Source organism: Paenibacillus sp. JT31N17 (genome assembly GCF_056269255.1).
In genome coordinates this window covers 1-461,373 of record NZ_JBWDNP010000004.1, presented here as the reverse complement: position 1 = coordinate 461,373, position 461,373 = coordinate 1, and the positions used below count along the sequence as shown (strand labels likewise).

The window sequence follows — 461,373 nt, the reverse complement described above, 5'->3', positions numbered from 1 at the left end:
GAGAAGCCCCAGCCTGATCAATCGGGGTCTGTACGATAGTCTGGTCGTTATCGGCTATTGAAAATAAGCACCCTTGAGGACGGGCCTTACTAAGTCTGGAGACAGAGCATAAAATCATACCGGAGACCGCATGGATTTCATCCTTACGCCTATCACGTCAAGACCACCCCTCCTTATAAGATAAGAGTAACAATTTTATAAGAAGGAAGGGTGTTTAAGGAGTGAAACTAACAATGGCAAGAACGGGTACGGGAGCAAGATTTTTTGAAGGAGAGAAATGGCTGGTGCTTACCGGGCTGCTGGGTTTTGTGCTTGCAGGGGTATGCGCAGTATGGGTTCTGCTGTACGGAGGTCCTGTAGCCCCGAATGGGGATGTCTCCAAAGCCATTTCCTTCGATGCGGCGCTGGGATTATTCTTGCTGTCGACAGCCGCTATCAGTCCGTTATCCGGGATGGGGACGCGAGGGAGAGCTTTCTTCCGTTGGTTTTATATCGCGCTTGGGCTTTATTCATACGGGGCGGAAACGATCCAAAACTTCCGCGGCGTCAATCCGAGATTCGTAGATGGCGGTTCGAGCTTTGATGTCGCGGTCGGTTCCGGCTTTGCTTTCGTTGCCCTGCTGCTTGTTTTGTTCTATCTGTTCCTGGGCATTCAATATTTCCGCAGGAAAGCCTCCGGACTTCGTCCTGAGCTGGTGCTGGGAATCCGCTATGCGATGATTGCCGTCCTGCTCTCTTTTACGGCAGGTATCTGGATTTCAGTCAATCAAAGCCGATTCGTCGGGATGAGCGGCAATATTATCTGGCTGCACGGCCTCGGCTTCCATGCGCTGCAGGCTGTACCCCTGGTTGCATGGTTGACGGAACGCTCATCCCTTAACAGCCAGAAACGCAGAAGATTGATCCATATCACGGGTATCGGCTTTATCCTCGGGTTAGGCGCCATCGGTTGGCAGACCGTTAACGGAGCTTCCATTATGGAGTTTTCGGTCCTTCCGGTTCTTGCGTGCTGCTTCTTTCTTATCTCACTGGTGCCGCTTGCTCTGCTTGTCCGCAAGCAGGGAATCAATGTCCCCAGTGGCAGATCACATGTTCATTAGGTTAGTACTGCCGCCAAGGATGAATGGAGCTCATTGTACCGTCATGGCCGGATAATCTGTACAGTTAAAAAAGCTCTCGTCCGCTTTGGCGGCTTGCACAAGTCGCTCCACATTTTATAGAGGTCAGGGACTGGCTGGCCCCGGACCGGCCACGCAGCAAGGTTTTTCCCGCCTACAGCGCCGGAAATCGAGGCTGGCCTGCAGGTAAGCAGGTCTTTCCTCACTGGTACCGTCATTAGGGCTCTGGCTGGCACGAACCGACCACACAGTAAGGTTTTTCCCGCCTACAGCGCCGGAAATCGAGGCTGGCCTGCAGGTAAGCAGGTCTTTCCTCACTGGAGCCACCGTTGGGGCTTTGGCTGGCCCCGGACCAGCCACGCAGTAAGGTTTTTTCCGCCTACAGCGCCGGAAATCGAGGCTGGCCTGCAGGTAAGCAGGTTTTTCCTCACTGGAGCCGTCATTTGGCTTTGCTTGCGCCGGATCCCACTCCATTATTACCGGCACAAATAGTTTGCAAAATAGAAAATGCCGCATTGCCCTAACCGGCAATACGGCATTTCTTAACCAACTCATATAAACTTCGCACCTGGCATTCCTGCCTGTACCGGTTAAAGGCTTTGCGCCGCTTCCAGCACCTGCTGCACATGCCCTTTAACCCGAATATTGCGCCATTCACGGACCAGTTTGCCCTTTTCGTCAATCAGGAAGGTCGACCGGACCAAACCCATATATTCTTTGCCATACAGCTTCTTCAGCTGCCAGACACCGTACAGCTCGCAGACCTCATGCTCGGTATCGGCAAGCAGCTCGAAAGGCAGCTCGTATTTGGAGGCGAAGCGCTCATGCCGCTCTGCCGTATCCAGACTGATCCCGAGCACAGCCGTCCCGCTCTCGCCAAATCCGGTATAATTATCGCGAAAATCGCAGGATTCCTGTGTACACGCCGGAGTCATATCCTTCGGATAAAAGAATAGCACCACCTTCTGACCGAGATAATCGCTCAGCCTCACCCGGCGCCCGCCAACGGTCTCCAGAGAGAAATCCGGTGCCGGTTTTCCAATGCGCGCCTTTGCTTTTTTTGCCGGCATTGTTCGCTCCTCTCCCTTCCTCGTTTGATTTCCATATAACATCCGGGCCAGGCTCAGCCTAAGAGCCCGCCCCGCGGTAGCGCTTGACTCCGTAGTTCCAGACCATGAGTCCGATTGTCAGTACGACAATTCCCATCACCGGCGTCAGCAGCGACAGCGTGGACAGCCCGTCTTCCTTGCGGTCGAGAAAATAAGAAGCCGGGATGACGCCGACGAAGGCAAAAGGCAGCAGCCACGTCAGGAGAAAACGGATGGTTTTATTATAAATGTTGACGGGATACCGTCCATAGTTCTGGATATTGTACATAAGCGGCAAAATACCCGTCGGCGCATCCGAGAAGAAGGAAATAGCTGTCAGCGCAATATATAGACCGGCGTAAATAAATACAGCGCCCAGAGTGAAGACCACCAGCATGAGCGCATCGAGCAGCTCGAACGGAAGGCCCAGCTGCGACCAGCTAATTGCCATAATGACCGCGCCGACAATGGAGCCGAACAGGGATGGCGGGTCCATATTTTCCAGCAGCACCTGATACAGGTTATGGGCTGGACGCGTCAATATGCGGTCCATCTCGCCCTTGACTATATAACGCTCGCTGAAGCCCCAAAGATTAAAGAAAATCCCGAAAATGCCCGATGGCACCATGAAGAAGCCATAGACGAACACCACCTCGGCTTCCGACCAGCCGCCCAGCGACGCGGTATGCTGAAACACGACGAGAATGAAGATCAGGTTCACGCCCTGGAATAATAAATCTGAAAGCACCTCGACCCAGAAGTCCATCCGGTAAGTCAGCCTGGTCTTGACATAATTCTTCATGTATTCCGCACATAATGACCAATAGAATCGCATTGCGCCTTAACCTCCTTGAACGAACAGCCGGTAACGCGCCTGCCGCCATACCCATGCGATCGGGATGATCAGCACGAGAAACCAGATTATTTGGACGCCCAGCACCCGGATCGCCTCGAAGCCCGCAACCCTGCCGGTAAATACCGAGCTCGGCAGGTAGGTAATCGCCTGGAAGGGCAGCCATTTCATCGTCACGGCAAGCCATCCGGGAAAGAACGAGATCGGTACAACAACGCCTGAGAACAGGTCAACCAGGACGCGCTTCATCCGCAGCATCCCTTGATTATTTTCCACAAAAAAAGCAAACAGCCCCGTCAGCATATTAATCTGGGTGTTGATCAGAAAGCTGAGCACCAGCATGACAAAGTAAAGCGCCCATACGCCGGGATCCGTAGGCAGCTTGACCGGGAACAGCAGGCAGGCTATCGCAAGCCCCGGAACCATGAACAGCAGCAGGCGGAAAATCCCTTCCCCGAAGCCCTGCATCAGCTTTACGATCAAATAATTATAAGGCCGGATAAACTGGATCGCCACGCTGCCGTCCCGGATTTCGTTGGCTATCTCCGTATCCAGATTATTGAAGTAGAACGCTCTGGCCATCCAGGAGACGGCCACATAGGTGGTCATCTGGCCAAGCGTAAATCCGCCAAGCACCTTCTGGTCGCCAAAGATCGCTTCCCAGAGAAAATAATAAGCTCCGATATTAATGGCATAAATAACAATACCGCTGTAATAGTTAACGCGATAAGCGAGCATCATCAGGAAACGGATCCGGATCAGATCCAGATATGCGCTACCCATGATGTACCGGCTCCTTCTCGCTGCTGCTGTCCTTTGTTATGGGAACGGCTGTCCCGTCAGAGCTTTCCGGTGTCCGTTCCCCCATATATTGGCTGAGCTTATCCGCCGTCTCCTGCGAAGCCGAACCGGATTTATAAATTTCACGGACAATCTCGTCTGTATTGGTCTCCATGATTTTGATATCGCGGATGTCCGCGACACCCCCGACAACACGCGAGAGCGCATCGGAAACATTGATTTCATGAGGCAGGAACATTGTCGCCGTTACTTCATTGTCGATGGACCAGCTCACTCCGCTTAAGCCTTCCGTTTGCTGCTTCAGCACACGGATATCCGGCTGTTCGCCGAACTGGAATTGTATTTCACGCCCTTTGCTCCAGCGCGACTTCAGCTCATCCAGGCCGCCATCGTAGATGATTCTGCCATCATCCAGCATAATAACCCTTGTGCAGAGCGCTTCGATATCCTGAAGGTCATGCGTCGTGAGGAGAATGGTCGTCCCCTGCTCCCGGTTGATTTTCTTCAGGAAATCCCGGATTTCAGTTTTTACGACAATATCCAGCCCGATAGTGGGCTCGTCCAGGAATAGAATGGAAGGATTATGAAGCAGCGATGCAACCAGCTCGCAGCGCATCCGCTGACCGAGACTGAGCTTGCGTACGGGACGGTTCAGCAGATCCCCGAGCTGCAGCCGCTCCACCAGTTCATTCAGGCGCTTGCGGAATTCCTCCTCCGGAACACGGTATACCTTGCGCAGCAGCTGGAAGGACTCAATAACTCCGATATCCCACCACAGCTGGCTTCTTTGACCGAACACGACTCCGATTCCATTCACAAATTTCTCACGGTCTTTGAACGGGACGAAGCCGTTAACCTGAATATGTCCGGAGGTAGGAACGAGGATGCCGGTCAGCATCTTGATGGTTGTTGATTTGCCGGCCCCATTCTCTCCAATATAACCGCATATTTCACCTTGAGGTATTTGGAAGGAAATATCCTTTACAGCTGTAATTTCATTATATTCGCGCTTAAACAGATCCTTCAGGGCCCCGCTGAGTCCTTCGCGGTTTTTCTGGACACTGAACTGCTTGCGCAAATCTTTGACATCAATCGCTAACATTGCGGAAGCTTCCTCTTTTCTCTTCGACATTTCCTGGGAAATGTTCGGTTTTTTTCGATTTCTCTATCTATTTATACGCCGTCAGCCAGGCGAGTTCAAGCAGGAAAGTCCTCCTTTTTTCTCCATTGCGGCGTTTTTCACGCGGTTTTTCGGGGTCCTTTACAAAGATTTCTTAAACAAAGCCAATCTTTGGTTTCTATAATTTTCCTTTATGAGTACTGAAACCGTATAGTAAAATTTTCATTCCATCTCACAAGGCTTGCCGAAATGAGCCGTTTCAGCTTTATTTTCGACATTTTATTGTATTAAGAGGGTTTTTTAACGACCAATACACACCAAATACAAGATAAAACTTGCTTCTGCATGTCAAAACATTTTATAATTTTATGATGAAGAACAGCTTCACGGAAGTTCTTCTTTCAATCAAGAAGAAATCACCAGTACCTTTCATCATTCGTTAAATCCATGCAGACAATTCCAAAAACAAACGTGAATCATACCAAGGAGGGGAACAAAAAAGGATGCCGCGGGTGAAATCAAACAAGAAAAGACCATGGCTAAAACCGCTTATTATCGTCTTGTCCATCCTGTTTGTTGTCGTGGGAGGCGTTGGCGCCTACGCAGCATATCAAGGATATGGTATATATAATCAACTGGACACCCTGCAAAAACCAAAAGAAGAATCCCGTTTCGGACAGTTTGAAGTGAAAGAAGAAGAAAAACCTGTTGAATGGGAAGGAACGGAGCGCGTCAACATTCTGCTCATGGGCGGCGACAACCGCGGGCTGGAGAAGAATGAAGCGGCACGGTCCGATTCCATGCTGGTGGCATCTATCGATCCGGTAACGAAGAAAGCTCATTTGTTCTCCGTTTTGCGCGATACGTATGTGCCGATTGAAGGTCATGGCGAGGGCCGGATCAATACCGCGCTAGCGCTCGGAGGACCGAATCTGGCCATGAAGACGATCGGCGGTATGCTCGGACTTGATATTCAATATTATGTGTATACGGATTTCGAAGGCTTCAAATCGTTGATCGACGCCATCGGCGGAATTGATTTTGACGTTGAGAAAAACATGAACTATGTCGACAATGCCGACGGCAACCGCTACGACATCCATCTCAAAAAAGGATTTCAGCATCTGGACGGCGAGCACGCGCTCATGTATGTGCGCTTCCGCCATGATGCGATGAGCGATTTCACACGGACTGAGCGGCAGCGCAATTTTCTGGATACTGTTGCAGACAAGCTCAAGAACGGTTGGAATTTGTTGAAAATGAAACAAATTCTCGAGAGCGTCAATCCTTATATCGAAACGAATCTGGATATTTCCGATATGCTCAAGCTTGCCCAGCTCGGAGTGAAGACGCAGCTGGCCGGCCAAGCGCAGGTTCCCCCGATGGATAACATCGGTGACCGCAAGGTCTCCGGCGCTTCGGTGCTCTCTATCCGCGATGATGAAGAGCTCCTGACATACGTGCAGGAAATCCTAACGGAGGATTCAACAGCACCGGATACAACAACTACCGGTACCGGCAATGCAGGCGGAGCAAGCGCAACTACTTCCGGTTCAGGCAATACCGGTTCAAGCACGAATACAGGCAGTACAAATTCAAGCTCCAATACCGACTCAAGCACCAAAACGAACGAATAACCGGTAACATCATAAACAAAAGGGTGAATTCGCGAGCGGATCGCCCTTTTGTTTTGTTATCCGGCGGATAAGCGAAGCCGTTTCCGGAGGAGTACATAATAAGGTAAATTCGACAGGAGGCAACAACATGTCTTTGAATCATACCCGTTCGGAGGCGCTCTACACCGAGGCGCTGGAGCATATTGTCGGAGGTGTGAACAGCCCTTCGCGCTCGTTCAAGGCGGTCGGCGGCGGTGCCCCTGTTTTTATGGAACGCGCACAAGGCGCTTATTTCTGGGATGTTGACGGCAATCGGTATATTGATTATCTTTGCGCTTACGGCCCCATTATTACCGGCCACGCCCATCCTCATATTACGGATGCCATTATCCGTGCGGCGAAGAACGGGACCCTGTACGGCACGCCGACTGAGCTGGAAATTCAGCTTGCCAGGATGCTGAAGACCGCCATTCCCTCGATGGACAAGGTTCGTTTTGTCAATTCGGGCACAGAAGCGGTGATGACGACAATCCGCGTTGCCCGCGCTTATACAAAGCGCAATAAAATAATCAAATTTGCGGGCTGCTATCATGGCCATTCCGATCTGGTGCTTGTGGCTGCCGGCTCCGGTCCCTCCACGCTCGGGATTCCCGACAGCGCCGGCATTCCGCCCAGCATTGCCGGCGAAGTTATCACGGTGCCTTTCAACGATCCGGATGGCCTTCACCAGGCTCTGGAGCGTTGGGGTGAGGATGTGGCCGCTGTGATGGTAGAACCTATCGTCGGCAATTTCGGCATGGTCATGCCCGCTCCCGGCTTCCTGGAGCAATTATGCCGGATGACGCGCGAAGCAGGCGCTCTGGTTATCTACGATGAGGTCATCAGCGCCTTCCGTTTCCACTACGGCAGCGCCCAGACCTATGAGGCTTTTCCCGATCGGCAGGCGATTGAGCCCGACCTTACCGCACTGGGCAAAATCATCGGCGGAGGTCTGCCAATCGGCGCTTACGGCGGGCGCAAGGACGTGATGGCCCAGGTTGCGCCGCTCGGGCCTGCCTATCAAGCGGGCACGATGGCTGGCAACCCGGCCTCGATCTCGGCAGGTATCGCCTGTCTGGAAGTGCTTCAGACTCCCGGCGTTTACGATCAAATGAGCAATCTTGCCCTCAAGCTCAGCGCAGGACTGCAGCGGTTGGCGGATGATCAGGGTATTCCCCTTACGATCAACCGCATCCGCGGCTCATTTTCGACTCATTTCTGCACAAATCCCGTGACGAATTACGAACAGGCCCAGCTTGCCGACGGCGAGCGGTTCGCACGGTTCTTCCGGCTGATGCTGGAGCAGGGAATATGTCTGGCGCCTTCCAAATATGAAGCCTGGTTCCTCACTACTGCGCATACCGAAGCGGATATTGACCAGACCCTGGCTGCTGCCCGGGTCGCGTTCCAGACGATGAGCCAGGATTAATTACCGGCGCAGCGGTTTACCGTTATCTTACTCCTGTTTCATCATCCTATGCATAGAAACCGCGTAAGAGGCCGTCCACAGCTGGACGGCCTCTTACGCGGTTTCTCATATAATGCTGCTGCTGTTCTGAATCCCTCTAAAGCTTCATGTCAACAAGAATGCTGGGAGCTTTGACTACTGATACATCTGCAGGCATAGCATGCTCACATCTCCAGTACCATCAAGTCAAGTGTCCAATATGGAAGTGATCAGCACGATAACAAGCAGAATCAGCAGTATACCTCCAAGAACAACCCAACTGACCGGATGCGCCATGTTGAACGTCCAACCCATCCCGTACCGCTTATTCACGATAAAGGAGGGATCCTCCGGATTATGATAAAAGAAGCCGCCCTTCCAATGACTGTCGTCGCTTACCCCGGCAGCTACGACCTGATCGATGCCTTTACTCCTCAAATAAATGATTAATCCAATGGAACATCCGATCAGAATAAGAGGCAGAAACAGCGATGTCAGCATGAGCAGATCAGCGGACCAGCCATAGAGTATCGTCGCCTGAATATAACTGAACAATGCCGCAATGAACAGGGAGAGAAAATAAAGAAATATCGAGTTGATGCGGCGAAATTTCTGCTGCTTGATCATGGATTCATCCGGTTTTGCGGGATCTAGCTGTTGTTTGGCCGCACGGATGACAAAATTCGCAAATAGAAATATTCCGATCAGAAGGAGTTGGGTAATATTCAACATAAACACGGAGCTGAAGCTTTTCTCAGAGAAGCCGTCCTCTTCAAAGCTGGCATTATAATGAGTGGTTAAGGTATCGGGAATGCTGTCCCATTGAACAACGGCGCCAATCACTGAAATGATGATGAGCAGCAGATGAACGAGATACCAGCGATCACGGATCGTTAGAGGTCCTTTCCGAAAATTCAAATTGGCGACCCGCTTGGTGCTCTGCGGCGGTTCCCATTCCTTTTCCAGCTTGATGCGAAGCGCCCTGCGATGACTGGCCGCGAGAGACAGGACGAATCCGATGACTTGAACCAGCGTGGCGCTGAGCAATACGGCTTCGGACATCCCCTTCATCCACCAGCCCACCAAGCCGCCTGCAGCTGCAGCGCATACCATAATGAACACAGACATTCGGATGTAGCTTTTGCGCACAGCTGTTACGGCCTCATCATCCCGCATAGGCTCGGGAACAAAAACACCGAACAACAAAACACGTGTGCTTATCAACGGCACCAGCAAAAACACAATCCCCATCATGACGTACATTACAATCGAAAAAAGCCAAATCCCCCATGTCGGATCCATACGCCCCTACTCCCCTTCCTTCGTATTCTTCCGGTTGAAAGCATCCTGGCAGAGCCTCAGAAATTCCTCCTCAGCCATGCCCCTGACGATTCCTTCAGCTGACAAAGCGCGGAGCTGTCTCTGCACTTTATCCTTGAACCCGGCGGTCACGCCAGGCATTTCACCAGGCTGTACGACGACCCCCTTTTTGCGGTGGACCTGGAGAAAGCCCTCCTGCTTCAAGGTCTGGTAAGCTTTATTAACGGTATGCAAATTAATGTCCAGGTCTGCTGCCAGACTGCGGACTGACGGGAGCGCATCTCCCGGCCTCAAATCCCCCTTGGCGATACCCTCAATAAGCTGCTCGGCAATTTGCGTGTAAATCGGCGACTCCGACTGCAAATCCAACTCCATAAACATGTTGACTCACCTGCCTCTCCTGACACTGCCTCAATCTGTTGATGACTGTATTGTTACGAATGTCTGTTATACACCGAATATAACAGATAATCAAATTTCATGCAAGGAGCATTTCCAAAAGCGCTAGAAAAAAGGCGTATTCCCCAAGTCATCTTGACCATGGCTGGAATACGCCTTTTATAATTTCATTATGCCGTTTCAAATCCAATTCTCGCGGTAAGGCTGCATAACCGTTCAGAGAAGCCCTGCTGCTCTGCAAATCAGCAGACACATGCCAGCTTCACTTCCTGATCTAACCTGCAGCTTCCACTTTCTTAAGCTCGTCTACAAGCTGCCCATGAATCGCTCCATTAGTCGCGACAACATTACGCACTCCCAGTTCATAGGGGCTGCCCAACATGTCGGTGACCTGCCCTCCGGATTCCGAGACAAGGAGCGAACCCGCCGCCAGATCCCAGGAATTCAAACCGATTTCCCAAAAGCCGCTGAGCCGTCCGCATGCCACATACGCCATATGCAGTGCCGCCGAGCCGCCGGAGCGGATATTGCGCACTTGCGGCGCAAGCGCCTGCAGCCCCTTCATATTGAGCGGCAGCGCATACTGCTGATCGGCCGGGAAACCTGTAGCGAGGAGGCTCTCGCCAAGCTGGCTTTCCGTGCCTACCTGCATAGGCTTGCCATGCACATAGGCGCCTTTGCCTTTCTCCGCTACGAATAATTCATCCCGCATGGGATCATACACGACGCCTACAATGACCTCCCCCTTGTGCGCCAGAGCGATCGAAACAGAGAAGAAAGGGAAGCCGTGCACGAAGTTCGTCGTCCCGTCGATCGGATCGACCACCCATAAATACTCGGCCTCACGCACATTATTGAGCGCTTTCGCAGAGGCCTCCGGCCCCGGCTCCACGCCTTCTTCACCAAGAAAGGAATGATGTGGAAAATGCGTCTGCACCAGGTTGCGGATCATCATCTCAGAACCCTTATCCACTTCGGTTACTAGATCGGTAGGGGAGTATTTTAAAGACAAGCTTGTATAATTACCAAGTTTGGTTTTGATCCATTCACCCGCTTTAGCCGCACAATTGATTGCCACTACGGTAAAGTTTTTTCCCCCTATTGCAGGTGTATTGTTGCTCTCGTCACTCACGGTTCTATCACACTACTTTCCTATGAGTTGCTATATGCTTATTAGTATACGTTACCATATCTTCAAAGTTTCGCCCAGTTCTTGCAGGAAACCGTCTATAATTTCGCTGCTCCTTCAATAATTAATTCAACAGCCAGAAGGCCCAGTGTAATGCGAAGGAGCCACATCAGCCCTTTGCCGCTCATCCGGCTTGCGACATAAGCGCCGAACTTGCCGCCGATCCATGCCCCGGGAACAAGCGCCAGCACAATGCGCCAGTCTACTTCGCCTAGCCATATATGTACGCTGCTGCCCAATGCAGACGAGAGGAAGATCACGAACATCGAGGTAGCCGTGGCAAGATGGGGCGGAAACCGGAACAGGAGCACCATCACCGGAACAAATAACGAACCTCCGCCAATGCCGAACAAGCCTGAGATGAGCCCGACAAAAAATCCGATGACCAGGGCAGGCCCTACGGCATAACCATAGACATGCCCGACCCCGTCCTGATCGGTATAGAGCCGCTCCACTGGCCACTTTCGCGTGATCGGCCTGATATAATCCCTGGCAACCAGCAAAGCGGCCATTAACAGCATAAAGATTCCAAATACGAGCTGGAAGCTGCCATCCTTCAGATAACCGGTCAGAGCCGAGCCGACCATAGCGGCAGGCCCGCTCGTCACGAACAGCAGCCACGCGCTGCGGAAATCCACTCTTTTCTTCTTGGCGTATGAAAGTGTGGAAGCAAGCGCTGTCACAATTAACGCGCACAGCGAGGTGCCCACAGCCGTTGTATGGCCGATTGGAGACCCGGTCAGCTGCGGCCCAAGAAGAACCAGGGTTGGAACGATGATAATTCCCCCGCCCAAACCGACAATGCTTCCGAACATTGCGGCGATCAGACCCAGAAGGAGAAGAAGGACAATCTCAAGCACGCCCGTCACCTCACCCGATTCTTAATGACATCTATATTTTACCCCGATTCCGCGCATGCAAGACCCCCTTGCCCCCCCATAAGGCAATAAAGCCCCCCGGGCTTTGTCCGGAGAGCTTATGCTATATTCAGCGGCAATACCGGACTGCAGTTGAATCAGTTCACTTCAATCCTTGCTCCATCGATGATCCGTATGCCCTGTTCGTCCTGTGCCAGCTGGCGCAAATCCTCCATCAGCCTGAACAAGGCCAGGTCCTTGCCCTTGGCCTCCAGCATCACATCCAATTTATCAGTCGAACCAGCCGTTTCCTGCAAAAACCGCAGAAGCGGAGCCGGATCCACATAGTCGGCATGACCCCGCGGGTCCCGCTCGCTCTTGGGACTGGAAACGTGGAGCTTCGGCGGAAGCGGTCTTGAAGGCTGACCGCCAGGTATAAGCATGGCTCCTTCTGCGGCAGAGACTCCTTCAGGTTCAGAGTCCCCATCAGGAAGAGCGCCGTCCCATGTCCGCAAAATGCGCGGCCACAGCTCGCCGGCAAGCGATGCGTTGCTCTCGTTCCCGTCATTGACAGCGTGATGATGAATATCAAGCACCATCGGGACGCCCACAGCTTCGGCCGCGTCCAGGGTCTCCCGGACGGTAAACGTCTTGTCGTCATTCTCAAGCGTGATCCGGTTCCTGATCCTCCAAGGCAGCTGCCCGAACTGGCGGACAAAACGCTCAGCTGATGAAGGCTTGTCCCCGTATGCTCCGCCTACGTGAATATTGCATTTTACCCTCTCGTCCAGTCCCATCGCTTCCAGCATATGCACGTGGTAGCGCAAGTCCTCTTCGGACTTTACAAGCACCTCGGGACGCGGCGTGCTCAGGACGCAGAAATGGTCGGGATGGAAGGATACGCGCATCCCCTTGTCCTTCACGAACGCGCCAACAGCGGCGAAGGCTTCTGCAAGCGCCGGCCATGGCGACCAGTCCTGAAGCTCCTCGTGCGTAGCCAGCGGAATGAGCTTGGAGGACATGCGGTAAACCTTGATATCATGGGCATGGCAATGGCGCAGCAAACGCAGCGTATTATGCAGATTTTCTTCGGCGATGCGCTCCAGTCTGCGCAGAGCTGCTTCACGATCCGGCAGCTTTGAGAAGCTGGTGTAGGTCATGGTGCGGGACGGCGAAGCATTCTCAAGCTGCAGACTCATCGCGACAAAGCCAAAGCGGACAATCATGCATGCTCTCCGAAGAACATTTCATAGGCAAGGGCGGTTTGCACGCGCGCCTCCTCCTCTGTCAGCTTTCGGATAAGCTCCATTTCGACCTGCGTAATCTCCTCGCCTTGAAAATTAATCTCCGCGATCGACACCAGAATGCGGACAATCGCAATCGCTTCATTATTGGGCGTATATGCAATAACCTTCTGTCCGGTAGGATAAACGCGAAATCCGTTCTTGACTATTTTGCTGCGGCCGTATTCAAGCAGCTCGTTCAGCTCATTGTCATTCTTGAACTTGCAGACCGAGTTAAACTCCGTTTCGAACCCCATATGATTTCCTCCAGCAATTATATTGTGGCGTATTTCTTGTCCTCAGAGAGCAAGGCTGACAACAATCAACCAAGTCTTGACAACAATCATCGAAGAAACAGACTCCGGTCCTGTATCAGACCGGGTCTCCTCCCCCATAATCGATACGCTGCTTCTCCGTGTGGCGGGCAACCGCAAGTCCAATCAACGTGTCCAGCAGATCCGTGTAGGAGACTCCGCTTTCCTTCCACATCAGAGGATACATGCTGTAGGGCGTAAAGCCCGGCATGGTATTGACCTCGTTGATGAAAAGCTTGCCGTCGCTTTTGCGCAGGAAGAAATCGGCGCGCGCAAGGCCCGAGCCGTCAATCGACAAGAAAGCGCGGACGGCCATTTCGCGGACGGCTTCCGCTGTTTCCGCCGGAATATTGGCCGGAATATGCATCATCGATTTGCCGTCGATATATTTGGCTTTATAATCATAAAATTCACTGGAAGACGTGATTTCGCCCACCACGGAAGCACGCGGCTCGTCATTGCCGATCACACTGACCTCTATCTCCCGGGCGTCGACAAATTCCTCCACAATCACTTTCCGGTCAAACCTCAGCGCATAATTGATCGCCGTGATCAATTCCTCCCGGTTGCGGGCCTTGGAGATGCCTACGCTCGATCCCAGGTTAGCCGGCTTGATGAAGCAGGGATAGCCCAGCGCAACCTCGATCTCCATAATAAAAAAGCCGTGATCCTTCTCCCACTGGGTACGGTTAAAATACCGGTACACGCACTGCGGCAGGCCGTCCTGGGCAAAAATTTTCTTCATCGTGATCTTGTCCATGCCGACTGCCGAAGCCAATACGCCCGCTCCCACATAGGGGATACCCGCCATTTCCAGGAGGCCCTGTATCGTACCGTCCTCTCCGAAGGTGCCGTGCAGCAAAGGAAAAACAACATCGAGAGCCGGACCAGCCTCAGCAGCAGGAACAGTCAGGGCAGCGGCGGTTTCCGCCGACAAAGCGTTGAAAACCGGCATGAGCGCGTCCGTTCCGGAGGCAGCTTGAGCGCCAACAAGACGGAGCGGCTCCAGTTCATCAGGCGGCGCCAGAAGCGCCTGTCCTGCGCGCCACTTGCCTTCTTTTGTAATATAGAAAGGAATAATTTCGTAACGGCTGTAATCAAAAGCTTTCATGACTGCAAGCGCAGTCTGCAGCGACACCTCATGTTCGCCCGATCGGCCCCCGTAAACGAGTCCGACGCGCACTTTCTTCCCCATGGCTAATCCTCCGGTTACGAATAATTTCCCACATCAGGATATAATCATGCATCTGACATGCATCCTTACAGGAATAATGCTTAAAATTCATCGGCAATATGAAAAAAGCGATACTTGGTACGTTCGGTCCACGCATAAGAATCTTTATAATCCCAGTAGCGGTGGCGGCTTGGCACAGTGTTAGCATTGACTAGCGGCATGCCCGCCGCGTCGAAAGCGGTCACGATAGTGCTGTGCTGAAAGCGGTTGTCTCCGCTCCAATCATAAATAATGACATCGCCCAGATCCAGCTGATCGGCTGAATCCACGACCGTCGCCCGGAGGCCGCTTTGGCGGGAGCCCGACAGGAACAGCTGCAGCGCACCGGCAACAGCCCAGCTGTAGCTCCACATTTCGCGCCCTGCGCTTCTCTCCCGATACCACCAGCCCGAATCCCTTTTACCAGTATAGTTCATAGGCGCGTGGCCTGCAAAGAGGCATTGGGATACATAATTCGTACAATTGACATCGAAGGTTTCATAAGCCGGATTGCCTTCATTCCACCACCGGTCCGCATAGGCGGCGGCCAAGTCCCGGCGGTAACGAATTCCAGCGCGGCCATGTTTGAAACGCGATAAAACATCATAATTTATAAAAGGTATGGATGTCGGCTTATCTTCCATTTCAACTTGCTGCTCGGCAGACAGCTGTGAAGCGAAGGAATCGGACATACTATATCTGGGACGCCGTTCCATGACGAGCGGCTCCACACGGTTAATCCGGTAGCTCTCGCCGTCCAGCGACAGCCACAGGCGCTCCCGCTCCCGCCTGTCCTCCGTATAGGTGCGGCCAAGCTGCTGCATCGTCCGCTTGATCTTCAGCTCGATCAGGGCCGTCGCCTCTGCCAGAGATTCCGATTCACTGATCCGCAGCAGCTCCGCGCTCGTCTCGCTGCGCAGAGGCAGAACGCCGCGCAGCAGCTCCTGCTCGCGAAGTCGTGAAAGCTTGCGCTGATAGCGGGACAGATGGTCCACATCGGTCACGATACCTTCCGGTTCCGGCGTAAAGCGGTCAATCTCGGCCTGGTTAACCAATTGAACATAATGGTGCACGCAAGCTTTCCATCCGCTTGGCTCCGGATCCTTGAGGCCGGTCGCCTCCTTCGCCCTGGCGGTCCCCCGGCTGCTGCGCACTGCGGGCCTGCTTGACGTTTGCACCCCTTTGCGTTTTCTAACTCCGGTCCGCGTTCTCGCTTGAGGCATCACTATTCCCTCCCTGCAGTTTTTGTGCCTGACAAAGTTGGTTCATTATATGAGACCAACGGCAAATTCATGTGAGGAAGAGAAAACAACCTGATGCAGAAAACGCTCAGCAGATCAATTCCGACTGATTGAAGGGACGGTAAATTCCAAATGGATAAGAGGAAATGACGGATACCGCCTGTTGGATGCACAGTTAGTTTCTTCCTTTTTGAGATATAAGCAAAGTATAGGGCGAATTTATACTTTCTTATATTTACGAAAAACGTTATACTTAAGAAAAGCAGCGATTTTTGAAATCGTGTTTTACAGAGTGAAACAAGAAAACCATTTTCAAAATATCACATGGTTATCTTCATGCCATTTTTCTTTGATATTTTTGAGGGGGAAATACCTTGCTGCACTCCACAAACAGCATCGAACCATTTATTTTTTTACCCAATTGTACAAGGAGGCGTCAAACGTAAATGACATCAAAGAACGATTACTCTGTCCGCGAGTCGCTTGAAGTCGGAGGTAAACCTTATGTTTATTACCGCCTGCAAGGTCTTGAGGACCAAGGATTAGGCAATATTTCCAAACTGCCTTTCTCCATTAAAGTACTGCTGGAAGCAGCGGTTCGGCAGTTTGACGGCCGCGCCATCACGTCTGAGCATGTCAAGCAATTGGCAAACTGGGCCGACGGCCGCGAGGACAAAGAGATTCCTTTCATTCCTGCCCGTATCGTGCTCCAGGATTTCACCGGCGTTCCGGTTGTCGTTGACCTTGCCGCCATGCGCGACACCGTCAAGAAATCAGGCGGCGATCCAAAGCAAATCAACCCGCTCGTGCCGGTCGATCTCGTTATTGACCACTCCGTTATGGTTGACGCATTCGGCAGTCCCGAGTCGCTTGAGTACAATATGAACATTGAGTTTGAGCGCAACGAAGAGCGTTACCGTTTCCTCCGCTGGGCGCAAACCGCATTCGATAATTTCCGCGCCGTACCGCCGGGAACGGGTATCGTTCACCAGGTAAACCTGGAGTATCTGGCATCGGTTGCCGCAACCAAAACAAAAGACGGCGAAACCGTTGTCTACCCGGATTCATTGGTTGGAACGGATTCCCATACGACGATGATCAACGGACTTGGCGTTGTTGGCTGGGGCGTAGGCGGCATCGAGGCGGAAGCCGGCATGCTGGGACAACCGCTTTATTTTGTAATGCCTGAGGTTATCGGCTTCCGCTTGACGGGCAGCCTGTCGGAAGGCGCTACGGCGACTGATCTGGCGCTGACCGTTACGCAGGTTCTCCGCAAGAAGGGCGTTGTCGGCAAATTTGTCGAATTCTTCGGTCCCGGCCTGTCCAACATCGGACTGGAAGACCGTGCGACTGTTGCCAACATGGCTCCCGAGTACGGCGCAACCATCGGCTTCTTCCCGGTCGACTCCGAAACGCTACGCTTCCTGCGCAACACCGGACGTACAGAAGAACAGATCGCTCTTGTCGAAGCTTACTATAAAGCACAAAACATGTTCCGCACCGACGATACGCCGGAGCCGGTTTTCTCCGATATCGTGGAGCTGGACTTGTCAACGATCGTACCATCGCTTGCAGGTCCGAAGCGTCCTCAGGACCGCGTCGAGCTGACAGCGATGAAAGAAGAATTCAATGGCATTATCCGCACTCCGATCGACAAGGGCGGCTATGGCCTGTCCGACAACAAGATTGAAGAAATGATTGAAGTGAAGCATGCGAACGGTTCTGTCAGCAAAATGGGAACAGGCGCTGTCGTTATCGCCGCCATCACCAGCTGTACAAACACGTCCAATCCAAGCGTTATGATGGCCGCCGGACTTGTGGCCAAAAAAGCGGTTGAGCTTGGCCTCAAACGTCCTGCTTACGTCAAGACTTCTCTTACGCCGGGCTCGCTGGTCGTTACCGATTATCTGGAGAAGGCCAACCTGCTCAAGCCGCTTGAAAAGCTGGGCTTCTACGTTGCAGGCTACGGCTGCGCAACCTGTATCGGCAACTCCGGCCCGCTGCCTGATGAAGTAAGTTCGGCAATCACGGATAACGACATGACCGTAGCTGCCGTACTTTCCGGTAACCGTAACTTTGAAGGCCGCGTTCATGCCCAGGTCAAAGCCAACTACCTGGCATCTCCGCCGCTTGTTGTGGCGTACGCGATTGCCGGTACGGTCAATATCGATCTGGCTAACGATCCAATCGGTTATGACGGCAAGAACCAGCCTGTATATCTCAAGGATATCTGGCCATCATCCAAAGAAATCTCCGACGCGATCGGTGTTGCGATGAGCCCTGAATCCTTCCGTGAGAAATATGCCAATGTCTTCACGCAAAACGAACGCTGGAACCAAATCGATGTGCCACAGGGCGAGAGCTACGAGTGGGACGACAAGTCCACTTATATTCAAAACCCGCCGTTCTTCGAGAACCTGGGTCCCGATATCGACGATATCAGCGACATCAAGGGCGCAAGCGTGCTTGCTCTGCTCGGCGATTCGGTAACGACCGACCACATCTCGCCAGCCGGCAATATTAAAGCCGACAGCCCTGCAGGCGAATATCTGATCAAGCACGGCGTCGACAAAATCGACTTCAACTCGTACGGCTCGCGCCGCGGCAACCATGAAGTCATGATGCGCGGTACGTTCGCCAACATCCGGATCCGCAACCAGGTTGCTCCGGGCACTGAGGGCGGCGTGACCACTTACCTGCCGACAGACGAGGTTATGTCGATCTATGACGCTTCGATGCTGTATCAGAAGAAAAATAAAAACCTGGTCGTTATCGCCGGTAAAGAGTATGGAACAGGCAGCTCGCGCGACTGGGCAGCCAAAGGCACCATGCTGCTTGGCGTAAAAGCCGTTATCGCCGAGAGCTTCGAGCGGATTCACCGTTCCAACCTCGTCGGAATGGGCGTGCTGCCGCTGCAGTTCCAGGCAGGACACGGCTGGAGCACGCTTGGGATTACAGGCCGCGAAACCTTCGACATTATCGGGCTGGACAATGACGTGAAGCCCGGTCAGGAAGCTCATGTCGTCGTCACCCGCGAAGACGGCACCACATTCGAATTCCCGGCGATCGTTCGTCTGGATTCCATGGTGGATGTGGATTACTACCGCAACGGCGGCATTCTGCAAGCCGTTCTGCGCCAAATGATTGCCAATCAATAATATCGAGCCGGATATTGGCTGATGTCTGCAGACTGACGGTCCCCTCCTGTATGGAGCGGGACCGTTTTTTTTTGAAATATCGGCAAGCAAGCGGCTCAAACACGGATCTAAAGTCAAAAAAAAACAGCGGGGCCGTTTTCGACACATAGTCGGGCTGCACCGCTGTTTTACATGGCTAAACATTAACCTGCATTCATATTGCCGCCAAGGCACTACTTCAGCATGGCTCCAATATGGTTGGCCGCTTCAATAACAGCCGAAGCCTGTTCGCGCATCTTCTCCGGCGTCAGCCGGTTCGCGGGGCCGGAGACGGACAAGGCGGCAACCAGCTTTCCCGCCCGGTTGAAGATCGGGGAAGAGACAGCCGCAGCGCCCTGTTCCCGCTCCTCAACACTTGTAGCGTAGCCCAGCCCTCTTATCTCCTCAATCTGCTTGCGGAATTGCGCCTTGTCGAAATAGGCAGGCCATGATTCGTCGTGGAGCAGCTCCTCCTGTTTTTGCGGCTCCTCGAAGGCAATAAGCACCTTGCTGGACGCTCCCACATACAGTGGCAGACGGACGCCTACAGGAGCGACTCTGCGCACGGCCTGGCTGCTCTGAACGGCTTGTATGCGGATCCGCTCATTCCCGTCGCGCAAATAAAGGCTGATGGTCTCGCCAAGCATATCGCGCAGACGTTCCATCTCAGCCAGTCCAAGCACAGCCGGATCGTCCGTGCCGGACATATTGGCGGAAAGCTCCCAGATGCGCAGCCCCAGCCTGTAGCGCTCGGAAGCGGGATCGCGAATGACAAATCCTTTGTCCTCCAGCGTCGCAAGCATCCGGTGGACCGTGCTTTTATGCAGGCCGACACTGTCCGCGATCTCCGTCATCGGCCATTCACTCTTGGTGGTGAAGCACAGCAATATATCGAGCGCGCGCTCAACAGCGCGAACGGTTGATTTTCCATCCTCGGACATGTGATCCCACCTTCTCCATCAGTTTCATTCAATGAAACTAAGTTACAACCAGTATAACTCATGACCCGGCATTAGTAAAAGCGGATGGACATAATTTCATTTCAGTTTACAGGTAGATTACAAGTTGATAACAATACGCGTATATCCATTGACAGGCCGTTGTCCCCACATCTATCATAGGAATATAGGACTATAAAGCGTTTTCATATTTTTCCATCCTAAGGGGGATTCCATCATGAGCACATCCGTCACTCCGATGCTGCCTGCAGGCTTTACGCCGCAAGGCTTTCTCCCTTCCCCCGGGCATTCTCTCGAGCCTCCCGGCAGGACGATCGGTAGGACGCGCCGCAGACATGCCGCGATTGCTGTCGTTTCCGCATTTATGGCGCTGCTGTTTGTCACGCTTATTGCTTTTCACGGCTATGTGGCCTGGATCGTCGCTCATCCTTATGTCGCACCTCTGACCTCTAATCCCAAAATCGCCAAAGGCCTTGATTATACAGATGCCGTCTTTCCCAGCAAAAGCGGCCGCACCACCGTTCATGGCTGGTATATTGCTGCTGACGCAGCCGCTTTGCTGCCAGCTAAAACAATCGCCGCAGCAGCAGGCGGAGATGATCAAGCCGCGCTAGCTGCAGCCGCTCCTGCTGCCTCTGACCGGACCGTTGTATTCAGCCACGGTTACGGGGCTAATCGCGAAGAGACCTGGGTCCCGATGTATGATCTCGCCGCCCTGCTGCACCGATTGCATTACAACGTTCTGATGTTCGATTACGGTTATGCGTCCGAAGCTGACCGCTCTCCGGCCACGGGCGGAGTCGAAGAAGCGCAGCAGCTGCTCGCAGCTGTCCAATATGCCCGCAGCCAGGGGGCAGAGCAGGTGGTCGTTTGGGGCTTCTCCATGGGAGCCGGTACCGCCCTTCAGGCAGCGCTGCAAACAGACGCATCCGATGATATCGACGCCCTGATTCTCGACAGTCTGTTTCTGCCGAGTCCGGAATCCTTGTTCAACAATGTCCGGCAGTATCTGGATCTGCCGCGTTTTCCATCCCTGCCGCTTGTTCAGCTGATGCTGCCATTCTGGACGGGAACCAGCTTTAATCAGATCCCTTCCCAGCAGGTTATGCAAACCTCTTATACGATTCCGACCTTTATAATGCACGGCACCGACGACGTCAAAGCGCCGATTGCCACCGCCGAGCATATCGCATCCAGCCAGTTGAACCCGTTATCCAGGGAGTGGGTCGTCCAAGGGGGCAAGCATGAGCTGTTATTCCAGACACGTCCGAAAGAATATATCCAGCGCGCCGCCTTGTTTCTCAGCCAGGTGGATGCGGACTGGAAGAGCAATCAGCCGACCTTGACGGCGAGTGCGACATAGGAAAAGCCTGATCCGAATACATCTAGATTATGGATGCCATCGGATGTAAGAGGATAAAGAGCCGTCCGGATTGCCGGGCGGCTCTTCTTTTATGCCGCAAAGCATGCAGCGAGGCCTCAGCGCAGACCCACTCCTGCCGGAAGCGGGTTGATGACCGCATCATACGACCCTACACCGCCTCTGGCTGCCACCGTCACGCGACAGCCACACCACACGATGGCTGTCACCGTCACGCGACGCCACACCATACGGTGTTTGCCACCGTCATGCGACGCCACACCGTGCGCTGGCAGCCACCGTCATGCCGCTCGCTGGACGCGCCAGGAGAGACAGGTTTTTGTGCGAAAAATAAGCGGCATTTTTGCTTTTTGTAATTCGTGAAGAAGAGGGAGGCTGAAGTCTGTGCTGTTTGTTTATAGAGGCTATATGCCCTTGAGAGTGCTGGAGGAGATTCAATTCTGGAAGACGCAGGAGAAGGAGCACACCGCCGTTATCCGGGAGATTATTCCTCACCTGGAACCGGCCTATGTCCAGCTGCTTCAGGCGTGGGAGCCCATATTTGCCCGTACGGAGCAAATGGCGGAGAAGCTGCTCATGGCCGCGCTGGCAAACCCAGAGGACATTCCGCCTGATCTGGTCAAGAGCAGCGAGGAATTGCTGAAGGTATCCGCCCTGCAGTCGCGGAAATTCGTCGCGCAGCTGACCAAGATGCTGGAGGACAGCTCGGCAGCAGCTTCAAGCCCGTTCGCAGGGATCGTCATCCGCCATATTATCCGCGAGTCGGACTATTTTCTATGTGTTCTGGAGTCGCTGCTTCATCCCCGCGAGGAGCAAACCGAGGAGCGGCAGCCCGGTCCCTCCAGTGAGACGGCAGGGAATAACGGGATAGAAGAGATCGTCAAGCTCTCCGGGCATGAAGAAAAGCAACCCGAGGACGCGTCCGGCGGCTCCGCGCCCAAGCAGCATACTGGCGGGGAACGGGAGCCCGGGCAGGCGCATTTGCCCGAATTCGGCAGCCGCCGCGCCGCTTCGTCTGTCCCTATCGGCGGCCATACGCTTCCCCCGCTTCCTTATGCGTATGATGCGCTGGAGCCGCATATCGATACGGCTACGATGCGGATTCATCACGATATCCATCACAAGAGCTATGTGGATGGGCTTAATCAAGCGGAAAAGGAACTGGAGACAGCCAGGAAAACGAATAACTTTGACTTGGTTAAGCATTGGGAGCGGGAGCTCGCCTTTCATGGGGCGGGACACTATCTTCATACTTTATTCTGGCCCGTCATGTCGCCCAGAGGAGGAGGGGAGCCTACCGGTACGCTGGCTCAGCAAATCCAGAAGGACTTCGGCAGCCATGACGCCTTCAAGAGACAATTCAGCGCAGCAGCGGAGAAGGTTGAAGGCGGTGGATGGGCGATTCTGGTATGGAGTCCGCGCAGCCGGAGACTGGAAATTCTGACCGCCGAGAAGCATCAAAATTTATCCCAATGGGATGTCGTGCCCCTGCTGTCCCTTGATGTTTGGGAGCATGCCTATTATCTCAAGCATCAGAACAAGCGGCCGGATTATATCCGGAACTGGTGGAAGGTCGTCAATTGGCCCTACGTCAGCGGCCGTTTCTCCGAGGCCAGGAAGCTGGTCTGGGAGCCGTACTAAGCATGCCAATGCTGTGGAGTTCCAAAAGCTGAAAAAAGATTGCCGGTTCCCTGTTTTGAATGAGAGGGAATGGCAATCTTTTCTCAAGAATCAAAAAGCTTCACTGCGTACGGTACGATCAGCAGCCTCGTCTTATGACTGCTTCAGCAGCGACAGGAACTCCGAACGCAGTGCTGCGCTCGTACGGAATTCACCCCGCACGGCCGAGGTTACCGTGTTGCTGCCGGTCTTCTTGACCCCGCGCGCGCACATGCACAGATGCTCGCCCTCCACGACCACCATAACGCCATGGGGCTGCAGAACTTCCTCCATGATGTTGGCGATCTGCGAGGTAATGCGCTCCTGCACCTGCAGGCGCCGCGTGACGGCATCGACCAGCCGCGCTAGCTTGCTCAGACCGGCAATCTTCCCGCTCGGGATATAGCCGATATGGGCTTTTCCGAAGAACGGAGCCATATGATGCTCGCACTGGCTGTAATATACGATATCTTTTACAATTACCAGCTCTTCGTGCTGCTCATCGAAGGTGACCCCGAGCACTTCCCGCGGATCAACCTCGTAGCCTGCGAAAATTTCCTCGTACATGCGGGTTACGCGCGCAGGCGTTTCCAGCAGTCCCTCGCGGTCGACATCCTCACCGATGAGACTTAATATTTGCTTGATATGATATTCAATCTGTTCACGGTTATCCGAAACGACAGAATTGACGTAGTCTTTCTTGCCCGCCATCCTTGTTCGTCCCCCTTCCCTGCAAGCGACGCGCTGATTATCTGCGTCCGCCGCCCGGACGTTGATTTTTCATCATGCTCTGTGCTTTTTGCAGCTGCGATTTGTTCATATTGTAACCCATTTGCTTCGCCATCTTCTGCAGCATTTCCGGATCGTTCTGCATCTTCTCAAGCTGCTTGCGCAAATAGAAGACACCGATAAAGAATCCGCCAACCGCTCCCAAGAGGAGCGTAACAATCGGAATAATAATATTCCACATGCCCGTCTCTCACCCAACCTTTATCTGATCGTTATGAATGTACATATTGCAACCTATCATAGCATGTACGGGTGCCTACCGCAAACCCCGGATTCGACAATAAAATCAACCCATTACCTGCTCAATGAACACCGTGTTTTCCTTCGCCAAATCGATCTCCCGGCTGCCGATGGAATCATCGCCCTCGCGCTCCAGCAGCCGCACAACCGGCCGCCCCGGCAGTCCGCGATGCTGGCCGACCACCACCCCCGCTTCCCTGGTGGACAGCCGCACCGATACCCCGTTGGGATAGATCGAGACCACGCGCATGAACTGCACGACGACCGCATGGTCGAGCTCTTTTCCCGACATCGCCAGCAGCCGCTCGCAGGCTACGTGCGGGAGCATCCTTTTGCCGTTATCAAACTCCTGCAGCAGGTTGTCGTAGGCATTGGCCACGGCAACAATCCGCGAATAGAGATGAATCTGCTCGCCGGCAAGGCCTCTCGGCTCTCCGCTGCCGTCGATATGCTCATGGTGCTGCAGCGCAACATGGGCAATCAGCAGGCTGAACTCACGTCTGGCCTTGAGCAGCTGGAAGCCTCTCCATGTGTGATGCATGGCCATCTTCTTATTCTTCGCGGCTTCATCATCTGCGGGCTCAAACTCGAACTCGGACTCTTCGAGCGGTTTGCCAAGATCATGCAGTAGCGCGCCGATGGCGAGCTCCTTCTGCTGGATCTGGTTCAGGTTCATATGAATGCCGAGCAAAGCGGAGATCATGCAGACATTCATCGCATGGACGAAGGCAGCATTATCACGCGTGCGGATATCATTGAGATGGATGAGCACATCTTTGTTACGCAGCACATCCTCGAGCATATCCTCCACCGAGAGGCTGATCGAACGCGAGTTGAAGTCCTTGCCTGAACGGATCGAATCCATCGTTTCCGACATGGTGCGGATCAGCGTCCGCTTGGTCTCCTCCGAGAGCAGCTCTTCCTCGATCTCAATATCCTGCAGCCTCGGATCCGTAATATATAAATTCGTAACCCCGATTCGTTTCAACGTGCTGATCATAAATACCGTAATCTGGACTCCTGCCGACAGCAGAATCGTTCCATTCGTCGCATAAATCGTCTTTCCCAGCAGATGGCCTGGCTCAACGGATTCCATATCAATGTATCTCATGAGGCTCCCCCGCCTTCCTTCTGCCGTTCAAGCGCAAGCAGGTAGGTTTTCGTATCCAGTCCGCCTCCATAGCCTACCAGGGCCCCGCCTGCCCCTATAATACGGTGACAGGGGACGATCAGCGGAACGGGATTGCGATTGTTGGCCCCTCCGACTGCCCGGACCGCCTTCGGTTGTCCAATGGCTTCAGCGATGTGCTTGTACGACCGGCTTTCCCCGTAAGGAACATCCAGCAGCGCCTGCCACACCTTCGTTTGAAAAGGAGTCCCCCGCATGTCCAGCTTGACGGTGAACGCTTCCAGCCCGCCTGCAAAATAACGCTCCAGCTGCCCGGCAGCCTCGCTGATCATGATGTGTTCATTCGGCTTCACCTGCACCCACTGCGCGTCGCCCGTGAACCAGGTCCGCGTCCAATTGCGCAGCTTTTCTTCCCGCAGGGCAAAATCGCCGAATTCAATGCGGCACAGCCCTGCATCGGTTGCCAGCAGCACAAGCGGCCCTACAGGCGACTTCAATTCGGTCCAATAGATGGTCTCGCTCATCCTCTAAAGTCCCTCCTTATGTTTTGTTGCCGTTATGGATTTGCAGACTTTGGCCATGCCGGGTATGGCTTATGGCGTTCCTTCTGCAATCAAAGCATATATCGGTTGACAGCCGCTTCCTGTTTATATTTAAGCAAAATCGCGCAAATTCCAGCATACAGTACTAAGCGGTGCCTGGAATATCCGAACCGCCTTTGGGTTCTCCATCCTGCTACAAGCCCTTAGACGCCCCTCTGAAGCCTCGAAACCATGTAAAGCGTTATTTAACGCTTGTCCAATCCGTCATTCTCTCCAGGCGCTCCTGACGCTTCCTGGGCGGCATCCCCATTGCCGGGGCTGCTGGCTGCCAGTGCGGCGGATATCGCTTCCAACACGGCTTCCTCCCGCTCAAGCTTCAACGCCTGCTCAAGCGCATCACGGGCCGCCGCGCCGCCAATTCGGCCCAGCGACCAGGCGGCAGTCGCCCGCAGCTCGAACCGCGGATCGCTCCGCAGCACATTCGCCAAGGGCTGCACCCCGCTCGGGTCCTTGAAATTGCCCAGCGCGATTACCGCGTTGCGCTGGATCGGTTTTCTGCCACGCCAGGCCGAGGACGTCTGGCCGTAAGCTTCCTTGAATTCGCGGTTGCCCATCGTCAGCATCGGGACAAGCAAGGGCTTTGCCTTCTCAAGATCCGGCTGCAGCTCCGGCTGATGGGTCCAGTTTTTGCCCCTGTTTTTGGGACAAACCGTCTGGCAGGTATCGCAGCCATAGAGACGATTGCCGATCTTGCGCATGAGCTCATCCGTGACAAGCCCCTTGGTCTGCGTTACAAATGAAATACACCGCTGTGCATTCAGCTGCCCGGGCGCCACCAGCGCGTCCGTCGGGCATGCATCCATGCAGGCGGTGCAGTCGCCGCAGCTCTCCGCAACGGGTTCGTCCGGCGGCAGCGGCAAATTCGTGATCATTTCGCCCAGGTACACCCATGAGCCCCATTCCGGTGTAATAACAGAGCAGTTCTTGGCGCTCCAGCCGATGCCGGCACGCTCGGCAACCGCCCGATCCGAGAGCGCGCCGGTATCGACCATGCTCTCCGCCCGCAAGGAAGGAACGCGCTCCCGCAGCCAATCCTCCAGCTTGCGCATTCTGTCGCGCAGCACCTTATGATAATCCTCGCCCCAGGCGGAACGCGACATGATTCCGCGCCGCGCTCCCGGCTCGGATTTCGGGGGATTCTTCAGCTTCGACGGGTAGGCCACCGCGATTGCAATAATCGACTGCGGATTCTCGAGCAGCAGCGAGGGCTGCGTTCTTTTGTCCAGATCCGGCTCCTCGAAGCCCGACTCGTATCCCAGCTCACGGTGGCGGACCAGCCGCTGCTTCAATTCCACGAAGGGATCCGCTGAAGCGATCCCGATTTTATCAATTCCAAGGCCGGCCGCCGCAGCTTTCAATTCATGCTTCAGCTTCTCCCAGGATGTCACATTGTCCACTGCGATAGCCTCCTTCCAGCTTGCACTATTTTTCAAACAGCAGCTTCTTACAGCGTATTCAGCTTGGTAATCGGCCACAGAATATAATCCGCCCGTCCGCGAATCATCGAAGCAGGCACGGTACCGAATGAGCGGCTGTCTCTGCTTGCACGCGCATGACGATTATCTCCCATGACAAAATAACGGTCATTCTCCACCACGAAGGGTCCATAATCGATATCCTCAATCGCCGTGTCCGTAAACCGCTCCACCACCAGCTCCCCGTTGCGGTACAGCTGACCTGAGCGAATTTCGATCTTATCTCCCGGCACTCCCACAATCCGCTTGACCAGAAACTCTTTCTTGTCCGCTCCCGCGGAAGGATCCTTCAAAATGATCACATCTCCCAGATGAGGAGATCCGAAGCGGTAGGAATACTTGTTCACGAACAGCCATTCCTTCTCGTAGAGCGTCGGCTCCATTGAATGACCTTCTACCGTGGACAGGTTGAACACAAAGAAATGAAACAGCAGTACGATCGCGACCGCAACGATCAGCGTACGGGCCCAATCCCATAATTCCTTGCCCCAGCTCGTATGTTCTCTGGAGGGTTTCTCCGGTTTGTCAGGCTTCCCTGACTGCGCCTTGTTCCTCGATGTGGAATGGGAGCGTTTGCGGGGACCGATAGAGCCAGGCTCTGTCTCTTGCATTGAATCCGAAAAATTGTCCATACTGCTGCTACACCTCGCCCGTCTGTTTATTCCATGTCTCGAAATAAGCGGCGACTTGATTGTTGTTGAACGGTTCCTTCCCGGATTCCACCCGGGCCAGCAGACCATGAAGCCCCTCTTGTACTTTTCGGTCAACTTCCTTCGAATAATAATACATCGCCTTATGAAGTTCATATTCCTCGACATCCACAACATGGACCGATCCATCCTGCGCGACAATCACATCCAGGTCATAATCAATATAGGTCAGCACATCATCCTGAAAATAAGGCGGCGAGGCTACATTGCAATAATAACGAATCCCGTCGTTCTCCAAGAGAGCAACAATATTATACCACTGTCCGGGGATAAAGAACGAAACAGCCGGCACGCGGCTTGTCCACATCCCGCCATCCGCCTCCTGAATAGGCGTCTGCCGGTTAATCAGAATATACATGGATTCCGCTGCATGTTCAGGTGCCGTCAGCTGATCCGGAAGCAGGGAATTTTCCAGCCACATCCGATGCAGCCGGCCGTTATGCTTGAAGCTTTTGATCACACTTGGGCGATAATTGTCCATATGCGAGCTCTCCCGTGGTAGTCTGAATGAATCGCTGCCTGAACTGCTTAATAAGTTAAGAAAAGCATATCCCGCCGCCAAAATCAATGACGTTCAAGATATGCTTGTCCATGATGACAATGTATTCAAATAGGGCGTAAGAGTTATCCTGCGACGATGCTAAGCTTCTGAAACGACCGGAAGAAATCCGATGCCGCATAGCCCAGCGACTCATAAAGCGACAAAATCGGCTCGTTATGCTCGTCCGCCGATATTAAGATCTTAGTTACATTCTTCTTCTCAAAACGCTGCTGAAGCCCGCGAATCAACGATTTGCCAATACCTTGACGCTGGTAATCCGGATGAACGGCGATACGGTAGTAATAACCCTTATTATTATCGATTGTGCCAATTACAATACCCGCAACAACATCGTTCACCAAAGCTACAAGGACAAGCTCGCTGTCCCACGACAGCTGCCGGCCAAAAGCCTCCATGGTCAATTCGTAGCATTCTGCCGATAAAACCGTTTCGAGCAATTGGGTGACAGGTCGATAGTCTGACAATTGGAAAGTACGAACGTCCATAACTAAAACCCCTCTATACGCAGTATAAAAAAATTTAGGTAAAGTTAATAATACGACAAAATCATGCGAATTCCTTCTAAAAAGTTAAAAAAACCTTAAAAAGTTCATAAAATCTTTGTTTTACTCATGTAAGCGCTTTATAGTAAGCGTTTTCATTAAAATATGCATATTTCTGCGTGTTTTCGTGTCGAAGATATTTTAATACTTGTTCTGTATATAATTTGATGTATTTTAGATAATTCTTGCTGCCCAAAATGTCTTGGACACAAGCAAAAAGCTCCAGATTGTATCCAGAGCCTGACGATTATTGAAGGATTAGAGCTTTACCTATACGCTTGCCTCTGATTACACGGACATCCCTTTGCCCTTGACTCCGCCTTCGGCGTTCAGCTTGCCCCATATTTTGCGGTGCATGCTGAACCTGACGCAAAGTCCGTTTGGCAGGCTGCGGTAACGCTTGCCCAGCTGGTAGCCCAGGAGCTTGGCTGCCGATTCAGCGAACAAGCGCGGGATCCAGTGCCATTTGCGCTGCCGGTGCAGCTCGCTCAGCTGCGTGCGTACGAGACGCGAGCCCTCTTTGCCCACGGCCGAGTACTGGAAGACCCAGTCATTATTGCGCATGGATACGCCATTGTCGAAGAAACGCCTGAACTGCTGAGTGAGCGTATAATCATGGGAATGCACGACCCGGGCCTCAGCTGCGTAAGCGACTGTATAGCCCTGGAGAATGCATGTTGCCGCGAAGAAAAGATCCTCGTTAAAAATAACAGGCTCCGGAAAGCGGCCAACCTCCATGAATACATCCTTGCGGATGGCTGCGCACACATTGGAGCAGAAGAAGGTCTTGATTCCCATGCGGGGGATATCCCTCTTATCCTTGGTGGATGACTGCTCCGGATAATTAAATCCGCGGGACAGCCGTTCCAGCACATTCGCATCCGGCCTTGCCAGCTGCCTTGCATAGACACAGGATATCTTCTCATTCTGAAATGGTCTCACAAGCTCCTGCAGCAAGAACTCATTATCCGGAAGCGCGTCCTGTGTCATGAACACATATATATCGCCTGCCGCCAGACTCACTGCGTAGTTTCGGGTTCCTCCATGGTCGAATTCGCTTTGGAGGATGGTAAATACACGCGCCCCTGCCCGTCTCGCCCTCTCAGCCGTCCCGTCAGACGACGAGGAATCAACCACGATAATTTCATGGGGTTTGAGCGTCTGGCTCTGCAGCAGGCCAAGGAGCCCGTCAAAAGCGGGTCCGGCGTTGTAGGTTGGAATAATAACGGACACACGGGGTCCGCCTGATGTCATCACTGCTGTGTCAGTATGCATTTTTATTAACAAGACCTTTCGTTATCGTCTTCACGATGATTTTGAGGTCGAAGAAAAAGGTCCAGTTCTCGATGTAGAACAGATCATGCATAATGCGGTCCTGTATGGATGTATCGCCGCGCAGCCCGTTGGTTTGCGCCCAGCCGGTAATGCCGGGACGAATATGGTGCTTCACCATATATTTCGGAATTTCCTCTTTGAACTGCTCTACGAAGAAAGGGCGTTCCGGCCTTGGACCGACGACGCTCATATGTCCCACAAGCACATTGAAGAACTGCGGAAGCTCGTCCAGACTCGTTCTGCGGATAAAGCTGCCGAAGCGTGTCCGGCGCGGATCATTTTCCACCGTCCACTGCGTATCCGAGGTGCCGGGATCCGAGATATGCATGGAGCGGAACTTGTACATATTGAATGTGCGCCGATCCAGCCCCATCCGCTCCTGCTTGAACAGGACAGGCCCGGGCGATGTCAGCTTAATGCCGATATATACCATGAGCATGATCGGTGAGACAATCGTGATGGCAAACAGGGAAAACACAATATCGAACGCCCGCTTCAGAAGCCGGTTGCTCAGCTCATCGAGCGGAATGTCGCGAACATTAATCAGCGGGATACCCGCAAAATTGTCGAAGAAGGGACGCGCCGGGAGCATATCGAAGAAATCGGGAATAATGAGCGTCTTGACGCCCGTTTTCTCGCATTGATCGATAATCGTCGCATATTTCTTATGGGCCTTGAGCGGAAGCGCAATGATGACCTCATCGATCATAAACTTATTCAACATTTCATCCAGCTGGTCTGTAGTCCCGATAATGGGCTTCAGCCCGTTGTGCTCGGCTGCATGCTCAGTCTGGAAATCATCCAGGAAGCCGATCGCCTCATAGCCGAGCTCGGGATGCTGCTTCAGACTGTCGTAGAAGCTGCGCCCCACCGAGCCTGCGCCGAGAATGAGCACATAACGTCTGTTGAACCCTTTGCGGCGGAGACGTGTCAGAATGCTCTTCACGGCATAGCGGTAAATGATCATGCCCATAATATTGGCAGCTATGAAGATGGCCAGAAACTCACGCGATATATGAACTTCTTTGGCAATAAACAGCAAGCTGAGCAGGCCAAGGAAGCTTAAGCCATGTACCTGGAAGATTTTGAGAATATCGTAGGAGAAGCTCTTGCGGCGCCGCGGCGCGTAGAAACGCACGTAAAAGCCAACAAGAATGGCGGCGAATGAATAGATGGTGCCCCAGAGGAGATAGCTTTTGAGTGGGAGATTATTATAATGCGACAGGAGCCCGCTGTTGAACTTCAGCCAGTACGCGGCCAAGAACATAATCAGGGTGCACAAGAGATCCGCGAGTACATATATTTGAGTCAGAAATCGTTGGTTCTGTCGGATCATAAGTCTCTCAGTCCTTACTATCTAGTATTCGAATGACGAATCTACCAGTATTGTATCAAAAAAACGAGAGGGAACCAACCTTGAAATTTGTTAGGTTTTACCTTTTTCTTTCAGCAATCCGGCGCCAGAGAGCGCTCCGCTGCCTGAGAAGCTCCGGCATGCGGCGGAGAATTGTCGCCCAGCACCGCAATAAGCCCTGCTCCAACAGTAATATATACCCGACTTGAACGAATTCAAGACCGATTAATCGCGGAATCGACAGAAACATTTTCCAGCCCGCAGGCTCATTCTTAATGATGGTAAATATCCGGTTCTGATACGAATGGCGTCTGAGAAATAGCGGGATCTGCATGCGGCTGCGGCGTCCCTCGTACTTCCAGCCCCGCTCATGAAGCGCTTTGGCTTCCGCGAGATAATACGACTTCCAGCCCAGCAGCTGGGCCCGCCATGCCACGTCAACGTCTTCTTTGTAAGCAAAATAGGACTCGTCATAGAACTGCCCGTCCATGCTGATATCCTCCACCATCCGACGCCGGTAAACCGATGCCGCACCGGATACCCCAAAAATATACCGGGACTCCTCCCACTGCGCAGCCGGTTCCCCGCCGCCGAGGTCCCAGGCTCTGCGCGTGCCGCCCATGTCGATACCGGCGCTGTCCATGATGTCCGGACGGGCCGCCAGCACCAGCTGGCCTGTCACGCTGCCGACCTCAGGATGCTGATCCATAAATTTCACAATGCAGGCTATGTAGTCCGTTCCGAGCTCCACATCAGGATTCAGCACAAGCACATAGTCGGAATCCGTCTGCTTAATGGCCTGGTTCTGTCCGGCTGCGAATCCGACATTATCACGGTTGGCGACAAGCCTGACTGTCGATTCCTGGAAACCGCGAACAATGTCGCAGGTATTGTCGGTTGAGGCATTATCCACCACGACAATTCCTGCGACCGGATGCGACTGCTGCAGGACAGCTTGAATGCATCGCTGGATATCGGAAGCACTGTTATAGGTTACGATGCATACACTGGCGGTCGCCGCAGCTGGGCTCATTACTGATCATCCTTTAGAAAATGAATTAACGCCTCCCGCCAGGGCCGAAGGTCACTCAGACCGTTTACCCGAATGGATGAATGGTCCATCACGGAGTAGGCAGGTCTGGGTGCGGGACGCGGGAAATCTTCTGTCGTGCAGGGCTCAAGCTTGATGGCGGAGCCGCTCTCCTCGAAGATCGCCGCGGCGAAATCGAACCAGGAGCATACGCCTGTATTGGAGGCATGATAAATGCCGTAGCATTCCGTCCGGACAAGCTCCAGCAGAAAATGCGCCAAATCCAGCGTATAAGTAGGCGAGCCGATCTGGTCGTGCACCACCTTCAGCTGGTCCTTCTCGCTGCCAAGCTTGAGCATTGTTTTCACAAAATTATTGCCGTATTTGCCGTACACCCATGAGGTACGGACGATAAAATAGCGGTCATGCAAAGACGTGACCGCCTGCTCACCGGCAAGCTTCGACTTGCCGTACACGGTACGGGGGTTCGTGTTGTCGATTTCGTTGTAAGGAATCACGCTTGTGCCGTCGAACACATAGTCGGTGCTGATGTAGCACAGCTTGGCTCCGATTTCTCTGGACGCAATGGCCAAATTCCGTGTTCCGGCCGCATTCACGCGAAAGGCCTCGTCCGGTTCGGACTCGGCCTTGTCAACGGCGGTATAGGCGGCGCAGTGGATAACAGCATCCGGTTGGAGTCGGGCCAGCACCTCCCGGCACTGCGCAAGGCTCGTGATGTCAAGCACATCACGGCCATAGCCTTGAATGGTGAAGCCTTCTGCAGAGAGATGAACGAGCTCCGCGCCCAATTGACCATTAGCGCCGGTGACAAGAATCTTCAGGTTCGGCGCTGTTGTCATGACTTTGTCCCCAGGCGGTCGCCGTACTGCGTTTTGAAATAATCCTGGTAGGCACCGGAGAGAATTTGCTCCATCCAGTCGCTGTGATTCAAATACCAGCGAACCGTTTCCTTGATGCCGTTCTCGTAGTCGTATTTCGGCTTCCAGCCCAGCTCATTGCGGATTTTGTCGGCATCGATCGCATAACGCCGGTCGTGGCCAAGACGGTCCGTAACATAAGTGATAAGCGATTCCGGCTTGCCCAGCTCGGCCAGAATCGTTCTGACCACCTGTAGATTATTGCGCTCATTATTGCCGCCGACATTATAGACCTCTCCTGGACGTCCATTATGCAGCACCAGGTCAATCGCGCTGCAGTGGTCCTCCACATACAGCCAGTCACGGACATTCAGACCATCGCCGTACACGGGGAGCGGTTTGTCATTGAGGGCATTCTGAATCATCAGCGGAATAAGCTTCTCCGGGAATTGATACGGTCCGTAATTGTTGGAGCAGCGCGTAATATTGACATTCATGCCGAATGTTTCGTGATACGCGCGAACAAGGAGATCCGCGCCTGCTTTGCTGGCGGAATATGGGCTGTTCGCAGCAAGAGGCGTCTCCTCCGTGAAGAGACCTGTGTCACCGAGTGTGCCGTACACCTCATCGGTGGACACCTGAACGAATTTGGTGATGTTATACTTCTTCGCCAGGTCGAGCAAGGTCTGGGTTCCCATAATATTCGTGCGGACGAAAATCTCCGGCTCCAGAATACTGCGGTCCACATGCGATTCCGCGGCAAAATTCACGACAACATCGACGCCCTCTGCGAACAAAGGCTCCAGCGCCGCACGGTCCGCGATATCCGCTTTGACGAAGCGGTAGTTCGGGTGCTGCTCGACCGAACGAAGATTTTCCAGGTTACCCGCATAAGTCAGGGCATCAACATTAATGATCGTATAGCCGGGATAATTCTTGGCCATATAAAGCACAAAGTTGCTTCCAATAAAGCCGGCACCGCCGGTGATTAACAGTTTCATTGAATATCCTCCAAAGCTAAAAATTCACTTCTGCATCCTTTAAGCAGGGATGTTTTTCGTCTTTATTGGACAGTATTGGATCTGTAACAGGCCAATCAATAGCAAGGCCCGGGTCATTCCATAATATTCCACGATCATGTTCTAATGAATAAAAGTCATCGACTTTATATAAAACTTCTGTATTGGGCTCCAGTGTACAAAAACCATGAGCAAAACCTTTCGGAACTAGAATTTGACGCTTATTACTTGCGCTTAGCACAACTCCTACCCATTGTCCAAAGGTATCAGAGCCCTTCCGAATATCCACAACAACATCATATATGGACCCAGCTATCACTCTGACTAACTTAGTTTGTGCTTTAGGATTCAGTTGATAATGCAGGCCTCTCAATAACCCCGTCTCCACTGATAACGAATGATTATCTTGAACAAATTGAATATGGATGTCATTTTCTTTAAATTTGTGTTCATTATAACTTTCCATAAAAAAACCGCGATGATCTACAATGACATTAGGTTCAATAAGCAAAACTTCATGAATATGGGTCGGTATAATTTTCATTGATACACCCACTGACTAGATTTTTATTTTTCCAAACTCTTCTCCAAACGAAATCCCCTCTGCGAGGTGGTTTGCCTTGGCTAACGATGCATGAGTTCCTGCATCGGTCCACCAACCTGGAAGGATATCATACGTGAGTTGATCCTTTGAAATATATGCATTGTTCACATCTGTTATTTCAAGTTCCCCGCGTCCTGAAGGCTTTAAAATCTTAATAATATCAAATACTTGCTTGTCGTACATATATATTCCGGTTACAGCAAAATTATTCTTAGGCTCTTTAGGTTTTTCTTCAATTGAAATGATTTTATCCCCTAAGAGCTCCGGTACTCCATAACGATTAGGATCATGAACTTCTTGTATAAGAATTTTGGCTCCGATACCCTGGACTTTAAAATTCTCGACATAGAAGCTTATACTATCAGAAAATACATTATCGCCTAAAATGACAACCATTTGATCATCATTCACAAACGGTTCCGCCAAGCCAAGTGCCTGGGCTATTCCTCCCGCCTCATCTTGGACTCTATATGTAAAGGACATATTAAAATCCTTACCACTACCACACAAATTAACAACATCGCCCATATGGTCTTTTCCTGTTACAATTAATACATCATTAATATTTGATTCTTTTAATTTTGCTATTGAATGAAAAATCATCGGATATTTACCAACAGGCAATAAGTGCTTATTAGTCACCTTTGTGAGAGGGAATAGTCGTGACCCAGTTCCTCCAGCGAGTATAATACCTTTCACAACTTCACCTCCTAATTATGTTCATAAAAGTTAATAATATTTTTGATGACATACTCGATATCCTCTAAAGCCAAACCATAATAAAGCGGCAAACGCACAAGGCGCTCGCTTTCAACACTTGTATATCTATCTTCTCCAGACATTCTTCCAAACATCCCACCGGCTTCCGAACTATGAAGCGGTATATAATGAAAGACTGAGTATATTTCATTTTTTTTCAAATATTCTATTAGTTTTGTTCTTTCTTGTATATTAGCTGTTTTGATATAAAACATGTGGGCATTGTGCTCGTAATTATCCGGTATAGTCGGCAAAGCAATACGACCACTTTTCATCAATTCTTGTAAACCCTTATAATATGTTATCCAACAATCTAGACGATAAGAATTTATTTCTTCGGCTTGTTCAAGTTGAGCATACAAAAATGCAGCGTTTATTTCACTGGGCAGATAGGATGAACCAAGATCAACCCATGAATATTTATCGATTTGGCCTCTAAAAAAACGTGAACGATTAGTCCCTTTTTCACGTATTATTTCCGCTCGATCAATAAATCGATCGTCATTAATGATTAATGCTCCACCTTCGCCACAATTATAATTCTTTGTTTCATGAAAACTGTAGCATCCAATATGACCAATAGTACCTAAATAGCGCCCCTTGTAAGTACTCATCATACCTTGAGCAGCATCTTCTACTACAAACAGATTATATTTCTCTGCTAAAGCCATAATCCTATCCATATCACAAGCAACACCTGCGTAATGAACCGGGACTATAGCCCTGGTTTTTTCAGTAATAGCTTGCTCAATTAATTCGGCATCCATATTCATGGTATCAGGGCTAACATCAATAAACACAATCTTCGCACCACGAAGAACAAAAGCGTTTGCTGTCGATACGAAGGTATATGATGGCATAATTACTTCATCGCCCTGTTCGATACCTAGCAAAATTGCAGCCATCTCTAGTGCATGAGTGCAAGATGTAGTCAACAATGCCTTTCGTGCAGAAAAATGAGACTCAAACCACTCATGGCATTTCTTTGTATATACACCATCACCCGACAACTTTCCTTTAGTAATCGCATCTTGTATATATACCGTTTCTTTACCTGTCACAGCAGGTATATTAAATGGAATCATGTCATCGACCTACTCGATATTATTATTCCGATCACCACAAAGGATAACCCAACAAGCTTATATGCGGTGACCGGTTCTTTGAATAAGAATATAGAAAAGATAAAAACAAGTACAAAGGATAAACTCATAAAAGGATAAGCAAAACTAATATTGAATTTAGTCATAGCCGCCATCCAAAAGATAGAAGCAACAAAAGCTGAGACAAACCCAGTAAGTATTAACGGGTCTAAGAGTACTTTAACTAAAAATAACAATTTCTCAGTCGTACCATCAGGTAGACTTCCGAATTTTGATATCCGCCATTTTAACATTAATTGCCCGTATACCGTAAAGATAATTGTTCCAAATATATATAGATATCCCATAATTTATCTTCCAGTTCAACTCCTCTGTATTTATCTATAAATGCCCTCTTCTCAACATAACACAATCACGCGAGTTGGTCGATTCGTAATTATTGGCGACAGAAGTATACTATTATAGTATGAGTGAAGAACTTCTATGGTAAATGTCGACTGGGTTACGAAAGGAAAATCCCAGTGTACTATAAACGTTTAGTATAGCTAAATTCGCAGCAGATATTGAACTTTCTAGGCTAGTGTAACCAGAATCATAAAGTGCTCCGCATGCCGCACTCCAGAAATACTTTGCCAGGCCCTTTCCCCTATATTTTTGTGATAATGCATGTAAGAGAATTTTATCATTTTTTGTTGCAAAAAATCCCGCTGTTTCTCCATCATATACTAGTAAATAAACTAAACCTTCACAATAAATATCCTCCAGCCAATTCACATATCGCTGATCTGCTTTAGTATCTTGAATAATAAAATCACGATGGAAACGATCGTAGGAGAAAGTGTCATAACACATCTCTAATATGCCACTTAGATCTGTACATTCATTTATAGAGATCAAAGAATTATAAACAGGTCTGAATGATTCTTTGTAACAAAATGGCTCGATCAAAGTGTCACAGTAATAAAAACCGTACTTATGCAATATCTCCTTTGATTCTGTAGGATTTATTTTAACTGTAAAATGACCATTTATATCTTGCAAAGAAGAAAAAAGTTCCTCTGATATTTTTTTTATCTCATAAGTTTTAAATCCAAAGGCACGCTCGTCCCATGGAGTCTCAATAATTTCGTACATTTGTTTAATCACTCCAATTAATCGCTATGTTATTTTAAAACTTATCATTTAGTAAGACTCATCTCGATCAACATCAAAAGAAGACTCTCTTATAGAATATTGTCTAAAATGGGACGCTTCCCCAATAATGCGGATCAAGTACTCTCCTACCACTCCGAATGAAATAAGAATAAGTCCTGAAAATACACTGATTAATGCGATTATACTTGCCCATCCCACCTCCTGGATCCAACCGAATAATTTTGCAAACACAACATAAACAGCAATAAGCAGTCCAATAATAGCAAAAATAAAACCATTAATACTTATAAATTGAAGAGGAATAGTAGAATAATTTACAAGTAAGTTTAAAGCAAGTTTATAGCTTTTCTTAAATGAATAATTTGAAATCCCATGTTTCCTTATATCATGTTGAACATTTAGATTTATTATATTTGTAGTATTACTTAAGATTAATGCGTCAATCATTGGATTGGGGCCTTTAGAAGCTATAATGGACTCAACTAATGATTTAGTCAGAATCCTGAAACTAGACATTGCTAAATCAGAGGGTTTTTTAAAGATAATTTCGTAGCACTTTCCTATCATATGGCTTCCAAGATTCCTATACTTTGCATGTTTTTTCTCTATCGGTCTACCAATTACGGCATCATAACCTTTTTCGATTTCTCTAAGAAGTCTAGGAATTTCTTCTGGGGGATTTTGCAAATCGTCATCCATAGTAAGAATATATTTACCAGATGCATGATTGAAACCGCACATAATTGCGTTATGCTGACCGAAGTTTCTCATTAATTGAATCACTTTAAATCGATGATCTTTATCATGAATTCTTTTCAAAACCTCATAACTTCCGTCTTTGCTATGATCATCAATCAAAATAACCTCAAACGTCAAAGCCTCTTTATCAAGAATTTCACTTAGTCTTTGATAAAGTTCCTCCAAACCATCCTTACTATTGTAGACCGGTATAATAATAGATAAAATAGTAATCATCGTATTCCCCCTTCATTACCCCAATTATCCAAATGCTTCTCCTGTAATAATTTTCAACGTATAATACAATCCAGAAATCACATGGAGCGACAATAGAACACTCACAACTGTAAAACGATAATGTTTCCCTTCATCTTGAATTTCGGAACTCCACTTAAAGAATTCGATAATTGAAAATATGAATAACATAGGTAAAATACTTTGCATGCCCCAAGAGAAATTAGCATCTGCAAATCTTTCACCACCCTCTGCAAGAAAGGCGTACTGTAATACCCCAAAAATTAGACCAAACCAAGAAACTAATAAAAAATTATTTTCCTTTACTTTTTTATACCGAAATAATAATACTCCTAATGGAAATCCTATAGTCAGTAACACGGATACAAGAGGATGAGGAGAGTATAGTTTCCAAACAACCAAATATTTCACCTGCACCGCTGCATCAGAATCATCACCGTACGAACTTAAATATTGTATAAGTAGAATTATCACTACAGGGATGAATAACCAAAGTGATTTCCAAAATTGTGAAAGTTTTAATTCAGAACGTTTAATCACAAAAAAAATAACAAGTGCTGGTAAGAAAACAAGAATGAAATTTGGCTTTATTAATACACTTAAACATAATAAAAACCCTACAAGAATAATATTACGCAACCTGTTATTTTGATTTTGTATAAGATCAATACACAACAAAAAGGCGAGCAATATAACAGGTTTTAACATGATAATCGTTGGATTATGCCATATATTCATAGTACCTTGCCCTAGATATATATATTTGCTGAACATCGGTAACCAGATTGCAGATATAAGAAAAAGTCCGGTTAAAATATAAAGCAAAGTTTTTTCAGAATGTAACTTACCAAGATAACGTCGGAGGATCTTAAGCATAATAAATTGACTAAATATAACCATGAATGCCAATAACAATGGAGCAACATCAATCATTTTCAAAAAAAGAATTTTTGAAAGTAGAAAAATTGTAATATGAAAAATGGGGTGAGGAATATTCACATCTCCTCGAATCCATTCCTCCGCTAATACAATATGAGTTGGTAAATCAGATGGATATTTAGTGATATCAACAGAGTGGGTTTGATTATAAAATATATAAAAAGAAACAAAGAAAAATAGTGAAAATAATATGATTCTTATAAATTTCATCTCGCCAGTATTCAAAACTTCCCCTACTTTTCACTATTAGATTATTTATGGAAATTTCCCCTATAATACTCATATGTTTCCTTCAAACCATCTTCAAGAGTGTAAATAGGTTTCCAATTAAGTTCTCTTAAGGCCTTATTATTTTCTAAGCAGCTATCCACAATTTCCCCTCCTCGAGCGGGAAGGTACGAAACTGAGAAAGGTTTTCCACATATATCACTCACTCGGTACAATAATTCTTTAATAGTTGTTTGTTTATTGGAACTCACATTGTATATATTCCGAAAACCTTTATTTAAAGCATATATATTAGCTCGAACAACATCTTTGACATATATAAAATCACGAGTTTGCTGGCCATTGCCGAATATGACAGGAGTTCGTCCATTCAATAAATTATCTATAAAAACGGATATGACTCCTCCTTCTCCTCTATAATCTTGTCTAGTGCCAAACACATTAGCATATCTAAGGATTGTATAGTCCAGGTCATATAGGTTAGCATAAACCTCTATGTAATGCTCAGGTGTATGTTTAGATATTCCATAATAAGATATTGGCTTTATTAAATGACTCTCGTCTATAGGCAAGTAAGATGGAACGCCGTAGACAGCAGCTGAAGAGGCATAGATAATCTTTCTAACGCCTGCTTTTATAGAAGCTTCTAAAACATTGATAGTCCCATTAATATTAATATTTGCATCTTTGATCGGATTCTTTATAGAATGTTGGATATCTATCTGTGCAGCATGATGAATTATTACCTCGGCAGATTCTTTAACAAAAAATTCCACTAATTGATGATCCAAAATATCCATAGTATATACTTTTGCTTTAGGATTAATATACTCAGAATTACCTGTTGAAAAATTATCAAAAATGACAACTTGATGCCCTAGCTCTATAAGCTGATCGACAATGTGAGAGGCTATAAATCCAGCACCGCCGGTCACAAGTACCTTCATTACATTCCCCTCCATATTCTTAAATTTAATCAAAACAGTATTATTTTAATGGAATATCAATCATTATTATATTGTCCTGTTGCATCAGCACAAATCTTTCAGCTGAAACCTTTTGAAAAGTATCACCATCATAAATATAACAGTAGAGACCTCCTTTTTTGACACTTTCTTTAAATAAATTAATATCAATACTACCATCATTTATAACTACTGCATTCTTATTTTCCATTTTTATATTGCTAACAATGTGTAAACTAGAAACATTAGTTGGAACCAAGCCGGATTTTTGCATACCTTCGGGTACCCACGGTGCTTTCAAAGTATATACAGCCCCTCCACCAAATAAATATTGAGGTGTAAGATAACTAGGTTGAGAAATGCTGACTACGACGGTAGACAATGGAGGTAAAACATTGAATTTCTGTTGGTTTAGTAAGAAACGGTTTATATAATTGGATATGCCTTCGATCGGTTTTAAAGTTAGCCGATTGTATTCTGCAAGTGACTGAAATGTGACACTAATTAAAAAAAGTGTCATAGCAATCAAAAACGCCTTTTTAAATATATCTTTATTAGTATACCCTTGTAAATCCGAAAAAATAAATCCTAATAGTACTATAATCCCTACCATAAATAATTCTCCAGGAATATATAAAAATCTGAACTCCAACCATCCTCCTAGCAAAGAAAACGGACCCATAAGAAAAAGAACAAATAATCCTAGCAAAGCTAAATTTAGAAGTTGAGAGGAAGTAACAATGAAAATCTTTCCTTCCTTCTTTCTAATTAAAAATAAAAGGAGAATTAATATAATCATAGAAAAAATCGCAATCAATATATTGCTAATAGGAAAAGAATAAGCAAAATCCTTGATCATCAACATATAACTTTTTAAAATGATAATAGGATCATAATTACGTTCATATGGTTGCGTTGCTGCGGTAGTTCCGAAAAAAATAAACAAAAATAGTCGATATGCGATATAGGGAGAAATCCACAGGAATGTCACTTTTAAGAAAAGATAAACACCCTGCTTAGGATTTTTTCGGCTAAAGAGGTTAGATTGTTTTATAAATATAACCAACAAATATAAAGGCAACATCAATAAGCCTTGTTCATTACTGAAATATGCAAGAGATGAAAAAATCACAAACAATATGCTATATCTTCTTTCACTCCTATTTAACATTGTCAGCAAATAATGGGCTGAAAGAAGCGCCATGAGTAGAGTAACTACTGGGTATCCCGCTAGAATCCATAACAAATTGTCTGAAAGAATCGGATTTCCTACAAAAAACAAAAAAATTACAGGAGCAAATATTTGATGTAGTGTATGACCCCATAGTCGATATACCAACCAAACTACCAACAAACCATTTAATACATGTAATAACCCAATAATTAGATGGGCAACAGCTAAAGGTATGGTATAGAGATAATGTGAAAAAAACACCCACAACAATCCACGGGCAATTCTTGGACTGCTAAGGTCAATGGATTCATGTATTGCGCTGAAATCATCCAACATATTAGGAGCTAATGTAATCCGTTGCAAAAAATATATGACAAATAAAAATACGAATGTGATAACAATCCAATATACAGCATTTTTAGATTTAATTTGTTCCTTGATCATAATTATTCACCCACTTCACTCTATTCCGAGCCGAATTTCTCCTTAATAACCTACAAGAATACATTAAAAATCTGTTTTGTTTATATACATCACATTATTTTCTAATAATTAAATCCCTTACTTTCCCTAAATATTTTCCTGCTGAGCCATCCATAAACTTACGATATTTCTCCAAAATCCTCCACGTTCTCATGTTATAAATTCGCTGAAGTTCTTGTATTGCAAAATCATTTGCCAATGGCTCATTTTGAAGATCTGGAAAGTTGGATTCTTTGGTAAGAAACATTTCCTGAAATTGAAGCCTTGAGCGCCATAGCTCATCTGCTTCTAGTTCCTTTTTCATATATTCTTGATAAATTGTACTGTAATCATCAATAAGTCTAGGTACCTTACTAAGGACTATTGATATATCTCTCCTCTTCTCTTCCCCTTTACCATTCTTCCATGCTCGAAACTCCCCTTCTATACGCTTCACCATCTGTTTTTTGGTAAAGCTCTGTTCAATTCTTTGCCTGCATACTTGATGAAGCTTCTGTTGTTCTTCATCGGTTAATTTCAACAAATAATAAAGAGCAGTAACGTATTGTTCCAATTCCTCTTTCGGAAAATCACGGCTATCCAAGTCTTTTGATTCGTCTTGGAGTAGTGGCAGAATTTTCCCTACTTCATGATTAATTAATTCTTTTTGACCACCTACATCGGAACTTACAACAGGTACACCCATCGATAGAGATTCATATGATGTTAAACTTAATCCTTCTTTAAGTGAACAGATTAACGTTACTGCACTGTCTTTATAATATATCCTTACATCTTTTTGGCGCCCTGCACAGTATATCGTATCTTCTAGTCCCTCTTTACGTATTGTCTCCTGAAGTTCTTCCAATTGTGGACCGTCACCAACAACGATAAAAGCAACTTGAGGCACCTTACTACGTAAAGCCTTGGCGATTTCCACCATTAGGAAAGGGCGCTTTTGGGGGTGAACTCTACATGGAAATAATACAATAGGTCTATTATCTTCTATCCCGAGACTTCGACGAGCTTGTCCAGGTCCGATATGTTGAGGATTATATTCTTCTTCATCAACCCCAATATACATTGTCTCAACGTCCTCGGGGACTTTATCAAAGGATTGGATCAGCACCTGCCTTAGATGCTCATTGCATACATACGTCTTTTCAATAATATCTCCTGCCGCTCCAGATGTCCTCGCATATCCCCCTGCCCGCCAATACCATTCTTCCATATGAACATAATCAATAATCGTCAGACTCGGATATTCTTTCCGTAACCAAGGTATTAAGTAATATCCATAATAACTATTCGATACTAATAGTACATCAATATTCCGGGACTTTATAAAATAATGAATAAAGGCTGCCCAATGATCGACATCCAAAAACGTTGTAAGATCAAAAAGATCCGTTATATGCTCTTCAAAGCGTTGCCGCCATGTCGATTCCGCAGGACTCGTAGTAATGACAGACATTTCGAACTCTTCTTTATTGATTCGAGAAATAATATCCAAATTAAATAAATCTGCCCCTCCCATAACCATGTGAGGGAGCAACAGCAACACTTTTGTCTTTTCCTTGCTCGAAACAGGACTGTAGTCCCATTCCCATGTAAACGGCTTTGAGAAACTTGACTGAACTTTAGAGTGAGGATATTCAATTGCTTCCAAGCTTTCATCTACATGAACCGCTGCTTGGGAAATGAGATTCTTCGAACGCTTCCGGGCATTGTCGTTAGAACTGACATAACCACGTACCCCCTGTGTGGTACGCCGATACCAAAAACCGTACCATCCCATATGCACGGGTCGCTTCCGCAGTCCAAGAAGTTTCAGCCAAAGATGCCAATCCTCGTCATAATGCCCTTCTGTTTCGGTGTACAGTCCTACTTCAAGTAGATCCTTCTTCCGTATTCCTGCTGTACAAGTTAGAAAGTTCTCTGTTTTCATTTGTTTCACGTTAAAAGGTTTTTTCCATAGATATTCTTGTTCGAAAAACCCTACACTATCCGTGTAACTCCAACTAGCATCAGGATTTGTGAATAATGACCAGTAAATACATTCACAATACGTAGAATCTAAAAGATCGTCAGCATCCAATGGAATAATAATTTCTGTTTGTGATTGAGTGATACCATAATTTCGGGCAGCAGCAGGCCCACCATTTAATTTATGATATACATTTATCCTTTTGTCTAATTTCTTTACCTCAGAAAGTAATTTAATATCAACCTCACTCGTGCTACCATCATCTACAATTATCCACTCAAAATAGGGAAACGTTTGATTCAATACACTATTAACAGTTTCGATAAAATATTTTCCAGAATTGTAGAACGGAGTGATAATGCTAATCAATGGATCTCCGTTAAAGTCGCGTTTTGGGTTTACGATTTCTCTCCCTGGTGTTTTCATGTAATTTAGTTCAATCAATCTTATTAACCTCCTGTAAAATTAAGCGAGTTATTATATTTTCACTTTCGTTTTCTATGATATTTTATCCAACCACCTAAGGAGGTAATATCTATAAAACGATCATTTAATTCAACGTATTGTTGTTGTAGAGCTTTAAGATTATTTTGTAATATCGAATTATTTTCTTGGAGCTCTATTACTTCTATTTTGTTTTTGTTATATTGTTGCTCTAGCCAGCTTTTCCCTTGTTCCAACTCCATCACATAACTTTTGGCCTTCTTCATCTCTTCTTCTAGAAGCTTTGCATGATTCTTTAAGCCTTCAACCTCTGTTTGATAATTACTAAGTTGTTGCTCCAGCCAATTTTTCCCTTTTTCAATTTCCAGTATATATGTTCGAAAGTTGAGTACGATATCTTTAAGTTCAAGGAATTGGTCATATTGCTTATTCGATAGTTTATCAATTAATCCTTGCTGCCATAATTCGGTTGAGATTATTTGAGATTCAGAAACCATCTTGAAATACCATTGCATATTCTGCAAAATGTTAAGAAGTTCCTGTTTGGATAGATTGTTCACTTGCACAAGTTTATTCGTAACATACTCCAATGTGCTTCTAATAATATGTTCGTATAAGTAAGGCTTTCTATAATGAATGCATAAATTTCTTGCATATTTATAAGCTTCATTTAAACCATTAAAATAGTTGTATGTTAATACATTGGAGATAGATTCATCCCAAACTCTATAGTTACAGATTATATAATTATAAAAAGAAATTTTCTGTGCTGCCAAGCAGCTGTGAACATAAAAAACTAAATCTTGCGCCACTATTTTTTCAGGAAAAGAAATATTATTTTCCTTTATAAAGGAGCTTCTAAATATTTTAGTCCATATTGTTGGTGATAACTCTAATATTTCTGGGTGATGATCAATATTCTCAACAATTAAATCATTTTCTTCCTTAAGCCATTTTCCCAGCATGCTTGAATTAACATATCGATATCTTCCAACGACTAAATCTGACTGGTCTCTTTCAATTGCATTAAACAACAATTGACATGCATTTTCTTCATAATAGTCATCTGGATCCAAGAACATGATGTAGTTTCCTGTGGCTCGTTCGATTCCTACGTTTCTCGGTTTTCCTGATGCTCCGCTTCTCTCTGTTAAATGAACTGAAATACAATTGGAGTATCTATTAGAATACTCATTCATTATTTCACCACTGTCATCTGTGGAACAATCATTCACCATCACTACTTCTATATCCTCAAAGCTTAGACTTTGGCGTTCTATAGAAGTTAATGCTTCCCTTATATAAATCCCCACATTATAAACGGGAATAATAATGCTTATTTTGTAATTCATTGGTACTCACCTCCAATTCAATATGGATAAGCTCAAATTCAAATTATTTCTTGGTTAATTGTTCTTCTAACCAAATCTTCGCCTGCTCAAGATCATGTGTCCACTGCTTTAAATCATTAATTATATCTTGTTGCTTTGTGACCTCTTCTTGATAATTTCTCAGCTGTTGCTCTAACCAATTTCTTGAGTTTTCTAATTCACCACACCAATTCCTTAATTCTTTCCAGTCTTTTCTTAAAGTATATTCATATCTCAGCTCTTGTTTAAATATATATTCATCCTGAGTCATATCTTTAAAATTTGTTGACTCAATACCTAATACCTCCATTGCCAATTGGAGCTGTTTCCCATCTAATTGATTAATGTACGATTTAAATGCAGAATACGCTCTTGTTAATTCAATCGGATCTTTAATCAATAACAATGATTTATTAATAGGATTTAAGTGGAGAATATAGAATTCCCACATTCCTTCCCAGGATTTTTCTTTACAGAATTCATGAATCAGACGATTTCCTTCGACCCGATCAATAATTGATTTAGAGTTATGTCGCTGAGTTGTTGATTTATTGTTAAAATCAAGTCTTTCCGTACGAAGATAAACAACTTCATCAATTAATTTTATATTTTTCGCGAAATAAAAAGTAAAAAAGGAAAATGGGACATCCTCACCAATAATTTTCGGGAATAATATATTATGGTTAACTAATAAGGAAGTTAAATATAATTTACCGGTTGCAATCACATGCTCAGCACAATATGATAAATCTTCTTTAAAATTCCAACTTAGATCTTTCCTGAACCATTTTTCATAATAATCGACAGGCTCTATTTTCCCATTTTCTCGTAACCATACAGATTTCCCAGTAACTATTTCACATTTTTGTTCTTCAGCTGTAGTATATAGTTTCATACAGGCGTTCGGATCAAAGGCATCGTCTGAATCCAAAAAAGTTATATATTTACCTTTAGAGTATCTAATGCCAAAATTACGCGCTTCGCCTCCCCCCCCGTTTGCTTTATGATATAAATGAATATTATTATGAGTTCTGGTATATTTTTCAGCGATAAGAGCACTACGATCCGTTGAACCATCATTAACAATGATGATTTCAATATCCTTAAGTGTCTGGTTAACTAATGAATCCAAGCACATCTCTAGATAATTTTCAACGTTATACACAGGTACCACTATGCTTACTTTAGGAATCATAACTCAACCCCCTCCCATTAGCGAATTGCCATCCTCACCTTACGAAATAACCGTCCAAGTGCAGTTGCCTTAAATCTCGCAATAATCTGCTGCATGAAATAACGATTACTCATTCTTCTGAAATCTTTCAAAATAGCAATTGGTGATTTCTCAAAATTAATAATAGCTTTAATATACTCCAATAAAAGAACCGCTCTGTTGCTATGGATCGAATAAACTTCAAATTCTGAATATAAAGCCATATAATCTTCAACTAAATTAGGAAACAACTCTATAGCAGTGCTAATAGCTAATCTTTTTTCCTGTCCCCTACCTGCCTTCCAGGAACGAAGCTCACTTTCAAGGCGCTCGATCATTTGCTTTTTTGAAAATCCTTGCTGAATTCGTTGTCGGCATGCTATATGAAGCTTAATTTGCTCATCTTTTGTCAGATTCAAAAAATAATAAAGGGACAGCACATACTGTTCCAGTTCCTCTTCAGCAAAATTACGGTTATCGAGATCATTCGTTTCATCCTGGTAGAGGGGGAGAATTCGACCCACCTCATCATTTATTAGTTCCTTTTGTCCACCAACGTCAGAACTTACCACAGGTACCCCCATCGAGAGAGATTCATATGAGGTCAAACTGAGCCCTTCTTTGAGTGAGCAAATTAAAGTCACCGCACTGTCTCTGTAATACGCTCTAACATCTCTTTGTCTACCGACACAATAGACGGTTCGTTCCAACCCTTCTTTTCTTATCATCTCCTGTAATTCTTCCAATTGCGGGCCATCCCCTACAACTACGAAAGCTACTTTAGGAATTCTATCTCGTAATGCCTTTGCAATCTTTAACATCATAAATGGACGTTTCTGAGGGTGAACCCGACAAGGGAATAATACAATTGGACGTTCTTCTTCAATTTTTAAACTTTTCCTAATTTGACCGTTTTCTATAAGGTCCGGGTTAAACTCATCTTCATCTACTCCGATATACAAGGTTTCAACATCGTTAGGTTGTTTACCAAACGATTCAATTAATACCTGCCGCAAATGCTCATTGCATACATAGGTTTTTTCAAGGATATCTCCAGCAGCTCCCGAGGTTCTTGCATAGCCTCCGGCGCGCCAATACCATTCTTCCATATGAACATAATCAATAATGATCAATTTAGGGAACTCTTTACGCAACCAAGGTACCAAGTAATATCCGAAGTAGCTGTTTGAAACAAAAAGAATGTCTATACTCCGAGAATGTATAAAATAATGAATAAATGCAGACCACTGATCGATATCCAGAAAAGTAGTAAGATCAAAAAGATCTACCACCTGTTCTTCAAATCGTTGTCGCCATGTCGAGTCTGTTGGATTTGTGGTAATTATAGACATTTCAAATTCATTTTTGTTAATTCGAGATACGACGTCCAAATTAAATAAGTCTGCTCCTCCCATTTCCATATGAGGAAGAAGGAGAAGTACTTTTGTTTTATTGTCACCCAATATTGAATTTCGGTTCCAATCCCATTTATAAGGTTTCGAGAAATTAGCTGCTAATTTAAAACGAGGATATTCGACTGCCCTTAGTTTTTTATCGACTTGTTTCGCGGTTTTATCAATAATTTGATGTGATCGTTTCTGAGCCTCCTTATTTTGGCTCAGATATCCCCTTACACCTCCAGTAGTGCGCCGATACCAAAAACCATACCAATCCATATGAACAGGATATTTTCTGCTTGCCAAGAGCTTAAGCCATAACAACCAATCTTCATCATAATAATCCTCTGACTCTGTGTAGAGTCCCAATTCGATCATATCCTTCTTGCGAATACCAGCTGTACACACAAGTAAGTTCTCGGTTTTCATTTGATTTGCAATAAAGGGTTTTTTCCATAAGTATTCTTGTTCAAAAAAACCAACACTATTCGTATAACTCCAACTTGCATCTGGATTAGTGTACAATGACCAGTAAATACATTCACAAAAAGTCGGCTCAATAAGATCATCGGCATCCAAAGGAATAATGATTTCTGTTTGCGATTGAAGAATGCCATAATTTCTTGCCGCGGCAGGGCCGCCATTTACCTTGTGATAGACAACTATGCGCGAATCTAATTGTTCCACTTGCGCTAATATTTCCAGGTCGTTTTCCTTTGTACTACCATCATTGACAATGATCCACTCAAAATAAGGAAACGTTTGATTTAGCACACAGTTTGCGGTTTCCATAAAAAATTGTCCCGCATTATAGAACGGAGTAATAAAGCTCACTAAAGGACTTCCCTCGTTTACCAAGTTACGTTCCAGTCGTGCGATTCCGGGAGTTTTTGTAAAATCAAATTCGCGCATGTTCTCACCTCACTTTCAATACCCTTTTGATTAATCTCTTTAAATGATTCACATAGGAATAACCATATATCAGTGTCCCAAAATAAAAAGGAATTTCTCTGCGAAACCCTTTCAATAAATACTCATTACGAATTTTTTTGTCAAACAACAGATGATCCTTCAATTGAGTATTGCTGTATGTGACTTCTTGGTTGATCTGAATTCTTTTATGATAATAGGCTAACGGTTCCGGTATGACATAGATTTTGTTGTGCAGAGCAAACCTCAGATTAAATTCCCAGTCCCCTAAGACAGGTAAATCTTCCCGATATCCCCCGCACTTCCTTAGTGCTTCCTTCTTATACATAAATGCATTTGTTGTAAATAAATTGCGCCTCGCAAGCTTGACTAGTGTAACATTGCTGAACTTGGGGTTGAATGGCTGAGCTTCTCTTTGCTGCACAGCGCCATCTTCCATAGATTCATAGATGAGAGTACTCTGAGTAGCAACTGAATCTACTTGCTGAGTCTGCAGTATTGAAATACATTTTAGAAGGAATGAATTATCCCACGTATCATCATCATCTAATAAAGTTATATAGGCACCAGTGCTGTTCGTAATCCCAGCGTTTGTTGCCACCTCCATGAAACTCGATTGATTTAAATGAACCACTTTAATTTTATCATTTAATAGAGCTATATATCGTCTGATTGCGGCTTCCAATTCTTCCAGACTTCCTCCATTATTAACAATAATGATTTCCCAATCTGTGAAAGTCTGATTTACAACAGATTGGATGGCACGCTCGAGCAGCAAGTTCCTATCCTTTGTTCGAACAATGATTGATACTGTACACAAGATTATCCCTCTTTATATTGATTCGTATTTGTCCATTACATTTGCCGTGTCATCAATTAGTACAACCTTGCCCTTTTCAAGTAAAAGAGCCCTATTACAAATTCTCTTCACTTCAGAAGTGGAATGTGAAACAAATATCACTGTTGTTCCCTTATCGATCAGGGACATGATGTGCGCCTCGCTTTTTTCTCTAAATTTATAATCTCCAACTGATAAAACTTCATCGACAATTAAAATATCCGGATCTACAACCGTAGCTATAGCAAACCCAAGTCGTGATAGCATACCAGAGGAGTAATTTTTCAACGGAACATCAATAAACTCATCTAATTCGGCAAAGTCTATTATCTCTTGTATACGTTCATTCATGAATCTTTTCGAATGGCCGAGTATAGCACCATTAAGAAAGATATTTTCCCTACCCGTCAAATTCAAGTTAAAGCCAGCTCCAAGTTCGATCAATGGAACCATGCTGCCATTGACCTGGACTGTGCCTCGTGTCGGCTTCAGCACTCCTGCAATTACTTTTAGAAGTGTACTTTTACCAGCACCATTCAATCCGACCAACCCAAAAACTTCCCCTTTTTTCACTTGAAACGAGACATCCGTCAATGCATGAAACTCTTGAAACAGCAATTGACCTTTTACCAGCTTGAGTACATATTCTTTAAGACTATCTACTTTTTCCTGACTTAAGTTAAAGAGCATGGAGACATTATTCACTTCAATAGCAATATCACTGGCAGTATTGGACTCGGGCTGCATGGGTACCTCCAATTAAACATATAAAATAAATTGTTCTTGTCTTTTACGAAATACAAGAAGACCAATAATTAAACTGACAATTCCTATAGACAAGCATATTAAATGCTGTTCCAAGGTGGGAAATCTACCATTAATGATGACATCACGGAACATGGATAATGTCCAATAAATCGGATTCAACTCCACAAGAAACTTCAGATTATCCGGTACAATGCTGACCGGGTAAAACAGTGGGGTAAAGTACATCCATGCGGTCAATAGCACTTCATACAAATGCTGTAAATCTCTGAAGAAGACGGTATACGCGGCAAGAATGAAACTTATGCCGACGGCAAACAAAAAAGTATATATGAGTGGAAAAGGAAGCATGAGCAAAGCTGCGCTTATCTTTACTCCTCCGCTGAAAATGGCAACAATCACAAGCGCAATCAAAGAGAAGGCGGTATTCACAAAAGAAAAACAACATTTTGCCAGAGGAAATATATATTTAGGAACATATACTTTCTTAATTAGAGCCTCATTTCCCACAATAGATTGCATGGCCAAGGCTGTTGCTTGAGAATACAAATCCCAAATAATACGCCCAGTTAAAACATAAACTGCGAAATGGGGAATATCGCTTTTGAATAATGCGGAAAAGATAAGGGTAAAAACAATCATCATCAATAAGGGATTTAAAATACTCCAGATTACTCCGAGAATGGAACGACGGTATTTAATCTTAATATCGTTTGCCACCAGCTGATACAATAAAAAGCGGTACTTTTTAAAATTTTCTAAATATCTCATGGAATCGATATGCTCCTTATAAGCCCTGCTTGGCAATTATATCGGGTCTTCCTATTGAAAAATAATTAAAGCCTACTTGTTGAAGCTGGTCTACTGGCAGACAATTGCGCCCGTCAAATATAACCGGTTCTCTGAGCAATTGTTTTACTTCGAGCAGATCCATCTGTTTAAATTGATTCCATTCCGTCACGATCATGATGAAATCGGCATCTTTAATGGCTTCTTGATACGATGCTGTATAAGCAATATTAAAATCAGGATACTGGTTCTGAAAATTACTCATTGCAGCTGGATCATAAACGCGAATTTCACATTCCTGCTGAAGCAGCTTTTGAATAATTTTTATTGAAGCTGCATCCCTAATATCACTCGTATTAGGTTTATAGGCTAAACCCAATATTGCCGCCCGCTTGCCACGTAGTTCCTTACCATAATACAATGACGCCTTGTCAATAAGCTTATTCTGCTGCTTATTATTGACTGAAATCACACTCTGCAACAAATCAAATTCATGATCAACATTTCCAGCAATCTGAACAAGGGCTTTTGTATCCTTTGGAAAACAAGATCCTCCATAACCAATCCCAGCTTGCAGAAATTTGGGCCCTATTCTGGAATCCATCCCCATCCCCGATGCAACACTTTCAATATTAGCGCCAACCTTTTCACAAATATTAGCGATTTCATTAATAAAACTAATTTTTGTGCTCAAAAATGCATTCGAGGCATATTTTATCATCTCTGCACTTCTTATATCCGTATGCATAATTGGAATTTTCATTGGTTCATACATTTGTTCCACAACATTCGCCGAACGCTTATTTTCGGATCCGATAATTGTTCTTTCACTATTAAAAGTATCTTGTATCGCAGTACCTTCCCGAAGAAACTCAGGAGCAGAAACAACATCAAATTCACAAGCCGACAATAGATGGTCGGCGATTATTTTTCGGATTGACTCATTCGTACCCACTGGAACAGTACTTTTCGTGACGATAACCGTATATTCAGAGATGTTATGAGCAATTTTAATCGCTGCATCTTCGACATACTGGAGATCTGCTTGCCCCGATTCTAAGGAAGGAGTACCTACCGCGATGATAATAACATTTTGATCTTCGAGTCCTGTATGAAAATCCGTTGTAAATCGCAGGCGCCTGGAGGCAAGGTTTTTAACTAGCAGCTCTTCAAGTCCCTCTTCATATATAGTTGGTTCTCCTTTTTGCAACTTATTGATTTTAAATTCATCAATATCGATGCATGTGACATCATGACCAACCTCAGCAAAACAAACCCCGCTAATAAGACCTACATAACCGGTACCTACGACAGCTATCCTCATGATCTTCCTCCCTTCCATTATGTTTTACAGCGCTCTAGGAATTCATTACATTGAGATTAATTTTATTTTTTTGAACCAGAGCACTCATATATTGAATTAATTCAGTTCGAAGATCTTCTCTTCGCAATGCAAATTCAAGCGTTGTTTGGATGAATCCCATCTTCTCACCAACATCATATCTGATTCCTTCAAAATGATAGGCAAATACTTGCTCCTCAAGGTTTAGATTCCTGATTGCATCAGTCAGTTGAATTTCACCGCAAGCTCCAGCTTGTTGGACAGACAGCACTTCAAATATTTTTGGAGTCAGAATATACCGTCCCATAATTGCTAAGTTGGATGGAGCATTCTCGGGGGTAGGTTTCTCTACCAATGAACGAACATTGAACAACCGATTACCCATGCCATTCGCATCGACGATGCCGTACCGTGATACCTCACCATCTGCAACCGGTTGGACAGCAATTATGGATGTTTGGTGCTTCTCATAAAGATTAATCATTTGTTTAAGGCAGGGAACTTCCGCCTGCACAATATCGTCCCCTAATAAAACAGCAAAAGGCTCATTACCAATAAATTTCCTTGCACACCAAATGGCATGACCCAAACCATTAGGTTCCTTTTGTCTTATATAATGAATATCGGCCATCCTGGAAGACTTTTGAACCTCATCCAGTAATGCTAATTTCCCTTTGTCTTTCAGATTTTTCTCAAGTTCAAAACTATTATCAAAATGATCTTCAATAGCACGTTTTCCTTTTCCAGTGACAATGATTATATCTTCAATGCCGGAAGAGACCGCTTCTTCAACTATGTACTGAATAGTTGGTTTGTCAACGATCGGAAGCATCTCCTTCGGCATAGCTTTGGTAGCAGGTAAAAACCGAGTACCAAGACCTGCTGCAGGGATAATCGCTTTTCGTATTTTCATTATGTCGTATTATCCTCCATAATTTTGTTAAATTTCTACATGCTATCTTACCAAACATTCATCAGAATTGTAATAAGCATACACTAACCAAAAGCAACAGCTTATGGAATATAATTTCACTATCTAAATCAGTTAGAAATCTATTAATATAGACTTCAATAAAACAAAAAAGTTCTTATACATATGAATTATTCCATTCATTTACTGCCTCATGTAGATTTACATAATGCGATTTGCTAAAATAAAATCTGCATTAGCTAAGAATCCAGCATGTCAATACAAAGGAGCAGCACAATGGAAAAGAAAGGTTCGTCAAGATCAAACAAAAATCTTAACTCCAACATTTCACTACTTCAATGGGCAATACTTGCCGGCACATGTTTATTTTTCTTCATCTTTCCCTTTCAAGTGGCCTTATTTAACGGATTTGCGTTCGATTTTGAAGCGGCTCTACTCGAATCCATGTTGTATGCATTCATACTCTTATTGATCGTTGGCATCCGTTTCTTTCAAACCTGGAAAATAATTGACTACAGATCCATTTTGTCAGTTCTTGTGCTCCTCCTTCCTCTTATGTATATATTGTCTTCAATAAATGCCGTCTCCTCGCATAATGCCAAAACGATGATTCAGCTTGAATTTATGGTTGCAGCTTTTTTTATCGTCGGTCTGTATGTGGCTGAGAATAAATTACACCGCAAGTTTATTGAACTATCCATTCAATTGTCCGGTTATGCCATTGTTATATTTGGATTCATGAACCTGTTTGGACAGGCTTATTTCAATAATGCTCTTTGGTTGGCCGACACGAACTATCGATTGACATCTGTCTTCCAATACTCCAACTCGTACGCAGCACTTCTTACAGCCTTATTCCTGGGAGCATTGTTCTCCGCCATTCATGTCAAGCAATGGTACTGGCGGGCCTTGCACAGCTTTATGCTGGTCCCCATCTGGATCTCTCTGATGCTTACATATTCACGGGCAGCGCTTGTATTCATCCCAATACTGGTCCTCATTATTCTGCCCTTCCTAAAAATAAGCAAACAATTATCTTATTTAATATACATGTTTCTTGCTGTTGTTTCATCTTTCGCCATTTTGAGTAAGTTAACAGTAGCTGCGGATAAAATCTCCAAAATCACGGACCCAGTCTCCCAGTCGGGTAAAACAATATCTCTTTGGAGTTCCGTTCCTCTGACTGGATGGGGTCTGCTTCTAGGTGCATCCATTGTTGTCACATTATTAATTTCCCTCCTTCATGGCAAACTTTCAAAATGGCTAAATATCCGAACAACGAGAATCCAAGCATCCAAATGGTCTTTCATTGCAGTTCCTATTCTTTTTATAGTAGTGGGAGCACTAGCGGCTATTCTAATCTTTTCTAGCAGTAGTGTAAGGGGCCTTCTGCCCCAAAGTATTGCGGATCGTATAGAAAGCATCAACCTTGAACAACACAGCGTTCTAGAACGCGAAACCTTCTATAGGGATGCATTTAAAGTATCAGCAGATTATCCTTTGATCGGTGCAGGTGGCGGCGCTTGGTCGGTACTATATGAGAAGTACCAAAGCAACCCTTATACCAGCAATCAGGCGCACAGCTACTATTTGCAGACACTGATCGAGATCGGTTGGATCGGAATTATTATATTAATTGGCTTTATTGTTCTGGTCTACTATTTATTCATTAGGGAGTACATTAGAAATCCGGAATTACGAGGCAGCCAATTTTTGTTTTTCATTATCTCCATCTCACTGCTGGCCCATAGTGCTCTGGATTTCGATATGAGTTATGGTTATCTATCGATTCTCGTCTTTCTCTCATTAGGTGCTATGCTTGCCCCTTTCCACAAGACGCTGATAATTCCGGCTATGGAGGCGTACAGAAATATCAAGTGGCGAATGGTATACCCAGCAGCCTTATCGTTCCTGGCCGTATTTCTCTTCATTTGGGTATACAGGGCATACGATGCCAATCTCAGCTATCGTCAAGCTTTGGATCTCGCTATCGTGCAGAAAAAACCGCTAAATGAGCTGCTGCCGTCTATTGACCATGCCATCAACGTGTCCCCTGACCATCCTGATTACACTTTAAGAAAATTGGACTGGATGGATCAAGCATTTAATTCTACTCACGATGTACAATACAGACAAGAATATAAAAGATTACTTGACCAACTGAAACCTTTTGCTCCTTATAATCGTCCATTACTTTTGGATGAGTACCGCTACTACAAAGCCGAGAACGATTATAGCCATGTATTACCTGTCCTGGACGAGGCGGTTTCTAAATTCCCTTGGGATATGAATTTTTACGAGGCAGCTATTATGGAATATTTTCTTGCCGGCCAGAATGAGGGAGAAACGGATTCCAAAGGACCTGACTCCAAGTGGAATAACTCTCTGGAGCTGTATAAAGAAGTGCTCGCCAAGGAGGAACAACTCAAGTTATTACCAGCAGGACAGCTTCAAGGAAGAGAATTTAATGTCACTCCTATTATGAGACAGGCAATTGGACAAATTTTATACCGCAACAAAAGCTACGAAGATGCGTATAACCTTTTGAAGCAAGACATTACTGGCGATTTGAGCAATGAAAGTGTCCGAATTAATGTTAGATATTACCTCGCTGCTCTTGATGCAGTGGGACAAAAAGATGTAGATTTATTGAATAAATTAATCGGATCCGACCCAAGTGAGAAAACATTGCTGCAACAGCTTATTGACAGCAATAAAATATCTTGATATCCTTTTCCAGTATTTCTCTAACATTATTATACTATTTCCCAAAATTGTTTCTATCTTTCCTGATGGTGATGATATATAATAGTTTCTCGATGGGTTTAAAAACAGATTTACGATTCTTTAATGAAAGGAGGTGAAAACTAAAAATGAAAAAGATTTTTGCAAGCAAAATTTCAGGACTTATCGCTTCATTGATGATTATGTCGATGCTTGTTCCAATTCTTGCTTTTGCTGCTAGCTCGAATGGCTATAAAGATGTAGTATATTCGAGTGGTAATGGAACTGTAACGGGTTCTGTTTATGTAACCGACGATGTGTATACAGCCTTTAATGGAGAAGACGTCGCAATCTATGTTTATGATGATCAGGCAACTACAGCTTATGATGTAGTTTATGGTACTTATAAATCAGATGGCACTTACGGTTTCTCGATTGATGTCTCTAGTGCAACGTACTCTACATACTTCCCGTTGCGTCTTGAGTACTTCACTCCAGGTAGCTCAAAACCAGTTACTGAGTGGGTGTACGACAATAATTCCGGTGGTGGTGGTTTCCCAGGTGGATTCTTCCCCGGCGCAGGTATTATTGACAACAACGGCAATGTAGATGGAACGCAATTGACTAATCTCTTTGCAACCGATAAGAACCCTACTATTACATCAACTTCCGATGTAGTAACAATTCCTGCTGATGCATTGATCAAAGGTGAAACTCTTACGATCAAATTGGAAGATGGTTCATCCATCACCCTTCCGATCGCTGCTCTGAAACTGGAAGACCTGGCTAAATCCCTCGGGGTTGAGCTGAGCGCTCTGAAAATCAAAGTAGAAATTAAGAAGCTTACTGGCGACGCTGCTAAAGCGGTAACTGATGCTGTATACGGAATTGATGCGAAACCACTGGCTGCGCCAGTTGATTTCAAAATCACTGCTGTAGGTGGCGGTAAGGAGCAACAAATCAACGACCTGGGTGTTTACTTCAAACGTACACTTCCAGTTAGTGGAGTTGTTGATTCTAATAAGGTAACTGGTGTAGTGTACAACCCGGATACGAAAGAGCTGAGCTTCGTCCCAGCTACATTCGCAACTGAGGGAGACAACACACTTGCTACTTTGCTCCGCAACAGCACAAGTATCTACACTGTCATCCAACTGGATAACGTATCCTTCGCGGATCTCGCTAACCACTGGGCGAAAGAAGATATTGAAACTCTTGCTGCGAAGTTGGTTGTAGAAGGTACGGGCGCTAACAAGTTCGAACCAAAACGCAACATTACTCGCGCTGAGTTTGCGGCTCTGATCGTTCGTTCACTCGGTCTTGATGCTACTGGAACCACATCTAAATTCTCGGACGTAAGTTCGAGCCAATGGTACGCTGGCGTTGTAGCTACGGCTGCAGAAGCTGGTATCGTACAAGGTGATGACAAAGGTAAATTCAACCCGAACGCTAACATCACCCGTAAAGAGCTGTCGGCCATGGTCGTTCGCGCCCTTGGTTATGCTGGTAAGGAAGTAACGCTTACTGATGCGGAAGCATCTGCTGCGTTGGCTGCCTTCACTGATGCAAGCAGTCTCGGCTGGGCAAAAGCTGAAGTCGCTGCAGCAGTTAAATCCGGTATTGTTCTTGGCCAAACTACTACGAAAGTGGTAGGTGACGCTAGCGCAAGCCGTGCTGAAGCTGCTACAATGGTAATTCGTTTGCTCGGTAACGCTGGTTTTATCAACAACTAATCCAGTGACTTAAAAACGATCCTTCGGGGTCGTTTTTTTGTTATCCGGAATGTATAGATATTTCATTATTGATCATCCTATAGTTGATGCAAATATATCCATGAATACAGACTTTCTAAACATTTTTGTTGATTTATTATTAGAGAAGATGGATAATGGGTAATGGATAGAGACATTACATATAATAGGAGGTTTTTTGAACATGGCACATCAACTACCAGCTTTACCGTATCCGAACAACGCACTGGAGCCCCACATTGATGAAACAACGATGATGATCCACCACGACCGTCATCATAATGCTTATGTAACGAATTTGAATGCTGCTCTGGAGTCCGCTCCTGATCTGCAAAGCAAATCGGTCGAAGACCTTATTGCTGATCTTAACAGTGTACCTGAAGCCATCCGCACTGCCGTTCGCAACAATGGCGGCGGACATGCTAACCACTCCCTCTTCTGGGAAACCATTGGACCAAACGCTGGCGGCGCTCCAAGCGGAGCACTTGCCGATGCGATCGCAAGCGAGCTTGGCGGATTCGATAAATTCAAAGAGGATTTTGCTAAAGCAGCTACAACCCGTTTCGGAAGCGGCTGGGCCTGGCTTGCAGCTGACAAAGCTGGCAAATTGAAAGTGTACAGCCTGCCTAACCAAGATAGCCCAATCATGGAAGGCGATACGCCGCTCCTTGGCCTTGATGTTTGGGAGCATGCTTACTATCTGAACTACCAAAACAAACGCCCTGATTATATCGCAGCGTTCTGGAATGTTGTGAACTGGTCGGAAGTTGGCAAACGTTACGAATCTGCGAAATAAGCTTTGGAACAGTTAAAAACAGGACGAAGGCAAACCTGCCTTCGTCCTGTTTTTTTATGCTTTTCAAGCTTAGCTGCTCTGTAGTCTGATTGTAATTCCTTCTCACCGAATAGGCGATTGCCGCATAAGCTTTATCATGATATCGACCTATACGCTCTGATGAAGGAGACGAATATGCATGTGGTATAACTTGTACACCCCCGTCCATGTTCAGGATGGATATAGTGTCGCCTATATCCCCCCTGCTCCGGCAGGCCGGGATTGCGGCTGTGGCGGAGCACCGCGTGGAATGATGGGTAGCCCCGGTGGAGGCCTGCAATCCGGACCGGGACTATTCCCACCGGGACCAGGACCGTTTCCACCCGGACCGGGGCCATTCCCGCCGGGCCCAGGGCCGTTTCCACCCGGACCGGGACCATTCCCGCCGGGACCAGGGCCATTTCCACCCGGACCGGGACCGTTTCCGCCGGGGCCAGGGCCGTTTCCACCCGGACCGGGACCATTCCCGCCGGGACCGGGGCCGTTTCCACCCGGACCGGGACCATTTCCGCCGGGACCAGGACCATTTCCACCCGGACCGGGACCGTTCCCGCCAGGCCCAGGGCCGTTTCCTCCTGGACCAGGACCGTTTCCGCCCGGGCCGTGGCCAATTCCGATCCCTATCCCTATCCCGATTCCCGGGCCACCAATATTCCCTGGCTTCGTGACAGTGATCATTAATGGAGGACGTTTCTTTCCTCAGGTTACTCAGGCCTATACCGTGCGCCATTTTCCGGGGATGACTGTTTATCAGGCTCTGGCAGGGACAGGTGTTGTTCGTTTCAATAACTTTGGCCAGATTATCTTTGTCAGTGGCGTGGCTATAGCTGGTGATATTGGAACGATTCTGCGTCTGAATGGACGCCTGATTGCGGAATCCCAGCTCTATCTGCCCATACAGTCAGGGGATACAGTCGGACTCGAGCTCATTCTGACAGGCGCTGGCGCAGTCATACCGAGGAGCATCCAGGATGCGGGGACTGCATTGCCTTACAATTTGCAGCTGGAAAATAATTATGATCTCATCACCGACGATTCGGAAGATGACCTTTAAACAAGACGAAGGATGATTGGTCCGATTACTCCAAATCTCTTGCGTTGATTATGCTCCTTTGAAATTCCTTAAAGAGCCGGCTTCCACCGTCCATTTAGTGACGCAGCAACTTCACCTACAAGAGTTGATCATCCTCCCATGAGATGCCACCAAGAGTCGGCTTCGCCGTCACCTTGGTGGCGCAGCAACTTCACCTATAAGAAAGGAAATATAAACTTTCTTGTATTTAAATGAAGAAGGCCCGATAACAGCGTTATCATTGACGCCTGATCGGGCCTTCTATTTTCTCCCTGCGCTTAGTGGACGCTGGCTTCTTCTTTAATGGCCTTTAGCCGTTTCATCACATCATTGGCGCCACGGCCGAAGTAGTCGTGAAGCTGATTGTACTCCGCGTACAGCTTGTCATATACCGCGACGTTTGCCGGAATCGGCTTGAACGTCTCCTCCCTCACGCGGGCCATCGCGGCTGCCGCGTCGACAACATTATCGTAGCCGCCAGCTTCCGCACCGGCTGCCACAGCGCCGAACATGGCCGCCCCCAGCGCAGGCGTCTGCCGGGAGGCCGCGATTTTGATCTCGCGGTTGGTCACATCTGCGTAGATTTGCATGAGCAGACGGTTCTTTTGCGGGAGGCCCCCGCAGGCGTACAGCTCATCTACGGCCACACCGTTGCTGTGGAAGGCCTCCACGATTTTACGAGTGCCAAAAGCGGTCGCTTCCAGCAGTGCGCGATAGACTTCATAAGGCTTGGTCAGCAGGGTAAGACCAACCATCATCCCGGTCAGATCCGTATCGACAAGCACGGAACGATTGCCATTCCACCAGTCGAGCGCGAGCACGCCGGATTCGCCGACATTGAGCTCTGACGCTTTCTTTTCCAGCCATTCATGGATGCTGATGCCTTCCTGCTTGGCTGCCTCAACGGCATAGGCCGGAACCGCCTCATCCACATACCAGGCGAAAATATCGCCAACGGCTGATTGACCGGCTTCATAACCGTAATAGCCGGGGATGATGCCATCCTCGACAACGCCGCACATGCCTTCAACCTGCTTCTCTTCCGAGCCGAGCAGCATATGACAGATCGAGGTCCCCATGGCCATTACCAGCTTGCCGGGGGTGACAACGCCTACTGCGGGAACCGCTGCATGCGCATCGACATTGCCGACCGCAATTGCGATACCTGCGGTTAGGCCCATGCGCGCAGCCATATCCGCCGTCAGCGCGCCCGCTTTGGAGCCAAGCGGCAGAACATCGCCGCGGAGCTTCGTATCCGCAAGATTTTCCAGCCTTGGATCAAGCGCTTTATAGAACTCGCTGCTTGGATATCCATCCCGCTTGTGCCATATGGACTTGTATCCGGCTGTGCAGCTGTTGCGCACAATGTTTCCCGTCATCTGGCCGACAACCCAATCGGTAGCTTCCACGAATTTATCCGCAGCCTCATACATCTCCGGAGCTTCGTTCAGAATCTGCCATGACTTAGCCAGCATCCATTCGGAGGATATTTTGCCGCCGTAACGGGGGAGGAACAACTCGCCGCGGCTTGCCGCGATTTCATTAATAAGGTTCGCCTCATCCTGTGCCGCATGATGCTTCCACAGCTTCACCCAGCTGTGCGGATTGGCTTTGTACGCCTCATTGAAGCAGAGCGGCTGCCCCGCCACATCGATCGGCAGCATGGTGCATGCGGTAAAGTCGATGCCAAGACCGATGACCTCGCTTGCCGCAATACCGGATTCCTTCATAACGGCAGGCACCGACGTTGTCAGCACCTCGATATAGTCGGCCGGATGCTGCAGCGCCCAGTCATGCTCCAGCTTGAGACCAGACTCCGGCAATTTCTCATCAATAACGTTGTGACGGTAGGGCGTCACATGCTCGGCGATTTCCGCACCGTCGCTCAGACGCACCAACACCGCGCGGCCGGATTCCGTTCCATAGTCCACGCCAATTGCATATTTACTGCTCATGATTCAGGGATCCCCCTTTGAAATGTAGTCCTTGTAAACGATTACTTTTGTCCATAATAAGCATTTTTACCGTGCTTGCGCAAGTAATGGCGATCCAGCAAATGCTGATCCATCGGCTGTATATTCGGATTTAACTGGAAGGTGTGCAGCGCCATCTTGGCCGCTTCCTCCACGACAACCGCATTATGCACCGCATTATGCGGATCCTTCCCCCAGCAGAAGGGCGCATGGCTGTATACGAGCGCAGCCGGTACCTGATTGGGATCGATGCCGCCTTCAGTGAAGGTCTCAATAATGACGTTGCCTGTCTCCAGCTCATAAGAACCTTGAATTTCGGCTTCCGTCATTGGACGTGTACAAGGGATTTCACCGTAAAAATAATCCGCATGTGTCGTTCCAAGCGCGGGAATCGGCCGTCCGGCCTGCGCCCAGCTCGTGGCCCATGGAGAATGGGTATGCACGATCCCTCCAATGCCTTCAAAAGCGCGATACAAAGCGACATGCGTCGGTGTATCCGAAGAGGGCCGAAGATTCCCTTCAACAACATTCCCTTCCAGATCCACTATGACGATTTGCTCAGGCTTCAGCTCATCATAAGGAACACCGCTCGGCTTGATGGCTACAAGACCTCTCTCCCTGTCAATGCCGCTTACATTCCCCCAGGTAAAAGTGACAAGGCCATACTGGGGCAGCTCCATATTGGCTTCCCATACGGCTTGTTTTAAAGCATCCAGCATAAAATAGTTCTCCTTTCGCCGCATTCATCCCTAGCAGCGCGGCAGCTTGGCTATTTATTCAAATACCCGAAAATATGGTACCAAATATAATGGTGTTTCATTCGCTATTATTATAACTTGTACGTACAAGTGTGTCACGATTAATTTTTTATTTCTTCTCCAGCCGGGGCGGTAGACTCCCTTACAATTAATCGCGGTTCATATACAATATCCGCCTCCGGCCTGCGGCTGCCGCCTTGTCCCAACAGACGAATAAGCAGCTTCACTGCATCCTCACCCATCCGTGTCTTAGGATGCTCCAGTGTAGTCAGCTTCACTTCCGTTGCTGTAGCCAGTGTGGCATCATCAAATCCCACCATGGATAGATCCTCCGGCACCGTCAAGCCCTTTCCCCGCACCACATCAAGCAGCTTCACAGCCAGCTCGTCGTTATAGCAAACAATCGCCGTCGGACGCTCCCCGGCTGCTTGCCCAAGCAGCGCCGACAGCTCCACAGCAGGCTTGACCAGCTTCTCCTCGGTAGTATACCGGATGAGGTGCTCGGAACGCAGCGTCAGCTGATGCTCGCGCAAAGCACGCAGGAAACCGCGCATCCGGTAGATCCCCTGAAAATCGTCGGTCTTAAAAAATCCGGCAATCCGCCGGTGGCTGAGCTTGATCAAGTGCTCTGCCGCACGGAATCCGCCAAGCTCGTCGTCAACCTTCAGACACGGCGCATCCAGATCGCTGTATCGCTCGTTAAGCATAACAAACGGAATTCCTCTGGATTCCAGCGAAAGATAATAGTCCAAATTGGGGTTTCCCTCCGCACTCTTGGTCGGCTCGATGATCAATCCGCTTGGCTGCTGCTGCAGCATGGATTCCAGACTCTCCCGTTCCTTGTTCTTCTCATTGTCCGTGCTGGCCAGCAGCAGCCTGGCCCCATGCAGGCGAAGCGCCGATTCCACCCCGCGCACGATCGTCGGGAATATATAGTCGGAGATATGCGTCGTCATCAATCCGATGGTCAGCCCCTGCTGAGCCGGATGCTTGCCGGCAGTTGCAGACCCCGCGTCAGCTACGAATGTTCCTTTTCCCTGTGAGCGATAAAGCCAGCCCTCCGCTTCCAGTTCCCCAAGCGCCTGCCTGACAGTCTGGCGGCTCAGGCTGAACGTTGCGGCAATCTCGTTCTCCGAAGGAAGCTTGTCATGCGGCTTGAATTGTTCCGCCGTGATCCAGGTCAAAATCTCTTCCTTTAGTTGCATATACTTGGGCGGAAGCTGTTCCTTCACGCTGCACCTCGATTCCTGCATTCAGCTTGTATGCCTCATATTATATCATGCGCTTAACTTGTACGTACATACTCGCCGGGTGCCCCATTATTTTCAGTCTGCAAGATTGTTTTGACAACAAACCGGATTATCCCTAACATATGGATCACAGATATATAGAATTGAGATATACAACATAAGGGAGGTATGAACGATGCCCACAAACCAGGCTGATCTGGAGAATCAGACTGACGCCGAGATCAAGGCCAAGCAAACGGGAGCAAGTTATATCCGGCTGGCGCTGTTTTTGCTTGCAGCGGTCTTCGCCGTATGTGTCGTCATGCAGGTATTCCTGGCAGGAATGGCTTCATTCGTCGATTCATCGCATTGGCAGGATCACCGGTCGTTCGTTCACTATTTCGAAATGATCCCACTGGCTATGCTGGTATTAACCTTTATTGGCCCAACCGGCCGCGCCATCCGGTTTTTGGGATTTGGAATGGTCATTCTGATCATCATGCAGTACATAACGGCTCATATGGGAGGCCGGATTCCCGAGCTGGCCGCGCTTCATCCTGTGCTCGCTTTGCTGCTGTTCTGGATCTCGATGATCGCAGTCAAACGCGCCTTCAGCGCCTGGAGGAGCGGGCGGGTCTGATTCAATTTCCAGTTGTCTCCTGCCTGGCAGCTAAAGACGTACAAAAAAGCCGTCTGCCAAGGATCGTGCCCTGGGCAAACGGCTTATAAAGCGTTCCTTTTTTCGTCACCCAAAAAGCATCATACGTCTCAAGACTTTATGACGGTGTTGGGTCCACTTGCTGGCAATGAGAGAATCCGGTTACGGCGGGCGAAAAAAGTCAGGCTGCGCATGCGGAATCGTTCTTAACTTAATTGCAGGTTACAAGGTCGAATAACTGACACTCCGGCAGACTGCTTACCGCCTGCCCGCAGATAATCTTCTTTTAAAGCAGTTTATTATTTACTTCATTAATAAACCTCGCTTAGCGTACACCTGTCCCAAGGCGCTCGATCATAAATGCCCTTACCTCTTCCGAGAGATCTTCTCTTTCCAATGCCATATCAATCGTAGCCTGTACAAATCCCAGCTTATCGCCGACATCATGCCTCCGGCCCTGAAAGCGGAATGCGGTGAGCGGCGATTCCCAGTTCAGACGCTGCAGGCTGTCGGTGAGCTGAATCTCGCCGCCTTTGCCGGGCTCGGCCCGTTCCAGCAGCGCGAAGATTGCCGGATCAAGAATATATCGGCCTACTACTGCGAGATTGGACGGCGCTTCCCCGGGCAGCGGTTTTTCCACAAGTCCCCTGATACGGCCCTGCTCTGCTTCACGGTCCAGCTCGACAATACCGTATTTATGCGTCTGGTCCCACGGCACTTCCATAACGGCCACGACTGAGGAACCGTTCGTTTCGTAAACATCGATCATTTGCTTCAGGCAAGGCGGCTCAGACAGCAGAATGTCATCCCCAAGCAGCACTGCAAAGGGCTCGTCCCCCACAAAGCTGCGCGCACATAATACGGCATGTCCGAGTCCGAGCGGCTCGCGCTGGCGTGTGTAACAGATATCCGCCATATGCGAGATGCCTTTGACCAGATCCAGCATTTCGGCTTTGCCGTGCGCCTCAAGCTCAGCCTCCAGCTCCACCGACTTGTCAAAATGGTCCTCAATCGCCCGTTTGTTGCGGCCCGTCACAATCATGATGCTCTCGATTCCGGAGGCGACTGCTTCTTCTACAATATATTGTATGGCAGGCTTATCAATAAGCGGCAGCATTTCCTTAGGCTGTGCCTTGGTAGCGGGCAGAAACCGGGTACCCAGTCCCCCCGCCGGAATAATGGCCTTGCGTACGCGTCTTCCCATCAACATTTTCATATCCCCCATAAGCGTTATTTATACTACTTCCATAATACTCCCATTCGGACAATCGCACCATGGTAAAATAGGCATCAGGTCCCGGTTTGACATCCTTTCTGCCTCATGACACACTTGAAAACGATGGATACTTCCGCGTATTACTCGTATAAAGGAGGACTAATCATGCTGATTACCCGATCGCTGCGCACATCCCGGCACGATGAGATGATGGATATTACCCGCGAAATCGCAGCCATTGTCAGTCAAAAAGGGATAGAAAACGGCCTCGCCGTCATTTATTGCCCGCATACGACCGCCGGAATTACGATTCAGGAGAATGCCGATCCCGATGTGAAGCATGATGTGCTGATGCGGCTGGATGAGGTATACCCATGGGAGCACCCGAAATACCGGCATGCCGAAGGCAATACCGCCTCCCATCTGAAAGCCATGACGACCGGCACCTCGCAAACGGTCATTATCGCAGAGGGCCGGCTGCTTCTGGGAAGATGGCAGGGAATTTATTTCTGCGAATTCGACGGGCCTCGCTCACGCGAATATTATGTGAAGCTGATTGCAGACTGATAGCGCCCAACCACCAGGAACTCGACTGCCCCAGCGGCAGAAAGTGCCCGTCTTCTTGCAGCGCCAGACCCGCAAGCCGGCCAGCTATTTTTGATGCACAAGATCCATGAAACAAGGCCATAACAACCCTAAACACGCAGCGCTGACGGCATTCCTCCATCTCATAAGAGCTGGAAATGACCGCCTGCAGATTGCGTGTTTTTCATTATTTCAAATTGCTATTGACAACTTTCCTTATTTATAATAATTTTAATGTAGAAATAATTATCGATATGGTTCAAGGAGAATCGGCTTGGTTAATGAGAGGAGAGAAACGATATGGAAAACATCACAATAGTAGGTACCGGGCCAGCCGGATTAACGGCTGCCATCTATCTTGCACGCGCCGGCTTCAGCCCGTTGGTTCTGGAAGGACCGCAGCCGGGGGGACAGCTGACTACAACTACAGAGGTCGAGAATTACCCCGGCTTCCAGGACGGCATCCTCGGTTCCGAGCTGATGTCCAATATGCGCAAACAGGCGCAGCGGTTCGGGGCGCGTTTTCAGACCGGCTGGGTGGATGAGGCGGATCTCTCCGAGAGACCCTATAAATTGAAGCTGGAGAACGGCAGTGAAATTTTTACGAAATCTGTGGTTATTTCCACCGGCGCTTCGGCAAAATATATGGGAGTGCCCGGAGAACGCGACAACGTTGGCCGAGGAGTCAGCACCTGTGCGACTTGTGACGGATTTTTCTTCCGCGGCAAAAAAATTATTGTTGTCGGCGGTGGCGATTCCGCTATGGAGGAAGCATCCTTCCTGACCCGGTTCGCATCCGAGGTCAGACTGGTTCACAGACGCGACGAGCTTCGTGCTTCGAAAATCATGCAGGACCGGGCCAGAGCCAATGACAAAATTGTGTGGAGCCTGAATGTAACTCCACAGGAGGTAGTTGCGGGAGATCAGGGGTTGAGCGGACTTCGCGTTCATGATAATACAACTGGCGAAGATGTGCTGCTTGAAGCGGACGGCGTATTTGTAGCGATTGGCCATACGCCGAACACCGCTTTTCTGGGCGGGCAGGTCACGACCGATGATCAAGGCTACATCGTAGTTCAGCCGGGAACGTCGAAAACCAATCTGCCGGGCGTATTCGCCTGCGGGGATGTTCAGGACCGCCATTACCGCCAAGCCATTACCGCCGCGGGCAGCGGATGTATGGCTGCGCTGGATGCCGAACGGTTCCTGGAAGATGCGGATGCAGCTTTAATGAGCTCGGATCTGGAGCTCGTTGCGCAGGAAATCGCCTTCGGAGACTGAGCAGCTTTAGCATATTGCCCCTTAACTTAAGCGTTGATAATTTTCCGGCAAGGCCGGAGGTTCATCAAATAGATAAGAGAAATCAACTTTTAAGGAGCGTGTTTTCAATGACGAAGCTGCATGATATTTTAAACAAGCAAATTTCCACCTGGAGCGTTCTTTATGTGAAACTGCATAATTTCCACTGGTATGTGAAGGGCAACCAATTCTTCACCTTGCACGTGAAATTTCAGGAGCTGTACGAGGAAGCGACATTGGTCGTGGATGATTTTGCCGAGCGCCTGCTGGCGTTGGAGGGCAAACCTGTAGCTACGATGACGGAACATCTGAAGCTCTCCAGCGTCAAGGAGGCTACCGGCAAAGAAGAAGCGACCCAGATGGTCGATTCGCTCATTGATGACTTTACCGTAGTCGCCGGCGAGCTTAAGGAAGGCATGGAGGAAGCCGAGAAAAAAGGCGACGAAACGACGGCCGATATGCTGCTTGCCGTTCATAAATCGCTGGAAAAGCATCTGTGGATGCTGAAGGCTTTCAACGGCCGTTAATCCTTTCAACCCTTCGCGAAGAAGGCTTGATCCCCTTGTTCTTCTTAACAGCTAAGAAGAAGCTATTGTCCACATATAGCGGGAAGAAAGCTTCTTCACCTTATGGAATACAAGCCATGCACAGACCAAAATAAAATACTTACTTCTATTATAATAGGAATGAAGCGCCCTGTTTCCGGAATCGAGGAGACGGGCGCTTTTTCATTCTTACGCTTTAATGTACACTCAGAGCCGGCTCCGGCTGCGCCCATTTAGCATGAAGCACGATAACACCCGGAAAAACAGTACTGTCGGAGCGATAGGACCTACGCCCCACTCTCTCCTTGTCTGCCAGCAGTTCTCTTCCTCCGCTAAAAAGCGACAGGAAGGGTGGCTAACCCCTGCGAGCTCAGCGTGAAGCTCCAGACCACACTTTCTCGAGGGATATTGAGCCGCAGGTCAGGCATCCGCTTCAGCAGGGTGGTAAACGCAATATCTCCCTCCAAGCGGGCCAGAGGCGCCCCCAAACACATATGGATGCCTTGTCCGAAGGCGAGATGACGATTGATGGTGCGCGTAATATCCAGCTCCTCCGACTGCGTAAACTGGTGCTCATCCCGATTCGCTGATTTCAAAACGGGAATGACGACATCACCCTTCCTGATCTGCTGCCCGGCGAACTCGATATCTTCAGTGGCATAACGCGGTCCCGCGATGGTGGCAGGCCCATTGAAGCGCAGCAGTTCTTCGACGGCCGAAGGAACCAGACTGGGGTTGGCTTTGAGCTTCTCCAGCTGCTCGGGATGATCCAGCAACGTGAAGGTGCCTGTTGCGATCAGGTTCGAGGTTGTCTCGTGGCCGGCAAAGATCAATAAGGTGATCATCGAGATCAGTTCTGCCTTGCTGAGCCGATCCCCCTCCTCTTCGATCGCGACCAACTGGCTGATCAAGTGTCCATCAGGATGGCGGCGCTTGTCGTCCACAAGCTGCGCGGTATATTCGCCGAAGGCGCGCATTTGCTCCTCGACCCCCGGCTCTCTCCTTCCGAGGCCCAGGCCGTGCGCGATCGTCGCGGACCAGGCATGGATCTGTTCCCGGTCTGCTTCAGGTACCCCGAGCATGTCGGAAATGACGTTGATCGGCAATGGATAGGCATAGTCCTTGACGAGGTCCATCTCGCCTTGAGCCTGCACCCGCTCAAGCAATTCGTCAGCAATCTCCTGTACGCGAGGGCGCAAGCTTTCCATATATTTGGGCGTGAAGACTCTGGACACCAACCTGCGCAGCCGGCGGTGATCGGGTTCATCGACAGAGAGCATGGATTTTCCGGTAAAGAAGGTAGGGGGAGCGGATGGATCCGCATTGACGCCAATTGATTGCCTGATGTCGCTGTGGCCGTCGATGGTGCTCGCATCTACAGTAAAGCGGGCATGATCCTTGAGTATCTGCGCCGCCTCTTCCATACGCGTGACCATCCAGGCTTGGCGGTCGGTTCCGCCCAGCGGAAACGGGATAGAAATAACGGGTCCCATAGCCCGCATCTGCGCGAAAACCGAAAACGGGTTTTCATCGCTTTCACCGCTAAACAGGCTGAGTGCTGCCTTCTTGGATACGCTTTGATCCGAATTATTCATGATAACCATCCTTTCTCAAGAACCCTTTGCTTTTTTAAAAAAACGGGGATTGAGCTTTCAAAGTCACATGTCTGGATGCCGAATTCAAGATAGAGAACCACGCAGCCCGTCCAGAAATAACCTCAACGGCGGAATCAATACAGCGTTTTCACTATCTTACATTGTCAATTGCCTCTGTACAAAGTATAATGTCACTGAGTGACAAATGTCAATGAAGGAAGAAATGATATGGATAACATAGAATCTTTACAATACGAGGAAACACAGCAAGCGGGCTTGCGGGAGCGCAAGAAGCGTCAGGCTCAGGCAGCGATTGAAGAAGCAGCACTCCGGCTCTTTCAGGAAAAGGGTTACGAACAAACCTCTATCCAGGATATTGCCGATGCGGTCACGATGTCTCCACGCACCTTCTTTCGCTATTTTGCGTCCAAAGAGGAGATTCTCTCCGGGCTCATTCGTACAATACAGCGTGATGGTATCTGCTCCCTCTATCACGTTGAGTCAACGGCATCGCCGCATAATGCGCTGCGGGAGCTCTTTGGCTGTCTTGCCAGCCGGTATCAGCAGCAGCGAACCGGTCTTTTAATCCGATATCAGATCGCAATGCAGACCCCTTCGATCGCTTCCTTGTTTCTGTATGCCCTGCTGGAAACAGAGCCTGCCATCTGTGACGCGCTTTGCTCCCGCCTCGAACCTGCGGCAGACCGCAATGAGATGCGCTTCCTGGTGGCCATCTATATGGCTTCATTGCGTGTCGCCATAGGGGAGTGGCTGGAATATGAGGACAAGCTTGATCTTGTCTCCCGGCTGTACGGGCATCTGGACTACTTTTTGACCATACCCCTTGGGAACAAACAAATGAAATGATGTGAATGATTTATCACCTTAACGATCATTGAGCGGCCTGCCGCTCCTGAACGGCAGGAAGCAGGCTCACGCCATGGGCTTCGGGCAAACGGGCAGCGAGCGGGCAGCCTTCGGGCATGGCGGTGATCAGCAGCGACTGTCCGGTCCGAGGTCCTTACGGAGCAAATCGAACATGTGCAGAACTCGCAGAATATAGGGCAATAAGATCCAAACAAAAAAAACTTGCCCCGATAGAACTATCGAAGCAAGTTTTTTTATGGTCAACGGCACACACTCCAATAAACCTTTTGGGTTTATTTTTTCTTGCTCTGCGCGATCCGCTCATCCAGCTCATTTAAGTAAGTCCAACGATCCATCAAGTGCTCCAGCTTGGCTTCCAGCTCCTGCCGCTGGGCAATCAGCAGCTGCAGCTGGGCCGAATCGCTGGATGCCGCTTCCATCTTGTCCGTTGTTGCTTCCAGCTCCAGCTCCGCTTTCGCGATATCCTCGTCGATTGTTTCGAATTCCCGCTGCTCCTTGAACGACATCTTGAGCGGCCGTCCGGAACCGCCCTCATGGGAGGATTCACTGGCCGGACTGCCGCCCTTGTCAGGCTCCGGCTGCCCGCCGCTCTTCACTTCCTCTCCATCCGAACCGCTGCCGCGTCTAGCTCTTCCCTCCGCGGATACTCCGCCGCTGCGGCCAGTCCCCGATCCGCCAGCCGCCGCGGCGACCTGCTCGTAATCGGAGAAATTGCCGACATGCTGGGTAATGACGCCGTCACCCTCAAAGGCAAAGATGCGGTCGACGGTGCGGTCCAGGAAATACCGGTCATGGGAGACCACGAAGACAACACCGGGAAAGTCATCCAGATAATCCTCCAGCACGGTTAAGGTGCTGATATCCAGATCATTGGTCGGCTCATCAAGCAGCAGCACATTGGGCGCTTCCATCAGCACGCGCAGCAGCTGCAGCCTCCGCTTCTCTCCGCCCGAGAGCTTGGCGATCGGCGTCCACTGCTGGGCGGGAGGAAAGAGGAACCGCTCCAGCATCTGCGAGGCGCTTACGGTTGAACCATCCCCTGTCGTCACGCGTTCCGCGCTTTCGCGGATATATTCGATGACGCGCAGCTGATCGTTCATCTCCTCCCGCTCCTGCGAGAATACGCCGAGCCGAACCGTGGCTCCCAGCGATACCACTCCGCTATCCGGCTCAAGCTTGCCGGCAATCAGCTTCAGCAGCGTCGACTTGCCGAGCCCGTTGCGGCCCACAATTCCCACCCGGTCCTCCGGAACGGCAATATAACTGAAGTCGCGAATCACTGTCCTGCCTTCGAACGATTTGTTCAGCTTCTCCAGCTCGATAATTTTCTTGCCCAGCCGCGAGGACGCGACGGACACCTCAAGCTTGCCATTCGCTTTCTCCGGCGCAGCATCCTGCAGGGCCTCGAAGCGCTGAATGCGCGCCTGCTGCTTGGTCGAGCGGGCCTTGGCACCCCGGCGCATCCATGCCAGCTCATTGCGCAGCAGATTTTTCCGTTTGGATTCCGTTGCCGCCTCCCGCTCCTCGCGGTCGAGCTTCAGCTCCAGAAATTGGCTGTAATTCGCCGTGTAGAAGTACGCCTTGCCCCGGTCCAGCTCCAGCGTCCGGTTGCTGACACGATCAAGGAAATACCGGTCATGGGTAATCATCAAGAGTGCGCCCTTGCGCTTCTGAAGCATGCCCTCCAGCCAGGCAACGGATTCGTTGTCGATGTGGTTGGTCGGTTCATCCAGCAGCAGCACATCGGCAGGCTGCACAAGAGCGGCCGCCATGGCGACGCGTTTGCGCTGACCGCCGGACAAGGTGCCCAGCCGCACATCGAACCTCGCAATGCCAAGCTTGGTCAGCGCAGTCTTCGCTTCGCTCTCCAGCGTCCATGCATCCAGCTCATCCATCCGCTGGTTGGCCCGTACCAGCTGCTCCTGCAGGCCGCTGTCTCCGGGCATCTGCTCCAGCGCATGAAGCGCCTGGATCGAAGCGCGGACGGCGCGCATCTGCTCCGAATCGCCACTCAACACATGCTCCAGCACCGTAAGCTCCGGATCGAATACCGGGTTCTGCGAGAGCATCTGCACAGTAGCCCCGCCGGCAACAAGAATAGAGCCCGAATCAGGGGGCTCTATTCCTGCAACAACATTCAGAAAAGTCGACTTGCCGGTGCCGTTCACACCGATAATCCCGATCTTGTCGCCTGTCTCAACGCCAAACGACACATCATCAAACAATATTTTCTCACCATAGCTTTTGGCAATGTGATCAATCGTTAATACATGCATACCTTAATCCCGCCTAACATGGAGTCGATCGCAAAGAATACACGCATGTGCATTCCCTGTCCTCTATCCACTTTAAACGATAAGCTAAGCTTCAATCAAATCTTTCTTTGAATAGGCGGCCGCGGACTGCTCCGCCTTGAAGGCGATCGCGGCCATCGTACGCACCGCTTCCACCGGATAAATGCCTGAAGCCGTCTCCCCGGAGAGCATCACCGCATCGGTTCCGTCCCATACCGCATTGGCTACGTCGCAAGCCTCAGCGCGTGTCGGACGCGGTTGGCTTTGCATGGATTCCAGCATTTGCGTCGCCGTAATGACGAATTTGCCCGCTTTGTTGCAAGCGCCGATCATCAGCTTCTGGGCAACCGGAACATCCTCGAGCGGAATCTCCACGCCCAGATCGCCGCGCGCCACCATAATCCCGTCGGAAGCCTCGATAATGGCCTGCAGCTCCTCAAGCCCTTCCTGGTTTTCGATTTTGGAGACGATCTGAATATGTCCGGCGCCCTGCTCAGCCAGCATCCGCTTCACCTCAAGCACATCCTCGGCGCGGCGCACGAAGGACATGGCGATCATTTCCACATTCATTTCAACGCCGAACCGGATATGCAGCTTGTCACGTTCCGTTACGCCCGGCAGACTTGTGCGGATACCCGGCAAGTTGACGCCTTTGCGGGATTTGATGATGCCGCCGTTCTTGATGACGCATTCGACCTCGGAGCCTTTAACGGAGACAACCCGCAGCTCAATCAGACCGTCGTCAATCATGATGCGCGAGCCCGGCGTCACATCCTGCGTCAAATCATACGAGACGGAGATCCGTTTGTCCGTGCCGGTGATCTGCTCTGTCGTCAAGGTCAGCGCTTCTCCGGTCTTCAGCAGATAGGAGGGCTCCTGCAGCAAGCCTGTGCGGATTTCCGGCCCTTTGATATCCAGCATCGTGGCGATCGGCATATTCAATTTCCGGGCAACCGAGCGCACTCTCTCAATACGTTCGCGGTGATCGTTCAGCTCGCCATGCGCCAAATTCAGCCTGGCAACGTTCATGCCCGCTTGAATCATCTCTCCCAAAAGCTCATCGGTATTGCAAGCCGGTCCCATTGTACATACAATTGTTGTTTTTTTCATCCGTGTCACTCTCTCTCCTTGTATATATCTCTATTCTTCTATTATAGAAGAACCCTTGCGGCAAGAGGACTCACTATAGTACAGTAATTGTATTATAGTACGACAGAAACCGGTGATAAGCATGTTCCACATCTTTGAGATCTCACAGGACCGGGGAATTCCGGCAAGAGAAAGAAGGCCGATCGGCAGTGACTGCTACACGCTGATCTGGGTGCGCTTCGGGCAATGCAACTATGAATACAGGGGCAGCATCGCGCTCTGCCGCAAGAACGAGCTGCTGCTGATCCCCGCAGGCGTGCCCGCCGCCGAGCTGCGCGGAGCCGGCGGTATTCGCGAGAGTATCACGGTCCGGTTCAGTCCGGCCAGCAGCGGGGCAGCAGGCCAGCTTCCCCTGCTCGCGCGGAGGGAGCCGCTGCGTTGGATGACGCATATGCCGGAGCTGCTGCTGGATAAGCTGCTCCAGCTGGCCGAGCACTGGAGCGAGCGCGATCCTTATTTTAGCGTGATGTGCGGCGCTTTGCTGACCGAGTTGATCGTGACCGTCAACCGCGAGGTCGATGAAGGGGAGCAGGCTCCCTCCTCCATCCGGCATATTGAACGTATGAAGCATTATATTGAAGACCAGTACCGCAGCCATATTACCAAGATTGAATTGGGTGCCTGCATCGGCGTCAGTCCCAATTATGCGGCGGCATTGTTCCGCAAAATGACGGGGCTGACAATCAGCGAATATGTCCACCTCAAGCGGATGAAAACCGCCCAGTTTATGCTGCTGCACTCGCAGCTGTCGGTGCAGGATATATCCGAGCATCTGGGCTACAGCGATCCTTCTTATTTTAACCGCGTGTTCAAACGGATCGTCGGCAAGCTGCCCTCCGTGCTCCTCGCCGAGAGGGATGGAACAGGAAGAGAATAATCTTAAGGAGGACGAGTACTTGAAAAACAAACCGAACATCCTGCTGATTACAAGCGATCAGCAGCATTGGAACACACTAGGTGCCTTTAACCATGAAATTTCCACCCCCAATCTGGATCGGCTGATCAGAGAAGGCACTACCTTCAAGAACGCCTATTGCCCCAACCCGACCTGCACCCCGAGCCGCGCCTCCATCCTGACCGGCAAATACCCGAGCCAGCATGGAGCATGGACTTTGGGAACGAAGCTCCCGGAGGATCAGGATACGATCACGAATAACCTGGGCAAGGCAGGATATAAAACAGGGCTGATCGGCAAGGCTCATTTTCAGCAGCTTGTTTCCACCGAAGACTATCCGTCCCTGGAATCATACCCGCTCATACATAATCAGGAATTCTGGAAGCAATTCAACGGCCCCTTCTACGGCTTCGACCACGTGGAGCTGACGCGGAATCATACCAACGAGGCCCATGCAGGGCAGCATTACGCCCTCTGGCTGGAGCAGCAGGGCTGCGCCAACTGGCGGGACTATTTCCTGCCCCCAACCGGAACGATGGATTCCTCCATTACCTACAAATGGCCGATTCCGGAGGAGTACCACTACAATACTTGGATTGCGGAGCGCACGAATGCCAGGCTGGAGCAGCATGCCGGAAGCGACGAGAGCTTCTTCCTCTGGTCCAGCTTCTTCGATCCCCATCCGGAATACCTTGTTCCGGAGCCGTGGGATACCCTGTATGACCCTGACAAGCTGACGATCCCGTCTATTTATCCCGGCGAGCATGACCGCAACCCGCCTCATTTTGCCAAGACCCAGGAGGAAGCGCCCGACTTCTCGGACCTTCGCGAAACCGGCTTCGGCATTCACGGCTATCGCTCCCATCTGCATTATGGATACGGGACGGATTTCCCATTAACGGATGAGCATCGCAAAAAGCTGGTGGCTGTCTATTACGGAATGATCAGCATGATGGACAAATACATCGGGCGCATTCTGGATAAACTGGATGAGCTTGGGCTCACCGACAATACGATTGTTGTCTTCACCACGGATCATGGACATTTCTTCGGCCAGCACGGCCTGCAGTTCAAGGGCGGATTTCATTATGAGGATCTGATCAAGCTTCCGTTCATCGTCCGGTATCCCGGCCATGTACCTGCAGGGCAATCCTCCCATGCCATACAGTCGCTGGTCGACCTCGCCCCTACCTTCCTGTCCTTCAGCGGACTTGCGGTTCCTCTCCCCATGACAGGAGTCGATCAGCGGGAGGTGTGGCTCGGCCAGCAGGCAAAAGCGAGAGACCATGCTATTGTGGAGTTCCGGCATGAACCTACCACCATCCATCAGAAAACCTATATCAATGAACGCTACAAAATAACCGTTTATTACAATCAGACTTACGGCGAGCTGTTTGACCTGAAGGAGGATCCCGGAGAAATTCATAATCTGTGGAATGAACCGGAGCATGAAGCCTTGAAGCAGCAGCTGCTGCTCCAATATATATGGGCCGAGCTTGGCAAGGAGCCGCTGGCCATGCCGAGGATCGCCCATGCCTAGAAGACCGGCGATAAGCCGGCGGAGCAGGCGAATATTAGTCTGCAATAAGCATTCGCCTTTTGTATCCGCGCGCGGCATCAAGCCGGCATCTAAGGTGTATTTGATATTTGATAGCAGCCGCTAAACGGCGTATTGGCCTGATTCAAAAAAATTCCCGTATCCAAGATGGCGGTCATCCGCTGAAGCAGCGGAAAGCTTGCCATCCGGTACGGGAATTTTGCTTGTCATTACAGCTTGAAGCGGTGGGCCAGCTCCTGCATTTCCTTGGACATACCGCTTAGTGATTCAGCGGAAGCGCCAATCTCCTCCATTGCGGCCAACTGCTTCTCCGTAGAATCGGAAATGCCGTGAGCGAGTGTATTGCTTTGCTCCGATATACGGTCTATTTCCTGCAGCGAGGCGGCAATTTCCTGCGAGCTCGCGGACATCTGCTCTGCGGCGGCCGAGCTCTCCTGCACCTGATCCACAACACTTTGCGTCGCATCCAGAATCCGTGTCAGCGCTTCGCTGGTATGCTGGATCGACCTTGTTCCCTCCCGGACTTCCCGCTCGCCCTTCTCCATTACAACACCCGCTTGTCCGATATCGCCCTGGATCGTTTGAATCAACTCCGCGACCTGCTGCGCCGATTCCTTGGAACGCTCGGCCAGCTTCTTGACCTCACCCGCCACGACCGCAAAGCCCTTGCCCTGCTCGCCAGCGCGCGCCGCCTCTATGGAAGCGTTCAGCGAGAGCAAATTCGTCTGCGTCGACAAGTCAGTGATAACCTCAACGATCTCGCCGATCTGGTGCGAGCGCTCACCGAGCCTGGTCACGATGACAGCCAGCTCATCGACCGTCATATTCACAGCTGCAATCTGCTCCGTGCTTTGCTCCAGAAGCAGATTGCCCTGCCGGGCCTCTTCCAGCGTCAAGGTCGAAGACTCGAATGCCGCGGCAGAGGTCGAGGCCACACGCTGAATGCCTGATGCCATCTCTTCCATCGCCATCGAGCTCTCCTTGATGCTTCGCGCCTGCATTTCGCTGCTTGTCGCGCTTCTTAGCACCGATTCGGCGATATGATCCGTCGCCTGTGTCGTCTGCTCAATCGCATCGCTTAATTCCCGGGAGGAAGCCGACAAAGAATCCGAGCCCTTCAGCAGCCCCGAAGCCAGCTGCCGCAGATTGTTATACATCGCCTCGAACGAAGAAGCGAGCTCACCCAGCTCGTCCTTGTTGCCTACCTTCAGGTCTGCTGTCCGCAGATCTCCGGTTGAGAACACTCTGGCCTGTGCAGCGAGCTTTCGAACCGGCCTGGAGATATGGCGGGCAAACAGTGTCATGACAACAACGCCCGCTACCCAGCAGCACAACAGCGTAATAATAATCGTATCGCGGATATGCTTTTGGCCGCTGTTATAATCCTGCATATAAGACCCCGCCGCAATAATCCAGCCCCATTCGGGACTTGCCTCGGCGTAGACGATTTTCTCCGCCTCCTTGGCAGAATTCGGGAGCGGCCACATGAAGGTCGAGAATCCTCCGCCGCTCAGTCCCTTCTGGATCATATCTTTTATGTAAAAGAATCCGTCGCTCGTTTGCTTCTCGGCTATATTCTGGCCTTCCAGCAGGGGATGAGCCAATAAGTGCCCGTTCTCATTAAGGACAAAAAAATAACCGTTCTCCCCCATATCGATATTGGCGTTAATCGGCCGCGTATCGCCTTCCTTCGGCCCCAGCAGCAGCTGCTTCATGTTCTCCTCAGCTTCTTCCTGGGTCATGCCGCCTTGTTTCACCTGCTGTGACAAGGCCTCCGTCATTTCAATAGCCATGTGGACGCTATTGCTCAGGTTTTTTTTAATCAACAAATCCGCTTCCTTGAACGAAACCTGATAACTGATAATGCCCAGCACAAGAACAGGAGTCAGCAGGAGCAGCAGCGAAACCAGAATTAATTTGACCCGAATCGATAAGTTCCTTTTTTTCTTTATCGGAATCATGATATTCTCCTCCTAATGGACGATATATAGATCTCATGTCCTATATATTACTATTTATTTCGATTAATTTCGATATTTTTCGCTATAATATGGTTAGAAACCATATTATTTTGGCGCGAATGCGGGAACAAGCTGCGGCGGCTCATGAAAAACGGCTTGAAAAGCGCAGGCTCAGCTGCGTTTTTCAAACCGTTTTTTAGGATATTAAACAATTAATTCACGGAGGTCGCCCACAATCCGGACAGGCTTATGAATCGCGTCCTCAGGTTTACCACCTCTCCGGTTGAGCCATATCGCGCGCCAGCCGGCAGCCGTTGAAGCTGTGACATCATTCACCCAGGCATCGCCGATGTACAGGCAGTTTGCCGGAGGCTGCCCGATGATGCGGCTGATATGATGAAATACCTCCGGGTCCGGCTTCGCGATTCCCAGTGCATCGGATACAAAGATCCGATCCTCCGGGATCATAAGATCCAGCTCCAATGCCCGGATTTTACCCCATTGATGCCCGTAAGGCCCATTGGTCATAATGCCCGTATCGATTCCCTTCCGCTGCAGGGCTCCGATAAGCTCCGCCGCTCCGCCGGACAGGCTGATATGGTGCTGCCGGTGTTCATAGTCTCTCTGCAGCAGCGAAGCTTGCTCATTATCCAGTCCGAGCCCCAGCTCATCGAAGGCAAGGGTAAGCCGCTGAATTCTGACATCCTCAAGACTGAGCTCCCCCGCCTTGTACTTGTCCCATAAGCGGTCGCTGTAATGCCGTACCCTGCGAAATAAAGTTTCCGCTGCTGGTTCCGCCATTTCCAATTGCGGCAGCGTATGATGCACCGCATCGCGAAACGGCTGCATCTGATCATACAGCGTATCATCAAGATCAAAGAACACCGCCTTGATCCCCCGTAAAGCTGTTTCCATTGCCTGTTCTCCTTCTTCCTGCACTGACTGAGTACATTATACAGGACAAGGCAAGCCCGGCACCAATGGTACGGCAGGCCTGCCGGCAAACAGCGGAAACGGATAAGTGCTGTCTCACTTATTCATTCAAATAGGTGGTGACCTTGCCTTGGATAGCGGCTGCGGTTTCCTCCGCGCTCTTCTGTCCCTTGAAGAATGGACCGGTCTCGCCTGCAATCAGCTCGGCGATTTTGCTGTCTGTTTCCTGAACAGCATTAATACCGGTCATGTAGCTCTCCAGCTTGTCGATTTCCTCATCTGTCGGCGGTTCAATCACAATCGATTGTCCGTCCAGCGTCTTCTTGCTCGTGGCGCCGGTGTTTTCCTGCTGCTTGAGTGCCTCCTGGAGGCTATGGAATGCCGCTTTGCTTACGGGGATCCCCCTCATCCCGCTCCTTGAGCTGGTGGATTGAATTTCATCAGACAATATGAATTTCAAAAACTCCCACGCCGCCTGTTTGTTGGGCGATTTGTCATTAATCGAGAGGGTCAAATTAGAGCGGAAAGCATATCCGGGGGCTGCGCCCGGCGCTCTGTAAACCGCCCCTTCAGCACCCAGCATCACTTGAGGAATCGTGATGAGATCGCTCAAATACCGGAAGGGATAGGGCAAAAACAAATTCAAATTGGTCCCCGCATCCGGGGCGGCCATACCATCATCAACCATCTGCTTCGCCTGCTTGAGCAAATGGATGAATGCCTCCCCATCGAATGAGGCCTTCCTGGCCTCTTGATCGACGAACTGTCCGATGCCGGGGTTCAGCATCGTTTGCAGCAGCGTATCTGCCGGCATCTGGTTGATGGCCGAACCCCCTGACGGAACGAGCGGCTTGACCCGGTCGATAAATTGCTGCCAGCTCCAATCCTTGTCGCCCACATCGCTCTGTCCGATGGCCGAGCTATCGCCGATCCACAGGTTGGTGAACTGCACCGAGGTTGGAATCGTCACATATTTACCGTTATATTTCAAGGTATCGAACACATTGGTATAGTAATCATCCAGCTTAAAATCGGGATCGCTGCTCATCATTCCGCCGATATCGGCGAGCATATTCTTGTCTGCGTATTTCTTATAAGGCAAATAGTTCGTGACCAGCATATCCGGACCTTTGCCGCTGGCCAGCTCCGTCGTGACCGTCGATACGAATTTATCCATATCCCGCTGAATCTGCGCTGATGCGCCTGCGGCGGTTTTATCGCCCGGCATCGCGACATACTCTTTGAAATTTACCTCGATCCCCGGATGGGAAGCTTCGAATGCCGCTTTCAGCGAGTCAAAAAAAGGCTCATTCGACTGGACGGCGATCGTCAGAACAATGGGGTCCGCCGATACCGGTCCCGCTGTGTCCCCGGCGGGTACCGACGGTTCATTATTCGCTGTACTGCATGCTGCTGTCAGAAGCGGGAGCAGCACAGCCAAACTCATGGCAAGTTTTCGCAAGGTTATAACTATTGGGCTGGACATCCTGATTACCACTCCTTCTTGATCGTTATCATTCGGTGATACTCGGTAACACTAAGTAACCATCCCCATAAAATAATCGGATCGCGAGGGGACATTATGATTTCAATATTCGCCTGCCTGGCCGCAGCGAGCATAACCAGGTGCGCTGCCAGAATGTAGAGGAAGATTCGAACGGCCATGCTGCCGCTGCCGACTCCGGCAGATCTCCATAATTTGATTCCGATCCATGTAAAAGGCAAGCCTGCCAGCAGACCGGCTGCTGCAAGGCCGCTAACCAGTTCATTGACCCGCTGCCGCATCAGCGTCTGCCCATCGTACGAGACCGCTCCCGCCTGATTGGCAACAGCCAAAAAACGCTGGCCGAGCAAATCCCGAAAGAACGATAAATCGATCCATCGGTCGGGAATCATTTCAGGAGGCAGATAGAGGGGAAAACGGATCAGCAGCCACATCATGCCGATACCTACTGCCAGAGCTAAAACAATCGCGGTTCTTCCAACCAGCCATAGACGGTTGCTCTGCAGCACATCCATCCAATCGTCCTTGGCCAATGACGCTTGAATTCGCCTGTAAGCCAGGCACAGCTGGAGAATCAGTACCCTCGCAGCGGCAACCATGGCTCCAACTCCTGCAGCAAACAGCAGGAGCTGTGTTTTTTGCGCAATCCACCGGTGCTCCTGCACGTCACTGTCGATCACAAAGGAATCGGATCTGCTGCCTGCTGCAGCAAGCAGCTGTCTAATCCTGTCTTCATCGGCGATCCAGGACCCGCTGTCAGCAGCAATACGCATCTCCTGTATGGAAAGCCCCGGGTAAAGGTCAAGCAGGGTAGTAACCGGAACGATTATGTCCGGTCTTCTGTCATTCGTCATACTGCGCAGTAGTGAAGAGGGCTCCTCAAACACACCTACAATATGGAATGCAGTACCGCCGATCTCAACGCTTTTCCCTGTTACATCGGTAGACCGAAAGAGCCTCTCCGCCATTTCCGTACCAAGCAACGCCACTCTACTGTGCCCCGTTATGGCTGTTTCCGTAACCGGACTGCCGGATCTGATCCATCTCTGCGTGAAGAGGCCGTCATCCTCGCTGACGCCAATCACATCTCCGGTCACCGACACTTGCCCATAGGCAATCGTATCGGATCTGCTTGCCGACCAGGATGAAGGCAAAGGCGCCCAGGCAGCGGCGATGCGCTCCATTTGCCGAAGCGTCCATCCAGCGGAGCCCGTAGGATCGGCAGAAGCCGCTGAAGCGGATTCGGGATTAACCCGAACAGTCATCCTGTCAAGCTTCTGTGTTCCGTTTGCCTCTTCCCAGCTGCGGATTATGGCAGTGGATAATCCCGCACCTGACATCAGGAGCAGCACTCCTGCAAAAACAATCCAAGAAGCCAAGCATGTACGGCGCATCGCGTGGGCCTCCTTTCCATAGTCATCCCGCATAGCCCTTCGCTCTGCGGTCCGCGGGCTACTCCGCAGCAAGCACCCTGTCTCCGTCCGCCACTGGCTTACTGCTCGATACGACTACTTGGTCCCGGGGAGTGATTCCTTTGACCACGATTGTCTTTGTTTCATCCTGATCTCCGGTTTCCACAGCTGCCTGCTGCAGGAAGTATTCGCTGCCGAGCGGACCGTTTCGTTCCTTCAGCAGCAGCACAAATTCTCCGTCGGCATCCTCGCGAATAGCACCGCTTGGCAGAAGCATGGCGGACGGCTGCATCTTCTTCACAAGCGTCCATTCTCCGGTTTCTCCACCCTTCAGCCGCTCGTCCTTCAATGTGAGGACAACTTCCTTCATGCCGCTTGCGGGCGCTGCGGCAGATCCGGCCGTATCGTCCCCGGAAACGGGGGGAGCACGGACAATCGCTACCTCTGCGGGAATACGCGCATTATCGAGCGATTCAAAGACAGCCTCCGCCTGATCGCCGACACTGATCCGGTCGGCTTGACTTGAATCGAGCAGAAGCGTAATGCGCTGGCCAGCGGCGGGATCGGCCAGCCGGACCGCCGCCATCCCTGCCTGAACCGCAGCGCCTCTGTCCGCATTCAGCTCAATGACAATTCCATCTGTAGGAGCCTTGATGACGGAAGACTGCTGAAGGGAGTCCTCCTGACGGGATATCTGCCTCTCCATCATCTCCAAATCAAGCTGCATGCTCTTGATGTCCAGCGAAATCGTTCGGATAAGCTGTCCTTCCGAGCTTCTTTGGGCTTCGATATACTGCTCCTGAAGCTTCTCAAGCGCGATCCGCCGCTGCTCATACCGCGTCCGGTCGTCCTCCAGCGCCTCCCTGGCCGCCTTGGTGTCGAATGCGACAAGCGTCTGCCCGCTCTTGACCTGGTCGCCGGTCTGGACATAAACCTTACTGACCGGCCAGACTGCACTCGTATACAAATCAAGAGTCTGCGCCGCTTCCACAGCTCCAGAGCCGGAAATCACATATTGAAGCGCACCTGGCGCCGCTTGCTGCAGCGTAACCTGCGGAACCGAGTAATTCAGCAGCGTGTTTGAGAACAGTGTAAGCAACGCAATGCCAACGATGAACAAGACGATCACCTTGCGCAGGTATCGTTTGCCGGACCGTCCGGGCGATGCCGGGAGCGGACCGGCTGTTTCCGGCAGCTGCATATTGAACCTCCTTCGATTTTGCGCGGGGCGTTAGCTTCGACCCCGCTTTGCCCGGCAAACCGCAGCAAGCATAGGATTGAAAAGCAACCCGGCGGCAGAGAGGTTACCCTTTAATGCCGGACAGCTGGATGCCCTCCACCAGCTCCTTCTCCGCGTACAAGGCCAACAGGAGCATCGGCAGCATGTAAATAGCAGAAGCGGCGAATGCGATACCGCGTTCTTCCGCTCCAATGACGGACAGATAAACGGACAAGGGCTGCTTGATGGCATCCTGCAAAAAAATAAGCGGCTGCTCCACCATATTCCAGTTGTCGACAAACGCGAGAATCGCAAGCGCCGCCATCCCGGGTCTGCACATGGGCACGATCACCCGCCTGAAGATGATCCAGTGCCCAGCCCCATCCACTCTGGCGGCTTCGGCATACGCATGGGGGATCGAGCTCATATACTGCCTGAGCAGAAATACACCAAATGCGCTGAATATTCCAGGAAGCACGATAGACGAGTATGAATTCAGCAGGCCCAGTCGGTCGGCAACGATGTAGTTGGGTACAAGCGTGACCTGGAAAGGCATCAGCATCATCACAATGTACAGGAAGAACAGCGGTTCCCGGCCGCGAAAGCGGAGCCGGGAGAACGCATACCCTGCAAGCGAGGCTATGGCGATTTGTCCGGCAATAATCAGCACGACGATTCTCATCGAATTCCAGAACATAAACAGAAATTGCGGCTTCTCAATCAGAACCGTATAGTATTGCGACAATGTGATCCGGTCGGGTATGAACCGCATGCCCACAAATCTGTCTCCGCCCGAAGAGGAGTCATCCAGGACCGCCGCGCCGCCGGATATCGCGGAATAATGCGCGGAGATTTCATTTTCGGTCATCAGCGAATTCGTAAAGGTCAGCAGCAGCGGAATCATGAATGCCACAACCACTGACGCCAGGAGAATCGTGCGCAGCATGGCCCCCCACCCGCCGGCCCATACCGCAATCCGACGCTTCCAGCGCTTTTGCCCCGCAATGATGATGATCCTCTGATCAGCTGGCTCCGCCTCCAGTTTCCCCACATTCACACCTCCTCTAGCCGATCGATTTGCCAATGCGGCGTTCCGCCAGAAACAGCAGCAGCACGAGCAGCACAATGACTACTGCCATTAAGAACGCGGCGGAGGTCAGCTTCTGATAATCCAGTGATTTGAACATGTTGTTCATGAAATGCTGCAGCATGTAAATGCTCTCGTTCGGGTAATCTCCAGCGATCAGATACGTTTCCCGGAATACCTTGAACGAGTTGATGATCGACATGATGAAGACAAAGAACGTCGTCGGCGTCAGATACACGAGCGTAATCGATCTCCATTTTTTCCAGCTCCCCGCACCATCCATGGACGCCGCTTCATAGTAATCGGCGGGAATGTTCTGAAGCCCCGCCAGAAACAGCACCATGTTGTAGCCGATGTTCTTCCATAAATAGACGACGATCACAACGGCCATCGCCGAGCCGCTTTCCATCCAATCGCGGGGTTCCAGCCCGTATCCGGCAAGGATGCCATTGAGGGAGCCGTTCAGATCGAACAGCATCTGCCAGACATACACAACCGAAGCGACAGGAACGACGAGCGGTATCAGAAATCCGATCCGCAGCCAATTCCGGGCATATATCTTGCGGTTCAGGAGCATGGCAAGGCCCAGCGACAGCAGCATATTAAGCGGAACGCTGATGCCTGTGAAGAGGAGCGTATTCCGGGCCGCCTGCCGGAAGACGGGATTAGCCAGCAGGTCAAGATAGTTCTGTATGCCGACGAATGAACCGTCAATGGGACTGTCAAACAGCGAATAACGGAAGCCAACCATAAAAGGGAAGAGATAAAAGACCGAGAAGCCGATCAGACTGGGTGACAGAAACAAACTGACCGCGACAAATTCCTTTATCCCCCGGCTCCGGCGCTGTGCCATAAGCAATCACCCCCTTCCTGCTGCGACTACCCACAGCTTATCCGCCGTTTATGAAACAACCATGAAAAACGGGGCCGCACGTGAAACTCACGCACAACCCCGCTGTTTGTTTGCTTATCCGGGCAAAATAACGGTGAACCGGCTGCCCTTGCCGTATTCGCTTTCCGCCGTGATTCTTCCCCCGTGCGCTTCGGCGATCCATGCCGCAATAGACAAGCCGAGTCCCATTCCGCCTGAACTGCGGGAACGTACCTTATCCGCCCGGTAGAAGCGCTCGAAAATAAGCGGAAGCTCAGCCGCGGGAATACCGATCCCGGTATCCGACACGGTCAGCTTCCAGCCCTCGCTGCCGCCCGCCTCCAGCCGGATCATGACTGTTCCCTCCTGCCTGTTGTATTTCAGCGCATTGTCCAGCAAAATGATCACAAGCTGCTTGATCCGTGCCTTATCTCCGCAGAAACTGCTTGAAGCACCCGCTGCCGGCTTATCTTCCAAATACAGCCGCACCCCTGCGCCAAGCGCAAGCGGGCGCATCATCTCTGCCGCTTCCGCCACAATCTCTCCCAGCTCGAACGGTTCGAGCAGCAGCTGCGGGAATTCGGAATCGCTGCGGGACAATGTCAGCAGTCCCTCTACCAGCTGAGTCATCCTGCTGATCTCCTCCTCCATCTTCTGCAGCACATCCCGTTGAAACGGCGGCAATCTGTCCCTGTATTCCCCGATGACCTCTACAGACGAATGAAGGACGGCAAGCGGCGTCCGCAGCTCATGGGAAGCGTCCGCCGAAAATTCCTGCTGCCGCTTATATGCCTGCCGGATCGGAATCATCGCCCGTCCTGCAAATACATAGCCGATTCCCGAAGCGATGACAAGCAGCCCCGCACCCAGAATGATCATAATCATCCGCATTTGCTTGAGCACATATTGATTGCTCGTGACTTCCTTGCCCGTGAACAAATAGCCGTAATCCACCGTGCTCTTATCAAGCGGTACAAGCATCGTGGTGAAATCCCTGCCTTCCGGCGTATGATGATCCGTGAGCGCGTTCAAACCGCCACCGGCAATATCTGTTTTGGACCATGCGAGAATATCTTCCGTCGGTATGCTTCCATCCGTGCTCTGCTTATAAGAAGAAGTCAGAAGCTGTCCGCTGGGATCGACCACGATGCAGAATTCATCCAGCTCAAGAAAGCTCCAATTGAACGTCACCGTCTTGGGATAAGTCAACTGCAGCAGCTCCGGGATACTGAGACGCGTCTTGAGCGATACTGCTTCGAGCTGACCCGATACTTGTGTAAAGACCTGCTTCAGCTGCGTAGACACATTATTCTTCAAGGTGTGGCTGAGCAGCAGGTAATAAGCCAGAGCCACAATGATAAGAATGATAGCGATAATGCCCCCGTAGCTGAGCGCCAGCATATTGCGTGTTTTCTGAAACATGGCAGCCCCCGTCAACATTTATTTGATCAGCCGAAAACCGAAGCCGCGGATGCTTTGAATTAATTTGGATTCATAGGGTCCGTCGATTTTTTTGCGCAGCAGCTTGACGGTCGCGTCAACGGCGTTGGGCGTTACATCTGCGGACAAGCCCCACACTTGATCCATGATCTGCTGCCGGCTCAGCACCTGGCCGGCGTTCATCACCAAATAAGCGAGCAGCTGGAACTCCCGTCTGGTTAATATAACCGGGATGTCCTGACGGAGCACCTCGAAAGTCTGCATATTGACAACCAGGTCGCTGATCCGGTAAATTCCGCTGGTCCAATCCGTTTCTACTCGCCTCGCGAGCACCTGAATGCGTGCGAGCAGCTCTTCGAATGCGAAGGGCTTGACCAGATAATCATCAGCCCCGGACAGCAAGCCGCTTACCCGGTCCGGTACCGCGTCCCGTGCCGTGAGCATCAGAATCGGCGTATGCAAATTCCGGCTCCGCGCTTCCTGGCAGAGCTCCAGGCCAGTTTTTCCCGGCAGCATCCAGTCCAGGATGAACAGATCATAGCGGGCGGCCTCCATATAGTCGAGAGCCACACCTCCATCCGTAACCCAATCAACCGAGTGAAGCTGCTTGGCAAGCTTGTACTCGACCAGAGGCCCAAGCCTGATATCGTCTTCAACCAGTAATATTCTCATACGCTGCACTCCTCCCTTACGTCAGTCCATTCCATGCCTGGCTCCAGTATAATAACCTGACCCCTTGCAGGGACACAGATGCAATAACAAGATGGTCATGCCGGCCGCAGGTCAGGCTCTTCTTGCACTCAGCTTACAGGAGAATACTGAAATTTGTATGAAAAAAAGGCCCTCCCCTTCTACAAAATGCAGAAGACAGAGAGCCTGATCTATGGCGGCAATACGCTATATAACCTCGGGACGCGGAGAATCAAATTCGACTTTGTCGCTGCCCGTGGCAGAAAGCGGAATGCTCAGCATGCGCATGACGTCCATGGAGCGGAGCATAGGATGCAGCGGCGAGAGCTCTACCCCATCCTTTTTCAGCCAGTTGTCCATGTCCTCCTGCTCCAGAATTGCGGGCATAAGCTCCTGATATGGAGAAACAAGGGCATTGGCACGGGTCATGAGCAGAGTGCAGGTGCGCATCTCCCCTCCGGAGGCCGAGCGGAATACATCATACAGACCAGCGATTCCGAATGTCCCGCTGCGCATCGATATTTTGACTCTTTCCGTCTCCTTGCCAACCGTTCTGCTCAGGTAGAAGCCATTGCATGGAATGACGCAGCGCTGTTTCTTCACAACACGGTCGAATATCGGCTTCCACAGCATGGTCCTGCTGTCCATCCATAACGAATCCTTGGCCCAGAAAGGCATCAGTCCCCAGCGGCATTCATCCATGACCCGGTTTTCCTTGTGCTCGAATATGGCGGAAAGCGATTCTGTCGGTCTGATTTCACGGCGGTTTGCCGTATGGTATATCACCTGATCGATTTGAAAGCGATCCGTCAGTTCAGAAGCGTCAGCCATAATGGAAATAGATTGGCACATGCAAAATCACCTACCTCTTCATGTTTTGACTAGTATTTGCCTATATCCCCCATTCCATGTACGAGAACACGAAAATTTGCTTTATCGCACAAGAATTCTTCATGTTTCAAAAGTTCGGTCGATATAATAAAGGACAACTATTGAAAGCATGCAAAGGTTTGAAGCAGTTATTGGCGGGGGTGGGCAGTGATGAATTCTCCATACGGCAAGCGAGGATCAACGTTCATTTTACTACTCGGTTTGGGGCTGATGATGTTTTTATGGCGGGGTGATGCGGCCAGCGCCGCCGGCGATTCTGCGGCCACTATCCAAGACTATGAGAAGAAGCTGGGAGCCGCGATGCTCCGGAAACCTGCCGCATACAGCATCGTTTATACGGGCGGCACCTTGGCAATGGATCAGCTGGAGAGCATCCTCCGGCGTATTCACAAAACGAACGATTATCTTCACTACAGCACCAGGCAGTACCGGTACGCCGCCTCAACCGACGGCCGCAAGACAACCGTAAGCTATACGTTTGAATATTGGGAAACCCAGGCCCAGTCCAATCAGGTGAGCTTGAAGGTCAAGGAGGTTCTGGGTAAAATCATTACCCGGAATATGAACGATTTTCAGAAGGAAAAAGCGATCCACGACTGGATCGAATCCAATCTGTCCTATGATTCGACACTCAAGCAGTATTCTGCGTACGCCGGTCTGTTTGGCAATAAGAAGACTGTCTGCCAGGGCTATGCGCTGCTCGCGTTCAAGATGCTGTCGCAGGCGGGCATAGAGAATAAAATTATCGAAGGGAATGCGGGGGGTCAGCTGCATACGTGGAATCTGGTCAAGCTGGACGGGAAATGGTACCATCTGGACACCACATGGAATGACCCGGTTCCGGATAAGCCCGGACGAATTATGTATGATTATTACAACCTGACGGATGCTCAAATGAAAGTCTCGCACACCTGGAACAAATCCGCCTCCTATCCGGCTGCCGTTACTTTGTTCGAAACCACACTCGATGCGAAGAGGAAATCGGATGCCGGCAATGCGGCTTTCTATCAAAATCTGAAAAAAACGCTGGGCCTGCATTATATGGAAGCCGCCCATACTGCCGGTAATGCCGCCGATCTATCGGGCTTTATCGCGAATGCCATCAAAGCAAATCAGAACAGCTTCACTATTCGCTATACGAACAAACGAACGCTCGCCGCCGACATCAAGAAGGCGTTCAGCGGTACGAGCAACATCTCCAGGTATAGTTATTCATACTCCGACTATACAAGAAGTCCTTCAAGCGCGGATGTTCTGGTTACCGTCACTCTGACCAGAAGGAAATAACCGGAAGTGATTGGAAATTGATGGATTCACAGCTTCAACGCAAGCACCAGCGCCCAATCCACCCATGCGATTATCAGGAAAACAGCGGCGGGCTGCTCTTGCCCTGCTGTGTATAAGGCCGCTGCCGCCAGTGTGAATACGATAATCTGAAGCGCGGCGCGCAGCGGCGGAGTAACAGGAATGGATGCTTTGGGAGCGATGAACAATCCCCATAGGATGGCAACCGCCAGCGGAGCGCCGATCCCCGCAACGACGTTCACGAGTATCCCTTTGTCAATATGAAAGCCCCAATATCCGAATGCGGCCAGAGCACCCAGCTCTACCAGGAACAACACAAGCAGCAGTCCAGATTGAATAATGATCATAAGAGCAGCCTTCTTTCATTTGAGATGGACGTTGTTGGCACAGGTTTAATAACCATTGGTAATAATATAACCAATGGTTATTAAACCGTCAATAACTTTCTGCCGGCTGCCTCAGTCTGAAGACCGAGAAGAAATCATCCTAAAGCATATTTTTCAATAAAGATATCTATGGTACGATCTAGGAAGCCTAATAAAACGAACGGAGGAAAAGATTATGTCTAAAAAAGCACCACTCGGCGCACTGCTGGTCCTGGTCGGAATATTCCTGTTCACCAGCCGGGACAACGTCATGGGACCAGGCAAGGTCATGGCTTACTTCTGGCCAAGTTTATTCGTTATTCCGCTTGGGCTGCTGTTTCACTGGATGTATTTCTATGCGACAGAGCGCAGGGGGATCGGCTTGTTAATTCCGGGAGGCATTCTGTTCGGGGCCGGCATTGTCTGCCAGATCTCCATGCTGTTCGACGGCTGGGCTTATATGTGGCCGGGCTTCCCGCTGGCTGTAGCGTTCGGACTGTTTGAATTCTACTGGTTCGGCAAACGAAACCGCTGGATGCTTGTGCCGGTGTTCATTCTCGGGAGCGCCTCCATCATCTTCTTTGTCGCCTTCACGCTGGGAACGATCTTCAGCTTTCACTTCATTGGACAAACGACAGCGGCTGTCGCCCTGGTTGTAGCCGGTGTTCTGCTGATGCTGAAAAGAAAATCCGACGACAACTCCACCTATTGAAGCTTGCCGGCTCGTGATTATTTGAAGAAACCGGGTGTCTGCCGCCTGCCATATGCTCTGGAAGCGATGCACCGACGAAAAGAGACTGCTCCGGAATGTCATTCTCATGACACCCTGGAGCAGTCCCTTTTTTTGTTTCAATCCTCGAATCAATCATTCAACTCTGCAATCGCTTCTGCTTTCTCACTGCTGGCAACGACCAGCAGAACCGCTATCAAGCAGCCAATGATAAGTGAAACACCCATAGGACCTCTCCTCTTCGACATCGGATGTTCTATCCTATGTCAGTGAGTCTAGCAATATGAATAGTTTCACCATGCGAGAGAACAATTATACGCGGGTACCTACCACCGTTTGCCCGGCTTCCCTTTGAAATCAAAATCGTCAAGCGTCCCGAGCCGCTCATAGGTCTCCTTATAAATCCGGATCAGGCTCTGCACCTTGTTGAATTCATTGTCCTCCGGCCCGTAGCCGTCCATATACATCCGCTGTATGATATCCTGAAAAAAAGCGATGCGCTCCTGCACCATCTCCTTCTCCAGCTGGAGGACCTCCTCGAAGCTGTGCGCCTCGATAAAATCGGTCTTCTCATCCCGCCCCTGCTGCGGGGAGGGCTTGGTGTATTCATCCGAGCCTTCCGGCCGCAGATCGATTGACGTTCGGAGCGAGGACAGCGTAATATTCTCACGGGCCAACAGCACATGAAAATCCTTGTTCTTCAGCAGATCCGTCACCACGATCGCGCACATTTCCTTATTTTGCAGCAGAATGCCGTCAAAAGGGTGCAGCGTCCACTCTTCATCGCGCATAAACAGAGTAAAGATAAATACAGTGCTCCCGTATTGATAATGGATATTAATAATGGAATCGTCTATCAGCTCAAAAGAAAAATCCAGCATCGGACTTCTCCCCCTTTATTCACATGGTATCTTGTCACTTATTCTACCAAAATGATCCACATAAATACAGCAGGGACAAAGGGGTAAGGGAGAGAACCTCCGCCATCCGTTCCCGGTCAGCCGCACAAAAAAAGCTCGCCCCAAGAGCCGGGCAAGCTGCAGTGAAAGTGGATCAACCGTTTTAGAAAGAAAGGATGAAGCGAGCTGCGCCGCCATCCGCAGAATGCGGTTTTGCCGCACTATTCAAGAAAGCTGCTCGCCTCTTTGGACGCAGCAATATCTTTGACGCCGCCTGGTACGGGCGCTTCCCCCTGAGACAGACCGAGACGGTCGCCTAGTTGGCCATTCATGGCTGTCATGCGTGTGGTGTAATCATTGCAGCTGTCAATAATGCGGCGGTTCGACTGCTCCGAGGCATCCAGAGCCGCTACAAGGTCGCCAATCGCCTGATTGACGGATTCCATCGACATGGCAGGCTTGGACAAGAGCTCTGTCGTCTTCTCCGTCGTCGCCCTCAGCAGCTTGGCATTTTCCTTGAACTGCTCCTCTATCGTCCGGTTGGTGGCGTCCACCGCCGCAATGACCTTCTCCTGGTCATTAAGGGCGAGCGCTATCATCGCTGACACCGTGATCAGATTAACGGTCTTGTCGATGGCATTGCTCACGGAATCGATCAGCTTGTCGTTATTGTCGTTAATGATATCCGTTGCGGCAATCGCCTGATTATAGAGCATGATCATCTCGGTCATCGATTGAATCCGCGTGACGACCTTGCGGAGCCCGCGCTCCAGCTGCGGCTTGCGCGATTCGCGCACAGGGTTGGCGATTTCCGCTTCGAACAGATGCTTGAGCTTGTTGCCAAAAGCGATCTTGGTCTGGAGATTGTAAATCTCCGCGATCGCCAATTTCTTCAGCTGGCGCATATTGATAATATTTTCTTCCAGCGAATCCTTGCCGTCCCGCAGACCTGCGACGATCGTGTCGACATTGGTGCGGACGCTCTGGTATTTGTAGACATAATTTTTGAGCGGGCTCTTGCGCAGCAGCTTGCCGAAGAGGCTGACATTCTTGCTCTGCTGCAGGCTTTCGCATTCACTGCGCAGCTTCAAGATCATGTTCGATACTTCGGCGCGGTCGCCGGACATCAGGTCATTAACCGGACGGTCCAGCATTTTCAGCGTTTGCCCGGCCTTTTCCTGCGTTTTGGCTCCCAGCTTGCCAATCTCGTCCATCAGGGAGTCCAGCTCCAGCGTATCCGTATGAGCGACCTTCTGAATCAGCAGCGACGCTTCCTCAGCAACTTTCTGCTGGTCTTCTTTTTTTAACTCTACAAGTTGAGCAGCCATTCGTTAACCCCTCCTCTTATAATTCGGAACTGCTGTACCGCTGGTGAATGAGCTCTGCCTTGGTCTGAAGCTCAAGCAAATCCTTGTGCTCGATGGTGGAGACAATATCGGAAATTTTCGTATCCACTTCCTTGATGCCGTTAAGCAGCATCCTCCGGTTGCGGGTCTTGGCTTCGCCGCCCAAACGCAGAAAAGGATTCAAAATGCCGTTCAAATCTTTGAGAATCAATCGCTTGACCGTATGGTTCACATTGCTGTCCTTAAGCTCCTGCAGAAGCGGGATAATCCGCTGCAGCCTGGCGAACAGGGCGAGAGATTTCAGGACGATCTCATCGTCCAGCGCATTCTTCTGGCCTTCGGATATAACCATATCCTCCAGTACCTCCAGGTACTCCACAACAGGGGCAAATTCGGGACTGATTTCCTGTCTATGTCCTCCACTTGCGGCAGCGGACTGATCAGAGAAGGGTGACGGTGCGGACGCGCGCGGTTCCCCGGAGGACGGTTCACTGCCAGCCTGACGGACCGGGGGGTTGGAAGGAGAGTCGCCCGGCTTCAAGGAAGCGTCAGGCAAAAATTCAGGAGAAATGGCGGGATTATGGCTCCGCTTCTTCCTCTTGGGCAGCAGGCTGCCGATGATTGCGGCTATAACGGGAATGAGCAGCGACGCCAGCTCCGGAACGAGCGGACTGGTTACAACAGCTGCGACGTAACCGATCGCTGCAGCAATAAGCATATTGGATCTGAAAAGCATATACCGTAAACCCCCTTCGATAAGGACTGGCTTACCTATATTGTAGAAATACAGTGGAACGCTGTCAACAAAGCAGGCTTCCTGTAAAATATTACACCTGCTTTACGGTTAACCATTCGCGTCCTTTGGCGGTCATGTCCCTTGAAATCTTACAGACATTCATTGAAGTGAAACTTCTAAATGCTGTCAAGCCAAGAGAACCGGCTGATGCGGTCCTTTGCACAGCAGGCTTCTTCCTCTCAGAAATAAAAGCAGCGTATAGAAAGAATTTATTCTATTTTATATTTGCATAAGAAAGAAGAAACGGCTCACCCCGTCCTTGCGGGCAGGTTCGTTTCTTCCCATAAAGATATGCAGAAAAGCAGCAGCCAAACGTCATACTTTCTGAATATGCAAAAAAGCCGCCGACTGCATCACACAGTCAGCGGCTTTCTCAAAACCAGTGGCAGCCCTTACGACCAATCCGCCATACGCATCGGCTGCTCGATATGACTTGCCAGAATGCCATATTCCGGCGCAAGCGGGCCCACTTCACCGCCGAGAGCTTCCTTCACGGCGAGATAGGGGAAATTCACTCCCGACAAGCAGGTGACATGCAATCCGCCGGACATGCGCGGATTAATTTCGAGCAGTTTGGGGGTGTCTCCGTTATATTTCATTTGAATATTGAAGTTGTAGGGAATCCGGTACGTCCTGGCTACATTATTCGCTATGGCCAGCAGCTCCTCATTGCGCTCCAGAAGGCGCAGACGGCCCCCTGCTTTGCGCCGGGGTACGGCTGCCAGCAGATCCCCTTCTTTGTTTGCGAAGCAGTCTATGCTGTACTCAAGTCCCGGGAGCTGCTCCATGACCATCAGATTCGGGAATTCCTGTATGGTGCCCAAGGCTTGATAAGCATCGCGGAACGAGACCAGTCTGGTCGAGACTCCGAACAGCTCCTCCAGCGGATCGCGGGTATCATCAATGATCCGGAAGCCCACTCCCCCTTCGGAATTGGTCGGCTTGAAGCAGACGCGGTGACCCAATGCGGTTAATCTATCGTATGCGCGCTTGAAGCCCTCCGCATCGTTGACCACTTCGTAATCGGGAATGACCATAACCCCTGTCTTTTCGACCGATTTATAGAAATGATCCTTCTCCATCAGCATCTCAAGCAGCCCGGTATCCCGGCATACCACAACGCGGGTGCCAATTTCCTCGAAAAGGTCGAGATGCCTGGCAATATCGAGCATATGCAATCGGGGGATGAACACATCGATCTCATGCTTCCTGCAGAATCCCACGCAAAACTCGACATATTCCATGCCTTTGAGCGCCGGTTCCGTCTCGGCATGATCGCAGGCCTGCAGCGACATATGCCGCGGGTCGGGATGGGTGCCGAATAGTTTGACCTCCAGCCCGTCCGCGTTATTGCGTATCAGGTTCATATAATGATACGCAACAGAGAACCAGCGATTGAAATAAATATGGACCTTCTTCTTCATAGAGAACCCTTCACCGCTTCCTTTGTCTGATAGACCGCATGAACATAATCCAGAATTTCATCCGCTGCAAAAATCCCCGATTTCACTGTGAAGCGCTCCGGTATCGAGTCCGGACTACGCTGCTTCTCGCGGAACAATTCCCCGTGGCTCGGGGCAATCGCATAATCGGCTATCTCCAGCAGGCATTGATCCAGAAGGGAATCGCCGGAGGCGATCAATTCGCTGACTCCAAGCCGCTTGCGGACTTCATGAACCGCATCGGCCTTATTGACGGCAGCGGGGACCAGGTAGATTTTCCTCCCCTGAATCGAGACCTCCCAGCCCAGCGCTTTCACCTGTTCGGCCTTCTCCAGAACAGCCTCAAGCGGCATCCGGTCGCGCTCTATAACAAAAGCATAGAACAGCTCATCGCAGAACCGCTCCCCCACAACCCACTGCTCATTCATTATCGGTTCAAAATAACTCCGCGCCTCTACGGCATCGGCCGCAAGCGCAGATACTTTCCCGCGGATCATCGACCGCCAGTCCTCATCCACCCTGCCGTGCAGCAGAATATTGCCCCCATTGCTGGTGACGGCATAACCCGGCACAACATGATCGCGGAAGACATGAATCCGTTCATACTGCGCCACCGTGCGGGTAGTTACGGGAACGAATTCCATCCCCGCGGGCAATCCCTGAAGCAGGGACAGCGTATATTTCGACATGTAGGATACGATCTTTCCGCTCACGGTCTCTGCCGGCAGGATGTCCGGCGATTCGAGAGGAGCGCCCATGGAACGGGTTGAATAAATCAGGGTTTGATCCAAATCGCTGGCGTAAATCATTCCGTACCGCCTTTCAGCGGCTTGATGATGCCGCAGCAGGAATAGGTCAGACCCGGATATACCTCAACCGGCACGCCCCGGTCCTTGGCCAGCAGCAGAATATGCTGCAGGAACGGGTTGTCCATCCGGTCCACGAGAATACGCCAGGGAACCCTGCGCAGCAGCACTCGCGTCGTCTCGCCGACGCCCGGCTTCACCAGATTCACATCGTCGATGCCGAAGGCCTGCTGGATCGCCCGGATATCCGCGAGTCCTTTCCAGGACACCTCCGCCTCCCGCTCCGTCATCGCAACCGCCTGCTGATACGCAGTCTCCGCGACAGCCGGGAAGAAATCCGATACGGTATCCACGAACAGATTGGATAGATCGTTCTCCAGCCATTCCCTGTAAAATTTGGCTCCGTGGAATTCACCCGGACCGATCAGATCATCCCGCAGCACCGTGCGGCTCATCAGGCCGGATACCGTTGAATTCAGACATGCGCTTGGGATCAGGAAATCCTCGCGCGTTCCGTAGGTTTCGCAGCAGAAGCCGGGATCGGCCAGCACAGCCAGATCATCATCCAGCCGATAGCCGTATTTTTCCGCAAAATCATTGGAGGCCTGCGTCAGCACCTGACGAATGGCGCCCTTGCCTGTCCAGCCGTCCACAAACTGGAGATAACAATCCAATCCATGCTGCTGCAGCATATAAAGCACCGCATTCTCGTCAATGCCCTTGCCGCGGATAATGGAAATGCTGTAATGCGGCATATCCGCGCCATAGCGGTAAGCAATATACCGCTTGATCAGAATGCCGATCGGCGTCCCCGCACGCGCCAGGGAGACCAGAACCCCTTTGAGCCCCCGCTTAAGAACGATCCGCTCCGCGACTACAGCCGCCGCAAGCGCCACCTTCCGCGCCGACTCTGTCAGCGTTCGGTGAAACAGCTCGATATATTCGGCTGTCGGCTGATATTCAACCGGCAGCATTTCCGAATAATGCACGCCCGACTGGATGGCTTCTTCCCGATCCTCGGTCGGCCGCTCCAGCTGAACCCCGCTCAGATCCTTGAGCAGGAATATGACATCTGACGGCGCATAGCTGCCCATAGGCTCTGGAGAAGCAATGCGCGTCTGACTGAGTTGCCCGGTTATCGTCTGCTTCATGATTCGAATGTCTCCCATCCATGGACGTTTCCTGAGAAAAATACCGCAAACACTTTACTGCCTGCCAGCTGCCGCAGAATGTCCAGCATCGGCTTCACGCGCGAGGGCGGCATATCCCGCTCGAACAAGACGAAAATCTCATCGTATTGCCCGGGAGAAATATTGTAGATGAAGTTTCTGACCGATTCGTCCTCCGGCGAGGGATACGGATACCCGCAGGCAACCGCATAATCCGGCAGATCGGCGGAATAGATCGGACTTCTTGTTGTGGATTGATAGCTGATGCCAGCGCCCATCTCAGCAGCGATTCTCATGGGAACGTACATAAATTCTCCCGTACCCAGGACAAGCGTACTGGAGCTGCCGCGGCATGTCTTCAGCCAGGCGGCCAGCCCGCTGATATGGCCATCGGCAGCCGCATGGTCCTCCGACTGTATTCCGAAGCGGCCGGTTTGTTTCATATAAGACGCCGGATTCAGTTCGCCGCCGGAATTGGCGGATACGGCATCTATGCTTTCCAGAGTCTCCGCATGATGCATAACAACCAGATCGGCAGCCTTTTTATGGGTGATCAATGTAAATGCATTCTCGGCCTCAAGCCTTGGTGCGCCATCAACCTCCATCTGTCCTTTAAGCAAATAGACCGATTGGATGTCAATATCAAGCTCATTCTGCAGCTCCCGCACCTGCTGCTCGTTATCGGCTGTCCGCCAATCCAGCAGAGAAGCAATTACATATTGATTTCGTGGAAATTTGGACTGGATATCGCGAATAATGTTCAAGGCTGTTTGACCGGTTGTCATTTCATCATCCACCAGCACAATGGGCTCATGACCCGAGAAAAGTTCAGGATCTAAAGCATAGCAGCGATGAGCGACCGCGTGGGAATGCTCTTCCTCGAAGTTAATCAGCGAGTTCAGCTGCGGTATATACTCACGTGTCGTATGGATATAAGAGGCGCCGTCCGCGAAAGCATGGAACACGCTGTGTCCAAGCGCAGTCGCCGTCTCTGCAAAACCAATGCAGAGTATGGACTCCGGCAGCCGGGGCTTATCACGCATCAGGCGGCGGTAAGCCTCCTCGGCCCGGGATGGGTCTCTGAGACCGGACAGCAATTCCTCCAGCAGGGGTTCAATGACCTTCTTGGTTGATTGAAACAGCCGGGCATGTATCAACAGCGCCAGCGCCGCTCCACTCAGAAGGGGGGTGTAGGGATGTACCGGAATATGCTTGCCCAGCAGCTTGCTGACAAACAGAAAGGATCGTTTCTTATTGATTCGTGCCGCCATGGAAAACAAAAGCTCCACGGGCAATTGGAAGGGGTTATCGGTCTCGGCAACCTTGATCTGCAAATCCTCAAAGAGCTTATACGTATGCACGTTCGTTCCCTTGGAGGAGGGTGATGAAATGCTGTTGTTCATGTAACACCCCATATACTTGTGATCGGAGCAGGATTCGTCTTGCCCAGTTCTGATGCGGCTTCATTTCATTCATTTTATTGGCATACTGGCTTTTGAGCACGCCATGATGGCCATCATTAAGAGCGACAATACTGGTGGCGTCGGCATATTCTTCATGCGTGACCGCATAAAGCGCCTGTACGGGCTTGATATGGGTGGGGTGAATAATGGTTTTTCCGATAATGCCGTTTTCCTTGTCCATAATAACCTCGCGGATCAGTCCATCCATGGGATCCTTGGTGAATCTGGATCTCAGATCGTGACCTGTGCTGCCGAAGGCTTCCTCAAAAGGGGTAACCCGCAGCTGCGGCTTCATTACCCGTTCACGCTTGGCGAAGTATTCCCAGACTGAACCGGAAATCACATAGCCTGCTTCCACCCGCCCAAACACATTAATAATATCCGCGATGCAGTCCCGGATCGGGGCAATCTCATAAATGGTCATGTCGGGGCTCCTGCGCAGACCAAACAAGCTGGAGAAGTCCGTGGCGCCAACCCTTACATTAAGTACGTAGTCGTGATAGTCATCGAGAATCGCTTTGATCGCAAGCAAGGAGTCCAATCGGCTTTCGCGGTAAATAACAGAGGAGCTTTCCAATATCGGCAGACCGTACAATACCGGGGCAGAAGCAGCCCTGTTCTCGTTGTAATCCGCAATCTGCTGAAAATAATCGCGTCCGTTCTCCTGTGTGAACTTGGGAAGGACAAAGCCGGTAATCAGTGTAATCGTATCAGCCAGACGTACGAGCAGACGTTTCAATTGCGCGGCGGAGCGTACCCTGATAAGCAGAAGCGGCACTTCCGATTCCAGCAGGGTGCCGATCTTGATATAGGAGGCAATCAGGAACAACTGCTGCATCAAGGATTCTTCCGCCAGCTCCACCTGTTTGTCGCCAATGGCATCTTCAAGATCCATGACGGCGGTGACCAATCCTTCATTCTTCCCGGAAATAATATCATCCGCAATATGCGGTCTGGTTGCCGGCATGTACAAAGCAGCCCCCACCGCATGGGCTAATAATTCCTTATCGGAGGAGTGATTAAATGAAATCGGCGGGCTGAAAAACAACGACTTTTCTTCTTCACGCGATAAATAATTAAAGTATCTCAGCCTGATCTCCTCCTTCCATCCTAAGCAAATCTGTCTCTACTACTCTCCTAAAATAATCAGGCCTCCGGCAGAATTCTTGCCCTGCCTGAAGGCCTGGCATGCATCAGGACTTGCGCAGCGCTTCTTTCTTTTGTCGGTTCATGCTGTAGATAATCGTTCCGGCAAACACCGCGATAATAATGGCAAAAAACCAGACATGCGGCAGATGATAGTCGAACGCACCAGCCAGCATCTTCGCTGCAATGATGGCGATCAGGAAGAAGGCTGCCCGCTCCAGCTCCGGAAATTTGTCGATGAGCTTGAGGAAAACCTGGGCAACGCCCCGCATCATCAATACGCCCAGAATACCGCCGACGAACAATACCCATACCTCGTTGCTTATTCCGAATGCGGCTACGACGCTGTCTATACTGAAAGCGATATCCATCAGTTCAACAAGCAGAACGGTCTTCCAGAAGGAATGCCCCTTATTGACCTTTTCTTCCCCTGCTGCTTCCGATTTCTTGAAGATACCGGTGTAGGCAATGTAGAACAGATAGGCAGCGCCAAGCACTTTAACCAGTGTAAATTTGACGAGAAAGGTTCCCAATCCGATCGCAATAAACCGGAAAATATAGGCACCCAGGAGACCGTAGAATAGGGCCCTTTTCTGCTGCTCTTTGGGCAAATGCTTGACCATGACCGCCAGAACCAGGGCGTTGTCAGCAGACAGCAGCCCTTCCAGCAGCACGAGGCTTGCAATGATTCCCCAGCTCACGGGATCCGATAAGGTATTGACAATTGAATCCCAAGAGAAGAATTGCCCATAGCTATCGCCGATATTAGTAAAGAAATCCATAAACCAATCCATTTAATGCCGCCTCTCAACCAATTTATTTACTTCCCGCTTTCCATCTCAGGCCCCAGGAATAAGCCTCATCGACTTCTCTGTGGCCGTTGAAAAATTGCACAAGCCGTTCAATGCTGAAGGTTTCGTTATTCACATTCGTAATCATGGCAATGGCGCACATTCCCTTGCTGTTGTCATGCTCGTTCATATGAACAACGATCTCCGGGCCGCCGGCCTGCTTGATCGTAATAACGCCATCGGCGTCAGACCAGTTCTTGACTCCTTCATAAATAAACGTAAACACGACAATGCGCTTGATATCCGCTATCCGGGCGCCGTTAATCCTCATATTCTCGCCGGTCGATACCGTACCGGTGCGGTCATCCCCATCCAGAGCGATAAAAGGAGGCCTGTCCAAGGAGCCAAATGAGCTGCCCAGCGCCTGGACAACGCCTTTATCGCCGTTCTTAAGCTCGAACAGGCAAGCCAGATCCAGGTCAACCCCTTTGCTGCGGCCGAATAATCCGGTTTTGCTCTTCTTCTGATTCCAGTTCAGGTTGATCAGAATTTCACCAAGACCGCCTGCCGATTTCTTCAGGTTGATGGTGTCGCCCTTCTTCTTCAGCTCAATCTTGGTCAGATTAAGCGGAGCCGGAGCTGGCGTCGGGGCTGGAGCTGGGGTTGGTGCAGCCGCCTGCGGTGCAGGGACTGGCGCAGGGACAGGCTTGGATGCTGGCGGCGTTGGTACCGGAGCAGGCGCAGCCTCGCTGACCTCAATGCCGAAATTTCCGCACAGGGCGTCCAAACCGCCCGAGAAGCCTGCGCCAATCGCATTGAACTTCCATTGACCATTGTGCCGGTATAATTCCCCTGCCACAATGGCCGTTTCAACGGAGAAGTCGTTTGCCAGATCATACCGGAGCACTTCCGCACCGTTCTGATTATTAAGGAATTGAATAAAAATGCCGCTGGTCTGGCCAAAGTTCTGCCGACGCTTCTCACCTTCATAGATCGTCAGGGTGAAGGCGATTTTCGCTACATTCCCCGGTACCCGGTTCAGCTGGATTTTGAATTGCTTCTGGACAGGAGCAGCTTGTCCATCCTGATAATTAATGAATGCGGTGGAAGCATTGTTATAGAAAATAAGGTCATCATCGCTGGAAACTTTTCCGTTTACTCCCAGCAAAAAGGCGGAGGTATCCAGCTCAAGCGATGCTTGCGCGTTCCATCCGATTCCTACTGTGATGTCCTGCAATCCTGGTACCGCAGCGGTCAGATCCGCCTTCTGCCCCTTAATTACCGTGGTGCCCATTAAGCGTCCTCCTTAAGGGTTGATAAAGATGAAGAAGAAAGGATGGCCGAAGTCATAAAATGACCTGCCACCCTGGAGCCTGGAGCGTTAAACGTCCAACCCGTAGTTTCGGCAAAGAGCGGCAAGGCCTCCGGAGAAGCCGCTTCCGATCGCCTGAAACTTCCATTCGGCCCCGTGACGGTAAAACTCGCAGAATACAACAGCGGTTTCTGTAGAGAAGTCTTCCCCCAGGTCAAAACGCAGAACTTCACGGTTTGAGGATTCATCCACTACCCGTACGAACGCGTTCGTCACTTGTCCGAAGTTTTGGGCGCGGGCATCGGCATCGTGGATGGTGACTGTAATTCCGATACGATGAATGGCAGCCGGGATTCGGCTCAGATCGACAAGAATCTGTTCATCATCCCCGTCGCCTTCTCCCGTACGATTGTCTCCCGTATGAACAACGGAGTTGTTTCCGCCGCTTTTATTATTGTAGAAAACAAAATCGTCGCTGCCCTTGGCCTTGCCGTCCTCATAGAGCAGAAAAGCAGATGCATCCAGGTCAAAATCCTGGCCGCCGCTGTATTTGTTCGTATCCCAACCGAGACCGGCAACCACCTTGGTCAAGCCCGGGTTTGTTTTGGTAAGATCAATCCGTTGTCCTTTTGAAAGATTAATTGACATCGTATTCTCCTTCCCGGCTGTTTACCGTTTCATAGTTCATAAAGAATACAAGACCGCCCGTGTCAGGCGGCCCTGCAGTACTTACAGCTTATTAAGCAAGTCCATAATCGCGCGTCAAGCCGGCAAGACCATCCTTGTAGCCGCTGCCGATTGCGTTGAATTTCCACTCGCCGCCATTGCGGTACAGCTCGCCGACAACGACGCCTGTTTCGATCGAGAAGTCTTCGCCCAGATCAAAACGGACCAATTCTTCCTGATTGGCATCGTTGACAATGCGCGCATAGGCGCGGGAGACTTGTCCAAAGTTCTGGTTGCGCTCAGGTGCTTCATAGATCGTGATCGTGAAGGCAATTTTCTCAACGTCGGCAGGTACTGAACCCAGGTCCACTTTAACCTGCTCGTCGTCGCCTTCGCCCTCGCCGGTAAGATTATCGCCGGCATGCACAACCGATCCGTTTTCGTTTTGCTTATTGTTGAAGAAAATAAAGTTTTTATCGCTGGTGACTTTACCTTCCGCATTCGTCAGAAACACGGAGACATCAAGGTCAAAATCTTTGCCGCCATCGTATTTATTGGTGTCCCAGCCAAGTCCTACAGTAATTTTGGAAAGTCCCGGATTTGATTTTGTGAGATCGATTTTTTGACCTTTGGATAAGTTAATTGCCATCTGATAAAGCACCCGCTTTCGTCTTTTTAAGTATAAGGGTCGAGCAATTTACTTGTAGCGTGCAGCCAAGTCGTTGATATGTGGGGAGTGGGTACCTTCGCCGATAGCGGCAAATTTCCATTCCGTTCCGTGACGGTAAAGCTCGCCGCAGACCAAAGCCGTCAAGCCGGCATAGTTGTCGGAAAGATTGAACTTGGTCAGTTCGTTGCTGCCGGATCCGTCCAGAATGCGGATATAAGCGGATTGAATCATGCCGAAGTCCTGCTTGCGGTTCACGCAATCGTAAATATTGACGACAACGAGTACTTTATGCACATCTGCTGGGACCTTGGCCAGGTCGATAAAAATCTGTTCGTCATCGCCGTCGCCTTCACCGGTAATGTTGTCACCCGAATGAACCACGGAGCCGCAAGGACTTTTCTTATTATGAAAACAGATAACCTGATTATCGTCCGCAAGTTTGCCCTCGCTGTTCAAGAGAATGGCCGATGCATCGCAGTCGACATTCTTTTTGGCACCGCCAAAGAATCCTTTGGATTTCACCGGATCCCAGCCCAGTCCCACAACAACCTTCGCCAGGCCGGAATTCCCTTTGGTCAAGTCAATCTTTTGGCCTTTAACCAAACTTATGGAAGCCATTTGCTTACGTCACCTCCTTCCCAAATTTGTGATGAAGTCTATCAGATAATGTAGAAAAATGAAGATACTAGACTGTACGCATCACATGGATAAAGAGTTTCATTAGATTAATTAATATATTTGAAGGGTTTAATGATTTACAGGCTGAATTCACTTGGGCTTAGGCCCAGAACATTACAGATATCGCGCACTACCGCCTGCTCCTGAAGGTCAAAATCGCCGTCAGCCGCCCCGATTGCGCTGCATACGCCAACAATGACGCGTCCAACCTCTGGCTTGCTTTTGAATTTGGCGATTGCCTTCAACGCTTCCTGCTTGCCGATCTCTGCGGAAAATTCAAAATTATTGACATAGAAATTGAAACGGTCAATGACATCAGCCATGTTGAAAACCTTCAATTCCTGGCTGAGATTGATATACCCCGCCATTTTGTTCTTTTCCTCCACATCTACTTTGCCATCCGCATAGGCTACAACGGCGCAGCCGGCCGCGACCGCATCCATAAAATCCTTATTTTTGAATTTTTTCACCTGATCGCCCAGGTTTTTTTTGGAATTGTTCAGCCAATTTTTAAAATTACTCATACTTCTCCTCCTTAAGATCTCTTCCAAAGTTGAAAAACCGTTTATATTAACCATCTTAATAGTACCGCAAATGACAGGAGATTTCACATCATTAGACAAGAATTTATATTCATTTAATGTTTGAGCAGGTGAAAATTCGCAATAAATGTCGGATCCTGGTACTTATCCATCTTTTTATTACCCTGCCCGGGCTGCCTTGCACCTCATTTTTTGCTGTTTTGATATATTTTGATACTTCCAGAACTTGCACGACAAACACAAAAAAGCCTTGACCCGAAAAATATGGGCAAGGCAGATAGTTGACCTATTTTAGCTAACTGAAGACCGAAGCCTTCCCATCTCATGATCGACCACCATAGTCAGCTCGTCCTCGTATCCGCCCATGATCCGATACTTGCGGATATAATCCTTTACAAATTTTCGTGAATCCTTGGGTTGGAAAATCCTCGTCAGTTCCTGTAGGCTTTCTTTGACTTCATTGTGGCTGCGTTTAGCCATGAAATCCCCTCCCTATCATCGGTTGGTGGTCCTAACACTTCATGTACGAGAGCGCACACGGTTTAACGGAATACCCGTGCGGCTGGCACCCCATCTGTATCGAACGATCCGGCTGATTTGAGGCGAGCTCATAGACTGAAAAAGATTGATTTATCAGTCAATTATAACAGTTCTGAATTCGTATGGAAAGCGAACAGTATATACAATTTCTGTTAAGAATTTTTAATCTGCATGCGGCATTTCTTTAATTTATTCTTGTTTAAGGTGTATTGTGCTCATCCTTTAAGGGGGCTTGACCCGACTCGAGCCCGGCGGTTGAATCATTTACACTCTCAATCGTCTGCTGGGGCTGCTCCGGCGGAGGGGAGGACGTCCAGGCGATTTTTTTGTACATACGCAGATAGGCAACCACGCCGATAACGGCGATAATCACACCAAACGCAATAACACTTATGGTTACCCATTCTTTAACCACTTTCCGCCCTCCCTAATCTTAAAATAGTGAAATCAATATCTAGGCTAAGTATAGGGGATAGAGAGAACGCTTTCAATCCAATGGACAACTTGCTACAAAATTGTAACATTGTAATATTTGCCATACCTGCTAATCTTATTCCAACCTTGCGGCGAATAGAACCGGGTCAATAAAAAAAATCCCTCCGGAAAACCGGAGGGAGCATTGTCGGCGAAAGAGTAAAATTCTTCAGGTAAACCTGAAGGAGCGAAGGAGCCTTATTGGTTATAGAAAGGAAGGTTTCATGTAAACGGCTTTTCTGGAAAAAACAACGATGCCTTCCTTATCGCCATCCGTAGTCGGAACAGAGCCGACAGCCTGCTTCTCCCGCCTGAGCGGCGCATTGGATCCATGGACGGTATAAACAGGTATGCCTTTCGCGCCATGCTTGCGGTCGAATGATCTGTTCATGCCCAATCCCCTCCGAATAAATGATGTATGATTCCCATAAGTCCCTGATTCTGTTGAAACAACCGTTCAAAATCATCGGGACTAACCGGTGAATGCCCCGTGATGTGAATGCTGATGACATGCGAACTGCTAATAGGATAGCACAGCAAATATTCGTTTACAACATCCTGACCGATCTGGATGAACTCAATTTTGCTGTTCAGGTAGGCATCCACCACGAGCTTGCGCGGCTCTCCTGCTCCCAGCTTATTATTGGCCTGAATGGAGTATATGCGCTCTTTACCTACATTACCCGCAATTTGCCGGATTTCATCAGTGCTTGCCTCCCAGAGGGCGGCTCCTTTTACTTTATAGTGGATGCAGCTTGCTTCATAGGCATTGCGGACGGCATCGATAAGCTCGTTCTCATGCCTGTCCCTTTCCAGAATTCCCTTGTTGAAATCCCGGTAGAAATGAACGACGGAGCGAAGAAGTGCCAACTCCTGATGGGCTGTTTCCAATTCTTTATCCGGTGTCAGGAAGAACCCAAGCTCATGGATGCGGCCAATCAGGAATGAGCATGCCTGGTTGACTGCCGCGATGCGGTTGGCGTCCGTCCGGTGAGCCTCGTATTTCAGCACCGTCAGGCCTTCCAGATCGCTTGCCAGATGATACTGATCCACTTCCTGGCCGTCCCTGCCGGATTGAACCTGATCCGGAATCATGAAGAACACGCGCCCCCGCCGGAGCTTGCCCCAGAACAACCCCATTTCGAACATCGTATTGTCCCGTGCAATAAAATAGGTTTTCCCCCGCATTCGGATGACGTCATCGGGGGATAATACAAATACGGCAAAATCATTGGATTCCAGCTGTCTCTCGAGCGCTTCCATAGGGTAGTCATTCCCCCGAAACACGCCGGCATGCCACGGGGTGACTTCTGCGCTGAATGATAATTGATCGTGAATGGCATTCACATAAGCCATCGCTTCCCGTGAGGAACCGATAAAAACCTTTGGTTTAATTGTCACCGCAATACTCCTTTTCTATAACAGCAGCTGATGCGTAACAGTCTCTTTTCCGGGGGCGGGCACAAAACCAAGAGCCTGGTAAAACAGGTCCGCGGCCGGATTTTCCGTCCGCAGAGCCAGCACCGAAACATAGGGGCGGCCATGCTCCATTATCGCCTCCATCAGCAGCTTGCCAGCCCCGAGTCTTCTTGCTCTTTGCAGGACATAAACCCGACGCACACGGCCGACCCCGATTGGGCCTCCCTGCTCTGCCGCAAGCAGATTCAAGCCGCCGACTCCGATAACGCTTCCATTATGAAGAGCTACAAAAAGAGCTTCGCCCTCCCGGTCGAAACGGTTGCTTCCGTCTGCGTAATCCTGCAGCAGCCGGCTCACATGCCGGAACCCTTCCTCCATACTCTCCTGAAGCATAGAAGACCAATCATATTCGTTCAAATCCTTCGCTTTACGCACTGCTATGCTTGTCAAATGCTCACCTTGCTCTCTTGTGACAGGTTAGTCACTCTTCATGTTAACAGATACAGGTCTTTCTTTTCACCCCGACCGTTTCCCCGGGACTCAACTTTCCGGTCCCGCTTGACGTCTTTGCCAAGCTTCTTCAAATCGCCGATCTTCTCACAAAGAACAGCGGCTCACCCGCGCCATGGTTCTTAAAGGTCCGTTTGGTTTGCTCCGTTCCCATTGGCTCCAGCTTGTTCATGATCTTTTGCTGCTGTCGTCATCTACCTCCGTTTGCCGATTAAATTGAGTTCCGGTGCATTCCTTGCTTACCAGCCCTTCCGCTGACGCAGCGAGGTAATATGCGCGATATGGTGACGGTTGTGCCAGGCAAAGAAAGACAGTGCTTCATCCAATGACCACAGACCGTTCTCAGGATGATTGTATTGGCGCGCATAGCTTCCGGCAGGCGTCGACTTCAGCAGCATCACCCAGCGGCGGTGCAGCCGGTCGTGCAGCGCCAGAGACAGCTCAATCGGCACACTCTTCGCATCCGGCAGCTCCGCCCAGCTCTGTTCGTCAAACGTCTTCACCATGGGCTGATCTTCCGTGAGCAGCAGCTTGGTGCGGATATAGCCGTTCATGCCCGCATCCGCCAAATGATGGACCACCTGTCTCACTGTCCAGCCATCAGGCCGATAGGGAGTATCCAGCTGCTGCTCCGTTAGTCCCGATACGGCTTGTCCCAGTAAGGCCGGCGCTTGTGCCAGCACGCCGATCAGGCTTGCCCGCCGCACTTCATCCAGCGCGTCCTCACGCTTGAACGCTCCGATCGGGAATCGCAATTGTTCCATTTGGGGCACCACCCTCTCGATTCAATTATTTGCCATCATTATAATCCATAATTATTTAAAACTGAACTATAATAAGAGGAGAGCCCATATTTAGACAGGCTGTTCCTCTTTAGAATCGTGATTCAACCGTTCCCATTGAGGTAAATGCATTCCATACCTGTTTGTAAGCAAAGGAGCGTTTCATACCATGCTGAATCACTATCGGTTAAACAAGCGGGAGACGGTGAGGCTGAGCAGCTTCGATCCCGAAGACACCGCGTCTATCGGCAGTAAAGATGATATCAGGGAAGAATTCGAGCGTCTGAAGGAAGAGCTTCAGGACGAGCAGGAAAAACTGTTCGCAAGCAAAACAAACGGCGTGCTGGTATTATTCCAGGGCATGGACTGCAGCGGGAAAGACGGAGTTATCAAGAAGGTGCTGGCGAACCTGAATCCCCAGGGATTCCGGGCGGAAAGCTTCAAGAAGCCGACTACCGACGAGGCGGCGCATGATTTTCTCTGGCGCACACACAAGGTTACACCGGCCAAAGGCTACCTGACTTCATTTAACCGCTCGTATTATGAGGATGTGCTGATTACCCGTGTCCACGGATTGATTGACGAGAGAGAGGTCAAGTCCAGACTGAAGCATATCCGCCGCTTCGAGAAGCTTCTGCAGGGCAGCGGAATTGCCGTAATCAAAATTTTTCTGCATATTTCCCGTGATTTTCAACTAAACAAGATTAAAGACCGGCTGGAAAATCCCGAAAAGCTGTGGAAGTTCGATCCGACCGATCTGGAAGAACGCCGGTATTGGAATGACTACCAGCAGGCTTACGAGGATGCCTTCTCCGCAACCGGCACGAAGGATTGTCCCTGGCATATCGTGCCGGCCAACAACCGCTGGTTCCGCGATTATCTGGTGCTGAAAATTATCGTCAAAGCAATGCGCGACCTGAAGCTGTCTTATCCTAAGGTTGATCTCGACGCTTCCAGCCTGTTCAATCTCGAAGAACCGCAGAACTGATCTTTATCTTCGCTGTACGTACAACCCGCTGTCCTCCGACCATTCCGCATAGACGACGTCCGCAAGTCTGGTTATGCCTTGGGCCTGCAGCTGCCCAAGCAGCCAGACTTCGTCGCGGCCGATCGCATGAAGCTCATCCTTCTCGACAAAGCCCTTATCAATGAGGATCCGGCTCAGATATACAGGTTCCTCAGGAAGCTTAAGATCCTTGCGTGTGATATTCTCCGCAGCAGACGATTTGAGCACACTCAAATTGCCGTTGGTTTCGAAGATCGCATAGGCTACATCCCGCAGGCTGAAGACCTCCTGCTCCCGCAGCAGCATTCCGACCTGGTGCATATCCAGATTATTGCGCTTCATGGCCTTCTCGTCAATTTTTCCATCCCGTATAATAATATCCGGTCTGCCGCTCAAAGTTGTGGCCAGCTGCGGGAAGATCTCCGCGACTTTTTCCAGCGCAAGCGATAATACCATCCATAGGGCAAGAGCGAACAGCAGCTCCCCATATCGGACTTCCCTGTCATAAATGGTGTTCCCGACAAGCTCGCTCAACATCAGGGACGAGATAAAGTCAAAAGGTGTCAGCTGTGAAATTTCCTTCTTCCCCAGCAGCTTGGTCATGATCCATAATCCAACAAATGCAGTGACCAGCTTGACTGCAATATACGTATAATCCATAGCGCTTCCCCATTTCAGAATATCCCGTTTATGCATCCTATACCCGTTAGGGGAACGGGGTGAACCGGAACACGGCTTGAGACCATTTCCCACCTTAATAAGAAACGGTAAAAGACGACCATTGACGGTAAAACCAGTGACTCTCACAGAAACATCGGAAAAGGAAAACTCATCTTATGCGTTCTGGAATTTCAAAAAACAGACAGAGCCTTGAACCAGTGCGTTCATTCCCTGTCTGCTGTCTTTTATTTGGTTATGGCGCGCTGCCGGAGTCCCCTGCCGCTTCTTTCACAGTCACATCCAGGCCGCTGACTCCAACCTTGTACCCAAGAGGCTCAAGCGTCTGCTTCAGCGGGAGCATCACCATGGAACGGTAGCGGGGAAGATAATTCATATAATGATAGCCTGCCCAGATCCGTTTCTTGCCGGAGCGGACCTGTACGGACTGCTCTCCTTTGCTGACCTTGACCGCGGCGCCATCCTGCTCAAGACGAAGACCAAGCGTGCGCGTAAAGTACGTCTGGTCGGCATATACCTCATCGCCTTTACTGTAAATAAGCCCTCTGTAGGTGAATAGCTGCTTGGTCTTCGTCCCCTGAATGCTATGCGGTTCAACCTTGCTTAAATATTTCGGACCCGTGATCGTCCCGCTGTATGCGGAAAGCACATCCTTCTCCGTCGTCACCGAATAATCGTTAATCCGCCGATCGGCGTTGTATTCGGCTGTATTGTTGACATCGAAGTAGAAGACCGCCTTTACGCGGGGGTACTTGTGCGGCAGTTCGCGGTAGAAGCGGCTGATCTTATCCGCAGCGAACGCGAGGTCTGTCTTCTCGTCGGTAACCGAATAATGCGTCGCCCCATATTCCGAGACCATTATCGGTTTGGTGCGGCTGAAGCGGTTATAGACGAAGTTGAGGAGATCGAGCGGATCCTCAAAGTCGGAAGAATGAAGCCGGCTGTCGTTATGGTATTTAACGCTATAAATATTAACTCCGACCCAATCGACATAGTCGTCCCCCGGGTAGAAGCTCTCTATCGTTTCCTCGGGGACCGACAGGACAGCCCAGACCATGACAATGTTAGGCGCCCTTTCCTTGAATATACCCTGCACCAGCTTCCACTTCTCCATATATTTCTGCGGATCGCCGCTGTAGGCCGTCCACGTCCCGTTCATCTCCGAGGCGAACCGCATGAATATGGGCACGCCGGCCTTGCCGGCTTCATCGGCAAAGCCCTGCAAATAGGCATCATCGAGCACTTCATCAAGCCCGCCATTGGGCTCGAATGCGATATGCGGCACAGCGCCGATGGACTTCACCTGCTCCACCCATTTGGCCGGGAACGGCTGGCCGTATCCGACATATTTGAAAAAGCTGGCGTGGGGGCGGCCTGTCCGTTCGTTAAACGTCTTCATGCTGAATTCGATGGCGGGGTTCTGCAGCACATAGCCGCCCAGATAAATACCTTCGACCGGCTCTGCCTTGGCAAGCGGGTAATCGCTCAGGCTGGTGCGGATTGTCCAGTCCTTCTTATCTACAACCCGGTATTGGTTATAGCCTACATATCCGAACATCGCCAGCTGCATCAGCATGACCAGCCCGCACAGAATCCACAGCCAAACCGGCCGTTTACGGCGCTTTGTGTCTGTTACAATCACAGTTTGTTTCCCTCCAACGCAGCTTTCTTGGATCTATGTTGTTGCGCACTCCTGCTGAACATTGCGACGTAGACCACAAGTCCGAGTATTCCTCCGATCAATGCCCCTGTCCATGAACGGGTCAGGGAAACCGCAAGCGGGGAATGAATATGCGTGAAGGTATTCATCATGGAGCAGAGGCCGATCGCCGCCACCGGAAGGACAATGGCGCCCCTGTTCCGATAGGCGAGCAGGCATGCGGCAGCCATGAGCAGCGGATGGCCGATCAGCCATTCCTTCGTCCGCGGACGGATGCCGAACCAGTCTGTCAGCTGCTGGCGCAGCTCCGCTTCAAAGGGAAGCACCAGATCGCTGTTGCCCGTGCGGGCAAGCAGGAAGACCAGCAGCACCGCGGCGGCAAGCACGGCGGCTCCGCCAAGCCATAATCTGCGTGGCTTCAAGGAGCTGCGGCCGCCCTTCAGAGCTCTGGAAGTACGTTTGGGCCATATGCCGCGCCAGCCGCCATCGACCAGCAGACAGGCCGATATAAGCGCAATCGGTCCGATATACAGCAGTTTGACACCGCGGAACAGATCGACATACGCCAGATAGGAGATATCGCTTAGAAGCGCAGTTACGTAGACGATGCCGGCCAGGGTGATGGCCAAAGCACCGATATATGACGCAATCGCCGAAATGATCGGACTTTGCGGCCGCTCTCCCCGCTGCCGATCTGCAGCCGAAGCGTGATGGAAGCTTCGCAATCTTCCGCGAAGCCACAATACCGCAGCCGATGGCGCCGATACGGCGCCCCACAAGGCGATGACGCTCTCTATCCGGCCATCCCACGGCGCAGGCGCGAATAACCATGCCGCCAATAGAAGCAAAGTCGCCGCGGCCACGACGAACACGACAGCTCTCTGCAGTGTCCGCGTTAAAGCGCCGAACAGGCAGCTGCCCAAAAGCAGGAACAGGGCTCCTATTCCGATAACCGGAATGGCTCGCGGCAGCTTGCCGGGAGCTTCCATATGACCGGTAATCGGCTTTGCCCCGCCAAAAGTTTTAAATTCGGGACCGAGCTCTGCCCGCAGCGTCTCTATGATGCTTTGAGCATGGTCCTGATAAGTACCGGAGGCTTCTCCCCCATTATCTTGCAGACTGCCTGGCGATTCAGGCATATATGTAATAAGGCGGATTCCCCGTTCACGGACGCCAAGCTCAAAAGCGTCGGCAGCTTCTCTGACCGGCATTGACGCAAGCTTCGGCATGTCGAAGAACAAACTGCGGATTGACAGATAACCGCTTTGCCGCGAGAGCTCAAGCGCCCCTCTCTGGCTTTTCACCAGAACGGAATGGAGCCCGTTGTCCACAATGCTACCTGCAAGCGGCCCCAGCTTGTCCGGGTAGCCCGGAATCTCCATTCCCGCGAACTGGACGCGGTCAATTCCGGCATCCGCGAGCCCGCGGAACAGCTCCTTTATTCGCGCCTCATCCTCGGGAACAGCCTCCGCACGGACATAAGCGGTAACCTGCAGGCCCTCCTGACGCAGCGCGGCTGCCGCAGCGCGATACGGCTCAGGCAGCTGTCCATCCGGGCTTGCCTGTTTCCCCGGCAGCAAGGCTGTATCCAGCATAACGGTCGTTGCTCCCGCCTGTTTCCAGCGCTTCGCCTTCGGCCCGTCCGCTTGTCCCTCAGTTCCCAGAACCCAGGCTCCGGGGACGGCAATCTCCAGCCGTCGGTCGTTATGCTCAGCCTTCCAGCGCTCCGCAAGCAGCGGCAGAGAGCCCAGCACGGTAACAGCCAGCAGGGCAAACGTTATTATTTTTACAATCTTTAACAAAATAACACCTCAAATTCGCAAAATTATTCCTTATTATACCATAATTAAAAAGATCACTCACGGCTGATTCAGCTCTTATCCGGCTCGCGGGATACGGTATGCTTCTCCGACAGCACGCCCTTGTAGCGGAAATGCTGCGGGGAGACACCGTGGATATGCTTGAAGAGCTTCGAGAAATAAAAAAGCTCCGAATAGCCGACGGCTTCCGCTATTTGCGTGATGGTCATCGAGGTTTCGGCCAGCAGCACCGTCGCCCGCTCCATACGGATCCTGGTGATAGTCTCCTTCAGCGAAATTCCCGTATACTGCTTGAACAGCCTGCTTAAATAACGGGGGGAGCATTCGAAGACATCGCCTATTTGCCCGGGTGTCAGCCGCTCGCGCATATGCTGGCGCATGTAATCGGTCACCTTCTGTATCCGCTGACGGTTCATCCGGGAGACAGGCGTCTCCTGCTCCTGCAGCTCCGTCTCACGTATAAGACGGATCATGATCAGCCTGAGCAGCAGGTCAAACTCTTCTTCCTTCCATTTGCTCTCCCAGCGATCCACCTCCAGCACCCGCAGCAGATACATTTCCAGCCACTGCGGGTCCTCCAGACACAAATAGCGAGGCAGCCCGGATTGTCCGGGCGCAAGCCTTCCTTCCGGTTCAAACTGAAAGTGAACATAAATGACGGTCAACCGGTCATCCGGCTCGTGGCGGGCCTGGATGACGTCCCCCGGATAGAGGAGCACAAAGGTGCCCCGGCTGACGGGATAAGCCGTTCCGTTGATCTGGATCATTCCCTGCCCTTCCATCACATACCAAATGTCATAATCCTCCATGGGGGCAGGAGGGTCCCAACGCCACTCCGGTTCGCATACCGCTTTGCCGCAAGCGCCCGCATTGTTGAAATGCCAGCTTCCTATATCCTCCATACCAGGCTCCATCACTTTTCCCCCATTTCTTGCCCTTATGCCGTTTCCTACAAAAATAAAGCCTTTTCCGCCATTTGGATCTGCCCCCTGATCGGTTAAATTGGAGATAGAAACCAACCACAAAACGGGAGTTGAAGCAGATGAGAAAAGTTGCCGTCAATCCGCAGGAAATCAATGAACGGCTGTATCCGATCAAGACTGTACACACTCCGCTGGCCTCAGGAGCTGAATTCACCGGAGAGCACATCAGACAGTTCTACGAGCAGGGCTTCCTGGCCATTGAGAACATGCTGTCGGATGCGGAAATCCAATCCGCTGTGCAGGCAATCTCGGATATTATCGGCGATCCCGACACGGGTGCGCAAGTGGAATTCGTCAAACCGCGGAGCGAGCTTGCACCCGGTGAGGAGATGGAGCTGGCCGTCCGCAAGGTCCACAACTTTGTCGATGTGGAGCCGCGGCTGCGCGTCCTGGCCGGGCATTCAGGTATTCTTGCCATCATTGAGCAGCTGCTGGGAGAAGCATCGAAGCTGGCCCAGGACATGGCTCTGCTCAAGCCTCCGCACGGCGGCGGAGAGAAGCCCTGGCACCAGGACATGGCTTACGGTCCGCTGGCCTTCGACAAGCCGGTGATAGGCGTGTGGATTGCCTTGGACGAGGCGGGTATTGATAACGGCTGCATGCATGTGATCCCCCGCTCCCATATGATCGGCGCGACGCCTCATTACGCCGTCCGCGACTGGCAGATCTGCGATACCAATGTCCCTGTGGACCGGGATGCTGCCGTACCTCTGAAGCCAGGCGGCATTCTGTTCTTCCACGGCCTGACCTATCACGGAACGCCATACAACTTCTCGGACAAACGCCGCCGCGCGCTTCAGTTCCATTATGCCCCGGAATCGGCGGTCAAGCTGAGACCGCAGGAATATAAACGGATTTTCACCAATGAAATGACCAAAGCGGAGTGCTGAAGCGACCCAAGCAGGGAAAATCAGCGGTGTGACAGGCGAACTGCTGCACAAGCAGCAGGAAGAAACGGCTGAGATTCGTCCCCTGGCGGCTCCCGCAAAAAGCTATTCTCTCTGAAATATCGGAAAGGACAGGATAAAATTTATACCTTGCCGGTATTTTTAAAAGAAACGGCTTCGCCGTTTTTTGGCGGCGCAGCAAGTTTCTTCGCTCGACATATAAGCAAAGTATAGGTCAATTTCATACTTGCTTGAATATCAAGAAGAATCGGCTGTGCCGTCTTTTTGGCGGCAGAGAGAGTTTCTTCCCTTAGAAATATAAGCAAAGTATGGGGGAGTTTATACTTGCTTATATTTTTAAAAAAGGGTTTATGGACGCTGCAGATTATCGTCTGCCGGCAGCCATAAACCCTTTTTATGTTCCTCCACAGCTCAAGCTCCCGCTGACTGGCGGACTCTATTGCTCCGCTCCGTAGAAGAGGATGCCTTCATTCCTGCCGACGGCAGTCAAATGATCCCGGGCCTGCGCGTACTCCTCAACTGTGTGGAGATGCTCGAGCAGCAGCGGGATTTCGCCCGGCAGCTTGTTCAGCTCGCGCAGATATGTTCCGTAATCCAGATTCCCCGTTCCCGGCAGCGTCTCGTCAAGGTGCAGGGACAGCTTGTTGCCCAGCTTGATATCTTTGGCATGACAGCTCACGATATAAGGGCCCAGCAGCTCGAAGCAGCGTTTGATCAGTTCTCCGTTATTGAAATATTGACGCGGCGTCAGAATGATATTGACGGGGTCCAGATGCGCGGCAAACTGCGGCCGGTCCACAGCCTTGATCAGATCGAGGCAGGCCTCCGGACTGTCCGGCAGCACCCACTGCATAAATTCCAGCGCAAACCTGGCTCTCTTCGGCTTCACCGTATCGATCACGCCGCGGACGGTATCGACCGCCAGCTCGAAGCCTTCCGGCGACAGATTGAACGGGTGCGGATCATACTGCGTATTGGCAGCGGCGGAGCCGATATATGTAATGCAGCACAGCGCGCCGACCTCTTCCGCCAAATTCAAGCGCTCATAAGCAAAATTGAGGTTGCGCCTCCTCCGGGCCTCATCCGAGTCTACGAGATTGGACCAGCAGCCGACCTCCGCGATCAGGATGTCCTCCCCGGCGAAGGCATCCCGTATGCTGCGGATGCCCGCCGAATCGCTTGCTTCAACCTCCGGGCAAATCGCGGCGCGATAGCCGAATTCACGATATGCCCGGGCCAGCTGCTGCGGATCTCCGACAGCTCCAGGTATGGATCCTCCAAGTCGAATCATGGTTTCCCCCCTTAATCTACGGTAATCGTATCATGCAAATGAACGATCACTGCCCCCCTGCCGGCGGCTTCATACTGCTCCAGATGCCAGGCATGCAGGACGCGCTCATAGCCCTTGTCCGCAATCCACTTTTGCAGCTGCTCATAGGTTTGGAATATTTGACTGATTTGTCCCCGATGATCCGTAACCGCATACGATTGCGGCGGCACTTTCACCGCTTCCATTCCTTCTGGGACAGACAAAATATCCTCCACCTCCGCGCAGGCCCAGTAGCCTTCCTCCGACTCTGTTTCGCTGCTGACATAAAACGCGCCGTACAGCTTCTCCGGCTCCACTCTGCCGGCAATCTCCTCCCGCCGTGCCCGCAGCCGTTCAAAGGCCGGCGGAATTTGCTCCGCGTATCCCGCGGCATCTGCGGCCGCCACACGAATACCGATCAGCTTCAGCTCCGGCAGCACTACCACCTTCACATCCCGCTCCTTCAACGGAAAATAGACCTCCGTCCTGCCCGAGAGCTGCAGTGCTTCACTCATTATTTCAAAACGCGGCTTTTCAGTATCCAGATGATAGCGTGCGAGATTTTCCGGTTTGCCGAAAAAATCCCAGAATGCCGCAGCCTGGCCGGCTTCAAAGCTGAACGATACATACTCATCCCCCATGAGGGTATAGCCCATCATTCCATCAGGAACATCCGCGATGCCCGTCACAGGCACGGCTGCGAGCAGCCCCCCGGGGATAATGACCAGATACTGGTCTTCCCCGGTGCGGTTTGCAATCTCGGCCGCCCTCGCACTCAATTCCCCGCGCAGTTCCGGTTCCTTCTTCAGCCCGTCCCGACTCAGCAGACCGACCAGATGGATCTTCTCAATCACAACCGTTCTAACCTGCATGGATGGTTCGGTTTCGCTTTGCCTCGTCACTTCCGGAATCCCCCTTAAACGTAATTATGCATGTTCGCTTCTGTTAGATTGCTCCAAAAGCGGCGAATACATCATAAGTGCATGATTTTCCGTAATATATTCATCGTCATGCAGCTCCCCATCGAGCCGGTAAACCCGCCGGTGAAGCACATTATGTCTGACGTAGCTGCCCCAGAATTCCTGTGTAATCCGGTGATCCTTCTCGTATACCTCATAGGTGTACACCTGCTGCTCCGTCCCGCGCCATTCGCCCTTTAATTGATGGTCTCTAACCTCAACCTTAAGCTGATACGAAGATTCCGTCGGATTATGAATCCTCAGATCCAGATAATTATAAGCGCAGGTTGCGCCGCTTCCGAACGGCTGCGTCCGGTTGGAATCCGGGAACACATCGTAGCTGTGGCGATGACGTTCAATGACGGACAGCGGTGTATGCAGCGTCATCCAATAGATCAGATTGGAGAGCTGGCATAAGCCGCCGCCAATGCCCGGTTTGTAGCCGCCATAGAACAGCACCATTCCCGGCATATAGCCCTTGCGCTTGCTGGGGCTGCCAATCAGCCGCCAGTAAGACATCGTCTCGCCGGGACGGAGAATCAGCCCGTTCAGCCGCTTTGCAGCCAATTGCAAATTCGTTTCCTTGTTATGCTGCAGCCACATGTCGACATCCTTCAGCTCCCGCAGGGTTGGCGTTTCGTGCCGAAAAACGCAGTGCGCCAAATCCATCTCCGAGAATGTCCCGGCGAGTGCTGTGCGGTCCAGCACCCACTGCAGATACCTTTTCCACATAAAATAGGTTCGGCCTGCCGCCAGTCTCATTCTTGATCTCGGCATGGGTCTCTTCATGATTTCACCGCCTCCTTCGGATGAGCTACTTACTACTAACCTCATGGAGCAGGAAAGAAGCAAACAATCGCCGGCCTCCCTATTGATCCGGGTCTGTCTGTTTTGCGGCATTGCGCGCGAAGAAGGCCTCAATTTTCTTGCTAACGAGGATGGAAGCCGCAAGGAACACAACCACATACAGCACTTGAACCGGATGCTCCGCATAACGGGACAGGTCATAGCCGATATAGGAAACGGCGAACACCATGATGGCTTTACCGATTGCAAGCGCCGCCGCAAACGACCGCAGCCGCATTCCGGCCAAGGCGGCGGCAATGTTGATCACAACAAAAGGACCTACCGGAAACAGGCTGAGCAGCATCACATAGCTGAACGCATTGCGGCGGGCCCATTCCATGCTGCGTTTCACCTTGGGCTTATCCGCAAAACGCTGCATGTAAGGGTGGCGGGCAATTCTTCTGACAATCAGGAAGGTCGCCGTGCAGCCCAGCATGAGGCCCAGCCAGGAATAGAAGAAACCAAGCCACAAGCCGTACACGGCAGCGTTGACTCCCACGATAACCAGCGTCGGGAGCGGAGGGATGAAGGATTTCAGAAACGTCAGGAGGATGCCCGGAAGCGGCCCGAATGACCGGTACCGCTCCATTAGATCCTGCAGATTGTCTTCCGTAAGCAGCGACGATATATCCATCTATGAGCACATCCTGTTTATCGTGTTGGCGATTCTTTCTTCATTTTACCAAATAAACCCTTGGAATACGCAGGCAATCCGGATATTCTTCTGAACCGCTCCATACAGCAGCAGGCAGCCCAAGGAAAACTCCCGGCTGCCTGCTTGTTTATCAAGGACGATTAACATCGTCCATCTGTCTTAGTTATTCGGGGCCGGCATCAGAAACATGAGCAGCACAATCGCTACTACAATGACCCCGACTATTATATATATGCTGTTTTTCACGATATCACCCCTTTGCGCGAGCTGGACTTGCCGTCATTGAATTTCTTTCCGGCCGAAAATATAGATCCCCCATAACGCAAAGACCGCGAATGTTGCAACCGGCATGACAATGGACAGGAACAGATCGCTGTTATCCATTCTGAATTCGATCGTTGTCATGAACAGCTTGAAAAGCGAGTAATCATACACCATCTTGAAAAGAGGCACGTAATTGCCCAAAGAATGGAGAATCTGATCGACGAAAAGGAAAAACAGGATGGAAAAGCCGATTGTTTTGCCGTTGTCAGCCAGAACAACGGCGGCAAATGCGGCGATGGATGCGAAAGCGGCGGCAAACAGGACGGTGAACCCGAGCGTTCTGAGCACATACGCTATCGTGGAAATTCCCGTGGGCTGCCCGAATCCGGACAACAGGCCGGCTTCGCTCATCAGAATTTCGATGACGATGCTGAGGACAGGAGCCAGCAGGGAGGTCAGGCCCACACCAAGCGAGTAAATCATAAGCTTCGAAACGTAAACCTGCCTTCTGCTGTTCCCGGCAGATACGGTTCTCTTTAACACGCCGGAGGAATATTCGCTGGAAATGAAAAACCCGGCCAGAAGGCCCAGCGAAATTTTGAGAAAAAATTGATTCATCATCATCGCGTTCACATACATTTGGATTCCGGTGAGCGTGATGCCCGCTCCCCCGTCCTTCGGATAACTCCAATAAGTAAACAACGGAAAAATGACCGCCGCCGCAACCATAAAAAAGCAGATGATACGGAACAGGCCGTTCTTCCTCAGCTTGTACCACTCCGACGCTATCAAATGGCTCATGCTCCGCACCTGGCGATCCGCTGGACAAAATAGCTTTCCAGATGCTCCCCCGTCGGCGTAAACTGCTCGATTTCGAGACCTGAGGCTGCCAGCATGGATGAGATTTTGCCCGGATGCCCGACAGGGTTGAACAGCCGGATGATGCCATCCGGCATCACTTCGAATTCGGCACCTTCAAGCTCCCGCCCCATCACCTCGGCAGCCCGCCCGGAATCGTCCACTTTGATTTGCAGATACTGCCGGCACTTCCCGCTCAGCTCTTTCAATGTCAGCTGCTCCAGCAGTTTTCCTTGATGAATGATTCCATAATGCGTAGCCAGCAGATGTAGCTCGCTTAAAATGTGGCTGGAAATCAGGATAGTTATCCCGCTCTCAATGTTCAGCCTCTTTAACAGCCCCCTTAGCTCTACGACGCTCATCGGGTCCAACCCGTTCGTGGGCTCATCGAGAATAAGAAATTCCGGTTGTCCCAGCAGTGCGATGGCAAGGTCAAGCCGCTGTTTCATTCCCAGGGAGAAATCTCCCGCCAGCTTCCTGCCGGTCTCCTGCAGCCCGACCATCGCAAGGGTTGCCTCAATGGCTTCCTTATCCCTGATTCCCTTTTGCAGCCGCTGTACTTCCATGTTCTCGTAAGCGGTCATGAACGGGAACAAGGCCGGGCTTTCAATCGTTGTGCCTATGCGCGATCTGGCCCCCATGATCTCCTGCGTTCCGCTGTTCCCGAACAGCTCGATCGAGCCGCTTGTCGGGAAGGCGAGTCCGGTTACAATCCGCATAAGCGTCGATTTGCCCGCTCCGTTTTGCCCGATAAAACCGTAAATGCTGCCTCGGCGTATGGAAAGATCGACATGGTCCAGCGCGTTATGACCCCCGTATTCCTTGGACAGCTGATTCGTTCTCAGGACGTAATCGCTCACTCTGACGGCAACTCCTCTCTTATTGATGGTTTCGATCATTCCACTCCTGATCCTCACCCCGGCCTTCATATTAGCTTGTCAAGGTTAAGAACCAGGGGCGCCGCGTTTAAATTTGGGTTAATTTTCACCGCTCTATCTGCGCACAAAAAAAGAGGCTGAAACCCGCTTCAGCCCCTTTTTGCTCCTGCATTCATTTTTGGATCCATATTTTCGTTCCGTGCTCATTGGTTTCAATTTCCCAATGAAGCTGCATTTCCTGCAGCATGAGACCCGCTATCGACAGACCGATCCCGGCTCCTCCAGCAGCTGATTCAACGTGCATCCCCGGCCCGCGGTCTTCAATGATAATCCGTTCCAGCTGCGCATCGGCGCTTATCCCGATATATTTTCCCTGTTTGGCATGAAGGTTAATATTCTGATAAAGATTGTCCAGTATTCGTTCTATCCATTGGGGATCGATCTCCCAGTGAAAAGCGGTTTCCGGCCATTTCAATTCAATGCAGAAGCCCATATTCTCAAAAGCGGGGTACCAGCCGGTGAAGGAGGCCTTCAGCAGGCGGATCATATCTGTCTTCACCGGGCGGTACGGGTACTTTCCCGATGTCAGCAATGTATAGGAAAGAAGATTTTCGAGCAGCTGCCCGAGATGACTGATTTTATGATCGATGGCGTCCAGCGACTCCCGCCCCTTCGGACTTAAAGCTTCTTTCTTCAACCGGTAGGCGTGACCCCTGATCGCAGTTAGAGGCGTTCTTAAATCATGGGACAGATTGGAAATCAGCTGCCGCCTAAGCGCTTCCTCCTCTTTTTCGCGCTGACGGCTGATTTCAAGCTCATGAACCATTTTGTTGAAGGAATCCCCCAGCTGGCCAATCTCGTCTCTCTTGTCAATGCGGATTGGAAGAGGAATCCCGTTGCCGGCCGGCTTGGCCATCGCTTCCTGCAGATGCATCAGTCTTTTTCTTATTTTGTAAAAAAACAGCCAGGAAATCAGAATAAAGACACCCAGGATCGTTACGATTGCGATCATATAATTAAGATAAGGATTGTATTCGCTGAAGTTTGGGAAAACACCGACGGACACCACCAGGATCAGGATTGGCAAAAGCGTCACCGTCAAAAAATTAATCAATAAATAGGGATTCAATAACGATTTTTTCGGTTTCATTGCTTTACCCTGTAACCCAGGCCGCGGATTGTCTCCACAATTTCGGGGGAGCCCGGATTCAGCTCCAATTTTTCCCGAAGATGCCGGATATGGACCAATAATGTTTTATCCCCTTCGATATAGGGCTCGCCCCAAACCGCTTCATAGATTTGTTCTTTCATCAGAATCTGATTCGGATGGCGCAGGAAATACATCAATATTTGATACTGCTTGCCTGTCAGCTTGATTTCCTCGCCCGTCCGGTCGTCCCTGACCGTGTTCTCGGACAGGTTGACGCGAATATGCCCAAGCATGACCGTATTCGAAGGTACCGAGCCCGACCTCCTCAATAAAACCTCCACTCTCGCAGCCAGCTCGTCGGGATGAAACGGTTTGGTCAGATAATCGTCCGCAAACTGCAGGCCCTGAAGCTTGTCGTCTACAGCCGATCGTGCGGACAGCATGAATACGGGTATTTGGGGAGATTCTTTTTTCAGGCGCTGTCCAACCGTGAAGCCGTCCAGGCCGGGCAGCATGACGTCAAGGATAACAAGATCATGGTTGCGGCCTTCCTTGTCCGCCCCTTCGCCCGACATGAGCCATTTCACTGCAAATCCCCTTTGCTCCAGCTCTTCCACAACCCAGCTTCCGATTTCCGGATCGTCCTCTATGTACAATATCTTTTTCATTATTCATCACCTTGGTTTATCGTATCATACAATCCACTCATCGCCCATTCCGCGCTTCGCCGGATGCGAGAGCTCTCCCCTTATGTTTCGATAGAAAAAAGACACCCCGCAAAGGTGCCTTGAGATGTCTTATTCCGCCTGACTGCCGTTACCGCAATCATCAAACCAGGCTTACGTTCTGAGGCGTCTTCTGGCCATAAACTGTTTGTACTGAAAATAAACCACGCAGCCGATGCAGGCTCCCAGCAGCGCAGCTCCGGCGGCGATCACCAGCAGCACGGCAAACGCATAACCCGCAATGGTCCAGCCAAGAGCAAATGACGCCAGCGACAGTGTAAGGAACAAGACCGCCAGCGTGTTGTTGAACCTTTGCAGCTCCAGGGCTTGCGTTTCCCGGCCAGCTACGGTCAGGAACGGCTTCGCGATCCAGACAAACAGATTCCATTGTCCCCCAAGCAGCAGACCTGCAATCTGAATGACCCAAAGCGCGGCAATGATCCATGGCTCCTGAAAAATAAAAGCGGCGGCAGCCAGCAGCACAATTCCCGCCTGGTTGGCCTTAATATAGGGCATCGGCACTTCTTTCACCGTGCCACCTCCCCTGTTCGTTCAGATAATTCCAACTTAACCGATTTGAATTATTAATTCAATACCTGTTTATTGGGGGAATAAAGGAGAAGCCCGGATATTCGACGACCGGCCATTTCTCCTTGCGCAGCGCATCAAGCAGTTCCGGTCCGACATGCAAATTGCTCTCCACCAGCTCGCGGGGCGTCAGCGCCATCCACTGGTTGAGCGATACGTCAACAAAGCGGTCACTCTTGAACATCTCCAGAAACCATAAGGTCTGAGTACCTGTGTTCTGGATATAATGCCCGTATGCAAACGGCACATAGCCCACATCCCCGGCTCTGTAATCGAAGGTCCGGGCGATCCCGTTGCCGGCAAATACGGTCATGCGCCCCTGCCCGGTGAGATAATACTGCCACTCGTCATTATTGGGATGCCAGTGAAGCTCCCTCATGGCTCCCGGTTCAATCTCTACCAGAGCGGCAGCGATCGTTTTGGCCGCGGGAAAATTGCTGGAGTCCACGATCCGCACGCTTCCGCCAGGCGTCTTGAGCGGGGTCTGGGCCAGGAGCTTATGGGTGAAGCTTTGCGGAACGGTTCCATACGGCGACTGGACCGCCTGGCTTTCCAGCGAGCCTGGAATGCTGCCCTGATAAATGTAGACCTGACCGGATGGAATAGCGTCAAAGGCATGCTCCGGCACGCCGAAATTCGCGGAAAGCACCTCTTTGGGCGTGTGCGCGAACCAATCGGATATCGAGAGGGTATTCAGATCGGAGAAGCTGCCGTCGTCAAAGACCAGCAGAAATTCGCAGCCCTCTTCCAGCCCCTGAATGGAATGGGGGATTCCGGCGGGGAAAAACCAGAGGTCGCCCGGCCCGACATCGGCAATGAAGTTGCGCCCATTCTGGTCAACCGAGGTAACCCGCGCACAGCCCCACAGCATATAAGCCCATTCCGCCTGCTGATGCCAATGCAGCTCGCGAACGCCGCCCGGAGTCAGGCGCATATCCACGCCCGCAAGCGTAGTCGCAATCGGAAAATCCCGGACTGTAATTTCCCGCGACCAGCCTCCTTGATTCAGCTGCATATGGGTATCGGAGAATGAGAATTTCATATTCGGCAGAAGACCTGAATCCGTGACTGGAGGAACAAGCATATCCGGGTTCTCCAGATCGCGCATAATATCGCGCGGCCCCGGGTCCGTTGCTCCCGCTCCATCACTGCGGCGTATAGGCTCCGGTATTTCGACTTTTTTGCCCCTTAACTGATTCGGTGTATCTTCCATAAACAAATTCCCCTCCTGTTCAAATTGCGCTTTTTGCCCCATAATCAATCTGCAGCTTATATGTTGTCTCCGGTCCGGTATCGGGATCACATTTAATTAATTTATGAGGCGGGCTTCAAGGTTATGTGCCCCGCCGATGCCATTCTCAAATAGATACCGGCGATTGCCGGTTGACAAAAACGCTCGCGCAGGAGTATAACAATAATAATCCGAAATCCTGAGAAATTCGCTGATGGGAACAGGTGCGTTTGAGCCGGGCAATCCCCAGAGAGTTGGCATGCCGCTGAAAGCCAACGTTTGCCGTCAATTGACATATCCTCCCGAAGAAGCCGTGCTGAACATTCCTTCAGGGTGCTGCGCCTTGGCGCGCCAACCGGTCCCGTAATAGCGGGACGCGAGGGAAGCAATAAGCCCGGACGGAATCCGCCGTTACACGGAGCGCGTATGCTGGTACGCGACTAAGCGCCGGTCGCAAGCTCTATGAGGGCTGACGACGGAACTAGGGTGGTAACACGAGATGCATCTCGTCCCTTGAGGGACGGGGTTTTTTTGTATATTTGGCGTATTTTTATATTCATAGCTGGAACAAGAAAGCGAGGCGAGGCGCAAATGGCAAATGAATCCCTTCACACGAACAGCTATACCGTGGGCCTTACCGAGATTGCACAGGCCCAAATGCATGTCAAGGAGGTTGCAGCAAGAACCCCCCTCCAGCACAACCGCGTGTTATCCGCCCGTTATGGCTGCACGGTACTGCTCAAACGCGAGGATCTGCAGGTGGTGCGCTCCTTCAAGCTGCGCGGCGCGTACCATATGATGAAGTCGCTGCCTGCCGAGCGGCTTGCCCGCGGCGTTGTATGCGCCAGCGCCGGCAATCATGCGCAGGGCGTAGCTTACTCGTGCCATGCGCTCGGGATTCCCGGGAAGATATATATGCCCAGCACAACGCCGCGGCAGAAGGTGAACCAGGTCGCTTTCTTCGGCGGCCCCGACGTGGAGATCATCCTGACCGGAGATACCTTCGATGATGCCTTCAATGAAGCGATTGAAGCCAGCCGCAAGGATGATCTGGCTTTCATCCATCCCTTCGACGATCCGAAGATCATTGCGGGCAATGGAACCATCGGCAAAGAAATAATGGAGTCAGTCGAGGCGGCGCCGGATTTCATCTTCCTTACTATTGGCGGCGGAGGTCTTGCCGCAGGCGTCGGAGCTTATGTCAAGACGGTATCGCCGGGGACGAGACTGATCGGCGTTGAGCCGGAAGGTGCTCCATCCATGCGGGTATCGATGGATGCCGGCGAGGTGAAGACGCTTGAGACGATCGATAAATTCGTAGACGGGGCAGCTGTCAAACGGGTTGGCAACCTGACCTTCCGCATGTGCCGCGAGCTGCTTGATGATGTGCTGCTTGTGCCCGAGGGCAAAGCCTGTACGGCGATGCTTGATCTCTACAACGAGAATGCCATCGTCGCGGAGCCTGCCGGCGCGCTGCCGATTGCCGCGCTGGATCTGTACCGCGATCAGATTGCCGGCAAGACGGTCGTGTGCATCATCAGCGGAGGCAACAATGACGTGGACCGGATGCAGGAAATCAAGGAGCGCTCTCTTATATTCGAAGGATTAAAGCATTATTTCATGGTTAATTTCCCGCAGCGCGCCGGGGCTCTTCGCGAATTTCTTGACGAGGTGCTCGGTCCGGAAGACGATATTACAAGATTCGAATATACGAAGAAGCACAACAAGGACAACGGTCCCGCACTGGTCGGCATTGAGCTCAAACACCGGGAAGACTATGAACCGCTGGTCGGGAGAATGCGCCGGAAGGACCTGCAGTTCCTGGAGCTGAACAAGGATCCGATATTGTATAATCTGCTTATCTGAGAATAGCTGCAGCGGCTGGTAGTCCTTCAAATAAAGAGGCCGCCGGGAGCGAACCGTCAAGGACGTTTCGCCCCCGGCGGCCTCTTTTTAACATCCCGACAGAATAATCTTGCAGGATGAACGGTCTTATTGGCTGTTATTGAAAAAGTTGCATCTTTTGTCCGCTGACGCTCGTTTAATAAATAATCAGCTCCCTGCCTGACGGATGCCCTCTTCTTGGACTTTTGCCCCAACTTGCATATAATGGGAGGAGCACATTCGATCCTTATAGGAGTGAGTACGATTCGCAAAACATGGTTTGGACCGGAGATCATCCTGTTTTCGGCGATTCTGTTTCTGGTGGAATTTATGCGAGGGGCCATGCTGATCAGCTTCCTGCCGATTTTCGGAGAGAAGCAGCTCGGTCTCACGCTTGATATTATAGGCGTTGCGATCACAGCCCACTATCTCATTGATACTCTGCTGAAAATGGCGATCGGGTATCTGCTGGACCGCTTCTCCATCCGTTTTGTTGTCCATATCGGTCTCTTGTTCTCGCTGGTCGGCGTGCTGCTTTTTCAATTCGCTTACCAGCCCTGGATTTTCATTGTGGCCGCAGCCGTCTATGGGGTAGGCATCTCCCCGATATGGATCGTCTGCCTGACCAAGGTGTCCGACGATCAGCGCGCCACCCAAATGGGCTTTCTGTACACCATCTGGTTTATCGGTCTCGGCTCCGGCCCCATCGTGTGCAATATCCTGCTTGATTACAGTACGAAAATACCCTACTACCTGCTGCTGGGGCTTTCATTTGCCGCCTGGATTCTGGCTATGTTCATCAGCAACCGTCAGAACAGCACAGTGACTTCCCTGCCCCTGCGTGAGCAATTCGCCATCCTGAGAGACCGTCTGCGCCACATGCGCCTCCTGCTGCCGGGCATGGTGCTGCAGACGATGGGAGCCGGCATGCTCGTGCCGATTCTGCCCAGCTTCGCCGAGGACCATCTGGGGATGAGCGGCACGCAGTATTCGTTTCTGCTGCTCGCCGGAGGCGCATTTACCGTGATCAGCCTCATTCCGCTTGGCCGTTTGTCGGACAAGCTCGGCGGGAAGAAATGGTTTCTCGTGCTTGGCTTCGGCGGCATCGGACTTGGTCTGTATCTGATCGGGCTTGCTCCGCCCTTATGGGAGAGCATCCTGCTGGCCAGCGTGCTGGGGCTTTCCTATGCAACGCTGCTGCCGGCATGGAATGCGCTGCTTGCCAACTATGTCCCGCCCAGGCAGCAGGGCCTTGGATGGGGTATCTTCTCGACCGTTGAAGGCATCGGCGGCATGATAGGTCCTGTCGTTGGGGGCACACTTGCCTCCTGGCACGGCGAGTCGCTTGTCATATGGGTCAGTGCGGTTATGTTTCTGATTATTGGATTCTTCTATATATGGTTCCCGTTCCGTGCGTTCGCGGATAATGGCGCCCGTGTGGAATAGCAGGAGGATTGGAATCAATGAGTCAAATACAAGAATGGATTCAGCAGATGAAGCAGATCGATCTGGAGCATCTTCAGCGTACACTGCGGAGCTATTCTGCATATGGGCCGCTTCCGGGGATTTTTCTGCCGCTGCTGGAATCGTTTATTCCCGTTCTGCCGCTGCTGGTCTTCGTGGCGGCTAACGCCAATATTTACGGATTCTGGCTGGGCTCTCTCTATTCATGGATTGGCGTGTGCAGCGGATCGATGCTGCTCTTCTGGATTGCCCGCAAGCTGGGAAAACGTTTTGGCAGCTGGATCCGGAGACGCTTTCCCAAAAGCGTCCGTTTCTTTGACTGGATCGAGCAGAAAGGCTTCACCCCTATTTTCTTTCTCGCCTGTTTCCCGTTCTCGCCTTCCGCACTTATTAATATTGTTTCCGGACTCAGCAACGTTTCCTTCCGCTCATTCATGCTGGCAATTATGCTGGGCAAGGCGGTAATGATTCTCAGCGTCTCGCTCCTGAGCTTCGACATCAGCAGCATCGCGCAGGAGCCCTGGCGTCCTATCCTTACAGTCGCTCTTATTCTGGGCATGTGGCTTGGCGGCAAAAGAGTCGAGGCCCGTTATCACCTGAAATAATGCAAACGCATATCGGAAATGTTCCAGGAAGGCGGGGGAGTGGGCTTTGAAAAAGGGGATGTTCCCGCTTGTAAGCATCATGGGCGGGCTGGCTACGGCGGTCGTGCTGCTGCTTGCAGCGGCGCTGGTCGGGGGAATGATCTTCCTTATCCGGCTTATGAGCGACGATTCGGACAAATACAAGCAAATGAAGGAATATATGGAGACCATTTTCGGCACACCGGCTCATCTGCGCAGCGGAGGGGACGAGCCCACTGCCGAAGAGGAGGAGACAAGCACGTTGGCCAGCCCGCTGAAGCCCTTCAGCGAGCTCTGTCCCGCCTGCGGCGAGCCAGTCACCCATGAGCATCGGGATTGTCCCGCTTGCGGCCTGCGGCTGCTCTAGGGCCATGTCCTTCCTTGCGGCAGCCTTGATTGCCATTGTCTCGATGCGTCGCCATGATGCTTATGAACGCTATAAAACCGGACAGAGCCCCGAATGATCCTTCAGATCATCCGGGGCTTTTTTCATTGATATCCCGAGCAATACTTGCCTCCTTATACATAGTTTGCCTGTTCCCGCGGCATGCTAAAGAGGAATTCGGAGTTAGCTGCGCTATCTCATACTGAAATTATGAGGAAAGACCGATCTATAATGACTCTGCAGGAGGAAAACAGCCATGAGCGATGAGCGTCATAATGAGATGGACCCGATGTCCGGTGAACGCGTAGAAACCGAAGGCGTCTACCGCAACCAATGGGGGCGCGAGGAAAAGCTTGAACGCGGCGACCTGTTTCCCGCCGATCCGCAGCTTGGCACATCGGAATGGGAGCTTGTCGAGCTTGATTTTGACAACCACCATGAAGGACGTACCGACAAGAGGCTGGTGCCCAAGAAGGAAATCACCCAGAAGGAGGCGCATCTGCAGCATCCGCGCCGCCATCCGGACAAAAAGGAAGAGGACTAGGGACGAAGCAGGTTCTTTGGCGGCAGCACAGCTGCTTCCGCATGCCACCAGCAAACGCCGGCAATTGTACCAGCCGTTCAACAAATTGAAAACGCCCATGCCGCGCAGATCTCTCATCTGCCGGACATGGGCGTTTCGCTTTTTTTTCACTAATGCCCCAGTACCGGCGTCTCCTGCTCTTCACGCTCAATAACCTGCTCCGCCAGCCTGTCCAGCCGCCGCAGATGATAGGCATATTCAAACATCGAAGAAGCGACAAATACCAGCCGTTTATGCTCATTCAGATCATCGCTGAAGTAATCCGTCAGCTGCTTCACCAAGCGCGCCTCCCGCTCCTCTTCAGGCTCGATATCGGCGCCGGTCTTCATCTTCCCTTCCAGCTTCAGCAGAATTTGCTCATGGTACTTCGTCAGCTCCTCGATCTGCTGGTCAAACCGCTGCGCCCACTCTCTTGATCCCGGCGCGGCAAAATAATGCTCTTCCACAACCTCAAGCAGATCCGCTCCCTGCTGCAGCGCTCTTATCATCTGCTTGGACAGCAGCAGCTGCCGGATACGCGCCTGCTTGCGCCCTGGGAGCAGCGACCGTTCTTCTTCAAACAGCGTATAACGCTCCTCCAGTTTGCGCAGCGTGCCATGCAGCTTCTCCTTCTCCTGCCGGTGGATATCCTCTTTCATCTCATTGGATATCGCCATCCGCAGCAGCAGCGACAGCTGGCCGAAGGCGTCATGGACCTGCCTGACGAACTGCTTGCGCGGCCGGGGAGGAAAGACGAGGACATTTACCAGGAAAGCCGCCCCCATCCCGGTAAGCACCATGGAGAAACGTTCCAGCGCATACAGCCAGCTCCCTCCATCCGCTTCCATGACTGCTACTACAGTGACAAGCGTCAGTCCGATCGTCGCTTCCATCCACAGCCGGATACAGCATAAAATAACGATAATGCATACCAGTCCCAGCGAGATCGGCGTATTGCCGAATAAACGAACGGCTGCAAGCGCGATAGCTGCGCCCAGCACATTGGTCTGAAGCTGGTCAAGGATCTGCTTCCATGAACGTGAAATTGAAGGCTGAATCGTGAAAATGGATGAAACCGCCGCAAGAATCGGGGATGAGAAACCAATCATACCGCTTATATAAACGGCCAATGCAACCGCAAGACCTGTCTTCATCACGCGCGCGCCGATTGTCATGCTCCGCCTCCTTCCGCAAGCGGACGCAGCTCTTCTTCCACAAGCAGGTCAAACATTTTTCTCAAAGGTTGTGCCATTTCTTTATTACCGCCTCCTCACGCTATTATAGCCGAATTCACCAAGAAGAAACGACTACCCCGTCCTATCGCGGCTAAACCCGTTTTCTTCCCTTGGAAATATAAGCAAATGTCGATGGAATTTTATCCTTTATTATAGTTCAAAAAAGCAGAGGCGCGTTTTCCCTCTGCTTGGTTAAAGCACAGTTCCTGCTAGAGTTTCCCCTCATCCGTCCGGCTCCGGCGAATCCGCGTCACCTTGCCGGGGCCGCCCTCCGCTTCTGCCGCAGGTTCGAAATATGGCAGCACGATCTCAAAGGTCGTCCCTTCTCCCAGCCTGCTGGTGACTTGAATGCTGCCTTGATGATTGTCGACGATCTTGTAGCTGACCATGAGGCCAAGCCCCGTGCCTTTTTCCTTGGTAGTGTAAAAGGGCTGACCGATCTTGGCCATCTGCTCCTCCGGAATGCCCGGTCCGTAGTCCTCAATCCGTACCATGATCTGGTCGTCTTCCCGGATGCAGCGGATCAGAATCCTGCCGCCATCAAGCATGGCTTCTATGGCATTCTTAATCACGTTAATGAATACCTGCTTCAGCTGATTCTCAACGCCGAGCACCCACAGCGGCTCTTGGCCGGGGCTCCATTCCATCTCGATGTTGTGCAGAATCGCCTGGGCTTCCAGCAGGGTTATGGTATCATTCATAATCTGGCGGATATCCTTGTGGGACAGCTCATAGATTTGCGGCTTCGACAGCATAAGCAATTCGCTGACGATCGATTCGATGCGGTTCAGTTCCGATTTCATAATATCAAAGTAGTTTTTATTGTTATGCCTGCCGGAGGCGAGCAGCTGCAGGAAGCCCTTCAGGGAGGTCAGCGGATTGCGGATCTCGTGCGCGATGCCTGCCGCCAGCTGCCCCGCGACGTACAGCTTTTCCGAGTTAATGAGCAATTCCTCGTTCTTCTTGCGCTCCGAGATATCTCTGACTATAACTTGAAAGACGGGCTTGCCCGACATTCTCGTGCTGGTCTGGACCACCTCCGTGAACAGCGGCTTGCCTTTGACCGTGTTCCATACCAGCTCCGTCGGCCCCTGTCCCAGACCCTGCGCGGTTACCTGCAGCATCCGTTTCATGTCCGAATGGCATTTGGGCTGCAGATGCATATAAATCGACTTTCCCAGCAAATCCGACTCATTGTCCGTTTCGAACATCTGCAGGCCCGAGTCATTGATATACTCCCAATATTCATCGCGGATAATCGCGATCATATCCATGGAATTCTCCACCAGCAGCTTATAGCGTTCATTCATGGCATTGTAGCGACGCTCAACGAAGCTCGCCAGCAGGCTGAAGGCAAAGATGACCAAGGTGGTAATTCCGAGAATGACAGCAAGCAGCCGCATGTATTCGTTCAGCCGGTCCGTTGTCAGCACAATGGAATAGAGGATGGTTATCGCAAGCAGGCCGATCAAGTGCGTAGCAAACCCTGACAAGCCGAGCATCAGGCCCGGCAGCATCAGGTAGGTGCCGTTCTTTTGCTCGAACAGATGGAAGGAGTAGGCCGTTCCCAGAAAGCTCAAGACAAAGGCGAAGCAAACCAGTCCGGTGTGGACGCTGTAATCCTGGACCTGGTCGCTCAGAAGACTGGCATAATTCAAGAATACGGTCCCTGCCGCCATAATCAGGCTGCTCAGCAGCAGTTTGATGACGAAGATCCGGGCCGAACCAAGCAGCCATAAGGAGAAATAAGCGCAGCACATGATGCCAAACAGGTTGATGACGGATGTCCAATCAATCACAATCATATTATCCGTTGCAATCAGAACAATAAAGTGGCAAACCCACAGCCCCAGCGCATATACGGCAGCCCCGCTCAGCAGCCAATAATGCCGGAGCTTTCTGACTAGCTTGAAATGACCGATCATATTGTACATTGTAAAAGAGGCAAATAGATTGATAGCTAATGCCAAAAGCAGGTACATCCATTTGTCCGAAACGATCAATTCGCTCATACCTATCCTCGATTACCTAGAAATTCTGTTATATTCATGTGACAATTCGACATTTTTCCAAATAATCCTTTTTTCTGTGACATGAAATGTGGGATTAAAGCATGGGACGATGCTTTTTTTGCGGTGCGGCTTTACGTTATAATAGAATTCAATCGAGAGACTTGCAGCCCAAGGAGAGGATTGGCCCATGATGAAGGTATTAAAGGAATTCAGGGAATTTGCGGTTCGCGGCAACGTGCTCGATCTCGCAGTCGGTGTCATTATAGGAGGCGCATTCAGTAAAATTGTCACTTCGATGGTCAATGATATCATCATGCCGCCAATCGGCGGAATACTCGGCGGAGTGAATTTCAAGGATATGTTCATTAATTTATCTCTGGAAAAGCATTACGACACATTGGCCGCTGCCCAGAAAGATTCCGCACCGGTGATCGCTTACGGCAATTTTATTAATGTCATCCTCGACTTCGCCATTGTCGCATTTTGCGTTTTTTTGATCGTGAAGGGCGCGAACGCGCTGCGCCGGCTGAACGCCAGGGAACCGGAATCGGTCACGGAGCCCACGGAGAAGGTATGCCCGTACTGCCTGTCCAAAATTCCGATAAAAGCAACCCGCTGCGGCCACTGTACTTCGCATTTGAATGATGAAGAGCTTGAGGGCGTTCAGGAGGGCCTGTCCTAGCATGGCGGCCCATGACGACAAGCGGCCTGCCGCCGAGGAATTCTTCGATATTTATGACAGCTCAGGCGCGCCGATCGGCACAGCCAGCCGCAGCGAGGTTCACGCCGCCGGTCATTGGCACCGCTCGTTCCACTGCTGGCTGGTCCGCCGGGAAGGCAGCCGGCGCCTTGTGCTCTTCCAGCAGCGGCAGTCCGGCAAGGATACCTTCCCCGGCTTCCTGGATATTACGGCTGCCGGCCATTTGGCAGCGGGCGAGACGATGGCGGAGGCCGTCCGGGAGCTTGAAGAGGAGCTTGGCGTCCGCGCGCCGTTCTCCGAGCTTATTCCGCTCGGCAACGCCCGCAAGGAGGCGGAAGGCACGGCGCAGGGCATCCCCTTCATCGACCGGGAAATAAGCGACGTCTTCGGGCTGGTGTACCATGCCCCCCTGGATTCGCTGCGGCTGCAGGCCGAGGAGGTGGCCGGGGTTTACGAGGCGGAGCTTGCCCAGATGATCGATCTGTTCGAAGGACGCTGCGAGAGCCTGAACGCCGAAGGCGTCGCAGCCCTGAGCGGCGGCCAGCTTCAGCGCGCTTCCCTGATTGTGGAGGCCGGGCATTTTGTACCACGGCCGGCGCCTTATTATACGGATGTGTTTCGCGCCCTGCTCTCCCATATCTAAGAAGAGAGGGGTGCCGCCATCCTTCTCGGATCCCTAAGCGAAAATCGTTATATGCCGCCTCCGGCACATCCCCTTCACGGAACCTTCCCTTACGGTCCCGCTCCGGGTTCTTATCATAAGAATGCCAGGTTTGCCCGCTCGGGAAGAGGTTCCTCTAGCCTTTCTCTTGCGGGGTCACGCCGCCCTGCCGATGCCATGGGCTTGCTCCGCTCCTGGCCGGCCGGTGCCAGGGCGCAGACTGCCGGCGGCTGGACGACTGCACCAGCTTGCCCCCCGCTTTGCGGGGAAGCTTGCCTCCGGCGGAACGCCGCACGGACTTGCTCCTGCCGCCCGATGCTGCGCGCACACTGCCTGGTCTGGGCATTTTGCCTGCCGCCCGCACACTGGCTCCGCCGTTCCTGGCCGTGTTCTTCAAACGCATGCCCTTCGCGCGCTCCCAATTCTGGTACCACTGATCGATCATGCTGTGTATGTTATAAAATATCGTATTCGCCGGAGCAAGGTCAAAATCGTTCAAATCCGGCTGCCCATAGAGCTTGGCCGCTGTCTCGTGGATACAGCCGTGCAAATTGGACGCTTCCAGAAACAAGCCGAGCTCATCCGCAGTCGCAAACGATTCCGGATTATTGCGGATCCGCATCTCGGCATTCCGATCGTAGCACGGGGCGCTGCGAATCTCCTCCGGCACTTCCTGCCATGGCGCAACAAGGCGCATATCATACCCCTGCCGCTCATACCACTGAAGAGCCTTGGCGATATATTGCCGGTGGAACTGCAGAAATTTCTCCCCATAGCCAGGCGGCAAGTTTGCCGGATTGCTGTGATGGTTTGTATGATGCCAAAGACGGTGCTCCTCCAGGAGCGCCGCCGGAAAATTAGGAATAATGGGCATTACTGTTCCCTCCTGCCGTACATCCGTTTATGCTATTTTATGCGGGTTGCCGCTATTGGTTCTTTTCCCTGCCGTTTGCAAGCAAAAAAACCGTCCGCGCATAAAGACGCAAGACGGTTCTTTGCGGCCTGAAGCCGGATAGATGAAGGGAGTTGCGGTCTTACAGGATGTTGCATTGGCCATTCGATACGCAAATATCGAAGGTAATACGGACGTCGCAGCATTCTCCAAAAACACAGCTGATCCGTACGCAAGAGCTTCTGCCTTGATTGAAGAAGCAGACCACGCTGCAGTTATCCCCGATTATACTGTCTACCAGTTTACGGTTTTTGCAGCGAATGGCGCGGACGAGTGCGGCTGCGTTATCGGCATCCTTCAGCTGGCAGAACAGCTTGCACAGATCACGACCGGCTTCCTGGATGCCTTCGACGGCACTGTCTGTTTTTTTGCAGCAGCTGTTGGAAGAAATCCGCGCACGGCTGCGGGTTTTCTTCGCAACTTTAATATTGGCAAACTTCATTTTGGCTGACATCTGTTTTCCCTCCTCTCGGATGTACATAATCCAATTTATGAGGAGGACATGTAAAAAGCATGGACAAGAATGCCCCGTAACCCGCATATTCTTCAATCCGCTGTTCCCGCATAGGCGTCAGTAGCCGAAGACAAATATACCTCCAGGGTAATCTATTACGCTAAGGAGCCCTCCTTCAATGGGGGCTGCTCAGCGGATCTTCATGAATCGAAAAAATCATGATCTTCTGCTTCCAGCTCGGCACCCTCGACATCGGAGAGCCTGAACCAATCCCCATTGACCATAAACTGGCCGCCCCGCTGGTCAATCCGCTCCACAATCCCGATTACGGACAGCTCCTCGAACGCATCGAACAGCTTGACGCGAATCTCCTTGTGCCGGTGCAGCGACTCGCTGAAAAGCATGGCAATCTCGCTCCACCGCGCTTCGTCCAATACCTTCTGCTCCCGGCGCTTCAGATTCTGCTGATGCCGGTTATGCTCCAGCTTGTGCTCGGGCAGCATCATCCGGCTGTCCTCCCACATCCAGTTGCCACCTGGTGTCAGCTTCTTTGTTTTGCCCATCGCTTGCCCCGCCTCCTATTTGTAGTGGCCGCCTATCTTGCTGGCCCGGTCCGCCGCCTGCCCGGCCGGTGTTCCCGAGACGGCGCGGATAATGACATCATCGCCGTATTTGTCCTTAAGCCGGTCTGTCACTGCCTCCAGAGCACCCATGCGCTCCCTCGTATCGTCCATGACAAGCTGGTACTGCTCGTCGCTCTGGAAGCCGGTTACCGACACCCCTACCCTGCGGACGGGCAGGCCGTCCCAGTGACGGTCGAACAGCTCAAGAGCATGATAGTAAAGGTCATTGGTCACATGGGAGGGATAGGGCATCGTCATCTGTCTGCTGAAGCCGGCCGGTCTGTCAAAATCAGCTCCCCGGCAGTTCACCGACAAGGTCCGGCCCATCTTGCCGATCGACCGGCAGCGCCGGCCCACCAACTCGCAAAGCTCCAGAATGATCACCTTGATCTCATCGCGTGCCGCATAATCGCGCGGCAGCGTCATCATGTGGCCGACGGATTTCTCCCCGGCATGTGTGCCCGGCAGAACTGGCGAATCGTCAATTCCATTGGCGATTCGCCAGCACACCTCCGCCTGAATATCGCTGTTCTTGCCGAACTTGCTGCGCAGCCTGCGCTTCAATTCAGGAAGCGGCATCCGGGCGAGATCTCCGATCGTATGAATGCCCATGCGGACAAAATGGTTCGTCATCCTGCCGCCTACCATAAACATTTTGTTGATCGGCAGCTGCCACAGGGAATCGGCCAGTTCCTCGCGGCGCAATACATACAAGCCCGAGTCATTTTTCTTGGCGTAATTGTCACAGGCCTGCTTGGCGAGAATTTTGTTATGGCTGATTCCAAAACGCGTATATACGCCGGTTAAGGCCAATACTTCCTGCTGCATCAGGTGGGCGGTGGTTTGCGCATCGCCATACAGGTGAAGGGAGTCGGTCACATCGATGAACTGCTCATCGATCGAATAGGGTTCAACGAGGCTGGTGTAGGTTTCATAAATCTGCGTGATTTGAAGAGAGACATCGATGTAGTGCTGCATCCGCGGCCTGACGACAACCAGATCGCGGCATTTGCCAAGCGCATCGCCAAGCCTTTCGGCTGTCGTAACGCCCATAGCTTTGGCCAGCGGACAGGCTGCCAGAATAATCCCCGAGCGCCGCGCAGGATCGCCTGCGACCGCTACCGGCTTATCGATAAGCTCCGGATTATCCGCCTTCTCCACACTGGCATAGAAGCTCCGGCAGTCCGCGAGGAAGATGGTTCTCTCTTTAGATGGCATGACGTCTCGCCGGAGCCGGGACAATGGCCAATACCTGATCGCATTTCAAGGTGCGGTAGGCTTTGGCCCTCAAGCAGAATACGCGCACATAGCTATCATTCTGTGAATACACGAACACCCGCCGCTGCGTTATTTTATTTTTGGCATCCTGATAAATGATTTCCGCATGCTGCCCGACGTATTTCTTGAAGTCCATTGCAACCCCTCCATCTGCGAACGTATATTCTTATTATATACAAGAACGCCTGTTCGCAACACAGGAAATATGTGGGGGCCATAAAAAAATCCCCGCATCCGCTAACCAGCCGCGGACCCAAGGATCTTGATGTGAAGAGGAGACCCGTCCTATTCATTGAGATAGGTCGTCACCTTATTCTGAATCAGCCTGGCAACGTCCTCCGCCGATTTCTGGCCGCTGAAGAAAGCCTTGGACTCGTCGGTAACGAACTGCGCGACCTGATCGGATCTGAACAACGCGGGATGAATCGCCCCTTCCAGAAAGCTCTGCAGTCCGTCAAGCTTCCCGTTGTCGACTTTGACCGGCACACCCTTCAGCGGCCCCTCCTTAACCGTTGGAACCGACCCATCGTCCTTAAGCTGGGCAAGCTCCGCGGCGAATGCCTTCTTGTTAATGGGAAACCCGGCGGTATTGGGAGGAGTAGTGATCTGATCCGACATCATGAACTTGAGGAAATCCCAGGCCTGCTCCTTCACCTGCGACTTCGAGTTAAGCCCGATGGTAAGGTAATTCATGAAATAGCCTCCGGCAGCCACTTCCTCCGGATGCGGCATAATGAGCAGCTTCATATTCTTGGCAAGGAATCCTTTGAGCGATGTCATATAATCTCCGGGGGAATTGATTTGAATAGGATAGAAATAAGGACGGCCCTCGCCGATGATACCCTCATCGCCCATCCCCTTCACCTGCTGCATCAGTCCGATAAAGGATGCCGAATCGAAACTCGCCTTGCGGCTTGCCGCGTCGACGAACTGGGAGTAGTTGTCGGATACCATCTGCGCCAGCAAATATTCCGGAGTGCTGTTAAGCACGTTCTTGTAGGGGCCGTCCTCCGCCAGCTTCTTCGTAGCCTTGGCAAAATCGCTCCAGGTCCAGGATTTGTCGTCAATCTGCACGCCTGCCTGCGCGATGGCATCCATATCGCCGGCGAAGCCATAGAGGAAGAAGGAGAGAGGCAGGCCGTAGAGCCCTCCGCCGATTTTGGCATTGTCCAGAATGTTGCTGAAATAGTCCTCTTTCTTAAATGCCGAATCCTGTTCCATCATCGTATCCAGGTCGACAAGCAGCTTCTGCTGTACGTAGCTGGCTACGGGCAGCTCTTTCATTTCCAGCAGATCCGGCCCCTTGCCGGCCAGCATAGCCGTGTTCATCGTCGTTGCGTACTTTTCCAGATCCGCTTCCACATTCGCATTGTCGGTCGGCAAATCCGTAAGCTTGATCTCGACATCCGGATGCAGCGCCTCATACTTCTTCTTCGCCTCCTGGAAACGGGCATCCGGCCAGAACGTCGAGAACGTGATTGTCGTCTTCCCTCCCTTGGCAGGGGGAGAATCTTTCCCGGGCGCATCGTCGTCCTTTCCCTGCCCGGGGGCAGCTGTTCCGGTATCGGTGGCGGCTGTTCCGGTGTCGCTTACCGCCGTTTCCTGCCCCGGAGCCGTTCCCCCGCTGCCGGAGCCGCCGCTGCGGCAGGCAGCCAAACTAGCCAGAAGGACAAACCCCACTAACATTATCATCATTTTTCTCATCGTTGATCACCTTTCCTGCCGGAGAACTTGGCGTATCCGGGCCCCCTCAGTCTAAGGCGAAGATGTCAACATAACTTCACTGACTTGTAAACAATTTGTCTCCAAATAAGAAGAAACTAACTTCGCCTTCCTTTAAAGGCAAAGTTAGTTTCTTCCTCAAAAATATCAAAAAAGTAGAGGTTATATTGTATACTTTCTGAATGATTTTAAGAAAAAAACATCCTGATGAACAGCCGACAGGAACACCAAAAGTGTTCCTGGCTCTCCAACAAGATGCATCGGGTACTGCAGCTGCCGCCGCTTGGCGGGCAATTCATTCAAATTCGATAATAAAGGATTGATTATCGGGCAGCGGGACCAGGTCAGACGGCACGGTACTAGGCGCAGATTGCGAAGGCTGCGCAGGACCCGCCTCTCGTGCATACACTTTCTGTCCTTCAATCAGAAGTCCGCTGTTGTCCGGATTCCATGCCATCTGGAAGGGAACGACTCCCTGATAAACCGCTGTTTCGTTCAAGATGTTGTTTCCCTGCAGCTTGCCCGCATAAATTCTCATATCCTTGGTTGTTGAACCCTTGCCCTTCCAGTACGCGATATATTTCCGGTCGGGAGACAGCTGGAAGCTTCCGACCCGCCCCAGCAGGGCGGTTACCGCCGTATTGCGCAGATCGTACGCATACAGAGATCCATCCGGCCCTATATAAGCGATCTGATCCTTATTGATCCAGTCGGCCTGGCTGCTGCCGCCCATCCAGATCGCCGAACTGTCGCCGCCAAGTTCATGCTCGTATTGGCTCACAAACCCGCTGCCGCTCCAGGCGCCGACGATGAAACTGAGTCGGCTGCCCCCGCCCTTGACGATCAGCACGCGCTGTCCGTCATCCGAAAGCTTGATGGAGTAGATGACATCGCTCCTCTTCCACTCCGGCAGTGAATAACGCTTCGCGGTTCCGGTCTCCGTATCGATGACGCCGATGCTGCCCTGGCCATTGTCGGAAAGCAAATACGAGACGTATCGGCCGTTATCCGACCATGTCAGGTTTTTTGTTACCAGCAGCTGCTTGGACGTAAGCGTATCGGTAATCTTCGCCTGCTGGTCGGACGTTGAAATCAGCGTAATCGTATAGACTCTGTCGGCAAGCGCAATCGTGCATACATACCGGCCATCCGGCGACAGTCCGGCAAATAAGCTATTCCCGCCCACATCGCGCAGCTTCTCCGGCGTCTCGTATGGGGAAACAAGACGTTCAATGCTCAGTCCCTGCCTTGCTTCCCCGAACAAGCCGATAACGGTATCCCGGCCGAGCCATCTGATGTTGTACAGGTTCTCCGCGGCCTGGGCGGGCAGCCGGTAATAGGTCTTGACCTTGAACGGCCCGCTGGCCTGATCAACCGCGCTGTCTTCTTCCGTATCAGGTATGATGATCGTCTCGGACCGCAGCTGCCTCATGCATCCGGACAGAAGGACGCCCAGAAGCACAAGCGCTGCGCACAAGACTGCAATCCGCCTGCTCATAATCGCTACCTCACCGCCTTCATGTACGGTATTTCCACATAGACGCCCGTTTGCCGGTTCTCGCTGATGATGCGGATGCTTCCACCATGATCTTCAACAATGGCCTTGGCAATGCCCAGACCCAGGCCTACACTGCCCGCTTCCTTGGGTCTGTGATCCGTCAGATGGAAGGACTCGAAAATGTTTGCCAGATGCTCGGGCTCTATCGTTTCTCCGGAATTAACGAAGGCAAAACGGATGGTCCCGAGGTCAAGCAGCGCCTTGACTCCGATCTCCGAATGAGCGTCGCCATACTTGATCGCATTGTCAAGCAGATTGATAAAGAGCTGTCTGAGCCTGTCTGAATGTCCGTGTACGAAGAGCCCCTCCTCCGTATCGCAGCGAATCGTCTTGTTATAGCGCTTGGCCTTGAAGGCCATCGCATCGCATACATCGTGCAGAATCCGGCCTGTCTCGACGCGCGCGAATTCATCGCGGCTGGCCGGACCTTGCGATACCTCCAGCATCCTCAGCACCATTTCATGCAGACGCTGGCTCTCCTCCACAATATGGTTCATTCCTTTATCGAAGAAGTCGCGGTCGCTCTCCCCGTTCTCCCGGATGATCTCCGCATACCCCAGAATGGAGGTCAGCGGAGTCTTGAGCTCATGGGTGACATTGTCGAAGAAACGCTTGCGCTGCCGGTTCAACCCCTCGAGCCGGTCCCGGTCCCGCTCGATTCTGGCAATCTGGCTTCTGATCTGCTCGATCATATCGTTGAAATTGGCGGTCAGCCGGCCGATTTCATCCTTTCGCCGAAAGGCGATGCGGATATCCAGATTTCCGTTCATCACCTCCGTGGAGGCCTTGGCCAGCTTGACCAGAGGGATCGTAATATGCCGGGAGAGCATGTAGGAGAACAGGAAAGCTGCAGCGAAGACTGCCAAGGCAATATAGAAAATGATATCCAATATATGCCCGCTTTGCTCATAGAGCAGCGTAAAATCCTTGGAGAAACGCAGAATCCCCACCTTGACCCCGCCGATGATGACCGGGTACGAATACAGAACGGATGCAATGCCGTGCTCATAGGAGATGGTGTAGGCCGTTTTGCCCTGAAGCGCTTGCTTGAGATCATCGTCCGTTACGCCTGAGAATGCGCTCTGATCGGACGAATACAACAGCACGCCGTCAACTGTATAGGCAGTGACATTGCCGGAGGTCGCATGCTGCAGGTCGCCTACCATTTCCTCTGCCATCTGCCCAAAATAGAGATCGTCGTTCGTAAAGTGGTTGATCATAAACGCCTGCTGGACATAGACATTGCTGTTCTTCTTCAAGCCGATCAAATCGTCGGTGATAATATTCTGGTTGCTAGTCTGAATGACACGCGCGACGATCTGGTTGAGCAGCAGAAAGGAGAGGCAGAAAATCAGGAAGAAGCCGATGATGAATTTGGCTCTGATTGTACGGATCATTCCGGCTTGTCCCCCCGATCGGTTGGCGGCCTCCGGATAGCAGCGCCGTCAGTCCACCTGTTTGTCAAATTTGTAGCCCACGCCAAAAACAGTCAGGATCACATCATTAATATCCAGCTTCTTGCGCAGGCGCTGGATATGGATATCGACGGTGCGGGTGTCTCCAAAATAATCAAAGCCCCAGACCACATCCAGTAGCTCCGGTCTAGAGAAGATTTTGCCCCGGTAATTGTTCAGGGTCATCAGCAGATCGAATTCCTTGGGCGTCAATTCGACCACTTCATTATCCTTTTTTACCAATCGCTCTTCTTTGATAATTTCGATATTTTTAAACCGGATGCTGGATGCCGGCTGATCGCCGGAAGGGCGTGCCGCCTGGGGCAATCTGCGCAGGACCGTTCGAATCCGGGCGATGACCTCCCTCAGATCAAACGGCTTGGTAATATAATCATCCGCTCCGAACTCAAGGCCCACAATTTTGTCGGCGATGTCCGATTTGGCTGTAATCATAATGATTGGGATATTGAGGGTCTCCGTAACTTTGCGGCAAACATCCAGTCCGCTCACATCCGGCAGCATCCAATCCAGTAGCAGCAGATCCGGTCTGAACTGCTCCACCAGCCGCAAGCCATGCGCCCCGCTGTTTGCGGTGATCGTATCGAAGCCTTCCCTGTTCAAGCCATAGGCAAGCAAATCCGCAATCGCTGCTTCATCTTCAATAATCAGGATCTTGGCTTTCTCCATGCGGTTCACCCCATTCTAACGACATGGTAGCACAACCTGTGGGTTCATTCAAACCATGAATCATGGCACCGGTTGAGGCAAAACTCCTTATTGAGGTTGAGGCGCGTCCATCCCTGCATAAACAAAAACCAGTCCAAACACCATTAGTGTCCGACTGGTTTCTTGTTGTTTTCTCTACCGCAGATTAGGGAACTGCAGCTTTTGCTTTTGCAAATATTCGATCAGTTGAGGCAGCGCCTGCACTGTCTGCTTCGATTCATGCAGGAGCAGGATCGAACCGGATAACTCGGTGTGCCTGGCATAATTCATAATCGTCTGGGAGCTGGATGCCTTCCAGTCTTCGGAATCTTTGTTCCAGAGAACAATCTTCATTTCGTTCTTCTCGACAAGCTCCGAAAGCGCGTCATCCGTAGCTCCATAGGGCGGGCGAAAAAGCACCACGGGCTCTGACGTGACCGCTTCGAGCAGCTGGTTGGTGCGGGCAATTTCAAGCTCCCGCTTGTCGGATGTCAGGTCCTTAAAATCCGCATGCGTCATGGAATGATTGCCAATCGAAAATCCATGGTCATCGGCATATTTTACATATTCGGGGAATTTCCTGACCTGCGTCCCCACGAAGAAGAACGTTCCCCCGACCTTGTGCTTCTCCAGAATATCGACAATCTCCCGGGTATACTTGGATGGCCCATCATCGAAGGTAAGCGCAACGGAGCCTTTGGGCAGGCTGAAATTGACCAATCCGCCCAGCTTAACCTCAGGGACAGCAGCGGATTCAGTTACAACCGCGGGTACGACGAGGGCCTCCTGGGCAGGAGCCGGGACCGGCTCGCTTCTCGCCTCGGCAAGCTGCTGTGTGAATGACGTTCCCCTTTGCTGCGTTCTCTCTTCCAATACCGATGTATCGACCTTGGCCAGCACCGCCTGATTGGTAGAGGGGTAGTCGGGAACAAAGATCAGGAAGAAGGCTGCGACCACGAACGTAGCCGCCAGAATTCTCAGCGCCCGTCCGGGAAAAGCTGGCTTCCATGACATGCGTTCAAGCACCGTCTTCGGATTAGCCGCTTGTTCGTGGCATTCGGAACCATCGTCCGTGCAGATAAAAGAAGATAATCGTTTTATTTGGGACAAGTCCTGAATCTCCCGCAAAGCGGCGAGCTCCTCGGCAAATTGCCGGGAACAGGGAAATATGCTTTTTTCACTCGAGCCCCGGTCATATTTGGTAAGCGAGCCGGAAGGATGGCTGTTCAAGGCATTCCAATTGCTATGTAAGGACAATCTATATTTAGCCGTTTCCCCGGATCCGATCAAGGCGCGCATATGATAGGCCGTATAGGAATCCAGCTTCCATTTGAGATTCATGGATTGTTCCAGATTTAATTGTATATGAATGCAGTGGCTCTCGGATCCATTCTCTACGGATAGGACCTCCAGCCATTTCCCCGTATAGGATGCCATTGCGGATTCCCCCTTTCAGTCCCTTCTCGCTGACAAAAAATCACTCAGACGGGGGAGATAATGAGAAGGCCATACGTGCTGTAAAGTCGGTGACGGACTGCAGCAGTTTCGTTTTTTCTTCTGTGACCTTCTGATATTGGCTGGCCAGCTGCAGATTCTCCGCTTCCGCATCTCTGAGCTTCTCTTCCAGTTCCTTCGTTCTCTGCAGACTGTCCTGCTGAAAACGGTGCGAATCCTCATGGAGCTTGGCGTATTTGTTTCTTTCCTTCTCCAGCTGGTACTTCAGATTGTCGATACCCGAATTGGAGGCGTTCTGGAACTCCTTGTAGTCCTCCAGAAGCTGGTCATAGCCCATCTGCTTCGCAGTCAGCTTATCCTCCAGCAATCTGAACTCCTGCTCCCTGTCGGCAATGAGCTGTTCTTTCTTCATCAGGTCGTTTTTGAGACGACCGATATCTTCGTTCGCATTGGCAAGCTGCTGCTCGATATCTTTGCTTTTGAAGTGGATAAGCTGACGGTCATTCAAGAGATTCTCGACCGCAACCACAAGGTCCAGGGCTGCCTTGTCCTGATCCAGCAAGGAAATTTCGGATGCCGGGTGCTCGGCGAGCGATGACTGTATTTCCGCTTCAGATGAGAATTCCGCCTGACGATAGCTTTGGGTGCGCGCTGTCAACGCATTTTTCAGCCACCCTTTTGCTTTGCCGGCAGAATGGGGTCTATCTGTCATATCGACATCTCCTTAACACACAGTATCTATCTACTACTATCCACTATGATATATTATCGGTATTAGAGACTCAGGGATATGTAGTACTTTGATACTATTTGCATGAATTTGTTATAGGAACATTGATCGATATCTGCAGGAGGAGATACGGAAATTCAAGTGAATAAAACGGCCCCAATACAACGGGGGTCAGGCATCAGGCACAATACCCTTCCTAAATAAGGAGCATGGAAAATTATGTAACGACAAATAAGAATCCCCGTTAGCCGCAAGGCATAGCGGGGATTCTTAATGACAGAACCGTTTAACTTCGTTAATCATAATTGGAGTGTCGGCTTCAGCCTCCTGACGAAAGCCGAAATTGCAGCCAGCCTCTATATACCTCATACCTCAGCTACGCCGGTTCTTGAAGACCGGCTTATTTTGCTTGCGTTATGCCGGCGGCTGCGGCTTCCGGCCTGTTCGTTTCGGTCAGGCGATGGGCCAGCATGGCAGAGCCCGCCAGAAGCGCTCCGGTAGCGGCAAAGATCACATGAGTTGTAAATGCCGCCCCAATCGCTCCGCCGATGCCCGGTCCGATCATATTGCCGACTTGAGACGCCGTATTGTTAAGCCCGAACGCCCGCCCCCGGAAATCGCTCGGAGTATTGCGGACCAGCATGCCGTTCAACGCAGGAATGACCGCACAGAAGAACGCGCCGTACACAAAGCGGATAATGGCAAAGCCCCAAATATTGTGAAAAGCCATCTGAAACAAATTTCCCGCCGCACCGCCTGCAAGTCCGATGACCAGGACGTGCCGGAAGCCGACCTTATCCGCCAGGCGCCCCCAGAAAGGCGCAAAAATAATGCCTGAAATGCCCACGAGGGAAAAAACGAAGCCCGCGAGCAGCGAGGCATCTCCTGCCGCCCCGCCGATTTCCACCACATACAGGCTGATTACCGGCTCGATGGTCATCACCGAAATCGAGACAAAGGCGGTCAGGATCAGAATCATGGAGAAGGAGCGGTTGGACGCCGCGATTTTGAACGCTTCGAATACCGAGCTCCGCCCTTTGGATTCTCCGATATTCTGCTCCTTGACCAGCAGGATAACCAGCAGCGTGGATAACAAAATTAGAACCCCGGCGCTCACGAACGCGGCGCGGTTGTTGAACAGATGCGCTATCCCGCCTCCCAGCAGAGGGCCCATGATGCGTCCCGACGCCGTTGCCGTAGATATCGTAGTCAGCGCATAGCCGACCTTATTTTCCGGCGTGTTGGTGCCGACAAGCGCGATTACGGCAGGAATATATCCGGCCAGGAGGCCGTGGAGCACCCTCAGGGCCAGCAGCTCGTACGGATTGGTCACCATTGACGTTAAAGTGAACACGACGAACAGAACAATGCCTGCCCGGATAATCATTTTCTTCCGGCCGAATTTGTCAGCCAGCGAACCAAGATACGGAGATGACAGGGAAGAAGCCAGGAACGTGGAGCTGAAGAGCAGCCCCGCCCACATCTCCGTATTGTCCCTCACGCCAATATCGATCAGAAACAGAGGAAGGAACGGAATTACCATCGTCAGGCTTGCCGATGCGACAAAGGTTCCAAACCATAAAACCCAAAGATTTTTCTGCCAAATTTCCATAGCCCGCTTCCTTAATATAAATGACATGCAACCCATTGTTCCGGCATTATCTCCTGTAGTTCGGGACGCGCTGCCCGGCAAATACTCATCGCTTTGGGACAGCGGGTATGAAAAGCGCAGCCCGAAGGCGGATTGGCAGGATTCGGCACTTCTCCCGCAAGCACGATTCGTTCGCGCTTCGCCTTGCGGCTTGCCTCCGGCGCTGCGGAAAGCAGCGATTGGGTATACGGATGGAGGGGCGCGCCATATAGATTGGATTTGGGCGCGATCTCCACCATTCTGCCCAGATACATCACTCCGACCTTATTGCTTACATGCTTGACGACGGATAAATTATGAGAAATAAACAGATAAGACAGGCCGAATTGCCTCCGGAGATCGTCAAGCAGGTTAATGATTTGCGCCTGAATGGACACATCGAGCGCGGAGACGGCTTCATCCAATACCATCAGCTTGGGATTCAGGCCAAGGGCCCGGGCAATGGCAATCCGCTGGCGCTGGCCGCCCGAGAACTCATGCGGATGCTTGAAGCCGGCCTCCTGGGGCAACCCGACTACCCGAAGCAGATAGGCGACCCGTTCCATGGCTTCCTTTTGCGTCATTTTCGTATTTACAATCATCGGCTCCGCTATAATGGCAGCGAGGGTCATCCGCGGATTCAGCGAGGAGAACGGGTCCTGAAAAACCATCTGAAAATTTTGGCGCATCTGGCGGAGCCGGTCGCCTTTGATTTTCGTAATATCATGCCCGTCGAATATAATCGAACCTTCCGTCGGTTCGTAGAGCCGCATGATGACCCTGCCCGTCGTCGACTTCCCGCAGCCGGATTCGCCGACGAGTCCCAGCGTATCGCCTTTCTTGATGGAGAACGAAACATTATCGACCGCCTTGACCTCGCCTGTCTTGCGCTGCAAAATGCCGCCGGTAATAGGGAAATACATCTTCACGTTGCGGACCTCCAGCAAATTATCGCTGCCGACCGCCGCCCTTCCGGCTTCTGTTACGGTCTGCTCTGCAAGTGTCATTGGCAAGCCACCTCCATTCGAGTTCTAGATCAGAGCGCAGCGGACATAATGTCCGGGACTTATCTCGCGCAGCTCCGGCATAACTGTGTGACAGCTGGAGCTAGCGATGGAGCAGCGCTCGGCAAATCTGCAGCCCGGCGGAAAATCGGCGGCGCTCGGCACCGTACCGGGAATGGCGATCAGCCGCTCAATATCCTCCGTCATTGAAGGAACGGAGCCCATCAAAGCCAGTGTGTACGGATGAAGCGGCTTGTCGAACACAATATCGGCGGAGCCTGATTCGACAATCTGACCGGCATACATAACCGCCATATCATCAGCCATTTCCGCCACAACGCCGAGATCGTGGGTGATAAATATGATCGCCGTACCCGTCCGGTCCTTCAGACTGCGCATCAGGTCAAGCACCTGCGCCTGTATAGTGACATCCAGAGCGGTTGTCGGTTCGTCGGCGATAAGCAGTTTCGGCTCGCAAGCCATCATCATGGCAATCATGACCCGCTGGCGCATGCCCCCGGATAATTGATGAGGGTACGAATGCACGATCGTTTCCGGCTGCGGGATGCCGACGCTGCGGAGCTGGAAGACCGCTTTGTCGTGAGCCTCCCTTCTGGAAAGCTTGCGGTGGCGCATCAGCACCTCGATAATCTGGTCCCCGATTTTGAACAGCGGATTAAGCGCGCTCATCGGCTCCTGGAAAATCATCGCGATCTTGTTGCCCCGCAAATCCGACAGACGGGCTTCGCTCAAGCCGACAAGATCTTCGCCGTCGAACAATACCTCGCCGTCCACAATGCGCCCGTGAGGACCCGGCACCAGCCCCATCAGGGACAGGGAGGTCATGCTTTTCCCGCTGCCCGATTCGCCGACGATGCACAGTACTTTGCCGCTCCCGACTTCAAAATCGACGCCGTCGACCGCTTTCACCACTTTGTCTGAAGAGGTGAACCATGTTCTCAGGTTGCTTACCTTAAGCAGGGTTTCCATTATGGTGCCACCGCCTTTACCCGGGATAATTCCTAATATATATCAGGATTACACAAAGCTCGCCGCAGCAGCCGTGAGGCTGGTGGAAAGCGCGGTAAACGCCTTCGACCTCATGTTGTGCAGGGAGCCTTCCAGCACATGCGCCGGGGATGTCGTAGCCGTACAGTCCATCAAAAGCACATTGTCGTAGCCCAGATAAGCGGCATCGTGGACAGAGTCCATGACGCATTGATCGGTATTAACTCCCGCGAAGAATAACGTGGTGATGCCGTTCGAGCGCAGGATCGGGTCAAGAGAGCTGCCCGGGAAGCCGCTGATCCGGTACTTATCAACCCAATAATCGTCCGCTTCGCGCAGCTCCTCCAACTCGCCCGTCAATGCGGCAGACCAGGAGTCCTTGATCAGCGTCAGCCCAAGATCATCCGTCAATGGCTGGCCGATGCCCGGCCGTCCGCTGCGCTGCCAACCGTACAGCAGGCTCGGAGGCAGGTTGGCCGTATCGGGCCGGTGTCCCCAATTCACCCATATAATCCGCATCCCCAGCTGCCGGCTGCTTTTGATGGCAGAAGAGATGGCAGGCACAAGCTTTAACGCGCCTTCCGGGCGGTCCAGCAGAGGAGAGCAGAAATAATTTTGCATATCGATAATGATAAAGGCCGACCGCGCGGGATCAAACTTCAACGTCCGATTCTCATTCATGTCAATGGTGACGGATTTGGCCGCTCCTCTGCTGACATCGAAATCATCGCCTTCCACGATCCAATAGTTTGCTCCGTTTCCAAATTTCATCGATAACCCTCCATCAGATAAAATTTCGTTCCTGCTCTAGCCTGATTTGACCTTGGAATGGGGATCGAACTCGTCCCGGATGCCTTCTCCGAGCAGGGTGAAAGCAAGCACCAGCAGGAAGATCGCAAGACCCGGCGCAAAGGAAATCCAGGGGGCCATCGTCAGGAACGTCGTACCGCTCTGGAGCATTTCTCCCCAGCTCGGGAATGGCGGCGGTGTGCCGAGGCCCAGATAGGACAAGCTGGCCACCACCATAATCGCATGGCCCATATTCAGATTGCAGGCCACCGTAAGCGATGTGGATGCGTTGGGCAGAATATGCCGCAGCAGTATCCGCCAGGTACGCACGCCGTGGCTCCGGGCTGCCTGCACGAATTCACGGTCCCGGATGCTCAGCACCTGTCCCCTGGTTATCCGGATGAATTGCGGCGCCATGATTACAGCCACGGCGACAGAAGCGTTAATGAAGGATGGCCCCATAATAAAGGTAAGCGCCATGGTGAGCACCAGACCCGGAAAAGCCAGCCATGTATCAACGAAGCGCATCAATATTTCATCCGTCCAGCCGCCGTAAAACCCGGATATGAGTCCCAGCGGAACGCCGATCAGAAAAGCCAGCGCGACAATAAGAAGTCCCGATGCGAGCGACTCCCTCGCTCCCCAGACGACCCGGCTGAACACATCGCGTCCCAGATTATCGGTGCCCAGGAGATGGGACAGGCTCGGCGGCTTAAGCGCAGCGGTATAGTCGGTCGCAAACGGCGAATACGGGACGAAGGACGGCAGAATGAGAGCCACAACAGCAAAGCCGAGCACCATCAGAAGTCCGGACATGATCAGTCCGTTTTTACGGATTTTGGCCAGCAGCTTGCGGGCCCGGTTCCTCGGCTTGGCCCGAAGATGGCCAAGCTCGATTTCCCTTCTTGTCAGATCCATGGACATCGTGCTGCACCCCTTTCCATTAGGAATAACGGATTCTTGGGTCCAAGAATGCGTAAATGACATCGACCAGCAAATTCGTAAACAGAATGGTTCCTCCCATAAACAGGACGGTGCCGTTGACCACCGGATAATCCCTCTGCACAATCGCATTCAGCACCAGCTGGCCCATCCCGGGGAGGGAGAAGATGGATTCGATCAGAACGGCCCCTCCGAGCAGCCCTCCCATCTGCAGCCCGATCACCGTGATAACCGGCAGAATGGCATTTCGCAGTCCATGCCGCAGCAGCACCGCCTTCTCGCGCATTCCTTTGGCGCGGGCTACCTGAATGTAGACCTGACTGAGCACCTCGAGCATTTCACCTCGCAGCATTCTCGATTCCATAGCGGCGAGCGGAAGCGACAGAGCAATGACCGGCATCACCAGATGGTACAAATTGGAGCCGATACCCTCCGACAAAGGAACCCATCCCAGCGCCGGGAACCACCGGACAGTAACGGATAACAGGAATACCAGAATGAGCGACACCCAGAAGGTAGGCACAGCCGCTCCGGCGAGTGCGATCAGGCGCCCTGTATGATCAATCCAGGAATTCGGGCGTCTGGCCGCCAGAATGCCCAAGGGCAGCGAGATGGCCAGCGACAGCAGAATCGCCAGGACGGAAATCTCAAGCGTCACCGGCAGCCGGGTAATGATCAGCTCCAGCACCGGCTGGCTGCCGTACAGCGAATGGCCGAAGTTGCCCTGCAGCGTATCCGACAGATAATCAAAAAATTGAACCGATAGCGGCTGGTCCAGACCGAGCTTGGCTTCCAGCAGCCGCACGGCGTCCGGACTCGCCTCCTCGCCCAGAATGGTATGTGCCGGATTTCCCGGTACCAGATGGATCAGACTGAAGGTGAAAATAATCAGGAGCAAGGATACCGGGATAAACCACAGAAGCCGCCGTCCCACATAACTGGTCATTGAAGCGTCCCTCCTTTACTTGCTGATGGTTGTCTTATGCAGCCGCAGCAGCTGGTCCGGGTATACCTCGAAGCCCTGAACCTTGTCGGTCCAGACATCCACGACCGGCTGATAACCGGTGAACACGCCAGGCACTTCCTCCAGAAGGACGGAAGAAACCTCAGAATAAATCTTCTTGCGCTCCTCGGTTGAGCTGGATTCGCGCGCCTGCTGCATCAGCTTGTCGACTTCGAGATTGCTGTATTTGCCGTAATTGAAAGGCGCATCGGTGACAATGAACGCATAGCTGTTCTGGTCGGGATCGATCATTCCGCTCCAGCCGCCGCCGGTCGTCTGCCAGTCGCCGCTGTTGCGTTTCTCGGTGATAGCCGTGGAGTCCAGCGCTTCGATATTCATCTTGATCCCTACCTTGGCCAGTTGGCTCTGGAAAAGCTGGCTGAGCTGCAGCGTCTGAGGATCATTGGCGCTGAGCAGCGTGAAGGTGAAGCCATCGGGATTGCCGGCTTTCTTCAGCTCTTCCTTGGCCGATTCCAGGGAATAATCGATTTTTATGTCCGGGTCGTTGGCAAAGCCAGCCGGGGAGAAGAAGGAGTACCCCGGAACGAATTTGCCGAAATAGATCAACTGGTTGATTTCGTCCCGGTTGATGGCATAGTTGACCGCCCTGCGGTTGTTGACGTTATCGAACGGCGGTTTCTGCAGATTGAACGATAATCGGGAATAACCGAAAGAGGTGAGCGTTCCAAGCTTGAGATTCGGCGTATTTTCCACCTTGGGTATGTCCTGGAAGGGAATCGAATCCACCAGATCCACCTGTCCCGCAAGCAGCGCGTTCAACTTCTGCGATTGATTGACGATCGGCATAAATTCGACTTCATCCAGCTTGGGCTGGTCCTTTTCCCAATAATCGGGATTCTTGCGGATGGTCAGATGGTCATTCTTATTCCATTCCACGAATTGGAACGGCCCCGTCCCTACCGGATTCATCTCGTATTGATCGCCGTATTTCTCCCTCGCGGTCGGAGACGCAATCAAACCGGTACGGCCTGTAATCGTGGCAATGAACGGTGTGAACGGCGTTTTCAGCTTGACCACCAGCGTATAAGGGTCGGGGGAAGACAGCTCCTGCACCAGCACCAGATCGGAGCTGCGGGGAGAGGCATTCGCCGGATCCATAATCCAGTTCCAGTTATCGATAACGGCCTGCGCATTAAAGTCGGTGCCATCATGAAATTTGACGCCTTCTCTCAATGTAAAGGTATAGGTCTTGCCGTCATCGCTGACCTTCCATTCCGTGCTCAGGCCGGGAATGAATTTGCCGTCGGGGGTCAGCTTGACCATCGGATCGTAAATATTGTTGTAGAGTTCTTCATCGATCAGCCTGGTGGATCTCGCAGGGTCCAGCGTGCCGAAATCGGAGATCGTGCCGACTTTCAGCTTTCCTCCAGCCGCTTCGGCGGAGGTCTCCGGCACATTCGACGCAGGAGCGGCCTCCCCGCCGCAGCCGCTTAACAGGAATGTGATCATGACAGCCAGTAGGATGGGAATTAAGATCCTTTTATCAGGATATATCCTTGATTTCATACAAGTCCTCCTCTAATAAAAAGCTTACTTGTAACCGTTGATCCGCTCTTTCATACCGCCCTGTTCCCTGACGCTTTCAGCAACCCGCAATTAATTCTGAATATTCTGAATTTAAAATCCGATGAACACCGCCGCCCCTCGCATCCTCTCTATGTAATATAAAATTACGTATATATGGCATTTCTATGTTGGTACCCCTATAATAAGTCCGTATACTTGACTCGTAAATAACGTATTCTGAATGTTCAGATCAGATATTTGGATGTAAACGCATTAATTGGCGATATGATGTTATATATAGTTACGTTAGTGCTGTGAAAATAAATCGCAATATTCCAGCATAGTGACATAAATTCTGACCGAGGGGTGGACAAATTGACATTTGAGCAGATCACGACGTTTTTGGCTATCTATCATCTGGGGAGCTACAAGAAGGCAGCCGAGCATCTATATTTGCCCCAACCCACCGTCTCCAACCGGATTAAACAGCTTGAGCAGGATCTTAACAAGCTGCTCTTTGTCCGCAGCAAAACAGGGATCCAATTAACCGAAGAGGGATTCGCCTTTCTGCCTTTTGCAAGGCGGGCGGTGAACTCAATCGAGGAGGGCCGCCGCGCAATCGATCAGCTGAGGCTGGGACTCACCGGCAAGCTGTCCATCGGCTGCAACAATTCATTCGCGGGCACGCTGCTGCCCTGGATACTGACCGAATTCAAGGACCACTATCCGGAGGTTTCCGTATGTATTCTCGGTTATTCCTCACGGGAGCAAATACGCAAAATAACCGACAACGAATTTCGGCTCAGCATCAGCCGTTATGCCTTGAACGTTCCAGCCCTGACTTTCAAAAACATCTATCAGGAGGACGTCCGTCTGATTGTCTCGCGGGATCATCCGCTGGCCGCCTGCGGAGCCATCACAATGGAGCAGGTCGCAGAAACTCCCCTTATTACCTATCATTCCGATACGCTCTATCGAAGAATGCTGGAGCTTACTCTCGGCAATCTGAACCTGCGCCATGAGATCAAATACGAAAGCAACAGCCTGTCCCTCATCAAGCATTGGATCATGGAAGGAAGCGGAGCATTCCTGTCCGGAGCGCTCATATTCCGCGACGAATTGATCCGCCGTGAAATGGCGGCTATTCCCATCAAATCCAATCCCTTTCCTCCCGAAAATGTATTTCTAATGTATAAAAAGGGCAGCTTGAACAGTCTCGACCAGCTCTTTATCCAACACACAACAAGACTCATGCAGCGTGAGGCCGCTGCGGGAGCGTTAGCCTATCTCGAGGGGGCACAGCCCGATAATTCCGCCAGATCAAGAAGGCTTTATACCGATTAATTATCAAAGGCTGGATACCGGACAGAAAAAAGCGCGGTTCCCGAAATTCGGAAACCGCGCCGTTATTGGCATTGTATGGTGCTGATGAAGGGAATTGAACCCCCGGCCTACGCATTACGAGTGCGTTGCTCTACCCCTGAGCTACATCAGCATATTCACCGTCTTGCGCGACGCGACTTTTATAATATATCGCAAAAGCAAATCATTAGTCAAGCCTTTTGGGGACCGCGCAACGGGGGTAAATATGACCTTTTTTTACAGCTCTGGCGAACGCTTCGCAATGCGTAATATCCATCAATGCCGCGGCGGTTTATCGGTCTGGACAGGCGGGCGCACGGGAATATGCAGGGTGAACGAGCTGCCCTTGCCTTTCTCGCTTTTCAAGGTCAGCGAGCCCCCAAGCAGGCGGGCCAGCTGCAGACTGATGGAGAGCCCCAGCCCCGTTCCGCCGTATTTGCGGTTGATGGCGCCATCCTCCTGCTGGAAGGCCTCGAAGATCACCTTCTGCTTCTCAGTCTCGATGCCGATTCCGGTATCGTGCACCGTGAAGGCCACCCGCTGCGGAGCAATCGGCCTGGCCGCCGGACGCACCCAGGTGGCGGGATTCCAGTTGAGGATACGCCTTCTCCCCTGCGGTCCCGGCTCGATGGAAGGAGCGCCTCCCTCCAGACGCACCGCCAGGCGGACCGTACCCTCTTCGGTGAACTTGAATGCATTGACCAGCAGGTTCCGCAAAATCTGGTTCACCCGCAGAGCATCGGTTTGCAGGCTGGCCGGCACATTTGGCGCGATGTCCAGCTCGAAGGATACTTTGTTCTGATCCGCGATCGGCATAAACTGCTGGTGCAGCATCTGCACCAGATCATGCGAGGACACAGGCTCAAAGACGATATCCATCTTGCCGGCCTCGACTTTGGACAAATCCAGAATATCGTTAATGAGCTGAAGCAAATCATTGCCGGCTCCATGAATCAGATCGGCGTACCGCACCTCGTCCCCTTCATAGCGCTCATCATCATTATCCCGTATAAACTGGGAGAGCAGAATGATGCTGTTAAGCGGCGTTTTCAATTCGTGGGACATATTGGCGAGAAATTCCGACTTGTATTTGGAGGCCAGCAGCAGCTCGCGCGCCTTCTCCTCCACCTCGCGCTTGGCCTGGCGCAGCTCGCGCGTCTGCCGTCTTAAGAGCATATTCATCGTGCGCAGCTCGTCGACACGGATTTGTTCCTTCTGAAAATCGCGGATAATAAAGACCAGCAGGCCGCTGAAAACCATTCGGATCGGCAGGGCATAACCGCCAATCTCACGCCAGTACTCGTAAGCATCCATCGTATCGGAAACGCACATGATGACGGTTGAATTAATGGAATACAGGAGATTTACGACAACGACAACCAGAGCGCTTTTCCAAATAAAACGCCAACGCAGCTTTCTCAGCCAAATATTCAGAGCCGTACCGACAAGCCCGATAACCCCCATACTCAGAGCAGCCAGCCAGCTGTGGGGATCGTAATCGATGAAGAGCCGTCCCGCGCCGATGCCGACCCCGATGAAAGCAATCCAATAAGGATTCGGCATCACCAGAATAGCGATAATCAACGGTACAAAACGCATATCAATCAGCGCCGTACCCGCCATTTTGCCGCCGAACACCATCGTCAGCCATCCGGCTATAATAAACACGGCAACCGTCAGCGCATATTTCACCCTCACGGAGGCGTGCTGGAAAATATATTTATACCCCAGATTAAACAGATAGGCCAGGGCAATCAACAGACTCAGATTAGCAAAAAAAACTTTGGCCAACATCATGCGTGATTCCTCCTGCCATAGTCGGGTACAACCGGCGGCTTCCTTCCGCTATTTGCATGCGCGCACACAGCGTTCTTTTCAGATGATCGTCCCGCATACCTATTAGAAAGAATACCATATACGGGATATGCTTGTGTGCGGCGCTCATCATTTTCAAGGATCCCGCTGTATCATGCCCGAGCAAGGCCCATACGAACACACTTCCATAACGCCACGCAAGAATATGCACCAATATATTCAAAGTTCCGCCCCGATGCTTCAGGTATGAACAACTGATTCGCCGCCTTAAATGTAAATGACATAGGGTCAATTACCCTTCTTTATATCCGGTGACTCATGACGTCTGAGCCTTCGGCGGCGACCCCTGTGCGCTGTCGTTTTTATGCCTCACGCGAATGTCCGTCCATCTCCAAACTACCCATTATTCTACATGAAACTCCATAAACATCCAGTTTCTAGCAAAAAAAGCAGCGCTAATGTGATCTAAACCGACAGGAAAAGGGTAATATAAATTGTTAGACCGGCATTAGCAAAGCAAACATGTACCTCATGTCTCCTTTATAAGCGATTAAATATTTTGGGGTATACTAAGTTTAATTCAAGATCGGAGGTGGTTACCGCAATGACTAAAATCATTACCTTTAAGAAACATTCCGTTCCCGTTCATTACCCTTCCGAGCAGATCAGCTACATTGAGCTCCTTCACAATAAATTGCTTGAGATGGAATACAACTTTGACTTTCGCAAAAAATGGAAACGTATATCGTCCGTGGAGATGATTCGCGACGTGGCGATTTTACAATATAATGACGGCACAAAGCTTTACATGGAAGTTTGTTGAACTTATCTAAAAAAAAGGACAGTAGCACGTTCCCGACCAGGCGGATAACATGCAGCTGTCCTTTGTTGTATCTGCAAACATAAACTTACTGCAGGGCGCTGCCGGTCTTGACCTGACGCTTCTCCGTGCGCCCGGCCCGCATCAGCGATAGCACGCAGGCAATGACCATCAATGCGGCCATAACCCAGAATACCGTATGCAGGCCGTGGATGAATCCCGCAAGCGACTGATCCGGGTTGGCGAGACCCACCTGGGTGCCCGAGAAAATCGCCAGCATGGCTTCCCGGGGAATACTCTGGGTCACAAGCGGAATCGTAAAGGCGACGCTCAGCATCATCCCCAGATTGGCGGTCATGGAGCGGATTCCGGAAGCTTCTCCGCGGAATTTGGGGCCAGCGGCATTCATAATACTGCTGGAATTCGGCGAATTGAAGAGTCCGGAGCCGATGCTCATCAGCGTCATCCAGAAGGCAAGCTGCCAATAAGGCGTATGAAGCCCCGTATCCATCGCCAGCCCGACCAGGCCGACAAAGCTGAAAATAATGCCGACCGTTGCCGGCGTCGTTTCGCCGAAACGGTCTCCGAGCCAGCCGCCGACAGGCGATACCACGAGCATGCCTGCAGCAAGCGGAATCGTCAGAATTCCGGCCATCAGCGCGTCATAGGATAGCGCGCCCTGAAAATAAAAGATCAGCATAAACATAACGCCCATGCGTGCGAGTCCATTCAATGTAGCAGTGACGATGCCAAGCGAGAACACGACGTTTTTGAACAAAGGCAGATGCAGCAGCGCAGAAGCCTGGCGTCTCTCCGTGCGGATAAACAGCGGAAATCCGATAATGAAGGCAAGAAAAGAGATATAGACAACCGGGGAGTTCCAGGTCTGAATGGGGCCCCAGGTTAGTCCAAGCAGCAGGCCGGTCATGAAAATCATGTACAGCGCCGACCCGGCAAAATCGAATTTCTTCGCGGCAGCCGTGCTCTTCACATCCTTCATTCCCATAGCCCACATGCCCCAGGCAATAGCGATTATGCCAAAAGGCACATTGAACCAGAAGGTCCATTCCCATCCGTACTCGGTTGTAAGCCAGCCGCCAAGCACGGGGCCGATGATCTGACCGACGGCGACCACCATAATATTCACCCCCAGCGCACGTCCGAGCTCCTCCCGGGGGAAGGCATCGGCGACGAGAGCGGTACTGTTCGCCATAACCATGGCTCCACCAATCCCCTGCAGAATGCGAAATACGATCAGCATTGGAGCATTGGATGAGAACCCGGCAGCAAACGAGAAGATCGTAAAGATAATCATTCCCCACATATACATGCGCTTGCGTCCAAAGCGGTCAGCCAGACTGCCTGCCATGAGCACAGCAACGGTCTGGGCAACCATATAGGCGAGCATAACCCACATGGCCTGAAGAACGGATGCGTGCATGCCTTTGATTAAATCCGGCAGAGCAATAATTAATGTGCTGAAATTAAGCGCCGAGAGCAGCGCGCCGAGACTGGTTACTGATAGTATCCACCATTTCCGGTCATTCATATGCTTATCATTCCTTTGCAAAGTCATTCGTCTTCGCGGGCTGCTTGGCTTCTACCCGCTGAAGCCGTTCCTGAAATCGTTGTTTCATCTCCAGCATTCCCTTCACCTTCTCGTCGATCAGGGATATTTGCCGGTTCAGCAGAACAGCAGCCTGATCCAGAAGGCTTGAGCGGCTGGAGTCCGATATTTCCTGGCGGTAGGTTTCCCGCAGAGCCGTCAGCTGCTGTTCGGCGTCGAGAATCGTCCGGATTTCCTGCAGCGAGCAGCCGAGGACATTTTTCAACCGCAAAATATGCTCCATCTCCTCCGCTACTTCCTCGGAATAGAGACGGTGGCCTCCGCCAGTCCGCTCGACCTCCCCTATGAGGCCGATTTCTTCATAATAATGAAGGGTTCTCGCTGTTACGCCCAAACGTTCCGCAACCTCTTCAACGCTGTATTTCTTATTCTGCATTTCAACTCTCCTCATTATATACCTAACGTTTACGTAAAGGTATGGTTATTTTTTACCCTATAAACAAAAAAGGCCCTTATCCGCCGGTTTGCGAAATAGGCCACAGTTACAATTTGAAATTTACCCGTCAGACTCCGTCATATATTTATACCCGACACCCCATACTGTACGAATATATTTGGGCTCTTTGGCATTCTGCTCCACCTTGCGGCGGAGATTGACGATATGTACATCAATGGCCCTGTCGGTTACGAAGGAATCGAATCCGCGAATCGCATTGATCAAATCCTCCCGGCTGAACACTTTTCCCGGATGCGCGAGAAATAATTTCATCAGCTCAAATTCGGAGAATGTCGTTTCGACCATTGCTCCACGGACAAGCAGAAGCCGGCGGTCCGCATCGAGCTGGATCTGCTCTTCCGGCAGTCTTGCTTCCGTGACCTCCGGAGAGGCAGCTCTTGCGGGAACGGCCTGCACCATTCGCGTCCTGCGGATCAAAGCTTCCACCCGCGCAGTCAATTCGTGCATGCTGAAAGGCTTGCACAAATAATCGTCAGCGCCCGCGCGCAAAGCCTGTACCCGTTCGGAAACCTCGGATTTCATCGACACAATCATTATGGGGACACCCGAAGCTTGTCGAATCGTAGAACACAGCTTCATGCCGTCCCAATCGGGCAGCATCAGATCGAGCAGAACCACATCGGGTGGATACAACTCCAGCAGTTTGAGCCCGCAGTCGCCAGTGGCCGATTGCTTAACGGAATAGCCCTCTTCCGACAAATACATCGCTAACATATCGCTCATCATGACGTCATCTTCGATTACGAGTACCTTATTCAATGATTTCACCTCGGAATGGAAAAGAAATTGAAGATGGCTTCTTTCGTCAACGTTATATCCAATATACAATAAGGTTCGACCCGTCAACAATAGATTGTTAGAAAAATGTTAGGGGAATTTGTCGAAATTGTTATTTCTTGCGGTTGAGCGCCGATATCATCGGAGTCAAAACAATTTGGACACATGCGGCAGCCGAAGCGATCGCCAGCGGTTCGCGGGACTCCACTGGGACCTTCAGCAGCGTTTCCAGCTGATCGGCCATGGCCGCAAGCTCCGCCGCGGACAAATTGCCGGCCACTCCCTTCAAGGTATGGGTCATCCTTCGCGCCAGACCATAATCCCCGCTTTGCAGCGCTTCGCGCAGCCGCACCTCGAATTCGGCATAATCTCGGGCAAACAGCTTGAGCATATGTCCCAGAATATCCCTTTTGCCATTCACCCGTCTGATCGCGGCGCCCAGATCCATTCCCGGAACCTCGTAAGGAAGCTCCTCTTCATGGCCCAAAATCGGTTCATATGCTTCACGCTGGCTCTCTCTGCTTGCGGAGGCAGCGCCAAGCCGGTTCTCTCTGCCTGCAAGCAGCCATTTCTCAATCATCTGCAGCATGCTTTCTGGCTGAATCGGCTTGGTCAGCACATCATTCATACCGAGCTGCATGTATCTCTCGTGATCCTCCCGGATCACATTCGCCGTGAGCGCGATAATCGGCATCCGGTCGTATTTGGAATCCGAGCGGATAATGCGCGCCGCTTCATCCCCGTCCATCTCCGGCATATGAATATCCATCAGCACCAGATCCCATCGCTGCTCCTCCAGCTTGCTTAGCACCTGCAGGCCATTCTCGGCGACCTCTACAATAAAGCCCCACTCGCGCAGCTGCTCCAGCGCCACGAGCTGATTGATTTTATTATCCTCGGCAAGTAGAACCGTTCCGCTGGGCGGCTTCGTGATTTCCACGGCGGAAGCTGTCTGGGCCGCGACGGATACATCGGATGACCGCTGGCATACCGCAAGCAGCGACTGGTACAGGCTGATCCGGTCTGCCGGCTTCACGATGATGGCATCGGGCCTGTCTGCCTCGGGCAGCTTGAGCAGCTCCTCCCGTCCGTAGGCCGTTGTCAGCGCAACCGTGGGAACCCCTCTTTGCGTTGCGGTTCTATGGAGGGTGCGCCAGGTATCCTCGCCGAACATATCCGGCATTTCAAAATCCAGCAGGAGCACGCTGGGAAGAATGCCGATGCCGGCCCGCAGCAGACGCTCGTGCACCGATCTCCAGGATCCGTGCGCAATCGCCGAGAATCCCATTACTTCCAGCTCGGCGCATAGATGATCGCTCATGAGCGAATAGTTCTCGACCACCCAAGCCGACAACTCACCGTTGCGGCTTATTTTATACCGCTCTTCACGCGCCCCGGCCGTAACGGGCAGCTCCAGGGTAAAGGAGAAGCAGCTGCCCTCTTCCTCGCTGCTGTCGACCTCAATCATGCCGCCCATCATGCCTACCAGGCTTTTGACGATGACAAGTCCAAGGCCGGTTCCCCCGTACTTCCGGCTCGCCGCGCCATCCACCTGCATAAAAGGCTCGAACAGCTTGTCCAGCTGTTCCCGGGACATGCCGATTCCTGTATCCTCGACGAGAAAACGGATCTCCGCCCGGCCCTCCTCCGTGATCCTCACCAGCTTCAGCTGCAGCCGGACATGCCCCCGGTCCGTGAATTTGATCGCATTGATGCATAGATTAAGCAGAACCTGCTCCAGCCTCAGGGAATCCCCCACCAGCATCGTGGGCATATCCTGATCCATCTCGATAATGAACTCGAACTGCTCCTTGCCGCCAACGAAGACGGCAAGCAGATCCGCGAACCGGTGGATCATATCCCATGGATCAAAAGGCACCTCCGCCAGCTTGATTTTGCCCGCCTCCACCTTGGCAAAGTCGAGGATATCGTTAATAATGCGCAGCAGCGCTTCGGATGAGGCGCGTGTCTTATCCAGATAATCCTGCTGAAGACTCGTCAGCTCCGTCTTCTGCAGCAAACCCGTCAGCCCGATAATCCCGGCAATCGGAGTCCTGATCTCATGGCTCATGCGGGCCAGAAAGTTGCCCTTGGCGGTATTGGCCTCCTCGGCCTCGCGTTTCGCCTGCAGAAGATCGGATTGCGCTCTTTTCTGCTCGGAGATATCGCGCGCAATGCAGGAATAGAATGTATCGCCCGTCCGGCTGTCCCGATGCGCCACCACAATCTTGGAGACGGGAACACTCTCTCCTTTCATCGTTGTCAGAAGCGCCTCGCTCTCATGAAAGCCCAGCTCCTTGGCAATCGCAAGACCGTGCAGCAGCTCCTTGACCGTACGCTGCGGAACAAGCTCCTTGGTCGATGTGCCGGCATACAGATCCACGCCCAGCAGCAGCCGGCCCGCATTGTTCATATACAAGAGACGCCCCAATTCATCGAAGGTGGCGATCAGATCCTTCGCGGCCCCCATGACTTCAAGCTGCTGGCTGCGGGCCTTCTCCGCCTGCTTCTGAATCGTAATATCACGGGCGACGCCCGCCTCCCCGATGAATCTGCCATCCTGATCGCGGATGCCGTTGGAGCTGTAGGCTACCGGGAAGCGGCCGCCGTCCTTGCGGACATATATCCACTCCCGGTCATAGGTGAATTGTTCCCGCCTCAGCTCGCGCAGCACGGACAGATCAGGGGGAACGCTGCGGAGCAGCCTGCGGCTCAGCCTTCTTGCTTCCGCCTGCAGGTCATCCGGGTCAATAAAAGTGATGGCGGTTGCCTTATTGACCACTTCCTCTGCCTTATAGCCAAGCATCAGCTCGGCGGCCTTACTGAAGTAAGTGACCCGGTACTGGTCGTCAAGCACGATAAAAGCGAATTGATTCTGATTGATAATGGCCTCCAACCGGCCGAACATGTCACGCAGATGCAGCCGCATGTCGTTGACGGAATGGGAAAGCTGCGAAATTTCGTCCCCGCCGTTTTCGGCGACCGCCTTGACGTCAAAATCTCCCCCCGCAGCGGCCTCCGTCGCTTTGAGAACTTTCTTGATCCGCATCACAATCCGGTTCATGAACAAGAAAAGCAGCACAATCATGACCACTTCCGCTATCGCGATCAACAGGACCGTCCGCAGCAGAATAGAGCCCAGCGGCTTCTCGATTTCATTCAGCGGCACATGCATGGCAATCCGCCATGTCGTGCCCGGCACCTTCGCAAAAAAAACGAATGAATCTCCCCCCGGTTCCTGCAGCTGGATGTAGCCGCTCTCACGGCCGAGGAGGTCTTGGGTCTCCGATCTGAACAGAAAGGGCCTGGACATGACAGAGCCCTTATCTGCTGCCTCAATATCCGGTGATTCCAGAATATCTCCGGAATCGGTATACAGGAAAATATTATCCGATTCGGCTATATGAAAATTAAGATGCTCCCGGTAAATCCGGTCAGTCAGGATAGCGGCGCAGACGACGCCGATTACCCGGTGCGCCTCGTCATTGACCGGAATCTGGAAGACCACAATCCGGTTTTGGGTCCAATCGCTGAGGAAGGGGTCTGTGACTATCGTCTCTCCGCTCATTGCTCTTTTGAACGAGGGATCTTCCCCAATATTGATCCGCTTCTGGCTGGAGAGCGTCAGATCCCCGTCCGGATCCGCAAATCCCATCGTAACAAATGCCGAATCGACCCGCCCCGTCTCCTTGCTGAAATAGTTCAGGCGTTCGGCATCCGTCCCGTAGCGGACAATATCGGTGCGGCTCATCAATTCAATTTCCGTGCTTCTGGCCTTTACCCACTCGGCCAAATTATCCGCATTGTTCTTCACCTTGGCGAACGCATTGTCCGTGATCGCCGTGAGCACCGTCTTCTTGGTCATTCTATAATTGTCGTAGCCGACAATAGACAGCGGAATGGATGTAATGAGCACGACAAGAACCAGAATTTTGGTACGCAGCGATATCGTTTTCACCCCGGGTGTACCCCTTTCGCAGCAGCAGGCTTTATTGCATCTATTATACCGTTCATGCCAATAGCTTCATAGACGGACAAGATAGGGACCCGGACGTAAAAACAGGAGTAGAACCGGGGCATTCCAAGAGTGAACATTCTATTCTTTGAGCTATCGGAACGTATGGAATCTATCCTGTCTTTTCTGATATTTCCGAAGGAAGAAACCAGCTTTGCCGCCATAGGAGGATGGCAGCAAGTTTCTTCCTGTATGGTTCGCACGGCGGAGGATCTGTCCAATGGTAGTTAAGACATCTGAGGAGGAGCCCCTGCTATGAACAAAAAAATCATCTTCTACGGTATTATCGGCTTTATACTGACAACCTTGATTATTTCTCCGTTCGTCTTTGCCCAGGTGCTGCCCGGCATAGCGATTCAAGCCTCCCATACAGCCTCCGGGAAGGAAACCGTTCCGGTAGCGATTCAGCCCGCTATCGAAAGCATGCCTTATGACTGGGTGAATCAGGAGCCGCTGATCTCGCATGCGCTGGGAGGCATAGGCGGATATTCCGGGACAAACAGCATCGAGGGGCTGAAGCGGGCCTATAACAGCGGGCTTCGCGTGTTTGAAACGGATATTACCGCAACCTCCGATGGCCATCTGGTACTGAGGCATGACTGGGAAGCCGGCACCTACATGGTGCTTGGACAAGCCATTCCGGACGCGCGCCCCCTGGAGCCGATGACATTAGACCGGTTCAAATCAACGAAAATTCAGCAGCAGTACACTCCCATGACCTTCAAGGAGCTATGTGTGTTCATGTCAGAGCATCCCGATATGCTGCTTGTCACCGATACGAAGGAAGCCGATTCAGCCAAGGCGACCCAGCTGTTCAAACAGATCGTCAGCGAGGCCAACGGGGTGGATGCGCAGGTGCTGCGCCAATTCATACCGCAGCTGTACAAGCAGGATAATTATGACGCGGTCAACCGGGTATATCCATTCAGGCAGTACATCTATACTTTATATATGAACGGGGACTCCATGAAGGATGTGGTCAACTTTGCCAGCGGGAAAGGAATCGGGGTTGTCGTAATGGACGAAAACCGCTATACGCCCGAATTTGTTCAAGCGCTGCTGCAAAAAGGAATTTATACGTATATTAATACCATTAATGATGTTGGCCGGATTCACACCCTGTTCAGCACAGGGGTAAAAGGGGTTATGACCGACTTTGCCGTTCCTGGCGATCTATAGAAAAATCTATACAAAGACCTCCGGTTCCATAAGCGGACCGGAGGTCTTTTAAACGAATAATATCAGAAAGGTTGAGATTCTGCCTATACTTCGTCTGCTCATTCAGAACGAGGACTTGACAAGCGCCGCCAGAGGAAGGCATCCGTCCGTTGTTCTCCTTGCTAAATGTATCATTTGTCGGGGCCGGTTTCTTCTGTCAGGAAGTCTGCTTGACGAGCTTAAGGGTGCGGGCGCTGCCGGAAATCTCCTCGAAGAAGTCGACATCATCCTGCGCCAGGCGAACCCACGCCTTGACGCACTTCGGATCAAAGTGCACTCCGCTGTCCTTGACGATAATCGCCATAGCGTCTTCATGCGACATGGCCCTCCGGTATGAACGGGAAGAAGTGAGCGCATCATAGACATCCGCAACCGCCGTAATGCGGGCCAGCAGCGGAATGTCATTTCCCGCCAGGCGGTCGGGATAACCCGTGCCATCCCATTTCTCATGATGAGAACGGATGACTGTCAGCTCATCCTGCAGGAAACCGAGCCGATTGCACATGTCATAGCCGGAGACAGGATGAAGCTCAATGATTGTGCGCTCTTCCGGCAGCAGCTTGCCGGGCTTGCTCAGAATGGAATCCGGCACCTTCAGCTTGCCGACATCATGAACGACGCCTCCCTGTGCGATGGCGCGAAGCTGTTCCGTGGTCAGCTCCATTTCTTCCGCCAGCCGCAGCGCATAGAGCGCAACACGCATATTATGGCCGGCTGTGTAGGCATCCCTGACCTCAGTTGCCATAATCAACGCCCTGACACTCGGTGTCATGCAGGCTTCCAGCCATACGCGGGGATCCGATTGAAACAATACCTTCAGAGATGAGGTGAAGGATCCTCTGGAGAAGTATTGGCGGGTCAAGCCGGCGATCATGATCATCATCGATCCCAGCAGCAGCCCGTGATAGAGCCACCAGCTGAGCTTCCATGTAATTCCGGTTACGATAATATATTGGGTAACCAGCAGCCAGCCCGAGCTGTATACAATTGCCTGCTGAAGCGGAAACCGCGCAGCCCGGTATGAATGCCAGTAGCGGTACATCGTCCATATACATCCCGCTCCGGTCAAACCGGCTGCAATCCAGTTATAGGGCTGGTTCGCGAGCATCAGCCTGTCCATCAGATCAGGACGAAGGAATGTAAACAGGGTAAAGCCAGCAAGCAGCAGCACCCAGCCTGGGATTAACCATCGGCGCCATTTGGCGAGCAGCCGGACAAGGGGATGATCCGAAGACGCTGCCGACAAACAAAGCCACATGACCGCCAGCATGACGCTGAGCTGTGCGGCGATTCCGGCTATATGCTGCTCATGCATAAGGAAGCCGGGAGTGGACAAGCCATGCAGAACGAATATTTCGGCCATCGACACATAGGACAGGGACAGAAACCCGACCTTGATATTGCGCAGCCGATGTCCGGTGTAGCCGACCGCTACCGCTACAATGAGGGCAAGCGCGGCGATGGCGCTCACAATGTAGAAATGTCCTGTAGGAGCGTTCACGGAAATGTCAGTACCCTGGAACGAACGAAGCAGCTCATAAACCAGCAATGGCACTATCGTAATCGTCAGCGGCCAGATAATCGACTTTCCCTTATCCTGCATGAAGCTTCCTCCCGTTTCCCTGATTAAATACGCAAACGAACTTCATATATTTGGCGCCAGGAAGCAATAGGCTTCGCTGTCCTGGAAGAAAGCTCTTTTTCTCTATATCGGCTTTTCTTCGTCAAAAATTTAGGTCTATAGTCACAAATATCAGTCAAATTTTGTCGTAATATATCATTTTCATTCTATTCTCCACGCCTGATTTCAAGAAGAACCCTCCGACCTTATAAATGACAGGTGTGAAACGCCAGGCATTCTGCAAGGTCAAAAAACCGGCTGCAATTCCTCCCGCAAAATGCAGAAGCGAACACAGCCGGCTGTCAATCATCAATTTAGGTCCTGCATGAACACTTGATCTTTACCGTTCTCCAATCGTTAAATTACCTGATCCTGTCTCGACGCTTACCAGGATGCCGCCATCACCGAATACTACATTTTTCTCATCATCGTCGTCTGTCGACTGCACTGCGCCATCCCAATGATTGCGCAGGTCTCCAGATCCGCCGTCGAATTTGAATCTGACCGATTCCGGCCTTGCATCCGTATTAACAGTAACATCGCCGCTGCCGCTTGACAGCTCCATGGGGCGGGTAATCGCACTTTGCTCCACGCGGATGTTCCCGCTTGAGGTCTTCGCCTCCAGCTCGGCATCCACGTCGTATAGCTTGATATCTCCGCTGCCCGCTTCAGCCGACAGCTCCCGGGCCTTCAGCTTCTCGACCGTGATAACCCCGGATCGCATATCCAGCTCCGCCGTGTCGGCCGTTACATCGGTGATTGTCGAATTTCCGCTGCCTATATCGAGAGAAAGCTTGCCAACGGTCAATTGGCTGAACTTCACATTCCCGGAGCCTGCTTCGACATCCAATGTCTGTGCAGCCAAATCCGTTATGCTGGTGTTGCCGCTGCCGCTGTCCAGAGCGAGGGAATCATACTGCTGCCCTGGCAGTTCCAGCTTGAGCTTGGCGTTAAAAATGCTCACTCCAAAGGAAAATCCGTTTTTCGCGTCAACACCGACCGTAACGGTATCGCCATTCCGAACGACTTTCAGTTTTGTGGACTTCACAAATTTCTCGCTTACCTTGCCGCTGAGAGAAGCCTTGATTTCATCCGTCGAGCCTTTCACAACCGTTACATCCATACTTTCCATTGAAAGGATAATATTCTTCGCGCCCGTACCGTCAACCGCCTGATTCTGAGCGATATCGACCGTTCCGAAATTCCAAAATCCGTCCCTGCCCATCGTTGCGCCCGTACCGATTAATCCGACCACCAGCAGAATTAAGGCAATAATGATCCAGTTTCTCATTGTTTTTTCACCCTTATCATTCTCGAATTGAATTTCAGATACTGCAGGGTCCCCTTTGATACCGCACCGGTCAGCCATTTCGTGAACGCCCCGAGCAGCATGCCTACAGCCAGCAGCGAGATAGCGATGAAGACGGACTGGATCAGTGTGAACGTCCCGCCGATCGTCCCTTCGTAAATGGCATACAACGAGGCTATTCCGATGGCGATGGAGGATACCCACAAGGCCAGCAGCACACCAAGAAGCGCAATGTAAGGGCCAAGTACGAATATGAGGTTAAAAAATCCCAGGCTTACCGCGGCAAGCACCGCGCGAGACACATGGGTAATGCCTCCGTTCCTGCTCTCGGCCTGTTCCACACGGTATCCCAGCAGCATTTCTTTGGCTATAAGGCGCGGATCCCCCAGCTCGTGGGCAGCCTCCTCCTCGGTGCGGCCATGCTCGGCGGCCTGCCGGAAGTGCTCTTCATAATCAAACATCCATTCACGGCGCAGCGGTTCGGGAACCGGCGCAAGCAGGTCCCAGAGATGCTGCAAATATTGTTCTCTTATCATCGTTCCACACCTTCCTTAATCAATTGGTCCACGGATATGGAGAATGACCGCCATTCCCGGATCAGATCCATCAAATGCTCATGGCCATGCGGTGTAAGCTTGTAATACTTGCGCGGCGGACCCTCAGTGGACTCTTTCAGGTAGGTGGAGAAATATCCCTCCAGCGTCAGCCTGGCGAGCAGCGGATAAACACTTCCCACCGCCACTTCGAATTTGGAGGAGATCGAAACGGCAAGCTCATAGCCGTAGCGGTCTTCCCAGGCGGTCAGAGCGAGCACGCACAGATCCAGGACGCCTTTTTTAAACTGTACATTCATTCACAGCGCTCCCTATGATACATTGTATGGTATTCATCATTATAGAATAGCGAGGTAAAAAAATAACCTCCTGCAGCTATAATATATCACCTGCTATTCAATTATGCAATATAGTGGAGCAGGATTTTCAAAAAAAAGGCTTTCGCCGTCATTTTGCTGGTTAAGCCAGGTTTATTCCATCAGAAAAATATGCAGCGTATAGACCGGATTTGATACGGTTTTTAGAATCAGCCTCCCGCCCTGTCTTGTCCGCTCGTGAACAAGCGTAATTTTCAAGGTGGAAGGCCCCTCATCCTGCCTGCTTTACGACCTACATGCGAATGTCGATGCTTCCGCCCAGATGTGGCTGTACGCTGTGCTCCATCATCTGAACAAGCGACTGCGCGTTCTCCTGCTGCGAATCAAGCGCTTTGCCCAGAACAGCGATTCCAACTTGCTGCTGCAGCGCGCTTGACGACTGGCCGGTTACCAAAGCTCCAATTCCTCCGATGTCCATTAACGGTTCATCCTCCATCCTGATGTATGCTCTCTCCCGCTAAACCAGCCGGTACTGCTAATATCGGTTGGGATGCCGATCCGCTTTAGTGAACAGGCGCAATATGATATGCTTTGTTTAAACTATGAATGCGATGTGGAGGCATGAACATGAGCAGCAGCTATGAAGTAAATGTGAAGCAGGATGTCTACACCCTTTATACACTCAAAGAACCGGGCACGGACTCATCGGTGACAGTATGTCCGGAACGCGGCGGCATCGCCATCAGCTGCCAGCTGAAAGGCGAGGAGCTGTTCTATCTGGACCGCGAATCCTTCAACGACCCAGAGGCCAATATCCGCGGCGGCAATCCCGTGCTGTTCCCTATCTGCGGGCAGCTTGAAGAGGGCGTATACGAGCTGGATGGCGCTACATATACGATGCGCAACCATGGCGTTGCCCGCAACCGCGCATGGGAGGTCGTCTCGACCTCGGAGGAAGGCGAAGCCTCAGTAACACTGCGGCTGCAGAGCGGCGAAGGCACGCGGGAGCAGTTTCCTTTTGAATTCGGGCTGCTGTTTACCTATGCCCTGGTCGACGGCGCGCTGCATGTCCGCCAGAGCTACCGCAACTTGTCGGACACCGCCATGCCGTTCTATGCCGGCTTTCATCCTTATTTCAAGACCACCTCAAAAGCGCTTGTCTATGACACGGATGCAACGCGTTACCTCGATTATAACGACAATGAGGTTAAGCCCATTCGCGGGGCTGTCGATCTGAACGGGCTCAAGGAATCCGTAGCGCTGCTGGATGCGGACAAGCGCGAAATTGCTTTCCCCGGTCCGGACGGCACCGGGCGCGTGCATATGTCCTATAGCGATGTGTTCAAATATGTGGTGCTGTGGCAGGTGAATGATAAACCGTTCGTGTGTGTGGAGCCATGGATGGCGCTGAATGCCGAGTTCAACCGCAAGGATGAGCTGTTTATGCTGCCCGCCGGCGAAACGCTCAAGGCGCAGTTGTCGATCGGATATACCCGCTGATAAGGTTCGTTTAAGAAGAAACGGCTGCAGCCGTCCTTTGGCGGATTACGTTCTATACGGTCAAAAAAATTCCACTTTGAAAGCAGGGGATGTTCATGGCGGAAGGTATATTGCGTTCGCTCGGCGGATCGGATCTTGCGCTCTCGCCGCTTGGTCTGGGCTGCTGGCAGTTCAGCAAGGGCCGGGGCCTCGTCGGGAAGTTCTGGCCTGTTCTGGAGGACAGCGTCATCCGCGATATCACACGGATCAGCTGGGAAGGCGGCATCAACTGGTTTGATACCGCCGAAGCTTACGGCGGCGGACAATCCGAGGAAATGCTGGCCGATGCGCTGAGCGCGCTCGGTGATGCGGGTAAAGGCGCGCACGTCGCCACAAAATGGTGGCCGGCTATGCGGACAGCAGCCAGCATCGGAAAGACGATCGATGAACGCCTGCGCCGTTTAAAGGGCTGGACCATTGATCTGTATCAGGTCCACCAGCCGTATTCCTTCTCTTCCGCCTCAAGTGAAATGAATGCCATGGCGAAGCTCGTGGAGCAGGGCAAGATCAGGCATGTGGGCGTCAGCAACTTCTCGGCCGCGAAGATGGCGGAGGCGGACAGGACGCTGCGCCGGCATGGCTTGCGGCTCGTATCCAACCAGGTCAAATACAGCTTGCTGGACCGCCGCATTGAGCGCAATGGCATTATGCAGACCGCCAAGGAGCTTGGCGTTGCGATTATCGCCTACTCCCCCCTGGAGCAGGGAATTCTGAGCGGCAAATTCCACAGCAATCCCGGGCTGGTTAAAGAGATCAGCGGCCCGCGCAAATGGTCCAGCGGCTTCAAGCCGGATGCCCTGAAGCGCACACAGCCGCTTGTTTCGCGGCTGAGCGAGCTTTCCGGCAAATACGGAGCCTCCCCCAGCCAGATTTCACTCAACTGGCTCATCCATGCCCATGGCGAAACCGTATTTGCCATCCCCGGCGCATCAAAGCCTCACCATGCAGCAGAGAACGTCAACGCGATGCGTTTTGCGCTCGAAGAGGAGGAAATCCGCGAGCTTGCCGAGCTTGCGGACCACAGCAAACGATAGAAACCGCTGCAGCGGACGAGAAGGAGCATGACGCCAGAACTGATGCTGTGCTCCTTTTCCGCTGCGCTTCCCGGTACATACATCAAGTTCAAGCGCCTGGGTTCCTTGTTCTTCATGGTTCCCCAAGAACCGGCGGTTCTGGAGCCTGGCTGCACCTGACTATTCCCCCTCCGGTCCCATAAAGATAATCCCCCTAATCTGCGCCTGTTTGAAGATAAGTACGGAACACAATATCCTGGTTGTAGTTGCCGAAGCCTTCCCCGTAAATCGTCAATCCGCCCACATGGACGGCGTTCTCGGGCACAGCCAGCTTGAGCATCCATTCATTGCGGGTCATTATGATATCCTCAAGCCTCACATTCGACAGCCTTTGGCCGTCCAGATACGTCCCCTCCCTCGTAACGCGTATGATTTTGAGCCAGCCATACTGGTTCACCGTCCACCACGAGGGCGTAAGCATACCCCGCCCCTCGCCGGAATCGCCTGGACTGGTCCATACGCCAAGCAGCTTATCGTTCAGGTAGAAGTGGATATCCGAAGGCCAATCCGCCTGAACGCCAGGCGCCTCCGATCCGATTTCAAGTGAAAATTCGATTTCTTCAAGCTGCTGGCTGCTGTGCACATAATTCGGAATGCGGTATTCCACATACCCTTTGCCGAACCACAGAATGCGGGCATGCATCCGCTGCGGCTCATGAAAATAACGGGGATCGTCATATTGGCCAATGATGCGGTCCAGTGTCGCCAATCCGCAGGTCGGATGGACCTCGAAGCTCGAATAGTGGCCAACCGGTACCGAGACCTCCTGATATTCGCGCTGCTTCTCGCCCATCTGCGGTATATTCAGCTCCACCCGGCTGACGGCAAGGGAACAGATCTTGTGCGTCCCCCCGCCCCTGCGGACCAGTTGGGTATGGATAAGCCCCCCTTTCTCCAGTTTCTTCGTATGCATCGTCACGATCGCGCTGCTTAGTCCCAGCGCGGATGCAAGCTCCTTCACATTCATGGGCTGACCGGCCAGCAGCTCCAGAATATGCAGCCGGACCCCGCTCGCCAGTGCTTCGTATAAAGGCAGCCATTTGCGGTCTGTATTTGCGCGTATCATTCCATTCTCCCTCTATCCCGATTAACAAAACCATTAATTCATCAAAATTGAAAATTAAAGCTTGTAATGGGTTTATTGTTCGTGTTTAATAATGATGCAGGCAACTATTCAGGTTAATTGATTTATATATTTGTTAATTTAACATGAGGTGATGACCATGTCAAACAAAGCCAAAATGGTAGTGGACAAGGATTTCAAGATCGGTGAAGTGGACAAACGGATCTATGGATCGTTTATCGAGCATTTGGGAAGAGCCGTCTATGGCGGCATCTACGAACCCGGTCATGAATCGGCAGACGAACAGGGCTTTCGCAGCGACGTTATGGAGCTGGTCAGAGGCATTGATGTGCCGATCGTCCGTTACCCGGGCGGCAACTTCGTCTCCGGCTACAATTGGGAGGACGGGGTCGGTCCGGTCGAATCCAGACCGCGGCGGCTGGAGCTGGCCTGGCGGACGGTTGAACCCAATCTGTTCGGCCTGAACGAATTTATCGACTGGTGCCGCAAGGCGGACACGGAAGCGATGATGGCCGTCAATCTCGGCACGCGCGGACCTGATGAGGCCAGACAACTGGTGGAATATTCGAATCACCCCTCCGGGACCTATTTGAGCGATCTGCGCATTCAGCATGGCTATAAGCAGCCCCATAACATCAAGACCTGGTGCCTCGGCAATGAAATGGACGGCCCATGGCAGATCGGCGCCAAGACAGCAGCCGAGTACGGAAGAATCGCCAACGAGACAGCCAAAGTGATGAAATGGGTCGACCCCTCGCTTGAGCTTGTCGCCTGCGGCAGCTCCAATCTTGGCATGGCTACCTTCCCCGAATGGGAAGCTACGGTTCTTGACCTTTGTTACGCCAATGTCGATTATATTTCGCTGCATCAATATTATGGCAACCGCGACAAGGATTCGGCCAACTTCCTGGCCCAGTCGATGGGGATGGATTCGTTCATCAATACCGTTATCTCCACAGCGGATTACATCCAGGCAAAGAAACGCGGCAAGAAGAAAATCAATCTTTCCTTCGACGAGTGGAACGTCTGGTATCATTCCAATGAAGCCGATAAGAAACTCGAGCCATGGACCTTCGCTCCTCCGCAGCTCGAAGACATCTACAACCATGAGGATGCGCTGCTCGTCGGCTGCATGCTGATCAGTATGCTCAAGCGAGCTGACCGGGTCAAAATGGCCTGTATCGCCCAGCTGGTCAATGTCATTGCCCCCATTATGACAGCAAATGGCGGTGCGGCGTGGAAGCAAACGATCTACTATCCCTACATGCATGCCAGCATCTTCGGACGGGGGACGGCTCTTATGCCGCTGATCCAGTCACCGAAATACGATGCCAAGGACTATACCGATGTGCCTTATCTGGAAGCCGTTGCGGTCCATAATGAAGAGCAGGGCGAGGTCACGATCTTTGCGGTCAACCGCAATCTGACCGAGTCACTGCCGCTCGCCGCCGATCTGCGCAGCTTCGGTAATTTCAGCCTGATCGAGCATATCGTGCTGGAGCACGAGGACCTGAAGGCCGCCAATACATTGGAGAGGCCGGATCACGTCACTCCGCATAACAAAGGCAGCGCGGTTGTTGCCGGCAGCTCGATAGAAGCGTCGCTTGGCAAAGCCTCGTGGAATGTCATTCGCCTCAAGCTGGCCTGATCCATGCAAAACGAAGGGTACCCGCTCATTTGGAGCAGGTACCCTTTTCCAATCATATAGGAATGGTTATGACCGGGCCTCTCGCCCCATCGGCGTAATCAACCCATCCATGCTGAAGGTGTTTTTCTCCTTGCGATAAGCTGCAAGCTTCTCATCATCCTGCTTTTCCGCCCACAGCTTCAGGGTGCTCCGTTCCCCTTCATAGGTGAAGAAGGGAACACTGTAGCCGCATGAGGTTTTCACCGACTCAACGGATATCGATACGATCTGGCGGGCACCCGGAAGCAGTTGAAAATGACCGATCTTCTCCTGCCATTCCTTCGAGCCGGAAAGAATGACGCGGCCTGTTCCGTACAGCCTGAGAATCATCGGCGGACCTTCCACCGCTATGAACATAAGCGTAATCCTGCCGTTCTCCAGCAGATGCGCGCTCGTTTCATTGCCGCTTCCGGTAAGGTCGAGATAAGCCACCTCGGTCGGGGAGAAAATACGCAGCACATCGTAGCCCTTTGGTGAAATATTGACATGTCCGTCCCCCTGCAGCGGAGCTGAGCCTACGAAGAACATATGCTGTTTTCGGATAAAGGCCTCATGCTCCGGCAGCATCGCATCAAACAATTTTCCCATTTCGCTTCACCTCGTCAGGAATAGTCATATCCCTATTATGACTGAAATGGCTCTCATAATGAAATATATTAATCTTAAATACTTTATAGGTATAAACTATAAACCGCGGCAAGAAAAACGGCTGATGCGGTACACTGACAGCGCTGCACATATCCTTCTTCCGCATGTATAGAAATCTATCGTTGGAAAATGTTTATGAATTCTATAACATTCAAAGTAACCGCCAAACGGCCGGGCATGTCTTCTCACTTTTGGCACCTCGCGGGGCTTCCCCGCGAGGTATGACGGTGCATGATGGCTGTCATCACAGGTATGTCCTAAGCCACCTGCAGCACGACGCTGAATTTTACGCCCCGGGGGGTATTCTCGATTCCGTAAGAGGCGCCATGGGCATCAAACACCTTGCTGACGATATACAGCCCAAGACCGCTGCCCCCCGTAGCCCGGTTCCGCGATTCCTCGACGCGATAAAAGGGCTCGAACAGCCTGGGCAGCTTCGCTTCATCCAGCTTCGCTCCGGTGTTCACGACCTCCAGCTTATACTGGCGTTTCATCCGGCCGGCCTTCGCATCCGTCCCGTCCTGCTCCGTGCCTGCTCCCAGCCCTGAGTTCACGCCTCTGCCAGCAGAACTCAGAGGAATGAACGCTTCTCCGGCCTGCGGCTCCTTCATCTCCGTAATACGCACGTAAACATGCTCGCCATCGCCGGAATATTGTACGGCATTGCCGATGATATTGGATACGGCCTTGGCCATAAGCCGCTCATCGGCGGCAATGACGGCTTCCTGCGGCAGCTCGCATTCAATCGTCATATCCTTAACCTCAGCCAGATAACTGATGTTTTCGACCGACTCGCGGACAAGCTCAGCCAGATCGACCTGCCGCATCAAGGGCAGAAAATCCCGGCTCTCCAGCTTGGACAGGTCCAGTATCTCGTGCACCAGCTTATCCATGTCGCGCATGATTTTATAGGACTGTCTTAGGTAGGTGTCACGGTCCCGGTAAGCGCCGACATTGCCGATCATCGCCTCAAGCTGGCCGCTCACCGCCGTAATCGGCGTCTTCAGCTCATGCGATATCGTCGCCACGAATTCACGCCGTTTCTTCTCCTGTTCACGCTCTTGTTCGATATCATCCTTCAGCTGCGCATTCGCCTCCTGCAGCTCCGCCATGGTCGAACGCAGGTTGGAGGCCAGCTTGCTCAAGCTCTGGGACAGCTCTCCAATCTCATCGCCCGACTTCAGGGGATTCGCCGCCGCGGAGAAATCCAGCTTCGCCAGCCTGCGCGCCACATTGTTCAAACCAAGCAGCGGACGGGCGATCAGGCGCGAATAAAGGGCCGCTCCGCCGACAGCAATGAGCAGGATGGCGATCAGCATGTAGGGAAGGAACCGCAGGATAACCTCGGAAGCTTCATCAATCGGCTGGAGCGGAGCGTTTACCGACAGCGTAAAGGACTCCGCGCTTTCGGCGAAATGAATGGTCCGGCTAACCGTCAGCATATTCGCACCTACAGCAACCGCTGGCCTTGCCGGAACGAATCGGTCCGGATTCTGCCTCAGCTTGCGGAAGCCCGGCAAATCAATGCTGCCTCCGCTGCCTTGAATGAACCACATCAAATCAGCGGGCAGCAGCATTTGACCGTTCACATCCCGCACACGCAGCATCGCGTTATGTTCCTCTCCGAACTTTATAATCTGCGGAATGGCATCTGCGTAATCCTGTCCGTCGACAGCCGCAACAAGCTCATTCACACCGCTATCCAGCCGGGCTTGCTTGATGGACTTGTAGTAGCCGGGCAGCATGAAATACAGCGTCAAATAAATCAGCAGCGCCGACACGACCAGCAGCGCCGCTGTGATGGTGAATATTTTAAACGTGACGCCCCTGCGCCTCATCCTTCCTCTTCCGCCGGTTCGTTCTCCCATGCGTATCCGACTCCTTTGACTGTTCGAATCACCGAGATAACACCCAGCTTCTTGCGGATATTTTTGATATGGGCGTCGACAATTCTGGAATCGCCGAAGTAGTCATAACCCCATATTTTATCAAGCAGCATATCGCGGGTCATAATCCGGCCGGCGTTGCTGAGCAGCACGCTCAAGATATCAAACTCTTTGGTTGTCGTATCGATCAATTGACCGTCAACATACACTTTATAGGCATCCGGATCCAGCCGCAGCCGGCCGCCAAACAACAGCCCGCCCGGCTTCACTTTGCTTTTGGTCCGGCGCAGCACCGCCTCCACCCGCTTCATCAGCACCTGGAAGGAGAATGGCTTCACGACATAATCATCCGCATGCATTTCGAAAGCGCGCAGCTGATCCTTCTCTTCGCCAAGCGCCGTCAACACGATCACGGGCATGTCGGATTGCTCCCGGATCATCCTGCATACGGTAAATCCATCGAGATGCGGCATCATTATATCAAGAATAACCAAATCGTAGGGCTGCTGCTGAATCTTGTCCCAGCCTTCCCGTCCGTCGCTTGCGACCTCCACCTCATACTGCCGGGAGCGCAGATACTCCGCTATCAGCTCTTGAATATATTGATCGTCCTCGATGACGAGAATATGTGCCGGCATAACCGCAGCAGCCCCCTGTTACTGGAATAGGCTTATTATAAACGGTGAATATGAAATTAAAATGAATGCCGCATGAAGCGGCAGGACAGAAAAAAGGACATCCGTCTCTATGGAATAAATTCGGTTTTTTCCGCACCGAATATTACTCGCATCAAGAAGATGTCCCGCTTTTCTGACGAAGCTCCGTTTCACCGGCAGTTATTGCTTCGGTTCCTTCACCAGCTGCTCCTGCGCCATCCGCACCAATTCCCGGACCATCGATCCGCCGATCCGTCCGCCCACATGCCCGACAGACTCCGTGGTCAAACCGCCATTATAGCCATGCTCCATAGGCACGCCAAGCGATTTGGCAACCTCGTATTTCACATCGTCGGGCCTGTTCGGGTCCACTGCATAGCCCTCGCGCCGCATCACTTCCGCCTTAAAGGCGCTCATCTGCTGGCTTACGCCAGGTACAACATGCGTTCTTCTGCCTCTTCTGGCCATTTATAACTCACTCCTTTTGCACATCCGGTTTTATCTAGGCATAGGTTGCCCGGTGCGGAACGGAATCATGCGCATCCTAAAAAGCATCTGTTTAATCCCCGCTTGTGGCGGCGGTTAAACGGATGCTTTTGAAATCATTTATCTACTGCCAAGTCAGTCAAACCATCCTTTGATTTTAAACCAGGCGAACATGCCGCCGCCGAGAAGAACCATGACAGAGAGGACTCCAAAATAACCGCCATGCCAGTCCAGCTCGGGCATATTTTGAAAATTCATCCCATAGACGCCGGCGATAAAGGTGAGCGGCATGAAGATGGTGGTAATGACGGTCAACGTCTTCATGATCGTGTTCATCCGGTTGGAGCTGAGCGACATATAATGATCCCGCATATCGGAGGTCATGTCGCGGTTGGAATCCACCATCTCCGACAGCTTCAGCAGATGATCGTGAACATCGGTAAAAAACAGCAAATAATGGCTCATCCCGTCAATACGCTGCGTATTGACAATCCGGTATAACAAATCCCGCATCGGCACGATCGTTTTGCGCAGCTTCAGCAGCTTGTTGCGGATTTCAAAAACGTCGCTGAGCTTCCCCTGCACCTTAAAATCAAGCTCTTCCCCCTCAAACTCCAGCAGCTGATCCTCAATCGCCTCCACGGCCGGAAAATAATGATCGACCAGCTCATCCATCACCAGATATGCCGTGTACAAGGGGCCTTGCTCTTCGAACTGGGGCTTGCGCAGGAACTTGGACCAGGCTTCTTCCATCTCCTGCAGCGGCTTCCAATGGAAGGTGACCACAAAGCCGGGACCGACGAACATATCCACTTCCACCGGCCTCCGGCCCTGCTCCTCCATCGCGTGCAGAACGAAGAAATGGACATTATCGTAATGATCCAGCTTCGGACGCTGCAGGTGCATGAGGCAGTCTTCAATCGCCAGAGGGTGAAAATGAAAATAGCTGTCGAGCAGCTCCACTTCCTCCTCCGTAGGCTTGCAAAAATCAACCCAGATCCACTTTGCCTGCTCACGGTCGATCTCAAGAAGCGGCGTATGCTCAATCAGCTGTTTGTCCTTCGTGATGACTAACGTACGAATCATAATCCGTGCTCCATCCGACTTTTCTTTTCATTGTAGCATTGGAGATTTCAGGGAGCAATTTTACCCGGACTTCATCATCTCCAGCACGCTCTTCCGATTGCTCTCGTAAATCAATCCGGCCAGTTTGATGTTGGGAAATCCCCGTTCCAGCAGCTTCAAGCCACCGGCCGTACAGGAGAGGTGATGATGGAATTTGTAGAAACGCATCCGGTTTGGATCGAGTCCGCTCCGATGCAGGTACCGTTCATACTGCGCGCCGAAGCGGAACTGCATGAAGCTGTGCTCATGCTCGATATCAAAATATTCGGCACCCTCAATATCGATGAGATACGGCTCATTCCGTTCATTCACCAGCACATGGTCAGGGCCTAGCTCACCATGGATAAAGCCATACTGCTCACGCGGCTGAATGCCGGTCATCAGATGTTCAAGATGCTTCAAAATCTGATGCTCATTCCATTCGCTTTGTTGTATACGCGGCACCGTGAAAGCAAGCTCCCTAAGTGCATGGTCATATATCTGTTTATGGCAGGGATTTGCCGGAGCTTGATGATCCGCTTCTCCGCCGGGCTGCGCCTTCCCCCACGCCTTGCCGCAGCTGCCATGCATGGCTTGGAGCATCTCCGCCAGCTCTCCATAAATTCCATCCCTCACATCCGCCGTTGCCTTTTCACAGGCCTCCAGATTCATGCCGGAAACATATTCGACAATGGCATAATCAAAAGGGTAGCGGTTCCTCTCCCTGTTGATATAACGAATCGCGGGTACACGAACGCCAATTTGGCTCAGCAGGCGTGTATTGGTCTCGAATTGGAGTGCCCCGTAAGACGCATCCGTTACCCCTCCCTCACGTAAATCCCGTTCAAAATAATTCGCCGACAGGTCCCAAACAAACAGAATCAAGCGCAATCCTTCCGTACAATTCAGCTTGTAGACCGCTTTCTGCGCGCCGCCCTCACTGATCCGGCTAATGTCGTTCAGTCGATACCGGTTTCCTCCAATCTCCCTGATATGCTCCTCCAAATCCGCCTGGCTAATGTGTCCGCCGCTGTTTTGCGACATGATGCTCCACTCCCTCTCTTGAGTCTGTCCTCGAGCCCGGGAAGAGTTGCAGTATCTCGGGAAAATCTGCTCAAGCCAGCATGCTTCCGGACTATCGTAAACAAAATACCGATAAAAATATAGACTGTTTCGAAACCGTATGTTATGATGTTGAATGAGTTCTGTATAAAATCATCCATACGATCAGGAAGAAACGGAAAGCCGTTTCTGTTTCTGACGGATTCAAAAAAGCCTTGGGACAAATGAGTCCCAAGGCTTTCCTATTGAATTTTACTCAACTTTCGTACAAAGAAACTGGCAAGTAAGCCTTGATGTAGCTAGGTAAACTACTGATCCATTGTAGTAGTTGCGTATGAATCCAAGTTGTGATGCGTTTTCCTGTCTTTAAAGCGATTTGTTCTACAAGTTCAACAAGGGTAATGAGCGCAATTGCCCAGTCCAGTTCTTTCACCTCATCACACATTGCATGAAACATCCCACCAAATGAACGGGCATCGGTATATTATCATATGTAAAACTGTTGCAAAATACCGTCGAACCAGCTCCAAAGAGTAAACCCCAAAAATGGTCTACAGTTTTTGCAATTCGTACAAAATATCCGCTGGTTCCATACGCTGCATGAAATTAGGATTTACATACGCAGAGCGAACTATAGCACGCTCATCAATCATAAATGTAGCTGGAACTGGCAATATCCAACGATTTGTACTGTTATATTCCGCCAGGTTCAAACCGAAATTTTCTAACAAGCTTTGCAAAAAGCTGGGAACCTCATAAAGAATATTATATTTAGCTGCGGCAAGACCATTACTATCACTAAGAACCTTATAAGTTAAATCTTGCTTCTCTACTACGGATAACGAATTATCGGGTGATTGAGGACTGATCGCAATTAATTGCGCACCCAAAGCATGAATTTGAGGGAGAATTTGCTGGTATGCTTTTAATTGTATATTACAAAATGGGCACCATGACCCTCTATAAAAAACCAAAACTACGGGTCCTTTGGACAATTCATCATATAAATTAACCTTATTGCCTAAAGCATCTGTTGCAGAAAAATCCTTAGCCTTCTCACCAATTGAAATTCCATTATATTTTCCAGAGTCCTGCAATTCGCGTAGTGACCGGTCTAATACCATATGCGCCTCTGCAGGTGTACTTGCCATAAAGTGATTTTTTTCATGCACTAATTGTTCTGCTAATTGTAAATTGTTCATCGTAATGCCTCCTATTTTAAATTATTATCTTGAGGTGATTAAGGATATCGAATAATGGCTTAGATTAGTTCGCGAAGAGCGTTCAGAGCGGCTTCATAATTCGGATGATCCGTCATTTCCTTGAGATATTCTACATACTGAATTGTGTTGTTCGAGTCTAGAATGAAGATAGCCCTCATGTCCAATTGTAATTCTTTTATGAGTACGCCGTACGCTTCACCGAATGAGCGGTGTTTATAGTCGGTGAGTGTAATCATTTTATCGATCCCGGCAGTGGAACAAAATCTGCTTTGAGCAAAAGGAAGGTCTACTGAAATGGTTAAAAAGATCACTTCATTACCAAGCTTGGATGCCTCTTCATTGAAAAGTCGTGTTTGCGATTCACAAACAGGGGTATCTAGGGAAGGGACAACCGAAATCAATTTGATTTTACCTTCATAATCGGAAAGGCTTGCTTCCTTTAGTAAATCTTGATTAATCTTGAAATCCGGTGCTTTATCTCCGATTTTTAATTCTGGGCCTACCAGAGTAATTGGGTAACCTTTCGCTGTTGCCACTCCTACGCGTTCTTGAGCCATTGATAATTCCTCCTCGAATAAATTCATATTAATCTCTACCTGCCTCAACAAATTTTTCAGCAATCATTTTCGGTTGCGTAATAACTGTACTGATATGATCTCCCGTGCCTTCGATGAAACGATATATCCCTAGACGGCTTGATTGAGTTGGATGCCATCCTAAAGCACCTTGAGGCAGAGCTGTATCTTCATCGAGGTAAAGGAAGCTTTTGGGAATCTCAAGACTATAGAACTTTTTAAGATCTAATTTCTCAAATAATGGACCTGCCGGCTCTGGCGCTGCTTGACTATAAATAGCTTGGGCTACATCAAGGGATGCCGTGTTGGCTAATGTATCACGAAAGATCGTAAATGGAAGAGCAATTGTATCGTCTGTTGTCGTGCTTCTAAGCTGCTTGAAAAGTTCTTGAATGGGAACAGGGAACTGATCAACCACACTTTCACCGTCTTGTGGCACAAAAGCATCAAAGAATACCAAGCGTTTGATGCGATCAGGAATTTGTTCAGCGACTTTCTCAACGACAGTCCCGCCAAAGCTATGTCCGAGAAGGATAATATCATGCAGGTCTTTTTCTTTTATAAAATCAACGACGGAGGTTGTAATTTGTTCGTGAGTCACATTTGTGTCTGCACCTGCGCCATGCCCTGCGTACTCCGGTGTATAGACAGTGTATCCCATCTTTCGGAGCTCCTCAGCCACTCCATTAAAGTAGCTGCTGTCAGCCCAAGCGCCGTGAATGAGCACAAAAGTCAGTCCATGCTGTTTAGCGCCTTTTTCTCCGACTGCTTTAAGTGTATCCACGGTGTCATAGGAAGTGCCGTTGATGATTGATTTTGGCTTGAATACATCCAAACCATCCACTTGTACATAGCCGTTAGCCAGATTGAATGTGATACGGCTGGAAGCAATTTGATATTGATTAACTAGGGTATCGCGTGCCGCAACGAGAGAAGTACCTTTTTCCGCTGCTTGAGCGGTATTAACCGAATTGCTAATATTTAAGCTAAGTAGTGCAAACGAGGCAACTAAAGATGCAATGACAATTTTGTTTTTCAAATTCATGATTAAAACCTCCTGGTTAGTCTGATTTTTTTTAATACGGTTATTTCAATTCCAATGAATATTACAGCTTGTCAACGATCCGTTCCGCCAACATTATTCAGCTTAATCCTTCTCCTTACTTGTTTAATCAGCTCCTAAGTAAGATAATAGCAAAATCAAATACTTGTAACCGTGACTTTGTCACATAGGAATAAAATTGGGAGGGAAAAATAATGAAGTATATAAAACGGATGGAAGCAACGTAGACCTATGCAGGAAGGAAGTTATTGAGGATGGTGCACGTATTGTTTCCCCAAATTCGACTGGCGCACAAATTGTTAGTGATCTTTTGCCGTCAGCTGATATTGTGTTAGACTCGGAATTATTGCTATCAGGAGAGTTTCAGCATTTGAACAATAATGAATGGGTGATGTATAAACCTCAATGGGGTGCCTTTTATCAAACAGGAGTGGAATCATTTTTACTAAATAAGAAAAACCGCCTTTGGCGGTCTTTTTTTGTTTTAGCGCATATCTGTAATTTTGTACTCTATTCCTTTCAAACCCTTATAGTACTCTGGGTACATTTCCCCGCCACACGCTTCACAACTAAACTTGGGTGGAACAGTAGGATCCCCCTTATCCATTCCATTGGAAAACGTAGGAGCCTGTAAAGCCCATATTCTTAGTAATTCCAGCGGTAGCCAGATGTTTCAGAATGTTCAAAAAATGCACCTTTTATTTCTTTAGGTAATTGAAATTCAGTGCGCTTTGCGGATCATAGTAGAGTGGCACCCTTCGTTTTGGAATGGTTGTAGGAGTAACTTCCATTATACCAAAATCAGGTGTCATTTCCTATGTAAAGACCACAATTATTATGCCATTACATCCAGTAACGGCGCGGGTTTAACACGGTTTTACTAGTGCGAAAGTTGAGTGTTTTATAAAACAGCTGGATGCCAAAGATGATTCCGCATGCGCAGCCTGTCGGTTTCACCGAACCCTGATGAAGCTGCTTTAGTAAAATCATACTTGCCGGTTGGCGATCCGCTTGACCTCCATCACGCTGATGCGCTGATCCACAACCTCGTGGAACAGCGTATCCTCCTTTACATGATCGATAAATAAAATACCGTCCAGATGATCCACCTCATGCTGGATGCATCTGGCGAGGAATCCCTCTCCCTGGATCACCACTTGCTCTCCGGCCCTGTTCAATGTCCGCACCGCTACAGTTTGTGCCCGTTTAACAATCCCCGCATATCCAGGGTAGGAGAGGCAGGCCTCAGGCCCGGTCTGTTCGCCGCTTGCACTGATGATTTCCGGATTGATCAGCTCAATCAACCCCTCACCACAGTCCATCACCACGACCCGGCGCAGAATTCCCACCTGCGGAGCAGCCAGGCCTGCCCGTCCATCGGAGTCGTGCAGCGTCTCTGCCATATCCTCGAGCAGCTTGATAATCCTGGGCGTGATCTCCTCGACGGGTTTGGACTTCTTGCGCAGGATCGGATCGCCGAACGGCAGGATTGCTTTGATGCTCATGCTTTAAGCTCCTCTCATTTGATGATTGGGGGTGTGCACCCATAGGTCATTCGGCTTGCATTCCAGCGCTGTACACAACGCATCAAGCGTGTCAGCCTTCATTTGTTTCGGAGCTGCCGTCAGCAAAGCGCTGATGGAAGGCGCGGACAGACGGTAGCCTGTTTTTTCATGCAAAAGACGACCCAGTGCCGCCCCGGACCAAATACCCCGCTCAGCCATCACTTGTCTCAACATCCATTCGAGCATATCTCCACTCCTCTTCAGCCGATTAATTAGGCAACACTTAATTTATTAAGGCAATACCTAATATTATACCAACAGCAATCGAAAAGGCAACGGCGGCGGTCAGCCCTTTTTGTCTATTCTGTTTCTGAGGGAAGAAACCTGCAGCGCCGCCAAAGGATGTCAACAGCCGTTTGTCGCTTGTGTAACTTTTATGATCTTGCTAACGTGGTACTAAGTGAAGCATCAAGCAGTGGTGTAAGGAGGAAAGCGCTTGTGACAGCGGGCTTGGATGATTTATACCGCCAGCATATGAATGACATTTACCTTTATCTATATAAACTATCGGGAAACAGGCAGACCGCCGAGGATCTCACCCAGGAAACTTATTTTCGCGCTTTCCGATTTCTGGATTCCTATACCGGAGGCAAGGTCCGCCCATGGCTGTTCAAGGTAGCGTATCACGCTTTCATCGATTGGCACCGCAAAAAAGCCCGACGCCGCGAGCTTCCCCTGGTTATGCAGCCTGAAGCCACTGGTCCGCCAGACAGCGATCCCGAGAGCAGAATGCTTGAGCAGGAATTGCATGAGCAATTCGAGACTCTTGCCCGGGAGCTTCCGCACAAACAGCATCAGTCGCTGCTGCTGCTTTACTATCATCAGCTCACCTATGATGAAATCGCCCAGGTTCTGGGTATCCCGCTGGCCGATGTCAAGATATCGATCTACCGCGGCAGACAAAAATTACGTCAGTTATGGAGGAAGGATAACGATGACCCAGCCATCCGATGAACAATTGAACAGCAGGATCGCGGCCTATTTGCGGGGGGAGCTTACCGGGGAGGAAGTCAATCTTCTGCGTAGTGAGCTGGAACAAAACGAGACCTTTGCCGGCCAACTGGAGCTGCTGCTGCTGGGACCGCCTCCCGGCGAATCGGAAAAGCCGGAACATGGCGGCATGCCCATTGACATGCAATCCAACATCATCCGCCGCAGCAAGTGGCAGAGCCGGTTCTCGGTGGTTTCGATCACCTTTACAACGCTGGCCGCCATTTTCCTTGTATCCGTTTTGTATGGGTATTCCAATGTTTTCTTCGCCACCCGCTGGTTTGGTCCGGATGTCCATGCCATGATCCGGGTCACCAGCGATGTCATTTCATTCACGAAGCCTGGCATCAAGGTCGGCAATTCAGCAACCGGAAGCGCGCTGCTCACGTTTACAAGCGATTATGAGCTCCGGGAGCAGGTGGGCAGAGGCGAGAATACCGTCGGGTATTACCGGGAAAATTGGTTTTTTGCCAAGGTATCGAGCAGCTATGACTGGTCAGGCGGCCAGCATGCCCTTCCCTTCTTTTTCCGGTACCCGACAGAAGGCACCGACCCGGATCCTCAACCTTCGAGCGGGAATGGATGGCTGACGCTGGAGAAGCTGCCGGAGGGAACCGTCTCCCAGCTTGCCGTCTCGTTCCGGCATTTGCTGACACATGACGAATATTTCGCGATCATCAAAAAATACGACCTCGACACCATCTGGTTCGCCGTCGATACAGGGGTGGAAAGCAAGCTGTCCGCAAGCAATCCGTTCCTGGGCTCGGGCCTTGTGTTCGGTTATGCTCCGGATGCGCTGCCGTACGGAGATGAGGATAATCCGGGCAGCTATACCATAGAAGACAACGCGGAAGGCGAACGCCGCGCGCAGACCTATTTGAGAGAGATCCGTTATCTGCTTGACCACGGAAGGCTGACAGAGGCGCTGCTGCGCAATAATGCGCAGAACCCGCAATTCAAAGCAGCGAACTTGGAGGACCGCTACGGCTATTTGATGAAAAATGGCGTCAAGCTGTACGGCGCCGTGTTGACCGGCCCGACCAAGGAACTGCTCAAGCTCAAACAGGAATCCGAGCTGGACACTCCCCTGGTGGGGTCTACGGACTGGTGGAACTGGGACCAGCAGCAGGCGAGCGGCGTGGAATACAGCCATTGATTAATCCAGCCAGCCATTCTTCCGGGCAATTCCGATCGCATCGATCCGGTTTTTGGCCTCCAGCTTCTGGATCGCCTCCGACAAATAGTTCCGTACCGTTCCGGCTGTCAGAAAAAGCTTGCCCGCCATATCGACCGCCGATAACCCTTCCGCGGCAAGCTTCAGCACCTCGCGCTCGCGTTCGCTGAGCGGGTTCTCCGCTTCCCAGAATGTCATAGCAAGCTCGGGGCTGACTGCCCGGCCGCCTTGATGGACGCTGCGGAGCGCTGCGCCCAGCTCATCGATCGGCGAATCCTTGAGCAGAAAGCCCTGTACACCGGCACGCATCGCGCGCTGAAAATATCCGGCCCGCGAGAAAGTCGTCAGAATGACCACCCGGCAGGAATGCTTTTGCGCCTTCAGGCGTTCGGCCACGTCGAGCCCCGTCAGCTTCGGCATCTCAATGTCCAGGATGCACAGATCCGGTACAAGCGACTCGATCATGGAGAGCGCCTGCTCGCCATTTTCCGCCTGGCCGATCACCTCAATATCGTCCTCCAGATCAAGCAGCGCGCTGAGTGCCCCGCGCAGCATGGCCTGATCCTCCGCCACAATGACTTTCATGGTTATTAACCCCCTTTATTCCATCGATTTGGTAACCCGCGGCACTGTGAAGGTTACAGACGTGCCGCTGCCTTTGAATGGCGCGAAGCTCAAGTCGCCCTCGACCAGCTTAAGCCGCTCCTTCATGCCGTTCAGCCCGTTCCCGTCAGTAACCCCCGCAGCGGGGTCGATGCCGCGGCCGTCATCGGAAACTTTAAGATGAAGCAGATCCGGCTCCCCCATCCACTCCACTGTGCATGTTCTCGCCTTGCTGTGCTTGACGATGTTCGTGACCGCTTCGCGCAGGCACATGCCCAGAATATTGTCGGCAAGCGGTGATGCCATGCTTTCCGCGAGCTCGCCGCGAACCTCAAGCACAATATCTGCCGCAGCCAATATTTGTTTCGCGTTTACCAGCTCGTCCCGGACCGTTACGGCATTCATCCCCGATACCAGCTCCCGCACCTGCTTCAGCGCCGCCCGCGAGGTGGCGTGAATATCTTTGACCTCCTGAGCGGCGCGCTCCGGATTCTTCACGATCAGCCTCTCCGCAAGCTCGCTCTTGAGCGTGATAAGCGACAGGGTATGACCCAGCGTATCATGCAGATCGCGGGAGATCCGCTGCCGCTCCTCGTTCTTGGACAACCGCGCAATCTCCTCATTCGCCAGATTGAGCTTTTCCCGCAGCTCAAATGATTTTTGGCCCATCCGCAGCGCAAAAGGCAGGAAGAGCATGACCAGCATCGCAGGTACAATCTGGATCATGTCATTAGCGCTCAGGTACAGCTGATAGTACAATCCCACAGCAATGAACAGCGCAACCATTGCGCCCATTCCAACGTACATCTGCTTCCTAGACGATATCAATCCGATGATGGGGGACGGATAGAAGGCCATGTAAATGAAGCCCGCATTATACCGGTAGCAGAACAGCCCTATAATGATAAGCTGCAAAAAAACAGAAATAAGCCTTCCCCGGTTCACTCTTGAACTGTAGAGATACAGGGCTGTAAATACGGCAAGGACAAGGAGTCCGATCACAAGCTCCCCAACGGGACGGCTAAACAGCTCGGTGAGCGGAAACGCCAGGTAAAACAAAAAAACAAATGAAAAGTAAAGGGGCGGCCCTTTACGGGGCCGCACGGCCGATCGCTTCATATTACACCGCTTCCCGCTTTTTAATGATATAAGAGGATAATACCATAAATACCAGCACATACGCTGCCAATATCAGCACGCCGCTCCAGTCGAGGGAACCTCCGGCCACCAGATTCCAGGCTCCCTGGCCAAGCCGGAAGGTCGGCGTGAATTGGGCCAGATTCTGCAGCTCTGCCGACATCGTGGAGGTCGGCATCCACAGACCGCCCAGCACCGATAGCCCCATATACACAATCATGCTGATCACCTGCACGACATCCGCATTCTTGATCGTGCCCAGCAGCGTGCCAAGCGCCATGAAGGAAAAGCCGCCGATCCATATCCACAAGCCGCTTTCGATCCAGACGGCCGGGGATAAATCGATGCCCTTGGCAATCCCGCCGATGATGAACATCATGGCAATAATAATCAGATTAATGAACGCCTGCGCCGCCACCTTGGAGAAGATATAGGACCATGAGGGCAGAGGCGTAATATGCAGCAGCCTGATCCATCCTTGAGAGCGCTCCTTGGAGATCCTCTGGGAAAAAGACATGAGGCTTGCCCCGATAACCCCGTATACCGTCATGGACATGAGATAGTACGAGCTGAAATTCACACCCCCGACCGTTGTATCGCTTCCCATCGCACTGGTGAAGATAAAGAAGAAAGCTACCGGCATGATGACCGAGAAGAAAACAAACCGTTTATTCCGTGCTGTGCGCAGGAGCTCCGCTTTGCACTGCGCCCACGTTGCCCGCATACTTGTGTTTTTCATTATCAATCTCTCCTATCGTTGGGTGGTTTGCTGAACAAGCGCCTGAAAAGCATCCTCAAGTCCGCCGCTGGCAATTTCAATATCTCGCATATCGATCCGTTTCTCTACAAGGGCGGTGATCAATCGGTCCGTATTGCCGCTGAACAGTCTGACCTTCCGTCCGCTCCACTGGATATCCGTGATTCCCGGCATTGCCGCCAGCGAATCCGGGGTGACGGAGGCTCCGGCAGTGAACGTTATCACACGGCCAGTTGTTTCCGCCTTGATCTCGCTTGGCGTGCCATCGGCGATCAGCTTCCCGTTATTGATGACCACAATCCGGTCGGCTACACTGTCCGCTTCCTCGAGATAATGGGTCGTCAGCACAATAGTCCGGCCTCTTCCCGCCATGGCGCGAATCGTATCCCAGAAGAGCTGGCGCGAGGAGACATCCATCCCGACTGTCGGTTCGTCGAGAAACAGCACCTCAGGATCGCCTGCTACAGCCAGCGCGAAGCCGAGCCGGCGCTGCTGTCCGCCGGAGAGCGCCGTTGCCATCTTGTTCTTCTCCTCCTCCAGGCCGGAAATCCGCAGCAGCTGCTCAAGCGGCAGCGGCTTCTCGTAATAATGACGGAACAGCTCTATCGTTTCATACACTTTCAGATTATCGATGACGCTGACATCCTGCAGCATCGCGCCGATCTGGTCGCGGATCCGCTGGTCCCGGGGATCTCCCCCAAGCAGCTTGACACTGCCGCTGGTCGGCTGATGGAGGCCGAGTATCATGGAGACCGTTGTTGTCTTGCCTGCGCCGTTGGGGCCAAGAAGCGCCACTACGCTGCCTTTCTCAATCGTCAAGGATAACCCGTCGACTGCTTTCTTCCCTTTATAGATCTTCGTCACCTGATCCAGCTGTATGGCTGCTGTCATGGATTCCCACCCCTTATTCCTTGTTTGCAGTAGGCCTTGTGCTGCGGCCTCTTTGTTGATTTCATCTTACCAAGACGTGATGCCGGCAGGTATTCACGAATGTAATGTCTTGCGCATGACAAATGTCATACGGGTCGGACTCATCAGGGAGGGAAGCAGTGCGATCAGGAGGAAGCGAATTTCTTTGAATGGAACTTGACATTATTAATAGAATGTGATATATTATATGTCTATATGTAGTGTAACCTCATGGTTTTCCCCGATTTAGTTTTAGTTAAGATGGTTATCCTCCCATCCAGTTAACACATTCCTTTTATCACGGCTGCTTTAAGGAACACGGATTCAAACTGGCGCGGTCATTGGAACCGCAAGGACGACTGAGAGGTAAGGGCTTTCGTTGTTTTCGTGCAAGTGAATCGAAGACCACTAAATGTTACGCTATTATATACATCGCATATGCGCTCCGCTGAATCGATCGATCGGTTTGACGGCGCAGGCTAAGCGACTAATACAAATGACCCCCGCTGATTAATCAGCGGGGGTCGACTAATTTTCAGGGGCTTCATCCTGACGATGAAGGGCAGGGCGGAGAATCGTCTTAACGATTCTCCGCCAAAGGATGCCTGATCCATATCGTAAAATCCGCGTTCTCCCAGGTCCGGGAGTCCGTCCAGTAGAAAGTGAACTCCACGCCCGTCAGCTTGCCGCTGGCGGATAAGGGGATATCAAACCAATAAGTCCCGAACCCGCTGCCCTGCATCTCATCATCATGTACGGTATGCCAATTATCCATGCTCCAGTGAATGCGCGCCTGAGCCAGAACCTCGATCCGCAGAGGCTCGCCCACATTCGTCGAGCTGACCTTATGATTGAAGCGCCAGACGTTGCGCAGCGCAGGCGGCCCGTCCTTATAACGCTCGGCAACGATCGGCACGCGGTCGAATAATTGATCATCCTGCAGACTCCGCAGCAGGTTGAGATATTCCGCATGAGCCCATACCAGCGGCATCGCGGAGCCAGTCGGCTTACCCCTGTGCAGTCCCTTGTCCGGAATGTCCGGAAGGGTCCACAGCTGTTCGGGCAGCAGCTTATTACCGTCGGCGAAATCCTCAAGGGCGCGCGCCAGACGCTCCGCCTCCGCTTTGTTTCCCGCTGCCAGTTCATAATGCGCCCGTTCTCCCGTAAGCAGGGGCCACGCCTGTCCGACCCCGTAACCCTGGAAGGGATCACCGTTCTCATGCTCGCCGTAGCCGTCATGATTATACCGGTACCAGCTCGGCTCGGCGGGCAGCTCCACTTTAATTACCTTATCCACCACCTGCACAGAGTTCAGGATATGCGGATCATGGGGCGGGCGTATGCCGTAATCGACCAGCTGCAGGAATCCCGCATCCACCACATCGTCCACCGGGAACTCGCTCTGTACATCGGGCGCCAGATTGCGGATCGGGATTTTGCCTTGATGGGGACTATCGTGATCCGGATTGCCGACCACAACCGTGTTCAGCCGCTCGTAATGGGCAGGCAGCTCCGGATCGAGCAGGCTGTTCGTCGTATAGGTCCACGCATCCAGATTGCTCGCCCACCAATCTGCAACCTCTGTCAGATAGACGGAATGCTCCCGTTCGCCTCTGGCGTCAGCCAGATCGGCAGCGCAGACCAGCGCCGTGATCATGGCCGCAAGCGTCGAAGGGGAATACCCGCCGTCCTCTTCCCACCGCTCCTGCCCGGTCACCGGCCCCTGCCGGATCAGAAAAGCCGCTGCTTTGAACACCATCGGCCAAGGGTCGAAGCCCTCCAGCGCATTTCGTTCACTCAGCCGCCAGGCGAGAATAACCGGAAAAGCCGTCTCATCCAGCTGAATGCCGTCCCAGAAAGGGCGACCGTCAATCCAGTTGTTCTGATGCCAGCCCCCGCATTCCTGCTGAATCCCGGCCAGATAGAGCAGGATCGCCCGGGCGCTCTCCACATCGTCTATGGCCAGATGTCCCGTTGCCGTCTGTACCAAATCCCGCGGCCATACCAGATGGTAACCGCCTGTTTGCCCGTCCGCCGTGCTTGTCTCTCCCCATGGAAAGGAAAGCGAAGCGATCGTCCCGCCGGGATGGAGCTTGTCCTGATGACTCAGCAGCACTTGGACGCTCGAACGGAATAAAGCCCCGTCATCCCCCGTGCAGGCGGATAAATTACGAATGGGCTCCGTTCGGTTTTTCCACTGATCCACATAGGCCTCATAGCAGTGCCCGTAGCCTGCCTCTATTGTTGCGCAGGCCTGGCCTGCCGCTTCCTCCTCCGTCTTCCCGAAGCCGAAAACAAGCGTAAACACCCCATCCTCCGGCATATCGATCTGTCCTGTGAGCACAACATTGCCGTCCGGGGCCGAATCAAACTCATTCGTCATTCTATAGTTTGCGGCGATATCCTGCCAGCCGCCGGAGGTACCGGCATATCCGACCGAGCGTTTGCTGAAACCGGAGGAGCACATAACGGCAAGCGTGATGGAGCCGCAGGAAGCGAGCAGCAGAGGATTACCCCGATATTCGCCGATCCGCGCGTCATTGTGGTAACCCTGATTTCCGATATGCGGGGAGGTCAGCGCGAACAGCGAATAATCCGCAGGCTTTCCCTCCAGGGGAATGAAGCGGACCTGCTGAATCAGCGTATTTCGGGAAGGGTCCGTGATCACATCCTTGGTAATCTCATACCGTCCCGAGAGGCAGGTGTTCGTAATCCGGAAAGCGGGCGCCCACAGATCCAACCGCTCCATTTTATGCCTGGTACCCGACTTCTCCTCAGAGAAAAATCCATCTCCCGCCACCACGAACTGCGCATCTTTTATATTTGCCCTATCGACCTGCGGATAATAAACCTCATTCATTATCCCTTGCGAAAAAGTGAACCATACCAGCGATTCGGGACTTGCCGCGGTACCCACACCGGATTTGGCCCCTGTCGTCCAGGTCGGACGCTCCCCGGGTCTGCCGAAGGCTTCATTCATCTGCAACAATCCCCCTGCATTCTTATTGTTGTCCTCGCTCATGCCACTAATGATTATATTTTACCCCTGCAGGGCAGCCGTAAACTGCCCGTCCATGCTGCGTGAGGACCGCTCATTTTAGCATCGACAAAAAAAGCGTCCTGATCGGACGCGCTTGGAGAACAATTTAAGATAAAAAGCAGCTTCAGCCCTCTTCGAATCGAAGCATCACACGGCAGGACAACCTAAGCGGGCAAACGCTTGGCGCGCCGGTTCGTCAACCGGCAGGAAAACTCCGATTCCCGGATACATGCTGCTGCCGGCGGAAAGAAAGACTTGCCTGTAACGGATCGGAACTAACCCGCCTGCACATTCCGTTCTGGCTAATATGATTCTGGAGTGGTTTTCTTGATGTTCCGGTGTCTTCGGCTCCATATTCCAATACTTATCGGTATCGCCGTATTGATGGAATTTTCGAATCAATCTTTGATACCAGTCATCGTGCCGGGAAAGCAGATGGTTCCTCTTGAAAGCTTGTATCCCATTGATGGCATGCGATTCCCACTGTTCAAACGATGCTGCATCGTAAGTGGAGCGAGCCCGTATGGGAAGATCGGAATTGAAATGAAAATCGATTAGATTCATGCGGTTCTCATAAAATAAATCGCGGGGGATATCAAATAAATCACGGAATGGTTCATTAAACTCCTTGATATCCAACGTCGGGGTTACGATCATGGCTGGAAGAGATAAATTTGCCATCAATTGATGCGCCTGCTCCAGAGCAAGCTCCAGGGATCGTCCCGCCATTTCGGGCAGGATCGGAAGATATCCGGCAGCTGCGAGCAGGTCATTGCGCTCATCGGAGGTGCATTCAAGATATTCGGCAATACGAAGCATCGTTTGACGGTCCGGCAATCTGTGCGAACGTCCGACCAGCAGGTTTTTATACGTCAGGCAGGCCTCGTCGTTCAGCTCCTGCTGCGTGAATCGTTTTAACGAAGGATGGGATTGATCGGCATATTGACGTTGGCGCTTCATACGAAGCGTTTCGATTTCTCCTAATGCGGCTTTCAGCCATTTATGCTGCGGGCTCCGGTTTCCATGCACGACTTTCCCCCCTCATTCGGGCTCAGGTGTAGTTTTACACTTGGGCTAAATGTTTTACTAAAGTATACTTCTCCATAAAACCGAGGTCAATTTAAGCTCACCGGAGCATGGATGACTATCGGATAAAGACGTATTCTCTATTGTTAGATCAGAATAGGAGGAAGCAATATGAAAGCGGTCGTTATGGTCGATTACGGGACTCCCGAGGTTCTGCAGGAACAGGAAACAGCCAAGCCGGAGTTGAAAGAAACGGAGGCGCTTGTGGAAATGTACGTAACGACGGTCAATTCCGGGGACCATCTTATCCTCTCAGGAGCGTTCCGGAATATCATTCCCCTCCGGTTTCCGCATGTTCTTGGTATTGAAATCGCCGGCGTGGTGAGAGAAGTCGGAGAGAAGGTTAAGCATGTGAAGCAGGGCGACCATGTCATAGGGCTGACTGCAGCCGGTGGAGGCTATGCGGATTATGCGGCAGTGGATGAGAGGGGACTCGCAATCATCCCGTCCACGCTTTCGTTCGAGGAAACCGCCGCGTTGCCGGCTGTCGGCTTGACCGCATGGCAGTCGTTGTTTCAGTACGGCGAGCTGCAGCCGGGACAGCGCATTCTGATTCACGCAGGTGCTGGGGCAGTGGGTCATATTGCCGTTCAACTGGCCAAACAGCACGGGGCTTACGTGATTGCCACGGCGCGTGGCGACAATCAAGAATTTGTGCGGCAGTTGGGGGCTGATGAGGTGATCGATTACGTCACAACCGATTTTGCGGAAGCTGTCAGCCCGGTAGATATCGTGCTCGATATGGTGAGGGACGGCGGAGAAACGGAGCGGAAAAGCTACACGGTACTGAAGGACGGAGGAAAGCTTCTATCCCTCGTATCCCCGTCAATCAGCAAGAATCCGCGCATTCGCGGCATCGAAGCCCAGTTTGTGCGCCCAGAGCCGAACAGCAGCGATTGGTCATCCCTTATGCGCAATGTCCAGGAACAAAAGCTGAAGGTGCATATTGAGCGAATTTTTCCATTCAGCGCCGAGGGAATTGCGGAGGCGCATCGCGCGAGCGCAGCCGGCCGTAAGAAAGGTCAGCTCCTGATTGCACGGAATCTGTAACCGCCTGAACTGTTCATGCTGCAACAGCAGCATATGCTCCCTCCGCCAGGCGGGAGCTATTTGACGCTCATCTTGACTCCATATCAAATACCGGTTCATCAAAATATTTATAATGTCGACGACGCCTGGCTGACCAGGGAGGACAGCATTTCGGCATCGATCGTTTGCCCCTGCCGCAGCTTGATCGTTTTCCTCTCCGGCGGCCCGTCGAAGCCGGCAGGAACCGCAAGCTCCACGGTGTTGAAGATCGTGAAGCTTACCGCGTCCTTCGACGTCGAGATGACAGCCGCATATTTGCCATTTTTCAAGAAATGGGGCTTCTTATACTGAATCCGCTCATGAACATCCGGAATCGCCCCGTGCACAACCTCGCGCAGGCTGGCGCATAGCTGCCCCTGCCACGGCTCCTTCACCGCTTCTATAAAATCCGTTACTTCCTGGTTCATTTAAGACTCTCCTCTGCAAGATGTAATGGGTGAATATTTCTTACCGGCAGGTAATCAGCCGTTTTCACTAATGTAGTTAAAGAGTCGTTTACCTGCTAAAATCCGTCTCCTATCTACAGAACGAATGGAAAACCGTTAAATCGACAAAACCGGAAAAATAATGTTTAACTTTTTTTCAGCATGTCGATCTGGCTGTGCAGCTCGTCCTCCAGGACCCGCATTCTCGGATCCTGTGCCGGTGTCCGACGGTCAAAGAGCTGACGCAGCTCGATTACACCCTCACCATAGCCGTGAGGATCCGGGACGCGCAAAGCCCATTCAATCGCTTCCTCTTCGGATTTCACTTCGATGAGCGTAAATCCCGCCACCAGCTCGTTCACCTCTGCCAAAGGCCCCGAGGTTACGGACGGTTGGCCGCCGGGCCTGGAAAACGACATTCGCAGTCCGCTCGAGCTCGGATACAGCCGTTCGGCAGCGAGCAGCACGCCGGCTTTCTCCAGCTCCTCGTGATAGGCGTTCATTGCATCGATGCTTTCGCGGCTTGGCCGGACACCCGCCTCCGAGTGTCTGGTTGCTCTCGTCATCAGGATAAATCTCATAAGTATTCCTCCTCCCATTATCCTCCCGATTAGCATTCAGCGGCACGCCTCAGCAGCAGCTCGCGCTCGCGTTCATTTCTCGTCAGCGATGCCGCGCGCTCAAACTCGTCCCTCGCTTCCTCCCGGCGCCCCAGCTTGACCAGGAGATCGCCCCGAACGCTCGGCAGCAAATGGTATTCCTTTAATGCCGGCTCGGAAGTCAGCTCATCGACAAGCTGAAGGCCGAATGACGGCCCGAACGCCATCGCAATGGCCACCGCACGGTTCAGCTCGACCACCGGCGACGGCATCACCCGCGACAGCGCTTCATAGAGCGCGGCAATTCGCGCCCAATCCGTCTCCCCGGCAGTACGCGCTCTGGCATGGCATGCGGATATCGCTGCCTGCAGCGCATATGGGCCGAGCGGGCGGTCGAGCGTCTGGGCACGCTTGAGTGCAGCCAAGCCGCGGCGGATCAGCAGTTGATCCCACTGCGCCCGGTTCTGGTCCATAAGCAGAACCGGCTCGCCTGTGGGGCTCACCCGGCTTTTGAACCGCGACGATTGAATTTCCATGAGGGCAACCAGACCGTGAACCTCCGGCTCCGCTGGCGCAAATTCCGCAAGGACGCGCCCCAATCTCAGCGCTTCCTGGCAGAGCAGCGGGCGAATCCAGCTGCTTCCCGACGTTGCCGCATAGCCTTCGTTGAACAGAAGATAGATGACCTCCAGCACCGTCGCAAGACGTTCCTTGAGCTCACTGCCGGATGGAACTTCGAAAACAGCCCCGGCTTCCCGGAGCGTCCGCTTCGCGCGGACGATCCGCTGCGCGATGGTCGGTTCAGCAGCAAAGAAGGCGCGTGCAATTTCATCGGTTGTAAGCCCGCCCAGAAGGCGAAGCGTCAGAGCAATCCGAGCCTCGCGGGACAGAACCGGATGGCAGGTCATAAAAATGAGACGCAGGAGATCGTCGCCGATCTCCCCGTCCATTGCAGCTTCCAGATCATCTTCTGTGTATAAATCGGCGTTGCGTCCGACCTCCTCATATTTCCGGTCGCGCAGCTTGCTCCTCCGCAAAAAGTCGATCGCCCGCCGCTTGGAAGCAGCCATCAGCCAGGCGCCGGGGTTGTCCGGAATTCCGGAATCCGGCCACCGTTCGAGGGCGATGACGAGCGCATCCTGCGCGAGATCCTCGGCGAGTCCCACGTCGCGCACCATTCGGGTCAACCCCGCGATAAGCTTCGGCGATTCAATACGCCATACAGCATCTATTGTCCGGTGGGAAGCGGAGTGCGTCACGGCCTGGTGCGCCTCTCCATTTCCTCACGCAGCGCATCATGATCTGCCAGCAGCTCCGCGTTTTCCGTCAGCTCCGGGCCCTCAAATACTTGGCGAAGCTCGATCTGTCCCTCGCCGAAGCCGTGAGGATCCGGCATACGCATCGCCCATTCAATGGCTTCTTCCCTCGATTTGACCTCAATCAGCGTGTAACCGGCGATCATCTCCTTCGCCTCGGTGAACGGACCGTCCAGCACCTTTGGCTTGCCGCCCGGCTCCGGATAAGAGATCCGGATTGCGCTTGAGCTCGGATGCAGACCATCGGCAGCAAGCAGCACGCCGGCCTTTACCAGTTCCTCGTTATACCGCATCATCGCTTCGAACAGCTCTTCGCTCGGCATTACGCCGGCTTCTGAATCCTTTGTGGCTTTGACGATCATCATAAATCGCATACGTGGTATGCCTCCTCTTATTTTGCTAAAGCCTGCTGCACCACCCGATTCGGGCGGTTTAACCTGCCTCTATATAGACGACGAACGAAAGACGAACGGATCGACATGCGGTTTGATAATTTTTTTCGGGGACAAGCAGCGGTCATACGTCGCGGGTACGCGGCAGCTTAAAGATTGCGGTATTCGGCTATGATTTTCATCTGGGCAAACAAACGAGCGCCTCGTTACGATGGGATCGCGTACGAGGTCATTGCCTCAAAAACCCATTCGGGAGGTCGCTCTACTATGAAGTTTAAAGCGCAGGACAACCAAAATCAACTCATTGAAGTCTTTTTACATATTTTGTAATCGCATAAAACGCAGCAGTATGAGACAGACCTTATTTTAGGAATCTGTATGTTCTTCTTCCTCAGTCAGTCCCTGCCGCATTGCCTTCGACTGATCCTTCCGGAAGAACAGTTCTCTTATTAAAGCCCCGAGAGTGCCTGAAACAACTACAATAAGAAATAACTGAATAATCTTCACGAAGAGAAAAGGAGATCCAATAACAATGAAACAAGATAGTACAATTACTATTGGATAAAATATTAGACGGAAATACAGCCGTTTGTTCGATTGTATGACTCCACCTCCTTTGTAACTATTATCCTTGTTTGTAAAAGTACCTCTGAAAGGAGCCTGAATGATATTTATTTTTATGGAGGAACAGAACCCGGGAATCTGAGTGATTCATTCTATGATGAAAAAGCCGTACCTTATTCTGCGGCGATAGCTGTTGTTGATGATTGACAGGCTCAAACGGGTACATGAACTTAAGGGAGCCTCAGTGTCCGTCGTCCGATACTGCCCGACGAAGCGATCTCTAAGCTGGAAATTCCGGCCTGGAGTGTGAATCTGCCATTGATCGGAGGCTCCACCAAGGTAAAACCTGACTACCAGCCAGATATCTCATAACCCGCCACTCGAAACAATCTCCAAGCGGGAATTTCCTGCTAACAGCATATATCCGCCGCCGGCTGGACTCTCCAGCAAGGAAAAATCTTACTGTAGCGGCTCCTCAATGCCGCCAGAACTTAAGGTGATCATAACTGCCCCGATTTGAGCCGGGTATGCAAGAAGAAACGGCTGTCGCCGTCCTTTTGGCGCCAGAGGGAGTATCTTCACCTGGAAATATAAGCAAAGTTGGGAGGAGTTTTATACTTTGTTATATTTTAAGAAGAACCGGCTGCCGCCGTGCTTGGCGGCAACGCTATTTTCCCCAAAACGTCAGAAAAGGATGAGACATCCTTTTCTGATCGTTTAGAAAAAAAGACCATAGAAGCCTGTCGCTTCCATGGTCTTTCTCGGCCTTGCCGCCCTATGATGGCCTAACATCCCTGTGGCGGTATGACGGTGCATGACGGCTGTTCCACCACATATCCGCACGATCAGCCCAGCGTAATCTCAACACCGGCCTCCTGAAAAATACCGGCCAGTTCTCCTTGCGGCAGCCCGTCGGTAATAATGCGGTGCACTTCGGTAAAAGCCGCGAAGGATACCAGCTCCTTCTCCCCGAATTTGCTGTGGTCGAGCACCACATTCACCTCCGCGGATTGCCTGATCGCAAGCTTCTTGATTTCCGCTTCGTACATATTGGAATTGCTGAAGCCATGAAGCAGACTGACGCCGCTTGTCCCCAGAAAAGCGCGGTCGAACGCCATGCCGGCCACCGTCCCGGCAGCGATCGGGCCAACCAGCGATGCCGTCGCATCAAGCAGCGTTCCTCCGGTGACAATCACCGGAATTTGCTTGCCTGTAAGCTCGGCCGCCACATTGAGGGCGTTGGTCACGACCGTAATGCCCGCGGCGGATTTCAGATAGCGAGCCACCTGCAGCGTTGTGGAACCGCCGTCGATAAAGATCGACTCACCGGGCAGAACCCGCTCGGCTGCCCGTTTTCCGATCCGCCGCTTCTCCTCGGTCATATAGCCTGCGCGTTCCTGCAGCGCAATGTCATTGCCGAACACAATCGCCCCGCCAAAAGTGCGCTTCGCGTGTCCGGCCGCTTCCAGCTTCTCGAGATCCCTGCGGATAGTCATTTCCGTCACAGCGAATGCTTCCCTAAGCTCGGAGATTTTCACTTCGCCTTCAGCATTCAGCCGCTCCAATATTTGCTGCTGACGATCATTAAGCGTGATGCTCATCGTATGCGGTCCTCCCGCCAAACGGCTTGGTCTGATTTTTATCTATTATTCACGATTTCCAGGCAAGGTTCAACTCCAGCTTGTAAAGGACCGATTCGCCCGGTTCAAGCCCGCGGTAACAGCCGGGGCCGCGCACGCCGTCCACCGTGCAGTTGGCCGGCTCCAGACCCAGCACATGCTCGCCCGCTCCGGGCATCCGCCACTGCAGCAGGCGGGGCAGCGAGTCTATCGACCAGCGCAGGCTTGCGCTTATCGGCTGAGTGCCTGCCCCGACGGGAAAAGCCGGGCAATGAATCACCGCTTCCGCCATCCCCTGGCTATCCGCCGCGTCCTCCGCCAGAAGATGCTCATACACATGTTCGGCTGCAGCCGGATCGGGCTTCTCCCAACGGTCATAGCCTTCAACCGGCACGCCCGGGGTGACGGGTACCACCTCTGCCTTGGGAAACGAGATATGCGTCCCTTCGCCAAGCAGCGGGAAGCCGAAATTGAAATGGTACAGCATCATATGCGGACAGCTGGCGAAGCCGGCATTTTCCACCCGGTCCTCAATGGCGATCCGGTTCTGCCCCAATCTGCTGGTGATGGTGCGGACCAGCCGGAGCTTCGTGCCGAACATGGCCGTCTCCTCCACGGTTCCGGAAACGATCAAATCCAGCTCGTCTTCGTTCCAGACGGCGGCCGCATTGACCTGACCGGCCGGGGTATGATGAACCCGGCCGTGCAGGCCGTATTTTCCTCCGCTGTCTTCGGCCGGCGAGCCTACATGGGCAAGACCGCAGGTCATCAGCAATCCGCCGGATGCGGTGCGCAGCCAATCAGTGCCTTCCGCTTCATAATACGCCGGATGAACATCCCCATTGGGTGACTGCCAGCTGACCGGCGTTCCCCCAAGCTCGGCAAGCGATATATCAAGACCCTTGGAGGGAATGACGTAATAAGTCAGGCCGGCGCCAGTCCGCACCTGAATGGCTTCGACATCCCTCTCCTTGCCTTCCGTCAGCTGCATCCGCCGTACTCCGCCGATCTGGCTGATGCTTCCAACGCGCGCTTCCAGCTCCCGGCGGGTCCAGCTTCTTCCATATAAATGCATTCGAGCTCATCCTCCCAAAGTACGTTCGGAGCCGGATTTCAAGCGTAACAGACCGCCGTCATGCAAGCCTGACGTCTACCGCCGGAAACTGCCCTCGGCTCGGGCCGATACCCTTTCCCTGGATGCAATCAGGCTTCGTCTTCCGTAATGACGGGCATCCGTTGAATCGCCGGATCGGTGAAGATATCGTATTCGTCCCGGCTGGTGCTGGAAAATTCGGATACGATCGCACCTTCATCCCCTCCCTGAAACCAATGCTTGGTGCCCGGGGCAATGGTATACTGCTCGCCCGGATTCAGCTCCACCTCGTGAAAAACCGTATAATACGGGCTGCTGCCGAGCGGCACTATGGCCGATATATTCTTCGAAGGCTCGCCTTCCACATAAAGGAAAACCTTGCCCCAGCGGCAGCGGAAGGTCTCCATTTTTCCCGGCTCCCTATTAATGGGGGGGTGAATATGCTCCGGACAGGTCTGCCGCGGAAATAACACAAGCTCCTTGGCGCAGTAACGGTCTGTATTCACATAAGTAACAAGCTCGAGACCCTGCGTTTCCAGCTGGCCGAGTCCAAAACCCGCAACCTCAATTCCAGCTTTCTCCTCCGGCGCAAGGGTAATGCCTGCCTCTGCGAACATCGCAGCCGCACGCTGCTGCGCTTGCCTCACTTCGCTTCTCAACATAAGCTGATGACCTCCCTCAATGATATCGCTCAAACCTGTAAGAAAGTTACCCGAGAATCTTCATTTGCCAATCTGTTCCCCAAACGCATACCGGGAGAAGCGCAGGTTATGAAGCCTGCACCACAATCCGGCCAGGCGCGGGCCAATTCGAAGACGAACCGCTTATTTCGACCACACGCCCTTTGGCGCATCATAATGCCACCCCGGGAGCATCAGAGTAACGTCCCGCTGCTCCCAGCCTGCCTCGATGCGTCCGCGCACCGCTTCCCACGGCGGGATGCCGCTTGTCGCATCGGGCTGCTCTACATTGCAGGCCCCGACGCCGACGGCGCTGCGAAGCGCCTCTTCAAGGGATAATCCCTTGACCATGGCGGTCAGAAAACCGGCAATCGTGCAATCGCCCGCTCCAGTCGTGCCCGCTGCCTTCACGGCATAGCAGGGCGCCAGGAGCTCGCGGCCCAGCCAGTCCTTCAGACTATCCGTATCCGGACCGCATTTGCCCATGGCGGCAAGCCTCCCGGCATCCCCGGTCGTCTTCACATACAGCCCATGCTCGCCCAGCTTGATAGCGGCGACGGCCGTGCCCATGCCCAGCATCTCGTCCGCCAGCGACGAGAGCATCCCGCCGTCCGCATAACCAAGCAGATCTCCCGTGCTGTTATCGCTTTCAAACTGCTCGTAGGCATCTCGCCGCAGCATGTAGAGGATTTCCTCGAAGCTCGGGAGGAACACGTCCACATGGGGCAGCGCAAGCGCCAATATCGCCTGCCAGTCGGCTTTGCCCGCATCGGAATCCGGATCGGGCTTCGCCATATCGAGGGAAACCGTCAGGCCTTCCGCTTTGACCCGGGACAGAAGCCCGGCAAGCTGCCCGCCGCCATTGCTGTACATGCTGCGCATCAGGGGCGGATAGCCAAAATGAAACATTCGGGCGCCCTGCAGCGCCTCGGCTCTTACATCTGCCGCTTCGAACGTGTCGTTCGTACCCGTGCAGTGCAGGAAGGTACGGTCCACGCCGGGCGGACTGATGACGATCGAATAGGAGCTGTGGCCGCCCTCTGAGCGGATCATTCCTTCCGTCAACTCAGAGCCGTAGCCGGACAGCACTTCCAGAATGGCTTTGCCGAACCAGTCATCGCCGATTTTGCCCATCAGACGGGTTGCGACGCCAAGACGGTGCAGCGCGAGTCCGGTGTTGGAAACAGCCCCACCTGTCGATATGACAGCCGGTCCGACATCAACCAGCTTGCCGGGTACGAGAATGCTGCTGTCCTTGGCATGCAGGGCAGGAATCAGGTCCAGGCAAATATGCCCTGCGACAACAACCTCAGCTGCTGGCCCGCTCAAATTAATCCCTCCAATCAATCGCGACCGTTTGTCCGGTACGCTGAGACTCCAGCGCCGCGGTGAACACGCGATGGCTTCCCGCCGCTTCTTCCGGCGTTGCGCAGTGGAAGGGCTGCTTCATCTCTGAGCCGCCGGTCAGCTCATCGCAGAACGCCGCCCACATTTGCAGGATGGAATCGGAGAAGCCGAATTCGAAGATTCCGCCTGTTATTGTGCCGTAGGCGGATTTGTACGGCGCGTCAGCGACATGCCATGCCTGCACGCCCCCAGGGCAGTAGGGAAGCGAAGCCACCTGCTTCGGATTCTTCGTCGAGAATTCAGCGGAGAATTCCGTCCCCTGAATACGGATAAACCAGGTATTGGCGTGACCGGGCGCAATGCGCTTGGTGGACAGCACCATCGGGAACTTCTGATCTGCCGTTTCGACCTCACAGGCCAGGATGGCATTATCCCAAGTCTCGCAGGCCGCTTGGCCGCCCCGGCCGTCGGGGCGCTCTTCCACAATCTTGGACAGCAGCGCCCGTACATTGGCAGGCTTCCAGCCAAAGCGGATCGGCAGATGCAGCACATGCATGCCGAGATCGCCCATGCAGCCATACTCCCCATTGGTTGCAATTCTCCGCTTCCAATTGATCACCTTGGTGGGGTCAAGGTCGCTGGAATGCCAGAAGCCGGCTTCCACTTCAATGATCCGGCCGAACCGGTTCTCATTCACCCATTGCACAATTTGCTGTGTGCCGGGGAAGAACGGGAATTCCGAGGAGCAGCGGACGATAACGCCGGGATTGGCGCCCAGCGCCTGCGTGATCAGGGCATTCGCCTCCGCATCGATGCCGAACGGTTTTTCGCCGAGCAGATGCTTGCCTGCCTGGATAATATCCACGTAAATTTGCGCATGCAGATTATGCGGAACAGCGCAGTAGACCGCGTCCACAGACTCGTCAGCCAGCAGCTCTTTATAGTCGGAATACGCGGATTTTACGCTAGGCACCTGCTCGGTGAACCACTCCGTTGCGGCAGGATTGGCATCGCATACCGCCACAATGCTCGGCTGAAAATCTACATCCGCGAGATGGCACCAGCGCGCAGCTGCGCTTGCGAACTCCTTGCCCATCAGGCCGCATCCGATGACGCCGAAGCGTATTCGCTTTTTTCCCATTATTGCCCTTCTCCCTTCAGCAAATCAAGTGCGGTCTCAGTCGAAGCCCCGTGATGCACAATCGCCATCAGCGCATTGGTCATCCCCGCCGGGTTCGGGTGCTGGATCACATTGCGGCCGTATACGATTCCCGACGCCCCCTGATTCATCAGCTCCACAGTCCGGCCCACGATTTCCTCGTCGCTCGCTCTGCCTCCGCCGCGCACCAGTACCGGAACGCCGGATGCCACCTCAATGACACGATGGTATTCGGAGACATCGTCGCATGGATCGGCTTTGATCACATCGGCGCCGAGCTCCACGCCCTGGCGTACAAGCGCCATAATTTTGCGGATGTCGCCGTCCACCATATAGCCGCCTTTTTGCTCATTCGGCAGCATGACGAGCGGTTCAACCATGAGCGGCATGCCATATTTCTCGCTTTCGGTTTTCAGCAGGGCGATGTTCCTCACGCATTGGTGATGAAGCTCGGGCTGATTGGGAAGCAGCAGCAAATTCACGCATACGGCAACCGCGTCCAGGCGGACTGCCTGTTCGACCGCGCGGTCGATCAGCTCGCTGAACAGAAAGCCCGGCAGCTCCGAGCCATAAATATTCGCCGCATCCGTGCGGAGCACAAGTCCCGGCTTCTGCTTGCCGGGGATGGTCTGAAGGAGGCGCGCCTGCCCGGTGCTGAGCTGAATGCAATCCGGACTCGCTTCCACAATCGTCCCGATCGCCTGCTTCATATTCTCGATGCCCGATAAAAAAGAAAACTCGTTAAAAAATCCATGATCGATTGCAACATCAAAGCATTTCCCTTGTCTGCTGAACATTCTGTTCAAACGCGGGGTTACCGACATCATTACCAGCTCCTTGTAATGTTCAAAAACAACATATTATGTTCTTTTATAACTCATATATTAGTATAAAGCTGTTGCGTTGTCTACGGCTTTGCAGCGGGAATTGAGGAATCAGAGGAGAAACAAGCTTCAAATACGGCATAAAACCGCCCATGCATGCGCAGCGGCGGTTTTATGCTGTTAATTCTTCATGATCTTCACTTTTTATGATGCGAATCTTCTAACTCCATAACAAGGGCTGTTCCGCATTCCTCAAAGCACGCCGGCTTCTGCGGCCTTGGCCAGGGATGGAAACACCGGCATATAGCCGAGCTCGCTCTGAATGCGGGAAATATCGACAATATGTTCCCAAGGGCGCTCAAGCGTCCGCTCATAGGCGCCCTCGTCAAGCTTGTTCCCCAAGAGTGCAATAATGTCAGCGGCGGCAGCCGGCTCCTGATCAGCGGCATTATAGATACGGCCATCGATGCCGGTCCTGTCGGCAGCAAGCATCATCGCCTGCGCCGCATCTGCATGATGGATCATATGAATCCGTTTCGCCGGATGCCATTGCCCGAACCATCTCATGCCTTCCTCCAGATGCGGATCCCCATCGCCGTAAACGAATGCCAGCCGTATGATACGCAGCCCCAGCCCATGCGTGCGATGCAGCTCCATAAGCGCCTGTTCCGCCTCTATTTTGCTTGCCGGATAGGGAAACGCCGGGGCAAGCCTGTCATCTTCACGCAGGGCGCGCCCTTCAAGGCTTTCGTACACCAGATTCGTGCTGGCGAATACAAATCGCTTCACCCCGGCTTGTATAGCGGCATGAGCCAGAGCAAGCGTCCCGGCTGTGTTGACAGCCTTCATTTCCGCCTCCGCTGCTCCCCGGAAGAAGGCGGCCAGATGAATGACGGCCTCCACATCCCTGACCGCGTCAGCCAAGGTATCCGGCTGCTGCAGATCCCCCACCGCCACTTCCGCTCCCAGCTCCTGCAGCGGTTGTGCGGTCTGCCGGCTGCGGACAAGTATGCGTACCTTGTCCCCGCGTTCCAGTAATCTGCGAACAAGCCTGCTTCCCACGCGCCCCGTCGCTCCTGTAACAAGTATATGCATGGTTTCTCCCTCTTTCCTGGCGTTTTCTTATGCTTCGCTCCAACCGGGGTCTATTTTCATAGCTGCCCGCGAATTGTTACAATACCAAGTATGATACATGCCTGAAGAGGCATCCACATGCCCGTTATCGTAGGATGCCGAGTGTCAGGTTAAGGAGGGGCTTCTGATCATGAACGAGAATTTGCAGAAGGATGAGGAGAGGCGTCTGGCTCTCGCCGATTTCCTGCGTACGCGCCGCGCGCGGTTGACGCCGGCGGACGTTGGCCTGCCCGAGAGTACGCGCAGACGGACACCGGGACTCCGGCGCGAGGAGGTTGCCGAGCTTGCGCATATCGGGGTTTCCTGGTATACCGCCCTGGAGCAGGGAAGAAATATTCAGCCCTCCGTTCAAGTGCTTAACAGCCTGGCTCAAGCGCTTCGTCTGACTCGTGCCGAACAGCAGCATCTGTTCACATTATCCCGGGAACCCATATACACCGATCCGCCAATTCCATCCGAACAGGCGGGACCTGCTCTGGAGCGGATGGTCCGCTCCCTGCAGCCCCACCCTGCTTATGTAATGGGAAGGAGATGGGATCTGCTTCACTGGAACCGGGCGGCGGAGACCGTTTTCAACCTTTCGCAAATACCGGGACCTCATTCGCGAAATATGCTGTGGCGCGCTTTCGCCATGCCGGAGCTGATGAAGAATCCGAACTGGTCCAAGATGGCTCAAGGACTGGTAGCCCAGTTCCGCGCAGATTATGCTTTGTACCCGGGTGATCCCTGGTTTGAAGAATTGAAGCATGATCTGGAGGAGGCAAGCCCGGACTTTATCCGCTTCTGGTCGGAGCATCAAGTGATGGAAATGCCGGATTGCCATAAGGAATTCAACCACCCCGAGCTTGGCGATCTGGAATTTGAGTATGCGGCATTTCAAGCCACAACGGTTACGGGAATAAAGCTTGTCGTCTACACGGCCTCCCCCGCGACTGCCGCCAAGCTTGCGGGTGACGGAATTTCCGCAGGCCCGCCGCAATCCGTTCTTTATCCACTGACTGCTTCTGACAGGGGAGATGGAGTATCCTGACCTGGACAGACATTTTCCGGTGGGAACATGCATGATGGATAAGCTTGATTTGACGAAAGCGGACAAAACCTATTATGGCGCAGGAAAGACGCCGCAGCTTATAGAGCTGGGGGCCATTGGCTATTTGACTTTTCGGGAAGAGAAGAACCGGGAGGTGAGGCTTTCAGCCAGGCGGTAGAGACATTATACAAGGTCGGTTACGGCATTAAAGCCATCTGCAGGAAAGAAGCCCTCGACTTTACGCTCGCCAGGCTTGAAGGGCTGTGGTGGTTTGATCCGATCTGCCTGCGGCTTCGGTCCCCCGCGGGGAGTGGAACTGGAAGCTGCTGATCCGCCAGCCGGATTTCGTCATTTCCGGCAACGTAGAGCAGGCCAGAAGACAGGCGGTCTCCAGGCTTTCATCCGCCGGTCAGGTCAGCTATGAGGCGTTGAGGGAAGGAAGCTGCGTTCAAATGCTGCACATTGGCCCGTACAGCAAGGAGCCGGCGTCAATAGCGCGGACGCATGCTTTTATGACCGAACAGGAGCTTCAGCAAAACGGGCTGCATCATGAAATTTATTTGTCGGATTCGTGCAGAACGGACTCTTCCGTCTTGAAGACAATCCTGCGCTTGCCCGTAACGGATGTGCGGCAGAACCACAAATAGAACATGCGGGTAATCCAGAATGTCCCCGTCACGCTTATCCATGTCCAATACCACTGCCAATGCAGATACACAATGAGCTGTGTATGGTACTTGAACCATAGCTCCGGCAGGACGATAGCCATAGAGCTGCCCATGTAATAGGCTATCTGCATGGAAGCCCGGGAGCCTGCTGGGTAAAACAGAATGAAATAGACGGAAATGACCGGATATGCTATATATTCGAACGTAAAGCTGGTATGGTTGGCCATGGGAAATTCTCTGACCGGGTAAGCCAGCAGCCCCCATTCGACTGCCATTATACCCATTATCCAGGTAATAAACTGGTGGAACAAAAAAATAATGTGCGCCTCCCTACGCCTCTCCTGCGGCACCAAAAGAAAGGCGATGATGCATGAGGCATTAATCGCCATAAGTATATAATGCTCAGCTCCGATCCCCATCGTGGAGGCCTCCTTTTGCGGGCAGCCGGTAAAACCATTGATAATATTTGAGGGTCGCAAAAAATCCGGCCAGATAGATAAACGCTCTCCATATCCATGAAAAATGGTCAAAACGGATTAATAACGTATACCGGGCGACAATGTAAACAAACAGACATGATACCCCTACGTACGCCACAGTATAGGCCAGCTTTCTCCATATGCCCCGCAGCGGATAGAAGCAGACGAAGAACACGGCAGTCGTCGGAAAAAACACAAAGTTGAAGCTGAAATTGGCTGCCAGCGCCCGGGGAAATTCCCTTACCGGATTGCTTACGGCGCCAAGCTCTGTAACAATCAGGCTTAGCAGCCATGTGAAGGTTTGATTGAATAGGAACAGCAGTATAACCTCCCGGTAGCGCTCGCGCGGGAATAGCAGCAGAACAGGAATGCAAACGATCCAGACTCCCGCCAAAATCAGTTGTTCAAGCTTCAATTCCCCACCCCTCCCGAAGAACGCCGTCACTTATAAATATGACTGTATTCCTCTCAACTTAAACCTGCTGCTTGAATAATTCGATGCTGTCGGCACAGACCAGGCAAACAGCGGGTCAAAGGAGAGAAAACAAAAAAAGCGCCAACCGCATAATGCGGCAGCGCCTGGACGGGAACATTTTTATGATGAAGGAACCTTGAGGCTTCTCGCGATATATAAGACCGGCGTCGACGCCGCGGAAATAACGAATTTAATCAGGTAGGTCGTCAATAATATCTCCAGCCACACTTCAAACGGATATTCGCCGCCGAAGGCAATCGCGCAGAAGATGAGTGAATCCACCAGCTGGCTGATGCCTGTGCTCCCGTTATTGCGGATCCACAGCTGGCCCGGCCTCGGAAATACCCGCTTGAGGAACGAATAGATCCGCACATCGAGGAACTGGCTGGTGAAATAGGCGCATAAGCTGCCAAGCGCGATCTTCGGCAGCAGGCCGAAGATAACTTCCAGCGGCTCCTGGCCGATGTCGACTTCCTGGGCCTTGAAGACCAATGCCATCTGCATCACAACCATCGACATGATCATGAAGAAAAAGCCGAACCAGACCGCCCTTTTTGCATCCTTCTGTCCGTATTTCTCATTCAGCAGATCCGTTGTCAGGTAAATCGTACCGTACATCGTGTTGCCCAGCGTTGTCGTCAGGCCGAACAGGTCAATCGTCTTCACCACCTGAATATTGGCGAGCACCGTTGCCACACCTACCCAGGCATACAGCCCAGTCTTGCCGAACATGCGGTAGCAGAGCAGGAACAACGAGAAAATGACAAGGACAAACAAAACTCCCCAAGAAAAATTAAACATGCCCCATACAGCCTCCTAGTTTTGATAACGCGGGAGTTTCCCGAACCGCGGCTCGCGCCTGAAGACGCGAAGCGTTTTCTGCTTTATATATCGGCTTCTATTTGACAACCGCGCTACACGCGGCGGGAGAACAGCTCCATCGCCCACCGGCACCACGAGATTTCTTCGCGATTGATCTGAAGCTGCCGCTGAAAAACGAGATAGCGCCCGAAATGCCTGGAATCAAGCTCCGTCAGCGCCTCTGCATACTGCTCCTTCATGCGCTGTATTTCCTCCTCCAGGTAGGTGAGCGCTCCGGTGAGACTGGATATGCGGTCTTCAAATAAACGAAAGGCCGTCTGCGGCTCGGCCAAGCCGATTGCATAGATCTTGATGATGAACTCATCCCGGTTGACTGGCGCTGCCGGCGGTTGGTTGGCTATCCAATCCTGCAGGGCGGCTATGCCCTGATCCGTGACGGTGTATATTTTTTTATCCGGCTTGCCTGTCTGCCCCACGACCTCGAAGGTGGCCAGTCCCTCCTGAACCAGCTTCGCCAATAACGGATAGATCTGACTGTGCTTGGCCTGCCAGAACAATTCCATCAGCTTCTGCAGCTCGTAGCCCGTGTAAGATTTACGGACAAGCATGCTAAGCAGCATATAAGCCAAAGCGTTCATAGCGTTTACCCCCTGAATATATTCCGCATACGCAGTATGACAATTATTCCCCTATTTCAAAAGCTGGACGATACGATCCTCAAACTTGAGCGGCGCGGTCATCGGGGCGAACCGTTTGACGGGTTTTCCCTCCCGGTTGACGAGAAATTTGGTGAAATTCCATTTGATCGCCGAACCCATGAGCCCTCCGGTCGCTTTCTTCAAATAGACAAACAACGGATCGGCATCCGGTCCGTTCACCAGAATCTTGGCAAACAGCGGGAATGTGACGCCAAAATTAATCCGGCAGGCTTCTTCAACCTCATTATTGCTGCCCGGCTCCTGATTCTGGAACTGGTTGCAGGGAAAGCCGAGAACGGTGAAGCCTTGATCCTTATACGTCTCATACAGCTTTTGAAGCTCGTCCAGCTGCGGGGCGAAACCGCATTTGGTGGCGGTATTCACGATGAGCAGCACCTGCCCGCGGTAATCGGCAAGCGGCTGCCGCTCGCCATGAATGGTCAATACGCTAAAATCATAAATACTCAAGGCCCATCACCTCATTCTATCGTCTTACCTTCCATTATAACCGCCGGACCGTTGAAAAGCCCGATCGTGTATTTGCTCGCTTGTATTAAAATAATGGACATGAATAAACCCCTCCAAAATGCGGAGGGGTTACGATAAAAAGCTTCTATATTTGTCCTGCCGTCAGTTCATCATTCAACTGCTCCACCAGCTCAAGGAACTCCAGCGGCTCGCTTACCGTATAATCGGGATGCTCGTTTTCGTCGGCCGGACTATGGGGATAGCGGGACGTCCAGCTCAGAAAAACGCTGGTGATGCCCAGCGCATTCGCGCCTTTGATATCGCGGCTCAGATTGTTGCCGATCATGACGACTCTGGCGTAATCCGCCTCAGTCAGCTCGATGGCGCCTGCCGCCGCTTTGAACATGCGGGGACTGGGCTTGCTGGCTTTAATATTTTCGGAATAAATCATGGCTGTAAAATAATCGTAGAGATTGTTTTGCTTGAACACGTTCTTGAAGGATTGCGCATCGCCGTCGGCGACCAGGACCAGCGTGTACCCCCTCTCGAAGAGGGTTTTCACCATCACATCTGCGCCCGGAATGACTCTTGCACTAATTACGATGCCTTCTTCGTCTCTGATCTCTGTGGATTCGTCGATAATGGTGTCACCGCTATCCAGAAACAGGATAAGCTTCTTCTCATTCATGGAGCATATCTCCTTACTATGAATAGGAGCGAACCTCTGCAGAGGCTGCAGCCCGCTCCCTTTTGTCGTTTACATTTCTGCCGGCTTCGAGGTGGACTCCCGCAGAATCAATTCAGGCTGCATGACAATCCGCTGCTTGAGAGAGGACTTGTCTCCCAGGTTGCTGATCAGCAGCTCAAACACCAGCTTCACCATCTGCTCCATCGGCTGCGCAATGGTGGTAAGGGCGGGATTGGTGACGGTAGAGAGAATGGTATTATCGAAGCCGATAATGGAAAGCTCGCCCGGAACCGACACTCCGGCTTCCCGGGCGGCCTGAAGCGCGCCGATCGCGAGCAAATCGTTGCAGCAGAACAGCGCTGTCGGCCGCTCAGCCCGGCGAAGGAGCTCGCCCGCCGCCCGCTTGCCGTCCGCAATACTCGATTCGCAGGAGACAATACGATTCTCCTCTATGCCCTCACCCGCTTCAAAAAGCGCGAATTTGAATCCCTTCACCCGCTCCATGCTGCTGCTTACCTTGAAGTTCTCCGAAAGCACGGCGACCTGCCGGTGGCCGAGCTCCAGCAGATGCCCGGCCGCAAGCGCGCCGCCCTTGAAATCGTCCGTCAGCACGCTGTGCACCGACAAGCCGGAGACCTCCCGGGCGAACATGACAATCGGGACGGATTTCTCGGCAAGCTGCATCAGAATATCCGTATTCTCGACACCGGTTCCGATGATGATGCCGTCGATACTTTTCTGCTCCAGCACGCGGATATATTTCTCCACCCGCTCATCTTTATTGTCGGTGCTGCATGTAATGACGCTATAACCCGCGTGATGAGCCAAATCCTCTACGGAGCGTGCGATTTCGGAGAAAAAAGGATTGGATACATCCGGAATCAGGAGCCCCAGTGTGTAGGTTTTTTTGCCCATCAGGGCGGAAGCGATCACACTCGGCTGATACTGCAGGCGCTCCATCACTTTAAATATTTCTTCCCGCTTCTTCTTGCCTATTTTCCCCTTGCCGTTAATGGCATTGGAGACGGAGGCGATGGAAACGCCCGCCTCCTTGGCGACATCATAGATCGTGGTTGCTTTCATGGTCAAACCTCATTAACAATCGGATTGAAAGAACGGCTAACCGTCATATCTTGATTTATTATCCGTTGTTTCCCGGAGCAATGCAATATTCCCCTATTCCTCACGTTTCCCGGCAGGTCTCTTCATAATCCACTCATGCGCCGGATCATTATGAAACTTCCATACGCGCGAGGGTCCCGCCATCACGTTCAGGTAATAGACATCATAGCCCGCAGGCGCGCCAACCGGATGGTAACCCCTCGGCACAAGCACCGCCTGACCGTTCTGGACGGCAAGCGTCTCATCCAGCGAACGGTCGTCCGTATAGACGCGCTGCATCGCAAAACCCTGCTCGGGCTGGACGCGGAAATAATAGGTTTCCTCCAGCAAGGACTCGTCCGGCAGCGCATCCCGGTCATGCTTATGGGGCGGATAGCTGGACCAGTGTCCTTCCGGCGTGAATACCTCCACCACCAGCAAGCTGTCGGCCGGCTCCTGCTCCGGAAGGATATTATGGACCAGCCGCTCGATATTCCCCTGTCCGCGAACCTCTACACCAACGGCGTCGGGACCGATCAAACGGGCTCCATGGCTGCCGTGACCGGGAGCCGCGCATACCGCCAGCTCCAGCTCCGTCAAGGCTTCAAGCTCATAACGGTTGTCATTCGGCACGTACACCGAGTAAGGCGGTATCCGTTCGAACACGCTCATCCGCTGTCCGATATTCCGCCACTCCTGGTCTGCCGTCTTGACGTTTGCCTTCCCGCTGAGCAGGACCAGACAGACCTCCTTGTCCCCGGTTTCCCGGCTCAGGGTCTGGCCGGCCTCCAGCCGGTACACTTCAAATCCGACATAGGTCCAGCCTGCTGATTCAGGCGTAATCGACATCAGCATGCCGTCTTCCAGCGGCTTTTGCCCGGGACTTACTATCAGCTGTGACAATAGATTCACACTCCTTATTTAAGGTCCTCAATCTCCGAAAGCTTTACAACCCGCTGCTGCTGGTGGGACAGCTTGGCGGCCAGAGCGATGCGCTCCGCCTGTCTGCCGTCGTTTCCATTCACCGGTACGGGTTTTCCATTCAGCAGGCAGTCAATGAACTGCTCCGTCTCATCCATATAAGCCCCTTGATAACGCTCCAAAAAGAAATGCAGCGGCTTATCGCTTCTGAGGCCGTTCTCTGTCGTAAGGACAGCTGTGTTGGGATGATCGTTGGTGACGGATACGGCCCCTTTCGAGCCGAATACCTCGGCACGCTGATCGTAGCCGTATACCGCCCGGCGGCTGCTGTCAATGAGCCCCAATGCGCCGTTCTCAAACCGCAGGGTCACAATGGCGGTATCCACATCCCCGTACTTGGAGAAAACGGGATCGATCAGGACACTGCCCTGGGCAAAGACCTCCTCGACCTCGCTGCCGGAGAGAAAACGCGCCATATCAAAGTCATGAATCATCATATCCATAAAGATTCCGCCCGACACCTTGATGTATGCCTCCGGCGGCGGCTCGGGATCACGCGAGGTGATCTTGATCAGATGGGGGCTGCCGATCTCTCCGGCCTGTACATGCTCGCGAACCCGTTTGAAATTATGGTCAAATCTGCGGTTGAACCCGACTTGCAGCTGTACGCCTGCCTTGCGGACCTCTTCCAGCGCCTCTTCCGTCAGGCTGATGTCCATGCTGACAGGCTTCTCGCAGAAAATATGCTTGCCCTCCTGCGCCGCTCTCTTGATCAGCTCCACATGCGTGTCCGTGGACGAACAGATAAACACCGCGTCAATGTCCGGGTTGGACAGGATCTCTTTGCTGTCCTTCGTGACGATCCCGATCCCTCTGCTCCCGGCCCAATCCTGCAGCTCTTCACCGGCAAAAAGATCGCTGACCGCGACAATCTCGGCCTCCGGAATTCTCCTCAAATTGTCGGCATGGATCTTCCCGATCCTTCCTGCGCCGATCACACCTATTTTAATCTTCTTCATGCTCATCGTCCTCCGCTCCATCCGGGCTGCTATATATAGGTGTGACTGCCCCTGTTACCAGCGGGCGGTCACCATTTTTTTGCGGGTATAGAATTCAACGCCATCCGTTCCGTTGGCATGCAGATCGCCGTAGAACGAGTTCTTCCAGCCTGAGAACGGAAAGAACGCCATAGGGGCGGGAACGCCCAGATTAATGCCCAGCATCCCGGCCTCAATCGTCTCCCGGAATTGGCGCACGCTGCTGCCGTTCTGCGTAAACAGGCAGGCTCCGTTGCCAAGCTCCGAGCGATTGGCAAGCCCGATGGCTTCATCCAGCGTATCGGCCCTCATGACAGAGAGCACCGGCGCAAAGATTTCGTCCTTCCAGATCTTCATGCTTGTATTGACCTGATCGAATACGGTAGGCCCGACAAAATAGCCTTGGCCCGCTGCCGCAGCGTCCTTGCGTCCATCCCGGACCAGCACGCCGCCTTCGCTTTCGCCGGACTCGATGTAGTGGAGCGTCCGTTCCTTGTGCGGCCCACGGATCACCGGCCCCAGGAACGTTCCTTCGTTCAGGCCGTTGCCTATGGTCAGACTGTCTGCCGCATCGGTCAGCCTGCGGACTAGCTCGTCCCCGATCTCGCCTACCGCGATAACGACGGCGCAGGCCATGCAGCGTTCTCCCGCCGACCCGAAAGCGGCGTTTACGATTTCCTTCACGGCTAGGTCAAGATCGGCGTCAGGCAGCACGATGGAGTGATTCTTCGCTCCTGCCAATGCCTGCACCCGTTTGCCATGCCTGGAAGCGGTGGTGTATACATACTCGGCAACCGGCTGGGAGCCGACGAAGGAAACCGCCTTAATATGCGGGTGCTCCAGGATGCCGTTGACGACATCGCGGGCCCCGTGCACGATATTCAGAACGCCGCCCGGCAGTCCCGCTTCTTGAAACAGCTCTGCGAGCCGGTTCGCCAGCTGCGGCGTCCGCTCGGATGGCTTCAATACAAAGGTGTTGCCGCAGGCAATGGCCAGCGGGAACATCCAGCAGGGCACCATCATCGGGAAGTTGAACGGGGTAATGCCCCCTACAACGCCAACCGGGTAACGGTACATGCCCGACTCCAGATTGGTCGCGATGTCCGGCAGCTGCTTGCCCATCATAAGAGAAGGCGCGCCGGCCGCAAATTCGACGCATTCAATTCCCCTGAGCACTTCGCCGTAGGCTTCGCCATAGCTCTTGCCGTTCTCCAGCGTAACCAGCTTGGCGAGCTCTTCCCAGTTCTCCACCAGCAGCTGCTGGTATTTGAACAATATCCGCGCGCGGCGCGGTACGGGAGTTTTGCTCCATGCCGGGAAAGCTTGCTTCGCCGCTTGGACCGCCAGATCGACATCCGCCTGCGAGGACAGCGGCACCTTGACGAGCACTTCCTCCGTTGCGGGATTATAAACATCCTCGGTTTCCGTAGCAATTGCGGCGATCCATTCGCCGCCGATCCAGTTTTTCAGCGTCTGTGTCATATAGGTCTCCTCATTCTAAAAGACTGGCGATAGCTGGCTGCGCTGGCGAAAAAGTCTTCCGCTGTTCGCGGGGAGCTTAACTTTCGGTGATAATTATCCCCGGATTTTCAAAAAGCGGCCCATTCGTTTTCCGCCCGCTTCACCAGCCAAATCCCAGTCTCTTTTATGTTTTATTATGCAAAGGGCGGCTCAAGTCAGCCCGACAGGAATGACGGGCGCAGCCTCACCCCGCTGTAATTTCGCCGCGGTTGCAGCGTTCGATGTAGTCTTCCACTTGTTCCACGGTAGGCATCGCATCCGAGCAGCTGTGGCTTGAAATCACGATACAGGCCGCAGCGCTGCCGAATTCCATGCTCCGCTCGATCGTCCAGCCGGACAGGATGCCGTGCAGGAAGCCGGCCGCGTAGGAATCGCCTGCGCCGAAGGTCTTGACGACCTTCGCCGGATAAGATTTGGCCTTATGCTCCGCGCCATCGCGGGTATACGCAATGGAGCCTTCCTTGCCATGCTTGATAATGACGATGCCAGCCGCATAATTGAACCATTTGGAGGCCGTAAACTGATCGCTGCGCTCCGGATTTTGCTCGAATCGTTCCATCATATCGAACTCTTCCCGCGTACCGACAATGATGTCGCATTTTTCAGCAGCCAGATTGTAGTAAGTGGCGGTTTCCTCTGCGGAAATCCAGGTGTACGGACGGTAATCGATATCGAATACGACCGTGGTTCCATGCTTACGCGCATAATCCAGTGCCAGAAATACAGCCTCGCGTGAAGGGCTTGCCGCAAGCGCGGTACCGGAGATGAGCAGAACCTGGCTCGCCGCAATCAGCTCCTCGCTGACCTCTACGGGAGTCAGCTTCAGATCGGCAGCGTTATCCCGGTACATCAGAATGCTGCAGTCGGTGGGACTTTTGATTTCCGTAAAAGCAAGCCCCGTTACCGCTCCCGTGTTGTCCGTGACCACGTTTCGCGTGTCGATGCTGTTCTTCTCCAGATAACCGGTGATGAACCGTCCCATCGCATCGTCCGCTATCTTGCCGATGAACGCCGTTTTATGGCCGAGCCTGCTCATGCCGATAGTGATGTTGGCCGGAGAGCCGCCGACATATTTGGTAAAGGTCATCGTCTGCTCCATCGGGCGGTTGATCTCGTTGGCGTTCAAATCGATGCACAGCCGTCCGATCGCCGTGAAGTCAAAGCTTCTTCCCGAGGGAAATGTCACATAGGTCATGCTCTGTCACCTGCCCCGCTTGTCAAAATGGACTGCATATGGGACTGCAAATATGCGATCGCTTTCTCGGCATACTCTCGCGCAGGATGCGCAGCCGGGTCCTGCTCGCCTTCAAGCATTGCCCAGCCCCTGTAATTTCGGCTGACCAGCTCCTCCAGAATAGGGCGGAAATCAATGACGCCGTCTCCCGGCACCGTGAATACCCCATTGCGGATGCAGGTAATGAAATCCGACTGCTCCGCTCTGGCTTGCTCAAGCTTATTCAGGCGCACATCCTTCAGATGAATATAGGCGATCCGGTCGTAATGCTTGCGCAGCACGGTCAGAGGATCTGCCCCGCCATACAGCGCATGTCCCGTATCAAAAAGCAGAAACACGGCTTCCGGATCCGTCAGCTCCATCAGCTTGTCGATTTCCTCCGGACGTTCCACAACGGTGCCGCCATGATGATGGTAAGTAAGCTTCAAGCCGTATTCCCTGGCGATTTCGCCTGCCGCGTTCAATCCTTCCGCCAGGCTGCTCCAGCCAGCTTCATCCAGCCGCAGCACCTCGCGCTCATTGGGCGAGCGCCTGGGGTCAAAATGAAGGGAACCGCCGACTTCGCAGGTGCTGATCACCGTACTGCCCAGCTGCTGCAGGAACCGGGCATGCTCCCGGAAGGCATCCAGCTCGGCTTGGCGATAGCCGGGATCAGAGAACAGAACGGATTTCCACTGTGAAACCAGCTGAATATTCCGCTTGGACAGCTCTTCCTTGAGCAGCGCGGTATCCGTAGGATATTTGCGTCCCATCTCCGTGCCCGTCAGACCCAGCGACTGCATATCGTCCAGAATTTGCTCGTAGGTCGTGTCGTCCCCGTGCTCCTTGACGTCCTCGCCAACCCAATTGATGGGATGGGCGCCTAATTGAAAAGGAAATTGTATCATTATGCCCTCCTAATAATTCGTGTTCAAACATTCAGCTGTTTGAACAACCTTTAGTAAGCTTTCGCCGTCTGCAGCCGTTTTTGCATCTCCGCATGCGCTTCAAGCACCTTGCCGCTCTCCGACACGGCGGGCACGCCGACATTCCACCAGGACTCGTAGCCGTCCGTATTGGTCCCTGGAACGACCGGGATCTCAATCAGCGTCGTCCTCGTCTCCTGCTTCGCCTGAACAATCGCCTCGCGCAGCTCTTCCGCCGTATTGGCCTTATAGGACGCCGCCCCAAGGCTGCGGGCATGGGCAGCAAAATCAATCGGTATGAAATCGCCGGTATAACGGCCTGTTTGCGGCTCGCGGTAGCGGAATTCATTGCCGAACCCGTCGCTGCCATTGCCTCTTTGCAGGTTATGAATGCATTGATATCCATGATTGTCGAACAGCAGAATCGTGAGCTTTCTTCCTTCCTGGAGGCTTGTGACGAGCTCCGAGTGAAGCATCAGGTAGCTGCCGTCTCCGACAAGAGCGTACACATCCCGGTCCTTCTCGGCCAAAGCCGCGCCGAATGCGCCGCTGACCTCGTAGCCCATACAGGAAAATCCGTATTCCATGTGATAGCCGCCCGGTTTGCCGACTCTCCACAGACGCTGAAGATCGCCCGGCAGGCTTCCGGCCGCGCAAACCACAACAGCATCTTCGCCAATCGTTTCGTTAATGACGCCAAGTGCGCGGGTTTGCGCAAGGCCGCCTTCCCATTCCAGGGCGTACAGCCTGTCGACTTCGTTCTCCCATTCCGTTCTCAGTCTGGCGACCTCATCCCCATAGCTGCCGGAAAAGCTAATATCCGTCAGGCTGTCCTTCAGCATAGCCAGCGTTTCTTTCGCATCCCCGGTCAAGGACAGTCCGCCCAGCTTCGCGGAATCCATTCCGTTGATGTTAATATTGAGAAACTCCGCTTCCGGATGGAGAAAGGCCGATTTGGAAGCTGTCGTAAAATCCGAATACCGGGTTCCTACGCCAATGATCAAGTCTGCCTCCTTGGCCAGCTTGTTCGCAGCAAGCGCTCCAGTTACCCCAATGCCTCCGACATTCAGAGGATGCTTCCAGGATATGGAGCCTTTCCCCGCCTGTGTTTCCGCTACCGGAATACCCAGTGCCTCCGCGAATGCCTTCAGTTCATCCGATGCGGCGGAATAACGGACGCCGCCTCCGGCGATGATGATCGGACGCTTCTTGGACTTGATTAATTCGAGCGCTCTTTGAACGGCATCGCGGGCCGGCAGGCGTCTTTCAACATAATGAACGCGCTTACTAAAGAATGCTTCGGGATAATCATAGGCTTCGGCCTGGACATCCTGAGGAAGCGCGAGCGTAACCGTGCCGGTGTCCGCCGGGTCCGTCAATACCCGCATTGCGTTAATCGCAGCGTTCATCAACTGCTCGGGGCGAACGATACGGTCCCAATATTTGCTGACCGGCTTGAAGCAGTCGGTCGCCGCTACCGTGTAGTCGCTGCTGACTTCAAGCTGCTGCAGAACCGGATCGGGCTGCCTCGATGCAAAATTGTCGCCCGGCAGCAGCAGCAGCGGGATGCGGTTGACGGAAGCCGTACCGGCCGTCGTTACCATATTCAAGGCTCCCGGTCCTATGGAAGAGGTACAGGCGAAAATCTGCCTGCGGTTCATCTGCTTCGCATAGGCGGTAGCCGCATTGGCCATACCCTGCTCGTTCTTGCCCTGCACATATTGCAAACTGCCGGGACTGCGCTCCAGCGCCTCGCCGATTCCCGTCACATTGCCGTGACCGAAAATCCCCATAACCCCGGCAATAAATTTCGTTTCCTCGCCATCGATCGAGATATACTGATTATCCAGAAACCGTAAAAGAGCCTGTGCCATCGTTAACCGGATTGTACTCATTTTATCCTCCTCAGCAATTGGATTAAGCGCTTTTTCTATTTAATGATATTAATAACTAATACCATACAATAATAATTAGGTGAAGCGCTTAACTTATTATAGGTCTGAAAGAGCAGCGAATCAACCTATTTCTTTGATCCGCATGTGGCCGGACAGCCGTCATGCAACGCCGCACCGCTGGCTGGGCGCTGTGCGCGGTGCGTTTTTTGCCGGAGGCACGGGCCCCTCTATATCGGTCTTCTGGGCGGTAACCAGTGCCAAACCGTTGAAAATGTCCATCATTTACTAATCATTTAATCCCTTTCCATTGAGAATTTTCTGCATATATTTTTCGTTGGATCGGTTGAAGTGTGCGAAGAGCATGTTTACGTCCGGGGGATCAGACCTGGGGGCGCACGCGGTGAAGATGAAGAACCCAGAAGATCGGCCCCGGCACCGGATGTGTCCTGCTTGGATTTATGCAAAGTGACATTAAGATCGCCTTTGTTTGCCTCTATTGACGCAGAAAAAGGGGCTGCTCCCTTAGGTCCGTTTTACGACCTTTTTGGAACAGCCCTGATCCTTTTTTTCAGTTGTGGGGAAGCATGCACATCGTGGCCGGTTCATATGCGCCGGGTTTACTTTGGCAGCGCCTGTTCGCCGTTAACGAGAGCGTCGACTACAACCCCCAGCGCTTTGCTTCGGGCAAGCGGAAAGTCGGTGCGGAAAAACCAGTCGGGAACGCGGTACACATGATTGTTTTGCACAGCCTTCATATTTTTCCACAATGAGCTCTGCTGCAAATCATTGTACAGCGCTTCGCCCTGCTTGTCGCCGCCCTGCACAATGGCGCCTACATCCAGCAAAATATAGTCCGGATTGATCTCAGGCAGCGTCTCCAAGGAAATCGTTTGGTTAACCCCTTCGATGGCCGACACCTGCGGAGGCGCCTTCAACCCGAGATCATGATACAGAAGCGTTCCGGTCAGCTGCCGCTCTCCGTACAGCCTGTATTCCTTTTTGAGCACGCGAATGAACATGACAGTCTCGTCCGGTCCAATCCGTTCGCTCATCTGCTTCTTCGCCTCTTCCACCTTCGCCGAATATTGCGCGATCCATTCGTCGGCCTGACTCTCCCGGTTCAGCATTTGTCCCAGTTCCCGCAGCGCGGTCTGCCAGTCTTTCGGCGTTACCGATACAATGATGGTCGGAGCGATTTGGGTCAGACTGTCATAATCGATCTTCTGCACATCCGTCCCTATAATCAGATCCGGCTGGGCAGCCAAAACCGCTTCCAGGTTCGGCGTATCTCCCAGATTTATTGCCTCTTTCAGTGGATTGCCGTCCATATAAGAAATATCTGTCGTACCGGCATAGCTTCCCGTCGCAACGGGCTTGATTCCCAGGGCAAGCAGCGAGTCGGCCACCCGGTAGTCCAATGCGGCAATCCGTTTGGGTTCGGCCGGAATCGTCGCTTCCCCTTTTAGATGCTTGACCGTCCTTGTTGCAGGCGTTGTATTGTCGGTGGTTCCCTTGCCCGAATCTCCGGCTGGAGCGGCGGCTTGATTTTCCGAAGCACCGCACCCGCCGAGCAGACCGATGATCATTACTCCTGCAAGGAGCAGTGCCGGAAATTTGCGTTTAAATATGTTCAAGTTATAAACCCCTCCGAATCAAATATATGATAACGATTCTCATTATCAAATATTCAGGCACCTCATGTCAACCTTTTTCTGCATTTAAATCTGGAGAAGCGGCAACGATCGCCTTTGTACCCCGAATTCCAGCTTTGTGCGATTCCCAAATTCAGAAATTGAGGGTACAAGATCAATCGGAAGATCATTGCCGTCTTCTGGAGCGTCATTGATCGGCTCATGGTTTTAATAGATGGAGATTTTGCTTTTTGGTGCTAGCCGATAACCGGCAAGCTTTGCTCCGGCGGCACCGCCAGCGTATCCCGATTCATATCCTGAATCCGGATATGTTTATGGTCCGCTCCAGCGCCAGCGAACGAATTATCGGCAATTGTCACGTCACTGCAGGCCCTCAAGCGAATTATATCCGGGATAGCCGATGATTCTCCTGTTACGGAAACTTCATTATGCGTGAAGCTTAATTGGCGTGTGCTCTTGGCACCCAGAACCGCTGCGTCAGCCGTCAGAAAATAATTTCCTTCTACACGGATATTGGCATGGACAGGCTTATCCGCATGAACTTCCGTGTTCTCGGGTGCGATATAAATAACGGGATTGCTGCTGCTCCCGCACTCGATAAAACGGTTGCCGCGAATCGCAATATCCTTCACCCTGCCGGATTCATACCAGCTCTCTGCATCATCGGCAACCAGCACGCCGCTCATGGTCATGCGTTCAAAGTGATTATTTTCAATTACAACCCTCCGGCGCGTAGTCACAAGTACGCCCCGGGTGGGAACCCGTGCAAAATAATTATTCGTAATTTCAACCTCAGGCGTCCAGGTTATATTTTCCACAACATCGCCAGGCCTTATCCCCTCCGGAGCAGGCTCGCTTAAGGTAAGCAGGATCTCCCGGGGATTGACGGCCTTAACAGCCTTTACCACATTCCAGGCATAAGCGGCAAGGGAGCTGCTTCTGACGAATTCAATTTCATCGCCGGGGAAGAAAGCGTCAAAGCCGTAGCTTTGCGGATGCATGAACCGGAGATGCAATTGGTCAGGCGCAGGCGCACCGACAATCTGCAAATGCGTGCCATGCACATTAATCGGATCGTCATGCCCTCCGATGAACCGGCTGCTGCTGATGCTCACGCTGCCCCGGCAGCCTGACAAGTGAATGAAATCGGCGAAGGCCGCGACCGTTCGGCCGGTCTCCGGACGGGGAGCCAGATTCAGCCGGTCAAAGCGCAGATTCTCGCTGTACTGGCATACGATGCCAAGCCCATGCATAAAGTGCATACCGACATTTTCCCAGATTATGTCGCGGCTCATCAAAATAAAAGCCCCAACCTGATCGCGCAAGCCGTCGCGAACCTGCAGAACCCGACCCACAACCTGATTCGGGGCAGCCTCCATATGCAGCCGCAGCCGGTAAGGCTCAAGCTCTTCAACACGGACGGCCTTCTCCATCAGATTATCGATCCTCCAGGTTTTGTCGGTAACCGGATCATATTCCTGCATAGGACCTTCCCGGAAGCGCCAGCCGTCGCCAAGAAAATACAGCCTGCCCGCTTCAAGCTCATAACGGAAATCGGGATGGATCCTGACATCGAAATAATCGCTCCCGCTTTCCTCGATGGTCATCTCCGCGACGGTCGGCCTTTCGTACTCTGTGTGGACACCGCTGATTGTGACATTCTTGCAGGAATCGATCACAATCATCGTTTGTTTGCCGTGGAAAACGAACAGGGAGCCGTTCCCTTCCCATACAACATCCTTCATGCCTTTGAACAGGATCCCGACCGTCTTGGTCACATCCGGATTCTCTTCCTCACTGGCCGTATTGGAAATGTAATAAGGCGTTCTGGTCGCGTGCTCCGGGTGAAAATCATACCGCCCTGTCTGGCATTCCAGCACGACTGGCCCTTCAATTCGGGAAGCAGCCTCAATCGCACGCTGCATCGGAACCATGGCATCCGCCCCGGAATCCGGCAGCACGCCATAGTCGGTAAGCCGGATGACTGCGGGAGCGGGATGTGTTCCCTTTTCTTCAGTTGGCATTCTTTGAACCATCCTTTGTTTGATTGTATACGTTCTGTGAACGGGCCAAGTACCGGAGCTGCAGTCAGGTTTCTCCTTCTTCCAGAGCCCGCGCACCAGACCACCCCGCATGCAAGGAGGTTTTGACTTACTATAGCCCTTTTGTAATCTCCAAGAGCGCAGTTCCCTTTCAAAATACCACCCTGTCACCATTTGCGAAGCTGGAAATCCGCCATTAATTTGAGATTGAGCTCCAGGACAATAAGAAGGATTCCGCATATGATAGGCGGAATCCTCCCTTAACGAAAATTATTTATTGATTTTCGCCATTTCGGCGTTTACTTCTGTAATCGCCTGCTGCAGCCCTTTGCTGTCGTAGCCCTTCAGGGTTTCCTGCCACATTTTGACCGGATCGTCCTTGCCGAGAATCACTCTTGTGAAATCATCGTCGAAGTTGATGCCAGAGAGCTTATCCTTCGCCGGCGTGGACATCGTATAAATTTCAAAAGCGGTTGGAATCGCCTTGGCGTTCGTCATCTGCCAGTTCAATTCGTCCTGGACAAATTGCACCGATTCATCGCCGAATGCCGCTCTGTTCGCCTCGCTGTCCTCCAGAGTGCTTGCATTTCTCCAGGCAGCCAGCTGCGAGATAATATCCAGGGACGGATACTCCTCCTTCAGATCAACATATTGGCCTTTATCGTCTTTTGGACGGGTAATCGTATATTTGTCGCCATCCTTCGTGTAATCCTTGCCTTCGATGCCGTAGTTGTACAAATCCTGGGCTTCAGGCGAAAGCAGCCAGTCATAGATGCGCAGGATGCGGTCAAGCTTCTTGTCATCGACATCGGCGTTAATCATCGTTTCAGACCACCATGTGTTTGTCGTATGACGGTAGATATTGCCGTCCGCCGCAGGCCACAGATGAAGCAGCTTGACGTGGTCGTCGAATTTTTCACCCGGATTGTTTTTTTCCCACTCTGCCTTAACGCCGGTTGCGCCTTTGATGGAATCCACGTTAAACGACAAAGCGCCCGCCTTGTTCTGGTAGAACTTCTGGTTTGCTTCTCCCGCCTTCTCAACCGCAAAATCCTGATCGAGACCGCCGTCCGTATACAATTTGCGGGCCTGTACCATAACCTGCTCAATCTGCTTGGAGGCATAGAACGGAATCCATTTGCCGTCTTCCTTCACCCAGCTTGAATTGTCGAACTGCGGGAATGTAGGGATAAATACATATTTAAAATAGCCGAGCGTATTCATAACGACACCGGTTGTATCGTTCTTGCCGTTGCCGTCCGGATCCTGATCCGCAAACGCTTTCATCATGGCTGCAAATTCGTCGAAATTTGTTGGATCCTTAATGCCCAGCTTATCCATCCAGTCTTTGCGGACGAACAGCGCGCGGTCAACCGCCCACAAATCGGTGTTAGGATAAGTCATGCGCGGAATCGCATAGAGCTTGCCGTCTTTGTAGATTCCCTTCACGTCTTCCGCCTTGGCAACCTTCTCCACATTCGGGTAAGCGCTAAGGTCGTCCGGCAGCGCATGAATCAGCTCCTGATTCACCCAGTCATTGTACGTAGCGGGATTATCGTTGGTGATGCTGTGTGTAATGATATCCGGAAGCTGTCCGGCTGCCGCCCACACCTGGGATTTCTCCTTATAGTTATCCCATCCGATATCCATTGGCTTCAGAGTAACGTTGAAATCCTTTTCAATCTTTTGCAGCACCTCGTCATTCTTCCCGAAGCCTACGCCGATCCCCCACCAGGACAGGGAAATATCCATATGCTCCGCAAACGGATTATCTCCGGCAGCCCCCGTATCCGTCTGGTTTGCGGCATTTGACGAATCCGACGCATCTGCCGCCGGCTGATTATTCCCCGTGTCATTGCTGCCGCAGCCGGCAATGATCGTAACCATCAGGGCGGCGATTAAACACAACAGGACCTGCAGTTTTGCTTTCTTCATGTTCTACGTATCCCCTTAATCTTATTTTTTTATAATAAAAGCCTTACGCTTCTATCATCCCTTGATCGAGCCAATCATGACGCCCTTGGAAAAGTATTTCTGCAGGAAAGGGTACAGGCAGACAATCGGCAGAACACTGACGACCAGAACCGCCATTTTCAGCATTTCCGGACGAAGCTGCGAATTTTGCGCTACAACCGAGCTTACATTGATTCCTGACAGCAGCTGCTGGTAATTGGTCAGCAGCTCCCGCAGCAGCGCCTGAAGAGGAAGCAGCTGCACATCGGTCATGAACAGGACGCCGTACCACCATTCATTCCAGCGGTCCACCGCATAAAATAGCGCGATGGTCGCAATCATGGGCTTGGAGATTTGCAAAATGATTTTATAGAGAATCTGAATCTCGTTGGCTCCGTCGATCTTGGCCGATTCCTCCAATGCCGCCGGCAGCGTCCGGAAAAAAGCGATACAAATGATCAAATAGAAGGTATTGACGGCCACCGGTAAAATCATGACCAGCAGATTGTTGATGAGCCCGAAATTTTTCATCATCAGGTAGAACGGAATCAGGCCGCCGTTGAAAAACATGGTGAACAGGATGGCTGACATAATAAACTTCCGTCCGGGAAATCCGTTTTTGGAAAGCACATAGGCGCCCGACACGGTGACCAGCATATTTAAGGCCGTGCCTGCCACAGTCACAAACAGCGTGACGTAGAAAGCTTTCAGAAACCGCGGCTCATGAAAAATATAGCTGTAGGCCGAGAAGTCGAAGGTCGTCGGGATCAAATATACGACCTGCTTGGAGATCTCAACCGTGTTGCTGAACGACATCAGAATAACATTGTAGAACGGAAATATCGTACAAAGAGTCAGCAGCATCAGGATCGCATGGATAATCATATCCGCCGCATTCAGTTTGCCCCGTCTTTGCGCCCATTTTGCATGATCCACAACCGGTGCCTTGCTTTTTTGATTCAATGCCGGTTCCATTACACCAGCCCCTCCCCACCCAGCCGTTTGACTATAAAATTGGCGAAATACAAGAGCGCGAAATTGAGTACAGCCTTGAACAGTCCGACCGCCGTCGTAACCCCGAAGCTTAAGCCGTCGCCGAACGCGGAACGGTACACATACGTATCGATGATATCGCCTGTTTTATAGACGCCGGGATTGTAAAGGTTGAAAATTTGCTCAAAACCGCCATTCATCGCATTGCCCACAGCAAGAATGAGCAGGATCGCCGCCGTACCGCGGATTGATGGCCATGTGATAGCCTTCAACTGCTGAAACCGGCTTGCTCCGTCCACGTAAGCGGCTTCATACAGCTCCGGGTTGATGCCGGCAATGGCAGCCAAATAAATAATCGCGCTCCAGCCTACTTCCTTCCACATATTGGATAGGAAGACGATCGGCCGGAACAATCCGGGATCGGTCAGAAACGTATGCTTCTCAAAGCCAAGCGCGGAGATGATCTGGTTCAGCACGCCCGATTCGCCGAGAAAGTTAAGCATAATCCCGCTTATAATAACCCAGGAGATGAAATGCGGAAACGTATATACCGTCTGGTAAAATTTCTTCAGCTTCTCCTTCATCACTTCATTGATGAGCAATGCCAGAATGATGGCCGCCGGAAACTCGATGACGATCCTTCCCAGGCTGATGATGATGGTGTTGTTGAACGCCTGCCAGAAATCGCTCTGTTTGACCAGCTCCCCGAAGTTGGCCAGCCCCACCCACGGGCTTTGCAAGATGCCCGCTTTGATATGAAATTCCTTGAAGGCGAGCAAAATTCCATACATCGGAAAGTATTGAAAGAGCAAATAATAAAGTACGGTAGGAAGGAGCAGAATGTACAGGAACCTGTGCTTGTAAATGCCCTTCCCTAATAATTTTTCCATCTTGGACCTCCTCGTAAGCGTTACCATGACCTCGCCATTTATTATCGCCCCTGCCGGCCCAATGCGTCTATGCACGCAATTTATGGTTTTGGAGCCGAAAATAAAGCGCTCACAAAAAAAGAAAACTTTCCGGGAAAGTTTTCTAAAGATAATCCATATGGATTCTAAAAATAATGCATAGCCGGGAGCGTCACTCCCGGTCATTGCGGTATTGGCTGGGTGTCGTCCCCGTCATTTTTTTGAAAATGCGGGCAAAATAAAAATAGTCCTGATAACCGATTTTCTCGGCAATCTCCTGGATGGAATATTGTTCATGATCCAGCAGCTCGCGTGCGTAAGCGATGCGCAGTCTGGAGATATAGGCGGTGAAGGTTTCTCCGACCTCTTTCTTGAAGAGCTGGCTGATATAGCTCGGATTCATAAAAAACTGATCCGCCAGGCTTTGCAGCGACAGCTCCTGGGTGAAATGGTCCGTAACAAAGCGGAGAATGGCGTTGAAGGTCCGGTTCTTGGTTTCGACGGACAGCGGGTCGGCGGTGCCGGAATAACCGGTGGCGAGCGATTCCAGTTCATCCAGCATCGCAAACACATGCTCATACGACTGAACCAGCTGCTCGTAGCTGTACAGAATGCTTTCCGTCTGCCCCAGCTTGAACAGGAACGAAACCGTCATATTATACACCTGAAAGGCATGCCGGATAGACAGAGCCTGCGCCCTGAACAGCTCCCCGATCCGTTCAAAAACGAGATGAATGGCCGGATTGTCCTTGTCGCGGACGGCGGTGCTCATATCCACCATATACCGGTTCAATTCCTGATCCCGGAAGGGCTGCTGATCATAGGCCGCGGGCTTCCCGGTAACAAAAAATTGATGCGCAAGCATATCGGCGCCTGAGATCGCATCTCTGATCTTACCCAAATCCGTTATTTTGCCGCTGAAGCCGATTCCTCTGATTCCTTGCGGGACGCCCGTCCTCCATTTGTCCCTGAGGGCTGCCGCCTGACGCTCTTGAAGCAGGAAAGCGGTTTTGGCGGTGCCGATTTTCAGCTTGATGACAGGGCTTTGGATGCCTTCAAGCTCGGACGAACCGACGGAGACAACAGCTGCAATGCCTGCGCTGCTCCAATCGGAGAACCCCTCCTTCTCCAGCTCCTCCTGCAGCTTCAGCTGATTCCCGGCGCTGGGATCCTCCAGCAGATGGATAAGAGAAGAATCGCGAGCAGGCCTTGCGACCGCATGCATCCGGCTTATTTTCGCCAGCACGCCGTTGATCTCGATTTCATCAAAGGGCTTCAGGCAGTAAGCCAGAGCCCCGTGCGTCAGCGCTTTCTGCGCATAGGCAAACTCGGCGTATCCGCTTACGACGACAAAATGGATGGGAAAGGCCAGGCTTCTGGCCCGCTGGATCAGCTCCAGGCCGTTCATTTCCGGCATCCGGATATCCGTAAAGACGACATCGGGCTTAAGCCTGTTCATCGCCTCAAGCGCATCCACCCCATTGTAGGCCTGGCCGACCACCTCGAAGCCGTGGCGCTGCCAATCGACCATATCCTTCAAGCTTTCCACGACCCAATTCTCGTCATCGACAATCAGCACTTTAAGCATTCAGCTCTCTCCTCCCCGCAATGGTCAGCTCGATGGCTGTTCCGCTGCCAAGCGTACTCTCCACACGCATGCCGCATGCCTCTCCAAACATAAGCTTGATCCGGTTATTGACATTGACCAGCCCGATGCTCCTCTGCTCCTCGTCTTCTTCCGCAAGAGCGGACGGCGGGGCAGCCAGAAGGGCGCGCAGCTCCGTAAGACGGACAGGATCTATGCCCATGCCGTCATCCACGATTCTGACGACAAGACTTCCCTGCTCGTCGACGAATCCCCGTATCTCCAGAAGCCCGTGCTTCAAACGGGGCTCAAATCCGTGATATACCGCATTCTCAACGAGGGGCTGCAAAATCATCTTCGGAACCCGGTACGCCAGAGCCTCTTCCGTACATTCATAATCGACGGAGAAGCGGTCCTTGAAGCGGATCTGCTGAATGCTGACGAACGATTTGATGATGCCCAATTCCTCGCTGAGCGGAACCATGCCCGTTCCCTTGATGCTGTAGCGGAAAATACTCGACAAGGCGCGCGTCATCGTTTTGATCTGGTTCTGCTTGTTGACGACGGCGATCCCCGTAATCGCTTCCAGCGTATTGTACAGGAAATGTGGATTGATCTGGCTTCTCAGGAAAGCCAGCTCGGATTTCTTCTTCTCCAGCTCGATGCCATACAGCCTCGTGTTGGTCTCGATCAGACGCTGCGTCAGCTGGTCGATTTCGTCCAGCATGCTGTTCAGCTCCGAGGCCATGATGCTGATTTCCATATAGCCCTGGAGGGAAATTCTTTTTTTGAACTTCAGCAGGTCCCCGCGCTTGACGGTTGTCATGAAGAACATCATTTTTTTCAGCGGCCGGAGAATATTATTAATAATAAACATGAAGGGAATCGCCAGAATCAGCAGGCAGATGGCCAGAATCAGCAGCTCCTGTCTGCGGATGTCGAGCAGATCGCGCAGCAGCTCGTCCTTGGGCGCCATGCTCAGAATGCTTCCGTCGATGTCCGGGAGACTTTGCCTTTGCATCACATAGAGCTTGTTGTTCCATTGAAGCGCTTTATCGCTTCCGGCTGAAGTGCCGCTGGGCAAACCCGTCAACTGGGTGCCTACGCTTACATTTTGCAGATTGCTCGTAATCACCTTCTGGTCCCGGTCCAGCAAATAAATTTGCGTGTTTGTCTGCTTGGAGGAATAGTCCTGCTCGCCGACCAGAGCCTTCGGATCCACAATGAAGAACATCGTGCCGACCCGCGTGTTGAACAGCTCGCCCTGCTTCATGTAGTAAATGCTGGTGGCGAAGACCAGTCCCTCTTCCCCTCCGAACAGCGTTCCGAACCGCTGGACACCCGAGTAATAGGCATTTACCTTTGGCGGGACGGCATCTCTCAGAGCGGATACATACTTGTTCCCGCCGTACAGATCTACCCACTGCCCGTTATTTCCGGAGAGGACGATATCCAGAATGCCCTCCTTCAGCTCTCTTTGGCTGATGAACAGCTTGTTTAATTTTTTGAACATGTCGTATTTGAGCAAAGCGTTCTTCTCCACCAGGTAGTTCTGGACTTCCTCGTTGTAGGATATATTTTGCATCAGCCTGTAGATGACATCCTTGTTGGAGGTTACATTCTTCTGGATCTCCGATATCGTCTGCTTGACATATTCCTCATGATTCCGCGTAATCATCCCGGACATGGTGGAGTAGCTGTGAAAAATAATAATCAGGATCACAATGATGAACGAACCCGCCAATATAAACAATTGCGAGCGGATCGACAATCTTCTCAGGTAGGCCAAGCCCTCATCCCCGTCCTTGTAAATTAACTGTTGCTTTTATATCGCCTATTATTACGTTAAGCGGCGGACAACGTCAATCCATCGGAAAAACAAGGATATGAAGAGGCGGATTCTCGGTGTTGATTATCGCGACTCTAGCTTCTACCGCTTTACCCTGGTCTCCCTCTTGTACAGCATCAAATGCTTGATAAAAAGCTTCATAAATACAAATCCAGATTTTGGGGGGCGCAAGCCATTATAATATGACATAACTTAGTTATATTATGATATCCCGATTTCGTGGCCTGTTTGTTTTTGACTACTGAATAACGTTTTCCTTGCTTGAATTAAAAAGACCCCCTTAACCTTGCCTGCCTGGACAGGTGGTTGGCGATCTTTTTGTACGTACTGGAGATGGCGGTCATCAGTGCCTGCTCCACCACTTATTTCTGTCCCCGTGACCGGCAACAGCGACGTCCGTGGAACGCTTTGGCGTAGGCGAAACTTCGTCAGCAGACACCTCATGTCATTCATATCTAAAATTGGATATATAGTGTATATCCTACTTGAGGCTTTTCGGCTGCGGAAAAGCCAGCAGCTTGCCTTTGGTCTGCACAACGATCATCCCGTCTGTAGCAAAGGTCGGCCCGAATACGCGGCCGTAGGTCAGCAGCTGCTCGACCGGCTCGGCTTTGAGCAGGTCGATGGCAATCAGACGCCCGTCGGTCTGGGCGACATACATGCCGCCTCCAATCAAATCGATGCGGGCAATAGGATTGGAGAGGCCTCCATTATAGAAGACCGGCCCCTTGTTGGCCAGCTTGACGCCAAGAATACTTTGACTGTCCGAGAAGATCAGCCGCCCTTCAAAGGGACCAAGCGCATAACGGACATCACCGGCTGCCGGAGACAGATAGGTCTGCTTCACGGCTTCGGCGGGAACTTCATTCCGGGGATATGCGTATACCTTCATCCCCACCGCGATATAGACTTGATTGCCGCTGATCCAGGCCGTTCCGGGAGAATAGAATTCCTCTTTATCCAGATCGATATTTTCCGGATTATATTCGACGGACTTTATCGCCTTCCCGTCCTCAATGCCCAGGGTATCGAGCGTGACCAGCATGCCTTTATCGATAATGGTCTGCTGCCGCTGCACAATAATCGTATCGTTCTCAACCGCAACCGGAAAACTCTTGTTCATCTTCTGCCAGGCCTCTTTGCCTGTTTCTTGGTTGAAGGCATGAAGCACTTCGTAGGAATACGCGCCCGACTCGATGTTGGACGCGAATATGCGCTCTCCGGCAAATAACAGCGGCCCCGGCAGCGGCTCCTTGTAGTCATCGCGCCACAGGAAGGAGCCGTCTGAGACCTGGTAGGCATGGATGTCTCCATTCAGTGCGTACAGCTGTTTCCCATTCACATACAGCTGTGAAGTGCCTTTGCTCGGCACGGCGGATGTCCACTGCTTCTTGCCCGAAGCGGCGTCAACCGCGTACAGCACTCCGCTGTTCGACACAACGTACACATGTCCGCTCTCATACACAACGGTTGTCTTCAGGCTGCTTCCGAAGGACCACAGCTTCTTCCCGGTTGTGGTTTGCACTGCCAGCAATTGGCCTCCCTGGATCAAAAACAGCTTGTTCTCCCCGGAGGCAACCACGCCGCCGCCCATGGACTCATCATCGACAGGCTTATCCATGGCGATTGCCCAATAATCCTTCACAGTCTTGGTCTGTACAGGGGTATCGACATTATTGCCCACATAAGAGGTATGCGGATCGACGCTCGCATAAACAGCGGAGCCTGCAAGCATAGAGATGGAAACTGCAGCCGCTGCCAGTGTTAAAATGGTTCTCCTCAGCAGCGATTTTCTGATAGAAAGCATTCTATTCGCTCACCTGCCTTATCCTAGTCATCTGGCGGAAATACGATTTCATTTATTTTAACATAATTAAGTACCTCCTGAATGAATCTGCATATAAGCGGAGCATGAAGGAATTTTAACCTTTCTCATATTAGAACAAAAAACGGCAAGGGCTCCGCAGTCTATAAGACAACGATACCCCTGCCGTATATTATGATGAAGCTCATCTACCCGGAATAACAGGTTAAACATTAACCCTGCGAATGAACCAGCTGATTGATGATTCGCACCGCCCGCTCCGATCCCGAACGCTGCTCTTCCAGTCCTTCGTACTCCACGGACAACCAGCCGTCGTAACCCGTCTCCGCCAGCTTGCCCACAAGAACTGCGGCCGGAACATCGCCTTCGGTAGGAACGGTTCCCACATAAGGATCGCCGGCGATGGAGCGGTATACACCTTCCGTCTCTTCCGGTCCAACCTTGCGGAAGTCCTTGGCATGTACATGATGAATATATGCGGATACCTGATTGAAAGCTTCCACGGGCTGTTCGTCAACAAGCAGGAAATTGCCCATATCAAAGGTGCTCCGAAGTGCGGAGGACCCGACTGCTTCAATCAGCTCTACGACCTGATCTCCCCTGCCTGCGAAGATGCCGTGATTCTCCAGACAGAGCGTGACCCCTTTGGATTCAGCATAATCCGCACCCTGCTTCAGACCGTCCACAATCCAGCCTTTTGCCTGCTCGTAGCTGATGCCATCCCCCTTGTCGCCCGCGAATACACGTACGACCCTGGCGCCAAATTCCACCGCCATATCGACGGAGCGCAGGATATCCTGCACCTGTGCCTCTCTCGCGGCGGCATCGGTCTGGACAAGATTGTTGCACGCCCCGAAACAGGCAAGCTGGATGCCTGTACGAGCAAGCGCATCGCGGACGGCAGGAATATCCGTCTCCTCATTCCAAAATACGCTGAGCAGTTCAACCCCCTGCGCACCCGTAGAGGCTGCAAAATCGATAAAGTCGGCATTGGTCCATGATTTGTCAAACAAATATTTGTGGCAGCTCCAGACACTAAGCGATGTTTTCATAGGTTTCGTGCAGCTCCTCTTCGTTTCTTGGGGAGAACCGGCGCTAACGGTAGGCGTTGATAAACTCGACGGCGCGGCGGATATCCAGCTCCGGCTTGTCGCCGACCTCGCGTTCAATCGTCAGATAGCCGCTGTAGCCGATTTCCTGAAGCGCTGCAAAGTAAGCCTTGAAGTCAACCATGCCTTCGCCAAGCGGCACTTCCTCAAAATCCGCGCCTGAAGCAGCCATCTCGGCTATATGCTCATGGCTCATGGCGTCGTAGCCAAGAAATCCGTAGACCTTGCGCGGGTCCACGATACGCAGCCGTTTGCCATCCTTTACATGCGTGTGTACGATGTAATCCTTCAGCGTATGGACGCCCTGAACCGGATCATCTCCTGTCACCATGACCATATTGGCAGGATCAAAGTTGACGGAAACGCCGTTCGTGCTGAGCGTGTCGAGAAAGCTCTTGAGATGGGCCGCAGGCTCCGGTCCGGTCTCAATCGCAAAATAGGCATTCATGCTTTTCGCATAACGGCCGAGCTCGTCGCAGGCTTCCTGCATCGCCTCATAGATTGCGCCGCTGCCTTCATGCGGCACAATGCCGATATGGGTGGTGACGATATCCGTGCCAAGCTCGACCGCCAGATCGAGAATGCGCTTGGATTTCTCAATCTTGACCGCATTGGCTGCGCGGTCCTGGAAGCCATGGCCGCCCAGATCGCCGCAGAGCGCGGAAATATCCAGCCCCAATCCGCCGATCATGCTGCGCAGCTCGCGCCTGTCCTCAGCAGACAGGTTGGCAGGGTCCATTTCGCCGGAAACGGCATAAATTTGCACGCCTTCCGCCCCGACCTCTTTTGCTTTCAACAAGCCATCGCGAACGCCAAGATTGAAGCTGTCCACAATGACGCCGATTTTATTCGTTAATTTCACCACGGTCTCTCCTTTCCTGGTAGAGGATCAGTCAAAATGAATTTCTTTGCCTTGGCCTGCCGACTCGTAAATCGCCGATAGCAGCTTCGTAATTTCCACGCCGTCCTGCACCGGACTGAGCGTCTCCGCCGTACCCAGGCAGCTGTTGATGAATGTGGCGATTTCCTGGCTGAAAGCCTGCTGGAAATCAAAGCCCAAATGGTCGACCTGAGGCGCGACATTTACGATGGTATTGTGGCTTTCCGTCATGATCGCAAGCTCCGGCTCCAGTTCCGCGCCGCCTTTATCGCCATAAAGCTTGACCGTCAGCTCATCCTTCTTGGCATGCAGCGTAAAGCTGACGTCCACGAACAGCGACGCGCCATTCTCGAAACGGATCAGCGCATTGGCCATATCCTCGACATCATTCTTCTCCGCGTCGTAATCGGCCGCTTTATAGAAAGACAGATTCTGTACATTCGACCGGTTGCCCAGCTTGCGGTAAGTGTTGCCGCTGACGGACTTGACCTTCGGCTTGCCCATCAGATACCAGCATACATCGATAATATGCACGCCAAGATCGATTATCGGCCCGCCGCCGGAGCGTTCCTTATCGGAGAACCAGCCTCCCGGATTGCCCAGCCTGCGCAGACATGAAGCTTTGGCATAGTAGATCTCGCCAAGATCGCCGGCATCAATAAAACGGCGCAATACTTCCGTATTGGAGGCATAGCGGCGGACAAAACCAACCTGCAGCAGACGGCCGGACCGCTTCACCGCTTCCTCCACCAGCAGCGCGTCGGCGACCGTCTTGCACAGCGGCTTCTCGCACAGGACATGCTTGCCGGCTTCCAGCGCAGCGATGCTGATCTCGGCATGCGTATTGTTCCATGTGCATACGCTGATAGCGTCAATCTCCGGATCGGCCAGCAGCTCCCGGTAATCCGTGTATACCTTCTCGGCCCCGTATTTGACAGCAGCCTCCTTCGCCCGTCCTTCATTCAGATCGCAAATCGCAACCAAACGCGCATCCGGATTGGCCGCATAAGCCCCCAAATGCGCGCTGGATATGGAACCTGCACCGACAACACCAATATTCAACTTCGACTTCCGAGCCTGAATTGTCATCCATTCCATCCTTTCACCCTGGTTTGAAACCGGATATAATAAGTTCATGAACGTCATGATTAATTCATCTGCATGGGACGCTTGTAATAACGTTCACCTTAGTCCTTACGATAACACGGCTTCGGCGGAGGGAGAATGCACGTTATGCCAACATACATGGATTATATGATCAGCCCGCTTCCGATCCGAATGTTCCAATGCATGGTTGACCACAGCAAGCTCAGCGTCAAATCGCTGGTGATTCTGCATGCCGGTCATCTGCCCGGCCGTACGCTGCAGCGCAACGGAACCACCTTCGACCATTGGGCCTTCGTCTATATCGGAGCCGGACGCGGCTATTACCAGGCCGGAGACGGCCCACGCCAGACGGTAGAAGCCGGGACCATGTTCTGCCTGTATCCGGGCACTACGTTTCATTATGGGCCGGATCAGGACGGATTTTGGGATGAGTATTATTTCACCCTGGAGGGGGAGCGGGTGCAGGAATGGCTGGCCAACTGGTGCCATCAGCCGGAGACCGTCAAGACGATCGGTATCGAGGAGGCTTTTTTCAGCAAAATGGAGATGGTATTCATGCTCATGGAGAGCGGCATACCCGCCAATCAGGACCGTGCGTCGCTGGCGCTTGAAGCGCTGCTCTACGATATGGCGGATCGTGCCCGCCAGCCGGCAGCCACCAGCCGCAGCCTGTTCGTCCACAAGCTGATCGGCGATCTGACCGATTCGGTCTACCAGCCGCTCGACAGTGCGGCGGTTGCCGCCCGCCATCACATCTCGATTCCGACGCTGCGGCGTATGGTGCATGAATACACAGGTTATCCTTTGGGCGAGTTCGTGCATCGGCTGAAGGTCGCCGAAGCGAAGATGCTGCTGCTGCGGACGGACAAGACGCTCAAGGAAATTGCCGCCATGCTGGGATACGCGGACGTCTTCTATTTCTCGCGGCTGTTCAAGAAAGTCGCCGAGGTGTCGCCGAGGACATACCGCGCCCGCATGGGGTGAGCCTTTTCCTTAATCCCTCTCTTCCAGATTCCGCTGCAAATATTGCTCCAGCGTGTTGGTGATTTCGAACACCGTGTGCGCCAGATCATAGTTCTCGAAAGCATGCTCGCATCCTGCTTGCGCGATCATATCTGTCTCATAACGGCCCAGGCGCTGCTCGATGACCTCCCCGCCGATTCCCTTCTGCTGCTGGCGCTGTTCAACCGTCTGACGATCGGCGTAAATGAACAAACGGATCAACTGATTGCCATAGGTCTGTTTGAGCATTTCCGCACCTTCGGGATTAAGGACCAGGTAGACGCTTCCATTATTTTTGAAGCTGCGCTGGATATCACTGCCCCGAAGTCCATAGAGATTCGAATTTATCGTCACACTTTCAATAAAATCACCGCTTGCATCCAGCTCTTCATACAGCTCCGGAGTAATGAAATGGTAATCCTGACCGTTGACTTCCCCTGGTCTGGGCTTGCGTGTCGTATACGACAGCACCTTTGTCAAACCAAGGGTAGAACCTACGCTATCTGCAATTGTTTTACGCCCCGATCCATCCGGTCCGGTAAATACAAATATAAAAGCGCGATCTTGGGAATCTGCCATCCTCATTACCTCCTTTGACTCTATATTACCTATATTCAGCGAAGGGCTGGAAAATCCTTCATTTTCATGGGAAGAGGATAACGGTCCCGCCATTGCAAGGAATACATTCATATTTCACATATCCATGGAACCACTCGCCGGAATTAAAAAAAGCGTGTTATCCAGAAGCTCTGGACAACACGCTTGAATATTCTGGTGATTCTTTTCTCAAGTCCCCGGATTGGTAAGCGGATCGGCATTCGTTAATTCATTGACCTCTTCGAATGCGATTTGGCCGTTCTCTCCGATTGTCATTTCAAACACAATCCAGTAGATTTCATTGCCAGTGCCTTCCGGTACTGTATAGACCTGTGTCGGCTCAGTCACAGCGCCTCTGAACACTTCAATTCTGGCACCGGATGCTCTCAACGTGCTGGTACCCGAGAAATGATGGACATAGAACTTGTAGGTTCCATTGATATCCCGGCGAATTGTTGTCGTTTCCGGTCCATAGGAGCTGACATCATCCAAATCCAGGTCAACAATGGTTTCGCCTTCATGCATATACTCCTTCTCCATATACCAGGTATGGAATCGTCCGCCAACTAATGTTGGTCCAAGAAGATGGGAATCAAGATCATGGGGATCTTTTCCCCATGTCAGTACAATTCTCGTCTCCGAAGCATTAGGTACTCCGATTGCGGTTTGATCCTCATCTGTGTTTTTCACATTAACAGCTGCTACCCCGATCAAATACGTTTTAATATAACCGGTTCCTTCTCCCCCCAGCTCACCCGTATAGATGCCTGGCTGCAGGTATATGAAATAATTACCGTAAGCATCCGTTGTTGCAGTGCCGGCAATGTCGCCATCCGTCTTGTCCAGGCCCTTGCGGAAAGTAATATCAAGTCCTGCAACCGATTCTCCGGCAACATTCTTGATATGTCCGCCAAAGCCGGTCAATTTGACCGAACCGCTCTGACTTCCCGCAAATCTTGTTTTATCCGCATTGGATTCCACTGTGATATACAAGGTCGAGCCATAGCTGTCCACCGGATCAAACGTGAATTGTCCTTCAGTGTACTGCAAATTGTTCAGCTCATAATCCGCACCATTCAATACAGCCGTTACGGCAAAATCAGCCGCAGTCTCATCAGCCACATCACCGTTAAAATCAACATTGATGGTTCCGTTCGTTACATGAATGGATGAGAGGGTTGGATAAGCCTCTCCGGGTTTATAAACAGAGACCGTGACCGGCACCTGAATATGAAAATCGCCGTAATCGGCTTTAATATAGGTGATTCCGTCGCTAACAGCTTTAACATCCCCATAAACCACCCGCGCCACAGAAGGATCGTCGCTGCTCCACCCTGCGAAGGACGTGATGTCTTTATTTCCGTCATTTTTAACGCCGGTTAATACGATTTGACGGGTTGCCCCCACAGCAGAAAGGGAAAACTCCGCTGGCGTGTATGTGGTGCTGATGACCGTCGGGTCTGCTTCAATGACAGGCTTGCCGGATAGTCCGTCGAAGCTTATGCCTTCCACATTCAATTGTGCCGACTGGACTGAACCTTGTCCGGTAAAGGAAACAATCGCATCTGCGATCAAGTGCGAAACTGTCGAGCCTTCTGCCAGATGGAACGAAGTATTCAAAGCCTGCTCGAATACATTCAAGTCGCCGACAGTGGATCCGGCAGCAAGAGTAATGGCAATTTGCTCCGCATGAACCATGACCGAGTCAAACGCTCCATTCAACGTAACTGCGGCATTATGAGGAATGGATCTGCTGATGTCCACTGGGCCGATATCGCCTACAGCTGCTGTCGTTTCAAGAATAGCGCCGGATTCAAGCTGGATTTGTTGAACGTTTGTTCCATCCTCAAGCACAAGACGGATGCTTCCGTCACTCTTATTCACGAAGACAGTAGCCAGAATCGAGTTGGCTACATGAATACTATTCGGGCCGCCGCCTTCAACCAAGGTGTTGCCTGTTACTGTGACATGGTCAAGCGTAACATTGCCGATGCCGATGCCGCCAAGAAGCCAAAGATCCCCGTTAACGGTTGTGTTCTTCAAGACCACATCTTGCGAGCTGATTGTGACATCGCCGGTGACATTGCCCAGTGAATATTCACCTGGTGCTGTAATGTCCATCGCTGCCGGTTCGTCGCCGTCATCGTCACCGCCCTGGTCGCCGCCGTTATCACCGCCCTGATCGCCGCCGTTATCGCTGTCATCATCTTTGTCCCCGCCATTGTCCCCTCCGTTATTGCTGCCGTCAGGTTTTCCGTCATTGCCGCTGCCGGGGCCCCAATAAACAAAACCGGAGTCGTCTTTGACTTTGGGTGGCGCAGTATCGTCCGTAGTTGTGTCCTCAGGCTTATCCGGGTTCAAAAGCAGAGCTTTATCCGCGTAAGCCGCTTTATTCACGACAAACTCGTAAGCCAGCCGCGCCAATGCCTGACGGTCGGCAATACCCGAAGGGTTAAAGCGGAACGAGCCATCCTTGCCCGCAATCCCCTTAATGAATCCGATCTGATAAGCAAAGGACACCGAGGCTTGAGCCCAGTCGGACACCTTGGCCAGATCTGACAGGCTCTCATCCAGCTTCAATGATTTAGCAGCCGTCTCCCAGCCGAAAGCACGGATAAAGAAGACCGCCAGTTCCTCTCTGGTTACTGTTTTGTCGGGAGAAAAGGCAGTGGCGGAGGTCCCCTGGGAAATCCCCGAGTTTACCAGCGCTCCCACATAACCGGCATACCATTTGGATGCTGCGACATCCTTGAATCCTGCAGCTGCGCCTGCATCCTCCTCCAGGTTCAGCGACAGCGACAAAATCTTTGCCAGCTGCGCCCTTGTGACAGATTCGGCGGGCTTGAAGGTTCCATCACTAAAGCCGGAGATGATCCCCATGTTAACCAATTCGGTGATCTCGGCTTTTGCATAAGACTGATTGATATCTGATAGTGTCCCGCCGGATTCAGCGGCAGCAAATGCATAATGAGTGGAAATGATAGACAGGATCATAGCGCAAACTAGCACAGCGGAAATTTTCTTATGTAATAATCTTAATCCCAATTTCATTCTCTCCCTTTATTTCTATCTGGTTGGTTGAATATAAAATGCCCCGCTAACTAACTCTGATCAGACTTCAGAAACCACCCCTTATAGCAAATTAGTTAGAAGTAGAGCGTTTTCAATAGGCTAATATTACCATGAATGATGTTATTTTCAACACGATTCTTGCATTTTTTAGATGAAATTTAGAATACTATGTCGATATACCCAATTTTACAGTGTCTAACAGCCTATCTCTCCGGGACAGAAAGAAATGAGAACTTTTACAGCGTCGGAATCGGGATACCAGCCGGGCATTATTGGGCCAGCCTGAAGTCAAATTCGGCGTATTGCGGATGACCGCCACTGAAGCAAATGAAAATCAATCCTGATTCCATCTGAATGGACCGCTGCAGCTGCCGCCTAGCTTGTGAAATTCCAAAGAAGCCCGTTGGCAGCCCGAGCTTCTTTATGTATATATAGGAACAAACGATACGTCCAGATTATTGCAGCGATTTCAGAAACCGCTCCACGCCCGGAAGCCCATCCTGCTCCAGCACATGAAGAAGCTGCGTCCCAATGATGGCAATGTCGCATTTCCCCTGCAGGAAAGCCACATCTGCGGCGCTCTGAATGCCAAAGCCGACAGCGATTGGCGTCTTCGCATAGCCGCTGACCCGCGACAGGAAGTGATCGGTTTCCCCGCCAAAGGATGTCTTCGATCCGGTAACACCCTTGCGCGCCGCGCAGTACAGGAAGCCTCCCGTCTGCTCCGACAGATAGCGCAGGCGGTCGGCCGATGTGTAAGGCGTTGCGATCAGAACAGGCTCCACGGCATGTTCGCGGCAGGCCTCCAGGAAGGATCCGCTTTCCTCCGGGCAGGCATCGGGCACGATCAGACCGCGAATGTCCATATCCGCACATTCCTGCACAAATGCCTGCGTGCCGTATTGAATCACGATATTATAGTAGGTCATGATCAGGAAGGAGATATCCGGGAAATCCGCCGCCACGCGCCGGGCAAAGTCCATGCACTGCCGGGTCGTCGTGCCGCTTGCCAGTGAGGCCTGATTGGCTTTGAGGAATACGGGACCGTCGGCGATCGGCTCCGAGAAGGGCAGCTGAAGCTCGACCAGATCAACGCCGCTCTCATGGAACAAACGGATCATTTCGTAATTGGCGTCAAAATCGGGATAGCCCAGAATTTGATGGGTCATCAGCTGGATTCCCTTGTCAGCGCGCCCCTGGATGATCCGTTCAGCAAGACTGGTCTTCAAGGCCGCTGCTTTTCCGCTTGATAAAAGCTTTCCATTCTTCATCCCGCAATCCCTCCGCTATGTTAAAGATGTCCTTGTCGCCTCGTCCGGACATATTGATGATGAAGATGTCGGATTTCGAGGTTTCGGCAATATCCCGGAATGCCCCGGCAAAAGCATGGGTCGACTCCAGTGCCGGAATCAGCCCCTCCGTCTTCATAACCAGCTGCAGCGCCTCCACCACTTCCGCATCGGTCGCAGCCGTGAAGCGCACGCGCCCTTTCTCGGATAAATCAGCCAGAATCGGCGAGACCCCGACATAATCAAGACCAGCGGCAATGCTGTACGTATCGTTCATTTGGCCGTCTCCATTTTGCAGAAACATTGTCTTATAGCCCTGCGCAATCCCGGATTTTCCTTCGCCGTAAGCAATCCGGGCAGCGTGTTGGCCCGATTCCTTGCCTTGGCCCCCGGCCTCCACACCGACAAGCTTCACTTCATCATGAGGGAAAAAAGCCTGAAATACCCCCAGCGCATTGGAGCCGCCGCCTACACATGCATACACACGGTCCGGCATCCGCCCCGCTGAGCGCAGGATTTGCTCCTTCGCCTCAATGCCGATGATCGATTGAAAGAAGGCCACAATAGCGGGAAACGGGTGGGCCCCCGATGCAGTGCCCAGTACATAATGGGTCGTCTCAAAGCTCGATACCCAATCCCGAAGCGTCTCATTAATGGCATCCTTCAAGGTCCGGGAGCCATAATCGACACCCACCACCTCGGCTCCCAGCCGCTTCATCCAGAAGACGTTGGCATACTGACGCTCCATATCCTCGCGCCCCATATAGATGGTTGCGGACAAGCCCAGCTTCGCCGCAACCGTTGCCGTCGCCACCCCGTGCTGTCCCGCTCCCGTCTCCGCAATGATGCGCGTCTTGCCCATGCGCTTGGCCAGCATGGCCTGACCGAGCGCATTGTTGAGCTTATGCGCCCCGGTATGATTAAGATCCTCCCGCTTGATATAGATCTTCGCCTTGCCAAAATGCGCGCTCAGCCTGTCCGCATAGGTAAGCGGCGTAGGCCGTCCGGCGTAATCGGCCAGAAGCGCGCAGTACTCCTGCCAGAAAGCCTCGTCATGCCGGATCTGTTCAAAATGCCGGTTGATCTCCGCGAAGGCCGGAACCAGTATTTCCGGGATGAACGATCCGCCATAGGAACCGTAATAGCCGTTCTCCGTGAACAGAGAATTGGCCGCTCCGGGTATAGAACCCGCTGCATGCTTCATTTGAATTTATTTCCCCTTCCTGCTTCCTGTGCTCAATGCTTGTGATGAAAATCCATAACGGCTCTTGCCGTCGCCGCGTCCGTCACCAGAATATCGATCCATTTGCCGCGCAGCACAGCTGTAATTGCTTCGACCTTGCTCATGCCCCCGGCAATCGCAATAACATTGGGGATGCCTCTCAGCTCGCCGGCAGACAATCCGATGAACCGGCCGCTCCCGGGATGCAACATCTCCTGTCCGTTTCCATCCAGAAAAGATCCGCACAGGTTCGCCGCCGCACCGCTATGCCGCAGCTCTGCCATGTCTTCCGCGCTGAAGCTGCCCGAGGTGACCATGGTTGCCTGCCGGCCCACTTCGCCGATGCTGACAACCGCGACACGGGAGCGCCGCGCAAGCTGGAGCACCTTGTCGATTTCCGGTTCCTGCCGCAGGAGCTGGCCCGTCGCTTCATTGGCTACAACAGCGGGAGCATGCATAATCCAGTATTTGGACTTCAGCTTCCCCGCAAAAGCCATCGTGTTGGAGCTGGCATGCCATGAAGCGCCTGCCGGACCCCAACCGCCGACGAGAGGCACAAACTGCAGTTCCTCCCGCGCAAAATAATCCATCTCCTCCGCAGCGCTTGCAACCGTTCTGCCTGCCATCACGCCGACGATATCGCCGTCCTTCAGCACCGACTCCATCAAGGCAGCGCTTGTGCGGCCAAGCTGCGCATACAGCTTATCCCCTTCAGCTTCCGCCGAATCGACAATAAGCGCATCATGGATACCGAAGGTTTCGATAAAAGCCCGCTCGAGCTCCTGCTCCGTTGAGAAGGGGTTGTTGATGGAGATGCGCACAATACCTTCATTCCTGGCAGCCGTCAGCATCCTGCTGACATGCGGACGCGAAATACCGAGCCGCTTGGCGATTTCCTGCTGGTTCAAGCCATCCTCATAATAAAGCTGACAGATCTTCACCAGCAGCCGAAAACGTTCATGATTGACTTCCGACATTTGCCTTCGATGCCTCCTGATTGAATGCTGTGTACATTTGTTCATATAATACACTTATGTACATGCAAGTATACCTCTGCATCCGCCGGTTGTAAACCCGGAACATTAAGCAAGAAAAAAACCTTGCCGTCCTCTCAGTGACCGTGTTGAGTTTTCTCGTCCCTCAAACCTGACAGGCATTATAGGGGCAGTAACGTTTGCATATTTTAAGGACAAAAAAACAGCCTCGAGAACCCTTTATCAGAAGAAAAGGGGTTCCTGAGGCTATCTTGGGGACGTTATGGCAGAAGAATGATTACGCAAACACCAACCATCCGAATTTGCCCGGCATATGAAAATTCACTTTGCCCGTCGGCTGCCATGCGCTGAACTCACGTACGCCATCCGGCTTGTCGTCAATCCGGTAAAAGTTCACTCGCCACTTCATTCCGGCCGCTATCGGCCGCTTGAAGTTCCGCATCGGAATATGGATATCATAGAGCGTCCATCCGCCCTCCTGGGTTCTCACACTGTTCACCAAGCCATCGAAATGCCATTCCGTGCGGGCCTCAATCTTGCCCTTCAGATCATTGGTGACATAGGCATCGAACACAATGTTATGCGGGCTGATTTCCAGCTCCAGGTATTCCTTGCCGTCCCCCTCCTCGTCGATAAACACTTCCACCACGTCCTGCTCATATAACGGCTCATCATGCTGCGTGAAGTCGGAAACCACATAATCATCCTGACTTGTGAAGCGTATGTACAGTCCCTCAGCGTTCCAGTGCATCTGCACATAAGTAAGCGCCTGGGGAACCCCGCCCGATACGACATCCGACAGCGCAACCCGCTCTATCTTCTCCCAAACCTCCCCGGATTCTCCGAGCTCCTGACAGCTGTACGAATTTTGCGTTTCCATTATTCATGCCCCTCTCCATGGTTGATTTCCAATTCAGTTGATCCCATCATGCCAGATCCCGCGACTGGCTGTAAATGATAAATTTCTCCTCGTGTGCCCCTTGAGTCGGATAGGGTCCCCGACTTAAGCCCAGCATGAAAAACCGCCGCAGGACTGTTTTAGACATACCGGCGGGGAGCTACAATAAAGCTATCGAAAGAAGAGAATCTTAAATCACCCTTAAAATAAGAAAGGAGTTTGTCACACATGAACAAACTTTATCTCTCCAGAACAGATCGGAAGCTTGCCGGATTATGCGGGGGCCTTGGCCAATACTTGCGCATTGACCCCACGATTCTCAGAGTCATCCTGGTTGCGGCGGCATGCTTCAGCGTCGGCACCATCTTCCTGATCTACCTGCTCGCTAGCTTTATCATTCCAAAAGAGCCCGAGAATCCGATCATGAACATGAACCACTTTCATTACAATCCATACAACTAAGCAGAGGCAATCGGCAAGAACACCAGTTTTCAAAACCAAACATGATAAGGGAGTGTATGAACAATGGGAGTTTTAAACAGACTATTTGATATGACAAAAGCAGCAGCGAATGAGCTGATGGATAAGCTGGAAGAGCCGGGCATGATGCTGAATCATTACGTACGCAATATGCAAAGTGAAATCGACGGCCTGCAGGCAGAGCTTCACAAGCAGGAGGCTGCGGTCCGCGTGCATGGACAGCAGGCGGAAGAGGCAGGCCGGATTGCGGACATGTATGATGCGAAAGCGCTTGAAGCGATGACGAACGGTTATGAGACGGCAGCCCGCGAAGCGCTTTCGGCAAAGCTGCATTATACGGAGAAGTCACATGAGGCCGCAGCATGGCAGGAAAATGCGAAGGTCCGGATTGCCGAGCTGAAGCCGCGGCTGGAAGATGCCAAGGCTGAGCTGAAAGTCATGCAGAAGAAACGCGACGATCTGGTTGCCCGCATGCAGCAAACACAGGCCAAATCCCAAACATCCACGCCAAGCTTCAGCTATGGCTTCGAGGAAGGCACCGCCGCACGCGGCTTTCAGCGGATGGAAGACAAAATCAATCAATGGGAAGCCTATTCCCAGGTGAAAAAAACGCCTTACGGCTATGCCGCAGCAGCAGGCGCAGCAGGTTCATATCCTTCGGATTCCGAGGAGCAGTCGACGAAGGATTCACTCATCAATGAGCAGCTGGAGCAGCTTCGCAAGAGAACGCAGGCTTGACGAATCGTCCTCTTAAAAAACGCCTAAGACCCCGTGGCGTGCATACTCCGCTATAATTGCAGTTATAGCGATCATATAGAAGCGGTAAGGAAATAGCCTCCCCCGGAGAAGCACAGCAGTCATCGTGCCTGTCCGAAGGGAGGCTTCGTGCATATTAAGCATGCATAAAGTGTAGCAACATCCCATCACAGCATGTAAAATAGAAGAACCAGCGTAAGCGGTTAATCAATCTATCATCTTGCGGGTACCAAAACACGCGAACGGGGGAACTGTTGTCTTATGATCGGGGAGGTCGAGTATGACATGAATATCATCTATAAACGAAGCTTCATCTCGGTTTACAGCAGCATGATGTACCGAATGAACACCACCATCATTGAAACACATGATCTGGTGCTGCTCGTTGACCCTGGCTATCTGCCCTCCGAAATTCAGGCGCTGCGCCATCATATTGATGAAATCAGGGATTCCCGGCCGCTTTACCTGCTTTTCACCCACTCCGACTTTGACCACATCGCCGGATATGGAGCCTTCACGGATGCCATTACGATCGCCGGACAAGCCTTTGCCGAGCAAACCGATCAGGAACAGGCGATCCGGGATGTCCAGCTTTATGACGATGAAGCTTATTTGGACCGGCCTTATGAACTGCTTTACCCTCCTGTTGATTATGTCATCCGCGAAGAAGGTCAAACTCTGCATATCGGCAATACCCAATTAACCTTCTACATCGCACACGGTCATAATCCGGACGGCATCCTGACCGTTGTTGAACCGCTGGGACTTCTTATCGCCGGAGACTATGCCTCCGACATCGAGTTCCCTTTTGTCTATTACAGCTTCCCCGAGTACCGCGAGACCTTGAACACCATGCAGCGGCTGGTTGCAGGCGGATCGGTCCGCATCATGATCCCGGGTCACGGCTCCGTGACGGAGAAGCAGGCTGAGATGGAGCGGCGCGTGAAAGCTTCCCTCGCCTACCTGGATCTGGCTGAAGCAGAGGCGGTTTCCGGCAACCGGCAGCCTTTTGAACGGTTTGTGGAACGGCAGGGCTACCGCTATTCCTTAAGTTTAACCCGCCGGCATGAGAACAACATCAAGCTGCTGCGCGAGTGACCGGCGGCAGGCTGCCCCGTTCAGCCGCTTGTTTAAACGCGACAAAACATGAAGAAGCTTGCTCGCCGTCCTTTTGACGTCGCAGCAAGTTTCTTTTCTTGGAATATAAGCGAAGTAAAAGGAATCTTCTACTTCCTTAGACTCTAAAAAGAAACGGCTGTTCCCGTCTTTTAACGGAGCAGCCGTTTCTTCCCCCGGAAATTGTAGCAAAGTAGCATGAAACTCTTATTTGAGCTCCATGCACCGGGCTTTTGGTCCCTTTATGACGGCTCGAAGCCTTCCTCTTGCAAATACTGCTCCGCTTCATCGTAGGTTTCAAAAACCATTTCAAGATTCAGTCCGGCATAGATATACCACAGATCGTCCTCCAGCCTCAGATCCAGAGTTTGATCATCCGGCCCCTGCCAGCTGCCCGCCTGCCCGCTTTCTTGACTTGCCGCAGCCTGCTTCCTTCGGCTTTTGGGCTGGGGCGCCTGCGGCACTTTCATGGACAGCGAATGGATCGACTCGTCTATCAGGGAGCGCAGCTCCTCCGCCGAGCTATCGCGGATATTCGCGAAGCCCCGCTCATCGGTCTCATAACCTCTTAGCAGTCCCGCATAAACAAACCCGTTGCCGCCCGGATGCAGATGATAAACAACGATCTTCTTGTCATGGACGCTTTCTTCAAAGTGGAAATTCACACGTCCCAGCGAGACGTTTTTTCGCTCCAGCTGGGGAAAGGATTCAATTATCGCAAGCTTTTCTTCAAAACTGAGCATTCCATTACAGCCTCCAGGATCACGGTTCAATTTTGCTAGTAAGTATAACACAGAGCCGCGTTCCTACGAAAGCATGCATGGCGCTCCCGCTGCCTGGGCTGCAGTTCCTATTCCGTCATCCTCCCCCAGGCAGCCTCCGCATTTTCTCGCACCGCGCGCGGTGTGGCATTGCAATGCATGACGGCTGTCCGACCGCTTCACCGGAATGGCCCACGGATGCAGACTCTTCATACACGGTGGCAATAATGGCGCAGCTTGCCGTTTATCCCGGCTGACAGCGTCCGGTGGACACTCAGCTCCACGCGTCCTTGACGCTGGCAGGCATGTGCGGTCACCCGCGGACGCTTCCTGGAACCAGCAGCACCTTGGACACATGGCCTGGCTGGTTCAAGAGGGTTTCGTACCACTTGGCCCCTTCGCCAAGAGGCGCTTCGACAACGCCGTCCGCAAGACCCATCCGTCCCTCATGCACCCAGCTCAGGGCTGTGCGAAAATTAAGCTGCGAATAAGCAAAAGACCCTGTCAGCGAAATTTCGCTGCGGATCGCCACATTCACCGGCAGCATCGATTCCTCCTCATGCAGGCCTGTAAACACAACCCGCCCGCCCGATGCGCATGCGAGCAGGCACTGCCTGCGCGTCAGTCCCGCTCCTACCGCATCAATGGCTGTATCGACGCCTGCTCCGCCTGTAAGATGCTTGACCTCTTCCAGCGTATCGGTCTGCGACGGGCAGATCAGGTGCGCTGCCCCAAGCTTGCGCGCAATCGCCAAACGCTCCTCGTTCATATCAACGGCGATAATCTCTCTGGCGCCGTATTGGAGCACGGCTTGCAGGGTAAGCAGGCCGATCGGTCCCATGCCCAGAATCAGCACCGTCGATGCCGGCTTCGCATCGGCCAGCTCTGCGGCCCTGACCGCGCATGCGGCGGGCTCGACCATAGCCGCCTGCTGAAGGCTCATTCCGCCAGGCAGCGCATGGAGGAAAGCAGCCGGAATCTTCACATATTCCGCATTGCTCCCCGGAAGCGCGGCGGACAACAGCTTGCGCGACACACACAGCTGCTGCCTGCCGCTCAGGCATTTCCCGCACTGTCCGCAGGTGACTAGCGGGTTCGCCGTTACACGCTGGCCCACAGCCCAATGACCGGATGCCTCGACCCGGCTGCCCAGCGAGGCGATGGTGCCGGAAAATTCATGGCCGAATATGACGGGAGGCTTGCGGAGCGAATTTTTGCCCAGATACCCGCTTAGCTCCGAACCGCAAATACCCGAAAAGGCAACCCGGATCACGACCTCATCGTCACCGGCCACGGGCTCTTCCGTTTCTCTCACATTCATCAATCGGGGACCTTCATAGATAAGTGCTTGCATTCGATTAACTCCTTCCTTCGAGAAATCCGCATCAACATCCCGTTCAATATTTAAAATACGGGCGGATATGCCCGATAAACAACAGGGTTACAAGCTCATTTTCGTATTCGCCGGTCAAAACGTGACAGACAACCCGCCGTCTACCGGCAGGACCGCACCGCATATGTACGAGGCGTCCTCCGACGCAAGAAAAGCTATGACTCCGGCGGCTTCCTCCGGCTGCCCGGAACGTCTTTGGATGATTTTGCCGCGCGCGGCATACATGGATTGGAACCATTCCGTCTCATGCTCCTTAACCCCATCCACGACCGACATCGGCGTGTCAATGAAACCAAGCGCGACACCATTCACGCGGATGCCCTCGTCCATCAGCTCAAGCGCCGTGCTGCGGGTTAATTGGTCCATCGCGCCCTTGGCGGCATTGTAGTGCGACGATTCCTCAAGCGCACGGGCGCCATTGATGGAAGAGACATTGATGATGCGGCCCTGAATACGGTTGGCTATCATCAGCTGGGCCGCTGCCTGTGTGCAGAAATAGGTGCCGTCCACGATAATGTCGAACACCTTGCGCCAGGCGGCCCGGTCCGCGCCAAGAAAACGGATCGGCTGAAACGCCGCTGCATTGTTCACCAGGATATCCAGCCTGCCGCAGGTTCGCTCCACATGGGCAAAGATGCCGCTCACCGACAGCTCATCCGAGACATCTCCGGCGGTATATTCCACTGCGAACCCCTGCTCCGTCAAAGTCCGGGCGGCCGCTTCGCCCAGATCGGCGCGCCTGCCTGTAATAACAACCTTTGCCCCTTCGGAAGCAAACCGGCTGGCCGTGGCGTAACCGACTCCAGTCGCTCCTCCCGTTACGAGCACAACCTGGCCTTCAAATCTGCACATATTCGCCATCGCCCTTGTCGCCTCCCTTACTTCACACGGTATTTCTCGACAACCGCTTCATCCACCGTAACGCCAAGCCCCGGAAGCTTCGGCACCTGCACATATCCGTCTTTGAAGACAATCGGCTCCGCAACCAGCTCCCTCGAAAGCGGAGAGGTGGACACCGTATGCTCAATCATGAGGCCATTGGGTATCGAAGCTGCAAAATGCGTGCTTGCCGCGACCAGAATTCCTGTCTTGAATGCATGCGGAACGACTTTCTTGTGACGCTCATGCGCCATATAGGCAATGCGTTTGCCTTCCGTCAGACCGCCGCAGCGTCCAAGGTCCGGCTGAACGATATCCAGATGCCCGTCCTCTATCAGCCGGCGGAAGGCGGCAACGCCGCTCTCCTGCTCGCCGCCGGCAATATGCAAATGAGTGCGGTCCGACAGCGCCCGGTAGCCCGCGATATCCTCGGGGTGAAGCGGCTCCTCCAGCCAATACACGCCGTATTTCTCATAGATTTCGGCCATCTTCAACGCACCCTTCAAATCCCAGGCAAGCCCCGCGTCGATCATGATATCAATATCATCGCCTACAGCTTCGCGGATGGAGCGGATCTGCCGCTCGTCGAATTTGGCATCGCGGCCGATCGGCCCCCAGCCGAATTTCATCGCCCGGTAGCCTTGAGAGACAAACTGGCCGGCGAGCTTGACAGCTTCCCCGACCGTGTCCGGCATCAGCGAGCTGGCATAGGCTTTGAGCTGTGAGCGGTACGTGCCGCCAAGCATCTCGGAGACCGGGCGGCCCGCGTGCTTGCCCATGATATCCCATAGCGCCATATCAATGCCGCTCATCGCATGTATAGCCGGTCCGCTGCGGCCAAAATAAATCGTTCCCCGGTACATTTTATCCCAGAGCCGGTCGATTTCCAGCGGGTTCTCCCCGATGAGCAGTGATTTCAAGCCCGTTGCAATCGAATGAGAAGGCGGAGCGTCAATTGCCGCTTTCGCCACGAGTGGAACAGAGTCAACCTCGCCCAGTCCCGTTATACCCTCATCCGTATGGATACGGATCATTAATGTATCCTGTGTGCCGTCGCATTTGCTTGCGTCCAGATCAGGAATTCTCAAATAGATGGATTCAACCTCTGTAATTTTCATGGATGCTCACCGCGCTTCCTTATTTGGGATGGATGACTGGCTGTAAATATCAAGAGATAAATGATTGGTTACGGGTTAACTATTAATGCCCTTACCTCTTTGGCGGATTAATCTTATGACCCTGACCAGACGTTAATCTGCTTGCGTAGAACACTAATAGCCATTGTTATTATATTAAGTCCTCTATTTAAATATTGTCAACAATATTTAGTTAACTACTTTTTTAGCGTTGTTGACAATTTTCAACCTCGTGATTTTTTCCCGGTTTCGAAGTATACTACATGTTATCCGATCATTTTGTTGAAAATAAGAAGGGAATTTACTGACATGGCTGAATTCACGTTCAAACAGCAAGCCAATACCTCATTGCGGGAAAAAGTGACCAACGACCTGCGGGAAGCGATCCTGAACGGGCATCTTCAGCCCGGCGCGCGAATCAAGGAGATGGATATTGCCGAGCAGATGGGCGTCAGCCGCGGTCCTATCCGTGAAGCGATCCGGCAGCTTGAGCGGGAAGGGCTGCTGATTTCTTTTCCTTATAAAGAAACCGTCGTCGCCGATCTGGATGCCGAAGAGGTTCAAAATATTTTGATTCCCATCCGGTTCCATATTGAATCGTTCGTCGTTCGGCGCTATCTGGATAAAATGGACGATGCCTTCTTTGCGAAACTGGAGGAGATCATTGGCGAAATGCGCGACGCTGCGGAACAAGGCAAGAATTCCCGGCTCGTGGATTTGGATCTGCTTTTCCACCAGACCATTCTGGACATGGCGACAGAACGTACCGTAATGCTGACCTGGCAGAGCATCGTCAATCAGATCCGCCTGCATTTTTCGAAGAATCTTCCTTTTTATGAATTGAGTCATATCGAAAGTGATCACCAAGCCCTTCTGGATGCTTTCAGAACCAAAGATCCCGAGCGAATCCAGCAGGCGGTCCTCAAGCATCTGGAGGGCGACGAAAACTTGCTTTGTTTTACGAAGTGAAATTGACCAAGATCGGCTGATTATGTAGTCTTCTGCCGCAGTGAAGTAAGGAACTTGCGGCAGTCTGCTGCTGCTTGCGGCATACCTTGCCGGCACACCGGTGCTTGCTCATAGTTGGCGTAGCTGTGCATTTGAGGAGGTCTGTTCTTTCTATGCCCTCCTGCTGCCTCCAAGCAGGTTTACCGGCTTAGAGACACAATTTCCCTCGTCAATCCGCTGCAAGCCGGTTTTTCCTCTTTACAGCATATGCCGGCTAGCCCACTATGCCCTTCTGCTGTCTCCAAGCAGGTTTTTCCGGCTTAGAGACATCAATTTCCCTCATTGAACCGCTGTAAGCCGGATTTTCCTCATTGGAGCAATGAATGCCGGATTTTCCTCATTGGAGCAATGAATGCTGGATTTCTCTCAGGAGAGTTAACTCATGAATTTATGCAAATCAATATCAACCTTGAATATAGACCATCTATGATGCGAAAAATCAAAAAAGAACCTCCAACCCATCTATACGATGAAGCTGGAGGCTCTTGGTGCTGCCCTTGAAGCGAAAAATAGGGAGCATTCGCAGTTTCCCGGGTCGGAACGCCGCTTTCACTAGCTTTATAGCCTGCATCGAACAGCAGCCATGCATGAACCGGTTACCCCTTGTTCCCGCCCGGCGTCATGTTCTCGTACAGGAAATCAACCAAATGGACGGCCTGCATTTCCTTGTCCAATCCACTTTTGCTGATACCCAGCTTCATCTGCAGGAGGCAGCCGGGATTGCTCGTGATCATGTAGCCGGCGCTTGTATTCTTCGCATGCTCCATTTTATGGTCCAGAATTTGATTGGCCATATCCGGCTGCGTCAAATTGTAAATGCCCGCCGAGCCGCAGCAGCGGTCCGACTCCACCATTTCCACAAACTGCGCGCCATCCACGCTGCGGATCAGCTTGCGCGGGGCGTCGGAGGATTTCATGACATTGCGCATGTGGCAGGAGTCCTGATAGGTGATGCGGGCAGACTCATCCTCTTTCAGCTCGAACTTCGGCAATCGGCCGTGCTCGACAATGAGGCGCGCGACATCCACCGAGTGCGATGCGAACCAGGCCGCATCCTCCTTCCACTGCGGGTCATGATGCAGCAGATGGTCGTACTCGCAGAGCAGCGCCCCGCAGCCTCCGGCGTTGGACACAATCCACTCCACGCCCGCCTCGCGGAATACGCGGATATTGGTCATCGCCAGCCTCTGCGCGCCGTCAGCCTCGCCGCTGTGGGCATGGAGCGCCCCGCAGCAGGTCTGCTCGTCGGGAATGACAACCTCGAATCCCGCCTCCGTCAGAAGCCGTACTGTGTTCACATTCGTCTTGGTGAACATGACGTCCATGATGCAGCCCCGGAAGAGTCCGACGGTTGCGATCCGCTCGCCCTTGGCCGGGTGGCGGACGCCAATTTCCTTGACGACTCCGGCGCTTGAGGCTTCAGGCAATATGTTCTCCATATTCTTCATATGGTCGGGGAACATGTTCATCACTCCGGTGCTGCGCGTCAGCTTCTGCAGGCCTGACTTCTGATAGACCTTCAGTGCGCCGCCAAGCAGCCGCATCCGGCGGGGATGCGGGAACAAGCCTTCGAATGCCAGCTTGCGCGCCGACTTGACCCACCAGCGGTGACGGACCGTATGGTCCTCCACGGCATCGCGTGTCTGCTCGATCAGCTGCCCGTATTTTACGCCGGCCGGACAAGCCGGCTCGCAGGCGCGGCAGCCCAGACAGTGATCCATTTGGGTTTCAAAAGCATAATCGGGCTCCATGACGCCGTCCACTACGGCCTTCATCAGAGCAATCCGGCCGCGCGGCGATTCCGCTTCAAGCCCCGTCTCCCTGAAAGTGGGACAGGCAGGAAGACAGAAGCCGCAGCGCATGCAATTCATCAATTCATCGTAATCCAGCTTCTTCTGCAGGGATTCTACAAGGGAAACTGTCATTCCCGGTTCCGACAGCTGCTTAGCCATGCTCGATCACCACCCGTTTACGCGCCGCTTTGGCGAACATTTTGCCCGGATTCAACAGTCCATCCGGATCGAAAACCTGCTTGATGCCGCTCATGACGGTCATCCCCACGGAACCGACCTTCCACTCCAGGAACGGCGCCTTGACCAGTCCTACACCATGCTCCCCGGTTATGGTGCCGCCGAGGCGGATCGCCGCTTCGAAGATATCCTCGAAGGCCGCTTCCACGCGGTGGATCTCATCCTGATCGCGCGCGTCCGTCGTCGCCGTAGGGTGCAAATTGCCGTCGCCTGCGTGGCCAAATGTGCAGATCTGAACCTTATGCTTCTCGGCAATCCTGTTAATTTCCAGCACCATATCGGCGATCCTGGAACGCGGCACAGTAGCGTCCTCCAGAATGGTCGTCGGGCGAAGACGGGCAAGGGCGGTGAAGGCGCTCCTTCTGGCTGTCAGCAGCTTCAGCGCATGCTCCTCATTCGCTGCGATTTCCGTCCGGTCCGCATTCTCGGCGCGGCAAATCTCGGATATCCGCTGAATATCCCGCTCGACGGTCTCTTCGTCGCCATCCTGCTCGATCAGCAGAATCGCCTCCATATCCAGCGGCAGACCCAGCTTGGCGAAATCGTCCACCACGCGGATCGTCGGGCGGTCAAGAATCTCCAGGGTCGCCGGTATGATCCGGTTCTCGATGATGCTGGACACGGTCCGCGCCGCGCCGTATATATCCTTGAACATCGCCAGCATTGTTTTCTTGTACTTGGGAGGCGGAATCAGCTTGAGCGTCGCCTCCGTAATGACGGCGAGCGTGCCTTCAGAGCCGACGAGCAGCTTCGTCAGATCATAGCCCGCCACATCCTTCATCAGCTTGCCGCCGGTGCGGATGATTTCGCCGCTCGGCAGAACCGCTTCCAGCCCCAGCACATAATCCTTGGTGGTGCCGTATTTCAGACCGCGGAGTCCCCCGGAATTCTCGGCTATATTGCCGCCGATAGTAGAGATTGCCATACTGCTTGGGTCCGGCGGATAAAACAGCCCCAGCCCCTCGATATGCGTGCTGAACTGCTTCGTATTCAGTCCCGGCTGCACAGTCGCCGTGAGATTCTGCAGGTCAACCTCCAGAATCTTGTTCATCCGGTGCATGACCATCACAACCCCGCCATTCACCGGCACGGTGCCGCCGCACAGATTAGTGCCCGAGCCGCGGCTGATCACCGGAATACGGTGGTGGCTCAGCACCTTGAGCGTCTCCGAAACATGCTCGGTGCTGGCCGGATAAATCACGCCATCCGGAAGCGATTGCAGCATCGGGGTGCCATCGTACGAATGGGTGACGAGCGCTTCCTTGTCGTCCCTTACCCACTGGTCGCCCATGATGGCCTGCAGCTCCTTCTTGACTGCTTCAGCTAGCATTTAACCACAACCTCCCAAAAATCATTTAACAGCATTAAAATAATTGATCAGGTCATCTGATGACTTTATTACTCGAAAGTATACCATACCGGATCAAAAACGGGTACAATAATTTGTAAGCACAGGTTTCGGAGGACTCGTGTGTCCCTCTTCAGGAGAATTGAACGACACTTGAAGGGTCAAAGCGCGGATCACGCCTGCTTATTATTTAAGAAGCAACGGGAAGGACTACATACAGGTGACAAATACAAGACCGCTGAAAAGCAGCGAATGGGTCATGAATGATCTGAAAGCGCAAATCGCCGCCGGAGAGTGGAAGCAAGGCGACAAGCTGCCTTCCGTTGTGGAGCTTGCTGCGTTGTTTGGCGTCGGCCGCTCTACCATCCGTGAGGCGCTCAGCGCGCTGAAGGCTGTGGGCATGCTGGATATCCGCCAAGGCGGCGGCACCTATATCAGGGCCGAGGCTCCTGAGCCGGCACCGCCTCCGGATAACGCTGCCGAATGGATGTCCCGCGCGGAATCTTTGCGCCATATCCTTGAGGTGCGCAAGGTGCTGGAATCCGGCTGCGCCGCACTCGCCGCCAAGCACCGCTCGGAGGACCATCTGCAGCTTTTGCGGGAAACGCTTGAGGACATGAGAGAGCACTTGTCCGATGAACAGGCCGGCGAGCAGGCCGATGTCCGGTTTCATCTCCAAATTGCCGAGGCTGCGCAAAATCCGGTCCTGACCGACCTCGTCCGCTCCTTATCGGAGAAGCTGCATGACAGCATGAAGGATACGCGCGCTTTATGGTTTTATGCCGAGCTTCGCTCTGCGGAGCGGCTGCTTACCGAGCATACCGGCATCTATGAAGCGATTGCCAACCAGGATGAGCGCCTCGCCGCGCAGCTGATGGAATCTCATATCGCCAAGGTGGAACGGGTGCTGTATGAGAAGACCAATCGGTCCTGAGTATACCAAGGCCAAGATTGCTGCCGCTTTTTTTGGGGTAAGTTATTACCATCACATACAGACAAGGTGGCGAACCCCATGAACAAGAAGAAACCGGAGCATGAAATTACCAATCCTGACTATTATAATGCAACCTCCAATACAGAGGCAGGCATCAACACGCCGAGGGATCGCGAGGACATCGCAGTTACCGATATGATAAGCGATGCCGTCGGGGAAATCGTCGATAACATTCAGCACAGCTTTGAGGGAAAGCCCCGGGTGGAGAAAGACGAGCGGGACCGGCAGGAATAAACAGAGGCAGCCACTCCGCATTCCACAGAAGAAGCGGCGACCTTTGGGGACGCCGCCAGATTTCTTCCCTCCAAAAATATAAGCAGCGTATAGCGGATGCCTCGCCTGTTCTTATATTTTAACAAGGAGCAGCGGCCGTCCTCCGGCGGCACCCCATGCAGCAACGGTCGTATAGAGTAAATGCTTCTCGAACACAAACAGCTCCAACCTCGACGGTTGAAGCTGTTTGTTTTATTTTCAGACCAATATTGCCCAATCTCTTGATTTCACCGCTCACCCGCTTCTTAAAGCGGATTGACGCGGACTGCCGCCTGCTTGCCGCTGACCTGAATACCTGTATCCTTCTTGCCGGAGGCAGCCAGATCCTTCAGCATCCGCTCGAGCAGCTCCTTGGCCTTGGGGCCTTCCTTCCCTTTCAGGCGGATAACCAGCTGCACAGCGTTCCCCGACGAGAGCAGCTTTTCGCTCTGGCGCAGCTTGGTATCGTAATCATGGTCCTCGATGGCCGCCGTCAGACGGATCTCCTTCAGCTTCGCCGGCTGATCTTTTCTGGTGGACTCACGCTTGTCCGCAGCGGCTGCCTGCTTGGCCAATCCCCGGCTCATCAGCTTGCAGGGCGGCGGACTGCTCATCAGTGAGGTGCATACCAGATCCACCTTCAGCTTCCTGGCCATGGCCAGCGCTTCGCTCGTCGGCACAACTCCCAGATCCTCGCCCTTTAAGCCGGTGAGCTGAACCTCAGCCGCTTTGATTTTCTCATTCACAATCATGTACCCGGTCGCTCCTTCTCCATTTCAGCATCCTTATGACTATTATAGAATGGATCGGAAGCGGCCCGCAAATGATTACGGCGGTCTTGAATACACTCAGCTCCCCTTCCCCATTGGGGTTAAATCCGCATCCAGCGCGAATTCATCCTTGCCCGGATGGTCCACCGGATCGTAGAAATTATAATCATCCAGATAAGGCGAGTATGTTTTGACGTAGATTTTATTGGTTTTCACGCTGAACTGGAGCAGCCGGATATAGCCGAGTCCCCCTTTCAGGGCATTCTGGTAATCCGCCAATATCTGATATACCTTCCGGTCAGGCACGCCATCCCCGTTATCGTCAATGGCATTAATCAGCTGTTTCGCAGCGTGATAGTGACCGGATAATACGGCAAATACATTCTTGTTCGGCTTTACAACCCGCTCATACACTTCATCCGCAAGCGGTGATCGGCTTCCGGAGATCTGCAGATATTCATGAAGATTGAGTATGGCCTTGCGTCCCGGATACCGCTTGATTACGTCATCCATCCAGACGATCTCCGGCTCCCCGATCCCCCACCCCATGTAAACCAGAATAAAATCGACGCCGCCTGCAGAAACCAGATCATAATGGCCGCGGTTATTCTGGTAGGAGCCGCTGAAGGCAGGCTGCTTCTTGAACCGGCGTTCGCCAAAATATCTCTGGTACTGCCGGTAATCGCCCTTGCGCTGCGACACATCATGATTACCGGCCAGTATGCCGTACGGAATGCCTGATTTCTCCAGGACTCTCATGTTCTTGTCGGCTTCGGCCCATTGTTTCTTTTTGCCGGCATCGTCGACGATGTCGCCGGTATGAATCACATATTTGATCTTCATGTCCTGCCGGTGACTCACGATCCAGTTGACGATACCTTTGTAGATGTATGGATAGCTCTCGGAATAATACTGGGTGTCGGACATCCATACAAAAGAGAAATCGTAAGGCTTCTGTTCCACGGCTTCCCGTGACATTGAAGAAGAATTTCGGGCATAAAAGTGAAAATGGGATGGCCAGCCGACACTATGGCCCGCAAGTCCTCCGCCTGCCTCCGCATAGACGGCGTGCGTCAAAAGCCCGGCCAGCATACAGCAGATCAATAATGCCGAAAACCGTCTCTGTGCTGTTATTAACCGCATAAACGATAAACCCTCCTTAGTAAAGGGGTATATGGTTTAGCTTTATCCATCCTCCCGGAAACTATTACTGTCCAGCTGTCCTATTCTTCCGGAGCGTATTGTTCTGCGGGCACAAAAATACCGTCCGGCAGCTACCGGACGGCAATCACATATGGCAGTCATTTTATAAACGACGGCTCCAGGAAACCAGGAGATTATATCGTCGCTTTGCGCAGGAGCAGATAGGACACAGCCGCGAATATAACGATGAAAGGAAGCATCCACAGGATATAGTCGACAGCGGTCTGGTTCCCCATCCACTCAAAGATGGCAGGATACCAGTTCAGATAATTGGCCAGAAATCCCAGCACGGTACCCGCCACCAGCACGATGCCTGAAACGATAAACATGCCGTTTTTCCCGGTACGCTTGTGTACCGCAGCGATCACGATCCCCAGATAGTGCATGAACAACAAGATGACAAGCGGCACCGTTAATTGATTAATGAGCGGACCATCGGTGATATACGGCAGATGGAAGAAATTCAGATCGCTCCCCCAGTCGTCCGTCCATCCTTCCACAAGACCAAGAAGAAACAGCATAATAGCGGATCCGATGCTAGACAGAAGGATCATGGCCGAGGTTCCCAGAAAGTAATCCGTTCGGCTTACACTCATGCCAAGCGCGAACGGAAATGTCTGTGCCAGCGTAATAATACCGGCTACAAACATATAAATGTAAATGGAGGCAAGCCCACCGGTCTTGAGAGGTTCTTCAATAAAAATACTGATACCCAGATTGACTACGAAGCTGGAAAGCATGACCAGCCAAGGGACGATAAACCACGACCATTTATCCCTGCTGTGCATTTTCACAACGCTTGCGACTCGGTTCATCAGACTTCGACCGCCTTTCTTTGCGTTTTGCCATTCGTCAGATAGATAATCAGCTGCTGGAGAGATACGGGAGCAAGCTCAAGTCCCAATGCTTGTGCCTGCCTGCGTTCCCCGGAATCCCAATGGCCCATTACGGTTGCTGTGACCAGATTGCCGAAAGGCTCCCGATGGATGACTTCCTTGCCGGCCGTGAAGGATTCAACAGCAGCTTTCGGCCCGGCCAAGGTGAACGCCCGGCCGCGCAGCGCCTCGGCATCCTCATCAATAATCAGGTTCCCGTTATCGATCACCATCACATGCTCCAGAATGCGGCTTACTTCATCGATGAGATGCGTGGACAGAATGACCGTCCGGGGATGCAGCGAATAATCTTCAAGCAGCCGGTCGTAAAACAGGCTGCGGGCCACCGCATCCAGGCCCAGGTAAGGCTCATCGAATATCGTGAGCGGCGCACGGCTTGCAAGACCGACAATAATGCCGACGGAGGAGAGCATCCCTCTGGAAAGCTTCTTCATTCTCCGTTTCAGCGGAAGCCGAAACTCCTCAGCAAGTGAAAGCGCATAGTTGTGATCCCAGTTGGGAAAGAAGGACGCAGATATATTCAGCACATCGATAATACGGTAAACATCGGGATATTTCTGGCTTTCCTTGATAAAACAAATTTGGCTGAGGACGCGGTTATTCTCGTAAGGATCTTCCCCGAATACTTTAAGCTCCCCGCTTGTGGCGAACAGCTGGGCGGTGATCATATGCATGATCGTCGTCTTCCCGGCCCCGTTCCTGCCCAGGAGTCCGTAGATTTTCTCTTCGTCCATGGAGAAGCTGACATTATTGACTGCCTTCATATCTCCATAAGCCTTCACCAACCGGTTCAACTCGACTACTTTACCCATCATGCATTGTCCCCTTTCCGGATCATGTCCGTTAACTGTTCGGCCGTGATGCCAAGCTTCTTCGCTTCCCGGACCATCGTGACCACAAACTCTTCGAAAAATTGTTCCTTCCGCTTCTCAATCACTTTCCCACGAGCGCCCTCTGCCACAAACATGCCAATCCCCCGCTTCTTATACAAAATCCCATCGTCAACAAGCATATTCACACCTTTCGCCGCTGTTGCCGGATTTATCTGGTAAAAGGCGGCAAACTGGTTCGTCGAAAGAACCTGCGATTCCTCGGGCAGTACGCCCTCAATAATGTCATCTTCAATCCGTTCTGCGATCTGAACAAATATCGGCCGGCTGTCATCAATCAAAAATGCCATTTCTTTATCACCACCAAACTGGTTAACTACTCATGTAACTAACTATATAACTGAAAGATGTTGCTGTCAACAGATTTTCAAAAAATAGGCTTATTCCGGTCTTTCACACGGGTGCTATAAAATAATCTCCCCTGCCAGGCATGGCTTCACAGCGGATACAGGGCATAAAAAGAGAGGACAGCGATTAGCTCGCCATCCTCTGCAAGTAAAGAATATCAGGATTTTCTCCTCAACTTATGATTGGACATATGACAACAAAAAAAGACGGGAAGATATCATGTTCAGATATCTTCCCGTCTTTTCCTCACGCGTCGAGGCATCTCCGCTTGCCGATCTTGACCGGACTGCGCCATGCGCGCTTCTCCGATGCATTTGTTATTTTCCGTTCAGCCGCGGATTGTCTCCATATTGGCCAATTCATAAATCGCCCGGGCATAAATGGCTGTCGCCCGCAGCAAATCCTCAATCTCCATATACTCGTCCGGCTGATGCGCCATGTAGGCTCTTCCGGGAAACAGCGGGCCGAAGGCGACGCCGTTCGGAATCTGGGAGCCGTAGGTTCCGCCCCCGGTGGATAGCAGCTCCGGCTCCAGACCGGAAGCTTCCTGATATACCCGCTGCAAAATCGGGATCATGGGATGATCAGCTGGTACCGCATGCGGTTTCTTCAGAATTGGCTGATCGACAATAAACCCGTAGCGGCCTGCCTTTTCCGCGATTTGCCGAAGAATCCAGGCATCTTCCCCGCAAGCGGGATACCGCAGGTTCAAATGGAAGAAGGATTCGCCCTCCGGATCAAATGTCAGAATGCCCGTATTAATCGTCAGAGATCCCGTGATTGCATCCTGCATCTCCACTCCGAATTTACGCCCGAAGCTGTCGCGGTACATCGAATCGTCCATACAGGCGACGAACGACTCCGCATCCGGCTGATAATGGTATCCCCGCAGAAAATGCAGCAGCTCAAGGCCCGCATTGACGCCCTTCTGGGGCTCCATGCCGTGAGCGGATTTCCCGGCCATCGAGAAAACCATCTCCCCGCCGCCGCTTTCAGTTCTGCCGGTCAGCCCCTCATTGGAGCAGTAAACCTCATAAGCTGCCGCCATCGCTGCCAATTCTTGTCTCTGCCCCCCCACGGTGGCTTGGGCAGCTTCTGGCACCATATTGGCGATGCCGCCCGCATCGAAACGTACCAGCTCGAACAACCCTGCCTCCGGCTCTGAATGCTCACCGGCACCCGGCGTTCGTTCCGATCTCTGCAAAATCAGCCTGGTGTTGATCTGCCCCTTCTCCGCATTGACGATCGGGAATTCGGCGTCCGGCGTAAATCCGCACAGCGGCGGCGGTTCCAGCTCCCGATAACGCTGCATGCAGGAGCTGGCATGCTCCTCGTCGGTTCCGAAAATCAGACGGACATTATGCTTCAGCGGCAATCCCAGGCGCTTTACAATGACAAGCGCGTAGAAAGCGGCCATCGCCGGCCCCTTATCATCAATTGCGCCTCTGGCGAAAATCCGGCCGTCCCGGATGGACGGCTCGAAGGGAGGAGTTGTCCATGCACCCGTCGCCGGAACAACATCAAGATGGCTCAGCACGGCAATATAATCCTTAGCTCCGGGAGCGGAAGGCCCGTACTCCGCATAACCGGCGTAACCTTCCAGATTGCGGGTGTGGAATCCTTCCCTCGCGGATAAATCCAGCATAAACTGCAGCGCCTCGGAGATCCCTTTCCCCATGGGCTGTCCCACAGCGCTCGAACCCGGATCCTTCACGCTTTCGTAGCGCAATAAAGCAGCAAGATCGGCCAGCAGCCGATCTTTGCTCCGCATCACTTCATCCATCCAATCGATGCCGGAATTATTGTCCATCGCTTGCCTCCTGCTTCAGGCGGTTCTGTGCCGTCTCTCCATCTCCATACAAATGGCAGGCTACCCAATGGTTTGGACGCGCCTCCCGCCACTGCGGCACCGTCTTCGCGCACTCTTCCGTAGCGAACGGACATCTCGTGCGGAACCGGCACCCGCTCGGCGGATCGATGGGGCTTGGCAAATCACCCTGCAGCAGAACCCGTTCTTCACGGCTTCGTTCCAGATGAGGGTCGGGCACGGGAATCGCGGACAATAGCGCCCGTGTATAAGGATGCAGCGGCTCTTCGAATATTTCATCGCTGTCCGCCAGCTCCACCATATTGCCCAGATACATAACGCCGATGCGATCGCTGATATGCTTGACCATCGACAGGTCATGCGCGATGAACAAATAAGTCAGACCCAGCTCGCGCTGCAGCTTGCGCAGCAGGTTAACAACCTGCGCCTGGATGGACACATCCAGCGCCGAGATGGGCTCATCAGCTATAATAAACTCCGGATCTACCGCAAGCGCGCGGGCAATGCCGATCCGCTGCCGCTGTCCGCCCGAGAACTCGTGCGGGAAGCGTTTGGCATGATCCTTGTTCAGTCCGACCAGCTCCAGAAGCTCGATAACCCTATTATGACGCTCCGTGCGGTTCTTCGCCAATCCGTGCGCATCCATGCCTTCGGCGATCAGATCCTCTACCGACATCCTCGGATTCAGGGATGCATAGGGATCCTGGAAAATCATCTGGACGCTGCGGCTCAGCTTCTTCAATTCAGCCTTCGATTTCTTGCCGTGGACCGGCTCCCCCGCGAACTTGACGGAGCCTCCCGTCGCTTCATACAGGCGGATCAGCGTCCGTCCAAGCGTGGACTTCCCGCAGCCTGATTCTCCGACCAGTCCTAGGGTCTCCCCCTTGTATATGTCAAAAGTGACGTCTTCAACCGCCTTCAGCGTTTGACCGCCGCCCACGTGAAAATATTTTTTCAAATGATCCACTTCAACCAGAACTTCTTTATCCTTCGGCATTATTGCTCACCTCCTGCACTTGCCGGACGGGCAACCTTCGGCGCGCGCGGGTCCTGCAGCCAGCATGCCGCCCGGTGCGTGGGGGAATGCTCCGTCTGCTCCGGCATATGGGCAAAGCAAACCTCCATCGCATGTGCGCAGCGCGCGGCGAACGGGCATCCCACAGGCGGATGCATCATATCCGGAGGCGTACCCGGGATAGATATCAGCTCGTCCGATTTTTCATGAAGCTTTGGCATGGATGCCAGAAGCCCCCATGTATAAGGATGACGGGACTCGTAGAACACTTCGTCTACCGTTCCGGTCTCGACAATCTTTCCCCCATACATAATCGCGACCCGATCCGCCATATTCGCGACGACACCCAGATCATGCGTAATCAGAATGATCGAAGTTCCTGTTTCCCTCTGCAGCCTGCGCATCAAATCCAGAATCTGAGCCTGAATCGTAACGTCAAGCGCCGTGGTCGGCTCATCTGCGATCAGCACCTTCGGATCGCAGGCAAGCGCCATGGCGATCACGACGCGCTGTCTCATCCCGCCGGATAGTTGATGCGGGTACTGCTTCATCCGCTTATCCGGATTCGGAATTCCGACCAGGGCAAGCAGCTCCATGACTCTTTGGACCGCATCGCTCTTGCCGAGCTTCCGGTGCTTCTGAATCACTTCCAGGATCTGTTTGCCGATGGTTAGCGTCGGATTGAGCGAAGTCATCGGGTCCTGGAAGATCATCGAGATCTCCGAACCGCGGATCTCCTGCATTTGTCTCTCCGGCAGGGAAGCCAAATCCTTGTCTTCGAACCGGATTTCCCCCTGCTTGATGCGGGCGGAGCGGGCCAGCAGCCCCATGATGCTTTTCGAGGTCACCGATTTGCCCGAGCCGGACTCTCCGACAATTGCCAGCGTTTCACCCTTCTCCAGAGAGAAGTCGACTCCCCTGACGGCATGAACTTCACCGATATAGGTATAGAAGCTGACTTCCAAATCCTTAACCTGCAGCAATGCACCCATGGTATTCCTCCTCTCCGCCTTTATTTTCTCATTCTTGGATCAAGCGCATCGCGCAGGCCGTCTCCCAGAATATTAAATGTTACCATCAACGCCACAATAACAACGACAGGCATCATCAGCAAGTAATAGTGCGAGTTAATCATTTGGAAGCCGTCTTGAATGAGGACGCCAAGCGATGCTTTCGGCGCCTGAAGCCCAAGTCCAATGAAGCTCAGGAACGCCTCCGTGAAGATCGCGGTCGGGATGGTGAACATCGTATTGATGACGACGATCCCGATCGTGTTGGGGATCATGTGCTTGAACACGATCCGCGTCCCCGATGTGCCGAGCGTTCTTGCAGCCAGCACGAATTCCTGCGACTTCAGCTTCAGCACCTGCGCGCGCACCAGACGGGCCATGTTCACCCAGCCTGTAATGGACATCGCAATCATAATGGTAAATATATCCGCTTTCATGATCATGAGCAGCAAAATGATGATGATGAGGCTTGGGACGCCAATAAGAATTTCAACGATACGCTGCATGACGTTGTCTACTTTGCCGCCGGCAATAGCGGAGATGGCGCCGTAGGCCACACCTACGATCAAATCCAGCGCGGCTGCGAGTACGGCGATAAGCAGCGATATCCGGGTTCCGTACCAGACTCTCGCCCATTGGTCGCGGCCGAATTTATCCGTGCCGAACCAGTGTTCGGCATTGGGCTTCTGGAAGGCAACGGAGTAGTCCGTCGCAAAATAGCTGTAAGAGGTCAACCATGGTCCAATAATCGCCAGAATGACCAGTATGGCAAGAATGAACAGGCTGATCATGGCTGCTTTGTTCTGCTTCAGGCGTATCCAGCTGTCCTGGAAGGCCGATAACGGCGGGCGGGAAATCTTCTCCTGATCCTCCGCCTTCGCCTTGGCGGGAACAAACAAGCTGTCTATATTGTGCTGCAAGCTTCACTCACTCCTTTCCTCCCGCAAGACGGATGCGCGGATCGATCAGACTGTAGAGCACGTCTACAATCAGCATGACAAGTACATAAAAGGCGCTATAAAAAATGGTAATCCCCATAATCGTCGAATAGTCGTTCATCTTGATGGAATCGACGAACAAGCTGCCGATGCCGGGAATTCCGAAGATGTTCTCAATGACAAGAGAGCCGGTCAATAAACCGACGACGATCGGTCCCAGAACGGTAATAACGGGAATAAGCGAATTGCGCATCGCGTGGCGGAACAGCACCGTCATCCGGCCAAGCCCTTTGGCCCGGGCTGTCGTAATATAATCCTGCTGCAGCACCTCGATCATCTCCGTCCGGACGAACCGGGCAATGACCGCGATGACCCCGACGGACAGGGCGAGCGAAGGAAGCACGGAGCTTGAATAGCTTTCCCAGAAGGCGACGGGAAACAGCCCCCATTTGAGGCCTGCATAATATTGAAGCAGCGCAGCGAGCACGAAGTTGGGAATCGATACCCCAAGCACAGCGACAACGGTCGTGAAGTAATCCCATATCGTATTATGGCGATAGGCTGCAATCATCCCAAGTATCAGACCCAGCGCAAGCCCCAGTACAATCGCCTGCAGTCCAATTAACGCGGACGGGCCGATGCGGTTGAAGATAATGTCTTTGACCGGCTGCCCCGTATAGAAGAAAGAGGTGCCCAGATCGCCTTTGGCGACATTGCCCACATATTTCACATACTGCACCATGACCGGATCATTCAGGCCATACCGCTCATAAATGATCTCACGCTGCTCGACAGGAAGCTTGGCCAGCTTTTCCTCATCGAACGGCGTTCCCGGCAGCTGCTTCATGAGGAAGAAGGTAGCCGTCAGAATGATAAATAAAGTCAGAATCAAATAAATAATCCTGACAACGAGATACCGCTTCATTTGTTCACCCCTTTGCACCGAATAATGGGGAAGGAGAGAATCTCCTCCCCTTCCCTCATAATCCTTTGCGCAATCCTTATTTTTTCGTTACATATTTGAATTCAACCGGGTTGGCATATGGGTGGTAAATCAAGCCCTCCACATTGGGTTTAATCAGCTGCGCTACCCCTCTGTGATAGATCGGAGCCGTAACCACATCGGTTTGGACCAGCAGCTTCTCGGCTTGAAGCAGAAGATCGGTACGTTTTTTATCATCCGTTTCATTTTTGGCGGAGGCAATCAACTCGTCATACTGCTTGCTCTCGTAGTTGCCGCGGTACGGCGAATGATTGCTCCACAGATCCAGGTAGGTCATTGCATCATCGTAATCGGCGCCCCAGGCGGTAATCCCGAATTGATAATTGCTGTTGTCCATCAGTTCATTGCGCGCTTTTACGGTTTTGGTATCGATGGCAACATCGATGCCGAGGTTCGTTTTGAATTCGCTTTGCAGGAACGTAGCGACGTCTCTGGTCTCCGAATCATCCGCTACAAGCAGCGTAAGCTTCGGCGTTTTACCCAATTCCTTCACGCCTTGCTCCCAGTAGGTTTTCGCTTGCGCGGCGTCCACCTTGAACAGATCGCCTTGAAGCTCGCGGAAGGTTTTCTCGCCATCGCCGCTCATCATCTCGGGAACCATGCCGACTGCGCCTTTAGCGCCGTTCTTCAGGACATTATCAGCCAGCGAGCTTGTATCGTAAGCAAGCTCCAGCGCTTTGCGGATATTCACATTGGACACGCCGTCCGCCTTCAGGTTGAACTGCAGATAGGTTGTCCGGAAATTAATCAATTGGGAGAACTCCGCATTATCCTTGTTGCTGTCCACATCGGTAGCGCTGAGCAGGACACGGTCCAGATCTCCGGCTTTGTATGCGTTGAGCGCCGTGCTTTGTTCTTTAATCACGCGGACATTCACACTATCCAGATGGACATTTGCCGCATCCCAATAATCTTTGTTTTTCTCAAGCGTCGCTCCGGAAGCCGGATCGAATTTCGTCAGAATGAATGGTCCTTGGTACAGCACGCTTTGCGGATCCAATCCGTAGCCTGCGCCTTTGGACTTCACGAATTCTTCATTCAGCGGGAAGAAGACCGACATTGTCGTCAAGCGAAGGAAATAAGGAGTCGGTTTTTTCAGCTGAACGACCAGGGTTTTGTCGTCTTTGGCCTGAATGCCCACTTGATCGGCGCTGCCCTTGCCGCTTGCGTATTCTTCGCCGCCGGTGATGTAATCAGTCATGATAAAAGCATAGCCGTTCTTGGAGGTTTCGGCGTTCATTTCAGCGAGCCATGCATATTTGAAGTCAGCCGCCGTAATCGGCGTGCCGTTGCTCCATTTGAGACCGTCCCGGAGCGTGAACGTGTAAGTCAGCTTGTCGTCAGAGATGCTGACTCCTTGAGCCAGCGCCTCTACCGGATTATTATCTTTATCCAGACGGTACAGGCCTTCTCCGACATTGTTCAGAATCGTCCAGGAAATATCGTCGGAAGCGGACAGCTGGTTCAAATCCTTCATTTCGTTCTCGACATACACATTCAAGGTTTGTGCCGTGGCAGGCGGCGCAGCGTTCGTATCATTCGTATCCGTTCCTGTGGACGGCGAATTCGTATTGCCTCCCGAGAAATTGCAGCCTGTCAAAACAACAGTAAGAATCAATATAAAGCTGAGCGAAGCTAACCATTTGTTCTTCTTCATTCTGTTCACCTCATGATGTTTTTTTTACAGCCGGAAGGCCGCTTTGTTCTCGCCGACTATAATGCCGTTATCATTGCGGATTTCTAAAGGGGTAAGTTTATACATGCGGCGGATCGTCTCTTTATTCGAGTATCCGATTTGCTCCAGAATTGAAGCGACGATGATCGGCCAAGGGTTCTCCGAGCCGTCAATGACCTTGAGCGCGAAAGCGATCCGCTCTTTTTTGAGACCGAAGGCATAGAAGCCCTTCGCTCCGCCTTTCGCTACAATATTGGGATCCCGCAGTAATTCGGAACAAATGAAACCGTGACTTGCGACCATATCCGGGTGGGCGTTCATATAACCCGTAATTTGAATAGCCGCCTCGCGAACCGATTCATCGGCAATCAGATCCGGACAGGCAAGCTTCAGATAGGCGCTTGCGCTGAATTTCAGAGGCAAAGCGAATACGGGAAAGCCGCATCCGTCGACAGCGATATGAATATCTTCAACCGGACATCCCGATAATTCGGACAAAACCTTCAAAATGCGCTGCTGTACGGGATGCTGGATGTCTCCGTAATTCTCGGTCGGATATCCCATCACCTTGCATAAGGCAAGTATGCCCAAATGTTTGCCGGAACAATTGTGGCAGATGCGCCTTGGAGGCAGCCCCTTCATCAGGTAATCGAGCTTCGGCTCGTCGTTCAGGGGAATCGTTGGGTGGGTAATCAATTGCGATTCCGATATGCCCGTTTTCCGGAGAATGGACTCCAGCGCGCTTATCTGGTATTTCTCGCCTCTTTGCGAGGCTGCGAAGAGCGCCGCCTCTTCCCCGGCCAACCCGAATGTCTCGACAACCTTGCCCTGCATAACGGGAATGGCCTGGAACGGTTTGGCGGAAGAACGGAGAAATGCCGGATGTTCCGCATTGCCGACCTCGTACATGACTTCACCAAATTCATTCACGCCGCAAAGAACACCCATATGAACATTTTCCAGTACGCTACCGCGGTACTGCTCGACCAAAGCGCTCAATTTCATTTTTCTCACACTTTCTTTAAGGTTGTTTGTCTAACTGTAAAGCGAGTGCGCCGGCTCCCATCACGATCGCCTGCCCCGCAAGCTCGGAAGCGATCACCTTCAGCGAGTCCCTAAACTGCTCCCAAATCACGGTCCTGCACTGTTCCTGAATCAGCTCCAGAATTTCTCCGTAATTCTCCACCAGGTCTCCGCTGATAATGACCGTGTCGGGGTTGTACAGGCAGACAATATTATTGATCGTGATCCCGATGTAAAGCGATGTGCGGTGCATAATTTCCATTGCCCACGTCTCCTGGGCCCGCGCGGCTTCAAACAGCTGCATAATATCATCGATCGGCTTGATTCTGCGGGCTTCGGCGAGCAGAGCGGATTCCTCGATGTAGGTTTGCAGACAGCCCCTTTTGCCGCATGAGCACAAGTTGCCGTTCGGATCCAGGGTTGTATGCCCCAACTCCCCGGCGCTGTTGGATCCCCCGCGGAAGATCTCTCCGTTAATAATCAGGGAAGCCCCGATTCCGGTACCGACATTAATCAGCACGGTCTTATCCAGGCCTTTGGTTGAGCCGAACAAGTACTCCCCCAGAATCTTCACCTTCAAATCGTTGTCGATCACGGTGATGAAGCCGGTTGCTTCAAAAAGCATCGCCGACAAGGGAATGTTCCTCCATCCCAATGTCGCGGACAGCAGGACAATGCCTCCGGCGTGATCGATCACCCCGGGCGTCCCGACCCCGATGCCGGCAATCTTGGAGCGCTCTATTCCCCGTTCCTCCAGACACTTCCGGACGGCCTGCGCGATAAGCGCAACCGTTGCTTCCGGCGCAGCCTCCTCGGCGGTATGAACGACCTGCTCCGTCAATACAAGCTTCTCGCTGAAGTCCATAACGCCGATCAGGATGCGCTTCTTCTGGATATCCACACCAATGGAATATCTTCCGCCAGGCTCAATGTCAAGCTTAATCGCTTTGCGCCCGACGCCGGTGGAGGTGAGTGACGTCTCTTTAACCAGACCTTCCCCGCTCAGTTCGTTCACGATGCGACCGATCGAAGTGGCGCTCATTTTTGTTGCCTTGGATATCTCTGCGCGGGAGATAGGCCGGTGTTTGCGGATGACCTCGAGTACCAATTGCTTGTTATGCAGCTTGATTACCTCTTGGTCCTGCTTCACCATTTGCTTTATATCCACTCCCAAAACAACCTCCATCCATTTAATAACACGGTGTTATTAATTAGGCCGAAAAAAAATAAATTCCCACAATAAACCGATTTTTTACCCCCCTGTTGGACAATCAAAGAGCATGTTCGCTAATAATTAATAACATCATGTTAATAATGCAATAGTAACAGCCCTATTTCCATTCGTCAATTCCTTTTCTTTATTATGTAATATTTATGTTATATATTTTTTAATCTAGCGTTAGTTTATATGACACTTTCCCTCGGGAACGTCTAACCGCATCGAACGATAATCTTATGAAAAAGCAAAAACCGGCCGCCTCACAGGCTGCCGGTTCCTCCGCCGATTACGATTGCCGCGTATGCCTGAGTCACGGGCCGGACTACGACTGAAGCGCCGCCTGCCGTTCGGCCGGCTCCACCAGCGCCTGTTTCTCCCAGGCTCTGCTTCTCCATCTGAACCACATAATGATGCCGCGGATCCATTCATCAGCCGCAATGGCGAGCCATACGCCGGGCAGGCCCATATCCAGCTTGAACACCAGCAGATAGCCAAGCGGCAGGCTCATGCAGACCATGGACAGGAAACCCATATATACGGTGAATTTGGCATCGCCCGCAGCCCGCAGCGAGTTGACGAGAACCAGGTTGAAGGACCGCCCGCTTTCCAGCACCATGCTGAAGATAATGACCTGCGAAGCCAGCAGGATAATTTGATGGTTATCGGTGAACAGTCCCACGATGGGAACGCGGAAAATAACGACGACCACATCCACCAGCAGCGTAATCGCCACACTCCATTTCAGGCTGCTTAGAACTCTGCGGTACGCATCCTCCTGGCGTCCGGCTCCGATAAGGCGGCCGACTACGATGGAGGTGCCCATCCCGATCGCGATACTGAACAGGAACACATATTGCGAAATCGACATCGCATACTGCCTGGAGGCCAAAGCGTTAGAGCCCAGGAAGGTAACATAATAGAGAAACACCATCTGGCAGCAGTGGTAGGTAATCTGCTCCACCGCCGCCGGAATGCCCACCTTGAGCATTTTGCGGATGTATTCCCTGGAGAACGTCAGATAGTATCGAAAAGCGATTCTGACCTCCATCACCCGGTACAGCATCCAGATAAACACAACGAGCGCGCAGGCCCTGCTGGCCACCGTGGATACCGCCGCGCCGGCGACACCCATCTGCGGAAAACCAAAGTGGCCGAATATGAGCGCATAATTGAATACGATATGCAGGACATTCATGCCGAGTGAGACCATCATGGATTCCTTGGTGAATCCATACGTCCGGATCACACTGGAGAACGCGTTGATGAGCGCCTGCACAAAAAGAAATCCGCCGACAATGCTCATATAGGTCTTGGCATGGACAAGCACCTGCCCGTGCAAATTCATTTCACCCAATATCATCGGGCCAAACAAAAACAGGCAAGAACTGACCGCAAGCCCCACTAACAGATTCAGCGTAATGGACAATCCCGCGATTTTGGAAGCCTCCGCCATTCTGCGCGCACCGATATATTGAGCCACCACAATGGAAGCTCCGTTGCCGATCACTTCCATGATCAGAATGCAGATAAACATATATTGGTTCACAACCCCGACCGCCGACACCGCATCGTCGGAGACGCCGCTCAGCATTAACGTATCGGCCGTACCCATCAGCATAAACAAAAACAATTCCAAAAATATCGGCCATGTCAGCTTGAACAGCTTCATACCGGATTCCATATCATCACCTGGTTCTTTCCTAAGGAGTCATTCATTTCAGCAATCGCTATCGTATCACAATTCCGGCTGAAATAGTGATGAGAATTTGTGTATATTAATGGGCTAAGTCATCAGCACAAAAAGGGAGGGAATGCGCAGCCATGATGGAGCCCGATCTTGCCGCATTGCATCCGCAGGAAACGATGGACAGGCACGCTTGCTTGCTTAACCTGCCTAAACATTCATCGAGCCGGAGATTGCTCGCTTCCTTCATCTATTCCGCGTATTCCAGATAAATTTTATTATCCACATTAACGATTCCAAAGCAGCTGCTATTGCGGAAGAGCACTGGCAGAATATCCATTGCGAGTGGAGCGAGCGGATCAGCGGACTTGACGAGGAGGATCTGAAGGATCTGGATTATGCGGTCGCCAAGATCACCAGGATCTTCGGCAAGCTGGATTAATCGATCATGTTCGCGTATCTTTTCCAGTCATGCAGGCTCATAGGAAAAAGAGGCCGCCCATGAAGCAGGTATTTTCCCGCTTTAAGGCAGCCTCTTACTATAGTTTTGCAAATGTAATCCCGCAAGCGCCTAATGGAACGGCTCAATGACCGGGAAGCCGATCTTCTCAAACCGCAGCAGCTTGCGGGCGCGTTCCGGGAGAGTCTCGTAGGTGTCCGACGGAATCTGGATCGTTCCGCTGTGCTTCCCGTTCGGCGCCGGCGCATAGATCATCGCAATATTCGGCCGCGGCCTGTCCGAGCGGTTCGGCGTACCGCGATGCCACATCCGGTCGTCGCGTATCATGATCGAGCCGGCAGGCATAAGCGCCTTGATGAAATGCATATGCTCGGCCAGCTTCTCTTTGCTGTAGGCGCTGCGGCTGTAGCGGAAATCCGGATGAAGATGCGTGCCGCCGGGCCAGATTTCCATAGGCCCGTTCGTTTCGTCCGTATCGACAAGCGGGAAATTGACGACCAGATTGGAGATCGGCAGGTTCACCCCGCAGCGGTCGCCGAAATGGGCGCTTGTGTCGGCATGCACCGGCTGGCTGTTGCGTCCGCCCGGCAGCGACGTGTTGGTCGCCAGATAATGCAGGATGCAGTCCTCTCCCAGCAGGCGGTCCAGCACTGCCGTAACGAACGGATGCGCGATGATGGAATCGTCGATGAAGGGCTGCTCGAAGGGCAAATACAGGCGGATATGGTTCGTTCCGTCATTGAAGCCGTTGTTAGGATTGTAGACTTCCTCGCCATGCTCCTCCAGATAGGGCTCCAGAATCTCCATGTAGCGGGTATACAGCTTCTCCACCTTCTCGGCGTGCAGTACCCGTTCGAAAATGACATACCCATTGACTTCAATCAGATTGACGGCAAGCTCCACCGTTTCCGGCAAAAGACGGCCGCTGTCAATCTCGGCTTGGCTGATTTTCATCGTTTCATTACCACCCTTTGAATGAAATGAGGTTTGTAAGGAGGATTCCGCCCCGCTTGATATGCTCTCCTGGCCGCTAACGAAAAGTTGGCCCTGTGTATCCTGCAACTTACAAGTCGGACAGAGGCAGCGGCTCGAAGGTCGTAGTCAGCACCTGGGTCTGCCCGGTCTGCGCCGCCCTGTAGCCCGATTCGATAATATCGATGACATGACGCGCATGCTCGGCGGAAGCCACGGAAGGCACATCCTCCTGTATCCAGTCGACAAGCTGCATAATATCCTCATAAACATGTGCTTCACGAAGACCGTTGTGCGCGTCGGATACATGCGGCAGGCGGTCGTCCTCGCGCTTCAGATCCGTATCGCCAAATTTGGAGCCGATGATTGCTCCCTTGGTTCCATAAATATTGGGGGTCCACTCCGTGACGGAGCCGGCAATCGTCGCATACACAACGGCGTGGAACGCATTGGCGAAATCAATCAGCAGGATCGTAGAGTCATCCATCTCCGTCAGGATCCGCTCCCCGCCGAACAAATGCTCCGGTATGCCGATACCCGACAGGGCGGTGACGCGCTTGGCCGGTCCGACAATCCCCGTCAGATCATGCAAGGGATAGACCGTGGCGTCATACATCGGTCCGCCGCCCGGCTTGCGGAAATACCAGCCGGGATTCACATTGCTGAGCACGTCGTCACCAGTGCGGACCTCTTCGCTCAGATGATAGGAGCCGTCTCCCATTGCGGTGCCCGTAATCGCCCAGGACAGCTGTCCAAGCGCCCCTTCCAGATAGAGCTTGCGCTTGCGTCTGGCCGCCGGATTGATCATCATCCCCGGCGAGGCCACGAGCCGCACATTCCCGGAGGCCGCCCGGCGGATCAGATCGTCCGCCTCCGCTACCGTCGTCGTCATCGTTTTATTGAAATGAACATGCTTGCCTGCCTCGATAGCCTGAACGCCCTGCTCGTAATGAAGGCCGATCGGGCTGCAGATCGTTACCAGATCCACATTCGGGTCCCGCAGCAACTCCTCATAGCTCTCATATCCTGCAGCTACCCCGAACTTGGCCGCTGCCGCAGCCGCTCTTCCCGGAACAGGATCGCATACGGCGGCAAGCCTGACTTTCTCCGCCGCATCCGGCAGGCCGAGGTGTGCCATTATTCTTGTCGCAATGGCTCCCGCACCAACAACGCCGATACCGAGTGGTCTACTCATCCTTTCGTCACATCCTTCTCGATTCTTCTCTCTTGTCACAGACATGTTCATCCGGGTGCAAATCCTATCCTTTGACAGCGGAACCGACTGTCAGCGCCCGTTCAACCTGGTCGCTGAAGAACAGGAAGACAATAACCATCGGCAGACTCGCAATCGTCATAACGGCGCCCATTCCGCCCCAGTCAGTGCTGTACTGCCCCTGGAAGAAAAGCAGCCCGAGCGGCAGCGTCTTCATCGCTTCGTCGGAAATCAAAATATACGCCAGCAAAAATTCATTCCACGCCCCCAGAAATTGAAAGATGGCGATCGTCGCGACTGCCGGCTTTACGATCGGTACGATAATACGGAAGAACGTTCTGTAAATGCTCGCCCCGTCCATACACGCCGATTCCTCCAGCTCCACCGGAATACTGCGCATGAAGCCGTAGAAGATAAGCGACGAGAACGGCAGACCGAAAGCGATATACGGCACGATCAGAGCGCCGTACGTGTTCGCCAGATGAAAATTCTTCACCAGAATAGCCAGCGGAATCATAATGACCTGCAGCGGGATGAACATCCCGATCAGCATATAGATGCGTGCGCTCTCCCGCAGCCTCCACTCCATCCTGGCCACCGCATAGGAGAACATCACCGACAGGATCAGAATGCCGGCGGTGCTCACCGTCGAGACGACCAGACTGTTCAGAAAGTAGCGGGGCACATTAAACTGCGTCCACGCATTAACATAGTTTTCCAGATGAAGATGAAGCGGTATGCCGAACGGGTTCGTAACAAAGATTTCATCGTTATTTTTAAGCGAATACGAAACCATCCAAAAGAGCGGATAGACGGAAATCAGAAAATAAATCCACAGCAGACTCTGCAGCAGCGTTTGTCCGGTCCTGATTCTGGTAAGCATGAGATTGCCGTCAGCCCCCTTCTCCCGAATTAGTGGGTTATTCGTTCTTGTTGGAATAACCGGTTGATGATGACGGTGGCAAGCAGGCTGATCGCAACCAGAAATACGGATACCGCACAGGCATAGCCATAATCGAATTCGCTGAAGGCGTAGCGGTAAATCATGTACGTCAGCGTGTAGTTGGTTGTTCCCGGCCCTCCGCTTGTCATGATAAGCATCTGGACGAACGCTCCGATCCCTCCCGTAATGGCAACGATCAGACAAAATTTGAACGTTTCCGCCATCAGCGGAATCGTGATTTTGCGGTGGGCCTGCCATTTCGTACAGCCGTCGATAATCGCAGCCTCCATATACTGCTCCGGTATCGACTTGATTCCCGCATAGAGCAGGCTGAATTGATAGCCCATGAACTGCCATGCGTTGACGAAGGCAATCGCGATTATCGAGACGGATGGCGAGGTGAGCCAGTTTTGACGGTACGAAATCCCCAGGATATCGAACAGGCGGTTGACTAACCCGTTGGTGGGATCATAAATAGCGATCCACAGCTGGCAGACCACTGTGACGGACAGCACAACCGGAATGAAGTAGCCGACCTTCAGCACCTTCCGTCCCTTGACTTTGATATCGGAGCAGACCAGGGCCAGGATGGTGCCCAGCCCGATCTGAAAGACAACCAGCACCAAGGCGAACAATCCGCCGTTCCGGAGCGAGGTGACAAGCAAAGGATCGTTGAACAGCTCGACGTAGTTGCTCAATCCGTTGAAGGTTCCCTCTCCGATCCCGTCCCAGTCGTAGAAGCTCCGGTACAGGGTTTGCGCCACCGGATAGGAGACGACCAGCGAATAGAGCAGCAGCGCCGGCAGGGCAAATGCGGCAATCGCCCATTTGTTGCCAAAATAGTTTCTCATCGTTGCTCATTCCAATCTATTGGTTAGTTCCCCCGTTATTTATTGGCGTCAGCCAGTACCCGGTTCAAGTTTTTCGTGAAATCCTGGTCGCTGAAGCCTTTGACGATCAAATTCTGTGTATTATCGTCGATAGCCGTATTGATTTTGATATTCTCGTTCAGCTTCGCGAAGTTCTTGATATTCGGCAGCGTTTCGTCGATCAGACGCTGCATCATGGCAGGGGGCTTGGCGACGATCGGTTTATCGATCTTCACAGAGACGATCGGATTGCCAAGCTGCGTATACTTGTATTCCGCGTATTTGCGGGCCAGGAACGCGGCAACCTCAATCGCGGTATCCTTATTCTTGCTCGTCGGCGCGATGGAGAATCCGCCTGGCTCGCCCGAACCGTCCATATTGAATTTGGCGGCGTCGTAGGTTGCCTCATCCTTGGCCGGCCAGTACATCCAGTCCACGTCCGCGCCGAGGTTTTTGTCAGAGCTGTAGATTTCCCATTGACCATTAACGAACATTGCCGCCTTGCCGGTGTAGAACATCGAGGATGCCTGGTCGTAGTTCGTGTTCGTAGCGTTCGCGTCGAACAGTCCGGCTTCCTTCAGCTCGTTGAACTGCTGGGCCGCAAGCTTGAAGGAATCCGGCAGCTCTGTCCCGGTGAGTGCGGCGTAGCCTTGAGGCTCTTCCCTTGTCAGAAGACCCTTGTAGAACGAATTGCCGATCCATTTCTCTTTGGAAAAAATGGCCATTGGCACGATGCCCTTCGCTTTGAATTTTTGAATGGCGTCCTTCCACTGATCGTACGTCTTGATTGGCGCTTCCACGCCCGCTTCGGCGAAGAGCTTCTTGTTGTAGTACAGAAGCTGGAACTCAATGCCGGCGAACGGATAGGAGTAGACATGTCCGTCCGGGGCGATCATGATCGGCTCATTGCCCGGATTCAGGTCGCTCTTGAACTGCGCCGTCGGTGCAGCGTTGTCGAGCATCTCGATATTTTTTGACTCTGCGAACGCTTTCATTGTCTTGAAGTCGGCTTGGAAAATATCCGGCATATTGCCCGAGGCCGCGTAGGTCCGCAGCTTTTGTCCATCATCCTGCATGGCCGGGTCGAGTACCAGCTCGACATTCGGCATCTCTTTCTTTAGTTCCGCTACCGCGTAATCGTACGGCTTCTTGGTGTCGTCATCGAAGTACGCAGCATAAATTCTCAACTTGACCGGTTCATCCGCCGCAGGAGCAGCCGGGTCGGCCGGTGCCGCCGCATTGTCCGGTGGGGGCGTATTCGTGTTCTCCGCCGCCTTCTCGCCGCCGCTGCCGCAGGCGGATAGAGAGAAAGCGAGCAGCAGCATGGCTGCTATTGCTAATGCTTTGAAACGTTTGTTTCTCATATCGTTTCCCCTTCTTCCGTTTAAATTGTAAAAGCCTGGAGTACTCCAATCATGCAAGCGGTTTCAACGGCTTTTTCCCATTATAGAATCCGGACTTCAGGGAGAACACGGAATAATCGGGCCGAATCTGTACAAAACGGGCCAAATCTCGCGCTGCAATCCAGTAGTCACCGCCGTTTCCTGTTCTCGTACTCGGAAGGCGTCACACCGAAATGCTTCTTGAACCATTTGCTGAAATAGCCGGCTTCGCTGTATCCGACCTGCTCGGCAATGACGGTGAGCTTCAGCTCTCCAACGCCGATCAGCTCCTTTGCCTTCTGCATGCGGACATAGGTCAGGTAGTCGGACACCGACATGCCCCCTTCCCGTTTGAATACTTTCCGCAAATAGCTGGAATCGATATACAGCGCTCCGGCGATTGCGTCAATGGACAGCTCGGAGTCGGCAAACCGCTCATGAATGAGCCGTTTCGCCGCCTCGTAAAGCGTATGCGACTTTGAAGACCGATGGCCGAAGCTCGACTCCATGACACAGCGGTACAGCTCCGTCATCCACTCCCGGCACTGCCCGATCGTTGCCATCCGCCGCAGCTCCCGATAAGGCGCGAAGCCTGGCCCAAGCAACTCATCGATTTCCTGACCGGATTCGATGGCGAACGAGAGGATCAGCGACACCAGCCCCATCAGGCCGGTAAGCGCGTTATCCACCGTCACCCGGGCTCTGCCCAAATCGGCGAACGCCTGGTCAAGACCCTCCTCAACCCCCGCCCGGTCCTTCATCCGCAGATGATAGATCAGCTTCTCCTGCAGCTCCACGGAGAAGAATTCGAACCGTCCGGGATCACCGCCCAGCCGCTCATGCCAGATGACCCCGCCCTGGCCTGCTGTCAGCTTGCTGCGAATAGCAAGAAGAGCATCGCGGTAAGACTGACGCAGCTCCATGTAATCGTCGGTTAACCGGCCCAGACCAACCGTAACCGTAAATTTGAAATGCCGCTCGACCATCTGCCCTAGCCTCTCGAAGGGCTGTCCGTCGAAGGCTCTGCCTTCCGCGTCGTCGTCAAAGACGATGATCGAGACGCTGCGGCCCTCGGCATCGTGGAACAGATAATGCTCGCCGCAAGCCGCAACCAGCTCTCGGAGCATATTGTCCACCGTATGCCTCCACAAGGACTGGTCCTCCGGATTGTCCGGCCCGTGTGGACCCGCCACCGTCATGCCGGCCTGAGGTGCGCGCCACCGGTCAATCTCGGTCACGGCTACAAGGCAGCGCCCCGGAGGCAGAGATACCCGCAATCGCGTCATTGCGGTCTCGATTTCCTCCCGCTTCATGTCGCTGTCCCGGCTGATCAGCTTGAGCAGGAAGCTCTCGCGCAGCAGGGCGGACTGGTCCTGCGAGCTGACCTTCTCCTCGCGCGCCGCCTCCATGAAGCTCTTCACCTTGCCCAGCGTTACCACGAACTCCTCCTCGTCGAAGGGCTTGAGCAGATAGTCCCTGACTCCAATCCGGATCGCTTGGCGGGCATATTCGAATTCATTGTGTCCGGTCACCAGCACAATGGATATATCCGGATAACGCAGCTTGAGCTGTTCGGACAGAGCCAGCCCATCCATGAAGGGCATATTAATATCGACCAGCGCAATATCGGGCCTGTGCTCCGCCGCCAGCTCCAGCGCCTCAATGCCGTGTCTGGCCTCGCAGACGACGGTCATGCCAAGTGCCGTCCAATTGAATTTCTTCTGCAAATATTCCCGAAACAGCGGCTCATCATCGACAATTATGACCTTATACAATCCAATCCCTCCGGTTTCTCTCCAAGGGTATCCGGATTCTGACCTCGGTGCCCAGATGCTCCCGGCTCTCGATGGATACCCCATATTCCTCGCCAAAATAAAGACGGATCCGCTCATGCACGCTGAATATGCCGAACGAGACCGGCTTGTCCTCTCCGGTGGAGCGGTTCCAGATTTCGCCCAGCCTGCTCTCCGGCATGCCGATGCCATTATCGCTGACGACGATTACCGCCGATTGCCCGTCGCGGAATCCTCCGATCCGCAGATGCCCCGGACTTCCCTTCAGCTTGAGACCGTGATAGATCGCATTCTCCACTAGAGGCTGAATCGACAGCTTCGGAATCATCGTCCCCAGCATATCCGGAGGCAGGTCGATATCAAAGTCGAACACGTCGGGATAACGGGCATGCTGAATGGACAGATAATCTCTGGCGTTCCTGATCTCCTCGCCGACCGTGATCATCTCGCTGCCTTTGCTGAGCGCGACGCGGTAGAAGTCTGCCAGCGATTTGGTCGTGTCGCGCGCCTCGCGGCTGCGCCCCAGGTCATTAAGCAGATAGATCAGATCCAGCGTATTATACAGAAAATGAGGCTTGATCTGGGCGTGGATAAGCGCCAGCTCATATTCCTTCTTTCTCCGCTGCTCCTCCTCCACCCGTTGGAGCAGTTCCTTCATACGGGCGATCATGGAGTTGAAGACCGACGCCAGCAGGCCGATCTCATCCGCCGTATCGATCCGTGCCGAGACGTTCAGTTCGGCTTCCCTTACCCGGCGCATCGCCTTCGCCAGCTTCTGCAGCGGCTGGACAATCACCCGCGAGAGAATGCCCGCTCCCAGCAGGGCGAAGACCAGACATACCGCGCCGATAAGAACCGTCATCCGGCTATTTTTGCGGATGTCCGCCGTAATCGCCTTCTGCGGCACAATATTGATGAGCTTCCAGCCCATTTTTCCGTAATCCGTAGTCGTCACGAGATTCTTCCCTGTCTGTGTGCGGAGCGTCTCCGAGAACGAATCCCTGGACAGAACAAGCTTGCGCAGGCGTTCATCCTGCATCGGCTTCAACAGCTCCGACTTGTCGGACGAGGAGATGACCGTACCTTGAGTGTCAATAATCATATAGCGCTCGTTCGCGCTCTCGCCCATATCGGCATATACGTTGGATATGGCGCTTTCCTTGATATTCACGATCAGAATGCCGATCGAACGGCCGTATTTCAGATCGATAATCTGCTTGCCGATCGAGAGCACCGGGACGTTCGGGTCGGTAACCAGATAATCCCGGAGCTGCATGGGAAACCAGTTGTTGGTGCCATAGCCCGGCAGATCGTCAATCTTGTCGAGCAGGCCGCTCGTGAATACCTCCTTGTCCTTCTCCCTGGACGGGAAATATGAGGTGTAAAGCCGGCCATGCGTATCGATGAAGGCGGCCGAATCGATATCCGGAAAATTGAGCAGATCAACGCCGAACTGCGACTGGATTTGAATGCGCAGCTGATTTTCCTCGAATGGAGTTGCGGCGGCGGAGTAGTTCTCATAGATATGATTGAAATCCTCCATCATAATGTTGGCGCTGCTCTCCGAATTGTGGATCATCGAATCGATGCGGATCAGAATCAGTGCGGATTCATCCCGTACATTCTGCTTCGTCTTGTCGATCAGGGAGCCGGTAAACAAATGGCTGGTGAAGTACCCCAGCGCAAACAGCGGAACAATGATCAGCGGTATATAGACCGCGATAATTTTGTTGCGGATCAGCAACCCGCGAAACGGCATCGCCAGCAGCGACCATAACCTCATCATTGTTCTGCCTCCTAGCAATATTTCGGGGATGATGGATCATACACAAAAATGATAGCGCTTGCAGTTCTGGAATGCAATCACCCAATATTTCCATGGAAGATCCGCTAGTACTTCGGGTCTCCTCCCGTGATTTCCTTCTTTAACCACGTTAAATTCGAGTAAAGAGCCGTACACCCGCGGCCCTTTCACCCGATCATACAAGCAGCATTGGCTTGATATGTTAGTTAAGGGCATTAGAGAACCGGCTTTGCCATTGTATGGCGGCAAGTTCGTTTATTTCCATTTAAAATTCAGAAAAGCAGAAGCCACATATTATGATTTCTGATATTCAAGAAGAAACGGCCGGGCTGTCACCGTCCTTTTGACGGCACAGCAGGTTTCTTCACACAGAAAAAGCGAAGATGGAGGGATTTTATACAATCTTGTGCTTTGAAAAAAGGCGCGTCTCCGAAGAGACACGCCTTTGTTTATAGTAAGAGCAGGAGGCCCTGCTGGATAAAATTAAATTTCTATGAAGCAGGCAGGTTCATTCTCACCCGTGAATCCTCCCATTTCAAGACTGGCACAGTGACGCTTGGGAAGCTTAAATGGGATAGCCGCTCCTTACGCCTTGACGGCGTACTTCTTGCGGGCCAATTCGGTCGCCTCAACCATATTGCGCAAAGCAGCGACCGTCTCTTCGTATTTGCGCGTCTTGAGGCCGCAGTCCGGGTTGATCCAGAATTGGGCTGGGTCCAGCACCCGCAGGGCGCGGTCGATCATCGAGCCAATCTCCCCGACCGACGGCATGCGCGGACTGTGAATATCGTAAACGCCAAGCCCGATGCCTTTGTCATACGTATATGCCTCAAAGCTCCCAATCAATTCACCATGACTGCGTGACGTCTCAATCGAGATGACGTCGGCGTCGAGCGCGCTGATCGAGTCGATAATATCATGAAATTCACTGTAGCACATATGCGTGTGAATTTGCGTCTCGTCCTTCACTGTTGAGGTGGACAGACGGAATGCCCGCACGGCCCAATCCAGATAATCGGCCCACTGCTTGCGCTTGAGCGGAAGCCCTTCGCGCAGCGCAGGTTCATCCACCTGGATCATGCCGATGCCCGCCGCTTCGAGCGCCTCCACCTCGCCTCGGAGGGCCAGCGCAATTTGATAAGCCACCTCTTCGCGCGATTTGTCGTCACGGACAAAGGACCAGTTCAGAATCGTGATCGGACCCGTCAGCATGCCTTTGACCGGAACCTCCGTCAGCGACTGGGCGTAGACCGTTTCTTCGACCGTCATCGGCGTTACCAGTTCCACATCTCCATAGATGATGGGAGGCTTTACGCAGCGGGAGCCGTAGGACTGCACCCAGCCGAACCCAGTGAAAACGAAGCCGGCCAGCTTCTCGCCGAAGAACTCCACCATATCGGTCCGCTCGAATTCTCCGTGGACGAACACATCCAGTCCCAGCTCCGCCTGAATGTCGATCCACGTCTTGATCTGTTCTTTGACGAACGCCTCGTATTGTGCGCCGCTCCATTCCCCTTTGCGCCATTTTTGCCTGGCGCTGCGAACCTCGGGCGTCTGCGGGAAGCTTCCGATCGTCGTCGTCGGCAGAAGCGGCAGATTCCATCTCTGCTTCTGCACCTCGCTCCGGACTTCAAAGCTGCTTGGCCTTGCCGACGGCTGCGATGCCAGTGCGGCGATGCGTTCATGCACCTGCTTGCGGGCGCGGGACGGCGACTGCTGCAGCGCCTTGCGGCTGCGGTCCGCTTCCGCCAGCTCGGCAGCAATCGCTTCAACTCCCTCATTGCCCGCCTTGGTCAGCAGCACAATCTCTTCCAGCTTCTCATCGGCAAAGGCAAGCGCTTCGCGCAGCGTCGGCTCAAGCCCGCTCTCCTGCGCAGCGCTAACAGGAACATGCAGCAGACTGCTCGAAGGCTGCACAAGAATACGGTCGGTTGACACGGCTTCGCCAAGCGCCTTCAACGTCGCCAGCTTGGCCTGCAGATCGGCTCTCCAGATTCCTCTGCCGTCGATCAGGCCCGCGCCGAGCACCTTGTCCGCAGGGAAGCCATGCTCGCGGACAGCTTGCAGATTACGCCCGCCATCATGCACAAAATCCAGACCGACGCCGTGAACAGGTAGTGAAACGACGGTCTTGTAGTCGTCGACGGACTCGAAGTACGTCTGCAACAGCAGCTTGATGCCTGGCACCTCTTGTGTGAGCCTTTCATATATGCGGGCGATATGGTTCAGATCCCCCGGCTCAAGCGTTGTGGACAAAATCGGCTCATCGACCTGAACCCACTGCACGCCTTCCGCTTCCAGCTCGCGCAGCACCTGCGCGTACAGCGGCAGCAGGCGGTCGATCCAGCCGTCAAGCTCATTCCGGGCATAGCCCTTGGACAGCTTCAGAAAGGTGAACAGGCCGACGAGGACCGGTCTTCCTTCGATGCCAAGCTCCGACTTCGCCTCGCGGTAAGCATCCAGGAGGCGGTTGCGGGTCAGAACAGGTTTGATATCCGTGAGCTCCGGTACAATATAGTGATAGTTCGTATTGAACCACTTTGTCATCTCACAGGCTGTAGCCTCGCGATTGCCGCGTGCCATGGCGTAATAGGTGGACAGGCTCAGCTCTCCCCCCTCATAGCCGAACCGCGCGGGAACGAGGCCGAACATGGCCGCCGTATCCAGCACATGATCGTAATACGTGAAGTCCCCGACAGGAATAACTTCGATTCCCCGGTCCTGCTGGGCTTTCAGATTGCTTAGACGGATCGCTTTCAGCTCCGCATGGAAAGCCTCCTCCTCCAGCTTGCCGGACCAATAGGCCTCCAGCGCTTTCTTCCATTCCCTACCCCGCCCGATGCGGGGATAACCCAGATTGCCGCTTTTCATAAGATTTGTTCTCTCCTCTCGATACGAGAAAGATAACATACCTTTCCAGCTATAGCGTAACTCCCTTTAACTATAGCTGGCTATAGCCTGAAGCTATATCAAACAATTTTACTCGGATATGGTCTGATGCAGCGCTTCGATATAAGCGGAGGCGAGCTTCGAGAGCGCGGCATTCTGGTGGCTGATCCATCCGACATGGAGCGTCTCGTCGCTTGCCAGCGGAACAGGAATAATCTCGTTGCCATTCAGGTCTGCGCTCAGCACCCCTGTGGAAATCGTATAGCCGTTCAAGCCGATCAAAAGATTGAAGAGAGTCGCGCGGTCATTTACACGAATGCTTTTTCGATGCGACAGCGTACTTAGAATTTCCTCGGAAAAATGAAACGAATTATACTCCCCCTGCTCAAAATACAGGTACGGATAGTCCTGAAGCTGGTCGAGCGTAACCATGGAGTGCTTGGCCAAGGGGTTGTTAACGCTGATGAAAATATGCGCTTTGGCCGTAAACAGGCTGGTGAACTTCAGATTTGCGTCCTTGAGCAGCCTGCTGATAACCTTGGCATTGAATTCATTAATATACAAAATGCCGATCTCGCTGCGCTGGCTTTTGACATCCTGGATGATTTCATGCGTCTTGGTCTCTCTCAGCGCCAATTCATATTCATCCTGTCCATACTCGGAAACCAGCTTCACAAAAGCGTTCACCGCAAAGGCGTAATGCTGGGTGGACACCGAAAAATGCTGCGGCGAGGGCTTGGCATTGAGATACCGGTTCTCCAGAAGCTCGGCCTGCTCGATGACCTGGCGGGCGTAGCCGAGAAACTCCGCCCCCTCCTTGGACAGCGAGATGCCCTTGTTGGTGCGCTCGAAAATCGTAACATGAATTTCCTCCTCCAGCTCCTTGATGGCGTTGGAGAGGCTGGGCTGGGATATAAACAGCCGCTTGGCGGCCTCATTCATGGAACCGCGGTTGGCAACCTCAATTACATACCTCAGCTGCTGCAGCGTCACCGGTCATCATCCTCTCATTCTTTACTAAGCATCTCTATTTTACCGCGGTTTCTGTTGTCTTAAACCTTTCCCATCTTCAAGGGAAGAAGCCGGCGCAGAAAAGAAAAAGAAGCCTATTCCGGAGGGAATGGCTCCATTTGGCCGCGAATGCCTTTGCTTCTTAGAGCCCCAGCTCCTGCTCGCTCCATGCCCACAGACGCTTGGCCGCTTCCGGATCGGTCGCTTTGGCTGTCAGCCGGACCGGCTTTTTGCGGTAATAATACTCCCCGCTAACTGGCACAACCTCATCGCTGGTCGCCAAATATACCGCCGTCTCCGCCCCCTTCTCCGGTGTGAGGAAGAATGGCTTCATCATGGCCAGTATGCGCCTGCCAAAGCCGGTATTGCGGTTGACGCCAATCTGGGTTGCAACTGCGCCGGGATGCAGACAGTTCGCCGTTACCCTCGTCTCCTTCAGCCGCCGCGCCAGCTCCTTCGTGAACAAAATGTTGGCCAGCTTGGACTGCGCATAGCTTCTCCAGAAAACATAGCCCTTCGTGAAATGCGGATCGCTCCAATGGATCCGGCCTGCTTTGTACGCATTGGAGGAGACCACCACGACTCTCCCTTGCGGGGCGCGGGCAAGCGCATCCAGCAGCAGATGCGCCAGCAGAAAATGTCCCAAATGGTTGACGCCGATTCCCAGCTCAAACCCGTCCGCAGTAGTCTCCCGCCTGATCGGAAACACCCCTGCATTATGGATCAGTCCATCCAGCTGCTCAAATCTGGCCAGAAAAGCCCGCGCAAATTCGCGGATGCCTGCAGCCGAGCCCAGATCGCAGAGCATAAGCTCAATATCCTGCGAGGCGCTCTGGCGGACCGCATCCTGGAGCGCCGCCTCTCCCCGCTTCCGGCTGCGGCATGCCATAATGACGCGAATGCCCTCGCGTGCCAAGGCGACAACGGTCGCCAGCCCCATACCGGAGTTGGCCCCTGTAACAATCATAACCTTCTGCTTTGTCTGCATATGATTGATCCCCTTCGTTCCCGTATCAATCTCTTGCAGCTACTATACCATTAATCCCATGGTCCGAGTATCAGAAAAGTCAAATGTCGGATACCCGCGATTTTGCACCCAATTGCAGTCTTTATAGGGCTTTTCCTTTTCCTGACGCACTTTTTGTTGCATAATGATAAAAAAAAGAAAAATATAACGCTTTCATAGCTTACAAAGGATGTAATCCTACTACATTTTATAAGACCGGGGGAGTCCATTTGATAAGGTTACCGATCCGCAAGCTGTCCGGATTTGCCCCGGGCCGGATGAACTGGAATTACTTCAAGTCCAAGCTATTGCTGAATTATGCCTTGTCCTACATCCTTATTTTCTTGATTCCGCTCACCGGAGTAACGATCTTTGTATACAAGAATGCCGTCGACAACCTGCGTTCGGAAATCGAGCAGTCCAATGTGAACCAGCTGAATCAGGTTCGGATGAACATTGACGCGCGGATGGCCGAGCTGCAGGAGACCGCAAGCCGGATATCCTTTGACGTGCATCTCACACCTTACATGGTGCGCCATCCCTACTACAGCAAGGAAGCGATCGACACGCTGGCCAATTACAAAGCCAACAGCCAAATTCTCGACAATCTGTTCCTCTACTATCACGACGATTCGGTGATTTACTCCTCGGAGGGGATGACGGATGTCGGCACCATCTTCAGGCAAAAATACAAGTTTGCGGATTGGCCTGCCAGTCAGGTGCTGCAGGATCTCAATAATGCGGAGCATCCGCTCATGCGTCCCGCCGGGCAGGTAATTGTCAATTCCAGACAGGAGTCCATGCTGGCGCTCCTGGTGCCGATCAAACCGAATGACCCCTATCCGTACGGCACCGTCGTTTATTTGATGGAAGAAGAGAAGCTGACCGGCGTGATGGACTCCATCCTCAATAAATTTTCCGGCAACAGCTACATTTTCGATGATCAGGGCCGGGTGTTGACGAAGAACCGGCGCGGCGAAGCCATTCCGGGCAGCGAGTTGAGCGTTCTTTCCTCTCTTGATGCAGGTATCCACAGCCTCATGCTGGACGGCAAGCAGCAGTCGGTCGTCGCCGTGCAGTCGGAAGAGAACGGCTGGACCTATGTGACGACGATGCCTAGCAGCCAGTTTTTCAGCCGCATCTTTCATATCCAGACGCTCATTCTGCTGGTGTTCTTCATCGTGGCGCTTACTGGAATTACGGCGGCTGTCATGCTGGCAAAGCGCCAGTATCATCCGGTCAAGGACCTGATGGAGTTTACACGGCTTAAGACAGGCTCCAGGACGTCCGATTCCGCCAAATCGACCAGCGAATGGGACTGGATCAGGCAAACCATCCATGATTACAGCGCCCGCATCCAATTTCAGGAGCCTTATGCGCGCACCCAGTTTCTGATGATGCTGCTCAAGCACGGGAGTCCGAATGACCGCGACCTGGAGCAGCTGATCAAGGGTGTTGGCCTGGAGCTTCCCGGAACGCAGGGCGAGTATTGGGTCATGCTGCTGAAATGGGATGCGTTCTCCGGCACTTCCACTGCGGGCCCGGACCGCAGAGACATCCACCAGCTGCTGCACGACCTGGATATGCCGCAGCTGAAAGCCCGTGCTTACGGCATCGATTTTTCACCGGCCGATCAATTTGCAGTCATGATCAGTCTTGCACCCGATGCCGCCCGCCGTTCACAGGATCGCATAGAAGAAATTGTGGACCACATCCGCGGCAGTATCCTTCGGCAGTCATCTCTTCAGCCATCCATTGGAGTGGGGTCGCCGTACGGCAATCTCGGGGAGCTCAACCAATCCTTCATCGAGGCAGCAACGGCACTGGAGTTCCGCATGCTGGGGGAGCTTGGAAGCGTTACTTATTTTGAGAAGCTTAGCGCCCCGGAGTCCGAGACCTTCTGGATATCCAAAAAATCTTTGCTGAAGCTCGAGCAAAGCCTCAAACAGGGCAATGAAACGGTGGCATTTCAGATGATTCAATCGATCATCGCGGATATGCGGACTCAGACGCTATCGGCCGCCCTGATGCGCTGCATATGCTTCGATGTGCTGAACGCGCTGCTCAAGAACGCCTCTGAGCTGGGCATGAACGGCATTATCCACGATATTCCGAACCTGACCGTTTTTGAAACGCTGGAGGAGCTGGAACGCAAGCTGGAAGCATTGGCTGCGCAAATTTGCGGACAGGTTGAGCGTCAAGCCGAAATCCAGCAGCATTCCCTGCTGGACGACATCGTCTCCTATGTCGACCGGCAGTATGCCGACTACACGCTCAGTCTGGAGCATTTGGCGTTGAAATTCTCCATCTCGGCTTCTTACTTAAGCCGCAGCTTCAAGGACAAGACGGGCTCCACCTTCTCCCAGTACATCTGGCGGCTCCGCATGGAAGAGGTGATGCGTCTATTGGTCAGCAGCGATGCTCCCCTGAAGGATGTCATTGAGCAGGTCGGGTATCTGGATACGCCCAATTTCATCCGCAAGTTCAAGAAGGAAACCGGATATACACCCGGCCAATACAGGAAGCTGAAAACAGGTGAAGGCGGCTGAAGCCTGCCGGTTACCGGTAAGCGGGTATCCTTGAGGGGTATGTATGAGACCTTTACATTTTATAAGGCTCAAGAAGAAACGGCTGCCGCCGTCCTCTTTGGCGGCGCAGCAGGTTTCTTCCCTTAGAAATAGAAGCAAAGTATGGAGGAATTTTAACCTTTCTAATATTTTAAGAAAGCCGGCTCCTTAGCCTCTGGGCAGAGTCTAAAGAGCTGGCTTTTTCCTTACATTTCGGCTAGTTCGCTTTCCAGCGGTCGTACGCCGTTTGATACAATTCGGCCATACGCTCGCCGCCCATCTTCCGGATCGTCCCGATATAGGAATCCCAACTGCTCAGCGGTTCCTGTCCGGTAACGAACCTGGCCTCCATCTGCTCGACATAAGTGTCAAGATCAGACTGCAGACTGGTAACCTCGGCCTGCTCTTCCGGCGTCAGGAACAAGACAGGGAAAGGAATGCGCGCTCCGCGGTCAAGCAGCTTTTCCTTGGACTCTTTCTCCACCCATCTGTCAAAATCCGTCGCAAGGCCTTTGCCGATCTCTCCGGTCATCATGCCGGGAGTCGGAATCCCGTAGTTTGGCGTAAGAGTGGCACGGAAGTCTTCCCGTTCGATTCCGCCGGGAACAGGCAGCCATTCTTTGGTGTGTGCAGCTTTATCGGTATATTTCCAAAGCGTTCCTTCAGGACCCTTGTCAAACAATACGGCGCCATCGTAAGCGTACATGTAGTCAACCCAGCGCAGACTGGCTTCGGGCGATGGATTGGTGTTGGTAATGGCGTAAGCGCCGCCTGTAACGCCCTTATTCCTGGCGATGGCAGGCTTATCGACGCTGTCGCTCCTGACCGGGCTGAACATCGGATCGTCGGTGCTTGGCTCTCCGCCAAGGGTGAAGTAAGCATGCCAGTCCGAGAAGAGCGCGATCTGGTCGTTACCGGCTTTTGCCTTTTTTTGATCCGCGGTTTGGGAGAAGGTCTCATGGTCCAGCAGCTCCTCGCTCCACAAGCGGTTCAGATAGGTCAGATAGGCCTTGTAGCCTTCCTCCATCGGGGTATAATGCACTTTGCTCTGATCGTCGACATAAATTTTGTCCTCATAGATGCCGAAGGCCCCGAGCAGCCATGCGCGGATTTCCTTAAGCTTGACCAGAGACAGCGGAATCTCGTCCTGTTTGCCGTTTCCGTTCGGGTCTTCTTCCTTGACCCGCTTCAAATAAGTGTACAGCTCCTCGGTTGTTTCGGGCAGCTTATCGATCTTAAGCGATTTCAGAAAATCGCCGTTGTACCAGAGTGGATTGCGGTACCACGGCTGAGCCAGATCAACCTTCGGCAGCGAGTAGATATGTCCATCGGGTGCGGTAATGGATTTGCGGATATCAGGATTGTCCTCCAGAATCTTGTTCACGTTCGGCGCATACTGGGGGATCAAATCCTCAAGCGGAATGAGGATGCCCTGGCTTCCATAATTCAGCTCTTCCGCGGGAGTCAATCCGGCGGCAAAGAAAATATCAGGGTATTCACCGCTGGCGAACACCAGATTTTTTTTGGTCTCGAAGCTGTCCTTGGGCGCATTCTGAAATTCCAGGCGGATGTTCGTCAGCTTCTCCATTTCCTGAATAACAGGCATATCCTTCCAGTTCTGAATCCCTACGTCGGGGGCCATCATCGTTAAGGTTAATGGATCATCCACAATAGGGAAGCCTTCCTTGTGAACCAGCTCCGACTCTTGCGAAGCCCCTCCGGTCTCGGAATCCGATGAGCTGCAGCCGGCCAATGTGATGATAAGCGCAGCCGTCACGATCAGAATTGTGCTTTTTTTAAATGCCCGCATACTTAAACCCCTCTCCTTGAACATATGTGATCTGGTCAAACTGGTTAAACATAAAATAACTCCCTGGCTGCCGTCATTCACCTCCCCGGCCGGTGCCGGAGAGGATGGCCCGGGCTAGCCTTTTACCGAACCGATCATCACGCCTTGAACAAAATAGCGCTGCAGGAAAGGATAGACCGCTATAATCGGCAGCGTGGACACGACAATCGCCGCGTATTTCACCAGCGAGGCCACCTCGGCTTTATTGTTCATCGCTGCCGCCATATCTCCGCTGACCGCAGCGCCGGTTGTCTCGGCGGACATTTCCTGAAGCACGAGAATCTGGCGCAAAATAAGCTGCAGCGGATATTTGGATTCCGTGTTGAGGTAGATCAGGGCATTAAAATAACTGTTCCAATGCATGACGCCGTAAAACAATGCCATCACGGCAATAATCGGCCCCGACAGCGGCAGGATGATGCGCAGGAACAGCCCCGTGTTCGTACAGCCGTCGATATGGGCGGCTTCCTGAAGCTCTCTTGGGACCGTGGTCTGGAAAAAGGTTCTCGCCACGACAATATTCCAAACGCTCGCGGCAGCGGGCAGAATCAGGGCGCCCATCGTATTCATCAGACCGAGACTCTTCACCAGCAGATAGGTGGGCACCAAACCGCCGCCGAAGAACATCGTGACCAGGATCAGGCCCATGAACAATCCGCGGCCTGCGAAATCAGAACGGCTCAAGGCGTATGCCGCAGGCAGCGTAACAAACAGATTCAGCGCTGTTCCGAGCACGGTGTAGATGACGGTATTCAGGTAACCGCTCCAGATTTTGGAGTTTCCGAATACCCGGCTATACCCGTCCAGATTCAGACCCTTGGGGAGCAGCCACATTTCGCCAGAGCTGACATATTTCGGATCACTGACCGACGCGCTGATAATGAACAGAACGGGATACAGCACCACGATCAGCGCAATGAACAGATAGATGTAGTTCATGAGGACGAACAGCTTGTCGGCTCTTGTTTCTTTCACACCTGAAAGCATGCTTCAAACCCCCTCCTTTACCAAAGACTTGTTTCGCTGGTACGGCGTGCGATCCGGTTGACGGCAATAAGCAGGATGGCGTTGACCACCGAATTGAACAGTCCTACAGCCGTTGAGAAGCTGTATTGGGCGCTGACCAGACCCGAGCGGTAGACAAAGGTGGATATGACATCCGAAGCGCTCATATTAAGCGGATTTTGCAGCAGCAGAATTTTCTCAAAGCCAACGCCCAGAATATTCCCCATATTCAAAATCAGCATGATCGTGATGGTTGGCACAATGGTCGGAATGTTGATATGCAGCATTCGTTTAAAGCGGCTTGCGCCGTCCATGATGCCGGCCTCATGAAGCTGCGGGTCAACGCTGGACAAGGCGGCAAGATAGATAATCGTACCCCAGCCTGCGCTCTGCCAGACTCCGGAGAGGACATAAACCGTCTTGAACCAGGCCGGGTCCGTCAGAAAGTCAGCCGCCTGGAAACCAAGTCCCTCGACAATACGCACAATGATGCCCGAGGTCGGCGACAGGAAGGTAATGATCATTCCGGCCATTACGACGACCGAAATGAAATGCGGCGCATAAGTAATCGTTTGCACAGATCGTTTGAAAAACCCGCTTCGCACTTCATTGAAGGCCAGCGCCAGAATAATGGGAAGCGGAAATCCGATTGCCAGCTCATAGAGGCTGATGCTGAAGGTGTTCCACAGCAGATCCCGGAAGTAATACGAATGGAAGAAGCGTTCAAAGTGATCGAAGCCGACCCATGGACTTCCGGCAATCCCCTTTGTGGGAATGAAATTTTTGAAAGCGATCTGGATGCCGTACATGGGTATGTAATGAAAAATAATGAAATAAAGCAGTGCGGGAGTCATAAATAAATACAGTTCCCAGTTCCGCAAAATCCGGTTCCGGTTTCGCCTGTTCAGCTGCCCCGCATCGAGCGGGAGAACTCCCCTCTTGGGAGCGGCGGTCTCGAACGCGAGAGCATCCTGGTCATTTCGTTTCATGGCATCCATCCCCTCGTTTCTAATTTGATGTGTCATGTACTTCTGCCGGATTATATACCTGCACCGCACCGATGCCGGCAATCAAATTGTAGACAGACCGGCCAGGGCCGGTAAATATGTAGAATATGAATTGTCATGTCCAAACACACGCGAAGCCATATGGCATAAGGATTATTGAGAGCGCTTTATCGAGATGGAATATGTAGAATTTACGGCATAAACGATATATTCATATTTGACATATTGCACTGCGGCACAGGATAAGTAAACGATTCCAGCGTATTTTGCCGCCATTTTTGAATTTTCTCAAGGTCCAGACGCTCCCCTTCATCCCAGGATGAAGCGGCTGACACCGTCCTTTGGCGGATAAGTCAAAGCTTCTTCATCTTTGAAATAAAGCAATTTTCCCCGGTCCATGAAGCGTAAAAATATATGCGCCGCGGAACTGCCGCACAGAAAAAGGACATCCCGCAGGATGCCCGTTTTGTAATATGTTAAGTTTCGATATCCATTAATAGCTTTTTGCGGCCAATTGATCCAGACGCTTGAAGGTGTACCCCTGTACACGGGCATCGTCTATGATTTTGCCCAGCGCCTTGGCGTTATCCTCCGACACGGTATGCAGCAGGATAACTGCACCCGGGTGAAGCTGCGACATGACACTGTCATAGGCATGCTTCCAGCCCCTTTGCGCTTTCGTATCCCAGTCCTTGTAGGCCACAGACCAGAAGACACTGATATAGCCCTGCTCCCTGCTTGCTGTGAGCACGCGTTCGCTGAAGATGCCGCGAGGAGGGCGAAGATAGTTCATCTCCTCCTGCCCTGTCAGCTCCGTCACGCCCCTTTTCACACGCGCGAGTTCATTTGCAATCTGCTCGCTTGTGATCGTGCTCATATCCGGGTGGCTCCATGAATGGTTGCCGATCAGATGCCCTTCGGCGGCCATCCGTTTGACCAGCTCAGGCTGATCCTTAATATAATGGCCGGTGACGAAGAAGATCGCCGGCGTCTGCTTCTCTTTCAGCACGTCCAGAATTCCTGCCGTATAGCCATTCTCATAGCCGTTATCGAATGTAAGATACAGCTCTTTCTTTGCCGTATCTCCCAGGAAGATGGCGTCCTGCTTTTGAAGAAGGCTCTGAAACCCTTCTTCCCTGATGGAGGGCAGCGCCCCCTTTACGCTTTTCTTGAAGCCAAAATGGAATGTTCCGCCCGGTGCGGCGGATACGGCTCCTATGCTTGCAAAGAGAACAATGGCTGCGATGAGAAAAGCGCCTGCACCTGCTGCATATCGTTTTGTCATGAAATCCCGCCTTAATGAACAGGCCCGTGTAAGGAGCTGTCCGTATGGTATGTACAGCGGTATTATGCCACGGCAGCCGGAAAATATGCCCTCATCCAACATAGATTAGCCATCTGTACCTGCTTCTGAATCCGGAATCTTAGCTGCAAAAAGAAAAGGAGCTGCCTCGAAGGCAGCCCCCATTCCTTTAAAACAAACATATCTTACAGCAGTTCCAGCATTCTGTTGATAATAACTGCCGCTTGAGCACGATTAGCAATGCCCTTCGGTGTAAAGGTGTCGGCTGTTGTGCCGTTAATGACACCCGCTTCTGCCAATAGTGCGACTGAATCCTTGGCGTACGAAGCAATTTTGGCATTGTCTTTGAATTTGGACAATACTGCCGCCGCATCGCTTACAGCAACATTTTTTGCATTAGTCAGCACATTAGCAGCCATAATTGCCATTTCTTCACGGGTAATTGGCCGGTTAGGATCAAATTTACCGTTTCCAACCCCTTTTACCACACCCGCATTGACGGCGGAGGCTACGAAGCGGTAATACCAGGCTTCCGGTTTCACATCGGTGAAGGAAACCGTCGCCTCCTCATCCGTCAAATCAAAGGCACGGACAAGCATGGTCAGGAATTCTGCTCTTGTCACTTGCTTCAGCGGAGCAAAATTCTCGCCATCCACTCCATTGATGATGCCTTTGGCAGCCAGGTTTTCGATCGCGCTTTGCGCCCAGGATGCTACAGGTCCAAGATCCTTGAAATCCGGAACATTAACAGGCTCCGTTGGTTCGACAGGTGTTGTCGGTTCAGTTGGTGTTGGATCAGCCGGTGCCGATTGATCAGGCGTTGGAGTTACAGGATAGTACGGATAGTATGGAATGTCTCCGTTGTCTCCATTGTCACCAGGCTCTACCGGAGGATCCACTGGCGGGTTCACCGGTGGTTCCGGTTTTTCAGGTGTCTCACCATTTCCATCATCGACAGATCCGGGGGCAGCTGGAGGGGCTGCGGTAAAGATCGAATTCGAGAGCAGGCGGAATTGGGCCTGCGGATGTGCACGGTTCGTCAATTCATTGGCGAACACCGTCACATTGACCAGATCTTTTTTATAGGTGAAGCCCATTGTTTGGCCCTTAATCACTTCATGTTTCGGCCACCAGCCGGCGATGAAGAAATCTTCATCCGAGCTTGCAGTTGCGAGTACATTTGCTCCTTCAGGAAGAGCTGTGATATAAGATCCCGATACGGTGTACAAATAATCCGTTTCATTATACGGAGCTGTAATCAGGTTGTCTTGTACCAAATTTGATTTGAACAATCCTTCATGCGCATTGCCGGTCGTTGCAAAATTGAAACCAGGCAGCAAACCGGAGCTTTTCAATCCATTCATGGCCGTTCTTCCATAGCCGATATATGGTTTCCCTGCGCTGATCAGACTGTTGCTTCCAGTTGAATTTACGAGGACGTCACTTGCTGCAGGGTCAGTGGAAACATTAAAGCCAAGACCCTTGAGCGCGAAAGCAGGAACGCCTGTTGCGGCTACAGTCACCGGTTTAAGCACCTTGCCGTCTTTATTGCCTTTATCGTCGAACGGCACGACATCCAGCAGGTATTTCTCCATCACGGTTTTAAGGTTGGAATAGGAGACAAGGAAATCGCCCATTTCATAGCCTTCTCCGCCGTAATTCAGCAGGGTAACCGATTTTCCTTGGCCGATCAATTCATTAACGGCTTGAACAGCCTCATTATTGGTGTTGCGAATGACATAATGAGATGTATAGCCAGGAACTGTCGTCGACGGAATTTCCACCGATTCTACTTCATCTGTTTTTCCAGTGAATACACCTGCATCACGGACAATATAGCGGTCGAAGCCTCTCATATAAGAGAAACTCTGCACGATATCCGCATACATCTCGCTAAAATCGGATACGTCGATGCCGTCATACAGAACCAGATTGGCATACCCCCGTTTGGCCTGATGCATATTGACGACATAGCTTCCGGCAGGATATACCTTATCCCCTACAGTAACCGGAGCAGTAGATTTTTCTACCTTGACGCTGTTATGAAGCAGGTATTGCACCATTTTGTAGGTTTCAAGCGAATTCTTTTGCAGTCCTTTGTCTACCGGCAGTACATAATATTCAGGGAAGAAGTTCTCTTCACCATCGCGTGGTCTGCCGATTTCTTCGTATTTTGCATTGACCAAATATTTGTCAACCGAATAGCTGTCCGTTCCTTCAATGCCGCGTTTGTACACTTCCAGTTGATTGAGGAACAGCTGTTTCTTGTTGTCCAGCACATATTTGGTTGATGCCAAAGCAGCAGAGTAGAGGGCGGTTACCGAGTCTTCATTAAGCTCAGGAATTTCAAGGGTATGACCAAGGGCTCCTTGATGCATGGCGAATACGGCGGTATAAGCAGGGGAAGCATCATCCCAGCCCGTTGCATTGGCAATTGGCTTGTAGTTTGGATCCTCGGCCTTTTTCCGGGCTTCTTCATACGGAATATGGTACTTTGGAATTCTATTGTCCGTACTGGCAACACCCGCCCGGCCCATGGCGTTAGCCTGGTCGACCATGCTGTTGATCAACAGATCGAACTCAAAGTTCGGATCATGCGGAGGCGTACACGGCTCGATCAGAAAGTCTTTGACAAAACCATGGAAATCCAGGAAGGAAAGCGGAGACCATTTTGCGATTTCACTGGCCACGATTTGCGTTTCCGGTTGTGTTTGGTAGGAATTATCGCGGTTCAGGTCAAAGCCGTTGGCATTCTGACGGACATTGTGGTAGCGGCCATCCGGATTTTCCGTATAGTTCATAAGGAAAATGACGTTGTCCAGCGCCTGGTCCACATTAATCGTTACCGTTTGTGGTTTACCCGCGACATCGGTTGTTTCATACGCAGCCGTGTCTTCTTTTGACATCGTTCTAAACATATTGAGGATAGCATCAATACCTGGCGCTTCATCCGGATGAATATTATTCAGCCAAATCGGCACCTTGTAGTTGGTCATCTTGCCGCTTTTGATTTTGTTTTGAAGTCCCTTAGGATCGTTAATCATTTGTGGAAGAGTCTCATTCACATATTGGTCAACAGAAGCTTTATCTTTAGCCAATATCGTGAAGTAAATATCGCGGCCTTCAACAGACTTGCCCAGTACACGGGTTTCAATGTAACGGTCTAATTGTGCGGCTGCGGTAATGGCTTCAATCTCGGGTTTAATTTCATCATACGTATGGTAAGATACATACGGATTTAATTTAATCGGTCCGCCTGCGATGACATTGCCCATTGGACCTTGAACAGCCAGGTCATTTGTGGCAATCATCTCAGGGTATCTTGAGCGGAACGTGCCGGAAAGATTGGTCGTTCCATAAAGCACATCGAATGCGATTTTGGCTTTGACGGTATTTCCTTCAACAACAGGCGTTCCTTCCAGATAAATAAAAGGATCTCCATTGTATCCGGCAGGAGCAACTGTGCTCCATTTCTTCCACTCGGAGAGCGGTTTTCCGCCGTAAGTCCACTGCAGGTCATTAACTGTAGTATTGATAGGCAGATCGAACTGTACGTCAATCGTCGTCTTATAGGTCATTGACGCGACATTTGAGCTTAATTTAAGCTCCTGAGGCTCCTGGATTTCCATCAACAGCGTTGATAGCACTTGGGTAAAAGTACTTAGATGCTGTTCAATCCTGCCTGGGTAGGTTTCAATGATATGATCAAGCTTGTCTTTACCGGTATGCCAAACTTCTCCCTCAAGCGCGGTTTGGGTATAGCCGTCCAATTCGCCAAGGGTCCAGTTCGTCGCTTCCAGGTAGCCGTAAGGAATACCTGCGTCTTCGAATGCAGCATGGTCACTCCAGTCGCCGGTTGTCGTCGCCGGATACTCCGGGTTTAGACCAGGATTGGTTTGCATGTCCAGGCCCAGGCGCTTAGCAATAGCCAGACCCTGGTCACGGGCAAAACCCGAAAATCCTGCACTGCCGTACATATACATATAATCGCCGACAGCAAGGCTATCCATGTTGATCATGACGACTGTGTTCTTCTTCTCATCGTCCGTCATTTGGGATACATAATAATTGGAGCCCCTCAGGCCTGCTTCCTCTGCGCCAAATGCGATGAATTTAATCGTGTAAGGCGTATCCTTCAGCGCTACCGTCTTGGCAGCTTCCAATAAAACCGCAATTCCCGATGCGTTATCGTCCGCGCCCATGCTTCCGCCTGAGCTAACCGAATCGTAATGCGCACCGACGATTACCGTTCTAGGGGATATCCCCGGCTTGACGGCAATGATATTGCTGGTATTAACGGTATTGCCTCCACGAGTGTAAGTGAAAGGTTGAAGGGTTGTCTGCAAGCCGATCTTCTCGAACTCGCCTTTAATATAATCACGAGCTTCTTGGTCCTTCAGGCTGCCTGCAGTACGAGTACCGATGGTTGTCGCCAGGTAAGTCAGATATTGTGAAGCCGCATATCCTGGCTGTCCTTCCGGTATGTTAAGCACTGGCGCCGCCAAAGCCTTCAACTGCGCTTCGTCCGCCTGTTCGTCTGCAATTTCATCCGTTGGCTGGTCAGCAGGCTGTTCGGCTTGTTCATCCGTCGGAACATCTACCGGCTGATCCTGTGGCACATCCTGCGGTTGATCCGTCGGCTGGTCCTCAGTCTGCTCCGCTGGTACACCGTCCGGATCCGCCGATGGATCTGTAACCGTGTCACCTGGATCCGCCGAGCTATCCGGATCACCCGATTCCGGATTGGTGACAGCGTCCGGATCAGCTGCAGGGGTATCTTCTCCGGTTGGAGTTTCGCCAGAATCAACGACTACTCCAGGTTCCCCGCCGCCTGTTTCTTCTGCATATGCTGCCGGCACAAGCGCCGAGATCGCCAGCATGAATACCAACAGCAGAGAAATCGTTCTTTTTGCTAGCATCTTTCGAAACATGGTATTCCTCCTTTTTTCTACAAAACGGATGAAAGATTCATAGACTCGAAACGTGCACAAAAAATGCAAGCCTTCAATCAACGGACCATTGCAACGAACCTGTTCGTTTCTGTGCCGCCTTTGATCGAAAACTTCCCCCAGAAAACATCGCTGCCCTCATGTCCGCTAAACATCACTCCATTCGCTGCCGGCCTTGCTGTTCTTCTACTTTTAAGCCGGATAGGTTTCTTTTAATTATGTATACAATATACATAACACAATATATTATATTCGTTAAGTATTATAACATCGACCTTGAAACCTCACAACATATTTTTGGTAAAATTCCGTAGATTTATAGAGAAAACCGCATTTTTTCCCCCTCTATCTGACATGATTCGTGCATTCAACCAAAAATTCGAGTTTTAATGTCATTAAATGTTACATAAAGTCTCAAAAGTCCTGCCTTCTACACTTTGCGTGAAGTCAGCTTCGCTTGTGTAAACAGAAGCAAATAGTCGTGTCCGCCGGCTTTGGAGTCGGTTCCTGACATATTGAAACCGCCAAATGGATGGACACCTACAAGCGCCCCCGTACATTTGCGGTTGATGTACAAATTCCCGCAATGGATCTGCTCCAGCGCGGTTTCAATACGTCCTTCGTCAGTTGAGAAGAACGCTCCCGTCAGGCCAAATTCCGTATCGTTATAGATGCGGATCGCATCCTGCCAATCCTTGGCTTTGGCGATAGCCAGTACCGGCCCGAATATCTCCTCCTGCATAATTGCCGCATCAGGCTCCACGTCCGAGAACACCGTCGGCTGAATGAAATAACCGCCTTCCGGTCCGCGTCCTCCGCCAACGAGGAGCTTTCCTTCCGCTCTGCCCGTCTCGATATAGTCCAGAATACGCTCGAAGGAGCTCCGGTCGATGACAGGACCTATTGGCGCGTTATCCTCAGGACTGCCGATAGCCAGACGCACTGCCCTTTCCGCGATTTTGCCTGTCAGTTCGTCATAGACGGATTCCACGATAATGGCACGCGAGCCCGCGGAGCACTTCTGTCCCTGAAAACCGAAGGCAGACGCTACAATGGCGTCAGCCGCAGCATCAAGATCCGCGGTCTCATCCACAACGATCCCGTCCTTGCCTCCCATCTCCGCTACGACCCTTTTGATCCAAATTTGCCCTTCGGATTGTTCGGCAGCCAGCTTGTTTATTCGGAGCCCTACTTCTTTCGAGCCTGTAAAGCTGATAAATCTGGTTTTGGGATGGCTTGTCAAATAATCGCCAATTTCCGCGCCGCTTCCCGGCAAATATTGAATGACATCGGCCGGAAATCCCGCCTCCACCATCAGCTCGTAGAACTTATAGGCAATGACCGGCGTCGTGGAAGCAGGCTTCATAATGATCGTGTTCCCCGAGACAACTGCCGCTGAAGCCATTCCCGCGCAAATCGCAAGCGGAAAATTCCATGGCGGAATGACAATGCCTACCCCAAGCGGGATATAATGCAGCCGGTTATCCTCGCCGGCCTTCCCTACCAGCGGCTGCCTGTCGTTGGTTTGCGCCAATTTGACCATTTCACGCGCATAATACTCCATAAAATCAATCGCTTCTGCCGTGTCCGCATCAGCCTCCGCCCAGTTCTTGCCTGATTCCATAACCAGCCAGGCCGAAAACTCATGCTTGCGCGCGCGCATCCGGCCCGCTGCCTGAACCAGCAGTACCGCCCGTTCCTCTGCAGGCGTCTGTTTCCACGATTCGAATGCCCCCAGCGAAGCCTGCATCGCCTGTTCGGCCTGTTCCCGGCTCGCCTTGCTCACCGATCCGATAATTTGGCTTATATCCGCAGGATTAATCGACACAGTCCTCTCGGCCGTCAATATCGCTTTCCCGCCAATATGAAGGGGATACTCCTTTCCAAGCTCCAACTTCACGCCTGCAATCGCCTCCGTGATGGCCCTGCGGTTCTCCTCCTGACTGAAATCCGTCAACGGTTCATTGACGAACGGTGCAAACAACTCATTTTTCGGCATACTGAAATCCCCTATTTCCACATATTTTTTAATACAAACCAGACATTCGCAGGCCTCTCCGCCAGCCTGCGCATGAAATAGCCGAACCAGTCTCCCCCATAGGGCACATAGATTCTGACCCTGAAGCCCTCCTTGGTCAACTGATCCTGCAGGTCTTCGCTGATTCCGTACAGCATCTGGAATTCAAAACGATCCTGATGAATATCATTTGCTTTTATCCAGGCGGCAGATGCTTTAATAACTTCCCGGTCATGGGTGGCGATTGCCGCGTATCCATACTTCAGCTGTTCTCGGATCAGCATCACGAACTGCTTATCCACCTCCGATTTCTGCGGGTAGGCGACCTGCTCCGATTCCTTGTAGGCGCCCTTCACCAACCGCAAATTAGATGCCGATGCCTCCCCAAGCTCACGGATATCCTGCCCTGACCGCCGCAGATATGCCTGAATGACAATCCCCACATTCTCGTATTCCTGCCGTAGCTCCTTATATAAATCAAGCGCAGGCTGACAATGGGCATAATCCTCCATGTCGATCCGCACGAAATTCCCCAGGGATGCTGCACGATTCAGGATGAGCCTCATATGATTGCGGCATAGCTCCGGACTGACATCCAGCCCCAGGCTGGTCAGCTTCAAGGAGAGATTCGACTGTACGCCCGCTTCGGCAATCGCATCAAGCGTTTGCAGGCACATGCCGGCCGCAATGGCCGCTTCTCTCTCATCTCCTACGAATTCGCCGAGATGGTCCAGCGTTGCCAGCTTCCCCTGCTCGTTCAACCGCTTCACGGTTTCGACCGCCTCCCGGATGGTCGCGCCCGCCACAAACCTGCGCGCTCCTATCCGTAGTCCATACCTTGCGGCCAATTGCCCGGCCCGTCTGCTGCGGCCAAGCGACAAGAAAAAATTGCGCATCAACGCTTCCATCCGCTGCCCATCCTTCCGTGCTTACAGGATTCGCTTGCCAAGCAGAGAGGAAGCCAGCTCCACCGCAAGACGTGCCGTGCGCCTGTCATAATCAAGGAGCGGGTTCACTTCTACAATGTCCATCGATGTAACCCGCTGCGATTCCGAGAGCAGCTCAAGCGCAAAATGCGCTTCCCGGTAGTTCAGCCCGCCAGGCACAGGCGTGCCGACTCCTGCCGCCTCCTGCGGATCAAGACAATCCATATCAAAGCTGAGATGAATGCCGTCCGTTCCATTCCCGGCAATTTCAATGGCTTTCTTGACGACCGTCTCAATACCCATCCGGTCAATCTCATGCATCGAGAAAACAGTAATTCCTTCCGAGCGTATAAGCTCCCTCTCGCCTGGATCAAGATCCCTTGCCCCGACGATGACAATATTCTCCTTCTTGATCAGCGAGCCCGCGCCTGGAATATCCGTAAGTTTAAAATTGGATTTTCCGATTGCCACTGCGAGCGCCATCCCGTGCAGATTTCCCGACGGTGTCGTTTCCTCTGTGTTCAGGTCGCCATGCGCGTCGAACCAAATGACGCCGAGATTGTTGTAATGGCCCGTCAAGCCTGCAAGCGAACCAATGGCGACGCTGTGATCTCCGCCCAGAATAAGCGGGAAGGAATCATTAATGGCTGCGCGGTACACCTGTTCACCAACAAGGCCGCTCATTTCCATCACTTCCGGAAGGTATTTTATTTTGGACGGCGTTCCTTGCGAGAACGGTTTAATCGGACAATCGACCTCATGTTCACTCTCCAGGTGAATATCCATACTGCGGATTTTACGCACAAGCCCGGCTTTAATAATGCTTTCGGGACCCAGCTCCGTTCCGGCACGGCCGCTTCCCAGCCAGAATGGAACGCTGATAAGCCTCACTTTCTTATGTTCACTTCCAGAGTCTTGCTTCTGCGGATTCATTGAAGACCGGTTCAGGTTCAATTCCATCGTAATCTCACTCTCCTTATGGCTTGAGCAGGTTGTGCTTCAAGTTTATGCTTTATGTCAGTACACGTTCGATTCGTTCCAGGGCCCAGTCAATCTCCTCTTTCTCAATGGTCAGCGGAGGGGCAAAACGGATGGTCGTCTCGTGGGTCTCCTTACAGAGAAGCCCATGCCGCATCAACTCCTCGCAGAAAGGCCGGGCGGCCGTGTCCAGCTCGACTCCGATAAATAATCCCCGTCCACGGATTTCCCGGATATGCGGGCTATTGATCGCAGCAAGCCTTTCGGCAAAATAGCTGCCCAGGGACGCCGAGCGTTCAACGAGCTGTTCCTCTTCCAGAACCTCAAGAGCTGCAATGGCCACTGCGCAAGCAAGCGGATTGCCGCCGAAGGTCGAGCCATGCGAACCCGGTTCGAATACATCCAATATCTCATTGCTTGCGGCAACGGCGGAAATTGGCATTACGCCTCCCCCCAGCGCCTTGCCCATGATGTACATATCCGGCTCGACCGATTCCCAATCACAGGCGAAGCGCCGGCCTGTTCGTCCGAAGCCCGTCTGGATCTCGTCGGCGACAAACAGAACGCGATTCTCTCGGCAGAGTTGGCTGGCTTGCGACAAATATCCGGCAGGAGGAATTACAATTCCCGCCTCTCCCTGAATAGGCTCAACCAGAAATGCAGCCGTATTCGGCGTTATCGCCTGTTTAAGCGCATCGATATCCCCATAAGGAACAAGCTTGAAGCCTGGCGTGAACGGTCCAAAGTCCTTCTTGTACTCCTCCGAAGACGAGAAAGAAGTGACTGTAATCGTGCGCCCGTGAAAATTACCCGCGCACACGATGATTTCCGCCTGATCCTGCGGCACGCCCTTATGCCGGTAGGCCCAGCGCCTTACAGCTTTGACCGCCGTTTCCACGGCTTCCGCGCCCGTATTCATCGCTAGAATTTTTGGTTTCCCGGTATAATGGGCAAGCTTCTCGTAGAATAAGCCCGGCGTGCTGCTGTGAAAGGCCCGGGAGGTCAGTGTTACTTTATCTGCCTGCTCCTTCAGGGCCGCTATGATTTTGGGGTGGCGATGCCCTTGATTCAGCGCCGAATAAGCGCTCAGCATATCCATATAACGGTTTCCTTCAGGATCCTCCACCCATACCCCCCGCGCGTGTGAAATAACAATGGGCAGCGGATGATAATTATGTGCCCCGTAGCGATCCGACAGCTCCATTACGGCCTGTGATCCCTTGGTCTCCATCTGATTGTCAGCCCCCTTGTATTATGTATACAAAATACTATATTCATATATTCTTTCAAAAAATCCCGGATTGCGGCATCACTCTCCAGGATTATGGCAATTCTTCAGCTATGTCAAAATCAAAGCACCTTGGACAAAAATTCCTTGGTCCGCGGGTGCTGCGGATGTAGAAGCACTTCCTTCGGAACGCCCTCTTCCACGATTTTCCCGCCATCCATAAACAACAGCCGGTCCCCCACTTCCCGGGCAAAGCCCATTTCATGGGTAACGATCGTCATCGTCATGCCGCCCTGCGCCATCTGCTTCATGACATCCAGCACTTCTCCGACCATCTCCGGGTCAAGGGCCGAGGTCGGCTCATCGAACAGCATAACATCCGGCTGCATCGCAAGCGCACGGGCGATGGCAATCCGCTGCTTCTGTCCGCCTGACAGACTATCCGGATACGCGCCGCGCTTGTCCTCCAGCCCCACCCGGCGCAGCAGCTCAACCGCAATGCCTTCGGCTTCCTTTGGTGACATCTTCTTGAGCTTCCGCGGCGCAAGCGTCAGATTGTCCATTACGCTCATATGCGGAAACAGATTGAAATGCTGGAATACCATCCCCATCTTCTGGCGGATTGCATTCAGATCCGTCTGCTTGCCGGTAACCATTCTGTCCTCGAACAGAATTTCGCCGGAAGTCGGTTCTTCCAGCCGGTTCAGGCAGCGCAGAAACGTGCTTTTGCCGGAGCCGCTCGGTCCGATGATGACGACAACCTCGCCCTTGCGGATCTCGGTATCGATGCCCTTCAGGATCTCATTTTTTCCAAACGACTTGCGTAATCCCTGTACCTTGATCATTGGTTTCTCAGCCTTCTTTCCAACGCGCCCAGCAGCTTGGACAACGTGAATGTCATGACAAAGTAGATTGCAGCAGCTACAAGAAGCGGCTCCATCGGCTGGAATATAACACCTTGAACCGTTCTTGCGCTGTACATCAGCTCTGCAATACCGACTGAAGAAATCAACGAAGAATCCTTAATGATGACAATAAATTCATTGCCGATCGCCGGCAGCATATTGCGAAAAGCCTGGGGGAGCACAATCAGACGCATCGTCATGCTCCGCGTCATTCCAAGCGACCGTGCCGCCTCTGTCTGTCCCTTGTCAATCGCCTCAATACCCGCCCGGAAGACCTCCGCCATATAGGCGGCACTGTTGATGGTCAAAGTAACAATACCGGCAATAAAGGGAGACAGGTTTATACCGAATTCCGTCAGACCATAATAGATGATAAATACCTGCACCAGCATCGGCGTACCCCGGATAATTTCAATGTAGGCCGATGCCACGAACTTCAGCGACCAAATGCGCGAAATGCGCATCAGAGCAAAGCCCACGCCAAGCAAGGTTCCAAGGAGAACGCCGAAGAACGACAGCTGCAGGGTATACCAGGCGCCATGCAGATAGGTCCGCCAGTGGTCCGCCAGAAATGAAAAGTCAAAATCCATTTAACTTCGACTCCGTCCGTTCGTTATTCCCCGACAAGCTCATTCGCTTCAACGACGAAACGATCAATATCGCCGCCATCCTTCAAACGTTTAATCGTGGCGTTAATGCTGTCAACAAGCTCTTGGTTGCCCTTCTTAACCGCGATTGCCGCTCCGGCTTCTTCCGCAGACTGTTCAATCTTCACGTCAGAGACAACTATGTCGGATTGTGTCAGAACATATTGGTCCGCAACGGGCTTCTCCAGGATAACCGCGTCTACGCGTCCGCTCGTCAATTCAAGAATAATTTCCGGAATTTTGGCCAATGATGTAAGCTTTGCTCCCTCAATCTCTTGGGCGATCCCTTCTTGAATAGAGCCTTTTTGAACGCCGATTTTTTTGTTTTTCAAGTTATCCAGCGTTTTATATTGCTCGGCCTGATCCTTTTTCACCAGAATGCCTTGCTCTGCCAAATAGTAAAGATCAGAGAAGTCCACATTCTTCTTACGCTCTTCCGTTGGCGTCATGCCTGAGATAACCATGTCCACCTTGCCTGTGTCCAGAGCAAGCAGCAAACCGTCAAAATCCATATCCGAGATTTCCAGCTCCGCATTCATATCCTTGGCAATTTCGTTGGCAATGGCGATATCGAATCCGACAATGGTATCTTTGCCGTCAATCGTTTTATGAAATTCATACGGGGCATAGTCGGCGCTTGTTCCGAGTACAATCTTCGTTTTCTCTTCTGTTGGGGCAGGAGCGGCATTACCACCGCTGGCATTGGTCTCTCCGGAAGCATTTCCGGAAGTATTTCCGTTCCCGGTTCCATTTCCGTTCTGTCCGCAAGCGGTTAGAACTACCATGACCGTAACCAGCAATAACAGCATCTTCTTCATTCTCTCATCTCTCCCAATCTTTGTTTGGCTCTGCTCAATATGTCCCCCGTCAGGCTCAACAATTAAATTTGTATACAATATACATTGCACAATATACGTTGTTTACGTAAACTATTATAACACCAGTCTTTTATGTCCACAAGATAATTTTTCACCCCTTCCAATGGTAGGATTTACAACGCTTACAATGTTATGATACCTTACATATTGCGAGAGCGAGGTTGCTTGAACAACTAGGAAAGCAATGATAAGATATAGGTAAATATTGTTTCATCCCTTCCATCTTTCGACCCAATTACCTATAATTCGATTAAATGCTCCTTTGGCGGGAATTGGGTATATTGCTTCTTGACAGCATAATTGGTTCTTGCAGATCCATGTGCGTTTTCCATAGAAAATCTCTGCTAAATGATATCCATAATAACTTAGACTGTTGGATGAAATCTTGTGGAGAGACTTATCTCGGTCGAAAAGGAGACTGGCATGCAAGCGCCAAAATATCAATCACTCAAGGATCATGTGTACAATTACATTGCCCAAAAAATACAGGACGGCACGCTGCTCCCCAACCAAAAGATCAATGAAGCGGAGATCTGCAAGAAGCTGGATATCAGCAGGACTCCGACACGGGAAGCTTTATTTCAGCTGACTTCCGATAACCTGCTGGAGTATCTGCCCCGCAGGGGTTTTACGGTAAAAGCCTTTGATTCCAAAAAAAAGCTGGATTTCTCGCGCATCATCGGCACCCTGGATGCACTTGCCGCCACACTTGCCGTAGATCATCTGCAGGAATCCGATCTTATTGAGATGGAGAAGCTCGTGAATAAAATGGATCAAGACATCAACCGGCTTGATTTCACCGATTACCATGCGGACCAATACCAATTTCATGAAATCTACACCCATAAATCCGACAATCCAATATTGATCGATATGCTGGTATCCCTGAAGAACGGCTTCGTCCGGCAATCATACTCCAGCGAAGACAAGAAGAAGCTTGCTGCGGTAATGAATGAGGTAAACTCCGAGCACCGCAGAATCGTCGAGCTGCTCCGCCTCAAGGATAAGGAGCAGCTGGAGTGCACCTTGAAATACCACTGGCGCATTATCGATACCGATATGCTGTGATGATCGGGACTTGATCTAATCCCGGAAACCTTACCCCGGATAAAAACATCGAAAACGCAGCTTCTCTTGCGCAGAGAGGACTGCGTTTTCTTTTCTCCGATAGCGGCACTTGTCTGGATATCATTACCATCAGGTAAGCATCCTATTCTGATACCGGCCATGCTTTCATCGCATGTCCTACAACCCGGTTCAGCTTTTCGCGGGAAGCCCCGCTGGCGGCTTCTACAGCCAAGCCAAAGAGTACCGTTGAAAAGTAATGGCCCAAATCTGCAGTATCGGTGCCGTCCGGCAATTCCCCTTCATCTTTAGCACGCTCAATGCGCAGCCGGATCACAGCCTCGGTTGCCGCACGGCGCTGAATCAGTTCCTTACGGATCGGCTCCGCTTCCTCTCCGCAGGAAAGCGCACCGTGAACAGTCAAACAACCCGGCGGGTGGCTGTCCTCCGTAAACGTTACAATCGCACCGTACAATGCTTTCTCTATGGCATCGCGCCCTTTCGCTTCACGAAGCGCCACCAGAAAGACACCCGATGTTTCATCCACATAAAGATCAACAACTTTATAAAACAGTTCCTCTTTGTTGCCAAAAGCGGCGTACAAACTGGGTCGGTTGATCCCCATAGCTGACGTCAGATCGGATAACGTCGTGCCCTCGTAGCCCTTCTCCCAGAACAAATGCATAGCTTGTTCCAACGCTTCCTGCATATTAAACGCGCGGGGACGTCCCTTGGCCATTGCAAGCTCCCCCTCACTGATTTTATTTTTGTACCAATGAGTAAATTTTATTGGATATCCATACTTATGTCAAGGATGTCAGCGTGGATCAGCAGCTGTGACGCCACTCTTAAGAGAAATCCAGCTTCCTGAAATATTCCATTTTGCTATTAATGAATCCATTGTCAAAGTCGGCCGCTCCTATAAATTTCGATTCACTGAAGCATAAGCCAAAAAGCCAGAGCTGTCGAAGCGCAACAAATATCGGGACAGCTTTCACGTCATTCCCACTGATTGGCCTGATGTCTCTGTAGCTGTTTAAAAAGGCCTCCCAAAGCCCTTCCACTTCATCTTTATCGTGTCCGCTATATAGCCGCAGGAAACAAATTCACTTTTACCCCACCTTTTTAAAATTGCATATCCGCCAATAACTATACCATATTCTGGCGGGCTGACTTCCTAAATTCACCTTCCCTCCAGACGGACTGTCCGGTCATTCTTGCGGTAATCGAGCGGCGTTAAGCCGACATGCTCCGAGAACAGCCGGGAGAAGTATCGCGAATTCGGAATACCAACGCGCTCAGCAACCTCATACACCTTCAAATCCGTCGTTCTCAACAGCCCTCTCGCCTGATTCAGACGGACCTCCTGGACATAGTCATGGAAGCTTTGCCCGGTTTCCGTGCGGAAGAGCGCGGCGAACCAGCTGGGGCTCAGACTCACGCGCCTCGCGGTCTCCGCCAGTTCGATCTGGGCATAATCGCTTGCTATCAAGGAAATGGCCTTACGGATCTCCGTGCGCATATGTCCGGGAGATGAAGAAGAGGGGCGGCACTGAAGCAGCCTGTCGGCGGTTTGTCTTGCTGCACCAATTAAAGCGGAAGCATGAAGCGCCGTCTCGGCCGCCTGCTTGAATCTGTCCGGCAGCGCTTCGCTGCCCGTCTCCCCAAGCTGCTCCCACCCGAAGGCTTCCAGCTGCGCATGAATGGCCTGTGCCATCTGTCTGACCTGGCCTGGCGCAGGCCGGCACGTTGTACCGATCTGGTCCGCCCACTCTCTTAACAAAATTCCGGCCTGAGGGCCGTCAACCTGGCGGGCGGCATTGCCCATTTCCGCCAGCAGCACACGGAAGCGCTCCTGCGGAAAACATGTGAAACCAACAGCCTCCTCTTCCCTGACAATTTCTCTTGAAGGAACATAGAAGCCCCTGTCGCATAGCGCCAGCCCCTGCTGATACGCGCGGGGCAATTCACATGGCCTGTGATAAACCGGACCGGCAGCGACCACATAATCGCCGAAACCCGGGCTGCTGTGAAGCTTTTCTTCGATCCGGCTGCACTGCCTGCTGTACCATCCGTAGAAGGAAGCATCATTTTCACGCTGCGTGGAATAAAAATACAAGCACCAAGTGTCCGGTGTCATCCGAACCGGAAGGTACCTCCTCTCTTGATCCCCCTCCCCCTCCTCATGCCCGAACAGCTCCTCTGACCACGCCTCCTGAAGCGGCAGCGCCGTCCGGATAACGGCAAGCGCATAAACGGGATGGACAAAGCCCGCCTGCTTCAAGCTCAGCAGCATATGCTCCGAAGGGAACAACAACAGCTCCTGCAGCTGGATGCGCACAATAAGCTCGGTCTCCACATGCTCTTTGCGAAGCGAAGCAGCTGTCCGCTGGAGGGTACCCACAAACTCTTCCTCGCTGAGCATCACCTTCGTCAAATAATCCCCCGCCCCAAACCTCAGCGCCAGCTGTACCTTGTCAAAATCCTCATAACAGGTCAGCAGCACCACCTTCGGCGGGGAGGGCTGCTGCTGAAGCTGCCGGAGCAGCTCCAGTCCGTCCATAACAGGCATGCCGATATCCGTAACGACAATATCCGGCTTCAGCCGTTTCACACATTGGAGCGCCTGAAGCCCGTTCTCCGCTTCACCCACAATTTCGAAGCCGCGCGAGGCCAGTTCAAATCCGCGAATCCGGCGGAGCGCAAGCGGTTCATCATCAACCAGCAGTAATTTGACGGTTTGGTCCACCTGGTCCATCCTCCGTTTCAATCATCCTCAGTCTGACAGTCACGATCGTGCCTGCTGCTGAATCGCTCTCGATCCATAATCCGTAGCCGTGGCCATAGTACAGCTGCACCCGTTCATGCACATTGCGGAACCCGATATGATTGCTGCTGCTTTGAGAAGCGCCGTCTGCCCCGAGTCCTTTTCTCAGCAGACCGTCGATCTTCTCCTTGCTCATCCCTACACCATTATCCGCGACGATGATTTCCAGATCCTTGCCTGATTGTCTGACCGTGACCGACAGCTTTCCCTTTCTGTCCATGAGAGGGCGCAAACCGTGAAAAACCGCATTTTCCACAATCGGCTGCAGCACCAGCTTCAATACCGGTACAGCGGCAAGCTCCCGGGACGGATCTTCCACCGAGAATTCGAAGCGGTCCTCGTAACGGACGGACTGGATGTACAGGTAATCCTTCACATAGGTCAGCTCCTCGTCCAGCCGCCGCAGAACACGGGTGCGGTCCAGTCCGTATTTGAGCAGGCGGATCAGGACCGCCATGACGCGGTGGATATCGTCCCTGCTTTTGAAATCAACCATAATATCGATCGTATTGAGCGTGTTGTACAGAAAATGAGGGTTGATCTGCGAAAGCAGCATTTGAAAATCTGCCTGCCTCTTCTGTTCCTCCGTCTGCTTCAGCGTCACGATCAGCTCTTGAATGGTGCGCATCATCCGGTTGAATTCCCGCGCCATTTCCCCGAATTCATCCTGCCGCGCAACCTCGAATTGATGATCCAGATGGCCTGTGGCAATATGCCGGATGCCCTTCGTGAGCGAAGTAATGGGCTTCGTAAACCACCAGGAGACGCCGATATATAGAAAAATAAGTCCTGCCGAGCCAAGCAGCAGAATCATGATCGCGAATTGAACGATCGGCCTGTATTTATTTTCGAGCGTCTTCACGTCGCCGACGATAACAACCTTCCAGAACGGAGCCTGATTCATGTCGGAGATGACGTAATATTCCCCGTTTTGCTCAAAGTTCGCCTTGGCCGCTGAAAGCGTTTGCGTATTTCGTTCTGCGTATTCCAGCGTTTCATAGCTGTTGCGCGCTACAATCGTGATGGAATAAATCAGCCTGTCATTGCGGTCATAAAGCAGCGTGCGCGTGTCATAGCTGCCGGCAAAAGCGGCGCTCCGCTGCACGATGCTGGTCACGTCGGTAACAAAAGCCAATACCCCTTCCTGTTTGCCGTCCTCATCAATAACCTGCTTGGTTACGATGCTGACGAGGCTGTTCGGCCCCGTTGAACCCATGGTTGATGTGAACGGCTCCGACCAGACGACGCCATTCCTGGAATCCGTGCTTTGTCCCCGGATAACGCCAATTTCCTTCTGCCCGAAGCTGTCCCAGAAATACTCCGGATAACCGGCAATCAATCCGTCATGCCGAAGATAGACAACGCCCCGGACCAGCTCCGGCCTAGTCTGTGCAGCTGCCTCCATGGACCGGATCCAGTCCGCCGGCCCCTTCTCCCCATACAGGATGTCATTCTCAATGCCAAGCACATTGAGCACCAGATCATTCATCTGGCTCTCCATTAACCTTACCGACTGCACGACCATACCGTTCAGAGCGCTGTCCTGCGTCTGACGCAGAAAGGACGTTGTATTCGACTGCGCGAGCAGGATGACTGCCGCCTCCAGAATGAGACTCGGCATAATCAGCCAGATGAGCAGCTTGGTCCGCGCCCCGATTCGTCCGCTTCGCCGCATGGCCTGCACCTTCTTTCCTTCAGACTGACACCGCCGTACAATCAAAGTATACCTGCCGCCGCCCGGTGGTCAAGGCGTTGGCAGGTATGCATAGAAGTCCGATGATAAAGTCAGCTGTGCAGGAGGAACCGGTTAAACGCCAATCCTCTGAAAGTCCGTTGATTAACTGGCGGAGCAGGGGGAAATGCATGCGCAGCCGGATTTTTTCACCGGACGTTTAAAGTACGCGCTGGTTGTGCCTGGTCCGATAAGACTTCAGACTACGGCTTCTCTACCCTCAGCTGCCCGGCAGCCTGATCAATCAGCATCTGGCCGCCTGCCTTCTTCCATTCCTCCACATATTGATCCCAATCATCAAAGCTCCGTTTGCCCAGCACGAAGGAAATCTCATTCTTCTGCACAAAATCCTGCAGCCGGTTGGTGGTTGGCCCATCCAAATTGAGCAGCATATCGTAATTGGTCACACGCGGATATGCCCGGACTTCATCCTGGTATTTGTCGCCCGGTTCGTTATACGGGAATTCGGCGGAATACTTGTGACGCTCCCAGATGAGCGTATAACCGACCGACTGCCAATCCATCATGCCCTTGAGCTCAGGCTTCATTTCGTTCTGCAGCTTCACCATATCGGAATCATAGAAATAAGTGCCGTCGTCATTCTTGGTCACCTTGGTGTAATCCGGCCAAATTTCCGGTCCGCCCCCCTGGTTGCCGACCCAATAATATTTATTCGGATACTGCACCGCGTCCAGGAAATGCGCAATCCGTTTCATTTTGCCGGGGTCGTCGCCAACCTTCTTCGAGACAATGATAATGCCCCCTGGCGTACCGCCCGGTCCGAGCTTGCCTTCAGCATTCATGTCTGAGGTGAGCGGCGGAATCGGCGCCCAGTTCTTCATCGTTTCCGCATTGTTCTGCGAAGCGGAGTACTGCTCCTGCAGCAGGTTCCAGCCTGGATAATTGACCATGCCGATTTTGTTCTGGAGGGTATACGATTTGAACTGCTCCCATTGAATCGTATACCAATCCGGCGCCAGCAGCTTATTGTCATTGAGCTTCTTGGCATATTCCAGGAACGCCTTCGTTGTTCCGTCAAGCATCGGATGATTGATTTTGCCATCCTTCACATTCCAGCTGCGGTGACCGAACATATCGATGAGACCGGCCATCATGCCCCATCCCTGTCCCGCGCCGGCAGCGCCCATGAACCAGGTGTCCGCTTTGCCGTTGCCGTCCGGATCCTGCTCGGTGACCGCCTTGGCGTAAGCGAACAGCTCATCCGCCGTCTTCGGCATTTGCATGCCCAGCTTGGCAAGCCAATCCTGGCGGATAAAGTTGCCCCACACATCCGGGAATGTCGGCAGACGCGGAATACCGATCATTTTGCCGTCGTCGGTTGCCCATTTTCTGTATTCCTCCGTCACATAATTCATCATTTGCGGCATGTAGGGAAGCATCTGCGCGGCGTCAAGCAGCTGATCCTGTTTGAACAGTGCCTGGGCGACCGGCCTGTCGCCCAGCAGCACCACGTCCGGCGCGTCGCCGGACGCGAAGCGGACATTGGTCTTGTTGACCAGATCCTCCTGCGCCAGATTCGTGAAATTAATCTTCACATTGAAGGTTTTCTCGTAAAATTCCTTGATCATATCCTTGGTAGCCGGCTGATTAATAAAGCCCTGAAGCATAATGTCGATCGTATAGGATTTGCTCATATCGTCATACGCATAGCTCTTGTCGTAATCGACCGGAGCGGGGACATCCGGGAATGCTTCGGGATACTTGAGATCCTCCGGCTTGACTATACCTTCTTCAGAAGCGCCGCCTGCCGCGCCATCATTGCCAGTTTCATTTGCCGGTTTATCGCCGTTTCCAGTGGTTCCATTGGTTGTGCCAGTAGATGTCGAACCGTTATTCGAATTGCTGCTGCATGCTGCCAGCAGCAGCGTCAGAACAAGCAGCAGCGAGATCGTGATGGCGGTTGTTTTTCTGAACATGCCATATCCCCTTTTCATTCGTAAAATAGTGGTTGTCATCTATGCCAAGAAGCCCGCGGTGCTTCACCAGCAACTAATTATATGAATGGGCGCTTTCGCAAATCAGCCTTTAACGGCCCCCATGTAAACACCTTTCACAAAATACTTCTGCAGAAACGGATACACCATCAGGATGGGCAGCGTACCCACGATAACCGTAGCCATTTTCATCGATTCCGGCGTTACGGCGCTTCCGTTGATTATCAGCGACTGCATCGCATCGCCTGAAGCGGCTGTCAGCATATTTTTGAGAATAAGCTGCATCGGGAACAGGCTTGCGTCATTCAAATAGACCATCGCGTCAAACCAGCTGTTCCAGTGGAAGACGATATTGAACAGGCCGATGGCAGCCAGCGCCGGCGCAGCAAGCGGAATGACGATGCGCACAAGCATCTGCAGGTCGCCAGCCCCGTCAATCTTGCCGGCCTCGATCAGCCCATCCGGCAGGTTCTCGATGAAAATCTTGATCACCAGCAGACCGAAGCTGTCAACCAGATAAAGCAGTACAAGCGACCACAAGGAATCGATCAGCCCCAGCTGCTTGACGACCAGATAGGTCGGGATCAGCCCGGCATTGAAGAGAATCGTCGAAACGACGAGGAACAGCATAATGGTGCGGCCGGGAAGCGTACGGACCGACAATACATAAGCGCCGACGACCGTCAGAAGAAGCATCAGACCGGTGCCTGCCACGCTGCGGAAGATGGATACCTCGAAGGACTTCCAGATCAGCGGCGAGGAAAGAATACGCTCATAAGCGGCGAATGTCGGATCATGCGGAATGATTACAAAGTAGTTGCGCCGCATCATTTCCACCTGACCGGTGAGCGACATACCAAGCACGTAAAGGAGCGGAAATACCGCCGACGCCACGATGAGAATGACGATGATATGAATGATGATCTGATAGGTTCTCTCCGCCTTGGATTTATACATGCTTCGTCCTCCTCAGGATTGGTGCAGAGCTTGCAGGGCAGTTTGAGCATCTGCGGCGGCAGACGGGCGGAATCAGCAGCAACCCGGTTTGTTTAAGGGCTACCATATGCCGCGCCCGGACAGCTTTTTGGCAAAATAATTGCAAATCACAACAAGCGCAAGCCCAATCACCGATTGAAATAATCCGACAGCGGTAGCCAGACTGAACTGGAGTCTCGCCAAGCCTTCCCGGTACACCCAGGTATCGATGACATCCGCCGTATCGAATACGGCATCATTGTAGAACAGCAGGATTTGCTCCCCTCCGGCATTGAGCAGAAACCCGAGATTGATGCACAGCACGAAGGTCATGACCGGCATAATGCTTGGCAGCGTGATATGCCGCATGCGCTTGAGCGGACCCGCTCCATCGATAACCGCCGCTTCATACAGCTGGGCATCGACAGTCGACAGCGCAGCCAGATAGATGATGGTGCTCCAGCCGATTTCCTTCCACAGTGCGGAGCTGATCAGAATGGGCCGGAACCAGGAGGAATCCAGCAGAAACTCATGACGCTCGAAGCCGAAGGCCTGCAGCATATTGTTAATGAAGCCGTATCCTACCGAGAAGAAACCGAATACGACGCCAAACACGATGACCCACGAGAAGAAATGCGGAATATAAATCAGAGTCTGCAGCCATTTTTTCAGCCGCTTGCTCATCATGTCGTGGAACATAATGGCCAGTATAATCGGAGGGAGAAAGCCAATAACCAGCCGCAATACACTAATTTCGACCGTGTTGCGGATGACACCGGGAATTTCCTGCGACAGGAAGATATCCTTGAAATTCTGCATGCCGATCCAGGGACTGGCGAAGACGCCCGAGCCCAGCTGCAAATCCTTGAACGCCACCACCCAGGCGAGTAGTATCGGCCAGTATTTGAATACGACGAAATAGGCAAATACGGGGATGAACAGCAGGTATAGTGTCCGGTGCTGCTGTATGCGTTTCCACAATGAGGCTTTAAGCCGGCCCCCTGCAAGCTTGGCGCTCGCGGGTTGAGCTGCCGGTGCCGCAATCGCGGCTCTCCCCGTCTCGGGTTCTATCTTGGACATACGATGTGCCTCCCTTGCATTTGCAGTTCATGATAGCGCTTTCTGTTTTTATTCTAACATGTCTGTTTTGGCGAAATGTTCATTGTGTGATTGAAAATGTATACGGTGGAACTTTTCATAAAAAATAGCACCTCCCGGAGAGGTGCTATCAGTAATTTTATTGTTGTATTTGGAAACAGCAACAATCAGGTATAATAAAACAAAGCTGAATTTTCCGAAAATCCGAGAGGAGCAGGCACATGGAAAGGTCACATCAACAGGTCCACGAAACGCAGGCAGCCCCTGAGGTCCTGTATCAAGAAGGATATGTGGACGAGAAACTGCTGCCCATCCAAAGAATTGAAGGAGGCGGGGCGCCCAAACAGGTCAAGATGCATAACCTGCCGGTTCCCATACGAATAATCGGCTACTGTTTTTTTGGGATACTTGTGTGCATGATAATTATGTCGCTGGTGGTCAGTTTGTTCCGCTAGCTCCTGCTTCGCTTTTTAATCCTCTTTCAGCAGCTTCCCGGGGAACATTGAATTCAAAGGGCTCTGACGACAGCTTGAAGTCTTCTCGCTCTCCGCCGCCTAATTCAACCGAAAAAGACGCTGTTCCTACCAGTTTATAATTTCCGGGAGTGTCGATCTTGATCAACCTCTTCCCGCCATTAAACGCGATGCTGTCGGGGTTGTAAACGTCTCCCGGCTTTAATGTGCCCATTATGCCGATATCATTCGTAAGCAAGGCATTAATAAGCGGTTTGTTCTGTTCATCATAGATTTGGACCTGAATCAGCGGCGAAGCGTGCAGGAGCTTTATATTATGCCCGGACTTATTTGTCAATTCCGCAACAACCTCAATATTCTTGTTGATTTTCAACGTTTCGTCCATTATTTTCACCGTCACCTCGAAATCCTCCTCATTGGGAGCTTGACCGGATTGTGCCTCAGGCTCCGCTTCCGGAGCCTGGCTGCCAGACTGTTTTTGATCTGCCTTCACACTGTCGGCGTTCGACGGCGGAGCAGGGTCAGGAGCTGTTCCAACGTCAATCATGTCATTCCCGCATCCGGACATCAATAAGACAAGTGAAAGCAGTATAAGCATTCCTATACGCATAAACTGGCGCCCCCTTTATAATGGCAAAATGGGTGTTTATTATTAATGTTAAAAACGTGCTCTTTCCAAATTTTGTTGCAACTTGGCACTCAGGAAAAAACGGCTCGCCAAGAACCGGATCGGAGCAGAATCAAGCCGCTTATGGCTCCCATGCCTCCTTCATTCTGGTCATCGACTGGTATTCACGCGGGGCAGCGGCATGAGGAATTCGCTCCAATTAGGAGCTTGACACGCGCCGCGGACTTAACGTATAGTCGAACTACAACTTTTATGAAGTGTAACTCTTACAGCGGAAGCACCGGTAAGAAAAGGCGTTCAGCCTTTCTTGCTGGTGCTTTTTTTGTTGTCCTTATGGGCGCTGTCACCGCTATAAGCGCAAGCAAGCACGCCTGCCGGGGGACTATTCTGGCTCCTTGGCCATAAAATTTTAGGAGGTATTGTATTAATCATGTTAAAGAAAATGCTGATTCTGTTATTAACCGCAGGGCTTCTATTAGCCGTGCCCAATGCCGTCATGGCAGCAGCCTTCAAATTGTCCGCCACCGCCAAGACCGCTATGGATAAGCTTGCCGCCTCGGACAAAACATCAGGCGGTAAAATAACCAGCCAATACAATGAGCTGCTGAAGGTGCAGGCGGAAACAAGCAAGACCGAGAGCGCGGTTACCCTTTTGCACAAGGCCAACAGCGACGCGGAAGCGCTGGTCCGCAAGCAGATCACGGCTATCAACGCCGTTAAACGAAGCCAGCTGGAGGCGCAGGTGAAGCAGACCCGGGATAAATATGAGCCGCTCTTCACCATGTATACGGCCCTCAACAAACAAATCTCAGCGGCACGCGCCTTGAACAGCAAAACATACAGCTCCATCCTCCGCTCCCAGGCTGATATCGTTCAATCCGCCGTACAGCTCGCCCGCGCCGATATCAAAATCAAGGAATCCGCGTTGAAAGCCGTCAAGGACAGCACCTCGCAGACAGCCAAAAAAATCCGCGCCACCCTCGATGAGGCGGATCCCCTGAGAGCGCGCATCTCAGCGGAGAAAAGCGCCATGTCCACCCCCAAGAAGCTGATCACCGAATTTGGCAAAAATCTGAACCTGGCGATCAAACAAAAATCTGCAGGCGGCGTGCTGGCTTCGCTTAATTCCATGATCACGACAGCGCGCCAGCTCGGGGAGCAGAACAAAAAAATTCTCGATCTGGAGAAGAAAGTATCCGACGTGATCGCCAAAGCCAAAGGGCAAATTCCCAAGCCATAATCCGCTCCCTTTCACAGATTGGCTCGCAAAAGCACTTTGTTTATCGAACGGACACTACCTTTGTCGTCCATGCAGGGAGAACCTGTACACAACACGAATACCCTATAACCAAGCGAAAACGGGGTGATCGTAATGGATGTTTTAAAGACGAAGGATGCAGCAGCAGCGCTCGGAGTCAGCCAGACGACCGTGAAACGATGGGTCTCCATGTTCCCTGCCCATTTCATAAAAGACCGGTTTGGACATTATATTTTTACCGATCAGGATATCTCACGGTTGCGTTATATGAAGGAGAGGATCGATCAGGGGGAAAGTCTCGATCAGCTTGAACTGGAAAGTGCGGCCTGTAAGGAAGCTGTTGAACCCGAATCCGTTATGGACAGCGCGGCCGGGTATAGCGATGAGGTGCTGCTCCGCATTCAGCAGGTGGAGCATCTGCTTTCGCAGAAAGCCGATGATGTCGTGTCCATGCAGGTACTGCAGCACCGCAAGGAGCTTGAGGATTTGAACCGGGTTGTAAATCAGCTCATGGAATCTGTTCAACAATTGGAGAATAAATGGACCAGATCCCGCCCGTTGGACAAGGATATCCATCTGCCGGATCTTCAATCCCACCGCAAAAAACGAAGCCTTCTGCGCTCCTTGTTTCAGCTTTGGTAAAGCTGGTGTCGGACAAGCGGATGCGAGGAGAAGACCGCCATGAACCGGCGGTCTTCTCCAGCATGCGTTATTGGGGTTGTTCAGCTCATCGGTTTGGTCAACGTGATCGATTGGTCCGATTTTTGATAATGGACATCCCAGCCGAGCAGTTCGCCAATGAAGCGGAGCGGAATGGCTGTACGGCCATCCTTCACAATGACTTTCGTGCCAACTGATTTATTAACGCCGTTAACGGTCATATAGTCCTTGCCGACCCAGAACTTCAGCACATCCTTGTCGGCTTTCACCGTAATCATTCCTGTTTTGGCATCGAATACCGCTTCGGCGCCGATCCCGTCACTTAGAAAACGGAGCGGGATGAATGTAAGGCCGTTCCATACGAACGGAGTCGTATCCATCTGCGAGACGATACCATTCAGCTTTAGTTGCTTACTGTTTACCTTCATCCAGATCGTAGTCGCGGCAGGTGACGACGGCACAGGGTTTGGATCCGGAGGAGTGACAGGCATATTTTCAGCATACTTTTCATTAAATTGGATAACAATCGCACTGCTGAGCGACTTGCCTATGCCAAACATGAATTTGAACCCTTCGCGGCTTGTTTTGGCTGCACCTTTATAATTGCCGGCCGCATATTGATCGAACACCTGCTGTACCTGACCTTCATGCTTGCGCAGCGCCGCCTGCCCCGCAGCCAATGGCAGATTCTTATTGGTGGCGGTATCCAGGAAGGCAGCCAATTCGGACGTGCTGTCATCGATTCGCGACTTTATATTCTCTAAATTCGGAGTATTGTTGTTTTTCACAGCGTTCACATAATCGCTTTGAGCATTAAGATGATTAATGACCCAAATTTTCTTAAACGCAATGCCGTCAGCGGCACCATATACGGATGCCATGGCCACGTTCAAGTCCTCGGTATTGGCGGCTTCCGCAATAAGTAAAGCATCGGACGCGCCTCTTGTATCGAACTGCTCCTGCATTTGCAAAGTAGACAGCGCAAAATGCTCGGATAACAAGCGGCTGAGCAGGGATCTCAGATCTGCTGCTTCTGTGTCTGCACGAGTCTGCTGATATTTATCCGGCATTTGAGCTGCGATCGCAGATGACAGGACTTTGCTGAGCTTGAACACCTCATAAATGCCTTCACGGTATGCCTTGTAAGCATCCTGGTAATCTCCTGCCGCATACTCATCAAAGGCTTTCTGAACCTTATTCTCATGAAGCTGGAGCATCTCTTCCGCGGTCTTTCTCGGGAGCTTGGCGGCAGTGACCGCGTTCAGGAAAGCGGCAAATTCCTTAACAAACTTCGCTGTTTCTCCTTCCACCTTGCCGCGAAGCGCTTTGTCATTATTTCGGGAGGACTTAATCAGGTCATTGGTGTATGTATTATGTTCACGGAAGATGCGTACGAATTCAGCCGCCCGGGCAGCCCCATAGATCGAAGCAATCACAGGCTTCATATCCGTCACGTTCTGGTCCAGCGCTTGATAAGCCTCTGCCGCGTCCTTGGATTTGCTATAGCCTTTGGTCAATGCATTGACCGCCAGAGTGAAATGTTCGGAGAGCAGGTAATCCAGGGTTGCCCGGAGCTCGGCTGCCGGCGTGTTGACCGATGCCTTGACCGGGGAAACCGAAGCGGCTGCGGCACTTGTAATTGCAGGCAGCAGCAGGGATAAGCCCAGCACGGAAACGAGCAGTTTCTTCATTTTCAAAATCGTTCACTCCCACTTTATCATTGGTTTTTGACTCGTTCTTGATTCATATTGATAAGTTATAACGCCCCGCCCGCCTGCCTGTCTTGAATCACAGGATTAGCCGGGATCGCCAAAATAAAAAAGCAGCATAATCGCAGGCTGCATTTCATCTACTGTAATCATACTTCAACTGTATGCGTATAGCATGAATATAAAGTATGATGTTAATGAATCTTTTAGGTATCTTTAAATAATTGTTCAGCTTGTCTTAAGGTATGGGGACTACAATGATCTTGTCACCTTTATAGCTCATTCATCAAGAAGAGCTGGAAACGAGGATAATCAAATGAGTCCGAAACGTTTTATCTTAGTGGGCACCATGGCATTCGCCATCTCCGTTGGAAGCAGTCTCTGGAGCAGCGATACCAGCAGTGCAGACCCCCTCGGAGCGATCGGCACCAAAATGAAGTACCCCCCGCTGGCTGCGCCCAAGCAGGCGTCAGCAGCAGACGATCACTTTCGCAAGCTTCTTGGAGCGTCCTCCGATGAGGAAATCTACGAAGCCTTATACAATGGAAATTCACTGGCCGACATAGCAGCAGCCCACGATGCAGATGTTCAGCGCATCATCGATCTGCAAATCGCCGAGCTGACGGAGCAATTGGATGCCCGCCTGGAGCGCGGAAGTCTCACGCCTGCAGCCTATCACGCACAGAAGCAGGAGCTTCCGGAAATCATCGCAAACAGCGTGCACGGACACATATAACAAGCGGAACAGCCATCCTTTCCAATCCGAAAGGATGGCTGTTTTTGTGCTGTTTTTGTGCTGTTTTTGTGCTGTTTTTGTGCTGTTTCCTGCTGCCTGCTCTCACTGGACGGGCCTCTTCCCATTCACAGCAGGTTATTGTACTATCAAGGGAGGGCTTACTGTAAGCTGATTGCAGCACCCTGCCCCAAGGAGGATCAACATGCACGACAAAGTAAATCGCATCAAGAAAATGCAGCTTCCGCCTGTTCCGCCCGAGCTGGCCCACCGTCTGCCGCCTGGTCAGGTGCTGACCGACCGGTTTCCCATTTTGCATGAAGGCGATGTTCCAAGCTATGACATGGACACCTGGACGCTGCGCATCTTCGGAGAAGTGAATGAGGTCAAGGAAATATCGTACGCCGAGCTGATGAAGCTGCCCAAAACGCAGATCAAGGCAGATATTCATTGCGTCACACGCTGGTCGAAATTTGATACGGAATGGGAGGGCATCTCTGTCCGCGACTTATTACAGGCGCTTGACGTGAAGCCCCAGGCGGAATTTGCCATGATACACGCCGACCATGACTATGAAACCAATCTTCCTGCCCAAACCCTAATGGCCGATAACGCCCTGCTGGCCTACAGCTATCAAGGGGCACCGCTTACGCCCAAGCACGGCTGGCCGCTGCGGCTTGTTATCCCTTCTCTCTATTTCTGGAAAAGCGCCAAATGGATCCGCAGCATTGAATATATAACTGAAGACCGCCATGGCTACTGGGAGCGGCTTGGCTTTCACAATGAGGCGGAGCCCTTTGCGGAGCAGCGTTTCTCCGGTGAGGATCTGAATATCCCCGATGATGAATGGCATCACAAGGATTTCGATTGAGCAGCGTTTAATTGAAAAAAGGCGTCTATCCGCGCGACATGCGGATAGACGCCTTTTTTTAAATATCAGAAAAGGTAACACTTGGTCTCACCTTTTCTGATATTTTTAAGGAAAATAGTCATATTAGCTGGCTGTACTGTAACGACGCGAAGAATCTCCCATCGTCACTTCCTTGACGAGCCCCAGCCTGTTGAATACCCGAAGATGATTATATACCGTTGAAGCATTCAAATTGCGATATTTGCCAGCAAGCGATCTTGAAATATCCTCCACCCTTGGATAGCCTTCGGCAGAGTATAAATATTCCAGAACGGCCATACGCTGCGGGGACAAATGAATGTTTTGCTGTTCGAGCTTCTTGAGCGCTGAATTCAATTTGTTGTTGGTCATGAGACTTACACCTCCATTAGTATGAGGAGCATCGAATTAAATAATAATTATTATTAATTTATAATTAGTATAATATTTATTATAGAATTGTTGATAATGATTGTCAACTACAGCTCCTTCATCTCCGTGCGACATAATATATCTTCTCAGCGAAAACTATTGTTTGACTGAAAAATGAAGTGTTACACTGGGGGAAAGGCCGGAGGAGGCATCAGCTATCATGAAGCAGAACAAATATGATGATTCATCATTCTATGCAAAATACAGTCAAATGTCCCGTTCCATTGGCGGACTGGAGGCCGCAGGGGAATGGCCGGCTTTTCGCGCCATGCTGCCCGAGATTCAGGACAAGAGAGTGCTCGATCTGGGCTGCGGGTTTGGCTGGCACAGCAGATATGCGCGCGAGCAGCATGCCCGCTCGGTAGTGGGTGTAGATCTTTCGGAGAATATGCTGGCGAAGGCAAGAGCCAGCACCAGCGATCCGGAGATCGAGTACCGCCGCCTCGCGATTGAAGACATCGATTTTGCCGAAGGGGAATTCGATGTGGTGATCAGCTCGCTTGCACTCCATTACGTCGAGCATTTCGACAACGTCTGCCGGAGGATCCATCACTGCCTTGTGCCGGGAGGAGCTTTCGTGCTCTCGGTTGAACATCCGGTTTTCACTGCACTTGCGGCGCAAGACTGGCACTACGGTCCGCAGGGCGAAAGAATGCATTGGCCTGTCGACAACTATCAGAAGGAGGGACTGCGGCAGGCCAGATTTCTTGACAATGATGTCGTCAAATACCATCGGACCGTCGCCACTCATATCAATGCGCTGATCGACGCAGGCTTCATCATTATGAGACTGTCCGAGCCGCAACCGACTCAAGAAATGCTGGCCCATAACCCTGCCATGCAGGATGAGACCCGCCGCCCTATCTTCCTCCTGATCGCGGCCGTCAGGAACTAGCTGTATCTTCTTCGCCTGCTTCGAAAGCAGCAGGGCTGCTGCAAATAAGAAAAAACTAACTTCCCCGTCCTCAGGCGGCAAAATCAGCTTCTCCCTTGAAACCTTATCCTGCTTTAAGTTCAAAAAAAAGGCGCCTCGCAAAGAGACGCCTTTTATTCCTATCTTATTCTGCATGCCGGTACATGACCCGCATATAGAAACTAACCATTGCCAATAATTTCATCTATTTCACTTTTCAGCAGAAGATACCTATGAACGCTTCGCATGATCGGAACCTTGGTCAGCTTATTTTTGTCGACATACACCTTCATTTGGTCCTTGGAAAGACCTAACGTATTTCCAGCTTCCGTAAGCGTGAGCACGACTTCATTGCTTGTTGCATTGAATGTCCGCTTCACTTTCATATTATGATCTTCAAATCCATTCATGTGCCGGCAACCTCTCTACATTCATGATCAATTTGCATAGTTATTCTCATTATACCACAAATCGATGCCGTATATGAGGAAAAGCTCATCTATGCTAGCCGCTACACAATATCGAGAGGCATTTTGCATGAAGGCGGCGGGAATGCACGGTCCAGCCTTGCCAGATCCTCATCCGTGAGCTTTACCAGCGCCGCAGCCGCATTCTCCCGTACATGATCCTCGGTTGAGGCTTTGGTAATGGCGATTACGTTGTCATGCCGGATGCACCACGCAAGCAGCAGCTGAAAGGGCTTGATGCCATGGTGGTCCGCGATGTCCCGAACCGCCTCGCTGCGAAGCAAACCATCCCTCAGAGTGCCCGCTTGAGCCAGAGGGCAATAGGCCATAACCGGTATTCCGTTATTCTGCGCATGCGGCAGCAGATCAAACTCGATCCCCCGCGAGCCCAGATGATAGAGCACCTGATTCACGGCGCATTCAGCACCATTCTCCAGTGACAGCAGCTCCTTCATATCGCGGGTGTCGAGATTGGAAACGCCCCATCGGCGGATTTTCCCGGCTTCCTTTAACCGCTCCATCCCCTCAATCGTCTCGCCAAGCGGAACATTTCCCCTCCAGTGAAGGAGATAGAGATCCAATGAATCGGTTCCGAGCCTCTTGAGACTGTTGTCGCAGCTTCTGGCGATATGCTTCAGACCGGCATGATGCGGATACACTTTGGATACCAGAAATACCTGCTCCCGGATTCCTTGAATCGCTTCACCGATCAAGGATTCGGAGCGTCCGTCCCCGTACATTTCAGCCGTATCGATCATCTTCATTCCAAGCTCCACGCCCAGCCTTAAGCTGCGGATCTCCTCTTTCCTCCGGGACGGCTGATCCCCATATGCCAGGTTCCCTGACCGAGCTTCGGAAGCACGCTCCCGTCCTTCAGCCGCACGCCATCCCCGGCATCGAATTTTTTCGACAAATCCCGGTCATCCCCGTTAGCCTTCGACATCACGCATCCCCCAATTCCTGTCGATTATCAAATGCCTCTACTTCCTGCCATAATCGGCTTTAATCTCGCCCCACTCCTTCGTCTGCCATTTGAGCACTTTATTGTCGTATTTATTGGTCTTGAGCCAGCTGACCGCCCGGTCCACCAACGTCCATATTTCCGCTGTGGACTCGTCCCTTACAAGAGTGGAAGACACTTCCTTCTGCTTCACCCACTTGATCGCGTTCACCGAGTCGCTGTACACGACCTTGCTGCTGCCAAGCTTTTGCAGATAGGCCAGGCCATGGACAATAGCCAGAAACTCGCCAAGGTTGTTTGTCCCCCGCTTGATTGGGCCGTAGGAGAAAATAACCTCGCCTGTCTGCGTGTCCACCCCTTTATACTCCACCGGGCCGGGATTGCCGCTTGTACCGACATCTACCGAGATGCTGTTATAGTCAATCTCCCCTACGGCATACGCCGTACGCGGGGCAGATGAGGAGCTCTTGCCGCTTCCCGCTGACTTCCCCTGCCCCCAATGCTTCTTCCAGCCGGCTTTGAAGGCCTCCTCTGCCGAAGCCTTCGTCTCGAAGGATTTGTATTTTGCATCCTCAAACTGATTGATCTGATTCTGACAATCGGTCCAGCTTGTATACACGCCCGGTTTTCTCCCAACCCAGACGACGTAAAATTTTTGTTTTGCCATCTATGTACTCCTTATGTCTCCTTGGCGGGAGACGTTTTTTTCGGGTTACAGCAGAATCATTATTTTACCACAAACTTTTCGGACGGGCCCGCTAGCGTCATGACCTTTTTAAGTCCACGCCCAGAAAAAACCGTCCCTATCCCACGCCACCTTGCCGCCGTGCAGCTTGCGGAAGGCTTTCTTCACATCCTTGGAGAGCGAGGCGTTGCCCTGCTCATTCACAAAAACATGCTCCTCGCCAAAATGGGACCGGACATGGGTTATCGCATCCTCCTGCCGGAGACTGCCCTTGAATTTAATTTCCTCGATCATCCACTGCGCCGCTTCCTGTGCTGAACCTTCCATGCCTGATACCCTCTCCCTACGATATAATAATTTCCACCCTGCAGGCGGAAACCCTTGTTTTTCCTTGAAATCATCGTCCACGCAAAAAGCACCCGCAGAAGAGGTGCTCATGTCAATCAAAGTTTCCCTGTTTATCCGGGTTATCGCTACCGCTTCCAGATATCCTGATATTCCTTACGCCGCTTGAACTGGGCCAGTGCATAAGAGCAGGCGGGAACAATCATTTTATGATTTTCCCGGGCATGCTCCACGACCCGCTTGACCAGATCCTCCGCAATCTTCTGACCGCGCAGAGCTTCGGATACATAGGTATGATCGATAATATACGTATCTCCGCTTGGCACAAATGTGATTTCCGCTACGGATGCGCCATCATCCCTCACGACAAAACTATTGCCCTCCATCACTGTTTCCCTCACTTGCAATCGCCTCCATCCTATTTGAAATCTTTCCAGGTTCATGCGTATTATTACCGCAAAGGATACTTCTTTACCCAAGGCAGCCGTTAACGCTTCCTCATTCTCACCGTACAGGGCCTTGGCTATGGTTTTCTCGTCGACCTTGGCCCGGTTCCGGTCTGGATAACCTATTCTTTTTCCGCGGCGCTGCTTTCGAGCTCTTTCAGCAGAGCATACAAATGATCAACGGATCTCATCGTATATTCAAAACGGACCGGCTCTCCCCCGCGCAGCAGAACCAGACACGGAACGCTTGATATTTTCCAGCTCTCTCGCAGGCCGGGCGCGTAATTAATATTGACCTTATGAACAGGGACGGTTGTCCCGACCGCCTGGACGATTTCCAGCATCCGCTCCGCAAGCTTGCAGGTTCCGCAAAACACCGTATGAAACAGCACCGCTTCATAGCCGCTATTCCCGCTCAGGCGCTGCAGCAGCTCATCCTCCCGCAATTCCTCGATGGACATGTCATGGCTCCTTCCGCTCTACGTCATCCATTTTCTATATAGGCTATTATACCTCTGTAAACAAAAAGAGACATCCCCGCAGGATGCCCCTCATGCATACAAAGAAATAAAAAGAAGCCCGGCCAGCAATAGCAGCCGGATGGGCTTCTGACACCGGGACAGGCACGCTTCCTGGCGAAACGACTCCCCGACGGAGCCTTAATTTCATGAACAAGGAGGACCCCGCCACCGGGATCCGTTGCGGTCGAAGGCTGCGTTTTCCATGGAGCAAACGGCACGCAGCTCCGCAAACGTTTTACGCCACGGCAATAAGAACAATCAGCGCCACCAATGCAGGCAGCGCCTGGAAAACGAGTATGGAGCGCTTCACCGTAATGCCCCCGAATAATCCTGCTGCAAGCACGCAAATCAGGAAGAACATTTGAATATGCCGTCCCGCCGCTTCATCCGGATAGCATAAGCCCCATATCAAGCCGGCTGCCAAAAAGCCGTTGTACAAGCCTTGATTGGTCGCAAGCTGCTTCGTATGATCCGCAACCTGCTGGGTCATCCCGAAGGTCTTGAGTCCCTTGGGCGTATTCCATAAGAACATCTCCAGATACAGGATGTAGATGTGAATAAGCGCAACAAGACCTACCAGAACGGCACTGATTACTTCCTGGGTATTCATTGTGATTCATCCGCCTCATCTTATGCATTTGCTTATAGAATAACAGGAAACATAACGGGGCGCATTACATTTTTATACCGCCTGATCCTGAAGCAGACGGTCAATGATGCTTTTGTAGGCTTCTCCCGGACGCAGCCCCACCAGCTTGTCAACAGGTTCTCCGTCGCGGAAGACAATGACTGTCGGCATGCCCATGATGCCGAAGGAAGCAGCAAGCTCCGGGGATTCCTCGCAATCGACCTTCACAATCGAAGCGGATGACCCGTAACCGGCCGCCAGCTGATCCAAAATGGGCAGCAAGGTTTTGCACGGAGGGCACCACGCCGTTCCAAATTCGATGGCCACTACTCCTTTCTTCGTCATCATTTCCTCATATTCCACTTTATTGATCGTCTGCAGACTCATGATCGACACCTCCGTTATTTTCTTTGTGAATGGACGCAATCCGCTCCACCAGATTTGAGCGGACTGCTGTCAGCTGCTTGATCTGCTCATCAATTTCTGCGAGCTTCCCCTTATAGACAGGCAGCACTTCCCGGCAAAATTCTTCTTTATTCTTCATCACACAATGCAGAAAGCCCGCAACCTGCTCCGTACTTATACCAAGCGACAGGTATAACTGAATCGTTTGCACTTGTTCGACAGCCAGGCGGCTGTATTCCCGGTATCCGTTCTGCAGTCTCGCAGGCGCCATCAGACCCTGCTGCTCGTAATACCGGATGGACCTTATACTCGCCCCCGTCTCTTTCGACAGCTCGCCTATCTTCAAGGAAACACCTCCTGTATAACCTGCTGGCATCATTATAAACCCTCCCATTAATGTGAGGGTCAAACGATATTTTTTGAAAATGATGTACCGGGCAAATTTATACTTTTTTAAATTTAGGCTATGTTAAACTTTGTTGTTGATATTTGATATATACGAACTAATGTTCTATAATTAGGGTAATATCACTGTTCGGAGATGATTTACCCATGGATTTAAAGGAACTGAAGAGACTTGCTGATACATTGGACGATAATGGTAAGCGAGGGCTTATCTGCTTTTTGCAGTCCCGAACCAAGGATATGGCGGTTCCAGTTCGAGCGATTGATGAAATTCAAGAGCAGAAGCATAAAGAGGACTCGTTTGCCCGCATTGCAAAAACCATTCTGTTGTGCGATTTGGAAAGTACGCTGTAAAATCCCGTACTGGAGAGGTTAAACGTCAACGTTGCCGTTGCAAGTCCTGTCGCCAAACGTTCAAATGTGTACTCGTTGCCCGTGACCGTCAGAAAATGACTTACTTTGGCGTACTTGGGCGTGGACGTATTCGGACTACAAAATTGGATGAAGCGATTGGTGGTCATATATCTGGACTCAAACGTGCTTTGCACTGATTCGCGGGGAGCATTCAGTTCCTATGCGAAAATTCAAAGGGCTTGGCTCATTACCGATTTAAGTCCGACGGAAAGCAACGTGTAAAGGGCGTGTACCATACTCAAAACGTAAACAGCTACCTCAGCCGCTTAAAAAAGCGGATGGATCGCTTTAACGGCGTTATGCCTGTTTTCTGTTCATGAACTGTGACAAGATGTTAATCGTTTGGAAGGGATTAGTAATTCTTGATAGAATAAATATGAAGATGATCAGGTAATAAATTTGTACGCATAAGGAGATAAAACTATGGAAAAAAACAAATTACTACGAATGGACAATGTTGGCATCGTTGTAGAATCCCTTGATGATTCAATCTCTTTCTTCGAGGAGATTGGCTTGAAGCTCGAAGGGCGGGCTACTGTCGAAGGTGAATGGGCTGGTCGCGTAACCGGGCTGGGTTCACAGTGTGTAGAGATTGCGATGATGGTTACCCCAGATGGCCACAGCCGTCTTGAACTTTCGCGATTTCTCACCCCGCCTACTATATCAGATCACCGAACTGCTCCTGTAAATGCCCTCGGTTATCTACGCGTCATGTTCACCGTTGAAGACATTGATGAAGTGGTATCCAGACTCACTAAGTATGGTGCTCAGCTCGTTGGCGAAGTGGTTCAGTACGAGGACTCGTATCGGCTCTGCTACATTCGTGGAAATGAAGGACTTCTAATCGGCTTGGCGGAACAACTCGGTAATAAATAAGTGGAGTTTAAAAGAAGACTTAACTGAAATATACATTACCAGTGTAAAAATAAAAACAGAAAAGCAATGTGAAAGTATCTCGAAGAAGTCGGTGCATCATATAAACACCGCATTCACGATCCGGGTCTGGGCGCCCCTCGGTCCCGGAAACAAGGAACGAGGAAGTAATTGCCGGGATACATCCGCACCGACTAACCGCACCGCGGCCGGCAGCAAGCTGCCTTAACTCGGCGGGACTTCGTGATGCATGAGCTTTAACGGAAATCAATGCAGAACCAAATTAAAGGGACTCAACTAACGGGTACGATAGCTCAATAAGCCGCCTCTTCAACGAGGCGGTTTTCTTATCGTAAAAATCAACATCAGGATTTAACATAGCCTAAATTTAAAAAGACACCCGCGAAGGGTGCCCTTTATTGTGGCTTTCGTATATTCATGCCGGTCAATCCGAACCTTGGTCTAACGTTTCTTTTAAGTAAAACCCAATACTGAGCGGTCGCGCTGCTCATCCGTTTCCACATAGGTCACATTATTCAAATAAATGATTTTGCCATCCAGCTCCAGCCAGCCGCTTGTTTGCCTCTGGATGAGAGCGAGCGTTTCATTCACATCATTCGTTCCGATCACAACCTTGTCCCCGCCGTTAAAATGGACAATAATACGGTGCGTCATCTTCTCTCCCAATATTGTCACCTCCTTGAGCTTACCTTAAATCTTATTCGGCGTTCCAATGAATTTCCCCTTCCAGCCTCGATATTATGCCCATAATCGGATAAAACTCTTCTTGCCGCCTTAGGTGATTCCAGATAAAAATAATAGTCGTCATATAATCCGATAGAATTAAAAAATTGCATATTTACAACTAATTAATGGAACATTCACTTGAACGTTACAACCTCAGCAGACTCGCTATTCTTATTGGATTTCATCGCGAATTTCCACGATTTGTACAGATCCCATGCCGTCCCATTATCCAATATGGATTTGCATATATACAACCCTTCTTCTACCGATTCGCAGCGGCCTGCAAGCTGAAGTCTGACGGCGGAATTGAGCAAGACCTGATTGGAAAAGGCGAGATGGCCGCCGCCCTGAAGGACCGCTTCAGCGGCCTGGAGCTGCCCGGCAGCCGTCCATTCCATGTCCGGAATAGGGGTATCAAGACCATAGGTTTCGGGATCGATGACATGAAGGTGAGCCTCCCCGTTTTCGACGAGGTAAGTGCGGGTAGGCCGCTCGATAAAGAGATCCTCGGAGCCCTCGCAGCCCTGTACAATGAGGGCCTTGCTGTAGTCGAGATGAAGCAGCAGCTTCGACATCCGCTCGAAGACCGTATTGTGGTAAACTCCATAGACCAAAAAGGGGGAGCAGGCGTAATCAACAAGCTTCTCGGCCGTATTGAGCACCGTGCGCATGCCAAGTTCTTCGCGCAGCGGACGCAGCGCCTTGAGCGGCGGGCACCACTGTTCAGCCGGCACGAACAAGATCCCGGTAAGAGAGGCTGCCTGCGTAATATGCTCACGCGACAACCCCGCGGCATCAATCCCCGCTTCGAGGAGAAGATCCTGAAGGGTTGCGCCCCATTTGGGAGGGAGAGAAGCCGTGCCGTGCAGTGTGACCGGCAGACCGGCCGCAGCAAGAACGAATGCGGCAGGAAAGGTGGCGAAGAAGGTCTTCTTCCGCCCGTCATAGGGACCGGCACAATCAATTCCCTGCTGGACCGGCGGGCGGTAAGCATGATTGCGGCATACGGCCACGAAGGCTTCCATTTCCTCCACGCTCTCCATCTTGATGCGCTCCGCCATGAAGAATGCGCCAATCTGCGCAGGAGTAGCCTCACGGTTCATAATCCACTCCGCTGCCTGATAAGCCTCATCATAGGTTAAATCGCGGGCTCCACGTTTTCCCCGTCCGACTTCCTTCAGCAATTTTGTGATCATAAGTAAAGCCCCCTTATTTTTGCTCCTGCAAAAGTTGATAGACCTTGACGATCGATGTCGCAACGTCGACCAATCGTTTGCGTTCATTCATGGCCTGTTTGCGCAGCAGTTCATAGGCTTCCGCCTCGGATACTTTTTTGATGTCGCACAGGATTCCCTTCGCCATGTCGATCCATTTGCGTTCCTCAAGTCTGGCCTCCAGCTGCTTGCGTTCGCTTTGCCACTGCTGCCGCTCGATGCATTGCTTGGAGCCGAAATGCAGCGCCCAGTGCAGCTCGCGCTCGCTCATGGAGGGCGTCAGAATGCCGTCAACCGGCACATCGTCCTCGCAGAATGCCGCGGACAAAAAAGAGGTAGAAGCGCCGCACCACCAGAATATTGGCAATTTCCTGGAAGCAGACAGCTTTGGGAAACATGCTTTGATATCTCCCAGCGGGATATGCAGAACAATGGCATCGGCATCCGCCATCAGCCGCATGGCTTGTTCTTCAATGCGCGCATGCAGAATATAATAGCCGTTCGCTTCCAACACCGTATCGGGAAGAGGCTCGCCGATGGCCGTATCCAATTGATCCGGCACAACCGGCATCGCCTGGTTATTAATCAGCAGCAAAGAACGCATGCATGAATGCTCCTTTCTATGCGACACTTGACGATTATCAGCTTCTTCAAGGTTATTGTGAATATTTATAACATAACCTCGATGGAAATGTCGATAATGAATATGTGCCAATATTTTATGTCAGATATATTGACATGAGGATCGGGACCGTTGTATATTTAAATTATCGACAACCTAAAATTATTCCCGGATACAACGATGTGTTCGGTTGAAGCGGCAATGAAGCCTGTCTTCGTTTTTCAAAGGAGCGTAAGTATGTCCTTTGAAGCGGAGCAGGCTTTTTCTGATTTCTTAACCCTTAGACCAAGACTGAGAGGAGAGCGGCACAGATGACCACTCCAAAAAAATTAGTGCTTATCGGAAACGGAATGGCGGGAGTCCGCGCTATCGAGCATCTGCTGAAGCTTGCTCCGGAAGCCTATGAAATAACGATTTTCGGTGCGGAGCCCCATCCTAATTATAACCGGATTATGCTGTCCTCCGTACTGGCAGGCGGCGCGGATATGAAGGAAATCATTATCAACGACTGGGACTGGTACAAGGACAATCATATTCAGCTGCATACCGGCCATACGGTAACCAGGATCGACACACAGCGCAAAAAAATAATAACGGATAAGGGCTTGGAGACGGATTATGACGCCGTTGTGATCGCCACCGGCTCAAATCCCTTCATGCTGCCGATTCCCGGAGCGGACAAAGAAGGCGTGATCGCGTTCCGGGATATCCGCGACTGTGAAATGATGCTTGATGCTTCCAGGAAGTACAGGAAAGCCGCCGTCATCGGCGGGGGCCTGCTGGGACTGGAAGCCGCCAGAGGCCTGCTGCATCTGGGAATGGATGTATCGGTCATCCATATTCACAAATACCTGATGGAGCGGCAGCTGGATGAGCCGGCCTCGAGAATGCTGCAGCGCGAGCTGGAAGCGCAGGGAATGAAGTTTCTGCTGCACAAGCATTCGGCATCCATTACAGGCAGACGCCGGGTGAAGGAGCTGCAGTTCACGGACGGCAGCAGCGTCGACGCCGATCTGGTTGTCATGGCGGTCGGCATCCGGCCCAACATTGCCCTGGCCAAAGCCTCGGGCATCGAGATCAACCGCGGCATAGTCGTGGATGATTACATGCGGACCAATATCCCCGATGTCTATGCTCTCGGGGAATGCGCGGAGCATAGAGGCATTGCCTACGGTTTAGTTGCGCCTTTGTATGAGCAGGGAGCCGTGCTTGCCAAGCACCTGGCAGGAGTAGAAACCTCGGGATATGCTGGTTCGGTCACATCCACCAAGCTGAAGGTTTCCGGCGTCGACGTATTCTCGGCAGGCCGTTTTGCGGAGACGCCGGGAACTCGGGCGCTGCGGATACAGGATGATTTGGCCGGCACCTACAAGAAGATTGTCATTGAGGACGGCAAGCTCGTTGGCGCGGTATTATTCGGCGACATTGCGGACGGCGCTTCATTATTCGCTTCCATTAAGAAGGGCGAGTCTGTTGCAGGCCGGGAGAAGGAGCTCCTGCTCGGTATTTCTTCGGATATGCTGGGGCAGTCGTCCGGCGGCGGAAGCAGGCTTGCAGACATGGCCGACGACGAAATCGTCTGCGGCTGCAATGGTGTATCCAAGGGAACTATCGCCGCGGCGATTCAAACAAAGGGCTGCAGCACCGTGGGCCAAATCAAAGCCTGCACCAAAGCTTCCGCATCCTGCGGCGGCTGCAAGCCGGAGGTCGAAGGACTGCTGCATCTGTACGCAGGCGACGCTATCGGCGAGCCTGTCAAGGAAGGCATCTGCGGCTGCACCACGCTGAGCCGCGACGAGATCGTTGAGGGAATCAAAACGATGCGGCTCATGAGCGTTAAGGAAGTGATGCATGTGCTGGACTGGGATAACAAGGACGGCTGCTCCAAATGCCGGCCGTCGCTGAACTATTATCTGGGCATGCTCTGGCCTGAGGAATATGTGGATGAGAAGGAATCCCGTTTTACCAATGAGCGTTACCACGCCAACATCCAGAAGGACGGTACGTATTCCGTTGTCCCCCGTATCTATGGAGGCGTTACTTCTCCGGCGGACTTGAAGAAAATCGCCACCGTTGCCGAGAAATATGACGTGCCGATGGTGAAATTCACTGGCGGTCAGCGCCTGGATCTGCTTGGCGTGAAGAAGGAAGATCTTCCGAAGATCTGGGAGGAGCTGGACATGGCATCCGGCCATGCCTACGGCAAGACGCTGCGGACGGTCAAAACCTGCGTCGGCTCGACCTTTTGCCGCTTCGGCACACAGGACGCCATCGGCATGGGCATCCGCCTGGAGAAGGCTTTCGAACGTTTGAATACGCCGGCCAAGGTGAAGCTCGCCGTATCCGGCTGCCCCCGCAACTGCGCCGAAGCGACGATCAAGGATCTAGGGGTTGTGGCGATCGACGGCGGCTGGGAGCTGTATGTCGGCGGCAACGGCGGCGTGAAGGTAAGGGCCTGCGATCTGCTGGGCACCGTGAAGACCGAAGACGAGGTCATGGAATGGACTGGTGCTTACCTGCAGTATTACCGCGAGAATGCCCAGTGGAACGAGCGGACGGCTGCCTGGCTGGAGCGTGTCGGCTTGGCGTCCATCAAGAAAGCGCTGGAGAACAAAGAAGACCGGCTTGCGCTTGTTGCTCGCATCGAGAAGACGCTCAGCCTGACAACCGATCCCTGGAAGGAAATTGTGGAGAACGATCATCTGCGTAAAAATTTCGAGCCGATTTCCAGTGTACAGCCGGTGCAATAAAGGCCCGGTCCCTTATGTAAGCTGAGAGCGTCAGAGGCTTGCTGCCGCTGACGCTCTCTCTGTACGGCCACTGCCCGTTTGACATCAATCACATAAACATTAGGGGAGGTTCATCCATGACTAAGGTGCTGATTGGCCAAGTATCGGATATTGATGAGAGAGGCTCGCGCACGATCAAGGTGGAGGATACTGAAATTGCAGTATTCAAGCTGACGGACGGCAGCGTGCTGGCTGTAGAGAACCGCTGCCCGCACAAGGGCGGATTGCTGTCGGAGGGAATGGTTTGCGGCGCGGTCGTACATTGCCCTCTTCATGATTGGAAAATCGATCTGAACAGCGGATTGGTGAGCGAGCCCGATGATGGCTGCGTCACCACGTACCCGACTGAAATCGATCAAGCGAGCGGAGCCGTTTATATCACGGTTTAGGAGGACAACAGGAATGGCTTACATTAAACCCGCTGAAGTTCTCGAGGCAATGATTGATTCCGGTACAGCCAAAGCAGATTTGACTGTGATGCAAATGCTCATCCGCGGCTTTCTCGGAGGCGCCATACTGGCATTTGCCACGACATTGGCTTATACAGCTACAACTCAAACGTCACTGGGCCTTGTGGGCGCTCTGGTCTTCCCGGTTGGTTTCGTGATTATCGTGCTGCTTGGACTGGAGCTTGTGACAGGCAGCTTCGCGCTCATTCCGCTGGCTGTTATCGAGCGCAGGACAACCTTCCCCCGTATGCTGGCCAACTACGGCTGGGTTATCGCAGGCCATCTGATCGGGTGTGCCGTGTATGCCGCTTTGTACGGCATGTCGGCCACCAGGATGGGGACGGATATTGGCAATCCACTTGTTCAGCTGCTCATTAAAACGAGTGAAGCCAAGACGCTTGGCTATAAAAGCATGGGCGCTCAGGGCATGATTCTGGTGGGGGTAAAAGCGGTCCTCTGCAATTGGATGGTGACGCTCGGCGTGGTGATGGCCATGACCTCCAAGTCCACCATCGGCAAAATCGTGGCGATGTGGCTGCCTGTATTGACCTTCTTCGCGCAGGGCTTTGAGCATGCGGTGGTCAATATGTTCGTCATTCCCGCAGGGATGATGCTGGGCGCCCATGTAAGCATGGCGGATTGGTGGCTATGGAATCAGATCCCGGTGCTGGTCGGCAATCTTGCGGGCGGCGTGCTGTTCACCGGCGTGCTGTTCTATCTGTCGCAAAAGCCCTTCAAGCGTTCATCGTATTCGCCCGTATCAGCCGCCAAGCCCGAAGCGGCGGCTCATAGATCCGCCGAGAGAAGCGGCATATAGCCGACTTTGGACAAAGCCGGATTTCCCAGACCTGCTTTAAGAAGTATTCACGCTTTAAAACAACTAGGGCTGAATTTCCAGGCATCATCCCGGAATTTCAGCCCCTCATTATATGCATCATTGCATTATGAAAAAGCACCTTCGTCTCCACGCATGAATAGTGGCACGAAAGGTGCTTTTCGTCTGTTTATTTGGAGTCGGCTCAATGAGCATTAAATGCCTTTGACCGACCCGCCATCGATTAACAGGGAAACACCCGTTGTATACGAAGAAGCGGCGGAAGCAAGAAAAGCGACCGTCCGGCCGAACTCCTCCACCTGGCCGTCCCTTCCCAGAGGGATGCCTTTATGCGCTTCCTCCGCAACCTGATCGACCGTCTTCCCCGTCTTCTTCGCCTTGTCTTCATCCAGCTCTTTGATCCGATCGGTTGCGATCCTGCCGGGTGACACGGTGTTGACCAAAATATTGTAGGGAGCAAGCTCCAGAGACAAGGTTTTGGCGAGTCCGACAATGCCTGTTCTGAATGTATTGGATAATAGCAGTCCCGGAATCGGCTGTTTGACCGAGGATGAGGCCAGATTGATGATTCTGCCGCTTTTCTGTTCCTTCATATAAGGGAGAACCTCACGGATAAAACGGATGTAGCTGAGCAAATTCAATTCAAACGACTTGTACCACTGCTCATCGGTCAGCGACTCCACACTGCCCGGAGGCGGCCCTCCTGAATTGTTAATCAGGATATCGATCCTGCCGAATCTTTGAACGGCAGCTTCAACGGTACGGGTAATATCCTCGCTTTTGGTAATATCGCATACGAGAAATTCCACCTCTCCCGCAAGTCCCGCCATTTCCTGCTTGGCCTTCTGCAACTCCGCCTCCTTGCGCCCGGTGATCATGACATGTGCCCCTTCACGCGCTAGCTCCACCGCACAAGCTTTTCCCAGCCCTTTGCTGGATGCCGCGACGAGAGCGACTTTGCCGTTTAATCCCAGATCCATCCTGATACGCCTCCTTTGAATACTCCTTATGCAGTATGACTCCCTACATTATAGCCCTATCCGCCTCCACAAATCATTAATACCCGTATTTCGGGCTGGTCCACCATTTGTCAATACTGCATTCTTATGTTAGAATCAACTTACTTAAAATGGAACGGAGGGTTACGTGTGATAGATTTTATCCGGATTTGGTCTTTAGGCGCAGCTGGAATTGAATAGTGCCAAAGGCTCTGCCTGTGTGCAGAGAACTCCGGATAGGTCTGTCTTTTTTTCAAGGTAACCCCTATATACGGCACAAGGAAGGATCTGCCCCGTGCCGCCTGCTGCGGCATACGGCTGGCCGCCGTCATACAGCGTTATACCATACGCTGGGATGATGGCAGCCCTTTGCCCGATATATTCAGAAAAGGCTGCTTGCGAGCGTTGGCTTTTTTTGATCATCGGAGGAGAAGCAAAGGCCGGTCGATGCCGTCTTATCGGCGGCGGGATCCCCTTCCTTGCGCTACCTTGGAAAAAACTTCATAGGTAATGGATGGCGGCATAACTGCCATTCGTGGATATAAGACATTTTTTGTCTCCACGATGAGAGGTCCCCCTTTCACCCTACCCGAAGACCAGTAATCCATCAGGCGGGGAGCTTCGTCTCCCTGTGGGCTTACCGGAGTTCTCTTCCAGTTACTGAAAACACAGGCAGCTTTATGCCTGTGTTTTTATTTTGTTTTCAATTTGGAGGATGATGAAAAATGAAACGATACGAACAAGAAGCCGTCATAATCGGCATCCATTTGCAGAACCAGCCGGATTTTGCAGCGGCCATGGAAGAACTGGGCAGCCTCGCTGCCGCATGCGGGATTGAGGTGGTCGGCGAACTGAGCCAGAAGGCCGCCCGACCGAGCCCCTCCCACTATATGGGAAAAGGCAAGCTGGAGGAGCTGTCCGCTCTGCTTGCCGGGCATGAGAATGCCATCGTCATCTGCAATGATGAGCTGTCGCCCTCCCAGATTCGCAATCTGGAAGCGGCTCTGTCGCGGAGAGTACTTGACCGCACCATGCTCATCCTGGATATTTTCGCGAAACGCGCAAAAACGCGGGAAGCCCAGCTTCAGGTGGAAATCGCCCATCTGCAGTATATGCTTCCGCGCCTCAGCGGAATGCGGGAATCGCTGGGCAGGCAGGGCGGCGGCTCGGGACTCAAAAACAGAGGCTCCGGTGAAACCAAGCTGGAGCTGGACCGCCGGAGCATTGAGGACAGAATTACCGCCCTGCAGCTGGAGCTTGCGAAGCTGGTCGCCCGCCGCAAGACGCAGCGCAAGAAGCGGCAGAAGAACGAGCTTCCTGTCGTCTGTCTGGTCGGTTACACCAATACGGGCAAATCAAGCTTGATGAATGCCCTGCTGGAACGCTACCATCCGCAATCGGATAAACTGGTGCTCGCCCAGAATATGCTGTTTGCTACACTGGAAACGTCCGTAAGGCGCATCGAGCTGCCGGATCACCGGGCTTTCCTGCTGACGGATACAGTAGGCTTCGTCAGCCGCCTTCCCCATCACCTGGTCAAAGCGTTCCGTTCCACACTGGAGGAAGTGGCCGAAGCGGATCTGCTCATTCATGTGGTGGATTATGCGAATCCTTCCTTTCCCGAACAGATTGCCGTTACAGAGGATACATTGAAGGCACTGGAAGCCGATCATATTCCTGTTATTTACGCCTACAACAAGACCGATCTGACCATTGGAGGCACTCCCTACCCCGATCAAAAGGATGCCGTGTACCTCTCCGTGAAACAAAAAAGCGGGATTGACGAGCTCATTGCGCTCATCCGCGGCCATGTGCTGACGGATTATATTCAATGCGAGGTGCTGATCCCTTTCGATCAAGGTCAGGTCGTTTCCTACTTTAATGAGCATGCCTGGGTTCAATCGACGAGCTATGAGGAAGAGGGGACGCGGCTTAAGCTGGAATGCACGACAGCCGACTTTGAGAAATATGGTAGTCCTTTCTTATCCCGATAGCAGGCCGCTTTAGAAGCATCGGCATGCCTGCGCCCTGATCAATAAAACCAGAAGAACGGAGGGTTACGTGTGGTAGACCAATACTTTCGAGTTCGAACCTTGCGCGGCTAATTGAATATGCCAAAGGCTCTGCCTGTGTGCAGAGGACTCGAAAGTGGTCTGCCCTATTTTCAGGTTCTGGGGAAGAAGCATGTCCAGCCGCCAAGGGCGGCGGTTGATGTTTCTTTCCCGGTACGATTAGAGGGAAGGAACCTGTACGCCCTAATAAGGCGGTACAGTGCGCCTTATTAAGGATACGAGCATTGACACGGAAACGATAAAGTTATCGGATTTATGAATTTCATCATTATAAATCTCTGTATTTCTGAGGGAAGAAGCTGCCCTGATGCCGTCCTCTGACGGCTGCGGCAAGCTCTTTACTCGAATTTTAGGGAAATTTATAAGAAGTGGAATGCAATACATTCGATAAAACCCGGAAAGCTGGCATGACCCGCCTTCTTCCCGGCATTATCTTATCCGTTCTCCTCGTAAAAGACCAGAACACGGCAGGCCAGGCGCTGATAGCCTTGCGTTTATTCTGCCGTCATACCTTCGTTTACCGAGAACACAGGCAGCAGTCAGCCTGTGTGTTTTTTTATTTATACGGTAACGGAGGATGACAATGAACAGACGAACCGAAAGACATCCCGGAGTGCTGCGGGAGAAGGCAGTTCCCAAGGCTCACGGGCAGCATTTTCTGCAGGACAAACGGATAATTGGGGAAATGATCGCAGAAGCGAAGATAGGGGCCGGCGATACGGTGGTGGATATCGGAGCCGGAGCCGGAGCCATCACGATACAGCTGGCGGAACAATCCTGCAGAATTCTGGCGGTTGAGAATGACCCCCGGCTTGCACAGATTCTCCGCAGAAGATTACAGAATCACATTCATATAACGGTCATTGAGAAGGACTTCCTGCAAATGCGGCTTCCGCGGGAGCCTTATCAGGTTGTGGCGAATATCCCTTTTTTTCTAACGACCCCCATATTGAAGCTGCTGCTTGATCCGCAGAGCAGCTCCCTGCAAAGAGCCGTGCTTATTATGGATAAAGGGGCAGCCAAGGGATTAACGGCGCAGACGATCCGACATCCGCGGGTTCTGACCTGGAGAATGTGGTATGGGATGGAGCTTGTGAGAATCGTGCCCAGAAGTTATTTCTCGCCGCCGCCAAGCGTAGATTCGGTCATCTTCAGCATTCGGAGGAAACCGGAGCCATGTCTCCACCACCAGCATTGCGGCCGGTTTGCGGCGCTTGCGGAATATGGGCTGAAGCATCCGGAGCGGTCCATTTACGATGCGCTGACCGGTATCTTCACGCCGCCGCAGCTGAAGCATCTGGCCGCGAGACTCGGCGTTGACCGCGGCATGCCGGTATGCCGGTTGAACGAGCGGCAGTGGGCGATCGTATACGATACGATGGTGAAGCATGTGCAGCGGTTTCGCTGGCCCGGAAGAAAGGGTAAAACATTGTGACCTGCTTAGTGTCTTGCCTATTCTCTTTCCAAAGTCTAGAATAGCTGTAGGCAGTCCAGCTGTATGTTTTGTTCGATTACAGAGCCGTTCTTTCATGATAATGTAGGAGGAGATGCACACGATGAAATACAGAAGACTGGGCAAGACAGATTTGCGCGTATCGGTAGTTGGCGTGGGCACATGGCAGTTCGGAGGCGAATGGGGCCGTAACTATGACCAGAATGAAGCTAACTCCATTCTCGACAAAGCAGGCGAGGTCGGAATCAATCTGATCGATACCGCTGAATGCTACGGCGACCATACGTCCGAACGGTTTATCGGTCAATATTTGGCTGATCACCGGCGGGAGGACTGGATTGTCGCGTCAAAATTCGGACATCATTTCAACCGGAATTTCGACCGCGATGACAAATGGTCCGTCGGCGATGTGCTGAAGCAGCTGGAGGAGTCGCTGCGGTCGCTGCAAACCGACTATATCGACCTGTATCAATTCCATTCCGGACCGGATGACAAATTCGATAACGACGAGCTTTGGACGACCTTGGACAAGCAGGTGCAGGCAGGCAAAATCCGCCATCTTGGCATTTCTATAGGCAGCAATAAAAACATTCATCAGACCTCCCGGGCGACCGGGGTCGGATCAAGCGCCATTCAGGTAGTTTACAACCGTCTGGACCGCGCGCCGGAGGAAGAAGTATTCCCTTCCTGCATCCAGCAGGATCTCGGCGTATTGGCCCGCGTCCCGCTCGCAAGCGGCTACCTGAGCGGCAAATACAAGCCGGGAGCCTCGTTTGCAGACAATGACGTGCGCAATCGGCATGATGTCGAGAATCGCGAGCGTCTGCTCCGCGAAGTGGAGGAAATCCGCAAGAATGAGGTTCCCGCCCATGTGAATATGGCATCCTGGGCCCTCGCCTGGTGCCTGGAAAATCCCGCGGTGACGACGGTTATTCCCGGCTGCAAGGATGCTGACCAGGTCATTGCGAATGCGGCTGCCGTTGACTATGTAACGGATGAGCACCCGCAGGCCTGGAAAGCGTAGATCACGAATCTACATCCAGCCTTTCTTAAATTTTGAACAAAGGACCGTCCCTTAAGCCATAAAAATGGTCTAGGGACGGTCTCTTTTGCTAGTTGTCAGCATTCAAGCTGTTTTTCGGGATGATGTCGGATACCTTCCTCCAGCTGCCAAGCACTTCAGAAAACTGATGGATTAACCCTTAAAATGCAATGCTGGATACGATCATAGAATTATCCTGGCCGGTACCCGAGAAACTTTTATGAGCAGTTGAAACGATATATGAAATAGAAAAGGAGCTGCCTATGGGCTGCTCCTTTATTGCTTTGAATTCTCCTCATGAACGTTGGTTATTACAGCCGCCCGGATACTAACTGCAAAACCTCTCTAAGTACCTGCATCCAGCTTCGCGACGGACTTCCTGGAAATCAGCTCGACCGGCAGATTGATTCTGCGGAAAGGACGGTCCTCTTCCTTCTTCTCGATGCGCTCGATCAGCAGCTGGGTCCCGAGATACCCGAATTCGTAAGCTTGCTGGGCCACGACGGTCAGGAACGGGGATATCTGCCAGAAGGGCCCGAGATCGTCGAAGCAGGCGACCGAAATATCCTCCGGCACCCGCAGGCCGCTTTCCTGAATCGCCCGAATCGCTTCGACGGCAAGCACATTATTGCCTGCCATAATGGCTGTGGGACGCGGAGTCAGGCTGTCGAGCCAATCCATTATGCCCGACAGATCCGTCCGGGAGCCGTAGCCGAAGGCCAGATGATAGTTTTCGTGCAAGGGAAGATCATTCAGCTTGTGAGCCTCGATGTAGCCTTGATGCCGCAGGCGCGCGCTGGATATGCTGGGAGAGCCGTTAATAAGCGCGATGTGGCGGTGCCCGTTCTCGATAAAATGCTCAACAATGCGCCTTGCCCCCTCCCGGCTGTCCCCGATCACCGCATCGCTCTCGATTCCGGGCACTTCCCGGTCCAGCAGGACAAAGGGAACCTTGTGGCGCTGAAGCGTCTCCAGGTGGGAAGCAGACTGGTCCCCTGCAGGCGAGAACAAGACCCCGGCGACCCGATTACCGAGAATAATCTCCAGGTACTCGCCCTCTTTCTCAATATTCTCATCGCTGTTTCCAAAAGAAAGGCGGTACCCCTTCTCCTTGGCGGCATCCTCCGCTCCTCTGGAAAGCGTCGTATAGAATGGATTGTTGATGTCCGTAATCAGCAGGAACAGCTGCCGCGTCTGCTGGAGCACAAGACCCCTCGCCATCTGATTCGGCACATAATTGAGCTCTTCCATTACCCGCTTGATCCGGGCTTTCGTCTTCTGGCTGATGCTACCCGTATTGTTAATGACCTTGGAAACGGTCATGGCCGAGACATTGGCTTTCCTGGCTATATCATATATGGTCGTCAAGCTTCTTTACTCCTTTAAGAGGTTGTTCAAAAAATCCACTTTTGATGATGAAGCTATTTCAGGAAGTAACTCACATCGAATTTTGAATTCAGCCGAGAATTCCGGTGCTCACGTAGGTTTTGCCTGCGCTGCGCTCCTCATTCACTAGCTTCTTCCAACCTTCTCGAGCCTGAAAAGCGGACTTTTCGAACTCATATTTTTACGTTAACTATTTTTATCATAACGAAGAAAAGGGTTGACAGCAAGTAAGCTTGTTGCTAATTTAAGGTTATCGGTAACCTTAACGATTTTATTCAAGAGAGGAATGGTTTAATCATGACTTTGGATCACAGATGGAAAGATGGATTCCCTAAAATAGGCATTCGCCCGACGATCGACGGAAGACGCAGAGGGGTTCGCGAATCCCTTGAGGATCAAACCATGAATTTAGCGAAAACGGTTGCAGAGCTGCTCTCGTCCGAGCTCCGTTATCCGAACGGCGAGCCGGTTGAATGTGTCATTGCCGATACCTGCATCGGTGGCGTAGCAGAAGCGGCTGCAGCTGCGGATAAATTCAAAAAAGCCGGTGTAGGGTTATCGATAACCGTTACACCATGCTGGTGTTATGGCACCGAAACGATGGATACTGATCCTTCGCTGCCCAAAGCGGTATGGGGCTTCAACGGAACGGGACGACCGGGAGCCGTCTATCTGGCAGCTGTATTATCCGCCCATGCGCAGAAGGGCCTCCCCGCTTTCGGCATTTACGGGAAAGACGTACAGGACGAAGGCGATTCGGTCATTCCGGAAGACGTGAAGGAAAAATTGATTCGTTTTGCCAAAGCGGGACTTACCGTCGCGAATATCCGCGGAAAATCCTATCTGTCCATGGGCTCGGTATCGATGGGCATCGCCGGCTCCATTGTGGATGACCGCTTCTTCCAGGAATACCTTGGCATGAGAAACGAATATATTGACATGACGGAATTCGTGCGCCGCATCAATGAAGAGATCTATGATAAAGAGGAATTTGCGAAAGCGCTTGCCTGGACCAAAGAGAACTGTATTGAAGGCCCGGACAACAACCCTGAGGCCATCCGCACCTCGCGCGAGCAGAAGGATCAGGACTGGGAAACAGTCGTCAAAATGACGATTATCGCAAGAGACCTGATGATCGGCAATCCGCGGCTTGCAGAGCTTGGCTTTGGCGAGGAAGCCAATGGACATAATGCCCTTGTCTCCGGATTCCAGGGCCAGCGTCAATGGACCGACCATTTCCCTAACGGCGACTTCCTGGAAGCGATCCTGAACAGCTCCTTCGACTGGAACGGCATCCGCTCGCCATTTATGGTCGCTACGGAGAACGACAGCCTGAACGGCGTCAATATGCTGTTTGGCTATCTGCTGACCAATACGGCGCAAATTTTTGCGGATGTCCGCACCTATTGGAGTCCGGACGCCGTCAAACGCGTAACCGGCCATGATCTGGATGGCAAAGCAGCTGGCGGCCTGCTTCACCTGATCAACTCGGGTTCTGCTACGCTTGATGGAACCGGGGAGCAGCAGCGGGACGGCCAGCCTGTCATGAAGCCGCACTGGGAAATCAGCGAGGAAGAAGCGCAGAAGTGTCTGGACGCTACATCCTGGCGGCCGGCGTCGGTTGAATATTTCCGCGGAGGCGGGTATTCCAGCGACTTCCTGACGCGCGGCGGCATGCCGATGACAATGTCGCGGCTTAATCTGGTCAAGGGCCTCGGACCTGTACTGCAAATTGCGGAAGGCTATTCCGTTGATCTGCCTGAAGATGTTCACAAAACATTGGATGACCGTACAGATCCGACATGGCCGACCACCTGGTTTGCGCCGAATCTGACCGGCGAGGGCGCATTCACCAGCGTTTATTCCGTAATGGATCATTGGGGAGCGAACCATGGATCGATCTCGTACGGCCACATCGGCGCCGACCTGCTGACGCTTGCTTCGATGCTGCGCATCCCGGTCAGCATGCACAATGTATCGGGGGATCAGATTTTCCGTCCTCGTACATGGGGCATGTTCGGCACCGAAAGTGTGGAAAGCGCCGATTTCAGAGCGTGTGCAACTTTTGGACCGCTTTATAAATAAGCACGGATAGGGGAATTACGACATGCAGAACATGGAAACACGCAATGAGCTTTGCAAATATGCCGTCAAAACGGTTGTAAACGGACTGGTTGTGGGACCGGGTGGAAATATCAGCGCGCGCGCCGGGGACAAGATGTATTTGTCCCCGAGCGGCTTCGCCATTGAGGAAATCACGCCGGAGCAGTGGGTCGAAGTGGATATTCCGACCGGGGAGATTACAGACAATGGACTTCGTCCGTCCTCCGAGGTGCTGATGCATCTGTTCTGCTACCGCAAGAATCCGGCCATCGGCGCTATTGTGCACACACATCCTTCTTCCTGCATCGCCTTCACCCTGGTGGAGACCGAGCTGCCGATCATGTTCCCCGACCAGGCGGCGCTTGTCGGCAAAACCGCTTATGTTCCTTATGTCCTGCCGACAACGGATCTGCTCGCTGTTGCCGTTGCCGATAAGGTGAACGAGGCCAGCTCGATTCTGCTCGGCAATCATGGACTGGTCACAACCGGACGCAATCTGCGGGAGGCATACTACCGGACGCAGGTCGTCGACGAAAGCGCCAAAATCTACATGAGCGCAAGAGCCGTCGGCCCTCTGAAAGTATTGACGGATGAAGAATTCAAGGAAATTGCCTCGCTTGAGAGCGAGGACTACCGCATCAAGCTGCTTCAGCAGATGAAATAATCATGAATCGGTCAGTTACTCTTGAAGAAGGCGGTGACCTTGTATGAAGAAGCCCCCTGCGGCGTTGGCCTTTGATTTGGGTGCGAGCAGCGGCAGAGCGCTTGTCGGCGAGCTGGTCACCGGGGAGAACGGCCTCCAGCAGCTGCGGATTACGGAGATCCACCGGTTCGTCAATGAACCGGTGGAGGTTGGCCCCCATCTGCACTGGGATATTTTAATGCTCCTGAAGGAGCTCAAAACCGGCATACTCAAAGCCCGCCAGCAGGGCTTTGAGCCGGCAAGCTTCGGAATCGACACATGGGGTGTGGACTTTGGCCTGCTGGACCGCAATGGAGAGCTGCTGGCCAACCCATACCATTACCGCGATCCGCACACGACCGGACTGATTGAAGAAGTATGCGGATTGATCGGGGAAGATAAGCTGTTCCGCGAGAGCGGGCTGCAGCTGATGCCTTTCAATACGATTTACCAGCTGTACGCGATGAAGAAGGCAGGGTCTGTCGCTCTGGAGCATGCAGAGACGCTGCTGCTGACGCCGGATCTGCTGAACTATTTTCTGACCGGACAGAAGGCCTGCGAGTTCACCATGGCCACGACAACCCAGCTGTTCCGGCCGGCTGAGCGTGCGTGGAATACGCCGCTGATGGAGCGTCTAGGCATCCCGTCGGACCTGTTTCTGGACCCTGTTCACCCGGGTGCGGAGATTGGCCGTTTGACGGATGCGATCTGCGAGGAGCTTGGCGTTCCATCCATGCGGGCGATTGCGGTCGGCTCGCATGATACGGAATCTGCCGCGGCGGCTGTTCCGTCCGATTCAGCGTCATTCGCATATCTGATCTGCGGGACATGGTCCCTGCTTGGCACGGAGCTTCCGGACGCCCTGCTCACGCCTGAGGTCAGGGAGCTGGAATTTTCCAACGAAGGCGGAGTCGGCCAGACGTTCCAGCTGCTCAAAAACATTATGGGCCTGTGGATTCTGCAGGAATGCAGGCGCAAATGGATCAAAACAGGCTCGGATATCTCATTCGCGGAGCTGACGAAGGAAGCCGGGAATGCGGAGGCTTTTCGCAGCCTGATCAATCCCGATGATCTTCGCTTCATGAATCCGAAGGACATGGAACTGGAAATCCACCGTTTCTGTCAGGAAACGGATCAGCCTGTCCCCCGGGACAAGGGCGAGACGGCACGCTGTATTCTCGAGAGCCTTGCTTTGCGGTATCACATCGTGCTGGAGCAATGCGAGCGGCTGACCGGCAGGCATTTCTCCGGGCTGCACATGGTTGGCGGCGGCATTCAGAATGAGCTGCTCTGCCAGCTGACTGCCAATGCCATCGGCCGCCCGGTATGGGCAGGTCCGGTCGAAGCCAGCGCCATCGGCAATCTGCTCGTTCAGTTCCAGGCTGGCGGCGAAATCGGGAGCATTGAAGAAGGCAAGGAACTGGTCAAACGATCCTTTCCGCTGCAATCTTACGAGCCGGCCGAGGCCGATAAATGGCAGGAAGCGATCGCAAGATACAACGGACTGGTGAACAAACCGAATGAAATTGCGTAACAATAACGTCCGAACGGCGTTTTTTCTCTGCGCGTGTACGGTCAACCGGGAAACCTGCGGCTCAATTGCGTTCAGATCAGGACACCGACAGACCTTCCATGAATAAGGCTGTCCGCAAACAATAAGGAGCCAGCCGGCCGGGAATGTCCACAACATGCAAAGACGCCTCCATAACCACTGTACAGGTGGAGATGGAGGCGTCTTTTTTGTAAGCTAATCCACATCAGAAGCCCGGCAATTACTCTTAAGCCCTCTTCTCATTTCAACATGACTTCATTTCCCGTTCGCCGCGCTAGCCGCTGACACGTTTGGCAAATAAAAATCGTTCCTTCCACGAATTATCGAACTCCGAAATCGTCACCCCAGGCTCGCCATAGGTCTGGATAATCCGGTTGCCGCCCATATAAATGCCCACATGTCCTACGATACGGTTCGTGTCGAACCGTCCGGGCGTATAGAAGAACATCAAATCCCCCTGCTGCAGCTGGCTGGCCGGCACGGTCTGCCCAACCTCCGACTGTTCCTTTGCCGTTCTTGGCAAATCAATGCCAAAATGGCCGTATACATACTGGACGAAGGAAGAGCAATCGAATTTATGGGTTTCGCTGTAGCTGCTGGAGCCAAAATCGTAAGGCGTGCCCATATATTTTTTGGCATATTCAATTAAATCGCTTTTATTGACCGATACGGAGAAGCTCTTGATCTGCTCCCGCCGCGGGGCAACCTGCTTGAGTGGAATACGGGTGCGGTCGTCAATGGGTGTGATGATGATCTGCGATCCCTTTTCATTCCAATTCACCGGAGTTTCCAGCAATGATGATAACGCCTCTGTCGTGACATACGGCTTGCCATTGAATAATTTGGGAGCCTGCGGCAGCGTGATGATGTTGTCTCCTGAGATAGCTTGTTTGTCATTCACCTTCAGCCAATAGGCAGCATCCGTATTCCCAAGCGCCAGACGGCCGCCCAGTTTATGCACGTCAAGACTCATGGACGTTGCGCTTTCCTTCAAGGGGATCCAGACCAGCCCGCCGGTTTCTCTGTATACAGGAACATGCGTGAAGGTGGAATGATTCGCCACCCGCAGATTGGCTGCCCGGACGGTCAGCCCCGGCGCACTGGCGGTATCCATCCCCAGATGCTCTTTGGCGCAGCCTGTCCCCCACGCGATCAGGATTGTCATGCTGACAGCCAGGGCGGCCCGGTACGACGTTTGTTTGCGAAGCATGCGAGAGAACCACCTTTTCCATTATTTATGGTTTAGGTTCTGCTGCATGGGTGGAAATTATGCGAATCGGGGCCGGTTGATAGCCGAGTAATTGGGACTTTAATATCCGTCAATCCTGAATAACCGTCAGCAGCTGCTCCAGGGGCGTTCTGGGCTTGGGACGGGGGATCTTGTCAAAATAGCCCAGATGCAGCGTGCCTATGATTCTTTCCTCCGGCATGAGGCCGACAGCTTTATGAAATTGGGGATCCCAATTGTATTCATTCGTTTTCCAGACGACACCGACTTCCCGCTCCCATGCCAGCAGCTGGATGTTCTGGATAAGCGCAGCCGCGGCTGAAAATGCGTCTTCCCAGTATTTTTGCCGGGGATCGGCTTTAATGACAACCAGCAGATGAGCCTGCATCAGATGGCAGTATTGCTTCTTGGCCCATTCTCCGTATTGGTCAGGGCGCAACCGGCCAGGAGGGCATATACCAGCTGTAAAATCGTCTGCTCCGTGCTTTGACCTGACATTACATTCAACATATGTGTAATCGAGAACAGGATGCTGGAGGTGATGGCCGCCGCCCGCACACATTTGTTCAGCAAGGTCTTCAGAATCAGCCCCCGGTAAACGGCCTCCTCCACGAACCCTACCAACAAGGTGAAAAAGATAAAGAAGAATACATCGTCTGCCGTCGCGGCCTTGAAGCCTTTGAGACTGATCACAATCAGCGCAAGGACAAGCAGTAAATAATAAATCCAATTACGTTTCGGGATAGGGAAGCGGCGGGAAACAACCATCCATAAAGAAAGGACGTGACCCGACCAGCACATGGCTGTCGGCATCCCGTCCCTATTCTTTGAATATTGACCTTTAAACATCTATGGCTTTACCGGCACGCCTCCCGTCTTACCGCTTGATCAGGGAGTACAAGCTCCGCAGCCTTGCCATCGTAGCGCACCTCTACCGTGCCTCCGGGGACAGCGATGCGCAGATGAAACGGCTTCATACCCGGAGGCAGCTGCGGCTCGAACGAAACCTCTCCCCATCCCGGCCGCGCCGGCTTCAGACCGATGATATCCTCGATGACCACGGGAATCGGAGCGCTGCCCCAGGCATGGCACAGACTGGTATTCCACTTCTGGTCCTTGCCCCAGGCCTCGAAGCAGCTGGTTGCTCCCTCACGAAGCATCTGGCTCCAGGAATGCTCGTCATCCCCGGTAATCAGCTCATAGATCAAAGGGTATTCTCTCACGCCGGCCAGCGCCTTCAGTACAAAATAGGCCATATAGACGCCGCAGCTGAACCGTTTGCGGCGGATTTCGGCAACGAGCGCAGTCACTGCTTCCTCTGGCGCCAGTCCGAACAGCAGAGGGAACACAACCGCATGCAGCGAGCTGTGCCCGCTGTTCACTGCATCCGCGAACAGCTTGCTCTCCGGCCGGTAGAAAGCTGCGAGAAACGCGGTTTTGAATGCCGGGAGCGAGTCCTCATAATCCATCTGCAGCTCATCCTTGATCTCCTGCACCGTCTTCATGCAGACGTAATAGAGCGCGTTGATCACATTATGGCAGCCGTCTCCTACCGGACGCGTCAACGGAAAGTCGTAGCCATCCCGCAGATTATCCGGCCAATCGACGAGGTTCCATTTGTCCCTGACATCGGCCAGCAGACCGTCCGCACGGCGGTACCTCCGGAAATATTCGACGATGCCTTCGGCATAAGGAAGCATCTCCCGTAAGAATTCGGCATCTCCTGTATACCGGTAATAGGTGAGCAGCTGCATCGGCCATTGGCAGGAGAAGTCTGCGATTTCCTGCATGAAGTTCCCCGGCGCCACCGCCATCATACCCGGACATACCGCCGTGCTTAAGGCAAAGTCGCGAAGCGCCTTCCGGACCAGACGCGAATCGCCGCTCACATACAGATGCGCATGGCCGATAATGGTATTGTCCCCGAGATACTGTCCTTTCTCCCGGCTCGGACAATCCACATAAGATTCCTGAGCGCAGTTGCGGACGGCCCGGCCGCAAATATCCCAGATGCCGCTTAACAAGCGGTCCTCCGAGCGGAAGCTGCCGCTCTGCGCGTCTTTCAGCGGATAATGGCGCACGACAGCCGCGAACGTCTGCTCGTCCAGAGCCCCGTCCGGCCCGATGACCTCCACATAGCGGAACGCTTTATATTCGAAAGGCTCCAGCTCGTCCTCGTGCCCGGACAAGGTCCATTGTTCCCGGTAATTGCAGTTGCAGCGCATTTCATAACGTACATGCCCCTCATCATCCTGTTCTTCTCCGCAGCGTATTTCAACGACGGTTCCTGCTTCACCGCGGGCCCTCATCGTGAATTGGCCGGTAATCTCCTCTCCGAAGTCTATCAGATAATGATCATCCCCGATCCGCTGCACCCGGGCTGGATTCTTCCGGTATACCTCCACGGGAGGCGTAGGCTGCTCGAAGAGCATGTAACCGGTATGCTCCAGCCCGAGCGCGGCTGGCGTCAGCCAGCCGGAATCGTCATAACTCGCCGCGCGCCAGCCATGGAAGGCAAGGCGGCTGTCGATATGCTCGATATATTGGGTGTCGTAGCCGGTCGTGGCTGCGTCCCCGGCGCCATATTCCATCGTGCGCGCACAGCGCCAGCTTTCGTCCGTTTCCGCAAGCGGCTCTGGTTCGCCCGCCGTCGTCAGCTCGGCAATCAATCCCTGCCGCAAATCCCCGCTGTTGTAGGCCCGGTTCACCAGCCCCTGGTAATATACATGGACGGCGATGACATTGCGTCCGGCCACCATGTAAGGAGTGACATCCAGCCGGTTGTAATGATAATGGAACGGATATCCCTGGGCCGGACCCTGCGCGACAAATATTCCATTGATATAAAGTTTGTAATAATCATCCGCGCTGATATCCAGCCGCAGCTTCTCCAGTTGCTCCGCTGCCAGGTCAATCTCTTTGCGGAACAGGGTATGATGATGCTTCAGCTCCGGAGGGTGCACGCTTCCAGGCTGTGGATCTCCCTCCTTGTGCAGCAGCCCGATCGGGGCCATGCCTTGAAACTCCGGATGCCGGATCCAGCGCGCCTGCCAATGTTTATCCATGTATGCCTCCTACCGGCCTTTCAGTTCCGACGCTGCGCTTCTGCGGTATTCGCCCGGCGTCAGGCCCATTAATTTTTTGAATACCCGGTTAAAGGAAAAGTAATGCAGATACCCCACCCGTCCCGCGATATCCTGGATGGAATCAACGGTCGTCTGCAGCAGCTCCTTCGCCCGCAAAATCCGGATGCGGGCCAAATAGTCGACGAAATTCTCGCCGATTTCCTCCTTGAACAGACGGCTCAAATTGCTCTGATGGATGCCGTATTCGGAGCTGAGCAGACCCAGAGATAAATCAGGACTGTGATAATGAGCTTCGATGTAAGCTTTGACATTGCGAATCAGTTCCTGATTTTGCTTGCCGGGACGGAGTTGCTCAAACCGTGTCGCGGCCTCGTCCAGCAGAGCTTCAAGCCGCTCCCGGACGTCCTCCAGCGTGTCAAAGTCCTTCAGCACGCCGCTCAGCTCCGGGGTCACCCGATCCCACGCCTCTTTGTAAGGCGCGGGGAGGTCCCATACCTCCTTGGAGATATGAAAAATCATGTATTGCAGCAGATTAACCATATCCTGGCGCAAAAACAGCCGGCTTTGCATATGATCCACCAGCTCGGCAAACTTGATCTTCCAGTCTGCATCTCTCAGCTTGAAAGAATCTGCAATGCTGCGGATCAGCTGCAAATAAACAAACGAATCCAGTTGAAAACCGCGCTCAGTATCGCTATAAGCGATGATCCGGTTCATACCCACAGAGGATTTATAGGTCAATGCCTCCTCGGCTTCATCGAAGGAGCGCGGAACATCTCCCAGCTCCTCCACAACTGACCCGATCCCGATTGTCACCGTATACTCCAGATTATCCTGAATCCAAAGCCGGATTCTGTCGCACAAGACGGCAACCTCCGAGCGGAGTCCAGGCTCTGGCTCTTCCGTGCGGAACAGCACGGTCAGCCGCTCGTTCTCCAGCCATTCCGACCAAACGGCTACTCGCATCTCGGCAGCCGTTTCCTTCACGACGCTTGAGATGACGAACTTGATCAGATTCTGATCCTGATAGCTGTACGCTCCGCAGAAGCCGGGATATTTATCGATATCCAGAATGCCGATCCCAAGCTCCCGGAAACCGGCCGTCATTCCGAATTTTCCGGTCTCTTCTTCCCAGGCAGAAGCGTCGATTCTCCGTTCCCCGCCAACCAGCTCGATGAAGAAGGTTTTTCTGCGGTAAACCAGATTCTCATGATGAACATCGGTGTACAAATTCGCCATTTCCAGCAGATGATCGAATGCCGTCTCGAAGAACTGCGGCTGCCCGCTGGCCATCACCGCCAGCTCCTTCGATCTGGATTTGGAGTAGGACTTGATGCGCCGGACTATGGCGTCAAGCGGCGAGGTATAACGCCGGGTAACGAACACGATCCCGAACGTTCCGAGCAGAATCACCGCAAAGCCGAGCGCAATCCAGCCATAGAAGAAATTCAGGATTACCCCGTATGCCGACCCTCCGATCAGGCCGGTCCGCACCTCCCACATCATGTAGGAGGATTTCACCAAAGACATACCCTGCAGGTTGTCGTTGACCGAACCGACAATCGCCCGGCCCGCAGCATCATATACCGCCGTGGAGCCGACATTCTGAGTTGCCATCTCATCCACCATGCCCCGGATTCCACTGACCGAGACATTGATGACGAGAAACCCCCGGCTCTCGTACTGCAGAGGCACCTTGCGGACCAGCGAGACAACCGAAGTGAGGGGATCGAAGCTGAAAAGCCTGTAATCGCGCACTCCCGTCCATGTATAGGGAGCTTCTCCGCCTGCCAGCTCCTCCGCGAACTCGTGATCGCCGAAGTTGTCGCTGGACATGATCGCATTGGAGGTCAGTACCCGGCGGTCCGAGTCCCGGTACAGATAGATGGAGTGGATTAGCGGATAGCTGACTCCCATGGTTTTAAACTTGTTCGCCAGCCGACTGTTGAGCAGGTATTCGCTTTCGCCAGTGTCGTCTTTGCGGAACAGGAATGCCTGGATATCGGGATCGGTATCGAGTTCCCTGTAGAATACCCGGTCGATATTCTGCAGGGCAGACTCCAGCGCCTGCATGACATATTTGGCATAGCTGTCGTTCGCTTTGGCCGTTTGCTGGCGCGACATCTGGCTGACGGTCATGAAGAATACGAAGATCAGGAAGAAAACGACCAGGTAAAATATCGGCAAATACGTGGACAGCAGCCGTTGAAACCACGATTTTGTTTTCATCGGCATCCCCCTTCCTTCCGAGCCAATCTCGGGTAAAGGCGAAGATCCGACCGGCATCGCGTCATACGCAGCCGGTAGGGAAGGTCCTTCATTCCATTAAAATTTCATATCGTAAAGATCTTTGGTGAATACCCAACTGTCTTTATTGGCCGCATACCAGTCGGCATACCACTTCTCCAGCTTCTCGCCGTCGGACTTTTTCCATAGCGATTTCGCATCGGCGGCGGCCTGCTCCACCGTATAGCCTTTGCCGCTGACAACCGCCTTGTTCCACAGGTCGGTTACCGGCTGGTTCACGTTGTTGGCGATGAACAGCATGTCTGCGGGCAGACCCGGCATATAACCGTCCATCGTAATCGCCGGTATAGGCTGATCTTTGGAGATGTAGAGACTGTAGGCTTTTTTCATCATGTCATAAACATCCTTGTCCAGCGGCTTGGACTGGTCGAGATCCTCCAGATATTTGGTAAATTCGTTGATCAGGTGCTGCGATCCGACCATCCGGAAATCGCCCAGCCAGCTGATCTCCTTGTCATATTTATCTTTGTCGAGGGTGACTTCCTTGCCGTTCTCCATTTTGTAATGAACGCCCTCGAGGCCGTACTTCATCGTTTTGACTGTGGATGCGCTGCTCAGAAAATCAACAAGCTGTATCACCCCCTCGGGGGAAGCCGTTTTGGCATTCACAACGCCGGACATTTGTATCGGCGCATTGAAGCCGGGGCTGAACTGGCCGTATTTGCTGCGCGGAACGGCGATAACCGTCAGTCTGGCATCGGGATTATTGCTTTTGAGCGTCTGATACTGGGTATAAATCAGATGCACGTTACCCGTCGCTCCGTAGATCCCGGTCTTGCCCTGGAGGAAATCCTGCTCCGATTTCTTGCCGACATTGTCCGTCAGATAATCCTTGTCGACGAGTCCTTCTTCGAACATCCTCTTCTTGTAGGAAGCTGCCGCTTCGGCCCGCTCCCAGTCCCTCACCAGACTGCCGTCATTGATAACCCAGGAAACATTCTGGAACATGGTGTCGACCCAGCCGCCGCCGGCGCCGCTCAGATTGGCACCGAACGTATCCGCTTTTCCGTTGCCATCCGGATCCTTGGCAGAAAACGCTTTCATTATCTCGAAAGCTTCTTCATCGGTCTCCGGCACCTTCAGACCCAGCTTGTCCAGCCAGTCCTGGCGGATGAACAGAAAGTTGCCGGGAATGTAGCCAAGCACCCGCCCGATTCCATAAAGCTTGCCGTCCGGCTTCGTTCCGAGCGTCCGAAGCAGCGGATATTGCTCCAGCAGCTGCTTGTAGTCCGTGCTGTATTGATCGATAAGATCATCGAGCGGCATAATCTGCTTCTGTGTGTACAACTGGTTGAGGAAGTTCGTGTCGTATTCCAGTATCAGGTCTGGCGCCTGGCCTGCGGCCAGCAGCGTGTTGAATTTCTTGACGGAGTCGGATCTGGGCACCGGAATGAACTTCACGTTGACCCCCGAGTTTTCGTTGACCCACTTGGTCCACAGATTATTATCCACCGTACCGATATCCTGCGGGATATTGCCGCGGTCATACATCGATACGGTAATCGACGGTTTCGATTTCCCGGCCCCGCCGGTTTCGCCCAAGGCGGAAGATGTAGGCTCATCCCTGGAGCAGCCGGATAGGATGACCGTCAAAGCAAGCAGACCCGACAATGTGCAGCCTGCCGTTTTTCTCATATAACCTTTCATGAGACACTCTCCCTATTCAATGAATTCTCCTGTTAAACGGTTTTATCCTTTAATAGCCCCGATTAAAATCCCTTTGATGAAATACCTTTGCAGGAAAGGATAAAGGATCAGCATCGGCACAATCATGACCACAACTCCGGCCGATTTGATGGACTCCGGCGTAATCGAAGCGAAATCCTCCGGAGACATGGTGCCGATCTCCTGAAGCAGCGACTGACTTTGAATCATCTGCTGGACGAGCACGGCGAGATTGAATTTTTCCGGCGAATTGATGAACATCATGACATTGAAGAAGGAGTTCCAATGGCCGACGCCATAGAACAGGCCGAGCGCCACAATGACAGGCAGCGACAGGGGAAGGAATACCCGAAACAGCAGCCTCCACTCCCCGCAGCCGTCGATTCGCGCCGCCTCAACCAGTTCCTCGGGAATCCCCATGAAGAAGGTGCGCATGACAAGCATATTGTATACGCTGACCAGACCCGGCAGCCAGAGCGCCCCGTAGGTATTGATCAGTCCCAGCGACTTGACCAGCAGATAACCAGGGATCAAACCGCCGGAAAACAGCATGGTGAAGACGATAGCCAGGGTGAAGAAACGTCTGCCGTACATATAACCCCGCGACAGCGGGTATGCGCATAGCAGCGTAAACAGCAGATTCAGGAACGTGCCGACCAGCGTAATCTGCATGCTGTTTCCGAGTGCTTTCACAATCTGGGTACCGTTCACCAGCTTGTCGTAGGCGACAGCCGTAAAGCCGACCGGCCACAGCGATACCAGCCCCGACACAATCGCATCCTGGTTGCTGAACGACAGGGCAAGCAGATGCACCATCGGCAGAATGCAGCTCAGGGCAAACAACGACAGAATAATGGCATTCAGTGAATAAAATAGTTTCTCTCCTCGTGAATCTCTCATCCATGTCCCACCTGCCTTACCATAATCCTTGATTGTAGCGCCGGGCGACCCAGTTCGTTACCAGCACCAGCGTCAGCCCAATGAGTGATTCGAACAGGCCAAGAGCCGTCGCCAGGCTGAATTGCCCCCCGTTGATTCCGGATTTGTAGCTCCAGGTGGAGATAACCTCCGATATGCTGGATACGACCGAGTTCTGGAGCACGTACACCTGATCAAAGCCGACCTCCATCACACCGCCGATCGTCAGGATCAGCTGGATCACGATGGTCGGGATGATCGAAGGAAGCGAAATATGCCAGATATGCCGCCATTTACCGGCACCATCCATACTTGCCGCCTCATACAGGGACGTATCGATGGCCGCGAGCGCCGCCAGATAAATAATCGCTCCCCAGCCGGCCCCCTTCCAGATACCGGCCCCGACGAAGATTGAGATCCAGGAGCCTTCATTGTACAGGAAGGCGTAGGGTTCGCCGAACAGCGCCTCCACCACCGTGTTGACGATGCCCGTCTGCTGGGAGAAAATCGTAATCACGATCTGCCCCACGATAACCCAGTTCAGAAAGTGCGGGAGAAAGACCGCGGTCTGTACCGTTTTCTTGAACCACAGCTTACGGGCCTCATGAATGAGCAGCGCCGTCAGAATGGGAAACGGGAAGCCGACGACGATTTGCAGAAGACTGAGGATAAACGTATTGCGCAGGATGTTCTGCATATTCGGATTGGAGAACAGCAGCTTGAAATGGTCCAGTCCCACCCAGGGACTTCCCCATATCCCGTCGGTGAAATTATAGTCTTTGAAGGCGATCACGAGCCCGAGCATCGGGATATACCTGAATACGAGAAAGTACGCGATGATCGGGATAAACATCACGAATAAAGGGATGTTTATGAGAAGACGTTTTCGGTCGAACAGTCTTCGGCGGTCTTTCGCTCGCCTCCGGGCCAGTGTATTTTCCATTTTTCGTTACCGCCTTTATGCAAATCTCTTTCGGCTGCAGCCAACTCCCATGCTAAAGCAGGCGGGGAATGCCCACAAGCCACAACTTTTTTAGAACACACATCTTTTGTAGGGCCCAGTCAGGACGCGCCTCCCGGGCCCTACACACATATCCTGGCGGAGTATACCCGGCTTGTCGGCCATGCAGCTAACGTCAACTAACTTCTTAGCTGTGATCCTGCACGCAAAAAGGAGCGCCCCCGACAGGAAGACGCTCTTTTTTGAAAACAGTGATATCCGGATCCGTCGACATCAGTTACTCATGCATTTGAATATTCTTCAAACATGACTATCCATTACGAATCTTCAATAGTGGCGCATACCGATTTCACCCCTGAAGAAACAGCATTGATAAATTCACATATTTCAAGAAGAAATAAAGACAGATGAGTAATTTGGATTCTATTGCGTGTCGGGCAGATCTTTGCGAGTATCTGCAAGGATCTGCTTCGTCAATATTCTGATTTTCTCTGCCCTCTTGATCTCTGCACCTTAGCAGATACGCCGATAATCGCATAAAAACCTATTCCAGAATCTTGTTCCAAGCCCGTATCAGGACTTGGACGAGCCAACGCTGTTCGAGCTGTACCTATCGGACAATTCTTCTTCGCTTTTCTCCCACACATCGCCGTATTCGGCATTTTTCTTGAATTGCTCCAGCACATAGGGAGCGGAGGGAATGATCTTCCTGCCTTTGTCCCTGGCTTCTTCCACCACCAGATTCAGCAGCTGGAGCTCCAGCTCTGTCCCGTTGTAAGGGGCATCCATACGGATATGGTCAATGACCCAGGTATCCATCTCCACCAGCTTGTAACTGATCTCGCCCACCTGTCCGCCAATTCCCCTTACAATGAATCCATTTCCCTGCTTTTCGATTTCCAGTTCCTGTTCTATGGGCTCCTGCTTCCGAATAGCCGCTTCGTCATTGCCTGTCACATTTCTCTCCATCATGACTGCTGCCTCCTCTTAATCTCGTTCAACCTGATAGCTGACCCGGCTCTTTCTTTACGGATTCCGGCTTATGTGTCTCCCTTCATTACCCCAAGCGGCAAGCTTTGATGCAAATTGCAAAAAACCGACCCCGCGGCGGCGGAATCGGCTTTAATGGAAAGCTAAAAATGAAAATCCATTGCTCACTTACTGCTCCAGCTGCCCATGATACAGCTCGCTGTACAGACCTTGCTTGTGAAGCAGTTCCTCGTGAGGCCCCTGCTCCTGCAGATGCCCGTCCTTAAGCACCAGAATGCGGTCGGCCTCGCGGATCGTGTTCAGCCTGTGGGCAATGACGAAGCTCGTTCGCCCCTCCATCAACCGCTTCAAGCCCTCCTGGATTTTGATTTCGGAAACGGTATCGATGCTGCTGGTCGCCTCATCCAGCACGAGAATGGCCGGATCCGCCAGAATGGCGCGCGCAATGGCAAGAAGCTGCCGCTGTCCCTGACTGATGCCGCTGCCATCGGCAATCAGCACCCGGTCATATCCGCCGGAGAGCCGCATAATGAAGGAATGGGCATTGGCGAGCCTGGCGGCTTCCTCCACCTGGCTGTCGGTGGCATCCAGCCTGCCATAGCGTATATTGTCGCGGATCGTGCCTTCGAACAGAAAGGAATCCTGCAGCACAAAGGCCATATGGGAGCGGAGGCTTTCCCGCCGGATCGTCCGGATATCCCGCCCGTCTAGCGTGATCGTGCCCGCATTCGCATCATAGAAACGGGAGAGCAGCTGAATAAGCGACGTCTTGCCGGCTCCGGTGGGACCGATGATCGCTATCGTTTCGCCAGGCTTCGCTTCAAAGCTGATCTCCTTAAGCGTATTTCTCCCCTCCTCATAAGCGAAGGACACCTTATGGAAGACGACCGCGCCTGCCACCGCATCAATCGCTACCGCCGTACTCTCGTCCACATCTTCTTCCTGTTCATCCACGATTTCGAATACCCGCTCTGCTCCTGCAATGGCGGACAAGAGGGTATTCCACTGGTTCGCCAAATCGTTAAGGGGTCTGGTAAACTGCCGGGCATACTCGACAAAAACGATAATAACCCCAACGGTTATCGCCCCCCGAATGGCCAATATTCCGCCGACACAGGCAATAATCGCAAAGCTTAGATTGTTGAGCCCGTTCATCAGCTTGGGAATGAAGCCCGATATGGTCTGCGCCCAGAAACCCGAATGCTTGATGCGCACATTGCGTTCATGGAACTCTTGAATTACCCGCTCTTCCTGGGAGAACGCTTTGATAATCCGCTGGCCGGACAGCGTTTCTTCCACAAACCCGTTCAATTCTCCCAAATTCCGCTGCCGCTCCCTGAAAAGCGCGCCTGTCCGCCGCGTAATCCACCGCATGCCAAGCGCCATCAGCGGAACCACCAAAAAGGTGAGCAGCGTAAGCAGCGGACTGAGCAGCAGCATGACAATGACCGTGCCCGCCAGCATCAGCACGCTGGATAACAGCTGGATCGCCGAGCTGTTGAGCGTTGAGCTCACGCTGTCGATATCATTGGTCATGCGGCTCATGAGATCGCCCTGCCGGTTTCTCCCGAAGAACGGAATCGGCAGTCGGTGCAGCTGTGCGAAGAGATCGGTGCGCATCCGCAGCACGGTTTCCTGGGCGATCTGGATCATCCAGATATTTTGCAGCCAGCCCACAATGGACTGAAGCACGTAGACACAGGTCAATCCAAGCAGAAACAGCAGCCATGGCCTGCCTCCCGGCCCCTCCAGATAATCGTCAATCGCCATGCCGATCAGATACGGACCAAGCAGAGTAAGCCCGCAGCTTGCAATAACCAGCAGCATGACCAGTGACAACCGCCCCCTGCGGTGGGACAGATAATGCCATATCCGACTGAGCGTTCCCTGCCAGTCTTTTGCCTGGGCTTTGACCCGCTTGCCCGCTGGAGAAGCGTCGGGAACGGCATCTTTCACGCGCGGCCTGGGGTACCTGAAGGGTTCACTTAAAGCTTCCCACATGCGCTGCCCCCTCCTTCCCGAATTGGGATTCATAAATACGCCGGTACAAGTAGTCGCTGGCCATCAGCTGCCCGTGGGTTCCCTGCGCAATGAGACTGCCCTCGTCCAGCAGCAGAATCAGATCCGCCCCAATCGTGGAGCTGATCTTCTGCGTAATCAGGAGCGTCGTGCAGGACATCCCTTTGAGCGCCTGCAGCAAGGCCGCTTCCGTTCTTACATCAAGGGCGCTGGTGCTGTCATCCAGCAGCAGAATAGCCGGCTTGCGGATCAGGGCGCGGGCGATGGACAGCCTTTGCTTTTGCCCCCCGGAGAGATTGATGCCCCTCTGCCCAAGCAGAGTATCGTACTGATCCGGCAGCTTCTCGATCGTCTCGTGAATTTGCGCCAGCCTGGCTGCCTCCATCACCTGCTCCATACTGGCATCCTCCAGGCCCCAAGCGATATTATCGCGTATCGTGCCCGAGAACAGCAGCACCTCCTGGGACACATAGCCGATGGAGCGGTGCAAATATTCCATATCCAGCTCGCGGGCATCCCGGCCGTCGATGCGGACGACCCCGGAGGTTTCCTCATAAAGGCGCAGAACAAGCTGCATCAGCGAGGATTTGCCCGAGCCTGTAGCCCCCAGGATTGCTACGGTGTCGCCCGGACGTACCTTGAAGGAAATGTCCACCAGCACGCGAGCCTCCGATTGCGGGTATTGGAAGGAGACATTTTCGAACTCCACGCCCCCCTCACACAGCCCTTCGGGCTTTCGGCCCGACCTGACCGGCGCTTTGCTGTCCGTATTAAGCGCTTCATCAACCCGCTGGGCAGACGCCCGGGCTCTGGAGAAAGCCGCCACAATCATGGAGAAGGCCGACAGGGCACCTGCCGTTCGGAGCGAATAATTCACAACCGCCACCACCTCGCCCGCAGTCGCCGTCCCCATGCTTATTTGCTTATGCCCGAACCACAGCACGGCAATAATGCCGGCGTTCATGATCAGCAGAATAAAAGGCATGGTAATCTCCGTCAGACGCAAAGCGGAGACCGTGCTCCCCATTAATTCCTGGCTCAGCCGTGCAAAACGGCCTGCCTCTTCCTTACGCCGGACAAACACGCGGATCAGCCGCATGCCGGTCAGATTCTCCTGCATCACGCGGTTCAGCGTATCCAGTCTCATCTGGACTCTTTTGAATAAAACGGAAGCTCTCTTCATGATCCAGATGACGAATACGAGCAGCGCGGGAACGGTCAAGGTGAGCAGGAATCCCAGCTGTACATGCACGACAAGCGCCATAATGATGCTCCCGATGACCACAAGCGGCATGCGCAGCATGAATCTTAGTCCCATGAATACCGTATCCTGGAGCTGCGTGACATCATTCGTTAACCGGGTAATGAGGGAAGAGGTGGCAAAGCGGTTAAAAACCGGATAAGCGAATCCCTGCACCTTGGTGTAGAGAGCCTCCCGGACATCGAACGCAAACCCCTGACTGGCATGCGAGGCAAAAAAAGAGCTCAGAATACCTGCGATGAATGCGGCAACCGAGCCTCCAACCAATATTCCGCCCCACAGCAGCACCACCGACGTATCCTTTTGCGAAATTCCTTCATCAATAATGACCGAAATCAGATAAGGCTGAATCAGCTCCACCGCCAGCTCAACCAGCACCATAACGACAGCCATGCCGGCTGCAAGCCTGTATTTCCCCAAAAAACGCAAAATGTTGGTCATGCCGTGTTCCTCCGCCAAATTATGAACTCTTCACTTGTCCAGTCGTTTTTCCAGCGTCATTCCACCATTGCCTCGTTGTCAGCTTTCTCTGGGCGGTCAGCCCCTGCATTCGTTTCTTTCGTTCATTATATACAAGTTATATGCCTTAAGGCGATTGGCAAATCGATAAACTTGCAGTCAGCGGACTGCTCCCTCCCCCGCCGCGCTTGCGCATATCCAAGGAAATCCCGCATAATGACAGGCTTTTTCGCCAGAGACGGTTCTCCTTGATGGTCTATAAAAAATAAGAGACCGGATACCGGTTCCACTGAATCAGAACCGTGCATAAGACAAAACGGCTCCTGCCGTCCCCTGGCGACCAGGTGAATTTCTTCCTTCAAACCCAATATAGATTTATTGGAGCGAAGCATCATGCGCTCTATGAGGTTTGAGGAACAATTGCAATTTCGAACCGCCACTCCGAGCTGAATTTATAGGCAAAAGACGCCCCGCCGCCACTGACATTAGTGGTTCTGGAGGCGTCTTTACCTGCTGCGATTCCATTCAGGAAGCCCGGCCCGTTCAACGAACGGTCTTCTCAAACGGCAGGGCTCACATCGCAGCTGCACAGCTTTTATGCTCGGGCGGGCTTCTTCATTCTTGCCGCATATTCGGCCGCGAGGAAGCCGAGTCCCCCGATTAATGACACTATAGCGGCAAAATAATACATGCTGGAGCCGCCGTAGTTGTCGTTCAGCCAGCCTCCTACGGTAGCGCCCGTCATACCGGCCAGACCGAGAAAGACCATCGCGAGCAGCGATTGGCCGGTGGCGCCCAGCTGTCTGGGCAGCACGCGCACCGTATAATGTACTGCGGATATCCAGAAAATCGCAAAGGTCACGGAAGCACCCGCCTGCAGCAGCAGGATCTGCCACGGCTCTGAAGCCCAGGCGTAGAACAGCCAGCGGATGGAATAGAGAATGCCGACAATTCCAATAAGCACAAATTCATGAATACGCTTCAGATACCGGCTGAGCAGCAGGAAGGCAGGGAGCTCCACGATGGCGGAGAGCGCGAATCCCCAGCCGACCTGCGTATCCGATGCGCCATTTTCTTTCATGTACAACCCAAACATGGCATCGTTCATGCGATGGGGAATTGTAATGACAAAGACCAGAAGCAGGAATAAGAGAAACGACTTGTTTCCGAAGATTCCCTGGATCGAACGCAGCGTCATACGTTCTCCCTCGGCTGGCTCGTCCTTCAGGCGAAACAGCAGCAGAATGGGGATAATCCAGACTCCCCAGAAAAGGTATCCCAGCTGCTGAATTCCACCCATAGCATCCAGTATATAGCCCCCTGCCACCGCGATTGCCGTGAAGCCCAACGAACCGAACAGACGAATCGAGCCATATGTCGCTCCCCGCCGTTCGACCGCCTGTATCGTGATGCTGTCCAGCAGCGGGAAGGAGGGCTGGAAGAACACATACATCAGTATAATGAACATGAACGTCATGGCATAGGCCTCGGAGACGAACAGGCCGATGCTGAAGAGAATTGTCAGAATCCAGAGCAGGAAGACCACCTTCTTAACGGTCTGCATCCGGTCGCTGACATAACCCCAAATCGGTTGAAAGAAAATAGCGATCAGCGGCCCCGCCATCAGCATCGCTCCGATCTGGGAAGAGGAGTAGCCCTTCTCCGCAAAATAAAGTGGCAGGAACGGCGTTGCCACGCCGCTTGCCGCATACAGCCAAAATTGCAGTCCCCGAAGTGTCCCGAGCTGTTTGTCCACGATCATTCTCCCTGCCTTAAAAATAGCGTGATGTGTAAGCCATCCTTCATAACAATTTGCTTCCCCGATAACATAAAGCAGCCTTTCCTTGACTACAGCGCTGGCTTTACACACCCACCCGCTCGTAAGTTAGTTCCAAGCGGGGTTTACCCGCTTGCAGCGCGTCTTCATCACTTTTTAGACGGTCCAGTACGGGTAAACCTGCCTACAGCAGCCGCTGTACTCACCCAACCCGCTCGAAGTTAGTTCCAAGCGGGTTTTACCCGCTTGCACCGCGTCACCGCCGCTTTTCAGACGCTCCAGCAAGGAATAACCTTACTGGAGCAGTGGCGGAGCGCCCCCGGATGACGCAGCGAGTTATTTTATTCATTAAACAAAGTGCGGCTAACTCTCAATCCTGTCTTATATTCACGCAAGATCATCCTGATTTCCATATATTCAAGTCCGTACAGTTATCACTTTGGTCTGAATCATTTTAACTAAATTCAGCGCAAATTAATACCCTCTGGACCAATAAATTACGGATTAGACAAAAGCTTATCCGTTCTGAATTTGAATAACCGGCTGCACCGTATTTCGGGCATTGTTTCAAAGCCCCTCTGCCTGAAATATCAGGAGAGCGCGCAGCTATAAAAGAAGGCCAGTCCGCGGCAGGACTGACCTTAACATGAAACTAACCGGATGACTCTTGGCATCGTAAAAGTTTCAACTCGTTGCATCATAAATTTTAACCGTTTCAACCCGATGCCGAATTTGTATATTTGAAATATCGCGCGACTGATACTGCTCCTCAAATACCTTCGCAGCCGCGTGGTCCAGCACAATATCAACATCCGGATGCAGCTGCACCAATGTGGCCGGAAGCTCCGTTGTGACGGGCCCAAGGAGCGACCTCGCGACAATATCCGCCTTGCTCTCGCCGGCCGCGACAAGACAAAGCTTGCGCGAGCGCATGACCGTGCCCCAGCCGAATGTTACGGCATGCGTTGGTACGGCTTCAAGTGAACCAAACAGCGGCGCATACAGCTCCCGGTTCACTGGAGCGATCGGTGTCACGAAGCTATGCGAAGGAAGGGAAGGAGCCGGCTCAATAAAGCAGATATGACCATTGATGCCAAGCCCGATCAATTGGTAGTCAATGCCGCCGGAGGATTGGATAAACCGTTCCATTCTCTCACACTCCTCATCGGGGTCCGCTGCCGTTCCGTCCGGAATGAAGCGCTTCTTGGCTGCATGCGTGATCGAGTCAAAAAAATGCCGGTTCATATATGTGCTGTAGCTCTCGGGATGATTCCGGGCAATGCCGATCTGCTCGTCAGGATTCACAAATACGCATGGCCGAAAATCCAGGCTGCCCGCATTTTCTCTGCGGACCAGCTCCTGATATATCCCCGTTGTAAGCGGGGTATTTCCCGTGGTTAAGCCAATGACGGCATCCCGCTTGGCTGCGAGAAGCTCCTGAAACCGATCCGCTACAAAAGATCCGATCCTGGATGTTTGCATCTTATAGATGTTCATGCCTGCTGCTCCGCCTTTCTGACCTCTGCCCAGAAGTGATCCAGCTCCTTCTGGGCGATTTCGCGCACAAAGCCAAGGGGCTCGCCCATCAGATCAGGCGCCCATTTGCGGCCCAGATTGGCATGCACGACTTCGTCTGCCCAGTCGTAATCCTGAAACTGCGTCATCAACGGATGCTTGGCCTCATCGCGGCACCATTCGTATTCCTTTTTCTTCCCGAGGCTGATCATGGCCCCCTCCTCAATCCCGATGCTGAGCCAGGCGTACTTGGCGGCAGGGATTTTCTCGGCATTGATGTCATAGTCGGAGGTATACTGCGGGCGGGTCATCCATTCATAGCCGTCCTCCTCCAGCGCAGCCTGGCCGAACATCGCATGACGGGCCTCGTCCCAAATATGACGGGCAAGATCATAATAGAAGCTCCACGGCATGCTGCTCTGGGTGTAGAGCACGCCGGCAACCAGATCGCAAGCCGTCATCTCCTCCTGCCTGACGCGCATTTTCATGACCAGCTCGTTCAGAACGGGATCCGCAGGAGGATTCTCGACGCCAGTGCGGACCAGGGTAGTCGGTCCCATCCGGCGCGGGTCCCGTCTGGACTTGCCCGGGATCGCATACGGGGTGCCGGAGCGCCAGCGTCTGGGCACATCTGCAGAGCGGGGCAGGTCGCCTGCTACTCCGCCTGCTGCCAGGAGCATGGTGCGCAGGACGCCGCAAAATTCCCGTTCCTCCCCTTCCTGCTCCGCTTGGGCGCGCAGATCTGCCAGAAGAGCAGCGGCCCATTCCAGCTGGGCTTCCAGATCGGCAGCCGCCTGACGCAGAAGCCGGATCGTAGGCTGATCTACGATCTGCTGCGTATTGTCCAGATGGAAGCGGAATGCCTCAAGCATCGCCGGCTTGATCACCTCATAAACCGCGCTTGCCCACTCCAGATCGGTCCTGGCCTGGACGAGCTCCTCCATCAGCAGCGTCAGCCGCGGATCAGGCTCCTTGCCCAGCACGGCGGAGGATGTCCGCAGCTCGGGAATGCGCCGGCGGAGCAGATCCGCCGCCTCGGCGTCCTCGTACAAATGCTTGCACATGCCCATGCGCAAGTTCCAGTCCTCGCGGCCCGGCAGCTGTCCCGCGGCGGCCCGCAGCAGCCCTTCATGCAGATAGCGGTATCGCTGAAGCACGGCTGCATTTCGTTCCACGCTGTAAGCGCCCACATGATATGGATTGGCAATTCCGGCAAACTTGATCACATCCCAGCTCCCCTTCCGTGATACGGATATCATTGATGAATCTAATGATGCCAAAGTCGGCCCCGCACTGTCGATAGAACGAAACGAACATATCATGGACAAATTTGACCATCCCTCATTTATTTAAAAAAAGAGCACCGTCTGTCGCGGCGCTCTTCCTTATTTACCATCGTATATGTTTAATCAGCTTAATCATGATTTCCCTATCGTCAGGATACGCAGGCCACTGCCGGATCTCACGGATGATCCGTTCCAGATTCGTATATCCTTTGGCCAATCCGTTCAGACGGGCCGCAAGCGTCGAGTTGGCCAGATCCGTCCCTGAAGGATAGAGCGTGCCCAGCTTTTCCATGGCATCCGGGTACCTTTTCAAATAATATTTCTGATGTCTGTCCTCAGCAGGATGAAACCCGGAATATGGGGCAATCCCGGTATCCGGCTCGCCTTTTCCCTGTCCCTTGCGCTTCTCGAGGACCTGCCGGATCGTTTGTCTCTCATGCTCATCATTAAAGAATAAGAGGGACATGTACTGGCGGCCTTTATAATCGTTAATATTTAACGGATTATGGTTGTTCCAGAACGTATCCAGGATTTCTTCGAACGGGAGAATAACAGGATCATAATCAATTTGCAGCGTTTCGGTATGATCTCCCATCTGGCGGTACGAAGGATACTCCGAAGTGCCCCCGGCGTAGCCAACGCGCGTCCTGACGACGCCGGGCAGATGGCCGAATAAGGCTTCCGGACCCCAAAAGCATCCCATCGCAAGCGTCGCAGTCCGGATATCCTCATTCGAAGCAGCTTCAGCCAATTTCCTCCCCTGCACATCCCGATGACCCATTTGATCCATTCCGGTGCCTCCCTTACCATATGAATTTAAACTGCCCGCCTTGCCGCTTTTCCAAAGTATCGGCTTCGCAGCTGCCCATTATGCGGCTTCGCTCTTATTTTTCAAGGGTACCTGATATAATAGAGAAAATAGTTGCCTACCAGACTATACTCTCTATCAGGAGATTAATCGACCATGAAACTAACCGGTACCATAGATGACCTGCAATGGGAGCAGCTCATTCAGAACACCGCCAAATATTTTGATGATATCACGATCAAACGCGGGTTCCAATATTTCAAACAGCAGCGCGTCCTTGATTTTAAAATGCCCGACGCCGTCCATATTCAAGCCGTAGTTGAGGGAACTGAGGATTATGACGTCAAAATCAACCTGGACAGCTTGTCGGAAAGCCGCTGCGATTGTCCGGTCAACGGCAGCTGCAAGCATATGGTAGCCGTGCTTCTTCAATATGCCGACCTGCAGGATAGACCGATCCCTGCGCTCGCGAATGCGAGATCGTCGGCAGCGTCCGCGCAACCAGGAAAAGCTTCTGCCGCTGCAGCCGGCCGCAAACCGAATCCCTCCGATGACAGAAAAGCCCAGGCCAAAGCCAAGTTAATGGAGCAGGCAAGCCGTATTGACAGCATGTCCGTTCCGGAGTGGCATGAGCTCTTTGAGCTGTGTACCGCGGAGCTGTCCGACAACACCTACACCAGTCAGTATGTGAAGGATGCATTGGCTTCTATCCGTAAAATAAAGCCCCCGCTCCCCCCTCTTGTGGAGCAGCTGTTCGGATTGCATGCCCATTTGTTCGTGCTTGGCAAGCTGATCAAGCAGTCGCAGAGCCAGTGGTCCGCCTACTATATGGGATTTCACACCCATGTTGCCGCTGATGATGTGCAGGAAGCAATTGTGCGCATCCTGTCAGACGAGCTTGCCGGCACGGCCGGGCAGGAGCCGCAGAATGGAATGGCAGGGACGCTGGCCTATCTGCGCAGGCAGATGTTGACGGAATCCCCGAAGCTCCATTACTATTCCAGACTCTACGATCTGCTGTGGAGGAACTGGCTCCGCCCGGCCCGGGGCGATACGAAAATGTACACAGAGGAATTAGATGTCCTCCAGGCTGCCGGTCCCGAGCTGGGCGCTGCCCTCTCCAGGCTGCCCTGGTTGCTGGCCCGGTGCCGGATGCATTTCCTGCTGACCCAGGATCAGGAGACTTGGGAGCTGCTGCGTGAGGCAGCCGCCGGCTTCGACGTCCGTCCTGATGATTTGTATCCTTTCCTGAGCGATCTGGCCGAAGCGGGGCAGTGGCAGCGCCTGGTGGATTGGCTGGCCGAAATCAGCCCGCTGCTGACCGGCTATCGCAGGGATGGCCTGACGCAGTATGCGGTCTACTGGGAGACGGCTCTTGAGCAGCTGCCCGATTCGGAGCCGTTGATGTGGCAGACGCTTGCCGGCATGCTTCCGTATTCGCGGGATATCTATGAAGAAGCTCTGCTTGCGCATGCCAAATGGCGGGAGTGGATGGATTATCATCTCAGCGCCGGCAGGGAGCCGCTGGATTTTCGCGTCAGCGTCTTTCAGCCCATTGAGAAGCATGCCCCGGAGATGCTCCTGCCCTTCTACCATCAGGCTGTGGAGCGATATGTTATCCAGAAGAACAGAGACAGCTACAAGGCAGCGGTGAAGCTGCTCAAGAGACTGTTCAAGCTGTACAAAAAAACGAAGCAGGAATCGCGCTGGGAACTGTTTCTGGGCGCATTCACCGACCGCCACAGCCGTCTTCGGGCGCTGCAGGAGGAGCTTCGGAAAGGAAAACTGATTCCATGAGCATCTATATGGACACCATCACCATCCAGATCAGCTTGAGCGCGTATGGAGATGCGGTTATTTACGGATCAAGCGGCAATCATGATTTTATATCCGGTTTATCCCTGAAACAGCGCTTGTTCGCCTGGCATGAGGCTTCCTTCTATGGAACGGAGCTGTCCGTCCAGACTGTTCAGGGGATTGAGCTTGTGCTCCTTCCCTCCGAGTTTGTCATTCCCTTCTTTGCCGAACGCGAGCTGCTCGCGCATATCGAGTGGGTATGGGAGGGCGATGCGGCGCAGCTGATTGAGCTCGCCCCGATGCTTGCCGCCTGCATCGAGGAGAAGAAATATATACCGGGCTTATCCGCCTTCCAGGCCGGCAAGCTCAATTGGACCTGGGATCAGGAAGCATTGGATGAGGAGACGCAGTCGGCGCTTGGGCAGATCAGCGCCGATAACGGCTTCAGGGACGGACTGCGCGCATCGTTCTCTTCCGCGGTATTTAACCGTTATTATGGAACCGAAACGACTGCGGCCGATTTGCGCAGGGAATTCCCGCTTCTGTTCGCCAAAGACCGCGCGGCCGGCTCCGGTCTGGACGAACGGGCGTGGCTGATTGCCATCGGCTGGAAGGCGGATACCGCGCCATTCCGGCCTTTATTGCAGCTGCTTGAGCCGGAGGATGACATGGACGACGCCTCATGGAGTCTCAAGCTTGTCCTGCAGGACAAGGAGGATCCGTCGATACTCGCGCAAGTGCGGCTGACCCGGGATGGCGAAGCGCTCGGATCCTGGCCGGCTGACTGGTCGGCTCATGTCTCTGACCGCTCGGCCGGCTGGCTGGCGCGTCTAAGCGCTATCCTGCCTGCGGAGCGGCTATCCGGCAGCAGCGACGACTTGTTGAACAGCCCGCTTGCCGATGAAGCGGCCTGGCAGTTCCTGACGGCGGAGAGCCAGCAGCTGCTCGACGCCGGATGGCAGGTGCTGCTACCCGCCTGGTGGGAAGCGGCCAGGCGGAATAAGCCCCGGCTCCGCGCCAAGGTCCGCTCCGGCGCAGGCAGTACAGGCGGCTCCTTGTTCGGTCTTGACTCGATTGTCGATTTTGACTGGCGCATCGCGATCGGCGACGCCGACCTCACCGAGGCGGAGTTCGCCGAGCTCGTCGCCCGCAATGAACGGCTGGTCCGCTTCCGCGGACAATGGGTCCCGCTGGATCCGGCATTGCTGGCCCAAATCCGCAAGCTCATGGCGGGTGTGGACGGCAAGCAGGGCTTGTCCTTCCAGGATGTCATGCAGCTGCATTTATTGGGAAGCGGCGGCGGGGAGCAGGACGGCGAAGCGGAGGATCAGCCGGGGCATGCGGAGCGGGTTCAGCTTGAGGTTGAGCTTAATGAGCATCTTATTAAGCTGATCAGTCAGATCAGCCGGCAGTCGCAGTGGCCGACGCTCGCCGTGCCTGCAGGCTTACGGGCGGAGCTGCGGCCTTACCAGCATGAGGGCTACGCCTGGCTTGCTTTTCTGCGGCGCTTCGGGCTTGGCGCCTGTCTCGCGGACGACATGGGCCTGGGTAAAACCGTGCAGTTCATCGCTTATCTGCTGCATCTCAAGGAAACGACGGCCGATCCTGCCGATCACAGGCCGTCTCTGCTCATTTGCCCCACCTCGGTAATCGGCAACTGGCAGAAGGAATTAAGCCGCTTTGCTCCGTCTCTGCAGGTCGTGCTTCATTATGGGGGCAGGCGGCTTGGCGGCGATGACTTTCATGAAGAAGTCAGAGCGGCGGATATCGTATTGACCTCCTACGCCACGTCAACGCTGGATCAGGAGCTGCTGCAATCCTTCACCTGGTCGACGATCTGTCTGGATGAGGCCCAGAATATCAAGAACGCCCAGACCAAGCAGTCCTCGGCCGTCCGGAGCTTCCCGGCCCGTCATCGCATTGCGCTCACCGGGACGCCGATCGAGAACCGGCTGTCGGAGCTCTGGTCGATTTATGATTTTATCAACCCGGGTTATCTGGGCAGTCCGCGGAGCTTTAACGACCGGTTCGTCAATCCCATCGAGAAGGAGCGGGATGAGCAGCGCACCGTGGAGCTGCAGAAGCTGGTCAAGCCCTTCATGCTCCGCCGGAAGAAGAAGGACCCGGCCATCCAGCTGGATCTGCCGGATAAGAACGAGATGAAGACTTACATCCACCTGACCACCGAACAGGGGGCGCTGTATGACCAAACCGTGAACCAGCTGATGGAACGCATGCAGGAGCTGGAGGGAATTGAACGCAAAGGCGCCATTCTCGCCGCGCTGACGCAGCTCAAGCAGCTCTGCGACCATCCGATGCTGCTGACGAAGGAGACGCTTCCGGAGCTGTCTGCCGCCAAAGCCGGACAATTGGACACGGAGAGCTTGATCAGCCGTTCTTCCAAGCTGGAGCGCCTGCTCGCCATGGTGAGGGAGGTCCGGGAGGAGGGCGAGCGCTGCCTGATTTTCTCCCAATATGTCGGCATGGGGCAGCTGATGCAGATGGTGCTGATGCAGGAGCTTCAGGAGCCGGTGCTCTATCTGAACGGAAGCACGTCCAAAACCGCCCGCGACCGCATGATTGACCAGTTCCAGTCCCGGACACTGCCGGTTGAAGAACAGCCCAATGTGTTTATTTTATCGATCAAGGCGGGCGGGGTCGGCCTTAATCTGACGGCGGCGAATCATGTCTTTCATTTTGACCGCTGGTGGAACCCCGCCGTTGAGAATCAGGCTACGGACCGCGCCTACCGGATGGGCCAGACCAGGGATGTCCAGGTGCACAAGTTCATCTCACTGGGAACGCTGGAGGAGCGCATCGACGAAATGCTGGAGAACAAGCAGCAGCTTAGCGATAATGTGATCACTACCTCCGAAGGCTGGATCACCGAGCTGTCGACTGATGCGCTGAAGGATTTGTTCACGCTGCGGCGGGACTGGATGGGCGGATAAGGCGGAAGAAGCCCGTTAAGAGGAAGCAAAGCCATGCCTGGAATCAGGCTGGCTTTGTTTATTCATCATGGAGAAGCCAACCTTTCATTTGTTTTCCAGTGCACTTTTTATATATTGGGGCAATGCAAAGGACGCCTGGAAAATCTCAGGGTTTATATATTTCGCATCCTGCCACTGCAGCCCGTTCAAATCCGCCTCCAGGGGATCCCATTTTTTTGAAGCAATCGTGAAGCTCCAAATTCCGCCGGGAAACGAGGGGATGGAGCAGATATACGTGTGCACGATGGGGAACAGCTTCTTCAGGCTGCTGCTTGTCTTCTTTAGAATACCCGAATAGTAGGGAGAACCGGACTGAAATACGGCAATCCCGTCATCAGTCAAGCTGTCATATACATATTGATAAAATTGCGGCTTGTATAGACTGACTGCCGGGCCATAGGGGTCCGATCTGTCCACCAGAAGCACGTCATACATATTTTTTTGCTCCTGAATCCACTTATATCCGTCCTTTAATACCGTTCGAATAAGCCCTTCCCGCTCCTGGCCAGTCTCTTTTGTCATCCATGTCCGGCAGACTTCAATCACTCTCGGGTCAATTTCGACCACGTCGATCTGCCGCACACTTTCGTACTTCAGCGCTTCGCGGGCCGGCCCGCAGTCTCCTCCTCCAATCATGGCCACTTTTTGGGGTTTATGATGCGCGGCCATCGCGATGTGTGTAATCATTTCGTTATAGATAAACCCGTCTTTGGCGGTAACCTGCGGGGTCCCGTCCAGAACGAGCATACGTCCGAAGGCTTTCGTCTCGACGATACTGATTTCTTGAAACGGGGAATGCTCATAGTGGAGCAGCGATCCGACCTTATATCCGATTTCCATATCGAGCTCGGGAAGATCGTCCCATAACCACAGCTCCTCATTCTCTTCTTTGTGATAGCCGGTCAGCGAATACTTATGATTCGTCATTCTTTCATCTCACCCCTCTCATTTTTTCATGCGATCCAGCAAAAGCCCGTCCGATCCGTTGTTTTCACCCGTAACAAAGTCCTTCATATAATACGAAAGGTATGTGCCATATCCGGTATCTGTTTGATGCAGCAGTTCGTCCACAAAATAAACACCATCAGGAATATCATCAAGCAGCATCGCGGATATGGCCCCATAAATCCCGCATGCTACCTGAAAATAAGTGGCATTAGTCTTGTATTCGGAAAAAATGCCGGCATTGCTCATGGTATTGTACATGTATTGTTCCTTATCCTTATAAACAAGAAGCACGCCTACCAGATCTTCTCCCTCCAGCTCGGCATCCAAAGGGTCCAGCACCTTATGGTTCCAATTCCACAAATCGTTCGCATTGTCGAGATTGGCACGGATCAGGTCCGTCGTATGGTCATTCACCCGGTAAATGAAGCCAACCTCCATATCGTAAGCTTTCCCAAGCGTGATAACCTCTTCATGCGGCATCAAACAGCCGTAAAATTGCTTGCTTCCAAGCGCCACTTTAAACTCCAGCTCGTAAACAGCGTTATAGAGAATAAGGGGCATATGCTGCTTCATAAACATCGGATAGTTCAATATCGCCTCGTCCAAAAAACATTCGGGGGACCATGTGGTATAAACCGTCTTCTTCTTCACCTGCGTCAAATCGCTATAGAACGAGTTGTCATGCTCAACGATATAGCAGCCGAGAGGCTCTTCGCCAGGATTCTGCTTCATCATCTCGAGGGCCATCCACTGCACGACACCTGGATTCATTCCGGAGCCGATGATTGCCTTCATATTGGTGAAACGCTCTCTATTTTCCTGGAAAATACGATACCGCTCCAACAGCGTAAATCCTTCAAGCTCTTCGCTATCGTCCACCATTGTATTTTCAAGCGCGGTGTTGATATATCGAATGCCCATTTCATTGCAGCAGTCCAGCATTTCGACTGTGTCTGCCCAGGAAATATCAACGACGAGCGTCGTCTTCGTCTGGATCAAATGCTGACGGAACAGACTCAAATCCTTCAAATCGAACTGATGCAAGGTAACCGTATGCTTCAGATGAGGAATGAATTGCTCGTAGTACTCCATTTCCTTTTGCTTCAGATCGACCAAATGAATATGAACGCTGCCGATAAACGAGTGGATGGGATCATCGGCGTCCTGGAACGATTTGTCCAATATAGCAAGAATGGATTTGGCCACACCTCCGGCGCTGCCAAGCAAGCTGAGAGTTAATTTCTCCAAATCTATCAACTCCTTTTAAACCAAGATATTCCTGTTTAATAGAAGTCGATCTAATCCAATACCCATTTCATGAATTTATTTTTGCGGCCCGCCGGGATACAACCATATCCCCATGAAAAAGGCTGCCCTCACGGCGTTCTTGCGAACACTGGAGAACAGCCTTTCTTTGCTAATGGTTCCGGGAAGATAAAAATAATATAATGGCCATTTCGCACATACTCGTTTCGGCGCACCGGCGACCCGATGAATTTAGGCTTCGTTTTTTATGGATGTCAGTTTGGACTGAGTAAATTGAAGCAAATAATCATAGCCGCCCGCCTTGGAATCCGTTCCCGACATGTTAAAGCCGCCGAACGGATGAACGCCTACCAAAGCGCCCGTGCATTTGCGGTTGATATACAAATTTCCGCAATGCATTTCTTCAAGCGCACAGGAAATCCTCTGCTCTTCGCGTGAAAAGAAAGAGCCTGTCAATCCGTATTCCGTATCGTTATACATGCCGATCGCTTCTTTCCAATCCTCCGCTGCCGCAACCGCCAGAACGGGGCCGAATATCTCCTCCTGCATGATACGCGCTTTGGATTTGACGTCCGCAAACACGGTCGGTTGAATATAGAATCCGTTCCCTTCCGCCTTTTCTCCGCCGACGACCAACCGCCCTTCCTCCTTGCCGATTTCAATATATTCCAAAATCTTGTCATAGGATTTGCGGTCGATAACGGGACCTGCGGGGTAATTGTCTTCCGGAAGCCCGATTTGCAGCTTTCTCGTCAAATCGGCTACTTTCTCCAAAACTTGATCATAAACGGATTTGACGACGATGGCGCGCGAGCCTGCCGAACATTTCTGTCCCTGGAAGCCGAAAGCCGAAGCGACGATAGCGGAGGCGGCTTGATCCAAATCCGCCGTCTCATCCACAACGATACCATCCTTCCCGCCCAGCTCGGCCACGACGCGTTTTATCCAGATTTGACCTTCTGCCGTCCCGGAAGCAATATGATTGATGCGCAAGCCAACCTCTTTGGAGCCCGTAAAATTAATGAATCGCGTTTGCGGATGAGAGGTGATATAATCGCCCACTTCCGCCCCGCTGCCCGGAACGAAATTGATGACGCCCGCAGGCAATCCGACCTCTTCCATTAAAGCCACGAACTTGTGCGCAATAACAGCGGTAGGACTTGCCGGTTTCAGCAGGACGGTGTTGCCGCATACGACCGCCGCGGATGTCATCCCTGCCAGGATGGCCAAAGGAAAATTCCATGGAGGGATAATGGCGCCGACCCCCAGCGGAATATACGTTAACCTGTTTGTTTCCCCACTGAGCTTCGTCAAGGGGCGAAACGTATTGATTTCGCTCAAGCGAATCATTTCTCTTGCGTAAAAATCCAGAAAATCGATGGCTTCCGCCGTATCGGCATCGGCTTCCGGCCAGTTCTTCCCCGCCTCCAATACCATTAAAGCCGAAAATTCATGTTTTCTCAGGCGCATTAAATCCGCAGCGTCAAAAAGGTATTGCGCACGTTCGACGGCAGGCACCTTTTTCCAGCTTTCGAACGCCGCAACCGCAGCGGTCATGGCACGCTCGACCAATTCCACCGAAGCTTTGCTGACATGCCCGATGACCTCATCCAGATTGCCCGGATTTATCGACACGTTTTTTTCTGCTGTCATCACCTTTTCGGCACCGATGAAAAGCGGATATTCGCCGCCCAGCTGTCCCCTGATTTTGTCCAGGGCGGCTTTCATCGCACGCTGATTCTCCACTAATGAGAAATCGGTAAACGGTTCGTTGACAAAAGAAGTACTCATGCTGTTTTTCATCTTCCCACGCTCCTATTTTTGAGGATTGTATAAACATATGATTAGGATAAATCAGATTATGCTGTCCGACTATAGACTGTTCAACATACGTCCTATATTGAACACTTTTGTATCTTTATTGTACATCGTCATACAATATTTGTATATGAATTTGTTTGACCGCTTTTCTATAAATCCGCTGCCGCTATGCCGTCTTCCCGCGGCGTGAGGAGACTTCCATCCTTTAGTCTATGCCCTGCCAAGCGCAAAAAAGCCTGCCCCCTTTTCCTTTTCGGGGCAGGCTTTTTTGCCGGAACAAGCATAAGCTTACATTCAAAACTTGATTCCGTATTCTTTCATTTTGTTATAAAGCGTTCCTCTGGAAATACCAAGCAGCTTGGCGGCTGCGCTTTTATTCCCGTAAGCCTTGTGCAGCGCTTCGTAAATAATCGCGTTCTCTTCCTGATCGGTCAGTCTCGCTTTCAGGGAAATATCCCCCTCTTCAATCCTGCCGTTATCGTGCTGAAGCTCCGAAACCAAGCCTTGGGGCAGTTGTTCTACCGATATGGCGCCGCCATCGCCGAGTACAACGATTCGTTCTACAACATTGCGCAGTTCCCTTATGTTACCGGGCCAATCGTAATTCATCAGCGCAGTCATGACATCCTTATCGGGTTTGGGAATAAGCTTATTGTACTGCAATGAGAATTCCCGCAAGAACGCTTGGACAAGCTCGGGAATGTCCTCCATTCGTTCACGCAGGGGCGGCATTTCAATCCCCATGACATTTAATTTATAATACAGCTCCTCCAGAAAGTAACCCTCCTCCATCCGGGATTGCAAGGAGGCGGATGCGGTCGCAATGATTCGGGTATCCGCTCGAACGGCTTCCTCCCCGCCGATCCGGAGGAAGGAGCCGCTTTTTATAAATTGCAGCAGCTTCAGTTGAATGTGGGGCGGCATCCTGTCGATGTCCTTCAGCAGGAGGGTGCCTCCCGCGGCCAGTTCGAGCTTGCCTGCTTTCCCCCGGTCCCCTTGACTGGTAAACGCCCCTCCCTGATAACCGAACAATTCGGTTTCCAGAAGTCCTCCCGGAAGCGCTCCGCAATGAACCGTAAGGAAGGAAGCGTCCTTCCCCCCTGCTCCGTCATGGATCGCCTGCGCCAGCATTTCTTTGCCTGATCCCGCTTCGCCTGTCAAAAGAACGGGCGTATGAACGCGGGTGAATTTCTTCGCAAGCTCCAACACGCGTTTAAACATAATCCCCGAGCCGATAATGGCGGCAAAAGACCGGTCCTGCTCAACCATTGCGGGAACAGCGGAATAAAGCTCTTCGTTCAAACGGACAATTCGGGTAATGTCCTGTTCCGTGGCGATACCGCCAATGATCCTGCCGTTTTCCATGATGGGGGAGGCGCTGATCAGCACATGGGTATCGGGGGTCGGCTGATGATAGACCTGCCGGACGGGGCGCCCCTCATCCAATACCCGCTGGAGCATAATCGACTCCTGGTCAAAATGCTCGCCGATCTTCCTGCCGATGATCGTTTCCTTGCGAATCCCGTAAACCTGTTCTGCCGCCTGATTCCAATAGATCACTTCTCCTTTTTGGTCAACTGCCGTTACAGCTTCATTAACCGTCTCGACCAGTGCGATAAAATAAGAGGTTAACCGCCGCTTCTCATTAATCAGGCATTCTGCGATCCTGCGGGCAGTTGTCACGCCCCGGATCTCTGACGGATTTTCTCCTATCAGGACAGGCCTGTCCGAAGTCAGTTCCAGCTCCATAAGGCGATTCAACGGACAAATGGGCGATCCGGGAGATTTCGTGAATTTGATCCATTCCCGCAGCTGCATCTTTGGATCCGATAGTTCCAGCAGTACGGATTCACTGTCGGCTACAACATACGCGAGCTTATCTATAAAGACGACAAAACGGTTTTGTTCCAGCAGCACCCGTACTTCCGCCAAGGAAATCTCCTTCTCGATCAGGGCAAAAGACGAATCAATATACAACTGTTCAAAATTGAACATGTTCGATAGTATCCTTTCCTTCGTGACTCTCTTTATTAACTTATCACAGAAGGGAAATCAATTCCAACCCGATATGCTTGAAGAAACCATCCCGCAACTCTAATCCCTAAGAAGCGAAAACATGCCGTATGCGTTCCACCGCCCATTGCAAATCAGCCTCCGAAATCACAAGCGGTGGCGCGAGACGGATAACCTTCTCATGCGTCTCCTTGCACAGCAGCCCTGCCTGCTTCAGCCTCTCGCAATAGGGACGCGCAGGTCCGGCTGTCTCAATCGCGACGAACAAGCCCCGGCCCCGGATATCGATGATGTCGGGGTGGTGAAGCTGTCTCAGCTTTGCAAGCAGTTCTGCACCGAGCGACAAGGATCTATCCGCCAGCTGCTCTTCCTCCGTTACCCGCAGCGCCGCAACCGCAACCGCGCTGGCAAGCGGATTGCCGCCGAAGGTCGAGCCGTGCGAGCCCGGCTCGAATACGCCGAGGATGCTGCTGTCCGCAGCAACGGCCGATACCGGGAACACGCCTCCTCCGAGAGCTTTGCCCAAGATGTAAACGTCGGGAACGACCTCTTCCCAATCGCATGCGAACCGCTTGCCGGTGCGGCCGAAGCCTGTCTGGATCTCGTCCGCCATCAACAGTACGCCCCGCTCCCGGCATAGCGCCGCCGCTCCCTGCAAATAGCCGTCCGGCGGAATAACGATCCCCGCTTCCCCTTGGATGGGCTCGACCAGAAACGCAGCCGTATTCGGCGTGATCGCCTTCTCAAGCGCCTCCAGATCCCCGTAAGGAATGATCTTGAAGCCGGGAAGGAACGGACCGAAGTGCTCGCGATATGCAGGCTCCGAGGAGAACGAAGTGACGGCGAGCGTCCGTCCGTGGAAGTTGCCCTCGCACACGATAATTTCCGCCTGGTTATCAGGAATCCCCTTCACCCGGTATCCCCAGCGGCGGGCTGCCTTGACGGCAGTCTCAACCGCCTCCACTCCCGTGTTCATCGGCAGCATCGTATTTTTGCCGGTCAGCTCTGTCACCAGCTCCATCAGCTCTGCCAGCGGCTCATTATAAAAGGCACGCGACGTTAACGTAACGAGATCGGCCTGACGCTTCAAAGCTTCGATAATCCGCGGATGCCTGTGTCCCTGATTCAGCGCAGAGTAGCCGCTCAGCATATCCATATACCGCCGCCCTTGCTGATCCTCGACCCATACGCCCTCCGCTTCGGCAATGACGATTGGCAGCGGATGATAATTATGAGCTCCAAGACGCTCCGTAATGGAGATTATGTCCCTGGCCTGTTTCATTGTCGTCCCCTCTTCCTAACCGTATTGAATTTATGTGCGCGCCCTGCTTGCTTACCTCTTCCGTCTTACTATATGTGTAAAATAAAGACTTGAGACAGAATAATAAGCAAGAAGAACCGGCTCCGCCGCCCTCTGAAGGCCCCGTTGGTTTCTTCTCTCAGACTTTATAGAACAAGTATAGGAGTGAAGCTTATAAACTCTATAAGCTGCAAAAAAAGGGATGCCTGTTCGGCATCCCTTTCGACCAATCGGTGGCAGCGCACATGTGATACATTCCCCAAGCACTATGCCAGGACAGCAGGCATCTGCTTGTTAAGGACGCCAGCGCTCAGCTGGACTTTATCTTCTTATAATGAAGAGAGAGGCTCAGTCGATCAACCGGTGCTGATACCACTTCTTCCCGGCAAACCGCCACAGGAAGATGGAGCCGCGCACTCCCCATTCACAGTTCATGGCAAGCCAGATGCCGATAATTCCAAAGTCCAGCACAATGCCCAGAATATAACCGAGCACAATCCGGAACAGCCACATGGACAGCATGGCGACGATAGATGTGAATCTTGAGTCGCCTGCTGCCCGAAGCGCTGACGGCATAATGAAGCTGATCGACCAGAGCGGGATTTGGGCAATGATATTGATCAGCACGATCGTAAAAATATCGTCCACGATCTCGGCAGGCGGATGAAACAAACTGACAAGCGGCCCAAACAAGGGAAGAATGATCAAACCCATCAGGATAAAGGCAAAAGACGACAGCCAGAGGAACGATTTTGTAAATTTGCGGGCGTCCTCGATATTGCGTCTCCCCATGCATTGACCGACCACTGTGATCAGCGTAATGGTCAAGGCATTGGAGGGAATTTGGGACAAGCCGGCGAAGGAAGCGCTGATGGCATTGGTCGCGATGGCGAAAGTGCCGAGGCCGACAATGAACACCTGGGTTAAAATCTTTCCGCCATTGAAAAACATCTGCTCCGCCGCAAAGGGAAGACCGACAAACAGGATCCTCTTGAGCATGACCGCATTCACATGAAGCATATCCCGAATTTGAATATGCAGGGTGGTGCTCATCTTCAACAAGAAGAGGATCGCGCAGACTGCAGCCAGATAACGGGCAATGTTCACTGCAATGACCATCCCGTGCACACCCATATGCAGAAAGTTGATAAAAACAATGTTGAGCAGCACGTAAGACAAGTTCATGAACAAGGAAAGGCCCAGCGAAGCCCTGCTCTTCCCAATCCCCCTGAGCGCGCCGCAGACCGCCTCCACGATGGCAATTCCAACATAGGACATACTGCTTCCGACCAGATAAACCTTGGCATTGGCGAATACATCCTCTGAAGCCGCTCCGAACAGCAGATTCAGAACCGGATGGTGAAACACGATGATAAACAGACTGATGGCCAAGGCCAGCAACGAAACCGAGGACACGGAGCTGGCTGCAGCTTTGGAAACCATCAAATCATTGCCGTTTCCTTTATACTGCGCAACCACAACCGTTCCTCCGGTCGATACGGCGACGAAGACCCCGATCAGAAACATATTGAGCGAATCGATCATATTGACCGCGCTGATCGCCGCCACGCCTGACGAGCTGATCATAGCGGTATTCACCAGACTCAGAGATACAATGAAGGCCTGATCAATCAGAATCGGAATGAAAAGGGCAATAATTTGACGATAATCGATTGATTCTCCGGACAAATGCTTCTCCAGGAAACCCTGCGTCCGGATTTTCAATTGGGCTTGATTCAACTCATCACATTCTTTTTGTTGGATTAAGAAGAAGCTTGCTGGCGCCCGTGCCCGTTCTGGGCCGCTTAGCACTTTCTTCCCTCGTGATACGTGCTCATATTTAAAAAAACCCTTCACGTAGAAGAGCTGCGCTTTTAGGCAATATGCAGGAATGATATAAATACCGACGCGTGATCCGCGCACGCTTTTTCCTCTGATAGATGCTATCACTGGGTGAGAAGTCTGTCAACGTAAAATATGCTCCTCTTTTGGAAATGAAATACGGCCCGTTTCTTGAATCGGCTGCAGGACAGCATCCTGACCCCAGCCTGCCAGCACATATATACATAGAGAAAAAAACGGAGCTGCACTTTCACAGGACTCCGTTTTTTCACCGTTTGTATCGATACCTTGTCTATCCTAGCACATCTGCAGCGATTGCAGGGCAATCAGCGCCGCCCCATAGGCCGCATTACGGGCAGGCTTAAGGACCGTGATCCGGGGAAACTCCGCCTGGACGAGCTCCGCAAGCTTCTCATACACATAATGAATATGAGTGAAAACACTCCCGTTTGCCACAAGCGTTATGTCCCGATCCCTAAAACGGAGCGTATGAATGAGTGTTGCCGACATCAAATAAAGCTCGTTCACCGCATCATCCAAAATCCGCTTCGCCCTGCCGTCCCCCGCCAGATGAGCCTCGGACACAACTTTGGCCAACGAGGCAATCTGCGGCTTGCCCGCGGTCTTATACACATATTGAAGGAATAGCTCAGGCTGCTCGATGCCAATCTCCTTCATAATCATCGGGAGCAGCAGGGTCGGAGCCTCACGGCCATCATAGCTGCGGATGGCTGCTTTAATGGCCGTAATGCCAATATCATAGCCGCCGCCTTCATCTCCGATCAGATGCCCCCAGCCGCCGGCACGCGCGCGGTTGCCGCTCAAATCCCGGGCGAATCCAAACGATCCCGTTCCTGATACGAGCGTGATTCCCTCTTGCTTCCCGCTTCCGGCAACAAGCACAGCCTCTGCATCATGGGTAATGGTAAGATTGCCCGTCACCCCGCATTTTTCAAACACGCCGCTTAATACCTGCTTCTCATAGGGGCGGTCGACACCGGCACTGCCAAGACAAAGCGCGGCACAATCAGCTATGCTCCGTCCCGAGATCTCCGCCGTATGGTCAAGCAGCTCGCTCAGCTCCCGCTCAACCTCTTCCACGCTGGTCGCATATATATTAGTCGGCCCGCCCTGCAGCTCAAACAGCTGATTGCCGTCCAAATCCATCATATGCAAAATGCTCTTGGTCCCTCCGCCATCAATTCCAATGACGTATTTCATTTGTCCATCCACCTACCTGCCCTGCGCCGACCGGGCTCCTGCAATAGCTTTGGTGACAAAGCCATTCGCCTCCTCAAGATGCCGAGACGCCTCCGGCTTGCTTAAACCCGTTTCTATCATCACGATTGCGGTCTTCACATGATTGCCGGCGTCAAGCAGCTTGCGCTCCGCCTCTTCGGCCGTTGCGCCTGTTGCCTGCATCAAGATATTGCGGGCCCTCTCTTGCAGCTTCTGGTTGCTCACATGAAGATCAATCATTAAATTCTGATAAACCTTGCCTCTTTTGATCATCGCTGTCGTCGTCAACATATTAAGAATCATTTTCTGAGCGGTTGCCGCCTTGAGACGCGTGGAACCGGTCAGAACCTCAGGCCCGACCTCCACTTCAATGGCTATATCCGCATACTTGCCCAGGATTGAGTTCCGGTTGCAGGCCACCGCTGCGGTAAACGCACCAATTTGCCTGGCATATTGCAAGGCGCCTTTGACATAGGGCGTTCTCCCGCTTGCGGCCAATCCGACCAGAATATCTTTTGCATTCAATTGTCTGCTCTCTAAATCAAGCGCGCCTTGATGCTCATCGTCCTCGGCCCCTTCGACGGCAGTCACGAATGCCCCTTCTCCGCCGGCAATCAACGCCTCAACGGTTTGAGGATCGACGCCAAAGGTAGGCGGAATCTCGGAAGCGTCAAGTACGCCCAATCTCCCGCTTGTTCCGGCTCCAATATAGACCAGTCTGCCGCCCTGCTCCAAAGCCTGCACAATCTTGGCGATTACGGCCTCTATCTCAGGCAGTGCTTGCCGAACCGCTTCAGCAACCTTGCCGTCTTCATCATTCATGATATGGATAATCTCTTTGATGCTTAGTTCGCTTAAGTCAAGCGTTCGTTCATTGCGCTGCTCGGTCACAAGATGCTGCAAGGTGTCCATAAAACATTCCTCCTGTAGTCTTTCCCTGTCGTTGTGTTTACTTGACCGCACCAGCCGTCATCCCGTCCATGAATTGCTTGGATGCAATGATGAATATGACAATCATCGGCAGCGAAGCAAGCGTAAGCCCTGCGAATAGAGTGCTCCAATCGGAAGCATATTCACCGAACAGGGACATCATTCCCACAGGAATCGTCTTCTTGATCTCACTTTGAATAAAGATGAGCGGGAAGAAGAAATCATTCCAGGCGGTTACAAAATTAATAATCATGACGGTGCCCAGTGCCGGACGCATTAACGGCAAGATAATACGCCCCAGAATTTGCATATCGGTACAACCATCGATCTTGGCCGCTTCCTCCAGCTCCCTGGGCAGCGTTCGGAAGAATCCCGTTAGAATCATAACGCCAAGCGGAATTCCCATAGCGCTGTAGATCGAGATGAGCGACCAGGACGAATCGATGAAGCCGATATCCCGCATCAATAAAAATAAAGGTACAATCCCTAATTTGATGGGAATCATCATGCCCAGCAGAAAAATAAACATTAGCGCCCCGTTCCATTTAAACGACGTTCGCGCAATATAATAGGAGGCCAACGAGCATGCAATCAGAATAATAATGACACTGATTCCCGAAACGAAAATACTGTTCCATAAAAACCTGCCGAATGGAAGCTGGTCAAGCAGATTCGCATAAGCGGCAAAGGACAGCTTCCCGGGAAATGCCAGAGGTTTCTTGAATATCTCAATGGTAGTCTTTAATGAGGAGGAAACCATAAGAAACACCGGATACAGGCTCAGGAAAGCAAACAGATAGCCGATTCCGTACTGTATAATTCGAAGCGATACGCTTGGTCTCATACCTGGTTCACCTTCCTTGTCAGAGCCAGGAAAGCGGCTGAAATAATAGAAATAATCGCGAACATGACAACAGCAAGCGCTGAACCAAGTCCGATAGCGACCGAGTCGCTGGATGAGCCCCCGAATGCCGTACGGTAGAAGAATACAGCCATTGTATCGGTTGAATAGTATGGTTCTCCCATCGAGCCCTGCATCGCATATATAAGCTCAAAGGCCTCGAAGGATTGAATAAAGGTAAGCACCGTAATCATAATAATGGGTTGAATCATCAAAGGAAGAACAATCGTGCGAATCATTTTGAGTCCTCTGACGCCGTCCAGACGGGACGCTTCCATCACCTCGACAGGAATCGATTGCAGGCCAGCCAGAAAAATAAGCAGAGACAACCCGACTCCGAACCAGGAGTTTACGAAAATAATCGAGAGCAGAGCGGTGCCCGGATCGCCCAGCCAGGCCATCGTCCATGAATCCAAACCCAATTTATCAAGAAGAACGTTAACCGTTCCATATGTCGGATTTAAAATCAATTTCCATAAAAACCCCACCACAATGACGGATAACAGCCTTGGCAGGAAATAAGCCACTTTGAGAAAGCCCGAGCCTTTAATCTTCTGAAACACAAGATAGGCAAGAAGGAAGGCAATACCGTTCTGGACAACCATCTGTACGACAAAATAGATGACATTATGCTCAATCGCATTCCAAAACATCGTATTGAAAGGCTCAAGCGTAAATAAGTTTTTAAAGTTCTGAAGTCCGATAAAACCAAGCCGCTGAATGCCTTTCCAGTCATACAAGCTGTACGAGAACGCTGCGCATATAGGATAGATAATGAACAGCAAATAAATGGCGAGGGCTGGAATCGGGAACAGATGAATGGACCATCTGTTTCGTTGAAGTCGTTTCGGTTTGTCGGCCATAGAAAAGCTTACACCTCGCTAACATGAATAGAACAAGCGGCAGCCCCGAAAAGTAAGCACCGCCAGCGGACTTATATCCCCACATGTCGGGACTTTATCTTCCGGGGCTTGCCGTCAATGTCGAATCAGATGGTCCGGTTTACGGTTTAAACCAGGTATCCGCGTTCTTCTGAAGCTCTTCCGCTACTTGCTCTGCATTCAACTTATCCAGATATAAGGCCTGCATAGAATTCTCAAGCGTAACCTTGGTTGTCGGGTTGCCGCTGTTGAAATTTGTAACCATCATATACGGAGTCGAAATTGTACCGGCATATTCAGCGAACTGGGCGATGATCGGATCATCGGCAGTTACCCCGGGAATCGGACTGACGCGTTTCATTTCATTAGCGAACAAATTGCCAAATTCGCTGCTTGTTGCAAATTCGAGGAATTTTTTCGCTTCCTCTTTATGCTCTGATTTCGAATTGACCGCATAAGAGCCATCTACATAAGTCGATACGGTTGGTTTACCGCCGGCCGCTTTGGGAGGAACCGGAAACACTCCCAATTCCAGATCAGGATTCATCGATTGGATTACCGCTACGTCAAAATCACCCATAATATACATCGCCGCCTGCTCCGTTACGAACAGGGTTCTCATATCCTCGTAGCTTATACCCATGAATTTATCAGGGAAAAACGGGGTCAAGTCTTTCATTAGCTGCAGGGATTGCACATATTCCGGATCCGTAAATTTCTTCTCGCCTTTGAGCAGCTTGCTTGTAAAGTCGTTACCGCCATATCCTGCAGGACCCATTACACCTTGTGTAATCGAGAGAATCCAGCCATCCTTCCCGCCGAAGCCGAATGGAATCACTTTATTGTCCTTCAGGGTTTGGGAAACCTTAATCAGATCATCCCAAGTTGTCGGCACTTCAATGCTATTGTCTTTAAAGATCTTCTTGTTGTACATAATTGCGACTGTGTTTAGCGCCATGGGCACACCATAGATATTGCCGTCTTTCCCCGTAGATGCCGCCAGTACGTCAGCCGGGAACGCATCCAGGCCAGGAAGGCCGTTTATCGGCTCAATGAAACCGGAATCGCCTAGCGATGTCCCGGCCGCATATGGACGCAGATGAATGATGTCCGGACCTTCGCCGGTTTGCAAGGCAGTGCTCAATACCGTATTGTATTCCGTGCTTTTCGTTGGAGCGAATTCAATTTCAATATTCGGATTCTGTTTGTTGAATTCCGCAAATACTTTCTCATAAACAGCCTTGTCTTCTGTTCGCCAGCTTCCCATGGTCAGCTTCACTTTTTCGCCATTGGATGATCCCGAAGATGCCGCAGCGTTCTCGGACGATGGGCTATTTGCGTTATTGCTGCTGCCACAACCGGATAGAATAACAGACGTGGTAATGAATAATAGGGTTACCAGGCTAAACAAACGTTTCATCTTCATGCTTCCTCTCCCGCTACCTAGTCTATTAATGAGGCCATTACTGCTTCATGAAGGATGGGTCTCAGCTGCTTAATTGGATTATCCCTGCCGTAATGAACCGCATTTGTAAGAAATACGACGGTAATCTCCCGAACAGGATCAATCCAAAGGCTGGTTCCGGTAAAACCCGTGTGCCCGAAGCTCCCGATCGGCCATCCCGGGCCGCAAGCGAGCGTCGAATCCCGGCCGTCCTGGACCTGCCAGCCAATGCCCCGCCCCTCAAATGGAGATTTCGTACAAGATTCTATCCAACCCCTGGTTAATAACGAAAAGCGTTCAGGGTAAAGCCAGCACTGGGCATAAAGCGATAAATCCCCGGCTGACGAGAATAACCCTGCGCTTCCGGATACTCCCCCGAGACGATAACAAGTTTCATCATGCACTTCACCTGCGATGTACTTGCTGCCGTCCCATTCCGTTGGAGCAATCCGATCCTTCCAGGCCGCTGGCGGATTAAAGCAGCTATCAGTCATGCCTAATTTTTTGAATATTCCGTCTTTTGCAAATACATCCAGGCTTTTTCCGGATATGCGAGAGATCAACCATCCGGCGAGTATCATTCCGAGATCGCTGTATTGCACACGTTCGCCTGGTTCAAAATCAAGTGCTTGAGACAAAATTTCCTGCCTGACATCTCTTGCGGCATACCGCTCCCGATAACCCGGCAGCGATGAAGGCAGCCCTGAAGTATGCTGCAGACAGTGGCCGATTGTTACCTTGTCATGCCGGAACTCCGGAATATACTGCTGTACCGGATCACTCAGCGACAGCTTTGATGCTTGGAGCAGGTTCATAATAGCCGGCAGGGTGACGACTACTTTCGTTAGCGAAGCCACATCATACAGTGTCGTTAATTCGGCGCTTCCATAAGAAGCTTGAACCTGCTGCCTGCCTTTGAACCGGACATCCAGTACAGCGCCTGGAATCCGCTTATCCTGAACCCACCGGTTAATTAATTTATTTATTGTTTCCATTGCGCTTAGAGCGGCTCACCGCTTTTCTCGTTCTCTCCAGCAATTCTACCGTTTCGTCATACTGCAGCTGAGCGATCCCCACAAACAGGATATCGATGACATTTAATTGCGTAATTCGGGACGCCATCGCTCCGCTTCGTATGCTCTTCTCTAATGAACTGGTAAACAGCCGGACATCCGCCAGATCAGATACGGGATTGCTGCCGAACTTGGTAAGCGTAATAATCGTAGCTCCGTTCTGCCGTGCAATCGAGAGCGAGCCGATAATATCTTCCGTCTGCCCCGAATACGAGATACCGAACGCCACATCCCCCGCCTTCAAATTCGCCGCCAAGGTCGCCTGCGAGTTGAAATCATACGCAGCCTCGCACCATCGGTCGATACGAGTCAGTTTTTGCATAAAGTCCTGCGCAATTACAGCTGACGCGCCAACGCCGAAGATGCAAATTTTTCTCGTCTTGCCGATGGACTCTATAGCTTTCTCCACTTCCTGGACCGACAGTACCGACAGCGTATCCTGAATGGACTGGGCATTGTTGTGTGATATAGAGTCAATTAAAGCGGATACAGAGCTATTAGGCTGAATTTCCTGATAAGTATCTGTTTCCTTTGAAGCCTGCGCGGTTTGAGCCAGGTCCGCCACAATCCGCATTTTCAAATCCTGAAACCCTTTGAATTGCAATGAACGTGACAATCTAACAATGGTAGCCTCGCTGACACCCGTAAGCTCTGCAAGCTTCTGAACAGAGAGATTCACGATTTGTTCCGGATGCTCCAGTATGAAATCGGCCACTATCTGCTCCTGAGGCTTTAACAAATGAAGAGCCTCCTTAATGCTTACAAGTCCACCATGCATGTGTAAACCCCCACTTTCAGTAACCATGTGTTAAAAATGGATAAAAATGATAATCGTTGTTTACCGGTAACAACTCTTGATCACATGATAAATCATTATTTCATAAATATCAATCGATTTATAAAATATTATTTCACGTTTCATGTGAGGTTTATCCTTTTTGACATGCAATCTGACACAATAGTAACCTTAATGTTACTTGAGCTGCACCAACTAATAAGTGGCAATCAGAAGAGACTATGATAATTCGCCTTCTGGGGAACTGTCATAGCCTCTTCTGATTTTTTTCAACTCCGTATGGGTATAAGGGTCATTCAAACAAAAAACGCCCCGCCTCAAAAAGAAGCGAAGCATTAACCTTGTCCAGCTATCCTCTTCTCCTATGCCTGCGCTTGAACAAAGCGCATCCGATGCCACCTGAGCCATGCGCTCACGGCGGCTGCCAGAAGCACTGAACAAGTAATACCGAAGGTGAGTATCATCGCATGACGATCCGAGCCCAGGGCTCCGTATATTTTTACGCCGAGAATCGGCATAACGCCGTTGCTTACCATAATCAGCGTATGATAGATAGAGATATTCATCGTACTGTTGCCGGACGGGATCGCTTCGAGCAGGCACTGAACCAGCGCCAGCTGCAGGGCTCCAATGATAAAGCCGGCAATGGTATTGCCGATCAGGAAGAAAGGACGCGCAACTCCGGGGTCCAGCTGCAAGGCCAGCATCATCGCAACAGAAGCCAGTATATAGCCCCCAATGCCGTAAATAAGCGTATATCGTATTCCTTTGCGCGAATTCAGCCTGCTCCAAAAGCCAATCGACAGAAACTGGGCCGCCGCAGAGGCGACGTTGATCGAGCTCAGCCAAGCCTCGTTAGCCTGCAGATAGCGGATTTGCGACAGAAAAGTTAAAGACCACTGCATATGCCAACCCATATGAAAAATGACCGCCACGACCAGAAAACCGATAAACCGCCGACTGGCAAAACTCTTGCGGAAGGCATCCATAAAATCCTTGAACCTCAGCACAGCCTGCCGCCTCGTATCCCCTCCGGTAATCCGCCGAAGAACGAGCACCTGGCCAATGGCGAAGAGAAAGCACAGCATGCAATAAGCTTGATGAACGAGAATCTTCTGCTGCCCTGCCGCCTGGGATAAAATAACCCCCGCAAGCAGCGGAACGATAATCCCTACCGCAAAGGTCAGCTTCGTGCGCAGCGTATAGGCCGCATTTCTGCCTTCCTCCGGAATTACATCCGAGAAGTAAGCCTGCCAGGAGGACATATAGATGGAGAGCGGAATACTGGCCAGCGGCAGCAGGCATAGATACATGATGATGGCGTGATTCCCGATAAACGGCGACAGTCCGATCAGAAAGTAGACAAGTCCAAATAAAAAAGCGGTCCACATGACCACCGGCCGCTTGTTAGCCAGCCGGTCGATCAAGAGCGCGCTCGGAATAAGGACGAGAATGCCCATAAGCGGAGGAAGCGATGAAACCAGACTGATCTGAAAGTCGGTCGCTCCGATCCGGGTCGCGAACAGATTCGAGTTATTGTTGCCCAGCTGGACGAACAGCGTCGCCAGAATGCCTTCTAGGGCAAACAGCGCGGCATTGCCGGACGTCAGCCTCCGGATTATTTGTCCTGGATGAATTCGATCACTTCCCCGCCAGGAGCATCAACGAAGCAAAACCGCATGCGGACGATTTCCCCCGAACGGGCATGAATGTCCGCATCTTGCGGTGCAAAGCGGGCTACGCCGCCGGCCTCCACCGCTTTGCGCACCGATTCCTCGATATCTTCGGTTCGCAGGGCAACATGCTGCCATTTGCCTTCTCCAAAATCCTCGGACGACTCGAATATCTCCAGAAAGTCTCCATCCCCCAAATCAACCAGAATAGCATGGTCGGAAGCCCCGTCCTTCCCCCACTCCACCACAAACCGGGCGTCCAGACCTTCCATATAGAACTTCACCGTCCGGGCAAGATCCGGCGTCTTCAGGCAAATATGATGAATGCCCAGCTTTTTATTTGTCGTATACATTAGGATTTAATCGCTCCCGCAATCGTATTGAGATAATACTTCTGGAAGATCAGGAAGATAATGACGACCGGAACAATAGATAGAAAAGTGCTCGCCGCCACATAACCAAACTTGTAATTGAATTGCCCGCTCAGCGTCTGCAGCGCCGCCGCGATGGGATACTGCTTGGCATCCAATACGATCATCGGCCACAGGAACGCGTTCCATTTGTTAATAAAGTCGAAGATAATGACAGTCGAGATGGACGGCATGATCGCCGGAATCATAACGCTTGCCCAGGTCCGCAGCTCGGATGCCCCGTCGATCCGGGAAGCCTCCATCAATTCACGCGGCACTCCCAGGTAGGATTGCCGCAGCAGAATGATGCTGAATACGCTCACGCCTCCCGGCAGGATCGCACCCATATAGGTGCCCAGCATGCCCAGGCTTGAAATGGTCAAATAATTGACGACAAGTCCTGCCGCCGCGGGAAGAATCATGGCGCTGATGAGTGCCGTAAACACGACCTTCTTGCCGTAGAAATCCATTTTGGCAAGCGCATAGGCACATAAGGCGGAACAAACCACATCAATGAAAATGCCGCCAAACGTGATAATGACCGAGTTGAAGAAAAACTTTTGCAGTCCCATAAAGGTAATAACGCCCGTATAGTTGGAGAGAGTAATGTGGCTGAACAGATTCAGCTCATAAATATTCTCATTCACCTTGAACGAAGCGCTCAGCAGCCACAGGAATGGACCTACGCACAGCACCGCAAGCAGAATAAGAATGAGATAAAGAACGGCGCTGCCCGCCCTGACCTTGAATGATGGGCTTACACGCCTGCCGCTTTGCAGCTTGCCCGTCGTGGAGTTAGTCATTGTGGCTCATACCTCCTTTATTCCCGTACACAAACACGATGGCGCTAAAGATGGATGTAACGACCGCCAGAACGAGGCCAACCGCCGAGGAATACCCGAAATCGAAATTCTGGAACGCCTGGTTGTAAGAATAGAGATTGGTTACCAGCGTCGCCTTGTCAGGTCCGCCGCCAGTCATGACAAACACCACATCGAACACTCCAACCGCCGCCATAACGGAAGTCAGCGTACAGAACCAGATATAGGGCTTAAGCAAAGGAACCTTGATCCGGATGAAGCTGACGAGCTTGCTCGCCCCGTCGATGGTTGCCGCCTCCTCCAGATCCTCGGGGATCGACTGCAGTCCCGCCAAATAGAGCATCATATAGTAACCCAGTCCCTGCCAGATGGTAACGAACATAATCGTAATCATCGCCAGACGGGAATCGTTCAGGAAATAGATGGGTTCGTTGATCACATGATTATGAATCAGGAACGTATTAATGATGCCATCGGGATTCAAAATAAACTTCCATATGATGCCTACGGCCATCATGGAGGTGACGACGGGGAGATAGAATAATACCCGGAACGTCTTTACTCCCTTTATTTTGCGGTTAACCATCGAGGCAACGATAATCGACAAAATTTGAAGCGGCGGAACGACCAATACGAATATGGCTGAATTATATAACGATTTGATAAAGTCGCTATCGCGAAATGCTCTCTCGAAATTATCGAGGCCCACGAATTTCTTCTCTCCGATGATGGAGTAGTCATAGAATGACAATGGTATGCTGTACACGATCGGATAAAACACGAAAACGGCAAGCAGAATCAGAGCCGGAGCCATGAATAAATAAGCCTTGCCGGTCTCCTTCCATTTTCGTTTCGAGAGCCTGAAACCCATAATGATCCTCTCCCCTATTCAAGCTCCCCGCTTCCCCATCCCAAGAGAAGGATAGGGAAGGAAAATCCGGGGATCGCCGGCAAATTCCGCCGCTGCCTTATTTATTGTTTTTAGCAAGCATCTCGTTGACTTTTTTCTCCGCCTTGTCGAGCGCAACCTGCGGTTCCACATTAGCCATGAATATTGCTTCCGAGATCGTGTCGATCTCTTTCTTCACTTCGTCGTCATTGGCAACGCCGAGCGTCGCATCGCTCATATGCGCGCTGGATTTGGCTGCCGCCGCGTTCGCCTGACCTTCGATCGTTTGGGTATCCGAGGTAAAGAATGGATCGGCGGCTGCTTTGATCGTACTTGGGAAAATCGGAACCAGCTTGCAGAAGGCGAGTTGATTCTCGTCATTCGTCAGGAAATTGGCGAAAGCGATCGCTTCCTGCACATGCTTGCTGCCTGTCGGCACGACCAGATCCTGCACCGGTCCGAGCGTAATGTTGGCAGAGCCTACAATTGCATCTGCAATGCCCATGTTGCTGTAAATATTCGGCGCTTCATCTTTAATTCTTTTCACCGTTTGCGGACCCGTGCTGATGGATGCCAGCTTGCCTGTAGAGAACTGTTGGATTTGGCTGTCCCAGCTATCCCAGCCCGTCTTCGAGATATAACCGCCGTCAATGCCTTCTTTGTATTTGTTAAGCAGCGCAAGCGTTTCAGGCGTGTTAAAGGCCGCTGTCTTCTTGTCGGCAGAAAGCACCGGAATGTTGTTCATCAGCAGAATTTGCGTCAGCGAATCCGGAAGAACCATATAAGCGCCAGTCGCATCTTTCATCTGCTTCGCAGTCGCAAACATGTCTTCATATGTTTTCGGAGGCTGAAGACCCGCCTTATCATAGAGCTCTTTGTTGTACATTTGAATGGACGGCGTCGTGTACCATGGGAAGGCATAGATGCCATCTCCCAGCTTGGCCGTATCCAGCAATGTCGGAGCATAAATACTCTTCTGCTCATCAGTCGCTTCCTTGTTCAGATCGACCAATGCACCCTTGCCCGCCAATGTGAGCGCCAATTGGGACCAGATGTTCACGACATCCGGCGCTTTACCGCCAGCCGTTGCCGCAATCAGCTTATTCTGGATCGCATCCTGGGGCAGATCCTGCCAGTCGATGGTGATGTTCGGATGCTGCTCCGTGAATTTGTCGATGACGCCCTGGATATAATCCGTAAACGTCGGCTTGAGCGACAAGGTCCAGAACTCCAGTGTGATCGGTTCCGCGCTTGCTTCCGGTTCCGTCGTATCGGATCCGTTTGTGCCGGCATTGGCAGGCGTATTGGCCCCGGAGGAAGCATTGTTCCCGTTATCGCTTGATCCTCCACAAGCCGTAAGCGCAATTGCCAGTACGAATGTTAATAGTACGACCAGTGTTTTTTTCATGTTCGACTTCATCCCCTTATTTTTTATGTATAAATGACGATTCTCTCAAGGCGGTGAACCTTCATCTATCATCATTGCCGGGTACTTCTGAGAAAAAGCTTTCAGCTTACGCTTCACCAGACTATTGTCGCCTGCTCCACCGGATGATCACCGGCCTTTAGATAAAGCGCCGGAGTCCTTCCAGACAGCGTCTGGCGCCATCCAGCTGCGGGTACATAAGCTCGGATTCATGCTCGACGATGAGCCACTCCGTGCCTGCCTGTTCGCTTTCGCGCAGGATAGCCGGCCAATCGTTCATATCGCCGTCTTCCCCGATATAGCTCTCCAGTCCCGTTTTCCCGGAGAACGGCTTACAGTGGAGGAGCTTCGGCCGCCCGGCGATGGCGGACAGCACCTGAGGCGTATCCGCACCCGCCTCCGCGCAATTTCCGGTATCCACTTCAAGAATAATGTCGGAATCCGTAAACCGGCGCAGCAAATCCCATGGCGTCGTTTCTCCATAACGGGTGGCAAATTCATGCGCATGCGTATGATAGCCGAGCTGCAGGCCATGCTCCCGCAATTGAATATGCAGGGAATTCATGGCTTCCGCATGCTTAATCCAGACCTCGGGACTGTCTTCCTCAAGCGTATGTGCGATTTCCCAAGGCCCGCCGAGAGCGGGTATGATTACCGCGGGTGTACCGGCTTTCAGATGATAATCGACCGTTGCAGGCAGAGTTTCCGGTTGAAGCAGCTTCCATTCCGTATGCCAGCCGCAATGGGTCAATTCATAACGATTCAGAAGCTCCCTGATCCGCTCCGGCGGGTGGGTGAATTCGCCGTAAAATTCCACCCCATCATATCCAAGCTCCTTAACGCGCTCAAGCGTCCATTCCAGATCGGATTGAAGCTCATGGAATACAGAGTACAGACCTAGTGCAATACGCATGGATAGCTTCACTCCCCTTATTGGCCGCGTGCTGATTGACGCCTGCACCATTCCGTGGCATTGATAAGCAGTTTAACCATTTGTTGGTTTGTAAGCGCTTCCTTCGTGTGTCCGGGTATCAGTCCCGCCACTCGCCCGGCCCCTACTGTATGGGCCCATGCGCCAGCTGTCGTCACATATTTGGACGTGCTCATCATAAGCATATCCGTACGGGAGGTATCGACCTGGCAGTAATAATGCTCGTCACTGACCGTAAATGCGTCTATCCCCTCCAATATCGGATGCGACACATTGCGGATGGGAATCGTGGTAACCGGCACATGGTCGGGCGAGTGCTCGATGAAGCGCCCGGAGCCAAGCTTAAGATAGAAGGGGCTGTCGGCTTCGATTAATACCAGGCCCGCATGGACGAACATAACGCCCATGCCCTCTTCAACCATAGCCACAATCCGATCCTGCTCTTCATAGGATAAGTCCGTCTCTCCCGCCGGTCTTCCGTTCGTGAAGAACAGCACCAGATCGATCGGCTCTTCCGTATCGAACAAGTCGCGTACCCGGTCGGTTCGAACGATATTCCATCGCGATTCGTCCAATACCGCCTCCATGGCCGGATCGATGATTTCCTTCGGGTGATAGTAATCATCCCGAATCAGATAAGCCGTTTTGCCCATAACAATCTCCTCCTAGTTAAATACATGCCGGATCCGGGAAGCCGCATCAGAGTCCAGCAGCACTTCGCAGTTTGGATGAAGCTGCACAACCGAAGCGGGGATATCCGTCGTCACCGGGCCGAGCAGGGCCTGCTCGATGATTTCCGCTTTCCGCGCCCCTTTGGCGATGAGAATCAGCTTGCGGGTGTGCATAATGTTTTTTATCCCGCGGGTCAGGCCGCCCAGTTCGTGCTCGGCGGTTACTCCTGTTTCCCTGCGGACACGGGCTTCAAAATCAGGGTCCATCGGCGATACCCAGGTATCGCTCTCAAACGGAGTTCCCGGTTGATTGATGCCGATATGGCCGTTCATTCCGATTCCGAGCATCTGCAAATCCGCTCCGCCCCGGCTGGCCAGCCTGTTCTCGAATATCCGGCACTCTTCCTCAAAATTATCCGACAGCGTCGGAGGCATGATGAAGTTGTCCTCCGGTATACCCAGATGCTTGACCAGCTGTTCATAAATCATCGTGTAGCAGCTTCCCGCGTATTCCCGTTCCAGGTTCGTCAGCTCATCTACGTTGAAGAAGGTTACACGCGACACATCGAATGGGAACTGCCGGTAGATTTCGGATACGATATGATGCATGCCCCCGGTTGTCTGGCCGGTAGAGAGCCCGATAACCGAATCGGGCTTCTGCAGGATTTGGGCGATGATTCTCCATGCGCTGGCGGTATCGAATTGCTGTTCATCCGGCATGATGGTTATTTTCATGGTTGGCCTCCCTGGATTTCCACTTTATCCGCCAAGCGCCCCTCCGGTATAACCAGAGCCAGCCAAGGCTGTTTGCGATTTATAATTTCAGCGGTTATCGTCACTGACGCTCCCGCGCTTACCTGCAGCTCATGTTCAGCAAGCTTCAGATTAGAGGTCCTCAGCTCCAATCGGGCAGCCTCCGCCCCGCTTGCCGTCAGATGGATGTGAACCTTGTTTTCCTCCACAGTATAGGAGGATTGAATCGTGTAGAATGGAGCCGTCAATTCATAATCCTTGCCGCTCAGAAGGGTTATGCGCTTGCTTTTCCCCTGATAGGAAGCCTCGTATTCGCCCGCCGGAAGCTTCACAACCACCTTGCCTGTGCGGTATTCAGGCGTAACCGTCATTACGCTGCCGCTCTGAATATGCCGAAACGATACCTCCGCGCCCTCTTCCCATGTCAGATACCCGGTAACGCGGGCCGGACCGGAAATCTGCGAAACGAGGAGCAGATGCCGGATGCTGGGATGGACCCACAGCTCCCGGTATACGGCATTGTTTGCATGCGGCCAATACGGTATATCCTCATTGCGGTAGCTTTGAATGCCAACGCACATCGAGCCGGTTAATTCACCGGGCAGGCAGACGTACTGCTGCGCGTAATCATACCCTTCTCCAATCATCATCGACTGTCTGAACGGGTTCTTGCCGACAACCCATTCGAGCTGCCGCTGCGCAATCTCTGCGAGCTGTCCGTCATTGCGCAGATGCGCGGAGAGCGCTGCCGCATGGCCGCCTGCAAGCACGATGGCATTGCTGCCCCGGAAGCTGAACCAGACCGGCATCCGTCTGAGATAGTAGCCTCCGCCCAGCCGGATTCCCTGCTGCACCTGCTCACGGTAGTCATCGAACATCTGCTGCTCCGCATGTGGCTGCTGCTTCAGGAACAGCTCCGGGTCGTCGATCGCTTCGTCTTCATGATAAATGGAAGCCGGTGTTACAAAGTAGGGCTCCATCAGCCCGCATATCTGCTTCAAATACTCGCTGTACAGCACAACGCCGTGATACCAATTCATCCAGCCTGGATGCTCCGGAAACAGCCCGCACAACCTCGTCAGCGCCATAATCGGCTCATTCTCGTGAGAGCGGTGATTATAATGCTGAATGATCCGCTTATCCGTGTCCCGGTAGAAGAAGCCCGTAAGCGGAATATCCCAGTCCGGAATTTCCTGCTGCTGGCAGCTCAGAATGAGAGCAGCCAGTTCAACCGCTTTCTCTTTGTAGAACGGATCTCCGCCCGCCTCAAACAAATCGCAGGCCGCCCAGCAGGCTGCCGCATATAGCAGCAGCGGTGACGATACCCGGGCAGGGTCCATAGCTTCCACGTACTGCTCCTGATCAATCTTCGCGTAGGCGCTCTGCCAGTCTTCGCCCGCAACCCGGATCAAATAGGCGCTTTGCTGCGGATCGATGTCCTTCAGCACTTTCGCTGCCAATGCCTCGGCGCCCGCCGCCATGAAATTCTCGATCGCCAAATCCTGCGCTTCGGAATTAATCTGGTCCTCCGCACCCAGAATGCCGCTGGTCCAAACGGAAGTCCCGCTACCCATCGTGCGGAAGCCGTCCCCGAACCGTGTCTTCAGCATCCACTCCAGGCCCCACTTGCCTTCCTCCACAAGCCTTGTGAACAAAGGCTTATCCTCCCGGAATTTCAAGGCCGCTGCGAAGAAGGCATATACCGCCTCGCCCGTATTCGTCAGATTCTGCGACATGTCCGCCGCGTCATGCCAGCCTCCGTTGGCCACCACGCTTTTGTCTCCGTGCTTGTTGACCACATTGCCGTGGCAGTACTTGTGCACGCCCGGCACCTCGAAGCCGCACCGCTCGCAGAAGAACAAATTGACCGTCTTCCAGACGCTGTCCTCCCAGACATGGTCCCCGATCGGGAATACGCGCGTTACCTCGTCTCCGGCTACGATGAGATAGTTCCCGCTTTCCCGAACCTCCGAGAAATCCAGGACACCGAATTTGGCCATTCCATTCGCAACTTTCCGGATTTCCTTCTCCAGGACGACCTTTCCCGTGCCGGCTTGTACAAGCTTGAAGGAATCCGTTTTCATTTCGCCGGCAATCGCCGTCTTGGATGACCCTGTCTGATAGCCGCTCCCGCATATGGAGATCCGCCCGGATTCAACCTCCCAGCCTTTATAAGGATCCGCTGCTTCTATGACTTCAAGGGCGATATCCTTGATGTAAAAGCGGGCGGTTGTCGCTGCTTCATTCTCATTCCCGACAATGTCGTAGCCAAAGTACAAGCCTGTGATACAATCGCGGTCGATATTGGGGATTTCCAGTACGACCTGATTCCATGTATGGTTGATCAGGTTCATATTGTGGCAGCCTTCGCGGTAATAGAAATCCGGAACCGGGAACTCTCCCTTGTTGATCAGCTGCAAATGGAGACTGACGAACTTGAAGCCCGGCAGCTCCGGCCTGACCTGGAATGAAATCCTGTTGTATGCCGTCCAATCCTCGCGGTCAAAGCGGTGCAGTATCGATGGAGTGGCATAGATTCTCGCGTAATCATGTTCCCATGTATCAATCCGGGTGGGACTTGTCATCAATAAGGTCTGTTTGCCATTCCCGCTATAGTCGCTGCTGAGCTCCAGATTCCCGTACTTCCCCTGCAGCTCCCAGCCACTCAGCGAATCCGTGATATTCAGCGGACGGCTCGTCACGGCAGGCTTGGCGGCCAAACGGACTTCAGCCGCTTCTGAAGGATCAAATGGAATCGGAGCATGTATGTAGTTGCTCTCTTCTATCGCTCTTCTCAATTTGTCATTCATTTCGCACCTCATAGCTGTGATGTTGAATCAGTCACAATCTGTAATGGAGACGCTTTATCTCCTAATGTGTAACGTTACACATTCAAATTAACAGGTTCGTTGGTCCTTGTCAATCTTTACTTTTACATGAAATCAAAATTATCCTCCCGGTTTCTTGCGTGGCATTTTCCTGTGTTAAACGGTAATAAGGCTGGAAATACTTAGTGATTATCAGCGTATGTTACTTTTTTCTTCTCCAGGAAAATCCTATTGAACGGCATTAATTCTTCACAAGGGACCATCGTTTAGAATCATTCCTTTTTAGAAAACGTTACACAAAAGGCAACGAAAAATCCCGCCTGCCCCTTTTACGGACCTGGCGGGTGCGTATATTGTCTATGCTTTATTCTTTTTCACAGAGCTTTAAGCCTGCTTCGCCTTGCAGCTGTTGCGGATAACCAGCTCTGTTTTCAGTACGGTTCTTTCCTTCGGCGCCTCCGGATGCAGCAAACTATGGATCATTTGCTTGATCCCCGTATATCCCGCTTGCTCCAGCGGCTGTCTGACCGTGCTGATCGGCTCGAAATAACAATCGAAATCCGCCGGCCGCTCATCGTCAAATCCGATAATGGATATATCGTCGGGTACGGACAAGCCCATCTCCCCGAGCGCCTTGATCGCGCCGAAAGCGGAGATGTCCGTCGCGAAGAACACCGCATCCGGCCGCTCCACGCGGCCCGCCAGCTCCTTGATGCTGTCGTAGCCGCATTTGAAGAAGGTATTCGTGCTCCACACGTCATGCGCTTCACTGGACGCCTCGCCTTCGAAGGGCACACTGAAATCCGGATAGACAATCAGAGATGGATCAATCGGAATTTGTGCGTCCTGAAGCGCCCTCATGTAGCCGTTCAGCCGGTCCAGCGTGATTTTGAGGTTGATGTTTCCTGTCACATGGGCGATCCGGCGGTGGCCAAGCTCAATGAGATGCTGAGTCGCCTGATAAGCGCCATCGACGTTGTCGATAACAACCTTGTTGACATCGACTCCCTCCAGATCGTTTTCGATCAGGATGAAGGGGAAGCCCGACTGCGATAAATTCATAATGATCTCGTCATCGGATACAAGGCTTCCATAGATCAGAATCCCGTCCACCCTTCCTTGGGTCAGAAACGAGAGATGCCTTTGCTTCTTCTGGATATCCCCGTTCGAGCTGCAGTACATGACGTTATAAGCGTTCTCTTTGTCAAAGTCCGCGGCTCCTTTCTCCAATCCCTTAATCAGCTTCCCGACGAAAGGCGAGAACAGGTTGTCCAGCACGATTCCGATAGTGTTGGTCTTCTGCAGCACAAGCGACCGCGCCAAGCCGTTAGGCACGTAATTGAGCTCACGCATAGCTTGAAGAATTTTGGCTCTGGACTCTGGCTTCACTCCTTTGCGATTGTTAAGAGTACGCGACACGAGCGTTACGGACAGCCCCGCTCTTTCCGCCACATCTTTAATTGTTGCCATTATGTTACCTCCGGTCTCTATGCCAAGGCATCGCTGCCCTTTGCATAAAAGCTATATTCTATGGGATAAATTCTCCTTCGGCGCGCCTTCCCGGTATCCGCCCGCAGGCGGCCGCAGGACTGCATTCGGCTGCGGCGCCAGCCAATGCGCCGCATTTCGCAGAACAAGTCCGATTTCCTTCTGATAATAGATGGGGAAACGCCAGACGGTCGTCCAGCTCGTTGTTATCCGGATGACTCCACCATACGAGCACATCGGTCTGATCCAGAATCTCTCTGCTTAAACCGTTTTCCGGCTCATCCTGGGTTGCCGTGCGGACCTCAAATGCATGCTCTTCCAAGAAGCCTTCGGCAATCGCCTGATGCATGCCATCCGGATAGACCCGGCTTACCGGCTCGTACCGGTCTTGATTATGCTCGCACCATACCGTTACCTTTACTATGCGAGTCACAGACATCTCCCTTTTCCTATTTTACCATTCATTTGCAAAACTAATAAATAGAGTTCCCTGACTTACCTCTATCTCCAGTCAAAAACAACACAGGTCCTGCTTAATGTTCCGCTTGCAATACGTTCATACACCGCAGCGCAGTTCGAAGGGGATTCCATGCTGTAAACACCTTCAACCTTGATGAGGCCATCCCTGATCCACTCCATCGCCTTCACCATATTGCCATGATTGCTGTTCGGCTCGAATTCCCGGGACTTACGCGGAAGCGACCACTCCCAGCCTGAGAATACATGAATATAACCATAAAAAATATTCAACAGCAGTTCATGCGCGAATGTATCGGTGGAGCGATACCAAGGCACTCCTATAATGTACAGCTCCCCTCCTTTGCGCAGATTGGATACCAGAGAAAAGACCGCTTCTTCCCGGCCGGAGCATTCCATGGCGAGACCGGCCGTCCCCTTCACCTCAGGCACGTCCTCCAGGGAAGCATGCACATGGCGCAGCCCACAGGACAATGCGACATTCCGGCGCTTCTCATTGGGATCGAATGCATAGACCTTATAGCCGCAATGCTGCATCACCTGGGCGCACATGAGGCCGACCACCCCGAGCCCCGTCACCAGCACCGATTCCGTCGGGCGGATCCGGGTATGAACCATCGAGGTCATCGATACCGCCGGAAAACGGCCAATTACCGCATGCTCAGGCAGCATTCCCGCAGGAATTGGTATTAGCTCGTCGTCGTTTACCCGGTTATAAGCGCGATGTGGCGTAAAAGCGAGAACTGAATCGCCTGCCCGGACATTCGTCACTTCGCTTCCGGTCTCCAGAACCTCCATCACCACAGCATAGCCGGTATCCACCGGATAGACGGTGCCTCCGAAATAATCCATATAAGCCCCGCGCTCCGAGCCCGAGGAAATCAAAGAAACCAAAGTGCGGCCGATTACCTCATGAGGGCCTGGCGGGCTGGAATCCCAATCGCATGAAACAAGCGCGGCTTGCTGCTTCTCTATAAAACGCACGACCTGATTTTCGCGTATCGTTATGACAAACGCCGCCTCTCTATATATTTTCCTGTGTGTAACGTTTCACATTTAAATTAGCAGAACTCCTTAACCATTGTCAAATACTACTGCCCTTCAATGCGGCGAATCAGCCCGAATAGCTCCGCCGATTGGTGACAATTGTCCAGCACCCCGAAGGGAATGCCTGAAGGGTACAAGGCTTCCAGGCTGCCCTTAACCGCACCAATTACCGGCTCATAGACGGCATTCACAATCTGCGCCTGCGGAGCGGCAGCTTTAATTTCCGCAATAACTGTTTCCAGGAGCAGCGGGTATTTCGACTTGAACAGACCGCCGGATAAAACCACATCCAGCCCGGTCCCCTGCATGCCGTATTGCATGATTCCCGCTGTAACATACCGGCTGATGCTTCTGGCAAAGCTGCTTACCAAACCGACGGCGACTCTATCTCCCTGATCGGCAAGCTCAAAGAGCAGATAGGTCATGTCCTTGGCACTCCTGCCCAACCGGTTCCGGGGCAGGTCGTAAAGAATTTGCTCGGCTGATTCGCGCTGATAAAAGTCCAGCACCCGCTGCGTCAGGCCGGTCGGAGGAAGCCTGCCGATCTCCGCATCGAAGAGCGCCCGATGGATACGTTTTCCCAGACCCCTGCCGCCTTGATCGTCTTCATCAATGTAGCTGCTGTACACCCGCTCCGCCCCTGCCCTGCTGCGTATAGCCACATTCAGACCGGTTCCGGCGCATATAATCGCACAATCGGACGTATCCGTTCCCGCCCGCAGCGCGATCAGACAATCGTTGCTCACCTTTACTTTGGAGCAGTCCAATTCCCTCTCCAGCATGGATCGGATCAGCGTCTCTTCCTCCAGCCAATTGACGCCGGCAATGCCTGCCGTCACGCTATCGATATCTTCCAGCTTGCAGCCTGCCTGCTCCAACGCCGCCTCGACGGCTTGACGAATAGCTTCCGTCGCATGCTCCAGGCCATCGAAGTAAAAGCAGGAGCCGTAGCCCGTCCCCTTGGAGATCAGCTGGCCCAGCGTATCGAAGATGACTGCGACCGTCTTGCTTCCCCCCTGGTCCAATCCCATGTGCAAAGTCATATGCATCCTCCCACTTTTGTGTAACGTTACACCAAACTAATGTATAACTCCCCTGGCAGATTGTCAATCGGAGTCAGCCCAACTGCTTGAAGCATAATGAAAAGAGCACCGGACACGGTACTCTCTCGCAGTTGGCGCTGAGGTACCGCCCTCACCAAACATTCTTTCCCGCCGCAGGGGCTTACTTCAAGGAACAGGGTGATCGGGTAGACCAATCGGAATTGAATAAACCCCCATTTGACCGCCAGATAATGGAATTGTTTGTAATTTCGCTGGCGGTTGGCATCCCATCAGCTAAAAATATACCCACACCCTTGATAACTAGCGTTCTAATGTGTCACAATCAATATAGGATACGCAGAATATCCGCGTGAAGCTTACATAGATCCCGGACGCGAGTCACCATGCAAAATGAGGAGGAAATTCATTCATGAAAACAATGAAACTGGGAACCAGCACTCTGGAGGTGCCGGTCGTAGCAGTCGGCTGCATGCGTATTAATTCACTGGACAAGCCCGAGGCGGAACGCTTTATCCAAACAGCATTGGAAGAAGGTGCGAATTTCTTCGACCATGCGGATATTTACGGCGGTGGAGCATGCGAGGAAATATTCGCGGATGCCATCCATATGAACGATGATATTCGCGAGAAAATCATCCTGCAGTCCAAGTGCGGCATTCGCAAGGGGTCGTTCGACTTCTCCCTTGAGCATATTTTAGAATCGGTGGACGGTGCCTTGAAGCGGCTCAAAACCGATTACCTGGACATTCTGCTTCTTCACCGTCCCGATGCGCTGGTAGAACCGGAAGAGGTGGCAAAGGCTTTTGATATTCTGGAAAGCTCGGGTAAAGTCCGTCATTTCGGCGTTTCCAATCAAAACCCGACACAGATCCAGCTGCTGAAGAAGTTTGTGAAGCAGCCGCTTGTGGCCAACCAGCTGCAGCTCAGCATCACCAACGCCAATATGATCTCCAATGGCGTGAATGTGAACATGGAAAATGATTCAGCTATAAACCGCGATGGCAGCATACTTGATTTCTGCCGGCTGAACGATATCACCATCCAGCCTTGGTCGCCTTTCCAATACGGATTCTTTGAGGGTGTTTTCCTCGGAAGCGAGAAGTTCCCGGAGTTGAATAAGAAGATCGATGAAATCGCAGGCAAATATGATGTCAGCAATACAACCATCGCCATCGCGTGGCTTCTGCGCCATCCGGCACACATGCAGCCGGTCACCGGTACGATGAACATAGAGCGGCTGATTGATTGCTGCAAAGCTAGCGAGATTTATCTGACGCGCGAAGAATGGTACGAAATCTATCGTGCGGCAGGCAATGTGCTTCCTTAAACATACAGGCATAAGCTTTTGTAGCCCAGCAGCCTCATGTCCTTTTGGACAGAGGCTGCTTTTTTCTATCCTTCAGTTTGCAGAGGTGTTCCTCGATTTTTTTAGGATTGATAACTGAGCTCTTGATAATCGTCTGACAGGAAGGTATCGGTGCAAGCTGCTCAAGGCCTCCCCAAAAAGAAAAAAGCAGCCATCACAGAAGAGACTCTGCGGCAACGAGTCGTGGATCAGCAAATTCACCTTATTTTATAACGCATTTCAACTCAATATTTAAAAAGTACAGTATATTCTATAGTTCTTCTGGTAAAACGTTTTAGGCATACACGATATAATAAAGCTCTGGAAAGGAGAACCAGACCAAGAAATGTAAGCGCTTAATATGCTTAAATAAAATTATTGTAGGGGGAATGTAATCCAATGAGTAGAAAGCTCAAACAGGTCTTCTCGATCTTACTCGCTGCAACCTTGCTTGTCCCTTCAGGCTGGCTCGCGCCGGTCGCGGAAGCCGCAGCGCCGGAAATACCCGTAATATTGTATCATCGGATTGTCGATAATGCGACGGACGACTGGACTCATACAAGTGTGGATCATTTCACGAGTCAGATGAAATACCTGAGCGACAATGGTTATGACACTTTGTCTGCAGAACAGTATGTCAATATCCTCGAAGGAACAGAACCGTCCCCGGATAAGCCGATCCTGCTGACATTCGACGACGCGACTCCTGACTTCATTACCCATGCACTCCCGGTGTTGAGGGAATATGGAATGAAATCCGTTCAGTTCGTTGTCAGCGATTGGATCAACGGCAATTACAGCATGACGACGGCGCAATTGCAAGAGCTTGCGGCAGAGCCCGGCGTCAGCCTCCAGAACCATTCCCAGACGCATAACGGCAGCGAGGATAGCGCAGCCGGAGAGATTTGGACGGGCAATATCACCAAGGAGCAGGCTGATGGCGAGATTGCCGCAGCGAATGCATATCTGAAAAATATCACGGGCAAGGACCCTGTTCTCTTGGCTTACCCCTACGGTGCCTTCAATGCGAACGCAGAGGCAGCAGCACAGGAGAACAGCATGAAATACGCCTTTAAAGTAGGTTATCCGAATCAAGGGAACTACGCTATGGGCCGCCACTATATGATGAGAAGTACGACCCTGGGCCAATTCGCTGCAATGGTTGGCGGACCTGCACCGGCAGAACAATCAGATACGGTTTATCACGAAACCTTTGCAAGCGGCACGGGAGCTGCTGCACAATCAGGCAGCGCCAGCCTGACGCAGGCCACCGGTAAAGTATTTGCCGGCAATGCGGACGGAGCTGCTTTATCTGTAAGCAATAGACTCAATGACTACGATGCGGCTGATTTCAAATTCGCCGACATCGGTCTGGCCAACGGCAAAACCTACACGGTAACCGTTACCGGCTATGTTGACGCTGATGCGGTTGTGCCTGACGGCGCGCAAGCTTATCTTCAAACGGTAAGCAGCTACGGCTGGTTGGCGGGCGCAGATTTTGCAGCCGGAGAAGCTTTTACCTTAACTAAAGAGTTTACGGTTGATACTAGCAAAGATACGAGCCTGCGCGTTCAATCCAACTCTGCCGGGGCCGCTGTTCCATTCTACATTGGAGATGTATTAATCACCGAGGAGGCATCTTCAGGCGGTGGTGAAGAAGAACCTCCCAGACCGCCGGCTTTAGACTTCACCACAATAAATTTCGAGGATCAAACAGCAAGCGGCTTTGAAGGCCGTGCAGGCACCGAAACGCTTACCGTTACCAATGAAGCCAACCATACCGACGGCGGTTCATACGCTTTGAAAGTAGAGAACAGATCCGATGCCTGGCATGGGCCGACACTGCATGTGGAGAAATATGTTGATGAGGGTTCCGAATATAAAATTTCATTCTGGGTCAAGCTGATCTCCCCCGCCAGCTCGCAGCTCCAGCTGTCCACGCAGGTTGGTCAGAGCAGCCCCAGTTATATTAACCTTACACCAAAAACAATCAGCACCAGCGACGGCTGGGTTCAGTTCGAAGGAACATACCGTTATACAGATGCAGGCAACGAATTTTTGACCATCTATGTGGAAAGCTCCAATAATAAAACAGCATCCTTCTATATCGACGATATCAGCTTTGAACGTACAGGTTCGGACCCGATCGCCATACAGAAAGACCTGACTCCGATCAAGAATGCTTATCAAAACGAGTTCCTGATCGGAAACGCGATATCGTCGGATGATCTGGAAGGTGTCAGACTTGAGCTTCTCAAGATGCATCACAATGCCGCTACAGCAGAAAATGCGATGAAACCGGATCAGCTGCAGTCTGTGAAGGACAACTTTACCTTTACCTCAGCGGATGCGCTTGTGAGTACAGCTCTGGCCGAGGGATTGCAGATGCATGGGCATGTGCTGGTATGGCATCAGCAGACGCCTGCTTGGATGAATACGTCCAACGGTTCCCCCTTGGGAAGGGATGAAGCTCTCGTCAATTTGAGGACCCATATCAAAACGGTCATGGAGCATTTCGGCAATAAGATGATCTCTTGGGACGTCGTCAACGAAGCGATGAACGATAACCCTCCCAACCCATCGGATTGGAAAGCTTCACTGCGTCAATCCCCTTGGTATACTGCCATCGGACAGGATTATGTGGAGCAGGCGTTCCTGGCGGCAAGAGATGTGCTGGACGCGCATCCGGAATGGGATATCAAGCTTTATTACAATGATTATAACGAAGATAATCAAAGTAAATCTCAGGCCATTTACAGCATGGTCAAAGAAATCAATGATAGGTATGCGCTGTCTCACCCTGGCAAACTCCTCATCGACGGCGTCGGCATGCAGGGGCACTACAATGTAAACACGAACCCGGACAATGTTAAATTGTCCCTGGAGAAGTTTATTTCCTTAGGTGTAGAAGTAAGCATAACCGAGCTTGACATTCAGGCAGGCAGCAGCAACCAGCTCCCCGAGCAGCTTGCGAATGCCCAAGGCTACTTGTACGCTCAGCTGTTTGACATCTTCAAGGTCCACGCGGCAAGTATCAAGCGGGTAACCTTCTGGGGACTGGATGACAGTTCAAGCTGGAGAGCCGCTAATAATCCGCTGCTGTTTGATAAGGACCTGCAGGCCAAACCGGCTTACTACGGTGTAATTGATCCGGATAAATTTATGGAGGAGCATCCGCCTGTATTGGCAGAAGCCAAGCAATCCACCGCTAATTTTGCTACGCCTTCAATCGACGGTGCTGTTGACGCTGTCTGGAGCGAATCGGCTGAAATACCGGTTAATAACTATCAGATGGCGTGGCAAGGTGCGACCGGAGCAGCAAAAGCTCTCTGGGATAATCAAAACCTGTATGTTCTGATCCAGGTCAGCGACGCGCAGCTTGACAAAACTAACGCAGCTGCCTATGAACAGGATTCCATCGAAATCTTCCTGGACGAAAACAATGCAAAGACATCGTTCTATCAGGATGACGATGGACAATACAGAGTTAACTTCGACAATGAGACTTCATTCAATCCGCCGGGCATCGCAGACGGTTTCGTATCGGCAACCAAGGTTTCCGGTACAAATTACACGGTTGAAGTGAAGATTCCGTTCAAAAAGGTAACACCAGGAACCGATAAGAAACTGGGTTTTGACTTACAGATCAATGACGCTAAGGACGGCGCCCGTCAAAGCGTTGCCGCATGGAACGATACGACAGGCAATGGTTACATGGACACTTCCGTGTACGGCGTACTGACCCTCACCGGCAATCCCGTTGATCCCGTTGATCCTGTTGATCCCATTGATCCCGTTGATCCTGTTGATCCTGTTGATCCCGTTGATCCCGTTGATCCCGTTGATCCTGTTGATCCCGTTGATCCTGTTGATCCCGTTAATCCGGGCGGCTCAATTGGCTACGGATATAACCCGTCGACAGGAAACGTTGAGGTCAAAGACGGCAATGTTACGATCCTCCCTGAAGTGAAGAACGTGGGCGGCCAAGTAACAGGCGTCGTTTCCGCTGAAAATCTGAAAAGCGCGCTTGAACAGGCTGCTCCAGCAGCAAACGGCAAGAAACATATCGTAATCGAAGTGCCGAAGCAAGCGGATGCAAATTCATATGAAGTGCAGTTGCCGTCTCAAAGCTTGAAGGGTCAAGAAAACTTCGTGCTGTTGATGAAGACAGAACATGCAACGATTGAAATTCCAGGCAAGATGCTGTCCAATGTGACTGAGAATCCGGAGCAAGTATCCATCCGCGTAGCCAAGGCTTCGACAGTCAATCTGGACGCAGCTGCCCGAGAACAGATCGGTGACCGTCCGGTACTGGATCTGAGCGTGGTAGCCGGTGACAAAGTCATCGCTTGGAACAATCCGAATGCGCCTGTAACGATATCTGTTCCTTACACGCCGACAGCAGAAGAGCTCAGCAATCCGGATTCGATTGTCGTTTGGTACATCGCTGACAATGGCGAAGTGACATCGGTCCCGAACGGCCGATATGATGCAGCAACCGGAACAGTTGTATTCCAAACGACCCACTTCAGCACCTATGCTGTGACCTCCGTCATCAAAACCTTCGGAGACCTGAAGAATGTCCCATGGGCAAAGCAAGCGATTGACGCCATGGCAGCCCGCGAGGTCATCAAAGGAACATCCGAGGACAGCTTCTCTCCTGCAGCTTCCATCAAGCGAGCGGACTTCATCGCCCTTCTTGTAAGAGCGCTTGAATTGCACGGTACAGGCAAGAATGAAGCGAAGTTCAGCGATGTCCAGAAAACCGCCTATTATTATGATGAGCTGGTCATTGCGAAGGAGCTGGAAATCGCCACCGGCTTTGGAGACAATTCATTTAAACCAAGCCGCAATATCTCCCGTCAAGATATGATGGTACTGACGACACGCGCGCTGGCGGCAGCCGGCAAGCAGCTCGATGCCAGCGGAACCTTAGACGCTTATCCTGACGCGGCAAGCATTTCTGTTTACGCCAAAGACAGCGCTGCAGGTCTGGTAAGATCCGGAGTTGTGAACGGCAGGAACGGCATGATTGCGCCAAACGAATCGCTCACCCGCGCTGAAGCGGCGGTTATCCTGTACCGCATCTGGAATCTGTAATCCCAGCTATGAAAGCCGATCAAGCAGGAGGGGGCGCAGCCCCTTCCTCTCACCCATGAAAACACGCGTGTAAATAAAGCTTAAGCCCGCAAGTGTAAATAACAAATGAGCCCAGCCATCTTACAAATGGCTGGGCTCATTCTGGTTTTTTTACGTTCATCCTTCAACTGCTCGATGATCTTGTTGGGCGAAACAGTGATGGGATTTGATCGTTGTCTGGATTTATTATCATGGATTCCCACTCGGACAAATACATACCTCCCCTAATGCCAGAATAGATCTTTAATGATAAGGTTTTCTGTAAAGGAACTGGGGGCTTTCTGGAAAGCTCCCTCTTTTCAAAATCTAACTTACATTTACCTCAACTTTATGAGAAGATTAAAGGAATGTTCTTACTTTACATTATAGGGAATAAATTAAAAGTTTGGTTGAGGGGTGGTTATCATGGACTTATATGTTATTTGTCTCGTCATAGGTGTGCTTCTGGTGGCCTTAGGCTTATTCGGGTTTGAATTAGGAAGTCACATCGGGGTGGAAACATTCTCTCTCGCTTGTCTCTTTGTCACCTTCGGAGGGCTGGGATTGATAATAGAAAATTGGATATTAACTTCGACAATATCGTTTGGCTTTACTATTATAATCCATTTTCTGGTTATAGTCCCATTGAGAAAGGTACAAAGTTCCACATCAATCTCTCGTACAAGTCATGTGGGTAGTATTGCTACAGTAGTTTCTCTTGTACCTGCCAAAGGATTTGGTGAGATTCTTATGAATGCGAAGCTTGCCCGGTCCAACCAGATAGCGTCGAGTTTCGACGGTGAAGACTTACCCGTAAATACGAGAGTAGTGGTTGTAACTATCACTAGTGAAGGTGTCTATCAAGTAAGTAAATTAAATTGATTATGAGGAGGTTTTTTAATGTCGATGCCCATTCTTATTGGTGGCGGGTTAGTGGTTCTAATTCTTGTTGTGGGTTTTTTGACTTTTATTTCAAAATACAAAACAGTCTCTCCAGACCAGGCTCTCATCGTAACAGGCAGCTATCTCGGCAATAGGAATGTTATTTCATCTGATCCCGATTCTACAAATCCACGTAGGGTGAAGATCATAAGTGGCGGCGGAACCTTCGTCTTACCGATTTTCCAGCGGGCACAGGCGATAAGTCTGCTTTCGCATAAAATCGATGTTTCGACTCCTGAAGTCTACACGGAGGAGGGGGTACCGATCATGGCGGATGCAACCGCTATCATTAAAGTCGGCGGGACAATGGAAGATATCTTCTCGGCGGCCGAGCAGTATCTTGGTAAACCCGTTGAGTCACTCAGACTTGAAGCGCAGGAAGTTCTAGAGGGCCATCTTCGCTCGATTCTTGGATCAATGACTGTTGAGGAGATCTACAAGGACCGCAAGAAGTTTGCTTCTGAGGTGCAAGAGGTAGCCCACATCGACTTAAAAAAAATGGGTCTTACCATTGTCTCTTTTACAATCAAGGATGTACGGGACAAAAACGGCTATCTTGATGCTCTTGGTAAACCCCGTATTGCAGCTGTCAAACGTGATGCACAGATCGCCGAAGCGGAGGCCAATAAAGAAGCTGCTGTAAAAAGAGCGCAAAATGATGAACATGCGCGTCGTGCAGAGATCACAAAAGAAACGGCCATTGCTGAAGCTGAAAAGGATATGGAACTGAAAAAGGCAGCGTTTAAAAAAGAGCAGGATACGGCAAAAGCTGTAGCAGATGCAGCTTATGGTATTCAGCAAGCTACTTCGGAACAGTCCGTCATTGAAGCGAAGATGAAGGCGCAGCAAATCCAGAAAGAGAAAGATATCGAATTAGCGGAAAAGGAGTCCCTCCGCAGGCAGAAAGAGCTGGAAGGAACGGTAATGAAACAAGCCGATGCTGACCTTTACCGGCGTACTAAGGATGCCGAAGCCGCTCGTATTGAGCAAGAAACAAAAGCCGCTGCTGATGCCGAATCACTGCGTTTGCAGGCTGAAGCAGACGCCAATGCCAAAAAAGCCCGGGCGACTGCTGAAGCAGAAGCAGAACGGGCTAAAGGAACCGCAGCCGCTGATGTAGAACGCGCGAAAGGTAAAGCTACCGCTGATGCTGAGATCTCCAAAACGGAAATCCTCAAAGCACAGGGCGAGATGGAAGCCGCAGCTGAAAAAGCCCGTATCGACAACTTGAGTGCTGAGGGTCAAGCAACAGCATTCGCTATCGAAGCTAAAGGTATTGCAGAAGCTAGGGTTTTCGAGGCTAAGGCTAAAGCCGAGGTAGAGAAAGAAATGGGTCTAGCTGAAGCAGCTTTGAAACTTGGCCAACTTCGCTTCGTCGAACTTATTACTGCCGTTCTCCCAGAAATCGCTGGTAAGATTGCCGAACCAATGGGCAACATCGATAAAATCACGATTATCGACACCAATAGTGAAGGTGGAGGTGGTATGGGGAAAATCACAGGTCAAGTAACAAACCTTATGAAATTCCTGCCTGAAGTTGTTGAGGATATGACTGGCATAAAATTGTCCGATGTACTCTCAGGATTAACAAAAGGCCGTCTTAGTGGGGAAGCCTACGATCCGGTCAGCTTTCCTAATCTCCTGAAAAGTCTCGAAGGGGTAGATTCGAAGGCATTAGAAGCTGTTCTGAAAAATTTCAATCCAAATAAAGTTGAAGGGCCTGAAGTTGAGTAGGCATAGAGGGATGTATAAAAACAAAGGCTGACTTCTTGTCACCGCTTTTGATTTGTACGCCCAGCTTGGACGGACATTTCTACGCTGATAAAAATAAAAATTATATAGAGGCGCATGATAAGTTCTTTGGTAACCCGTCTATATCTTGTTAATACAGGAGAACGAGAACATGTATGCATCAGGAAACCGGGCACTGCAGGGCTAATGCTACATGTTCTAGTCCAGGGTTCAAATGGCAAACCGCAAAATATTGCGAAACTTGGCCTCCCGCCTTTGCTGCGGCTCAATGCTAGCGGCGCTTATATCATCGGTGTAAGATACATGTCTGCGAACTGCTTCGATACCATTGTGACGCTCCAAATCTACTGAAGCATCTGATATCGGGTTTGTGAATTGGTTCTTCAGTGAAGTCAGTTACCCCGGATGGATGAATCTCTATTCACGGAAATTTTCTCTAATCATAAACTCACAGTCCAGTGTATGATCATTTACCATTCCAGAGGCTTGCATAAAAGCGTAACAAATCGTCGACCCGACAAATTTGAAACCTCGCCTTCTCAAATCCTTACTCATCGCATCCGATTGCGTTGTAGTCGCCGGAACCTCGCTTTTGTTGCGCCAGTGATTACGAATCGGTATGCCACCGACGAACTGCCAAATGTACGCATCAAAGCTGCCGAATTCCTCGCGCACCTTCAAAAAGTTTTGAGCATTTGTGATTGCCGACTGAATCTTCAAGCGATTGCGGATGATCCCCCCATCTTCCATCAACTCCTCCACCTTGTCCTGATCATACTCTGCCACCTTGTCCGGATCAAATCCGTCGAAGGCTCGCCGATAGCCCTCGCGTTTCTTCAGTACTGTATACCAGCTTAAGCCAGCCTGCGCTCCTTCTAACAGAAGTAACTCAAAGAGTTTTTGATCATCATGGACCGGTACTCCCCATTCATGATCATGATAATCCATATACAACGGATCTTCATTGACCCAAGCGCAACGTACAGGCATCCATTCCACCTTCCTTTCCTAAAACTATAAGATACGGGCTACGAGCGAGTGAAATCATATAAAATAAAATTTGCTCTAGAATTAAAAACTCTAGGGCATTCTTGTTAAAGGCGAGAAACCTTATGGACATATAACAAGGCATTCTGTATCTCCTAAGAAATTCCGAAATTCATTGCTGTTATATTGCAATTTTATATATGTATGTAGGACCAGTTAATACCTTAGCTCTGACATTCACTCTTGAACCTTCGGTGCAAGTTGTTGTTCGCCACAGGCAAAGTTATGATTAAGCAAAAACCCGACCTCTTGCAGTCGGGTTCTACATTTGGTGGAGGCGAGGGGGGGGATCAAACCCCTGTCCGAAGACTACGTCACATGCGCTTCTACAGGTGTAGTCACAGTCTTGATGTCACCCGAGTATCGTCCCGTTTATTATTGACAAAGTTTATTTGAGATGATAAGTTGACGTAATACCCATTTTTATGGGTCATATTACAAGGGGTGCTTTATATGTTTTTACCTGTGCACGAACGATTCATAAATCAAGCAAAGGAAACGCTCAGTCAGGATCAACGAGTTCGGGGCCTCCTTGCAGGCGGTTCCATGATGACGAAGACCATGGATGAGTATAGCGATTTAGACCTTATCATCGTATACGACTCTGCCTATCAGGAGCAAGTCATGAATCAACGGCTTGATATTGCAGAAGGATTGGGCAAGCTGCTTTCTGGTTTCACAGGAGAACACGTTGGTGAACCTCGTTTGGTTATTTGCTTATACGGACCAGAGCCTCTGCATGTCGATCTTAAATTCGTTACATTGGAAGAGCTTAATATACGGATTGAAAACCCTCTTATTTTATGGGAGAGGGATCAGGAAATCAGTAAAATTTTTGAAGAGACCTCCCCCTCACATCCTTATCCAAGTGCACAATGGACAGAGGACCGCTTCTGGGTCTGGATCCATTACGGCGCAACGAAGCTAGGAAGAGGGGAATGGTTTGAATTAATCGATCATATTACATTTATTCGCGGTACTGTATTGGGTCCTTTGGTGTTGATGCATAATGGCCAACTTCCCAGAGGAGTTAGAAAGCTGGAACAATATGGCGTCAGTGAAATAGAAGAGCTAATAAAGACGATCCCTTTGCACAGTTCCGAGAGTTGCTACCATGCGTTAAAAAATACGATCCACATCTATAAACGCTTGCGTCAACATTCTGATGGACTCGTATTAAAAGAAGAGGCGGAACATGCATCTATTGCTTACCTTGAGAAGGTGTATGCTTCGTTGATTAATTAGAACGCAAAAAGAGCACCTGGAATGCTGCTCTTTCTCATGGTATTGGTGGAGGTGAGGGGGATCGAATCCCTCTCCGATGGAACGCCACATGGGTTTCTACGGGTGTAGTCACGCTTGCGTATTATAACTCTTCATGCGTTTTTGGATCCTGCCCCCATAAGCGTCCGTCCTCACTACTGAACGCTGAGATTGCTTTCATTTCCTCTTCCGACAATTCGAAATCAAAAATATTTAAATTCTCAGTCTGGTGCTTTAAAGAACTAGCCTTCGGGATCGGAAGCGCTCCAAGTTGGATATGCCAACGCAAAATCGTTTGTGCGTTTGTCTTCCCATGAGCCGCAGAAATTGCTCCAATCTTTTCATCCTTCAGCATGCTATGACCGCGGCCCAGAGGGCTCCACGATTCCGTTACGATACCTAATTCAGCATCTTTCGCACGCTGATGCTCTTGATTGAAATAGGGATGGAGTTCAACTTGATTTATACTTGGTGCAACCCCGGTCTCCCGAATCAAACGTTCGTTGTACTCCGGCAGGAAATTGCAGACCCCGATGGAACGGATATAGCCCCGCTTCTTAGCTTCAATCATCGCCTGCCAAGCTTCCACATATAAATCAATTTTGGGATTAGGCCAATGGATCAAATATAGATCGTAATAATCCAGCCCTCCTCTATATAATGACTCCTCAATCGTTACAATGGCTTCCTGATAAGCTTGTCGACGCCCAGGCAGCTTCGAGCAGATCAACAGTTCTTCTCTCGCTACAGAACTCTGGCGGACAGCCTGTCCAACAGTCCCCTCATTCTCATAGTTGAACGCTGTATCAATCAGACGGAATCCTGCATCTATCGCGCTTGCAATCACCTTCACTCCAGCTGCACCCCTAAAACCACCAGTGCCAAATCCAATGACTGGTACTCTCAAACCATCGTTCAATAGCTTTTCCGGAATAGTCTGGTTCAAATAAACAACCCCCTTTACCTTCTTAATAAAAAGATAGCATAGCTTCGCCGCTTAAGCAAAATTCTACCTGCCAGTTTTGTGCTATAACAGTTAAATTAAGGAGAATCTTCCGATGAATAAGGTGATGGACATGGAACAAGAAGGAGAGTTGCTACCATGCGTTAAAAAGTACGATCCACATCTATAAACGCTTGCATCAACATTCTGATGGACTCGTATTAAAAGAAGAGGCGGAATATGCATCTATTGCTTACCTTGAGAAGGTGTATGCTTCGTTGATTAATTAGAACGCAAAAAGAGCACCTGGAACGCTGCTCTTTCTCATGGTATTGGTGGAGGCGAGGGGATTTGAACCCCTCTCCGAAGATCACGCCACACAGGTTCTACGGGTGTAGTCAGAGTCTTGATGTTACTTGTGAGTAACTGGAATTAATAACGGCCTGACTTTCAATTGCTTCCCAATCACTCAATACATGATTATTCATCTAGGAGAAGCGCAAGGCTTGTCTTCTCATCCACATCGTTGCAACCCACTTTTCCCCTTTGATTACTGGTGTACCTGCATGCAAGGTGAAATCGTTTAATTCATGACTACTGTAGAAATATTCGAAGTAGACCGCCATGCCTTTGTTAGGAATAACAGAAATATTAAGTAAAGGGAATGCCGTTTCTCCCCCTTCCTCCACATCATTCAAATACATCACGAGCGTACTAATTCGATTATTGGCACTTGCTCGGCTCGTTTCTGCGAAGAAATCATAATGAGGACGATACTCTTCGCCAGGGGTATACAGCAGAACTTGCAAGCCATCACCATGCTCGATAGGAATATTCATAATTTGAGAGAATCGCTTCTCGATTCTTGTAATCGTCTCATTCCCCTCACAAAACACCCCGCTGCTCGTTCTAATTTGATTGACTACATGATCTCCGCCTATTTTTGAACGCTGCAATTGATCTCTGGAATGTTTAATCAGCTCATCGCATTCCTCATTGCTAAGCACATTTCCTAGTACGACAACCAGAGGTTCCTCGTACCTGGCAAGGATTCGAATCTCTCGATCTTCTGTCTTGATCGTATTTCCAGTATGATCAAATATCGTCCGTTCTTTCTCAGTCGTATCCCCTGTCATCTTTTACAGCCCCTAATTAAGACATCCATCATAAACGATACCATAAAATGGAACTATTTGCCCAACTATATTCAGAAAAATCAAAATAATCAAGCTGACTGATAACCTAAAACAGGATGAAAAAACAAGAGAACCCCGCAGCTAAAACTTTGTTATAAAAAAATTATAATGGTGTTTTAAGTTGGCGACACAATTTAAAGCAATAGAAAAACCCGACCTCTTGCGGTCGGGTTCTACATTTGGTGGAGGCGAGGGGATTTGAACCCCTGTCCGAAAATAACGCCACACAGGCATCTACGGGTATAGTCACGGTTTTGATGTCACCTTAGCAAGCACCCTGTGAATCATCTGTCTACAGAATGTTCTTTCAAAATATATGCAACAGTCTCCAACGAACATATTCCTTTTGCAATATCTACAATAAACTCCACTGCATATTCACGTTCCATTCTTAGATGTTTTCCATTTAACATAAGGAATGATTTTGTAACCAGATAGGCTGTCCGTTTATTGCCATTGTGGAAGCAATGATTCTTCACTAGAGACTCTAGTAAGGCTGCAGCTTTGTCATATAAATTTCGATAAGCATCTTCCCCAAAAACACTTTGCTGCGGTCTATGTACCGCAGATTCCAGCAAGCCGTGATCCTTCACACCCGCTTGGTCTGCGTCGTTCATTTTTTTCATCATGAAGTAGTGGGCTGAAATAATCTCTTCTTTGGTCAGAAATGTTGTCATATCATCGGTCTCTTAAATCCTCTAGGATACCTTCGTCCTCTTCAAATACGTCAAAGAAAGCTTCAAGAACCTCTGGTCTTACATTATCGGGGATTTGACCTTGCCTCGCCTTTTTCAATACCACTTCACCGCGATCATTCTCAATAAATTCGATCTCGTCACCTTGTGAGACATTTAATTTTTCAGCAAGCCTTTTCGGCAAGCTTACTCCCAGGCTGTTGCCCATTCGCCCTATTTTGCGGGAATAACGCATCACATTCGGTTTATCATTTGTCACTTTGACCACACCATTCATTGATATTCCCCTCTCTATAAGTATACCCTTCACTTAATAGGTTATACCTTATAACTTATAACTGTTATAACGGTATATACATACTAGCAAATTTCTGCTCAATTATAAAGCAAAAACCCGACCTCTTGCGGTCGGGTTCTGCATTTGGTGGAGGCGAGGGGATTTGAACCCCTGTCCGAAAATAACGCCACACAGGCATCTACGGGTATAGTCACGGTTTTGATGTCACCTTAGCAAGCGCCCCGCAACAGGCTATCGCCAAGGTCAGCCTGATTGTCTTCTTCAGCTCACCGCAGGCGGAGATGAGACAGCGTATTCCACTATATGTTAGCCCCTATCCCAGTCACATGGACGATGCTGGGTAGAAGCACGCCAACAGTTTCTTAGGCTGCTAAAGCGTAGTTGTTTTGAGTTTTGCCATTTAATAGGCTTTAGCGTTGATAAAGCGGACGCGTCCCCACTACCCGCAACCCGTGCTCGAACTATCCCCGTCGAATCCATAAACGCCCCCAATGTTGCATAAACGGCATCGTTGCCACCGTCTAGCAGGCGAGACGCTCAATAGACATGTCGCCGATCCTTCACTCCGATCAGCTTCAACGCTTCGAGCAAAAGTTAATCATTCGTTAATACTTCTATAGTATAACACATTTGATCAGGAAAGATCAGATGTCTTTCTGGAAAGCTTGGTTTCCGCCGCCATATTAACCAGCACCGCTACCTTGCCACCTTCTGCTTCTCGCGCAAAGCCCGTTGGATATCCCGCTGTGCATCCCGCTTGGCTGACGTCTCGCGTTTGTCATACTGCTTCTTACCCTTACCCAGCCCAATTAGCAGCTTGGCATATCCATTGCGCACATAAATCTTGAGCGGCACAATTGAATATCCATCCTGCTTCGACAGGCCCAGCAGCTTGTGAATCTGCGCTTTATGCAGCAGCAGCTTGCGCGCACGCGTCGGATCGGTCGGATTATACCGGTTGCCCTGCTCGAAAGCGCTGATATGCATGTTGTGAATGAAAATCTCACCGTTGCGGATGGTTGCAAACGCGTCGCTTATGTTCGCTTTTCCCAGGCGCAGCGCCTTGATCTCGGTTCCCATGAGCACAATGCCCGCTTCAAACGTATCCTCGATGAAATAGTCATGGGAAGCCTTCTTGTTCTGGGCCAGTTGTTTCCCGTCACTTTTCTTGCCCATGCCAATCACCTCTTTACTCAAGATACAATCATCATGTCCTTCGGCTGCAAAATGAACTCCTGACAGCCTTTAGTCAGGAGTCCATTGTAGCAACTTTACCGGCTGAAATCAAGAACCGCCAGCAGCTGCTTTAACCGGTTTCGGCTTTAATTTTCGTTATTCTTGGCAACAGCTGCCGGTCCGCCGCCTTCGTTTTTCTTCTTGGCCGGTCTGCCGGCATTACCTTGCGGGTTGCCGCTTGGGCTTGCTGCGCTGGCGCCGCCTGCACTCCCCGCCGGTTTCTTAGCCCGGGGTCCTCCGGACCTGCCTGCTGAAGACTGGTTCCGTCCAACGCGAGTCGTGGTAGGGCCCATGCCCCGCCCGCCGCCCGAACGGCCATTCCGGCCTGAAGAGCCTCCGCGGCCTCTCTTGCCGCTACGGTCATCCGGATCTTCACCATCATCAATAATGCCGCCCGTTCCGCGAATCGGGAGGCCCCACATATCATTGCGCACCGGGCGCGCAGGCGCGGCATTCGAATCAATCTGCTCCGCCGCTGCTGCTATTGTTCCCTTGCTGTTATCTTCATTCCCCAATATTCGGTCCAAGTTATAATCATCCTCCGGTTTCCAGGCGCGTTCGTCGCCTTTGCTTCTCTTTATCTCACTGCCTTCTCCAGCTCCGCCGGCACGTCTTGCCTTACGCGGCTGAGCGGCTGGCTCCGCTTGACCTCTCCCACGCGGACCTACACTGGCCGTTCCGCCTGCTGCTCCGCGTCCGCGGCCGCCCTCGGCCGAACCACGGCCTGCCGCTTCCGCGCCGCGCGGTCCGCGGTCAGCGCCCGCTTCACCGGGCTTGCGCCCGCGTTTCGCTTTCACGCCGCCTTTGCGCCCGCCGCCTAGTGCCGCCGCGCCCGGCTTGCGCCCACGCTCGCCGCCGCGGGCATCCGCTCCGCCGCTCTTGCCGCCGCGCCCGCTGCGCAGACCACCGGCAGCCGTGCCTTGACTGCGTTTGCCTCGGCCGCCGCCCGGCAGCGCGTCTGTGAACTCGCGTCCGCGTCCGCCGCGTTCCACGCTTTCCGCTTTGCTCTCCACAATAGCGAAATCGATCGTGTGCTCGATCATGCTTACGGCATCAACACGGACGCGAAGCTCGTCGCCGATACGGTACATCTTCGATGTCCGCTCGCCGATAAGCAGCATATGCTGCTCATGAAAATGGTAATAATCATCGTTCAGGTTGCTGAGACGAATAAGTCCTTCAACGGTATTGTCGAGCTCCACGAATATCCCGAAGCTTGTCACGCCGCTGATGATGCCCTCGAATTCCTCGCCGATTTTGTCGAGCATATATTCACATTTCTTCAGCTTCTCCGTATCGCGCTCCGCATCGACCGCGACACGCTCCCGCTCGGAAGATTGCTGGGCAATATCCGGCATGCGGGCCGCAAGCGCCTCAATCCGTGATTCCGGCAGCGTACCGCCGTTCTCCAGCACCTCGCGCATAACACGGTGGATGACAAGATCGGGATAACGCCGGATAGGCGATGTGAAATGGGAATAGAATTCTGCGGCAAGACCAAAATGGCCTAGGCTCTGGGCATCATATTTGGCCTGCTTCATGGAGCGCAGCATAACGGTGGAAATAACCGTCTGCTCTTTCGTGCCGCGGATATCCTCGAGCAGCGTCTGCAGCGCGCGCGGATGAATTTCACTTCCGCCTTTGCCTTTCACCGTGTAACCGAAATTAGCCGCGAACTGCACAAAATGCAGCAGCTTCTCGGAGTCCGGATTTTCGTGAATCCGGTAAAGGAAAGGAACCTTGAGCCAGTAGAAATGCTCCGCAACGGTCTCATTGGCGGCGAGCATGAATTCTTCAATGATCTGCTCGGCGATCGAGCGTTCGCGCTTCACAATGTCGACAGGCTTCCCTTCCGGATCCACAATGACCTTGGCTTCCACAAAATCAAAGTCGATCGCCCCCCGCTTCATCCGCGTGGAACGCAGGCGCATGGCAAGCTCCTCCATCAATGTGAACGTATCCACCAGCTCGGCGTAGCGCTCCATCACTTCCGGATCCTTATCCGCCACGATTTTGCGCACATTGGTGTATGTCATACGCTCTTTGGTCCGGATGACGCTGGTGAACACATCATGCCTGACCCGCTTCAGCGTAGCGGCATCGAACTCCATCTCGCAGGACATCGTTAGACGGTCCACCTGCGGATTCAGCGAGCAGATGCCGTTGGAAAGCCGGTGCGGAAGCATCGGAATCACCCGGTCCACGAGATAGACGCTGCATCCGCGGCGGTACGCTTCCTGGTCCAGCGCCGACTTCTCGCGCACATAATAGCTGACATCAGCGATATGCACGCCCAGCAAATAATTGCCGTTCTCCAGACGCTCGATATTAACCGCGTCATCCAGATCCTTGGCATCCTCGCCGTCGATCGTGATAATCACTTTATTCCTTAAATCCCGGCGTCCCTGCTGCGCGATTTCTTCATCGCTGATGGATTCAGGCGCGGCCTCCGCTTCAGCGAGCACATCCTCGGGAAAGCCTTCGGGCAGCTGATGCTTGCGGATGATGGACAGAATATCCACGCCGGGGTCGTCTTTATGGCCGAGCACCTCGACAATCTCGCCTTCTGCAGCCGAGCGGCCCTCCGGATAAGAGATGATGCGGACGACAACCTTTTGGCCCGAGACTGCCCCCTTGAACTCCCCTTTGGCAATAAAAATATCGCGGTTGATCCGCTTGTCGTCCGGCACCACGAATCCGTAAGCTTCGTGATTGTCGAATGTACCCACCACCTGGGTTACAGCGCGCTCCACAACCCGGTTGACCTCACCCTCCATACGTCCGCCGTTCTCGCTCCTGGAGGTGATTTTGACCAGCACCGTATCGCCATTCATGGCGCTTTTCAAATCATTGGCCCCGATGTAGACATCCGGGTGTTCCTTGTCCTCCGGGATCAGAAAAGCAAACCCCTTCGCATGCGCCTGAATTCGGCCGCGCAGCAGGTTCATCCGCTCGGGAACGCCATAGCGGTCCTTGGGGGTACGGATGATTTTTCCTTCATCCTCCAGCCGATTGAGCAGAATCAAAAAAGCTTTGAAGGATTCGGCATCGCCGCCGCCCATATGCTCTTCGAGTTCTTTATATGTCATCGGCTTATACGCGGGCTCGTGCATAAAATCCAAAAGCTGCTGCTCCGTCGCCATATTCCTCTCACCTCGTGTACCGCTTTGCCGTCTATATGAGTATGCAGCAGTCGGTTGATAGATTTCCATATACTATATAGTATACACGAAAGTGGCCGCTACCATCCGCAGTCGTTTAGGGCAAATAAAAAAAGCGGGGGTCATCCCGCTTTTCGCTGCATAGCTTTAACTTATTTGACTAAGTAAGCAACAACCAATGCAAGCACAAAGAATCCGACAGCAATGCCGATTGTCAAGCGCTGCAAAAATAAATCCAGACCGCGAGCCTTTTGTTTACCGAACAAATGCTCGGCACCGCCAGAGATCGCACCCGATAATCCTGCGCTTTTACCTTTTTGCAGAAGAACTACAGAGATCAAGCCCACTGCGAAAATAACAAGCAAAATTCTAAATGTAATTTCCATGGTTCCACCTCCCAAACAAGGAGCATCATTTTGCCGCTGCCTTGTCGTTACACGGGACAAGACCAGTAAAACAGCATTTTTATTATATCACGGCAAAAATTTTAATACAAGACGGACAACGGGCAGGGCCCTTATTTAAAACCCGTTCTCGCGGAAAAATTCCAGACAGATCTTCGCGCTTTCAAGCGACGAGGAATTGAACTCTTCCTGCTCCACAATAAAGTATTCAATTCCGGCCCGCTCAGCTACACCAAGAACGCTTTTCAGATCGACCACACCTTTGCCGACCTCCGTATCGCGGGTTCCCTCGCCGAAATCCTTGAAGTGGGCGAGCGGAACACGTCCGGCGTACCGGTTCACATAATCGATAGGCTTCTGTCCGCCCATATGCACCCAGCCCAGGTCAAATTCGGCAAACAAATACTCAGCCGGCACACGCTCCAGCAGCAGGTCAATCAGGGGCCGGCCATTCACCAGCTTGAATTCAAAAGCATGGTTGTGATAACCGTATCTCAGACCTGCCTCATTCACCTGTCTGCCTGCGGCCTCCAGAATCGCCGCAAGGCTGTTCACGTCTTCCTCCGCCGGATTCTCCGGCAGTGGCGCCCAAGGCGTTACGATGTACTTGAGGCCGATTTCCTGAGCATATTCAATTTGCCTCGCCAGATCTTCCTGAATCTTGTCCGGGGAGGAGAAGTTCAGTCCCACATGAGCAGAAGGCGCTTCCAATCCTGTGCCGTCAAGGACTGACTTCAGCTCTTTCGCCGGCGTATTGAAATATCCCGCAAACTCAACCGCCTTATAGCCCATATCGGCCACCTTGCGGATCGTGCCCAGAAAATCCTTATCCGTCAAATCACGCAGCGTATATAACTGTAAGCCAACCACCGGTTTTGCCATATCATCCACCTCGTTCAATTTTTTTGTGAAGCAAAACAACATATAACACTGGAAAGCACACGCTTCTTTTTGCAGCGCAAATAACATACCTTCGAAGGTTATGCGTTTTTGCTTTGCTCCAATTTTCCCTGCCAGCAAAAAAGAGGAGATCAGGCGGTCCAAAGCCCCGCCATCTCTCCTCTTATTATAACGAACCTCCCGAAGGTTACTACTGCGCCTTTTGGGACATTCTTTTGCCATTTTGGCTTTATTGATGATTACTTCTTGAAGTTCTTCAAGTTGTAGAATGCGCTTTTGCCTGCATAGATCGCAGTTGAACCCAATTGGTCCTCGATGCGAAGCAATTGGTTGTATTTCGCTACACGGTCCGTACGGGACGGAGCGCCTGTTTTGATTTGACCGGCATTTGTGGCAACCGCGATATCAGCGATCGTGCTGTCCTCGGACTCGCCGGAACGGTGGGAGATAACAGCCGTGTAACCGGCGCGTTTTGCCATTTCGATTGCGTCGAAGGTTTCGGTAAGCGAACCAATCTGGTTCACTTTCACAAGGATCGAGTTGCCGATGCCTTTCTCGATACCCGTGGACAGACGCTCGGTGTTCGTTACGAACAGATCGTCGCCGACCAGCTGTACTTTGCCGCCCAATTTCTCGGTAAGCAGCTGCCAGCCTTCCCAATCGTCCTCGGAGCAGCCGTCTTCGATCGTAAGGATCGGATACTTGTCCGCCCAGGAAGCAAGCAGGTCTACGAACTCAGCAGGCGTAAACGATCTTCCTTCGCCCTCGAGGTGGTATTTGCCGTCTTTGAAGAACTCCGTAGAAGCCACGTCCATACCCAGGAATACATCGACGCCTGGCTTGTAGCCGGCACGCTCGATCGCCGAGATGATGGTTGTGATCGCTTCTTCATTGGAGCCGAGGTTGGGAGCGAAGCCGCCTTCGTCGCCGACAGCGGTGTTCAGGCCTTTGTCCTTCAGAACCGATTTCAGGTTGTGGAAGATTTCAGCGCCAATGCGAAGCGCTTCTTTGAAGCTTTCTGCGCCAACAGGCAGAACCATAAATTCCTGAACATCAATGTTGTTGTCGGCATGCTCGCCCCCATTGACGATGTTCATCATCGGAACCGGAAGCGTCTTGGCGTTGAATCCGCCCAGGTACGTGTACAGAGATACGTTCAGAGCGTCAGCAGCTGCGCGGGCAACGGCCATGGACACCGCAAGAATTGCGTTAGCGCCGAGTTTGCCTTTGTTGTGCGTGCCGTCCAGGGAGATCATTTTACGGTCGATCAGCACTTGATCCAGTGCGTCCAGTCCGATAATTTCCGGTGCAATGATGGTGTTGACGTTCTCAACGGCTTTCAGAACGCCTTTACCGAGGTAACGTCCTTTGTCGCCGTCACGAAGCTCAACCGCTTCGTATGCGCCAGTGGAAGCGCCGGAAGGAACGATTGCGCTGCCTTTGCCGCCGGATTCCAGGGATACTTCTACTTCTACAGTCGGGTTGCCCCTTGAATCAAGCACTTCGCGAGCATATACGTCAGTGATAATAGACATGTACCAAACACTCCTTTAATAGTTAGGGTAGGTCGAGCGGATTCATTTATAACACATGCTGCTGCCAGGAAGAAACGGCTTCGCTATCCTTTTGGCGGCTTAGCCAAGTTTCTTCCCTTATAGATATAAGCAAAGTATCAAGAAATTTTATACTTTCCTTATATTTTAAAAAAAGCTTCTCTTACTATACCATATCCGTTATTCCTGAATCATGGATTTCCCGGTCATTTCGATAGGCGGGGAAAGCTCCATCAAGCTTAAAATGGTTGGAGCGATATCCGCCAGAATACCGTCGCCGCGAAGCGTGACACCCGGTTTGGTCACGATAAAAGGAACCGGATTGGTCGTGTGTGCGGTAAAGGGAAGCCCATCCTCGTCGATAACCATATCCGCATTGCCGTGATCCGCCGTAATCAGACAGACGCCGCCCTGGGCCAGAACCGCTTCTACAACCTTGCCCAGACATTCGTCGGTCGCTTCAATGGCTTTGATCGTCGGCTCCAGCATGCCGGAATGACCGACCATATCCGGATTTGCAAAATTAAGAATAATGGCATCCTGATTGCCTGCCTCAATTTCCTTAACTGCCGCATCCGCAACCTCGTATGCGCTCATTTCCGGCTTCAGATCGTAGGTCGCCACCTTCGGTGAGCCGATCAGGATCCGCGTTTCGCCGGGAAGCTCCACATCGCGTCCGCCGCTGAAGAAGAAGGTCACATGCGGGTACTTCTCAGTCTCGGCAATACGAAGCTGCTTCTTGCCGTTCTGCACCAAAACCTCGCCAAGCGTGTTGTCCAGATTCTTCGTCGTGAAGGCGATATAGCCTTCGACCGTGTCGCTGAACTTGGTCAAACAGACGAAATGCAGATTTTGTGGCTCCCTGGAGCCTCTTTTGAAGCCATGGAACTCTTTATTGGTGAAAACCTGCGATAATTGAATTGCACGATCGGAACGGAAGTTGAAGAACACAACTGCATCCTCATCTTCTACAAGACCGACAGGAGCGCCATTCTCCCCTGTAATGACGGTTGGAAGCACGAACTCGTCCATTACGGATTGCTCGTAGGATTCCTTGATCGCTTGAAGGGGATCCGTACTCTGCGGCCCTTCGCCATATACCATCGCACGATAGGACTTCTCCGTACGCTCCCAGCGTTTGTCGCGGTCCATGGCATAGTAGCGGCCTTGCACCGTTGCAATCTTGCCGACGCCAACCTGTTCGATCTTGGCAATCAACTGCTTCATGAAGCCAAACGCGCTGTCAGGCGCAACATCCCGGCCATCCAGGAACGCATGGATATACACCTCGAAGAATTCTTCCTTCTTAGCCAGATCAAGCAGCGCGAATAAGTGCTGGATATGGCTGTGTACGCCACCGTCGGAGAGAAGACCGAACAGATGAAGCTTCTTGCCGTGCGCTTTGGCGTATCGAACCGCTCCGACCAGCGTTTCATTGTCGAAAAAATCGCCGTCGCGGATCGATTTGCTGATGCGGGTCAGCTCCTGATACACAATCCGGCCAGAGCCGATGTTCAGGTGGCCGACCTCGGAATTGCCCATTTGACCTTCGGGCAGACCGACTGCTTCACCGCAGGCCGTCAGCGTTGTATGCGGATAGCTTGACCAGTAACGGTCGTAATTCGGCTTATTCGCCTGTGCGACGGCATTGCCCGTCACATCATTGCGAAGGCCAAAGCCGTCGAGAATAATAAGAGCGACCGGTTTTGGAGCAGCCATCTTACTTCGCCCCTTCCACGAGTTGAATGTAAGAAGCGGCCTCCAAGCTTGCACCGCCTACCAGCGCGCCGTCTATGTTCGGTTCAGCCATATACTCGCTGATATTGTTTGGTTTTACACTGCCGCCATACTGGATGCGGACAGCATCCGCGACGGAAGCATCATACAATCCGGCAACCACGCCGCGAATGAAGGCAATGACGTCTTCGGCGTCAGCGGAAGTGGAGGATTTGCCTGTTCCGATAGCCCAGATCGGCTCGTAGGCAATGACGACTTCAGCCGCCTGCTCTGCCGAAAGGCCCTGGAAAGCTGCAACGGTCTGCAGGTTGCATACATCCTTGGTTTGACCCGCTTCGCGCTCTTCCAGCTTCTCGCCTACACAGACAATCGGAGTGAGGCTGTGCTTGAATGCGGCATGAACCTTCTTGTTCACGATTTCGTCTGTCTCCAGGAAATAAGCGCGGCGCTCGGAATGGCCGATAATGACGTATTGCACGCCAAGATCTTTAAGCATCACACCGCTGATTTCACCCGTGAACGCACCGCTGTCTTCAAAATGAAGATTTTGGGCGCCAATTGCAATCGTTGTTCCTTTCGCTGCTTCCACAAGCGCAGGAAGCGCCAGGTAAGGCGCGCAGATAACAGCTTCGACGCCGTCAATCTCGGCTTTGCCCTTCACATCGGCGAAGAAGGATTCCGCTTCGGAAATCGTTTTGAACATTTTCCAGTTGCCCGCAATAATCGGTTTACGCATACGTCAGCTCCTCAGGCTTTGCGAAGCAAAGCTGCTTCGAAAGCGTTACTTTGGGCTTTGCGAAGCAAAGCTTGCTCCGCAAAGCGTTACATTCGGGCTCTGCGGAAGCCATGCTTGATCCGCAAAGCATATTAACCAAAGAACCTGCCAGACCTACTTATCGTTCAATGCAACAACGCCCGGGAGCGCTTTGCCTTCCATAAATTCAAGCGACGCTCCGCCGCCGGTGGAGATGAAGTCCATTTTGTCGGCGAGGCCGAATTTCTCTGCTGCAGCTGCGGAATCGCCGCCGCCAATGACCGTATAAGCAGACGTTTCCGCACAAGCGCGGGCAACGGCTTGAGTACCGTGGGAGAAAGGCTCGATTTCAAATACGCCCATCGGTCCGTTCCATACGACCAGCTTCGAGTTTTTAATGACATCCGCGTAGATTTCGCGAGTTTTCGGTCCGATATCAATGCCTTCCCAATCTGCCGGAATGCCATCAATATCCACGATATTGGTATTTGCGCTTGCGCTGAAATCATCAGAGATCACGATGTCCACCGGCAGCAGGAACTGCTTGCCTAGCTTCTTCGCTTTCTCGACAAATTCCTTCGTAAGCTCAAGCTTGGAATCATCGCACAGCGATTGACCAATTTCATGGCCCTGCGCCTTGAAGAATGTATAGGACAAGCCGCCGCCGATAATGATATTATCTGCGATTTCAATCATTTTGTTGATAACGTCGATTTTGTCCTTAACCTTCGAGCCGCCGACAATTGCCGTGAACGGACGCTCAGGGTTCAGCAACGCTTTTCCGAGCACATCAAGCTCTCTCTCCATCAACAGACCGGATACGGCCGGCAGGAAATGAGCAATGCCTTCGGTCGAAGCATGGGCGCGGTGAGCGGCGCCGAATGCGTCGTTGACGAACAGGTCAGCCAATTCGGCAAGAGCTTTCGCAAGAGCCGGATCATTCTTCTCTTCGCCTGCTTCAAAACGGACATTCTCAAGCAGCAGCACATCGCCGGCCTGCAGCCCGCTGATTTGAGCCTTCACGGCATCGCCGACAACCTCATCAGCTTTAAGCACCTTCTTGCCAAGCAGCTCGGAGAGACGAGCAGCCGCAGGCGTCAACCGCAGATCTTCCACAACTTGTCCTTGCGGACGGCCCAAATGGCTGGCCAGAATGATCTTTGCGCCATTCTCAATCAGATAATTGATCGTCGGCAGCGTTTCGCGAATGCGCTTGTCGTCCGTGATTACACCGTTTTCCAGGGGCACATTGAAATCCACGCGCACAAACACGCGCTTGCCGGCTACCTCAACATCACGTACACTTTTTTTGTTCATCCCGTAACCCTCCTAAGTAACCTTTAAATCTTCCCCGTCCTCGAGCCTCTGGGAACACGATAAAGGTTCTTAAATCTATGCAAAGCTCTCCAAATCCCTATCCATCCCGCAAAAAATTCCTCACTTACACAGTAGCGCAGGTTATCTATCTCTATTATTCCCCCAAAATGGGGGACAAGAACATCTATCTCAAATATGTTTCGTATTTGCTTACATCTTTCAGGTTGCTACCAGCACGCAGCACGCATTACACAGCTCCATCTCTCGGGTCAGTCCCGTCGTACAGGAGCGCCGCAGTAGAGCTGGGTCCCGGAACAACCCGTTAAGGGTTGTTCCATGGACGTAAAGCGGGCCAGCCGTAAACCGCCGCGAAGGAGCTGCCACAGGCAACTCCTTCGCGAATATGGGGTGTCCAGAGGGGAACCCTTGGGGTCCCCCTTTCCAAGGGGGATATAGGGGGGATAGTATCTTACAACCCTTTGGACGCAATATAAGCAGCGAGGTCAACTACACGGTTCGAGTAGCCCCACTCGTTATCGTACCAGGAAATGATTTTGACCATGTTGCCTTCAACAACCATCGTCGACAATGCGTCGATTGTGGAAGAAGCAGGGTCGCCGTTGTAGTCGCTCGATACAAGCGGCTCTTCGGAATAGTTAAGGATGCCTTTCAGCGGTCCTTCGGAAGCTTCTTTCAGGGCACTGTTTACTTCTTCAACAGTGACATTGCTTTTTACTTCAACAACCAGATCCGTAAGGGAAACGTTTGGCGTAGGAACGCGCATAGCCATACCGTTCAGTTTGCCTTTCAGTTCAGGCAGAACCAGGGAGATTGCTTTTGCAGCGCCGGTGGATGAAGGAATGATGTTCTCAGCGGCTGCGCGGGCGCGACGCAGGTCTTTATGCGGCACATCCAGAACGGATTGGTCGTTGGTGTAGGAGTGAACGGTCGTCATCATACCTTTGACGATTCCGAATTTTTCGTTGATAACCTTGGCAAAAGGTGCCAGGCAGTTCGTTGTACAAGAAGCGTTGGAGATTACAGTGTGTGCAGAAGGATCGTATTTATCTTCGTTAACACCCATAACGATCGTGATGTCTTCGTTAGTAGCAGGTGCCGAGATGATAACTTTTTTCGCTCCGCCTTTAAGGTGAAGCTCGGCTTTTTCTTTAGCTGTGAAGATACCTGTGGATTCTACAACGATTTCAGCGCCTACGGAAGCCCATGGCAGGTTCTCGGGGTTGCGCTCTGCAAATACTTTGATTTCGCGTCCGTTAACGATCAGGGCGCCTTCTTTTGCTTCAACTTTTGCGTCAAGCGTTCCATGAGTCGTGTCATATTTAAGCAGATGAGCCAGTGTATTCGTGTCTGTCAAATCGTTCACAGCCACCACTTGAATTTCCGGGTTGTTCAGAGCAGCACGGAAAACGTTACGACCAATACGACCAAATCCGTTAATACCTACTTTTACCATTTTGTTTCCTCCTAGGTTTGGTTTTAATTTATATCTTAAGACGTCTGCTTCAGCAGCCGGTCAGCCGCCTGCAACCGTCAAGATCTCGCTTATATGTGTTTGCTTTACTGCTGTTCTTCATCAAGCATTGCTACAATAACCAGGGCCGCAGCTTCATCCGTCACCAGAATATCATCATGCCCAAATCGCATCACAGCGGCGATCGCCTCGCCCTTGCTGCTTCCGCCTGCAATGGCTATTACCACTTCCGTCTCCATAATATCCTCCAGGCGCAGTCCCGCCGTCGGCATCTTATGAACAACCGCGCCATCACGGTCAAAATAATACCCAAAGGATTCGGCAAGCGCGCCTTCAGCAGTCATGGCTGCAATAACTTCCTCATTAACCCGTCTTCGCCGTGCCATGACCATAGCGTCTCCGATGCCGTGGATGACAATGCGGGCGCTGCGGATCACATCGACAATCTCGCGAATATTCGGTTCCTGCATGAGTGTCAGATAGGCTTCCTCGCCCAAATGATCGGGTACATGCAGCAGCCGGTACTGGGCTCCAGTACGCTTGGCCATTGTGGAAGCAATCGTGTTCGCCTGATAATCCAGACTCTCGCCCAATCCTCCGCGAGCCGGTACGAACCAGTTTCCCTTCAAAGGCGTCTGGGTGGTTAATTGATTGGCCACCGAAGCGAGCGTCGAACCGCCGGTTACAGCGACGACATCGTCCTTGTTCATCATCTTGCGGAGTGCGGCGCATCCGGCCTTCCCAAGCTCGCGCTTGGTATGCACAGAGGAATCCGAGTCACCCGGGACAATCCACACATGCTTGAGTCCAAAATACTTGCGAAGCCGCTGCTCCAGCTCCGTGAGGCCGAACATCTCCTTATAGAAGGGCTCCATATCCTCCAGAAGCCGTCTTCCAGAGTCGCTGATGCGCATGCCTGCCGTTTCGACGTGAAGCAGGCCCTGCTCCTTCAGAAAGTCCGTCTCGGCCCTCAGCACACGTTCCGACAAATCCAGCGATGCGGCAAGCGTCCGCCGGCCAATCATGTCGGATAACATCACCTGCCTGAGAATCAGATATCTTTTTTTCATGACGGCAAGCAGATCCGGCAGCAGCTGCTGCTGAATTTCGATGAGAGATTGCATCTTTCAACATCAACTCCAGTTGCGCCGAATTCGGTATCCGGTTCTCGTGGACATTTTTCGTCCCGCATGATCATTTTAAGTCCCACCGTTATTGTACTCCAAAATTTCATGAGGGGCAAGTCAGGTTTAACGGAAGAAACCGCTTTCCGTCACGATTTACACAAATTTATCTTTGCATAAGCCCTTGCTTTTCTTCCAGTAATCACATATACTTATTTTCGCTATCACATTTGCGCCCGTGGTCCAATGGATATGACGTAGGCCTCCGGAGCCTGAGATCGAGGTTCGATTCCTCGCGGGCGCGCCATATAAAACACATCTGCCGGCAACTGCCGGTTTTTTAATACCACTAATTTGACCATCTTTGACTTTTAAAAAACAATGGTTTATGATGTGGATATAAAGCTGATCTAACAAGCCGATGTTTTGGATACGGGCCGTGTGTCCGCGAAAAAGCTAATACAGCAGAAGAGCAGCGCATAACACTTATTAGGAGGGAATTACTTTGGAAATGAACTTTGTACCTATGGTTATTGAGCAGAGCAACCGCGGCGAGCGCGCTTACGATATATACTCCCGCTTGCTGAAAGACCGCATTATTTTCCTTGGCACTCCTGTGAATGACATTGTCGCTAATTCCATCATCGCACAGCTGCTGTTCTTGGCTGCGGATGATCCTGAGAAGGATATCTCGCTTTACATCAACAGTCCTGGCGGCTCGGTCTCTGCAGGTCTGGCTATCTTTGATACCATGCAGTTCATCAAACCAAGCGTATCCACCATATGTGTTGGTATGGCTGCTTCCATGGGCGCTTTCCTGCTTGCTGCCGGCGAAAAAGGCAAAAGACATGCGCTGCCCAACAGCGAAGTCATGATTCACCAGCCGCTGGGCGGAGCGCAAGGACAAGCGAGCGATATTGAGATTCGCGCCAAGCATATCTTGAAAACGCGCGATACCTTGAACAAAATCCTGGCCGAGCGTACAGGTCAGCCGCTTGAGAAAATCGAGCGCGACACCGATCGCGATTATTTCATGTCTGCTGCAGATGCACAGGCTTACGGTCTGGTCGATAAAGTTATTGAGAAGCTGTAAGGTTTCCTAAATCCTATACCGCCATTCCGGTTTTTCCCTTATATAACGAAAGAGAAGAGTGCCGATCCAGAAAATGGACCTGCACTCTTTCTTTATCCTTAGGCATAGCTTCCATATCACAGTATTTGACCAATGTCAAGAAAAATTCGGCGCGTTGAATTGGTAACGACTCCATTAATTTTTCATGTTAATATGTACTAAATGATTCCAGATTCACCGACACTTAGGCTGTTATTGAAATCTAACAAACGGAGTTGCACACGCATGAAACTATCAAATCCTTTCGCAAGCGTGCGAAATTTCATCCGTCCCAGTGAACCTGGTTACATTTACAACCATTTCACGCCAGCATTTGATCGTTCCTTTGATCAATCTGTTACCCTACATGAAAATCGCAAATCTTATTTGCCGATGCAGGATAAATCCCTTCTTTTACGGCCGCTCAGCGACGTACATTTGATCGAAGTCTATCAAGAAGCCAAAGCGATGCGGCTCTCGGAAGAGTTTATTTCTTTAATCGAGCAAGCCATCGAGCAGCGTGGTTTATCCGAGTCTGATTAGGCTCTCTCGTCTTGCCAGACTAACGCTCTCAACCCGGCGTGGTGCCGCTATCCCTCTAGGATGGCGGCACGACGCTTTCTATGAATGGTTCCACAAAGAAAGAAGCGGAGTTGCTTGGAAATCCAGGCGCTCCGCTTCTTTTTTATCCCTGCCCGTGGTGCGATTGTTATTCCATTTCGTAAGAGACCTGTACATTAGCAGACAGCGTAATTTCGCCGGTCTGTATCGATGTGGAAGCACTATCCGCCGCGGCCTGAGGAACAGCGGACATCAAGCCTTTGTTGTACACGGGAATGCTGCCTGAGCTGGTTTGTGATATATTAACGGCCGCCTTCAATTGTTTGCCTGCTGCTTTGGCTAACGTCTCGGCTTTGGCCTTTGCGTTGGCCATCGCCTTCTCCAATGCCTGAAGCTCGTATTGATCCTGCTTCTCCGTATCAAATTGTACGCCATCCATCCGGTTGGCGCCTGCAGCCGAAAGGTTGTCCAGCAGTTGACCGATATTGATCAAGTCTCTTGTAGTGATTTGGATGCTGTGGATAGCCACATAACCGGTCACTTTGTTCGTGCCGTCTTTTTCGTTGTACGTATACTGCGGCTGGACATTAAAGTTCGTTGTCTTTACGTCCTTCTCGGCCAACTTGCTTTTTTCGAATAATACGGTCTGAAGAGCGGCAAACTTCGTCGCATTGCTGGCTTGTGCTTCCTTGGCTGTCGCTGACCGTGTTTCCACGCCCACATTGACGTAAGCCACATCTGGCGCCGCTTGCAGCTCGCCTTGCCCACTAACGGTGATAATCCCCTTCTGCACCTCTCCAGCCTCCCCGGCAGCATATACGTCGCCTTTGCCTCCGCTTGCCCCGATGACAGCTCCAATTCCTACAGCGACAGCGAGCGCAGCCGTTAATACCCACTTCGAGCGGCCTCTTGGTTTTACCATCTGATTCGTTTCTGTCCCGGTCTGAGTTTGTTCGGTCTTCTTCTCAACCATTACAATCATCCCCTTTGCATAAAAATTGGTTACATTTTCTATAACGTCATAGTCGGCCAGGATGTTGCAGTTATCTGTATCCACAGCCTTTTTGACACAGAAAAAAGCCCCATCATGGGACTTCTCTGCTTCGAAAGAACTTCTATTGCCTCAACTGGAGGCACCAGTTCATTTCTTATTGTTTATTGGTTCTCCAGCTCTTCTTTACTGACCAAATTGACTAAAGCGGTTACAGCTTGGTCGGCATCCGAACCTTCCGCGCTAATGGTTACTTCCGTCCCCGAGCTGATCGCAAGACTCATAATCCCCATAATCGATTTCGCGTTCACTTTTTTTTCGTCTTTCTCGACGAACACCTCGGAAGAAAACTTGTTCGCTTCCTGAACAAAAAGTGCGGCCGGTCTTGCATGAAGACCTGTCTTCAGTCGAACGACAACCGGATGCCTTGTCATGGAAACCTTACCCCCTAAACTTAATTCAATCGTGCGATTGAGATTGCAAACGTCATTTTATTCTCCATTATACCACTTTTGCAGCAACTTAACTAGCCTTATGCTACCCGTTCCTTAATTTTTCCGCAAGTTCGTCGAGTTTTCTCAATCTATGGTTCACGCCTGACTTGCTGACCTTCCCTTTGAGGATCTCGCCGACTTCCTTTAAATTGATATCCGGATGCATGAGGCGCACCTCTGCCACTTCCCGCAGCTTCTCGGGCAGATTCTCGAGGCCCATTTCCCTTTGGAGCAGTTTAATATTGTCAATTTGCCTGACAGCAGCGCCGATCGTTTTATTAAGATTCGCTGTTTCGCAATTAACAATACGGTTCACCGAATTGCGCATATCGCGCATAATCCGGACATCCTCGAACTTGAACAGCGCCTGATGGGCACCAATGATGTTCAGAAGCTCGATGATCTTCTCGCCTTCCTTCATGTAGAAAATGAACCCTTTCTTACGCTCGATGCAGCGCGCGTTCAAGTCGAACTTGTTCGCCAAATCCACCAGCGCCTTGCAGTGCTCCTCATACATGACGGCAATTTCTAGGTGATACGAAGAACCTTCCGGGTTATTGACAGAACCTCCGGCCAGAAAAGCCCCCCGCAGGTAGGAACGCTTGCAGCAGGACTTGCGGAGCATTTCTTTGTCAATCCCCTGATTAAACATAAACCCTTCGGAAACAATACGCAAATCGCTCAGGATTTCCTGAACCTTGGCCGGTATGCGGACAATATACACATTGTTCTTCTTGAGCCTCATTTTCTTGCGGACAAGCAGCTCTGTATGGACATCGAACTGCTTTTTGATAAGGGTATATATCCGTCTGGCAATGGCTGCATTTTCGGTAGAGATATCGAGAATGACTTTGCGGCTGGATACCGACACAGATCCGTTCATCCGAATGAGGGCAGACAATTCCGCTCGCTCACAGCAGGGCTCCGACTCTATAAGGGTTAGTTCTTTTTTCGTTTGGGCCGCAAATGACATCGTTCTCTCACCTCTTTCGTTCCATCCAGTTTTCCACCAGCTGATAAATATGATGGCTTAACTGTACCGCATCGTGACGCAAATAGGTGCGAAACAGCACAAGCCGGTCGGCGATGACTTTATACCCGCGGCGTTTCACTTCATCCAGATCCAAATGAACGGCCTCGGCCCCAAGCTCCGCATATTTCAGCTGCACCTGAGGTGGGATTTCACCATTATTCACGATAACATAGTCAAACAGATGATGCCCGACATGGGCATGAACAGCCGCCAAATGATCACTGACCGAATAACCGTCCGTCTCTCCAGGCTGAGTCATGACATTGCATACAAACATTTTGATCGCGTCCGAGTCCATAATGCTCTGTGCCAGCTTGGGAACCAGCAGATTCGGGATAATGCTGGTGTACAAGCTTCCCGGACCGATCAGGATGGCATCGGCGTCCTGAATCGCTTCAACCGCTTCCTTCAGGGGCTCCACATCAGCAGGCTCGATAAACACCCGTTTGATTGGCTGTCCCGCCTTAGGGATATTCGACTCCCCGGTCACGATCGTGCCGTCCGCCAATTCCGCGTGCAGCACGATCGCCTGCCCGGCCGCCGGCAGAACGCGTCCGCGAACCGCAAGTACCCGGCTCAGTTCTCGAACAGCGGATACAAAGTCCCCTGCGATGTCAGTCATCGCGGCCAGCATCAGATTGCCAAGGCTATGGCCGGCAAGGCCGGTACCATTGCTGAAGCGGTATTTGAGCAAATCAGACAGCAGCGGCTCCACATCAGCCAAGGCAATAAGCACGCTCCGGATATCGCCGGGCGGCGGCATTTGCAGCTCGCTGCGCAGAATGCCCGAACTCCCGCCATCGTCGGCAACCGTTACGATAGCTGTAATATCGAGCGGCTTCTCTTTGAGTCCCCGCAGCATTACAGACAGTCCCGTGCCGCCGCCGATAACAACGATACGGGGCTGTCGTTTTTTGTTGGCTTGTTCAGTCATGGCCCACCTCAGTGCCGATCACGATCAGCATCCCGATGGCTGACCCGAATGAGCTCTGTATCGCTGCTGCCCAGCGTACGGCCCAAATATTCAGCAAGAGCCACGGAACGATGCTTGCCGCCTGTACAGCCGATCCCAATGACAACCTGACTTTTGCCTTCTTTGCGGTAAAGCGGAATCAGAAACTGCAGCATATCCAGCAGCTTGGCAAGAAAGGTCTGCGTCTCCGGCCATTTCATGACATATTCATAAACCTCGGGATCCTGCCCCGTGTTTGGCCGCAGATGCTCCACGTAATGCGGATTAGGCAGAAAACGGACATCGAAGATCAAATCCGCATCAATCGGAATGCCGTATTTGAAGCCGAACGAAGTAATATTAATGGATATTATGCTCAGATCGGCATTGGCAAACCGGGACATGATTCTTTCCTTGAGCTGGGCTGGCTTCAGATTGCTCGTATCAATGACCTGAGTTGCCCAGCCCTTCAAATCCTCCAGCATTCTGCGCTCCAGCTTGATGCCTTCCAGCGGGAGGCCTTCCGGAGCGAGAGGATGGCGCCGCCGGCTTTCCTTATATCGCTGTACAAGCACACTATCGGTAGCATCCAGGAACAAAATTTCATAACCGATTGTAAAATGATCCTTCACATAGCTGAGTGATTCCGATAATGCCGTAAAGAACTCGCGTCCCCGCAGGTCGATAACAAGCGCCACTTTACCTATTTTGCCATTAGATTGCTCAATTAACTCGGCAAACTTCGGAATCAGAACCGGCGGCAAATTATCGACACAGAAATAGCCGAGATCCTCCAGGCTCTGCACTGCAATCGTCTTTCCGGCCCCGGACATGCCCGTGATGATGACCAGCTTTGCCATCGCTGTTCCCGCATCCATCGCTTATTCCTCCCAACCACTGCAACCGTTAATCGCAGCAATTTGCGATTCGGTTGTCAGTACCGCTGCAACCGTTAATCGCAGCAATTTGCGATTCGGTTGTCAGCACACTAGCAACCGTTAATCACAGCAATTTGCGATTCGGTTGTCAGTACACTAGCAACCGTCAATCGCAGCAATTCGCGATTCGGTTGTCAGCAACCCTGCCAACCTTTAATTCCAAGCTCAGGTATATTAACGTGCGTCTGCTCAATCCCATATTACACAACGGGCACGATATTTATTCGGTCAGGTTGGAAGCTTTTAAGAACGAATGATCAAACCGGCAGCCCCTACGACTCCCGCATTGTTGCCAAGAATAGCCGGCAGGATTTCGACACCCTCCTGGGCCATCTCCGGTGTCAATTTGCTGAACACTTCCCGAATCTGTTCGAACAGGAACTCGCCCGCTTTAGACACTCCGCCCCCAATAATGAAACGCTGAGGATTCAGGATGACTGCAACGGCAGCCATGGATTTACCTAAATAAAATGCGGCACGATTAACGATCCGGATCGCCACTTCATCGCCTGCTTTCGCAGCATCCAGCACATCCTTCGCCATAATGTCCGGTACAAAGGATAACGATGTACGGTCTCCACGTTCTACAGCATCCTTGGCCATTCGAATAATGCCAGTTGCTGAGGATACGGTCTCCAGACAGCCCATTTTGCCGCAGTTGCATTGAATGGCTTCCAGATCGGGCACCACGGACATATGCCCAAGCTCCCCGGCCATTCCGCGGAAGCCTTCGACGATTTTACCGTTAATGATGACTCCGCCGCCGACACCGGTTCCCAGCGTGTAACATACGCAATCGGATATCCCGCGTCCTGCGCCGGCCCAAGCTTCGCCAAGCGCTGCAACATTCGCATCATTATTAACGAGAACCTTGGTTTGCAGCTTTTCTTCCAGGATTTCCTTCAGAGGCACATTATTAAAATAAAGATTTACCGATAATTTCACGATCCCTTTGGGTATATCCAGGAAGCCGGCGATACCAACGCCAACGCCTTCAACCTGATCCCAGCTGAATGGGGATTGCTCTACGATTAAACGGGCGTAATCCGCAATATTTTGACATACAACATCCGAGCCGTTCTCAACACCTGTCGGCCCTTCATACGTATGGAGAAGCTCGCCTTCACTACTGCAAATTCCTAATTTAATCGTAGTTCCGCCGATATCAACGCCAATAACAATCTTCTCAGACATGAATAGGACACCTCAATAATATAGGGATGGGGGGCTTCTGTGTTCAACTATAAGCGAACGTTACCAACTGGTCAAGCATCTGGAAAACGTTGAAAAGCCTAAAGATAGCCTCCTGCTTGCCGGAGGTATGCACCTCGGAAGCCTTACATGAAGCGACGCCGTCCATGCTGGGTGGACAGCGTCTTTTTATCATCATATTGCATCAGAATCTGTCTGATGAGCTTTTTTTTGCAGAGTCGTTTAATCCTGATTAAGGATTTCGCTCCAGTCATGAACAGCGTGACCCTCGACGAATTTCTCGCAATCCAGAGCAGCCATACAACCGCTGCCTGCTGCTGTAATCGCCTGGCGGTACTTATGATCCTGGACATCACCGCAAGCGAATATACCCGGTATATTGGTCTCTGAAGTGCCAGGCTTCACAATCAAATAGCCAGTTTCGTCGGTTTCCAATTGACCCCCAAGAAACTTGGTGTTCGGAGTATGGCCGATAGCGACAAAAATACCATCCGTTTCAATAATTTCTTCAGCGCCCGTTTCGTTGTTGCGCACTTTCAAGCCGGTTACGCTGTGCTCGCCAGCCACTACCTCAAGAGGAGTACGGTTCAGAGACCACTTGATTTTGCTGTTCTCGCGTGCGCGGTCCTGCATAATTTTGGATGCGCGCATTTCCTCACGGCGGTGAACGAGTACGACCTCGGAAGCGAATTTGGTCAGGAAGCTTGCTTCCTCCATTGCGGAATCGCCGCCGCCGACCACGATTATTTTTTTGCCGCGGAAGAAAAATCCGTCGCAGGTGGCGCAGGTGCTGACACCGCGTCCGACATTTTCCCGTTCATTGGGAATACCCAGATATTTGGCCGATGCTCCAGTCGAGATAATAAGCGATTCAGCCTGCAGCTCGCCTTGACCTTCAACCTGAATCGTGAACGGACGTTTGGACATATCAACCGAGTTTACCCAGCCTGTGCGGAACTCCGCTCCGAACCGCTCTGCCTGCTTGCGCATATTGGCCATTAAGTCCGGACCCATGATCCCGTCAGGGAAACCGGGAAAGTTCTCCACATCTGTAGTTGTCGTCAGCTGTCCGCCAGGCTCCGGCCCTTCAATGACAAGGGGGTTCATGTTGGCGCGGGCCAGATAGATGGCCGCCGTCAGTCCGGCAGGTCCTGTTCCGATAATGATTGATTTATACATACAAAATTCCTCCTTCACATTCGCATGTTCTTATTCTTGGTGATCTGCAGTTAAAGCGGGAAAAATCATTTTCATTTTTTCCTTGATACCGCATATTTCATCAATGCGTTTGGCGCATTTGCTTACGGTCGCAATGGATGTTCCATAACGCTGGGACACCTCATGGTACGAAATCGCCCGCCGGTGCATTTTGGCCGTTAAATATTCCAATGCGGCTGCCCAGCCCTCGACCTTGCCGAGCTTGGGCACGTCCGGATAAACGCGTGACAGAAATTCAATCCAGAGGGTGAGCAGATCATGCTGCTGCACCAGATCATAGTGCTTTTTCATACGGACAAGCGCAGCTTCAAGCACAGCCTGCCACTTCTCCTCCCAGACCGGAAGACGGGAAGGCATGCGGCTGTGTTCAATAACCGTATCTTCCCCTTCAAGTATCGCATGGAGAGAATCATGGACACCAATGGACCGAAGTACAAAGATAGCGATTCTTTTCAGATAATCCTCTTCCTGCGGCTCAATTATAAATTCACGCAGCGCATCTTTAACCTCATTGTCTGCAATTAAACCAAGCGCCTGAATGACTTGAAGCTTCGTATGCCGATCACCGTGGCGCAGCGCCCAGAAGAATGAGGACCGTACGAGCGGATCCCGCTTCAGATGATCAGGAATCGCGTCGGTTGACTTCTCCCAGAGCTTGAACTGCTCCTCGAAAGGCAGATGATAATGATAGCTGATGGGGGCAGGATGCTTCCCTGCACGCACACTGGCTAGCTGCTCCAGGTAATAGCCGGGAACATTGGATGTCGGATCCATTTTGCCAGCCTGCAGCCACAAACGCTCTGCCTCAGCGAATCTGCCTATATTGCTTGAAGCAACAGCCGTGTAATGATACAAGCAGGCATCCGATTGCAGCGAGCTGTCCCTGAGCAGCCTCGTGAAATGCCGATAGGCTTCCCCATGCTCGCCAAGTATGCCCATTGTGGTCGCCAGTTTAAACACATGCTCTTCATGAAAAGGCACCGTCTTGCCCAGCAGCTCGACGAGCGGCTTCAATTGAACCTGATCGTTGGAATGCTGATAAAAAATCGCCAGATTGCACAGCGCATGCAGATTGCCCGGCTCAATTTCCAGAACGTCTCCGATCGTCGCAAGCGCCTTGTCGAACAACCCCATATAATAGTAAGCCAACGCCAGATTGTTGCGTGCAGCAAGAAAGTTCGCGTTCTTCTCCACGATGCTCTCGAGCAGTCTCACCGCTTCTACAAACTTGCCTTCCTCCAGCAGCGAGCGTGCCTGATCATGCTCATAAACACCCTCTCGCGCCTTGATAAAGGCAAGCTTGGTGGGCCGCTCCAGCTCATAATGGAGCAGCTCCATCATCTCTTCGGATTCTTCGAGGAACTGTCCTTCTTCGTCCTCTTCCAGATAACGGACCAGCGCTTCCTCTGCCGCTTCATACATCTCCATATTGGCAAAATTATTCGCCATATAAAAATGGCATTCCGTCATTTCGGGATCCATCTCCTCCACGATCATACGGAGGATATCGTTAGACCCTTCATAATTGCCCATTTCAGACAAAATGCCAGCCATATTGCAATGGTTAACCGGATTATCCGGTTCGTATTCGACTGCACGCCGGAAATACTTCAGTGCCTTGTCATAATGATATCGATCCAGCGAGCGTACAGCTCGCTCGAAGAAGAACGTAGCATCCCATTGAATCGGTATAACTTTCGTTTTGTTATTCACGGCCGCACGTTTCTTTTCTTTCATCCGCAAGGCACCTCCCCGGTACTTCAAAGTTTCTACGATTATACCATAGCGCGGCCTATCCATACACGAAAGAAATGTGGCAAAATCGCGGACTGCCCGCACTGACGACTAACCGCTTCCAATAAAAGGGCGATTAATAGGAGTGGGGAGCACACGCGATTCAGGGGTAGGTGCTGCCGGAATAAGGCAGTCATATATAGAGCAATTCGCGATCAGCCAGAAGAAAGAGCTCCTCTATTATCCCGCAAAAAGCGCTGTTTGCCAAAAGCTACACGCCCGCGTTTTTGAACAAGGTGCTGATTGAGCCGCCCTGCGTAATGATACGGGTTGCTTCTGCAAGCATTGGCGCAACCGACAGCAATGTGAACCGGTCGGAGCGATTGTCAGGCAGAGCGATGGAATCCGTCACGATGACTTCTTTAATATTGGGATGATCTAATCTCTGGAGGGCAGGCCCGGAGAACAACGGATGCGTAGCGCATACGTATACATCTTCTGCACCGCGTTCCTTGAGGCTTTCCACAACATTGACGATCGTCGTTCCGGTATCAATCAAATCCTCAATAATAATCGGCGTCTGGCCTTCAACATCCCCGATAACATGGGTAATGATGGATTCATTATGCGTGGGACGTTTCTTGATCATAATCGCAAAAGGCGAATCCAGATAATTGGCCAGCTTCTCAGCGGTGGAGGCCCGTCCGGCATCAGGCGATACGACAACCGGATTCTTGATATCCTTGCCCTTCAGATAGTCACTGATCAGGTCAAGCGCAGTCAGATGGTCAACCGGGATATTGAAGAAGCCCTGGATGGCCGGCGCATGCAGATCGATGGTGATAACGCGATTGGCCCCGACGGTCGTCAAAACATCCGCAAGCATTTTGGCCGAAATCGGTTCACGCGGTGCGGCTTTCCGCTCCTGGCGCGCATAACCGTAATAAGGCACGATGATGTTGACGGTTCGCGCGGAAGCGCGTTTGGCAGCATCGATCATGACAAGCAATTCGACAAAATGATCATTGATAGGATGAGAAAAAGACTGCACGATGAAGACGTCGCAATTGCGGATCGTTTCTTCATAATGGACATAGATCTCGCCGCTTTTGAAACGGGACAATTTGACTTTACCGAGGTGCAGACCAAGTTCCTCGCTGATCCGTTCGGTAAGCTTCGGGTTCGAGGAACCCGAGAAAATACGCAGCTTGTCGCTAAACATGATACCCTCCTGAGCGATTAAACTACTGAATTTGCATCTGCCTGATGCATCATTCATTCATACGTTTCTGTAGTTCGACAAGTTTCATTATACATGGAAACGGCAATAATTCAAAAACAAGAAGAAACTTCCCGCCGTTTTGTTGCGGCGGATTAGTTTCTTCCCTCAGACCGTATAGATATTAATTTCTTATATTTGGATCATATGTCGTTTTCGGCCATCAAAGGTCGCCAATTGCGTAATCCCGCACTCTTTCAGCATCGCTCGCGCATCGTCCAAATATTGGCCAAGCCGCTCCGGCTGATGGGCATCGGAGCCAAGCGTAATGGGGATCCCCAAATCGCGGGCCCGCTCAAGCATCCGGCGGCTCGGAAACATCTCTGCCGCGGGTGTCCGAAGGCCAGATGCATTCAGCTCAATCGCAACATCATAATGCTTCACGGCCTCCAAAGCAGCATCCTCAAGATGAGTGACACTGCTATCCGGCTGATAGCCGAAGCGCTTGATGACATCGATATGCCCGATATAGTCATACAGCCTGGAGGCCGCGGCTTTGCCGATGGCGTCATAATACTGTTCGTATACGGCAAGGCGGTTACGCCCTTCCCAGCCTTGTGTCTGGCGGAAGTCGGTAATATCCCAAGTGCCCAGAAAGTGGACCGAGCCAATCACATAATCCCATGGATAAGCAGTCGTGATGGCTTCAATCTGTTCTTCCCAGCCTTCGATATAGTCGCCTTCGAGGCCAATGCGAAGATCAATTTGACCTTTATATTTGGCTTTCAGCTCGAAGCATTCCTCCACATAACGCGGCAGCTCATCCATCGGCATTGCCATCTCCGGCAGATAGGTCGCCGGGTCGACGTGTATCAACGGCATGTGGTCGGAAAGCCCAAGCTGGTCCAGCCCGATCTCGATCCCCTTGCGCACGTACTCCTCCAGCGTACCGACGGCATGTCCGCATCTTTCATGGTGGGTGTGATAGTCAATCCGCATAAAGAGGTTCACCGCCTTCTTCAGTCTTGAATGCTGCAGCCGCCCGCCAGAAAAATGTTACGAGGATTGCTTCGATTTATTGTGACGGTGCCCCAGCTCTCTCATTACATCATCCAGCGGCATGCCGCGTTCGCGCAGCAGCACCATCAAGTGAAAAATAAGATCGCTGGTCTCACAGCGCAGCTCGTCGTTATCTTTATTTTTGGCCGCGATGATCACTTCCGCCGTTTCCTCGCCGACCTTCTTCAGAATCTTGTCGACGCCCTTCTCGAACAGATAAGTCGTATAGGCACCTTCCGGACGCTCCGCGTAACGCTGAGCAATAACGGCCTCCAGCTGGTTCAGCATGGCAAAACGGTCACCGGTCGGTTCCACTTCGCTTGCCTCAGTCCCGGAAATCCCCTCCACTTCATTATAGAAGCAGCTATAACGGCCGGTATGGCAAGCCACGCCTTTTTGTTCCACTCGGACAAGAAGCGTATCGCCGTCACAATCGTAATGCATCGAGACAATGCGCTGGGTATGCCCGCTCGTTGCCCCTTTGTGCCAGAGCTCACCGCGTGAGCGGCTCCAGAACCAGGTTTCTCCCGACTCCGCTGATTTTGCCAGCGATTCCCGGTTCATGTAGGCCATCATCAGCACTTCCTTGCTGATGGCATCCTGTATGATTGCCGGCACCAGGCCGTCATCATTCCACTTGATTTGTTCCGCTGCCGCCTCTATTCCCTTATTGCTGCTGTTCATCGAACTTCGACTCCTTTTTGCCGCAAATCATCCTTCACATCGCGGATCGTCATCTCTTTGTAATGAAAAATAGTCGCCGCCAGCCCAGCATCGGCGTGTCCCTGCTCAAACACATCATAGAAATGCTCCACCCGGCCTGCGCCCCCGGAGGCGATGATCGGAATGCCCAGCGTATCTGACACGGCCTGCGTCAGCTTGAGGTCAAATCCATCCTTCGTGCCGTCCGCATCCATACTCGTCAGAAGAATTTCTCCCGCGCCGAGCAGCTCAACCTCCTTCGCCCAGGCCAGAGCCTTCATCCCGGTTGCATTTCGTCCGCCATGCGTATAGACTTCCCATTCTCCCCATTCCGGGTTGAATTTGGCATCAATCGCTACAACAATGCATTGTGAACCGAATTTACGCGCCCCATCCTTGACGAGGGCGGGGTTTTTGACAGCCGCGGTATTAATGCCAATTTTATCAGCTCCTGCGCGAAGCAGACGTTTCATATCGTCGACATGGGCAATTCCGCCGCCAACCGTAAATGGAATGGTAATTTCACCGGCTGTTCGCTTGACCACTTCCACCATCGTGGCTCTTCCTTCATAAGAGGCCGAGATATCGAGAAATATCAGCTCGTCTGCCCCCTCTTTATCGTAGGTCGCCGCAAGCTCTACAGGATCCCCGGCATCGCGCAAATTGACGAAATTGACCCCCTTAACCACCCTGCCATCCTTCACGTCCAAGCAGGGGATAATCCGTTTAGCCAACATACGCCATCCCCCTTTATGTGTACCGATTTGAACTATCGCCGATTAAGCCATCATTAAGCTCGCATTCATTATAATTACACTTCTTGACAGCAAGCTATTTTTCTCTCCGGCAAAAAAGTTCAGCACCCGAACTTCCTCTCCTGAAAAGCCTGCCAGCTCCACCAACTATCTATAACCGTTTACTGGCGGACCACCTGACGGGACGCAGTCAACGCGAGAAAATTACCCAGCAGCTGCATGCCAAGATCGCTGCTCTTCTCCGGGTGGAACTGCATTCCGTACACATTGTCACGTCCCACAATGGCGGTCACCGGCTGATGATAATCAGTCGTGGCAAGCAGATCCTCCGCCTGCTCCGGTCTGACATGGAAGGAATGCACGAAGTAGACATGTCCCTCCTCCAACCCGCCGAGCAGCGGACTCTCCCGATGAAACGTCAGCTTGTTCCAGCCCATATGCGGAACCTTATAGTCCCCCTGAAAACGGACGACCTTCCCAGGCAGCAAGCCGAGCCCTTGGTGCTGGCCGTATTCTTCGCTTTCGGTGAACAAGAGCTGCATGCCCAGGCAAATACCTAGCAGAGGCTTGCCTGAAGCGGCATAGAACTTGACGACATCCTCAAGCTTCGTATTCTGCAAATTCTGCATGGCATCGCCAAAAGCCCCGACACCCGGCAAAATCGCACCGTCCGCCTCCATTATCTCTTTCACGTCCGCCGTGACCAGCGCCTCATAGCCAAGACGCTCCACCGCTTTGCTGACGCTGTGCAAATTGCCCATGCCGTAATCGATGATAGCAATCATCTACAGCACCCCTTTCGTTGAAGGGACTCCTTGCACCCGTGGATCAATACTTGTTGCTTCATCAAGCGCACGGCCGAGCGCCTTGAAAACAGCTTCAATCATATGATGGGTATTCAAGCCGTAATGAACAATAACATGCAGGGTCATCCTTGCTTCAAGCGCCAGCTTCCACAGAAACTCATGGACCAGCTCCACCTCAAAACTCCCCACCTGGGCGGATGGATACTGAGCCCGATATTCAAAATGCGGACGGTTGCTCAGATCAATGACCACCTGCGCCAACGCTTCGTCCATAGGAACGAACACAGAGGCGTAACGCTTGATGCCCCGTTTATCGCCCAATGCTTCCTGAATGGTTTGGCCAAGACATATGCCGATGTCCTCCACTGTATGATGATCATCAATATCGACATCGCCGCGCGCCTCGACATTCAAATCAAAGTGGCCATGCTTCGTGAACAAATCCAGCATATGATTCAGAAACGGCACATCCGTTTCGATCTTCGCCTGTCCGCTGCCATCAACAGCAAACGCCAGCTTAATATCCGTTTCGTTTGTTTTCCGCGCCACATCGGCTGCGCGAATGACATGATCCGCCATAAGAGATTCCCTTCTTTCGCTCTCGAGGATAATAATTACATAGATGCTTTACTTGCCTGTATACCTAATACCACAGCTGCTTATTCCCGTTCCTGCTCCAGACGGATCTCAATGGCTCTGGCGTGCGCTTCCAGACCTTCATGCCGCGCAAGCGTCATAATGTTATCCGCATTGGCCAGCAGCGCGTCCTTACTGTAATAAATCAGGCTCGACTTCTTGACAAAATCGTCTACGTTCACAGGCGATGAGAATCTTGCCGTCCCGTTGGTGGGCAGAATATGATTCGGTCCCGCAAAATAATCACCGACCGGCTCAGAGCTGTAGGGGCCAAGGAAAATCGCCCCGGCATTCTCGATGCGGCCAAGCAGCACCATCGGCTCCGCCACCATAATCTCCAAATGCTCCGGCGCCATCCGGTTGATTACCGCAATCGCTTCGGCGATAGAGTCCGCAAGCAGTACCGCTCCGTGGCTGTCGATTGATTGGCGGGCAATGCTTTGCCGAGGCAGGCTTGCCAATTGGCGCTCAACCTCTGCGGAAACAGCCTCTGCCAGTGTCCGGGAGGTCGTGACCAGAATGGCGGAAGCCATCTCATCATGCTCGGCCTGCGAGAGCAGATCGGCTGCCACGTAAGCCGGACTGGCGGTATCATCGGCCAATACAACGATCTCGCTGGGTCCGGCGATGCTGTCGATATCTACAGCGCCGAAGACGGCCCGCTTGGCCAGCGCCACATAGATATTGCCTGGCCCGCATATTTTGTCCACAGGCTGGATACTTGCCGTTCCGTAAGCAAGCGCGGCTATGGCCTGCGCCCCGCCGACGCGGTACATTTCCTTGACGCCAGCCTCGGCAGCCGCGACCAGAATATAAGGATCGATGCCCGATTTGCCGCCCGTTGCCGGGGGCGTCACCATCACAATCTCCGGTACGCCAGCCACCTGAGCGGGTATGACATTCATAAGCACGGAGGAAGGATATGCTGCCTTCCCGCCTGGGACATATACCCCTACCCGCCGCAACGGACGCAGGAGCTGTCCCAGCATCGTCCCATCGGGCTGCACATCCATCCACGATTGGCGCACCTGCTTCTCATGGAAGGAACGGATATTCAAGGCCGCTTGCCGAATGGCCGTCAAGAATGCCTCGTCCACAAGGTCGTACGCCGCATGAATTTCTGCTTCCGTCACACGAAGCGACTGCGCGTCCAGCCTGACACGGTCATGCTCTTCCGTATAGCGCAGCAATGCCGCATCTCCCTCAGTCCGGACATCCTCCACGATTTGCCGGACAGTCTCGTTCTGCTCCGGTGTCCCGTACTCCACCTCGCGGGTTAAACCATACTGCTCCGCACGCAGCATACGCATGACGCATCGCTCCCTTCATCATACTGTCACCTAAACTGTGCAGCGTCTCTTTAGTCCTGCTTGCCGCAGGCTGACTTCAATGCCGAACTCATCCGAATGCCTGGATTCTCCAGCCAACGGCTCTGTGGGAACGGCAATCGTTAGGATTACATCAAGCTTCCGCTTTGGCCGCAATCGTCTGCTGCAGCTTGTCGCACAAGCTCTGGATCGCATCATTCTTCATTCGGTAGCTGACGCGATTGGCAATCAGCCGGCTTGTAATGCCGAAGATCGTTTCCATCTCGATAAGACCGTTCTCACGCAGTGTCTGACCGGTCTCAACCATATCGACAATCCGGTCGGCAAGACCGATCAGCGGCGCCAGCTCGATGGAGCCGTTCAGCTTGATCACTTCGACCTGCTGCCCGCGCTCGCGGAAATACTGCGAGGCTACACTTGGATATTTCGTGGCTACACGCGGATGAATAACCGGCTTCCAATCCGGCAATCCGATAACCGACATGCGGCATTTGGCAATGCCCAGATCGAGCAGCTCATAAACATCCTTGTTTTCCTCCATCAGCACATCCTTGCCTACAATGCCGATGTCCGCCACACCGTATTCCACATAAGTCGGCACATCAACCGGTTTGGCCATAATAAAAGACATGCCCACCTCCGGCATCTCGATAATCAGCCGCCTCGTATCGTCAAAATCGCTGGGAATGGGAAGACCGGCCTCACGGAAAAGCTTCGACGCCTGCTTGTATATACGCCCCTTTGGCATGGCTACCTTTAACAGCTCTCCACCAGAGGAGGTTCCTTCGGTCAGGCTCGATGCTCCATTCCACAATCCATCCTGCAAGCTCATCACGCGCGACCCCCTCTTCCGAAAAATGTCAACAGCCTTGAGAACGTTATACCCTTATACACGATCTCCTGCTTGCTCCCAGCATTAGCGGCTGCGGCAGCAGCAGCCTTCTGAGCGTTCTGATCCATCTTCTCTGTGACAATCACTGCCGAGCCTTCCTCACGCAGACGCTGGGCTTCCAGAAGCGCCTGCTGCCTTCCTGCCGCATCATAACCGATTAATATCCGCTTTGCAGGTCCTGTCGCTGTACCGTCACCGATTAACTCCAGAATGCGCGTCGTCTTCAGCGCAAATCCCGTTGCCGGAGCAGGTCTGCCGAACTGCTGCAGCAGATTGTCATAACGGCCTCCGCTTGCTACCGGTGAACCCAGATCAGCAGCATAGCCCTCGAAGGTCATGCCGGTATAATATTTAAAATCCCCGATCATCGTTAAATCAATGAGCACATGCTCGCAAACACCGTAAGCCTCGAGCACATCCCATATCTCACGCAGATGATGAATCGCTGCCCGGGCTGTCTCGTTGGCGCCAAGCTGCAGTGCCTGTTCGCATATCTCCTGACCGCCGCGCAGCCTCAGAATGCCTTCAAGCTCTTTTTGAACAGGCTCTGCCAGCGACAGTGCGTGCAGCCGATCACGGTAACCGACATAATCGCGCCCCAGCAGGCAGGCCTTCAGCTCTTCCTGGGCTTCTTCCCTCCCTTGGAGCGTTTCCTCGAACAAGCCGTTCAGGAAGCCTACATGACCAATCGCGATCTTGAACCGGTCAACCCCCGCCGCTTTTAGAGAAGCGATGGCAAGCGCCACAACTTCCGCATCGGCATCCGCCGATGCGTCACCTACGAGTTCCACTCCAGTTTGGAAAAACTCAGCTTCGCGCCCCGCTTCTTCCTCGATTGCCCGGAACACATTCGAGTGATAGGATAAACGAATAGGAAACTCGGATTCCTTAAGCAGGGAAGCAACGACCCTGGCGATCGGCGCCGTCATATCGGAACGCAGGACAAGCGTCGTTCCCCGGTTATTCAGCAGCTTGAACAGCTTCTGATCCGAGGTTGAGCTTGCCACGCCCACCGTATCGTAGTATTCCATGGTCGGCGTCATGATCTGCTCATAGCCCCATGCACTCATACAGGCGAGCACCTGGTTTTCAATTTGCCGCAGTCTGGATACAGCATGCGGCAGGTAATCTTTAACCCCGATCGGCTTCTCAAAACCTTTTGGTTTGGACATGTATATTCACCCACATACGCTTTAGTTTATTAACGTGCTACCAAGTTACCATACTGCCAAAATAAAGTGATTAGACGTAATGATATCACGCTCATTTCCATTCGTCAAGAACTCGAATGGGCGACTCCTCCAACAAAAAAACGACCTTCAGACTGGAAAGGCCGTTCTTTTCGAATGCCATAACTCTTACTCCGACGGTTTAATTTCCCTTAAAGGATTGCCGCCTACAAAAGCCCCTGCAGCTACATTCTTATGCACTACCGAGCCTGCAGCCACCACAGCGCCATCTCCGATGCTCACCCCTGGCAGTATCGTGGTGTTTGCGCCGATCAGGACATCTGAGCCGATAACCACATCACCCAGTCGATATTCCCGGATCAGATACTCATGCGTCAAAATCGTGGTGTTGTACCCGATAATCGTATTATCTCCGACTTTAATCCGTTCCGGAAAAAAAACATCAACCATCACCATAAGCGCAAAGGCCGTATCGCGCCCGACCTTCATACCCAGTATGTGCCTGTAGATCCAATTCTTCATGGGCAGAGACGGACAATATCGCGTTATCTGTATACATATGAAATTACGCACAGCCTTGAACCGGCTGACTGTATGATACATTTGCCATAAGGCATTCGGCCCTTCAACCGGATAGCGCTCCACGTTCCTCAATTCGACTACAGCTCCAATCCGACGAGCGCGTAGAGATCGCGCATATCATGAATGATGTGACGCGCCCCGCTTTCCATCAGCATGGCCTCGCCTTTGAGGGACCAGGCAACCCCAACAGAGATGACTCCGGCAGCTTCGGCAGATTGAATATCCACAATACTGTCACCGACCATCATCGTTGTTTCCGGCTGTGCGCCCAAAGCTTCCATTGCCAGGAGCACAGGCTCTGGATGAGGCTTGGGATGCGTCACGTCATCAATCGTAACAATCGCATGGGGCTGAATGTAATCGTACAGGCCCGTATAACGCAGACCGCGTTCTGTCGTCAGCCTCATTTTGGTTGTGACGATTCCGATCTGAACTCCTGCTTCATGCAGCCTGGCCAATACCTCGTTTACCCCTGGAAATGATTTCACATACTCGTCATGCATCCTCAGATTGATCTCACGGTAAGCGGCAATAAGATGAGATACCTCTTCCAGCCCTGAAAATAACTGCATCTGGTCCTGCAATGGCTGCCCCATACTCGGAATGATATGCTCTCTTCCGAATTGCGGCGGTACGATATCACGCAGCGCGTGCAGAAAAGAATGAATAATCAATTCATTCGTATCCAAAATAGTTCCGTCAAGGTCAAACAAAATGGTTCGTATTTTTAAAGTCATGATCAGCCGTTACCCCTTTATGCCTTCATCCTTGTGCTCCGGTGTATCTTTGCGGTCGGCTTCACGCGGTTCAATTATCGTTTGCTCAACAATATCCGGAGCCGCTGCTTCTGCATCGGGATCAACGCCGGGCTTTACCCCCGCTGGCAGACCCGTACGACGGTTGATAATAGGATCCGCATACCGCTCGGATGCGGCTCCCGTAACACGACGGATGATAATGATCGCGATCGCAGCGATAATTAACAAAACAGCCAGCAGCTGGGAGATACGGACATCACCATATGCGGCGTCAAGATTGCCAGGCTCAAACGCAACGGTCATCGGTGACCACAAACCATTCATAATTGAAACAAGCCAAGCCGGTCCGTCAAAAGCCAAACTGTCTGTTCTCAGTCCTTCAATAAAGAAGCGCCCGATGGAATACCAGATGAAATACGTCATGAGCATCTCACCGGCCCGCATAAATGCGCGGCGGCGCAGCACGAACAGCAGAATAATCCCAATCAGGTTCCATAAGGATTCGTACAGGAAGGTCGGATGATGGAAAACACCGCCTACATTCATTTGATTGACGATCCAATCGGGAAGATGGAGCGTGTCGCGCAGCAAACTCTCGTCAACAGGTCCTCCGTAGGCTTCCTGATTGACAAAATTGCCCCAGCGGCCAATAATTTGTCCGGCAATCAGAGAAGGGGCGCAAATATCCATAATCCGCCAAGGGTTATAGCCCTTGTAGCGGAAGTAGAGGATACCGCATATCATGGCTCCAATTAAGGCACCATAGATGGCAATACCGCCATTCCATATTTTAAACACGTCCAGGAAATTGTCCTTGTACTCGTCCCACTTGAAGGCGACAAAATAAATCCGCGCCCCAATAATAGCAGAGGGAACGCCGAGTAAAAGCAGATCCATAAAGAAATCCGGCGACAACCCGTATCTCTTTCCTTCCTGAACAGCCAGCAGCAGTCCAACAAGCGCCGCCGTGCCCAGAATAATACCGTACCAATGAACACTAATCGGCCCCAATGAAAAAGCGATTGGATTTAAAAGCAATTCATACATCCACAACGGCTCCTTTTATCAATCAAAATCATCCGAATCGTCAGCAATGGTTTCGGTCAGCTTGTTCGTAAACTGAAGCGCCGCGTTATAGCCCATACGCTTGAGCCTGAAGTTCATCGCGGCCACTTCGATAATAACCGCCAAGTTGCGCCCCGGCCTCACCGGAACGGTTACAAGCGGAACATCGGTATCGATAATGCGCGTCGTCTCTTCATCCAGGCCCAGACGGTCATACTGTTTGTCTGGCTGCCAGTTCTCCAGCTTAATGACCACACTGATCCGCTTCATTGTACGAATCGCCCCGGCACCGAACAGGGTCATCACATTAATAATCCCGAGTCCCCTAATCTCCAGCAAATACCGGATCAGCTCAGGAGCACTTCCGTGGAGCTGTCCATCCGATGTCTGTCTGATCTCCACAGCATCATCCGCAACAAGACGATGGCTGCGCTTGACCAGTTCCAGTGCTGTTTCGCTTTTGCCAATGCCGCTGCCCCCGGTGATCAGTATGCCAACTCCATATACGTCAACCAGAACACCATGAATCGTAGCTGATGGCGCAAGCTTGCGTTCCAGGAAGTTTGTAATTCTGCCAATCAGAATGGTGGTCGCAACATGACTTCTCAGTACAGGAATTTGTTTTGCATTTGACTGTTGAATGAGTTCAAGCGGCGCTTCAAGGCCACGTGTTATGATAAAACAAGGCGTCTCATCATCACAAAGCCGCTCAATCCGGTCCATCCGCTCTTCATTGCTGAGCGTGTCCATGAACGCAAGCTCCGTTTTACCCAGAATTTGCACCCGTTCCTTAGGGTAATAATGAAAATAACCAGCCATCTCCAAGCCTGGTCTCGACAAATCATCGACCGTTATGCTGCGGCGCAGACCATCTTCCCCACTGACAATTTCAAGCTGAAATTGTTGGACAAGCTCCGACACCTTAACTTTTTTAGCCATTGTCCGGCCTCCTTAATCGCTTCCCTTGCATCTGCAATTGCTATGTACATTTCCAATGTAATCATCGTATAGGAAATAAGCGCTGAAATCAACGTCTCCCATGATCTTCAAAACATTTTAGGCTGTTTCGTCAATTCCAAACCAGGACTTCCGACCGTTATCGGCCTTGACCAGTCCGGCTATTCCGCTGCTGGCATCGTTCAATCACAGCTTCCGTCGCGCATTGCGGGCAGTCAGGAGACAAACAAAAAACAACCGCCCCTCACAGGACGGTTGTTCGAATACTGAATGCCTTGTCTTATACTTCAAACAGGTTCAATTCAGTTTCTTTATCAAACACATGAACTTTGTTCATATCAAGCGCAAGCTTCACGTTCATGCCTTCTTTCAAGCCTGAGCGGCCATCAACACGAGCGATAATGGTGTCTTTGCCAATACCGTTCAGGTACAGGTACATTTCATGACCCAAGTTCTCGGAAACCTCGATATGAGCGTTTACGATGGAATTTGGCGATGCTTCCAGGAATACAGGCTCTTCATGGATATCTTCCGGACGAATACCAAGAATGATATCTTTGCCAATGAAATTTTTGTCGCGCAGCAATTTTGCTTTGCCTTCAGGGATGACAACATCAACACCCGTTGTTTTGAAAAGAACGGCTCCGTTTTGCTCTGTCAGTGCGCCTGTGATGAAGTTCATCGAAGGAGCTCCCATGAAACCGGCCACAAACAGGTTTACAGGGTTATTGTACAAGCCTTCTGGCGAATCCGCTTGCTGAATGATACCGTCTTTCATAACAACGATACGGTCACCCATCGTCATGGCTTCGATCTGGTCATGTGTTACATAGATGCAAGTGGTTTCAAGACGTTTAACCAGTTTGCTGATTTCCGCGCGCATTTGGCCACGAAGTTTAGCATCCAAGTTGGAAAGCGGCTCATCCATCAAGAAGACTTGCGGTTCACGAACGATTGCACGGCCGAGCGCGACACGTTGACGTTGCCCACCGGACAATGCTTTTGGTTTACGCTCAAGCAGATGTTCGATATCAAGAATTTTAGCGGCTTCACGAACACGTTTCTCAATATCCGCTTTTTTGAATTTACGAAGTTTAAGGCCGAAGGCCATGTTTTGATATACGTTCATATGTGGGTACAAAGCGTAAGATTGGAATACCATCGCGATATCGCGGTCTTTAGGAGCGACATCGTTTACAAGACGTTCGCCGATAAACAATTTACCTTCGGAAATCTCTTCCAGGCCAGCTATCATGCGAAGCGTGGTCGATTTACCGCAACCGGACGGACCAACAAGAACAAGAAACTCCTTGTCTTTAATGTCAAGGTTAAAGTCCTTAACCGAAGCAAGATCAGTACCAGCGTATTTTTTGTAAATATGTTCTAAGCGTACACCTGCCATTTGTATTTCCCCCTAAACGGATATTGTTCATCACTACTATATACATCTTATATCAGCACAGGCTATATGACTATGCACATACTTTACAAAAAAGTCACTTTCTTTTCGTCACTTTGTACAATAGTAATATGATTTTCACCAATACAGCATCCCGAAACAAACGCACATCCAGTTCTGTTTCCTGTTTCAGCTTGTCCAACCGGTAAAGCAGTGTATTTCGATGAATATATAATTTTTTCGCCGTTTCGCTGACATTGCAGTCCAGAGAGAAGAACGTTTCCAGCGTTGTCAAAATCTCCGTCTCCAGAAAAAAATCGGTCCGCTTCAGCGCCTGTTCCACAAACTTGGCCCGCTGAGCCTCAGGAATTGTATTCAGCAGTCTTTCCAAATGCAGAAGCCATGGCAGATGAATATTCGAGCCCACATGGAACGCTCGGCCCAGATGAACAGTCTCACGCAGCAGCGCGGTCGTGGCCACTATCGAATTTGCCGGAGATATTGGCGGTGCAACCGCCAGGTGACATTCCCCCAGCCATTCGCTGGCCAGCATCTCATGCAGCCCGGATGCAATCGGTTCCAAGCTTTCTTCGACCGATTCCTCCGCTTCCTCGTCACGCTCCTCTGACTGCGCATCGCGAATCAGCGAGATAGGTCCCAGAACCAGCCATTCCTGTTCCTTTAACGGTATCAACATCATATCCTCGGCCAAAAACGTACGCAGCAGCTTCTCAAGATCAACATAGCTTGTCCTGCCGACATCTACCTGTTCCGACACGAGAAGGAAAGGTATCATATTGGAGAACAACCGGCCTCTTGCCATTAGCCTGTCGGGTATCGATACCTGGGATTCGCTAGTTTCCAGCTGCTCCACAATCCAAGCACCCAGCTCACGCGCATAACGCTCCGACTCCGTCACGCCTTCGAAATTTTTCACGTTTGAGGAACGAATCTGCGTTAATGTCCATCCAATCAGCTTCATTTCCTTATCCGAGAGCTTTGCGCGTTCTACTTCAATATAATCGACATACTCGGAATCACTGCCAAGGGCAAACCATAAAGGCCCTTTGGAAACAACCATATAATCTCCAGGAGTAACCGCACCGGCTGAACAAAAAAAACTCAGAGCGCTTTCACTTTCATCGACATGCGTTTTCCATTGCTGCACAGGCAGCTGGAGTTGGCGCACCGGGCAATCGAGTATCGTTTGCAACTGCTCGATCCATTTTGCTTCACTCATCGGCTGGCCCCTATCCGTAGAACGCTCACTGCGTCCTTTTTTTAGAATATAAGAAAGTATAGATTACAGCCTATACGTTGCTTATATTTTTGAGTGAAGAAACCTGCTGTGCAGCCAAAAGACGGCGACAGCCGTTTCTTCTTGAAAATCCAGAATATAGTTGCATCAAAGCTACAAACAACTATGGACGACAAAACATAAGACAGCTTGCTTCTGCGTCATTGTATCATACATCCCAAAGGATTTCAGCTTCATGCATAGCTGGTGGCGCTTAACAAAAAAATCCATGGACATCTTGTCCATGGATTCTGATATATGCTGGTCATCATCAAAAGTGTAGAAATGGTGAGCCATGAAGGACTCGAACCTTCGACACCCTGATTAAAAGTCAGGTGCTCTACCAACTGAGCTAATGGCTCTTGCAGAATAAGGAATGGTGGAGGGCGATGGGTTCGAACCACCGAACTCGTAAGAGAGCAGATTTACAGTCTGCCGCGTTTAGCCACTTCGCTAGCCCTCCACGTCATAAAACAAAGGCAAGTCTGCCTTGAAAAAATGGTGGCTCGGGACGGAATCGAACCGCCGACACGAGGATTTTCAGTCCTCTGCTCTACCGACTGAGCTACCGAGCCACGTTTATTTTGGGTTCCCTAAAAGTAAAAATAAGCTCTTTACATTATGGGGATGAATGGCGGAGCTGACGGGATTCGAACCCGCGGTCTCCTGCGTGACAGGCAGGCATGTTGGGCCACTACACCACAGCTCCGTATGTAGACATTCATGGTGGAGGCTGACGGGATCGAACCGCCGACCCTCTGCTTGTAAGGCAGATGCTCTCCCAGCTGAGCTAAGCCTCCATAATAGGTGTGGTAGCGGCGGAGGGAGTCGAACCCACGACCTCACGGGTATGAACCGTACGCTCTAGCCAGCTGAGCTACACCGCCACACAAAATGCCCCAAAACTGCTTGTCCTTTACAACGACTGGGGCCAGCCTGCAAAGTCAGGAACTCGACAAATGAATAATCGTCGTGTGCGTAAAAAATGGGAATGAGCCGCACTTGTCGGCTGATCATCCATCATTACACCCTGAAAACTGGATACGAACGTTTGCGAAACGTTTAGCGGCTTGATTCCCTCCAGCCCTTCGGCTGACGGGTGGAACAAGACTGCTCTTGTTCCGGTGTAGGATAAGCCCTCGACCGATTAGTATTCGTCAGCTGCACATCTTGCGATGCTTCCACCTCGAACCTATCGACCTGGTCGTCTACCAGGGGTCTTAC

402 protein-coding genes, 8 tRNA genes, 1 rRNA gene, 1 other RNA gene and 3 pseudogenes are annotated in these 461,373 nt (G+C 51.9%); 76 read left to right on the top strand and 339 right to left on the bottom strand.

All coding sequences use genetic code 11. The features are described 5' to 3' along the window. The first annotated feature begins 233 nt into the window (after positions 1 to 233). Positions 234 to 1,100, top strand: coding sequence for a hypothetical protein (locus AC0YOB_RS17660; RefSeq protein WP_475793895.1), 867 nt, complete (start codon positions 234 to 236; stop codon positions 1,098 to 1,100). Positions 1,101 to 1,708: 608 nt separating this feature from the next. Here AC0YOB_RS17660 and bcp read toward each other — a convergent pair. Genes bcp through AC0YOB_RS17640 form a run of 4 tightly spaced genes read right to left on the bottom strand, consistent with a single transcriptional unit; the run spans position 1,709 to position 4,962 of the window. Next, positions 1,709 to 2,188: a thioredoxin-dependent thiol peroxidase gene (gene bcp, locus AC0YOB_RS17655; protein ID WP_475793894.1), complete on the bottom strand. Its 480-nt coding sequence runs from the start codon at positions 2,186 to 2,188 to the stop codon at positions 1,709 to 1,711. A 58-nt stretch (positions 2,189 to 2,246) separates the two neighbouring features. Continuing rightward, a complete protein-coding gene (locus tag AC0YOB_RS17650; RefSeq protein ID WP_210042600.1) occupies positions 2,247 to 3,041 on the bottom strand; it encodes an ABC transporter permease in 795 nt (264 codons plus the stop codon). Between the two features lie 6 nt (positions 3,042 to 3,047). Next, positions 3,048 to 3,842 carry an ABC transporter permease gene (locus AC0YOB_RS17645; protein ID WP_475769855.1) on the bottom strand — a complete coding sequence of 265 codons (795 nt, stop codon included), beginning with the start codon at positions 3,840 to 3,842 and terminating at the stop codon, positions 3,048 to 3,050. Then, on the bottom strand, positions 3,835 to 4,962 hold the full coding sequence (locus AC0YOB_RS17640) for an ABC transporter ATP-binding protein (protein ID WP_475793893.1): 1,128 nt from the start codon (positions 4,960 to 4,962) through the stop codon (positions 3,835 to 3,837). The genes AC0YOB_RS17645 and AC0YOB_RS17640 overlap by 8 nt, the downstream gene beginning before the upstream one ends. 521 nt (positions 4,963 to 5,483) lie before the next feature. Between AC0YOB_RS17640 and AC0YOB_RS17635 the strand changes: the two genes are divergently transcribed. Then, positions 5,484 to 6,617 carry an LCP family protein gene (locus tag AC0YOB_RS17635; protein WP_475793892.1) on the top strand — a complete coding sequence of 378 codons (1,134 nt, stop codon included), beginning with the start codon at positions 5,484 to 5,486 and terminating at the stop codon, positions 6,615 to 6,617. Positions 6,618 to 6,744: 127 nt separating this feature from the next. Next, complete coding sequence (locus tag AC0YOB_RS17630) at positions 6,745 to 8,064, top strand: glutamate-1-semialdehyde 2,1-aminomutase (RefSeq protein ID WP_475793891.1); 1,320 nt, start codon at positions 6,745 to 6,747, stop codon at positions 8,062 to 8,064. A 225-nt stretch (positions 8,065 to 8,289) separates the two neighbouring features. Here the strand turns inward: AC0YOB_RS17630 and AC0YOB_RS17625 are convergent, their stop codons facing one another. The 8 genes from AC0YOB_RS17625 to AC0YOB_RS17590 form a co-directional block, all read right to left on the bottom strand. After that, positions 8,290 to 9,384, bottom strand: a complete 1,095-nt coding sequence (locus AC0YOB_RS17625; protein WP_475793890.1) for a DUF1648 domain-containing protein — start codon at positions 9,382 to 9,384, stop codon at positions 8,290 to 8,292. Between the two features lie 6 nt (positions 9,385 to 9,390). Next, complete coding sequence (locus AC0YOB_RS17620) at positions 9,391 to 9,783, bottom strand: GntR family transcriptional regulator (protein WP_475793889.1); 393 nt, start codon at positions 9,781 to 9,783, stop codon at positions 9,391 to 9,393. Positions 9,784 to 10,075: 292 nt separating this feature from the next. After that, positions 10,076 to 10,933, bottom strand: coding sequence for an inositol monophosphatase family protein (locus AC0YOB_RS17615; RefSeq protein ID WP_475793888.1), 858 nt, complete (start codon positions 10,931 to 10,933; stop codon positions 10,076 to 10,078). 95 nt (positions 10,934 to 11,028) lie between these two features. Then, entirely contained in the window at positions 11,029 to 11,805 is a 777-nt protein-coding gene (locus tag AC0YOB_RS17610; protein WP_475793935.1) for a sulfite exporter TauE/SafE family protein, read from the bottom strand. A gap of 200 nt (positions 11,806 to 12,005) precedes the next feature. After that, positions 12,006 to 13,073, bottom strand: a complete 1,068-nt coding sequence (gene uvsE / locus AC0YOB_RS17605) for a UV DNA damage repair endonuclease UvsE (RefSeq protein WP_475793887.1) — start codon at positions 13,071 to 13,073, stop codon at positions 12,006 to 12,008. Next, complete coding sequence (locus tag AC0YOB_RS17600; RefSeq protein ID WP_210042640.1) at positions 13,070 to 13,387, bottom strand: hypothetical protein; 318 nt, start codon at positions 13,385 to 13,387, stop codon at positions 13,070 to 13,072. Before AC0YOB_RS17600 ends, uvsE begins: the two co-directional genes overlap by 4 nt. 115 nt (positions 13,388 to 13,502) lie before the next feature. Next, positions 13,503 to 14,639 (bottom strand): D-alanine--D-alanine ligase, encoded by a 1,137-nt coding sequence (locus AC0YOB_RS17595; RefSeq protein WP_475793886.1) that lies wholly within the window; start codon positions 14,637 to 14,639, stop codon positions 13,503 to 13,505. A gap of 80 nt (positions 14,640 to 14,719) precedes the next feature. After that, the gene (locus tag AC0YOB_RS17590; protein ID WP_475793885.1) at positions 14,720 to 15,880 is read right to left on the bottom strand and encodes an amidase domain-containing protein; all 1,161 of its coding nucleotides are present in this window, start codon (positions 15,878 to 15,880) and stop codon (positions 14,720 to 14,722) included. 464 nt (positions 15,881 to 16,344) lie between these two features. On the opposite strand from AC0YOB_RS17590, the gene acnA reads away from it, so the two are divergent. After that, positions 16,345 to 19,056: an aconitate hydratase AcnA gene (gene acnA, locus AC0YOB_RS17585; protein WP_475793884.1), complete on the top strand. Its 2,712-nt coding sequence runs from the start codon at positions 16,345 to 16,347 to the stop codon at positions 19,054 to 19,056. 212 nt (positions 19,057 to 19,268) lie between these two features. Here the strand turns inward: acnA and AC0YOB_RS17580 are convergent, their stop codons facing one another. Then, entirely contained in the window at positions 19,269 to 20,015 is a 747-nt protein-coding gene (locus AC0YOB_RS17580; protein WP_475793883.1) for an IclR family transcriptional regulator, read from the bottom strand. A 235-nt stretch (positions 20,016 to 20,250) separates the two neighbouring features. On the opposite strand from AC0YOB_RS17580, the gene AC0YOB_RS17575 reads away from it, so the two are divergent. Next, positions 20,251 to 21,396, top strand: coding sequence for an alpha/beta hydrolase (locus AC0YOB_RS17575; RefSeq protein WP_475793882.1), 1,146 nt, complete (start codon positions 20,251 to 20,253; stop codon positions 21,394 to 21,396). A gap of 402 nt (positions 21,397 to 21,798) precedes the next feature. After that, entirely contained in the window at positions 21,799 to 23,055 is a 1,257-nt protein-coding gene (locus AC0YOB_RS17570; RefSeq protein ID WP_475793881.1) for a Fe-Mn family superoxide dismutase, read from the top strand. Between the two features lie 132 nt (positions 23,056 to 23,187). On the opposite strand, the gene folE is transcribed toward AC0YOB_RS17570, so the two are convergent. The 31 genes from folE to galU (AC0YOB_RS17415) all read right to left on the bottom strand — a co-directional run bounded on the left by folE (position 23,188) and on the right by galU (AC0YOB_RS17415) (position 55,108). Then, the gene (gene folE / locus AC0YOB_RS17565) at positions 23,188 to 23,784 is read right to left on the bottom strand and encodes a GTP cyclohydrolase I FolE (RefSeq protein ID WP_475787710.1); all 597 of its coding nucleotides are present in this window, start codon (positions 23,782 to 23,784) and stop codon (positions 23,188 to 23,190) included. Between the two features lie 37 nt (positions 23,785 to 23,821). Further along, on the bottom strand, positions 23,822 to 24,043 hold the full coding sequence (locus AC0YOB_RS17560) for a YneF family protein (RefSeq protein WP_210042675.1): 222 nt from the start codon (positions 24,041 to 24,043) through the stop codon (positions 23,822 to 23,824). Positions 24,044 to 24,148: 105 nt separating this feature from the next. Beyond that, positions 24,149 to 25,213 (bottom strand): HD-GYP domain-containing protein, encoded by a 1,065-nt coding sequence (locus AC0YOB_RS17555; protein WP_475793880.1) that lies wholly within the window; start codon positions 25,211 to 25,213, stop codon positions 24,149 to 24,151. Next, on the bottom strand, positions 25,210 to 25,755 hold the full coding sequence (locus AC0YOB_RS17550) for a methylated-DNA--[protein]-cysteine S-methyltransferase (protein ID WP_475793879.1): 546 nt from the start codon (positions 25,753 to 25,755) through the stop codon (positions 25,210 to 25,212). The genes AC0YOB_RS17555 and AC0YOB_RS17550 overlap by 4 nt, the downstream gene beginning before the upstream one ends. A 263-nt stretch (positions 25,756 to 26,018) precedes the next feature. Then, positions 26,019 to 27,230 (bottom strand): tRNA epoxyqueuosine(34) reductase QueG, encoded by a 1,212-nt coding sequence (gene queG / locus AC0YOB_RS17545; RefSeq protein ID WP_475793878.1) that lies wholly within the window; start codon positions 27,228 to 27,230, stop codon positions 26,019 to 26,021. Positions 27,231 to 27,277: 47 nt separating this feature from the next. Then, the gene (gene lepB / locus AC0YOB_RS17540; RefSeq protein WP_475793877.1) at positions 27,278 to 27,940 is read right to left on the bottom strand and encodes a signal peptidase I; all 663 of its coding nucleotides are present in this window, start codon (positions 27,938 to 27,940) and stop codon (positions 27,278 to 27,280) included. 7 nt (positions 27,941 to 27,947) lie between these two features. Continuing rightward, positions 27,948 to 28,499: a DUF402 domain-containing protein gene (locus AC0YOB_RS17535; RefSeq protein WP_475793876.1), complete on the bottom strand. Its 552-nt coding sequence runs from the start codon at positions 28,497 to 28,499 to the stop codon at positions 27,948 to 27,950. 143 nt (positions 28,500 to 28,642) lie between these two features. After that, positions 28,643 to 29,065 (bottom strand): GNAT family N-acetyltransferase, encoded by a 423-nt coding sequence (locus AC0YOB_RS17530; RefSeq protein ID WP_210042696.1) that lies wholly within the window; start codon positions 29,063 to 29,065, stop codon positions 28,643 to 28,645. A gap of 345 nt (positions 29,066 to 29,410) precedes the next feature. After that, the gene (locus AC0YOB_RS17525; protein WP_475793875.1) at positions 29,411 to 30,355 is read right to left on the bottom strand and encodes a glycosyltransferase family 2 protein; all 945 of its coding nucleotides are present in this window, start codon (positions 30,353 to 30,355) and stop codon (positions 29,411 to 29,413) included. Positions 30,356 to 30,386: 31 nt separating this feature from the next. Further along, positions 30,387 to 31,793, bottom strand: coding sequence for an undecaprenyl-phosphate glucose phosphotransferase (locus AC0YOB_RS17520; RefSeq protein ID WP_475769832.1), 1,407 nt, complete (start codon positions 31,791 to 31,793; stop codon positions 30,387 to 30,389). 97 nt (positions 31,794 to 31,890) lie between these two features. Then, a complete protein-coding gene (locus tag AC0YOB_RS17515; RefSeq protein WP_475793874.1) occupies positions 31,891 to 32,844 on the bottom strand; it encodes a glycosyltransferase family 2 protein in 954 nt (317 codons plus the stop codon). After that, positions 32,844 to 33,683, bottom strand: coding sequence for a dTDP-4-dehydrorhamnose reductase (rfbD, locus tag AC0YOB_RS17510; protein ID WP_475793934.1), 840 nt, complete (start codon positions 33,681 to 33,683; stop codon positions 32,844 to 32,846). The genes AC0YOB_RS17515 and rfbD overlap by 1 nt, the downstream gene beginning before the upstream one ends. Positions 33,684 to 33,697: 14 nt before the next feature. Next, positions 33,698 to 34,720 carry a dTDP-glucose 4,6-dehydratase gene (rfbB, locus tag AC0YOB_RS17505; protein ID WP_475793873.1) on the bottom strand — a complete coding sequence of 341 codons (1,023 nt, stop codon included), beginning with the start codon at positions 34,718 to 34,720 and terminating at the stop codon, positions 33,698 to 33,700. Positions 34,721 to 34,736: 16 nt separating this feature from the next. After that, the gene (gene rfbC / locus AC0YOB_RS17500; RefSeq protein ID WP_475793872.1) at positions 34,737 to 35,282 is read right to left on the bottom strand and encodes a dTDP-4-dehydrorhamnose 3,5-epimerase; all 546 of its coding nucleotides are present in this window, start codon (positions 35,280 to 35,282) and stop codon (positions 34,737 to 34,739) included. A 15-nt stretch (positions 35,283 to 35,297) separates the two neighbouring features. Continuing rightward, the gene (locus AC0YOB_RS17495; protein ID WP_475793871.1) at positions 35,298 to 36,041 is read right to left on the bottom strand and encodes a sugar phosphate nucleotidyltransferase; all 744 of its coding nucleotides are present in this window, start codon (positions 36,039 to 36,041) and stop codon (positions 35,298 to 35,300) included. An 11-nt stretch (positions 36,042 to 36,052) separates the two neighbouring features. Further along, the gene (gene rffA, locus AC0YOB_RS17490; RefSeq protein ID WP_475793870.1) at positions 36,053 to 37,186 is read right to left on the bottom strand and encodes a dTDP-4-amino-4,6-dideoxygalactose transaminase; all 1,134 of its coding nucleotides are present in this window, start codon (positions 37,184 to 37,186) and stop codon (positions 36,053 to 36,055) included. Further along, positions 37,183 to 37,551, bottom strand: a complete 369-nt coding sequence (locus tag AC0YOB_RS17485) for an EamA family transporter (RefSeq protein ID WP_475793869.1) — start codon at positions 37,549 to 37,551, stop codon at positions 37,183 to 37,185. Before AC0YOB_RS17485 ends, rffA begins: the two co-directional genes overlap by 4 nt. A gap of 112 nt (positions 37,552 to 37,663) precedes the next feature. Further along, complete coding sequence (locus tag AC0YOB_RS17480) at positions 37,664 to 38,338, bottom strand: N-acetyltransferase family protein (RefSeq protein ID WP_475793868.1); 675 nt, start codon at positions 38,336 to 38,338, stop codon at positions 37,664 to 37,666. A 48-nt stretch (positions 38,339 to 38,386) separates the two neighbouring features. Beyond that, positions 38,387 to 39,334, bottom strand: coding sequence for a glycosyltransferase family 2 protein (locus AC0YOB_RS17475; protein ID WP_475793867.1), 948 nt, complete (start codon positions 39,332 to 39,334; stop codon positions 38,387 to 38,389). 24 nt (positions 39,335 to 39,358) lie between these two features. Then, positions 39,359 to 40,516: a hypothetical protein gene (locus AC0YOB_RS17470; RefSeq protein WP_475793866.1), complete on the bottom strand. Its 1,158-nt coding sequence runs from the start codon at positions 40,514 to 40,516 to the stop codon at positions 39,359 to 39,361. A 26-nt stretch (positions 40,517 to 40,542) separates the two neighbouring features. After that, positions 40,543 to 41,466 carry an NAD-dependent epimerase/dehydratase family protein gene (locus tag AC0YOB_RS17465; RefSeq protein ID WP_475793865.1) on the bottom strand — a complete coding sequence of 308 codons (924 nt, stop codon included), beginning with the start codon at positions 41,464 to 41,466 and terminating at the stop codon, positions 40,543 to 40,545. Between the two features lie 40 nt (positions 41,467 to 41,506). Next, positions 41,507 to 43,102: a hypothetical protein gene (locus AC0YOB_RS17460; protein ID WP_475793864.1), complete on the bottom strand. Its 1,596-nt coding sequence runs from the start codon at positions 43,100 to 43,102 to the stop codon at positions 41,507 to 41,509. A 94-nt stretch (positions 43,103 to 43,196) separates the two neighbouring features. Then, positions 43,197 to 45,551, bottom strand: coding sequence for a glycosyltransferase (locus AC0YOB_RS17455; protein WP_475793863.1), 2,355 nt, complete (start codon positions 45,549 to 45,551; stop codon positions 43,197 to 43,199). A gap of 41 nt (positions 45,552 to 45,592) precedes the next feature. Further along, positions 45,593 to 46,903 (bottom strand): glycosyltransferase family 2 protein, encoded by a 1,311-nt coding sequence (locus AC0YOB_RS17450; protein WP_475793862.1) that lies wholly within the window; start codon positions 46,901 to 46,903, stop codon positions 45,593 to 45,595. 43 nt (positions 46,904 to 46,946) lie between these two features. Continuing rightward, on the bottom strand, positions 46,947 to 48,116 hold the full coding sequence (locus AC0YOB_RS17445; protein WP_475793861.1) for a glycosyltransferase family 2 protein: 1,170 nt from the start codon (positions 48,114 to 48,116) through the stop codon (positions 46,947 to 46,949). A gap of 17 nt (positions 48,117 to 48,133) precedes the next feature. Next, a complete protein-coding gene (locus AC0YOB_RS17440) occupies positions 48,134 to 50,443 on the bottom strand; it encodes a glycosyltransferase (RefSeq protein ID WP_475793860.1) in 2,310 nt (769 codons plus the stop codon). Positions 50,444 to 50,447: 4 nt separating this feature from the next. Then, on the bottom strand, positions 50,448 to 51,281 hold the full coding sequence (locus tag AC0YOB_RS17435; RefSeq protein ID WP_475793859.1) for a glycosyltransferase: 834 nt from the start codon (positions 51,279 to 51,281) through the stop codon (positions 50,448 to 50,450). Positions 51,282 to 51,293: 12 nt separating this feature from the next. Further along, a complete protein-coding gene (locus AC0YOB_RS17430; protein WP_475793858.1) occupies positions 51,294 to 52,046 on the bottom strand; it encodes an ABC transporter ATP-binding protein in 753 nt (250 codons plus the stop codon). A 12-nt stretch (positions 52,047 to 52,058) separates the two neighbouring features. Then, positions 52,059 to 52,835, bottom strand: coding sequence for an ABC transporter permease (locus AC0YOB_RS17425; protein ID WP_475793857.1), 777 nt, complete (start codon positions 52,833 to 52,835; stop codon positions 52,059 to 52,061). A 16-nt stretch (positions 52,836 to 52,851) separates the two neighbouring features. Then, entirely contained in the window at positions 52,852 to 54,177 is a 1,326-nt protein-coding gene (locus AC0YOB_RS17420) for a UDP-glucose dehydrogenase family protein (protein WP_475793856.1), read from the bottom strand. Between the two features lie 34 nt (positions 54,178 to 54,211). Next, positions 54,212 to 55,108: a UTP--glucose-1-phosphate uridylyltransferase GalU gene (gene galU / locus AC0YOB_RS17415; protein ID WP_475793855.1), complete on the bottom strand. Its 897-nt coding sequence runs from the start codon at positions 55,106 to 55,108 to the stop codon at positions 54,212 to 54,214. 294 nt (positions 55,109 to 55,402) lie between these two features. Here galU (AC0YOB_RS17415) and AC0YOB_RS17410 point away from each other — a divergent pair, with 294 nt between their 5' ends. From AC0YOB_RS17410 to AC0YOB_RS17395, 4 genes are all read left to right on the top strand, one after another. Continuing rightward, positions 55,403 to 57,853, top strand: coding sequence for an O-antigen ligase family protein (locus tag AC0YOB_RS17410; protein WP_475793854.1), 2,451 nt, complete (start codon positions 55,403 to 55,405; stop codon positions 57,851 to 57,853). Positions 57,854 to 57,999: 146 nt separating this feature from the next. Then, positions 58,000 to 59,583: an S-layer homology domain-containing protein gene (locus AC0YOB_RS17405; RefSeq protein WP_475793853.1), complete on the top strand. Its 1,584-nt coding sequence runs from the start codon at positions 58,000 to 58,002 to the stop codon at positions 59,581 to 59,583. Between the two features lie 202 nt (positions 59,584 to 59,785). Next, positions 59,786 to 60,397: a superoxide dismutase gene (locus AC0YOB_RS17400; protein ID WP_475793852.1), complete on the top strand. Its 612-nt coding sequence runs from the start codon at positions 59,786 to 59,788 to the stop codon at positions 60,395 to 60,397. Between the two features lie 709 nt (positions 60,398 to 61,106). Continuing rightward, the gene (locus AC0YOB_RS17395; protein WP_475793851.1) at positions 61,107 to 61,490 is read left to right on the top strand and encodes a hypothetical protein; all 384 of its coding nucleotides are present in this window, start codon (positions 61,107 to 61,109) and stop codon (positions 61,488 to 61,490) included. Between the two features lie 296 nt (positions 61,491 to 61,786). Here the strand turns inward: AC0YOB_RS17395 and AC0YOB_RS17390 are convergent, their stop codons facing one another. The 3 genes from AC0YOB_RS17390 to AC0YOB_RS17380 form a co-directional block, all read right to left on the bottom strand. Next, positions 61,787 to 63,463: a ribulokinase gene (locus AC0YOB_RS17390; protein ID WP_475793850.1), complete on the bottom strand. Its 1,677-nt coding sequence runs from the start codon at positions 63,461 to 63,463 to the stop codon at positions 61,787 to 61,789. A gap of 41 nt (positions 63,464 to 63,504) precedes the next feature. After that, positions 63,505 to 64,200 carry an L-ribulose-5-phosphate 4-epimerase gene (araD, locus tag AC0YOB_RS17385; protein ID WP_475793849.1) on the bottom strand — a complete coding sequence of 232 codons (696 nt, stop codon included), beginning with the start codon at positions 64,198 to 64,200 and terminating at the stop codon, positions 63,505 to 63,507. A 140-nt stretch (positions 64,201 to 64,340) separates the two neighbouring features. Then, a complete protein-coding gene (locus AC0YOB_RS17380) occupies positions 64,341 to 65,471 on the bottom strand; it encodes a substrate-binding domain-containing protein (protein WP_475793933.1) in 1,131 nt (376 codons plus the stop codon). A gap of 193 nt (positions 65,472 to 65,664) precedes the next feature. Between AC0YOB_RS17380 and AC0YOB_RS17375 the strand changes: the two genes are divergently transcribed. Next, on the top strand, positions 65,665 to 66,108 hold the full coding sequence (locus AC0YOB_RS17375) for a DUF6220 domain-containing protein (protein WP_475793848.1): 444 nt from the start codon (positions 65,665 to 65,667) through the stop codon (positions 66,106 to 66,108). A gap of 343 nt (positions 66,109 to 66,451) precedes the next feature. Here the strand turns inward: AC0YOB_RS17375 and galU (AC0YOB_RS17370) are convergent, their stop codons facing one another. Further along, the gene (galU, locus tag AC0YOB_RS17370; protein WP_475793847.1) at positions 66,452 to 67,336 is read right to left on the bottom strand and encodes a UTP--glucose-1-phosphate uridylyltransferase GalU; all 885 of its coding nucleotides are present in this window, start codon (positions 67,334 to 67,336) and stop codon (positions 66,452 to 66,454) included. A 171-nt stretch (positions 67,337 to 67,507) separates the two neighbouring features. Between galU (AC0YOB_RS17370) and AC0YOB_RS17365 the strand changes: the two genes are divergently transcribed. From AC0YOB_RS17365 to AC0YOB_RS17355, 3 genes are all read left to right on the top strand, one after another. Then, positions 67,508 to 67,909, top strand: a complete 402-nt coding sequence (locus AC0YOB_RS17365; RefSeq protein WP_475793846.1) for a secondary thiamine-phosphate synthase enzyme YjbQ — start codon at positions 67,508 to 67,510, stop codon at positions 67,907 to 67,909. Between the two features lie 318 nt (positions 67,910 to 68,227). Continuing rightward, positions 68,228 to 69,208 carry a thioredoxin-disulfide reductase gene (trxB, locus tag AC0YOB_RS17360; RefSeq protein ID WP_475793845.1) on the top strand — a complete coding sequence of 327 codons (981 nt, stop codon included), beginning with the start codon at positions 68,228 to 68,230 and terminating at the stop codon, positions 69,206 to 69,208. Between the two features lie 107 nt (positions 69,209 to 69,315). Further along, a complete protein-coding gene (locus tag AC0YOB_RS17355; protein WP_210042798.1) occupies positions 69,316 to 69,753 on the top strand; it encodes a Dps family protein in 438 nt (145 codons plus the stop codon). A gap of 350 nt (positions 69,754 to 70,103) precedes the next feature. Here the strand turns inward: AC0YOB_RS17355 and AC0YOB_RS17350 are convergent, their stop codons facing one another. After that, complete coding sequence (locus AC0YOB_RS17350; protein ID WP_475793844.1) at positions 70,104 to 71,366, bottom strand: cytochrome P450 family protein; 1,263 nt, start codon at positions 71,364 to 71,366, stop codon at positions 70,104 to 70,106. Positions 71,367 to 71,594: 228 nt separating this feature from the next. Between AC0YOB_RS17350 and AC0YOB_RS17345 the strand changes: the two genes are divergently transcribed. Next, positions 71,595 to 72,233: a TetR/AcrR family transcriptional regulator gene (locus AC0YOB_RS17345; RefSeq protein ID WP_475793843.1), complete on the top strand. Its 639-nt coding sequence runs from the start codon at positions 71,595 to 71,597 to the stop codon at positions 72,231 to 72,233. Between the two features lie 293 nt (positions 72,234 to 72,526). Here AC0YOB_RS17345 and AC0YOB_RS17340 read toward each other — a convergent pair whose 3' ends face one another. Together AC0YOB_RS17340 and pyk are read right to left on the bottom strand one after the other, a co-directional pair. Next, a complete protein-coding gene (locus tag AC0YOB_RS17340) occupies positions 72,527 to 74,530 on the bottom strand; it encodes an ABC-F family ATP-binding cassette domain-containing protein (RefSeq protein WP_475793842.1) in 2,004 nt (667 codons plus the stop codon). 96 nt (positions 74,531 to 74,626) lie between these two features. Next, positions 74,627 to 75,658 (bottom strand): annotated as a pseudogene (gene pyk / locus AC0YOB_RS17335) (pyruvate kinase); the annotation flags it as partial. 121 nt (positions 75,659 to 75,779) lie between these two features. Here pyk and AC0YOB_RS17330 point away from each other — a divergent pair. Together AC0YOB_RS17330 and AC0YOB_RS17325 are read left to right on the top strand one after the other, a co-directional pair. Continuing rightward, positions 75,780 to 76,574, top strand: a complete 795-nt coding sequence (locus AC0YOB_RS17330) for a helix-turn-helix transcriptional regulator (RefSeq protein ID WP_475793841.1) — start codon at positions 75,780 to 75,782, stop codon at positions 76,572 to 76,574. Between the two features lie 19 nt (positions 76,575 to 76,593). Beyond that, positions 76,594 to 78,132, top strand: a complete 1,539-nt coding sequence (locus tag AC0YOB_RS17325; protein ID WP_475793840.1) for a sulfatase family protein — start codon at positions 76,594 to 76,596, stop codon at positions 78,130 to 78,132. A gap of 227 nt (positions 78,133 to 78,359) precedes the next feature. On the opposite strand, the gene AC0YOB_RS17320 is transcribed toward AC0YOB_RS17325, so the two are convergent. The 10 genes from AC0YOB_RS17320 to AC0YOB_RS17275 all read right to left on the bottom strand — a co-directional run bounded on the left by AC0YOB_RS17320 (position 78,360) and on the right by AC0YOB_RS17275 (position 90,119). Next, positions 78,360 to 80,111, bottom strand: coding sequence for a methyl-accepting chemotaxis protein (locus tag AC0YOB_RS17320; protein ID WP_475793839.1), 1,752 nt, complete (start codon positions 80,109 to 80,111; stop codon positions 78,360 to 78,362). 204 nt (positions 80,112 to 80,315) lie between these two features. After that, positions 80,316 to 81,026 carry an HAD family hydrolase gene (locus AC0YOB_RS17315; RefSeq protein ID WP_475793838.1) on the bottom strand — a complete coding sequence of 237 codons (711 nt, stop codon included), beginning with the start codon at positions 81,024 to 81,026 and terminating at the stop codon, positions 80,316 to 80,318. A 118-nt stretch (positions 81,027 to 81,144) separates the two neighbouring features. Continuing rightward, positions 81,145 to 82,530, bottom strand: coding sequence for an ABC transporter substrate-binding protein (locus AC0YOB_RS17310; protein ID WP_475793837.1), 1,386 nt, complete (start codon positions 82,528 to 82,530; stop codon positions 81,145 to 81,147). Positions 82,531 to 82,535: 5 nt separating this feature from the next. After that, complete coding sequence (locus tag AC0YOB_RS17305) at positions 82,536 to 83,942, bottom strand: ABC transporter permease (protein WP_475793836.1); 1,407 nt, start codon at positions 83,940 to 83,942, stop codon at positions 82,536 to 82,538. A 58-nt stretch (positions 83,943 to 84,000) separates the two neighbouring features. Then, positions 84,001 to 85,161: an efflux RND transporter periplasmic adaptor subunit gene (locus AC0YOB_RS17300; RefSeq protein ID WP_475793835.1), complete on the bottom strand. Its 1,161-nt coding sequence runs from the start codon at positions 85,159 to 85,161 to the stop codon at positions 84,001 to 84,003. Positions 85,162 to 85,264: 103 nt separating this feature from the next. Beyond that, complete coding sequence (locus AC0YOB_RS17295; RefSeq protein WP_475793834.1) at positions 85,265 to 86,230, bottom strand: carbohydrate ABC transporter permease; 966 nt, start codon at positions 86,228 to 86,230, stop codon at positions 85,265 to 85,267. Between the two features lie 13 nt (positions 86,231 to 86,243). Then, positions 86,244 to 87,119, bottom strand: a complete 876-nt coding sequence (locus AC0YOB_RS17290) for a carbohydrate ABC transporter permease (protein ID WP_475793833.1) — start codon at positions 87,117 to 87,119, stop codon at positions 86,244 to 86,246. Between the two features lie 114 nt (positions 87,120 to 87,233). Then, complete coding sequence (locus AC0YOB_RS17285; RefSeq protein WP_475793832.1) at positions 87,234 to 88,559, bottom strand: sensor histidine kinase; 1,326 nt, start codon at positions 88,557 to 88,559, stop codon at positions 87,234 to 87,236. 18 nt (positions 88,560 to 88,577) lie between these two features. Continuing rightward, on the bottom strand, positions 88,578 to 89,249 hold the full coding sequence (locus AC0YOB_RS17280; protein WP_475793831.1) for a response regulator transcription factor: 672 nt from the start codon (positions 89,247 to 89,249) through the stop codon (positions 88,578 to 88,580). A gap of 225 nt (positions 89,250 to 89,474) precedes the next feature. Then, positions 89,475 to 90,119: an SOS response-associated peptidase gene (locus AC0YOB_RS17275; RefSeq protein WP_475769783.1), complete on the bottom strand. Its 645-nt coding sequence runs from the start codon at positions 90,117 to 90,119 to the stop codon at positions 89,475 to 89,477. Between the two features lie 189 nt (positions 90,120 to 90,308). Between AC0YOB_RS17275 and AC0YOB_RS17270 the strand changes: the two genes are divergently transcribed. Beyond that, positions 90,309 to 91,445, top strand: coding sequence for a transglutaminase domain-containing protein (locus tag AC0YOB_RS17270; RefSeq protein ID WP_475793830.1), 1,137 nt, complete (start codon positions 90,309 to 90,311; stop codon positions 91,443 to 91,445). Between the two features lie 26 nt (positions 91,446 to 91,471). On the opposite strand, the gene AC0YOB_RS17265 is transcribed toward AC0YOB_RS17270, so the two are convergent. After that, the gene (locus tag AC0YOB_RS17265) at positions 91,472 to 91,810 is read right to left on the bottom strand and encodes a YrdB family protein (RefSeq protein WP_475793829.1); all 339 of its coding nucleotides are present in this window, start codon (positions 91,808 to 91,810) and stop codon (positions 91,472 to 91,474) included. Positions 91,811 to 92,024: 214 nt separating this feature from the next. Here AC0YOB_RS17265 and AC0YOB_RS17260 point away from each other — a divergent pair, with 214 nt between their 5' ends. Further along, complete coding sequence (locus AC0YOB_RS17260; protein ID WP_475769780.1) at positions 92,025 to 92,540, top strand: hypothetical protein; 516 nt, start codon at positions 92,025 to 92,027, stop codon at positions 92,538 to 92,540. A 344-nt stretch (positions 92,541 to 92,884) separates the two neighbouring features. Here AC0YOB_RS17260 and AC0YOB_RS17255 read toward each other — a convergent pair whose 3' ends face one another. From AC0YOB_RS17255 to AC0YOB_RS17160, 20 genes are all read right to left on the bottom strand, one after another. Beyond that, positions 92,885 to 93,439, bottom strand: coding sequence for a hypothetical protein (locus AC0YOB_RS17255; RefSeq protein ID WP_475793828.1), 555 nt, complete (start codon positions 93,437 to 93,439; stop codon positions 92,885 to 92,887). 239 nt (positions 93,440 to 93,678) lie between these two features. Further along, positions 93,679 to 94,785, bottom strand: coding sequence for a toxic anion resistance protein (locus tag AC0YOB_RS17250; protein WP_475793827.1), 1,107 nt, complete (start codon positions 94,783 to 94,785; stop codon positions 93,679 to 93,681). 16 nt (positions 94,786 to 94,801) lie between these two features. Continuing rightward, the gene (locus AC0YOB_RS17245; protein ID WP_475793826.1) at positions 94,802 to 95,539 is read right to left on the bottom strand and encodes a hypothetical protein; all 738 of its coding nucleotides are present in this window, start codon (positions 95,537 to 95,539) and stop codon (positions 94,802 to 94,804) included. Positions 95,540 to 95,991: 452 nt separating this feature from the next. Next, positions 95,992 to 97,023 (bottom strand): ATP-grasp domain-containing protein, encoded by a 1,032-nt coding sequence (locus AC0YOB_RS17240; protein WP_475793825.1) that lies wholly within the window; start codon positions 97,021 to 97,023, stop codon positions 95,992 to 95,994. Further along, positions 97,020 to 97,850: an HAD family hydrolase gene (locus tag AC0YOB_RS17235; protein ID WP_475793824.1), complete on the bottom strand. Its 831-nt coding sequence runs from the start codon at positions 97,848 to 97,850 to the stop codon at positions 97,020 to 97,022. Before AC0YOB_RS17235 ends, AC0YOB_RS17240 begins: the two co-directional genes overlap by 4 nt. Next, on the bottom strand, positions 97,847 to 98,998 hold the full coding sequence (locus tag AC0YOB_RS17230) for a cysteine protease StiP family protein (RefSeq protein ID WP_475793823.1): 1,152 nt from the start codon (positions 98,996 to 98,998) through the stop codon (positions 97,847 to 97,849). Before AC0YOB_RS17230 ends, AC0YOB_RS17235 begins: the two co-directional genes overlap by 4 nt. Beyond that, positions 98,995 to 100,419, bottom strand: coding sequence for a phosphoribosyltransferase family protein (locus AC0YOB_RS17225; RefSeq protein WP_475793822.1), 1,425 nt, complete (start codon positions 100,417 to 100,419; stop codon positions 98,995 to 98,997). Before AC0YOB_RS17225 ends, AC0YOB_RS17230 begins: the two co-directional genes overlap by 4 nt. After that, on the bottom strand, positions 100,364 to 101,569 hold the full coding sequence (locus AC0YOB_RS17220; RefSeq protein WP_379114197.1) for an HpcH/HpaI aldolase/citrate lyase family protein: 1,206 nt from the start codon (positions 101,567 to 101,569) through the stop codon (positions 100,364 to 100,366). Before AC0YOB_RS17220 ends, AC0YOB_RS17225 begins: the two co-directional genes overlap by 56 nt. 103 nt (positions 101,570 to 101,672) lie before the next feature. Next, on the bottom strand, positions 101,673 to 102,419 hold the full coding sequence (locus tag AC0YOB_RS17215) for a TerC family protein (protein WP_210042952.1): 747 nt from the start codon (positions 102,417 to 102,419) through the stop codon (positions 101,673 to 101,675). 22 nt (positions 102,420 to 102,441) lie between these two features. Beyond that, a complete protein-coding gene (locus AC0YOB_RS17210; protein WP_475787643.1) occupies positions 102,442 to 103,710 on the bottom strand; it encodes a TerD family protein in 1,269 nt (422 codons plus the stop codon). 87 nt (positions 103,711 to 103,797) lie between these two features. Continuing rightward, positions 103,798 to 104,376, bottom strand: a complete 579-nt coding sequence (locus AC0YOB_RS17205; protein WP_475793821.1) for a TerD family protein — start codon at positions 104,374 to 104,376, stop codon at positions 103,798 to 103,800. A gap of 91 nt (positions 104,377 to 104,467) precedes the next feature. Next, positions 104,468 to 105,043: a TerD family protein gene (locus AC0YOB_RS17200; protein WP_475793820.1), complete on the bottom strand. Its 576-nt coding sequence runs from the start codon at positions 105,041 to 105,043 to the stop codon at positions 104,468 to 104,470. Positions 105,044 to 105,091: 48 nt separating this feature from the next. Beyond that, positions 105,092 to 105,682, bottom strand: a complete 591-nt coding sequence (locus tag AC0YOB_RS17195; protein WP_475769770.1) for a TerD family protein — start codon at positions 105,680 to 105,682, stop codon at positions 105,092 to 105,094. 137 nt (positions 105,683 to 105,819) lie between these two features. Continuing rightward, complete coding sequence (locus AC0YOB_RS17190; RefSeq protein ID WP_210042984.1) at positions 105,820 to 106,266, bottom strand: tellurite resistance TerB family protein; 447 nt, start codon at positions 106,264 to 106,266, stop codon at positions 105,820 to 105,822. Between the two features lie 309 nt (positions 106,267 to 106,575). Continuing rightward, the gene (locus AC0YOB_RS17185) at positions 106,576 to 106,764 is read right to left on the bottom strand and encodes a hypothetical protein (protein WP_210042986.1); all 189 of its coding nucleotides are present in this window, start codon (positions 106,762 to 106,764) and stop codon (positions 106,576 to 106,578) included. Between the two features lie 259 nt (positions 106,765 to 107,023). Further along, positions 107,024 to 107,239 (bottom strand): hypothetical protein, encoded by a 216-nt coding sequence (locus tag AC0YOB_RS17180; RefSeq protein WP_475793819.1) that lies wholly within the window; start codon positions 107,237 to 107,239, stop codon positions 107,024 to 107,026. 264 nt (positions 107,240 to 107,503) lie between these two features. Beyond that, positions 107,504 to 107,689 (bottom strand): hypothetical protein, encoded by a 186-nt coding sequence (locus AC0YOB_RS17175; protein ID WP_475787640.1) that lies wholly within the window; start codon positions 107,687 to 107,689, stop codon positions 107,504 to 107,506. Continuing rightward, positions 107,686 to 108,699: a TIR domain-containing protein gene (locus AC0YOB_RS17170; RefSeq protein ID WP_475793818.1), complete on the bottom strand. Its 1,014-nt coding sequence runs from the start codon at positions 108,697 to 108,699 to the stop codon at positions 107,686 to 107,688. The genes AC0YOB_RS17175 and AC0YOB_RS17170 overlap by 4 nt, the downstream gene beginning before the upstream one ends. Before the next feature lie 15 nt (positions 108,700 to 108,714). Then, positions 108,715 to 109,167, bottom strand: coding sequence for a GNAT family N-acetyltransferase (locus AC0YOB_RS17165; RefSeq protein WP_475793817.1), 453 nt, complete (start codon positions 109,165 to 109,167; stop codon positions 108,715 to 108,717). A 299-nt stretch (positions 109,168 to 109,466) separates the two neighbouring features. Continuing rightward, on the bottom strand, positions 109,467 to 109,991 hold the full coding sequence (locus AC0YOB_RS17160; protein ID WP_475793816.1) for a YfiT family bacillithiol transferase: 525 nt from the start codon (positions 109,989 to 109,991) through the stop codon (positions 109,467 to 109,469). A gap of 187 nt (positions 109,992 to 110,178) precedes the next feature. Here AC0YOB_RS17160 and AC0YOB_RS17155 point away from each other — a divergent pair, with 187 nt between their 5' ends. Continuing rightward, on the top strand, positions 110,179 to 110,997 hold the full coding sequence (locus tag AC0YOB_RS17155; protein ID WP_475793815.1) for a PPK2 family polyphosphate kinase: 819 nt from the start codon (positions 110,179 to 110,181) through the stop codon (positions 110,995 to 110,997). Between the two features lie 3 nt (positions 110,998 to 111,000). On the opposite strand, the gene AC0YOB_RS17150 is transcribed toward AC0YOB_RS17155, so the two are convergent. The 4 genes from AC0YOB_RS17150 to AC0YOB_RS17135 form a co-directional block, all read right to left on the bottom strand. Next, the gene (locus tag AC0YOB_RS17150) at positions 111,001 to 111,675 is read right to left on the bottom strand and encodes a DUF421 domain-containing protein (RefSeq protein WP_475793814.1); all 675 of its coding nucleotides are present in this window, start codon (positions 111,673 to 111,675) and stop codon (positions 111,001 to 111,003) included. 253 nt (positions 111,676 to 111,928) lie between these two features. Beyond that, the gene (locus AC0YOB_RS17145) at positions 111,929 to 113,335 is read right to left on the bottom strand and encodes a glycoside hydrolase family 26 protein (protein WP_475793813.1); all 1,407 of its coding nucleotides are present in this window, start codon (positions 113,333 to 113,335) and stop codon (positions 111,929 to 111,931) included. After that, positions 113,332 to 115,155 (bottom strand): DUF5693 family protein, encoded by a 1,824-nt coding sequence (locus AC0YOB_RS17140; RefSeq protein ID WP_475793812.1) that lies wholly within the window; start codon positions 115,153 to 115,155, stop codon positions 113,332 to 113,334. The genes AC0YOB_RS17145 and AC0YOB_RS17140 overlap by 4 nt, the downstream gene beginning before the upstream one ends. A gap of 68 nt (positions 115,156 to 115,223) precedes the next feature. Next, positions 115,224 to 116,087, bottom strand: coding sequence for a helix-turn-helix transcriptional regulator (locus AC0YOB_RS17135; protein WP_475793811.1), 864 nt, complete (start codon positions 116,085 to 116,087; stop codon positions 115,224 to 115,226). Positions 116,088 to 116,215: 128 nt separating this feature from the next. On the opposite strand from AC0YOB_RS17135, the gene AC0YOB_RS17130 reads away from it, so the two are divergent. Then, positions 116,216 to 117,046: a phytanoyl-CoA dioxygenase family protein gene (locus tag AC0YOB_RS17130; RefSeq protein WP_210043020.1), complete on the top strand. Its 831-nt coding sequence runs from the start codon at positions 116,216 to 116,218 to the stop codon at positions 117,044 to 117,046. A 454-nt stretch (positions 117,047 to 117,500) separates the two neighbouring features. On the opposite strand, the gene AC0YOB_RS17125 is transcribed toward AC0YOB_RS17130, so the two are convergent. From AC0YOB_RS17125 to AC0YOB_RS17080, 10 genes are all read right to left on the bottom strand, one after another. Next, positions 117,501 to 118,355: a sugar phosphate isomerase/epimerase family protein gene (locus AC0YOB_RS17125; RefSeq protein ID WP_475793810.1), complete on the bottom strand. Its 855-nt coding sequence runs from the start codon at positions 118,353 to 118,355 to the stop codon at positions 117,501 to 117,503. An 11-nt stretch (positions 118,356 to 118,366) separates the two neighbouring features. After that, positions 118,367 to 119,275 carry an effector binding domain-containing protein gene (locus tag AC0YOB_RS17120; RefSeq protein WP_475793809.1) on the bottom strand — a complete coding sequence of 303 codons (909 nt, stop codon included), beginning with the start codon at positions 119,273 to 119,275 and terminating at the stop codon, positions 118,367 to 118,369. 24 nt (positions 119,276 to 119,299) lie between these two features. Further along, positions 119,300 to 120,121 carry a VanW family protein gene (locus tag AC0YOB_RS17115; protein ID WP_475793808.1) on the bottom strand — a complete coding sequence of 274 codons (822 nt, stop codon included), beginning with the start codon at positions 120,119 to 120,121 and terminating at the stop codon, positions 119,300 to 119,302. Between the two features lie 79 nt (positions 120,122 to 120,200). Beyond that, complete coding sequence (locus AC0YOB_RS17110; RefSeq protein ID WP_210043029.1) at positions 120,201 to 120,812, bottom strand: TVP38/TMEM64 family protein; 612 nt, start codon at positions 120,810 to 120,812, stop codon at positions 120,201 to 120,203. 300 nt (positions 120,813 to 121,112) lie between these two features. After that, positions 121,113 to 121,898, bottom strand: a complete 786-nt coding sequence (locus tag AC0YOB_RS17105) for an ABC transporter permease (RefSeq protein WP_475793807.1) — start codon at positions 121,896 to 121,898, stop codon at positions 121,113 to 121,115. Beyond that, complete coding sequence (locus AC0YOB_RS17100; RefSeq protein WP_475793806.1) at positions 121,895 to 122,815, bottom strand: ATP-binding cassette domain-containing protein; 921 nt, start codon at positions 122,813 to 122,815, stop codon at positions 121,895 to 121,897. The genes AC0YOB_RS17105 and AC0YOB_RS17100 overlap by 4 nt, the downstream gene beginning before the upstream one ends. A gap of 190 nt (positions 122,816 to 123,005) precedes the next feature. Beyond that, positions 123,006 to 123,983: a HAMP domain-containing sensor histidine kinase gene (locus AC0YOB_RS17095; RefSeq protein ID WP_475793805.1), complete on the bottom strand. Its 978-nt coding sequence runs from the start codon at positions 123,981 to 123,983 to the stop codon at positions 123,006 to 123,008. Continuing rightward, positions 123,980 to 124,654, bottom strand: a complete 675-nt coding sequence (locus AC0YOB_RS17090; RefSeq protein ID WP_475793932.1) for a response regulator transcription factor — start codon at positions 124,652 to 124,654, stop codon at positions 123,980 to 123,982. Before AC0YOB_RS17090 ends, AC0YOB_RS17095 begins: the two co-directional genes overlap by 4 nt. A gap of 168 nt (positions 124,655 to 124,822) precedes the next feature. Then, positions 124,823 to 125,239, bottom strand: coding sequence for a DUF4395 domain-containing protein (locus tag AC0YOB_RS17085; RefSeq protein ID WP_475793804.1), 417 nt, complete (start codon positions 125,237 to 125,239; stop codon positions 124,823 to 124,825). A gap of 58 nt (positions 125,240 to 125,297) precedes the next feature. Continuing rightward, positions 125,298 to 126,509 carry an oxalate decarboxylase family bicupin gene (locus tag AC0YOB_RS17080; RefSeq protein WP_475793803.1) on the bottom strand — a complete coding sequence of 404 codons (1,212 nt, stop codon included), beginning with the start codon at positions 126,507 to 126,509 and terminating at the stop codon, positions 125,298 to 125,300. Between the two features lie 609 nt (positions 126,510 to 127,118). Here AC0YOB_RS17080 and ilvA point away from each other — a divergent pair. The 5 genes from ilvA to AC0YOB_RS17055 all read left to right on the top strand — a co-directional run bounded on the left by ilvA (position 127,119) and on the right by AC0YOB_RS17055 (position 131,427). Next, positions 127,119 to 128,393, top strand: coding sequence for a threonine ammonia-lyase IlvA (ilvA, locus tag AC0YOB_RS17075; RefSeq protein WP_475787623.1), 1,275 nt, complete (start codon positions 127,119 to 127,121; stop codon positions 128,391 to 128,393). Between the two features lie 273 nt (positions 128,394 to 128,666). Further along, positions 128,667 to 129,857, top strand: coding sequence for an MFS transporter (locus AC0YOB_RS17070; RefSeq protein WP_475769750.1), 1,191 nt, complete (start codon positions 128,667 to 128,669; stop codon positions 129,855 to 129,857). Between the two features lie 17 nt (positions 129,858 to 129,874). After that, on the top strand, positions 129,875 to 130,480 hold the full coding sequence (locus tag AC0YOB_RS17065; protein ID WP_210043074.1) for a TVP38/TMEM64 family protein: 606 nt from the start codon (positions 129,875 to 129,877) through the stop codon (positions 130,478 to 130,480). A 46-nt stretch (positions 130,481 to 130,526) separates the two neighbouring features. Further along, complete coding sequence (locus AC0YOB_RS17060; protein WP_475793802.1) at positions 130,527 to 130,865, top strand: hypothetical protein; 339 nt, start codon at positions 130,527 to 130,529, stop codon at positions 130,863 to 130,865. 274 nt (positions 130,866 to 131,139) lie between these two features. Next, on the top strand, positions 131,140 to 131,427 hold the full coding sequence (locus AC0YOB_RS17055) for a transposase (RefSeq protein WP_475769748.1): 288 nt from the start codon (positions 131,140 to 131,142) through the stop codon (positions 131,425 to 131,427). 149 nt (positions 131,428 to 131,576) lie between these two features. Here the strand turns inward: AC0YOB_RS17055 and AC0YOB_RS17050 are convergent, their stop codons facing one another. Continuing rightward, complete coding sequence (locus AC0YOB_RS17050; RefSeq protein ID WP_475793801.1) at positions 131,577 to 132,620, bottom strand: FUSC family protein; 1,044 nt, start codon at positions 132,618 to 132,620, stop codon at positions 131,577 to 131,579. 269 nt (positions 132,621 to 132,889) lie between these two features. Continuing rightward, on the bottom strand, positions 132,890 to 134,692 hold the full coding sequence (locus AC0YOB_RS17045) for an ATP-binding protein (protein ID WP_475793800.1): 1,803 nt from the start codon (positions 134,690 to 134,692) through the stop codon (positions 132,890 to 132,892). A 187-nt stretch (positions 134,693 to 134,879) separates the two neighbouring features. Between AC0YOB_RS17045 and mscL the strand changes: the two genes are divergently transcribed. After that, entirely contained in the window at positions 134,880 to 135,374 is a 495-nt protein-coding gene (gene mscL, locus AC0YOB_RS17040; RefSeq protein WP_475793799.1) for a large conductance mechanosensitive channel protein MscL, read from the top strand. A gap of 1 nt (position 135,375) precedes the next feature. Further along, positions 135,376 to 136,035, top strand: coding sequence for an NUDIX hydrolase (locus AC0YOB_RS17035; RefSeq protein ID WP_475793798.1), 660 nt, complete (start codon positions 135,376 to 135,378; stop codon positions 136,033 to 136,035). Positions 136,036 to 136,189: 154 nt separating this feature from the next. On the opposite strand, the gene AC0YOB_RS17030 is transcribed toward AC0YOB_RS17035, so the two are convergent. The 18 genes from AC0YOB_RS17030 to AC0YOB_RS16945 all read right to left on the bottom strand — a co-directional run bounded on the left by AC0YOB_RS17030 (position 136,190) and on the right by AC0YOB_RS16945 (position 154,887). After that, complete coding sequence (locus AC0YOB_RS17030; protein WP_475793797.1) at positions 136,190 to 136,927, bottom strand: hypothetical protein; 738 nt, start codon at positions 136,925 to 136,927, stop codon at positions 136,190 to 136,192. Between the two features lie 160 nt (positions 136,928 to 137,087). Then, positions 137,088 to 137,459, bottom strand: coding sequence for a hypothetical protein (locus tag AC0YOB_RS17025; RefSeq protein WP_475793796.1), 372 nt, complete (start codon positions 137,457 to 137,459; stop codon positions 137,088 to 137,090). Positions 137,460 to 137,659: 200 nt separating this feature from the next. Further along, complete coding sequence (locus AC0YOB_RS17020) at positions 137,660 to 138,022, bottom strand: YolD-like family protein (protein ID WP_210043123.1); 363 nt, start codon at positions 138,020 to 138,022, stop codon at positions 137,660 to 137,662. A 15-nt stretch (positions 138,023 to 138,037) separates the two neighbouring features. After that, the gene (locus AC0YOB_RS17015) at positions 138,038 to 139,300 is read right to left on the bottom strand and encodes a DNA polymerase IV (protein WP_475793795.1); all 1,263 of its coding nucleotides are present in this window, start codon (positions 139,298 to 139,300) and stop codon (positions 138,038 to 138,040) included. Beyond that, on the bottom strand, positions 139,290 to 139,496 hold the full coding sequence (locus AC0YOB_RS17010) for a hypothetical protein (protein ID WP_475793794.1): 207 nt from the start codon (positions 139,494 to 139,496) through the stop codon (positions 139,290 to 139,292). Before AC0YOB_RS17010 ends, AC0YOB_RS17015 begins: the two co-directional genes overlap by 11 nt. A gap of 149 nt (positions 139,497 to 139,645) precedes the next feature. After that, positions 139,646 to 141,064, bottom strand: coding sequence for an ABC transporter substrate-binding protein (locus AC0YOB_RS17005; RefSeq protein WP_475793793.1), 1,419 nt, complete (start codon positions 141,062 to 141,064; stop codon positions 139,646 to 139,648). 313 nt (positions 141,065 to 141,377) lie between these two features. Next, the gene (locus AC0YOB_RS17000; protein ID WP_475793792.1) at positions 141,378 to 142,580 is read right to left on the bottom strand and encodes a WD40 repeat domain-containing protein; all 1,203 of its coding nucleotides are present in this window, start codon (positions 142,578 to 142,580) and stop codon (positions 141,378 to 141,380) included. A gap of 5 nt (positions 142,581 to 142,585) precedes the next feature. Beyond that, positions 142,586 to 144,037, bottom strand: coding sequence for a sensor histidine kinase (locus tag AC0YOB_RS16995; protein ID WP_475793791.1), 1,452 nt, complete (start codon positions 144,035 to 144,037; stop codon positions 142,586 to 142,588). A 48-nt stretch (positions 144,038 to 144,085) separates the two neighbouring features. After that, positions 144,086 to 144,781: a response regulator gene (locus AC0YOB_RS16990; RefSeq protein WP_210043143.1), complete on the bottom strand. Its 696-nt coding sequence runs from the start codon at positions 144,779 to 144,781 to the stop codon at positions 144,086 to 144,088. A gap of 174 nt (positions 144,782 to 144,955) precedes the next feature. Then, complete coding sequence (locus AC0YOB_RS16985; RefSeq protein WP_475793790.1) at positions 144,956 to 146,236, bottom strand: polysaccharide deacetylase family protein; 1,281 nt, start codon at positions 146,234 to 146,236, stop codon at positions 144,956 to 144,958. 40 nt (positions 146,237 to 146,276) lie between these two features. After that, entirely contained in the window at positions 146,277 to 146,966 is a 690-nt protein-coding gene (locus tag AC0YOB_RS16980) for a hypothetical protein (RefSeq protein WP_475793789.1), read from the bottom strand. A gap of 418 nt (positions 146,967 to 147,384) precedes the next feature. Then, entirely contained in the window at positions 147,385 to 148,596 is a 1,212-nt protein-coding gene (locus tag AC0YOB_RS16975; RefSeq protein WP_475793788.1) for an MFS transporter, read from the bottom strand. 11 nt (positions 148,597 to 148,607) lie between these two features. Then, the gene (locus AC0YOB_RS16970) at positions 148,608 to 149,621 is read right to left on the bottom strand and encodes an ABC transporter ATP-binding protein (protein ID WP_475793787.1); all 1,014 of its coding nucleotides are present in this window, start codon (positions 149,619 to 149,621) and stop codon (positions 148,608 to 148,610) included. A 24-nt stretch (positions 149,622 to 149,645) separates the two neighbouring features. Next, positions 149,646 to 150,608, bottom strand: a complete 963-nt coding sequence (locus AC0YOB_RS16965) for an ABC transporter ATP-binding protein (RefSeq protein ID WP_475793786.1) — start codon at positions 150,606 to 150,608, stop codon at positions 149,646 to 149,648. A 48-nt stretch (positions 150,609 to 150,656) separates the two neighbouring features. After that, a complete protein-coding gene (locus AC0YOB_RS16960; RefSeq protein ID WP_475793785.1) occupies positions 150,657 to 151,397 on the bottom strand; it encodes a cysteine hydrolase family protein in 741 nt (246 codons plus the stop codon). Positions 151,398 to 151,433: 36 nt separating this feature from the next. Then, positions 151,434 to 152,339 carry an ABC transporter permease gene (locus AC0YOB_RS16955; protein ID WP_475793784.1) on the bottom strand — a complete coding sequence of 302 codons (906 nt, stop codon included), beginning with the start codon at positions 152,337 to 152,339 and terminating at the stop codon, positions 151,434 to 151,436. A 19-nt stretch (positions 152,340 to 152,358) separates the two neighbouring features. Continuing rightward, positions 152,359 to 153,303, bottom strand: a complete 945-nt coding sequence (locus tag AC0YOB_RS16950; protein ID WP_210043157.1) for an ABC transporter permease — start codon at positions 153,301 to 153,303, stop codon at positions 152,359 to 152,361. 15 nt (positions 153,304 to 153,318) lie between these two features. Continuing rightward, positions 153,319 to 154,887: an ABC transporter substrate-binding protein gene (locus AC0YOB_RS16945; protein WP_475793783.1), complete on the bottom strand. Its 1,569-nt coding sequence runs from the start codon at positions 154,885 to 154,887 to the stop codon at positions 153,319 to 153,321. Positions 154,888 to 155,262: 375 nt separating this feature from the next. Here AC0YOB_RS16945 and AC0YOB_RS16940 point away from each other — a divergent pair, with 375 nt between their 5' ends. Then, entirely contained in the window at positions 155,263 to 156,231 is a 969-nt protein-coding gene (locus AC0YOB_RS16940) for a LysR family transcriptional regulator (protein WP_475793782.1), read from the top strand. Positions 156,232 to 156,307: 76 nt separating this feature from the next. On the opposite strand, the gene AC0YOB_RS16935 is transcribed toward AC0YOB_RS16940, so the two are convergent. Together AC0YOB_RS16935 and AC0YOB_RS16930 are read right to left on the bottom strand one after the other, a co-directional pair. Next, positions 156,308 to 156,382 (bottom strand) — tRNA-Thr (locus tag AC0YOB_RS16935). Positions 156,383 to 156,525: 143 nt separating this feature from the next. Continuing rightward, on the bottom strand, positions 156,526 to 158,046 hold the full coding sequence (locus AC0YOB_RS16930) for a sensor histidine kinase (RefSeq protein WP_475793781.1): 1,521 nt from the start codon (positions 158,044 to 158,046) through the stop codon (positions 156,526 to 156,528). Positions 158,047 to 158,668: 622 nt separating this feature from the next. Here AC0YOB_RS16930 and AC0YOB_RS16925 point away from each other — a divergent pair. Then, a complete protein-coding gene (locus tag AC0YOB_RS16925) occupies positions 158,669 to 158,887 on the top strand; it encodes a hypothetical protein (protein ID WP_210043205.1) in 219 nt (72 codons plus the stop codon). Positions 158,888 to 158,972: 85 nt separating this feature from the next. On the opposite strand, the gene AC0YOB_RS16920 is transcribed toward AC0YOB_RS16925, so the two are convergent. The 4 genes from AC0YOB_RS16920 to AC0YOB_RS16905 form a co-directional block, all read right to left on the bottom strand. Beyond that, a complete protein-coding gene (locus AC0YOB_RS16920; RefSeq protein WP_475793780.1) occupies positions 158,973 to 160,433 on the bottom strand; it encodes an MFS transporter in 1,461 nt (486 codons plus the stop codon). Between the two features lie 7 nt (positions 160,434 to 160,440). Further along, positions 160,441 to 160,887 (bottom strand): MerR family transcriptional regulator, encoded by a 447-nt coding sequence (locus AC0YOB_RS16915; RefSeq protein ID WP_475793779.1) that lies wholly within the window; start codon positions 160,885 to 160,887, stop codon positions 160,441 to 160,443. A gap of 120 nt (positions 160,888 to 161,007) precedes the next feature. Next, positions 161,008 to 161,727: a response regulator transcription factor gene (locus AC0YOB_RS16910; protein WP_475769730.1), complete on the bottom strand. Its 720-nt coding sequence runs from the start codon at positions 161,725 to 161,727 to the stop codon at positions 161,008 to 161,010. 130 nt (positions 161,728 to 161,857) lie between these two features. Then, positions 161,858 to 165,703: a response regulator gene (locus AC0YOB_RS16905; protein WP_475793778.1), complete on the bottom strand. Its 3,846-nt coding sequence runs from the start codon at positions 165,701 to 165,703 to the stop codon at positions 161,858 to 161,860. A gap of 312 nt (positions 165,704 to 166,015) precedes the next feature. On the opposite strand from AC0YOB_RS16905, the gene AC0YOB_RS16900 reads away from it, so the two are divergent. Next, entirely contained in the window at positions 166,016 to 166,939 is a 924-nt protein-coding gene (locus AC0YOB_RS16900; protein ID WP_475793777.1) for a phosphatidylinositol-specific phospholipase C/glycerophosphodiester phosphodiesterase family protein, read from the top strand. A 196-nt stretch (positions 166,940 to 167,135) separates the two neighbouring features. Here AC0YOB_RS16900 and AC0YOB_RS16895 read toward each other — a convergent pair whose 3' ends face one another. The 5 genes from AC0YOB_RS16895 to AC0YOB_RS16875 form a co-directional block, all read right to left on the bottom strand. Next, positions 167,136 to 168,581, bottom strand: coding sequence for an HD-GYP domain-containing protein (locus AC0YOB_RS16895; protein WP_475793776.1), 1,446 nt, complete (start codon positions 168,579 to 168,581; stop codon positions 167,136 to 167,138). A 358-nt stretch (positions 168,582 to 168,939) separates the two neighbouring features. Then, positions 168,940 to 169,890: a DUF4097 family beta strand repeat-containing protein gene (locus AC0YOB_RS16890; RefSeq protein WP_475793775.1), complete on the bottom strand. Its 951-nt coding sequence runs from the start codon at positions 169,888 to 169,890 to the stop codon at positions 168,940 to 168,942. Then, on the bottom strand, positions 169,887 to 170,444 hold the full coding sequence (locus AC0YOB_RS16885; protein WP_475793774.1) for an HAAS signaling domain-containing protein: 558 nt from the start codon (positions 170,442 to 170,444) through the stop codon (positions 169,887 to 169,889). Before AC0YOB_RS16885 ends, AC0YOB_RS16890 begins: the two co-directional genes overlap by 4 nt. Then, the gene (locus AC0YOB_RS16880) at positions 170,441 to 170,761 is read right to left on the bottom strand and encodes a PadR family transcriptional regulator (protein ID WP_210043243.1); all 321 of its coding nucleotides are present in this window, start codon (positions 170,759 to 170,761) and stop codon (positions 170,441 to 170,443) included. The genes AC0YOB_RS16885 and AC0YOB_RS16880 overlap by 4 nt, the downstream gene beginning before the upstream one ends. A gap of 310 nt (positions 170,762 to 171,071) precedes the next feature. Further along, entirely contained in the window at positions 171,072 to 171,257 is a 186-nt protein-coding gene (locus AC0YOB_RS16875; protein WP_475793773.1) for a YjfB family protein, read from the bottom strand. A gap of 149 nt (positions 171,258 to 171,406) precedes the next feature. On the opposite strand from AC0YOB_RS16875, the gene AC0YOB_RS16870 reads away from it, so the two are divergent. From AC0YOB_RS16870 to AC0YOB_RS16860, 3 genes are all read left to right on the top strand, one after another. Next, positions 171,407 to 172,279, top strand: coding sequence for an aldose epimerase family protein (locus AC0YOB_RS16870; protein WP_475793772.1), 873 nt, complete (start codon positions 171,407 to 171,409; stop codon positions 172,277 to 172,279). A 95-nt stretch (positions 172,280 to 172,374) separates the two neighbouring features. Then, complete coding sequence (locus AC0YOB_RS16865) at positions 172,375 to 173,352, top strand: aldo/keto reductase (RefSeq protein WP_475793771.1); 978 nt, start codon at positions 172,375 to 172,377, stop codon at positions 173,350 to 173,352. 27 nt (positions 173,353 to 173,379) lie between these two features. Then, entirely contained in the window at positions 173,380 to 173,511 is a 132-nt protein-coding gene (locus AC0YOB_RS16860) for a hypothetical protein (RefSeq protein WP_475793770.1), read from the top strand. A gap of 34 nt (positions 173,512 to 173,545) precedes the next feature. Here AC0YOB_RS16860 and AC0YOB_RS16855 read toward each other — a convergent pair whose 3' ends face one another. Then, a complete protein-coding gene (locus AC0YOB_RS16855; RefSeq protein WP_475793769.1) occupies positions 173,546 to 174,457 on the bottom strand; it encodes an ArsR/SmtB family transcription factor in 912 nt (303 codons plus the stop codon). Between the two features lie 157 nt (positions 174,458 to 174,614). On the opposite strand from AC0YOB_RS16855, the gene arfA reads away from it, so the two are divergent. Next, positions 174,615 to 176,123 (top strand): arabinosylfuranosidase ArfA, encoded by a 1,509-nt coding sequence (gene arfA, locus AC0YOB_RS16850; RefSeq protein WP_475793768.1) that lies wholly within the window; start codon positions 174,615 to 174,617, stop codon positions 176,121 to 176,123. 66 nt (positions 176,124 to 176,189) lie between these two features. On the opposite strand, the gene AC0YOB_RS16845 is transcribed toward arfA, so the two are convergent. From AC0YOB_RS16845 to AC0YOB_RS16790, 12 genes are all read right to left on the bottom strand, one after another. After that, positions 176,190 to 176,750 carry a pyridoxamine 5'-phosphate oxidase family protein gene (locus tag AC0YOB_RS16845; RefSeq protein ID WP_475793767.1) on the bottom strand — a complete coding sequence of 187 codons (561 nt, stop codon included), beginning with the start codon at positions 176,748 to 176,750 and terminating at the stop codon, positions 176,190 to 176,192. Between the two features lie 317 nt (positions 176,751 to 177,067). Further along, positions 177,068 to 178,678, bottom strand: a complete 1,611-nt coding sequence (locus AC0YOB_RS16840; protein ID WP_475793766.1) for a sensor histidine kinase — start codon at positions 178,676 to 178,678, stop codon at positions 177,068 to 177,070. Further along, positions 178,645 to 179,334, bottom strand: coding sequence for a response regulator transcription factor (locus tag AC0YOB_RS16835; RefSeq protein WP_475793765.1), 690 nt, complete (start codon positions 179,332 to 179,334; stop codon positions 178,645 to 178,647). The genes AC0YOB_RS16840 and AC0YOB_RS16835 overlap by 34 nt, the downstream gene beginning before the upstream one ends. 198 nt (positions 179,335 to 179,532) lie before the next feature. Then, a complete protein-coding gene (locus AC0YOB_RS16830; protein ID WP_475793764.1) occupies positions 179,533 to 179,820 on the bottom strand; it encodes an alpha/beta-type small acid-soluble spore protein in 288 nt (95 codons plus the stop codon). Between the two features lie 153 nt (positions 179,821 to 179,973). Next, positions 179,974 to 180,924 (bottom strand): magnesium/cobalt transporter CorA, encoded by a 951-nt coding sequence (corA, locus tag AC0YOB_RS16825; protein ID WP_475787587.1) that lies wholly within the window; start codon positions 180,922 to 180,924, stop codon positions 179,974 to 179,976. A gap of 60 nt (positions 180,925 to 180,984) precedes the next feature. Beyond that, entirely contained in the window at positions 180,985 to 181,986 is a 1,002-nt protein-coding gene (locus tag AC0YOB_RS16820; RefSeq protein WP_475793763.1) for a phosphotransferase family protein, read from the bottom strand. 274 nt (positions 181,987 to 182,260) lie between these two features. Continuing rightward, positions 182,261 to 182,449, bottom strand: coding sequence for a hypothetical protein (locus AC0YOB_RS16815; protein WP_475793762.1), 189 nt, complete (start codon positions 182,447 to 182,449; stop codon positions 182,261 to 182,263). Between the two features lie 106 nt (positions 182,450 to 182,555). Next, positions 182,556 to 183,206 carry a peroxiredoxin-like family protein gene (locus tag AC0YOB_RS16810; protein WP_475793761.1) on the bottom strand — a complete coding sequence of 217 codons (651 nt, stop codon included), beginning with the start codon at positions 183,204 to 183,206 and terminating at the stop codon, positions 182,556 to 182,558. Between the two features lie 59 nt (positions 183,207 to 183,265). Beyond that, positions 183,266 to 183,784 carry a thiol peroxidase gene (tpx, locus tag AC0YOB_RS16805; RefSeq protein ID WP_475787584.1) on the bottom strand — a complete coding sequence of 173 codons (519 nt, stop codon included), beginning with the start codon at positions 183,782 to 183,784 and terminating at the stop codon, positions 183,266 to 183,268. Between the two features lie 28 nt (positions 183,785 to 183,812). Then, positions 183,813 to 184,847, bottom strand: coding sequence for an alpha/beta fold hydrolase (locus AC0YOB_RS16800; RefSeq protein ID WP_475793760.1), 1,035 nt, complete (start codon positions 184,845 to 184,847; stop codon positions 183,813 to 183,815). Between the two features lie 1,004 nt (positions 184,848 to 185,851). Continuing rightward, positions 185,852 to 186,370 carry a peptide deformylase gene (gene def, locus AC0YOB_RS16795; protein WP_475793759.1) on the bottom strand — a complete coding sequence of 173 codons (519 nt, stop codon included), beginning with the start codon at positions 186,368 to 186,370 and terminating at the stop codon, positions 185,852 to 185,854. Between the two features lie 3 nt (positions 186,371 to 186,373). After that, the gene (locus AC0YOB_RS16790) at positions 186,374 to 186,616 is read right to left on the bottom strand and encodes a helix-turn-helix domain-containing protein (protein ID WP_210043323.1); all 243 of its coding nucleotides are present in this window, start codon (positions 186,614 to 186,616) and stop codon (positions 186,374 to 186,376) included. Positions 186,617 to 186,868: 252 nt separating this feature from the next. On the opposite strand from AC0YOB_RS16790, the gene AC0YOB_RS16785 reads away from it, so the two are divergent. Both AC0YOB_RS16785 and AC0YOB_RS16780 read left to right on the top strand, forming a co-directional pair. Next, the gene (locus tag AC0YOB_RS16785) at positions 186,869 to 187,384 is read left to right on the top strand and encodes an RNA polymerase sigma factor (RefSeq protein ID WP_475793758.1); all 516 of its coding nucleotides are present in this window, start codon (positions 186,869 to 186,871) and stop codon (positions 187,382 to 187,384) included. Then, positions 187,365 to 188,576 carry an anti-sigma factor gene (locus tag AC0YOB_RS16780; protein WP_475793757.1) on the top strand — a complete coding sequence of 404 codons (1,212 nt, stop codon included), beginning with the start codon at positions 187,365 to 187,367 and terminating at the stop codon, positions 188,574 to 188,576. Before AC0YOB_RS16785 ends, AC0YOB_RS16780 begins: the two co-directional genes overlap by 20 nt. Here AC0YOB_RS16780 and AC0YOB_RS16775 read toward each other — a convergent pair whose 3' ends face one another. From AC0YOB_RS16775 to AC0YOB_RS16750, 6 genes are all read right to left on the bottom strand, one after another. Then, positions 188,577 to 189,179, bottom strand: coding sequence for a response regulator transcription factor (locus AC0YOB_RS16775; RefSeq protein ID WP_210043336.1), 603 nt, complete (start codon positions 189,177 to 189,179; stop codon positions 188,577 to 188,579). It lies immediately after the preceding gene. Between the two features lie 15 nt (positions 189,180 to 189,194). Further along, the gene (locus AC0YOB_RS16770) at positions 189,195 to 190,316 is read right to left on the bottom strand and encodes a sensor histidine kinase (protein WP_475793756.1); all 1,122 of its coding nucleotides are present in this window, start codon (positions 190,314 to 190,316) and stop codon (positions 189,195 to 189,197) included. A 1-nt stretch (position 190,317) separates the two neighbouring features. Continuing rightward, a complete protein-coding gene (locus AC0YOB_RS16765; protein WP_475793755.1) occupies positions 190,318 to 191,073 on the bottom strand; it encodes an ABC transporter permease in 756 nt (251 codons plus the stop codon). A 12-nt stretch (positions 191,074 to 191,085) separates the two neighbouring features. Then, on the bottom strand, positions 191,086 to 191,982 hold the full coding sequence (locus AC0YOB_RS16760) for an ABC transporter ATP-binding protein (protein WP_475793754.1): 897 nt from the start codon (positions 191,980 to 191,982) through the stop codon (positions 191,086 to 191,088). Between the two features lie 598 nt (positions 191,983 to 192,580). Then, entirely contained in the window at positions 192,581 to 194,980 is a 2,400-nt protein-coding gene (locus AC0YOB_RS16755) for a glycoside hydrolase family 15 protein (RefSeq protein ID WP_475793753.1), read from the bottom strand. Positions 194,981 to 195,187: 207 nt separating this feature from the next. Next, positions 195,188 to 196,000 (bottom strand): MmyB family transcriptional regulator, encoded by an 813-nt coding sequence (locus AC0YOB_RS16750; RefSeq protein ID WP_475793931.1) that lies wholly within the window; start codon positions 195,998 to 196,000, stop codon positions 195,188 to 195,190. 237 nt (positions 196,001 to 196,237) lie between these two features. Here AC0YOB_RS16750 and AC0YOB_RS16745 point away from each other — a divergent pair, with 237 nt between their 5' ends. Beyond that, on the top strand, positions 196,238 to 197,176 hold the full coding sequence (locus tag AC0YOB_RS16745; protein WP_475793752.1) for an NADP-dependent oxidoreductase: 939 nt from the start codon (positions 196,238 to 196,240) through the stop codon (positions 197,174 to 197,176). Between the two features lie 107 nt (positions 197,177 to 197,283). Here the strand turns inward: AC0YOB_RS16745 and AC0YOB_RS16740 are convergent, their stop codons facing one another. The 11 genes from AC0YOB_RS16740 to AC0YOB_RS16690 form a co-directional block, all read right to left on the bottom strand. Next, positions 197,284 to 197,622, bottom strand: coding sequence for a DUF1801 domain-containing protein (locus tag AC0YOB_RS16740; RefSeq protein ID WP_475793751.1), 339 nt, complete (start codon positions 197,620 to 197,622; stop codon positions 197,284 to 197,286). 164 nt (positions 197,623 to 197,786) lie between these two features. Continuing rightward, positions 197,787 to 198,221: a YciI family protein gene (locus tag AC0YOB_RS16735; RefSeq protein WP_475769705.1), complete on the bottom strand. Its 435-nt coding sequence runs from the start codon at positions 198,219 to 198,221 to the stop codon at positions 197,787 to 197,789. Positions 198,222 to 198,250: 29 nt separating this feature from the next. After that, positions 198,251 to 199,498: an RNA polymerase sigma factor gene (locus AC0YOB_RS16730; RefSeq protein WP_475793750.1), complete on the bottom strand. Its 1,248-nt coding sequence runs from the start codon at positions 199,496 to 199,498 to the stop codon at positions 198,251 to 198,253. Next, entirely contained in the window at positions 199,495 to 199,929 is a 435-nt protein-coding gene (locus AC0YOB_RS16725; RefSeq protein WP_475793749.1) for a YciI family protein, read from the bottom strand. The genes AC0YOB_RS16730 and AC0YOB_RS16725 overlap by 4 nt, the downstream gene beginning before the upstream one ends. Before the next feature lie 1,427 nt (positions 199,930 to 201,356). Continuing rightward, positions 201,357 to 202,112 (bottom strand): DeoR/GlpR family DNA-binding transcription regulator, encoded by a 756-nt coding sequence (locus AC0YOB_RS16720; protein WP_475793748.1) that lies wholly within the window; start codon positions 202,110 to 202,112, stop codon positions 201,357 to 201,359. A 49-nt stretch (positions 202,113 to 202,161) separates the two neighbouring features. Further along, a complete protein-coding gene (locus tag AC0YOB_RS16715; protein WP_475793747.1) occupies positions 202,162 to 203,205 on the bottom strand; it encodes a DUF4432 family protein in 1,044 nt (347 codons plus the stop codon). A gap of 128 nt (positions 203,206 to 203,333) precedes the next feature. Continuing rightward, entirely contained in the window at positions 203,334 to 203,885 is a 552-nt protein-coding gene (locus AC0YOB_RS16710; protein WP_475793746.1) for a D-lyxose/D-mannose family sugar isomerase, read from the bottom strand. Between the two features lie 162 nt (positions 203,886 to 204,047). Continuing rightward, on the bottom strand, positions 204,048 to 205,232 hold the full coding sequence (locus AC0YOB_RS16705; RefSeq protein WP_475793745.1) for a carbohydrate kinase family protein: 1,185 nt from the start codon (positions 205,230 to 205,232) through the stop codon (positions 204,048 to 204,050). A 1-nt stretch (position 205,233) separates the two neighbouring features. Further along, complete coding sequence (locus AC0YOB_RS16700) at positions 205,234 to 206,391, bottom strand: Gfo/Idh/MocA family protein (RefSeq protein ID WP_475793744.1); 1,158 nt, start codon at positions 206,389 to 206,391, stop codon at positions 205,234 to 205,236. Continuing rightward, complete coding sequence (locus AC0YOB_RS16695; RefSeq protein ID WP_475793743.1) at positions 206,391 to 207,236, bottom strand: class I fructose-bisphosphate aldolase; 846 nt, start codon at positions 207,234 to 207,236, stop codon at positions 206,391 to 206,393. The genes AC0YOB_RS16700 and AC0YOB_RS16695 overlap by 1 nt, the downstream gene beginning before the upstream one ends. 249 nt (positions 207,237 to 207,485) lie before the next feature. Then, positions 207,486 to 208,328: an NAD-dependent epimerase/dehydratase family protein gene (locus AC0YOB_RS16690; RefSeq protein ID WP_475793742.1), complete on the bottom strand. Its 843-nt coding sequence runs from the start codon at positions 208,326 to 208,328 to the stop codon at positions 207,486 to 207,488. Positions 208,329 to 208,497: 169 nt separating this feature from the next. On the opposite strand from AC0YOB_RS16690, the gene AC0YOB_RS16685 reads away from it, so the two are divergent. From AC0YOB_RS16685 to AC0YOB_RS16675, 3 genes are all read left to right on the top strand, one after another. Beyond that, positions 208,498 to 209,397 (top strand): helix-turn-helix transcriptional regulator, encoded by a 900-nt coding sequence (locus AC0YOB_RS16685; protein ID WP_475793741.1) that lies wholly within the window; start codon positions 208,498 to 208,500, stop codon positions 209,395 to 209,397. Positions 209,398 to 209,428: 31 nt separating this feature from the next. Then, positions 209,429 to 209,575 carry a hypothetical protein gene (locus tag AC0YOB_RS16680; RefSeq protein ID WP_475793740.1) on the top strand — a complete coding sequence of 49 codons (147 nt, stop codon included), beginning with the start codon at positions 209,429 to 209,431 and terminating at the stop codon, positions 209,573 to 209,575. A 274-nt stretch (positions 209,576 to 209,849) separates the two neighbouring features. After that, the gene (locus tag AC0YOB_RS16675; protein WP_475793739.1) at positions 209,850 to 210,044 is read left to right on the top strand and encodes a GyrI-like domain-containing protein; all 195 of its coding nucleotides are present in this window, start codon (positions 209,850 to 209,852) and stop codon (positions 210,042 to 210,044) included. Here AC0YOB_RS16675 and AC0YOB_RS16670 read toward each other — a convergent pair. The 24 genes from AC0YOB_RS16670 to AC0YOB_RS16555 form a co-directional block, all read right to left on the bottom strand. Then, positions 209,954 to 210,484, bottom strand: a complete 531-nt coding sequence (locus AC0YOB_RS16670) for a CBO0543 family protein (RefSeq protein ID WP_475793738.1) — start codon at positions 210,482 to 210,484, stop codon at positions 209,954 to 209,956. The genes AC0YOB_RS16675 and AC0YOB_RS16670 overlap by 91 nt on opposite strands. Continuing rightward, the gene (locus AC0YOB_RS16665) at positions 210,468 to 210,959 is read right to left on the bottom strand and encodes a CBO0543 family protein (RefSeq protein ID WP_475793737.1); all 492 of its coding nucleotides are present in this window, start codon (positions 210,957 to 210,959) and stop codon (positions 210,468 to 210,470) included. Before AC0YOB_RS16665 ends, AC0YOB_RS16670 begins: the two co-directional genes overlap by 17 nt. Before the next feature lie 180 nt (positions 210,960 to 211,139). After that, complete coding sequence (locus AC0YOB_RS16660; RefSeq protein ID WP_475793736.1) at positions 211,140 to 211,820, bottom strand: queuosine precursor transporter; 681 nt, start codon at positions 211,818 to 211,820, stop codon at positions 211,140 to 211,142. Between the two features lie 113 nt (positions 211,821 to 211,933). Then, positions 211,934 to 212,479 carry a PadR family transcriptional regulator gene (locus tag AC0YOB_RS16655; protein ID WP_475793735.1) on the bottom strand — a complete coding sequence of 182 codons (546 nt, stop codon included), beginning with the start codon at positions 212,477 to 212,479 and terminating at the stop codon, positions 211,934 to 211,936. Positions 212,480 to 212,530: 51 nt separating this feature from the next. Further along, complete coding sequence (locus tag AC0YOB_RS16650; RefSeq protein ID WP_475793734.1) at positions 212,531 to 213,007, bottom strand: glutathione peroxidase; 477 nt, start codon at positions 213,005 to 213,007, stop codon at positions 212,531 to 212,533. Between the two features lie 145 nt (positions 213,008 to 213,152). Beyond that, the gene (locus AC0YOB_RS16645; protein ID WP_475793733.1) at positions 213,153 to 213,695 is read right to left on the bottom strand and encodes an HAD family hydrolase; all 543 of its coding nucleotides are present in this window, start codon (positions 213,693 to 213,695) and stop codon (positions 213,153 to 213,155) included. A gap of 69 nt (positions 213,696 to 213,764) precedes the next feature. Next, positions 213,765 to 214,778, bottom strand: coding sequence for a LacI family DNA-binding transcriptional regulator (locus AC0YOB_RS16640; protein WP_475793732.1), 1,014 nt, complete (start codon positions 214,776 to 214,778; stop codon positions 213,765 to 213,767). A gap of 93 nt (positions 214,779 to 214,871) precedes the next feature. Beyond that, complete coding sequence (iolB, locus tag AC0YOB_RS16635) at positions 214,872 to 215,699, bottom strand: 5-deoxy-glucuronate isomerase (RefSeq protein ID WP_475793731.1); 828 nt, start codon at positions 215,697 to 215,699, stop codon at positions 214,872 to 214,874. 14 nt (positions 215,700 to 215,713) lie between these two features. Beyond that, complete coding sequence (iolG, locus tag AC0YOB_RS16630) at positions 215,714 to 216,736, bottom strand: inositol 2-dehydrogenase (protein WP_475793730.1); 1,023 nt, start codon at positions 216,734 to 216,736, stop codon at positions 215,714 to 215,716. A gap of 54 nt (positions 216,737 to 216,790) precedes the next feature. Next, the gene (locus AC0YOB_RS16625; protein ID WP_475787552.1) at positions 216,791 to 218,236 is read right to left on the bottom strand and encodes a CoA-acylating methylmalonate-semialdehyde dehydrogenase; all 1,446 of its coding nucleotides are present in this window, start codon (positions 218,234 to 218,236) and stop codon (positions 216,791 to 216,793) included. A gap of 223 nt (positions 218,237 to 218,459) precedes the next feature. Further along, positions 218,460 to 219,470: a 5-dehydro-2-deoxygluconokinase gene (gene iolC / locus AC0YOB_RS16620; RefSeq protein ID WP_475793729.1), complete on the bottom strand. Its 1,011-nt coding sequence runs from the start codon at positions 219,468 to 219,470 to the stop codon at positions 218,460 to 218,462. Continuing rightward, on the bottom strand, positions 219,467 to 220,396 hold the full coding sequence (gene iolE, locus AC0YOB_RS16615; protein ID WP_475793728.1) for a myo-inosose-2 dehydratase: 930 nt from the start codon (positions 220,394 to 220,396) through the stop codon (positions 219,467 to 219,469). The genes iolC and iolE overlap by 4 nt, the downstream gene beginning before the upstream one ends. Positions 220,397 to 220,446: 50 nt before the next feature. Continuing rightward, positions 220,447 to 222,309: a 3D-(3,5/4)-trihydroxycyclohexane-1,2-dione acylhydrolase (decyclizing) gene (iolD, locus tag AC0YOB_RS16610; RefSeq protein WP_475793727.1), complete on the bottom strand. Its 1,863-nt coding sequence runs from the start codon at positions 222,307 to 222,309 to the stop codon at positions 220,447 to 220,449. Between the two features lie 617 nt (positions 222,310 to 222,926). Further along, on the bottom strand, positions 222,927 to 223,943 hold the full coding sequence (locus AC0YOB_RS16605) for an iron-hydroxamate ABC transporter substrate-binding protein (protein WP_475793726.1): 1,017 nt from the start codon (positions 223,941 to 223,943) through the stop codon (positions 222,927 to 222,929). Positions 223,944 to 224,197: 254 nt separating this feature from the next. Next, complete coding sequence (locus tag AC0YOB_RS16600; protein WP_475793725.1) at positions 224,198 to 225,985, bottom strand: right-handed parallel beta-helix repeat-containing protein; 1,788 nt, start codon at positions 225,983 to 225,985, stop codon at positions 224,198 to 224,200. Between the two features lie 288 nt (positions 225,986 to 226,273). Continuing rightward, a complete protein-coding gene (locus AC0YOB_RS16595) occupies positions 226,274 to 227,938 on the bottom strand; it encodes a type 2 periplasmic-binding domain-containing protein (protein ID WP_475793724.1) in 1,665 nt (554 codons plus the stop codon). 54 nt (positions 227,939 to 227,992) lie between these two features. After that, positions 227,993 to 228,931, bottom strand: coding sequence for a carbohydrate ABC transporter permease (locus tag AC0YOB_RS16590; RefSeq protein WP_475793723.1), 939 nt, complete (start codon positions 228,929 to 228,931; stop codon positions 227,993 to 227,995). Next, positions 228,931 to 229,839 (bottom strand): ABC transporter permease, encoded by a 909-nt coding sequence (locus AC0YOB_RS16585; RefSeq protein WP_475793722.1) that lies wholly within the window; start codon positions 229,837 to 229,839, stop codon positions 228,931 to 228,933. The genes AC0YOB_RS16590 and AC0YOB_RS16585 overlap by 1 nt, the downstream gene beginning before the upstream one ends. A 190-nt stretch (positions 229,840 to 230,029) precedes the next feature. Next, positions 230,030 to 231,445 carry a helix-turn-helix domain-containing protein gene (locus tag AC0YOB_RS16580; protein WP_475793721.1) on the bottom strand — a complete coding sequence of 472 codons (1,416 nt, stop codon included), beginning with the start codon at positions 231,443 to 231,445 and terminating at the stop codon, positions 230,030 to 230,032. Further along, on the bottom strand, positions 231,438 to 233,231 hold the full coding sequence (locus AC0YOB_RS16575) for a sensor histidine kinase (RefSeq protein WP_475793720.1): 1,794 nt from the start codon (positions 233,229 to 233,231) through the stop codon (positions 231,438 to 231,440). The genes AC0YOB_RS16580 and AC0YOB_RS16575 overlap by 8 nt, the downstream gene beginning before the upstream one ends. 541 nt (positions 233,232 to 233,772) lie before the next feature. Further along, positions 233,773 to 235,098, bottom strand: a complete 1,326-nt coding sequence (locus AC0YOB_RS16570) for an outer membrane protein assembly factor BamB family protein (RefSeq protein WP_475793719.1) — start codon at positions 235,096 to 235,098, stop codon at positions 233,773 to 233,775. 230 nt (positions 235,099 to 235,328) lie between these two features. Then, positions 235,329 to 236,168: a sugar phosphate isomerase/epimerase family protein gene (locus tag AC0YOB_RS16565; RefSeq protein ID WP_475793718.1), complete on the bottom strand. Its 840-nt coding sequence runs from the start codon at positions 236,166 to 236,168 to the stop codon at positions 235,329 to 235,331. 43 nt (positions 236,169 to 236,211) lie between these two features. Continuing rightward, positions 236,212 to 237,087 carry a sugar phosphate isomerase/epimerase family protein gene (locus tag AC0YOB_RS16560; protein ID WP_475793717.1) on the bottom strand — a complete coding sequence of 292 codons (876 nt, stop codon included), beginning with the start codon at positions 237,085 to 237,087 and terminating at the stop codon, positions 236,212 to 236,214. Between the two features lie 27 nt (positions 237,088 to 237,114). Further along, positions 237,115 to 238,194: a Gfo/Idh/MocA family protein gene (locus tag AC0YOB_RS16555; protein ID WP_475793716.1), complete on the bottom strand. Its 1,080-nt coding sequence runs from the start codon at positions 238,192 to 238,194 to the stop codon at positions 237,115 to 237,117. Positions 238,195 to 238,338: 144 nt separating this feature from the next. On the opposite strand from AC0YOB_RS16555, the gene AC0YOB_RS16550 reads away from it, so the two are divergent. Next, positions 238,339 to 239,196 carry a helix-turn-helix domain-containing protein gene (locus AC0YOB_RS16550; protein WP_475793715.1) on the top strand — a complete coding sequence of 286 codons (858 nt, stop codon included), beginning with the start codon at positions 238,339 to 238,341 and terminating at the stop codon, positions 239,194 to 239,196. A gap of 9 nt (positions 239,197 to 239,205) precedes the next feature. On the opposite strand, the gene AC0YOB_RS16545 is transcribed toward AC0YOB_RS16550, so the two are convergent. The 6 genes from AC0YOB_RS16545 to AC0YOB_RS16520 all read right to left on the bottom strand — a co-directional run bounded on the left by AC0YOB_RS16545 (position 239,206) and on the right by AC0YOB_RS16520 (position 247,269). Then, positions 239,206 to 239,793, bottom strand: coding sequence for a guanylate kinase (locus tag AC0YOB_RS16545; RefSeq protein ID WP_475793714.1), 588 nt, complete (start codon positions 239,791 to 239,793; stop codon positions 239,206 to 239,208). Between the two features lie 207 nt (positions 239,794 to 240,000). Next, complete coding sequence (locus AC0YOB_RS16540; protein WP_475793713.1) at positions 240,001 to 242,856, bottom strand: S-layer homology domain-containing protein; 2,856 nt, start codon at positions 242,854 to 242,856, stop codon at positions 240,001 to 240,003. Between the two features lie 482 nt (positions 242,857 to 243,338). Then, positions 243,339 to 244,154: a tryptophan synthase subunit alpha gene (gene trpA, locus AC0YOB_RS16535; protein ID WP_475793712.1), complete on the bottom strand. Its 816-nt coding sequence runs from the start codon at positions 244,152 to 244,154 to the stop codon at positions 243,339 to 243,341. Continuing rightward, complete coding sequence (trpB, locus tag AC0YOB_RS16530) at positions 244,093 to 245,376, bottom strand: tryptophan synthase subunit beta (protein ID WP_475793711.1); 1,284 nt, start codon at positions 245,374 to 245,376, stop codon at positions 244,093 to 244,095. The genes trpA and trpB overlap by 62 nt, the downstream gene beginning before the upstream one ends. Before the next feature lie 32 nt (positions 245,377 to 245,408). Beyond that, positions 245,409 to 246,371: a sugar-binding transcriptional regulator gene (locus tag AC0YOB_RS16525; protein ID WP_475793710.1), complete on the bottom strand. Its 963-nt coding sequence runs from the start codon at positions 246,369 to 246,371 to the stop codon at positions 245,409 to 245,411. Between the two features lie 295 nt (positions 246,372 to 246,666). Next, complete coding sequence (locus tag AC0YOB_RS16520; protein ID WP_475793709.1) at positions 246,667 to 247,269, bottom strand: carbohydrate-binding family 9-like protein; 603 nt, start codon at positions 247,267 to 247,269, stop codon at positions 246,667 to 246,669. 246 nt (positions 247,270 to 247,515) lie between these two features. Between AC0YOB_RS16520 and AC0YOB_RS16515 the strand changes: the two genes are divergently transcribed. The 3 genes from AC0YOB_RS16515 (at position 247,516) to AC0YOB_RS16505 (ending at position 249,621) form a co-directional block, all read left to right on the top strand. Continuing rightward, positions 247,516 to 247,749, top strand: coding sequence for a PspC domain-containing protein (locus tag AC0YOB_RS16515; protein ID WP_210043595.1), 234 nt, complete (start codon positions 247,516 to 247,518; stop codon positions 247,747 to 247,749). 63 nt (positions 247,750 to 247,812) lie between these two features. Then, positions 247,813 to 248,505: a PspA/IM30 family protein gene (locus AC0YOB_RS16510; RefSeq protein ID WP_475793708.1), complete on the top strand. Its 693-nt coding sequence runs from the start codon at positions 247,813 to 247,815 to the stop codon at positions 248,503 to 248,505. Between the two features lie 303 nt (positions 248,506 to 248,808). After that, the gene (locus AC0YOB_RS16505) at positions 248,809 to 249,621 is read left to right on the top strand and encodes an MBL fold metallo-hydrolase (RefSeq protein WP_475793707.1); all 813 of its coding nucleotides are present in this window, start codon (positions 248,809 to 248,811) and stop codon (positions 249,619 to 249,621) included. Positions 249,622 to 249,881: 260 nt separating this feature from the next. Here AC0YOB_RS16505 and AC0YOB_RS16500 read toward each other — a convergent pair whose 3' ends face one another. The 4 genes from AC0YOB_RS16500 to AC0YOB_RS16485 all read right to left on the bottom strand — a co-directional run bounded on the left by AC0YOB_RS16500 (position 249,882) and on the right by AC0YOB_RS16485 (position 253,790). Next, entirely contained in the window at positions 249,882 to 250,382 is a 501-nt protein-coding gene (locus tag AC0YOB_RS16500) for a hypothetical protein (RefSeq protein WP_475793706.1), read from the bottom strand. 331 nt (positions 250,383 to 250,713) lie between these two features. Then, positions 250,714 to 251,754 (bottom strand): zinc-dependent alcohol dehydrogenase, encoded by a 1,041-nt coding sequence (locus AC0YOB_RS16495; protein WP_475793705.1) that lies wholly within the window; start codon positions 251,752 to 251,754, stop codon positions 250,714 to 250,716. A gap of 114 nt (positions 251,755 to 251,868) precedes the next feature. Further along, complete coding sequence (locus AC0YOB_RS16490) at positions 251,869 to 252,654, bottom strand: SDR family NAD(P)-dependent oxidoreductase (protein ID WP_475793704.1); 786 nt, start codon at positions 252,652 to 252,654, stop codon at positions 251,869 to 251,871. 17 nt (positions 252,655 to 252,671) lie between these two features. Beyond that, positions 252,672 to 253,790, bottom strand: coding sequence for a mandelate racemase/muconate lactonizing enzyme family protein (locus AC0YOB_RS16485; protein ID WP_475793703.1), 1,119 nt, complete (start codon positions 253,788 to 253,790; stop codon positions 252,672 to 252,674). Between the two features lie 327 nt (positions 253,791 to 254,117). On the opposite strand from AC0YOB_RS16485, the gene AC0YOB_RS16480 reads away from it, so the two are divergent. Continuing rightward, complete coding sequence (locus AC0YOB_RS16480) at positions 254,118 to 254,777, top strand: GntR family transcriptional regulator (RefSeq protein ID WP_475793702.1); 660 nt, start codon at positions 254,118 to 254,120, stop codon at positions 254,775 to 254,777. Positions 254,778 to 255,412: 635 nt separating this feature from the next. On the opposite strand, the gene AC0YOB_RS16475 is transcribed toward AC0YOB_RS16480, so the two are convergent. Next, a complete protein-coding gene (locus tag AC0YOB_RS16475) occupies positions 255,413 to 256,768 on the bottom strand; it encodes a (Fe-S)-binding protein (RefSeq protein WP_475793701.1) in 1,356 nt (451 codons plus the stop codon). Beyond that, positions 256,761 to 258,176 (bottom strand): FAD-linked oxidase C-terminal domain-containing protein, encoded by a 1,416-nt coding sequence (locus AC0YOB_RS16470; RefSeq protein WP_475793700.1) that lies wholly within the window; start codon positions 258,174 to 258,176, stop codon positions 256,761 to 256,763. The genes AC0YOB_RS16475 and AC0YOB_RS16470 overlap by 8 nt, the downstream gene beginning before the upstream one ends. A gap of 238 nt (positions 258,177 to 258,414) precedes the next feature. Here AC0YOB_RS16470 and AC0YOB_RS16465 point away from each other — a divergent pair, with 238 nt between their 5' ends. Both AC0YOB_RS16465 and AC0YOB_RS16460 read left to right on the top strand, forming a co-directional pair. Beyond that, on the top strand, positions 258,415 to 259,128 hold the full coding sequence (locus tag AC0YOB_RS16465) for a FadR/GntR family transcriptional regulator (protein ID WP_475793699.1): 714 nt from the start codon (positions 258,415 to 258,417) through the stop codon (positions 259,126 to 259,128). A 78-nt stretch (positions 259,129 to 259,206) separates the two neighbouring features. Next, complete coding sequence (locus AC0YOB_RS16460; RefSeq protein ID WP_475793698.1) at positions 259,207 to 259,422, top strand: hypothetical protein; 216 nt, start codon at positions 259,207 to 259,209, stop codon at positions 259,420 to 259,422. Between the two features lie 284 nt (positions 259,423 to 259,706). Here AC0YOB_RS16460 and infC read toward each other — a convergent pair whose 3' ends face one another. The 24 genes from infC to AC0YOB_RS16340 all read right to left on the bottom strand — a co-directional run bounded on the left by infC (position 259,707) and on the right by AC0YOB_RS16340 (position 289,266). Continuing rightward, positions 259,707 to 260,192, bottom strand: coding sequence for a translation initiation factor IF-3 (gene infC, locus AC0YOB_RS16455; RefSeq protein WP_475787525.1), 486 nt, complete (start codon positions 260,190 to 260,192; stop codon positions 259,707 to 259,709). Positions 260,193 to 260,288: 96 nt separating this feature from the next. Then, positions 260,289 to 261,353 carry a metallophosphoesterase gene (locus AC0YOB_RS16450; protein ID WP_475793697.1) on the bottom strand — a complete coding sequence of 355 codons (1,065 nt, stop codon included), beginning with the start codon at positions 261,351 to 261,353 and terminating at the stop codon, positions 260,289 to 260,291. Positions 261,354 to 261,547: 194 nt separating this feature from the next. Next, positions 261,548 to 262,228, bottom strand: coding sequence for a hypothetical protein (locus AC0YOB_RS16445; RefSeq protein ID WP_475793696.1), 681 nt, complete (start codon positions 262,226 to 262,228; stop codon positions 261,548 to 261,550). Continuing rightward, entirely contained in the window at positions 262,228 to 263,121 is an 894-nt protein-coding gene (locus AC0YOB_RS16440) for an ABC transporter ATP-binding protein (protein ID WP_475771278.1), read from the bottom strand. The genes AC0YOB_RS16445 and AC0YOB_RS16440 overlap by 1 nt, the downstream gene beginning before the upstream one ends. Then, positions 263,121 to 263,489: a GntR family transcriptional regulator gene (locus AC0YOB_RS16435; RefSeq protein ID WP_475793695.1), complete on the bottom strand. Its 369-nt coding sequence runs from the start codon at positions 263,487 to 263,489 to the stop codon at positions 263,121 to 263,123. Before AC0YOB_RS16435 ends, AC0YOB_RS16440 begins: the two co-directional genes overlap by 1 nt. 386 nt (positions 263,490 to 263,875) lie before the next feature. Then, complete coding sequence (gene pepV, locus AC0YOB_RS16430) at positions 263,876 to 265,357, bottom strand: dipeptidase PepV (protein WP_475793694.1); 1,482 nt, start codon at positions 265,355 to 265,357, stop codon at positions 263,876 to 263,878. Further along, the gene (locus tag AC0YOB_RS16425; RefSeq protein WP_475793693.1) at positions 265,347 to 266,372 is read right to left on the bottom strand and encodes an ABC transporter ATP-binding protein; all 1,026 of its coding nucleotides are present in this window, start codon (positions 266,370 to 266,372) and stop codon (positions 265,347 to 265,349) included. Before AC0YOB_RS16425 ends, pepV begins: the two co-directional genes overlap by 11 nt. Then, complete coding sequence (locus tag AC0YOB_RS16420) at positions 266,372 to 267,382, bottom strand: ABC transporter ATP-binding protein (protein WP_210044955.1); 1,011 nt, start codon at positions 267,380 to 267,382, stop codon at positions 266,372 to 266,374. Before AC0YOB_RS16420 ends, AC0YOB_RS16425 begins: the two co-directional genes overlap by 1 nt. Before the next feature lie 20 nt (positions 267,383 to 267,402). Beyond that, positions 267,403 to 268,320, bottom strand: coding sequence for an ABC transporter permease (locus AC0YOB_RS16415; protein ID WP_210044956.1), 918 nt, complete (start codon positions 268,318 to 268,320; stop codon positions 267,403 to 267,405). Between the two features lie 7 nt (positions 268,321 to 268,327). Next, the gene (locus tag AC0YOB_RS16410; protein ID WP_475793692.1) at positions 268,328 to 269,263 is read right to left on the bottom strand and encodes an ABC transporter permease; all 936 of its coding nucleotides are present in this window, start codon (positions 269,261 to 269,263) and stop codon (positions 268,328 to 268,330) included. 76 nt (positions 269,264 to 269,339) lie between these two features. Continuing rightward, a complete protein-coding gene (locus AC0YOB_RS16405; RefSeq protein WP_475793691.1) occupies positions 269,340 to 270,998 on the bottom strand; it encodes a peptide ABC transporter substrate-binding protein in 1,659 nt (552 codons plus the stop codon). A gap of 24 nt (positions 270,999 to 271,022) precedes the next feature. Then, a complete protein-coding gene (locus AC0YOB_RS16400; RefSeq protein ID WP_475793690.1) occupies positions 271,023 to 272,021 on the bottom strand; it encodes an asparaginase in 999 nt (332 codons plus the stop codon). Between the two features lie 16 nt (positions 272,022 to 272,037). Continuing rightward, positions 272,038 to 273,207, bottom strand: a complete 1,170-nt coding sequence (locus AC0YOB_RS16395) for an ROK family protein (protein ID WP_475793689.1) — start codon at positions 273,205 to 273,207, stop codon at positions 272,038 to 272,040. 373 nt (positions 273,208 to 273,580) lie between these two features. Continuing rightward, the gene (locus AC0YOB_RS16390) at positions 273,581 to 274,939 is read right to left on the bottom strand and encodes an MATE family efflux transporter (RefSeq protein WP_475793688.1); all 1,359 of its coding nucleotides are present in this window, start codon (positions 274,937 to 274,939) and stop codon (positions 273,581 to 273,583) included. Positions 274,940 to 275,513: 574 nt separating this feature from the next. Further along, positions 275,514 to 276,356 carry a phytanoyl-CoA dioxygenase family protein gene (locus tag AC0YOB_RS16385; protein WP_475793687.1) on the bottom strand — a complete coding sequence of 281 codons (843 nt, stop codon included), beginning with the start codon at positions 276,354 to 276,356 and terminating at the stop codon, positions 275,514 to 275,516. Between the two features lie 109 nt (positions 276,357 to 276,465). After that, positions 276,466 to 277,569, bottom strand: coding sequence for a Gfo/Idh/MocA family protein (locus AC0YOB_RS16380; RefSeq protein ID WP_475793686.1), 1,104 nt, complete (start codon positions 277,567 to 277,569; stop codon positions 276,466 to 276,468). Positions 277,570 to 277,633: 64 nt separating this feature from the next. After that, positions 277,634 to 278,470: a carbohydrate ABC transporter permease gene (locus AC0YOB_RS16375; RefSeq protein ID WP_210044963.1), complete on the bottom strand. Its 837-nt coding sequence runs from the start codon at positions 278,468 to 278,470 to the stop codon at positions 277,634 to 277,636. A 29-nt stretch (positions 278,471 to 278,499) separates the two neighbouring features. Further along, the gene (locus tag AC0YOB_RS16370) at positions 278,500 to 279,381 is read right to left on the bottom strand and encodes a carbohydrate ABC transporter permease (protein WP_210044964.1); all 882 of its coding nucleotides are present in this window, start codon (positions 279,379 to 279,381) and stop codon (positions 278,500 to 278,502) included. A 35-nt stretch (positions 279,382 to 279,416) separates the two neighbouring features. After that, complete coding sequence (locus AC0YOB_RS16365; protein ID WP_475771211.1) at positions 279,417 to 280,763, bottom strand: ABC transporter substrate-binding protein; 1,347 nt, start codon at positions 280,761 to 280,763, stop codon at positions 279,417 to 279,419. A gap of 167 nt (positions 280,764 to 280,930) precedes the next feature. Beyond that, complete coding sequence (locus AC0YOB_RS16360; protein ID WP_475793685.1) at positions 280,931 to 282,556, bottom strand: response regulator; 1,626 nt, start codon at positions 282,554 to 282,556, stop codon at positions 280,931 to 280,933. Then, entirely contained in the window at positions 282,549 to 284,360 is a 1,812-nt protein-coding gene (locus AC0YOB_RS16355; RefSeq protein WP_475793684.1) for a sensor histidine kinase, read from the bottom strand. The genes AC0YOB_RS16360 and AC0YOB_RS16355 overlap by 8 nt, the downstream gene beginning before the upstream one ends. A gap of 603 nt (positions 284,361 to 284,963) precedes the next feature. Then, the gene (gene metE / locus AC0YOB_RS16350; protein WP_475793683.1) at positions 284,964 to 287,249 is read right to left on the bottom strand and encodes a 5-methyltetrahydropteroyltriglutamate--homocysteine S-methyltransferase; all 2,286 of its coding nucleotides are present in this window, start codon (positions 287,247 to 287,249) and stop codon (positions 284,964 to 284,966) included. A gap of 108 nt (positions 287,250 to 287,357) precedes the next feature. Next, a complete protein-coding gene (locus tag AC0YOB_RS16345) occupies positions 287,358 to 288,260 on the bottom strand; it encodes a LysR family transcriptional regulator (protein WP_475793682.1) in 903 nt (300 codons plus the stop codon). 160 nt (positions 288,261 to 288,420) lie between these two features. Further along, positions 288,421 to 289,266: an SDR family oxidoreductase gene (locus AC0YOB_RS16340; RefSeq protein WP_475793681.1), complete on the bottom strand. Its 846-nt coding sequence runs from the start codon at positions 289,264 to 289,266 to the stop codon at positions 288,421 to 288,423. Positions 289,267 to 289,514: 248 nt separating this feature from the next. On the opposite strand from AC0YOB_RS16340, the gene AC0YOB_RS16335 reads away from it, so the two are divergent. Continuing rightward, the gene (locus AC0YOB_RS16335; protein WP_475793680.1) at positions 289,515 to 291,833 is read left to right on the top strand and encodes a helix-turn-helix domain-containing protein; all 2,319 of its coding nucleotides are present in this window, start codon (positions 289,515 to 289,517) and stop codon (positions 291,831 to 291,833) included. Positions 291,834 to 292,068: 235 nt separating this feature from the next. On the opposite strand, the gene AC0YOB_RS16330 is transcribed toward AC0YOB_RS16335, so the two are convergent. From AC0YOB_RS16330 to AC0YOB_RS16275, 12 genes are all read right to left on the bottom strand, one after another. After that, positions 292,069 to 293,661: a type 2 periplasmic-binding domain-containing protein gene (locus AC0YOB_RS16330; RefSeq protein WP_475793679.1), complete on the bottom strand. Its 1,593-nt coding sequence runs from the start codon at positions 293,659 to 293,661 to the stop codon at positions 292,069 to 292,071. Positions 293,662 to 293,775: 114 nt separating this feature from the next. Further along, the gene (locus AC0YOB_RS16325; RefSeq protein ID WP_210044973.1) at positions 293,776 to 294,687 is read right to left on the bottom strand and encodes a carbohydrate ABC transporter permease; all 912 of its coding nucleotides are present in this window, start codon (positions 294,685 to 294,687) and stop codon (positions 293,776 to 293,778) included. Between the two features lie 17 nt (positions 294,688 to 294,704). Next, a complete protein-coding gene (locus AC0YOB_RS16320) occupies positions 294,705 to 295,694 on the bottom strand; it encodes an ABC transporter permease (protein ID WP_475793678.1) in 990 nt (329 codons plus the stop codon). A 511-nt stretch (positions 295,695 to 296,205) separates the two neighbouring features. Continuing rightward, a complete protein-coding gene (gene pdaA / locus AC0YOB_RS16315) occupies positions 296,206 to 296,997 on the bottom strand; it encodes a delta-lactam-biosynthetic de-N-acetylase (protein WP_210044975.1) in 792 nt (263 codons plus the stop codon). 203 nt (positions 296,998 to 297,200) lie between these two features. Continuing rightward, complete coding sequence (locus AC0YOB_RS16310) at positions 297,201 to 301,946, bottom strand: M20/M25/M40 family metallo-hydrolase (protein WP_475793677.1); 4,746 nt, start codon at positions 301,944 to 301,946, stop codon at positions 297,201 to 297,203. 448 nt (positions 301,947 to 302,394) lie between these two features. Beyond that, positions 302,395 to 303,963 carry an L-glutamate gamma-semialdehyde dehydrogenase gene (gene pruA, locus AC0YOB_RS16305; protein ID WP_475793676.1) on the bottom strand — a complete coding sequence of 523 codons (1,569 nt, stop codon included), beginning with the start codon at positions 303,961 to 303,963 and terminating at the stop codon, positions 302,395 to 302,397. 11 nt (positions 303,964 to 303,974) lie between these two features. Beyond that, entirely contained in the window at positions 303,975 to 304,889 is a 915-nt protein-coding gene (locus AC0YOB_RS16300; RefSeq protein ID WP_475793675.1) for a proline dehydrogenase family protein, read from the bottom strand. A gap of 21 nt (positions 304,890 to 304,910) precedes the next feature. Beyond that, positions 304,911 to 305,867: an arginase gene (gene rocF / locus AC0YOB_RS16295; RefSeq protein ID WP_475793674.1), complete on the bottom strand. Its 957-nt coding sequence runs from the start codon at positions 305,865 to 305,867 to the stop codon at positions 304,911 to 304,913. Between the two features lie 52 nt (positions 305,868 to 305,919). Next, entirely contained in the window at positions 305,920 to 307,116 is a 1,197-nt protein-coding gene (locus AC0YOB_RS16290; protein WP_475793673.1) for an ornithine--oxo-acid transaminase, read from the bottom strand. A 119-nt stretch (positions 307,117 to 307,235) separates the two neighbouring features. Beyond that, positions 307,236 to 307,958 (bottom strand): amino acid ABC transporter ATP-binding protein, encoded by a 723-nt coding sequence (locus tag AC0YOB_RS16285; protein WP_475793672.1) that lies wholly within the window; start codon positions 307,956 to 307,958, stop codon positions 307,236 to 307,238. Then, a complete protein-coding gene (locus tag AC0YOB_RS16280) occupies positions 307,955 to 308,608 on the bottom strand; it encodes an amino acid ABC transporter permease (RefSeq protein WP_475793671.1) in 654 nt (217 codons plus the stop codon). Before AC0YOB_RS16280 ends, AC0YOB_RS16285 begins: the two co-directional genes overlap by 4 nt. A gap of 23 nt (positions 308,609 to 308,631) precedes the next feature. Continuing rightward, on the bottom strand, positions 308,632 to 309,483 hold the full coding sequence (locus AC0YOB_RS16275; protein WP_475793670.1) for a transporter substrate-binding domain-containing protein: 852 nt from the start codon (positions 309,481 to 309,483) through the stop codon (positions 308,632 to 308,634). Between the two features lie 483 nt (positions 309,484 to 309,966). On the opposite strand from AC0YOB_RS16275, the gene AC0YOB_RS16270 reads away from it, so the two are divergent. Next, on the top strand, positions 309,967 to 310,611 hold the full coding sequence (locus AC0YOB_RS16270) for a GntR family transcriptional regulator (protein ID WP_475793669.1): 645 nt from the start codon (positions 309,967 to 309,969) through the stop codon (positions 310,609 to 310,611). A 142-nt stretch (positions 310,612 to 310,753) separates the two neighbouring features. Here AC0YOB_RS16270 and AC0YOB_RS16265 read toward each other — a convergent pair whose 3' ends face one another. The 7 genes from AC0YOB_RS16265 to AC0YOB_RS16235 all read right to left on the bottom strand — a co-directional run bounded on the left by AC0YOB_RS16265 (position 310,754) and on the right by AC0YOB_RS16235 (position 320,278). Continuing rightward, positions 310,754 to 311,347 carry a TetR/AcrR family transcriptional regulator gene (locus AC0YOB_RS16265; protein WP_475793668.1) on the bottom strand — a complete coding sequence of 198 codons (594 nt, stop codon included), beginning with the start codon at positions 311,345 to 311,347 and terminating at the stop codon, positions 310,754 to 310,756. 444 nt (positions 311,348 to 311,791) lie between these two features. Then, complete coding sequence (locus AC0YOB_RS16260; RefSeq protein WP_475793667.1) at positions 311,792 to 313,357, bottom strand: response regulator; 1,566 nt, start codon at positions 313,355 to 313,357, stop codon at positions 311,792 to 311,794. Next, a complete protein-coding gene (locus AC0YOB_RS16255) occupies positions 313,326 to 315,110 on the bottom strand; it encodes a sensor histidine kinase (protein WP_475793666.1) in 1,785 nt (594 codons plus the stop codon). Before AC0YOB_RS16255 ends, AC0YOB_RS16260 begins: the two co-directional genes overlap by 32 nt. A gap of 260 nt (positions 315,111 to 315,370) precedes the next feature. After that, positions 315,371 to 317,104 carry an extracellular solute-binding protein gene (locus tag AC0YOB_RS16250; RefSeq protein WP_475793665.1) on the bottom strand — a complete coding sequence of 578 codons (1,734 nt, stop codon included), beginning with the start codon at positions 317,102 to 317,104 and terminating at the stop codon, positions 315,371 to 315,373. A gap of 102 nt (positions 317,105 to 317,206) precedes the next feature. Next, entirely contained in the window at positions 317,207 to 318,079 is an 873-nt protein-coding gene (locus tag AC0YOB_RS16245; RefSeq protein WP_475793664.1) for a carbohydrate ABC transporter permease, read from the bottom strand. Positions 318,080 to 318,178: 99 nt separating this feature from the next. Beyond that, on the bottom strand, positions 318,179 to 319,177 hold the full coding sequence (locus AC0YOB_RS16240) for an ABC transporter permease (protein ID WP_475793663.1): 999 nt from the start codon (positions 319,175 to 319,177) through the stop codon (positions 318,179 to 318,181). Positions 319,178 to 319,633: 456 nt separating this feature from the next. Then, positions 319,634 to 320,278: a hypothetical protein gene (locus tag AC0YOB_RS16235; RefSeq protein WP_475793662.1), complete on the bottom strand. Its 645-nt coding sequence runs from the start codon at positions 320,276 to 320,278 to the stop codon at positions 319,634 to 319,636. 20 nt (positions 320,279 to 320,298) lie between these two features. Here AC0YOB_RS16235 and AC0YOB_RS16230 point away from each other — a divergent pair, with 20 nt between their 5' ends. The 3 genes from AC0YOB_RS16230 to AC0YOB_RS16220 all read left to right on the top strand — a co-directional run bounded on the left by AC0YOB_RS16230 (position 320,299) and on the right by AC0YOB_RS16220 (position 322,196). Further along, positions 320,299 to 320,481 carry a hypothetical protein gene (locus tag AC0YOB_RS16230; protein WP_475793661.1) on the top strand — a complete coding sequence of 61 codons (183 nt, stop codon included), beginning with the start codon at positions 320,299 to 320,301 and terminating at the stop codon, positions 320,479 to 320,481. A gap of 245 nt (positions 320,482 to 320,726) precedes the next feature. Next, positions 320,727 to 321,536 carry a hypothetical protein gene (locus tag AC0YOB_RS16225; protein WP_475793660.1) on the top strand — a complete coding sequence of 270 codons (810 nt, stop codon included), beginning with the start codon at positions 320,727 to 320,729 and terminating at the stop codon, positions 321,534 to 321,536. 132 nt (positions 321,537 to 321,668) lie between these two features. Next, positions 321,669 to 322,196, top strand: coding sequence for a MerR family transcriptional regulator (locus tag AC0YOB_RS16220; protein WP_475793659.1), 528 nt, complete (start codon positions 321,669 to 321,671; stop codon positions 322,194 to 322,196). A gap of 80 nt (positions 322,197 to 322,276) precedes the next feature. On the opposite strand, the gene AC0YOB_RS16215 is transcribed toward AC0YOB_RS16220, so the two are convergent. After that, positions 322,277 to 323,905, bottom strand: coding sequence for a copper amine oxidase N-terminal domain-containing protein (locus AC0YOB_RS16215; protein WP_475793930.1), 1,629 nt, complete (start codon positions 323,903 to 323,905; stop codon positions 322,277 to 322,279). 334 nt (positions 323,906 to 324,239) lie between these two features. Between AC0YOB_RS16215 and AC0YOB_RS16210 the strand changes: the two genes are divergently transcribed. Further along, positions 324,240 to 324,659, top strand: coding sequence for a hypothetical protein (locus AC0YOB_RS16210; protein WP_475793658.1), 420 nt, complete (start codon positions 324,240 to 324,242; stop codon positions 324,657 to 324,659). Positions 324,660 to 324,861: 202 nt separating this feature from the next. Then, entirely contained in the window at positions 324,862 to 325,527 is a 666-nt protein-coding gene (locus AC0YOB_RS16205) for a sulfite oxidase-like oxidoreductase (protein ID WP_475793657.1), read from the top strand. A gap of 123 nt (positions 325,528 to 325,650) precedes the next feature. Here AC0YOB_RS16205 and AC0YOB_RS16200 read toward each other — a convergent pair whose 3' ends face one another. Further along, positions 325,651 to 325,917, bottom strand: a complete 267-nt coding sequence (locus AC0YOB_RS16200) for a Fur family transcriptional regulator (RefSeq protein ID WP_475793656.1) — start codon at positions 325,915 to 325,917, stop codon at positions 325,651 to 325,653. Positions 325,918 to 326,137: 220 nt separating this feature from the next. On the opposite strand from AC0YOB_RS16200, the gene AC0YOB_RS16195 reads away from it, so the two are divergent. Next, positions 326,138 to 326,872: a class I SAM-dependent methyltransferase gene (locus AC0YOB_RS16195; protein WP_475793655.1), complete on the top strand. Its 735-nt coding sequence runs from the start codon at positions 326,138 to 326,140 to the stop codon at positions 326,870 to 326,872. Positions 326,873 to 327,072: 200 nt separating this feature from the next. Here the strand turns inward: AC0YOB_RS16195 and AC0YOB_RS16190 are convergent, their stop codons facing one another. The 9 genes and pseudogenes from AC0YOB_RS16190 to AC0YOB_RS16150 all read right to left on the bottom strand — a co-directional run bounded on the left by AC0YOB_RS16190 (position 327,073) and on the right by AC0YOB_RS16150 (position 331,694). Beyond that, positions 327,073 to 327,300: a DNA-binding protein gene (locus AC0YOB_RS16190; protein ID WP_210044998.1), complete on the bottom strand. Its 228-nt coding sequence runs from the start codon at positions 327,298 to 327,300 to the stop codon at positions 327,073 to 327,075. Positions 327,301 to 327,401: 101 nt separating this feature from the next. Next, a pseudogene (locus AC0YOB_RS16185) lies at positions 327,402 to 328,300 on the bottom strand (aldo/keto reductase). 37 nt (positions 328,301 to 328,337) lie between these two features. Then, a complete protein-coding gene (gene rnhA / locus AC0YOB_RS16180) occupies positions 328,338 to 328,985 on the bottom strand; it encodes a ribonuclease H (protein ID WP_475793654.1) in 648 nt (215 codons plus the stop codon). A gap of 108 nt (positions 328,986 to 329,093) precedes the next feature. Then, entirely contained in the window at positions 329,094 to 329,330 is a 237-nt protein-coding gene (locus AC0YOB_RS16175; protein ID WP_475793653.1) for a DUF6953 family protein, read from the bottom strand. Between the two features lie 146 nt (positions 329,331 to 329,476). After that, entirely contained in the window at positions 329,477 to 329,749 is a 273-nt protein-coding gene (locus AC0YOB_RS16170; RefSeq protein ID WP_210045002.1) for a GNAT family N-acetyltransferase, read from the bottom strand. A gap of 167 nt (positions 329,750 to 329,916) precedes the next feature. Continuing rightward, a complete protein-coding gene (locus tag AC0YOB_RS16165) occupies positions 329,917 to 330,255 on the bottom strand; it encodes a thioredoxin family protein (protein ID WP_475793652.1) in 339 nt (112 codons plus the stop codon). A gap of 295 nt (positions 330,256 to 330,550) precedes the next feature. Further along, a complete protein-coding gene (locus tag AC0YOB_RS16160) occupies positions 330,551 to 330,925 on the bottom strand; it encodes a DUF1304 domain-containing protein (protein ID WP_210045004.1) in 375 nt (124 codons plus the stop codon). A 72-nt stretch (positions 330,926 to 330,997) separates the two neighbouring features. After that, a complete protein-coding gene (locus AC0YOB_RS16155) occupies positions 330,998 to 331,330 on the bottom strand; it encodes a thioredoxin family protein (RefSeq protein WP_475793651.1) in 333 nt (110 codons plus the stop codon). Continuing rightward, complete coding sequence (locus AC0YOB_RS16150) at positions 331,308 to 331,694, bottom strand: MerR family transcriptional regulator (RefSeq protein ID WP_475793929.1); 387 nt, start codon at positions 331,692 to 331,694, stop codon at positions 331,308 to 331,310. The genes AC0YOB_RS16155 and AC0YOB_RS16150 overlap by 23 nt, the downstream gene beginning before the upstream one ends. A gap of 206 nt (positions 331,695 to 331,900) precedes the next feature. Between AC0YOB_RS16150 and AC0YOB_RS16145 the strand changes: the two are divergent. Further along, positions 331,901 to 332,466, top strand: a pseudogene (locus AC0YOB_RS16145) (IS1595 family transposase); the annotation flags it as partial. 124 nt (positions 332,467 to 332,590) lie between these two features. Further along, positions 332,591 to 333,043, top strand: a complete 453-nt coding sequence (locus tag AC0YOB_RS16140; protein WP_475793650.1) for a VOC family protein — start codon at positions 332,591 to 332,593, stop codon at positions 333,041 to 333,043. Between the two features lie 471 nt (positions 333,044 to 333,514). Here the strand turns inward: AC0YOB_RS16140 and AC0YOB_RS16135 are convergent, their stop codons facing one another. From AC0YOB_RS16135 to AC0YOB_RS16125, 3 genes are all read right to left on the bottom strand, one after another. Next, positions 333,515 to 333,727, bottom strand: a complete 213-nt coding sequence (locus AC0YOB_RS16135; protein ID WP_475793649.1) for a hypothetical protein — start codon at positions 333,725 to 333,727, stop codon at positions 333,515 to 333,517. A 194-nt stretch (positions 333,728 to 333,921) separates the two neighbouring features. Beyond that, positions 333,922 to 334,983 carry an anthranilate phosphoribosyltransferase gene (locus AC0YOB_RS16130; protein WP_475793648.1) on the bottom strand — a complete coding sequence of 354 codons (1,062 nt, stop codon included), beginning with the start codon at positions 334,981 to 334,983 and terminating at the stop codon, positions 333,922 to 333,924. A 13-nt stretch (positions 334,984 to 334,996) separates the two neighbouring features. Continuing rightward, positions 334,997 to 335,605, bottom strand: a complete 609-nt coding sequence (locus tag AC0YOB_RS16125) for an ANTAR domain-containing response regulator (RefSeq protein WP_475793647.1) — start codon at positions 335,603 to 335,605, stop codon at positions 334,997 to 334,999. Between the two features lie 329 nt (positions 335,606 to 335,934). Between AC0YOB_RS16125 and nirB the strand changes: the two genes are divergently transcribed. The 3 genes from nirB to AC0YOB_RS16110 all read left to right on the top strand — a co-directional run bounded on the left by nirB (position 335,935) and on the right by AC0YOB_RS16110 (position 339,678). Beyond that, on the top strand, positions 335,935 to 338,373 hold the full coding sequence (nirB, locus tag AC0YOB_RS16120; RefSeq protein WP_475793646.1) for a nitrite reductase large subunit NirB: 2,439 nt from the start codon (positions 335,935 to 335,937) through the stop codon (positions 338,371 to 338,373). Between the two features lie 116 nt (positions 338,374 to 338,489). After that, positions 338,490 to 338,801: a nitrite reductase small subunit NirD gene (gene nirD / locus AC0YOB_RS16115; RefSeq protein ID WP_475787480.1), complete on the top strand. Its 312-nt coding sequence runs from the start codon at positions 338,490 to 338,492 to the stop codon at positions 338,799 to 338,801. 13 nt (positions 338,802 to 338,814) lie between these two features. Beyond that, a complete protein-coding gene (locus tag AC0YOB_RS16110; protein ID WP_475793645.1) occupies positions 338,815 to 339,678 on the top strand; it encodes a formate/nitrite transporter family protein in 864 nt (287 codons plus the stop codon). Positions 339,679 to 339,890: 212 nt separating this feature from the next. On the opposite strand, the gene AC0YOB_RS16105 is transcribed toward AC0YOB_RS16110, so the two are convergent. Next, positions 339,891 to 340,676, bottom strand: coding sequence for an SDR family oxidoreductase (locus AC0YOB_RS16105; RefSeq protein ID WP_475793644.1), 786 nt, complete (start codon positions 340,674 to 340,676; stop codon positions 339,891 to 339,893). 743 nt (positions 340,677 to 341,419) lie between these two features. On the opposite strand from AC0YOB_RS16105, the gene hflX reads away from it, so the two are divergent. The 3 genes from hflX to AC0YOB_RS16090 all read left to right on the top strand — a co-directional run bounded on the left by hflX (position 341,420) and on the right by AC0YOB_RS16090 (position 345,243). Beyond that, positions 341,420 to 342,688, top strand: coding sequence for a GTPase HflX (gene hflX / locus AC0YOB_RS16100; RefSeq protein WP_475793643.1), 1,269 nt, complete (start codon positions 341,420 to 341,422; stop codon positions 342,686 to 342,688). Positions 342,689 to 343,349: 661 nt separating this feature from the next. After that, positions 343,350 to 344,201 carry a 23S ribosomal RNA methyltransferase Erm gene (gene erm / locus AC0YOB_RS16095; RefSeq protein WP_475793642.1) on the top strand — a complete coding sequence of 284 codons (852 nt, stop codon included), beginning with the start codon at positions 343,350 to 343,352 and terminating at the stop codon, positions 344,199 to 344,201. A 121-nt stretch (positions 344,202 to 344,322) separates the two neighbouring features. Further along, a complete protein-coding gene (locus tag AC0YOB_RS16090; RefSeq protein WP_475793641.1) occupies positions 344,323 to 345,243 on the top strand; it encodes an aldo/keto reductase in 921 nt (306 codons plus the stop codon). 363 nt (positions 345,244 to 345,606) lie between these two features. Here AC0YOB_RS16090 and AC0YOB_RS16085 read toward each other — a convergent pair whose 3' ends face one another. Further along, positions 345,607 to 346,629 carry a LacI family DNA-binding transcriptional regulator gene (locus AC0YOB_RS16085; protein WP_475793640.1) on the bottom strand — a complete coding sequence of 341 codons (1,023 nt, stop codon included), beginning with the start codon at positions 346,627 to 346,629 and terminating at the stop codon, positions 345,607 to 345,609. A gap of 315 nt (positions 346,630 to 346,944) precedes the next feature. On the opposite strand from AC0YOB_RS16085, the gene AC0YOB_RS16080 reads away from it, so the two are divergent. The 3 genes from AC0YOB_RS16080 to AC0YOB_RS16070 are packed head-to-tail and all read left to right on the top strand — an operon-like array spanning position 346,945 to position 350,966. Then, positions 346,945 to 348,732 (top strand): L-fucose isomerase, encoded by a 1,788-nt coding sequence (locus AC0YOB_RS16080; RefSeq protein WP_475793639.1) that lies wholly within the window; start codon positions 346,945 to 346,947, stop codon positions 348,730 to 348,732. 22 nt (positions 348,733 to 348,754) lie between these two features. Next, entirely contained in the window at positions 348,755 to 349,414 is a 660-nt protein-coding gene (locus AC0YOB_RS16075) for a class II aldolase/adducin family protein (protein ID WP_210045018.1), read from the top strand. A 43-nt stretch (positions 349,415 to 349,457) separates the two neighbouring features. Further along, the gene (locus AC0YOB_RS16070) at positions 349,458 to 350,966 is read left to right on the top strand and encodes a rhamnulokinase (RefSeq protein WP_475793638.1); all 1,509 of its coding nucleotides are present in this window, start codon (positions 349,458 to 349,460) and stop codon (positions 350,964 to 350,966) included. Between the two features lie 292 nt (positions 350,967 to 351,258). Here the strand turns inward: AC0YOB_RS16070 and AC0YOB_RS16065 are convergent, their stop codons facing one another. The 15 genes from AC0YOB_RS16065 to AC0YOB_RS15995 all read right to left on the bottom strand — a co-directional run bounded on the left by AC0YOB_RS16065 (position 351,259) and on the right by AC0YOB_RS15995 (position 371,246). Beyond that, a complete protein-coding gene (locus AC0YOB_RS16065) occupies positions 351,259 to 352,194 on the bottom strand; it encodes a C40 family peptidase (protein WP_475793637.1) in 936 nt (311 codons plus the stop codon). A gap of 109 nt (positions 352,195 to 352,303) precedes the next feature. Beyond that, the gene (locus AC0YOB_RS16060) at positions 352,304 to 352,600 is read right to left on the bottom strand and encodes a nitroreductase family protein (RefSeq protein ID WP_475793636.1); all 297 of its coding nucleotides are present in this window, start codon (positions 352,598 to 352,600) and stop codon (positions 352,304 to 352,306) included. Beyond that, a complete protein-coding gene (locus tag AC0YOB_RS16055; protein WP_475793635.1) occupies positions 352,600 to 353,025 on the bottom strand; it encodes a lysostaphin resistance A-like protein in 426 nt (141 codons plus the stop codon). The genes AC0YOB_RS16060 and AC0YOB_RS16055 overlap by 1 nt, the downstream gene beginning before the upstream one ends. A gap of 44 nt (positions 353,026 to 353,069) precedes the next feature. Then, entirely contained in the window at positions 353,070 to 355,277 is a 2,208-nt protein-coding gene (locus AC0YOB_RS16050) for a family 78 glycoside hydrolase catalytic domain (protein ID WP_475793634.1), read from the bottom strand. Positions 355,278 to 355,286: 9 nt separating this feature from the next. Further along, entirely contained in the window at positions 355,287 to 357,527 is a 2,241-nt protein-coding gene (locus AC0YOB_RS16045; protein ID WP_475793633.1) for a helix-turn-helix domain-containing protein, read from the bottom strand. Positions 357,528 to 357,623: 96 nt separating this feature from the next. Next, entirely contained in the window at positions 357,624 to 359,252 is a 1,629-nt protein-coding gene (locus AC0YOB_RS16040) for an extracellular solute-binding protein (protein WP_475793632.1), read from the bottom strand. A gap of 42 nt (positions 359,253 to 359,294) precedes the next feature. After that, positions 359,295 to 360,170: a carbohydrate ABC transporter permease gene (locus AC0YOB_RS16035; RefSeq protein WP_475793631.1), complete on the bottom strand. Its 876-nt coding sequence runs from the start codon at positions 360,168 to 360,170 to the stop codon at positions 359,295 to 359,297. 16 nt (positions 360,171 to 360,186) lie between these two features. Then, positions 360,187 to 361,131, bottom strand: a complete 945-nt coding sequence (locus tag AC0YOB_RS16030) for an ABC transporter permease (RefSeq protein WP_475793630.1) — start codon at positions 361,129 to 361,131, stop codon at positions 360,187 to 360,189. A gap of 591 nt (positions 361,132 to 361,722) precedes the next feature. Further along, complete coding sequence (locus AC0YOB_RS16025) at positions 361,723 to 362,121, bottom strand: GNAT family N-acetyltransferase (RefSeq protein WP_475793629.1); 399 nt, start codon at positions 362,119 to 362,121, stop codon at positions 361,723 to 361,725. 186 nt (positions 362,122 to 362,307) lie between these two features. Beyond that, positions 362,308 to 364,140: an ABC transporter ATP-binding protein gene (locus AC0YOB_RS16020; RefSeq protein ID WP_475793628.1), complete on the bottom strand. Its 1,833-nt coding sequence runs from the start codon at positions 364,138 to 364,140 to the stop codon at positions 362,308 to 362,310. Next, positions 364,121 to 365,860, bottom strand: a complete 1,740-nt coding sequence (locus tag AC0YOB_RS16015; protein WP_475793627.1) for an ABC transporter ATP-binding protein — start codon at positions 365,858 to 365,860, stop codon at positions 364,121 to 364,123. The genes AC0YOB_RS16020 and AC0YOB_RS16015 overlap by 20 nt, the downstream gene beginning before the upstream one ends. 613 nt (positions 365,861 to 366,473) lie before the next feature. Then, the gene (locus AC0YOB_RS16010; RefSeq protein WP_475793626.1) at positions 366,474 to 367,634 is read right to left on the bottom strand and encodes an MFS transporter; all 1,161 of its coding nucleotides are present in this window, start codon (positions 367,632 to 367,634) and stop codon (positions 366,474 to 366,476) included. Between the two features lie 705 nt (positions 367,635 to 368,339). Continuing rightward, positions 368,340 to 369,152 carry a glucosamine-6-phosphate deaminase gene (locus AC0YOB_RS16005; RefSeq protein WP_475793625.1) on the bottom strand — a complete coding sequence of 271 codons (813 nt, stop codon included), beginning with the start codon at positions 369,150 to 369,152 and terminating at the stop codon, positions 368,340 to 368,342. After that, positions 369,149 to 370,396 carry a hypothetical protein gene (locus tag AC0YOB_RS16000; RefSeq protein WP_475793624.1) on the bottom strand — a complete coding sequence of 416 codons (1,248 nt, stop codon included), beginning with the start codon at positions 370,394 to 370,396 and terminating at the stop codon, positions 369,149 to 369,151. The genes AC0YOB_RS16005 and AC0YOB_RS16000 overlap by 4 nt, the downstream gene beginning before the upstream one ends. Before the next feature lie 163 nt (positions 370,397 to 370,559). Beyond that, positions 370,560 to 371,246 (bottom strand): peptide-methionine (S)-S-oxide reductase MsrA, encoded by a 687-nt coding sequence (locus AC0YOB_RS15995; RefSeq protein WP_475793623.1) that lies wholly within the window; start codon positions 371,244 to 371,246, stop codon positions 370,560 to 370,562. Positions 371,247 to 371,420: 174 nt separating this feature from the next. Here AC0YOB_RS15995 and AC0YOB_RS15990 point away from each other — a divergent pair, with 174 nt between their 5' ends. Together AC0YOB_RS15990 and AC0YOB_RS15985 are read left to right on the top strand one after the other, a co-directional pair. After that, positions 371,421 to 373,061 (top strand): SWIM zinc finger family protein, encoded by a 1,641-nt coding sequence (locus tag AC0YOB_RS15990; RefSeq protein WP_475793622.1) that lies wholly within the window; start codon positions 371,421 to 371,423, stop codon positions 373,059 to 373,061. Next, complete coding sequence (locus AC0YOB_RS15985) at positions 373,058 to 376,012, top strand: DEAD/DEAH box helicase (RefSeq protein ID WP_475793621.1); 2,955 nt, start codon at positions 373,058 to 373,060, stop codon at positions 376,010 to 376,012. Before AC0YOB_RS15990 ends, AC0YOB_RS15985 begins: the two co-directional genes overlap by 4 nt. Positions 376,013 to 376,096: 84 nt before the next feature. Here the strand turns inward: AC0YOB_RS15985 and speE are convergent, their stop codons facing one another. The 26 genes from speE to AC0YOB_RS15855 all read right to left on the bottom strand — a co-directional run bounded on the left by speE (position 376,097) and on the right by AC0YOB_RS15855 (position 406,962). Then, positions 376,097 to 376,978 (bottom strand): polyamine aminopropyltransferase, encoded by an 882-nt coding sequence (gene speE, locus AC0YOB_RS15980; RefSeq protein ID WP_475793620.1) that lies wholly within the window; start codon positions 376,976 to 376,978, stop codon positions 376,097 to 376,099. An 18-nt stretch (positions 376,979 to 376,996) separates the two neighbouring features. Further along, positions 376,997 to 378,253, bottom strand: coding sequence for a Rossmann-fold NAD(P)-binding domain-containing protein (locus AC0YOB_RS15975; protein WP_475793928.1), 1,257 nt, complete (start codon positions 378,251 to 378,253; stop codon positions 376,997 to 376,999). 243 nt (positions 378,254 to 378,496) lie between these two features. Beyond that, on the bottom strand, positions 378,497 to 380,068 hold the full coding sequence (gene pruA, locus AC0YOB_RS15970) for an L-glutamate gamma-semialdehyde dehydrogenase (protein WP_475793619.1): 1,572 nt from the start codon (positions 380,066 to 380,068) through the stop codon (positions 378,497 to 378,499). 312 nt (positions 380,069 to 380,380) lie between these two features. After that, positions 380,381 to 382,081, bottom strand: a complete 1,701-nt coding sequence (locus AC0YOB_RS15965; RefSeq protein ID WP_475793618.1) for a sigma-54 interaction domain-containing protein — start codon at positions 382,079 to 382,081, stop codon at positions 380,381 to 380,383. Between the two features lie 106 nt (positions 382,082 to 382,187). Then, positions 382,188 to 383,381 (bottom strand): ornithine--oxo-acid transaminase, encoded by a 1,194-nt coding sequence (locus tag AC0YOB_RS15960; RefSeq protein ID WP_475793617.1) that lies wholly within the window; start codon positions 383,379 to 383,381, stop codon positions 382,188 to 382,190. 366 nt (positions 383,382 to 383,747) lie between these two features. Continuing rightward, the gene (locus AC0YOB_RS15955; protein ID WP_210045050.1) at positions 383,748 to 385,139 is read right to left on the bottom strand and encodes an MATE family efflux transporter; all 1,392 of its coding nucleotides are present in this window, start codon (positions 385,137 to 385,139) and stop codon (positions 383,748 to 383,750) included. Positions 385,140 to 385,538: 399 nt separating this feature from the next. Continuing rightward, positions 385,539 to 386,462, bottom strand: a complete 924-nt coding sequence (locus AC0YOB_RS15950; RefSeq protein ID WP_475793616.1) for a BadF/BadG/BcrA/BcrD ATPase family protein — start codon at positions 386,460 to 386,462, stop codon at positions 385,539 to 385,541. Positions 386,463 to 386,474: 12 nt separating this feature from the next. After that, on the bottom strand, positions 386,475 to 387,392 hold the full coding sequence (gene murQ, locus AC0YOB_RS15945) for an N-acetylmuramic acid 6-phosphate etherase (RefSeq protein ID WP_475793615.1): 918 nt from the start codon (positions 387,390 to 387,392) through the stop codon (positions 386,475 to 386,477). A 37-nt stretch (positions 387,393 to 387,429) separates the two neighbouring features. Further along, positions 387,430 to 388,254 (bottom strand): carbohydrate ABC transporter permease, encoded by an 825-nt coding sequence (locus tag AC0YOB_RS15940; RefSeq protein WP_475793614.1) that lies wholly within the window; start codon positions 388,252 to 388,254, stop codon positions 387,430 to 387,432. After that, positions 388,251 to 389,174 (bottom strand): carbohydrate ABC transporter permease, encoded by a 924-nt coding sequence (locus AC0YOB_RS15935; RefSeq protein WP_210045054.1) that lies wholly within the window; start codon positions 389,172 to 389,174, stop codon positions 388,251 to 388,253. The genes AC0YOB_RS15940 and AC0YOB_RS15935 overlap by 4 nt, the downstream gene beginning before the upstream one ends. Positions 389,175 to 389,313: 139 nt before the next feature. Next, positions 389,314 to 390,612 carry an ABC transporter substrate-binding protein gene (locus tag AC0YOB_RS15930; protein ID WP_475793613.1) on the bottom strand — a complete coding sequence of 433 codons (1,299 nt, stop codon included), beginning with the start codon at positions 390,610 to 390,612 and terminating at the stop codon, positions 389,314 to 389,316. A gap of 23 nt (positions 390,613 to 390,635) precedes the next feature. Next, positions 390,636 to 391,631 carry a serine hydrolase domain-containing protein gene (locus tag AC0YOB_RS15925; RefSeq protein ID WP_475793612.1) on the bottom strand — a complete coding sequence of 332 codons (996 nt, stop codon included), beginning with the start codon at positions 391,629 to 391,631 and terminating at the stop codon, positions 390,636 to 390,638. Beyond that, positions 391,615 to 392,487: a MurR/RpiR family transcriptional regulator gene (locus AC0YOB_RS15920; protein WP_475793611.1), complete on the bottom strand. Its 873-nt coding sequence runs from the start codon at positions 392,485 to 392,487 to the stop codon at positions 391,615 to 391,617. Before AC0YOB_RS15920 ends, AC0YOB_RS15925 begins: the two co-directional genes overlap by 17 nt. A 380-nt stretch (positions 392,488 to 392,867) precedes the next feature. After that, a complete protein-coding gene (locus AC0YOB_RS15915) occupies positions 392,868 to 394,031 on the bottom strand; it encodes an MFS transporter (RefSeq protein WP_475793927.1) in 1,164 nt (387 codons plus the stop codon). Positions 394,032 to 394,123: 92 nt separating this feature from the next. Then, a complete protein-coding gene (locus AC0YOB_RS15910) occupies positions 394,124 to 394,531 on the bottom strand; it encodes a VOC family protein (RefSeq protein ID WP_475787446.1) in 408 nt (135 codons plus the stop codon). Beyond that, positions 394,531 to 395,391, bottom strand: a complete 861-nt coding sequence (locus AC0YOB_RS15905) for a carbohydrate ABC transporter permease (protein WP_475793610.1) — start codon at positions 395,389 to 395,391, stop codon at positions 394,531 to 394,533. Before AC0YOB_RS15905 ends, AC0YOB_RS15910 begins: the two co-directional genes overlap by 1 nt. Then, complete coding sequence (locus tag AC0YOB_RS15900; RefSeq protein ID WP_475793609.1) at positions 395,384 to 396,280, bottom strand: carbohydrate ABC transporter permease; 897 nt, start codon at positions 396,278 to 396,280, stop codon at positions 395,384 to 395,386. The genes AC0YOB_RS15905 and AC0YOB_RS15900 overlap by 8 nt, the downstream gene beginning before the upstream one ends. Before the next feature lie 97 nt (positions 396,281 to 396,377). Further along, positions 396,378 to 397,706, bottom strand: a complete 1,329-nt coding sequence (locus AC0YOB_RS15895) for an ABC transporter substrate-binding protein (RefSeq protein WP_475793608.1) — start codon at positions 397,704 to 397,706, stop codon at positions 396,378 to 396,380. Between the two features lie 157 nt (positions 397,707 to 397,863). Then, the gene (locus tag AC0YOB_RS15890; RefSeq protein ID WP_475793607.1) at positions 397,864 to 398,637 is read right to left on the bottom strand and encodes a sugar phosphate isomerase/epimerase family protein; all 774 of its coding nucleotides are present in this window, start codon (positions 398,635 to 398,637) and stop codon (positions 397,864 to 397,866) included. Between the two features lie 17 nt (positions 398,638 to 398,654). Further along, entirely contained in the window at positions 398,655 to 399,308 is a 654-nt protein-coding gene (locus tag AC0YOB_RS15885; protein WP_475793606.1) for a ThuA domain-containing protein, read from the bottom strand. 12 nt (positions 399,309 to 399,320) lie between these two features. Continuing rightward, positions 399,321 to 400,061 carry a 6-phosphogluconolactonase gene (locus tag AC0YOB_RS15880; RefSeq protein ID WP_475793605.1) on the bottom strand — a complete coding sequence of 247 codons (741 nt, stop codon included), beginning with the start codon at positions 400,059 to 400,061 and terminating at the stop codon, positions 399,321 to 399,323. Beyond that, positions 400,058 to 402,889 (bottom strand): glycoside hydrolase family 9 protein, encoded by a 2,832-nt coding sequence (locus AC0YOB_RS15875; RefSeq protein ID WP_475793604.1) that lies wholly within the window; start codon positions 402,887 to 402,889, stop codon positions 400,058 to 400,060. The genes AC0YOB_RS15880 and AC0YOB_RS15875 overlap by 4 nt, the downstream gene beginning before the upstream one ends. 402 nt (positions 402,890 to 403,291) lie before the next feature. Further along, the gene (locus tag AC0YOB_RS15870; protein WP_475793603.1) at positions 403,292 to 404,377 is read right to left on the bottom strand and encodes a LacI family DNA-binding transcriptional regulator; all 1,086 of its coding nucleotides are present in this window, start codon (positions 404,375 to 404,377) and stop codon (positions 403,292 to 403,294) included. Positions 404,378 to 404,435: 58 nt separating this feature from the next. Further along, positions 404,436 to 404,828: a type 1 glutamine amidotransferase family protein gene (locus AC0YOB_RS15865; protein ID WP_475793602.1), complete on the bottom strand. Its 393-nt coding sequence runs from the start codon at positions 404,826 to 404,828 to the stop codon at positions 404,436 to 404,438. A gap of 68 nt (positions 404,829 to 404,896) precedes the next feature. Further along, a complete protein-coding gene (locus AC0YOB_RS15860; RefSeq protein WP_475793601.1) occupies positions 404,897 to 405,856 on the bottom strand; it encodes a zinc-binding dehydrogenase in 960 nt (319 codons plus the stop codon). Positions 405,857 to 405,963: 107 nt separating this feature from the next. Beyond that, positions 405,964 to 406,962: an N-acetylglucosamine kinase gene (locus tag AC0YOB_RS15855; RefSeq protein ID WP_475793600.1), complete on the bottom strand. Its 999-nt coding sequence runs from the start codon at positions 406,960 to 406,962 to the stop codon at positions 405,964 to 405,966. Between the two features lie 430 nt (positions 406,963 to 407,392). Between AC0YOB_RS15855 and AC0YOB_RS15850 the strand changes: the two genes are divergently transcribed. The 3 genes from AC0YOB_RS15850 (at position 407,393) to AC0YOB_RS15840 (ending at position 416,122) form a co-directional block, all read left to right on the top strand. Then, positions 407,393 to 408,310: an aldo/keto reductase gene (locus AC0YOB_RS15850; RefSeq protein ID WP_475793599.1), complete on the top strand. Its 918-nt coding sequence runs from the start codon at positions 407,393 to 407,395 to the stop codon at positions 408,308 to 408,310. A gap of 417 nt (positions 408,311 to 408,727) precedes the next feature. Beyond that, on the top strand, positions 408,728 to 413,428 hold the full coding sequence (locus AC0YOB_RS15845) for an endo-1,4-beta-xylanase (RefSeq protein ID WP_475793598.1): 4,701 nt from the start codon (positions 408,728 to 408,730) through the stop codon (positions 413,426 to 413,428). Between the two features lie 918 nt (positions 413,429 to 414,346). Then, on the top strand, positions 414,347 to 416,122 hold the full coding sequence (locus tag AC0YOB_RS15840; protein ID WP_475793597.1) for a flotillin family protein: 1,776 nt from the start codon (positions 414,347 to 414,349) through the stop codon (positions 416,120 to 416,122). 435 nt (positions 416,123 to 416,557) lie between these two features. Here the strand turns inward: AC0YOB_RS15840 and AC0YOB_RS15835 are convergent, their stop codons facing one another. Next, positions 416,558 to 417,130 (bottom strand): DNA-3-methyladenine glycosylase I, encoded by a 573-nt coding sequence (locus AC0YOB_RS15835; RefSeq protein WP_475793926.1) that lies wholly within the window; start codon positions 417,128 to 417,130, stop codon positions 416,558 to 416,560. 510 nt (positions 417,131 to 417,640) lie between these two features. On the opposite strand from AC0YOB_RS15835, the gene AC0YOB_RS15830 reads away from it, so the two are divergent. Then, positions 417,641 to 418,432, top strand: a complete 792-nt coding sequence (locus tag AC0YOB_RS15830; protein WP_475793596.1) for a nucleotidyltransferase domain-containing protein — start codon at positions 417,641 to 417,643, stop codon at positions 418,430 to 418,432. Between the two features lie 121 nt (positions 418,433 to 418,553). On the opposite strand, the gene AC0YOB_RS15825 is transcribed toward AC0YOB_RS15830, so the two are convergent. The 15 genes from AC0YOB_RS15825 to AC0YOB_RS15755 form a co-directional block, all read right to left on the bottom strand. Beyond that, positions 418,554 to 419,396, bottom strand: coding sequence for an aldo/keto reductase (locus AC0YOB_RS15825; protein WP_475793595.1), 843 nt, complete (start codon positions 419,394 to 419,396; stop codon positions 418,554 to 418,556). A gap of 485 nt (positions 419,397 to 419,881) precedes the next feature. After that, on the bottom strand, positions 419,882 to 420,529 hold the full coding sequence (locus tag AC0YOB_RS15820; RefSeq protein WP_475793594.1) for a 2OG-Fe(II) oxygenase: 648 nt from the start codon (positions 420,527 to 420,529) through the stop codon (positions 419,882 to 419,884). Between the two features lie 344 nt (positions 420,530 to 420,873). Beyond that, complete coding sequence (locus AC0YOB_RS15815) at positions 420,874 to 421,266, bottom strand: type II toxin-antitoxin system death-on-curing family toxin (protein WP_210045068.1); 393 nt, start codon at positions 421,264 to 421,266, stop codon at positions 420,874 to 420,876. A gap of 1 nt (position 421,267) precedes the next feature. Then, a complete protein-coding gene (locus AC0YOB_RS15810; protein ID WP_475793593.1) occupies positions 421,268 to 421,561 on the bottom strand; it encodes an AbrB/MazE/SpoVT family DNA-binding domain-containing protein in 294 nt (97 codons plus the stop codon). Positions 421,562 to 421,706: 145 nt separating this feature from the next. Continuing rightward, positions 421,707 to 422,072: a transfer-messenger RNA gene (gene ssrA / locus AC0YOB_RS15805) on the bottom strand. 206 nt (positions 422,073 to 422,278) lie between these two features. Continuing rightward, positions 422,279 to 422,758 carry an SsrA-binding protein SmpB gene (gene smpB / locus AC0YOB_RS15800; RefSeq protein WP_210045070.1) on the bottom strand — a complete coding sequence of 160 codons (480 nt, stop codon included), beginning with the start codon at positions 422,756 to 422,758 and terminating at the stop codon, positions 422,279 to 422,281. Between the two features lie 146 nt (positions 422,759 to 422,904). Beyond that, positions 422,905 to 425,961, bottom strand: a complete 3,057-nt coding sequence (rnr, locus tag AC0YOB_RS15795; protein ID WP_475793592.1) for a ribonuclease R — start codon at positions 425,959 to 425,961, stop codon at positions 422,905 to 422,907. Positions 425,962 to 426,131: 170 nt separating this feature from the next. Continuing rightward, positions 426,132 to 426,365 carry a preprotein translocase subunit SecG gene (gene secG / locus AC0YOB_RS15790; RefSeq protein WP_210045072.1) on the bottom strand — a complete coding sequence of 78 codons (234 nt, stop codon included), beginning with the start codon at positions 426,363 to 426,365 and terminating at the stop codon, positions 426,132 to 426,134. A gap of 135 nt (positions 426,366 to 426,500) precedes the next feature. Next, on the bottom strand, positions 426,501 to 427,265 hold the full coding sequence (locus AC0YOB_RS15785) for a sugar phosphate isomerase/epimerase family protein (protein WP_475793591.1): 765 nt from the start codon (positions 427,263 to 427,265) through the stop codon (positions 426,501 to 426,503). Positions 427,266 to 427,522: 257 nt separating this feature from the next. After that, positions 427,523 to 428,818: a phosphopyruvate hydratase gene (gene eno, locus AC0YOB_RS15780; RefSeq protein WP_210045074.1), complete on the bottom strand. Its 1,296-nt coding sequence runs from the start codon at positions 428,816 to 428,818 to the stop codon at positions 427,523 to 427,525. A 198-nt stretch (positions 428,819 to 429,016) separates the two neighbouring features. Then, positions 429,017 to 430,555 (bottom strand): 2,3-bisphosphoglycerate-independent phosphoglycerate mutase, encoded by a 1,539-nt coding sequence (gpmI, locus tag AC0YOB_RS15775; RefSeq protein WP_475793590.1) that lies wholly within the window; start codon positions 430,553 to 430,555, stop codon positions 429,017 to 429,019. A 1-nt stretch (position 430,556) separates the two neighbouring features. Continuing rightward, the gene (tpiA, locus tag AC0YOB_RS15770) at positions 430,557 to 431,309 is read right to left on the bottom strand and encodes a triose-phosphate isomerase (protein WP_210045076.1); all 753 of its coding nucleotides are present in this window, start codon (positions 431,307 to 431,309) and stop codon (positions 430,557 to 430,559) included. A gap of 153 nt (positions 431,310 to 431,462) precedes the next feature. Beyond that, the gene (locus tag AC0YOB_RS15765; protein ID WP_475793589.1) at positions 431,463 to 432,644 is read right to left on the bottom strand and encodes a phosphoglycerate kinase; all 1,182 of its coding nucleotides are present in this window, start codon (positions 432,642 to 432,644) and stop codon (positions 431,463 to 431,465) included. Positions 432,645 to 433,113: 469 nt separating this feature from the next. Continuing rightward, complete coding sequence (gene gap, locus AC0YOB_RS15760) at positions 433,114 to 434,118, bottom strand: type I glyceraldehyde-3-phosphate dehydrogenase (RefSeq protein WP_475793588.1); 1,005 nt, start codon at positions 434,116 to 434,118, stop codon at positions 433,114 to 433,116. Positions 434,119 to 434,222: 104 nt separating this feature from the next. Further along, positions 434,223 to 435,260 (bottom strand): sugar-binding transcriptional regulator, encoded by a 1,038-nt coding sequence (locus AC0YOB_RS15755; RefSeq protein ID WP_475771123.1) that lies wholly within the window; start codon positions 435,258 to 435,260, stop codon positions 434,223 to 434,225. A 232-nt stretch (positions 435,261 to 435,492) separates the two neighbouring features. Between AC0YOB_RS15755 and AC0YOB_RS15750 the strand changes: the two genes are divergently transcribed. From AC0YOB_RS15750 to sda, 3 genes are all read left to right on the top strand, one after another. After that, positions 435,493 to 435,567 (top strand) — tRNA-Arg (locus AC0YOB_RS15750). A 204-nt stretch (positions 435,568 to 435,771) separates the two neighbouring features. Beyond that, complete coding sequence (gene clpP, locus AC0YOB_RS15745; RefSeq protein ID WP_210045110.1) at positions 435,772 to 436,353, top strand: ATP-dependent Clp endopeptidase proteolytic subunit ClpP; 582 nt, start codon at positions 435,772 to 435,774, stop codon at positions 436,351 to 436,353. 264 nt (positions 436,354 to 436,617) lie between these two features. Next, positions 436,618 to 436,914, top strand: coding sequence for a sporulation histidine kinase inhibitor Sda (gene sda, locus AC0YOB_RS15740; RefSeq protein ID WP_210045080.1), 297 nt, complete (start codon positions 436,618 to 436,620; stop codon positions 436,912 to 436,914). A gap of 166 nt (positions 436,915 to 437,080) precedes the next feature. Here the strand turns inward: sda and AC0YOB_RS15735 are convergent, their stop codons facing one another. The 30 genes from AC0YOB_RS15735 to AC0YOB_RS15590 form a co-directional block, all read right to left on the bottom strand. After that, on the bottom strand, positions 437,081 to 437,905 hold the full coding sequence (locus tag AC0YOB_RS15735; RefSeq protein WP_475793587.1) for an SIMPL domain-containing protein: 825 nt from the start codon (positions 437,903 to 437,905) through the stop codon (positions 437,081 to 437,083). A gap of 182 nt (positions 437,906 to 438,087) precedes the next feature. Beyond that, a complete protein-coding gene (locus AC0YOB_RS15730; RefSeq protein WP_188999798.1) occupies positions 438,088 to 438,357 on the bottom strand; it encodes an HPr family phosphocarrier protein in 270 nt (89 codons plus the stop codon). Positions 438,358 to 438,460: 103 nt separating this feature from the next. Beyond that, positions 438,461 to 439,390 (bottom strand): DNA-binding protein WhiA, encoded by a 930-nt coding sequence (gene whiA / locus AC0YOB_RS15725; protein WP_210045082.1) that lies wholly within the window; start codon positions 439,388 to 439,390, stop codon positions 438,461 to 438,463. 7 nt (positions 439,391 to 439,397) lie between these two features. Beyond that, a complete protein-coding gene (locus tag AC0YOB_RS15720) occupies positions 439,398 to 440,384 on the bottom strand; it encodes a gluconeogenesis factor YvcK family protein (RefSeq protein WP_475793586.1) in 987 nt (328 codons plus the stop codon). An 8-nt stretch (positions 440,385 to 440,392) separates the two neighbouring features. Further along, entirely contained in the window at positions 440,393 to 441,280 is an 888-nt protein-coding gene (rapZ, locus tag AC0YOB_RS15715; protein WP_210045084.1) for an RNase adapter RapZ, read from the bottom strand. Between the two features lie 303 nt (positions 441,281 to 441,583). Then, positions 441,584 to 442,534, bottom strand: a complete 951-nt coding sequence (locus AC0YOB_RS15710; protein WP_475771121.1) for an ROK family glucokinase — start codon at positions 442,532 to 442,534, stop codon at positions 441,584 to 441,586. Between the two features lie 240 nt (positions 442,535 to 442,774). Further along, complete coding sequence (gene trxB, locus AC0YOB_RS15705) at positions 442,775 to 443,731, bottom strand: thioredoxin-disulfide reductase (protein ID WP_210045086.1); 957 nt, start codon at positions 443,729 to 443,731, stop codon at positions 442,775 to 442,777. Positions 443,732 to 443,761: 30 nt separating this feature from the next. After that, positions 443,762 to 445,507 carry a tetratricopeptide repeat protein gene (locus AC0YOB_RS15700; protein WP_475793585.1) on the bottom strand — a complete coding sequence of 582 codons (1,746 nt, stop codon included), beginning with the start codon at positions 445,505 to 445,507 and terminating at the stop codon, positions 443,762 to 443,764. A 268-nt stretch (positions 445,508 to 445,775) separates the two neighbouring features. After that, complete coding sequence (locus AC0YOB_RS15695) at positions 445,776 to 446,726, bottom strand: ribose-phosphate diphosphokinase (RefSeq protein ID WP_210045088.1); 951 nt, start codon at positions 446,724 to 446,726, stop codon at positions 445,776 to 445,778. A 189-nt stretch (positions 446,727 to 446,915) separates the two neighbouring features. After that, a complete protein-coding gene (hisJ, locus tag AC0YOB_RS15690) occupies positions 446,916 to 447,722 on the bottom strand; it encodes a histidinol-phosphatase HisJ (protein WP_475793584.1) in 807 nt (268 codons plus the stop codon). Positions 447,723 to 447,779: 57 nt separating this feature from the next. Then, complete coding sequence (gene hisIE / locus AC0YOB_RS15685; protein ID WP_475793583.1) at positions 447,780 to 448,466, bottom strand: bifunctional phosphoribosyl-AMP cyclohydrolase/phosphoribosyl-ATP diphosphatase HisIE; 687 nt, start codon at positions 448,464 to 448,466, stop codon at positions 447,780 to 447,782. Then, complete coding sequence (hisF, locus tag AC0YOB_RS15680; RefSeq protein WP_210045091.1) at positions 448,463 to 449,221, bottom strand: imidazole glycerol phosphate synthase subunit HisF; 759 nt, start codon at positions 449,219 to 449,221, stop codon at positions 448,463 to 448,465. Before hisF ends, hisIE begins: the two co-directional genes overlap by 4 nt. 179 nt (positions 449,222 to 449,400) lie before the next feature. After that, a complete protein-coding gene (gene hisH / locus AC0YOB_RS15675; RefSeq protein ID WP_475793582.1) occupies positions 449,401 to 450,024 on the bottom strand; it encodes an imidazole glycerol phosphate synthase subunit HisH in 624 nt (207 codons plus the stop codon). Further along, positions 450,025 to 450,624, bottom strand: a complete 600-nt coding sequence (hisB, locus tag AC0YOB_RS15670) for an imidazoleglycerol-phosphate dehydratase HisB (protein ID WP_475793581.1) — start codon at positions 450,622 to 450,624, stop codon at positions 450,025 to 450,027. An 80-nt stretch (positions 450,625 to 450,704) separates the two neighbouring features. Beyond that, positions 450,705 to 451,991 (bottom strand): histidinol dehydrogenase, encoded by a 1,287-nt coding sequence (hisD, locus tag AC0YOB_RS15665; RefSeq protein ID WP_475793580.1) that lies wholly within the window; start codon positions 451,989 to 451,991, stop codon positions 450,705 to 450,707. Positions 451,992 to 452,142: 151 nt separating this feature from the next. Continuing rightward, positions 452,143 to 452,757, bottom strand: coding sequence for an ATP phosphoribosyltransferase (gene hisG / locus AC0YOB_RS15660; protein ID WP_210045111.1), 615 nt, complete (start codon positions 452,755 to 452,757; stop codon positions 452,143 to 452,145). An 83-nt stretch (positions 452,758 to 452,840) separates the two neighbouring features. Beyond that, positions 452,841 to 454,073 carry an ATP phosphoribosyltransferase regulatory subunit gene (locus AC0YOB_RS15655; protein WP_475793579.1) on the bottom strand — a complete coding sequence of 411 codons (1,233 nt, stop codon included), beginning with the start codon at positions 454,071 to 454,073 and terminating at the stop codon, positions 452,841 to 452,843. 186 nt (positions 454,074 to 454,259) lie between these two features. Next, a complete protein-coding gene (locus AC0YOB_RS15650) occupies positions 454,260 to 454,694 on the bottom strand; it encodes an acyltransferase (RefSeq protein ID WP_379113789.1) in 435 nt (144 codons plus the stop codon). Positions 454,695 to 454,750: 56 nt separating this feature from the next. Further along, a complete protein-coding gene (gene ppaX / locus AC0YOB_RS15645) occupies positions 454,751 to 455,410 on the bottom strand; it encodes a pyrophosphatase PpaX (protein ID WP_475793578.1) in 660 nt (219 codons plus the stop codon). A 9-nt stretch (positions 455,411 to 455,419) separates the two neighbouring features. Then, positions 455,420 to 456,478, bottom strand: a complete 1,059-nt coding sequence (lgt, locus tag AC0YOB_RS15640; protein WP_475793577.1) for a prolipoprotein diacylglyceryl transferase — start codon at positions 456,476 to 456,478, stop codon at positions 455,420 to 455,422. Between the two features lie 18 nt (positions 456,479 to 456,496). Beyond that, positions 456,497 to 457,435, bottom strand: a complete 939-nt coding sequence (gene hprK / locus AC0YOB_RS15635; RefSeq protein ID WP_210045099.1) for an HPr(Ser) kinase/phosphatase — start codon at positions 457,433 to 457,435, stop codon at positions 456,497 to 456,499. 298 nt (positions 457,436 to 457,733) lie between these two features. Next, positions 457,734 to 458,855: an ABC transporter ATP-binding protein gene (locus tag AC0YOB_RS15630; RefSeq protein ID WP_475793576.1), complete on the bottom strand. Its 1,122-nt coding sequence runs from the start codon at positions 458,853 to 458,855 to the stop codon at positions 457,734 to 457,736. Positions 458,856 to 458,949: 94 nt separating this feature from the next. Further along, positions 458,950 to 460,092: a PucR family transcriptional regulator gene (locus tag AC0YOB_RS15625; protein WP_475793575.1), complete on the bottom strand. Its 1,143-nt coding sequence runs from the start codon at positions 460,090 to 460,092 to the stop codon at positions 458,950 to 458,952. A gap of 343 nt (positions 460,093 to 460,435) precedes the next feature. Further along, positions 460,436 to 460,511, bottom strand: a tRNA-Lys gene (locus tag AC0YOB_RS15620). Positions 460,512 to 460,526: 15 nt separating this feature from the next. Next, positions 460,527 to 460,612 (bottom strand) — tRNA-Tyr (locus tag AC0YOB_RS15615). Between the two features lie 36 nt (positions 460,613 to 460,648). Continuing rightward, positions 460,649 to 460,724: transfer RNA gene (locus AC0YOB_RS15610), tRNA-Phe, on the bottom strand. 57 nt (positions 460,725 to 460,781) lie between these two features. Then, positions 460,782 to 460,858 (bottom strand) — tRNA-Asp (locus AC0YOB_RS15605). A 15-nt stretch (positions 460,859 to 460,873) separates the two neighbouring features. Further along, a tRNA-Val gene (locus AC0YOB_RS15600) sits at positions 460,874 to 460,949 on the bottom strand. A 10-nt stretch (positions 460,950 to 460,959) separates the two neighbouring features. Then, a tRNA-Met gene (locus AC0YOB_RS15595) sits at positions 460,960 to 461,036 on the bottom strand. A 240-nt stretch (positions 461,037 to 461,276) separates the two neighbouring features. Beyond that, positions 461,277 to 461,373, bottom strand: a 23S ribosomal RNA gene (locus AC0YOB_RS15590); the annotation flags it as partial.

Bases quoted from the DNA above. Each gene is read 5' to 3' on its own strand.
- AC0YOB_RS17660 (WP_475793895.1), top strand. From the start codon at position 234: ATGGCAAGAACGGGTACGGGAGCAAGATTTTTTGAAGGAGAGAAATGG.
- bcp (WP_475793894.1), bottom strand. From the start codon at position 2,188: ATGCCGGCAAAAAAAGCAAAGGCGCGCATTGGAAAACCGGCACCGGAT.
- AC0YOB_RS17650 (WP_210042600.1), bottom strand. From the start codon at position 3,041: ATGCGATTCTATTGGTCATTATGTGCGGAATACATGAAGAATTATGTC.
- AC0YOB_RS17645 (WP_475769855.1), bottom strand. From the start codon at position 3,842: ATGGGTAGCGCATATCTGGATCTGATCCGGATCCGTTTCCTGATGATG.
- AC0YOB_RS17640 (WP_475793893.1), bottom strand. From the start codon at position 4,962: ATGTTAGCGATTGATGTCAAAGATTTGCGCAAGCAGTTCAGTGTCCAG.
- AC0YOB_RS17635 (WP_475793892.1), top strand. From the start codon at position 5,484: ATGCCGCGGGTGAAATCAAACAAGAAAAGACCATGGCTAAAACCGCTT.
- AC0YOB_RS17630 (WP_475793891.1), top strand. From the start codon at position 6,745: ATGTCTTTGAATCATACCCGTTCGGAGGCGCTCTACACCGAGGCGCTG.
- AC0YOB_RS17625 (WP_475793890.1), bottom strand. From the start codon at position 9,384: ATGGATCCGACATGGGGGATTTGGCTTTTTTCGATTGTAATGTACGTC.
- AC0YOB_RS17620 (WP_475793889.1), bottom strand. From the start codon at position 9,783: ATGTTTATGGAGTTGGATTTGCAGTCGGAGTCGCCGATTTACACGCAA.
- AC0YOB_RS17610 (WP_475793935.1), bottom strand. From the start codon at position 11,805: ATGTTCGGAAGCATTGTCGGTTTGGGCGGGGGAATTATCATCGTTCCA.
- uvsE (WP_475793887.1), bottom strand. From the start codon at position 13,073: ATGATTGTCCGCTTTGGCTTTGTCGCGATGAGTCTGCAGCTTGAGAAT.
- AC0YOB_RS17600 (WP_210042640.1), bottom strand. From the start codon at position 13,387: ATGGGGTTCGAAACGGAGTTTAACTCGGTCTGCAAGTTCAAGAATGAC.
- AC0YOB_RS17595 (WP_475793886.1), bottom strand. From the start codon at position 14,639: ATGGGGAAGAAAGTGCGCGTCGGACTCGTTTACGGGGGCCGATCGGGC.
- AC0YOB_RS17590 (WP_475793885.1), bottom strand. From the start codon at position 15,880: ATGCCTCAAGCGAGAACGCGGACCGGAGTTAGAAAACGCAAAGGGGTG.
- acnA (WP_475793884.1), top strand. From the start codon at position 16,345: ATGACATCAAAGAACGATTACTCTGTCCGCGAGTCGCTTGAAGTCGGA.
- AC0YOB_RS17580 (WP_475793883.1), bottom strand. From the start codon at position 20,015: ATGTCCGAGGATGGAAAATCAACCGTTCGCGCTGTTGAGCGCGCGCTC.
- AC0YOB_RS17575 (WP_475793882.1), top strand. From the start codon at position 20,251: ATGAGCACATCCGTCACTCCGATGCTGCCTGCAGGCTTTACGCCGCAA.
- folE (WP_475787710.1), bottom strand. From the start codon at position 23,784: ATGGCGGGCAAGAAAGACTACGTCAATTCTGTCGTTTCGGATAACCGT.
- AC0YOB_RS17560 (WP_210042675.1), bottom strand. From the start codon at position 24,043: ATGTGGAATATTATTATTCCGATTGTTACGCTCCTCTTGGGAGCGGTT.
- AC0YOB_RS17555 (WP_475793880.1), bottom strand. From the start codon at position 25,213: ATGAGATACATTGATATGGAATCCGTTGAGCCAGGCCATCTGCTGGGA.
- AC0YOB_RS17550 (WP_475793879.1), bottom strand. From the start codon at position 25,755: ATGAGCGAGACCATCTATTGGACCGAATTGAAGTCGCCTGTAGGGCCG.
- lepB (WP_475793877.1), bottom strand. From the start codon at position 27,940: ATGGACAATTTTTCGGATTCAATGCAAGAGACAGAGCCTGGCTCTATC.
- AC0YOB_RS17535 (WP_475793876.1), bottom strand. From the start codon at position 28,499: ATGGACAATTATCGCCCAAGTGTGATCAAAAGCTTCAAGCATAACGGC.
- AC0YOB_RS17530 (WP_210042696.1), bottom strand. From the start codon at position 29,065: ATGGACGTTCGTACTTTCCAATTGTCAGACTATCGACCTGTCACCCAA.
- AC0YOB_RS17520 (WP_475769832.1), bottom strand. From the start codon at position 31,793: ATGATCCGACAGAACCAACGATTTCTGACTCAAATATATGTACTCGCG.
- AC0YOB_RS17515 (WP_475793874.1), bottom strand. From the start codon at position 32,844: ATGAGCCCAGCTGCGGCGACCGCCAGTGTATGCATCGTAACCTATAAC.
- rfbB (WP_475793873.1), bottom strand. From the start codon at position 34,720: ATGAAACTGTTAATCACCGGCGGTGCCGGCTTTATTGGAAGCAACTTT.
- rfbC (WP_475793872.1), bottom strand. From the start codon at position 35,282: ATGAAAATTATACCGACCCATATTCATGAAGTTTTGCTTATTGAACCT.
- rffA (WP_475793870.1), bottom strand. From the start codon at position 37,186: ATGATTCCATTTAATATACCTGCTGTGACAGGTAAAGAAACGGTATAT.
- AC0YOB_RS17485 (WP_475793869.1), bottom strand. From the start codon at position 37,551: ATGGGATATCTATATATATTTGGAACAATTATCTTTACGGTATACGGG.
- AC0YOB_RS17480 (WP_475793868.1), bottom strand. From the start codon at position 38,338: ATGTACGAAATTATTGAGACTCCATGGGACGAGCGTGCCTTTGGATTT.
- AC0YOB_RS17475 (WP_475793867.1), bottom strand. From the start codon at position 39,334: ATGATTACTATTTTATCTATTATTATACCGGTCTACAATAGTAAGGAT.
- AC0YOB_RS17465 (WP_475793865.1), bottom strand. From the start codon at position 41,466: ATGAAGGTACTTGTGACCGGCGGTGCTGGATTTATAGCCTCTCACATT.
- AC0YOB_RS17460 (WP_475793864.1), bottom strand. From the start codon at position 43,102: ATGATCAAGGAACAAATTAAATCTAAAAATGCTGTATATTGGATTGTT.
- AC0YOB_RS17450 (WP_475793862.1), bottom strand. From the start codon at position 46,903: ATGAATTACAAAATAAGCATTATTATTCCCGTTTATAATGTGGGGATT.
- AC0YOB_RS17445 (WP_475793861.1), bottom strand. From the start codon at position 48,116: ATGATTCCTAAAGTAAGCATAGTGGTACCTGTGTATAACGTTGAAAAT.
- AC0YOB_RS17440 (WP_475793860.1), bottom strand. From the start codon at position 50,443: ATGCGCGAATTTGATTTTACAAAAACTCCCGGAATCGCACGACTGGAA.
- AC0YOB_RS17430 (WP_475793858.1), bottom strand. From the start codon at position 52,046: ATGCAGCCCGAGTCCAATACTGCCAGTGATATTGCTATTGAAGTGAAT.
- AC0YOB_RS17425 (WP_475793857.1), bottom strand. From the start codon at position 52,835: ATGAGATATTTAGAAAATTTTAAAAAGTACCGCTTTTTATTGTATCAG.
- AC0YOB_RS17420 (WP_475793856.1), bottom strand. From the start codon at position 54,177: ATGAGGATAGCTGTCGTAGGTACCGGTTATGTAGGTCTTATTAGCGGG.
- galU (WP_475793855.1), bottom strand. From the start codon at position 55,108: ATGAAAATACGAAAAGCGATTATCCCTGCAGCAGGTCTTGGTACTCGG.
- AC0YOB_RS17410 (WP_475793854.1), top strand. From the start codon at position 55,403: ATGGAAAAGAAAGGTTCGTCAAGATCAAACAAAAATCTTAACTCCAAC.
- AC0YOB_RS17405 (WP_475793853.1), top strand. From the start codon at position 58,000: ATGAAAAAGATTTTTGCAAGCAAAATTTCAGGACTTATCGCTTCATTG.
- AC0YOB_RS17400 (WP_475793852.1), top strand. From the start codon at position 59,786: ATGGCACATCAACTACCAGCTTTACCGTATCCGAACAACGCACTGGAG.
- AC0YOB_RS17390 (WP_475793850.1), bottom strand. From the start codon at position 63,463: ATGAGCAGTAAATATGCAATTGGCGTGGACTATGGAACGGAATCCGGC.
- araD (WP_475793849.1), bottom strand. From the start codon at position 64,200: ATGCTGGATGCTTTAAAACAAGCCGTATGGGAAGCCAATATGGAGCTG.
- AC0YOB_RS17375 (WP_475793848.1), top strand. From the start codon at position 65,665: ATGCCCACAAACCAGGCTGATCTGGAGAATCAGACTGACGCCGAGATC.
- galU (WP_475793847.1), bottom strand. From the start codon at position 67,336: ATGTTGATGGGAAGACGCGTACGCAAGGCCATTATTCCGGCGGGGGGA.
- AC0YOB_RS17365 (WP_475793846.1), top strand. From the start codon at position 67,508: ATGCTGATTACCCGATCGCTGCGCACATCCCGGCACGATGAGATGATG.
- trxB (WP_475793845.1), top strand. From the start codon at position 68,228: ATGGAAAACATCACAATAGTAGGTACCGGGCCAGCCGGATTAACGGCT.
- AC0YOB_RS17355 (WP_210042798.1), top strand. From the start codon at position 69,316: ATGACGAAGCTGCATGATATTTTAAACAAGCAAATTTCCACCTGGAGC.
- AC0YOB_RS17350 (WP_475793844.1), bottom strand. From the start codon at position 71,366: ATGAATAATTCGGATCAAAGCGTATCCAAGAAGGCAGCACTCAGCCTG.
- AC0YOB_RS17345 (WP_475793843.1), top strand. From the start codon at position 71,595: ATGGATAACATAGAATCTTTACAATACGAGGAAACACAGCAAGCGGGC.
- AC0YOB_RS17340 (WP_475793842.1), bottom strand. From the start codon at position 74,530: ATGCATGTATTAACGATTGATCACATTGCCAAAAGCTATGGTGAGAAA.
- AC0YOB_RS17330 (WP_475793841.1), top strand. From the start codon at position 75,780: ATGTTCCACATCTTTGAGATCTCACAGGACCGGGGAATTCCGGCAAGA.
- AC0YOB_RS17320 (WP_475793839.1), bottom strand. From the start codon at position 80,111: ATGATTCCGATAAAGAAAAAAAGGAACTTATCGATTCGGGTCAAATTA.
- AC0YOB_RS17315 (WP_475793838.1), bottom strand. From the start codon at position 81,026: ATGGAAACAGCTTTACGGGGGATCAAGGCGGTGTTCTTTGATCTTGAT.
- AC0YOB_RS17310 (WP_475793837.1), bottom strand. From the start codon at position 82,530: ATGTCCAGCCCAATAGTTATAACCTTGCGAAAACTTGCCATGAGTTTG.
- AC0YOB_RS17305 (WP_475793836.1), bottom strand. From the start codon at position 83,942: ATGCGCCGTACATGCTTGGCTTCTTGGATTGTTTTTGCAGGAGTGCTG.
- AC0YOB_RS17300 (WP_475793835.1), bottom strand. From the start codon at position 85,161: ATGCAGCTGCCGGAAACAGCCGGTCCGCTCCCGGCATCGCCCGGACGG.
- AC0YOB_RS17290 (WP_475793833.1), bottom strand. From the start codon at position 87,119: ATGGCACAGCGCCGGAGCCGGGGGATAAAGGAATTTGTCGCGGTCAGT.
- AC0YOB_RS17285 (WP_475793832.1), bottom strand. From the start codon at position 88,559: ATGTTTCAGAAAACACGCAATATGCTGGCGCTCAGCTACGGGGGCATT.
- AC0YOB_RS17280 (WP_475793831.1), bottom strand. From the start codon at position 89,249: ATGAGAATATTACTGGTTGAAGACGATATCAGGCTTGGGCCTCTGGTC.
- AC0YOB_RS17275 (WP_475769783.1), bottom strand. From the start codon at position 90,119: ATGTGCCAATCTATTTCCATTATGGCTGACGCTTCTGAACTGACGGAT.
- AC0YOB_RS17270 (WP_475793830.1), top strand. From the start codon at position 90,309: ATGAATTCTCCATACGGCAAGCGAGGATCAACGTTCATTTTACTACTC.
- AC0YOB_RS17265 (WP_475793829.1), bottom strand. From the start codon at position 91,810: ATGATCATTATTCAATCTGGACTGCTGCTTGTGTTGTTCCTGGTAGAG.
- AC0YOB_RS17260 (WP_475769780.1), top strand. From the start codon at position 92,025: ATGTCTAAAAAAGCACCACTCGGCGCACTGCTGGTCCTGGTCGGAATA.
- AC0YOB_RS17255 (WP_475793828.1), bottom strand. From the start codon at position 93,439: ATGCTGGATTTTTCTTTTGAGCTGATAGACGATTCCATTATTAATATC.
- AC0YOB_RS17250 (WP_475793827.1), bottom strand. From the start codon at position 94,785: ATGGCTGCTCAACTTGTAGAGTTAAAAAAAGAAGACCAGCAGAAAGTT.
- AC0YOB_RS17245 (WP_475793826.1), bottom strand. From the start codon at position 95,539: ATGCTTTTCAGATCCAATATGCTTATTGCTGCAGCGATCGGTTACGTC.
- AC0YOB_RS17240 (WP_475793825.1), bottom strand. From the start codon at position 97,023: ATGAAGAAGAAGGTCCATATTTATTTCAATCGCTGGTTCTCTGTTGCG.
- AC0YOB_RS17235 (WP_475793824.1), bottom strand. From the start codon at position 97,850: ATGATTTACGCCAGCGATTTGGATCAAACCCTGATTTATTCAACCCGT.
- AC0YOB_RS17230 (WP_475793823.1), bottom strand. From the start codon at position 98,998: ATGAAGCAGACGATAACCGGGCAACTCAGTCAGACGCGCATTGCTTCT.
- AC0YOB_RS17225 (WP_475793822.1), bottom strand. From the start codon at position 100,419: ATGAACAACAGCATTTCATCACCCTCCTCCAAGGGAACGAACGTGCAT.
- AC0YOB_RS17215 (WP_210042952.1), bottom strand. From the start codon at position 102,419: ATGGATTGGTTTATGGATTTCTTTACTAATATCGGCGATAGCTATGGG.
- AC0YOB_RS17210 (WP_475787643.1), bottom strand. From the start codon at position 103,710: ATGGGCACCACGGTAATTAAGGGGCAGAAGGCGGATCTGACCGCTGCG.
- AC0YOB_RS17205 (WP_475793821.1), bottom strand. From the start codon at position 104,376: ATGTCAATTAATCTTTCAAAAGGACAACGGATTGATCTTACCAAAACA.
- AC0YOB_RS17200 (WP_475793820.1), bottom strand. From the start codon at position 105,043: ATGGCAATTAACTTATCCAAAGGTCAAAAAATCGATCTCACAAAATCA.
- AC0YOB_RS17195 (WP_475769770.1), bottom strand. From the start codon at position 105,682: ATGGCTTCCATAAGTTTGGTTAAAGGCCAAAAGATTGACTTGACCAAA.
- AC0YOB_RS17190 (WP_210042984.1), bottom strand. From the start codon at position 106,266: ATGAGTAATTTTAAAAATTGGCTGAACAATTCCAAAAAAAACCTGGGC.
- AC0YOB_RS17185 (WP_210042986.1), bottom strand. From the start codon at position 106,764: ATGGCTAAACGCAGCCACAATGAAGTCAAAGAAAGCCTACAGGAACTG.
- AC0YOB_RS17175 (WP_475787640.1), bottom strand. From the start codon at position 107,689: ATGAACAGATCATTCGACCGCAAGCATGGCGCGAAAGGCATACCTGTT.
- AC0YOB_RS17160 (WP_475793816.1), bottom strand. From the start codon at position 109,991: ATGGAACAATTGCGATTCCCGATCGGAGCGTTCAAGCGTGAGGACGCG.
- AC0YOB_RS17155 (WP_475793815.1), top strand. From the start codon at position 110,179: ATGCTGAATCACTATCGGTTAAACAAGCGGGAGACGGTGAGGCTGAGC.
- AC0YOB_RS17150 (WP_475793814.1), bottom strand. From the start codon at position 111,675: ATGGATTATACGTATATTGCAGTCAAGCTGGTCACTGCATTTGTTGGA.
- AC0YOB_RS17135 (WP_475793811.1), bottom strand. From the start codon at position 116,087: ATGGAGCCTGGTATGGAGGATATAGGAAGCTGGCATTTCAACAATGCG.
- AC0YOB_RS17130 (WP_210043020.1), top strand. From the start codon at position 116,216: ATGAGAAAAGTTGCCGTCAATCCGCAGGAAATCAATGAACGGCTGTAT.
- AC0YOB_RS17125 (WP_475793810.1), bottom strand. From the start codon at position 118,355: ATGATTCGACTTGGAGGATCCATACCTGGAGCTGTCGGAGATCCGCAG.
- AC0YOB_RS17115 (WP_475793808.1), bottom strand. From the start codon at position 120,121: ATGAAGAGACCCATGCCGAGATCAAGAATGAGACTGGCGGCAGGCCGA.
- AC0YOB_RS17110 (WP_210043029.1), bottom strand. From the start codon at position 120,812: ATGGATATATCGTCGCTGCTTACGGAAGACAATCTGCAGGATCTAATG.
- AC0YOB_RS17105 (WP_475793807.1), bottom strand. From the start codon at position 121,898: ATGAGCCATTTGATAGCGTCGGAGTGGTACAAGCTGAGGAAGAACGGC.
- AC0YOB_RS17095 (WP_475793805.1), bottom strand. From the start codon at position 123,983: ATGAAACCGAAAAAATCGTTATTGAATCCCTATTTATTGATTAATTTT.
- AC0YOB_RS17080 (WP_475793803.1), bottom strand. From the start codon at position 126,509: ATGGAAGATACACCGAATCAGTTAAGGGGCAAAAAAGTCGAAATACCG.
- ilvA (WP_475787623.1), top strand. From the start codon at position 127,119: ATGGCAAATGAATCCCTTCACACGAACAGCTATACCGTGGGCCTTACC.
- AC0YOB_RS17065 (WP_210043074.1), top strand. From the start codon at position 129,875: ATGAGTCAAATACAAGAATGGATTCAGCAGATGAAGCAGATCGATCTG.
- AC0YOB_RS17055 (WP_475769748.1), top strand. From the start codon at position 131,140: ATGAGCGATGAGCGTCATAATGAGATGGACCCGATGTCCGGTGAACGC.
- AC0YOB_RS17050 (WP_475793801.1), bottom strand. From the start codon at position 132,620: ATGACAATCGGCGCGCGCGTGATGAAGACAGGTCTTGCGGTTGCATTG.
- AC0YOB_RS17045 (WP_475793800.1), bottom strand. From the start codon at position 134,692: ATGAGCGAATTGATCGTTTCGGACAAATGGATGTACCTGCTTTTGGCA.
- mscL (WP_475793799.1), top strand. From the start codon at position 134,880: ATGATGAAGGTATTAAAGGAATTCAGGGAATTTGCGGTTCGCGGCAAC.
- AC0YOB_RS17035 (WP_475793798.1), top strand. From the start codon at position 135,376: ATGGCGGCCCATGACGACAAGCGGCCTGCCGCCGAGGAATTCTTCGAT.
- AC0YOB_RS17030 (WP_475793797.1), bottom strand. From the start codon at position 136,927: ATGCCCATTATTCCTAATTTTCCGGCGGCGCTCCTGGAGGAGCACCGT.
- AC0YOB_RS17025 (WP_475793796.1), bottom strand. From the start codon at position 137,459: ATGTCAGCCAAAATGAAGTTTGCCAATATTAAAGTTGCGAAGAAAACC.
- AC0YOB_RS17020 (WP_210043123.1), bottom strand. From the start codon at position 138,022: ATGGGCAAAACAAAGAAGCTGACACCAGGTGGCAACTGGATGTGGGAG.
- AC0YOB_RS17015 (WP_475793795.1), bottom strand. From the start codon at position 139,300: ATGCCATCTAAAGAGAGAACCATCTTCCTCGCGGACTGCCGGAGCTTC.
- AC0YOB_RS17010 (WP_475793794.1), bottom strand. From the start codon at position 139,496: ATGGACTTCAAGAAATACGTCGGGCAGCATGCGGAAATCATTTATCAG.
- AC0YOB_RS17005 (WP_475793793.1), bottom strand. From the start codon at position 141,064: ATGAGAAAAATGATGATAATGTTAGTGGGGTTTGTCCTTCTGGCTAGT.
- AC0YOB_RS17000 (WP_475793792.1), bottom strand. From the start codon at position 142,580: ATGAGCAGGCGGATTGCAGTCTTGTGCGCAGCGCTTGTGCTTCTGGGC.
- AC0YOB_RS16995 (WP_475793791.1), bottom strand. From the start codon at position 144,037: ATGATCCGTACAATCAGAGCCAAATTCATCATCGGCTTCTTCCTGATT.
- AC0YOB_RS16990 (WP_210043143.1), bottom strand. From the start codon at position 144,781: ATGGAGAAAGCCAAGATCCTGATTATTGAAGATGAAGCAGCGATTGCG.
- AC0YOB_RS16985 (WP_475793790.1), bottom strand. From the start codon at position 146,236: ATGGCATCCTATACGGGGAAATGGCTGGAGGTCCTATCCGTAGAGAAT.
- AC0YOB_RS16980 (WP_475793789.1), bottom strand. From the start codon at position 146,966: ATGACAGATAGACCCCATTCTGCCGGCAAAGCAAAAGGGTGGCTGAAA.
- AC0YOB_RS16975 (WP_475793788.1), bottom strand. From the start codon at position 148,596: ATGGAAATTTGGCAGAAAAATCTTTGGGTTTTATGGTTTGGAACCTTT.
- AC0YOB_RS16970 (WP_475793787.1), bottom strand. From the start codon at position 149,621: ATGACACTTGCAGAGCAGACCGTAACAGAAGCCGGAAGGGCGGCGGTC.
- AC0YOB_RS16965 (WP_475793786.1), bottom strand. From the start codon at position 150,608: ATGGAAACCCTGCTTAAGGTAAGCAACCTGAGAACATGGTTCACCTCT.
- AC0YOB_RS16960 (WP_475793785.1), bottom strand. From the start codon at position 151,397: ATGAAATTTGGAAACGGAGCAAACTATTGGATCGTGGAAGGCGATGAT.
- AC0YOB_RS16955 (WP_475793784.1), bottom strand. From the start codon at position 152,339: ATGTCCATGGATCTGACAAGAAGGGAAATCGAGCTTGGCCATCTTCGG.
- AC0YOB_RS16950 (WP_210043157.1), bottom strand. From the start codon at position 153,303: ATGACCAGTTATGTGGGACGGCGGCTTCTGTGGTTTATCCCGGTATCC.
- AC0YOB_RS16945 (WP_475793783.1), bottom strand. From the start codon at position 154,887: ATGAAATCAAGGATATATCCTGATAAAAGGATCTTAATTCCCATCCTA.
- AC0YOB_RS16930 (WP_475793781.1), bottom strand. From the start codon at position 158,046: ATGATGTTGGCCAAAGTTTTTTTTGCTAATCTGAGTCTGTTGATTGCC.
- AC0YOB_RS16925 (WP_210043205.1), top strand. From the start codon at position 158,669: ATGACTAAAATCATTACCTTTAAGAAACATTCCGTTCCCGTTCATTAC.
- AC0YOB_RS16920 (WP_475793780.1), bottom strand. From the start codon at position 160,433: ATGAATGACCGGAAATGGTGGATACTATCAGTAACCAGTCTCGGCGCG.
- AC0YOB_RS16915 (WP_475793779.1), bottom strand. From the start codon at position 160,887: ATGCAGAATAAGAAATACAGCGTTGAAGAGGTTGCGGAACGTTTGGGC.
- AC0YOB_RS16900 (WP_475793777.1), top strand. From the start codon at position 166,016: ATGAACAAAAAAATCATCTTCTACGGTATTATCGGCTTTATACTGACA.
- AC0YOB_RS16895 (WP_475793776.1), bottom strand. From the start codon at position 168,581: ATGCAGGATAAGGGAAAGTCGATTATCTGGCCGCTGACGATTACGATA.
- AC0YOB_RS16890 (WP_475793775.1), bottom strand. From the start codon at position 169,890: ATGAGAAACTGGATCATTATTGCCTTAATTCTGCTGGTGGTCGGATTA.
- AC0YOB_RS16885 (WP_475793774.1), bottom strand. From the start codon at position 170,444: ATGATAAGAGAACAATATTTGCAGCATCTCTGGGACCTGCTTGCGCCG.
- AC0YOB_RS16880 (WP_210043243.1), bottom strand. From the start codon at position 170,761: ATGAATGTACAGTTTAAAAAAGGCGTCCTGGATCTGTGCGTGCTCGCT.
- AC0YOB_RS16875 (WP_475793773.1), bottom strand. From the start codon at position 171,257: ATGGACATCGGAGGAATTGGAGCTTTGGTAACCGGCCAGTCGTCAAGC.
- AC0YOB_RS16870 (WP_475793772.1), top strand. From the start codon at position 171,407: ATGAGCAGCAGCTATGAAGTAAATGTGAAGCAGGATGTCTACACCCTT.
- AC0YOB_RS16865 (WP_475793771.1), top strand. From the start codon at position 172,375: ATGGCGGAAGGTATATTGCGTTCGCTCGGCGGATCGGATCTTGCGCTC.
- AC0YOB_RS16860 (WP_475793770.1), top strand. From the start codon at position 173,380: ATGACGCCAGAACTGATGCTGTGCTCCTTTTCCGCTGCGCTTCCCGGT.
- AC0YOB_RS16855 (WP_475793769.1), bottom strand. From the start codon at position 174,457: ATGATACGCGCAAATACAGACCGCAAATGGCTGCCTTTATACGAAGCA.
- arfA (WP_475793768.1), top strand. From the start codon at position 174,615: ATGTCAAACAAAGCCAAAATGGTAGTGGACAAGGATTTCAAGATCGGT.
- AC0YOB_RS16845 (WP_475793767.1), bottom strand. From the start codon at position 176,750: ATGGGAAAATTGTTTGATGCGATGCTGCCGGAGCATGAGGCCTTTATC.
- AC0YOB_RS16840 (WP_475793766.1), bottom strand. From the start codon at position 178,678: ATGGGAGAACGAACCGGCGGAAGAGGAAGGATGAGGCGCAGGGGCGTC.
- AC0YOB_RS16835 (WP_475793765.1), bottom strand. From the start codon at position 179,334: ATGCCGGCACATATTCTCGTCATCGAGGACGATCAATATATTCAAGAG.
- AC0YOB_RS16830 (WP_475793764.1), bottom strand. From the start codon at position 179,820: ATGGCCAGAAGAGGCAGAAGAACGCATGTTGTACCTGGCGTAAGCCAG.
- corA (WP_475787587.1), bottom strand. From the start codon at position 180,924: ATGATTCGTACGTTAGTCATCACGAAGGACAAACAGCTGATTGAGCAT.
- AC0YOB_RS16820 (WP_475793763.1), bottom strand. From the start codon at position 181,986: ATGTCGCAAAACAGCGGCGGACACATTAGCCAGGCGGATTTGGAGGAG.
- AC0YOB_RS16815 (WP_475793762.1), bottom strand. From the start codon at position 182,449: ATGTGTGATGAGGTGAAAGAACTGGACTGGGCAATTGCGCTCATTACC.
- AC0YOB_RS16810 (WP_475793761.1), bottom strand. From the start codon at position 183,206: ATGAACAATTTACAATTAGCAGAACAATTAGTGCATGAAAAAAATCAC.
- tpx (WP_475787584.1), bottom strand. From the start codon at position 183,784: ATGGCTCAAGAACGCGTAGGAGTGGCAACAGCGAAAGGTTACCCAATT.
- AC0YOB_RS16800 (WP_475793760.1), bottom strand. From the start codon at position 184,847: ATGAATTTGAAAAACAAAATTGTCATTGCATCTTTAGTTGCCTCGTTT.
- def (WP_475793759.1), bottom strand. From the start codon at position 186,370: ATGAGCATCAAAGCAATCCTGCCGTTCGGCGATCCGATCCTGCGCAAG.
- AC0YOB_RS16790 (WP_210043323.1), bottom strand. From the start codon at position 186,616: ATGCTCGAATGGATGTTGAGACAAGTGATGGCTGAGCGGGGTATTTGG.
- AC0YOB_RS16780 (WP_475793757.1), top strand. From the start codon at position 187,365: ATGACCCAGCCATCCGATGAACAATTGAACAGCAGGATCGCGGCCTAT.
- AC0YOB_RS16775 (WP_210043336.1), bottom strand. From the start codon at position 189,179: ATGAAAGTCATTGTGGCGGAGGATCAGGCCATGCTGCGCGGGGCACTC.
- AC0YOB_RS16770 (WP_475793756.1), bottom strand. From the start codon at position 190,316: ATGAAGCGATCGGCCGTGCGGCCCCGTAAAGGGCCGCCCCTTTACTTT.
- AC0YOB_RS16765 (WP_475793755.1), bottom strand. From the start codon at position 191,073: ATGAAAAACACAAGTATGCGGGCAACGTGGGCGCAGTGCAAAGCGGAG.
- AC0YOB_RS16760 (WP_475793754.1), bottom strand. From the start codon at position 191,982: ATGACAGCAGCCATACAGCTGGATCAGGTGACGAAGATCTATAAAGGG.
- AC0YOB_RS16755 (WP_475793753.1), bottom strand. From the start codon at position 194,980: ATGAATGAAGCCTTCGGCAGACCCGGGGAGCGTCCGACCTGGACGACA.
- AC0YOB_RS16750 (WP_475793931.1), bottom strand. From the start codon at position 196,000: ATGAAGCGCCAACGTCAATATGCCGATCAATCCCATCCTTCGTTAAAA.
- AC0YOB_RS16745 (WP_475793752.1), top strand. From the start codon at position 196,238: ATGAAAGCGGTCGTTATGGTCGATTACGGGACTCCCGAGGTTCTGCAG.
- AC0YOB_RS16740 (WP_475793751.1), bottom strand. From the start codon at position 197,622: ATGAACCAGGAAGTAACGGATTTTATAGAAGCGGTGAAGGAGCCGTGG.
- AC0YOB_RS16735 (WP_475769705.1), bottom strand. From the start codon at position 198,221: ATGAGATTTATCCTGATGACGAGAGCAACCAGACACTCGGAGGCGGGT.
- AC0YOB_RS16725 (WP_475793749.1), bottom strand. From the start codon at position 199,929: ATGCGATTTATGATGATCGTCAAAGCCACAAAGGATTCAGAAGCCGGC.
- AC0YOB_RS16720 (WP_475793748.1), bottom strand. From the start codon at position 202,112: ATGAGCATCACGCTTAATGATCGTCAGCAGCAAATATTGGAGCGGCTG.
- AC0YOB_RS16715 (WP_475793747.1), bottom strand. From the start codon at position 203,205: ATGCATTTATATGGAAGAAGCTGGACCCGCCGGGAGCTGGAAGCGCGC.
- AC0YOB_RS16710 (WP_475793746.1), bottom strand. From the start codon at position 203,885: ATGTTGAGAAGCGAAGTGAGGCAAGCGCAGCAGCGTGCGGCTGCGATG.
- AC0YOB_RS16700 (WP_475793744.1), bottom strand. From the start codon at position 206,391: ATGGGAAAAAAGCGAATACGCTTCGGCGTCATCGGATGCGGCCTGATG.
- AC0YOB_RS16695 (WP_475793743.1), bottom strand. From the start codon at position 207,236: ATGATGTCGGTAACCCCGCGTTTGAACAGAATGTTCAGCAGACAAGGG.
- AC0YOB_RS16690 (WP_475793742.1), bottom strand. From the start codon at position 208,328: ATGCATATACTTGTTACAGGAGCGACGGGGCGCGTGGGAAGCAGGCTT.
- AC0YOB_RS16685 (WP_475793741.1), top strand. From the start codon at position 208,498: ATGAACGAGAATTTGCAGAAGGATGAGGAGAGGCGTCTGGCTCTCGCC.
- AC0YOB_RS16680 (WP_475793740.1), top strand. From the start codon at position 209,429: ATGATGGATAAGCTTGATTTGACGAAAGCGGACAAAACCTATTATGGC.
- AC0YOB_RS16675 (WP_475793739.1), top strand. From the start codon at position 209,850: ATGCTGCACATTGGCCCGTACAGCAAGGAGCCGGCGTCAATAGCGCGG.
- AC0YOB_RS16670 (WP_475793738.1), bottom strand. From the start codon at position 210,484: ATGGGGATCGGAGCTGAGCATTATATACTTATGGCGATTAATGCCTCA.
- AC0YOB_RS16660 (WP_475793736.1), bottom strand. From the start codon at position 211,820: ATGTTTAATTTTTCTTGGGGAGTTTTGTTTGTCCTTGTCATTTTCTCG.
- AC0YOB_RS16655 (WP_475793735.1), bottom strand. From the start codon at position 212,479: ATGAACGCTTTGGCTTATATGCTGCTTAGCATGCTTGTCCGTAAATCT.
- AC0YOB_RS16645 (WP_475793733.1), bottom strand. From the start codon at position 213,695: ATGAATGAGAAGAAGCTTATCCTGTTTCTGGATAGCGGTGACACCATT.
- AC0YOB_RS16640 (WP_475793732.1), bottom strand. From the start codon at position 214,778: ATGAAAGCAACCACGATCTATGATGTCGCCAAGGAGGCGGGCGTTTCC.
- iolG (WP_475793730.1), bottom strand. From the start codon at position 216,736: ATGAAGAAGATTAAAATAGGTGTGATCGGCGCAGGAAGGATCGGGAAG.
- AC0YOB_RS16625 (WP_475787552.1), bottom strand. From the start codon at position 218,236: ATGACACAGACGCTGAAAAACTGGATCGGCGGCGAATGGATCGCCGCA.
- iolC (WP_475793729.1), bottom strand. From the start codon at position 219,470: ATGACCTATGTGACATTTCCCTCGGGAAGAAGCTTTGACTTCACGGCG.
- iolE (WP_475793728.1), bottom strand. From the start codon at position 220,396: ATGATACAATTTCCTTTTCAATTAGGCGCCCATCCCATCAATTGGGTT.
- iolD (WP_475793727.1), bottom strand. From the start codon at position 222,309: ATGAGTACAATCCGGTTAACGATGGCACAGGCTCTTTTACGGTTTCTG.
- AC0YOB_RS16600 (WP_475793725.1), bottom strand. From the start codon at position 225,985: ATGCCAACTGAAGAAAAGGGAACACATCCCGCTCCCGCAGTCATCCGG.
- AC0YOB_RS16595 (WP_475793724.1), bottom strand. From the start codon at position 227,938: ATGAAGAAAGCAAAACTGCAGGTCCTGTTGTGTTTAATCGCCGCCCTG.
- AC0YOB_RS16590 (WP_475793723.1), bottom strand. From the start codon at position 228,931: ATGGAACCGGCATTGAATCAAAAAAGCAAGGCACCGGTTGTGGATCAT.
- AC0YOB_RS16585 (WP_475793722.1), bottom strand. From the start codon at position 229,839: ATGGAAAAATTATTAGGGAAGGGCATTTACAAGCACAGGTTCCTGTAC.
- AC0YOB_RS16580 (WP_475793721.1), bottom strand. From the start codon at position 231,445: ATGCTTAAAGTGCTGATTGTCGATGACGAGAATTGGGTCGTGGAAAGC.
- AC0YOB_RS16570 (WP_475793719.1), bottom strand. From the start codon at position 235,098: ATGCTTTCTATCAGAAAATCGCTGCTGAGGAGAACCATTTTAACACTG.
- AC0YOB_RS16565 (WP_475793718.1), bottom strand. From the start codon at position 236,168: ATGAAAACATCGCTTAGTGTCTGGAGCTGCCACAAATATTTGTTTGAC.
- AC0YOB_RS16555 (WP_475793716.1), bottom strand. From the start codon at position 238,194: ATGACAATTCAGGCTCGGAAGTCGAAGTTGAATATTGGTGTTGTCGGT.
- AC0YOB_RS16550 (WP_475793715.1), top strand. From the start codon at position 238,339: ATGCCAACATACATGGATTATATGATCAGCCCGCTTCCGATCCGAATG.
- AC0YOB_RS16545 (WP_475793714.1), bottom strand. From the start codon at position 239,793: ATGGCAGATTCCCAAGATCGCGCTTTTATATTTGTATTTACCGGACCG.
- trpA (WP_475793712.1), bottom strand. From the start codon at position 244,154: ATGAAGAATGGAAAGCTTTTATCAAGCGGAAAAGCAGCGGCCTTGAAG.
- trpB (WP_475793711.1), bottom strand. From the start codon at position 245,376: ATGAAGCATGCAGCGGGTTCTATACCCGGAGCGGCCAATTCTCTGTTC.
- AC0YOB_RS16525 (WP_475793710.1), bottom strand. From the start codon at position 246,371: ATGTCGGAAGTCAATCATGAACGTTTTCGGCTGCTGGTGAAGATCTGT.
- AC0YOB_RS16520 (WP_475793709.1), bottom strand. From the start codon at position 247,269: ATGGAAACGCAAAATTCGTACAGCTGTCAGGAGCTCGGAGAATCCGGG.
- AC0YOB_RS16515 (WP_210043595.1), top strand. From the start codon at position 247,516: ATGAACAAACTTTATCTCTCCAGAACAGATCGGAAGCTTGCCGGATTA.
- AC0YOB_RS16510 (WP_475793708.1), top strand. From the start codon at position 247,813: ATGGGAGTTTTAAACAGACTATTTGATATGACAAAAGCAGCAGCGAAT.
- AC0YOB_RS16505 (WP_475793707.1), top strand. From the start codon at position 248,809: ATGAATATCATCTATAAACGAAGCTTCATCTCGGTTTACAGCAGCATG.
- AC0YOB_RS16500 (WP_475793706.1), bottom strand. From the start codon at position 250,382: ATGCTCAGTTTTGAAGAAAAGCTTGCGATAATTGAATCCTTTCCCCAG.
- AC0YOB_RS16495 (WP_475793705.1), bottom strand. From the start codon at position 251,754: ATGCAAGCACTTATCTATGAAGGTCCCCGATTGATGAATGTGAGAGAA.
- AC0YOB_RS16490 (WP_475793704.1), bottom strand. From the start codon at position 252,654: ATGGCGAATATGTGCAGATTTGAAGGCCAGGTTGTGCTCGTAACGGGA.
- AC0YOB_RS16485 (WP_475793703.1), bottom strand. From the start codon at position 253,790: ATGAAAATTACAGAGGTTGAATCCATCTATTTGAGAATTCCTGATCTG.
- AC0YOB_RS16480 (WP_475793702.1), top strand. From the start codon at position 254,118: ATGGCTGAATTCACGTTCAAACAGCAAGCCAATACCTCATTGCGGGAA.
- AC0YOB_RS16475 (WP_475793701.1), bottom strand. From the start codon at position 256,768: ATGGCTAAGCAGCTGTCGGAACCGGGAATGACAGTTTCCCTTGTAGAA.
- AC0YOB_RS16470 (WP_475793700.1), bottom strand. From the start codon at position 258,176: ATGCTAGCTGAAGCAGTCAAGAAGGAGCTGCAGGCCATCATGGGCGAC.
- AC0YOB_RS16460 (WP_475793698.1), top strand. From the start codon at position 259,207: ATGAACAAGAAGAAACCGGAGCATGAAATTACCAATCCTGACTATTAT.
- infC (WP_475787525.1), bottom strand. From the start codon at position 260,192: ATGATTGTGAATGAGAAAATCAAAGCGGCTGAGGTTCAGCTCACCGGC.
- AC0YOB_RS16450 (WP_475793697.1), bottom strand. From the start codon at position 261,353: ATGCGGTTAATAACAGCACAGAGACGGTTTTCGGCATTATTGATCTGC.
- AC0YOB_RS16445 (WP_475793696.1), bottom strand. From the start codon at position 262,228: ATGAACCGAGTCGCAAGCGTTGTGAAAATGCACAGCAGGGATAAATGG.
- AC0YOB_RS16440 (WP_475771278.1), bottom strand. From the start codon at position 263,121: ATGGGTAAAGTAGTCGAGTTGAACCGGTTGGTGAAGGCTTATGGAGAT.
- AC0YOB_RS16435 (WP_475793695.1), bottom strand. From the start codon at position 263,489: ATGGCATTTTTGATTGATGACAGCCGGCCGATATTTGTTCAGATCGCA.
- pepV (WP_475793694.1), bottom strand. From the start codon at position 265,357: ATGGACAATAATTCCGGCATCGATTGGATGGATGAAGTGATGCGGAGC.
- AC0YOB_RS16425 (WP_475793693.1), bottom strand. From the start codon at position 266,372: ATGCCGAAGGATAAAGAAGTTCTGGTTGAAGTGGATCATTTGAAAAAA.
- AC0YOB_RS16420 (WP_210044955.1), bottom strand. From the start codon at position 267,382: ATGGGTGCATTGCTGCAGGTTAAGGATTTGGAAGTCAGCTTCTATACC.
- AC0YOB_RS16410 (WP_475793692.1), bottom strand. From the start codon at position 269,263: ATGAAGCGGTATCTCGTTGTCAGGATTATTTATTTGATTCTGACTTTA.
- AC0YOB_RS16405 (WP_475793691.1), bottom strand. From the start codon at position 270,998: ATGAAGAAGAACAAATGGTTAGCTTCGCTCAGCTTTATATTGATTCTT.
- AC0YOB_RS16400 (WP_475793690.1), bottom strand. From the start codon at position 272,021: ATGAAATTGAGCGCTTTGGTCGAGCAGTACCGCGGTAGCGTACTGGAA.
- AC0YOB_RS16390 (WP_475793688.1), bottom strand. From the start codon at position 274,939: ATGGAATCCGGTATGAAGCTGTTCAAGCTGACATGGCCGATATTTTTG.
- AC0YOB_RS16385 (WP_475793687.1), bottom strand. From the start codon at position 276,356: ATGAAAATCAGCCAAGCCGAGATTGACAGCGGCCGTCTTTTGCCGGAA.
- AC0YOB_RS16380 (WP_475793686.1), bottom strand. From the start codon at position 277,569: ATGAGTAGACCACTCGGTATCGGCGTTGTTGGTGCGGGAGCCATTGCG.
- AC0YOB_RS16375 (WP_210044963.1), bottom strand. From the start codon at position 278,470: ATGCTTACCAGAATCAGGACCGGACAAACGCTGCTGCAGAGTCTGCTG.
- AC0YOB_RS16370 (WP_210044964.1), bottom strand. From the start codon at position 279,381: ATGAGAAACTATTTTGGCAACAAATGGGCGATTGCCGCATTTGCCCTG.
- AC0YOB_RS16365 (WP_475771211.1), bottom strand. From the start codon at position 280,763: ATGAGAAACAAACGTTTCAAAGCATTAGCAATAGCAGCCATGCTGCTG.
- AC0YOB_RS16355 (WP_475793684.1), bottom strand. From the start codon at position 284,360: ATGATGAGGTTATGGTCGCTGCTGGCGATGCCGTTTCGCGGGTTGCTG.
- metE (WP_475793683.1), bottom strand. From the start codon at position 287,249: ATGAAAAGCGGCAATCTGGGTTATCCCCGCATCGGGCGGGGTAGGGAA.
- AC0YOB_RS16340 (WP_475793681.1), bottom strand. From the start codon at position 289,266: ATGCAGACAAAGCAGAAGGTTATGATTGTTACAGGGGCCAACTCCGGT.
- AC0YOB_RS16330 (WP_475793679.1), bottom strand. From the start codon at position 293,661: ATGCGGGCATTTAAAAAAAGCACAATTCTGATCGTGACGGCTGCGCTT.
- AC0YOB_RS16325 (WP_210044973.1), bottom strand. From the start codon at position 294,687: ATGCTTTCAGGTGTGAAAGAAACAAGAGCCGACAAGCTGTTCGTCCTC.
- AC0YOB_RS16320 (WP_475793678.1), bottom strand. From the start codon at position 295,694: ATGAAACGAAATGACCAGGATGCTCTCGCGTTCGAGACCGCCGCTCCC.
- pdaA (WP_210044975.1), bottom strand. From the start codon at position 296,997: ATGACAAAACGATATGCAGCAGGTGCAGGCGCTTTTCTCATCGCAGCC.
- AC0YOB_RS16310 (WP_475793677.1), bottom strand. From the start codon at position 301,946: ATGTTTCGAAAGATGCTAGCAAAAAGAACGATTTCTCTGCTGTTGGTA.
- pruA (WP_475793676.1), bottom strand. From the start codon at position 303,963: ATGCCGAAAAATGAGTTGTTTGCACCGTTCGTCAATGAACCGTTGACG.
- AC0YOB_RS16300 (WP_475793675.1), bottom strand. From the start codon at position 304,889: ATGGAAGCGTTGATGCGCAATTTTTTCTTGTCGCTTGGCCGCAGCAGA.
- rocF (WP_475793674.1), bottom strand. From the start codon at position 305,867: ATGGAATTGAACCTGAACCGGTCTTCAATGAATCCGCAGAAGCAAGAC.
- AC0YOB_RS16290 (WP_475793673.1), bottom strand. From the start codon at position 307,116: ATGGAGACCAAGGGATCACAGGCCGTAATGGAGCTGTCGGATCGCTAC.
- AC0YOB_RS16285 (WP_475793672.1), bottom strand. From the start codon at position 307,958: ATGATCAAGGTACAGGGATTACGCAAGTCGTTTGGAAAAAATGAGATC.
- AC0YOB_RS16280 (WP_475793671.1), bottom strand. From the start codon at position 308,608: ATGGATTTTGACTTTTCATTTCTGGCGGACCACTGGCGGACCTATCTG.
- AC0YOB_RS16275 (WP_475793670.1), bottom strand. From the start codon at position 309,483: ATGAAGAAGATGCTGTTATTGCTGGTTACGGTCATGGTAGTTCTAACC.
- AC0YOB_RS16270 (WP_475793669.1), top strand. From the start codon at position 309,967: ATGCAAGCGCCAAAATATCAATCACTCAAGGATCATGTGTACAATTAC.
- AC0YOB_RS16265 (WP_475793668.1), bottom strand. From the start codon at position 311,347: ATGGCCAAGGGACGTCCCCGCGCGTTTAATATGCAGGAAGCGTTGGAA.
- AC0YOB_RS16255 (WP_475793666.1), bottom strand. From the start codon at position 315,110: ATGCGGCGAAGCGGACGAATCGGGGCGCGGACCAAGCTGCTCATCTGG.
- AC0YOB_RS16250 (WP_475793665.1), bottom strand. From the start codon at position 317,104: ATGTTCAGAAAAACAACCGCCATCACGATCTCGCTGCTGCTTGTTCTG.
- AC0YOB_RS16245 (WP_475793664.1), bottom strand. From the start codon at position 318,079: ATGTATAAATCCAAGGCGGAGAGAACCTATCAGATCATCATTCATATC.
- AC0YOB_RS16240 (WP_475793663.1), bottom strand. From the start codon at position 319,177: ATGTCCAAGATAGAACCCGAGACGGGGAGAGCCGCGATTGCGGCACCG.
- AC0YOB_RS16235 (WP_475793662.1), bottom strand. From the start codon at position 320,278: ATGCGTATAGGAATGCTTATACTGCTTTCACTTGTCTTATTGATGTCC.
- AC0YOB_RS16230 (WP_475793661.1), top strand. From the start codon at position 320,299: ATGGCAAAATGGGTGTTTATTATTAATGTTAAAAACGTGCTCTTTCCA.
- AC0YOB_RS16225 (WP_475793660.1), top strand. From the start codon at position 320,727: ATGTTAAAGAAAATGCTGATTCTGTTATTAACCGCAGGGCTTCTATTA.
- AC0YOB_RS16220 (WP_475793659.1), top strand. From the start codon at position 321,669: ATGGATGTTTTAAAGACGAAGGATGCAGCAGCAGCGCTCGGAGTCAGC.
- AC0YOB_RS16215 (WP_475793930.1), bottom strand. From the start codon at position 323,905: ATGAAGAAACTGCTCGTTTCCGTGCTGGGCTTATCCCTGCTGCTGCCT.
- AC0YOB_RS16210 (WP_475793658.1), top strand. From the start codon at position 324,240: ATGAGTCCGAAACGTTTTATCTTAGTGGGCACCATGGCATTCGCCATC.
- AC0YOB_RS16205 (WP_475793657.1), top strand. From the start codon at position 324,862: ATGCACGACAAAGTAAATCGCATCAAGAAAATGCAGCTTCCGCCTGTT.
- AC0YOB_RS16200 (WP_475793656.1), bottom strand. From the start codon at position 325,917: ATGACCAACAACAAATTGAATTCAGCGCTCAAGAAGCTCGAACAGCAA.
- AC0YOB_RS16195 (WP_475793655.1), top strand. From the start codon at position 326,138: ATGAAGCAGAACAAATATGATGATTCATCATTCTATGCAAAATACAGT.
- AC0YOB_RS16190 (WP_210044998.1), bottom strand. From the start codon at position 327,300: ATGAATGGATTTGAAGATCATAATATGAAAGTGAAGCGGACATTCAAT.
- rnhA (WP_475793654.1), bottom strand. From the start codon at position 328,985: ATGGCAAAACAAAAATTTTACGTCGTCTGGGTTGGGAGAAAACCGGGC.
- AC0YOB_RS16175 (WP_475793653.1), bottom strand. From the start codon at position 329,330: ATGGAAGGTTCAGCACAGGAAGCGGCGCAGTGGATGATCGAGGAAATT.
- AC0YOB_RS16165 (WP_475793652.1), bottom strand. From the start codon at position 330,255: ATGTCCATCGAGGAATTGCGGGAGGATGAGCTGCTGCAGCGCCTGAGC.
- AC0YOB_RS16160 (WP_210045004.1), bottom strand. From the start codon at position 330,925: ATGAATACCCAGGAAGTAATCAGTGCCGTTCTGGTAGGTCTTGTTGCG.
- AC0YOB_RS16155 (WP_475793651.1), bottom strand. From the start codon at position 331,330: ATGAGTCTGCAGACGATCAATAAAGTGGAATATGAGGAAATGATGACG.
- AC0YOB_RS16140 (WP_475793650.1), top strand. From the start codon at position 332,591: ATGGAAAAAAACAAATTACTACGAATGGACAATGTTGGCATCGTTGTA.
- AC0YOB_RS16130 (WP_475793648.1), bottom strand. From the start codon at position 334,983: ATGATCACAAAATTGCTGAAGGAAGTCGGACGGGGAAAACGTGGAGCC.
- AC0YOB_RS16125 (WP_475793647.1), bottom strand. From the start codon at position 335,605: ATGCGTTCTTTGCTGCTGATTAATAACCAGGCGATGCCGGTTGTGCCG.
- nirB (WP_475793646.1), top strand. From the start codon at position 335,935: ATGACCACTCCAAAAAAATTAGTGCTTATCGGAAACGGAATGGCGGGA.
- nirD (WP_475787480.1), top strand. From the start codon at position 338,490: ATGACTAAGGTGCTGATTGGCCAAGTATCGGATATTGATGAGAGAGGC.
- AC0YOB_RS16110 (WP_475793645.1), top strand. From the start codon at position 338,815: ATGGCTTACATTAAACCCGCTGAAGTTCTCGAGGCAATGATTGATTCC.
- AC0YOB_RS16105 (WP_475793644.1), bottom strand. From the start codon at position 340,676: ATGGATCTGGGATTAAACGGCAAAGTCGCTCTCGTCGCGGCATCCAGC.
- hflX (WP_475793643.1), top strand. From the start codon at position 341,420: ATGAAACGATACGAACAAGAAGCCGTCATAATCGGCATCCATTTGCAG.
- erm (WP_475793642.1), top strand. From the start codon at position 343,350: ATGAACAGACGAACCGAAAGACATCCCGGAGTGCTGCGGGAGAAGGCA.
- AC0YOB_RS16090 (WP_475793641.1), top strand. From the start codon at position 344,323: ATGAAATACAGAAGACTGGGCAAGACAGATTTGCGCGTATCGGTAGTT.
- AC0YOB_RS16080 (WP_475793639.1), top strand. From the start codon at position 346,945: ATGACTTTGGATCACAGATGGAAAGATGGATTCCCTAAAATAGGCATT.
- AC0YOB_RS16075 (WP_210045018.1), top strand. From the start codon at position 348,755: ATGCAGAACATGGAAACACGCAATGAGCTTTGCAAATATGCCGTCAAA.
- AC0YOB_RS16070 (WP_475793638.1), top strand. From the start codon at position 349,458: ATGAAGAAGCCCCCTGCGGCGTTGGCCTTTGATTTGGGTGCGAGCAGC.
- AC0YOB_RS16065 (WP_475793637.1), bottom strand. From the start codon at position 352,194: ATGCTTCGCAAACAAACGTCGTACCGGGCCGCCCTGGCTGTCAGCATG.
- AC0YOB_RS16060 (WP_475793636.1), bottom strand. From the start codon at position 352,600: ATGCAGGCTCATCTGCTGGTTGTCATTAAAGCCGATCCCCGGCAAAAA.
- AC0YOB_RS16055 (WP_475793635.1), bottom strand. From the start codon at position 353,025: ATGCCGACAGCCATGTGCTGGTCGGGTCACGTCCTTTCTTTATGGATG.
- AC0YOB_RS16050 (WP_475793634.1), bottom strand. From the start codon at position 355,277: ATGGATAAACATTGGCAGGCGCGCTGGATCCGGCATCCGGAGTTTCAA.
- AC0YOB_RS16045 (WP_475793633.1), bottom strand. From the start codon at position 357,527: ATGAAAACAAAATCGTGGTTTCAACGGCTGCTGTCCACGTATTTGCCG.
- AC0YOB_RS16040 (WP_475793632.1), bottom strand. From the start codon at position 359,252: ATGAAAGGTTATATGAGAAAAACGGCAGGCTGCACATTGTCGGGTCTG.
- AC0YOB_RS16035 (WP_475793631.1), bottom strand. From the start codon at position 360,170: ATGAGAGATTCACGAGGAGAGAAACTATTTTATTCACTGAATGCCATT.
- AC0YOB_RS16030 (WP_475793630.1), bottom strand. From the start codon at position 361,131: ATGGAAAATACACTGGCCCGGAGGCGAGCGAAAGACCGCCGAAGACTG.
- AC0YOB_RS16025 (WP_475793629.1), bottom strand. From the start codon at position 362,121: ATGATGGAGAGAAATGTGACAGGCAATGACGAAGCGGCTATTCGGAAG.
- AC0YOB_RS16020 (WP_475793628.1), bottom strand. From the start codon at position 364,140: ATGTGGGAAGCTTTAAGTGAACCCTTCAGGTACCCCAGGCCGCGCGTG.
- AC0YOB_RS16015 (WP_475793627.1), bottom strand. From the start codon at position 365,860: ATGACCAACATTTTGCGTTTTTTGGGGAAATACAGGCTTGCAGCCGGC.
- AC0YOB_RS16005 (WP_475793625.1), bottom strand. From the start codon at position 369,152: ATGAACATCTATAAGATGCAAACATCCAGGATCGGATCTTTTGTAGCG.
- AC0YOB_RS15995 (WP_475793623.1), bottom strand. From the start codon at position 371,246: ATGGATCAAATGGGTCATCGGGATGTGCAGGGGAGGAAATTGGCTGAA.
- AC0YOB_RS15990 (WP_475793622.1), top strand. From the start codon at position 371,421: ATGAAACTAACCGGTACCATAGATGACCTGCAATGGGAGCAGCTCATT.
- AC0YOB_RS15985 (WP_475793621.1), top strand. From the start codon at position 373,058: ATGAGCATCTATATGGACACCATCACCATCCAGATCAGCTTGAGCGCG.
- speE (WP_475793620.1), bottom strand. From the start codon at position 376,978: ATGACGAATCATAAGTATTCGCTGACCGGCTATCACAAAGAAGAGAAT.
- pruA (WP_475793619.1), bottom strand. From the start codon at position 380,068: ATGAAAAACAGCATGAGTACTTCTTTTGTCAACGAACCGTTTACCGAT.
- AC0YOB_RS15965 (WP_475793618.1), bottom strand. From the start codon at position 382,081: ATGTTCAATTTTGAACAGTTGTATATTGATTCGTCTTTTGCCCTGATC.
- AC0YOB_RS15960 (WP_475793617.1), bottom strand. From the start codon at position 383,381: ATGAAACAGGCCAGGGACATAATCTCCATTACGGAGCGTCTTGGAGCT.
- AC0YOB_RS15950 (WP_475793616.1), bottom strand. From the start codon at position 386,462: ATGAAATACGTCATTGGAATTGATGGCGGAGGGACCAAGAGCATTTTG.
- murQ (WP_475793615.1), bottom strand. From the start codon at position 387,392: ATGGACACCTTGCAGCATCTTGTGACCGAGCAGCGCAATGAACGAACG.
- AC0YOB_RS15940 (WP_475793614.1), bottom strand. From the start codon at position 388,254: ATGAGACCAAGCGTATCGCTTCGAATTATACAGTACGGAATCGGCTAT.
- AC0YOB_RS15935 (WP_210045054.1), bottom strand. From the start codon at position 389,174: ATGGCCGACAAACCGAAACGACTTCAACGAAACAGATGGTCCATTCAT.
- AC0YOB_RS15930 (WP_475793613.1), bottom strand. From the start codon at position 390,612: ATGAAACGTTTGTTTAGCCTGGTAACCCTATTATTCATTACCACGTCT.
- AC0YOB_RS15925 (WP_475793612.1), bottom strand. From the start codon at position 391,631: ATGGAAACAATAAATAAATTAATTAACCGGTGGGTTCAGGATAAGCGG.
- AC0YOB_RS15920 (WP_475793611.1), bottom strand. From the start codon at position 392,487: ATGCATGGTGGACTTGTAAGCATTAAGGAGGCTCTTCATTTGTTAAAG.
- AC0YOB_RS15910 (WP_475787446.1), bottom strand. From the start codon at position 394,531: ATGTATACGACAAATAAAAAGCTGGGCATTCATCATATTTGCCTGAAG.
- AC0YOB_RS15905 (WP_475793610.1), bottom strand. From the start codon at position 395,391: ATGACTAACTCCACGACGGGCAAGCTGCAAAGCGGCAGGCGTGTAAGC.
- AC0YOB_RS15900 (WP_475793609.1), bottom strand. From the start codon at position 396,280: ATGGGTTTCAGGCTCTCGAAACGAAAATGGAAGGAGACCGGCAAGGCT.
- AC0YOB_RS15895 (WP_475793608.1), bottom strand. From the start codon at position 397,706: ATGAAAAAAACACTGGTCGTACTATTAACATTCGTACTGGCAATTGCG.
- AC0YOB_RS15890 (WP_475793607.1), bottom strand. From the start codon at position 398,637: ATGCGTATTGCACTAGGTCTGTACTCTGTATTCCATGAGCTTCAATCC.
- AC0YOB_RS15885 (WP_475793606.1), bottom strand. From the start codon at position 399,308: ATGGGCAAAACGGCTTATCTGATTCGGGATGATTACTATCACCCGAAG.
- AC0YOB_RS15880 (WP_475793605.1), bottom strand. From the start codon at position 400,061: ATGAAAATAACCATCATGCCGGATGAACAGCAATTCGATACCGCCAGC.
- AC0YOB_RS15875 (WP_475793604.1), bottom strand. From the start codon at position 402,889: ATGAATGACAAATTGAGAAGAGCGATAGAAGAGAGCAACTACATACAT.
- AC0YOB_RS15870 (WP_475793603.1), bottom strand. From the start codon at position 404,377: ATGGCAACAATTAAAGATGTGGCGGAAAGAGCGGGGCTGTCCGTAACG.
- AC0YOB_RS15855 (WP_475793600.1), bottom strand. From the start codon at position 406,962: ATGACTTTGCACATGGGATTGGACCAGGGGGGAAGCAAGACGGTCGCA.
- AC0YOB_RS15850 (WP_475793599.1), top strand. From the start codon at position 407,393: ATGAAAACAATGAAACTGGGAACCAGCACTCTGGAGGTGCCGGTCGTA.
- AC0YOB_RS15845 (WP_475793598.1), top strand. From the start codon at position 408,728: ATGAGTAGAAAGCTCAAACAGGTCTTCTCGATCTTACTCGCTGCAACC.
- AC0YOB_RS15840 (WP_475793597.1), top strand. From the start codon at position 414,347: ATGTCGATGCCCATTCTTATTGGTGGCGGGTTAGTGGTTCTAATTCTT.
- AC0YOB_RS15835 (WP_475793926.1), bottom strand. From the start codon at position 417,130: ATGCCTGTACGTTGCGCTTGGGTCAATGAAGATCCGTTGTATATGGAT.
- AC0YOB_RS15830 (WP_475793596.1), top strand. From the start codon at position 417,641: ATGTTTTTACCTGTGCACGAACGATTCATAAATCAAGCAAAGGAAACG.
- AC0YOB_RS15820 (WP_475793594.1), bottom strand. From the start codon at position 420,529: ATGACAGGGGATACGACTGAGAAAGAACGGACGATATTTGATCATACT.
- AC0YOB_RS15815 (WP_210045068.1), bottom strand. From the start codon at position 421,266: ATGACAACATTTCTGACCAAAGAAGAGATTATTTCAGCCCACTACTTC.
- AC0YOB_RS15810 (WP_475793593.1), bottom strand. From the start codon at position 421,561: ATGAATGGTGTGGTCAAAGTGACAAATGATAAACCGAATGTGATGCGT.
- smpB (WP_210045070.1), bottom strand. From the start codon at position 422,758: ATGGGCAAGAAAAGTGACGGGAAACAACTGGCCCAGAACAAGAAGGCT.
- rnr (WP_475793592.1), bottom strand. From the start codon at position 425,961: ATGGCGACGGAGCAGCAGCTTTTGGATTTTATGCACGAGCCCGCGTAT.
- secG (WP_210045072.1), bottom strand. From the start codon at position 426,365: ATGGAAATTACATTTAGAATTTTGCTTGTTATTTTCGCAGTGGGCTTG.
- AC0YOB_RS15785 (WP_475793591.1), bottom strand. From the start codon at position 427,265: ATGGCAAAACCGGTGGTTGGCTTACAGTTATATACGCTGCGTGATTTG.
- eno (WP_210045074.1), bottom strand. From the start codon at position 428,818: ATGTCTATTATCACTGACGTATATGCTCGCGAAGTGCTTGATTCAAGG.
- gpmI (WP_475793590.1), bottom strand. From the start codon at position 430,555: ATGGCTGCTCCAAAACCGGTCGCTCTTATTATTCTCGACGGCTTTGGC.
- tpiA (WP_210045076.1), bottom strand. From the start codon at position 431,309: ATGCGTAAACCGATTATTGCGGGCAACTGGAAAATGTTCAAAACGATT.
- AC0YOB_RS15765 (WP_475793589.1), bottom strand. From the start codon at position 432,644: ATGAACAAAAAAAGTGTACGTGATGTTGAGGTAGCCGGCAAGCGCGTG.
- gap (WP_475793588.1), bottom strand. From the start codon at position 434,118: ATGGTAAAAGTAGGTATTAACGGATTTGGTCGTATTGGTCGTAACGTT.
- AC0YOB_RS15755 (WP_475771123.1), bottom strand. From the start codon at position 435,260: ATGCAATCTCTCATCGAAATTCAGCAGCAGCTGCTGCCGGATCTGCTT.
- clpP (WP_210045110.1), top strand. From the start codon at position 435,772: ATGAACTTTGTACCTATGGTTATTGAGCAGAGCAACCGCGGCGAGCGC.
- sda (WP_210045080.1), top strand. From the start codon at position 436,618: ATGAAACTATCAAATCCTTTCGCAAGCGTGCGAAATTTCATCCGTCCC.
- AC0YOB_RS15735 (WP_475793587.1), bottom strand. From the start codon at position 437,905: ATGGTTGAGAAGAAGACCGAACAAACTCAGACCGGGACAGAAACGAAT.
- AC0YOB_RS15730 (WP_188999798.1), bottom strand. From the start codon at position 438,357: ATGACAAGGCATCCGGTTGTCGTTCGACTGAAGACAGGTCTTCATGCA.
- whiA (WP_210045082.1), bottom strand. From the start codon at position 439,390: ATGTCATTTGCGGCCCAAACGAAAAAAGAACTAACCCTTATAGAGTCG.
- AC0YOB_RS15720 (WP_475793586.1), bottom strand. From the start codon at position 440,384: ATGACTGAACAAGCCAACAAAAAACGACAGCCCCGTATCGTTGTTATC.
- rapZ (WP_210045084.1), bottom strand. From the start codon at position 441,280: ATGGATGCGGGAACAGCGATGGCAAAGCTGGTCATCATCACGGGCATG.
- AC0YOB_RS15710 (WP_475771121.1), bottom strand. From the start codon at position 442,534: ATGTCTGAGAAGATTGTTATTGGCGTTGATATCGGCGGAACTACGATT.
- trxB (WP_210045086.1), bottom strand. From the start codon at position 443,731: ATGTATAAATCAATCATTATCGGAACAGGACCTGCCGGACTGACGGCG.
- AC0YOB_RS15700 (WP_475793585.1), bottom strand. From the start codon at position 445,507: ATGAAAGAAAAGAAACGTGCGGCCGTGAATAACAAAACGAAAGTTATA.
- AC0YOB_RS15695 (WP_210045088.1), bottom strand. From the start codon at position 446,726: ATGTTTAGCGACAAGCTGCGTATTTTCTCGGGTTCCTCGAACCCGAAG.
- hisJ (WP_475793584.1), bottom strand. From the start codon at position 447,722: ATGCGGATTGACTATCACACCCACCATGAAAGATGCGGACATGCCGTC.
- hisIE (WP_475793583.1), bottom strand. From the start codon at position 448,466: ATGAACAGCAGCAATAAGGGAATAGAGGCGGCAGCGGAACAAATCAAG.
- hisF (WP_210045091.1), bottom strand. From the start codon at position 449,221: ATGTTGGCTAAACGGATTATCCCCTGCTTGGACGTGAAGGATGGCAGG.
- hisH (WP_475793582.1), bottom strand. From the start codon at position 450,024: ATGATTGCTATCATCGATTACGGCATGGGCAATTTGCACAGCGTCAGC.
- hisB (WP_475793581.1), bottom strand. From the start codon at position 450,624: ATGGCGGATCATGTCATTCGCGCAGCCGATGTGGCGCGGAAAACAAAC.
- hisD (WP_475793580.1), bottom strand. From the start codon at position 451,991: ATGCGTATGCTGCGTGCGGAGCAGTATGGTTTAACCCGCGAGGTGGAG.
- hisG (WP_210045111.1), bottom strand. From the start codon at position 452,757: ATGCCAAAGGGGCGTATATACAAGCAGGCGTCGAAGCTTTTCCGTGAG.
- AC0YOB_RS15655 (WP_475793579.1), bottom strand. From the start codon at position 454,073: ATGTCCAAACCAAAAGGTTTTGAGAAGCCGATCGGGGTTAAAGATTAC.
- AC0YOB_RS15650 (WP_379113789.1), bottom strand. From the start codon at position 454,694: ATGTATCATACAGTCAGCCGGTTCAAGGCTGTGCGTAATTTCATATGT.
- ppaX (WP_475793578.1), bottom strand. From the start codon at position 455,410: ATGACTTTAAAAATACGAACCATTTTGTTTGACCTTGACGGAACTATT.
- lgt (WP_475793577.1), bottom strand. From the start codon at position 456,478: ATGTATGAATTGCTTTTAAATCCAATCGCTTTTTCATTGGGGCCGATT.
- hprK (WP_210045099.1), bottom strand. From the start codon at position 457,435: ATGGCTAAAAAAGTTAAGGTGTCGGAGCTTGTCCAACAATTTCAGCTT.
- AC0YOB_RS15630 (WP_475793576.1), bottom strand. From the start codon at position 458,855: ATGGCAGGTGTACGCTTAGAACATATTTACAAAAAATACGCTGGTACT.
- AC0YOB_RS15625 (WP_475793575.1), bottom strand. From the start codon at position 460,092: ATGAGTGAAGCAAAATGGATCGAGCAGTTGCAAACGATACTCGATTGC.